This is a genomic window from Caballeronia sp. A2-2 (assembly GCF_057612605.2).
This window is the reverse complement of sequence record NZ_CM172587.1, coordinates 2,162,151-2,623,523: the sequence shown is the minus strand read 5'-3', so window position 1 is coordinate 2,623,523 and position 461,373 is coordinate 2,162,151. Positions and strand designations below refer to the sequence as shown.

Below are 461,373 nucleotides of genomic sequence, written 5' to 3'. Positions count from 1 at the left end.
GACCAAGAAGGCGCTGGCGCTCGGTTTGAAGCCGATCGTCGTCATCAACAAGGTGGACCGTCCGGGCGCGCGTATCGACTGGGTGATCAACCAGACGTTCGATCTGTTCGACAAGCTCGGCGCCACTGAAGAACAACTGGATTTCCCGATCGTCTACGCCTCTGGCCTGAACGGTTACGCCGGGCTCAATCCCGAAGTGCGCGAAGGCACCATGCGTCCGCTGTTCGAAGCCATTCTGGAACACGTTCCGGTGCGCCCGGCCGACCCGGACGGTCCGCTGCAACTGCAAATCACCTCGCTCGACTACAACTCGTATGTTGGCCGTATCGGCGTGGGCCGCGTGGCGCGCGGGCGTATCCGCCCCGGCATGCAAGTGGCCGTGCGTTCGGGCCCGGATGGCGCGATCATCAACCGCAAGATCAATCAAGTGTTGTCGTTCCACGGTCTGGAGCGCGTGCAGGTTGACGAGGCGCAGGCGGGCGATATCGTGTTGATCAACGGTATCGAGGAAATCGGCATCGGCGTGACCATCTGCTCGCCGGACAATCCCGAAGCGCTGCCCATGATCACCGTCGATGAACCCACGCTGACGATGAACTTCCTCGTGAATTCGTCGCCGCTCGCGGGCAAGGAAGGCAAGTTCGTAACGAGCCGCCAGATTCGCGACCGTCTCACGAAGGAACTGAACCACAACGTGGCGTTGCGCGTGAAGGATACCGGCGACGAAACCACGTTCGAAGTCTCGGGCCGTGGCGAACTGCATCTGACCATTCTGGTCGAGAACATGCGCCGTGAAGGGTATGAGCTTGCCGTGTCGCGTCCGCGCGTGGTGCTGCAGGAAATCGATGGCGTGAAGCACGAGCCGTATGAAAACCTGACGGTCGATATCGAAGATCCGCATCAGGGCGGCGTGATGGAAGAACTGGGCCGCCGCAAGGGCGAAATGCTCGACATGACGTCGGACGGCCGTGGCCGCACGCGTCTGGAGTACAAGATTTCGGCGCGTGGCCTGATCGGCTTCCAGAGCGAGTTCCTCACGCTCACGCGCGGCACGGGCCTGATGAGCCACACGTTCGATTCGTACTCGCCGGTCAAGGAAGGTTCGGTCGGCGAGCGCCGCAACGGCGTGCTGATTTCGCAGGACGATGGCGCAGCCGTGGCCTACGCGCTGTGGAAGCTGCAGGATCGCGGCCGCATGTTCGTGACGCCGGGCGATGCGCTGTACGAAGGCATGATCATCGGTATCCATAGCCGCGACAACGACCTCGTCGTGAACCCGATCAAGGGCAAGCAACTGACCAACGTGCGCGCCTCGGGCACCGATGAAGCCGTGCGTCTCGTGCCGCCGGTTCAGCTTTCGCTGGAATACGCGGTCGAGTTCATCGACGATGACGAACTGGTCGAAGTCACGCCGCAGTCCATCCGTCTGCGCAAGCGCCATCTGAAGGAACACGAGCGCCGTCGCGCGAGCCGTGAAGGCGCAAGCGACTAAGTTTTAGTGGTCAAAGAAGCCGCCTTCGGGCGGCTTCGTCGTATCCGGCGTATCCTGAACGGGTCGTCAACCGTGCTCTTGTTTATCTCTAAAACACCCGCACATCCTTACAGCATAAGGGCGAGCGCGCCCCGGCACATGCGGCTATCGGTCATATGACGAATGCTTCTGTGCTATGCTAACGAGATTCGCAGTCGCTTTTTTGGTCCTTCCAAGCAAGACTTGATTCGCGCAATCCGCCAAACGGTCAGGCCGTGTCGCGGAAGGTTTCGTAACCCGCACTTCCTCGAGAAACTCGAAGAAAGGTGAGCGTAAAATGATGAAGCAATTCCAGTCGAACTCCTATCTGTTCGGCGGTAACGCTCCGTACGTCGAAGAGCTGTACGAGCAATATCTCGATAATCCTGCGTCAGTGCCCGAGACCTGGCGCGCGTATTTCGACGCGTTGCAGAACGTGCCCGCATCCGACGGCACGGCGCACAACGACGTGGCCCACGGCCCGATCGTCGAATCGTTTGCGCAGCGTGCGAAGCAGAACGCTTTCGTGCCACGCGAAGGCGCATCCGAAGACCTCGCCACCGCGCGCAAGCAGGTCTACGTCCAGTCGCTCATCGGTGCGTATCGCTTCCTTGGCACGCAATGGGCCAATCTCGATCCGCTCAAGCGCCGCGAGCGTCCGCATATCCCCGAACTCGAACCTGCGTTCTACGACTTCACCGAAGCCGACATGGACCAGACGTTCAGCGCCACGAACCTGTATTTCGGTTTCGAGCGCGCGTCGCTGCGCGAGATCGTCAAGGCGCTGCGTGACACTTACTGCGGCACCATCGGCGCCGAGTACATGTACATCAGCGATCCTGAACAAAAGCGCTGGTGGAAGGAACGCCTCGAATCCATCCGTTCGACGCCGGATTTCTCGAACGACAAGAAGAAGCACATCCTCAACCGCCTGACGGCTGCCGAAGGTCTCGAGCGTTTCCTGCACACGAAGTATGTCGGCCAGAAGCGTTTCTCGTTGGAAGGCGGCGAGAGCTTCATCGCGTCGATGGACGAAGTCGTGCGTCACGGCGGCAAGAACGGCGTGCAGGAAATCGTCATCGGCATGGCGCACCGCGGGCGTCTGAATGTGCTGGTCAACACGCTCGGCAAGATGCCGGCTGACCTGTTCGCCGAATTCGAAGGCAAGCACGTGGATGATCTGCCGGCCGGCGACGTGAAGTACCACAAGGGCTTCTCGTCGGATGTCTCGACCGAAGGCGGCCCGGTTCACCTGTCGCTCGCGTTCAACCCGTCGCACCTCGAAATCGTGAACCCGGTGGTCGAAGGTTCGGCGAAGGCGCGGATGGACCGTCGCGGCGACGAAGAAGGCCTGCAAGTGCTGCCGGTGCAGATCCACGGCGACGCCGCCTTCGCGGGTCAGGGCGTGGTGATGGAAACGCTGAACCTCGCGCAGACGCGCGGTTACGGCACGCACGGCACGCTGCATATCGTCATCAACAACCAGATCGGCTTTACCACGTCGGACCCGCGCGATGCGCGCTCGACTTTGTATTGCTCGGACGTGGTCAAGATGATCGAAGCGCCGGTGCTGCACGTGAACGGCGACGATCCCGAAGCCGTCGTGCTCGCCACGCAGCTCGCCATCGACTTCCGCATGAAGTTCCACAAGGATGTGGTCGTCGACATCATCTGTTTCCGCAAGCTCGGCCACAACGAGCAGGACACGCCGGCCGTCACGCAGCCGCTGATGTACAAGACCATCGCGAAGCATCCGGGCACGCGCGCCGTGTACGCGGAAAAGCTCGTGCAGCAAGGCGTCATCACAGCGGAAAACGCCGATGAAATGGTGAAGGCCTACCGCGCCGCGATGGACGAAGGGCATCACACGGTCGATCCGGTGCTCTCGAACTACAAGAGCAAGTACGCGGTGGACTGGGTGCCGTTCCTGAACCGCAAGTGGACGGATGCGGCGGATACCGCCGTGCCGCTCGCCGAACTGAAGCGTCTGGCCGAGCGCATCACCACGATTCCCGAGAACTTCAAGGTTCACCCGCTGGTCGAGCGCGTCATCAATGACCGCCGCGCAATGGGTCTGGGCGAAGCGAAGCTCGACTGGGGCATGGGCGAGCATCTCGCGTTTGCGTCGCTGGTGGCGTCGGGTTATGCCGTGCGTCTGACGGGTCAGGATTCGGGCCGTGGCACGTTCACGCACCGTCACGCGGTGCTGCACGATCAAAACCGCGAGCGCTGGAACGATGGCACGTACATTCCGCTGCAAAACATCGCGGAAGGTCAGGCCAAGTTCAATGTGATCGACTCGGTGCTCTCCGAAGAAGCGGTGCTCGGTTTCGAGTACGGCTATTCGACCGCCGAACCGAACACGTTCGTCGGCTGGGAAGCGCAGTTCGGCGACTTCGTGAACGGCGCGCAGGTCGTGATCGACCAGTTCATCTCGTCGGGCGAAGTGAAGTGGGGCCGCGTCTCCGGCCTCACGATGATGCTCCCGCACGGCTACGAAGGCCAAGGCCCGGAACACTCGTCGGCGCGTATCGAGCGCTTCCTGCAACTGTGCGCGGACCACAACATGCAAGTGGTTCAGCCGACCACGCCGGCGCAGATTTTCCATTTGCTGCGCCGTCAGATGATCCGCCTGTTCCGCAAGCCGCTGATCATCGCCACGCCGAAGTCGCTGCTGCGTCACAAGGAAGCCGTGTCGGACCTCTCGGAACTGGCGAAGGGCTCGTTCCAGCCGGTCATCGGCGAGGTGGATGCGTCGATCGAAGCGAAGAAGGTCAAGCGCGTGGTCGTGTGCTCGGGCCGCGTGTATTACGACATCGTCGCGCATCGCCGAGAAGCGAAGGCGAACGATGTGGCCATCGTGCGTATCGAGCAGTTGTATCCGTTCGCGCACAAGCAATTCGACGCGGAAATCAAGAAGTACGAGAACGCGACGGAAGTGGTGTGGGTGCAGGACGAGCCGCAGAATCAGGGCGCCTGGTTCTATATCGAGCACCATCTGCGCGAAGGCATGCGCGACGGCATGAAGCTGGCCTACAGCGGCCGTCCGGCTTCGGCTTCTCCCGCGGTCGGCTACTACGCGAAGCACTACGAGCAGCAGAAGGCGCTCGTGGAAGGCGCGTTCGGCCGCCTCAAGGGCGCGCAGGTCGTCTCGAAGTAACCGCTGATTGAAAGAGGCCGGGTGAACGCGACAAGAAGCGCTCCCCGGTCTCGCTGCTCGAACACACAGACACGCATCAGGAAAATACAGAAATGGCTATCGTAGAAGTCAAGGTTCCCCAGCTTTCCGAGTCGGTCTCGGAAGCGACCATGCTGCAATGGAAGAAGAAGCCGGGCGAGGCTGTCGCTCAGGACGAAATCCTCATCGAAATCGAAACCGACAAGGTCGTGCTCGAAGTGCCCGCGCCGTCCGCGGGCGTGCTGGCGCAGGTTATCAAGCATGACGGCGATATCGTCGCGGCCGATGAAATCATCGCCAAGATCGATACCGAGGCGAAGGCCGGCGAAGCGCCAGCCGCCGCCGCTGCCGGCGACGCGGAAGTGAAGCCCGCACCGGAAGCCGAAACGACCGCTGCATCTTCGGCACCGGCTGCGGCGCAGTCGAGCGCGCAGGCCACGGGCGGCGCGGCATCGCCTTCGGCGGCCAAGATTCTGGCCGAGAAGGGCGTGCCGGCGGATCAGGTTCCGGGTTCGGGCCGCGATGGCCGCATCACCAAGGGCGACGCGCTTGGGGCGTCCGCTTCGGCACCCGCACCGGCTGCGAAGCCTGCTGCCGCACCGGCACCCGCCGCGCCCGCGAAAGCTGCGAAGCCCGCGCTGCCGCAAGTCAACGCGCCCGCTTCCGCCGATGCATGGCTCAAGGATCGCCCGGAGCAACGCGTGCCGATGTCGCGTCTTCGTGCGCGGATCGCCGAGCGTCTGCTCGAATCGCAGCAAACCAACGCCATCCTGACGACGTTCAACGAAGTCAACATGGCGCCGGTCATGGATCTGCGCAACAAGTACAAGGACAAGTTCGAGAAGGAACATGGCGTGAAGCTCGGCTTCATGTCGTTCTTCGTGAAGGCTGCTGTTGCCGCGCTGAAGAAGTTCCCGCTGGTGAACGCGTCGATCGACGGTAACGATATCGTCTATCACGGCTACTTCGACATCGGTATCGCGGTGGGTTCGCCGCGCGGTCTGGTGGTGCCGATTCTGCGCAACGCCGATCAAATGAGCCTCGCCGACATCGAGAAGAAGATCGCCGAATTTGGCCAGAAGGCCAAGGACGGCAAGCTGTCGATCGAGGAAATGACCGGCGGCACGTTCTCCATCTCGAACGGCGGCGTGTTCGGCTCCATGTTGTCGACGCCGATCATCAACCCGCCGCAGTCCGCCATTCTCGGCGTTCACGCGACAAAGGAACGCGCGGTCGTCGAAAACGGCCAGATCGTGATCCGTCCGATGAACTACCTCGCGCTGTCGTACGACCATCGGATCATCGATGGTCGCGAAGCCGTGCTGTCGCTGGTCGCCATGAAGGACGCGCTGGAAGATCCGGCCCGTCTGCTGCTGGACCTGTAAGAGCAAAGTTGCCTTCGGTGCGCGCGATAGACTCGCGCGCACTGCCGAGGCGTCTCCGCAAGAGCGGAGTCAGACACAAGGAAAGTCATGTCCCAAGAATTTGATGTCGTCGTGATCGGCGCGGGCCCGGGCGGCTATATCGCGGCCATTCGCGCAGCGCAACTCGGCAAGACGGTTGCGTGTATCGAGAAGTGGAAGAACCCGGCGGGCACGCTCAAGCTCGGCGGCACGTGCCTGAACGTGGGCTGCATTCCGTCGAAGGCGCTGCTGGCGTCGTCGGAAGAATTCGAAAACACGTCGAAGCATCTGGCCGATCACGGCATCAGCGTGTCGGATGTGAAGCTCGATGTGTCGAAGATGCTGGCGCGCAAGGATGGCATCGTCGAGAAGATGACGAAGGGCATCGAGTTCTTGTTCCGTAAGAACAAGATCACGTGGCTCAAGGGTCATGGCAAGTTCACCGGCAAGAATGCTGCTGGCGTGCAGATCGAAGTGTCGGGTGAAGGCGAAACCGAAGTCGTCACCGCGAAGAACGTGATTATCGCGACGGGTTCGAAGGCGCGGCATCTGCCGAACATTCCGGTCGACAACAAAATCGTCGCGGACAACGAAGGCGCGCTCGCCTTCGACGCCGTGCCGAAGAAGCTCGCCGTGATCGGCGCGGGCGTGATCGGTCTGGAACTCGGCTCGGTGTGGCGTCGTCTGGGCGCGGATGTGACCGTGCTCGAAGCGCTGCCGCAATTCCTGGGCGCGGCGGATGAATCGCTCGCGAAGGAAGCCGCCAAGCAGTTCAAGAAGCAAGGTCTGGACATTCACCTCGGCGTGAAGATCGGCGAAGTGAAGACGTCCGACAAGGGCGTGTCGATCGCTTACACGGACAACGCGGGCAATGCGCAGACGCTGGAAGCCGACCGTCTGATCGTGTCGATCGGCCGCGTGCCGAACACGGATAACCTCGGACTCGAAGCCATCGGGCTGAAGGCGAACGAGCGCGGTTTCATCGACGTGGACGATCACTGCGCGACGAGCGTGCCGAACGTGTACGCCATCGGCGACGTGGTGCGCGGCCCGATGCTCGCGCACAAGGCGGAAGACGAAGGCGTGGCGGTGGCGGAGATCATCGACGGACAAAAGCCGCATATCGATTACAACTGCGTGCCGTGGGTCATCTACACGGAACCGGAAATCGCGTGGGTCGGCAAGACGGAACAGCAGCTCAAGGCCGAAGGCCGCGCGATCAAGACCGGCCAGTTCCCGATGATGGCCAATGGCCGCGCGCTCGGCATCGGCCGTGCGGATGGCTTCGTCAAGATGATCGCGGATGCGAAGACCGACGAGATTCTCGGCGTGCATATCATCGCGGCGGACGCGTCGGATCTGATCGCGGAAGCGGTCGTGGCGATGGAGTTCAAGGCGGCGTCGGAAGATATCGGCCGCATTTGCCATCCGCATCCGTCGCTCTCGGAAGTGATGCGTGAAGCGGCGCTGGCCGTCGACAAGCGCGCGTTGAACATGTAATAGCTCGGCTTCGGGCAGCAAGGCATCACACACGAAGGCGAGCGGATTGACCGCTCGCCTTCGTCACTTCAAACGGCAGAAGATGAACGTCACCGAATACTACGAAAACGAACTGCGGACGCGGGGTTATCAATCCGACGAGGCGCAACTCGCGGCGGTCGCGCGCCTGCAGCGTTGCTATGACGAGTGGGTGTCGTACAAGTCGCGCCGCTCGAACGCGATCATGAAGTTTCTCGTGCATCCGGACTTGCCGCGCGGCGTGTATCTGTGGGGCGGCGTCGGGCGCGGCAAGAGCTTCCTGATGGACAGCTTCTATGCCGTGGTGCCGGTGCAGCGCAAGACGCGGCTGCATTTTCACGAGTTCATGCGCGAGGTGCATCGCGAGCTGGAGGAACTGAAAGGGCAGGCCGATCCGCTCGATGAACTGGCGCGGCGCATCGGCAAACGTTATAGGCTGATCTGCTTCGACGAGTTTCATGTTTCCGATATCGCGGATGCCATGATTTTGTATCGCCTGCTGGATCGGCTGTTCAAGAACGGCGTGCAGTTCGTGATGACGTCCAATTACCAGCCGGACACGCTTTATCCGGATGGGTTGCATCGCGACCGTGTGCTGCCGGCCATCGAACTGCTCAAGACGAACATGGACGTGCTCAACGTCGATGCGGGCACGGACTACCGCAAGCGCACGCTTTCTCAGGTGCAGGCGTATCACACGCCGCTTGGGGCATCGGCGGACAAGGCATTGCGCGCGGACTTCGCCAAGCTCGCGGCGGTGCCGGACGAAAGCCCGCTGCTGCATATCGAGAAGCGCGAGATCAAGGCGCTGCGCCGTGCGGATGGCGTCGTGTGGTTCGACTTCGCCACGCTCTGCGGCGGCCCGCGCTCGCAGAACGATTACCTCGAACTGGCGAACCGTTTTCACGCCGTGATTCTCTCCGACGTGCCGCAGATGTCGCCGCGCATGGCGTCCGAAGCGCGCCGCTTCACCTGGCTCATCGACGTGTTCTACGACCACAAGGTGAAGCTGCTGATGTCGGCGGCGGTGCCGGCGGAAGAACTCTACGTGGAAGGTCCGATGTCCAATGAATTCGCGCGCACGGTTTCGCGCATCGTCGAAATGCAATCGACGGAGTATCTCGAATCGCCGCGTCGCGTGGCGTCGGTTTCGCTGACTTAAAACGAGAATCAAAATTCCGCGCCGGGCCAATCGGGATAAGGCTTGGCGGGTATTTTCAAGATTCGGACCGCTCCGATGTCGCGGTTTGGGTGCGCTCTGTATCGTGCTCCGGTACTCATTAGCTATTGGAGAAGATACCGTGAAACCCTACCGCGATTTAAACGACGAAGAATGGCAGATGGTCGCACCGCTGCTTCCCGAACTGCGTCCGCGGTCGGAGTTGCGGGGCCGTCCGCTCGCCAACACGCGCGCGGTGTTGAACGGCGTGCTGTGGGTCATGTATAGCGGCGCATCATGGTCCGCGCTGCCGCGTAAATACCCTTCGTATCAGACGTGTCATCGCCGCTTCAAGGCGTGGCACGAGACGGGCGTGCTGCTGCGTGTCATGACGCAACTGTTTGGCCCGGCGGGCGAGTCCTTATATTCGATCATGACTTCGCGCATGCGCGTGCCGGCGGATCTTCCGTTCATCGCGGCAGCGGAGACTTATCCCGATGTTCACGAAGAAGCGGCAGCAAGCGCATCGGACGTGGAAGAGGTGTCGGAGCGTCAGGCAGCATGATCGGGCATTCGCTTCGAGAAGCATGAAAAAACCGGCCAGAGATGAAAGTCTTTGGCCGGTTTTTTTATGCTTCTTGGCAAGAAGTCAGCGGTTCATTGTTGCCGAATCCACGTTTGCGAACGCCCAAGCAGCGAGACACCGATATAGCCGCGCACGGTCAGCTTTTGACCGTTGTCTTCGACCTTCATCTTGCATTTGTAGAGCTTGCCGTTACCGGGATCGAGAATCTGGCCGCCGTCCCATTGATCGCCGTCCTGTCGCATGCCGGTGATGATCGTCATGCCCTTCACGAGTTGATCGTGGCGTTCGTCCGTGCAGGCGCTGCATCGCATGTCGGGGTGATCGAATTCCCCGATGCCGCGTATCACCTTGCCTGAGAGCTGGCCGCTGCCGTCGTCCGTGATCTGGATGATGGCTTTGGGTTTGCCGGTGGCATCGTCGATGGTTTGCCACGTGCCTACCGGGGTTGCTGCGGTTTGCGCGAAGGCGCTGGTGGCGGTGAGGAGTATGGCGCAGAGTGCTAGGCGTGATTTGGAGGATGTCATCGGGGTTTTCTCTTGTTTTGGTGTTCCGGTTGATCGACAGCTTACGGGAAAGCGAGGTAAGGGATCAACGGAGATCTTTATGTCATGCAAAGGGCTGCTGTTGTCTGTGTTTGTTATGCAGTAGCCGCCTCCCCGGCGGGGGGGTAACTTTCTTTGCTGCTGCAAAGAAAGTCACCAAAGAAAGCAGCTTTTTACCCCATGCTCGCTGGCTGGAGAGGGTTGGTCTGGATTAACGATGCAGTGGCCGCAATAGGACTTGCCACGCATAACAAGCCGCTTAGGCAACCTCGCGATTGCGCGCTCGAATTCTTTGGTCTCAGTGGACCGCATTCATTCTTTCGGCCATGCGCTGCGCGCGCCGAGAACGTAAGAACGGAATCCCGCAGCCTATAAGCGCCCAGCCACATCACACTTCCCCGTTAGATTGCTATTCGGTCCTACCTTGGTTAGTGCTCCGACTAAAAGGTGACTTGCGTTGGTGTGTGCGCTTTGCCCGGAAGTGCTTATCAAGGTAGGGCCGAATGACGACATAACGGTGACGTGTGATGTGGCTGGGCGCTGATACGCTGCGGGATTCCGTTCTAAAGCTCTCGGCGCGCGCAGCGCATGGCCGAATGAATGAATGCGGGCCACTAAGACTTAAGGATTCGAGCACGAAATCGCGAGGTTGCCCACGCGCTTAACCAACCGAGGGACGTCCTAACGCGGCCACTGTATCGTTAATCCAGACCACCCTCTCCAACCATCGTGCATGGTGTAAAAAGCTGCTTTCTTTGGTGACTTTCTTTGCAGCAGCAAAGAAAGTTACCCCCCCGCCGGGGAGGCGGCTACTGCATAAACAACTCAACAACCAGCAGCCCCTTGCACGCAAAAAACAACAACAAAACCCCACAACGCGAAAAGCTGAAAATCAACCCCGCAGCCCAGACTCCAACACCCCAAACGTCCCCTCATCCGTCCGATCGAAATGCAACGGCGTAACCGAAACACGCCCCGCCCCAACCACCGCCGTCTCACTATCCGCCGCATTCAACCGCGCGCCACGCGCAAACCGCAGCCAATGATAAGGAATCCCACGCGGATCGACCCGCTCCACGACATCGATGCCCTCCACAAGCCCCACACCTTGCCGCGTGACCGTCAACGGCCCCGCATCCGAAGCATCGCAATCCGGAAAATTGACGTTGAGACAAGTCGGCGCATCGTGCGAAATGGCGAGCAATTGCCGAATGATGCCGGGTGCAAGCGCACGCGCCGTATCCCATCGAACATTGTCGCGATCGCTGAAGGTCTGGCTCATCGCAATCGACGGAAGCCCAAGCAACAACCCCGTCATCGCCGCACCGACCGTCCCGGAAAACATCGTCTCGACACCCAGATTCGCGCCGCGATTGATACCGGACAGAACCAGCGTAGGCGGCGCATCTTTCATGATGTGACGCGCGGCCATCACCACGCAGTCGCCGGGTGTGCCCTGCACGCCGAAGCGCCGCTCGCCCTGACGCGACATGCGCAGCGGCGAATGCAAACTGATGGAATGCGACGTGCCGCTCTGATCGTGCTCCGGCGCGACCACCCAAACCTCGTGCGCGATTTCAGCAGCAACGGCTTCGAGCACGGCCAGGCCCGGTGCATCGATGCCGTCGTCATTGGTGAGCAGCACGCGTTGAACGATGGGTGAGGAAGCGGGCATCGCGAAGCACTCCTTGATCGGTGAATGAACGTTCAACCGATTATCACAGAGTTTGCGATATCAACGCGCACAGCAAGCCTTACTTCACCCCAAGCCCGCGCAGCACCGCATTGCCATCCTCGGTCAAACGCAACTTCGGCCCGCTCGAATCCGCCTCGGGCGACACGATCTCGACATAGCCATATTCCTGCAGCGATTCGACATCGGGCGTGGCCGCCATCACATCGATCGGCGCATGCAATAACAGCAGCAGCGTGGCGATTTCGTGATGGCTGAGTAGCTTTTTCATGGCTCGCAGAGGAGCCGAAACCGGACGGATGTTCATAGGTCGTGCACCTTGGTTTTACATGACGATGTGCGGTCGCCCGTCTAACGGGCCCAACGCCGCGATGTCGATGGAGTGAAGCGAGGTTATCGACGCTTTCTTAGGCCAGACTTAAAACGCGCGTAGCGCTTGTTACATCACATGTCGCGCCAAAATCAGAACCGGTATTCCGGGTTCTTCGGATCGAACGTCAGCGCGTCGAAGGACTTTTCCTCGATATGCTCGAACACCACGCTTTCGAAAATATCGCCGTCGTTATCGAACGATTCGACCGAGCGCAACAGCGGACGCGTGAGATCGAGCCCGAGCACTTCCTTCTTCGCATAAAACGTAGGCTGGCCCGTTGGCGTCTCGTACGTGAAAGCCACCACGCGCACGCCGTCGATGGTCTTCACATCGATCGCGCTCGGCCGCGTGATGCCCGCATCGGCGAATTTCTGGCCTTCATCCAGAAAGCGCTGCGTGATGGATTCGATGCCCAGCTCACGAATCGAATGATTCGACTGCGCGCGCGCCAGCGACCCGTTCACCGAGGTCCAGATCGGCACGACGCCCAGAAAGCCGCCGAGATGCCCGTAGAGTTGATCGGGACGCGTGTCGGCATCGTAGAGAATTTCCTGACCGGCGTGCGCGCCATCGGGCAACCATTTGGCGTAGATGCGCAAAGGATCGCGCGCGACGCGCACGAGCATGTGATCGGCGCGCTTCGGCCATTTGTCTTTGATGCGTTCGCGCCGCCACATGGTGAATTCGCACGAGGCATAGACCCGCTGGTTATCGCGCAGATAACGCGGCACCGCGAGCGGATCGAGCGAGCGGAACAGCGTGGCCAGGCGGTCGTCGTCGAGGTCTTCGAGCGTGCCGTTCTTCGCGGCATCCGCGAGCCAGCGCGCTTGTCCTTCGACGCCAAGCGAGGCGACCTGCGCAATGTCGGCGGTGTCCTGCGCGCGCGCCACGAACGCGCAGACGCACAGCACGGCGCATAACAACCCGCGCATCAGCATTCGTTCCCGCATCCGGTTCTCCGTTCGCGACGTCGTGTCACGTGTCACGCAATTGCCGCCGCAGCACCTTGCCGATGGCCGACAAGGGCAGCGACTCGCAAAACTCCACCACGGCAGGCACTTTGTAACCCGTCAGGTGTAAACGGGCGAAGGCGAGCAACTCTTCCATCGTGAGCGACGAATCGCGCGCGACGACAAACGCCTTCACGCGCTCGCCGGTCACGGCATCCGGCACACCAACGACCGCCGCCGCGCTCACTTTCGGATGCGCGCTCAGCATCTCCTCGATCTCGGTCGGATACACATTGAAGCCCGACACGATCATCATGTCCTTCTTGCGGTCCACGAGTTTGATGAAACCGCGCGCGTCCATCGCGCCGATATCGCCGGTCGCGAACCAGCCTTGCGTGTCGATGGCTTTCGCCGTGTCCTCGGGCCGGTTCCAGTAGCCTTTCATCACTTGCGGACCTTGCACGCACACTTCACCCGTCTCGCCGATGCCCGCCCACGAACCATCCGCGCGGCGCAGACGTACAAGAGTAGAGGGCACGGGCACGCCGATGGTTCCATCGAACGGTAGCGGTTGGTCGAGACGCAGCGGCGTCGCACAGACGAGCGGCGAGCATTCGGTCAGGCCATAGCCTTCGATCAGCGCGCGGCCCGTCACAGCTTCGAAGCGTTCGGCGACGGCGCGCGTCGTCGCCATGCCGCCGGACATGGCTAGTTTGAGCGGGGAGAAATCGCGTCGGCGGAACTCATCGTTGTCGAGTAGCGCGGCGTAGAGCGTGTTGAGCGCGGTGATCGCGGAAAACGGCACGCCGCGCAGCGCGCGCATGACGGCTGCCATATCGCGCGGATTCACGATCAATACATTGCGCGCGCCGATGCCGAGAAACACCAGCAAGTTCACCGTCAACGAGTAGATGTGATAAAGCGGCAAGGGCGTGACGACGATTTCCTCACCATCGACGAGCGTCCCGCGCGCCCACGCCAGCGCTTGCATCAAATTGGCGATGACATTGCGATGAGTCAGCATCGCGCCCTTGGCGACGCCTGTCGTGCCGCCGGTGTACTGCACGAACGCGATGTCGCCATGCCCGATGCGCACCGGCTCGAACTTGCGCCGCGCACCGCGTGCGAGCGCATGAGCCAGCGTGACGGAATCGGGCAGAACGTAATCAGGCACGTCCTTCTTCACATGCCGCAGGAACAGATCGAGCGCGCGGCCCTTGAGATTGAGGCCATCGCTCATCAAGTCGCCGATGCCGGTCACGACGACATGCCGCACGCGCGTGCCCGGCAGCGCATCCTGCAAGGTCTTCGCGAACCGGTCGAACACCACGATGGTCTGCGCGCCGCAATCCTTCAACTGATGCACCAGTTCGCGCACCGTATAAAGCGGATTCACGTTGACGAGCACCGCGCCCGCCAGCAGCGCGCCGAACAGCGTGACGGGATAGGCGAGCGTGTTGGGCATCATCAGCGCGACGCGGTCGCCCGAACGCACGCCGATATCCTGAAGATACGACGCGAACGCATGCGCTTTCTGGCCGAGCGTATCGAAGGTGATATCGGAGCCCAGGCTCGTGAACGCCGTGTGTCCGCGAAAGCGTCCGATGCTTTCATCGAAGAAATGCGCGAGCGAACGCCAGCGCGCGGGATCGATCTCGCGCGGCACATCCGGCGCGTACGACGCGTACCATGCGCCGTCCGTGCCGTGCGGTTCGCCGGGCGCTGCGTGTGCAGGCCTCATGCGGTGTCTCCATCGACGCGGCTTTGCGCGCCTTTTTATGTTGGTCTTACTAGCGTTCCAGAATCGCCACGACGCCCTGACCGCCCGCCGCGCAAATCGATATGAGTCCGCGTACCGGCTGCCCGTCGATGCGCGCAGGCGCTTTCGCCAGCATCTTCGCCAGCGTCCCGACGATCCGTCCGCCCGTCGCCGCGAACGGATGCCCCGCCGCCAGCGATCCGCCATTCACGTTCAATCGCGCGCGATCGATCAGGCCGGGCGGTGCATCGAGTCCGAGCGTGTCGCGGCAATACTCGTCGTCGTCCCAGGCCGCGAGCGTGCAGAGCACTTGCGCGGCGAAGGCTTCGTGAATCTCGTAGAAATCGAAGTCTTGTAACGTGAGGTTCGCGCGCGCGAGCATCGCGGGGACGGCGTAGGCGGGCGCCATCAACAAGCCTTCGCGTTTTTCCACATAATCGACTGCGGCCGTCGCCGAATGCGTGAGATACGCCTGCACCGGCAGACCGCGCGCGGCGGCCCATTCTTCGGAAGCGAGCAACACGGCGGACGCGCCATCGGTCAGCGGGGTGGAGTTGCCTGCGGTGAGCGTGCCGGCATCGCGATCGAACACGGGTTTGAGATGCGAGAGTTTGTCCAGCGTGATGTCGGGACGCAGATTGTTGTCGCGCGCGAGACTCTTATACGGCGACATCAGATCGTTGAAGAAACCGCGCTCGTAAGCTGCCGCCAGTTTGAGATGGCTTTCGTGCGCCAACGCATCCTGCGCCTCGCGCGAAATCTTCCAGCGCTTGGCCATTAATTCGCAATGCTCGCCCATCGACAGGCCGGTGCGCGGTTCGGCGTTGCGCGGCAATGCGGGCTTGAAGAACATGCCGGGCCGCAGCTTCGACAGCGCGCTCACACGTTGTCCTGTCGAACGGCTGCGGTTCGCTTCGAGCAGGATCTTGCGCATGCGTTCGTTCACGCCGATGGGCGCATCCGATGCCGTATCCACGCCGCCCGCGATACCCACATCGATCTGTCCCAACGCGATCTTGTTGGCGACGAGAATGGCCGCTTCGAGTCCGGTGCCGCAAGCTTGCGTGACATCGTAGGCGGGCGTTTCCTTTGCAAGCGTGGTGGAAAGCGCGGCCTCGCGTGTGAGATTGAAATCGCGCGAATGCCGGACGACCGCGCCCGCCGCGATCTCGCCCAGACGCAAGCCATGCAGTTCGAACCGATCGACGAGCCCTTGCAGCACGAAGCTCAACATGTCCTGATTCGATGCCGTCGCGTACGCCGTGTTCGAACGCGCGAACGGAATCCGGTTGCTGCCGATGATCGCGACACGCCGCGCCATGCTCACGTTCGTCATGGCAACTCCCATTCGAAGTGTCCACGCAGATGCGGCTTGTCGCCCGCCAGATCGCGCACTTCGAAATCGCGCGCGGCGGGTGAGGGCGCGGCGCTCCATAACGTGGCATCGCCGGGAAGATACAGCGGCAGCTTGAAGTCGCCATGCGCCGTGCCGGATGCGATCGCCTTCGACGGATGCAGCGCCGAAAGCGCACGCGCCAGCGTCCACATGCCATGCGCGATGGCGCGCGGAAAGCCGAACGCCTTCGCCGTCAGCGCGTGCAGATGAATCGGATTGAAGTCGCCCGATGCCTTCGCGTAATCGCGTCCGAGTTGCGCAGGCAGTTGCCAGCGGGCTTCACGCACGAGCAGCGGCGCGTGCGTCATGGCGTTTTCATCGTCGGGCGTGATGACGAGACTCTCGCTGCGCACGCCGCGTTTAAGATAGATGCTGTCGCCGTCCCACACCGCCTCGCCGCGCCGATAGATGCGCGTATGCAGCGTGAACGCCTGTCCCTTCTGATGCGGCACCAGCGCGCCGCACTCCACTTCGATGCGCAGCCCTTGCCCCGCCGACAGCGGCCGACGCAGCCGCACACTGTTCGACAGATGCACGACACCGAGCGCGGACCACGGAAACGACGGGTCGGTCAGCATCATGAGATGCAGCGGAAAGGCCAGCACATGCGGAAACGTGAGCGGCACGCCATGCTCGGGAATGAAGCCGCACACGCGCGCATAGTGGCCGATGGCTTCGGCATCGAGCTTCACGTTCGGACGCACGAGCCTGAGCGCGGGCAATTGCGTCGCGCGCTGACGGCGGAACAGTCCGGGCAGCGCGCGGCCATAGAGTTTCGCGGGCGGCGGCAAGGTATCGATGACGACGGTGCGGGCGCGTTGCATCGTGGAAGCGTGCATCGGGGTCATGTCCTCCTCAGGCACCGATCAGGCTTTGACCGCACACGCGCACAACGTTGCCCGTCACGCCTGCGCTTGCCGGACTCGCGAGCCACGCGACCGTTTCCGCGACATCCACCGGGCGGCCGCCTTGTCCCATCGAATTGAGGCGGCGTCCGGCCTCGCGCACGCCGAAAGGCATGCGCGCGGTCATCGCCGTTTCGATGAAACCCGGCGCCACCGCGTTGATGGTGATGCCACGCGCGCCCAGCACCGGCGCCATGCTCTGCACGCGGCCGATCACGCCCGCTTTCGAGGTCGCGTAATTAGTCTGCCCGCGATTGCCCGCAATGCCGCTGATCGACGACACCGCGACGATGCGCCCGCCCGCGCGCAACACATCGCGCGCGAGCAGGACATCGTCGATACGCTCCTGCGCCAGCAGATTGATGTCGATCACGCTGTCCCACATCTCGCTCGTCATGCGCGCGATGGTCTTGTCGATGGTGATGCCCGCGTTATGCACGACGATATCCACGCCGCCGGATGCCGCGAGCGCCGCCGCGATCTCGGCGGGCGCATCGGGCGAGGCGATATCGGCAAGCAGCGCGGCATGCGCGCCGTTCGAGGGCGACAGGTCTTCGATGGAGAGCATGGTCTGATCGAGCGCATCGCGCGCGCCTTCGATGTCCAGACCCGTGACGATCGCGCCACGTTCCGCAAGCACCGTCGCGATCGATGCACCGATGCCGCGCGCCGCACCCGTCACGAGCGCGCGCTTGCCCGCGAGCGGCTTAGACCAGTCGTCGAGCGTGTTCGGCGAGGTTGCGCTGGCAACATGAACCGCCTGTCCCGACACATACGCCGAACGTGGCGACAGAAAAAAGCGCAACGCGCCTTCGATATCCGCGCCATCGTCCACTCGTAATAAATTCGACGTGATGCCGTTACGCGCTTCCTTGCCGAGCGACCGAACCAGTCCTTCGAGCGCACGCTGCGCCGTGGCCGCGCGCGGATTCGTGCACGAGGCAGGTTCACGCCCGAACACGACGATGCGCCCGCTTGCCGCCAGCGAACGTATCGCATCATGAAAGAACGCATAGAGCGCGTGCAACTCGCCGCTTTCGGCGATGCCGGTCGCATCGAAGATCAGTGCTTCGACGCGGTCGGCGCGCTCGGAGACATCGCGCGGGCGCGGCACGAAGCGTCCGCTCATCGCGCCGTGACGCGCGGCGGCGGGCAGCCAGCCGGTGGCGCTTTCATGCGCAACGCCGGTCATGCCGAGCGTGGACAGAATGCCGACGAGCGCATCGAACAGCGTGGGCGAGGGGCCCGCGCCAATGGCCGCCATGCCGCCGAATTCGGGCTGACCCGCGCGATGGCGGCGCAATGCTTCTGGCTTGGGCAGGCCGAGCGTGCGTGCGATGCTCGTGCCGAAGGGCGAGTTGACGAAGTCGAGATAGCGGTCTTTCATCGATTGACGTTCGGTCCGGGACGCTTCGCTCAGGCGACGGGCTCGGGCAACGGCTGTTCGAGCGCCGCACTGCGCTTCTGCAATGCTTCGAGGATACCGAAGTCTGGAGGAAAGTCATCGACTTTCACCGTCTCGCGCGCAAGCGACGCCCATTCGAACAGCAACGCATGATCGTTTTCGTCGATGTGACCGCCTTCGGCAGCGCGGTTGGCCCACGCTTCGAGTTCGTCGGGGCTTTGCGGCATGGGTTTGAGCGCGCCGGTTTTGATGGCATCGCGCAGACGGGTTTCGAGCGCGGCAAGCGCCGGCATGAGCGCGAGCAATTTTTCGCCGTTTGCGATGGGGTCGGCGTGCAGGGCGGAGACATGCGAGCCTTCGACGAGCCGGTCGCGCGCATCGCCCGGTGTTTGCATGATGAGCGCGATGTCGTTGCCGAGCGCATCGGCGGCGCTGGCGTGCGGCAGGCCGAAGGGGAACGCGAGCGTGCGCAGGAAGATTGCCGCCGCGCGCTTCGGATAGTTCGCGAGCAAGCCTTCGAACGCGATCCGCGCCTGATGCAACGCATCCTCGACGCCCCAGCGCACGAGCGGCAGATCGGCGTCGGGACAGCCATCGTCCTCGAAGCGTTTGAGTGTCGCGGATATCAGATAAAGCTGCGCGAGGATGTCGCCCAGACGCGCGGACAGACGCTCGCGGCGTTTCAGTTCGCCGCCGAGCGCGAGCATGGAGACATCGGCGAACAGGGCGAACGCGCTCGACAGGCGCGTGGCGGCGCGGTAGTAGGGCACGAGGCGCGCATCGGCTTGAGCGGGACGGCGGATCAGCGCGCTGCCGCCGAACGCATAGACGAGGCTGCGCATGGCGTTCGATGCCAGAAAGCTCGCGTGGCCGAAGAAGGCCGTGTCGAAATCGCGCAGGGCTTTTTGGGCGTCGGGTTCGCGTGTCGCGGCCATTTCCTTGAGTACGTAGGGATGACAACGAATCGCACCTTGCCCGAAGATGATGAGGCAGCGCGTGAGGATGTTCGCGCCTTCGACGGTGATCGAGATCGGCATCTGCTGATACGCGCGCGCCAAAAAATTCGACGGTCCCATGCAGATGCCCTTGCCCGCGACCACATCCATGCCATCGTTGATGACGAGCCGCGCGCGCTCGGTGATGTGATATTTCGCGATGGCCGAAATCACCGACGGCTTCTCGCCGAGATCGACGGCCTGCGCGGACAGGCGGCGCGCGGCGTCCATCACGTACAGATTGCCGCCCATGCGCCCGAGCGCTTCCTGAATGCCTTCGAAGCGGCCAATCGACGTGCGGAACTGGCGGCGCGCGGCGGCATACGCGCCCGTGCCGCGCACCGCGAGCTTCGCCATGCCGACATTCGATGACGGCAGCGAGATCGCGCGCCCGGCGGCGAGACATTCCATCAGCATGCGCCAGCCGCGTCCTACTTGCGCCGCGCCGCCGATGACCCATTCCATCGGGATGAACACATCCGTGCCGTGGTTCGGGCCGTTCTGGAACACTGCGTTGAGCGGCCAGTGACGTCGGCCGATGTGCACGCCGGGGTGCTTCGTCGGAATGAGCGCGCAGGTGATGCCGGGTGCGTCGTTCTCGCCGAGGAGATGGTCGGGATCGAGCGCGCGGAACGCGAGGCCGAGCACGGTCGCGACCGGACCGAGGGTGATGTATCGCTTGCTCCATGTCACGCGAAAGCCGAGCGTGTCGCGGCCTTCGTGCATCTGCCTGCACGCGATGCCGACATCGGGAATGGCGGCGGCATCCGACCCGGCGTAGGGGTTGGTCAGCGCGAAGCAGGGGATTTCGTCGCCGCGTGCGAGGCGCGGGAGATAGTGGTTCTTTTGTTCTTCGGTGCCGTAGTGCAGGAGCAGTTCGGCGGGGCCGAGCGAGTTGGGGACCATCACGGAGACGGCGGCGGCGGATGAATGCGTCGCCAGTTTCATGATGACCTGCGAGTGCGCGTAGGCGGAGAACGCTTTTCCGCCGTACTCCTTCGGAATGATCATGCCGAGAAAACCGCGTTCCTTGATGAAGGCCCACGCTTGCGGGGAGAGGTCTTGCCAAGTGGAAGTGGTGTCCCAGTCGTTGGCGAGGTCGCAGAGTTGCGCGCAGTCGTTGGCGATAAAGTTTTGTTCTTCGGGCGTGAGCGTGGGGGTGCCGTGGGAAAGCAGGGTGTCCCAGTTCGGACGGCCGGAGAAGAGTTCGGCGTCCCACCAGACGGTGCCGGCTTCGATGGCGTCGCGCTCGGTGGCGGACATTTCAGGCAGGATCCTGCGGAAGAGGGCGAGCACGCGGCGGGTGATGAGGGTGCGGCGTAGGGGTTTTAGGGTGATGAGTAGGGCGGGGAGGATAAGCAGTATCGCGAGGATGACCGTCGCCGCTGTGTTGGCGATGCCAGCGAGCGGACCGATGGTAACCCACGCTGTGAGACCTATGAGCCAGGCGATGGCGGGCGCTTGGATGAAGGTGAGCGCACCGGCTAGAAGGAGGAAAGCGATGACGTAGAGGGCTAGCATCACGGGACTCCGGCGGGTGATGCGAATGGCGAAGCACGGTGTGTGCCGCCAACCCTCATTAAATAGGAATTATCTGGTTACGCCGACGCTCGTGTTGGATAAAAATATCTTCAACAGTTGAGATTAACCTGCTCTATACGAATTATCGAGGCTTTAAATAGGGTTCCGTCATGCGACGGCGGCCAAGTAAGGTGCACGCAACACCAGTTATCCAGAGGACTTCGGGAATCGCCCTTCTGACCGGGTATCGCGGACGGAACCGGGCGGTATTCTAAATCAACGAAGGTTCTGAAGGAGAACTGTATATGGCAGTTTTAATCTGTTTGGGGGAGTGTGAGCTTAGTTCAGCCGGTCTCAAATGCATTGTTCTGCAGACGTCAAAGCACTGCCCAAGAGCATCGGCTGCAAGTCGAACAAGTTACAATAACTTAATACGTATAACGAAGAGACGAGGGCATGAAAAGTATCCTAACGACATGAAAAAAGCGGCTTCTCTGCTCTTTGATTCAGATTGGTCAGTCGCACGAGTTGCGAAGACGCTCAACATTCCAGCAAGCACTTTGCGAGGTTGGCAAGCAAATCGTTCTGTGACCGGTGAGTTCCCAAATCTGAGCAACAAAGAGATTTTTGAGCCAGCACTGCCGCTTTGCAAACGAGCGGGAAATGCGTCGAAGTCACGCTGTTGCGATCATTGGTGCTGTTTTTTGTTTACTGACCATATGGCTTGATTTATTGGCGGGGATGCCTTCCAGAAGCGCTCCCCGCATTTCATTCAAGTAGTTCCCACCTCTTGGGCGGACCGCGTCATATCGATCCCCCTTCGCTCTCGACTAAAGAAGATCAACCCCGCGATCACCACCGCCACCGTCCCGGCGACGATCGCCATCGCCATGCCGTAGTTATTCCCATGCGTCTGCGCGATCTCCGCCTGCATCGTCGCGTTCACGGCCGCCAGCAAATTGCCAAGCTGATAAACGAGCCCCGGAAACGTCGCGCGAATCTCATCCGGCGATATCTCATTGAGATGCACCGGAATCACCCCCCACGCGCCCTGTACGGAAATCTGCATGAGGAACGCGCCGATGGCGAGCATCACCGGCGTTGTCGAAAACGCCCACAGATAAAGCACCGGCAACGCGATCAACGCCGCAATGAAAATTGCCACGCGCCGCCCGATCTTCTCCGACAGCGACCCGAAAAACAGTCCGCCGACGATCGCGCCGAGATTCAGCACGATGGTGATGATCGACACCGTATGCGGATCGAAGTGATGCTGTTCGCGCAGGAAAGTCGGATAAAGATCCTGCGTACCGTGCGAGAAAAAGTTGAACGCGGTCATGAGGACGATCGCGTAAAGCGAGAGTGTCCAGTTCTTCCTAAGCGTCGCGATGAGGCTCGGCCGTGGACGCTTTTCCATCGCGCGCCAGGCGGGCGATTCGGGAACATGCGCGCGCACGTACAGCACGAGCAACGCGGGCGCCACGCCAACAAAAAACATCCCGCGCCAGCCAACAAACTGATACAGCACGCCGAACACGATCGAAGCCAGCAGATAGCCCGTCGGATAACCCGCCTGCAACAAGCCCGACACGAAGCCGCGCGAGGACGGGTGCACCGTCTCCATCGTCAACGCTGAACCGACGCCCCATTCGCCGCCCATCGCGATGCCGAACAGCGCGCGCAGGATCAACAGCGTCGTGAGATTGGGCGAAAGACCGGAGAGCAGTTCGAGCAGCGAGTAAATCGCGATGTTGATCATCAACGTCGGACGGCGGCCGAACTTGTCGGCTAAGCGTCCGAAGATGAGCGCGCCGACCGGACGCATCGCGAGCGTCAAGGTGATGGCAAACGCGACATCGGGAATCTTGACGCTGAACTCGGCGGCGATGTCCTTGAGGATGAAGACCATCAAGAAGAAATCGAAGGCATCGAGTGTCCAGCCCAGGTAGGCTGCGATCGTGACGTTTCTTTGTTCTCGCGTCCAGCTCATCTCCAAGGTCTCCAATGCAGTTGATTGATCGACTTGTGATGCGAAGCGCTCAGCAAAAAACGAACCGCTTGCCAGCGCGAAGCCGTGACGGATCACGACCACGAGCGAGTGTACGCCGCATGTTAAACGCCCGCTGAACGAAGCAAAACGAGCTAACGAAGATGAAAGATTGAGAGCAGAAAAACAAAAAGCCCCACGCGCGATACGTGGGGCTTTTAGATTCGAACCGGCAAGCTTCAAAAGAAGAACAAGCGATTCGCGAGAATAAGACCTTGGTGCCCAAGAGAGGACTCGAACCTCCACGGTGTTGCCACCGCCAGGACCTGAACCTGGTGCGTCTACCAATTCCGCCACCTGGGCCAAGGGATACTACATACAACGAGGTCGCCATTTTAGCGGCCAGCCGGACCGTGTCAACCTGATGCTTCAAGAAGTCACAAAGCCACGTTCCTGCATAAATAGAAAACGCCACCCGAGGGTGGCGTTTTCAAACATCTGGTGCCCAAGAGAGGACTCGAACCTCCACGGTGTTGCCACCGCCAGGACCTGAACCTGGTGCGTCTACCAATTCCGCCACCTGGGCAGGGTGCGTTGTTCAGCAAAGAACGACATTATATCGGCCGTAACGATGCTGTCAAGCATTTCTGCCCGAGCTTCGAAAAGACATGAAAAGATGCCGCAAAACGCCCGCTGGGAAGGCTTCCGGCGTCCGTGGGCTCCGAATGGCGGGTGTTAGAATGGTCCGAACGATGTTCGCCCGGAACGCATGCAAGACAAGACGTTTCCGGTCCAGACGAGCCGTCCAAACGAGAAAAACACCATCAAGCCCTTGAGCAAATATCCGTATCCGATTCCCAGCCGCGAAGAGATTCTCGGCGTGCTGCGCACGAGCGAGACTCCGCATGCCGCGAACGACATCGCCGAGGCCTTGTCGATCAAACGCCAGGAGCGCGAAGGATTTTTCAAGCGACTGGCGGCCATGGAGCGCGACGGGCAAATCCGCCTCGACAAGCGCGGCCATTATCAACTCACGCATCCATCCAATTTCGTGGCGGGGCGCGTGCAGGGACATCGCGATGGCTTCGGCTTCCTGATCCGCGATGACGGCCAGGACGATCTCTTCCTGCCCAACGGCGAAATGCAGAAGGTCATGCACAACGACCGCGTGCTCGCGCGCATCGTTGGGTTCGACCGGCGCGGGCGGCCGGAAGGGCATATCGTCGAAGTCACCGAGCGCGCGAACAAGCGCATCATCGGGCGGCTCATCAACGAGAACGGCGCGATGATTCTCGTGCCCGAAGACAAGCGTATCGGGCACGACATCCTCATCACGCAGAACGCGAAGAAGGCGAAGGTCGGGCAAGTGGTGTCCGTCGATCTGACGGATTTCCCGAGCCGCCATTCGCAGCCGCTCGGCCGCGTGGTCGAAGTGATCGGCGATATCGACGATCCGGGCATGGAAATCGAGATCGCGGTGCGCAAGTACGGCGTGCCGCACGAGTTCAGCGATGCCGCGCTCGCCATTGCCGCCAAGCTGCCGGACGAAGTGCGGCCCACGGATATCCGGCATCGCGTGGATTTGCGCGATGTGCCGCTCGTCACCATCGACGGCGAAGATGCGCGCGATTTCGACGACGCCGTGTTCTGCGAGCCCATCGCCGTCGGTCGCGGTCAGGGCTTCCGGCTGCTGGTCGCGATTGCCGATGTATCGCATTACGTGCGTCCGAACGAAGCGCTCGATGTCGATGCGCTCGACCGCAGCACCTCGGTCTATTTCCCGCGCCGCGTGATCCCGATGCTGCCGGAGAAGCTCTCCAACGGTCTGTGCTCGCTGAACCCGAACGTCGACCGTTGCGTGCTCGTGTGCGACATGGTGATCACCGCGCGCGGCGAGATCAAGGCGTACCAGTTTTATCCCGGCGTGATGCATTCGGCGGCGCGGCTTACCTATACGGAAGTCGCGGCCGTGCTGACCAACACGAAGGGCCCGGAAGCCGCGCGCCGCGCCGAGATCCTGCCGCAACTGCAAGACCTGCATGGCGTGTACAAGGCGTTGCATGCCGCGCGGCAGAAGCGCGGCGCGATCGATTTCGACACGACGGAGACGTATATCGTCGTGAATTCGCAGGGCAAGATCGAGCAGATTGTGCCGCGTCATCGTAATGATGCGCACCGGCTGATCGAGGAATGCATGCTGGCCGCGAACGTCTGCGCGGCGGATTTTTTGAAGCGCAACAAGCATCCGGGGCTGTATCGCGTGCATGCGGGGCCGACCGAGGAGAAGCTCGAGAACCTGCGCACGTTCCTGCGCGGCGTTGGCCTCACGCTGACCGGCGGCGCGAAGCCGCACGCGAGCGATTACGCCGCGCTGATCGCGCAGATTCGCGACCGGCCCGACGCGCAGATGTTGCAATCGATGGTGCTGCGTTCGATGCAGCAGGCCGTGTATAGCCCGGACAACATCGGTCACTTCGGTCTGGCGTACGAGGCTTACGCGCACTTCACGAGCCCGATTCGCCGCTATCCCGACTTGCTCACGCATCGCGCGATTTATGCCATCTTGCAGGGCAAGAAGTACATGCCGGAAATTGGCCACGATGTGTCGTTGAGCACGGGTTTGACGAAGGCTGCCCGCGAAATGCAGAAGGCCGACGACACCGCGCGCGGCCGTGCGCGCAACAGCGTCGCGATTTGGGAAGAACTCGGTTTGCATTGCTCGTCCAACGAGCGCCGCGCCGACGAAGCCTCGCGCGATGTCGAAGCCTGGCTCAAGTGCTATTTCATGCGCGACAAGCTCGGCGAGGAATACGGCGGCATGGTGAACGGCGTGACGTCGTTCGGCATCTTCGTGCAACTGGATTCGTTGTTCATCGAAGGGCTCGTGCATGTGACGGAACTCGGCTCCGATTACTTCCAGTACGACGAGATCAAGAACGAACTGCGCGGCGAGCGCACCGGCATTCGCTATCGCATGTCGGATCGCGTGCGCGTGCAGGTGGGCCGTGTCGATCTCGATGCCCGCAAGATCGACTTCCGTCTCGTGCGCGATACGCCGGTCAAGCCGCCGTCGCCGCGTCCGCAGGGGAATGCGGCGGAGCATGCCGGCAGTGGCGTCGATGGCGCAGGGCCGCGCGTGCGCCCGATCGCATCGAGCAACGATGACGACATGCCGAGCACCCGCGCGCGTGGCGGCACGAAGAAGGGCACGCCGCCCGCGGGAGGTTCGCGCGGCACGGCGAGAAAGCGCGGCACGGCGTCGAAGTCGGCGTCGGCGGGGCGTCCGGCGCGCAAGAAGCGCTGAATTGAATCACGCGGCATCGGACGTGATGTAGCTTTCGTTCGATGCCCGCGACACACACAAGCACGCGGTCCGATGCCTTTCGCATCCGACCGCGTGATGCTTTTCATGGATTTCACGCAAGGTTCGGATCACAGTCATGTCACGTCTCAAGGTTCTTTACGGTTTTCACGCGGTGACCGCCCGCGTGCGCGCGGATGCATCGTCGGTCGAGGAAGTGTTGTACGACCCGACGCGCAAGGATCGGCGCATGCAGGAGTTTCTGCGCAGCGCGAAGGAAGCGGGCGTGCGTTTGATCGCGGCCGATGAGCAACGGCTGTGGGGTTTGGCGGGGAATATGCAGCATCAGGGCGTGGTCGCGCGTGCGCATGATTTGCCGCTGGCGCAGAACCTGGCCGAGTTGCTCGATGGCATCTCCGGCACGCCTTTGCTGCTCGTGCTCGATGGCGTCACCGATCCGCATAATCTCGGCGCTTGCCTGCGCGTGGCGGATGCCGCGGGTGCGCATGCGGTGATCGCGCCGCGCGATCGTTCGGCCGGGTTGAATGCGACGGCGGCGAAGGTGGCGAGCGGGGCGGCAGAGAGCGTGCCGTACATCACCGTGACGAATCTGGCGCGCGCGCTGCGTGAGTTGAAGGACGCGGGCGTGTGGGTGATCGGCACGGCGGGCGAAGCCGACAAGGGCTTGTATGAGACGAAGCTGGATGGGCCGGTGGCGATTGTCGTTGGTGCGGAAGGGGAAGGCATGCGACGGCTCACGCGCGAAACCTGCGATGAAGTGATGAATATTCCGATGGCGGGGGCGGTGGAGAGTTTGAATGTGTCGGTGGCGAGCGGGGTTTGTTTGTTTGAGGCGGTGAGGCAGCGGGGGGTGAAAAAGTAAGTTCGATCTCACATAGCTAGTTATGCCCTTGTTTCAAAGCATTCTTGAACGACTGACGCCATCGCATCGCGCCGCGTTGCAATGGTTTCACGATCACACAGGCCAGGAGGTGAGTTGGCCGCAGCCTCTTGCGGACGGAACGTTTATTGTCAATAAGGCAAAGGGAATTCATAAACCAGCCGGAATTGATTACGCGGTAAGCGTGCGCCAATCCCTTAACGGACCATACGCCGACCGGGACGTCATTCAGAACGTTGATGGATCATGGACCTATCGTTATTTTCAAGAGCAACATGACCCCGCTCAGCGAGACAGCCAATTCACTAACCGCGCATTAATGGCCTGTCGCGCCGATGGCATTCCGGTGGGTGTCATGCGACAAGTCAAGACCAAGCCTAATCCCCGTTACAAGGTGCTTGGATTAGCGTTTGTGATCGACTGGCACGACGGCTACTTTGTCCTTGAAGGTCCCGGCGACGCGTACTTCGACACGTCTCACGCGCCGCTTAAGCAACTGGAGCAGGCGATCGCTTTTTCGGTCGCCTTCAATCCGGCAGATATCGAAGACGAGCGGCGGTGGACCAACGCTTCAATCGTGTTACGCCAAGGTCAGAAACCGTTTCGAGACGCCTTGCTGACTGCGTACGATCGACGCTGCGCCATGTCTGACTGTGGGGTGGAGCAAGTGCTTGAGGCTGCGCACATTCATGGTTACATGGGCACTAAGACAAACGTCGTTCAAAACGGATTACTTCTTCGCGCTGATTTGCATACGCTTTACGACCGGGCGCTTATCACTGTTGACCCAGGTACGCTCGCGATTGTTGTCGCGCCGCACGTGAGGAACAGTGAATACGGCGCGCTCGATGGACGCATGATCCGTCTGCCTGAAGACCCTGGCTCCCGGCCGAGCCCTGTTGCGCTTTTAGAGCATGCGCGGTGGGTCCGATCGCTTTGGGATAGACAGGCTTAAGCGGAACTTTTCTAATGAACTTATTGCGACTGAACGCCGTGTTTTTGCTGGCTGTTTCGTTTCTATCCCTCCTCCTCACCGCCTGCACCCCCACCATGCTAAACCGCGGCACCTACTACGCCGACACGCAACACACGGCAAAAGGCATCGACTCTCGCATCCGTTTCCTCGTGATGCACTACACCGAGATCGACGAGCCGCGTTCGCTCCAGGTCCTCACGGGCGATCAGGTCAGCGTTCACTACGTCGTCCCGGAGACACCGCGCATCCAGAACGGCGAGCCGGTCGTGTTCCAACTCGTGCCGGAAGAAAAACGCGCCTGGCACGCGGGCCTGAGCTATTGGCAAGGCGCGACAGAGCTGAACGCATCGTCGATCGGCATCGAAAACGTGAATCTCGGGCCGCTCGGCGATGGCAAATGGCAACCGTATCCGCCCGCGCAAGTAGACGCGCTCGTCAGGCTCGCAAAGGACATCGTCACGCGCTACCGCATTCCGCCGACGCGCGTGGTCGGCCATAGCGACATCGCGCCGCAGCGCAAGATCGATCCGGGTCCGCTCTTTCCGTGGCGCACGCTGTACGATGCCGGCGTCGGCGCATGGCCGGACGATGCCACGGTCGCCGCGCATCTGGCAGGCCGCGATCCCAAAGCGCCCGTCGATGTCCGCGCCCTTCAGGACAAGCTCAAACGCTACGGCTACGATGTCGCGACCGACGGCGTCCTCGACGAAAAAACGCGCCGCGTCTTCGCCGCCTTCCAGATGCACTTCCGCGCCTCCGATTACGCCGGCGACGCGGACGCGCAAACGGATGCCATCGCGCAGGCGCTGCTCGACAAATACTTCCCGAACTAGGACCGATGTCCAACGCCTTCATCACACTACGCGCCGTGCACATGACCTGCGCCGGCCTTTCCATCGCGGGCTTCGTGCTGCGCTGGATCTGGGTGCTGGCGAACTCACGCTTAGCCACCGCGCGCGCGACGAAGATCGTCCCGCATATCGTCGATACAGTGCTGCTCGTGAGCGCCATCGCGTTGGTCGCGATCATCGGCTTCAGCGCGAACGCCGCGTGGCTCGGCGCGAAAATCGCGGGGCTCATCGTCTATATCGTGCTCGGCACGTTCGCGATCAAGCGGGCACGCACGCGCGGCGGGCGCATCGTGTGCGGCGTGCTGGCGATCATTGTGTTCGCGTTCATCGCCTCGGTCGCGCGCACGCACGATCCGCTCGGCTTCCTGCACGCCATGCGCTGAAAAACAGGCGCACAATCGTATCGCTGCACGCGCCGCATCGGCGTTTCGAACGGCTCCGATAAAATCCCGGCTTTTCTTTACGCGTCACTCAATCCATGACTCAGGACGAACTCAAGCAACTGGTCGGTCAGGCCGCCGCCGACTACGTGAACGCGAATGTGCCCGAAGGCGCCATCATCGGTGTCGGGACGGGCTCGACGGCCAATTGTTTCATCGATGCCATCGCGAAGTCGAAGGCACGCTATCGCGGCGCGGCGTCGAGTTCGCTCGCGACCACGGCGCGGCTCGAATCGCACGGCTTCAAGGTGTTCGACCTGAACGAGATCGAAACGCTGACGGTCTACGTGGACGGCGCGGACGAAATCGACGCCTCCGGCGCAATGATCAAAGGCGGCGGCGGCGCGCTCACGCGCGAGAAGATCGTCGCCTCGGTGGCGGATACGTTCGTGTGTATCGCCGATTCGAGCAAGCGCGTGCCAGTGCTCGGCACGTTCCCGCTGCCCGTCGAAGTGCTGCCGATGGCGCGCACCGCGATCGGCCGCAAGCTCGCGGCGTTGGGCGGCGTGCCGCTCGTGCGCGTGACGAAGGACGGCATGCCGTTCGTCACCGATAACGGCAACGAGATCATTGACGTGAAAGGTTTGTCGATCACCGACCCGTGCGCGCTCGAAGCGCAGATCAACGCATGGCCGGGCGTGGTGACGGTGGGTTTGTTCGCGGCGCGCGGGGCGAATGTGTGTCTGCTCGGCACGGAGCAGGGCGTGGAGCGAATCGACTACACGGGCTGCGCCTGAGGTCAAAAAATGCCCGGCGAACTCGCGTTGGCCGGGCCGTCTCCTCTTCTAAGTCGATACGGGCGAAGAATCAAAACGCATTGCGCCCGATGAACCCCTTGAAAATCGTCATCACGACGATCTTGATGTCGAACCAGAACGACCAGTTGTGAATGTAGAACAGGTCGAACTTCACGCGGTTCTGCATCTTTTCCACTTTCTCGGTCGCGCCACGATAGCCGTTGACCTGCGCCCATCCCGTGATGCCCGGCTTGATGCGGTAACGGAACATATAGCCGTAGACCAGATCCTTGTAGAGATCGTCATGCTCCAGCGCATGCGGACGCGGACCGACCACGGACATATGTCCGAACAGCACGTTCAGAAATTGCGGCAACTCGTCGATGCTCGTGCGGCGCAGGAACGCGCCCACTTTCGTCACGCGCGGATCGTTGCGGCTCGCTTGCGTGACGTGCCCGGTGGTTTCCTGATGCACGGCCATCGAACGGAACTTGAAGATGCGGAAGGTGCGTCCGTCCGCGCCCTTGCGGCTCTGCGTGAAAAACACCGGACCTTTCGAGGTCGCTTTCACCGCGATCGCCACGCCGATCAGAACCGGACTCAGCGCGAGCAGCGCCGTCGCCGCGAACAGGCGGTCGAACAGCATCTTCGGCCACATCTGCAGGCTGCTGACGGGCGAGGTCGTCAGGTTGATGGTCGCGAGCCCGGCGACATCCGTCATCGAATGATTGAACAGCGAGATGCTGCGCGTGTCGGGGATCAACCGCAGGTTCACGAAGTCATGCCGCAACGCGTGAACGAAGCGATAGATCGTGTGTTCCTGCGATAAGGGCAGCGCCAGCCACACTTCGTTGATGTTCTCCGCGCGTACTTTCTCGATCAACTCGTCTACATCGGTGAGCACCGGAAGACGCGCGCCGTCCGCACCCGCCGTCGTCGTGATGACGCCCGCGCCGCTCGCGTGCATCTGCGCGTGACCGGTCGTATCGAGCAGACACACGGGCGTGAAGCCCTGTTCAGGCGTGCTCGACAGATGCGCCAGCAGCGTGCGCGCAAAGCCCTGCGCGCCGACGATCGCCACCGTCCGCTGATTCAGGCCGTGGCCGCGCATCGCCCGCAAGGCCGTGTAGACCACGCCCTTCGATACGACGATGAGCGCGCCGGAAATCAGCGTCGAATAGCCGAACCAGAGGCGCGACACCGCATCCATCCGATGCAGCGTGTAGGCCAGCAGCAGCGCGGTTGCGACCACCGACATCCAGGCCAGCGTGACGCGTGCGAGCATCATCGGCAGGGACTTGCCGCGCCATGTGTCGTACACGCCGAACGCGGGAAAGAGCAGTAACGCCAGCACGCAATTGAACGCGATCAGCACTTTCTCGACATCGCTGATATCGAGCGAGGACGTGAAGCGCATGGAATGCGCGATCACGCCGCCGGCGACGATCAGCAGGACATCGAGACAACGTGCGGTTCTGGCGAAGATCTGTGTGTTTTGTTTTGTGTGCATGTGAATCGTCAAACGCTGGAGGCCGACGCCGTTTCCGTTGCGCGCAAACGCGGCAGCAGACGGTCGAATTCACGCTTGACGAGGCCATAGCATTCGCACGCGCGCGCTTCCAGACCTTCGCGGTCCACCACCTTGATGCAGCCACGGCTGTGATGGATGAGGCCCGCATCGTGCAGCTTGCCCGCTGCTTCCGTCACGCCTTCGCGACGCACGCCCAGCATGTCGGCGATCAATTGCTGCGTCACCTGAAGCTCGTTGGACGCGGTGCGGTCGATCTCGATCAAAAGCCACCGGCACAGTTGCTTGTTCAGCGAATGATGCCGGTTGCACGCTGCCGTCTGCGCGACCTGCGTGAGCAGGGCTTGCATATAGAGCAGCATGAGGCGGCGCAGGAAGTCCGAGCGGCCGAACTGTTCGCGCAGCGCTTGCGCGCTCATGCGATACGCGAAGCCGGGGCACTGAACCTGTACGCGCGTCGGCATGGTTTCGCCGCCGGTGAGAACGGGCACGCCCGTCATGCCTTCACGGCCCACGGCCGCGATTTCGACCGAGCCGCCATCTTCCATGGTGTGGAGCAGGGAGATGATGGCCGTCGTCGGAAAATACACGTGATGAATACGTTGACCGGAATCGCACAGCAATTGTTCCGTGCGAAGTTGAACGAGTTCGAGATGCGGGGTGAGCGCTTGCCATTCGCTGGCCGGAAGGGCGCCAAGCAGGTGATTGCCGTGCAGGTCGGACTGGAGGGTCAGCATGGTCGGTTCTCTCTCGTAACTTAGCGCGTTGCGCTTCACTTTTTATACTGGTCCGAGCATCCGGTTCGTGTGCTGCTGTGTCCGGCGAGTCCGCTCTTTCCAGCCCCGTTACTTCCCGTCGGCGCCTGTTTGTTTTTGTCGGTGACGCCTGGCCGGGTTGCGCGACGGTAATAGCGAGGACCGTGCCAAAGAACGCGGTGGCAATGCTGGTAAGGCCTCACAAACAACTGAGAAAAGGTGGTGCAGTGCAGCGCTTCGTTTTTGTTTCAGTATTGAACATGCGTGGTCTTAGGAATGGCTTCGCACCGCTCGAACTTTCATATGCGCATACCCCCCAAATGTCGGGTGACTCGAATGATGTCCCGCCGTGGCGTGCGCTGCAGGCCGTTCCTCATGCGAAAGGACACCTACTATCGTAGGGATAAAGAAAAATGATTCATCCGTGTTCCATTCGCAAAGTGCCCTAACGAACGTGGTTTTATCGCACACCGCTTGCATCGCGAAGAAGGCTTGCGGGACAAGGCTCGCGTAAGTCTCATGTGACATTTTTTAAGGACCGTGCGAGTGGATGAATACGTGCGCGCAAGCCATGAGCATCGAAGCAGCTTCTTTCGGGACCGCGTGCGCATGGGGTTTCGCCAAGCCAACGAAGCGTAAGAAGACGCACATGTCGTCAACAACGCGACAATCGACGATTAGATGAAGCGTTTGTTGCGGTGAAACGTTTGCGGCGTTTTCATCAGTTCGATGCATTGAATCGCACGTCGAACAGATCGTGGGACAAGAATCAGAAATGTTTCATCGCGGACATTCGCTTGCGCCAGCAAGAGATCACACTTTAAAAAAAGTTCCCTGCGTGGGCCGGAAGGCAAACGTTATGAACACACGAAAGTGCCTTGAAATAAGGGCGTCGCGCAGCGCAAGAAGATCGTAGGGCGTCCTTACGGACGCGATTCCACGGCGTCACTGCGCATATGGAATGATCAACACACGATATCGGCGAGCGGAGGAACGACGCGTGCGTAAGCGTCTTCCATCACGTCGAACGAGGCTTCGCACAATTCGCGCTTGCCACGTGAAAGCGCGCGTGCGAGGCGGCATTGCAGCACCATCGATTCGCTCGCCAGCTTGCGTGCGCTCGTGTGCGTCTGCACGGGGATATCGAAGCCTTGTCCGCGCATCCATTGCAGATAGTGCGCCAGCAATTCGAAGTTCACGCCGAGTTGGCGCATCACGTTGAACGCATAGAGACGCGCATAAGGTTCGCCGCGCGCGAGCATGGTATCGACATGCTCGGGAAAAACTTCGCGCCAGCGCGTGACCGGATTATGCAAGGGACGACGCAAGAGATGCGCGCACAACAAGTCCGCCGATGCTTCCGCCAGCGGCGTGCCCGTCAACGGTTCACGCACGCGCTTAACGAATTCGACATGCGGAAACAGCGCCTGCGTATCGCTGGTTTCGTGTGCGCCATGCGTCTTGAGCACGCCATCGTAGTCATCGCCATCGAGCAGGTGATAACCGGTGTGATGAAAGTAGCCCAGACGTCGCGCATCGGGATCGATCACATCGATGCCGATAGTCGTCTTCGCATGTTCGCGGTGATACGAAAGCGCGCGAGTATCGGGCAAGAAAAACGCATCCACTTCGACCAGTACCGTGTTCGAGCGACGCGTCTGCACCAGCGCGCGTTCTTCTAACGAATCGAATACGGAAAGCTCCTGCGTTTGCAGGCCATACAGTTTTTCGATGTCTTCCTGCGGCACGCGCCCGAGCGTGAACTGATCGTCCTCGAAGTCCTGCGCCACGGTATAGGCCAAAGCAGCACGCGGTTCGAGTCCATTACCGTGCAGCAGTTCGATCCACAGATCGGCGGGATTCGCGCCATCGGCCCAGATGCGTTCGCCGCGATGCAACGGATGCGCATGATGACGCCGCGCACGCATGCGCAAAGGGTCGAGCGCCACGACGCGCGAACGACTCGCGCCGGAACTCGTCACACCGTTGGTGTGGAACGCGCTCATGCCGCTACCTCGATGAGGGAAGGCCAGCGTCCGGTGATGATCCCGGTGCTTACGTCTGCGCTATTCATTGCGAACGTAATGTACTTGATGCAACGAGTGCGCAAAGCGCGTCCGATGGCGGTATGCATTGTGATTTTCCCATGAAGGCGCCGGGTGACGCGAGTGCAAAACGAAGCAGATTCGATTCAGAAAAAGACTCGCGCCGTGCGCACGAGTTCACACGCACGACATCGCGCGAAAGCTCGTTCAGGTGGCAGGCAAGGACTCGTTCGATCGAAGCGGCGTCTTTTTCCCCGAGACGCCTTTTCGTGTGTCAGGCCTTATTTGAAAGGGCCGCAAGCACCAGCGTCGGTGCGATGCCGCACGGAATCATGGCGGGTCGGGACGTAACGTGTAACCGTCTAAGAGCGGGCCTCAAGTCCGCTCGATGCATGGAGAAAAATAAATGAACTGGAAGACCCTGGATTTCGAACAACTCACGGCGAGAGAGTTGTATCTGATCATGCGTGCGCGCAGCGCGGTATTCGTCGTCGAGCAATCGCATGTGCATCTCGATGCGGATGGCCGCGACGAAACCGGTGTGCACGTGTTCGCTGCCGAAGACATGAGCCGCCCGATGCCGGTGCTCGCTTATGCACGCGTTCACGAAGGCGACGCGGAAGACCCGGAAGTGGTCGTCGACAAGATTCTGACGAGCCCGCTGCGCCGCGGCGATGGCACCGCGCACGCGCTGATCGAACGCGTGCTGGCGGTAGCCGCCGAACGCTGGCCGGGACGTGGCGTGCGTCTGGCCGCACCCGTCAGCCTGCGTGGCTTTTACGAGGCATTCGGCTTTCGCAAGACCGAAGGCCCGTTCCTCGAACATGGCATGCCTTATATCGGTCTGACCAGAAAAAGCCGTCAGTCGCGCGAAACGTCGAGCGCCGCGAAGCTGCAACTCGCGGGGCCGGGCTCGTTCGCGAACACGTACGAACTGCTTTGAGCGCAGCGCCTTCAATTCGATCACAACGTCAGCATCATGATTCCCGCAGCCGGTGTCGAACCGGCGCGCGGGCAACCGGCCACCCATGCGCATAGTCCACCTCGCCAACCACGCACAAACCATCGGCAACGGCACCGTCAACATGATGGTGGACCTCGCCTGTGCTCAGGCGCGCATGGGGCAGGATGTGGTGGTGGCGTCCTCGGGCGGCGGGTTCGAGCCGCTGTTGCGGCGTCACGGCATCACGCATGTGCCTTTGCAGCAGTCGCGCCAGCCGTGGCGCGTGCCGTCGATGATCGCGGGCTTCAATCGCCTCATCGATCGTTTCGATCCGGATATCGTGCATGCGCACATGATGACCGGTGCGCTGATCTCGCGCTTCGGCAGCATGCGGCGGCGCTTCGCGCTCGTCACCACCGTTCATCACGAGTTGCAGAAGAGCGCGTCGCTGGTGCGCGCGGGCGATCGCATGGTAGCGGTGAGCGATGCCGTGGCGCAGTCGCTCGCGGAGCGCGGCATCGGTCCTGAGCGGCTGTCGGTGGTGCTCAACGGCGCGGTCGGTGCGCCGCGGCTCGTGTGCAGGCCGCCAGCGAAACCTGTGCGATTGAAGCATCCGAATATCGTTTGCGTGGCGGGCATGTATCGCCGAAAAGGTATCGCGGACCTGCTGCATGCGTTTGCGCTGCTGCGCGAGCAATCCGTGCACGAACGCGAATTCATGCCGGAGCCGCATCTGTACCTCGTCGGTGACGGCCCCGACCGCAGCGCAATGGAAATGCTCGCGGCCGAGCTCAACGTCGCGCCTTTCGTGCATTTCACTGGTTTCGTCGCGGACCCGCGCCCGTATCTTGCGAACGCCGATGTGTTCGCGCTGATATCGCGTCAGGATCCATGCCCGCTCGTGATCGCGGAAGCGCGCGAGGCGGGCTGCGCGATCGTGGCCACGCGCGTGGGCGGCATCCCCGAATTGCTGGAAGATGGCGCGGCGGGCGTGCTGGTGCCCGCAGGCGACCCCGCGCAGACAGCGGCCAAGTTGCGCTGGCTGCTGCTCGATTCGCAGGCGCGCGGACAACTCGCGGTGCGTGCGCGCGAAAACCTCGAACAACTTTCGGTGGATCGCGTGAGCGTCGAATACATGGCGATTTATCAGCACACGCTCGCCGAGCGCGCGCAGATGGATCGCCGTCAAATGCGGCTCGATGCGCGTCGTGCGCGTGCGCCGGATGGCGCGGTGTAAGTATCGGAAACGAACGGCGTCGCGCGGATTGATCCACTCCACGAAACAACGCGGCATCGCGCGAGTCAATAAAAACACACTTAAAGCCGCCGCGAGTCATACAAAAGCCCTGTGTAATCAAGCGAGCGTTCGCGTTCGCACAGAAGATACGTCGGATGCTTGCTCAAATGCGTCCATACCGGTCCGAAGATTGCATCGGGCCGACAAAAAAACGCACGCCGCGCTGCGACGTCTGCATTCTTCAGTTTCCCTGATGAATGTCGGCGCGCGCGCGGCGCGAGTGCAGGACGCGCACCGGAATCGTGATGGTCCGATTCCGCAAAGGGAATACCCTCCCGGGGAATTCCCTGACTGGTTTTGAAGGCAGCGAAGACGCAACGTATCAAGCACGACGAAACGACCGGTCGGGAGTTCGTCGGGCTTGTTCGGCAGGAAATGAGGCGGAAAGCGATGCGCTTACGGGTTACAGGGCTACGGACAGGCGGATAGGGGAGAAGCGAGATGGATGAAAACAAAGAGCGATCGCTGGTGGCGAAGGTCATGGACGGACTCGTATCCGGCATCGTCGAGCAGAAATACGGCGCGATACTGCCGCCGCAGGACATTCTCTCGAAAGAGTTCGACGTGAGCCGCACCGTCATGCGCGAGGCGCTCTCGATGCTGCTCGCGCGGCACATGCTCGACGTGCGGCCGAAAACCGGCACGCGCATCAGGCCGATGAGCGACTGGCGTCTGATCGACGAAGACGTGGTGAGCTGGCGTTTTCGTGCCAAGCCCGATCAGACCTTCCTGCGCGACGTGATCGAGTTCCGCATGCTGATCGAACCCCGTGCTGCGGCCTTGGCTGCGGCGCGCGCGACGCCGGATGAAATCGCCGGTATCCGCGATGCGTTCGAGGCGCTGTCGCGCATGCAAGTGGGCGAGCCGGAATATCAGGCCGCCGACGAAGTGCTGCACACGCGGATTGTTGCGGCAAGCGGCAACCAATTCTTTCGCCAGATGACGGCGATCGTGCGCGGCGCGCTGGTGACGGTGAATCCGATCGTCGATGGCATCGAGTCAGTGCGTGAAGCGACGCTGGCCGCGCAGCGCAACGTGGTCGAGGCGATCGAGGCGAAAGATCCTTCCGCCGCCGAACGTGCGACGCGCGCGCTGGTCGATCTTGCGGCCGAGGAAGTGGGCCGCGCGTTCTCGCTGGAGCGCTCGAATCCGTATTCGGTGCCGCCGTCGCCGAGCATCAACGAATCTGCGGGCGTTTGATTTGAATTAAGCGCGCGTGGAGATCGACGCAATGCAACGAAGCCGGGGCGTGTCTCCGGCTTTTTTGCGTTTGGCGAAGTGAGCGCCGTGATCGGGCACAATGCGTCGCACCACGAACTTCGCAGGAGGCGGCATTGAGCATCGAGCAATTCAATAACGGCACGATACGTTGGGGCATCGTCGGCGCGGGACGTATTGCGCGGCGGTTTGCCGAAAGCCTCGCGCATGTGCCCGGCGCGCGGCTCGCGGGCGTGTGGTCGCGGCGCGAGGAAACAGCGCGTGCGCTGGCCGAACCTTTCGGCGCGAGCGCGTTCGACGACTTCGACGCATTGCTCGCGAACATCGACGCGCTCTATATCGCGACGATGCAGGACAGTCACCCGGAATACGCGTTGCGCGCTTTCGCCGCTGGAAAACCGGTGCTGTGCGAAAAGCCCGCTGCGGTGAATGCACGCGCGTTGCAATCCATGATCGATGCCGCGCGCGCGAAGAAGCTGCTTTTCATGGAGGCGATGAAGCCGCCGTTCTATCCGCTGTATCGCCGTTTGCGCGAGCATCTGGAACATGATCCGATCGGCGCGGTCGGACTCGTGCGCGCGGGCTGCTCGATGGCGAACGTGCCGCCCGATCATCCGTCTTTCTCGATGGAAGTCGGCGGCGGCGCGCTGCTCGATATCGGCGTGTACGAAGCGTTTCTCGCGGTGGACTGGCTGGGCGAAGCGCTCGATGTGCAGACCATCGGGCGGCTGGGCGAAACGGGCGTCGATACGTTCGCGAGCCTGAACGTGCGGCACGAACGCGGCATCGCGCAATTATTCTGCGGGCTGGATTTGCAAGGACGTGGCGATGCGCTGATCGCCGGGACGCTTGGCACGGTGAGCATCCACGAGAACTGGTGGAATCCCGCGCGCGCGACGATTGCCTATACCGATGGCCGCAAGATCGAACTCGATGAGCCGTTCACGGGCGGCGGTCTCAACTACGAAACCGCGCACTTCTGCGAGCTATTGCGCGCGGGCGCGACGGAAAGCCCGATCATGTCGCATGCAACGTCGATGCGCGTGATCGCGATCATCGACGCGGCGCGGCGCGATCTGAACCTGCGCTTTCCCTTCGAAACGGATTGACGCTTTAAAAGCGCGCGTCTCTTAATGTCTTCCCGGCAGCGAGAGACGTTTTTCGACGCGCCGTTGAACAACTTCCAGCACGCTGCACAGCACCCAATAAACAAACGCCGCCGCCAGATAAAGCGGCAAGGGCTGATACGTCGCCGCGATCACTTCCTGCGCGCTGCGCAGCAACTCCGTCACGGTGATGACCGACACCAGCGACGTATCCTTGATGAGACTGATGAGGCTGTTCGACAGACTCGGCACCGCGATGCGCAGCGCCTGCGGCCCGATCACATAACGCAGCGTCTGCCCGCGCGACAAGCCGAGGCTATAGGCTGCGAGCCATTGGCCGCTGGGAATGCCCAAAATAGCGCCGCGCATGCTCTCCGACAGATACGCCGCGACATTCGCCGACAACGCGATCACGCCCGCGGGCGTCGGTTCCAGCGAAATGCCGAGACTTGGCAGACCGTAATAAATCACGAAGATCTGCACGAGCAGCGGCGTGCCGCGCATCACGCTGACATACACACGCTGAATGCCGATGAGCGCCTTGTTGCGGCTGATCGCCATCAACGCGAGCGTGACGGCCGCGATCAGGCCGAAGATCATCGAGAGCAGCGCGAACTTGATCGTCAGGAGCGCGCCTTGCGCCAGCGCGGGCGCGGACTGAACGAGCAGGGAAGTGGTGGACATTGAGCGAAAGAGGCGTGAAACCATGCGCCGGTCGAAATAATCGGCACATCATAACCGGCGTTGAAAAAAGAGAAGGGCGGCATCGTCGCCGATGCCGCCCGTATCGCGCAACCCGCGCGAGATGCTGCGCGCGTTATTTCGCCGGCTTCGTCACGTCGATGCCGAACCACTTGTCCGAGATCTTCGTGAAGGTGCCGTCGGCTTCGAGCTGCGTCATGGCGTCGTCGATCGCCTTCTCGAACTTCGGATTGCCCTTCTTGAACGGAATGCCCGACGGATTGCCCGGACCCACGTTCGAGCCCGTGCGCAGCGGCAGTTGCGAGTTCTTGAGCAGATACGCGAGCATCAGACGGTCGTTCAAGGCGGCATCGAGCCGGCCCGCAGCGAGATCGCGCAGATATTCCGGCGCGCCCGGATACGTCTTCACGTCGATGCCAGGCACGGCCTTCGCCATGTCCATGTAGTTCGTGCCGAGACCCACGCCGAGCTTCTTGCCCTTGAGTTCATCGAGCGTCTTGAAGTCGCGCTTGTCGTCGGTACGCTGGATCAGTTGCGCGAACGAATACGTGTAGGCCGGCGAGAAATCGAGCGTCTGCTTGCGCGCATCGGTGATGCCAACCTGATTCACGATCACGTCGAACTTGCCCGCCTGCAATCCCGCGATGATGCCGCTCCACTCCGTCGTGACGAACTCGGGCTTCACGCCCAGCTTGGCGGCGACGGCCTTGGCGATATCGACATCGAAGCCGACCAGTTCGCCCTGCGGGTTCTTCGAGTTGAACGGCGGGAAGGTGCCTTCCAGACCGACGCGCAGCGTGCCGCGTTGCTTGACCTGATCGAGCAGATCGTCCGCATGCGCGGCGGTGGTGACGGCGGTGAAGGCCGCGCCGATCAGGCTGGCGGCGACGAGCTTCTTGAGCGTGGACAGTTTCATCGTGTTCTTTTCCTCATGTTGGGCGAGCAGCGATCGGCCCGATTCGGCAGGCGATGCGCTCTAATGGTGCGGCATGATAGAGAAAATGCAACGGCAGCGTCATATCGTTTGCTTATGTCTATATTCCGCGCGGCTTTGTTTGTCTAACGAGCCAGCGCTTCGACACATTCGTTGACCAGCGCAGGCCCGCGATAAATCAGCCCGGTATAAAGCTGCACGAGCGATGCCCCCGCCGCGAGTTTCGCGCGCGCGTCCTCGCCCGAGAAAATGCCGCCCACGCCGATGATCGGCACCTCCGCGCCCACTTCCGAACGCAACTTGCGGATGACTTCGTTCGATGCATCGAACACCGGGCGCCCCGACAAACCGCCCGCTTCGTCGCCGTGTTTCAGGCCGTTCACGGCGGTGCGGGAGAGCGTGGTGTTGGTCGCGATCACGCCATCGATCTTGTGCGTGAGCAACGTGCCTGCAATCGACTTGATCTGTTCGTCGTCGAGATCGGGCGCGATCTTCAGCGCCAGCGGCACGAGCTTGCCGTGCAGATCGGACAGACGCGTCTGCTTGTCCTTGAGCGCGCCGAGCAGCGCGTCCAGTTCGCCCGCGCCCTGCAATTGCCGCAGATTCTTCGTATTCGGCGACGAGATGTTGATCGTCACATAGCTCGCGAACGGATACACGCGTTCGAGGCAGTACAGATAGTCTTCGGCGGCGCGTTCGATCGGCGTATCCGCGTTCTTGCCGATATTCAGCCCCAGAATGCCGCGATAGCGCGCCGCCTGCACATTCGCCACGAACTGATCGACGCCGCCGTTATTGAAGCCCATCCGGTTGATGAGCGCGCCCGCCTCGGGCAGCCGGAACATGCGCGGACGCGGATTGCCCGGTTGCGCGCGCGGCGTCACCGTGCCGATTTCGATGAACCCGAAGCCCAGCCCCGCCAGCCCGTCGATGCACGCGCCGTCCTTGTCCAGCCCCGCCGCCAGCCCCACAGGATTGCGGAACGGCAGGCCCATGACGGTGCGCGGGGAATCGGGTCCGCGCGTGGCGAGCAAGCGCGAAAGCCCGGTGCGGCCAGCCGCGCCCAGCATGCGCAGCGTGAGGTGATGAGCGTCTTCCGCATCCATTCTGAACAGATGCGAGCGCGCGAGCGGGTAAAGGGAACTGAACACGAGGAGAGCGCCGGTGACGGCGTGTTTTTTTGAGACCGCTATTTTAGCGGTTTCGTGAACAGTGACCGGCGGTGTTGCGCTTGCTTATCTCGCCTGACTCGCCGTGCTGATGCGCCCAGGCATCGGCAGCGTGCCGGCGGCGTGCGTCGTCGCGGGGTCGAGCACGGACCAGCGGCCATCGACGAGCCCTTCGAGCGGCCGGAAATTGGCCTTGTAGGCCATCTTTTCGCTCTCACGAATCCAGTAGCCGAGATAGACGTGCGGCAAGTCCAGACTGCGCGCCTGTTCGATCTGCCAGAGGATGTTGAAGGTGCCGAAACTGGTCTTCGGCATGTCCGGCTCGAAGAACGTGTAGACCGAGGAAAGCCCGTCGCCCAGGATGTCGATCATGCTGATCATGCGCAGCACACCGGGATGCTCGGATGTTCCCGGCTCGCGAAACTCCACTAGCCGCGAGTTGATCCGGCTTTGCAGCAGAAACTGCTCGTACTGATCGCGGCTGTCGCGGTCCATGCCGCCGCCCGCGTGGCGCGCCGACTGATAGCGCATGTAAAGCGCGTAATGTTCTTCGTCGTAATGCAGCGGCGCGACGCTCGCGACCAACCCGCCATGCAGCTTCCACACGCGCCGCTGCGCGCGGTTCGGCACGAAGCGCGTCACCGGCACGCGCACCGGCACGCAGGCGCGGCAACCGTCGCAATACGGACGATAGGTGAACACGCCCGAGCGCCGGAAACCGGCCTTGACGAGTTCGGTATAGACATCGGAATTGATGAGATGGCTGGGCGTCGCGACTTGCGAGCGCGCGACGCGCCCTTCAAGGTAACTGCAAGGGTAGGGCGCTGTTGCATAGAATTGCAGCGCGGAAAGCGGTGACAGCGGCAGCTCGTTCGGATGTGTCACGTTGACGGCTCTCGTTGATATCGCATTCGATGTCGGCGTGCGCGATCTAGTTCGTTCGACTCACCAGATCGAGCAGGACCGACTTGTCGAACGCCCACGGAATCGGCTCCAGCATCACGGCCCGTTTCAGATGCGCGACGAACGCGCGGCGCGGAATCTCGCGGCCGCCTAGCGACGCCAGATGCGACGTATTCTGTTGGCAGTCTATCATCTCAATTTGGTTGCGGCGCAAGTGTCCGACGAGTGCGGATAGCGCGATTTTCGAGGCATCGGTCTTGTGCGCGAACATGGATTCGCCGAAGAACATTCGCCCGAACGAGACGCCGTAAAGCCCGCCCACGCGCACGCCGTCGTACCAGCTTTCGATGCTGTGCGCGCATCCCGCGCGATGTAGCGAGCCATACGCCTCCACGATATCCGCCGTGATCCACGTGCCGCGCTGACCCTCGCGCGGCGTGTCGGCGCAGGCGTGCATGACGGCGGCGAAGTCGTGATCCACGCGCACTTCCCAGAGCGGGTCGCGCACCACACGTTTCAAGGTCTTGCGCAACGAATCGGACACCTTGAAATCGGCGGGACGCAGCACCATGCGCGGGTCGGGACTCCACCACAGCACCGGCTGGCCATCCGAATACCACGGGAAAATGCCGCGCCGGTAGGCATCGATCAGACGCGCGGGCAACAAGTCGGCGCTCGCCGCGAGCAAACCGGGCGCACCGCTCGCCGCCCCGAGCGCGCGCTCGACGGGCGGAAAGGGATCGTCATGAGCGAGCCACGGAACCATGATCGGACCGATCGGGCGATGAGCGCGCGTCAGCCGTCGCGCAGCGTGCGGAAGATGTCGCCCGTATGCAGCGTGAAATTGCCCGCCGCGCGGTCCGCGAAGAAGAAACGCAAGGTCTGCCCGACGGTCGGAAACGCGATCTCGTCCCACGGAATCTCGCTTTCGTCGAACAGTTTGACTTCGAGACTTTCCTCGCCCGGATCGAGGTCGATATCGAGCAGCCGCGCCAGATAAAAGATATGCACCTGATGCACATGCGGCACGTTGAGCAGCGTGAAAAGGCTCTGAATCTCGACGCGCGCGCCCGCTTCTTCCAGCGTCTCGCGGGATGCGCCCTCGCTGGTCGTCTCGTCCATTTCCATGAAGCCCGCGGGCAGCGTCCAGAAGCCGTAGCGTGGTTCGATCGCGCGGCGGCACAGCAGCACCTTGTCGTCCCATACCGGCACCGTGCCGACGACATTGCGCGGGTTCTGATAATGAATCGTGCCGCAACTGCCGCAGACGAAGCGCTCGCGGTTGTCGCCGGGCGGAATGCTCAAGCTGACCTCGTGGCCGCAGACGGAACAAAATTTCATGGAAATGGATGTGGGAAGTGTCCTGCGAGTGTATCACCGGGCGCGGGGCGTTTTGACGCGGCGCGGCGGATCGCGGCCATGCGGCGAGCGCGGTTTCGACGTTGCCTCATCTCGCTACAATAGCCGCTTGTCCTATTTCTTCCCGGCGCGTTCGCGTTCGAGCAACTCATGTCATCCCCATCCGCTGCACCTTCCCGTCCGCCGATGCTCGCCACCGCCGAGGCGCTCGCCATCTTGCTCGATGCCGCGCGGCGCGTGCCCGAGCGCGAGCAGATCAACACGCTCGATGCGCTAGGCCGCGTGCTCGCCGCCGATGTCGTGTCGCCGCTCGACGTGCCGCCCATGCACACCAGTTCGATGGACGGTTACGCCGTGCGCGCCGCCGATCTCGACGCCGCGAGCGTCGATGCGCCCGCCGTGCTGAGCGTGTCGCAGCGCATTCCGGCGGGTCATGCGGCCGCGCCACTCGCCGCCGGGACCGCCGCGCGCATCTTCACGGGTGCCACCGTGCCGCCGGGCGCGGACACCGTCGTCATGCAGGAAATGGCCGAACTCGCCGATGACGGACGCGTAGCCTTCGCGCAGCCGCCGTCGCCGGGCGAATGGATCACGAAGCAGGGCGCGGACATCGCGCGCGGCGCGGTGATTCTGCCCGCTGGCACGCGCATGACGCCGCAGGCGATGGGGCTGGCGGCATCGGTCGGCTGCGCGACGCTCGAAGTCGTGCGGCGCGTGCGCGTGGCGATCTTCTTCACCGGCGACGAACTGCGCATGCCCGGCGAGCCGCTCGAACCCGGCGCGATCTACAACTCGAACCGCTACACGCTGCGCGGTTTGCTCGAACGGCTCGGCTGCGAAGTGAGCGATCTGGGCATCGTGCCGGACCGGCTGGACGCGACGCGCGAAACGCTACGCCGCGCGGCGCTCGGCCACGATCTCATCCTGACGTGCGGCGGCGTGTCGGTGGGCGAAGAAGACCACGTGAAGCCTGCGGTCGAAGCGGAAGGGCGCATCGCCATGTGGCAGATCGCGATGAAACCCGGCAAGCCGCTCGCGTTTGGCGCGGTGCGGCGCTGGGAAGCGGCGGGCGGCGATCCGGGCGATCTCGGCGAGGCGTATTTCATCGGACTGCCGGGTAATCCGGTGTCGAGCTTCTGTACGTTTTTGCTGTTCGTGCGGCCGTTTTTGCTGCGGCTCGCGGGCATGGATAAAGTCACGCCGCGCGTCCATGCCATGCGCGCCGACTTCAGTCAGAAGAAGGGCGACCGCCGCAACGAATTTCTGCGCGCGCGTCTGAACGAGAACGGCGGCCTCGATCTGTTCCCGAATCAAAGCTCGGCCGTGCTGACGTCAACCGTCTGGGGCGATGGCCTCATCGACAATCCGCCGAATCATGCGATCAGCGCGGGCGAGAGCGTGCGCTTCATCCCGTTTTCAGAACTGATGCAGTGAAGGAACAAGTCGATGAAGGTCGAACTGAGGTTTTTTGCGAGCGTGCGCGAGGCGTTGGGTATTGCGAACGAAACGGTCGTGGTGCCGGACACGGTCGTCAATGTCGGCGATGTCCGCGCGTGGCTGCGCATGCGCGGCGGCATCTGGGCCGAAACGCTCGCCGATGGCCGGCCGCTGCGCATGGCCTGCAATCACGTCATGACGGATGCGGGCCAGCGCATCACCGAGGGCTGCGAAGTCGCGTTTTTTCCGCCGGTAACGGGTGGCTGAGATGAAAATCCGCGTTCAGGAAGACGACTTCGACATCAGCGCGGAAGTGGCCGCGTTGCGCGCCGACAATCCGAAAGTAGGCGCGGTGGCGTGCTTCGTCGGCACGGTGCGCGACCTGAACGAAGGCAGCAGCGTCCAGACGATGGAGCTCGAGCACTATCCCGGCATGACGGAGAAATCGCTCGAAGCGATCGCCGTGCAGGCGCGCGAACGCTGGCCCGGAACGGACGTGGCCATCGTGCATCGCGTGGGCAAGTTCTTGCCGCTCGATCAGATCGTGCTCGTCGCCACCACGGCGATGCATCGCGCGGATGCTTTCGAATCGTGCGCCTTCGTGATGGACTATCTGAAGACGCAGGCGCCGTTCTGGAAGAAAGAGAAGACCAACGCAGGCGAACGCTGGGTAGACGCACGCGAATCCGACGACGCCGCGCTCGCCCGCTGGAAATCCCGCTAGTCTCTCGACTTGCCGATGAACCTCGCCGGAAACGGCTCGCCCGCAGGCCGCTCGGGAAAGCGCGGCTCCGGTTCGTCGGAGCCCGTGCGTTGACGTTTGAGCGCCGCGAGCAACTCAAGCTGCGCGGCGGGAATCTCGTAATCCCATCCGAACTTGCTCAGTTGCAGACTCTGCGCAATGCGCAGCGCCGGTTCCATGAACTGCACGGCGGCGGCAGGCTCGTAACGCTGCTCGACCGTGTTCAAAAACAGCGAAAGCCAACGCGCGAAGTGACGCGGCTCGATATCCGTGAGCGGCCGATGCGCCTCCTGCACGTTGCCGCGATAGTGTTTCGAGCCGAGCACGAGGCTCGACCAGAACGTCGCCATCTTCGCGAGATGCGCGTCCCACCGGCCGGACAATTCGCGTTCGAAGATCGGGCCGAGCAACGGGTCGTCGCCGACGCGCGTGTAAAAGGCATCGACGAGCGCACGCACGTTGGCTTCGGTCGGTTCGTGTTCGCGCAAGGGTTTCGGGGCAGTGTGTTCGGTGGTCATCGTGTTGGAAAATCGAATTGGCCGACGAGAAGACTTAGCTTCCGTAAGCGTTTTGCTGACGAGCATCATCAATATGACGCAGAATGAGGCCTGCGCGCGGCAGGCCCTTGGCTGCTTCGGTCATCCCATGGTGTGTGTTCAGTCCAGATGATCGCGAGGTTCGCGCGCCCGCTGGCCGTCACGCCTCATCTCCGCGCGCATCACGCGAACGCGGCCCGAGAACGTCCATTCGCTGCCGACCTCAACCGATGCGCCTCGGCGCTCAACTCATCGCGACACCATGCGACTGACCGACTACACCGATTATGCGCTGCGGGTTCTGCTCTATCTCTCCGTGCGTCCTTCCGGGCTCTCGACGATCCAGGAAATTTCGGAGGCCTACGGCATTTCGAAAAATCATCTGATGAAAATCGTGCAGCAACTCGGCGAACTCGGCTGGGTGGAAACCGTGCGTGGACGCAACGGCGGACTGCGGCTCGCGGAGCAATCGGCCGCGCTCACGATCGGCGAGATCGTGCGCAAGACCGAAAGCGATTTCGCGCTCGTCGGATGCCTCTCCGACGGGTCGGATCAGCGCGGCTGCGTGATCGAATCGCAGTGCCGGTTGAGGAACGTGTTCATCGCGGCGCGCGAGGCGTTTCTCGCGGAACTCGACAAGCATACTGTCGGCGAACTCGCTCGACCCGCGAGCGAACTGGCGCGCTTGCTCGGACTCGCGCCCATGCCGCAAACGCGTTTCCTCACGCTCACGCCGCGCGGCGCCGCAAGCTGAGCACGCGGCGTCTTTTATCAGTAGTTGACGAAACCTGAACGCACGCGTCATTCTCATTCGCGCCGTCGTGGCGCCGACTTCCGCCGAAACGCAAAAAAATGATTGATTTCGAGCCAAACTGTGCTTGAAAGCGGCGAAAAGCGCCTCATTTTGGACGTATTCAGATTGGAGCTGTCAAAAAATGAGAATCGACAAATTCACCACCAAATTTCAGGAAGCACTGTCCGACGCCCAGAGTCTGGCCGTCGGTCACGACAATCAATACATCGAGCCGGTTCATTTGCTTGCCGCGCTGCTGGCGCAGCAGGACGGTTCGGCGCGCTCGTTGCTCTCTCACGCGGGCGTTCAGGTGCAGGCGCTGCAAACCGCATTGACCGATGCCATCAAACGCCTGCCGCAAGTGCGCGGCACGGACGGCAACGTTCAGGTCAGCCGCGATCTCGCCGGCTTGCTGAACGCCGCCGACAAAGAAGCGCAAAAGCTCAACGACACGTACATCGCGAGCGAGATGTTCCTTATCGCGGTAGCGGATGACAAGGGCGAGGCGGGGCGTATCGCCAAACAGCATGGTTTGACGCGGCGCGCGCTCGAAGCCGCCATCAATGCCGTGCGCGGCGGCGCGCAGGTCGATAGCCAGGACGCGGAAAGCCAGCGCGAGGCGCTCAAGAAATACACCGTCGATCTGACCGAGCGCGCACGCGCGGGCAAGCTCGATCCGGTGATCGGCCGCGATGACGAAATCCGCCGCTCCATCCAGATTTTGCAGCGCCGCACGAAGAACAATCCGGTGCTGATCGGCGAGCCGGGCGTGGGCAAGACCGCGATCGTCGAAGGGCTGGCGCAACGTATCGTGAACGGCGAAGTGCCGGAAACGCTCAAGGGCAAGCGCGTGCTGTCGCTCGACATGGCGGCGCTGCTTGCGGGCGCGAAGTATCGCGGCGAGTTCGAGGAGCGTCTGAAGGCCGTGCTCAACGACATCGCCAAGGATGAAGGGCAAACGATTGTCTTCATCGACGAGATTCATACGATGGTCGGCGCAGGCAAGGCCGAAGGCGCGATGGACGCGGGCAACATGCTCAAACCGGCGCTTTCGCGCGGCGAACTGCATTGCATCGGCGCGACCACGCTGGACGAATACCGCAAGTACATCGAGAAGGACGCGGCGCTGGAGCGTCGTTTCCAGAAAGTGCTCGTGGATGAACCGTCGGTCGAAGCGACCATCGCGATCCTGCGCGGCTTGCAGGAAAAGTATGAACTGCATCATGGCGTCGAGATCACGGACCCGGCGATCGTCGCGGCGGCGGAACTGTCGCATCGCTATATCACGGACCGTTTTCTGCCGGACAAGGCCATCGATCTGATCGATGAAGCCGCGTCGCGCATCAAGATGGAAATCGATTCGAAGCCCGAAGAAATGGACAAGCTGGATCGCCGGCTCATTCAGTTGAAGATCGAGCGCGAGGCGGTGAAGAAGGAGAAGGACGAGGCATCGCAGAAGCGTCTGCAACTCATCGAGGAGGAAATCGAGCGGCTGAACCGCGAATATTCGGACCTCGAAGAAATCTGGACCGCCGAGAAGGCCGCGGTGCAGGGCAGCGCGCAACTGAAGGAAGAAATCGAGAAGGTGCGCGCGGATATCACGCGTTTGCAACGTGAAGGGAAGCTGGAGAAGGTCGCCGAGTTGCAATACGGCAAGCTGCCGGAACTCGAAGCGCGGCTCCGGCAAGTGACGCAGGCGGAATCGCAGGAGCAGAACAATCCGACGCGGCCGCGTTTGCTGCGCACGCAGGTGGGCGCGGAGGAAATCGCGGAAGTCGTGTCGCGTTCCACGGGCATTCCCGTGTCGCGCATGATGCAGGGCGAGCGCGAAAAGCTCTTGCAGATCGAAACGAAGCTGCATGAGCGCGTGATCGGGCAGGACGAAGCCATCGGCGCGGTGGCGGATGCCATTCGCCGTTCGCGCGCGGGTTTGTCGGACCCGAATCGTCCGTATGGTTCGTTCCTGTTTCTCGGGCCAACGGGCGTCGGCAAGACGGAACTGTGCAAGGCGTTGGCCGCGTTCCTGTTCGATTCGGAGGACCATCTCATCCGCATCGACATGAGCGAGTTCATGGAGAAGCACAGCGTCGCGCGGCTGATCGGCGCGCCGCCAGGGTATGTCGGCTATGAAGAAGGCGGGTATCTCACGGAAGCGGTGCGTCGCAAGCCGTACAGCGTGATCCTGCTCGATGAAATCGAAAAGGCGCATCCCGACGTGTTCAACGTGCTGCTGCAAGTGCTCGACGATGGCCGCATGACCGATGGACAAGGCCGAACCGTGGACTTCAAGAACACGGTCATCGTGATGACTTCGAACCTCGGTTCACACGTCATTCAGAGCATGGTCGATGAACCGCAGGAACGAGTGAAGGAAGCGGTCTGGGAAGAAGTGAAGCTGCATTTCCGGCCGGAATTCCTGAACCGGATCGACGATGTGGTGGTGTTCCATTCGCTGGATCGGTCGAATATCCAATCGATTGCGAAGATTCAGTTGGCGCGGTTGCATGAACGGCTGGCGAAGCTGGACATGCAGTTGGATGTGTCGGATGCGGCGCTGGAGCAGATTGCGAAGGTCGGTTACGACCCGGTGTTCGGCGCGCGGCCGTTGAAGCGCGCGATTCAGCAGGAGATCGAGAACCCGGTTGCGAAGCTGATTCTTGCCGGACGGTTTGGGCCGAAGGATGTGATTCCGGTGGATGTGCGGGAAGGGAAGTTCTTGTTCGATCGTGTGGTGCATTGATCGAACGGGGTGTGAAGGGAAGGGGCAGCGGAGGGTTCGCTGCCCTTTTTTGTTGCTCGGGGTGAAATCCGTGCGATTGCAAGGATTTCAGCCGTTTCGACGGTTCATCTACCGAAAATCCTTGCGATCGCACGGATTCTCAGGACAACACGTTATCGTCGACGAAAACAAAAAACCCCGCGCAGCTTCCACCACGCGGGGTTTTCCAAACATCAACCGTGCTTCGACTTCAAGCCTTGCCGAACAACCCCGCCAAACCACCCAGCGAACCCAGCACGCTGTTCACATCCAGCTTGCCGTCAGCCGGCACTTCGCCATTCGGCGTGGCGTGATCCACCAGATGCGGCAGCACCGCCGCGAGCATGCCCGACAGTTGATCGCCCGACACACCCGCCTTCTGCGCCAAAGCGCCGACATTATCCTGGCCGAGCACGTTGTTGAGCGTGTCCGGGCTGATCGGCTTGTTTTCGCCGGTGCCGATCCACGATTGAACGATGTCGCCCGCGCCCGCTTCATGGAAGCGCTGGATCAGGCCCATGACGCCGCCGGGCTGGCTGTTGACGAATTGAAGCGCTGCCGCGATCAACGCGGCCTGGCCCGACTGTCCCTGCGCGGGCTGGCCGCCTTGCTGGGAATTGCCAAGGGTAGAGGCGAGGATATCGAGTAGGCTCATGACGATCTCACTACGAGAGGTTGCGGGGTGGGCCGCATACGAATATGAACGGCCCTTGAACAGAACTTGATGCGTTGAATCACTGGCTCGCGGCAGCGGCGCTCGCGGCCTTGTCCTTCTTGCTGCGCTTGGTCTTGGCGGGTTTCGCGTCGCTCGCCGTGGTCGTCCCGGACGCCGCCATGGCCGATGCCTTGGCCTTTTTCGAAGCCTTGGTCGACGAAGCCGCAACAGGCGCGGGCGCCGGAGCGGGTGCAGGCGTTTGCGCCGTGGTCGCGGCAGGCGAAGTCGCCGCAGTCGCCGCCGTGGACGATTTCACCGTCGAATTCGTCGCCGCGCTGCCGCTCGTTTTCGCGGATGCCGCAGGCTTGGACATCGAAGTCGCCGCCGTCTTGCCGCTCGGCGGCGTGGACGAACCACCGACCGTCAGCCCATTCTCCTCCAGCTTGGTCACCGATTTCACGCCCAGACCCTTCACGCGGTTCGCCAGATCGTCGGCGTCCTTGAACGGTCCGTTCTTCGTACGCTCATCCACGATGGCCTTGGACTTGACCGGTCCCAGACCCTTGACGGAATCGAGCGCGGCTTCATCGGCGGTGTTGACATCGACCGCTGCGAACGCGGAACCGACGGACAGCATGAACGCTAGGCACAGCATCAAAAGCTTTTTCAGCATGACGGCACTCCAGGCATTGAGAGAAAAGAATGACGAATCGATATGTTCGGGCCTCGATGGACGATGCCGTTAGCATAGGCCAAAACCGCTGTCCGAACGATGACGGCTCGCATTGTGCACGACCCCGCGCCGCGCACAATGCGGTCCGCACAATCTTTAACGTTGCAAAGCGTTAGTCCGATGACTCGGCGTTTCGATATCTGCTTTTCGTCCGGTTTCTGCTCGATGACGCTTCGTGCTGCCAAGATTCGGCGTGCGCGGATTCATCGTTTCGGTGCGTTTTGTACGTTTTGCGCGGTTTTGGCGAATGCGCCGCGCACTTCGAAATGCACGGTATCGACCGTTGCGCCGTGCGCATCGACGAGTTCGAGCGTGTGCTTGCCCGGCCACGGCAGCCATGACGCGCGCGCCTGATCGCCGAACGGCTGGCCGTCGAGCCGCCACGCGGCCTGCGCGCCGCCCGCGCGTTCGAACCACACGCGCTGACGCGCAGGCGGAATGTCCGGATCGAGCGCGAAGATCGTGCCATCCGTGGGTGCGCCGATGCGCGCGCGGGCAGTATCGGCGGAATTCGTGGAACCACGCGCCCCGGCGGTGAGGCCGATCTCGCGCATCTGCGTGCCGCTCAGAAACCACTCGTCGCGCGCAGGCTCGATATCGTCCTGATACGCGACATGCGTTCGCACCACGCCATCCGGCGCGCGCGGCGCGGGACGCGTCTCGAAGCGCCCGCTCAGATAGTTGATGATCGCGTTCCACGCGGGCGCGGCGCCGGTGACGCCGGAGACGTCCCACATCGGCGCGCCGTCCGCATTGCCGACCCACACGCCGACGCTGTAGCGCGGCGTGAAGCCCACAGCCCAGTTGTCGCGCATGTCCTTGCTCGTGCCGGTCTTGACCGCGCTGAACCCGCGCGTGGCGAGCACGCTGTCGAAGCCGAAGGTCCGCGTGCGCGCATTGTTGTCCGAAAGAATATCCGTGACGATGAAACTCGCCTGCTGGCTGAACACGCGCGTACCGGCAGGCGCGGCCGCGTGACCCGCGACATCGAAAAACGGACGCGCGATGCCACCCGCCGCCAGCGCGCGATACGCATTCGTGAGCGACGCCAGCGTGACGTCAGCGCTGCCGAGCGCGAGCGAAAAGCCGTAGTAATCACCCGCCTGCGTGAGCGGCAATCCGAGCGCGACGAGCGTCTTCGCAAAGCGATGCGGCGTGACCATCACCAGCGTTCGCACGGCCGGCACATTCAGCGACGAACCGAGCGCGGTCCGCACGCTCACCCAGCCCTTGAAATCGTGATCGTAGTTCTGCGGAATATAGAGCCCGCCGCCGGTCGCGAGATCGAGCGGCGCATCATCGAGAAGCGTGGCCGCCGTAAGCCGTTTTTCTTCGATGGCCTGCGCGTAGAGAAAAGGCTTGAGCGTCGAACCCGCCTGACGTTTCGCGAGCACGGCATCGACTTCGGGCGCGTTCGACAGACCGCCCGCCGAGCCGACCCACGCGAGCACATCGCCCGTTTCGTTGTCGATCACGATGGCCGCTGCATCGTGCACATTACGCGGATGCGCGCGGCCGTTCAGCTCCGCCAGCGTGCGCGCGAGCGTGTCGCGCGTGAAGCGTTGCAGGCGCGCATCGAGCGTGGAGCGCACACGCGCGCCTGCTTGCGGATGCACTTCGCCCGCGATGCGTCGCGCGAGATGCGGCGCGAGCGCGTCGTCTCCAGTCACGACGAGCGGCGCCGAAGCGGTGCGCGTGAGGATCAGTTGCGTGTAGCCGTCGAGATTCACGCACGGATCGGACGCATCACGTTCGTCGTGCAGCTTGCGCATGTCCTGAAGGATGGCGCACGCACGCGCGCTCACCTTCGGATACGCCGCATTCGGCGCGCGCACGAGCGCGGCGGCAATCGCGGCCTCGCGCTCGTCCAGCCCCGACGGCGCTTTATTGAACAACGTCTGCGACATGGCAGACAAACCGATGATCTCGCCGCGAAACGGCACGAGATTCAGATACGCTTCGAGAATCTGATCCTTGCGCCATGAACGTTCGAGCCACAGCGCGCCGACCGTTTGCCCCGCCTTTTCGCCGATGCTGCGTCGCCCCGGCGTCCGGCCTTCTTCGTCGATGAGCGAGGTGAGTTGCATCGTCACCGTGGATGCGCCGCGCGTGCGCGTGTTCCACAAGTTCGCCCAAGCCGCCGCCGCCGCGCCGCGCCAGTCCACGCCCGAGTGTTCGTAGAAGCGCCGGTCTTCCGACACGACAATCGCCTCACGCAACGCAGGCGAAACATCGGCAAGCGAAACCCAGTCGCCACGCCGCGCGCTCGTATCGATGCGCGTGCGTTGCAGCGGCGTGCCATCGCGCGCGAGCAGCACCCAGTCGGAACTGCGCCACTTCGCGCGCACGTCGTCGAAGCTCGGCGCGGCGTGCGCCGACATCGAAACGATGCAGGCAGCGAGCAGGGCGGCGGCGCGCTTCATTACCATCTCACTTCGCTGGTGCGGACTTCACGACCACCGGCGCATTCGGCAGCGCACCGAACGACGAGGGCGCGTAGAGCGCCTCGACGCGCGTCGGCGGCAGGCCGAAGGTGCCGGGATTGTTCAGGCGCAACGTGTACTCGACTTGCAGCTTGCCCTTCGGCACATAGTCGTAATACGCGCGATACCCTTCGAAACTACGTTCGATGAACGCCGGCCACGCAGCACCATTGTTCGACTTCTCGCCTTGCGTCGCCGCTTCCGAGTCGCGGCCGAGACCGGAGCCGAGAATCGTCGCGCCAGCGGGAATCGGATCGTTGACGACGACCCACGTCATGTCGGCCTGTGCATCGATATCCAGATGCACGCGCACGATATCGCCGCGCGAAAGCTGACCCTTCACGGCGGGATCGACCGGCGTCACCGTCTTCGAGATGCGATAGCCCGCCGCCAGCGGCGCTTTCAACGCGACCGCCGCGAGACTTTCGATGGTCGCCCACGGCTTTCCGGTGCCATCTTGCGTCAACGTGAGCGAGCCGCTGGACCACGGCAGCATCACACTGCGGGCACGGCCGTTCTGCGTGATCGGCGTGGCCGAAGCAACCTGATCCGCCGATGCCGCCGCGTTCCAGTTCACGCCACGCGATTGCGAGCCAAGCTGAACCGACGTGTTCCCCGTCACCGGCTCGCTTTCGAACAGACGCGAGAAGCGCGCGACGGCGAATTCACCCCACAAGTTCGCGGTCGTCGTTTGCCACGCGCCATGCGTCTGCAAGGCGAGCAGGCCCGCGACGAGACGCGGCATCTCATCCTTCCAGCCGGGTGCATCCGCGAAAATCAATGCGGTGCGCGCGGCGTTCGATTCCGTGCCGGTCATGAGCCAATAGAGATCGTCGTCGCGCTCGGTCGAGAAGCTCAGGCGCGTGCCCTGATACGTGAGCCGCGCGCGGATGATCTGCTCGGCCTGTGCGCGCTTTTCCTCGCGGTCCGGAATGCTATCGACGCGCGACAGGATGGCGTAGTAATCGAGCACGGCGGAAGTCGGCCATTGATTCGGCGCGATGGTGATCGACCCGAGCATGCGCGGCTGCGCAAGCCCGTAGCGCGAGAGCGCTTCGATGGCGGCGAGCTTCTCGAAGTCGAGGTCGTCGCGCGGCGCCCAGAACTTGCGCTCGATCTTCCCGTCGATGAAGTTCGCCAGGCCCGCCGTCATCTGGTTGCGCGTGTCCGCCGAGAGGGCGAAGCGGCGGTCGAGCTTCGCGGCTTCGTCCGTGACGGCGAGCAGGTAGGCGGTGAGCGCCGGGCTGCCGGTCGGACGGGCGTCGTCATACGGCGGGAAGTAGTTCGCCAGACCATCGCGATCCAGATACGACGGCATGCGCGTGAGCACGCCTTGCCATTGCGCGGCATCCATCAGGCCGAGCGCGCGCGAAGTCTGCTGTTCGAGGCAGTTGAACGGATACTGCTCGAACCAGCGGCGCACGCCCGGCAGGCCATCGGCGAGCTTCGGCTGCAAGGACACGGCGATGCCGCCACGCACCGCGCCATCGCTCGATTTCGCGGCATCGGCGGGCGGTGCGACGGGCAGCGCGAGCGTGCCGTCCACTTGCGAAATGGTTGCCTGTTGCACGGTAATGGGGATGGCCGCGACGACGCGTTGCGTGAGCTTCACGGCATCCGACGCTTTCGACGCGCCTTGCTCCACCGCGCTCACGTTCCAGTCGATGCTCGCGGACGAACCCGCGCCGAGCACGTCCGGCGTGGTCACATTCCACGCGATGTCCTGCGACGACTCCGGCGCGAGATCGACCGTGCGCGCATCGAGCGCGAGTTGACCGGCGCGCGGCGTGACGATGACTTGCATCGATCGCTGCGTGGTGTTGCGCAGCGTGAACTGCGCGCGGAAGGCGTCCCCCACGCGCACGAGCGGCGGCAATCCCGAGATGAGTTGCAAGTCCTGCGTGCTCTGAATCGACGCGCTGCCGGTGCCGAAGCGTCCCGCGCCGACCGTCGCGATGGCGACAATGCGGAAACGCGTGAGCGCGTCGTTCAGCGGGACATCGACGGTTGCTTCGCCGTTGGCATCCAGCGTGACGCGCGGATTCCACAGCAAGAGTGTGTCGAACAGTTCGCGCGTCGCGCTATGTCCGCCACCGCCGCCCGCAGGCACGGCCTTGCGTCCGAAGTGACGCCGCCCGATGATTTCCATCTGCGCCGTCGATGTCTCCACGCCATAGGCGCGCTGCTGCAACATGGCATCGAGCACGTCCCAGCTTTGATTCGGCATGAGTTCGAGCAGGGCTTCATCCACGGCGGCCACGGCGATTTGCGTGCCGGCGGGCGCGGGCTTGCCATCGGGCAGCGCGACCTTCACCTTCACATGCGCCTTCGCGCGCACGGTGTACGACTTCGCGTCCGGCGTGACGCTGACCGCGAGCCGGTGCGACGCCGTGCCGACCTTGATCGATGCCACACCATAACGGAACGCGGGCTTCGACAGATCGACGAGCGGCGTCGGCGCCTGATATTGACGGCCTTCGTACCAGAACGAGTGCGCCCATTCGAGCGGCGCTTTCCAGCCCCACGTGAAGAACGAATACCACGGCACTTCATGAATGCGCCCACGCAGCGCGAGCACCGACACGTACACGTTCGGCCCCCACGCGTCCTGCACTTTCAGTTCGACGGTCGGGTCCTTGCCGTTGAGTTCGACCACATGCGTTTCGACGATACCTTCACGCTCCACGGCAACCAGCGCCGTCGCCGAACGGAAGGGCATGCGCACCTGAAAGCGCGCCGTCTCGCCCGGCTCGTAGCTGGTCTTTTCCGGAAGAACGTCGATGCGGTCGGTGTTCTCGCCGCCGAACCACAGTTCGTCCTCACGCGTGACCCACACCGACGTGCTCGCGTTCGCGACATGCCCATCGCCATCCTTCGCATACGCGATCAGATCGATGTTGCCCGCGTCCTTGAGCTTCGCATCGCACGACACGATGCCGTGATCGTCGCTCTTGCCGCTGCACAGCGTGCCGAGATCGTTCGTCTCCGAATGATTGTCGTAGGCGTAGAAGCCGCCGACCATGCGCTTGCGCGAACTGCTCATCACGCGCGCGATGCCCTTGATCTCGACCGATACGCCCGCGCGCGGCTTGCCCTGCAAATCGAGCGCGATTGCCTGCACCGGCAGCGTGTCGCCGACCGATACCCAATGCCCGGCCTTCACGCCCACCGCGACCGATGCCGGCCACAGCAACGCGCCGCCCGCGATGGTCTGCGTCTCGCCGTTCGGATCGGCGAAAGTGGCTTCGAGCGCGAGGCGTTTCGGTGAATCGACGGTGGGCAGCGATTGGATCGTGAGCTTGCTCGCGCCATCGCGATTCAGCGTGAGCCTGAGCTTGTCGGCGACGAGTTTCGTGCTCGCGGTATCGTCTTGTTGCTCGCTGTCTTCGTCTTCCGAAGGCGCGCTCGCACCGTCGTTCGCGGGCTTGCGATACGGCGAAAAATCGAACGCTTCGTATTGCGATGCAAACGGCACCGACGCATTGCGCACGAGCGCCGACACTTGCACCGGCAAGTTCGCGGCCGGACCGCCCTGCACGTATTCGAGTTGCACATTGACCGGTGCTTCGCTCGCGGCGATCAGTCCGGGCGATTTGGTATCGCCTGCGGTGATCGAGCCTTTGAAGACCGGCAAGCGGAATTCTTCGACGCGGAAAGTGCCGGTGTAATACGAGTGCTTGATGGCGCTTTCGTCGTCATTGTCATTGTCCGCGGTGCCGTCATCGAGCGAAACGGAGTACTCGCCCAGCTTCGCGGCGGCGGGAATCGCGAAGGTCGAATCGGCGCTATGGTCCGTGCTCCACTTGAGCGGCATGTGCCACGTCTGACCGCTGCCGACATGGCGGATCGTCACGCGGCTCGGATTAGCGGGCGCAAACGCAAAGCCATGCAGCGTCTCGACGCGCATCAGATGCTTCATCGACACGGTTTCGCCCGCGCGCAAAAGTGTGCGATCGAACACGGTATGCGCGCGCACGGTGCGCGTGGAATCCATGTCGGTCGGCACATTGAAGCGCCACGATTCGATTCCGCGATTCCAGTCCGACGAGACAAACGCCATGTCCGGTCCGGTCTGCGGATCGTTCACGCGCGCGGAGACGAAGAAGCCGTTGTCGCTGAAGCTGTTCTCGTTGCATTCGTGCAGCGCGGCAAGCGGCTTGCCGATTTTCGCGATGCCTTGTGCATCGGTGGTCGCGGTGGCGACTTTATCGCCGTTGCAATCCGTGACGAGCACGCTCGCGTTCGGCACGGGCTTGCCCTTGTCGAGCGTAGTGACCCACACGAGGCTGTTCTCGCGGCCTTGCTTGAAGTGCACGCCGAGATTCGTGACGAGCACGGACGTGCGCACGAACATCGACTGCTTCTTGCCCATCAGCGACGCACCGAGCGCAGGCGATTGCAGTTCGACCACGTAGAAACCGGGTTGGGTGATCGGCACGCCGACCACTTCGAACGGACGCAGCGCTTTCGGATCGGCGGCGGGCAGCGTGAGAGTTTGCGCGCCGTGCTGACCGGTAAGCATAGACAGCGAGCGTGTGTCGATGATCGAATCGTTCGATACGCTGCCTTCGCTGGACGGAATGATGACCGGCTTAATGCCGTTTCGCAGCATCGCCGGCATGTTCTTTTCAACGTGCGAGCGCCACATGCCGATGCCATCGAATTTATCGACGTTGCGCATCCATTGGCGGATGTCGGCATCGGCATCGACTCTAAGCTCGCTGACTTTCGACGCGCCCGAGTTCAAGCCTTGCACGTGAAGGTCTGCTTCGACGTGACGCAGCGTGACCGGCAGCATCGCAGGCATGCCGGGTTCCGCAAACCGCTCGATGATGCCGAAGTTGCCGGAAGAAAACTTCGCCAGCGGCGGCATGGAAGCGGTCGCGGTCTTGAGCGGAAAGAAGCTGGCGTTGGAGAGCGTGCGGCCGCTCGTGTCCTTGAGATTCGCGGGCGCTTCGATCGTCAATTCGGCGCGTTCGGGCAGCGGCGCGGCGAAATCGACGGACGAGACTTCGGTATCCTTGTTGTCCGGATCGAAGGTCGGCGACAACTTGCCGTTCGGTCCGCGCAGCACGAACTTCTGCGCGTCCTCACGGCTGATCGGCGCGCTGAATTCGACATGCAGCGGACGCAGCGGCGTGCAGGGCGCTTTCGCATTCTCGCGCTCGCAGGTGAAGCTCGCGCTGAAGGGATCGCGCACGGTGTAGTCGTAGCGTTTTTCCACATCGTTGGCGAGGCCGCTCGGACCTGTCACGCCCGTGCCGAACACGAGCTGCATCTTCGATGCCGCAGGCAAGGTCTGCTGACACGCCAGCGTCAGCACGCGGTCGCTTTGCTTGTCGAGATTGAACTGCTTGAGGATCGCCGCGCGCGTGTCGCGTTCGAGCGCGCGCACCGGAATGCGGTTGCCGAGCGCGCTCGATTCGCACCAGACATGATCCAGCACGGATGCCTGCGTGGCCGGACCGTTCAGCGTCAGCACGAACGCCTGATCTTCCTCGATCTCCCCGCCATCGCCCGGCCTGATGCTTTGCACGAACGGCCCGCCGGTCTCGAATGCGAAATGTTGCGGCCCGGACACCGCGTTGCCCGCCGCCGACTTGATGTTGGCCTTCAGATCGAACGCGCAGCGCACGCCCGGCGGCAAGTCGTTCTCGAAATCGAAAGCCCACGTTTTCTGGTCGATCCAGCGCGCATTGCCCTTGGTCGATGCCGCCGGTGCGCCGCTACAGGCTACCGTGCCGGGTTGCGCGGCGCGTGGATCGCCGAAGGCGGTCATGGCTTCGTCGAACTTGACGACGACCTGCCGCACCTGCGTCACCTTGCCCTGCGGCGAGACGCTCGTCACGCGGGCGGCATCGGCGGCTTGCCACGCAGCGCCCAGGCCGATCGCGGCGAACAGAGCCACTGCCGCCACGATCCATTTATTTTGATTAGTCATTCGGCTCATCCACTCGCTCCGGGCATGCTTTGAGCGGCGATTTTACGTGAGCCTTATGGCAGTCTTTCTGCCTTTATCGTGCCGGTGACGCTTTACAACAGAAGTGAATATTCAATCAGCATCGATGCGCGAGACATGACGCGCGCTGACCTTTCGCCAATACAGGAACAACCCCACGCCCGCCAGGCCAAGACTGATCGAATTGGCGATCCAGAAGCCGCGCGCGCCCTGCAACGATTCGGGCACCATGCCGCCGACATCGAAACCCAGCAAATACCCGCCGCCCAGCCCGATGCCCCACAGCGCGATGGCGTAGATCACCGTCGGCACGAGCGTGACCTTGTACGCGCGCAGAATGAACGCGGTCGTGATCTGCAAGGCATCGCACAGGTGATAGAAGAAGATGATGAACACCAGCGGCATGGCAGCGGCGATCACGTGCGTATCCGGCGTATAAGCCGCGATGATCTCCGGCCGCGCCACGAGCAGGATCACGCCGTACACGAGCGCCAGCACACAAGCCATGCCGATGCCGTGACGCGAGATCGAGCGGGCATCGTCGAATCTTCTCGCGCCGAGCGCCTGCGACACCAGCGTCGATGAAGCAATGCCGATGGACAGCGGCGTCATGTACAGCACCGCGCCGAGATTGCCCGCGATCTGATGACCCGCGAGCGTCGTCGTGCCGAAGCGCGAGATGAACAGCGCCATGAACGTGTACGACGTCACTTCGATGAGATACGAAAGCCCCATCGGAATGCCGAGCCGCAGCAGCGCCATCTGACGCCGCCAGACCGGCCAGCAGAAGCGCGAAAAGATGCCGAACGGCCGGAAGAACGCGACTCGGGACAGCACGGTCATGCCGACGATCGCCGACGTCCAGTTGATAAGCGTGCTCGCCAGCGCGCAGCCGGGGCCGCCCATCGCCGGGACGCCGAGCCCGCCAAAGATGAACCACGTATTGAGCGGGAACTTGAGCACGAGTCCGCCCACTTGCAGGAACATCACGAGGCGCGGTTTGCCGACTGCATTGGCGAGCGAACTGTAGACGCGAAACGCGAGACTCGCCGGCAGTCCGAACGAAAGAATGCGCAGATAATCCACCGTGCGATCGTGCAGCGCGGGCGGCGCTTTCGCGAGACTCAAGAGCGGTTCGGGATAGTAGAGCAGCACGAAGCCGACGATCATGAGCGCGGCGGCGAGCCAGAACGCCTGACGCGTTTCCTCGCCGATTTCGGCTTCGCGGCCCGCGCCGAAAAGTTGTCCGGCAATCGGCTGCAACGCGACGAGAATGCCCGTCAGGCCGATATACACCGAGATATAAACCGAGCCGCCCAGACCGAGCGCGGCGAGATCGGTCGCGGAGAAGCGGCCGACCATCGCGGTGTCGATCACGCCGAAGGCGATCACCGCGAGCTGGCCGATCAGCACCGGCCACGCGAGCGCGCCGATCTTGCGCACGTCGGCGAACATGCCGGTGGCGGCGCGTGATGTGTCGTTCATCGTTTGCATCGCGTCACTGTGTCCTGCGCAGGCTCTTCTGACGCGCGGGCTTGGGCGGCGGCGCAATCGGACGCTGAATGCGCACGTAGAGCCGGAAGCGTTCGTCGCGGTCGGCCACGCGCCGGCCTTCCCAGACCAGCTTCCATTCCTGATTCGAGATCGAGGGCGGATCGCCGTAATCGGCGCGGTCCTGACGCAGCACGACGTCGCAATCCTCGTCGAAGGCGAAATGCATGCCGCCGAAATAGGCGAAGGTGGCGATTTGAGCATCGCCCAGACGCGCGGGGGAGATGCAACTGTAGTCGGGCGGCAGATGATCCGCGATCTGTTCGGCGACGTCCTGATACGTGCGGCTATAGTTGACGACAGGCAGCCACAGCGTCATGAGCAGCACCCACATCAGCGTGGTGCCCGCGCTCGACAACACGACGCTGCGCCACAGCACTTTCGGATGCCGCGCGAGACGCCAGCGCGCCAGCACGAACCATGAGACGGTCACGACCACCGCGCAGACGAACGAGAGCAGCTTGAACTCGGGATGAAACCCCGGCACCAGACGCGCGAGGTTGCGCGCCATCGACGCGGGAAAGCCGATCATGCCCGCTGTCCACACCAGCCACACCAGCGAGCCGATGATCGTGAAACTCAGCATGGCGAACCAGTCGATCGCGTTGATCGCGCCGCGTTTGAGCGTGGGCAGCGCGAATGTCGCAAGCACGGACAGCGGCGGCAGCAGCAGCATGAAAAGCCGATTGGTTTCGTGCGCCTGCAAAACCACTAGCACCAGCAGCGGCCCGATGATCGACAAGGGCACCGCCACGTGCGGCGACCGGCGCATGCCGCCCCAGCTCACGAACGCCCAAATGGCGAGCGGCCACGCGGGCCACGTGAACAGCGGCAGGTTCTTTAGCGCATAACCGAACACGCTCGCGGGCGGCCCGGAGAAATAGTCGAAACTGTTGCGCCACCATTGATGCAGCCACCAGTCGCCATCGTCGGGGAAGAAATGCAGCGTCGGCAGCACCCACGCGGCGATCAGCACGGCGGCGAGCGGCAGGCCGAACATCAGCAGCGGCAGCGCACGCACTTGCTTGACGATGATGGTCATCGCCAGCGTGCAGAGCAGCAGCGCGAACACCAACACCGGCGAACTCGACAAACCGACCACGCCTATCGCCGCGCCCCACACCAGCGCGCCGTGCAGCGGTTTGTCGAGACTGCGCACGAGGCCGTAGATCAGCATGGCGGTGCCCGCGAACTGCGCGATCTGCGGCGTGGTTTCGTGGCCGCGTTCGGCCAGACCGAAACACGCGAGCAGGATCAGCAGCGCGCCATCGGCCAATGTGCGGCCGTAGTCGCGCGGTTCCGGCTCGCCGCCGAAGGCGTATTTGAACGGCTGCGCTTCATCGCGCCGGCCGAGCAGATACGCCGAATACCAGACGAACGCGCAGGCGAGCGTGAACAGCAGACCCGTGACCACGCGCGAGGCATTGCTCGCATCGACCCACGGACTCAACACGCGAATCGCGCCCGCGCCGAGCCAGTACATCAGCGGGCCGTCCTGCGTCATGGCCTTGCCGACGAGATTGGGCAGCAGCCAGTCGCGCGCATCGCCGTTGGCCATCGTCCACATCACGCCGAAACCGGCGGCGTCCTCGTTCTTCCACGGATCGCGGCCGAACAGCCCGAACGACGCATAAGTGATACAGATGGCGAGCAGGAGCCAGCGCGGCAGGGCGCTGGTGGCGGAGGCGGTGAGACGAACGACGGATCGCATGCGATAGGGCAGATTGAAAGAAACGGGCCGCGAGCCATGCGGTCGAACGCGGCGGGGTCAGAGCCGGAGCATCCGGCATTGTAGACGGGCCGTTGCGCGCGGTCACGGCGAACGGCGCGCGCGTAACCGCAGGCAACACGCTTTACGCGTATTCAGGTGTGACTCCAGCAACGGGAATGCCGCGAAAACCGCGCGGCGACAAAAAAGGGCAGCCAAAGCTGCCCTTTTTCGCTGAAACCCGAAGCCCGACTTACTTCTTGGTGGAGAAGCGCGCGAACTTGTTGTTGAACTTCTCGACGCGGCCGGCCGTGTCCATGATCTTTTGCTGGCCCGTGTAGAACGGATGCGATTCCGACGACACTTCGATCTTCGCGAGCGGGTACGTCTTGCCGTTAAAGTCGGCGGTTTCGCGCGTCTGGATGGTCGAGCGGGTCACGAAGCGGAAGTCGTTCGACATGTCGACGAACAGGACTTCGCGATAATTCGGGTGAATGCCTTCTTTCATGGTCTTTCCTGGTATCTGGCGGTAGCCAACCCGCTGCGCTTGGAAAAAGCGACCTGCGCGAGCCACTTGCCTAGGGTCGAAAAACGGCGATTATGCCAGAAAATCAGTCGGTTGACATTCTTTTCGAACGTTTTGCACGCGTTACGCAGCGTTATGCGAGCGCTCCGACACCCGCCGGATCTTGCCGGTAATAGCGCGCCAGCAGCCGGTAAAGCTCCGGATATTCCGCTTCGAACGGCTTGGGCGTGACGAACAGCGCCTCGCTGCACACCGCGAAAAACTCCGACGGATGATCCGTCGCATAAGGATCGATCAGCGATTCGCGCTCGAAACGCCCCCAGCGCCGCTGCGGCACCGCGTCCACGCGCGCGCAGAACTGGTCGTAGGCGTTGTCGAAAACATCGGCCCAGGCTGACGAATCGAGCGGTGCATGCCAGCGCCGATAAAGCGGCGGATGCCCGTCCGCGACGCCGTTCACCATGTCGATCTTGTGCGCGAATTCGTGGATCACGACGTTGTACGCGTCCGAGCCGTCGGCCATCTGCGCGTCTTCCCACGACAGCACGACCGGACCGCCTTCCCACGCTTCGCCGCTGGCATCGTGCTCGACTTCGTGGACCACGCCGTCCTCGTCCTCGACCGTCTTGCGAATGATGAACTCGCCCGGATACACGATCACGCCGACCCATCCGCGGTACAGCTCCAGATCGAGATTGAGCACCGGCAAACACGCCTGCGCGGCGATCGACACGATCATCTCGTCGGTCAGTTCCAGTTCGTGCGCCGTCGAAAATTCCTTCTGCGCGATGAACAGGCTCGCGGTCTCGCGCAGACGCGCGAGGTCGTCGGCGTTCAGATGCGCGAAGCACGGAAACGCATCGAGCGTGCGGCGCCAGAGGGCATCGTCGATCGCGTATTTACGCAGCGCGCGTTCGCGGCGTTGCGCGCCGAACCAGCGGGCGAAAAGGTTGGTCATCGTTCGTTCGATTCACGGGACAAGCCGGATTGTACGAAGTGTATGAAGCACGCTCCGCGCGCAGCCGAAAAAAAGCCGCCTGACGAAGCAGGCGGCTTTCTCTCGTGAAGTACGCGCGGTTTAACTTCCGCCGCGACGCATCATGTCGAAGAACTCGGAATTGCCCTTCGTCTGACGGATTTTGTCGAGCAGGAATTCCATGGCTTCGACTTCGTCCATGTCGTGGATGAACTTGCGCAGCACCCAGACCTTTTGCAGCACGTCCGGCTTGATGAGCAGTTCTTCGCGGCGCGTGCCCGACTTGTTCAGATTGATCGACGGATACACACGCTTTTCCGCGAGACGACGTTCCAGGTGCACTTCCATGTTGCCGGTGCCCTTGAACTCTTCGTAGATCACATCGTCCATGCGGCTGCCGGTTTCGATCAGCGCGGTGCCGATGATGGTCAGCGACCCGCCTTCCTCGATATTGCGCGCGGCGCCGAAGAAGCGCTTCGGACGTTGCAGCGCGTTGGCATCCACACCGCCGGTCAGCACCTTGCCCGAAGCAGGCACGACCGTGTTGTAAGCGCGCGCCAGACGCGTGATGGAGTCCAGAAGAATGACCACGTCATGCTTCATTTCCACCAGACGCTTGGCCTTTTCGATGACCATTTCGGCCACTTGAACGTGACGCGCGGCGGGTTCGTCGAAGGTCGAGGCGATGACTTCGCCCTTGACCGAACGCTGCATTTCCGTCACTTCTTCCGGGCGTTCGTCGATCAGCAGCACGAACAGCACGATGTCCGGATGGTTCTGCTTGATCGCATGCGCGATGTGCTGAAGCATGACCGTCTTGCCCGACTTGGGCGACGCGACGAGCAAGCCGCGCTGGCCCTTGCCGATCGGCGCGATCATGTCGATGATCCGGCCGGTCACGTTTTCCTCGCCGCGCATTTCGCGTTCGAGCGGCAGCGGCTTGTTCGGATGCAGCGGCGTGAGGTTCTCGAACATGATCTTGTGTTTCGAGGCCTCGGGCGGCTGCCCGTTGACCTTGTCCACCTTGACCAGTGCGAAATAACGCTCGCCGTCCTTCGGCGTGCGCACTTCACCTTCGATGGTGTCGCCGGTATGCAGATTGAAGCGGCGAATCTGCGACGGGCTGATATAGATGTCGTCCGTGCTGGCGAGATACGAGGTCTCGGGCGAGCGCAGGAAACCGAAGCCGTCGGGCAGCACTTCCAGCGTGCCGTCGCCGAAGATCGTGTCGCCGCCCTTGGCGCGCTTTTTAAGAATGGCGAACATGAGTTCCTGCTTGCGCAGGCGGTTCGCATTTTCGATTTCGAGGCCATTGGCCATCTCGATCAGTGCGGAGACGTGCTGAGACTTGAGCTCGGATAAATGCATACGGGTTTCCCGCCAGGGAGAGAGAGGTGCGACGAAAAGATTTGGGAGAAGAGGTGAGCGGAACCGCTCGAGACTTATTACTTCTGCTTGCTACAGCTCTAATTCTACTTCTTGGTACTTCAGAACTGTTGTGAATATAGCATAGCACACGCCACACGGGCCTTGAGTGGGCTTGAGGCGGGGCTTTTTCGTTCCATGTTGTGGTCAGACAACATGGAACGCTTAAGGCTCAAGCGGCGCGGATTAAGGAAACCGCTCGCACTCAAGCCTTGGTGCATCACAGATTGCTGTCGAGGAACGCGGTGAGCTGCGACTTGGACAATGCGCCGACCTTCTGCGCGGCGACCGCGCCGTTCTTGAAGAGGATCAGCGTGGGAATGCCTCGCACGCCGAACTTGACCGGCGTCGACTGATGCTCGTCCACATTGATCTTCGCGATTTGCAGGCGATCGCCGTAATCCTTCGCGACTTCGTCGAGGATCGGGGCGATCATCTTGCACGGACCGCACCACTCCGCCCAGAAATCGAGCAGAACGGGTTTATCTGACTTGACCACATCCTGTTCGAAGGATGCGTCGCTGATGTGCTTGATTGATTCGCTCATTGTCTGAATACCTCTATCGATTCGAGGCCCGCGTTTGAATGCTCGCCACGATACACCGGATCTGAAAAATGTTCGCCGCCCAACGGGCACTCATGTCGCCGCGCGCCGGAAGGCAAATGACCCGCGTATGCAGCAAGGATGCTCGCGCGCGGGTGATTCAGATGTCATCTTAGCTTACTTTGCTATCCGTTGCCGCGCGCCGATAGGGACCATTTGAGGCTCGAAATGCAAAGCACAAGAGGGCATCGCAGTTGAGCGCAAGTGCGGACAATCCTTCCGGGGAAAGCGTCATGCGTGATATGATTCGACGTGACGGGCCTCCTCGCATGGCGGCGCGGTCAACCTGGTCAGGTCGGGAACGAAGCAGCCACAGCCGTTTTCCACCAGTGCCGAGGGTCGGGCTCGTCACCTTCCGCTTTTTCTGTTGTCCATTCCCCTGATTTGTCTTTGTCCGCACGGCATTTTTTCTTGCCGATGCACGGGGAAATCACGCGTGCGCAGTACGCCGAAGCGCCCATACGCACGGCGTTTGCCGCCGGTGGTTGCTGATACAATTTCGCGCATGACCTATCAAGTTCTCGCACGCAAATGGCGGCCGAAATCGTTCGAGTCGCTCGTCGGCCAGGAGCACGTCGTTCGTGCGCTCACGCATGCGCTCGACGGCGGCCGTCTGCATCACGCCTATTTGTTCACGGGCACGCGCGGCGTCGGCAAGACCACGCTTTCGCGTATCTTCGCCAAGGCGCTCAATTGTGAAACCGGCGTGACGTCCAGGCCGTGCGGCGTGTGCCGCGCGTGCCGGGAAATCGACGAAGGCCGGTTCGTCGATTATGTCGAGATGGATGCGGCGAGCAATCGCGGTGTCGACGAAATGGCCACGCTGCTCGAACGCGCGGTCTATGCGCCGGTGGATGCGCGCTTCAAGGTCTACATGATCGACGAAGTGCATATGCTCACGAACCACGCCTTCAACGCCATGTTGAAGACGCTGGAAGAACCGCCGTCGCACGTGAAGTTCATCCTCGCGACCACCGATCCGCAGAAGATTCCGGTTACCGTGCTGTCGCGCTGTCTCCAGTTCAATCTGAAGCAGATGCCGGCGGGGCATATCGTCTCGCATCTGGAGAACATTCTTCAGCAGGAGAACATCGCGTTCGAATCGCAGGCGCTGCGGCTGCTGTCGCGCGCGGCGGATGGCAGCATGCGCGATGCGCTCTCGCTCACCGATCAGGCGATCGCCTATTCGGCCAATCAGGTCACCGAGGAAGCCGTGCGCGGCATGCTCGGCGCGCTCGATCAGAGCTACCTCATTCGCCTGCTCGACGCGCTCGCCGCGACCGATGGCGCGCTCGTGTTGTCCATCGCCGATGAAATGGCCTTGCGCAGCCTGTCGTTTTCCACGGCGTTGCAGGATCTTGCGAGTTTGCTGCACAGAATCGCGTGGGCGCAGTTCGCGCCGGCGTCGGTGCTCGACGAATGGCCGGAAGCAACGGATATTCGCCGCTTCGCGGAGATGCTGTCGGCGGAACAGGTTCAGTTGTTCTATCAGATCGCGACGGTCGGACGCGGCGAACTCGGCCTCGCGCCCGATGAATACGCGGGCTTCACCATGACGTTGCTGCGCATGCTCGCGTTCGAGCCTGCGGGCGGTCCGGGTGGCGGCGGGTTGTCGGTGAGTGCGCCTTCTGCTGCGAAGCCTGCGCGTGGCGCGGCGCTTGCCGGTGCGATGGCTCAGCGTGCGGCTACGCCTGTGCCTTCGCCCGCCCCCGCGCCCGCGCCGGTTCAGGAAGCCAAAGCGCCGAAGCAAGTTCCGCAAGCCGTGCCTGAAGCTGCGCGGCCAGCGCAGCCTATCGATGCACCTCCCGCCGACACCGCGCCGCTTCCCGCCGCGGCACGCGAAACCGCCGATCAACTCGCCGCGAAATCGCCCGATGCTTCGGCCACCGAAGCATCGCCGACGCGCGCGGGCGGTGGTGCGCGCGCCGCGCTTGATGTGCTGCGCAGCGCGGGCATGAAGCTGTCGTCGGATCGTGCGGGTCGGGCGGCATCGGCTCCGCAAGCCGCTGCGCCTGTCGCGCCGAAGCCTGAGCGCGTGGTGCAAGTCAAGGCTCCCACGCCCGCTGAACCCCCGGCGCGCGCCACCGTTCCACCGTGGGAAGACATGCCGCCGGACGACTACGCGCCGTCGTCATCGTCGTCCGAGGATGGCTATTTCATGCCGCCCGACGATGGCTTCGTGCCCGCGTTCGATAGCGGTCCCGACGACATGCGCTTCGGCGATGCATCGCCCATGAACGCGCCTATAACCGCTCCGGCGCCGAAGATCGACAGCACGCCGCTGCCGCCCGCCATTCCGCTCGATGCCTTGAATATCGACATCGAATGGGCGGTGCTCGCGGCCGATCTGCCGTTGAAGGGCGTCGCGTACCAGCTCGCGTTCAACAGCGAACTGACCGCGTGCGATGCCGCGTCCGTCACGCTTTCTGTGCCCGTGCAGATGTACACCGATCAGGCGCACGTGTCGAAGCTCAAGGCCGCGCTCGCGGAGAAATTCGGCCGCGCGCTCGAAGTGAACGTGAGCGTCGGTCCCGCGCGCCGCACCGCCGCCGCGCTCGATGCCGCCACGCGCGCGAAACGCCAGCAGGAAGCCGAGCAGGAGATCACGCAAGACCCGTTCGTGCAGTCGCTGATCCGCGATTTCGGCGCGAGCATCGTGCAAGGCTCGATCAAACCCATTTCCGCGACGGGCGCCAATCCTTCGTGAAACACGCCGCTTGCGGCTGAAACGCAAACGCGCCCGCCGAACCCGTTACCCTTTGGCAAGGAGCCGAATCATGATGAAGAACCAACTCGCCGGGCTGATGAAGCAAGCCCAGCAGATGCAGGAAAACATGAAGAAGATGCAGGACCAGCTCGCGCTGATCGAGGTCGAGGGCCAGTCCGGCGCCGGTCTCGTGAAGGTGACGATGACCTGCAAGAACGACGTGAAGCGCGTGTCGATCGACCCGAGCCTGCTCGCGGACGACAAGGACATGCTCGAAGATCTGGTCGCCGCCGCGTTCAACGACGCCGTGCGCAAGGCCGAGGCCACCACGCAAGAAAAAATGAGCGGCATGACCGCCGGCATGCCCATGCCGCCCGGCTTCAAGATGCCGTTCTGACCGCGCGGCCACGCACGCTGAACAAGCATCGCGTGGCCCGCATTCGAGGACACATGAAACAGCCTTCCGCCCTGTCGGCGCTCGTCGAAGCGCTGCGTGCGCTGCCCGGCGTCGGACCGAAGTCGGCGCAACGCATGGCGTATCACCTGATGCAGCACGATCGCGCGGCGGCCGAGAAGCTCGGGGCATCGCTCTTGTTCGCGACCGAGCATCTCAAGCATTGCCAGATGTGCAACACGTTCACCGAGGCGGACATCTGCGAAGTCTGCAGCGACGAGGAACGCGATCCCGCACAGTTGTGCGTCGTTGAAACGCCGGCCGATCAGATCATGCTGGAACAGACGCTCACATATCGCGGGCTTTACTTCGTGCTGATGGGGCGTCTCAGTCCGCTCGACGGCATCGGGCCGAAGGAGATTCACTTCGAACGGCTCATCAACCGCGCGCTCGATGGCGTGGTGCAGGAAGTGGTGCTCGCCACCAACTTCACCAACGAGGGCGAAGCGACCGCGCACTATCTCGCGCAAACGCTCAAGACCAAGGGGTTGAAGGTGACGCGTCTGGCGCGCGGCGTGCCCGTGGGCGGCGAACTCGAATATGTCGATGCCGGCACCATCGCGCGCGCCATGCTCGATCGCCGCTCGGTATGAATTCATCCGGAAAGCACGCAATGACAGAAACCGAAGCACTCGCGCTCGCGACGCATCGCCATTACAAGGGCGGGCTGTATCGCGTGGTCGGCGTGGCGCGTCACTCGGAAACCGAGGAAGCGATGATCGTCTATGAACATTTGTGGCCGCACGAGCGCGGCTTGTGGGTGCGTCCCGCCACGATGTTCAACGAAACACTCGCGGATGGCACGCCGCGTTTCAAGGCGCTCGATATCCCGCTCTGACCCACGCCAACCAATAAAAAGGAGACAACGCATGAGCGCATCGACGGGACCGCTCGCGGGCGTCAAGGTGCTGGAACTCGGCACGCTCATCGCGGGACCGTTCGCGGCGCGCTTCATGGGCGAGTTCGGCGCGGACGTCATCAAGATCGAAGATCCGAACGGTGGCGATCCGCTGCGCAAGTGGCGCAAGCTCTATCCCGAAGTGGGCGGCACGTCGCTGTGGTGGGCGGTGCAGGCGCGCAACAAGAAGTCGGTGACGATCAATCTCAAGGCCGAAGAAGGCAAGGAAATCGTGCGGCGTCTGGCTAAGGAAGCCGATATCGTCATCGAGAATTTTCGGCCGGGTCTGCTCGAAAAGCTCGGGCTCGGCTACGAGGTCTTGAGCGCAGAAAATCCCGGTCTCGTGATGGTGCGGCTTTCAGGCTATGGGCAGACTGGTCCGTATCGCGATCGTCCCGGTTTCGGCGCGATTGCCGAATCGATGGGCGGCCTGCGTCATATCACCGGCTATCCGGATTTGCCGCCGCCGCGCATCGGCATTTCCATCGGGGATTCCATTGCAGCGCTGCATGGCGTGATCGGCGCGTTGATGGCGCTGCATCATCGGCAAGTGAACGGCGGGCGCGGGCAAGTGGTCGATGTCGCGCTGTACGAAGCCGTCTTCAACATGATGGAAAGCGTCGTGCCCGAATACGGCGTGTATGGCATGGTGCGCGAGCCCACCGGCGCGTCGCTGCCGGGCATCGTGCCATCGAATACGTACGCGTGCCGCGATGGCAGCATCGTGATCGGCGGCAACAGCGACCCGATCTTCAAGCGGCTGATGACCGCCATCGATCGCGCGGACATGGCGAACGATCCCGCGCTCGCCTCGAACGATGGCCGCGTGCCGCGTACACAGGAAATCGACGATGCCATCGCCGCGTGGCTCGCCACCCGCAGCATCGACGAAGCGCTCGACGTGCTCAACGCCGCCGATGTCCCCGCAGGCCGCATCTACAGCGTCGCGGACATGTTCACCGATCCGCAGTACATCGCGCGGCAAATGCTGCAACGCTTTCCATGGCAGGACGGTCAGGAAATCGCGTTGCCGAACGTCACGCCGAAGATGTCGGAGACGCCGGGCGAAACGCGCTGGCTCGGGCCGACGCTCGGCGAACACACGGACGAAGTGTTGCAGACGCTCGGGTATCAAGCGGATGACATCGCAAGGTTGCGCGCGGCGAAGGTGATCTGAAGGCCGTCGCCCATTCGCGTAAGCAAGACAAAACGTATCAACTTCGTTCCCCAAATCAGTTATGTTCATGCGGTTCAGCGATGCTGAACCGCATGGCCTTGCCGTGTGCCTTGAACGAATGTCATCTGCGTGACGTAGAGTCGCGCAATTTTTCCAGAGCCGGGAATGAACATGCAGGCCGACCGTGCCGTGGCGGTGGTGTTGCCAGCGCCCATCGGCGACAGTCTGATCGGACTGGTCCTCGTCAACAATCTCGTTCGCAACGGTTATCGGCCCGTGGTGTTCGGCTGGGTGGCCGAGCAACTCGCGGACTGGCTGCCGCTCGTGCAGGTGGGTCAGGCAAGCGCCTGCGCCGGTCAGTTCGAGACGGTCATCGAATCATGGCCGACCGGTCACGCGGCGGCACTCAGCCGCACGGGCCGCACCATTTGCCTGTCGCATCTGCCGGAGTACGGCGGCTCCAAACACATGGTGGATCGTATCGTCGACATCGCGGCGAACGTGCTCGAGCTGCGTGATCTGACGCGCTCGAACGGACTCGTGGTGCCCGCTGGCGTGATGCGCGGGCGGGTGGCGAACCGTGTCGTGATTCATCCCACGGGCAGTCATCCCGAGAAGATGTGGGCGCGCGGCAAGTTTCTCGCGCTGGCGCAGGCGTTGTCGCACCATGAACTGAAGCCGAGCTTTCTGGTAGCGCCGAACGAGTTCGACGCGTGGCGTGATATCGCGGGCGAGGGACACGAAGTCAACGCGCATCCGCGTCTGGATGAAGTGGCGACGTGGATCGCCGAATCGGCATGGTTCATCGGCAACGATTCGGGGCTCGGGCATCTGGCGTCATCGATCGGCGTGCCTACGCTGTCGCTGTTCATGCGACGCGGGCTTGCGCGCTCGTGGCGTCCGGGCTGGGGGCCGGGTGCGGTGGTGATGCCGCCTTCGGTCGTGCCGTTCGCCGCGCTCAAGGAACGGACGTGGAAGCGGCTGCTGTCGGTGCGTCGCGTGATGTCGGCTTTCCATGCGTTGCATGGTCAGCCGAGGCTGTTAGCCGCGACGCATGCGCGGCATCACGCGCCATCCGCACCGCTTACATCTCGATCACGATCTTCCCGGTGACGCGGCGGTTCATCATGTCGTCGAGCGCTTGCGGCGCGTCATCGAGCGAATAGCGTTTGGTGACGACCGGTCGCAGCTTGCCCGCTTCGATCCAGCGGACCATGATCGCGAATTCTTCGTCGGCGAGCGCATGTTCGCGCCGCATGTGATCGCCCCAGAACACGCCAACGATGCTCGCGCCTTTCAGCAACGTGAGATTGAGCGGCAGCTTCGGAATCTCGCCGTTCGCGAAGCCGACGACCAGATAGCGCCCGCGCCAGCCGATGCTGCGAAACGCCGGTTCCGCATACGCGCCGCCGACCGGATCGAACACGACGTCCGGGCCGCGTCCGTCGGTGAGCGCCTTGATGCGCTCGCGCAAATCCTCCTTCGCATAGTCGATGCCGGCATCCGCGCCATGCCGTTCGCAGAACGCAAGTTTCTCCGCACTCGATGCCGCCGCGATCACGCGCGCGCCGAGAATCTTGCCGATCTGAATCGCCGCCAGTCCGACGCCGCCCGCCGCGCCGAGGACCAGCAACGTTTCGCCCGCCTTGAGCGCGCCGCGATCGACCAGCGCGTGATACGACGTGCCATAGGCGAGGGTGAAGGCCGCGGCATCGGCGAAATCGACATCGTCCGGCAACGCGATGCACGCGTCCCCTTTCGCGCGCGCCTGCTCGGCGAACGCGCCCTGCGCGGTGTACGCCGCCACGCGCATGCCGGGTGCAAGATGCGTGACGCCCGCGCCGACCGCGCGCACCACGCCCGCGAATTCCGCGCCGGGCGTGAAGGGCAGCGGCGGCTTGAACTGGTATTTGTTCTGGATGATCAGCACGTCCGGAAAATTCACGCTCGCCGCTTTCACATCGATGACGACTTCACCCGCCTCGGGCGTGAGATCCGGCAACGTTTCGATGGTGAGCGTGTCGGGCAATCCGTGTTCGTTGCAGCGTAGCGCGCGCATGTCGTCTCCTGTCGAAAGTCGCTTCAGTTTAGGGCAGGGCGAACAGGCGCGCCGGACCTTCCGGGCACGCTGTCGAGTCGTTCGCGTGCCATGTTTCCTCGGTTACAATCTTCGGATGCGAATCCTACTCAGCAACGACGACGGTTATCTGGCCCGCGGCATCAACGTGCTGCACGCGGCCCTGCAATCGCTCGGCGAAGTGACCGTGATGGCGCCGGAGCAGAACTGCAGCGGCTCATCCAACTCGCTCACGCTGTCGCGGCCCTTGAGCGTTCATCAGTCGGCCAACGGTTTCAATTTCGTCAACGGCACGCCGACCGACTCGGTGCATATCGCGCTCACGGGCATGCTCGATCACAAGCCGGACATCGTGGTGTCGGGAATCAACAACGGGCAGAACGTCGGCGAAGACACGCTGTATTCCGGCACGGTCGCCGCCGCCACCGAAGGCTTCATGTTCGGCATTCCGGCAATCGCGTTTTCGCTGGTCGGGCGCGACTGGCTGCATCTGGAAGATGCCGCGCGCGTGGCCGCCGAAATCGTCGCGCATTTTCTCGATCATCCGATGCCCGGTCATCCGCTGCTCAACGTGAACATTCCGAGCCTGCCGTATGAGCAACTCGGCGAATGGAAAGTGACGCGGCTGGGCAAGCGGCATCCGTCGCAGCCTGTGATCCGGCAGACCGATCCGCGCGGCAACCCCATCTACTGGATCGGCCCTTCCGGCGATGCGCTCGACGCCACCGAAGGCACCGACTTTCACGCGGTCGCCAACGGCTTCGTATCGATCACGCCGTTGCAACTCGATCTCACGCATACGCGTCTCATGAACGAAACGCGCGAATGGGCGCGCGCCGGGAGCCATCGCTCATGACGGACGAGCGCGCCAAGCGCTTTCCGCTGGCGCTCGCCGATCTGGTGCGCGATCCGCGCAAGCCGGCGAGCCGCGCCGATGCATCGCGCGTTGCGCGCAAGGCCGCGTCGTCGATGACGGCGAAGCCCGCGAAGGCGGTTGCATCGAAGACAGCGGCGAATCCCGCCGCGAAACCGGTTTCCGATTCAGCCCGCCGTGCGCCACATGCCAGACCCACGAACGCCGCTTCCGTCGCAACGAAGAAAGGCGCGCCCAACGTCGCGCTCGCCAGCAAGGAAGTGTTGAACTCCGAGCGCGTGCGCGAGCGCATGGTCGAGCGTCTGCGCGCGAACGGCACGACCGACCCGCGCGTGCTCAATGCCATGTCGGTCGTGCCGCGCCATATGTTCGTCGATCCGGGTTTGGCCGTGCAGGCGTATGAAGATGCCGCGCTGCCCATCGGCCATCACCAGACGATCTCGAAGCCGTCGGTGGTGGCGCGCATGATCGAACTGGTGGCGGCGGGGCGTGCGCTCGACAAAGTGCTGGAGATCGGCACGGGCTGCGGCTATCAGGCGGCCGTGCTGTCGCAGGTCGCGGCCGAGGTTTATTCCATAGAACGCGTGCGTCCGCTGTCGGAGCGCGCGAAGCTGAATTTACGGCCGCTGCGCGTGCCGAACATCCGGCTGCATTACGGCGACGGGCGGCTCGGGCTGCCCGCCGCCGCGCCTTTCGATGCCATCGTCATCGCGTGCGCGGGGCTGGATGTGCCGCAGGATTTGCTGGATCAACTGGCGGTGGGCGGCAGGCTCGTCGCGCCGGTTGGATCGCAGGCCGCTCAGTCGCAAGTGCTGACGCTCGTCACGCGCGTTTCCATGACGCAGTGGCGAGAAGAGCGGCTCGATCGCGTTTTCTTTGTACCCTTAAAATCCGGAGTGATTTGACACCGATGAGTATCTTGCGTGCTTTGCGACTAGATCGTGCAGACGACCGCCTGACGGCGGCGCAGCGCGGCGTGTGTATCTTCGCGCTGTCCGTGCTGGCAGCCTGCGCGTCGCGCATGGACATGGCGCCCGTGGTTGACCGGACCGGCGCGCCCATCGGCACGACGGCCCAGACGCCGGACAACGGCGGCCCGCCGCCGCCAGGCTATTACCGCGTGAAACCGGGCGACACCCTATATCGGATCGCACTGGAAAACGGTCAGAATTATCACGACATCGCGACGTGGAACAACCTGACCAATCCGAACGCGATCGAGGTGGGGCAACTGATGCGCGTCGCGCCCCCGGGCGCGAATCTGAGCGCGTCCACGCCCGGCGTCTCGACTGCGCCGATCGCGGGCGGCGGCGTACAGACACAACCGCTCAACGGTGCGAATAGTCCGTATGCACAGCCGGGCGTTGCGACCGGCGCCACGGCGCAGCCGCCTTACTACGGTCCGAATTCGGGCATGGGCGCGGCGCCCGGCGCGACCGCAGGCGCGGCAGCGGGAGCACTGGCGGGTGGCACGACACCGGGCACGACGCCGAACATTCCGGCGACGCCCGGCGCGGATAACGGCGCGGCGGCGCAACCGGCATTCATCTGGCCGGCGCGTGGTCCGATTCTCGGCACATTCGACGACGCGAAGAACAAGGGATTGAACATTGGCGGCGCAGCGGGAGACCCGGTCATTGCATCCGCTGATGGGCGCGTGGTTTATTCGGGAAATGGGCTGCGCGGCTACGGCAACCTCGTTATCATCAAGCACGACGCGACTTTTCTCACAGCGTATGCACATAACCGCGCTTTGATGGTAAAAGAAGGAGACGCGGTGACCAAAGGGCAGAAGATCGCTGAGATGGGCAACAGCGATTCGGACCGCGTGATGTTGCATTTCGAAGTTCGCCGGCAGGGAAAACCTGTTGACCCACTGAAGTATTTGCCGCCGCAATAAAGCGGAACCATCATGCCGAAAACGAAGCGCCGCCTGCCGCAAGCCGAGACTGAAACCATCAGTCGACCTTTGCAAGTGTCGATGGAAGACGGTGCTTCGACTGTCGATGAAGACGCCGAGAGCGTCGATGTCGACGTAGACTCCGACGAAGAAGGCGAGAGTCGCGGCAAGACCGGCGAAAGCGCGGCCGGAAGCGCAAACGATTCCGCGCCCGATGCGGACGATTTCCGCTCCATGCTTCAGGCCGAACTCACGGCCGACACCATTCAGCATTACCTGAACCGAATCAGCGTGAAGCCGCTGCTCACCGTCGAGGAAGAGCAGCGGTATTCGCGTCTGGCGAAGGCCGGTGAATTCGAAGCGCGCCAGGTCATGATCGAGCGCAATCTGCGGCTGGTCGTCAGTATCGCGAAGGGTTATCTGAACCGTGGCGTGCCGCTGCTCGATCTGATCGAGGAAGGCAATCTCGGGCTCATGCATGCCATCGAGAAATTCGATCCCACGCGCGGTTTCCGTTTCTCGACGTATGCCACCTGGTGGATTCGCCAGAGTATCGAACGCGCGATCATGAATCAGGCGCGCACGGTGCGCTTGCCGGTGCATGTCATCCGCGAACTGAATCAGGTGTTGCGCGCCAAGCGGCATCTGGAAAAAAATTCCGCTAATTCGAACGATGCCATCGCGCCGGAGCGCCGCGATGCGAGCATCGACGATATCGCCTATCTCACCGGTAAGACGCCCGAGGAAGTCACCGATATCCTCGCGCTCAACGAACACACGGCGTCGCTCGATGCACCGCTCGACCTCGATCCCGGCAGCAGCCTGCTCGACCTGCTCTCCGACGATCAAAGCCAGTCGCCCGATGCGGAAGTGCAGCACCGCGAACTGGAGTCGCTCACGCGGTTGTGGCTGTCGCGCCTGTCCGACAAGCATCGGCACGTGATCGAACGGCGCTTCGGCCTGAACCATATCGAACCCGCCACGCTAGAAGAACTCGCCGATGAAATGGGCCTCACGCGCGAACGCGTGCGCCAGATTCAGCAAGAGGCGCTGGTGCGGCTCAAGCGCTTTTTTGCGTCCAATGGCGTGCGCAAGGACGCCGTGCTTTAAGCTCTACGCTTTCCCGTTCTGAACGACGCCTCGCCGCGTCACGCATTCCGATTCAATGACTCCGATTCTCGTATTCGACATCGAGACCATTCCCGATGTCGACGGCATTCGCCGTCTCGAAGACCTGCCCGACGATCTCTCCGACCGCGAAGTCGCCGAACACGCGTTCGAAGCGCGCCGCGAGCGCGTGGGCAACGATTTCCTGCCGCATCATTTGCAACGCGTGGCGGCCATTTCCTGCGTGTTCCGCGATAACAACGGCTTTCGCGTGCGCTCGCTCGGCACGCCCGGCGATGGCGAGGCGGCGCTCATCCAGTCGTTCTATCGCGTGATCGAAAAGTACACGCCGCAACTCGTGTCGTGGAACGGCGGCGGGTTCGATCTGCCGGTGCTGCATTACCGCGCGCTGGTGCATGGCGTCGCTGCGCCGCGTTACTGGGACCTCGGTCAGGACGATCGCGAGTTCAAGTTCAACAATTACATCGGCCGCTATCACATGCGGCACATCGATCTGATGGACGTGCTCGCCATGTATCAGGCGCGCGCCAACGCCCCGCTCGATGCGCTCGCCAAGCTGTGCGGCTTTCCCGGCAAGCTCGGCATGGACGGCGGCAAGGTGTGGGACGCCTATTGCGACGGCCAGCTCGACGAAATCCGCAACTACTGCGAGACCGATGTCGTCAACACGTACCTCATGTACTGCCGTTTCCAGATGATGAGAGGCGGTTTCACAGCCGATGAGTACGCCGACGAAATCAACTTCGTGAAGAATGCGCTGGCGCAGGAATCGTCGCCGCACTGGGCGGAATATCTGGCGGCGTTCGCGAATTGAAAAAGGCGAACGCGACGTTCGTCTACAATCTCGCCTTCGCTCATCCGTCAGCCAGGAAGTACGCAGGTGTCTGAAGCCGCCCGAAAACAATCGCATCGCCGCCGCGCCGCGCCGGCGAGAACCGTCACGCCCGATGCTTCGTTCATCGCGCCGGAACTGGAAATCGACTCGCTCGACATGGACGCGCGCGGCGTCGGCCGCACGGTCAACGAGGACGGCGAGCCGGGCAAGGTCATATTCGTCGAAGGCGCGCTGCCGGGCGAACGGGTGAGCTATTCGAGCTACCGCAAGAAGCCGAGTTTCGAGCAGGCGCAGGTGGTGAGCGTGTTGCGCGAAGCGGTGATTCGCGCGCGGCCGAAGTGCCCGTTCTTCGGTACGTGCGGCGGTTGCTCCATGCAGCATCTCGAAGTAAGCGCGCAGATTGCCGTCAAGCAACGCGTGCTGGAAGACAACCTTCAGCATCTCTCGAAACTGCGCGCGGAAACCATGTTCCGGCCGATTCACGGGCCGTCGTGGGGCTATCGGTATCGCGCGCGGCTGACGGTGCGGTATGTCGAGAAGAAGGGCGGCGTGCTCGTGGGCTTTCACGAGCGCAAGAGCAGCTTCGTCGCCGACATGACGAGTTGCGAAGTGCTGCCGCCGCACGTTTCCGCGATGCTCGTGCCGCTGCGTCATCTGGTGGCGGGACTTTCGATTCGCGACCGGATGCCGCAGATCGAACTGGCGGTGGGTTCGGACGTGACCGCGCTCGTGCTGCGCATTCTCGAACCGCTGACCGAAGCCGACGAAGCGCTCATCCGCACTTTCGCCGATGAACACAATGTTCAGTTCTGGCTTCAGCCGAAAGGCCCGGACACCGTTTATCCGTTTTATCCGCTCGATCGCGAGTTGGCCTACACGCTGCCGGAATTCGACATCCGCATGCCGTTCAAGCCGACGGACTTCACGCAGGTGAATCACCAGATCAACCGCGTGCTGGTGGCTCGCGCGCTGAGTCTGCTCGCGCCAGCGCCAAACGACCGCGTGCTCGACTTGTTTTGCGGCATCGGCAATTTCACGCTGCCGCTCGCGCGACGTTCGCGCGAAGTGGTCGGGATCGAAGGCAGCGAGGCGCTCACCACACGCGCGCTCGAAAACGCGAAGCTCAACGGCGTGGATGCGCATACGTCGTTCGCGTGTCGCAATCTGTTCGAAGTGACCGCCGACGACATGCGCGCGCTCGGCGCATTCGACAAGTTTCTGATCGATCCGCCGCGCGAAGGGGCGCTCGCGGTGTCGAGGGCGCTGGCCGATCTCGCGCAGAGCGGCGACGAGGCGTTCTTGCCGAAGCGCATAGTCTACGTGTCATGCAATCCCGCGACGCTCGCCCGCGATGCCGGTCTGCTCGTGCACGAAGCCGGCTACCGCATGAAGGGCGCGGGCGTGGTGAACATGTTCCCGCATACGTCGCACGTCGAATCGATCGCGTTGTTCGAGCGGGATTGAATCGCCAAGCCGTTTCTCTGAAACGCGCGCGCATGAAAAAACCGGCTCGAAAGCCGGTTTTTTCGTTTGAAGCAGCAGCGATCCGTTCGATCAGTTACGGTTGCCGCCGAAGATGCCGAGCAGCGCCAGCAGGTTCGTGAACACGTTGTAAAGGTCGAGGTAGATCGCCAGCGTCGCGCTGATGTAGTTCGTTTCGCCGCCGTTCACCACGCGCTGCACGTCGAACAGCATGTACGCCGAGAAGATCACGATGGCGAGCACCGAGACGGTCAGCATGAGCGCCGGCAGTTGCAGGAAGATGTTCGCGACGCTCGCCAGCAGAATGACGATCACGCCCATGAACAGAAACTTGCCCAGGCCCGAGAAATCACGCTTGCTGACGGTGGCGATGGTCGCCATGGCCGCGAAGATCACGCCCGTGCCGCCGAACGCCATCATGATGAGCTGCGGTCCGTTCGAAAAACCGAGGATGAAGCTCAGGAGACGCGAGAGCATCAGCCCCATGAAGAACGTGAAGCCGAGCAGGACGACCACGCCCATGCCGCTGTTCTTCGTTTTCTCGATGGCGAACATGAAGCCGAACGCGATTGCCAGAAACGCGATGAAGCTCATGGCCGGGCTGGTAGCCGCGAACAGCGAGAAGCCTGTGGCCACGCCCACCCACGCGCCGAGCACCGTTGGCACCATCGAGAGCGCGAGCAGCCAATACGTATTGCGCAGCACGCGGTTGCGCGTCTCGACCGAGGTGACGCTGCCGTTGCGGCCAAAGCTGTAGGGTGATTCGTTCATGTTTTCTCCTTGCTCCAATTGTCTGTCGTTTCTGAAGCGACATCCGTCACAGATGAATGGTAGGGTGCGCGACTTAAGCCATTATTAGGCCGATCGGCCCGCTTTGCAGCAGCGCTTGCAAAGCGGACTTCGTTCCCTAATATGACCCGCGCGCGCGGCGATTTCAATGGCGCCGGAACAAATTTCCGGCAACGGCTGAAGCTCGCCCACGCATGCTTTGATGCTTACGAAGCCGTAAGGTTTCAATCGCAATCATACATTGCTTCGTGCTACAATTGTCGATTCGTTTTAATCCGTAAACCGTTCATTTTTTGGAGTTTTTCATGTCGATCGAGCGCACCCTGTCGATTATCAAGCCGGACGCAGTGGCTAAGAATGTCATCGGCCAGATCTACACCCGTTTCGAAAACGCGGGCCTGAAGATCGTTGCCTCGCGCATGGTGCATCTCTCGCGTGCTGATGCGGAAAAGTTCTACGCCGTGCACGCCGCGCGCCCGTTCTTCAAGGACCTCGTCGAATTCATGATCTCGGGCCCGGTCGTGGTTCAGGCGCTCGAAGGTGAAAACGCCATCGCCAAGCATCGCGAACTGATGGGCGCGACCGATCCGAAGAAGGCCGACAAGGGCACGATCCGCGCCGACTTCGCCGACAGCATCGACGCGAACGCAGTGCACGGTTCCGATGCGCCGGAAACGGCTGCGCAGGAAATCGCGTTCTTCTTCCCGCAAGTGAACGTCTACTCGCGTTAAGAACGTCGGTCGTCGCGGCGGTCCGGAATCGCCGCGACAACGCGCCTCGACGCAAGACAAGAATAGCGGTACAAAAAAGCAGGACATGGCGCGAACGGTCCCGTGCAGGCTCAAAATGAAGCTCACGGGCTTCGCAATCTGAATGGCAGAACTCGACATGACGAGCAGCTCCACCGTCAACCTTCTCGATCTCGACGCCGCCGGGCTCGTCGCGTACTGCGGCAGCCTGGGCGAAAAGCCGTTTCGCGCCAAGCAGTTGCAGCGATGGATCCACCAATTCGGCGCCGACGACTTCGACGGCATGACGGACCTCGCGAAATCGCTTCGTGAAAAACTCAAGGGCCGCGCCAATATGGCGATGCCCGATATCGTCCGCGACCACGTTTCCACCGACGGCACGCGCAAGTGGCTGATCGACGTTGGCAATGGCAACGCGGTCGAAACCGTGTATATCCCGGAAGAAACGCGTGGCACGCTGTGCGTGTCGTCGCAGGCCGGGTGCGCGGTAAATTGCCGCTTTTGTTCGACGGGCAAGCAGGGCTTTTCCCGCAACCTCACGACCGGCGAAATCATCGGTCAATTGCGCATGGCGGAATTCGCGCTGCGCAAATCGCTCGGGCGCGAAGTCGGCGGGCCGGGCAAGGGCGAGCGCGTCGTCACCAATGTCGTGATGATGGGCATGGGCGAGCCGCTGCTCAATTACGATGCCGTCGTGCCCGCCATGCGTTTAATGCTCGACGACAACGCCTATGGCCTGTCGCGCCGGCGCGTCACGCTGTCCACCTCGGGCGTCGTGCCCATGATGGACCGGCTCGCGGCCGATTTGCCGGTGGCGCTGGCAGTGTCGCTCCATGCGCCGAACGATCCGCTGCGCGACATGCTCGTGCCGCTCAACAAGAAGTATCCGTTGCGCGAACTGATGGCGGCGTGCCAGCGCTATCTGAAGGTGGCGCCGCGCGATTTCATCACGTTCGAATATTGCATGCTCGATGGCGTGAACGACACCGAGGCGCACGCGCGCGAACTGCTCGCCGTCACGCGCGATGTGCCCTGCAAGTTCAATCTCATCCCGTTCAATCCGTTCCCGGAATCGGGCCTCACGCGCTCGAAGAACGATCAGATCAAGCGTTTCGCGCAAGTGCTGATGGATGCCGGCATCGTCACGACCGTGCGCAAGACGCGCGGCGACGACATCGACGCGGCCTGCGGGCAACTGGCGGGCGAAGTGCAGGATCGTACGCGGCTGGCCGAGCGCATGGGACGCACGGCGGGCAAGATCATCGAAGTACGCGCGGTGTAAACGGGCGGCAGGATGCGCATGCGCGCCTGCGCGTAACGAAGAAAAATCGACATAAAGCGCGACAAGCGCTCGATGACGGCGCGCAAAGCCGAACATTTTGTTATAAAGCGGTCTGCAATGGCGCCGGGGCTGTATCGTTCACGTGGTTTTAACGTACGGCGGCGCAAGCGCGCTACATATACAAAAATCGAATCGAGGAAATTGGCATGAGTGAGCCGCAGCACCCGGCGCCTTTCGGCAGTCATACCGGCGAGACGTCGGGCAGTCAGCGCGACGCTCGCACGGGCGTCGAAGGGGCGGCATCGAACGAAATCCACGCGGGGACGCTGGATTCGATTCGAGCCGTCGGCGTTCGACTGGCGCAGCTTCGGCAGGCGAAGGCGTGGTCGCTGGACGATGTATCGGCGAGACTCAAGGTGTCGCCGAACAAGTTGCAGGCGCTCGAAGCCGGCGATATCAGTCAGATGCCGGACCGCACGTTCGCGGCGGGCATCGTGCGGAGTTACGCGAAGATTCTGGGTGCCGATCCGGCGCCGTTCACGCAGGCGTTTCGCCGTGATGGCGGAGGCGTCGAGCACAATTTGAAGGTGCCGGAATCGGGCGGCGCAGGTTTGCCGCGTTCGCGCGTGTCCGTGCCGCTTGGCAGTTCGTCGGGGCGCAAGCGCTCGTGGTTGTGGGGCATCGCGGCCATCGTGGCGGTGTTCGCAGCGCTCGCGATGTGGCATACCGGCGGGGACTCCGCTGCATGGCTTGCGCGCTTCAAATCGACGGCGGGCGTGAATACATCGTCGTCGGGCGACAATGGCGGCACCGCGACAAGCGCCGGATCGGCGACGCCGGACGAAGCCGCCGCGGCGAACACGGGCGAAGCGTCCTCGCTGCCGGAAGTGGCGGCATCGCCCAACGAGCAGCCGATGCCGCGTCCGCTCGGCACCAACGCGCTGCCGGCTGCGTCGGCGGTGGCGAGTGCCAGCGCTCCTGTTGCAGCAGCGGCGAAGGCGGCATCCGCGCCAGTGGCGGGCGCATCCGGCGCGGCAGTGGCCGGCACGGGCGCGAACGCCATCGAGTTGAAAGTGAAGGAAAATAGCTGGTTCAGCGTGCGCGGCAAGGATGGCCGGGAGTTGTTCTCCGGTCTCGTGCAGGCGGGCAGCACCCAGCGCGTGCAGGGCGATGCGCCGTTCAAAGTGACCGTCGGCAACGCGAAAGGCGTCGATTCGATCGCGGTGGACGACCAGCCCGTCGATGCGAAGAAGTACACCGGCGCGAAAGGAAATGTCGCGCGTCTGACGCTGCCTTGAAGCGAGGCGCATCGGGCGGACGCGTGGATTAGTCAGGGGCATCGCGGCGCCATGTCGCGATGTCCGTTCGAGGTTCCACATGCGCAACTCGACGCCTGTAGCGGCGTCCCGATTGCCAAAGGGTTTTTCGATGCAATCCGAAGCTCAATCCCTGATCAGCAGCAAGATTTGTTCGACCGAACCGGTTTTCGGCGGCCCGCTCGCGCGCCGTTCGTCGCACGCGGTGGATGTGCGCTGGGGCGGCCAACTCGTGACCATCGGCGGCGACGCACCCGTGCGCGTCCAGTCGATGACCAACACCGACACCGCCGACGCCATCGGCACCGCGATCCAGATCAAGGAACTCGCGCAAGCCGGTTCCGAACTCGTGCGCATCACGGTGAACACGCCGGAAGCGGCGGCCGAAGTGCCGCACATCCGCGATCAGTTGGACCGTATGGGCGTGATGGTGCCGCTCGTCGGCGACTTCCATTACAACGGCCATTTGTTGTTGCGCGACTATCCGGCCTGCGCCGAAGCGCTGTCGAAGTACCGGATCAATCCGGGCAATGTCGGACAGGGCGCCAAGCGCGACACGCAATTCGCGCAAATGATCGAAACGGCGGTCCGCTATGACAAGCCGGTGCGCATCGGCGTGAACTGGGGCAGTCTCGATCAGGACCTGCTCGCGCGCATGATGGACGAAAACGCCGCGCGCTCCACACCGTGGGAACTGCAAAGCGTGATGTATGAAGCGCTGATTCAGTCTGCCATCGGCTCGGCGGAACGCGCGGTCGAACTGGGACTGGGGCGCGACAAGATCATCCTGTCGTGCAAGGTCAGCGGCGTGCAGGATCTGATCGCCGTGTATCGCGAACTGGCGAAGCGCTGCAGCTTCGCGCTGCATCTCGGGCTGACCGAGGCGGGCATGGGCTCGAAGGGCATCGTCGCGTCGACGGCGGCGTTGTCGATTCTCTTGCAGGAAGGCATCGGCGACACCATTCGTATCTCGCTCACGCCGGAGCCGGGAGGCGCGCGCACGGGCGAAGTCGTCGTCGGACAGGAAATCTTGCAGACCATGGGTCTGCGCTCCTTCACGCCGATGGTCATCGCGTGCCCCGGCTGCGGGCGCACCACGAGCACGCTGTTCCAGGAACTCGCTTCGCAGATTCAAACCTATCTGCGTACGTCCATGCCTGATTGGCGCGAGAAGTACGCCGGCGTCGAGAAGATGCACGTCGCGGTGATGGGCTGCATTGTCAACGGGCCGGGCGAGTCGAAGCACGCGAATATCGGCATCAGTTTGCCGGGCTCGGGCGAGAATCCGGCGGCGCCGGTGTTCATCGACGGCGTGAAGGTGAAGACGCTGCGCGGCGAAAATATCGCGGTGGAGTTCCAGCAAATCGTGAGCGACTACGTCGAGCGCAAGTACGGCAAGCGCGAAGAAACATCCGCGGCATCCATTTAAAGACAGATGACTGAACAGAAGAAAAAGCTCGAAAAACTGAGCGGCGTGAAGGGCATGAACGACATCCTCCCGCAGGATGCCGCGTTGTGGGACTTCTTCGAATCCACCGTGAAGTCGATGCTGCGTGCATACGGCTATCAGAATATCCGCACGCCGATCGTCGAGCACACGCAGCTTTTCACGCGCGGCATCGGTGAGGTGACCGATATCGTCGAGAAGGAAATGTACAGCTTCACCGATGCGCTCAACGGCGAGCATCTGACGATGCGCCCGGAAAACACGGCGGCGGTGGTGCGCGCGAGCATCGAGCACAACATGCTGTACGACGGCCCGAAGCGGCTGTGGTACATCGGCCCCATGTTCCGTCACGAGCGGCCGCAACGCGGGCGTTATCGCCAGTTTCATCAGGTGGGCGTGGAAGCGCTCGGCTTTGCCGGACCTGATACGGACGCCGAAATCATCATGATGTGCCAGCGTCTGTGGGACGACCTCGGGCTCACCGGCATTCGCCTCGAACTGAATTCGCTTGGTCAGCCGGAGGAGCGCGCGGCGCATCGCACGGAACTGATTGCCTATCTGGAAAAGCACGTCGATGCGCTCGACGAGGAAGCCAAACGCCGTCTCTACACGAACCCGCTGCGCGTGCTGGACACGAAGAATCCGGCCATGCAGGAGATCGCGCAGAACGCACCGAAGCTGGTCGATTTTCTCGGCGAGGAATCGCGCAAGCATTTCGATGGCGTGCAACGTCTGCTGAAGGCGAACAACATTCCGTTCACGATCAATCCGCGTCTCGTGCGCGGCCTCGATTATTACAACCTCACTGTGTTCGAATGGGTGACCGACAAGCTCGGCGCGCAAGGCACGGTGGCCGGTGGCGGTCGTTACGATCCGCTGATCGAGCAACTCGGCGGCAAGCCGACGGCAGCGTGCGGCTGGGCGATGGGCGTGGAGCGCATCCTCGAATTGTTGAAGGAAGAAAAGCTCGTGCCGGAAGACGAAGGCACGGATGTGTACGTCGTGCATCAGGGCGAAGCGGCGGCGGAACAAGCGTTTATCGTGGCCGAGCGTCTGCGCGATACCGGACTCGACGTCATCCTGCATTGCAGCCCGGACGGCACGGCCGCGAGCTTCAAGTCGCAGATGAAAAAGGCCGACGCGAGCGGCGCGGCCTTCGCGGTCGTGCTCGGCGAAAACGAACTCGCGCAAGGCACGATCGGCGTGAAGCCGCTGCGCCGCGCGGGCGCCGAAACGGCCGATGGTCAAAAGAACGAACAAGTCAACGTTCCGGCGGAAGACTTGACCGATTATCTAATCAATGCGATGGTTGCATCCGCCGACGACGAGGCTGCCTGAATTCGGGCACGGGCTTGCGCGCATTGATGCAACGACATCGCGCGCAGCACACGTCGAGGGGATTGAAACGCAGGAAGGATCAGCTGGACGATGAGCTATCACGACGAACAAGAATCACTGGAAAGCGTAAAGGCCTGGTGGAGCAGATGGGGTAACACGACGACTTGGGTCGTGCTCATCGCGCTCGTCATCATGGCGGGCTATAACGGCTGGAATTACTGGCAGCGTCGTCAGGCCGCCGAAGCATCGGTGCTCTACGATCATCTTCAGGAAGCCGTCAACGGCAACGATCAGGCGCTGATCGCACGCGCGGCCGCCGACATGGAAGACAAGTTCGGCAGCACGGCCTACGCGGAAATGGGCGCGCTCGCCGCGGCGAAGGCGCTCTACATGGCGGGCAACGCGAATGGCGCGAAGGCGCAGTTGCAATGGGCCATCGATCACGCGAAGGACGACGAGTACAAGCAGATCGCGAAGCTGCGTCTGTCGCTCGTGCTGCTCGACGAGAAGAACTACGACGCGGGTCTGAAGCTGCTCGCCGATCAACCGCTCGATGCGTTCAAGGGTGTCATCGCGGATCGTCGTGGCGATCTGCTCGCCGCGCAAGGCAAGCGAGACGATGCGCGTTCGGCCTACAAGGTCGCGCTCGACACGCTGCCGCAGAACGACACGACCGCGCGCCAGTTGATCCAGTTCAAGCTCGATGCGCTCGGCGGCTGATACGACGATCACGCATTAGCCACCGCCTACGTCCGGCATCAGCCCGCGAACCGCCGCGCATCGCCCTCGAGGCGACAAGCGGCGGCGCCAATCAACCGAATCCAATTTCTCATGTTGCGCCCATCGATGACATTTTTGAAACGCTACGCCGTGCCGCTCGCCTGCGCGATGACCGTCCTGCTGGCTGCCTGCTCGTCCTCCAAGGATGAACGCCGCACGCCGACGCCGCTCGTTGAATTCAAGCCGGTGCTGACCGTCAATCAAGCCTGGAAGGCGAGCGTCGGCAAGGCGGGACGCTATCTGTTCTCGCCGGTCGCGGTGGGCGACTATGTGTACGCTGCGGGCGCCAATGGCACGGTCGCGAAGATCGACGCCAAGACGGGGCAAGATGTCTGGCGCGTCAAGCTCAAGGACGATCTGTCCGCAGGCGCGGGGAGCGACGGCAATCTGACGGCGGTCGGCGGGCTGAAGGGCCAGGTCGATGTGCTCGGTCAGGACGGCAAGCTGCTGTGGACGGCAACCGCGCCGGGTGAAATCATCTCGCCGCCGCTGGTCGGCAACGATCTCGTGGTGGTGCGCACCATCGACGGCAAGGTGGTGGCCTACAGCGCGCAGACCGGCGAGCAGAAGTGGATCTTCCAGTTGCGCGCGGTGCCTTTGAATCTGCGCGTCTCGGCGGGCATGACCTTCGCGGGCAATCAGGCCGTGCTGGCGGGCTTCCCGGGCGGCGCGTTCGCAGCCATCAACCTGCAAACGGGCGATGCCTACTGGCAGGCGCCGGTGTCGTATCCGAAGGGCGTGACGGAAGTCGAGCGTATCAACGACGTGACCGGCGCGCCGGGCCTCGTCGGTGCGCAGACGTGCGCGGTGACGTTCCAGGGCAAAATCGGCTGTTTCGATGCGAACACGGGCCGTCCGGACTGGCAGCGCAACTATTCGAGCAACAGCGGTCTCGCGCAGGACGAACAAACGGTCGCAGCACCGGATGACTGGTCGGTCGTCAACGCCTTCCGCGCGACGGACGGCACGCCGCTCTGGAAGAACGACAAGCTGAAGAACCGCGATCTGAGCGTGCCGTACATTCTCGGCCGCGCCGTCGTGGTCGGCGATTTCGAAGGCTACGTGCATTTCCTGAGCGCGGACAACGGCGAACTGGTCGGGCGCATGAAGACGGATGGCAGCGCCATCACGGCGGCGCCTGTGTTGGCGGGCAGCACGCTGGTCGTGCAGACGCATGACGGCGACCTCTACGGCTTCCGTCCGAGCAATTAAGGGCGAGTGGTCGCAAAGCAATAAACGCGGCGCGGCGGTTTGCCCCGCGCGCGGTGTTGAAAGAAAAACGGGTAGACGGGCGTCATGCCCCGAATGCGGCGGCGCAAGCTGGCAATGTGGCTCGCGCGAAAGAGAACAAGACGGTCGCCGCCGCAGCCGACCCGAAAAAAGCGAACCGAACTGAACGAAATCGAAGCGGCATCGCGCGCATCTCATGCAGAGCGCCAGACGCGCCGCAGGCCTGTCCGATGTGCACCGTGCGTGCCGCAGGCCGAATCCATGCTAATTTTCGAAGGCGCAGTCCCGCGCGGCCCGAGCTTGCGGCTCGAGTCCAAGCGAGCCGCTACCGCCTCGCGTTCAACCTTGAACAACATCTGATGAAACCCGTGATTGCCCTCGTCGGGCGCCCCAATGTGGGGAAATCGACTCTCTTCAACCGGCTGACGCGCTCGCGCGATGCGCTCGTCGCAGACCTGCCGGGCCTCACGCGCGACCGCCATTATGGCGAAGGCCGCGTCGGCGGCGAGCGTCCGTATCTGGTCGTGGATACGGGCGGCTTCGAGCCGGTCGCGAAGGACGGCATCCTGCACGAAATGGCGCGCCAGACGCGTCAGGCGGTGGAGGAGGCGGACGTCGTCGTGTTCATCGTCGATGGACGCAACGGGCTCGCGCCGCAGGACAAGTCGATCGCGGACTATCTGCGCAAGACCGGCCGGCCGCTGTTTCTCGTCGTCAACAAGGCCGAGGGCATGAAGTATTCGGCGGTCGCGGCGGACTTCTACGAACTCGGCCTGGGCGATCCGCGCGCGATTTCTTCCGCGCACGGCGACGGCGTGACCGAGATGATCAACGATGCGCTCGATGTCGCCTATGCCGGTCAGCCGGAAGAAAGCGAGGAAGAAAAGGCGCAGCACGGCATCAAGATCGCGATCGTCGGGCGTCCGAACGTTGGCAAGTCCACGCTCGTGAATACGCTGATCGGCGAGGAGCGCGTGATCGCGTTCGACATGCCGGGCACGACGCGCGATTCGATTTATGTTGATTTCGAGCGAAGTGGCCGCAAGTACACCCTGATCGACACGGCGGGTTTGCGCCGGCGCGGCAAGGTGTTCGAGGCGATCGAAAAGTTTTCGGTGGTGAAGACGCTGCAATCCATTTCGGATGCAAACGTGGTGATTTTGCTGCTCGACGCTCAGCAGGACATTTCGGAGCAGGACGCGCATATCGCGGGCTTCGTGGTCGAGCAAGGCCGGGCGCTGGTCGTGGGTGTAAATAAATGGGACGGCCTGGACCCGCATGTGCGCGAGCGCACCAAGTCCGAACTGGCCCGCAAGCTCAAGTTTTTGGACTTTGCTAAATTTCATTACGTTTCGGCGCTCGAGAAAACCGGCATCAGCGCATTGATGAAATCGGTGGATGAAGCTTATGCCGCGGCCATGGCCAAATTACCGACGCCGAAACTCACGCGTGTGCTCATCGAAGCGGTGGAGTTTCAACAGCCGCGCCGCCGCGGTCCGGTTCGGCCAAAGCTGCGCTATGCCCACCAGGGCGGGCAGAATCCGCCCATCATCGTCGTGCACGGTAATGCGCTCGATGCCGTGACGGAAACTTATAAACGCTATCTCGAAGGTCGTTTTCGCGATGCGTTCAAACTGGTCGGAACGCCATTGCGCATCGAGTTCCGTTCAAGCAAGAATCCTTATGCGGACAAGGACTGAAAGCCGCGCGCAACAAGGGTTTCAGGGGCATCGGCCATTCGGCCTGGCCGGCGCCTGAAACGTAAATTATCGAAAATCAGCTATAGTGTAGCGATTGTCGTCCGATCTCTTTTTCTTCGCCGACAATACTTCCAACCTGCAAAAAAATCACGGAGTTTGCTATGAGCAACAAAGGGCAATTGTTACAAGACCCGTTTTTGAACGCACTGCGTAAAGAGCACGTGCCGGTTTCGATCTATCTCGTGAACGGCATCAAGCTTCAAGGCAATATCGAATCTTTCGACCAGTACGTCGTGTTGCTCCGTAATACGGTTACTCAGATGGTCTACAAGCACGCCATTTCCACGGTCGTGCCGGCCCGCCCGGTGAATTTCCACCCGGACGCTGAATCGTCCTAAACCATGTCGCGACCGGCGCATTCTTGCCCTCTCGAACTCGAATATTGAGCAACTCGCCGGTCGCTTCAAAACCAGAACTTCATCAATTTGATCAACGCAGCGCTCGTCGGCATCGACTTCGGCAAAATCGATTTCGAAGCCAGTCTCGAAGAACTCAGCCTGCTCGCAGAAAGTGCGGGCGCCCATCCCGCTGTCACGCTCACCGGCCGCCGATGCAGTCCGGACGCCAAAATGTTCATTGGCTCGGGCAAGGTCGAAGAACTGCGCCTGTCCTGTGAAGCGAACGACGTCGAACTCGTCATCTTCAATCACGCGCTCGCGCCGGCGCAGCAGCGCAATCTCGAAACCGCGCTGAATCGTCGCGTGGTGGATCGCACGAGTCTCATCCTCGATATTTTCGCGCAGCGCGCCCGCAGTCACGAAGGCAAGCTGCAGGTCGAACTCGCGCAACTTCAGTATTTGTCGACGCGCCTGATTCGCGCGTGGACTCACCTCGAACGCCAGAAGGGCGGCATCGGCTTGCGCGGTCCGGGCGAAACGCAGCTCGAAACGGACCGCCGGCTGATCGGCGAACGCATCAAGGCGCTCAAGTCGCGGCTCGACAAGCTGCGTCGTCAGCACGGCACGCAGCGGCGTCAGCGGGTGCGGCGCGGCACGCTGTCCGTGTCGCTCGTCGGCTACACGAACGCGGGCAAGTCCACGCTGTTCAACGCGCTGACCAAGGCGCAGGCGTATGCGGCCAATCAACTGTTCGCCACGCTCGATACCACTTCGCGCCGCGTGTATCTCGGCGAGGACGCGGGGCATGTCGTCGTGTCGGACACGGTCGGGTTCATCCGCGAATTGCCGCACCAACTGGTCGCCGCATTTCGCGCGACGCTGGAAGAAACCGTCCACGCCGATCTCCTGCTGCACGTGGTCGATGCATCCAGCCCCGTGCGTCTCGATCAGATCGATCAGGTGAACGAGGTATTGCGCAGTATCGGCGCGGACTCCATCCGTCAGGTGCTCGTGTTCAACAAGATCGATGCGGTGCCCGAACTCGCGGCCCGTGACGAGGCGGTTGAAAGGGACGAGTATGGTAATATTTCGCGCGTTTTCGTGAGCGCACGCACGGGTCAGGGACTCGATGCGCTGCGTGCTGCCATCGCCGAAATCGCATCGGCGGAAGAAGCCGATACCGGCCTGGGCCAACCCAGTGTGCTCGCCGAATTTGGCGATCCGCACGAGGCCGCCGAAAGAACGAATCCCACGCAGTCCGGGTCAGAAGAGACACACGTCGCGAACGCACGGCCGCAGGACCAGCGGCCAGCCGATGAGCGCGACGTCCATAACGTTCCCGAGCACGGTGCCTGAACGGCGCCGCGTTGCATCGGACCCGGCATCGATCCGGTTGTCTAATGGTGAATCACCGAGTGAACGACTACAACGAGCGGACTTCCCGGCAGCCTTTGTCTGCTGTCTTTTCGATCAACGATCCGCGCTGGGGCCGGGGCGACGGCAATGGCGTGAAGAACGACACGAAGCGCCCGCAGGACAACAAGCGCCCCAACGGTAACGGCAATGACGACGGCCCGCCCGATCTCGACGAGATGTGGCGCGACTTCAATCGCCGCATCGCGGGCGTGTTCGGCAAGAAGCCCGGCAACGGCGCGCCGCGCGACAACGGGCGCGGCACGCGCATCGGCGCGGGCATCGTCATCGGCGTGCTGATTGCGATCTACCTCGGCAGCGGCGTGTTCGTGGTGCAGGACGGGCATGTCGGCGTGGTCTCGCAGTTCGGCCAGTATCGTCAGACGGTCCAGCAGGGCATCCACTGGCGTCTGCCGTATCCGTTCCAGTCGCACGATATCGTCGATACCTCGCAGGTGCGTTCGGTCGAAATCGGGCGCGGCACGGCGCTCTCGCAAGGCAACGTGCGCGACGCCTCCATGCTCACGAGCGATGCCGATATCGTCGATATCCGCTTCGCCGTGCAATATCAGATCCGCTCCGCCACCGACTTCCTGTTCCGCAGCGTCAACGCCGACGATAGCGTGATGCAGGCCGCGCAGGCAGCGGTACGCGAGATCGCGGGCGGTCTCAGCACGGACGATCTGCTTTACAAGGACCGCGAAGCATTGCGCGCGCGTCTGGCCGAATCCATTCAAGGTTCGCTCGATGCCTACCGCACCGGCCTTCAGGTGACCGGCGTCACGGTGCAAAGCGTGCAGGTTCCGTCGCAGGTTCAGAGTGCGTTCGAGGAAGCCTCGCGCGTGCGTCAGGACAACGAACGCGCGCGTGACACCGCGCAGGCCTATGCCGATCAGCTGATCCCGCGCGCCAAGGCCGACGCGTCGAAAATGATCGATGAAGCCACCGCCTACAGCAATCGCGAAGTTACGCAGGCGCAGGGCGACGCCGAACGCTTCAAGCAGGTCTACGACGAATATTCGAAGGCACCCGCGGTCATCCGCCAACAGATGTATCTGGACACGATGACGCAAATCTACTCGCGCGCCACGAAGGTTTTCGTGGACAGCAAGGCTGGCAACAACGTGGTGTATCTTCCGCTCGACAAGCTGGTCGAGGCGAACCGTCAGCAGCAGGCAAAGGACGCAGCGGAAGCACCGGCCGGCGCCAGTGCGCCCGCAGCCGCTTCCGAGCCGCAGGCGCGTGCACCGGGTGCGGCATCCGCACCAGCCGCTGTCGCCGCGCACGCGAGCGCCGCCAGCAATGCGAATGCGGGCGATCCGCTGCGCTCGCGCGATGCGTTCCGCTCGCGCAGCCGCCAAGACGACCTGCAGTGAGGAGCGCGAACTTATGAATCGAATCATTGCGCTCATCGTCGCCGTCGTGATCGTGCTGTTCATCGGCTCGTCGATGATCTTCACCATCGACGAACGGCATGCCGGCATCGTCGCGTCACATGGCGACGGACAAGCGCGTCAGGAAGGTCCGGGCCTGCATTTCAAGCTCCCGCCGCCGTTCCAGACGCTCACGCTGATCGACACGCGCACGCTGACCATCGACGAAGCCGGCGCGGACCGTTTCAACTCGTCGGACAAGAACGAAGTGCTGGTGAACACGGTCATCAAGTATCGGGTGATCGATCCGCTCAAGCTGTTCGAGAGCAACGAGAAGAACACGCAGTCGGCGGAGGAACGCATCACCGGGCTGGCGCGCACCGCGCTCGCGAGCAGCTTCGCGAAACGCACGCTGGTCGATGCGCTCGGCACGCAGCAGGCGCTGGCCGCCGAAGCGCAGACGTCGGTGGAAAGCGCCACAGCCGCGTTCGGCGTGCAACTCGTCGATCTGCAAATGACGCGGATCGACTTTCCGTCGGCGGTGGCGGATTCCGTGTACAAGCGCATGATCGCGGCCCGCCAGCAGGCAGCGGCGAACGAGCGCGCGCAAGGCACGGCGCAAGCAGACAAAATCAAGGCAGACGCGCAACGCGAGCAGCAACAAATTCTCGCGGATGCATACAGCCAGGCGCAGTCCATAAAAGGAGAAGGAGACAGCAAGGCAGCGGCCATAGCGGCCGACGCATACGGGCGCGATCCGCAGTTCTACCAGTTCTATCAGAGCCTGGAAGCGTATAAGAAGACGTTCAAGCCGGGCGACGTGATCGTGGTCGATCCGAGCAGCGACTTCTTCCGATTCATGCGCGGACCCAACGGCGGCGCCAGCGCGGACAATTCCGCGAACGCCGCCACGGCACGCCGCTGATCCTGCCCGCGTCGTGCGCCCGTGTTCATGCGGGCGCGCTGCCTTCTTTCTCCTGAGACATGCTCGAGACGTTACTGCTCGCACTTGCGTTGATGTTGATCATCGAAGGAATGTTTCCTTTCGTGTTTCCCACGGCGTGGCGTGACACGTTCAAAAGGATCGCCGAACGGCCGCCGCACCATATCCGCATCGGCGGACTGGTCGCGATGGTGCTCGGGTTGATCCTGCTGCTGATCGCCACCTGATCCGCTCATTCGCTTAATCTTTCCCATGCGCGGCCTCCGATGCGCCGCGCGCCCCGTAGGAAACGTTTCGATGTCCACCTGGTTACTTCCCGAGAATATCGCCGACGTCCTGCCGTCGGAAGCCCGCAAGATCGAAGAATTGCGCCGCCGCCTGCTCGATCGTTTCCGCACGTACGGTTACGAACTGGTGATGCCGCCGATGCTCGAATATCTCGAATCGCTGCTGACGAGCGGTGGTTCCGATCTCGATCTGCGCACCTTCAAGCTGGTCGATCAGTTATCGGGCCGCACGCTCGGCCTGCGCGCGGACATCACGCCGCAGGTGTCGCGCATCGACGCGCATTTGCTGAATCGTCAGGGCGTGACGCGTTTGTGTTACGCGGGCGTGGTGCTGCACACGCGGCCGCGCGGCCTGCACGCGACGCGCGAGCAGATTCAGATCGGCGCGGAAATATACGGTCATGCGGGACTGGAAGCGGACCTCGAAATCCAACAGTTGATGCTCGATTCGCTGCATCTCGCGGGTCTGACGAAAGTGCGTCTGGATTTGGCGCACGCGGGCGTGCTGGCCGCGCTGCTGGAACTGGAACCGGCGGCGGCATCGCTCGGTGAAGCGTTGTACGACGCGCTCGCCAGCAAGGACGTGCCGCGCGTGCACGAACTCACCGCGCATCTGGGACAGGTGCCGCGTGAAGCCTTGCGCGCGCTGCCGTCGCTTTACGGCGATGCTTCCGTGCTCACCAGCGCCCGTGGGCGTCTGCCGAATCTGCCGGTGATCGCGCGCGCGCTCGATGATCTCGCGTTCCTCGCGTCACAAGTCGAAGGCGCGGAAGTCATGATCGATCTCGCCGATCTGCGCGGCTACGCGTACCACAGCGGCGTGATGTTCTCCGGCTACGTCGATGGCGTGCCGAACGCCGTCGCGCACGGCGGACGCTACGACGACGTGGGCCTCGCCTACGGCCGCGCGCGTCCGGCGACCGGCTTCTCGCTCGATCTGCGCGAAGTGGCGCGCATTTCCCCCGTCGATGCACGCGGCAGCGCGATCCTCGCGCCGTGGAAACATGACGAACCGTTGCGCGCCGCCATCCTCGCGCTTCGCGATGCCGGCGAAGTCGTGATTCAGGCGCTGCCCGGCCACGAACACGATCAGGAAGAATTCGCGTTCGACCGCGTGCTGGTCGAGCGTGACGGCACATGGAGCGTCGAGCCGCGCGGCTGAACGCTATCGAAGGCGCCTATCGGCGTCACGTAATCCAACCACGAAACGTATCCCGAAAAATTCGGAACCTCGCGGGAACCTAGGTAAAATACGTTTTTAACCAGCTAACGAATCAACATGTCTGCCAGCGCAGTGAATGTGAACCCAGGGCGCAATGTCGTCGTGGTGGGCACCCAGTGGGGTGATGAGGGCAAGGGCAAGATCGTCGACTGGCTGACGGACCACGCCCAGGGCGTCGTGCGCTTCCAGGGCGGCCACAACGCCGGGCATACGCTCATCATCGGTGGCAAGAAAACCATTCTTCGCCTCATCCCGTCGGGCATCATGCGCGCCGGCACGGCCTGTTACATCGGCAACGGCGTCGTGTTGTCGCCCGAAGCGCTGTTCAAGGAAATCGACGAGCTGGAGTCGGCGGGCATCGACGTGCAAAAGCGTCTGTTCATTTCCGAAGCCGCCACGCTCATTCTTCCGTATCACGTTGCCATCGACCAGGCGCGCGAGACGCGTCGCGGCGCGGGCAAGATTGGCACGACCGGTCGCGGCATCGGTCCGGCGTATGAAGACAAGGTCGGCCGTCGCGGTCTGCGCGTGCAGGATCTGTTCGACGAAGCCGTGTTCGCGGAACGTCTGCGCGAAGTGCTCGATTTCCATAACTTCGTGCTGACGCAGTACCTCGGCGCGGAAGCGGTGGACTATCAGCAAACGCTCGATACCATGCTGGGCTTTGCTCCGCGCCTCGCGCCCATGGTCACCGATGTGTCCCGCCGTCTCTACGACGAAAACCACGCCGGCCGCAATCTGCTGTTCGAAGGCGCGCAAGGCACGCTGCTCGATATCGATCACGGCACCTATCCGTACGTCACGTCGAGCAATTGCGTGGCGGGCGCGGCGACTTCGGGCGCGGGTATCGGGCCGCAACGGTTGAACTACATTCTGGGCATCACCAAGGCGTACTGCACGCGCGTGGGTTCCGGCCCGTTCCCGAGCGAACTGTACGATGCCGACAACGCGCAACGCCAGGAGCAAGTGGGCCTGACGCTCGCGACAGTCGGCAAGGAATTCGGCTCGGTCACGGGACGCCCGCGCCGTACCGGCTGGCTGGATGCTGCCGCGCTGCGCCGCTCGATTCAGATCAACGGCATCTCGGGGCTGTGCATCACCAAGCTCGACGTGCTCGACGGTCTCGACGAAGTGAAGCTGTGCGTGGGCTACATGCTCGACGGCAAGCAGGTCGATATCCTCCCGCGCGGTGCATCGGAAGTGGAGCGTTGCGAGCCGGTCTACGAGACCTTCGGTGGCTGGAAGGAGAGCACCATCGGCATCACGCAATGGGACGGGCTGCCGGAAAACGCGCGCGCCTATCTCACGCGCGTGCAGGACGTGGCCGGCGTGCCGATCGACATGGTGTCGACCGGACCGGACCGCGACGAAACCATCCTGCTTCGTCATCCGTTCAAGGTCTGAGCCCGCGCGAATCTCGCACGCGTTTCAGCCCATGAACCGGATGCAGTAAAGAATGTGGCCGCCTATTTCCAATACGCGGCCACATTGCGTATATAACCGTAGTTTGCAATTGAAAGAGCCTCATCATGATCGCGATGACCGACCCGCGTAACGACGACAAGAACCTCTGGGTCAACTGGGATGAATATCACCGGTTGATCGAACTGCTCGCGCTGAAGGTGCACGAGTCGGGCTGGAAGTTCGACAAGATCCTGTGTCTGGCGCGCGGCGGCCTGCGCGTGGGCGATCAACTCTCGCGCATCTACGATCTGCCGCTCGCGATTCTCGCGACGAGTTCGTATCGCGAAGCGGCGGGCACGGAGCAGGGCGATCTCGACATCGCGCAATACATCACCATGACGCGCGGCGAACTGTCGGGCAACGTGCTGCTGGTGGACGATCTGGTGGATTCGGGCGTCACGCTGGCGCGTGTGCAGGAGCATTTGAAAGAGCGTTATCCGGCGATCACCGCCGTGCGCTCGGCCGTGCTCTGGTACAAGGGCTGCTCCAAGGTCAAGCCCGATTATCACGTGCAGTTTCTCGAAACGAATCCGTGGATTCATCAGCCGTTCGAGGAGTGGGACACGGTGCGTCCGCACAACCTCGGTGCGTGGATCAAGCGAGGCTTGCAGAACGAACGCGCCTAAACGCGTTTGCTTCATGCTTCGAACGACGCCGTTCGCCGGGTATCTCGCCCGCCGCAACGGCGTCGTGCTTTATGGGCACCCACGCGCCAACGCATGCAGAGCGCGATGCTAAACTCTCCCTCGCGTCTTTCTCGTTGCTCAAGTCACGCGCAAGACGGCGCTTTTGCGTGCCGCGTTAGATAGAATGGCGTTCGTCTTATTCCGCTCTGGACGGATATACCGCTTTTATGACTAACATGACTCACGCGCAAGAGCGCAAACACTCTTTGCCGTCCCTTGCGCTCTCCGCCATCGGCGTCGTCTTCGGCGACATCGGCACGAGTCCCTTATATTCCCTGAAGGAAGCCTTTAGCCCGTCGCACGGCATCGCGCTCTCCGAACAATCCATTCTCGGCGTCATCTCGTTGCTGTTCTGGGCCATCGTCATGGTGGTGGCCGTCAAATACGTGCTGTTCGTCATGCGCGCCGACAACAACGGCGAAGGCGGCGTGTTCGCCATGATGACGCTCGCGCTGCGCAGCGTGAAAGATCGCGGCAAAGTCTCCGGCGTCCTGATGATGCTCGGCATCTTCGGCGCCTGCATGTTCTATGGCGATGCGGTCATCACGCCCGCCATGTCCGTGATCTCCGCCGTCGAAGGTCTCGAACTCGCCGCGCCCAAGCTCACGTCCTACGTGATCCCCATCACGATGGTGATCCTCGTCCTGCTGTTCTGGATTCAGCGTCACGGCACGGCGGTCGTCGGCAAGCTGTTCGGGCCGATCATGCTCGTCTGGTTCGTGACGCTCGCGGTGCTGGGCGCGTATCACATCGCGGCGTCGCCTGCGGTGCTTATCGCACTCAATCCGTACTACGCGATCAGCTTCATGGCATCGCACGTGTTGCAGGCGTATATCGTGTTGGGCTCGGTCGTGCTGGTGCTGACCGGCGCGGAAGCGCTGTACGCCGACATGGGTCACTTCGGCGCGAAGCCCATTCGCTACGGCTGGTATTGCCTCGTGATGCCTTCGCTGCTGCTGAACTACTTCGGTCAGGGCGCGCTGCTCATGCATTCGCCCAAGGCCATCGAAAGCCCGTTCTTTCTGCTCGCGCCCGACTGGGCCTTGCTGCCGCTCGTGATTTTGTCCACGGTCGCGACGGTCATCGCTTCGCAGGCGGTCATTTCCGGCGCGTATTCGCTGACGAGTCAGGCCATCCAGCTTGGCTACGTGCCGCGCATGAAGATCCTGCACACTTCCGAACTAGCGATCGGACAGATCTACATTCCGCTCGTCAACTGGATGCTGCTGTTCATCATTCTGTGCATTGTCGTGGGCTTCAAGAGTTCGGAGAATCTGGCGGCGGCGTATGGTCTGGCCGTGACGGCGACCATGCTCGTGACCACGATTCTCGTATCGGTGGTCATGACCAATCTCTGGGGATGGAACCGCTTCGTCGTGGGCGGCATGATCGCGGTGTTTTTGATGATCGACATCGGCTTCTTCGGCGCGAGTCTGCTCAAGATCGAGCAGGGCGGCTGGCTGCCGCTGTGCATCGGCGGGGCGCTGTTCTTCCTGCTGATGACCTGGTACAAGGGGCGCATGATCGTGAAGGACCGCACGGCGGCAGACGGTATTCCGCTGATGCCTTTCCTTCAAGGGTTGCTCGCGCACCCGCCGCATCGCGTGTCGGGCACGGCGATCTATCTGACCGGCAGCGATTCGCTCGTGCCGGTGAGCCTGTTGCACAATCTCAAGCACAACAAGGTGCTGCACGAACGCACGATCTTCCTGAACTTCAAGGTGCGCGACATTCCCTATGTGGACGATGCGCACCGCGTGGAAGTGAAGGATATCGGCGGCGGTTTGTTCCTCGTGAAGGCCACGTACGGCTTCAACGAAACGCCCGACGTGAAGGCGGTTCTGGAGCAGATCACGCGCACGCACGCGATGACGTTCGAGCTCATGGACACCTCGTTCTTCATGGCGCGCGAAACGGTCGTGCCGACGGAGTTGCCGGGCATGTCGGTGTGGCGCGAGCGCGTGTTCGCGTGGATGCATCAGAACGCGGCGAAGCCTACGGATTTCTTTAGTATTCCGGCGAATCGCGTGGTGGAACTCGGGACGAAGATCGAGATTTAAGAACGCTTTTTCCCGCGCAGACGACAAAAAACCCCACGTAAAAACGTGGGGTTTTTTCATGCTCGATGCTTCAGCGCTTCAACTTGGCAAACGCTGCGGCCATCGCGCCGGACGGTTCCGGCTCTCGGCGCGTGTTCGGCCGAGAATCGCGTGCACCGCCGCCCGAGCGGCGATCTTGTCCCGCGCCTCGCGACTGGGAACTGCCGCCAGCACCCGCCGTGGAAGCAGGCGCGAAGTCATCGTCCAGACGCATGGTGAGCGCGATCCGCTGACGCTTCACGTCGGTCTCCACCACCTTCACCTTCACGACCTGTCCGGCCTTCACGACCTCGTGCGGGTCCTTGATGAACTTCGTGCTCATCGCGGACACGTGCACGAGCCCATCCTGATGCACGCCGATATCCACGAACGCGCCGAACGCCGCCACGTTCGTCACGACGCCTTCCAGCACCATGCCCGGCACGAGATCCGAAATCTTCTCGATGCCTTCCCGGAACGTCGCGGTCTTGAACTCGGGACGCGGATCGCGGCCCGGCTTTTCCAGTTCGCTGAGAATATCCCGGACCGTCGGCAGACCGAAACGATCGTCGACGAACTCGGTGGGTGAGAGGCCCGTGAGCGCGTCGCGGCGGCCGAGCACATCGCCGATATGCTTCTTGATCTTCGCAAGAATGCGCTCGACGACCGGATACGCTTCCGGGTGAACCGACGAGCGATCCAGCGGATTTTCCCCGTTGTTGATGCGCAAAAAACCCGCCGCCTGTTCGAAGGTTTTATCGCCCAGACGCGGCACCTTCTTCAGATGCTCGCGCGACGGAAACGGCCCGTTGGCATCGCGATAATCGACGATATTGCGCGCCAGCGTCGCGTTCAGCCCCGACACGCGCGCGAGCAGCGCGACCGACGCGGTGTTCGCATCGACACCGACGGCATTCACGCAATCCTCGACAACCGCATCGAGCGAGCGCGCGAGTTCGCGCTGGTTGACGTCGTGCTGATACTGGCCCACGCCGATCGCCTTCGGCTCGATCTTGACGAGTTCGGCGAGCGGGTCTTGCAAGCGTCGCGCGATGGACACCGCGCCGCGCAGCGACACATCAAGCTCCGGAAACTCCTTCGCCGCGAGTTCCGACGCCGAATACACCGACGCGCCCGCTTCCGACACCACGATCTTCTGCAATTTCAGTTCGGGATGCCTGGCGATGAGTTCGCTCGCGAGCTTGTCCGTTTCGCGCGATGCCGTGCCGTTGCCGATGGAAATAAGCTCGGCCTGCGTCGCCTTCGCGATGCGCGCGAGCTTCGCAAGCGAGCCGTCCCAGTCGCGGCGCGGCTCGTGCGGAAAGATGGTATCGGTCGCCAGCAGCTTGCCGGTGCGATCCACCACCGCGACCTTCACGCCCGTGCGCAGACCCGGATCGAGGCCGATCACGGCCTTCGGGCCTGCAGGCGCGGCGAGCAGCAAATCCTTCAGATTGCGCGCGAACACGCGAATGCCTTCGTGCTCGGCTTGTTCGCGCAATTGCGTGAGCAGTTCCGTTTCGATGTGCGGCTGCACCTTCACGCGCCAGCACCAACGGCACACGTCCGAGAGCCACTTGTCCGCCGCGCGTCCGCGATTCACGATGCCGACGTGTTGCGCGATCATCGCTTCGCACGGGTGGGGAATTTGCGCATCCAGTTCTTCGCCAAGCCCGAGCTTCACGGACAGCACGCCCGCATTACGCCCACGGAACAGCGCCAGCGCACGATGCGACGGCACCGTACGGATGGTTTCGCTGTAGTCGTAGTAATCGCGGAATTTCTCGCCTTCCTCGTTCTGCTTGCCGTCGACTACGCTCGACATGACGAGCCCTTGGCCAAATAAATGTTCGCGCAGCTTGCCGAGGATTTCGGCCGTTTCGCCGAACTGCTCCGAGAGAATGTCGCGCGCGCCATCGAGCGCGGCTTTCGTATCGGCAACGCCTTTTTCGGCATCGACGAACTTCGCGGCTTCGGCTTGCGGATCGAGCGTCGGATCGGCGAGCAAGGCTTGCGCGAGCGGTTCGAGACCGGCTTCGCGCGCGATCTGCGCACGCGTGCGGCGCTTGGGCTTGTAAGGCAGATACAGGTCTTCGAGCACCTGTTTGCTATCCGCGCCTTCGATAGCAGTGCGCAGTTCGTCAGAGAGCTTGCCTTGCTCGTCGATGCTCGAAATAATCGCGGCGCGCCGGTCTTCCAGTTCGCGCAGATAGATCAGGCGTTCTTCGAGCGTGCGCAATTGCGTGTCGTCGAGATTGCCCGTCACTTCCTTTCGATAACGTGCGATGAACGGCACGGTCGAGCCTTCGTCCAAAAGCTGCACGGCGGCGGCGACCTGACGCGGCTGCACGGTCAGTTCGGTGGCAATGCGCTGTACGATCTTGAGTGCTACGGTTTCCGTCATGATTCTGCGCGGTGACTGGCTCGTCGGGGCCAAACAAAAAGCGAAGGAGACAAAGGAGACAAGCGCCGCAGAGGAAGAAGGCACCGACCTTGGTGCGGGACAGCGGCGCGGGCGCTTCGCATTGACTTCGCATGGACGAGCCGGGTTGCTGGAGCGGGGGATTTTGCCATAAATGCCGAAGCGCTTCGGCGCACGGTGATAGAATTTCGGCATCGAAAAGACCGCTTCGCTACGGATTATTTATCACGTTGCCGCTCATTCAATCGCTCATTCTCCGCTCGCTTTCACGCACTGCGTCTTCGCTTTGCGTGGCTGGCGCTTTGGTCGCGCTTCCCGCGTTCGCTCAGACCCCGAAGCCAATCGATCCCACGACGTCCGTGACCGCGCAGCCGCTCGATGGCGCGTCGTCCACGCAGACTTCCGAAGCCGCGTTGCGCGACGATTTCGCGCGCCGTCAAAAGGCGCTGGACAAGCGCACCGAAGAAAACGACTATGCCTATGGCGTCAAGGAACACGACTGCTATGGCAATTTCTTCGTGAATCACTGTATCGACCGTGCGCGCACGCAAATGCGCGAATCGCGCCGGCAGATTCGTCAGGAGCAGTTGGCGCTGGACGATGAACAGCGCGCCGAACGTGCGAAGGAACGCGACGAGCAGAGCGCGATCAAACAGGCCCAGTACGATGCCGGTGCGCCGCAACGCGCCGCCAACGAGCAAGCCGCCCAGCAGTCGTACGAAGACAAGCAGCGCAAGAACGCGCTCGCCGCCGCCCAGCGCAACGCCGATGCACCGCAGCGCGCGGCCAATCAGGCGGCTTACGATCGCAAGCAGGCCGACTATCAGCAGAAGTTGAACGACGCGCGCGCCCGTGGCGTGCAGGATGCGCAGGACCGCGATCTGAAAGCGCAGCGTTACGAGCAGAAGCAGCAGGACGCCGCGCAGCATCGCGCCGAGGTGGAAGCGCGTCAGAAGGAAGCCGCCCGCAAGCAGCAGGAAAAGGCGCAGCAAGCCCAGCAGGAACAGCAGCGGCAGGACCAGTTGAAGCAACAGCAGCAACAAGGCCAGTAGTCCGAACGCCGTAGCAAGCGGACACTGGCCAGCCCGAAGCGACGAAGGAAGACAGGAGGCGAGCATGCAGCAGCGCTTGAACGCACCCCGACAACCTGCCGTGGACGCCAGCGTGCTCCGCGATCGCATCGCGCAGTTGCAGGACGAGCATCACGGCCTCGATGTGCTGATCGAGAAAATGGCCGGCATCGACGATCTTGAACTCAGGCGCCTGAAGAAACGCAAGCTCAAGGTAAAGGACACGATCCTCCTGCTTCAGTTGCAACTGGATACCGACATTCATTGAGCCGCATGCAGTCGATCCCTGCCAAAACCCACATCACGCCGCACCACGCAGCAGGACCGATTCCGCTTTGAACTCACCCGCATCCTCCGGCGACACCGAACGCGCGCCGCACGTCCTGACGGCGAAACGCCGCACCGAACTCGAAGCGATCTTTTCCGCCGATGGCCTGCTCGCGCGCGCCATCGACGGATATCGCACGCGCGCCTCGCAGATCGAGATGGCGCAGTCCGTCGCCGCCGCGATGGAAGCCTCCGGCCGCGCGATGCCCGAGCCCGCGATGTTCGAAGCGCAGCGCCGTCCCGCGCGCAAGCTCGGGCCATCGGACAAGCCGCATGCGCCAAGCGAGCCGAGCGCGGATGAAGTCGGCATCGCGACCGCGAAGGCGGCCATCGACGGCGGCGAGAACACGTTGATCGTGGAGGCCGGCACCGGCACCGGCAAGACTTATGCTTACCTCGTGCCGGCCATGCTGTGGGGCGGCAAGGTGATCGTGTCCACAGGCACGAAGCATCTGCAGGATCAGCTTTTTCAGCGCGATATCCCGACCGTGCGCGATGCGCTTGCCGTGCCGGTTTCCGTCGCCATGCTCAAGGGCCGCGCGAACTATCTGTGTCACTACTATCTGGAGCGCACCGCCGACAACGGGCGGCTGCCGTCGCGCAAGGACACGTCGCATCTTCAGGAAATCGTGCGGTTCGCGAAGATCACGCGCACGGGCGACAAGGCCGAACTCGCGAGCGTCCCGGAAAACTCGCCCGTCTGGCCGATGGTCACGTCCACGCGTGATAACTGTCTCGGTCAGGAATGCCCGCATTACAAGGAATGCTTCGTGATGCAGGCGCGCAAGGAGGCGCAGCAGGCCGATATCGTGGTGGTGAATCACCATCTTTTTTTCGCCGATGTGATGCTGCGCGACACCGGCATGGCTGAATTGTTGCCGATGGCGAACACCATCATCTTCGACGAGGCGCATCAGTTGCCGGAGACGGCGACGCTGTTCTTCGGCGACACGCTCTCCACCACGCAATTGCTGGAACTCGCGCGCGATACGGTCGCCGAAGGCCTGAGCCACGCACGCGATGCAGCGGACTGGACCAAGCTCGGGGCTTCGCTGGAACGTGCGGCGCGCGATCTGCGGCTCGCGTTCAAGGAAGATTCGGCGCGCTTCTCCGTGGGCCAGTTGGCTGACGGGCATCCGCTGTTCGAAGCGCTCGACGTACTGGAAACACATCTCGATGCCTTGACGGCCGCGCTCGCGCAACACGCCGAACGCGCGGAATCGCTGCAAGCCCTGGTGCGGCGCGCGCGTGAATTGCAGGATCAACTGTCCGGCTGGACCACGCCGCCGACCGCGCTCGAACGTGCGGTGGTCGAGTCCGAGGAAACCGCGAGCGCAGCCGCGAAGGAAGAACCGAACGAAATGGTGCGCTGGATCGAAGTGTTCTCACACACGGTTCAGTTGCATGAAACGCCGCTATCCGTCGCGCCGATTTTCGCGAAACAGCGCGCGGGTGTGCCACGCGCGTGGATCTTCACCTCGGCGACGCTTTCGGTGCGTGGCGACTTCACGCATTACGCGGCGCAAATGGGCCTGAACGCGCGCCGCTCGATGACCTTGCCGAGTCCCTTCGATTACCCGACGCAAGGCCTGCTCTACGTGCCGCGCAACGTGCCGCAGCCGTCCTCGCCGCAATTCACGGACGCCGTGTTCGACGCCGCGCTGCCGGTGATCGAAGCGGCGGGCGGCGGCGTGTTCTTCCTGTGCACGACTTTGCGCGCTGTGGATCGCATCGCCACGCGTCTGCGCGACATCATGGAACAGCGCGGCTGGGACAATCCGCTGCTCGTTCAGGGCGATGCCAGCCGCACCGAACTGCTCGACCGTTTTCGTGCGTACGGCAACGCGATTCTCGTGGGTAGCCAAAGTTTCTGGGAAGGCGTCGATGTGCGTGGCGATGCGCTGTCGCTCGTTGTCATCGACAAGCTGCCGTTCGCGCCGCCCGACGATCCGGTCCTCGCCGCGCGTCTCGATGCACTCACGCGCAAGGGATTGAGCCCGTTCGCCGTGCATCAGTTGCCGCAAGCGGTCATCACGCTCAAGCAGGGCGCGGGGCGCTTGATTCGCGCGGAAACCGATCGCGGCGTATTGATGATCTGCGATACGCGGCTCGTCGATAAACCGTATGGCCGGCGCATCTGGCAGAGTCTGCCGCCGTTCAAGCGCACGCGTGAAGTCGAGGTGGTGCAGGCGTTTTTCGAGGAATCGAAGCAATAAAAAAGGGCGCCTCGGCGCCCTTTCTCTTGTTGCTGGATCAACTTCGACTTACCAAATCTGATACCAAGGCTTCGCCGCGTTCGCGCGACGCTTGCCCGTCACATACGGGCTGTCCGGGAACGTGGCGGCGAGCACGCGCTTGGTGTCATCGGCCATTTGCGGCTGGTTCAACTGCTGATACGACAGCATCATGATATGCAGCGCGTCTTCCGTTGCCGGGGCGTTCTTGTACTCGCGAATGGCGAGCTGCGCGCGGTTGATCGCCGCCACATACGCGCCACGACGATAGTAGTAGTCCGCAGCATGCACTTCATGTGACGCCAGCGCGTTCACGATATAGCGCATGCGCTGCGCGGCATCCGGCGCGTACTTGCTTTGCGGATACTTGTCCACGACCATCTTGAACGCGTCATACGACTCGCGCAGCGACTTCGGATCGCGCTCGCTCATGTCCTGACCGGAGAAGCGGCCGAACAGACCCAGGTCGTCGTTGAAGTGGATCATGCCCTTGAGATAGTACGCATACGCGATCTCGGGATGATCCGGGTGCAGCTTGATGAACCGGTCGATGGCCTGATCCGCGTTGGCGGTTTCGCCGTCCTTCCAGTTGCAGTAGGCCACGTTGATCTGCGCCTGCTGCGCGAAATGCCCGAACGGGTCGCGGCCTTCGAGTCCTTCGAAGTACTTGGCGCATTTGCCCCAGTCTTTGCCGTCCAGCGCGTCCTGAGCCTCCGTATATAATTTGTTGTTATTCCAGGTCGCCGTTTCGTCGGTTTTCTCGGGCAGACCGTGGCAGGCCGCAACAATGGCGACGCTCGCGGCCAGCGCCAGATACTTGATCGATTGCTGCATCGATTGATGAAGGGTGTTGAAGGCTCGCATCAGTGCTTGCTGTTCCTGGCTGATTCTGTGTGTCTGGCCGTATCGCCGCGCGGTGGGCTGCCGACGACACGGTACGCAACGATCGAAGCGCGGCGTTTCGCGTGATACGTTGACCGGGCGACGATTGCCGCCGACCTGACCGACCACGCGGACTGTTTCCGCGAGCTTCCCGTTGCTCCCCTGGCATTACGTTTAAATGACCCGCTCAAGTACCCGCTCAGTGATCCGCTCAGTGAACTCATCTTCTTCGCGCAGTACCAAAGACCAACTCAAAGATTATAGCCGATGCGATTCGGCCGACGACTCATCGCGCATCGATGCGGAGCGTTCCGGCGCGAGCGCACCGGACGCGGCGGATGAGGCGCCGCGCGTGGCGCACGTGCCCGATTCGCTTGCGGGCGAGCGTCTGGACAAGGTGATCGCGAAGGTTTTCCCCGAGTTCTCGCGCAGCCGTTTGCAAGGCTGGATCGAGGAAGGGCGCGTGCTCGTGAACGGCGAGCGCGCCAAAGTGCGTCAGCCCGTGCCGCTCGATGCGCGCATCACGCTCGTGCCGGATCTGCTGCCGGAGCAGCTCGCGTTCGCGCCGGAGCCGGTGCCGCTGGAGATCGTGTACGAAGATGAAACGCTCGTCGTGATCAACAAGCCCGCCGGCATGGTCGTGCATCCGGCGGCGGGGAACTGGAGTGGCACGCTGCTCAACGGCCTGCTGCATCGTTATGCCGATGCGGCGGGACTGCCGCGCGCGGGCATCGTGCATCGGCTGGACAAGGAAACGTCGGGGCTGATGGTCGTTGCGCGCACGCTGGAAGCGCAGACCGACCTCGTGCGTCAGCTTCAGGCGCGCACGGTCAAGCGCCGTTACGTCGCGTTCGTGTGGGGCACCATGCCGGACGACGGCACCATCGACGCACCCATCGGCCGCGATCCGCGCGAGCGCACGCGCATGGCGGTGGTCGAAAGTGCGTCGGGCAAACCGGCGCGCACGCACTTTCGCACCATCGACCGGACGATCTGGAACAACCAGCCGGTGAGCGCCGTTCATTGCGATCTCGAAACGGGCCGCACGCATCAGATTCGCGTGCATTTCGCGCATGCGCGGCATCCGTTGCTGGGCGATCCGGTGTACGGCCACGCGCGCGGCAGGCGTTCGGTCACGCCGCTGCCCGATGGCTTCGCGCGGCAGGCGCTGCATGCGTGGCGGCTCGGGCTGATTCATCCGGCGACTGGCCGCGAAGTCCACTGGCGCGCGGACATGCCCGAAGACATGGTGGCGCTCGCCGCCGCGCTCGGCTTCGGCACGGCCGAGCAAGCCGAATACGATGATGACGACGACTTCCCCGAAGTCTACGAAGTCCACGACGACGAAGACTGGGAAGACGAAGATCCGGAGGACGACGAAGCATGACGAACGCATCGGAAGCGCTCGACGCGAAGCATTGCCTGTGGCCGCAGTGGCGCGTGTCGCCGCGCGTGCGCGCCTTCGTGACGACGCGTGCGGGCGGCGTGAGCACCGGTCCTTACGATGACGCCGCATCCGGCGCGGGCGGTCTCAATCTCGGTCTATCGACAGACGATGCGCTCGAAGCCGTCCACGAGAATCGCCGCCGCGCGCTGGCGCTGACCGGCGCGACGCAAGCCGCGTGGCTGGCACAGATCCACGGTGCGCAGGTCGAGGACGCGGCGCAGGTCATCGCGCGCCGCGCGCAGGGCGAAACCATTCGCGCGGATGCCAGCGTGACCGACCGTCCGGGCGTCGTGAGCGTCGTGATGACGGCCGATTGCCTGCCCGTTCTGTTCTGCGACGACGCAGGCCGCGCGGTCGGCGCGGCGCACGCGGGCTGGCGTGGGCTGGCGGCGGGCATCGTGGAGAAAACGGGTGAGCGCGTGGCGCAACTGGCGAATGTCGCGCCATCCGCGCTAAACGCGTATCTCGGTCCGGCCATCGGCCCCGAAAAATTCGAAGTGGGCGATGACGTGCTCGAAGCATTCATGACCGCCGCGAACCCGCATCGACGCGATGCGACCGCCGCCGCGTTCAAACCCGCAGGCGCACCGGGTAAACACTTCGCCAATATCTTCACGCTCGCGCGCTTGCGTCTCGCGGACCTGGGCGTCGATGCATCGCGCATTCATGGCGGCACGCATTGCACCGTCACCGAGACCGAACGCTTCTATTCCTACCGCCGTGACCGCGTGACCGGCCGCATGGCCGCGATGATCTGGCTCGCCGATTGATCGCACGACGAACGTCTTTTCAGACGCTTGTCATGCGCGTGCCGCATTCGACAAACTTCCGCCAAAAAGCAATATTTATGATGGGGGAAAACGATAATTAAAAAATTATCGCGCTGCGGCAAAATCGGGGCGAAGCATTGACATGCCCGACGCCTGAGAGCAAGAATGTTCCGGGAATTCAACCAATCGGGCACGGCGTAGCAAGGGTCACTCTTTGCCGCGCGCATAGAGCGCACCAATACTTGCGCGCTGGCAGATCAAGCCCGGCGATGCCTGCATCAGCAATCCAGTCTTGCAAGACTCACAGGTCAAAAGCGGGTATGGCTTCCAAAAATTCCTCCTCTTCTTCCCGCTCCCGTACTGCCGACAGCAATCCGGCGCAAGCATCTGCCGATTCGACAGGCGTACAGACAGGCGTTCAACAAGCGTTCGATCAGTGGCTCAACGCGTGGCGCTCGGTCGCGGACCCGGCGCAGTGGGCCAAATTTGCTGCCGCAGCAAATCCTCAGGCGAAAACGGCCGCTGAAGGTTCGAAAGGAAATGGCGCGGCGGCGTCTCCGTTCGCCACATTCGGCGCGATGGGCGCACCGGGTGCCATGCCGTTTCTGGCATTCCCCGGCATGAGCGGTTTGCCGAACGCCTTCCCGAACCTCGGCTCGCTGCCGCAGATGCCCGACTTCACGAAAGCGAACGGCATGGCGGAATTCGCCAAGCTCGCGAGCAGCATGCCGGGTTTCGGCGCGGCCATGCAGGGCTTGCCCACGCTGCCGAAGATTCCGACTGCCGCCATTCCGCCTGAAAAGCTGCATCAACTGCAAAGCGATTATTCGCGCGATGCCGCCGACTTGCTCAAGCAAGCGGGCGCGCAGGCCATCGATCCGTCGGCCATCAAGGATCGCCGTTTCTCGGATACGTCATGGCAGCAGACGCCCGCTTACGCCTTCACGGCGGCGTGGTATCTGCTCAACGCGCGTTATCTGCAGGAACTCGCGGATGCCGTGCAGAGCGACCCGAAAACGCGTGAGCGCATTCGCTTTACCGTGCAGCAATGGGCGGCCGCCGCATCGCCGAGCAACTTCCTCGCGCTCAATCCGGATGCGCAGAAGATGCTCATCGAAAGCAAGGGCGAGAGTCTGCGTCAGGGCATGATGAATCTGCTCAGCGACATGCAGCGCGGCAAGATTTCGCAGTCGGACGAATCGCGCTTCGCGGTGGGCAAGAACATCGCCTCGACGGAAGGTTCGGTGGTGTACGAGAACGAACTCGCGCAACTCATTCAGTACACGCCGCTCACGCCGAAGGTGTACGCGCGGCCCTTGCTGATCGTGCCGCCGTGCATCAACAAGTTTTATATCCTCGATCTTTCGCCCGAAGGCTCGCTCGTGCGTTATGCGCTCGAACAGGGGCATCAGGTGTTCATCCTGTCGTGGCGCAATGCGGATCAGTCGATCGCGCACAAGGACTGGGACGATTACGTCGAGGAAGGCGTGCTCGAATCGATCGGCGCGATTCAGGAGATCACCGGGCAGGAGCAGATCAACACGCTGGGCTTCTGCATCGGCGGGACCATTCTGGCGAATGCGCTCGCGGTGGCGGCGGCGCGCGGTGAAGACCCGGCCGCGTCGATGACCATGCTCACCTCCATGCTCGACTTCTCCGACACGGGCGTGCTCGATGTCTTCGTCGACGAAGCGCATGTGCAGATGCGCGAACGCGCCATCGGCGGCAAGCAGGGCGCACCGGCGGGACTCATGCGCGGCATCGAGTTCGCCAACACGTTTTCCTATCTGCGGCCGAACGATCTGGTGTGGAACTACGTCGTCGATAACTATCTCAAAGGACGAAGCCCGCAGGCGTTCGACCTGCTGTTCTGGAACAGCGATTCGACCAATCTGCCCGGTCCGATGTGCGTCTGGTATCTGCGCAACACGTACCTCGAAAACAAGCTGAAGGAACCCAACGCGCTGACGGTATGCGGCGAGTCGATCGACCTTTCGCGCCTCACGCTGCCCACGTTCCTGTACGGCTCGCGCGAGGATCACATCGTGCCGTGGAAGTCGGCGTATGCATCCGCGCCGATTCTGAGCGGGCCGCAGAAATTTGTGCTGGGCGCATCGGGACATATCGCGGGCGTGATCAATCCGCCCTCGAAGAACAAGCGCAGTTTCTGGATTCTCGACGGCGAGACGGACCGGCTGCCCGGCGACGCCGACGAGTGGTTCGATGCGGCAACGGAGCATCCGGGCAGTTGGTGGCCGACGTGGTCGGCATGGCTCGCGCAGCACGCGGGCGAGCAGGTCAAGGCAGCGACGACGCAAGGGTCGAAGGCTCATCCGGTGATCGAGCCTGCGCCCGGGCGATATGTGCTGGAACGCGACTTCTGAACGGCATGGGAGAGGAGGGTGCGCGATTCATGCATCGCGCGACTTGAGATCAATTAACTTCAATGCCAAAGGACAGAGAAAATGACTGACGTAGTGATCGTATCGGCCGCGCGTACAGCGGTCGGCAAGTTTGGCGGCTCGCTCGCGAAAATCGCGGCGCCGGATCTGGGTGCAACGGTCATCAAGGCCTTGCTGGAGCGGTCGGGCGTGAAGCCCGAGCAGATCAGCGAAGTCATCCTCGGACAAGTGTTGACGGCGGGTTCGGGACAGAACCCGGCACGTCAGTCGGTCATCAAGTCCGGTTTGCCGGACATGGTGCCGGGCATGACGATCAACAAGGTGTGCGGCTCGGGTCTCAAGGCGGTGATGCTCGCGGCCAATGCCATCATCGCGGGCGATGCGGAGATCGTGATCGCGGGCGGTCAGGAGAACATGAGCGCGGCGCCGCACGTGCTGCCCGGTTCGCGCGATGGCTTCCGCATGGGCGACGCCAAGCTGATCGACTCGATGATCGTCGATGGTCTGTGGGACGTTTATAACAACTACCACATGGGCACGACCGCCGAGAACGTCGCACGCGAATACGGCATCACGCGTGAGGAACAGGACAAGTTCGCGGCGCTCTCGCAGAACAAGGCCGAAGCCGCGCAGAAGTCCGGCCGCTTCGACGATGAAATCGTGCCGGTTTCGATCCCGCAGCGCAAAGGCGATCCGGTCAAGTTCACCACGGACGAGTTCGTTCGTCACGGCGTGACCGCAGAAGCGCTTTCGGGATTGAAGCCCGCGTTCTCGAAAGAAGGCACGGTGACGGCGGCGAACGCATCCGGCATTAACGATGGCGCAGCAGCCGTGATCGTGATGTCGGCGAAGAAGGCGGAAGCGCTCGGCCTCACGCCGCTCGCACGCATCAAGGCCTACGCAAACGCGGGCGTCGATCCGAAGGTGATGGGCATGGGCCCGGTGCCGGCCTCGAAGCGCTGCCTCGAACGCGCAGGCTGGTCCGTGAACGACCTCGACCTGATGGAAATCAACGAAGCGTTCGCCGCACAAGCGCTCGCCGTGCACAAGCAGATGGGCTGGGACCAGTCGAAGATCAACGTGAACGGCGGTGCGATTGCGATCGGGCATCCGATCGGCGCATCGGGCGCGCGGATTCTGGTCACGCTGCTGCACGAGATGCAGAAGCGTGACGCGAAGAAGGGCCTGGCGTCGCTGTGCATCGGCGGCGGCATGGGTGTCGCGCTGGCGCTGGAACGTCCGTAAAAATAATATACGTAATCCGAAGCATCAGGCGGGTCGGGAAGGGCAAGCGGACGGGGTCAGGAGGCGTCGTCCGCATAACAAAATGGAGTGAGGAATGGCGAAGCGTATAGCGTATGTAACCGGCGGAATGGGCGGCATCGGCACGAGTATCTGCCAGCGGCTGCACAAGGATGGCTTCACGGTCGTCGCGGGCTGCGGCCCGAATTCGCCGCGCCGGGTCAAGTGGCTCGAAGCCCAAAAGGCGCTCGGCTTCGACTTCATCGCCTCGGAAGGCAACGTGGGCGACTGGGAATCGACCAAGGTCGCGTTCGATAAAGTCAAGGCGGAAGTGGGCGAAGTCGATGTGCTGGTGAATAATGCCGGCATCACGCGCGACGTCGTGTTCCGCAAGATGACGCACGAAGACTGGACCGCCGTCATCGATACCAACCTCACGAGCCTGTTCAACGTGACGAAGCAGGTCATCGAAGGCATGGTGGAGCGTGGCTTCGGGCGTATCGTGAATATTTCGTCGGTGAACGGGCAGAAAGGCCAGTTCGGGCAGACGAACTATTCGACCGCCAAGGCCGGCATTCATGGCTTCACGATGGCGCTGGCGCAGGAAGTGGCGACCAAGGGCGTGACGGTCAACACCGTGTCGCCGGGCTATATCGGCACGGAGATGGTGAAGGCGATCCGCCCCGAAGTGCTGGAAAAGATCGTGGCGACCATTCCGGTCCGCCGCCTGGGCACGCCCGACGAGATCGGCTCGATCGTCGCGTGGCTGGCATCGGACGAGTCGGGTTTCTCGACCGGCGCGGACTTCTCGCTGAATGGCGGCCTGCACATGGGCTGACAGGCCGATGGACTGACACGGGGCTGCATCCTGCTTCCGGGCGCCCGCCATGCGCCCGAGGACGCCGCCCCTTGCCGGATATCTCAACAACGGCGAACCAGCAGCAACGCTTTTTGCGACAACGCAAGACTCGCTTGCTGCCATCGCAGTACAGTCTTGCGTTTAGAAGGCGTTCAATGACCACCACTACTACTACAAAGAAATCCGCCGAACGACTCATCAAAAAATATCCGAACCGGCGCCTCTACGACACCGAAACGAGCACGTACATCACGCTGTCCGATGTGAAACAGCTCGTGCTCGATCAGGAGGAGTTCAAGGTTCTGGATGCGAAGTCGAACGACGACCTCACGCGCGCGATCCTGCTTCAGATCATTCTCGAAGAGGAGAGCGGCGGCTTGCCGATGTTTTCATCGGTGATGCTCTCGCAGATCATCCGCTTCTACGGCCACGCCATGCAGGGCATGATGGGCACGTATCTGGAGAAAAATATCCAGGCGTTCATCGACATCCAGCAGAAGCTGTCCGAACAGAGCAAGGGCATTTACGACGGCAACGCGCTCAACCCGGAAGTCTGGTCGCAGTTCATGAACATGCAGGCCCCGATGATGCAGGGCATGATGACCAGCTACATCGAGCAGTCGAAGAACATGTTCGTGCAGATGCAGGAGCAGATGCAGAACCAGGCGAAGACGATGTTCAACACCTTCCCGTTCCAGGCGCCCACGCCGGCGTCGTCGACCGAGAAGAAGTGACGCCGGCGGTCGATGACCGTTACTGACCGCCTACGGCTCGCGCCGGATCTTGCGCCCACGCCGCGCCGAAATCCCCGCGATAAGTGTACGAGCCGTGGTGCGCGAGTTTCGAGCGCGTGTCCACGTGCACCTTGCCGCCGAGATCGCGAAAGCGCCGGCAGAACGCATAGTCTTCCGAGAGATAGCGGTTGGTCTCGGGTTCGACCATCACGTCGAAGAAACGGTAGCAATGGCCGTGCAGCGGCGACTCCGGCGGGGCGTCGGGCACGTACTGCAGTTCGGGCATGCGCGCGATCATCGTTTCCAGCACGCTTCGCTTGATGCACATGAAGCCGGTCGGCGCTTCGCTCACTTCCATGAAACCGTCGGCATCGATCGTCATATCGATGCTGTCGTGCGTGTTGACCGGATAGCGCAGCGCGCGCGTGAGGAACTGGTCCTGCGTCATGCCTTCGGGAATCGTGCCGCTCCAGTTGAAGCGCTTGAGCGGATAGACGCCCGCGACCACATCGCGGTCCGCCAGTAACAGACGCAACGCCTGATCCGGCGTGAAGCCGATGTCTGCATCGATCCAGAACAAATGCGTGTGCTGCTTGTGCGCCAGAAAATGCGCGGTGGCTTCGTTGCGCGCGCGCGTGACGAGGCTTTCGCCGGAACGGATGCGTACCGAGCCTTGCACGCCGAGTTGCCATAACTCGTTGGTGAGCGACAGCATGCTGGTGGCGAAACCGGAGGTGACCTGGCCTGAATAGCAGGGGGTGATGAAGAGGGGGTTGAAGGTGCGGAGTGCGGAGGTGTCGAGCATGGGGCGGCGAGCGATGCGAATGGAGAGCGCCATGTTAGAGCGCACTCTTGGCCTCTTTGTAACGTTCTGTCCTTTTTTAAGAATTCGAGATATAAGAACTGCCAAGATTAAGCCGTTGCTTAAGCCTGATTCGTCACGAAGACGGCGTGGCCTATATCAAGTAAAGGTCGACGCGGCGACCGTGGAAATGGAGTAAGTCAATGGACATTCGCCCAATCCGAAGCGAATCCGACTATGCCCGCGCGCTGAGCGCCGCGTCGGCGCTGGTCGATGCAGACCCCGCACCCGGCACGCCCGAAGGCGATGCGCTCGACGTGCTGGCGATCCTGATCGAACGCTACGAAGCCGAGCACTTCCCGCTGGCCGCGCCCAGCCCCATCGAGGCGATCAAGTTTCGAATGGAGCAGGCGGGTTTGTCGGTGCCGGACATGCAGCCGTACATCGGCAGTTCCAACCGTGTCTATGAGGTCTTGGCTGGCAAGCGCGCGCTGAGTCTCGCGATGATCCGGCGTTTGCACGAGGGGCTGCACATTCCTGCCGAAGTATTGATCGGGGCCGCCTGATTCAAGCCCAAAGCCGCCCCGGCATCACGGAGTAAAATAGCGGATTGCCTGCGCGCGTCCGCCGCTGCCCTCCACAAGACAGTCTCCCCGTGAAAAATTCTTTGGATTCAAACATCAAGCCGAATGCTGTGCCCCGCATCGGCATGGTTTCCCTCGGCTGCCCCAAAGCTCTCGTCGACTCCGAGCAGATCATCACCCAACTGCGCGCCGAAGGTTACGAAATCTCCGGCAGCTACGATGGCGCGGATCTCGTCGTCGTCAATACGTGCGGGTTCATCGACGAAGCGGTGCAGGAAAGCCTCGACGCCATCGGCGAGGCGCTGAGCGAGAACGGCAAGGTCATCGTGACCGGCTGTCTCGGCGCGAAAAAAAGCGCGAGCGGCACGGGTCTGATCGAAGACGTGCATCCGAAAGTGCTCGCCGTGACCGGCCCGCACGCGACCAACGAAGTGATGAACGCGGTGCATCTGCATCTGCCGAAACCGCACGATCCGTTCATCGATCTCGTGCCGGCTGCCGGCATCAAGCTCACGCCGCGTCATTACGCTTACCTGAAGATTTCCGAAGGCTGCAATCATCGCTGCACGTTCTGCATCATTCCGTCGATGCGCGGCGATCTGGTCTCGCGCCCGGTCGCGGAAGTCATGCTCGAAGCGGAAAATTTGTTCAAGTCGGGCGTGAAGGAATTGCTGGTGATTTCGCAGGACACGAGCGCGTATGGCGTCGATGTGAAGTACCGCACGGGCTTCTGGAACGGCAAGCCGCTCAAGACGCGCATGACCGAACTCGTCGGCGCGCTCGGCGAACTGGCCGCGCAGTACGGCGCGTGGGTGCGTCTGCATTACGTGTATCCGTATCCGAGCGTCGATGAAGTCATTCCGATGATGGCCGAAGGTCCGCTCAAGGGTCACGTGCTGCCGTATCTCGACGTGCCGTTCCAGCACGCGCACCCTGACGTGCTCAAGCGCATGAAGCGTCCGGCCAATGCCGAGAAGGTGCTCGAACGCGTGAAGGCGTGGCGCGAGATGTGTCCGGATCTGACCATCCGCAGCACGTTCATCGCGGGCTTTCCGGGCGAAACCGAGGAACAGTTTCAGACGCTGCTGGATTTCATCAAGGAAGCGGATCTGGATCGCGTCGGCTGCTTCGCGTATTCGCCGGTCGAAGGGGCGACCGCCAACGAACTCGACGGCGCGCTGCCCGACGACGTGCGCGAGGAACGCCGCGCGCGCTTCATGGAACTGGCCGAGGAACTCGCGGCGAAGCGCATGAAGCGCAAGGTCGGCAAGACGCTCAAGGTGCTCGTCGATGAAGTCAGCGCGGATGGCGGCGTGGGCCGTACCTCCGCCGATGCGCCGGAAATCGACGGCGTGGTGTATATCGCGCCGACGACCAAGGCGTCCAAGCGCTACAAGGCCGGCGATTTCGTCTCGGTGAAGATCACCGGCGCGGACGGCCACGATCTCTGGGGCGAGGTCTAAGCGATGTCACCGATGCCGCAAGTCCTCGCGCTCGGCGAGGCGATGATCGAATTCAACCAGTCCAAGCGCGGTGAGCCGAACTACCTGCAAGGCGTCGGCGGCGACGTGTCGAACTTCCTGATCGCGGCATCGCGGCAGGGGGCATCGACGGGCTTCGTGTCGGCCGTCGGTCAGGATCAGTTCGGCCAGTTGTTGCTCGATCTGTGGCGCGCGGAAAACGTGGATACGTCCGCCGTGCGCGTGAACCCGGACGCGCCCACCGGCGTGTATTTCGTCTCGCATGGCGAGAACGGGCATCGCTTCGATTATCTGCGCGCGGGTTCGGCCGCGAGCCGCTATGCGCCCGCGCATCTGCCGCTGGACATGATCGCGGCGGCGAAGGTGGTGCATCTGTCGGGCATCAGTCTGGCGATCGGCGTGTCGGCCTGCGATGCCGCGCTCGCCGCCATCGACCATGCGCGCACGCACGGCGTGAAAGTCAGCTTCGACACGAACCTGCGCCTGAAGCTGTGGCCGCTCGCGCGCGCCCGCGCCGTGATGCTCGACGCCATCCGCCAGTGCGATATCTGCCTGCCGAGTTGGGACGATGTCACCGTGCTCACCGGCCACGAAGACAAGGACGCCATCGTCGATGCATTGCTCGCGCTCGGCCCGAAGGTCGTCGCGTTGAAGCTGGGCCGCGAGGGCGCGTATATCGCCACGCCTGACGAACGGCGCGTCGTGCCGGGCCGTGTCGTGAATGCGGTCGATGCCACCGGCGCGGGCGATTGCTTCGGCGGCGCGTTCATCGCGCGTCTCGTGGCGGGCGACGATCCGTTCGCCGCCGCGCGCTATGCGAACGTCGCGGCCGCGCTCTCGACGCAGGGTTTCGGCGCAGTCGCACCGATTCCGACGAAAGCGATGGTCGAGCAAGCGCTGGCGGAATAAGCAAGCGCGTACTAAACGCGCGAAGATACCGATAACGTTAAAACGCTACCCAACCGATGGAGACTCGATATGCAGCGTGACGTAGTGGTGGTGAGCGGTGTACGCACCGCAATCGGCGATTTCGGCGGATCGCTCAAGGATTTCGCGCCGACCGATCTTGGCGCGCGCGTGGTGCGCGAGGCGTTGTCCCGTGCACACGTGCAAGGCGATGAAGTCGGCCACGTCGTATTCGGCAACGTCATCCAGACCGAGCCGCGCGACATGTATCTCGCGCGCGTCGCGGCGCTGGACGGTGGCGTGACGCAATCCGCGCCCGCGCTGACGGTGAACCGTTTGTGCGGCTCGGGCTTGCAGGCGATCGTTTCGGCATCCCAAGCCATTTTGCTGGGCGATGCCGATATCGCCATCGGTGGCGGCGCGGAGAACATGAGCCGCGCGCCGTACATCATGCCCGCCGCGCGCTTCGGCCAGCGCATGGGCGATGCGCGCATCGTCGATATGATGGTGGGCGCGCTCAACGATCCCTTCGACAAGATCCACATGGGCGTGACGGCGGAAAACGTCGCGCAGAAATTCGGCATCACGCGCGAGATGCAGGACGCGTTGGCGCTCGAATCGCACCGGCGCGCGGCCATGGCCATCGAAGCGGGCTATTTCAGGGAACAGATTCTGCCGGTCACGCTGGCATCGAAAAAAGGCGAGACCGTGTTCGATCAGGACGAGCACGTGCGCCTGAACGCGACGCTCGACGACTTCGCGAAACTCAAACCCGTGTTCGCGAAAGAGAACGGCACGGTGACGGCGGGCAATGCGTCCGGCATCAACGATGCAGCGGCCGCCGTCGTGCTGATGGAACGCAGCGTCGCGGAGAAGCGCGGCGCGAAGCCGCTCGCGCGCCTGGTTGCTTACGCGCATGCGGGCGTCGATCCGAAGATCATGGGTATCGGCCCGGTGCCCGCCACGCAGAAGGTGCTGGAGCGCGCGGGGCTGTCCGTGAACGATCTCGATGTGATCGAAGCCAACGAAGCATTCGCCGCGCAGGCGTGCGCCGTCACGCAGGAATTGAAGCTCGATCCGGCGAAGGTGAACCCGAATGGCTCGGGCATTTCGCTCGGGCATCCGATCGGCGCGACGGGCGCGCTCATCACCGTGAAGGCGCTGTACGAACTGCAACGCATCGGCGGACGTTATGCGCTCGTGACGATGTGCATCGGCGGCGGGCAGGGCATCGCGGCGATTTTCGAGCGGATTTAACCGTCGCGACATTGAAGGAAGCAAGCATGAAGCATGGAAAGAAGGGCGCGTGCAGTTTCATTGCAATGGCGTTCGCGCTCGTGGCGCTGGCGGGTTGTAGTTCGCCGATGCAACCCGGCGTCACCGCCGCCGATCAGCGCGCACCCGGCGAAGCCGATGCACACGGCGCGCAGGCCGCCATCAAGGAACTCGCGCTGCCGCCGAAGAAGGCGCTGACGCCGAACCCGGAATACGCGCGTTTTCCGCGCTATATCGGCACGCTCGGCGACAAGCAGATCGAGATGAAACTCGGCGCAAAGAGCGGGCCGGACGAAGATCCTTCCGGCGTGCATGGCGAGTATCAATACGTCGGCAATCCTGCGGTGTTTCTGATCGCGGGCGATCGTGATGGCGACACGCTCGAAATCGAGGAATCGGATGACGGCACGCATATCACCGGCAACTGGGTCGGCAAGTTCGCGGCGGACGGCAGCGTGTCGGGCGAGCGCATGAACCCGGACGATTCCAACGCGCAACCCTTCGATCTTCGCCCGGCGGTGGCGGGCCAGACGCTGCCTGCGACCGGCTCGGTAAAGCCTGCCGCGCCTTCTCTCGAACCGCCGCCGCCGAAGAACGGCGTCGGCGGCACGAGCAACGTCATCATCGGCGAATGATGCGCGCCACTTTTTCTCTCACGTCATGACCGATTCGAACGACAAGCTCAACCTGCAAACCCGTATCGTGCAGCCGGACGATCGCATCACGCCCGGCTTCGAGTCGTTCGCCGTGCCGGTCGTGCGCGGCTCGACCGTGGTGTTTCCCGACCTCGTCAGCATGCGCTCGCTCGTCTGGAGCGACGACTCAAAATGGCGCTATGGCCTGCACGGCACGCCCACGACGATGACGCTCGCGCAGCGCCTCGCGGTCATCGAAGGCGGCGAATTCGCGCTGTTGCAGCCGTCGGGTTTGGCGGCGATCTCGAACGTGTATTTCGGGCTGGTGAAGTCGGGCGATCACGTGCTCGTGCCGGACAACGTGTACGGCCCGAATCGCGATCACGCCGACTGGCTCGCGGCGGATTTCGGACTGCACGTGACTTATTACGATCCGATGATCGGCGCGGGCATCGCCGGTTTGATCCGCGCGAACACGAAGCTCGTCTGGATCGAGTCGCCCGGTTCGGTGACGATGGAAGTGCCCGATGTGCCTGCAATCGCGGCGGCCGCGCGTGCGCGTGGCGTCGTGACGGCGATCGACAACACGTATTCGGCGGGACTCGCGTTCAAGCCGTTCGAGCATGGCGTCGATATTTCGGTGCAGGCGTTGACGAAGTATCAGTCGGGCGGCAGCGATATCTTGATGGGCGCAACCATCACCAACGACGAAGAGCTTCACAAAAAGCTCAAGCGCGCGCGCATGCGGTTGGGCGTGGGCGTGTCCTCGGACGATGCCTCGCTCGTGCTCCGCAGTCTCGTCTCGATGAAGCTACGCTACGAAGCCCACGACCGCGCGGCGCACTCGTTGGCGTTGTGGCTGAAGACGCGGCCGGAAGTGGCGACGGTGCTGCATCCATCGCTCGAAGACTGCCCGGGGCACGCGTTCTTCGAGCGCGATTTCGAAGGCGGCGCGGGCGGTCTTTTCTCCATCGTGTTCGATCAACGCTACAGCGCTGCGCAAGTGGATGCTTTCGTGGAAGCGCTCAAGTTGTTCTCCATCGGCTGGAGCTGGGGCGGCTCGCACAGCCTCGCGATGCCCTACGACTGCCGTTCCATGCGCACCGCCGCGCAATGGCCGCACGGCGGCGTGCTGGTGCGCTTCTATATCGGTCTGGAAGACGAGGCGGATTTGCGCGCGGATATCGACGCCGCGATGAAAAAAGCGTTCGCGTAACGCGCGCCCGGCGCTCAAAACAAGCGCAGCAACCCGTCCAGCCCGACGAAGTTGAACGCGACGCTTGCCGCCTGCCGCACCACCGGCTTCGCGCGAAACGCGACCGACAGCCCGGCTTCCGCCATGATCTTGAGATCGTTCGAGCCGTCGCCCATGGCGATGGCCCGCTTCGGATCGATGCCGATCTTCGCGCACGTTTCGCGCAGCGTGCGCGCTTTCACATCGGCATCGACAATCTCGCCGGTGACTTGGCCGGTCAGCTTGCCATCGACGATTTCGAGCGTGTTCGCGTGGGTGTAATCCAGCCCGAGCCGCGCTTTCAGGCGGTCGGTAAAGAACGTGAAGCCGCCCGACACGAGCAACGTTTTGAGGCCCGCCGCGCGTGCGCCTTCGAGCATGCGTTCCGCGCCCGGCGACAGACGCAGCCGTTCCACATAAACGCTTTCCAGCGCGCTCGCATCCAGTCCCTTCAGGAGCGCCACGCGACGCGTAAGGCTCTCACGAAAATCCTTGATCTCGCCGCGCATCGACGCTTCCGTGATCGCCGCGACTTCCGCTTTCAGCCCGCAAAAATCCGCGATTTCGTCGATGCACTCGATGGTGATGAGCGTCGAATCCATGTCCATCGCGACGAGGCCGAAATCCGCGAGCTTCGCTTGTGGCGCGATATACGCGTAATCGAGCGCATGCGTGCCGCAGTACGCGTCGATGTCGGGGCGCTGGAGCGGATCGGCATCGGACAAACGAAGGAGCGTGTCATCGATACGCTGCGTGTCTTTCGAGCGGGCGAGCGCCGCGAGCGGCTTCAGATGCGGGTCGGCGATCGGGGCGAGGCTTTGGATGACGAGGTTCATCGACGGTGAACGGTAAGTGGGCGCGGAAGCGCTATTGTACGGGCGAGGCGTTCGGCGCGTTTGCTCGTCACTTTTTGATGAAGCCGTTATTTCGCGATGCTATCGATCAAACTCCACGTGCTCGTTGCCTATAATCGCGAGCCTGTCGGCGGTGTTGGAAGTCGCCGGGAAAGTGCAACGTCCTCATCAAAATTTTCATGCAAGACAATCTCTCCGAATGCTACAAGCGCGCCGTCGATGCCTACAACGCGCGACACTGGGACGCGGCCTTGCAATGGACCGAAGCGTGTCTCGCCATCGATGCCGCTCATCCCCATGTCCTGCATTTGCGCGGCGTCGTTGCGCTCGAGCAAGACCATGCCGGTGATGCCGAAGCCTGGTTGTTGCGCGCCATCGAGCGCTTGCCCGATCCGGTGTTCTACAACAGTCTGTGCGTCGCGCAGACGCGCATGAAAGCCTTTGCGCGGGCGACGGACAGCGCGCGCGCAGGTCTCGAACAAGCGCTCCGGCAAGAAACCAATCCGGTCGATCCCGCGCCGTTCCATTTCAACATGGGACGTGCGTTGCAACTCGATCGCAAATTCGAGGAAGCGGTCGAGGCTTATTCGAAAGCGGTGGAGATCGATCCGCGGCATGGACATGCTCACAACAATCTCGGCGCGACATTGAACCAACTCGGCCGCCTGCACGACGCGATCATCCATTTTCAACGCGCGATCGAGCTTCAGCCCGACAATCTCGTGGCACATTGCAATCTCGGCCATGCCTTGCTGGCTGCGGGGCGATACAGAGAAGCATGGCCTCATTTTCAACATCGTTCGGCTTCGTTTCAGGACCGGACCACCGGTCGTTCCATCTACGTGCCGCCTGAGCCGCCTTTGCCCGAGTGGAAAGGCGCGCCACCTCGCCCGGGCTTCGATCGACTGCTGATTCTCGATGAGCAAGGACTCGGCGATACGCTTCAGTTCTGCCGCTACATTCCCTTGGCGCTGGAACGCTTTGCGAAGGTGACGCTCGCGGGCCCCGCGCCTTTGCAACGCTTGATACTCGATTCATTCGGACAGCACTGGCCCAACTTCGAATTCATCGATTCCGCCGCTTGTCCGGCGGACTTCGGCGCGTGGGACTGCTTCACGTTTCTGATGTCCATGCCGATGGCTTTCGACACCGATATCGACACCGTGCCTGCCGCGATTCCATATCTGTTCGCAGAGCCAAACGCGGCGGCGCGCTGGCGGGCGCGGCTCCGGGAATCGGACTCGTCGGCGCGGCCACGCATCGGAATCGCCTGGGCGGGCAGCGATTATTTGCCCGAGGTCGATGCAACGCGCAGCCTGCGTCCCGAGCAGATCGATACATTGATCGCGTGGCCGCACGCGCGTTGGATCAGCTTGCAGAAGCCGGCAAACCAAAGCAAGGTGCTACTGGACCGTCAACGTTCGCAAGTCATCGACTGGATGGACGAGATGCACGATTTCGCCGATACCGCGGCGTTGATCGCATCGCTCGATCTCGTGATTTGTGCCGATACATCCGTGGCTCACCTGGCCGGGGCAATGGGCAAACCCGTGTGGTTGCTCAACCGCCATCCCGGCTGCTGGCGATGGATGCGCGACCGCGAAGATACGCCGTGGTATCCGCACATGCGCCTGTTCACGCAGGCCGAAGCGGGTAACTGGGACGAGGTCCTGGACCGCGTTCGGAACGCATTGGAAACGGATGGACCTACCGCTGCACACGCGCAGGCTCCACATCCCAATACGGCGGTTCCCCGAACTGCTTCGTCAGAAAATCGATGAACGCGAGCGTCTTCGGCGGCACGAACGCGCGGCTCGGATACACCGCCCAGATCGCCACGGTCTGCGCCAGCGGATAGTCGTCCAGCACGGTGACGAGTTCGCCGCTCGCCAGAAGCGGCGCGACACTCCACGTCGATTTCAACCCGATGCCGATGCCTGCCGCCAGCGCATCGCGGATCACTTCGCCGTTGTCCGTCACGAGCCGCCCCGACACACGCACGTCGATCACACCCGTCGGCGTGACGAAGGCCCAGTCGCGCTGATCGGCGAGGATCACGCATTCGTGTTGCGCGAGATCGGCCGGATGGCGCGGCGTGCCGTGTTCCGCGAGATAAGCAGGCGACGCGCACAGCACGCGACGATTGTTTGCGAGCTTTTTGGCAACCAGCGTCGAATCCTTCAACGCACCGATACGAATGGCCAGGTCGATCCCTTCATCCACGAGATCGACAATCTGATCGGTCATGCGCAGTTCAATGGACACGCCCGGATACTCGCGCAAAAACGCCGGAATGAGCGGCGAGATGTGCTGCCGTCCGAGCGACGAAGGCATGGTCACGCGCAACCTGCCATGCGGCCGCTCACGCGCATGCCCGACGGACGCCCGCGCCGCTTCCGCCGCCTCCAGCAGACCACGCGCATGCGTCGCGAAAATTTCGCCTTCCTGCGTGACGGATACGCGCCGTGTCGTCCGATGCAAAAGCCGCGCGCCCAGCATGCGCTCCAACCCCGCGATACGCGCGCTCGCCACCGCCGGCGACAGCCCGAATTCACGCGCCGCCGCCGACAAATTTGACAGCGTCGCCGCCCGCACGAACAAGCCGATATCGAGCAGATCCAACCGCTCCCGTGGCGCGTCATCCGCAACGAACTCACTCGCCATTTGATGGCTTTCCCGAAGAATGTTTCAGCGATTATGACGGTTTTCGATAAGCTACGCGCCGACTATGATTCATTCACCGCATGAAGCCAACATCACGGAGCCAAACATGAAAGCCATCGGACTGACGCGTTATTTGCCTATCTCCCATCCCGAATCGCTTATCGACATCGAACTGGATAAACCCGTGCCGACCGGCCGCGATCTGCTTGTGAAGATCGAAGCCATCGCCGTGAATCCGGTCGATACCAAAGTGCGCGCGCCCAAGGACAAGGTCGAGGAAACGCCGCGCGTGCTGGGTTGGGATGCGGCGGGCATCGTGGAAGCGGTCGGTCCCGAGGTCACGCTCTTCAAACCGGGCGACGCGGTCTTCTACGCGGGCGACATCACGCGTCCCGGCGCGAACAGCGAGTTTCATCTGATCGATGAACGCATTGTCGGCACGAAGCCGAAATCGATCGACTTCACCTGCGCCGCCGCGCTGCCGCTCACCACGATCACCGCGTGGGAAGCCATGTTCGACCGGCTCGGCATTTCGACCGAAGGCAAGGACGCGGGCAAGTCAGTGCTGATCGTGGGCGGCGCGGGCGGGGTGGGGTCGATCGCCATTCAGCTTGCCAAGCGCGTCGCGCGTTTGCAGGTGATCGCGACGGCATCGCGGCCGGAATCCGCGAAATGGGCGGAAGACCTCGGTGCGGACCACATCGTCAATCACTTCGAGGATGTGCCGAAGCAGATGAAGGAGATCGGCTTCGCGCAGGTCGATTACGTGCTGATCTTCAACGACACCGACAAGCATTTTCCGGCGGCGGTGGAAGTCATCAAGCCGCAGGGCGGCATCTGCACGATCGTGGAGAACGCGAAGCCGTTGCCGATCGAATTGCTGAAACCGAAAAGCGGCGCGTTTCACTGGGAGCTTATGTTCACGCGCGCGATGTTCAAGACGCCCGACATGATCGAGCAACACAAGCTGCTGTCGGAGGTGGCGCGGCTGATCGACGCAGGCACGATCCGCACGACGCTCGGCCGCGATCTCGGCAAGATCGAGGCGAAGAATCTGCGCGAGGCGCATCGCCTTCTGGAGGAAGGGCGGGCCATCGGCAAGCTCGTGCTGACCGGTTTTTGACGCAGGCGAAACGAACCGGCGATTGATTTCCGGCAAGGCGCGCACACGGGTATTCCACTACGATCACCTCGGATGCGCGGCGCTAGACTTGGCTCGGCTCAGGCGTCGCTCACGCCTGAGAAGGCGCGCGTCTTGCGCCGTATCGAGAGTCTTCGAAGCGCTCATACCGGAGGTGCCGACATGCATGGCCGTTCCAACATAGCTCGCTTCGTTTCCGTTGCTGTGCTCGCTTTTGCGGGCGCCGCGACGGTTCATGCAACGCCGGGCATCAAGGTCCTTTCGGAAGCACCGAACGACGGGCCGATCAAATACACCGTCAAGATGACGTCCAAGAGTTTCGGCAACGAGCAGGAGACACGCACCATCCGCTCGGGTCAGACGGACGACTTCACGTGGCAAGGCAGCGCACCGGGCGGCGCGCAGGCGGTGCCGGAAGAATGTCCCGACATCACTTCAGTACCGCGAAACGCAGATGGCGCAGCCGTGCGGCAAGTGCAGATTCGTTTCGCGCCGATGGTCGGCGACAACGGCTCGGCCAATGTGCAGATCAGTTTCCGCGCGTATGCGCCCAAGGGCGTGAACAAGGTCACGGTCAGCGGCAAGAACCTGCAATGTCCGGCAGACAATCGCTTCAGTCAGATCGTGCGCTTCACCATGCCGACTTCGACGGGTTCGAAGAAAACCGTCAAGCTCGATGACGGCACGGAACTGACGGTCACGGCTGATCGCAAATAGTGATTCGTCGTCGCAACTAACTGTCTTTCGCTTCCACGTCAGTGCGTCGGAATGATCAGTAACGCTTAGCGGTCTGCTCGCATCGCGGCCGGTTTGGCATGCTTTCTGCTCACATGGCATGAGCGTCATGCTCGACCGCACCGACAGCGAGGACATCGCGATGCCGCACATGATCTGGAAAGGCGCGATCAGCTTCGGGCTGGTCCATGTACCCGTGCAACTTTATCCGGCCACGCAGTCGGAGAAGGTCGGCTTCAATCTGCTGGATAAACGCTCGATGGACCCCATCGGCTACAAGCAGATCAACAAGAACACGGGCAAGGAAGTCACGCGCGACAACATCGTGCGCGGCTTCGAGTATGAAAAGGGCAAGTATGTCGTCATGACGGATGAGGAAATCCGCGCGGCGAATCCCGAATCGACGCAAACGGTCGATATTCTCGCCTTCGTCGATGCACCCGACATTTCGTTTCTTTCGCTCGACACGCCGTACTATCTCGCGCCCGACCGCAAGGGCGAAAAGGTCTACGCGCTGCTGCGCGATGCGCTCAAGGACACGGGCAAGGTCGGCATCGCGAGCGTGGTGCTGCATAACAAGCAGCATCTCGCCGCGCTCATTCCGGTAGGACCGGCGCTCGCGCTCAACACGCTGCGCTGGGCCGACGAAGTGCGCGACTTCGATCAGTTCAAGTTCCCCGATGAAGACACCAAGAAGGCCGGCGTCACGCCCAAGGAACTGGACATGGCCAAGCGTCTCATCGACGACATGAGCGATGGCTGGGACCCGTCGAAGTATCACGACACGTTCCGCGACGACATCATGGCGCTCGTCGACAAGAAGGTGAAGCAGGGCAAGGTCGCCGAGGTGATGAAGATCGAGGAGGGCGGCGACAACAAGGCATCGGCGGAGATATTGGATCTGTCGGAACTGCTCAAGCGCAGCCTGAAGAAAGGCGGCGCGCCGGTCAAGAAGGGTGCGAAGGCGCAAGCGCCCGATGATGAAGATTCGGGCGAGGAAACCGCACGTCCGGCGCGCAAGACGACGACGCGTCGCAAACGCGCTTGACTGAGAGCCGGGCGCGATCATGGCAGGCAAACTCGACACCTATCACGCGAAACGGCGCTTCGAAAACACGCCGGAGCCTTCGGGCGTCGCGAAGAAACGCGCGCGTAAAACCGCGCCTAAAAAGACGAACGGCCACGCGCTGTCCTTCGTCATTCAGGAGCACGACGCTCGTCGCCTGCACTACGACTTCCGTCTCGAACTCGACGGCACGCTGAAGTCGTGGGCCGTGCCTAAAGGTCCGAGCCTCGATCCATCCGTCAAGCGCCTGGCCGTGCATGTCGAAGATCATCCGATCGATTACGGTTCCTTCGAAGGCGAGATTCCCGAGGGCAATTACGGCGCGGGCAGTGTCATCGTGTGGGATCGCGGGACGTGGGCGCCGCAGACGGGAACCGTTGCGGAAGCGGCGCGCGAGTACGAGAAGGGCAAGCTCAAGTTCACGCTCGATGGCGAAAAGCTGCACGGCGGCTTCACGCTCGTCAAAAGCCACATGCGCGGCAGCGGCGACAAGGAGCAATGGCTGCTCATCAAGGAACGCGACGACGACGCGCGCCCCGAAGCCGAATACGACGTCTTGCAAGCGCAGCCCGGCAGCGTGCTGTCCGATGCACCAGGCGCGCGCGGCAAGAACGGCGAAGTGGTGGAGCGCAGCACGCGCAAGGCCGCCGCGAAGAAAACGCCGACGCGCAAGACCGTGAGCCGCAAGTCGAACGGCCACGATCATCCCGATATCGTGGCGACGCGCAACGCGGAATCGTTGCGCACGTTGTCGCATGATCCGGCCATCGAAGGCGCGGTAAAGGGCAAGCTGCCCGCGACGCTCAAGCCGCAACTCGCCACGCTGGTCGATAGCGCGCCGCCCGGCGATGAGTGGGCCTACGAAATCAAGTTCGACGGCTATCGCACGCTGGTGCGCATCGACACGATCAAGGGCAAGCGCGAGATTCGCATCTTCACGCGCAACGGCAACGACTGGACCGCGAAGTTCAGCAAGCAAGTGAAGGCGCTGGAACAACTCGATATCGAAAGCGGCTGGCTCGATGGCGAAGCCGTGGTCCTCGACGACCGCGGTCTGCCGGATTTTCAGGCGCTGCAAAACGCGTTCGACGTGGGGCGTCCGCAGGACATCGTCGTGTATTTTTTCGACCTGCCGTATCTCAATGGCTACGACTTGCGCGATGTTCCGCTCGTGCAGCGCCGTGCGATTCTCAAGGCGCTGATCGAACCGGTGGACGATCCCGTGCTGCGCTATTCCGAGGACTTTTCGTTTCACGCGGACGACTTGCTCAAGAGCGCGTGCGACATGGCGCTGGAAGGGATCATCGGCAAGCGCATCGACGGCGGGTATGTGTCGGGCCGCAGTAGCGCGTGGATCAAGCTCAAGTGCCGGCGTCGGCAGGAATTCGTGATCGGCGGCTATTCGGAGCCGTCGGGTAGTCGCGGGCAATTCGGCGCGCTGCTGCTCGGCGTGTACGACAAGGAAGGCAAGCTGCAATACGCGGGCCGCGTGGGCAGCGGCTTCGATCACGCGACGCTCGCCGCCGTGAAGAAGGAACTCGACAAGCGCGAAGTCAAGCGCATGCCCTTCGCGCGCGAGCCGCAGGAACGCAGCCGCACGCCGGTGCATTGGGTCAGGCCCGAACTCGTGGCCGAATGCAATTTCGCGGAATGGACCAAGGAGCGCATCGTGCGACAGGCATCGTTCGTGAGTTTGCGGGATGACAAACCGGCGAAGCAGATCGTGAAGGAAGAACCGGTGGCGGCGAAGAAAACTTCGACGGCGCGCAAGACTGCGCCTGCGAAAAAAGCCGCTGAAAAGGCCGAGATCGAAGGCGTGAAGGTCAGCCATCCGGAACGCGTCGTCGATAAGTCAAGCGGGCATACTAAGCTCGATGTCGTGGAGTATTACGCATCGGTCGCGCAGTGGATGCTGCCGCATCTGAAGGATCGTCCGGTGTCGCTGGTGCGCGCGCCGGAAGGCATCGAAGGCGAACTGTTTTTTCAGAAGCACAGCGCGAAGCTCGCCATTCCGCATATCACGCAGCATTCCGATATCGATCCGGGACATCCGCCGCTGCTGACCATCGAAACGTCGCAGGCGCTGGTCGGCACGGCGCAGATGGGCACCATCGAACTGCATACGTGGAACGCGGTGGCGTCGAACATCGAGAAGCCTGACCGCATGGTGTTCGATCTCGATCCGGGCGAAGGCGTCGGCTGGAAGCCCATGGTCGAAGCCGCGCAACTCACGCGCGACCTGCTCACGGAACTCGGCCTCGTGTCGTTCTGCAAGACGAGCGGCGGCAAGGGATTGCATGTGGTCGTGCCGCTCGCGAAACAGGCAAGCTGGGACGAGATGAAGGACTTCTCGCAGGCCGTCGCGCAGCACATGGCGACGACGCTGCCCAAACTCTTTTCCGCCAAGATGGGCATGCAAAACCGCAAGGGCAAGATTTTCATCGACTATCTGCGCAACAACCGCGGATCGAGCACGGTCGCGGCGTTTTCGCTGCGCGCGCGGCCGGGGCTGGGCGCATCGATGCCGGTCGCATGGGACGAACTCGACGCAATCAAGAGCGGCGATGAATGGAACATCGACAACGTGCGCGAGCGCATGGAGGCGTTGCGCGCGGACCCGTGGAAGGACTACGCGAAGTCGCGTCAACGGCTGACCGCCGACATGAAGAAGCGGCTCGGCATAAAGACCGCTCGAAAAGCAAAAGACCCGGGCGAATGAACGCGCGGCATGAAGCGTGCTCATGAAAGCTGTGTGTCAGTCGGAGGGAGAACACCATGAAGCAAGCCACCATAGGCCCGCAAAGCGGCCGCGATAAAGACAAGCCCGAGAACGACGATGTGCCGCTTCCTCATGAAGCGGATCAGAGCGTCGATTCGCAGGACGATCACGAACCGCGCGATGTCGGCAAACAGGCCCACGAAGACATCCAAAAAGGTCTGGTCGATACCGACCGCCGCGGCGGCGACGAATATCAGCGCGCGACTCAAGGCGAACGCGTCAAGCATCCCGAACGCTGACCTTCGGTGAACCGGATGGTGAAAATCGCACGCGCGATGACAAGCCGCGCATGACAGGGCAATAGCCGGATGCGTAGAATGGGCCATTAGCCTTGCGCGACGCGGCTCCAACGCGTCGCGCGTCGTTTATACCGGCCTCGACCGACGTCACGCATGCGCTTTTCGGTAAGCCGTGCCGATCTTGTGCGCCTCGCAGGATCACGGTTGTACGGCCCAAGCCCCAGAACGCGGAACACATGCCACAAGACCTGTTGTCCCGACTCAAGAACGAAACTGCCGCCTGTCACACGCAGTTGGAGAACGCACTCGATCTCATGCGGGACGATCTTCGGCTCGATGAATACATCGTGCTGCTCGAACGCTTTCACGGTTACGTCGCGCCGTGGGAAAACGCGGTGGGCGATTGCATGCCCGCATCGCTGAAAGGTTTTTTCGATGAGCGTCGCAAGACGGCGTTGCTTGTGAACGATCTCGCAGCGCTGTCAGCCGAGCCTGCTTCTGCGCACGCCGAGTTGCCGCGCTTCGATAACATCGGCGCAGCCTTTGGTTCGATGTACGTCATGGAAGGCTCCACGCTCGGCGGACGCTTCATCGCGCCGCACGTCGCGCGGCTGCTCGGTCTCGAAGCGGGCAAGGGCAACGCGTACTTCAATCCGTATGGCGCGCGTACCGGCAGCATGTGGAACGCGTTCCGTGCGACCGCTGCCGAGCACGTTCCCGAATCGCAATACGACGATGCCGTGGCCGCCGCCATCGCCACGTTCGAGAGTTTGCAGACGTGGCTGTGCGAAGCATCGCTCGAAGCGCAGGCCATGCCGGAGCAGGACGCATGAGCGATTCCCCCAGCGACCCCATCGCACGAGACAACGCGCAAGGTCCGCCCGACGCGGAAGCCCGCCGACGCACGCTCGATTCGGGCGTCGCCAGCCGCGACTGCGATGCCGAACCGATCCACATCCCCGGCGGTATCCAACCGCACGGCTACTTGCTCGCGCTGGCTGATGATCTGCGCATCGTGCAAGTGAGCGAGAACTTATCGATGCTCACGGGCGCACCTGTCGAAACGCTGCTCGGGCAACCGGTCGCCGCCGTGCTCGGCGCCGATGGCGCGCGGCGCGTGGCGCACGCGGTGGAAAACATCGCGGTGGAAGATGCGCCGCTCTACGTCGGCGAGATTCGCTGCGCCTTCGCCGATACAAAACCGGTCCGGCTCGATGTCACGATGCATCGCCATGAAGGCACGCTGATCGTCGAGATGGAAGCGGCGGCGGAAACAGGCGAGGTCTTCGCGCCGATGTACCCGCTGGTGCGCACCTTCGCGCGCGGCCTGCAAGACGCTGCCACCGTTCAGGCGCTCGCCGAACTCGCGGTGCGCGAAGTGCGCAAGATCACCGGCTTCGGCCGCGTGATGCTCTATAGCTTCGACGAAGAAGGCCGCAGCCATGTGCTGGCCGAAGAACACGACGCGGGCTATGCCTCGTTCCTGCATCAGTTTTTCCCGGCGTCCGACATTCCGCGTCAGGCGCGCGCGCTTTATCTGCGCAACCGTATTCGTCTCGTCGCGGATGTGAACTACACGCCCGCGCGCCTCGTGCCGCCGGTCAATCCAATCACCGGACGGCCCACCGATCTCACGTATTCCACCTTGCGCAGCTTCTCACCCGTGCATCTGGAGTACATGCGCAACATGAACACGCATGCGTCGATGTCGGTATCGATCGTCGTGCGCGGCCGTTTGTGGGGCCTCATTTCCTGTCACGATCACGATCCGCGCATCGTGCCGTTCAGCACGCGCGTGGCGGTCGAACATCTCGGGCACATGCTGTCCTTGCAGATCGAGGCGAAGGAAGAGCGCGCCGAGGGCGAATATCTCGCCGCGCTGCGCCGCACGATGGGCCGCCTCATCACCGCGATGGGCGAGCATGAAAACTTCGTCGCGGGCCTGCGCTCCGTGCCGGAAGACATGTTGAGTTTTGCGCGTTCGACGGGCGCGGCGGTCGTGCTGAACGACAAGATCACGCTGATGGGCACCACGCCCGACGAAGACACCGTGCGCGCACTGGCCGACTGGCTCGCGGAACACACCACGGGCGTCTGGGCCACGGATGCACTCGCACGCGACTGGCCGCCCGCGAAAGCGCACATCGAGCGCGCGTGCGGCGTGCTGGCGGTGCCGGTATCGCAGATCTTCCGTAACTATCTGCTCTGGTTCCGGCCCGAAGTCATGCAGACGATCAAATGGGCGGGCGAACCGATCAAGCCCACCAACGCGGACGGCACCGGCACGCCGCGCACGAGCTTTAGCCCGTGGCTTGAAACCGTGCGCGGTCATTCGGCCATGTGGCGGGCGGGCGAACTGGAAATCGCGGGCGAACTGCGCGGCGCGTTGCTCAATATCGTGCTGCGCCGCGCGGAGGAACGCGCGGAACTCGCCACCGAACTCGCGCGCGCGAACAAGGAGCTGGAAGCGTTTTCTTATTCCGTATCGCACGATCTGCGCGCGCCGCTGCGGCACATCGCCGGTTACGGGGATTTGCTGCGCGAACTGGAAGGCGAGCGCATGTCCGACAAGAGCCGCCGCTTCCTCAACAACATGCTGGATTCGGCGCGCTTCGCCGGCACGCTGGTCGACGATCTGCTGACCTTCTCGCAGATGGGCCGTTCCGCGCTGCGTCCCGCGCCGATGGACCTCGACAAGCTCGTGCGCCCGATCGTGCAGGAGTTCGAGACGGAAACGTCCGCGCGCAAGATCGAATGGGTGATCGGCGAACTGCCGCGCGTGACGGGCGATGCCGCGTTCCTGCAACTCGCGCTGCGCAATCTGATCTCGAATGCGGTGAAATATACGCGGACGCGGGAATCGGCGAAAATCGAGATATTCGCGACCCGCACCGAGGACGAACACATCATCGGCGTGCGCGATAACGGCGTAGGCTTCGACATGAAGTACGGAGCCAAGCTGTTCGGCGTGTTCCAGCGGCTGCATCGCGCGGAGGAGTTCGAAGGCACGGGTATCGGACTTGCTAATGTCCGGCGCATCGTCGAGCGGCACGACGGGCGCACGTGGGCGGAAGGTCACCTGGGCGCGGGCGCGGTATTTTATTTTTCGCTGCCGATCGTATTTCGCGATGTGAAAGGCGCGGTAACGGGCGCGGGTACGCCCATCTCGCCGTCCGGGAGGCCGGACGGTTCGACAAGATCAAGACCAGACCATGCTTAAACCGATATTGCTCGTTGAAGACAACCCGAACGATCTGGAACTGACGCTGGTGGCGCTCGACAAGAGTCAGCTCGCCAACGAAGTGATCGTGGCGCGGGACGGTCAGGAAGCCATCGACTATCTCAACAGCGAAGGCGACTGGAAAGATCGCGCGCCCGGCAACCCCGCCGTGATCCTGCTCGATCTCAAGCTCCCGAAAATCGACGGGCTGGAAGTGCTCGGCATGATTCGCGGCACGGCGGCGCTCAAGAGCGTGCCGGTGGTCATGCTCACGTCCTCGCGCGAGGAACAGGACCTCATCCGCAGTTACGAACTGGGCGTCAATGCTTACGTGGTGAAGCCGGTGGAGTTCGCGGAATTCGTCGAAGCCATCAGCGACCTCGGCGTGTTCTGGGCCGTGCTCAACGAACCGCCGCCGGGTTCCACGCGTTTTCGCCGGATGCCGCCGACCCAATGACCGCCCGGCTCATGCACGTAATTTCGTTTTGCGCGCGTCCGCGTTCCTGTCCGAGCGAGGCCGCCTAGATCATGCAGCCCCTGCGTCTGCTTCTCGTTGAAGACAATTCGCTCGATGCCGAGCTGACCATCGCGCAACTCGAACGCGCGGATTACACCGTCGATGCGTCCATCGTCTACGACGCGGCGAACTTCATCGCGGCGCTGGAGAAACAGCGCTTCGACGTGATCCTCGCCGATTTCGTGATGCCCACGTTCTCGGGCATCGAAGCGTTGTCGATCGCGAGCGAGCGCTCGCCGGATACGCCGTTCATCTTCGTGTCGGGTTTGCTCGGCGAAGAACACGCGGTGGACATGCTCAAGCGCGGCGCGACCGACTACGTGCTCAAGCAGCGCCTGCAACGTCTGCCCGCGGTCGTGCGCCGCGCCATGCGCGAAGCGGCGGAGCGCGCGCAACGCATCGCGGTGGAGCGCGCGCTGCGCGAAACGGAGACGCACTTTCGGCTGCTGATCGACGCGCTCAAGGATTACGCGGTCATCACGCTGGACCCGGAAGGGCGCATCCGCACGTGGAATGCGGCATCCGAACGCATTCTGGGTTTTCCCGCGCAGGACGTGCTCGGGCAGTCGGCGAGCATCTTCTACAACCAGGAAGACCGCGAAACCGGCGTGTTCGACAAGGAACTGGACGATGCCCGCCGCGAAGGCAGCGCCAGCGACGACCGCTGGCTGTGGCGCAAGGACGGCCATTCGTTCTTCGCCTCGGGCGTGACGACCGCCATCCGCAGCGAGCATGACGAACTGATCGGTTTCTCCAAGATCGTGCGCGATGCCACCGACGCTCACATGGCGGCGGACGCCCTGCGGCTCGCCAAGGATCAGGCCGAATCCGCGAACCGCGCGAAGGACCATTTTCTGGCGGTGCTGTCGCACGAACTGCGCACGCCGCTCACGCCGATTCTCGCGGCGGTGCGTCTATTGGAAATGAAGCACGCGTTGCCGCAGGATGGGCGTTCCATGCTCGACCTGATCCGCCGCAACGTGGAACTGGAAGCGCGTCTGATCGACGATCTGCTGGATCTCACGAGCATCGCGCGCGGCAAGCTCTCGCTCAATTTCGCGAACGTCGCGCTCGATACCTTGCTCGGCAGCGCGCTCGATATGTCCGAAGCCGATCTGCGCGCCAAGGGCCTGACGCTCGACACGCGTTTCGATGCCGCGAAGTTCGTCGTGCTGGGCGATGCCGCGCGGCTTCAGCAGATCGTCTGGAATCTCGTCAAGAACGCGGTGAAATTCACGCCGGCGGGCGGGCGGATCGAAGTGCGCACGTGGAACCCGGATGATTCGACCATCGCCGTTTCGGTGACGGACAGCGGCATCGGCATCAGCGCGGAAGCGTTGCCGCGCATCTTCTCCGCGTTCGAACAGGCCGACGATTCCATCACGCGTTCGTTCGGCGGTTTGGGGTTGGGATTGGCGATTGCCAGCACGCTGGCGCAGAAGCACGGCGGCACCTTGTCCGCCTACAGCGAAGGCCGCGATGCGGGCGCGCGCTTCACGCTCACCTTGCCGCTCGCGCGCGTTCAGCCGGCGCACGAAGCCGCGCCCTTGCCCGAGACCGCGACGCAGGAACACGAACGCTCGCTCCGAGTGCTGCTGGTGGAGGACAACGAGCAGACTTCGTCGGCCATGTCGGAAGTGCTCGAAATGCTCGGTCATCGCGTGCAAGTGGCAACGACCGTGGCCAGCGCGCTCGAACACGCGAACGCAGGGCCGTTCGATCTGCTGGTGAGCGATATCGGCTTGCCGGACGGCACGGGGCTGGATGTCGCGCGTGCGTGGGCGCGGTTGCAGCCGGGCAAGCCGTCGGTCGCCATCACCGGTTACGGCATGGATGAAGATATTCGTCGCTGCCGGGAGGCAGGGTTTCGCGATCATCTGACGAAGCCCGTCAACTTTTCGCGGCTCGAATCGCTCATTCAGGCGTTGGCCGAAGCCGCGCCGGAGTAACCGCTGCTCGCTGCCTGAGCAATTGCGACATATTTCGTGTTTTCATCGGGATCGATGTCGATTGACGCGCGTCTCGCTCGTTGTAGGGTGTGAAGGCGGCGCCAGCGTGGCGCGCCTCATCCACTTCACGGAGCCGACATGTCCACATCCAACGTCAAGCCGATTCCCGACGGCATGCATTCCCTGACTCCGCATCTGTGCGTCGCGGGCGCGGCGGATGCCATCGAGTTCTACAAGAAAGCCTTCGGCGCGACCGAACTCGGCCGCATTCCGATGCCCGACGGCAAGCTCGCGCACGCCATGATCCGCATCGGCGATTCCACGCTCATGCTCGCTGATGAAAACCCCTCCTGCGGCATGCTCGGCGCAAAAGCCATGAAGGGCACGCCGGTCACCATCCATCTGTATGTCGAGGACGCCGATGCCACCGTGCGTCAGGCGGAAGCCGCCGGAGCCAAGGTCATCATGCCGGTGGCCGAAATGTTCTGGGGCGACCGCTATGGCCGCGTCGAAGACCCGTTCGGGCATTCGTGGTCGGTCGCCACGCATGTGAAAGAGGTGTCGGGCGAGGACATGCAAAAGGCGGTTGCATCGATGGGCGCACCGGCCGCGTGATTCCGCGCGCGACGCATTCAACATCGGAGACACTCATGCAGAAGATTTCGCCTTGCCTGTGGTTCGTCGATAACAACGCCGAGGAAGCCGTCAACTACTACCTCGGCATCTTCAGGAACGCGCGCATCAAGCAGACCATGCGGCACACGGCGTCCAGTCCCGGCGCCGAAGGCAGCACGCTCGCCGTGCTGTTCGAACTGGAAGGCGAGGACTTCATGGCGCTCAACGGCGGCTCGCAGTTCAAGTTCACGCCGGCCATTTCCATGTTCATCAAGTGCGACTCTCAGGAAGAGATCGATCACTATTGGGACAAGCTGATGGATGGCGGCCAGTCCTTGGCGTGCGGCTGGCTGACCGACCGCTTCGGCGTGACGTGGCAAGTCGCGCCGACAGTATTGCTACAGATGGTTCAGGACCCCGATCCGGTGAAAGCCGACCGCACCATGAAAGCGATGATGGGCATGATCAAGCTCGACCTGAATGAGCTTGAACGCGTGTACAAGGGCGAATGATGCATCGAAAGCGCGCGCCTCAGGCCGCGCGCTTCTTCGCCTTGCGTTCGATCAGCCGCGACGCCAGAAACCGCTGATCCGCCGAAAACAACCGCCGATACGTCAGCACCACCGCGCCGACCACGCCCAGCCCCGAACCCGCCGCGATCAGAAACATGATGACGATCTGATAGCGCACCGCCTGCAACGGCGATTGTCCGGCGAGCACCTGACCCGTCATCATGCCCGGCAGGCTGACGAGGCCGACCACCGCCATCTGGTTGAGCGTGGGAATCATGCCCGCGCGCACGGCCTGACGTGCCGGACCTTGCGCGGCTTCCCAGCGCGTCGCGCCGAGCGCCAGCGACATTTCCACCGCGCCGCGCCCCGAGGTGAGTTCTTCCGTCATCCGTTCGATGCCGAGCGACACGCCCGTGAGGCAATTGCCGAGGATCATGCCGAGAATCGGTATCGCGTATTGCGGCTCGTACCACGGATGAATGCGGATCACGACGAACAGACCGAACGCGCCGACCAGCCACGAACTGACCCAGATCGACACGATGCTGTCCGCACGCTGTCCCGCGTATGTGCGCCGCCCGCGATCGGATGCCGCCATGCCCGCGATCACGGTCATGATGGCCATGAGCGGCAGCACGACATACCAGCGGTTGAACGCAAACACCCAGCCGAGTACATAGCCGATCAGCAGCAATTGCACGACGGTGCGTACCGCTGCGATCAACAGCTTGCGTTCGAGCCGCAGATTCAGCGCGACGGACAGCGCGCCGTTCACTACGATCAGCATCGCCGCGAGGGCGAGATCGAAGAGGCTCAGGTTTTGATAGCCGCTCATTGCGCGTGCTCCGTGTCGTGCGTTTCGGTGAGCACGCCTGCGTTCATCACCGGATGACGGGTGGCGATACGCTGCGCCTGAACCGGATCGTGCGACACCCAGATGAACGCGCGCGCCGGATTCGCGTGGAACCATGCATCGACCAGTGCTTCGATGGCGAGCGCCGATACGGGATCGAGCGAAGCGGTGGGTTCGTCGAGCAGCAATACATCGGGCGCGAGTTGAAGCACACGTACAAGCGCGGCGATCTGCGCCTCGCCGCCGGAAAGATCGCTCGCGGCCTTGTCCAGAAAATCCGCGCCGCGTCCGGCGGCTTCGGCGATTTTTGCTGCCGCCGCGCGATCGAACCGAACATCGCGATAAACCTTCAGCGAATACGGATAGCGCAGATTGTCCTCGACGCTGCCATCGAGCATGGCAGGCCGCTGCGCGATATACGCCACGCTTCGCCGGTACGCCGTGATCCCCGTCCGCGCGATGCGCTCGCCGCGCCATGTCACATAGCCGTCGTCGCTTGCATCGAGCAGCGCGAGCGTGCGCAGGAACACGCTCTTGCCCGACCCGGACGGCCCCGTGACCGCGACGCGCTCGCCTTCGTTCAGCACGAAATCGGTGGGATGCAGGAGCACCGCGCCGCGTGCGGCATCGCGGCGCGTCACGCCATGAGTGACGATGAGTGGAGTCGGCATACGCAAATGACGCGGATTGAGGAAGCCGACATCTTACGGACATTCCGGCCGTTTCGATCCGCGATCGTCCGTTCAGACAAATCACGCGGGCATACTCTGTGCTGCGCCACACACAAACGGAAAAAATGGATGGAGCGACATGGCGCAAGCCCCTACCGGGAGAAGAATCGGCAAGATCGTCGCATGGTTCTTTGGAATTTTGGCGATCCTGATTGCAATACTCGTCGTCGTGTTTCTGACCTTCGACTGGAATCGACTGCGGCCTTTCGTCGATGACAAGGTTTCGGACGCGATCGGACGACGCTTCGAGATTACCGGCGACCTGAAAGTCGGCTGGCATCGCCCGCCTAATGAGACTGGCTGGAAGCGCTGGGTGCCGTGGCCGCGCTTCTCCGCTGAAAAAATCACCATCGCGAACCCCGACTGGACGAAGCAAAAGTTCTTCGCGACGCTCGACGAAATCGACTTTCAGGTGGAAGTGTTGCCGCTGATCGCGCACAACATCGTGATTCCGTCGATCAATCTGGTGAACCCGTCCATCGATATCGAGCGGCTGAAAGATAACCGCAATAACTGGACGTTCAAGTTCAAGCAATCGAACGAGCCTTCGACGTGGAACCTCAAGCTCGGTGATATTTCGCTGGCGAAAGGCACGGTCGGCGTGAGCGATGCCGTCACCAAGGCGGAAATGCAGATCGTCATCGATACGCTTGGACAAGCCGTGCCGATTGGCGAAGTGATGAAGCAGCAGGAAGCGGCGTCGGCCAAGTCGTCGGCGGAGATGGTCGGCAAGAGCGGCGCGAAGAAGCTCGATAAGCAAGCGGATGCGGCGGCGGCGTCAGAAGCGTCGGCGGCGTCTGCTGCGTCGGCAGCAGCGGCGGCGCAGGCATCGACGCCGAACCCGGCGAGCGTGTCGGCGAATGCGAGCATCACGACCAAGGAAGGGCCGAAGCCGCCCATTCCGCCTTATGCGTTTGGTTGGACGGTGAACGGCACGTACAACGGCGGCAAGGTATCGGGCGATGGCAAACTCGGCGGCGTGCTCGCCGTGCAGGACGCGATGCGCCCGTTCCCCGTTCAAGCCGATGTTCGTCTGGGCGACACGCATATCGCCTTCGTCGGCACCGTGACCGATCCCGCGCATCTCGCGGCGCTCGATCTGCGTTTGTGGGTGCAGGCCGTGAGCATGGCGCATCTCTATCCGTTCACAGGCGTGACGTTGCCCGAAACGCCGCCGTTTGCCACCGAAGGGCGGCTCACCGGTCAGTTCCGCGAGGATGGCAACGTCTTCCATTACGAGAACTTCACGGGCCGCGTGGGCGGCAGCGACATCAACGGTTCGCTGGTGTATGCAGGCAAGAAGCCGCGTCCGCTGCTCAAGGGCGAACTGATTTCGCATCTGCTTCAGTTCAAGGATCTCGCGCCGATCATCGGGGCCGATTCCAACGCGAGCAAGGCCAAGCGCGGCGAGAAGGAGAAGCAGCCGTCGAGCAAGGCGCTGCCGACCGAGGAGTTCAAGACCGACCGCTGGAAGGCCATCGACGCGGACGTGAAGTTCACGGGCGAGCGCATCGTCAAAGACCCGGACTTGCCGATCACGAATCTCTACACGCACGTGATCATGAACGATGGCGTGCTGTCGTTCGAGCCGCTGCGTTTTGGCGTGGCGGGCGGGACGCTGGCGAACAACATTCATCTGGATGGCAGCACGACGCCGTTGAAGGGACGCGTGTCGTCGGAGGCGCGGCATCTGAAGCTCAAGCAACTGTTCCCGACGGTCAAGACCATGCAGTCCGCGCTCGGTGAAATCAATGGCGATGCCGCGTTGTCCGCCACCGGCAACTCCCCGGCGGCGCTGGCGGGCACGTCGAACGGCGAGGTGAAGCTGCTCATCACGCAGGGCACGGTGAGCCGCCTGTACATGGAAGCGGCGGGTCTTAACGTGGCGAACGTGGTCTACGAAAAGCTGTTCGGCAAGCGCGATGTCAGCATCAATTGCGCGGCGGCGGATTTTGTGGTGACGGACGGCGTGCTCGATTCGCGCGTGTTCGCGCTCGACACCGACGATGCGGTCATCAACGTCGATGGCCACATCAACCTGAAGGACGAGTCGATGGACCTCGGCATTCATCCGCATACGAAGGGCTTCCGAATCTTTTCGCTGCGTTCGCCGCTGTATGTGAAGGGGACGTTCAAGGACCCGAAGGTCGGCGTCGATGCAGGGGCGCTGGCCGTGCGCGGCGGCGCGATGCTGGGATTGGGCCTCATCAACCCGTTCGCCGCGTTGATTCCGCTGATCGCGCCGAGCAACAACAAGCCGCTGCCTTGCCAGCAGATGTTGGCCGATATGAGCAAGGCACCGACTGCGCCGCCGGCCGGGCAGAAGGAAAAGACCAAGGCGGCGCCCGCGTATATGTCGTCGGGCGCTTCAGCACCGGCACCGACGAAAAAGCCGGCCGCGCCTTCGGGCGCGAGCGCATCGCTCTATCGGGGAAGTTGATCACGACGGCGTGGCGGAAGCGGTTCCGTCACGCCGTTTTGCATCACATCCGACAAAACCTTTTTCATCAACGACTTAACTCAGCTTAAAACGTAGTTCTCAACACGACTATCCACAGAAATTGTGGATAACTTGTGGGTTGCCCTTACGTCATCCGATCGTCACGCCGTTGCGCGATCCGCATCACACGGCATTTATCCCGCCGAATCAAGAATCTACGTGAGTAGCCCAGCGCTTTTGCACAGGTCTTTCCCCGTTTGCTGGGGATAACTTATGCACGCGCTTCTCGGCCGCGATGCGTGACGCAAAGTCTCTCAGCATGATGCCGCCGACGCACTATCATTGATCAGCGAAAACCGCGCGAACATCGATCAAATTCATTTAAGTTGATGCCTTCGTTGCCCAATTTGCATCAATCGACGGAGGATGCATGGAGCGCCTGCATGAGAAATATCAGCGGCTGATCGACTTCTGCAAAACGCTGCCGCCATTGCCGACCGCCGTCGCGCATCCGTGCGATCGAAGCGCGCTCGAAGGCGCGGTGCAGGCGGCCGAACTCGGACTGATCGCGCCGCTTCTGGTCGGCCCGCAAGCGCGGATTCGCGCGGTAGCCGAAGAACACGGAATCAACCTCGCGGGTTATCCGATCGTCGATGCACCGCACAGCCATGCATCCGCCGCGCGCGCCGTCGAACTCGTGCGAGAAGGCGCCGCCGAAGCGCTCATGAAAGGCAGCCTGCACACTGATGAACTCATGGGCGCGGTGGTGCGTCGCGAAGGCGGGCTGCGCACGGCGCGGCGCGTGAGCCATTGCTTCGTGATGGATGTGCCGGGCCACGAGAACGCGCTCATCATCACGGACGCCGCGATCAACATCGCGCCGACGCTCGCGGAGAAGGTCGATATCCTGCAGAACGCCATCGACCTCGGTCACGCGCTGCGCATGCCGGAAGTGCGCGTCGCCATTCTCTCGGCGATGGAAACGGTCAACCCCAAGATTCCCTCGACACTGGAAGCCGCCGCGCTCTGCAAGATGGTGGACCGGCGGCAGATCACCGGCGCGCTGGTGGACGGGCCGCTCGCGCTCGATAACGCCATCGACCCGCAAGCCGCGCGCACGAAGAAGATCGATTCGCCGGTCGCGGGCCGCGCCAACGTGTTGATGGTGCCGGACCTCGAAGCCGGCAACATGCTCGCCAAGAGCCTGTCCTTTCTCGCGAACGCGGATGCCGCGGGCATCGTGCTCGGCGCGCGCGTGCCGATCATTCTCACCAGCCGCGCGGATTCCGTGCCGACGCGCCTCGCCTCGTGCGCGGTCGCATCGATGGTCGCGCTCAAGCGCCGCGAAGACGCAAACCTTCTGGGGTGATGCGATGGCCGAACTCATACTCGTGCTGAACGCGGGCTCGTCGAGCATCAAGTTCAGCGCGTTCGATGCGGGCAGCGACGATCTCGCGCTCATCACGCATGGTCAAGTGGAAGGCCTGTTCAGCGCGCCGCGCTTCACCGCATTCGATGCCGACGGCAAGCAGGTCGGCCAGCACGCCTGGAGCGATGGCGCGCATCTCGAACACGCGCAGGCCATCTCGCATATCGGCGCGTTTCTGCGCGGACAGGGCGTGGGGCATCGGTTGATCGCGGTGGGGCATCGGGTCGTGCATGGCGGCGCGCGCTTCACGCAGCCGGTGCGCACCCACGATGCGATCGTCGCCGAACTCGAACGGCTCACGCCGCTTGCGCCGCTGCATCAGCCGCACAATGTGAGGCCGATTCGCATCATCGCGGAGTTGTTGCCGGACGTGCCGCAGGTCGCGTGTTTCGACACGGCTTTTCATGCGACGCAACCGGCTATCGTGCAGGCGTTCGCGCTGCCGGAATTCGTGACGCGCTACGGCGTGCGTCGCTATGGATTTCATGGGCTGTCGTATGAGTACATCGCGGGCGAATTGGCGCGTGTTTCGGAGCATGCGGTCAAGGGGCGCACGGTGGTCGCGCATCTGGGCAACGGTGGCAGTCTGTGTGCGTTGCTGGCGTCGAAGAGCGTGGCCAGCACGATGGGTTTCACCGCGCTCGATGGTCTCGTGATGGGCACACGCTGCGGCAATCTCGATCCCGGCGTCGTGCTTTATTTGCTGGACCAACTGAAAATGGATGTGCGCGAGATCGAGGACTTGCTGTATCGGCAGTCGGGATTGGCGGGCGTTTCCGGCTTGTCGAGCGACATGCGCACGCTTCAGGCAAGCGACGATCCGCGCGCGAAATTCGCCATCGAAATGTATGCGTATCGGATCGCACGCGAACTCGGCTCGATGATCGCGGCGCTGCAAGGCATCGATGCGCTCGTGTTCACGGCGGGCATCGGCGAGCATTCGGTGGATATTCGTCGCCGTGTGTGCGAGCAGGCGGCGTGGTGCGGAATCGAACTGGATATGCGGGCCAACGAGGCGAACGGACCACGTATCAGCGAGGCGTATTCGCGTGTCAGCGTGTGGGTGATGCCGACCAATGAAGAACTGATGATCGCGCGCCATACGCGCGCGTTGATTTGATCAGATGGAAAGACCGGGGCCGCCGTTGCTGCCTAAAAGATCCTCGACGGATGCGGCGTCGTTGTAGTCCTGCTCAGGCAATCCGTCGAACAGCGTGATGACGTCATTGCTCACGCCTGCTTCCCGCGCGGCATCGACTAGGGCGTCCTTGTTCGCGGGATAATCGACCGCGCGCAGGACCGAGGCGATTTCATCGTCGATGGGTTCATCGTTGAGCACTTCTTTTGCGGGCTTATCCGTCATGCGCTGGGCCTGTTATCTAATTTAGTAAGACTGCAAATTAAAACGCTCAGGTCTGAACCTGAATCGTCTGGCTCGCCATGCCATGACTCGGTGTGCGCGATTTCGGCATGGGCACATGACGCCAGCGCGCATGATCGAGGCTTTCCGCCACGATGTTCGGTGCGGGCGGCGCGACGGGCGCGGCGTTCACACGCAAGGCGGCGTGCATCGCATCGACGGCGACGGTGCTTTGGTCAGACGAACTCGTATGCAGTGGCGCTGCATAGCAAGAGACCGACACCAGGGCCATCGAAAAAAGCGTTGAGGTCTTCATCGCGCAACCCCTCCTCGGTTCAGCGGCGAGATGCCCAAGGCACGAAGCAAAGCCTATGCCGTGGCGGCATGTTCGCAGACTCGTGTGCGTTCATTCGAGAGCGGTCAGTCACGCACGGGCGCGCGCATCATGCGTCGCGCGCCAAGTCTTCGAGTGATGGTTTAAGTCGACGCCGCATGGTGGCGTTGCGCCATTCGAGTCGCATGATGCGCCGCGAAATTGCACGGCAGCGCACTTTCAACGCGTCGTCGGGTTCAGACGGAAGTATGCGTCCAGAAGCGATGTTTTGTACACGACGCCGAGCAGCATCGGCTGTGACTTATGTTCGATAACCGGCAAACGCTCGCCCTGGAACGCGAGGAAATGCTGAAGCGCTTCGCCCAGCGGCATGTCGGGCGTGAGCACATCGAAATGCGGCTGAAGATAATCCGATGCCGTCTTGCTTTCACAACCTTTCTCATCGAGCAGATCGGAGGTGATGTCCTTCAGCGCGACCACGCCCTGAAAATGTCCGGCGTCGTTTACGACATACAAATACTTCACCGGATATTCGAGGAACACGCGCGTCATTTCCTTGACGTTCGCCGTGAGCGGCACGACGGTGTCCGCAGGCCGGACGAGTTCGCGCATCTGCGTGGCGGCCAGACGCAGCCGCTCTTTTTCTTCGCGCGTGCGGCGCAGCGTGACTTCGTACATCGACGTTTGTTCGGAGGTGCGCGCGATGAAGTATGCAATCACGCAGGCGAGCATCAACGGCAACATGACCTGATACGAGAGCGTCATCTCGAAGATCATGAGGATGGCCATGAGCGGCGCATGCGTGGCGGCGGCGAGGAACGCGCCCATGCCGACCATCGCGTAGGCGAAGGGCGCGGAGGTGGAATTTGGCCAGATGGCGTGAACCGCGAGCCCGTAGAGGCAGCCGAGTACCGCACCGACGAACAGCGTTGGCGTGAAGATCCCGCCGACCGCGCCGGAGCCGGTGGTCGCGGCGGTTGCGATCAGCTTGAGCACGAGCACGGTGAGCAGCGCGCTCCACGTCCACGGATCATGGAGAAGCGAGTTCACCACTTCATAGCCGTTGCCCCAGACCTCTGGACGGTTGACGGAGATAACGCCGACAATCAGCCCGCCCAGTGCGAGCCGCAATGGCAAGGGCAGCGGCAGCGTCGAGAAACGCTTCTTCGATTCCGCGAGCAGGCGCAGAAAGTACGGCGCGAGCGCGCCCGACAAAAGCCCGAGCACGACGAACAGCAGCACTTCGACGCCGGTCACGGCCGGAAACACCGGCATCTCGTAAGGCGGCCGATAACCCGCGAACTCGCGCATGGTGATGTTCGCCACCACCGACGACACGACGATCGGCCCGAAGCTCTCCATCGCCATCGAGCCGAGCACGAGTTCGGTGACGAAGAACGCGCCCGCGATCGGCGCGTTATAGGCGGAGGTGATCCCCGCCGCCGCGCCGCACGCGACGAGCAGGCGCAAGCGCGGCGGATCGAAATGCACCCATCGCCCGATCAGCGATGACACCAGCGCGGCGAGTTGCACCATCGACCCTTCACGTCCGATGGACCCGCCGCTCGCAATCGTCAGCAGCGACGAAATGCTGCGCCACACGCTTTGCCACACCGGCACCACGCCATCGCCGATGGTGACCGCTTCCATGTAATCGGTATTCGACTGCTTGCTCGCGCGCTGCCGGGCGACGATCAGGCAAAAGCCCGCCAGCAAACCACCGATAGCCGGCAGCACCACGCGCGCATACCACGGCAGACTTTTGGCGAGCGCGACGAGTCCTTCCGAGGGATTGCCCAGCACATGTTCCAGCATCGAGATGCCTTCGCGAAACACCGCCGTCGCGAACGCTCCTGCGACACCGACGACCACCGCCCACACGAGCATGGTGTGCGAATCGGAGAAGCGGAAAAGCTGTTGGGCGCGCGTGCGCAGCTTGAGCAGGAAGGAGAGCACTTTGCTGAAATCGTGGAAAGCTTAGAAGCGAGAGGAATAAGGGAGGGGGAAGGATAGCATCGGACGATTGGTCAGGATATAAAAAAGCCCGGCCTTGTTAAAGGCCGGGCTTGTCGGTGTACCGTTGCGCGGCTTGCTACATCACCACTTCGGCGCAAACGACGGATTTGCATTGCGCCGCCCTTCGTCCAGCGAATCGATCTTCGCGATGTCTTCCGCATCGAGCTTGAGCTTCTGCGCATCGAAATTGACCTGCTGATGCTCCGCATTCGTCGATGCCGACAGCACCACGATATCCCGCGACAGCAGCCACGCGAACGTGACTTGCGCGGGCGTCGCGCCGTGCTTCTGCGCAATCGCGACGATGGTCGAGTCCTTGTGCGCGCGGCCTTCGGAGAGCGGCATGTACGCCGTGACCTTCACGCCGAGCCGCTGCGTTGCATCGACCAATGCGCGGTTCGCAAGGAACGGGCTGACCTCGATCTGATTCGTCACGATCTCCTTGCCGCCCGGTGCCTTCACGGCTTCTTCGAGCAACGATGCCGTGAAGTTCGACACGCCGTAATGGCGAATCAGCCCGAGTTCGCGCGCTTCCTGCATGGCGGCGAGCGTTTCGGCGATCGGCACCGCTTGATCCGGCGACGGCCAGTGCACGAGCGCGAGATCGAGCGTGCCGATGTTCAGCTTCGCGTGACTGTCCTTCAGACTGGCGATGAGCGCATCGCGCCCGAGGCGGTCCCACCATACCTTGGTCGTCACCCAGATGTCCTCGCGCGGCACGCCTGAATCGCGCACGCCGTCGCCGACCGCGGCTTCGTTGTTGTAGTACTGCGCGGTATCGACATGACGATAGCCGACCTGCAATGCGCTCTTGACGGCGGCCGCCGTTTTCGCGGCATCGACGCGGAAAGTGCCCAGACCGAAGGCGGGAATTGTCTTGACCATGTTTGCTCCTTGATTGTCGAAGATGAGGCGTGTTATTTCGCGTCCTGATCGAGTTCGGGGTAATGCCTGAAAATGCCGCTTTCGTTGAAGGCGAGACGCCGCTCCGAATCCACATAAGCGGCGATATTCGGCCGCTGCAAAACGGCATCATGCAGCGCGGCCACGCGCGGATAGTGCTTGCCGAATGATTTCATCGCGCGCGGAAACGCGTAGTGCAGGCCATCGACCACCTGAAAGACGGACAGATCGACGTAGGTCGTGGTGTCGCCCACCATCTGCGTATCGCCTTGCGGATTTTGCTTCAGCACGCGTTCGAAATAACCGATGAACTTCGGCACACGGCTGTCGATGAAATTGCGCGTGCGAATCTTGGCGGCATCTTTCTGATCTTCATAGTACAGATCGGTCGCCAGCGGATGATGCGTGTCGTGCACTTCCGCAATCAGATCGGCGATGGTAAGTTGCAGGCCATGCGCGACGTAGCGCAGACCTTCATCCTTCGGCGCGAGATTGAGTTTAGGCCCGAGGTATTGAAGGATATTCGCGACGTGCGGCACGATTAGTTCGCCATCCTTCAGAAATGGCGGCGCGAAGGGAATGTGCGGTTCGGTCTTGCTGTTGAGGATTTTCATCATCGCCTGAGAGCCGTTTTTCTCGCGCGCGACATCGACATATTCCGCGCCCGCATCTTCCAGCGCGAGGCGTACGAATTCGCCGCGTCCCTGCAAACCGTCCCAGTAATAGAGTTCGTAAGCCATGAGTGGGGTCCTCGTCATACAGCCGTTCGTGTTCTGGAGCATAGTGAAAAAGCAACGCGCGTACCCGGCTCGCTAGCGCCTTGTAGCGTGGGAAAGAGCGCCAAACGTCAGTGTAGAATCGACATTCGATCCGAAGCATCGGCAGCGCAACCTCGTATTGTTTTCGAAGCGGAGAAGGGATGGACAAGCAAGGCTTCACCACAGGCATCGTGCATGGCGACCGTATCGGCGGCGTGGAACATGGCGGCGTGCGTCAGTCGATTCATACGTCGGTGCAATACGGCTTCGAACGCGTGGAAGATCTGATCGGCGTGTTTCAGGGCACGAAGAAAGGCGGTTTCAATTACGCGCGGCAGGGCACGCCGACCACGGCCGCGCTCGAACGCAAGATCACGAAGCTCGAACAAGGCGTCGGGTCCATTTGCTTCAGCACGGGCATGGCCGCCATCACGGCGACGTTTCTCACGTTGCTGCGCGCGGGCGATCATCTGGTGTCGAGCCGCTATGTGTTCGGCAATACCAACAGCATCTTCGGCACGTTGAGGACGCTGGGTATCGAAGTGACCACGGTCGATGCGTGCGACGCGCAAGCCGTCAAGAACGCGATCAAGCCGAACACGCGCATGGTGTTCGTCGAGACCATCGCGAATCCAGGCACGCAGATTCCCGATCTTCAGGGCATCGGCGCGATCTGTCGCGAGCGCGGGCTGGCGTATGTGGTGGATAACACCATCACGTCGCCTGCGCTTTTCTTGCCGAAGGATGTCGGCGCGAGTCTCGTCATCAACTCGTTGACGAAGACCATCGCGGGACATGGCGCGGCACTCGGCGGCGCGGTGACGGATACCGGCTTGTTCGACTGGAGCGCGTATCCGAACATCGCCGACGATTATCGTCAGATGGGCGCGAAAGAGCAGGGGCTTCAGCAGATTCGCAAGAAGGGGCTGCGCGACATGGGCGCGGCGCTTTCATCGGAGCAGGCTCATTCGATTGCGCTGGGCGCGGAAACGCTCGCGCTGCGCGTGCAGAAATGCAGCGACAACGCGCTGGCGCTGGCGCAATTTCTCGAACAACAGGATGCGATCGGCCGCGTGTTTTATCCGGGACTTTCGAGCCACCCGCAGCATGAAATCGCGAAGGCGTTGTTCAAAAATGGATCGTGGCTGCTTTCGTTCGAACTGCGTGATGTCTCGCGCATGAACGAGTTCGTCAACGCGTTGCAGTTGCCCATCAAGGCGACAGGGCTTGGCGATACGCGCACGCTCATCATTCCCGTTGCGCCGACCATCTTTTACGAGGCGGGTGCCGAAACGCGCAAGGCGATGGGCATTTCCGATGGCATGTTGCGACTGTCGGCGGGCATCGAGGATATCGACGATCTGATCGCGGATTTCTCGCAAGCCTTAAAACGCGTGGCTTGAGGATGCAAATAAAAAAGCGCGGCATGCCGCGCTTTTTTGTTCATTCATCGAACGCGATGCTCAACCGAACAAACGCTCCACGCCGTACGTGATCGCGAGGCCGCCGAAGATCAGCCATGCGTAGAGAATCGCGCCGGTGGCAAGCGCACGCGGACCGGCTTCGCGAATCTGCGCGATGCGCGTTTCCATGCCGAGTGCGGTCATCGCCATGGTGAGTGCGAAGGTGTCGAGCGTGGTGAGCGTGCTGGTGGCGATGGCCGGCAACACATGCAGCGAATTCACGACGACCAGCGCCAGAAAACCGAGCGCGAACCAGGGCACCGCGAGCTTGCCCTTGCCTTGCGTATCGCTGCTGCCGTTCACATTGGCACGCGAGCGGCTTACCCAGAATCCGATTACGAGCAGCACCGGCACGAGCAGCATCACACGCGTCATCTTGACGATGGTCGCGATATGCGTCGCCTCGGGACTGACGTTGCTCGCCGCGCCGACCACCTGCGCCACTTCGTGAATCGTGCCGCCGAAAAACAGGCCCGTGCCGAGCGTGTCGAGATGCAGCCAGCCGGTCTTGATCGCGAGCGGGTAGAGGAACATCGAGAGCGTGCCGAACAGCACGACGCTGCCGACTGCCATCGCGCTCTTGTGCGGCTTGGATTGCAGCGTCGATTCGAAAGCGAGCACGGCGGCGGCACCGCAGATCGCGCTGCCAGCGGCGGTCAGCAACGCGGTATCGCGATCGAGCTTCATCAGCTTCATGCCGGCCCATGTGCCGATGGCGAGCGTGCTCACCACGACCAATACCGAGACGGTCAAACCCGACCAGCCGACCTGCGCGATCTCCTGAAGACTCACACGCAGCCCAAAAAACGCCACCGCGATTCGCAGCAGCTTGCGCGCCGAAAAGTTCACGCCCGCGGCCCAGCTATCCGGCATGCCGTGACGCAGCGCGTTGCCATACACCATCCCCGCGACGATGCCGACGATCAGCGGACTGATGCCGAGTCCCGCAATGAAGGGCACCGAAGCGAGGTGCGTGACGGCGGCGGCGAACAGCGCGACGAACAGAATGCCGTTGAGCTGGCCGCGTGTGGACGCGGAACCGTGCGGCAGAGTGGAAGCGGGCGTGGACATGAATCGTCCTTTGGAAAGAGTGACGTGATGGGCTAATCCTATTCGAGATATATGTATATGAGAAATCGTGATTTAGAATGCATTATATCGGCTGAACTGATACATTGAGGAGATGACCCCGGATCAACTGATAACTTTTGCAACAGTCGCGGAGCACGGCAACATCAGTCGCGCGGCGGTTGCGCTTCATCTGTCGCAGCCTGCCGTGTCGGGGCAACTCAGGCTGCTGCAAGAGGAATTCGGTGAGCCGCTTTATCAGCGGGAGGGGCGCGGAATCCGTCTGACGGCGGCAGGCGAGCAGTTGCTGGGTCACGCCGAACGTCTGCGCGATGACTTCCGCCAGGCGCACGCCCTGCGCGATGCCCTTCGCGGTCTGGAGCGCGGCACGCTGCGAATCGGCGCGAGCACCACGCCGGCGAGCTACGTGCTGCCGTATCTGATCGCCGCATTTCACAAGCGTTTTCCGGACATTCAGGTTACGACCATCGACGGAAACACGGCGGAAATCGTCGCCGCGCTCGGCTCGCTGGATGTCGCCATGATCGAAGGCCCCGCTGGGCAGGACGTGCCGTTGGGCACGACCGTCACCGCGTGGCGCGAAGACGAGATCGTGGCCATCGTTCCCTTCAACCATCCGCTTGCCGATGGACGCGATTTCGCATCGCTCGAAGCGCTCGGAGCGTTTCCGCTCGTGTTGCGCGAAGTCGGCTCGGGCGTCCGGCAGATCGTCCAGCGCGCTTTCGCGGACAGCGCCGTGGAGATGCGCGTCGTGCTCGAAATATCGGGTGTCGAAGCGGTGAAGGAGGCCGTGCGGGCGGGCATGGGTATTGGTTTCGTGTCGGCCATGTCGATTCGCCACGAAGACCGCGTCTTGCGGCCGCTGCGCATTGCGCCGAGTCCGCTCAAACGGCGATTTTCGATCCTCGTGCCGCACGCGGCCACGCCATCGCGTGCGGCGGCGCGCTTTATCGAGCTATGCGTCGAGCCGGACATTCCGGGCCTCGCACGCTAGGGATTTCCACTATGGCGCACGCGGTCGGTGCGGGCGCAGTATTCGGTTTCGTCACGAGGCGCTGTTAGCGCCTTTTTTGAAATCTCCGATTGGAACCGGTTCCAACGTCATGAATGAGCGGAAAAAGAGTGCGGTTGAAGTGGTGATCGTCGCAAGCGCGTTCGGCGCGGATGCGATTCGTCGCGACGGTCACGCCTTTTGGGCGGATCGAGCGGCGCGCGCCGGTGCGGACGGCTTCGAAGTGCGTCGAGAACTGTTCGCCGCCGATGACGACGCACACCCGAACGCGCTTTCGACGCTGGGCGAACGCATCCGCGCAGCAGGTTTGTGGCCGGTGTACTCGACGCCCGCCACGCTCTTTCGCGACGATGGCGCACTCGACCGCGCCGCGCTCGCGCAGGCAACGCGCGAAGCGGCGGCGCTTGGCGCGCGCATCGTAAAACTGCAACTGGGCGGCGCGGAAAGCGGCGTCGCGACCGATTCGGTCACGCTGGACCGATTGCTTTCGGGTGTTGCGGAATCGTCGGCCCGCGTGGTCGTCGAAAACGGACAACTGAAGGCGGGCGGCACGATTCGCGCATTCGAAATGCTTTTCTCAGCCGTGCCGCCGCAAAGCGGCCTTTCGATGACTTTCGACACCGGCAACTGGCGCTGGGCCGAACAAGATCCGCTCGATGCTGCCATTCGTCTCGCGCCCCATGTCGGATACGTTCATTGCAAGACGGTCATGGGTGAAGGCACACGCCGTTTCGCCGCCGCGCCCGCTGACGGCGACGCACGCTTCGCCACCTTGCTCACGCAGTTGCCGAGCGATGTGCCGCGCGGCATCGAATATCCGTTTATCGCGGATGCTCAAGGCTCGCCCGATGCCGACGCGGCGCGTCAGGTCGCGCGAATCGCAGCCTTTTGAATTTTGTATCAAGAATGTCATTTTGAATTATGAATTCAATCTGGACTCCGACAGGACACGCCATGCAAGCTCAGACCGAAGCGCTCGATGTCATCACCTACGGCGAAGCCATGACGATGTTCGTTGCGGCGCAAACTGGCGACCTCGCGAAAGTCAGCCAGTTCACCAAACGCGTCGCGGGCGCGGACCTAAACGTGGCGATCGGCCTGTCGCGGCTCGGCTTCAAGGTGGGCTGGATGAGCCGCGTCGGCAGCGATTCGTTCGGGCGCTTCGTGCTGGACGTGCTCGCAGCCGAGGGCATCGATGCGCGCCGCGTGAGCATCGACGAGCGGTATCCGACCGGCTTCCAACTGAAGGCCAGGTGCGACGACGGTAGCGATCCGGCGGTCGAATACTTCCGCAAGGGTTCCGCCGCGAGCCATTTGTCCATCGACGATTTCGATGCGGGCTACGTGCTCGGTGCGCGTCACTTGCATTTGACGGGCGTGGCGCCGGCGATCTCCGCCACGTCGCGCGAACTCGCATTCCACATGGCCCGTGAAATGCGCGCGGCAGGCAAGACCATTTCCTTCGATCCGAACCTGCGCCCGACGCTCTGGCCGTCGCGCGAGGCGATGGCCGAGTCTTTGAACGCGCTCGCGGCGCTCGCCGACTGGGTGTTGCCCGGCGTCTCCGAAGGCCTGACGTTGACCGGCCACGCGAAGCCCGAGGACATCGCGGCGTTCTATCTGGATCAGGGCGCGCGCGGCGTGATCGTGAAGCTCGGCGCGCACGGCGCGTACTTCCGCACGGCTGACGGCGATCAGGGCATCGTGCCGGGCGTGCCGGTGGCGCAAGTAGTGGATACGGTCGGCGCAGGCGATGGCTTCGCGGTCGGCGTGGTAAGCGCCTTGCTGGAAGGACGCGACGTGCGTCATGCCATCGCGCGTGCCAATCGCATCGGCGCGCTCGCGATTCAGGTGATCGGCGACAGCGAAGGTCTGCCGACACGGGCGGCGCTCGATGCGCTGGAAGCATCGGCAAACACGGCCGAGATCGACACCGCGCTCAATCCCGCCTGAATACAAAACGCAAAATTCAAAACGCAGAACCTGAGAGAACCACCGAACCGCTTCCGGAGACAGACAGCCATGCAATCAACCACGACCCCGAAGCTCGCGGTGCGCCGCTGGTGGGCGATCATGCCGATCGTGTTCATCACGTATAGCCTCGCGTATCTCGATCGCGCCAATTTCGGCTTCGCGTCGGCGGCGGGCATCAACAGCGATCTGGGCATTGGCAAAGGGCTGGCCTCGCTGATCGGCGCGCTGTTCTTTCTGGGCTACTTTTTCTTCCAGATTCCGGGCGCGATCTACGCCGAACGCCGCAGCGTGAAGAAACTCGTGTTCTGGAGTCTCGTGCTGTGGGGCGGCTGCGCGGCGTTGACAGGCATGGTCAGCAACATTCCCTCGTTGATGGCGATCCGCTTCGCGCTCGGCGTGGTCGAAGCCGCGGTGATGCCCGCCATGCTCGTCTTCATCGCCAACTGGTTCACAAAATCCGAACGCTCGCGGGCCAACACGTTTTTGATTCTCGGCAATCCGGTAACCGTTTTGTGGATGTCGGTCGTGTCCGGCTATCTCGTGAACTCGTTCGGCTGGCGGCACATGTTCATCGCGGAAGGCTTGCCTGCCGTGGTGTGGGCCGTGATCTGGTGGTTCATCGTGAAGGACAAGCCCGCGCAGGTGAGCTGGCTGAGCGATCAGGAAAAACGCGATCTCGATGCCACGTTGCGCGCCGAGCAAGCCGCCATCAAACCGGTGAAGAATTATCGCGAAGCGTTCAAGTCGCCAGCGGTCATCAAGCTCTGCGCGCAGTATTTTTGCTGGAGCATCGGCGTGTACGGTTTCGTGTTGTGGCTGCCGTCCATTCTCAAGAACGGCTCGACGCTCGGCATGGTCGAAACCGGTTGGCTCTCGGCGGTGCCATATCTGGCCGCGACCATCGCGATGCTGCTCGCGTCGTGGGCATCGGACAAACTGCAGGCGCGCAAGGCTTTCGTCTGGCCGTTCCTGCTGGTCGGGGCCATCGCGTTCGCGGGTTCGTATCTGCTCGGATCGACCAACTTCTGGGCTTCGTATGCCTTGCTCGTCGTCGCCGGTGCGGCGATGTACGCGCCGTATGGACCGTTCTTTGCGATCGTCCCCGAACTGCTGCCAAAGAACGTCGCGGGCGGGGCGATGGCGCTCATCAACAGCATGGGCGCGCTCGGCTCCTTCGTGGGTTCGTATGTGGTGGGCTATCTGAATGGCGCGACGGGTTCGCCCGCGGCATCGTACGTTTTCATGAGCGCGGCGCTACTGGCTTCGGTCTGGCTGACGCTGGCTGTCAAACCGCAAACGACGGCACCGGCGCGAGCGGTAGCACGGTCCTGAAGCCCGGTCTTTTGCGTTATGCATTTTGAATTCATTATGCGCATGACGTTTTTCGTAGAAGAATCACTCACACGCCCACTACTCGAATTCCGACCATGACCCGAACCATCGTAGCCTACAAAACCCTGCCAGCCGATGTCGATGCATGGCTTCGCGAGCGCGCCGAAGTCGTCGACGTCGATGCGAAAGATCACGACGCGTTCGTCGCGGCGCTGAAGAACGCGGATGGCGCCATCGGCGCGAGCGTGAAGATCACGCCGGATATGCTCGAAGGCGCGACGCGTCTCAAGGCCCTTTCAACGGTCTCGGTAGGCTTCGACAATTTCGACGTGGACGATCTGACGCGCCGTGGCATCGTGCTGACGCACACGCCGGACGTGCTCACGGAATCCACCGCCGATACGGTCTTCGCGCTGATTCTCGCGAGTGCGCGGCGCGTGGTCGAACTCGCGGATTGGGTCAAGGACGGGCAATGGAAAGGCAGCATCGGCGATGCGCTGTTCGGCGTCGAAGTGCAGGGCAAGACACTCGGCATCGTTGGGCTGGGACGCATTGGCGGCGCGGTGGCCAAACGTGCCGCGCTCGGCTTTGGCATGAAGGTGTTGTACACGAATCGGCATCCTAACGAAGAAGCGGAAACTAAATTCAGCGCAACGCGTGTGCCGCTCGACGAACTGCTCGCGCAATCCGATTTCGTCTGTCTGCAAGTGCCGCTCACGCCGGAGACGCGCGGCATCATCGGTCAGGCGGAATTGAAAAAGATGAAGAAGAGCGCGATTCTGATTAATGCCTCGCGCGGGCCGACCGTGGATGAAACCGCGCTCATCGATGCGCTCAAGGATGGCACCATCCTCGCGGCCGGACTCGATGTGTTCGAGCAAGAGCCGGTATCGCCGGATTCGCCCTTGCTCAAGATGAAGAACGTGGTCGCGTTACCGCATATCGGTTCCGCGACGCATGAGACGCGTCACGCCATGGCGCGCAATGCCGCGGAAAACCTGATTGGTGCGCTCGATGGAACGCTCGCGCAGAACATCGTCAATCGGGAAGTGCTCAAGCGTTAAAGGTCGCATTCGAAGGGAATCGTCGGGCGCATGCGCTAACATGCGCACATGCGAGGAGAACGACAAACGCGTTCGCCGTCTTATAAGTCAAGGCGGACGCAACATAATCGACCACCATGTCCGACGATCCCACTCCGACCAAACATCCCTCTGTCTTCACCATGCGCCGCGCGACGATCACCGATGTCGCGCGCGAGGCAGGCACGGGCAAAACGAGCATTTCCCGCTATCTGAACGGCGAACTCGGCGTGCTGTCGCCGGACTTGCGCGAGCGTATCGAGGCGGCCATCGCGCGGCTTGACTACCGGCCCAATCAGATGGCGCGCGGTCTCAAGCGCGGCCGCAATCGCCTCATAGGCATGCTGGTCGCCGATCTCACGAATCCCTATACGGTCGAAGTGCTGCAAGGCGTGGAGGCCGCGTGTCATGCGCTCGGTTACATGCCGCTCATTTGTCACGCAGCGAACGAAGTGGACATGGAGCGGCGCTATCTGCAATTGCTCACGACGTATCGTGTCGAAGGCGTGATCGTGAATGCGCTGGGCGTCAAGGAAGAACTGCTGCAAGGCTTCGCGCAAGGCGGCATTCCGGTCGTGCTGGTGGATCGTGCGGTGGAGGGCATCGTGACCGACATGGTCGGGCTGGATAACCTCGCAGCGGTCGAACGTGCCACGCAGCATCTCGTCGATGAAGGCTTCGATGAACTGCTGTTTCTCGTGCAACCCGTCACGCATGTGAGTTCGCGACGCTTGCGTGAAGCGGCGTTTCGTGAGACGGTCGCGTCGCTCGATGCAAGCGGCGCGACCATCGTGATCGATCTCGTGGATGCATCCGCCGCGCTGGCGGACCTCGATCGTCGCGTGACGGCCGCGCATGCGGCGGGGCGGCGCATTGCGTTATTCGCCGCCAACGGGCCGGTGGCGCTGCGCGTGGCCGTTCATCTGAAAGCGCGTCATGGCGTGGACTGGCAGGCGCATGCCGCGCTCATGTCGATCGACGATTCCGAGTGGGCTGAACTCGCCGGCATGACGACCGTGCGTCAGCCCACGTACGATATCGGCCAGCGCGCGGTGACGTTTCTGCACGAACGCCTGAACGGCGCGGCGATGCCCGCGCGTGAATGCCTGCTGCCGGGTGAACTGGTCATACGTGCATCGACTTCCGCAACATCAGCCACATCTGCAACATCAGCAACGGATAAGTGAATGGTCAGTTTTTCGACGTTAGTGAGCCTCGCGATCGCGACGTTCATCGTGGCCGCATTGCCGGTCGTGCTGTACAAGCTCACGCGTGCGCACTTCGGTTTCGAACGGCGCGCGACGATTCTGGGCGTCGCCGTTTTCGCGCTGTTCGCAATGGTCATCGAACGCGCGCTGCATGGCTTCGTGCTCGGCAACGACGTCACATCGAACCTGCTGCAAAACCCGGTGGCGTTCGTGGTCTATGGCACGCTGGCCGCAGGCATTTGCGAGGAAACAGGCCGTTTTCTGGCGATGAAATGGCTCATCTCGCGCGAGCCTTCCGCACTTGAAAAAGCGGGTTCAGGGCTCGGTTACGGCATCGGACATGGTGGGGCGGAAGCGTGGCTCGTCGGCGTGTTCGTGCAGATGCAGTGGATCATGTACGCGGTGCTCGCCAACGACAACACGCTGGACGCGCATTTCGCGAACGCGCCTGTCGAGGCGGTTGCGCGCATCCACATGGTGCTTGCGACGCTTTCACCGATTTCGGCGTTCATCTTCGTGGTGGAGCGTGCCACCGCTTTCGCATTCCAGCTCGGCTTTTCCGCGCTGATGTGGCAGATGTTGCGCGAGCGCTCGCGTCATGCGCTCGGCGTGCTGATCGCGGCGCATGCGCTCGTGGGCCTGCCTGCCGCGCTGTTTCAGGCGCGTTTGATTCCGCTCCTCGCCGCCGATGTGGTGTATCTCGTGCTCGGCGTGATCGTGACGATCGCACTCGTGCGTTACTATCGCGGCGCTCGCTGACCGTTTTTCGCGGACTCTAAAATCGATATGGATGACTATCAATACGACTGCCCGAGCGCGGACATCGATACGCTCGCGCATGTGATCTGCGATCTCTTTCCCGAGCAGACGCAATTCACCGAACGACGCGACGACGAAGGGCGCACCTCGCTCCTCGTGCATTACGTGGCGATGCGTTTCGGTCCGACGGCGCGGCGTATTCGCATCGACATACGCTTCGCGCCGGATGCGCTCGCGCGTTATCGTGCGATGCCGCCGCGTCTGCACGCGCGCAGTTACGCGGTGCTGCGTGCCTATGTGGAAGCGACGCTGGGCTCGCTCGAAGAGATGCACGCGAACGGCGAGACCGTGCCGCGTGAGTTGGACATCGACATGGGCGAGGACTTCGCGTGAGCGTTAGAGGCTCACGCGTCGCGATAGACCTTCGCGAAACGTTCCGCCTTCACGACACCATAATCGCCGGGTGCGTATTGCATGACCCAATCGCCTGCGTCGCCGTTGAGGACATCGCCGGCAGCGGATCGTGCGATGGAAAACGGCTCGTGCATCTGACGGGCGAGCACGACGTTCGGCACGTTGCGATACGTGCCGTCGTCACCATGAGCGTGTGAGCCTTCTGGTACGTACTTCGAATCGAATCGTTCTCGCGACACGACCCAGCGTTCGCCGCCGTTTCCGGTGACGATGGCATCGCGCGGCGCATACCGGTTCGGTCCTTCGAGGCTCATGAGTTCGCCTGCCTGCGTGGCGAATGAAACAGACACCGCTTCGTCCTTGACGACGCGGCGAGCGGCGGGATCGGTGGTCAGATCGAGTTGAGTGAGATGCAGCATGAGACGCTTGTATGAAAAGGCAATCGCGTCATTGTGCACCATTCCTTCGTGAAAAAGCCCGCATAGCGGGCTTCTTCGATCACGGCTTGATAGTCGATGCCGCATCCGCGCCCGCCGCATGCGGCTTGCGATGAGCGGGACCATGACGACCCGTGCCCGGACCGCTCTGGCGGAAGGTTGCATCCGCGAGTTTCTTTTGATCGGCAGACAGGCTGGCATAGAGCGGATCGAATGCATCGACGAGACGCTTGGTGCCGTCCGCATCGGTTTGCGTGATCTGCGCGTACTGCTTCATATCGTCGAGCGCGGACATGGTGTCACGCTGCGCGATCCGCTGGCGATAGAGTTCGCCCATTGTCTGCGAGTTCTCGCGCATGACATCGGCGAACTTGGACCATTGCTCTTCCTGCTGCGGCGTGATCTTGAGGCTGGCATGCAGTTGCGCGATACGGTCTTCGACACGCGCCTCACGACGTGCCGCACCGGGCGACGACGCGCTGGCCTGCATGGCCGGACCGGATGCCGAAACGGGTGCGGACGCCTGCGCGAACACCGCGCTTGTCATGCTGAACGCCGCCAATGCAACGAGGGTCTTTTTCATTGGGATACCTTGGATCGATGAAAGGGGCGGGCCGCGCATCGTCGTCTCTTTGAAAGCATCGATGCTTCGATTGAAACCATGCGCGGGTGGAACGCCATCGGCGGATATTAGTATCACGAGTGCGTGGCAATACGCCTGCCTTTGCACAATCGCTTACATTCGATACGTTCAGGAAAAATCGCCTTGGATACGTTGTTGAGCATGCGCGTGTTCGTCGCCATCGTGGAGGCGGGAAGCCTCTCTGCCGCCGCCGTGCGTTTCTCCATCTCCGCGCCAATGGCGGGAAAGCATCTTCAGGCGCTCGAAACGCGGCTGGGTGCGCGGCTCGTGGTGCGAACCACGCGGCGTCAAAGCCTGACCGAGATCGGCCGCGAATACTACGCGCGTTGCCGTCGCATCATCGCGGAAGTCGAGGCCGCCGATGCCGTCGCCGAGTCGATGAGCGCTTCGCCGCGCGGTCTATTGCGTGTGACGGTGCCGCTGACTTATGGCGCGCAAGTCGTGACGCCCGTGATAACTGAATTCTTGATGCAATATACCGAGATCAGCATCGAGCTGGATCTCAGCAATCGGATTGCCGATCTGGTGGATGGCCGTTTCGATGCGGCGGTGCGTATCGGCGAGCTACCCGATTCGAGCTTCGTCGCGCGGCCGCTGAAGCCTTACGCGATGACCGTGTGTGCATCGCCCGCGTATCTGGCGCGCGCGGGCGTGCCGGGTACGCCCGACGATCTTGCAGATCATCAATGTCTGGGCTTCGTGCACGAGGGCCGCGAGGCCGTCTGGCGGTTGCAAGGTGAAGATGACGCCACGCTCGCCGCACGCACGCAATCCGCGCGGTTTCGCGCGAACAACGGTCAGGCATTGCGCAAGGCCGCGCTCGCGGGCTTCGGTCTGGTTCTTCAGCCGCACGCGCTCGTCGAGGACGATCTGAATGCCGGTGCGCTTGTCGCGGTGCTGCAGGATCATCTGCCCAAGCCATCGCCTGCGCATCTGGTGTATCCGCGAGATACGCGTGCCACGCCGAAGCTGTCGCGCTTCGTGGACTTCCTGATCGATCGTCTGGGCGTGTGACGTGGCCTGCGTGGTGACGCGATCTATCGCCTGCGCTGCCGCATAATGCAAAATACAAAATGCCCGATGGCATGCAAAACACAAAACGCAATCATCACAGCATGAGGACGACATGAGACCGCCGCGCCTCGACCAACTCGACGACATCGACCGCAGGCTCATCGCGCTATTGCAGGAAAACGCGCGTGAGAGCGTGGCCAATCTGGCGCGGCTTTTGGGCGTGGCGCGGACGACGGTGATCGCGCGCATCGCACGGCTGGAGAAGAACGAAGTGATCGCCGGGTATGGCGTGAGGCTCGGGCAGGACGTGCTGGATGCCAGCATTCAGGCCTATGTCGGCATCAAGCTCGCGCCCAAATATGGCCGCGACGTGCAGAAACGCTTCGCCCGCATGGCTGAGATTCAATTGCTGTGCGCGGTGAGCGGCGAATTCGACTATGTGGCATGGCTACGCGCCGACTCTCCCGACCGCCTGAACGATCTGCTCGACGAAATCGGCGCGCTCGAAGGCGTGGAACGCACGACGACCTCGATCATCCTCGCGCGCAAGATCGACCGCGCGGGTTAAGCCGTGTTGGCACTTTGCATGCAAAATGCATTGAACAATCGTCGAAATGACGAAAACGATCGTCGAAGCGCATCATTTTGTGTCTAGGATCAGTATTCTGCGGCTTCTAAACTGTGTGAAGACAGGCCCGGACGGGCAACGACACACAAAAGGAGAAGACGATGAAAGTGGCTCTGGTCGGCGCCGGATTGATCGGTCAAAGCATCGCGCATTTGCTGCGCGAAACGGGGGACTTCGAAGTCGTCGCGTTCGATCGTGACGAGCACGCGCTGGCCGTGCTCGATGCACAGGGCATCGCGACGCGTCGCTTGGATTCCGCAGATACCGCCGCGTTGCGTCACGCGCTGATCGGCTTCGATGCACTGGTCAACGCGCTGCCTTATTACCTCGCGATCAGCGTTGCATCGGCCGCGAAAGCCGCTGGCGTGCATTATTTCGATCTCACCGAAGATGTGCGCGCAACCCACGCGATCCGCGCCATCGCGGAACAAGGCGATATCGCATTCATGCCGCAGTGCGGGCTTGCGCCGGGTTTCATCGGCATCGTCGCGCACGATCTGGCCAAGCGTCTGGACGATGTCCGCGAAGTCAAGATGCGCGTCGGCGCCTTGCCGGAATTCCCGACCAATGCGCTGAAGTACAACCTTACGTGGAGCATCGACGGACTCATCAACGAGTATTGTCAGCCATGCGAAGCAATTCGCGATGGCCGCACGCAATGGGTACAACCCCTGGAAGGCGTCGAGCATTTTTCGCTCGATGGCATCGAGTATGAAGCATTCAATACGTCGGGCGGACTCGGCACGCTGTGCGAAACGCTGGCGGGCAAGGTCGAAACGCTCGACTACAAATCCGTGCGCTATCCGGGGCATCGTGAGCTTATGAAATTCTTGCTCGATGATCTGCGCATGTCCACCGATCGCGACGGTCTCAAGGCCATGCTGCGGCGCGCAGTGCCTTCGACGGCACAGGATGTCGTGCTGATCTTCGTCACTGTCACGGGCATGCGGCGCGGCCAGCTCGTGCAGGACGTGTTCACGCGCAAGATTTTCGCGAAGGAAGTGTGTGGCGTGCCCATGAGCGCGATTCAGATCACGACCGCTGGCGCGATCTGCGCGGAACTCGATCTGTTCCGCGAAGGCAGCTTGCCGCATAGCGGCTTCATCCGTCAGGAACAGGTGCCGCTCGATGCGTTTCTGAATAATCGATTCGGCAAGCTGTATCAGGGTGCGTCGACGGTTGCGCACGAACGCGAGAAGGTCATCGTCTGAACGTCAGGAAGGGCTTATCAACCGGGCGAGAAGCGCGTCGAGGTCTCGTTGTGAAGACGTGGCGTTGTCGAACATGCAGAGGCGGCGCGCGACGGTTTCGTCGGGCATGACGAGGCGCGTGCGGTATTCATCCCAGTGAGCGATTTTGTATGCATCATTCGGATCGCCGCGCGCGACGATGCGCGCGCGTGCCACGTTCTCGCTCACATGCGCCCAGACGACGCGGATCGTCACGTCGTCCCCGATCCGCAACCACGCGCGGTCGAACAGTCGGCCTTCGCGCACTTCGCGCGTGAGCGGCGCGACCACGGCCACGCTCACGCCGAGCGCGAGATTTTCGGCGGCGGTGTCGATCAGGCTGCGGTACTCCGGATCGCGCAAATGCTGGATAAAAAGCGGACTGTCGCGGTCGTGCGGATCACCGGTCAGCGCGCCGATCGCGGCGGCACTGTACGCGCCGTAGAGCGTGTCTTTGTCGAGCAGGCAAAAAGGCTGGCCGGTTTCACGCATGAGCGGTGCGAACATTCGTTTGGCGAGCGTGGTCTTTCCGCTGCCTGCGTGGCCGCAGAAAAAGATGAGATGGGTCATGGGGATCCTCGTCTGTGCTCGGAAAAGTGCATTTTGCATGCGTAATGTGTATTCGCTGATACTCGACCTGTCAGAGTGCGGCTGTGTATATGTCGTGCAAGGGGCTTCTGTTGGTTGGGGTTTTATTGCAGTAGCCGCCTCCCCGGCGGGGGGGGGTAACTTTCTTTGCTGCTGCAAAGAAAGTCACCAAAGAAAGCAGCTTTTTACCCCATGCACGCTGGCTGGAAAGTGTTGGACTGAATTAACGATACAGTGGCCGCATTAGAACTTCCTTCGGTCGGTTAAGCGCATTGGCAACCTAGCGATTCCGTGCTCGAATCCTTTGGTCTTGGTGGACCGCATTCATTCTTTCGGCCATGCGCTACGCGCGCCGAGAGCTTTGGAACGGAATCCCGCAGCCTATGAGCGCCCAGCCACCTCACACTTTCCCGCAAGATTGCTATTCGGTCCTACCTTGGTTAGTGCTCCGACTAAAAGGCGACTTGCGTTGGTGTGGGTGCTTTGCCCAGAAGCGCTTATCAAGGTAGGGCCCAATGGGAGAGGTGCGATGCGGCGTGATGCGACTGGGCACTCATACGCTGCGGGGTTCCGTTCTTACGTTCTCGGCGCGCGCAGCGCATGGCCGAAGGAATTAATGCGGACCACTAAAGCTAAAGGATTCGAGCGCATGATCGCCAGGTTGCCTAAGCGGCTCGTTACGCGTGGAAAGTCCTATTGCGGCCACTGTATCCGTTAATCCAGACCAACCCTTTCCAGCCAGCGAGCATGGGGTAAAAAGCTGCTTTCTTTGGTGACTTTCTTTGCAGCAGCAAAGAAAGTTACCCCCCGCCGGGGAGGCGGCTACTGCAATAAAACCCCAACCAACAGAAACCCCTTGCACGACAAAACAAACACAGCACAGCGACATCAAAAAAACCCTATCTGTCAGATAAAGCGCCGCCGCCTACACATAATGAATCGTGCGCATCACGCACCCGAACTCACGCGCTGATAGCGCTTCATCAACGGCGTCGCGCTGATGCCATGAACCAACACCGATGCCACGATCGCCGAGATCACGAACGGCACGAGCGGCAGGGCGACCTTCTTCGGCGCATGCTCGATGGCATAAAGCACGTAATAAAACGACCCGACGCCACGAATCCCGAACCAGCTCATCAAACGGCGCTGACCGCCGGACGCACCCGACCCGATCAGCGACGCTTCCACCGCGAGCGGCCGCACGATGAAGAACAACGCGCCGAGCAGCACCGCCGTTTTCCACGTGAACAGATCGCGCCAGAGCGTGGCGAGCACCGCGCCCACGATCAGCATGATGGCCGCTTCGGCGATCCGTTCCAGCTCGATCGTGAAGCCATGCACGCGCTCGGCCATGAAGGCGTGCGCGCGGTCAGGATCGGCCGCGGTCGCGCCGAGGTCGTCGGTATCGATGGTGCCGACGGCTTCGCCCGGTGATTTGTCGCCGCTCGTTTTCTGCTCGACGCGCCGCATCGCCAGACCCGCCGCGAAGACGGCGAGAAACGCATACGTGTGGATCAGTTCGGCGACGCCATAAGATAGCGCGATCAAGCCGAGCGCGAAAAACCCTTCCGGACCGAGCGCCGCGCCGTGTCGTGTGCGCAAATAAGCCACGAGCCGCACGGACAGTTCGCCCAGCAGCCAGCCGCTCGCGAGCGCGCCGAACACGCCCCACACCGCATTCAGCGCGAAGGTCCAGTGCAGGGCCGCGGCGGGCGACGCCTCGTAGTTGCACACGGCGATGCCCAGCAGCGCGAAGGGCAGCGCGATGCCATCGTTCAGACCGCCTTCGCCGGTCAGCGAAAAACGCAGCAGATCGATATCGCCCGGCGTTTCGACCTGAACGTCATGCGCGAGCACGGGGTCGGTGGGCGCGAGCATCGCGGCGAGCAGCAGCGCCGGACCCCAGCCGAAACCGAGCACGTAGACGCAGACCAGCGACAACATGAACACCGTCAGCACCATGGCGACGACGCCCAGCCTGATCGGCAAGAGCCAGATGCGGTCGGTCGGCGAGATGCGCAGGCGCAGGCCGATGGCGAACAACGAAACCAGCATCGCGACTTCGGTGATGCGGCGCAAAGCGGTTGCATCGCTGGCGAGATCGATTTGCAGCAGATCGGCCGCGCCCGGCCCGAGCGCGAAGCCGATCGCGACATAGCACATGGCGGTGCTGATCGGCAGGCGCTTGAAGGTCGTGCTGGCGAGCCCCATGAAAATGAGCACGCCGCCGACGACGAGGAACCACAACGTCTCGGTCATGTATGCGTCGAATGGAAGGAGAGGACGTGAAAGAGCGCTCGGCTGGCGAGGCAGCGTGTTTATTGCATACAAAATGAAGCATGCGTTATGCCTGTACTTGCTTTTGGGCCGTGGCACCCTCGCTGCTCGCGCCGGACGTTGCGCGTACCATGTTCGCGTTCACTCATCCGGCAGGAGGCTCGGGCATGTCACAGCATTTCGATGCAGCCGTCATCGGCACAGGGCAGGGCGGATCGCCGCTCGCCGTCCGGCTTGCGCAAAGCGGCAAGCGCACTGTCGTTATCGAGCGGAAACTGTTTGGCGGAACGTGTGTGAACGTCGGTTGCACGCCGACCAAGACGTATGTGGCGAGCGCGCGCGCCGCGCATGTCGCGCGCACGGCGGCGAAGTACGGCGTGATGATCGGTGGCGATATCCGCATCGACATGGCGCGTGTGAAGGCGCGCAAGGACGAAGTGATCGGCAACTCGCGCAACGGTGTCGAGCAATGGCTGCGCGGCACCGAAAACCTCACGGTGCTCAAGGGGCACGCGCGCTTTACCGCGCCGCATGCGTTGCGCATCGAGACGAGCGATGGCGCAAGCGAGGACATCGATGCGGACATGATCTTCATCAACACGGGCACGCGTGCAGCAGTGCCGCGTGTGGAGGGACTGGACCGTGTGCCCTATCTCACCAACGCGACGATTCTCGAACTGACCGACGTGCCGGAACATCTCGTGATCGTCGGCGGGAGCTATATCGCGCTGGAGTTCGGGCAGATGTTCCGGCGCTTCGGCAGCCGCGTGACCTTGCTCGTGCGCGGCGAGCGCATTCTCGCGCGCGAGGACGCCGATATTGCACACGCGATACAGGATGTGCTGACGCGCGAGGGCATCGACATACGGTTCAATGCGCAGCTTCAGCGTGTCGAGCCTGCGAGTAGTGGCGTGCGTATCGTGACGAACGATGGCTCGCTTGATGCCTCGCATTTGCTCTTTGCAACCGGACGCACGCCGAACACCGATGATCTCGGTCTCGAGCATGCCGGTATTCAGGTGAACAAGCACGGCATGATCGATGTGGACGGGCAGCTTCGCACGAAAGTGGAGAACGTGTGGGCGCTTGGCGATATCAACGGGCGCGGCGCGTTCACGCATACGTCGTGGAATGACTATGAGGTGATCGCATCGAACGTGCTGGATGGCGAAGCGCGCAGCGTGGATGCACGCATCATGACGTACGCGGTTTTTGTGGACCCGCCGTTCGCGCGCGTCGGCATGAGCGAGGAAGAAGTGCGCGCCGATGGCCGCGACGCGCTGCTCGCGACCATGCCGATGTCCCGCGTGGGACGGGCAAACGAGCGCGGCGAAACCGACGGCTTCATGAAGGCGCTCGTCGATGCGAACACAGAACGCATTCTCGGTGCGGCGATCGTCGGGATCGAAGGCGATGAAGCGATTCATACCTTCGTGGACATCATGAATGCGGATGCATCGTACAAGATTCTTCAGCGTGCGATGCACATTCACCCGACCGTGAGCGAGCTGATTCCCACGCTGCTTGGCAATCTGAAGCCGATTTGAAGGCGATTGCGTTTTGCATGCAAGATTAAAAATGCAAAACGCTAAGCCTCCACCACCGGCTTCGGCGCTTCCTTCTCGACCAGCGCGCCACGTGTCTCCGGCATCGCGAACCAGACCAGCAGCACGGCCAGCACGCCTGCGCCCGCCAGCCCGAAGAAGCTGATCGCGGTGCCGAACTTGTCGGCGGCAAAACCCGCCGCTGCCGTCGAAAGCGTCGCGCCGATGCCCGCCGCCAGCCCGAAGAAACCGATGGTCAGGTTGTAGTGGCCGCGTCCGCCCGCGACGTCCGCCGCGATGAGCGGGAGCATCACGCCGAACACGGCTGCGCTGATGCCGTCGAGCATCTGAACCGGCACAAGCAGATACGGCGTGCTCACGCCCGCGAACAGGATCGCGCGCAAGGGCAACGCGCAGAAACCGAGGATCAACACAGGCCGCCGTCCCCACGATTGCGCCTGACGCCCGACCCAGGGCGAGAGCGCCGCCACGATGAACTGCGGCACGATGATGCACGCCGCGATCACCAGTTGAACGTTGTCGCCCATGTGCGCAGTGACTTCGCCGGCGGCGAGATTGAGCATCGCCGCATTGGACAGGTGAAACAGCACCACGCACGCCGCGAAAATCAGAAGCCGCTTGTCCTTGAGCAACTCGCGCAACGATTCGCGCTCCTCGCCCTCGTGCGTGCGTTTCGGCTTGCCGGGCGGCACGGGCGCGGGCGGTTCGTAATGGATCATGCGCAGCGCGAAGACCGCTGGTAGCGCGAGCGCTGCGGTCAGGAAAAATACCGAGCGCAGCGACAGATATTCGCCGAATGCGCCCATCAGCGCGGCCGTCAGCGCACTGCCGATGGACGCCCAGCGCGCGTTGCGGCCGAGCCGGTCGCCGAGATCCGCGCGCGAGACGAGCGCGAGCGAAATCGCGGCCATCGCCGGAACGAGCATGCAACTCGCGAAGCCGTGCAGCACTTCGGCGGCGAATACCGGCACGAAGGTCGGACTGGCGGCCAGCAACAACGCGCTCGCGATGATCGCGACGATCGCGGAGAGCGCGGCGAACTTCTTGTTGCGCATGGCGTCGACGAGCGCGCCCGCCGGCAACTGGCTCGCCATCGCGCTGATCGTGCCGACGGAGAGCATCAGGCCGATCTCGCCCTGCGTCCACTTGTTGGCCGCAAGATAGGACGCGATGAAGGGGCCGAAGCCGGTCTGCACGTTGGCGACGAAGAAATTCAGCCAGTCGAGCGCGCGCAGACTTCGTGCAATTACCATATTGTGATTCGGTGATTCAATTCGTTATCCGTTTTATCTTGTGCGTCGGTTGCGTCCGGTGTGTGAGCTTCGTCAGCGGTTCGGGCGCGCGCCGGAAGCCGATGCTTGCGGCGCGACGGACCCTGAAGCGGTGGTCGGACTTTTCGGGGCGGAAACCGGCGCGGGCATGTTCTTCGGCGCGGAGGCCACCGGAACGGACGCAGCCGATGCAGCCGACGCAGCAACTGCCGATGCAGCCGATGCGGGAGCCGCCGCCGAAGCCGCCACCGGCGCCGCCACCGCCACCAACGGCGACACGATCTTCACCGGCTGATCCGCGCCATAAGTCGGCGCCGCCTTCAACTGCGCTTCGCTGAAATCCATCTCCAGCGCGGGCTGCTTGTTGCGCGACACCACGTGCAGATCGCCCCAGTTCACAGCGATATGCCGCTTCTCCTCGGAAAGCGAGTTCGACAGATCGAGCACCAGCGCCTGCGCTTCGGCCTGCGCATCGACGAGCACATCTACAACTCGTCCGATGCGCGCACCGTTCTTCTGCGTCACCGTCGAGTCGATCAGTTGCAGGAAGTTCGCGGGCGCCTCGGCGACCGGCTGCGGCTTGGGCGCCGGATCGGCAGGCTTGCCCTTGGCGGCGGGCGCGGGCTGCACGAAGGTGATCGGCGCGGTCTTCGAATTCGGCGTGAACTTGAAGGCCGTCCACGGAAAATTCACCTTGCGGTCGCCCACGCCCAGAAAGCCGGCGAGATTGACCATCATGAGCTTCGGTTTCGAGGCCGGATCGACATACAGGTCCACCGCGCGGCCGACGACCTTGCCATCGGGACGCTGCACTTCGGCATCGAGCAGGCCGTGCAATTGTTCGTGCTGCATGATGCGCGTGGAAATGATCGGCGGCGGCGGAGGCGGCGGCTCGACCGGCTCCGGCGGCGGCGGGGGCGGCGGTTCGGGCGGCTTGGGCTTCACGATACGCTTCTTCGGCTTCGGCGCGGGCGCGGGCCGGGGTGTCGAGGCGGGCTCGGGCGCGCTCGTGGCGGACGCGGGCTCCTCGGTTTCGGCGGCTTCGGTTTCGGTCTCGTTCGGCCCCGGAATGTACGAGCGTTCGACGATCGGCGCGGGCGTCTGCGTCGGCAGGAGGCCGCACGCGGAAAGCAGGCAGGCGGCGAGCATCGGCATGCTCACGGGACGCAGCATGCGCAGGCGGATGATCGACATCACGCACGTGGCGCATGACATGCACCACGCCGTCCATCGGGCAAGGCCAACTGACCTATGCGGAGAACCGCCTGTCATCACAAAAGCTCCATGGTTCCGGGTCACCTGTATGGGTTCGATCGCCTGCTTTCGGACGATGCGCGGCGTGGCGCGTGCGTTCGCGTCAGGCGGATTGCTGGCCGTTGAAACCGTGCCGTGTTGCTGGCGCGCGATGCCTTCACACGCCTGACGCACGCAGATGCGCGGCGGCATCGACCGCGCCCATCCGCTCGGCGGCATCGCGCGCGGACACGCCGTTCGCATCGCGCGCATCGGGGTTCGCGCCGTGCGAGATCAGAAAATCGATCATCTCGATGCGGTTGAACATCGCCGCGATCATCAGCGCGGTGCGCCCGTCAGGCGATGCGCCTTCGACATCCGCGCCATGTTCCAGCAGCGTCGCGATCACATCCTTGAAGCCCTTGAACGCCGCGCCTGCTATCGGCGTCTGGCCGTTGTCGTTGCGCAGGTCAGGATCGGCCTTGTGTTCGAGCAGCACGCGCACGGCATCCGCGTGGCCGTGATAGGCGGCCAGCATCACGAGCGTGTCGCCGCGGTCGTTGCGCAGGTTGGGCGGCAGGCCCTTCGTGAGCAGCGCGTCGAGCATCGCGGCGTCGCCGCGTCGGGCCACGTCGAATACTTCGCTTGCGAAGGCGACCATGTCATCGTCGGGGCCTGCTTTCTTTGCATCGTTCGGGTCTTGCATGTTCTTCTCCCTGTCGATCGCCTGATGGCGGCGGGCGGTGGACTGGATGCGCGTGCATGCGTGATACAAACACAATGAATGCAAAATGCAATGCTTACGCCGATTCATCCGGCAGCATACACAGATTTGATATTGCACCGCGCATGTATTCGGGGCCGCGCAGCACGAATCGCGCCATGAACCGCTGAAGCAGCCGCTTGACGCAGCGCTGCGCCTGCCCTTAGGCTCATCGGCACTTTGTATTTTGCGTACCGATGCATCGACACTCATGACCGCCCATTCCGACGACCCCGCCAACACTTCGGTACGCCGCCGCGCCCCCGCCGCCGAGCGCAATCGCGATGCGATTCTAACGGTCCTCACCCGCGTGTTGCCCGAACGAGGCTTAGTGCTGGAGATCGCGAGCGGCACCGGACAGCACGCGGTGCATTGCGCGACGGGGCTGCCGGGCATCGTCTGGCAGCCGAGCGACCCGGATGCCGGCGCACGCGATTCCATCGCCGCGTGGCGCGCGCATGCGGCGTTGCCGAACCTGAACGCGCCGCTCGCGCTCGACGTGCAGCAGGACGACTGGGGCATCGGACACGTCGCGGCGATCGTCTGCATCAACATGATCCACATTGCGCCGTGGCAGGCGGCGCAGGCGCTGTTTCGCGGCGCGGGCGAACGGCTGGAGGCGGGCGGCGTGTTCGTGCTGTACGGTCCTTACCGGCGCGCGGGCGCACATACCGCGCCAAGCAACGAGGCGTTCGATGCGCAACTCCGCGCCACCGATCCGCGCTGGGGCGTGCGCGACATGGAAGCGGTCGTCGCGCTCGGCGCGGAGGAAGGCTTCTCGCTCGCCGAAGTGATTGCCATGCCGGCGAACAACTTCATCGTGGTGTTTTCGAAGAACGCGTAGCCGCCCGAGGCCACGCGGGACGAAGCACCGCGCATTGCGGACAAGCCGGAAGGGTCGCCGCCGTGTAGACTGCATACCGTCGTTCGCCGGACGTTCGTCGCGTCGCACGGGGTTGCGGCGGTCAAAGCGAGCTTTCCCGAATCCCCTCGATCTCCCATCAACCGGAGGCGTCGTACATGCACGCAGCGTTGCCGCAAGGCGATCAAGAAGCCGGTTCCATCGATACCACCATCGATATAACAACCAGACCGCCGCGCGATTTGCGCCGCGTCGATATCCATCCCGATCACTGGTATCCGCTCGCGTGGTCGCATGAAGTCAAGCGCGGCAAGACGCATGCGGTGCGCTTCGCGGGCGACCCGATCGTCATCGTGCGCACGGAGACGGGCAAGGTTTTCGCGCTCGAAGACCGCTGCGCGCATCGGCAGGTGCCGCTGCATGCGGGCGTCGTCGATGGCGAATCCATCCGCTGTTGTTATCACGGCTGGACCTACGATTGCACGGGCCGTTGCACCGACATCCCTTATCTCGGCCGCGAGCGCTTGCCCAATGGCGTGCGCAGTTATCCGTGCCGCGAGGAGGCCGGGCTGATCTTCGTTTTCACGGGCGATCCCTTGCTGGCCGATGACGCGAAGTTCCCCGAACTCGGCTCCGCGACGGACCGCGCGTACAAGACGCGCCGCTTCGGCCGCGAGGTGAAATGTCATTACAGCTTCATGCACGAGAACCTGATGGATATGAACCATCAGTTCCTGCATCGCCGGCAAATGGGCAGCATGCGCGCGCGTTCGCTCGGCCGGCGTCGTGGCGAGGACTGGGTGGAAGTGGATTATGTATTCGCGCGCGAGGCGGGCAAGCAGCCCATCGGCGAGGCGCTCGTGTTCGGGCAGAAGCGCGGCAGCAAGCCCGACGAGCAGCAAAAGGATGTGATGACCATCCGCACCGAATACCCGTACCAGACGCTCCGAATCCGCACGAAAGACGACACCATGGTGATGGATCTGTGGATCGCCTATGTGCCGCTCGATGCCGAGCAGCGCACCAACCGCACCTTCGGCCTGCTGTCGATCCGCCGCCCGAAAATTCCCGGTCTGCTCGATGCCGCGTGGCCCTTGCTCGTGTGGTTCACCGAGCGCATTTTCAAGGAAGACCGGTGGATCGTCGAGCGCGAGCAGGAAGCGCATGACCGGCAGGGCGCCGATCACAATCATGAGGTGTTTCCGGTGATCATCGATCTGCGGGCGTTGCTGTCGGAGCGCGGTGTGCCGAACCGGCTGCATGCGGAAACGGTCGGCGCGGGCGGCGAGGCGCGGCGTATTCATCGAATCGTGCCGGTGGAAGAATTGCCGGCGTCTTGATTGCATATTGCATGCAATGAACCGCGCGGCTATACCAGTAAAAGCACGTCATTCCTGAGGAGGACCGTCATCATGAACAGCGAACCGACCGGGCCGCGCGCGGACAGCCCGACCGCGCCGGACCTCGACGGCGCGCAGCCCGGCGTCGAACATTTCGATGCGGCGCTCACGCACGTCGATGAATCTTTCGCGGCGGGCAGGCTCGCGGCGCACGCGGCGCGCGGCATTCTGTACAGCATCATTGAGACGCTGGGGACGCTGATCGGCGACCCCGATCTGCCGGAACATGCGCGTTCGGGCTATGAAGGTTTGCTCGAAACCGCGCGCGAACTGCGGGCCAAGACCGAGCAGTAAGCCAAGCGTTTTTTGCATTCAATATCCGGGCGGCGTGACCGACTCGCCGCCCGCGACCTCCGACTTTTCCCTACCTACCAACGGCTTTCCGCGACCCCCAAATCGCGATGTTCCTGAAAGCCCGCTCGCCTTTTTTGGTCGCGCTGTGTGCGATGCGCAACTCAGGGTGTCCCCGTTTCCCGTTTTTATCTTGCCGAGATGCTTAACAAGGCATCGATGTTTACCCACATCTGCCAATTAAGATAAATATATTTATATAAATCAATCATTTATATAGGTAAACGTTTTTCTTAGACTGTTTTGACGGTCGCGCTGGCTATCGCAACGACGGTTAAAAGACGTTGTTCAGCCCGCTTTAAGTCAGCTTTCTGTCATTTTCATGCCGGAAATGCCAATATTTGCGACGCCGAAAATACAGGTTAACCATACAGTGCAAAAAAAAGACACGAATACGCCTGATTCTTTCGCATTCCATCTGTAAGCCATACACTGGCGAGCGACAAATTTACGAGTCGAGATAAGCCGCGCAGTATCGACCGGCATTCGTTACAGGCTCGGCAGCATCGCAAAAAATCGCCCAATCGCACAGAGCACAGAGGAGAGCAAATGAAGGGTATTAACCTGACCAAGGCTGCCATCGTCGCAGCGACTGCCTTCGCGGCCGCAGCCCCGGCCTTCGCGCAAAGCAGCGTCACGCTGTACGGTATCGTCGACGATTCGATCGTCTATCAAAGCAGCCAGACCAATACGGCCAAGTCGACGGCGGGCCGCTCGAACGTCAAGACGGCATCGGGCATCTGGGCGGGCAGCCGCTTCGGCCTGAAGGGCGCCGAAGATCTCGGCGGCGGCAACAAGGCCATCTTCCAGTTGGAATCGGGTTTCGACATCAACAGCGGCGGCCAGCAGTTCACCAACGCGATGTTCGGTCGTCAGGCCTGGGTCGGTTTGACGAACCCCGCCTACGGTACGGCGACCTTGGGCCGTCAGTACACCTCGTACTACACGCTGCTCGCACCGTATAGCCCGACGAACTGGCTGACTGGCTACTTCGGCGCGCACCCGGGCGATCTGGACGGCATGGACACGATCTACCGCGCGAACAATTCGGTGGTCTACACGTCGCCGAAGCTGTACGGCTTCACGGTGAGCGGTTCGTACTCGTTCGCAGGCGTCCCGGGCAGCGTCTATCAGGGCTCCACCTGGTCGGCAGCGTTGCAGTACGCGCAAGGTCCGGTCGGCGCCACGGTCGCGTTCGAGCGCATCAACAATGCGGCCAACGGCGGCGGTATCTACAGCGGCAGCTCGACCACCATCAACGACACGACGAGCACGACCGGCGCCGGTCAGGCAGGCGTGTCGGCGATCACGGCGGGCTACCAACGCGCGCAGGCGCAACAGCGCTTCGCGCTGGCTGGCGGCTATCAGTTCAACAGCGCTTGGGACGTGTCGGTCACGTACTCGAACGTGCAGTACATTCCGGGCGTGAACTCTTTGTTCACGGATACGGCAGTGTTCAACACGGTCGGCAGCGTGCTGCACTGGAAGGCCACGCCGGCGTGGGACTTCGGCGCGGGCTACAGCTACACGTGGGCGAGCGAAGCGAACGGCATCAACGATGCAGCGTCCTACCACCAGTTCAACCTGTCCCAGTACTACTCGCTGTCCAAGCGCACGGGCCTGTACGCGCTCGAAGCGTTCCAGCGCGCGAAGGGCAACACGCTGGCCGTCCCGGCAGGCACGACGAAGAATCGCCAGACCGCGGCCAACGCGTCGATCGGCGATGGCTTCCAGGGTGCGCCGTCGGCATCGCGCAGCATGTTCGCGGCGGGCGTGGGTATCATCCACCGCTTCTAAGCGACACGGCTGTTTCGCGAGAAAACCGGACGCTTCGGCGTCCGGTTTTTTTTCGTCTTTTGCACTTTGCATTTTGCATGCAGGCGGCGCCGCGGGCGCGGCCCTTGCTGCCTGTGGGAGACTTCTAACGGGAGATTTCCATCATGGCGACCCAGCACAATTCCGGCGATGCATCGCCTTTGGAGCAGCCGTTTCGTCTGTTCGCGGTCGAGCAGCGCGTGCTCGCGCAGAACGTGGACGGCAAGGTCATCGATATCGGCGCGATGGAATCGACGAACGGGCAGTTCTGCGCGCATCTGGACACGGACGATCTCGCACGCGAAAACGTCGAGCCGAAACGCAGCGCCGAACTGGCGCTGAAAGCGCTGGCGGAAGACCTCACTTTCGATTTCCTCGACGGGCTTTTTACCAGCGAGCGCGCGGTCGAAGTGAGCGGACGTTTGCAGGATTATCCGGGCATCGAGTTCGAACTCGATGAAGATTAAAGGCCGACCGGCAATGCACGCAGTTGGTCTCGCAGTGACGGAAATGCATTCAATAAACCAGTTTCGTCGAGTCGTTTCTTGAGGCTCGGATCGATTGTTTCGTTGAGCGCTTGTCCTGCCGTGCGCGGCTCTTTTTTGCAGACTTGCTGAAGGATCGGGCGGTCGGTTGTGAACTCGGTATAGGAATCGATCGGCTCGCAGGTGTAGGCAATCGGCGGAATGTCGATGGCCTGTGTGAAGTCCATTCCGTGCGACTGCGCTTTCTGACGCAGCCATTCGGCGGGAATCAGCGGCAGCAAATCTTCTGGCGTGCGCGGCGGCGTGAGATAACCGCCGCCCACATTCGCATGCGCGCCCGCGAACCAGCGCTGTTCGAGCGGCAGCGCGCCGCGATCTTCCGGGCCGGGCGTCCATAGCGTCGGTTTGTAGAGCGAACGATATTCGTTGGCCGCGATCGCGTGATAAGCGGCTCGCGTGCTGTTGGCGAGCGTGGTGTCGTGGAATTTATAGAAGTCGGTGAAGCCGGGAATCGGCAGGCCATCGACCGGAATGCCGAGTTCGCCGACGGTATCCCACACGCCCACGAATGCAATATTCACTTCGCGCGCATTGCGTCCGCGAAATTCGACGGCGGCGTCGTCCATTGCGCCGATGTCCTTTCGATAGAGCGAGTAGGCATCGTCGATCATGTCGTCGCTCATCACGGTCACGAGGCCGCATTTACGGATCAGGCCCGCGAGGCTGCGCGCCGAGTACGCGCCGCGCGAGAAACCGAAAATGAAGATCGATGCCTCTGGCGAGTAGTGCTGACACAGCCATGCATACGCGCGCTTGATGTTCTCGCTGAGGCCATCGCCGAATGCGCCCCCGAGCAGTTTGTCGGCGATCGCGAAAAGCCCTTTCCCCGTGGTCCCCACGCCTTGCACATAGAGACGTTGTTGCGCGGGCGTTTCTCTCGCCAGATTGAAAAGCAGAAACGCGTTGGTGTGGTCGCTGGGCTCGTTCCAGGTTCCATCGAAAAAAATGGCGAGGTTCATGATCGATCTCCTTGACCCGGTTCGTACGACAAAGCAGCGGCTCTTTGTAAGGAATAGGAAATCTGTGCGTCTGGTGCAAGTGTCGAATGCATGCAAAAAACATCCGGTGTTTCGCCGCGCTTGATATTGGCGGAAACGAGCGTGCAGGGTTTGCGCTCCGGCAAGCATCGCGCCGTTGTGCCATGCTTGGATGACGGCCGCGCATCGCGCCAACGGGATGGCGACGAGCACGCGCCGCGTTTGAACTGTGTGGGGACCATCATGAAAACAACGCGCTTCGCCACGGTTTTGATAGTGCTGGCCGCTTCAGTGGCTACATCGGCTTTTGCACGCGATGACGGTCCGCGTCTCGCGCAGGATCGACTCGATGCGCTTGTCGCACAGCATGCCGAGGCGGCCCGAAGCATCGCTGGAACGGGACATGACGTGCAGCGCGCGCAAACGATGCGCGATATGCACGATAAAGCGTCGTCCTGATCAATTGGCGTGACGGGCAGGTCGTTTGACACAGACCTGCCTGATCGCTGACCTTTTTTCAAACGGCGCGAACGCGCCGAGGGGAGGCCTTTTGCGATTTTCCCGGAAGAATTCCGCGTCAAAGGTATGAGAATTGCTGTCACGGCCCGAGTGTTCCGCGGCGTATGCCGACGATCCTTCCGACTCTCAAACACTCGAAGCCATGACAAGGAAAGCCTTATCGATCGCCCTCGTTTCCGCATCCTTTCTTGCAGCAGGCTGCGCGGGCATCGGCCCCGGCCGCCTCAAAGCCGATCAGGTGGATTACGCCCGCGCGCTCGGCGACGCGAAGAAGCGTGAAATCCTTGCCGCGATAGTCGGCCTGCGTTTCGCGGACGCGCCTTCGTTTCTCACCGTGAGCAACATCATCGCCGCCTACAATTTCGATGCCAGCGGCGGCGCGATCCTCAACGCCGGCTCCGGGGCTCAGCCGAATTACGCGCAGGCGACCGGCAGCGTGTCTTATTCGAATCACCCGACTTTCACCTTCACGCCGACTACCGGCGACGCTTACGCGAGTGCCTACATCCGGCCGCTTTCCCCGACTTTGGTCCTGCCGTTGGCCGAAAGCGGCATGCCGATCGATCTCTTGTTGCGCATCACGGCGCAGTCGATCAGCGGATTGCAGAATGGCAACTCGCTGGGTGGTCCGAACGCATCGGGTTCGCCGCAGTTCTTTTTGTTGCTTCAGGCGTTGCGTCGCTTGCAACTGGCGGGCGAGTTGAATATCGAGTCACGCAATTTCGACGACGCGGGCAAGAGCGACAAAGCGGCCAAGGGCGGCAACGAGGATAAGGGCGGTGTGTACATCACGCTCGGCGCCACGCGTAGCGGCGAGATCAAACAGGTCGTGGACGATCTCGCGCTCGTAAGAAAGCTGTTGCGCCTGTCGCCGAAGATGAAGACTTACGAGATCGTGTATGGCCAGTCGGCGGACCGTAACCGTGTTCCGATGGTCACGCGTTCGGTGCTCGGCATTCTCACGGATCTCGGCGCGCAGATTGCCGTGCCGGACGATCAGGTGCAAAGCGGTGCGACCAAGTCGGGCATTGGACTGATCGGCGGCGAGACGCGACCGACCATCGTCGTGAAGGTAGGCGAGAAGCCGCCGAAGGATGCCTACGTGAGCGTGAACTACGATAAGTCCAACTACTGGATCGAGCGAAGCGATTTCGACTCGAAATACGCCTTCACCGTGGTTCAAAACCTGATGGCGCTCGCGGAAGTAACCGACACCGCGAAGGCCCCGGTCGTGACCATTCCCGCCAACTGAATTTTGCATGCGTCACGCAATCCTGCATGTTGCATGCAAAATGCGAGCAGACCGAGCGCGGTCTTCTGGCAGCTTCCCTGGCCTTCGCTTACTGACCGAAGTACGTATTCATCGCGCGGGACTGCGTGGTTCCCGTGCGGCCGGATTGCGTCGAGCCAGTCGCACCCGGACCATAACCGTTGCCCGGAACTTGCGTCTGCGCAAGCGTTTCGTCGTTCACGCGGGCTTGTGCGCTTTGGAGATTCGACACATACGACGCGTCGCTGCTGTTCGGGTTATAGCCGGCCTTTTCGAGTTGCACGAGTTCGGCGCGGACCTGAGCGCGGCTCAAGGGGGCATCGTTTTGCTGGGCGAAGGACAAGGCCGGCGCGGTGAGTGCAGCGGCGATGGCAAGCGTGGAAATGAGCGTCTTCATGATGTGAATCTCCGGTCGTATTCGATGTTGCTGCCCGATTGTTTGCCGACGGGGCAGCTTGTGGACGGAGTCTAAATATCGGTGGTCTTAAGATCATTCCTGTTTTCGTTGAATGATCTTTGTGCCAATTGAAAGAATAGTGGCGTGGCTGCCAGGTTGTACGCGCCGCGAAGCCAATGAACACGGGTAAACGCGATCCTATCTAATCTTGCATTTTGAATTCGATAATTAATCAACCGTCCGGTCGGTTAATCGCTATACTGCTCCCATCGCATCTCAAAAACGATCGCGGAGCTCCGCATGTACACCCAATCTCTCGACCTGCCCACGACTCAGGCACAAGAGCCCGAGGCGCACTCGAACGAACAGACGCGCTTCGACACAGTCATGAAGGCCGACCGCAAGATCGAAGCGCAGGACTGGATGCCCGAGGCTTATCGCAAAACGCTGGTCCGTCAGATCTCGCAGCATGCGCATTCGGAGATCATCGGCATGCAGCCGGAGGGCAACTGGATCAGCCGCGCGCCGAGCCTTAAGCGCAAGGCCATTCTGCTTGCGAAGGTGCAAGACGAAGGCGGGCATGGTCTTTATCTCTACAGCGCCGCTGAAACACTCGGTGTGTCGCGCGATCAACTCGTGGATGCGCTGCATGCAGGCCGTGCCAAATATTCCAGCATCTTCAATTACCCGACGCCCACGTGGGCCGATGTCGGCGTGATCGGCTGGCTCGTCGATGGCGCGGCCATCATGAACCAGATTCCGTTATGCCGATGCACCTACGGTCCGTATGCGCGCGCCATGATCCGCATCTGCAAGGAGGAGTCTTTCCATCAGCGCCAGGGCTTCGACGCACTGCTCTCGATGATGAAGGGCACGCAGGCCCAGCGCGATCTCGTGCAGCAGGCGGTAAACCGCTGGTGGTGGCCGGTGCTCATGATGTTCGGTCCGAGCGATAAAGATTCCATTCATAGCGGCCAATCTTTCGCATGGGGCATCAAGCGTATTTCAAACGATGACCTGCGCCAGAAGTTCGTCGATGCCACCGTCGAACAAGCGAAGATTCTCGGCGTCACGCTTCCCGATCCCGATCTGAAATGGAACGCGGAACGTAACGCGCACGACTATGGCGCGATCGATTGGGACGAATTCTGGCGCGTCGTGAACGGCGATGGCCCTTGCAACAAGGAACGCCTCGCCACGCGGGTGAAAGCGCATGACCAAGGTGAGTGGGTGCGCGAAGCCGCGCTTGCTCACGCACAAAAGCAACAGGCCCGTGCCCGGCAAAAAGCCGCGTGAAGGAGACAAAGACATGAGCAACGAATGGCCGATCTGGGAAGTATTCGTGCGCAGCAAGCAGGGACTCGATCACAAGCATTGCGGCAGCCTGCATGCGCCGGATGCAGGCGCCGCGCTGCGCATGGCGCGTGATGTCTATACGCGCCGTCAGGAAGGCGTGAGCATCTGGGTGGTGCCTTCAGCGGCGATCACGGCATCGGACCCTGCGGACAAGGGCGAATTGTTCGAGCCCGCAGGCGACAAGATATATCGGCATCCTACATTCTTTGTGTTGCCCGATGAAATCAATCACATGTAAGGGCTCGCGCGATATGAACCACGCACATCTCGCCTATGTCCTGCGTCTTGCTGATAACGCGCTCGTTCTCGGCCAACGCAATGCCGAATGGTGCAGTCACGGCCCGGCGCTGGAAGAAGACATCGCGCTCGCTAATATGAGCCTCGATCTCATCGGGCAGGCGCGTCTGTTGTACACGCATGCGGCGACGCTCGAAGCATCGTTGACCGGTGCGAAGAAAACAGAGGATGACTACGCGTATTTTCGGACGGAACGAGAGTTCGCGAATTTCACCCTCACCGAGTTGCCGCACTTCGGCCCGCTCGCGGGAACGACACGTGCCGAACGCGATTACGCCGTGACGATCGTGCGCAACTTTCTGTACTCGGCCTTCATGGCGGAATTGTGGACTGCGTTGCACGCATCGAACGACGCGCAGTTGGCGGCGATCGCGGCGAAGTCGATCAAGGAAACACGCTATCACCTCCATCATGCGCGTGACTGGCTCGTGCGCTTTGGCGATGGCACGGACGAGTCACATCGTCGTGCGCAGGCGGCGCTCGATTATCTGATGCCTTATACACGCGAGTTCTTCGCCATCGATGCAACCGAACGCGCGGTGGCAGAACAGGGCGTAGCGCCACTCGCCAGCGATTTCGAACCGGCATGGCGCGCCCATCTGGAAGAAGCGTTCGAGGAAGCCACGCTCAAAGCGCCTGCCGAAGTAAAGCATGTCACCACGGGCAAGCAGGGCGAGCATTCGGAGCATATGGGTTTTCTGCTGGCCGAAATGCAAAGCCTCGCGCGTCAGCATCCCGGTGCGACATGGTGATGGCGCTCGACATGGATACGACGCTCGAACGCGCATGGTCCGTGCTCGAAGCGGTGCCGGACCCGGAAATTCCAATGGTATCGATTCGCGAGCTGGGCATCTTGCGCGATGTGCGTCGCGCTCAGGACGGCGTGCTCGAAGTGGTCATCACGCCGACTTATTCGGGCTGTCCGGCGATGTCGCAGATCGCGGAAGACATCACGCATGCGATCGATCAAGCGGCACTCGGCGAGCATCGCATCGAGACGGTTTTGTCGCCAGCGTGGACCACGGACTGGATGACTCCGGAAGCGCGCGAAAAGCTGCGTCTTTACGGTATCGCGCCGCCGGGCGGTGAATGTGCAAGCGCGGCTGCATCGACAGAAAAGCCTTTGCGCTTCGTGCCGTTCAAGCGAGAAACGATAGCGTGCCCGCGCTGCGGCTCCACGCATACCGAAAGACTCGCGCAATTCGGTTCGACCGCGTGCAAGGCGCTTTACCGTTGCATCGATTGCCGCGAGCCGTTCGATTACTTCAAGCCGTATTGACTCGACATCCTCGAAACCACACATGGCCACTCCGCAATTTCATCCGCTGCGTATCCGCGATGTCAGACCCGAAACCGCCGATGCAGTGACCGTTTCATTCGATGTGCCGCCCACGTTGCGCGATGCCTTTCGTTTCACGCAAGGGCAATTCGTCACGCTCAAGACGCATATCGATGGAGAAGAAACGCGCCGCTCCTATTCGATCTGTGTCGGCGTGACTGACTATGATCGCGACGGCGAACTGCGCATAGGTATCAAGCGCGTACGCGGCGGGCGCTTCTCCAATTTTGCGTTCGACACGCTTAAGCCGGGCCATGAGATCGACGTGATGACGCCGGACGGTCGCTTTTTCACGCATCTGAACGCGGATCACCGTAAGCATTACGTAGCGTTCTCGGGTGGCTCGGGCATCACGCCGGTGCTTGCGATCATCAAGACCACGCTCGACATGGAGCCGACCAGCCGTTTCACGCTCGTTTATGGCAATCGCAGCGTGGATGCGATCATGTTTGCCGAAGAATTGGAAGACCTCAAGAACCGCTATATGAGCCGGTTTTCGCTGTATCACGTTCTCTCGGACGATATACAGGATGTCGAACTATTCAATGGCGTGCTCGACAAGAACAAATGCAGCGCGTTTCTCGAGACGCTCTTGCCGCCCGAAGAAATCGACGAGGCCTTCATTTGCGGCCCCGGTCCGATGATGGATGCCGCCGAGGCCGCTCTAAAGGAATCGGGGATGGCCGCGAGCCAGATTCACGTCGAACGTTTCGGCACGCCGTTGCCACAGGCCGGTGTGCCGCCCGTCGAAATCACCGAGGACATGCCTGCGGCGGATCTCGAAATCGTCATCGATGGCAAGAAGCGCAAATTGCGTCTGCCGTATGAAGGCGTCAGCGTGCTCGATGTCGGCCTCAAGGCGGGGCTTTCGCTGCCCTATGCGTGCAAGGGCGGCGTGTGCTGCACGTGCCGCGCCAAGGTGCTGGAAGGCCAGGTGAAGATGGAGAAGAACTTCACCCTTGAACAACATGAGATCGACGATGGTTTCGTGCTGACCTGTCAGTGTCATCCGCTGAGCGAACGCGTGGTAGTGAGCTACGACGAGCGTTAATTCCCCTTCAATTCACGGCACGGAATCAGGCATGACAACTTCGATCGATCGTTCAGCGAGCGTCGGCGTGATCGGCGCGGGCGCGATGGGCGCAGGCATCGCGCAGGTCGCGGCGCTCGCGGGACATACGGTACTCCTGCATGATATCGATGCAGGCGCGGCCGAGCGAGCGCGGCAAGGCATCGCGGTGAACGTGCGGCGCATGGTGGAGAAGGGCAAGCTCGAAGCAAGTGCGGGAGAAGCGGCCATAACACGCGTGCGCCTCGTCGAAAGCCTCGCGGACATGCGCGGTGCGGCGCTCGTCATCGAAGCCGTGGCGGAACGGCTCGATGTGAAGCGTGCCTTGTTTTCGCAACTCGAATCGATCGTGACCGAGCAATGTGTTCTCGCCACGAACACGTCTTCCATCTCCGTCACTGCAATAGCCGCGCCTTTGCGTCATCCGGCGCGCGTCGTGGGCATGCATTTTTTTAATCCCGCGCCTTTGATGGCCTTGGTCGAAGTAATCAGCGGCTTGGCGACCTCGCCAGACGTTGCGCAACGGGTGCATGCGACAGCGGCGGCGTGGGGCAAGGAGCCGGTCTTCGCGAAGTCCACGCCGGGCTTTATCGTCAATCGTGTCGCAAGACCTTTCTATGCGGAAGCGCTGCGCGTGCTCAACGAGCAGGGTGCGGATGCAGCATCCATCGACGCCGTGATGCGCGGCGCAGGCGGCTTTAAAATGGGCCCATTCGAATTAATGGACCTGATCGGCCACGATGTGAATTTCGCGGTAACGAAATCGGTATTCGAAGCGTATTTCCACGATCCGCGCTTCACGCCTTCGCTTATTCAACAAGAATTCGTCGATGCAGGCTATCTTGGCCGCAAGACAGGCCGTGGCTTCTACGATTACGGCGCACAAGCAACGAAGCCTGCCGCGCATATCGAAAGAAATGGACGTGAGGCAACGCGTATCGTGCTCGGTGCGAACGTGCCGCTTCATTCCGCGCTGCAAGCTCGGATCACTGATACGGATGCCGAACGAATAGACGATATGCCGGGCCTCGTCGCGCAAATCGACGATGCATGCCTGTTCGTCACCGATGGCCGCACGGCGACCGAACGCGCGCATGCGCTTGGCATTCGAAATGTCGTGCTGATCGACCTCGCGCTCGATTATGCGCAAGCGCCGTGCGTCGCGCTCACGCGTGCGCGTCAATGCGCTGACGAAGCCTATGAAGCCGTTGCAGGCACGCTTGCGCGAAGCGGCTTTGATGTCGTGCCACTCGCAGACGTAGCCGGCCTGATCGTGATGCGCACCGTGGCCATGCTCGCGAACGAAGCGGCGGATGCCGTGAATCAGGGCGTATGCACACGTAGCGACCTCGATCTGGCGATGCGAAAGGGCGTGAACTATCCGCTCGGCCCGCTCGAATGGTGCGAGCGCATCGGCGTGGCGCATATTCATAACGTGTTGCTCAATCTCGCGGAACATTACGGCGAAGACCGTTACCGCGCCTCGCCGCTCATCGCCTCGCTGCGATTCGCGGATCAGTGCTTTCATTGATTCATGCAGGAGACAACCGTGCTTCAAGCCCATTCGCCAAGCGTACCTGAGCCCATCGAGCATGCGAGCCGTGACGGACTTGCCGCGTTGCAACTCGAACGGCTCAAGTGGACATTGCATCACGCTTACGAGAATGTTCCGCACTACAGACGCGCATTTGACGCGGCAAGGGTGCATCCCAACGACTTGCGTGAGCTTTCCGATCTTGCGCGCTTTCCCACCACGTCCAAGTCGGATTTGCGTGACAACTATCCTTTCGGTCTTTTTGCTGTTCCGCGCGAACGCGTGGTACGTGTACACGCGTCGAGCGGTACAACCGGCAAGCCGACCGTCGTAGGTTATACGGCGAACGATATCGACACATGGGCGAATGTCACCGCGCGCTCGATACGTGCAGCAGGCGGCCGGCCCGGCGACACGCTGCATAACGCGTTCGGCTATGGCCTTTTCACCGGCGGCCTGGGCATTCATTATGGTGCCGAGAGACTCGGCTGCATGGTCGTGCCGATGTCCGGCGGTCAGACGGAAAAGCAAGTTCAACTCATTCGCGATTTCGAGCCAAAGATCATTCTGGTCACGCCGTCCTACATGCTCAACCTGATAGACGAAATGACGCGGCAAGGCATGGACCCTTCGAAAACGTCCTTGAAAATAGGCATCTTTGGCGCGGAACCCTGGAGTCAGGGATTGCGCCGCGAGATCGAAACGCGCGCGGGCATTCAAGCACTCGATATTTATGGACTCTCCGAAATCATGGGGCCGGGCGTGGCGTGCGAATGCATTGAAACCAAGGATGGCCCGACCATTTGGGAAGATCATTTCTATCCGGAGATCATCGATCCGGCGACGGGCGAAGTGCTTCCCGAAGGCAGCACGGGCGAACTCGTGTTCACATCGCTTACCAAGGAAGCGATGCCCATGATCCGCTATCGCACGCGCGATCTCACTTCGCTCCTGCCGCCAAGCGCGCGCTCCATGCGGCGCCTTTCGAAGATCACCGGCCGCTCCGACGACATGCTCATCATTCGCGGCGTGAATGTCTTTCCGAGTCAGATCGAAGAACTCATTCTGGCCATTCCGCGCCTGAGCGGCCAATATCAATTGCAAATTTCGCGCGATGGACACATGGATTCTTTAGCAGTGTCAGTCGAAGCCCGCGCGGAGATTTGCAATTCGCTAAGCGAGAACGACCGCTCGGGACTTTCCCGTGAATTGCAGCAACGCGTCAAGACGATCGTCGGTGTCTCGACGAAAGTGTGCGTGCTCAATGCCGGTGAAATTCCCACGACAGCCACGGGAAAGTCGCGGCGCGTTCTTGACTTGCGCCACGCGTGAATCGTCCCGGCATATGAAAAGGCGGGCAGTTTCCTGACAATCCCGCCATTTAAGCCTTATTCATCAGCGGAATCTATTCCGCATAAACCCTCGCAACCGTTTGCGGCATTTGTTTTGTAAGCTTCTGTTGTGTCATCGTAGCGACTGATTTCGAATTGGTTTCGAAAGCATTCGAATAACGAAAACTGGACAGGGGCGGGCAGAACTTCGATGTGGATCGTCAGACTCGCGCTCAAGCGCCCGTACACATTTATCGTTCTGTCATTGCTGCTGTTGATCATCGGCCCGCTCGTCATTCTGCGCACGCCAACCGATATCTTTCCGAATATCGACATTCCGGTGGTGAGCGTCATCTGGACGTATAACGGCTTGCCGCCGGATCAGATGGAGCGCCGCATCACGCTCAATTACGAGCGGGGCTTGTCGGTGGCGGTGAACGATATCGAGCATATCGAATCGGAATCGCTGCCGGGCATCGCGGTGATACGCATCTACTTTCAGCCCAACGCGAACGTGGATGAAGCGATCGCGGAAATCACCGCGCTTTCGCAAACGCAGTTGCGCTCGTTGCCGCCGGGCATCACGCCACCGAATATCCTTCGCTTCAATGCATCGACCGTACCGATTCTGAGGCTTGCGTTATCGTCTGCCGAACTCTCGGAACAACAGCTATTCGACTTCGGCAATAGTTTTCTCAAGACACAACTCGCGACTGTGCAGGGCGCTTCCGTGCCTTTGCCGTATGGCGGCAAGCAACGGCAGATCATGGTCGATATCGATTCGCGCAGGCTGCAAGCGAAGAATCTTGCGCCAACTGATGTAGTGAATGCGATCAGCGCGCAAAACCTGATATTGCCGACCGGCACGGCCAAGATCGGTTCAACTGAATATTCCGTGGGCCTCAACGCGAGTCCCGATACGATAGAAGGGCTCAACGACATTCCCATTCGCACGGGGCCCGGCGGCACCATCTATATCAAGGACGTCGCGCATGTAAGAGATGGCTTTCAGCCTCAGACCAATATCGTGCGCGTGGATGGCACGCGCGCGGCGCTGCTCACCATCAACAAGAGCGGCAATGCTTCCACGCTGGATATCGTCGCGCGCGTGAAGGCACTTCTTCCGACCTTGCGCGGCATGGTGCCCGAATCGCTCAAGATCGATCCCGTCGCGGATCAGTCATTGTTCGTGCGTGCCTCGGTGGAAGGCGTGTTGCGCGAGGCGGTCATCGCGGCTGGCCTGACCGCGCTCATGGTGCTGCTGTTTCTCGGAAGCTGGCGCGCCACGCTCATCATCGCGGTATCGATACCGTTATCGATGCTCACGTCCATTGTGGCGCTGTCCGCGATCGGGCAGACCATCAACATCATGACGCTGGGCGGGCTGGCGCTCGCAGTCGGTATTCTTGTCGATGACGCGACCGTTGCCATCGAAAATATCAGCCAGAATCTGGAGCAGGGCAAGGCGCTGGAAGAAGCCATTCTCGATGGCGCGCAACAGATCGCCGTGCCAACGCTCGTGTCCACGTTATCCATTTGCATCGTGTTCATTCCGATGTTCCTGCTGACCGGCGTCGCGCATTATCTATTCGTGCCGATGGCCGAAGCCGTGGTATTCGCCATGCTGGCATCTTATTTCTTCTCGCGCACACTCATTCCGACGCTCGCGAAATATCTCTTGCGCCATCACGAACACATGGGCGGCGATGTCGAAACAATGAAGGGATCGCGCAATCCATTCGTGCGCATTCACCTTGCGTTCGAGCGAAATTTTGAAGGGGTACGTCAGCGTTATCGTGCGTTTCTCGAAGCTAGGCTCGACCGTCCGGGTCGCTTTGCAGCGTTGTTTCTTGCGTGTTGTCTTCTCTCGCTCGCACTCACTCCGTTTCTCGGACGCGATTTCTTTCCTTCCGTGGATTCCGGCGTGATCGCGCTGCACTTGCGCACGAAAACCGGTACACGTATAGAGGAAACGGCGGCATTGACAGATCGCGTCGATAACCGCATACGCGAACTCATTCCACGCGGCGAGGTACATTCGATCATCGACAACATGGGTTTGCCGATCTCGGGCATCAATCTTTCCTATAGCAACACAGGCACGGTGAGCACGGCGGATGCAGATGTACTCATCAGCCTCAATGAAAATCACAAGCCGACCGACGACTATATTCGCGAGTTGAGAAAGCGCTTGCCGCAAGAGTTTCCCGGCGTCGCGTTTTCATTCTTGCCCGCGGATATCACGAGTCAGATTCTCAACTTCGGTGTGCCCGCACCGATCGATATCGCCGTCACCGGCCGCGACGTGCGCGGCAATCGTGCATTCGCAAATCACTTGCTGGAGAAGATCCGGCGCGTGCCCGGTCTTGTCGATGCGCGCATTCAACAGCCTTCAGACCTGCCATCCATCAATGTCGATGTGGATCGCACGAAAGCATTGCAGGCCGGATTCACGCAGCGCGATGTGGCAAACAATCTGCTTATCACGCTATCCGGCAGTCAGCAGACGACGCCCACGTTCTGGCTCAATCCAGTCAATGGCGTGAGCTATAACGTCATCACGTCCGCGCCGCAATACGACATGAATTCATTGCAGTCGGTCGCCAACATCCCGGTGACGTCGGCCACGGGCAAGACGAATATTCTCGGTGCGCTCGCATCGCTATCGCGCGGTTCGCGCGATGCCGTGGTCTATCACTACAACGCGCAAACCACGATCAATCTCTATGCGACCACCGAGCGGCGCGATCTCGGCGCGGTGTCGGACGACGTGCAGCGCATCATCGACGATGCGCGCGCACAGTTGCCCAAGGGTTCATCCATCGAAATACACGGGCAGGTCGAAACGATGAACGGCTCGTTCTCCGGCCTCGCGTTCGGATTGATTCTCGCCGTGGTGCTGGTGTATTTGCTGATCGTCGTGAACTTTCAGTCGTGGCTCGATCCGTTCATCATCATCACGGCGCTGCCGGGCGCGCTGGCGGGTATCGTGTGGATGCTGTTTCTTACGCACACCACATTATCTATTCCAGCATTGACGGGCGCGATCATGTGTATCGGCATCGCGACGGCGAACAGCATTCTGGTGGTGAGTTTCGCGCGTTCTGCTTTGCAGGAACATGGCGATGCGGTGCGCAGCGCACTGGAAGCGGGCTTCACGCGCTTTCGTCCGGTGCTTATGACGGCGCTCGCGATGATGATCGGCATGGTGCCGATGGCGATCGGCCTGGGCGAAGGCGGCGAGCAGAACGCGCCGCTGGGACGCGCGGTGATCGGCGGACTGATGGTGGGCACGTTGGCGACATTGTTCTTCGTGCCGGTGGTGTTCTCGATGGTCTATAAGCGCATCGAGGCGCGCAATGACAGCGCGCGCCTGAAAGGCGCCGAGCAATGAACGGGGTTCGCATGAAAGAGCAGTCGAAGGACCGATCGCAAGCCAAACGGGGACGCCTGTGGGCCGTGATCGCGCTTATCGTGGTCGTCGGGCTCGTCGCGCAGGGCATTCTGTCGCGACACACGGCGCATGCGGAACTGGAGCGCGATGCCAACGAGCACGGCATGCAGACCGTCGAAGTCATCAAGCCCGTGCGCATGAAACCGACGCAGGATCTCGTGCTGGCAGGCGATATCCGCGCGTTTTCTGATGCGCCGATCTTCGCGCGCACGAGCGGTTATCTCAAGCGTTGGACTGTCGATATCGGCACGAAGGTGAAGAAGGGGCAATTGCTCGCGGAGATCGATACACCCGAGATCAACGATCAGCTTCGCCAGGCGCGCGCCGATGCGCAGACCGCGCGCGCGAACTATCTGCTTGCTAAGACGACGGCCGATCGCTGGACGCAGATGATGAAGAACAATTCGGTATCTCGTCAGGAGACCGATGAAAAGAATGGCGACATGCTTGCGAAGGAAGCGGCCTTGAATGCGTCGCAGGCGAATGTATCGCGTCTCGAACAGATGGTGTCGTTCCAGAAAATCTATGCGCCGTTCGATGGTGTCGTCACCGCGCGCAATACCGATGTCGGTCAGTTGATCGATGCGGGCAGCGCCTCGATGGGACGTGAACTCTTTCACATTCAGGATGCGTCGACACTGCGCGTGTATGTCGATGTGCCGCAGGCTTATGCGCGGTTCGTCACCGTGGGTCTGCCTGCGGAATTGATGCTCAACGAGGAACGCAACCGCACGTTCGATGGCGTGACGGTTCGCACGTCGGGCGCAGTCGATCCGGTCGCGCGCACCATGCGCGTCGAAGTCGATGTGAAGAATCCGACAGGCGAACTTTTCGCGGGCGCGTATGCGCAGGTGCGTTTCCGGCTCACGAATGCAAGCCCTTCCTATACGCTGCCGGGCAATGCCTTGTTATTCAGACCCGATGGCGTGCATGCCGCGAGCGTCGATGCGAACCATCGCGTGAAGCTCTTGCCGATCACGCTCGGCACGGACTACGGCACGCGCGTGTCGATCGTATCGGGGCTGAATGGAGACGAGCGTGTGATCGTGAACCCGCCGGATTCGATCATCGATGGGGCGGTCGTGCGGATCGGTGAATCGAAGGCGGCGGCACCGAAGAAAGCGGGCGACGAGTCATGATGCCGCGCCTGATGTTGCTTGCGCTCGCCATGGTGCTGGCAGGATGCACGGTCGGACCGGACTATGTGCGTCCCGAGGTCGCGGTTCCTGCATCGTACAAGAACGGCGAGCCGCTCGACTGGAAGCCTGCGCAGCCCGGCGATGCACAAGCGCGCGCGTCTTGGTGGGAAGTCTATCAGGATGCCAAATTGAACGCGCTTGAAGAACGCGTTGCGGGCGCTAATCAGAACGTGGCTGCTGCGGCTGCGCGTTATCGCGGCGCGCGCGCGGCGGTCGCGCAGGCACGTTCCGCTTATTTTCCGACCGTCACGGCGAATGCGTCGTTCAATCAGTCGCGCGTGTCCTCGAACGTGTTGTATCGATCGAGCGCGGGCAAGACCGTGCCTGACTATCTCGTCGATGCTCAGGTGTCCTGGGAACCTGACCTCTGGGGCCGCATATCGCGTTTGAGCGAGGGCGCAAGTGCGAGCGCGCAGGCGAGCGCGGCTGATCTGCAAAGCGCCATTCTGTCGATGCAGGCCGAGCTTGCGACCGATTACTTCGAGCTGCGCGGGACGGTGGAAGAGGAGCGCTTGCTCAAGGAAACTTTGCAGGCATACGAGAAAGCGCTGGCGTTGACGCGTGATCGATTCGCAGGCGGCGTCGCGGCGGAGGCGGACGTCGCGCAGGCCGAGGAGCAGTTGCGCTCCACGCAGGCGCAATTCATCGATCTGGAAACTACGCGGACGAGTCTGGTGAATGCCATCGCGATTCTCATCGGTGTCGCGCCATCCGATTTCACACTCGATGTCGCGCCGCTCAACGAAGCGCAAGCGACGCCTGCAGCGGCGCTTGCCGCATTGCCATTGTCGGTGCCGTCCGCGTTGCTCGAACGCAGGCCGGATATCGCGGCGGCGGAGCGGCGCGTCGCGGAAGCGAATGCACGCGTTGGCGTGGCTACGGCGGCGTTTTTTCCCAACCTGATGCTTGCGGCGACAGGTGGACTCGAAGCGACGCATTTCGGGTCGTGGCTCATGGCGCCGAGTCGATTCTGGTCGCTCGGGCCATCGCTTGCGTTCACGGCGCTGGACTTCGGCGGACGCGCGGCGGCTCGCGATGCGGCGCGCGCGGCGTATGATGAAAGCGTCGCCGATTATCGGCAGACCGTACTAATTGCATTCGGTCAGGTGGAGGACAATCTCAACGCGCTCGAAGTGCTTCGCCGTGAGAGCGAAGCGCAGCAAGATGCGGTCGGTGCCGCGCAGCGCGCATTGGGCAAAGTGAGCAACCGATATGAGAATGGAGCGATCACGTATCTCAACGTTGTGGTGTCGCAGGCGATCGTGCTGTCGGATCAGCGGGCGGCGGTGCGCATCGAGCGGCGCAGGATGGCGGCGAGCGTGGGGCTGGTGAAGGCGTTGGGGGGTGGGTGGGCGTTGCCGACGGAGGAGGAGGTGTTGGGGAGGGAGTAGGTAGCCGTTTGCGTTTGTTTTGTCGTGCAAAGGGCTGCTGTTTGTTGTGCTTTTATTGCAGTAGCCGCCTCCCCGGCGGGGGGGTAACTTTCTTTGCTGCTGCAAAGAAAGTCACCAAAGAAAGCAGCTTTTTACCCCATGCTCGCTGGCTGGAAAGGGTTGGTCTGGATTAACGGATGCAGTGGCCGCAATAGAACGTTCCACACATAGCTCGCCGCTTAGGCAACCTCGCGATTACGCGCTCGAATCCTTTGATTTTAGTGGACCGCATCCATTCTTTCGGCTATGCGCTTCGCGCGCCGAGAGCTTTAGTACGGAATCCCGCAGCGTATTAGCGCCCAGCCACCTCACACGTCACCGTTATGTCGTTATTCGACCCTACCTTGGTAAGCACTTCTGGGCAAAGCGCACACACCAGCGCCAGTCACCTTTAGTCGGAGACCTAACCAAGGTACGGCCGAATAGCAATCTTGCGGGGAAGCGTGAGGTGGCTGGGCGCTAATATGCTGCGGGATTCCGTTCTAAAGCTCTCGGCGCGCGAAGCGCATGGCCGAATGAATGACTGCGGTCCACTAAGCCAATAGAACTAGAGCGCGCAATCGCCAGGTTGCCTAAACGGCTCGTTATGCGTGGCAAGTCCTATTGCGGCCACTGCATCGGTTAATCCAGACCAACCCTTTCCAGCCATCGTGCATGGGGTAAAAAGCTGCTTTCTTTGGTGACTTTCTTTGCAGCAGCAAAGAAAGTTACCCCCCCGCCGGGGAGGCGGCTACTGCAATAAAACCCCAAACAACAGCAGCCCCTTGCACGACATGTTAGCCACCAGCACCGTATTCAATCAAACCACCACTTTCGGCCGGCAGATCATGAAATACTGCGAACTAATCCACCACGGCATGTGCGGCACCGGGCTCAAGTGAACTGCATCGATCACGAAGCGGTCGCTGATGATCGCGCGCAACGCGCGGAAATCGAACCCTTTGTGCGTCACACGCGGATTCTCCGGCCGCGTGACAGGAAGACCGATCATCGCCTTGAACACTTCGCCGGGCGTGTATTCGGATTTAAGCGTGCGTCCGCGAATCATCCAGTTCGAGACTTTCGGGGCGATCGCGAGCCCATACATGATCGGCACGGAAATCACCAGCGCGCCAGTGGGCTTGAGAATGCGCGAAGCATCCGCGAGCAGGGAATCCACTTCGTTCGCATAGAGATGCTCGCAGACCTCGAAGGCAGTCAGCACATCCACGCTATGCGGCGGAACATTCACCAGTGATTCGGCATACTGAACTTCAGGAAAGGTCGGTGCCATGTACGGGTCGTGGCCGACGAGCGTGACGTCGGGCCGTGTCTCGCCCAGTGTATGCAAGAACAGTCCCGGCCCGGCGCCAAAATCCACCACGGTGCCGCAACTGCCGCACAGGCTCGTGACGAGGTCGATCGCCATCGTCATGCGCGTGCGGTGCGCGTAACGCGCGAGCGGATTGCCAGATCTAACCGTTTGTTCTTCGTATGAAATCTCGCGCATGAAAAGGTCTCCCTCGATTCTTTGTCGACTTTGGTAATCCTGAGCAATGCTGGCCGTGAAGCGAAGTCCTTTCGGAGGATATTGCCGAGAAGCGTCGCAAGGTGCAATCGTTTCCGGTAGGCCATACCCGTCTAAGGTCTACTGAATTCCGCCATCTTTTTAAATCGTCTTTTAATGCAATGGCAAACGTGGTCAGTGCGATCGAGACTACAGGAAGAGAAACACGCCGCATGCGACCAGGGCCACATTCCAGACGCGGTCGATGTTGATCCAGCGTGTGCGAAGGAACGCAAGTCCCGCACGATCGTGCACGATCATTGCAGTCAGTGTGATCGCGGCGATGACGGCGAGCATCGCGGCTGTGTGAACGACGAGCGCGAGCGCGCCGGCTTCCACCGCCGGGCCCGTCGCGTGCAGCGTGGATGCGTTGGTGCACAGCGGCAGCAAGGCGGGCACCAGCATGAGGCCCGCGCCGTGCGCACCGGACATCACGAAGGACCATAGCGCGAGACCCGCCAGCCCCGTTCTCATGCCGACTGTCGGGCGGCCGCGATGTCCGCGCCACATGCGCCACACGCCCCAGCCGATCAGCAACACACCGCAGCCGCGCGACAATGCCTCATGCCCGACGTACGCGCCGAGCGTGAGCGCCCCGGCCAGCACGAGCGCGACCGACAGCGCGTGGCCGAGTGCGATCGGCACGAGCGCGAGCAAGGCCACGCGGCGGCTTTTCGCATAAAGCCCGAGCGCCACGGCGAACAGCCATCCCATCGCGGGATTGAGACCGTGAAACGCGCCGAGGCCAGCGGCGGTGAGCAAGAGCGCGGACGTCCCGTTCATTATTACGGATAACAGAACGAATCGGACGAACAATCACCCCCTTGCAAGCGTATCTGATGCGGCCGATGTCCCTTCGGCCAGTCGATGAAGAAATCGCGATCTACGGTGAGGCCGCCGTCCGCACCGGCATCGAGCTTCACCATCCAGCCGTCGATGCCTTCGGGGTAAAACTGCTTGTCCACCGCGCCATAAAGCGAGTTCGTGAAATAGACACGTTGACCATCGCGGCTCACTTCGACCATTTGCGGCGCGCCGTTCAGCGCGCCGTTGCTCGCACCCGGATGCGTCTGTTTCGACACGATGCCGCCTATGCGCACTTTGCCCGTGAGTTTCGGTGCGAAGGGATCGGAGACGTCGTATTGAAGCATGTCGCCCGTGCCCCAGCATGAGACGTAGAGGAAGCGATCATCCATCGACAGGTCGATATCCGACACGAGCGGCGGCACCGCGCCGAAGCCTTGCAGCAAAGGCGGCAACACGCTGGCATCGGCGGGTTCGGCGGGGATGTCGATGATCTTCTTCACGGCCCACTTGTCCTTGTCGCGATACCACGTCCAGATCGACGACGACAGGTCCTTCAGGCTGATGACGCAATTGACGAAGCCATACGCCTTGGTCGGATCATGCGCGGGACGCAATTCGAACACGAGCTGATATTCATCGCCGAAGTCGATCTCCTGAATGTGCCGGCGCTTCGTGAAGTCCCAGAAATGCAGCTTGCGGCCGTACTTCGCGCCAAGCAGCAGTTCGGGCACCAAACCATTTTCGAAGGAATCGGGCAGACCCCATTCGCTCGTGACCATCGTGTCGTAGCCGAGATGCCACCAGCCGTCGTAGGCGAGCCGCTGTGGACCGCGTTCCACTTCCCAGCGGCCGAGCGGGTCGAAGCTTTGCTGATCGAGCATCAACACGCCGCCGGGCGCTTCGCCCTGTGCGTTGCCAAGCGCGGTGATGTAAATGCCGCCCGGTCCGCAATGAACCGTATGAGGACGCGTATAACCGGTCTTCTCGGCGAGTTCTTCAGGCTCTATCGTCTTCACGATGACGGGATTCTTCGGATCGGGCTTGGTATCGATGATATGAATGCGCGATGAACGCAAACCTGGCACGATCAGATACCGACGCTCCATGTGCGGATGCGGCGCGTTCGGACACAGACACGACGAACACGCATTCCAGCCAAAGTGATGCAGTTCGTCGCCGATATCGGGCATCGCCACTTCACCGACGATCTTCGTATAGTCCGACGACTGCGGATCGACATCGACGGTCACGATCTTGTCCGGCGTCTTGCGCTCGGGATCGAAAGTCGCGACATACGCGAGCGTTTCGCGCGGTGCCTTCGCGGCGAGTCGAGGGGAAGGGTAGAAGCTCGGATCCGGTTTCCATGTCGCCATGCTGCGTCTCCTGGTGTGTGCCTGATGAGCACTATAGGATAGACGGCACGGTCGTGCCGCATGTTGCGCACGTGCATTGCTGCAAAGCTTTTTCGAACTGTTCATAAGCGCGAGTCGTGTTCGCTGGACTACAATGGAGCCTATCTAAACGTCTAGACGTCTCCACATGTTCAGTTATGTCGGCGGTTTCGTTTTGCTGGCCGCGCTTTTGCATGCCACCTGGAACGCCATGCTGCATGGCAACGCAGACCGTTTCTTGTCGATGACATGGATGAGTGTATGCATCGGCATCGTTTCGGTCGTGGCCATTCCGTTCCTGCCGATGCCGCATGCGGGCGCGTGGGCTTGCATCGTCGCGTCGGGTCTTGTGCATATTGCATACAACATGGCGCTGGTGCGTGCCTACCGCACGGGCGATCTCGGCGAAACCTATCCGATCGCGCGCGGGTCGTCGCCCGTATTGGTCGCGCTCGGTGCCGCGCTGTTTGCGCGCGAGCATCCGGGCGCGCTGCCGATCGTGGGCATCGTGCTGGTGTCGGCCGGCATCATCTCGCTTGCGTTGCAGCGCGGCAATGTGTCAAGAAAGGGCGCGTGGGCGGCGTTCGTCACGGGCGCGACCATCGCGGTTTATACGGTGATCGACGGCATAGGCGTGCGCGCCTCGGGCAGCGCGCTGGCCTACACCGCGTGGATGTTCGCGTTTTATCTGCTCATGCCGCCGCTGTTCATCGCCATGCGCGGGGCGGCGGCGTTGCGCGCGCCGCGTGGCGTGCTCCTGCAAAACGCGGCGGGCGGGCTTGTGTCGATCGCGGCCTACGGCATCGTCATCTGGGCGATGCAATACGGCGCAATGGGCGCGGTGTCCGCGTTGCGCGAGACGAGCGTGGTATTCGCGGCGCTGATCGGCCGGATGTTCCTCAACGAACAACTCACGGCGCGACGCATGATTTCATGCTGCGTGATCGCGTTGGGCGCGGTGTGCATCGGAGCCTGAAAACAAGGCATAGAATGAAGTCATCGCCCTCGACAGGAAGGAGACTGCGATGACCGAGCCGATGATCAGCCTGATGGCGGGTATCGTCCTGGTGCTATGCATTGCCATGGTTTTATGGATGCATCACCGGCACCCGCATATTCATACGCCCAAAGCCCGCTGGCTGGACACGCATCCGCCGCGCGACTGGTTGCACCACAGACATTGAAGCTGCGAGTTCTGAATTAAGCAGATGCAGCGCCGGTCCGATAACCGGCGCTTTCTACCGGCGCGGGCCCTTCATCGCTTCCGATTCCATCGCCGCGTGCCATTCCTCGCTGCTCTCGATCGGGTCCATACCTTCGTCGATGAAGGCCGACGCGCGCTCGGCCACGCCGCGCGTTTCCTCGTCGGTTTCGTCATCGAGGGAATCGTCGTCGCCGCCGGGCGGCTCCAGCATGTCGCGCAACATGGCCGCGAGATCGGGCGTGTCCCACGGCTCGCCGCGCTGCTTTTTCTTCTTGATGTAGTGCCTGACTTCGGCATCCTGGTCGGGCGTCAACGGAAGGCCGCGAAAGGTGCGGTTGGCGTCGAAATCACTCATGGTCGCCTCTCTTTCTCGCGAAGACGTTCGCGTTATTTCAAGCGTTCCGCATGGCATCTTGCATGATGAATGCAATCGCACCTAGTGTAACGCCGTTCCGGCGCGCGGCGATGTCGTGTTGGGTTGAAAGCCCGGCTCGTTTAAAATGGCCCGCCTTTCGCCATCTTCGACATTCCCGCCATGTGGTTCAAGAATCTCCAGCTTCATCGTCTTCCGCTTCATTGGTCCATCACGCAAGATCACATGCAGCAATGGCTCGCGCCATTGGCATTCAGCGCGGCATCGAGCATCGAAAACGAACGGCGCGGCTGGGTTTCGCCGCGTGGCGACGATGCGCTCGTGTATGCATCGAACAAACAGATGCTCATCACTTATCGTGCCGAAAAGAAGCTGTTGCCCGCGTCGGTCGTCACGCAGTTCACGAAAGAGCGCGCGCTGGAACTGGAGGAGCAGCAGGGTTTCAAGCCGGGCCGCAAGCAGGTGCGCGATCTCAAGGAGCAGGTCACCGACGAACTGCTGCCGCGTGCATTCAGTATTCGTCGCGACACGCGCATCTGGATCGATCCGGTGAGCGGCTGGCTCGCGATCGATGCGGCGTCGAACACGGTGGCCGATGACATCATCGGCCTGCTGGCGAAGTCGGTAACGGATTTGCCGCTCATGAGCGTGCGGGTGAAGCAAGCGCCCGTGTCGGCGATGACGGAATGGCTCCTGACCGGCGATGCGCCTTCGAACTTCACGCTGGACCGCGACACCGAACTACGCTCGACCGGCGAGGGCGGCGCGACGGTGCGCTATGTGGGCCACGCGCTGGAAACCGAGGACATGCGCCGGCATATCGAGTCGGGCAAGCAGTGCATGCGTTTGGCAATGACGTGGAACGACCGTGTGTCCTTCGTGCTGACGCCATCGCTCGTGCTCAAGCGTATCGCCGCGCTCGATGTTCTCAAGGAAGCCGCCGATCCGACCGCCGTCAACGACGAAGAGCGCTTCGAAACCGATTTCGCGTTGATGACCGGTGAACTCGTCAAGCTGTTTGCCGATCTCACGGACGCACTCGGCGGCGAAGAGGACCTGCGCGCGGCTGCATGAACTTTGCATTCAAAATGCATAACTCAAAACGCATCATGCAAAAACGCTTCACTCCGCATGTGAAGCGAAGGCAAACCCGTTCTTGCCGTTGCGTTTGACCGTGTACATCGTGTCGTCGGCGGCGGCGACGAGCCGCCAGTAGTCGTCGACACGATCCGGAAAACTCGCGATGCCCACGCTCGCGCGCACGAGCGACAGTCCCATCTGCGTATCCGTCTCGCTCACGCAGGCGATGATCCGCTGCGCGATCGCGGCAAGCTCCGCGTCGCTGGCGAAGTCATGCACGAGCACGGCGAATTCGTCTCCGCCGATGCGCGCGACGACATCGCTGTTGCGCGTGGTCTCGCGAAATCGCCGCGACACCGCAATCAAAAATTCGTCGCCGATACGATGACCGTGCGTGTCGTTCACGCGTTTGAAGCCGTCCAGATCGATATACAGCACGGCGATGCGTGTGTTCGTTTCGTTGCCCGCAAGCGCATTCGCCGCGACTTCGAGCGCAGCGTAGAGCTTGCGGCGATTGGGCAAACCGGTCATGGGATCGTGCAGGGAAGCCTGTTCGAACTCGTGCGACAGTCCCGCAAGATGTCGATTGCGTTTTGCATACATTCCGAGCGCGGTGATGAGCACGCCGAAGACGATCGCCGACAGCGCGATCAAGGTATGCGACACGCCGATGACGCGGCTTCGCACCGCCGCGCTGGTCCGGTCGCGCTCAGTGCGCCAGTAGGCGTTGGCGGAATCGAGCGCGCTGCTCACGTCGCGAGGCTCGGTCGCGGGAGAGAGCGCGGCGCTGGGCAAGGAAGGCGCGGGCATCGGGCTGGATGCGATCAACGCGTGGAGGCTCGCCATGCGTGCGGCCAGTTCGATGCGCGCTTCACGGTATGCCGGCTGATGCTCGCCATCCACACGCGCCGCATTGTCGAGCGCCGTCGCGGCGGAGCGTGCCGCATCCGCGCGTTCGACGGCTTCCAGAACCAGTCCGACATATTCCTGTTGCAACTGCGCCGAGAAGATCGCCCGCACTTGCCAGGCGAGAATCAGCAAACCGATCAACAGACAAAGCAACGCGGTGGCGGCGAGCGGCGTGGGGCCGGGCATGCGCGTGCGCCAGGCGAGCGCACGGGCCGCGCTCAGCGCGCGGCGCACGCGCGCCGGGAGCGTCGGCTCAGGGGCGGGAATATTCCTCTCGCTGGCGGGTCGGGCCATTGTGTTGATAGCTCACGCGATGAAAAAACGCGCCCACGCGCGCGAAAAGACCGGGTTCGGACTTGGGATGCGCGGTATGACGACGCACGCTGGCGCTGTTTTGCGCCGTCTGCGTGCCATTGCGGCTGGCGCGATTGGCGACGGGCTTGCGTTGAGCGGAAGCTGCGGGTGCTGAAGCCGTCGTGGGATCGGCGGCCGGCGCATTGTCCGCCAACGTGGCGGTATCGATCGGCGATGCCGTGAACGTCGGCGCAGGCGCGGGCGGCAGAGGTTGCACGATCCCCGCTGCCTGCGTTTGTGAAACCGCCGTGACGGGATGCTCGATCCCAAGCGTCCGCCGCGCGCTCGTCATCGCCTCGGCGTAGACGCGCTGATCGTGCGTGAACCACATGCCGTAGCCCACCGTGCCGAGCACGCCGATACCCAGCGCGCTCGCCGACGCCATCCACAGGGCGAGTCGTCCGAAGCGGCCCGGCGCGCGTGCCGGTGCAGCCATGTCGTCGAAGTCGGGCGCAAAGGCTGGGCTCGCCGACAGCTCGGCATGCATAAGTGTGGGATCGTTCGCCGGACCGGGATGGCCGGCGATGCTTTCTTCGGGTAGCTCGGCGTGACGAGACATGACAGCGCTCTCCAGAAGGTGACCGGCGTACGGCTCGCGACCACAAAGACCGTGACGCCGACGCTCGAAGCGGCGCGTCATCCTCGGGATGATCGGCTGGCCAGCCGAACGGTCGTGCATAGGCGCGTTCCGTTGCTTGGGGCCAATTCCGCCGCAATAAATCGATACCGCCATTCGTCCCGAAGATTCTCCAGGACGACTGGCGCTTGAGAGAAAACGAAGTGTTCCACACGAGGTCCGGCGTGCAGTCCGGGATCGCGACGAAGCCTGATCGCCGCGAGGCCGCATATGAGCGGCGAGCGTGCGGATCGGCCGAGGTAAAACGAATAGTACCGTAGCAGGGATCACGCCAGCACAAGGATGCGGCAGGTATCGGCGCAATTGTCAGACATTCGCACAGGCGGTGCGTGCGCCATCGAACAGACAAAAGCCGAACACGGCCGGCGCTTGCGCCATGCGGAATATTGCATTCAAAACGCATAATTCGAACGCCGCTAGCGGGCAAAACCGAGCGCTCACTCTAGCTTGTCAAACGGCATCGGAACGTGCGTGCGGAATCGGTCTTAGGCAGGGTAGCTTTGACCATTCGGGAATCCAAAGTTGCCGGCTTCACTCAGTCGTGAATTCGGGCGGCGGCGCCTTCGTTTCGACGCCGAAGCGCTCGAACTCCGAGATCACCTGCGCGCCGAACAACAGCAAGGTCGCGAGCGCTTCGAGACTGAACAGCACGACGATCGAGGTCGTCAGCGAACCGTACACCACGCTGACCTGCGAGAGCGTCGCGAAGTACCAGACGAGCACGTGCCGCGTGATTTCCCATAGCACCGCCGCCGTCACGCTGCCAAGCAAGGCGAGCCGGAAGGACGGCCGTCCCACGGGCATCACGAGATAGATCGATGTCAATACGAAAACCTCGCCCGCCACGCCGAGCAAATAAAGCAGCACGCGCGATACCCCGCGCAGCGACACTTCCACGCCGAGCAGGTCGATACTGTTCGAACCCATCGCCTGCAAACCATTCGACACGAACGTGACGATCAGCATGCCAACGCCGAGGAAAAGGATGTAGCAATACGGCAGCAGCGCGGACAGCAAAAAATGCCGACGCCTGACTGCCACGCGATGCACGAAGATGACCGACATCGCGTTCTCGAGCACGGTGAAGGCGAGCGAGCTGAAGAAGATCATGGTAACGAGCAGCAGCCAGCCGATCACCGCGCGATGCGCCAAAAAATTGGCAAGTTCGCGCACGACGGCGCGCGACTGTCCCGGCACGAGCCATTCGAGCAAATGCGCGAGCGTATCGAGCAACTCTTGTTGTCCGACAAAATTCGACAGCGCGATGACGATCAGAATCAGCAGCGGCACGATCGACAACAGCGCGTAATACGCGACTGCTCCCGCCAGCAACAAGCCCTGATTGGCGCGGAACGCTTTGATTGTGCGCATCACGAAACCGAAGGGATCGTGCGCGACGCTTGCGACCTGCGCGCCCAGCGCCGGGCCGAGAATCTTCGACATGGAAACCTCCGCGGCGCAGGGGCTTCGGGAGAGCGTGAATCAGACCTGGCCGGGAAGGGGGCAGCAAGGATCGATCCCGCGTGACTCGGGCGAATCTATTCCGGCAAGCCCGGCTCCATGCGGGCGGCGGCCATGTGCGCGGCTTCCTCGAAGGCGACATCCAAGAGCGTGTCGATTTCATGCGAGGGCAGATCGGCTGCATCGATATAACGCAGACGGCAGAACAAGGCCAGTGCTTCGGCCGCGGCGGCAAATGCGAGTGCCGACGTGTGCTTCGGGGTGTCCTCTGACGGGACATGGTGATTAGTGGTCTTCATCGCGATAGTGCAGTGCGTGGTTTCTTTTCTGATGATGAAAGCCTTAACGGCACGCCCGTGCATGGACTTTAGACGCATCGAAACATCGAACAAACGGGGTAAGCGTGCGCATCTTCGTTCACCTTCCGCGCCGCATGCACTAGTCTGTCCTTATCGGTTCTGCGTTATCGGTTCGCGTCGGATGCCTTCGAGGAGACCTCATGCCCGCTACCCATGTCACGGACCCCGCCTCGCTCGGTGCGAACGCCGATGTTCAGGTCGTCGATGCCGACGAGCGCCTCTACAACCACGACCTCGCACCGGTCCCGCGCTCACGTCGAACCTGGAACGGCTACAGCATCTTCGCGATGTGGATGTCGGATGTACACAGCGTCGGCGGCTATACGTTCGCCGCGAGCCTCTTTCTGCTCGGCATCTCGGGCTGGCAAGTGCTGCTTGCGCTGACCATCGGCATTCTCGTCGTGTATGTGCTGATGAACTGGGTTGGCAAGCCGAGTCTCGTTCACGGCATTCCGTTTCCGGTGATGGCGCGCGTCTCGATGGGCGTGATGGGCGCGAATCTCGCGGCGCTGATACGCGGCGTGGTGGGCATCGTATGGTACGGGGTGCAAACTTATTTCGCGTCCAAGGCCGTGGCGACGCTTCTGCTGCTGTTCGTGCCATCGGTCGCTGCGTGGCGTGAGACGAGCTTTCTGCGGCTCGACATGCTCGGCTGGGTGAGCTTCCTTTTTATGTGGCTCTTGCAGCTCATCATCTTTCAGCGCGGCATGGAGATCATCCGCAAGTTCATCGACTTTTGCGGGCCGGCGGTCTATGTCGTGATGTTCTTTCTGATGGGCTGGATTCTGTATCGCGCGGGTTTGGGCAGCCTCAACATGACGCTCGGCGGCAAGGTGCTTTCAGGCGACGATCAACTTCACGCGATGATCAACGCGATCCTCCTCGTCGTGAGTTACTTTGCTGCGCTGCTGCTGAATTTCGGGGACTTTTCGCGCTTCGCAAAAAGCGAGCGGCAGATGAAGATCGGCAATTTTCTCGGGCTGCCGTTCAACTTCGTGGCCTTTGCCGTTATCACGGTAATCGTCACGGCGGGTAGCGAGAAGGTCTTCGGTCAGATGATCATGGACCCGGTCGAGATCGTCTCGCGCATCGAGAACAAGTTCGCGGTGGCGATCGGCAGCATCACGTTCATCATCGCGACCATGGGCATCAATATCGTCGCGAACTTCGTGTCGCCGGCTTATGACATCGCCAATCTCTTTCCGAAGCATGTGGACTTCAAGAAGGGCGGGCTGATCGCATCGGTACTCGCGGTCGTTGTGTGTCCGTGGATTTTCGTGGATAGCCCGAAGGCCATCACGATCTTCGTGTCGGTGTTCGGCGCCGTGCTCGCGCCGCTCTATGGCGTGATGATGGCCGATTACTATTTGGTCAAACGTCAGCAGGTGAACACCGCCGAACTCTATTCGATGCAGCCCGGCGGACGCTTCTACTACGACGGCGGCTGGAACAAGGTCGGGCTGGCCGCGCTCGTGTTGTCGGGCGTGATCTCGGTCGGCTGGGAACTGTCGACGCAAATGCTCAAACTGCTGCCGCCGAACAATCTGGGCTGGCTGATCGGCGCGGCAGCAGGCGCGGTGTTCTATCTCGTGTTCATGCGCGTGGCCGGCCGGCGATGAAGCGCTTATCCGTTTTCACCTGAGCCACTTGCGCACGTCTTCTTCCCACGCAGGCTGACCGCAGTTCGGCGGGTTCTCCGGCCCGAGCACGGCGATATAGCCCTGTGTCTTCATGCATGCCTCGTAAGCGCGAACCTGCGTGCACTGGCCGGGGCCGGCCTTCGCGGCGCTTGCCTTGCACGTGTCCATGGCGTGATCCATGCCGCTGAAGTTCGCCCCGATGGAGGGATCGTTGACGTCCGGCGGATTCGCGCTCGCCGAAAACTCGACAGGACTCGTACAGGCAGCAAGGCTTGCGGCCAGCATCGCGAGGATGTACGGCACGCGCGGAAGGCGGCGCTTCATCATTGGATTCTCCCTTGGTTTTTTGCATGCAAGATTGTCTTATGCATTTTGCATGCATGTGCGCGCGTTTTTTAAGGTGTCAAAGCCGCGCGATGTGCTGGCAATTATCGGCGTTGTGGTGTGCGCCCGGACGCTCGATGTCGCATTGAAGACGGCAAGTGCGATGCACCTGAAAGGAAGTGAAGTAACGTTCTGAAACAATTTAAGGGTTCATTTAAGAAAAATCGGGGTGCAAATACACCGGCTGATCATGCATAGTTCGCACTCTTACGAATAAAAATGTTGCGCGTAGTTGGCGTGCGCGCGTGGCCAGTGGTGTTTTCGAATATTGTATGCTCGTCGTCAGCCTTCTTTTTCGTGAATCGCAAGGAGCACTTGCCAATCACCGTCGTTACGCACTCGCGCATGGCTACCGCCATCGCGTGATCGATGCGAGCAGCATCTATCGGCTGAATGCCGCGCAATGGCTCTTTAAGTACGAAACGCTGTTGCGCGAACTGAACCGCGCCGAGCCTGGCGAGATCGTGCTTTTGCTAAGCGAGAACGCAGCCATCGTGGAACCGGTAGCGATGGAACACATTCTCGGCGAGCGCGACTGGGTGCTTGCGCGGTTGATGAGCGAGTTTCCTCAGAGCGATGTGCAGCTCTGGCGAAATACGCCCGGCGTGCGGGCCGCGCTCTTGCGTGTCCTGCACACGTGCCGTTTCGGCTCCGAGATTCCGGTTGTGGAAACGGAATTGCTCAACGCGTTCGAAGCCTCGCCACCGGGTCAGACGGTGCGCGTGGACACCGACGATCTATACATCGTGCTGGGCGCGAGCGGCCCGATGTTTCCGGTCTGGCCGCGCGTGCGTGTCTTTGCGATAAGCATCGCTGAAGATCACAAGGATCTGTCCCGTACGTGCGTTCATCCGCGTCTGTGCGAGGCTATCTTCGAGCATCTGGAAGCGGCGCACGGCGATTTCCCTCACGCGTTCGCAGACTACGCACCGCCGGAACCGGCGCAGGCGCCCTACGTGATATACAACCCCGGGCGTCCTATCGCGATCACGACGCTCTACACGCCCAACGCAGCCATCTACGGGCATATGGCCGAGTCGAGCATGCGTGACTACTGCGAACGTCACGGCTACACGCTCCATGTCTGTCGCGACGTGCCGGCGCACCTCTCACAACGTTTGCAGATGCGCGGCAACTGGGCCAAGCCCTGGCTCCTCGGCGATTTGCTCCCGCAACACGAATGGGTCGTGTGGCTGGACGCCGACATACTCATCAACGATCTCGCACGGCCGCTCGAACCGCTTCTCGATGGGCGCGACATCCTGATCGCACGCGATATCGGTTGCTGGTTCTTCAATTCGGGCGTGATGGGTTTTCGAAATACGCCAGCGAATGCCGCCTTGCTCGCGCGTGTCGCCGCGGAGGTCGAATCCTCCGAACACGCGGACACCTTGCGTGAGCGCGGCGGCGATCAGCTTCACTTCAACCGGGTCGTGATGGACGAGACGAAGCTCACCAACGACGACGTCGTCAACTTGCTCGAAATCAACACGCCCTGGGGTTTCCGGACAGCGGAGAGTTTCATCGTGCATTACCACGGCATGGCGCCGCAGATGCGCGCACTTCTGATGCGCCACGATCTCAGGCTGCGGGCCACGGAAGCCGCTTCCCCTCGCGATTAAAGCCAGCTTAAAGCCAGCCGCGCGCGTCGAGCCAATGCCACGCGAGCGGCCCGCCGATCACGCACCACGTCATCACGCCGATGACGATGGCCACGCTCACCGCCGCGCTTCCACAATCCTTGGCGCGTCCCGATAGTTCGTGTTGCTCGAGCGAGATCCGGTCGACGATGGATTCGATGCCCGAGTTGATCAACTCCACCAGCAGCACGAGCAAGACCGAGCCCGCGAGCAGCACGCGCTCGGCGGCATTCACCGGCATGAAAAACGCGATCGGTAGCAGCACGGCGGCGACGCATGCTTCCTGACGAAACGCGCTTTCCTCGCGCCAGGTCGCCGCGATGCCCTTCCAGGAATGACGCAACGCGAACACGCCGCGCAGCAGTCCGCGCCGCTTGACGGCGGGGCTTCGCGCGCTTCGGCTCCGGGATGGATGACGGTCCATGAATTCAACGTGAGTGGTGAATCGCAAATTCGAAGTTTAAGCGCCACCCGCGCGACTCGGCGCCGAGACATCACGGGAATAACGCCTTGCAACCCGAAGTTGTATGAACGCGGCGTCGCACCGGCCGGGCGTCGCGCATTGAGACGATCGAGCGCCCAAACGAGACTGCGCGACATACGCGGCAAACGGCTCGCTCCTAAGCTTCTCTCTAACGACGGCCGGCAAACTCGCCGGACCAGAAAGCTCAAGGAGAAGGGACATGCAAACCAGCAATCTTTCGATGGATCGCGCCAGAAGCGGCCCGATGCCGGTGGCGTTTTTTGGCATCGCAGTCGGTGCGCTGGCGTTGGCGGGCGCATGGCGGGCGGCCGCGAGGGTGTGGGCCGTGCCGCACGACGTGCCGGCTTTGCTGACAGCGGGCGCGCTCGCCGTCTGGGTGGCGCTGTTGATCGCCTACGCGCACAAGTGGCTCGTGCGCCGCGACGACGCACTCGCGGAACTGGCGCATCCGGTGCAATCATCTTTCGTGGCGCTCGTGCCGGTCTCGACGCTGCTTGCCGCGCAGGCCGCGCAGATTTATTCGCGCGAACTGGGCATGGCGTTGTTCGTGATCGGCGTCGTCAGCCAGTTGGCGCTCGGCGCGTATCTTCACGGACGCCTCTGGCAAGGCGGCCGCAAGCCCGAACTGATCACGCCCGCTATCTATCTGCCGACGGTCGCGCCCAGCTTCGTCGCGGGAACGGCCGCGGCGGGCCTTGGCTGGACCCAGCTCGGCGCGATTTTCTTCGGCGTGGGCGTGTTCTCGTGGCTCGCGATCGAGTCGATGGTGCTGCATCGCGCGGCGGTGCATGATCCGCTTCCCGACGCGCTGCGCCCGACGCTCGGCATCCAGCTCGCACCGCCGGTCGTCGGCGGGGTGTCGTATCTCGCGATCACGCACGGCGTGCCCGACCTGTTCGCCTACATGCTGCTCGGCTACGGCCTCTATCAGGCGATGCTGCTCACGCGTCTGCTGCCGTGGATTCGCCAACGCGCTTTCGCGCCGTCTTACTGGGCCTTCAGCTTTGGCGCGGCCGCACTCCCGACGATGGCGATCCGCATGCTCGAACGCGGCGCGCAAGGTCCGGTGCAATGGCTGGCGCTCGGGTTATTCGTGGTGTCGAATGTGGTGATCGGGTGGCTTGCGGTGCAGACCGTTCGGGCGCTGGTGGAAGGCAAGTTACTGCCGATGCTGCCCGCCCAGGCAAAGAGCGTTTGAATTCTTAATGCGTAACGAAAAAAGCAGGGTCCGCTGTGACCCTGGCCTCGTAATCTCCATCAAGCGGTCTCGTTCGCCAGTTCCGCCTCGACGTATTCGCGCAGAAACGCGACCCACGTCCTGATCTTCGCATCGAGATATTGACGCGATGCGTACATGGCGTAGATCGTCATCGTTTGCAGTTCCCACTCCGGCAGCACGCGCACCAGTTCGCCGCTCTTGAGCGAGGGCAAGGCGGAGAGCGTCGGCAGCGGCGCTATCCCTAGTCCGTCCGCGACCGCGACGGCGAGCGCATCGGCGGAATTCACGCGCAGGCGGCCCGCCGGAAGTTCGATCTCGACGCGCCCTTGCGGACCCTCGAAAATCCAGCGATCGACCGGAAAGAACGTCGTGACGAGTTGCAGGCACGAATGCCGGGACAACTCCTCGATCGTGCGCGGCACGCCCGCGCGCGCCAGATAATCGGGCGACGCGCACAGTACGCTCGACATCGAACAGATGCGCGTGGAGACGAGCGCGGAATCGGGCAGCACCGTGGTCGTGATTTGCAGGAACACGTCGTAGCCCTCATCGAGCATGTCGGGCACCTGCTGCGAAAGCGTGAGCTCCACCCGCACCAACGGATGCGCTTCCAGATAACGCGTCAGTGCCGGTACGACGTAATGTTGACCGAACGTCATCGGCGCATGCATGCGCAGCACGCCGCTCGGTGAAACTTGCGCATTGCTGGCTTCGGCCTCGGAAAGATCGACGAGTGCCAGCACATCCTTGCAACGCGCGAGGTAGCGATTGCCGGCATCGGTCAGGGCGACGCGGCGGGTCGTGCGGTTCAGCAGCCGCGTGCGCAGGTGCGTTTCCAGTTCCGTCAGCGCGCGCGATGCCTGCGCGGTGGTGATGTCCAGTTGCTGCGCCGCGACGGTGAAGCTCGATGCCTCGGCCACTCGCACGAAGATTCGCATGGTCCGCAAGAGATCCATCGCCCCGATTCCCTTTTTTTTAGAAGCCGAACTATCCCACGGGCGAGCCGGCGCGCGCAACCGATGTGCATGCCAGTCATCACGGTCACGGGCCGTTACAAGCGGCATCGAGGCATTCACATCTGTTACAGCTGCTGTAACTCAGCACGCAACGGCTGCGGATAACATGGATTCATGGCCGTATCGCGGCTCAAAGCGGGAGTAAAAACATGACGATCAAGGGACTGATAGGCGCGGGGTTCGTGGCAAGTGCGGGGCTGGCTTGTGGCGTCGCCCATGCGGGGGGCGTGGGGATCGGCATTAATCTGGGTGTGCCGGTTTATAGCGCGCCGGTCTATGCGCCGCCGCCTCCGCCGCCGCCCGTGGTGTATGCGCAGCCCGCGCCGGTGTACGCCCAACCCGGCCCGGTCTATGTGCAGCCGGGGCCGGTTTATGCGCAACCGGTGTATTCGCCGCCGGCCATCTTTATCGGCTGGCATGGCAATCAGTATTGGGACGGCCATCGCTATTGGAATCGCCGCGACTATTACGCCTACCACGGCGGTTATCGCCGCTGGTGATGCAACGCGCACGGGGACGCTGTCATGACCATGAAAACATCATCGAACGATAAGCCGTTGGCGAACGGCGCCTTACGTTGGCTTCGCGTGCTGGCTTTGCCTGCCGCGCTTGCGGCGGGACTCAGCGGCTGCATCTACGCACCGCCATACGGATACGCGCCCGCACCTGCGCCAGCTTACGGATATGCCTACGCGCCGGGTTATTACAGCGCGCCAGCCGTGTCCGTCGGGATAGGCGTCGGTGGCGGCTGGGGCGGCGGCTGGCACGGGCGCTAAGCATTTGGAACATGCGTTGCTCCGGCTAACGGAAAACCGGAGAAACGCACCATGTCCCACGAAACATCGACTTTTCAGAAAACCGACGCGCGCTGCGAGTCCTTCATGCTCGCGGCAAACGGCTGGGTGCCCAATAATTCGCGCCTGCCGGTGCTGGTCTGGCATGGCGCGATCGACCCTCGCGAACCCGACACCGCAGGACGATTCGAAGCGCTTTTCGCGCAGAACGGCTGGCCGTCGCAATGGCGGGACGGCATCTTCGACTATCACCACTTTCATTCGACCGCGCACGAGGTGCTTGGCATCGCTTCGGGCGAAGCGGAAGTCATTCTCGGCGGTCCGAAAGGGCGCGTCATTGCCGTGCGCGCCGGGGATGCGCTCGTGCTCCCCGCCGGTACCGGACATTGCCTGATGACGAGCGGACGGCGCTTTCAGGTGGTCGGCGCCTATCCGCCGGGGCAGCAATGGGATATTCGACGCGATGCCCTGAGCGAACCCGAACGCCGCGCCATGGAAGCGCTGCCGTTTCCCGCCAGCGACCCCGTCGCGGGTGAGGACGGACCGCTCGTCGGGCTCTGGCGTTAGATCAGCTTCGCGTCGCGGCGGCGCGCATCCGGCGCGGCATGCGCTTGACGACGCCCGTCGCCAGCGCGGTGCCCGCAAGCACGACCGCGCATGCCGCCATCATGCCCGCCGATACGCGCTCCGATAAAAACAGCGCGCCCCACAGGATGCCGAATATGGGAATCACGAATGTCACCGTGATCGTCCTGGCCGGTCCGACGATCGAGATCAGGTGGAAGAACATCATGTACGCAACGCCCGTGCAGGCGACGCCCAGCCCGAGCACCGCGCCCCACGCGTGCAGCGAGACTGCGCCGGACGGCCAGTAGACGAGCGCGAAGGGCAGCAGCACCACTGTCGCGGCGGTCATCGTGCCGGTGGCGACAGTGAGCGAATCCACGCCCATCAGATGACGCTTCGTGTAGCTCGCCGCGATGCCGTAGCAAAGCGTTGCCGTCAACGCGGCAAGTGCGGCCAGCGCCGTCGTGAGCGGCAAAATGGCGGCGTCATGCGTGAACATCTGATCCCAGACCAGCGCCAGCACGCCCGCGAATCCGATGGCCAGTCCCGCCACGCGCAAACGGGTCAGCCGGTCGTTCAGCCACAGGAACGCGACGAGCGCGCCCCACAGCGGCGTCGTCGCGTTGATGACGGAGGTCACGCCCGCCGAGAGCGTCAGCTCCGCATACGCGAACAGGCAAAACGGCGCCGCCGAGTTCAGGATGCCGACCATCAGCAGCGATTTCGCGTGGGTTCGCATCGTCGAAAAACTGTCGCGCGTCTTGCCGCGCAGGACCAGCACGCCAAGCAAAAACGCCGCGCCGATGCCCACGCGCAAGGTCATCAGCGGCGCGACGCCCAGATCGGTCACGCCGATGCGGATAAATAGAAACGAACCGCCCCACAGCGCGGCGAGGATGAACAATTGAGCGAGATTGACAGGATTCATGGCGGGTTTGGTTCGGGTGATGGTGGCGAAGCCATCGTATCGGCGCGGGGCGGGGCAATGCTTCGGCGCGGCGTGAAGTGATTCATGCACGCCGCCGATGCGGGCGCACGGCCATCGTAGGCGGGCGGGCGCGGCCCAACAAACGAGCATTTCTCACGGGTTTGTGAGAAAAATTGCCAAGCGTTATTTCTCCCCGACGTCACTGGCTGGGTTGCTCGCGGGGCCGATCGGTGCGACGCTTACAGCGTGGACTTCAGTCGTTGAACCGTTGTCGCAGTCCTCAAGAACGATGGGACGACGCGAATCAGGAGAAAGCCATGGACCAGGCAAATGGCAATGAAAGCAGCGCATCAGTGACTTCCATCGATGTCACGCCCGCGTCGGGCAAGCGCGGGGCGGGAGAATCGCTGGCGCCGGGGGCGGTGTATCGGCCGGGGATCGTGCGTCAGCATGTGCACGGCAGCGTGCTCGAAGGCGGCGACAGCCCGGCCGTGCTCGCACAGCCCGCTGCCACGATGGCGCAAGGACTGGGCAGCAGGTTCGATCTCGACCGGCAGGCAGCGGAAGCCGCCCGCGCGGCGCAGGCGGCAAGGGCGGCGCGGCGGGCCATCGCGGAGGCGCGCAACAGTGTGTCGGCACGCTATCGCCGCGTCAGCGACAACACCGACGACTTCGTGCATGACAACCCGTGGAAGGCGATTACGCTTGCGGCCATCGGCGGTTTGATCGTGGGATTGCTCGCGACACGTTAACGGCGCATTTCGGACAGCAGGCCCCGGCTTTGCTCGACAAGTTGGATCGGCGCGGTTTTTCTGGCCGTGCCGAGACGCCATGAACGAGCAAAAATACGAAATCCGAAGTGCTGGTTTTGAAATCTGGACCGTGCGCAAGGCCGATATGGTCCAGCCCCGCCGCGTGCTGCTCGCGCACGCCGAGCGCAGTGTCGGCGACGCTTTCGCGCTGCTGCTTGCCATGCGCGGTTTCGAAGCCGTGCAGATCGGCGATGTCCAGACGGCGTTGCGCTTCACGCTGGAGTGGCGGCCGCAAGTGATGTTCGTGGACACGCGCATCGGCTGCTTGCAAAGCCTGCACGATCACGCGCTCGTGCGCGCGCTGCGCGAACGGGCGCAACTGCTGACGGAAAAGGGCAAGGAAGTGCAGATGGCGATCGCCTTCGCTGAAAACGAAACGAGCGATCCGAGGGAAACGCTTCGCGCGGCAGGCTACGACGGTTTCGTGCGCACGCCGTGTCCTGTGTGGAGGATGTTCGACCTGCTCAAACGCCTGTATGCAGGATGACCGACGGAGCGGACGCGCCGCCCCGCGCCGATGTCACTTGAAATCGTTGGTTTCCAGCTCCACGGATTGCCCGTGATTGCGCGTGAGTGCGCGCCGCGCGGCATCCTCGATCTTCATTCGTCCGCCTTCGAAGGCCGAGAGCAGATCGTGTGAGGACGTGCCGCTGTTGCCGAAGTGATCGTTGAGCGCATCGAGGGAGACGCTGCACCAGACCTCGCGGCCATCGACCGCGGCCTCGAACGCGACTCGCGCTGCTGCCACGACATGACGCCGCCCGCTGAACTCTATCGTCATCCTTATCACCTCCTGTTGATCGTTCGGAACACACGATGCCGGCAGTCCGATGCGTGAAGCGGATACGCCGCTGCATCGCCCTGCCGTTGTGCATGATACGCCGCCCGGGGCGCGCGGGGTGAGCTTGCAATGGATATGCCCGGAACACTCAACGGCAACAGAGACAGCCGCCGCGATGGCTCATGCCGTAGCTGCCGGCATCCTCGGATGCAGCGCCCGCCGTGGACTTGCCGAACGACGGCGCACCGACCGTCACGCGCTCCGCTGCGATGCCGCATTGCGGGCAAACCGCGGGTTCATCGCGCTCGGCGATACGGCGAACTGCTTCGAACGCGCCGCAATCCGCGCATTCGTAATCGTAGACAGGCATGACATTCCCGCTCGCGCAACATTTGAAGGACTTCCAGTGTAACAAGTGGATGCGGCGCATGTCGGCGCGTGGCATCGCCATTGCTGTTTCAGGAGACACGCTTCATCACGGAGACAATCTCATGAAACGCAATTCAGCTATTTTTGCAGCACTTTTGATTGCGACGCCGCTCACGGCGCTCGCACAAACGCAGGCGGCCAGCGCGACGCTGGCGAACGATTTGCCGCCGCAGGACAAGACTTTCGTGCAGGAGGCATCCGCTGCCGGTTCGACAGAAATCGACGCCGCCAAGCTCGCCAGCACGCGCTCGCAGGACAAGGACGTGCGCAGTTTCGCGCATCATATGCTGATCGATCACACGAAGCTGACGATGCAACTCAAGATGGCCGCGCCGTCAGGCGTGACCGTGCCGAAGGACAACTCCGACACATCGGCGATCGATTCGCTCAAGGCGCTGCATGGCAAGGCCTTCGACCAGGCCTATATCCAGAAGCTCGGCGTCTCGGGACACCAGAACGCGGTGAATGTGTTTCAGAAGGAAGCGCAGGATGGCCAGAATGCCAAGCTCAAGGACGCCGCGCAGAAAGCGCTGCCGACCATCGAGGATCATCTGAAGATGGCGCAGGCGCTGGCCGCGAAGAAGGGCGTTCAGGAGTAAGCGCGAAGAAGCTAGCCGCGCTGCATCCGCTCGCGCGCCTGTTCGATGGATTCGAAGCCGCCCGCGTGTTCGTCGAACACGGAAACCTTGCCGTGGCCGATGTCGTAGACCCATCCCTGCACCTGTAGCTGACCGAGCGCAAGCCGGCCGGCCACGGCCGGATGGGTGCGCAAATGCGTGAGTTGCAGGCGGATGTTTTCTTCGACCATCGCCTGCACCACGCGCTCCTGCTCCAACTTCCTCGCCGCGACGACGCTCTTCGCCGCTTCGGCATTGCGCAGCCACGCGTGGACCGTCGGCATTTCCTCGGCGATGGTCGCGCCCGAAGCGAGGCCTTTCATCGCGCCGCAATCCGAGTGACCGCAGATCACGATTTGCCGCACGCTCAACGCGAGCACCGCGAATTCGACCACCGCCGACACGCCGCCCAGCATTTCGCCATAAGCCGGCACGATATTGCCGATGTTGCGGCACACGAACAACTCGCCCGGACGCGTCTGCGTGATCATTTCAGGCGATACGCGCGAGTCCGCGCAGGTGATGAATAGCGTGTGCGGCGCTTGTTGATGCGCGAGACTCTCGAACAATTCCTGACTATCGGGGAACACCTTGCGGCTGAAGTCTTCCGCGCCCTGTAGCAAATACAGGAGATCGGGCGTCTCGGAGCCTGCGCGTGCTTCGCTCATCGATTGTTTATCGGACATGTTGGGTGCCTTTTATTGCGGTTTTGCGTACGGCGGCGCCGTTTCAGACCGAAAGCTTGATTGTTTTTGAGATTGCGCGCAAGTCAGGGCGGGCTTGCGGGCAAGACGCCGATGCACCGTGACGGGGTTTCGGCGCGAGCGTTGCGTGAATGGCGCGCAATTCCGGCGAATACGCGGTTATTTCATCGCGCGCAAGCCTCTATACATAGTTACGAATTGGCCTTCCGGGTTTGTTAGCTTTACCTTTTATTTTTTCCGGCATGCCACGCCATGTATTTCGATCAAGCCCGCTACGACGAAGCCTTGCACCATTATCAGAACGGGCGTTTCGCCGATGCGGTCGATGTCCTCGTACCGCTGCTGCAAGCCAGTCCTGCTCATGTCGAAGTGCTCAATCTCGCGGCCATCTGCTGCCACGGCGCGAATTGTTTCGATGACGCCGAGGCGCACTGGCGACGGGCTATCGAAGAGTGTCCCGCGTATGCAGCGGCATACGGCAATCTCGGCAATCTGCTGACCACGCGCGGCAAACCGTCCGATGCCGAAGCGGTCTATCGACAGGCCATTTCCGTCAATCCGGCGTTCGCGCAGGCGCACTACAACCTCGGCAATCTTCTCCTGCGCCTCGGACGATCAGACGAAGCGGAAGCGTCGTTACGCGAAGCCATCCGCCTGCAACCGGCGCTGGCTGAAGCCCACTACAACCTTGCCAATTTGCTTAAGGAACACAAGCGTATCGAAGAGGCAGAAACCGCGTTTCGGCATGCCATTGCCGTGCGCCCCGATTATGCGGAAGCCTTTAACAACCTCGGTAATCTGCTGCGTGAAGCCGGCCGCCCGCACGAAGCGCGACGCGCGCTCCGACGCGCCGTTGCATTGCGTCCGGCGTTCGTGGAGGCGTTGAGCAGCCTTGGGCACCTCTTGCGCGAGCGCGCAAGACCCGCGCGCGCCGCCGTGCTTTTTTCACGCGCCGCGACCTTGCAGCCGCATTCCGTCGATGCACGTTGCGCGCTCGGTCATGCGCTGCTGGAACTCGGCCGCATGCAAGACGCGCGCGATGCCTTCGCCGCAGCCATATCACTCGATCCGAATTGTGTCGATGCACTGATCGGTCTCGCGAGCGCATTCGAACGCGAGCAATGCAGAACCGAAGCCGTGCAGGCTTATCGCCGCGTCATCGCCGTCGAGCCGGGAAATGCGCGGGTACACGGCGCGCTTGCGTGCGTGCTGCATGGCCTCGGACAGCTTGCCGAGGCGGAACAGGCATGCCGCAATGCGCTCGGCGTCGATCCGCGCTTCGCGGAAGTGCGTTACAACCTCGGTTTGATCCTCAGCGATCAGCATCGCTTGCCGGAAGCGGAGCACGAGTACCGTGAGGCGATTGCGCTTCGACCCGATTACGTGGAAGCGCACACCAACCTGGGCCGAATCCTGCGCGACCAGCAACGTCTGCACGAAGCGGAAGCTATCCTGCGCGATTCGCTCGCGATCCGTGACGACGTGGCCGAGACGCACAACAATCTCGCCTCCGTGCTCAAGGACATGGGGCGGATGGACGAGGCAATCGCGAGCTTCCGGCAGGCGGTGCGATGCAACCCGGACAACGAACGCGTCCATCGCAATCTCAATTACGCCCTGACCTATCAGGCGGAAACGTCGCGCGAACTGCTGGACGAATGCACGCGTTTCACCGCGCATCACGAAGCGCCGTTTCTCGTGCAGCCGGTCGCGCATGCGAACACGCGCGAGCCGAGACGGCGGTTGAACATCGGCTATGTCGCACCGGATTTCAGCGTTCATTGCCAGTCCATGTTCACCGCGCCGGTTTTCGCCCACCACGATCACGCGAACTTCAAGATTGTTTGTTATTCGAGCGTCGAGCATTCCGATGACATCACGCACATGCTGCGCCCGATGGCCGATCTCTGGCGCGATGTCCATCACCTCGACGACGCGCAACTCGCCGATCTGATTCGCGCGGATGAGATCGATGTGCTCGTCGATCTGACCTTGCATATGTCGCGCGGCCGTCCGTTGCTGTTCGCACGCCGGCCCGCGCCGGTGCAGGTGCAATGGCTCGCCTATCCGGGCACGACGGGCAGCCGTGCCATCGGCTATCGCCTGAGCGATCCGTGGATCGATCCGCCTGATCGCACGGAGCGGGACGCGTTCTATAGCGAGCGCATCGTGCATCTGCCCGACACATTTTGGTGTTTCGACCCGCGCGTGACGTCGCCCGATGCGCCGGATGTGAGCGTGTTGCCGGCATCGTCGAACGGTTTCATTACATTCGGATGCCTGAACAATCCGTGCAAAGCCTCGGAGCGAACGCTGCGCATGTGGGCCGCCGTGCTCGGGGCCGTGCCTGATGCCCGCTTCATCCTGCTGGCAGGCGAGGGACCGCGCGAGCACTATCGCGCGCGATTGAGCGCTCTCGGCGTGGATCTTTCACGTATCGAATTCGTTGGATATCAGGCGCGGGTGGATTATCTGCAAATGTACGGGCGGATCGATATCGGGCTGGATACGTATCCGTACAACGGCCACACGACGAGTCTCGACGCGCTCTGGATGGGCGTGCCCGTGCCCTCGCGCGCGGGCGAAACGGCCGTGAGCCGTGCGGGCCTGAGCCTGCTCTCGAATCTCGGCCTGCCGGAACTGGTCGCGACAGACGACGATTCCTATGTCGATATCGTCACGCGCCTTGCAAACGATCGTTCGCGCTTGACCGCGTTGCGGTCCGGCCTGCGCGCTCGCATGGAACATTCGCCGATGATGGATGCGGCCCGCTTCACCCGCAATCTGGAAGGCGCGTTTCGTCAGATCTGGGAAGGGTATTGCGAGGCATGAGTACTTCGGTTTTTCCGAACCGAACCGCTCGAAATCTCTGATTTTTCCATTTCGCTTCGTCCGTTAGATTGTCTTCTTTGAAAGCAAACGGAAAGGAAGCGAAATGAAATGCCCTGTCTGCCCGCAAAACGAACTCCGCATGACCGATCGCGCGGGCATCGAAATCGACTACTGCCCGACGTGCCGTGGCGTGTGGCTGGATCGTGGCGAACTCGATCAGATCATCCGGCGTTCGTCGCAGGACGTGCCGTCGCAGACGCCGGAAGCCGCGCGCCATGACCTTCGCCACGCAGGCCATGACGAGCGCGACCGGCGGCTCATGAATCGTCACGACGAGCAGCGGTACGCGCGGCGCAAGAAATCGTTTCTCAACGACATCTTCGACTTCTGAACAACCCCGGCAAACGACGGAGAACGATCATGGCAACGGTAAAGCAGGTTTTGATAACGAAGGCAAACGACAGGGTTCATACCATCGCGCCCGGCGCGAGCGTGTTCGACGCAATTGCAATGATGTCGAAGGCAGGCGTCGGCGCGATCGTAGTGACCAGCAATGGCAACATGGACGGCATGGTCTGCGGCATCTTCACCGAGCGCGACTACGCGCGCAAGGTGATCCTGCAGGACAAGTCTTCGCGGACCACGACCGTGCGCGAGATCATGACCGCACCGGTGATGTCGGCGAATCTCGCCGCGTGCTCGGACGACTGCATGAGTCTGATGACGCAGCATCGTATCCGTCATCTGCCGGTGATCGAAAGCGGGCGGCTGCTCGGGCTGATCTCGATTGGCGATCTGGTGCGGCATTTGATCGACGAGCAGCGTTTCGCCATCGATCAGCTCGAACTCTATGTGCGCGGTCCGTGTGAGCGGGCACCGGCCGATACGCTCACGCGACGCAGTCCGCTGCCGCGCGCGGTGGCGGGAACGGCGGCCTGAGGATAGCGTGTGCGTCAGCGCAGATCGGCGACGAGCGTCTGGCGCAATGTGCCGATCATCTTGCCCCACGCGCCCAGTTCGGGCGCGCGCATGAGCCGCACGGACGGATACCACGCCGTCGTGTCCGGCGCGTGTTCGTAGCGCCATTCCGCCACCTGATTGAGCATGAGATAACTGCGTTTGCCGAGCGCGCCAGCGAAATGAATCAGGCTGCCGTCGTTGCCGACGAAGGCATCGAGCTTGTCGATCAGCGCCACCGACTGCGCGAAGGTCGTGTCGACGTTCAGCGTCATGAAACGGTCGCGATCGGCGGCGCGCGGGTCCGCAAGCCAGCGCCGGTGTTCGAAGCCGCGCTGCATGACGACCCAGTAGATATCGTCGGTTGCATCGAGCAGCGGCGTCACATCGGCAAGCCTCAGGCTGCGCGATGCAAAGTTGTTGGCCGATTCGCACGATGACCAGAAGATGCCGATGCAGCGCCGCCCGCGCGCGCGATGCCAGATTTCGTCGATGAGCGGTTGCGCGCAGGCGGTGTCCGATGGCGCGATGCTCCGCCGCCACGGCAAGTAGCCGAGCACGGGAAAGAGCGAGGTGAAGAGGGCGAACGGATCGGTCCACATTTTGCCGTCGTCCGAGGCGCGTGTGAACCCGGCCGCGTGCATCTTCTCGGCGAGAAAGGCGCGGTCCTCGTCCTGCGCTTCGAGATGAAACAGCGTGCGGTCGTAGATGACTTCGACGCCCATGACCTGCAACGCGACGAGATAGCGCGCCCAGTTCACCATGTCGCCGGTATGGCAGGCGAACACCTGCAACTCGATGCGTGCAGGCAGCGCGCGCTCACCGCTCCAGTAACCATCGAGATTCGCATGGGGATCTAGCAAGCGCCGCGCCTCGGGTGACGACCAGAAACGGTGCAGGTCGCCGACACCCTGCGCGATGCCCTCGCGCCGCATACGCCCGCGCGCCTGGTGCTGGCCGAGCATATAGGCCGTGTGCTCATCGAAGCCTTCCGCGCTGAGTTGCGCCACGCGGTCGTCATCGCCGAGATAATGCCAGCCGAAGACGCGCCATAGAAATGCATTGAGCGGCGGGGTGGAAGGCTTGCTGGCAAAGGTCTCGAGCGCCGCCAGCGCGACTTCCCTGAGGCCGAGATGCAGGCATGCATCGAAGAGACAATGGATATGGAAGGCGAAACCGCTTGCTTCGCGCGTCAGCCGGAAACAGATATCCAGCGCCTGAAGAAATTCCCCCGCGTGCATGTGCGTCACGGCGCGCCAGTGCCAGTATTCGGCCATGTGGCCATCGACGGACTGCCGGGCGTCGAGAAACTGGAAACACTCGTCCACGTCGCCTGCATAGAGGCGGCGCGGAAGTTCTTGGTCGTAGAGCTCGAACATGCGTGAGAGGGGCAACGAGACTAGGGCGGAGCATAGTGCCCACGGACAGGGGAACAGTTTCGGAAACCGAATCAAATTTGACAAATATGACCGAATTTTTCCGGAAACCGTTTATCGCCCCTCAAGTATAGATGCGCATGCGCCGCGGTTCGCCACGTATTCGCCTCGAAGCCGTCACGCCGCCGCGCGCGTCAGCCGCTTGATCTCGTGTGAGATGGCGCGCGGCGCGCCGCTCGTGACGCGCTCGCAAATATCGAGCAGCACGTCCAGTTCGTCGCGCTTGCTGACCATGCCGATGCGATCCAGCCGCGCGATCTTCTGCAGGACGGATGGACTGGTCTCGGCGGTGAAGACCACCATGTGAAGGTGCGGATGCTTCATTCTCAGCGTGCGCAGGAACTCGAAATCGGTCGCGGCGTAATGCGTGTGCGCGCACCACGGTTCGATCACGAGCACATGCGGACGAAACGACAGCAGCGATTGCAGAAGGTCCAGCTTCGTGAAGGCGAGATCGCTGCGATCCTCGGGCTGCACGTCATCGAGATGAAGCTGAAGGCTCTGTGCGTACATCGTGCATGTATCGGCGAGCAGCCAGCGTCGGGAGTGAAGAGCTTGTCTCATGTGCGGATTTATTGTGATTGCCGGCATTAACCGGCGGGTGACCTCGGAAATTCGATTGAAGCCCGAAAACGGTCGCACGACTAAGTAGAAAAATCTTATCTTTGTGAAGGGTGTCGGGTGAACGAAGGTTCTGTCGGATTTACGAAGATTTTTAATTGATTATCGGCAGCCGTTACTGTGTTCGTTGATGCCTTATCAAGCGAGTTGATGCTTTGTCAGCTATTTACCCAAAGAAGCAACATTCCGGCGCGCATTCTGTCTCGACAAGACGAACGCCAATCCGCACACCGCCGTGCTCAGCGCCGCCACGCACGCGCCGAACATGCCCGCCCAGTCCAGTCCGATATCGCGCGCGACGAACTTCCCGAACAGCGCGCCCGCACCGATGCCGATGTTGTACAGACCGCTGAACATCGAGATGGCGAGGTCGGCGGCGTCGGGAGCCAGTTTGAGCACGTGCGCCTGCATCGCGAGGCCAAAGCAGATGATCGAGATGCCCCACAGCACCAGCAGGATCGACAAGGTGGCGAGCGTGTGCGCAGAAGGCCAGAGCAGCAAGAGGCACGCGCCCAGCGCGGCTACGGTGATCAACAGAAAGCGTCGCGGCCGGCCGGCGTAGAAGCGGCTGAAACAGAACGCGGCCGGAATGCCCGCGGCACCGAACAGGACGAGCAGGAACGTGATCTGATCGTCGCTGGCGTGCGTGACGAGGCGCGCGAAGGGTTCGAGATACGTATAGGCCGAGAAGTGCGCGCAGACGGTGAGGACCGTGACCGCGAAGAGCGTGACCAGCATCGGGTTCTTCAGAAGCCGGGGCAGACTTTGCAGCGAACTGGCCGATTCGTTCTGGATTCGAGGCAGCGTGATCCATAAGGCAGCCATGCCGAGCACGCCCGCGCCCGCGATGATCTGAAACGTCGCGCGCCAGCCGAGCGCATCGCCGATGGCGCGGCCGATCGGCACGCCCGCGACCATCGCGACAGACGTGCCGATGGACATCATCGCGAGGGCGCGGCGCTCGCCTTCCGGTGGCACCAGACCCACCACGAGCGGAATCGAGATCGACCAGAAGACCGCATGCGCGAACGCGATGCCGACTCGCCCGATCACGAGTATCTCGAAGTTCGGCGCGATGCCCGTCACGATATGGCTCAGGATGAACACGACGAACACGCGCATCAACAGCGTGCGGCGCTCGATTTCGCGGACGAATATCGTCAGCGGCAGGGACGCCACCGATACCGTCCACGCATAGATGGTCATGACCACGCCGACATCGGTCGGGCGCATGTGGAAGCTCTCGCCGATGTCGGTCAACAAGCCGACCGGAACGAACTCCGTCGTGTTGAAAATGAAGGCCGAGAAGGTCAGCGCCATGACGCCCCACCAGGGGCGCCGGAAAAACGAAGCGTCGTGCGTCAGCATGAGGAATGGGGTGGACGAGCGGCGCGGTGACCGGCAAGCGGGTTGTTTGGGTTATGGACGAATCAGGTGGAAAAAACGACGGCCGCTTTGTCGTCGATCTGCGTGAAACTGCGCACGAAGCGATAGGACTCGGCGCCGATCTGCATCCGGTTGGGGCCGGACGATGTCGATTCGAGCATGTCGTTGGCAAGCGCCGCCGCAATCGAGCCGACGCGGCGAAGCTCGTCCTTCGGTCCCGATGGGTCGCCCAGATACACGGTGCAGACGTCCGGTGCGTTGCGCATCATGATGACGCTCGTCGCGGTGTCGAGTGCGCGTTCCAGAAAGCCGGCAAGCGCTTGCAGGGACTCCGGTGTGCGTTCGCTTGTCATGATGTGACCTCCGTCGGCGGGTTGACTATCGCATGATAGACCGGTGGCGGTCAGCATATCGCGCGCCTGGCGCAGTTTAACTGTTCAGATTTTGCGGTGGTGTGAAATGAATTCGACCAGAAACGCGGTGGAGGCGGGGCCGGCGGTCAAACGGGTGGCTGGGCTTTTCTTCGGATTCAGATAATCCCATTCGTGCAGGCGCGCGGTGCTGCCATCGGCGAATGTGGTTTCGACGTGTCCCGCTGCCACGAAAATCAGTTGGCAATCGGGCGAAATCGCGTGCTCCGCTTCTTCGACGATATGCAGACGCGCCGATCCGGCGGCGCGGCACACCATGACGTTGAAATCGAGCATCGGCCCGTCGAGCAGGCGGCCTTCGAGGCGGTGCTCGCCTTCGAACTCGAATAAGGAAGATGTTTTATCGAGCGTGTGGTGCGTGTCGCCGTAGTCGAGGTCGATCACGCGCATTCCGGCACCACGTAGCAGCGCGAGAATTCTGTGCACGCCGGGATAGCAGGAGAATTCGGCATCGCAGTTCACCTCCGCGACGCTCACGCGAAGGGCGAACGCTTCGTCATCGAAAGAGCCGTCGAGCCGCAATAATTCGCGTGTCGTGCCGTTGCCGTTCTTCCAGCGCGTCGGCGCGACATCGCGAAGATTCACGACGCCAGCCTGCGCGCCGTATGACCGATCACGTTGGTCAGCAGCCGGATGATGGTCAGCGCAGTCATGTCGCGCACATCGAGCGCCGGATGATGCTCGACGAAATCGATCCCCGCAAGCTGCGTTCTGCTGCAAAGATGCTTGAGGATGCCGCGCGCCTGATGAAACGTCAGCCCGCCGGGCAGCGGCGCGATCACACCGGGCGCGATGCTCGGGTCGAGGCCGTCCACGTCGAAGGTGACGAACCACGGGGCATCGTCGATCAGATGACGCGTCACGGCCGCGATGCCTTCTTCGTGCACCACTTCGGCGGGAACCAGCACGTTGCCGCTGCGCCGCGCGTCTTCGACATCGGTGCGTCGCGCGCTTCCGCTTCCTCGCAGTCCCACCTGCACGATCCGCTTCACGAACGGCATCTCGCGGATGCGGCGCATCGGGCTGGAATAGCCGTGGCGCTCGCCGTTCACTTCGTCGCGAAAGTCGAGATGCGCGTCGAACTGCAGCACGTTGAGCGGTCCACGCGTGTCGAAGGCGCGCACGCACAGCGGCGGAATGGAATCGTCGCCGCCGAGCACGAGCGGAATCGCGCCGCGTTCGAGCAACGTCCTGACGGATGAGGTGACTGCCGCTGCATTGCGGGCCACGTCGAGCGTTCCCGGCACGTTGCCGCAATCGACCGCTGTCGCGTGACTGTCGCCGAACAGCGTGCCGTCGAGATCGAAATCGTAGTGATCGGCCTGACGCCCATAACGGAAGCTCCGCTCGCGAATCTTGTCCGGCGCGTTGGAGACATCGCAGTGCAAAAGCGCAGGCCCGTAAGGCACGCCGTACGGCGCGCCAATCACGGCGAACGTGGCCTGAACGCGGTCGAGATCGGGTTCGGCCGGAAAAGCAAGAAACGGAACCTTCGGTGCTTCGCAAAGCATGGTTTGACCTCGTGAAAAAAGCATCAATCGGCGATGACGTGTTCAAGCACGTCGGAGCGAATCGGACCGAGCGCGAAGATATAAATCAGGCATCCTATGATTGCGACGACGGATGCCGAAACGAGCCCCGGCGTGAACGAACCGGTCGCATCCTTCAAAAAGCCGATGACAGCCGGACTCGCGATGCCCGCAAGATTCGCGATGCAGTTCTGAAAGCCCGCCACGGTGCCGGCAACGGAGCGCTCGCCCGGTGCGGAGACATCGGCGGGCAGCGCAAGAATGCTCGACGTCGCCACCGACACACCGAAGAACGCGATGGACAACAGCAGCAGGGCCAGCCACGCCTGCGTGACGATGCCCGCAAGCCCGATGGTCGCGCTCAACGCCATGCCCACCACAATGCACACCTTGCGCGCGAAGTTCAGGCCGTAATGGCTCGCCGCGATCTTGTCGGAAGCCCAGCCGCCGAGCCACGAGCCGACCAGACCCGCGAGCCCCGGCAAGATGCCGTAGAAACCGAGTTGCAGCAGCGTGAAACCGCGCGCCTTGACCAGATACGTGGGATACCACGTAATGAAGAAATAGATCACGTAGCCCTGACACGCGAAGCCGAGCGACATCGCCCAGATGACGCGCGACGAAAACAGCTTGCCCCATTTGATGCGCACCGAACGCTTCGCGACCGTGGGCGCGTCCTCCGAAATATGCGTGGCTTCCGCCTCGTTGACGAAGCGGTTCTGCGCGGGAAACTCGCTCGCGACGAATAACCACACGACCACCCACACAAGGCCGACCGCGCCCGTGAAGATGAACGACGCGCGCCATCCGTACGCCGTGATGATCGCGGTGCAGACCGGAAGCGCGATCAGCGTGCCGCCGCGCGCGCCGCAATCATAGATGCCGGAAGCGAGCCCGCGTTCGGTCGGCGGAAACCAGCGTTCGACGAACTTCGTGGCAGCGGGAAACGCGCCCGCTTCGCCCACGCCGAGCAAAAAACGCAGTCCGAGCAGCGATGCGCTGCCGCGCGCGAGACTCGTCGCCATCGTGAAAAGCGACCACCACACGACCGCCGCCGCAAAGACCGCTTTCGCGCCGAGCCGGTCGACCAGCATGCCCGCGGGAATCTGAAACGCCGCGTAGGTCCAGAAGAACGCGCCGAGAATCAGTCCCGCTTCGCCCGATGAAAGATGCAGGTCCGTCGTCATGTAAGGCAGCGCGACCGCCAGATTGGCGCGGTCCATGTAATTCGTGATGATCGCAATGAATGCGAGAAACACCATGAACCAGCGGAACCGGGTGGCGCGGCGCGTCTGCGCGATGGGTATCGTCTGCATTGTCTTGTCTCCTTGATCGCGGTCGCGGCCTGCGGCGGCGCGCTTGCGATTCGACAATTTCAGCGAAAAACAATCCTGTCCGCCAATACATTGTTCGGCGCGAGTCCATAACCGTGGGTTATGCTGGGCCGCAAAACCGACGTGAGGAGCGCAGCATGGCCCGGCCGACACTCAACTATCACCAGGTCGAATTGCTCTATGAAGTGGTGCGATGCCGCACGCTCACGGCGGCGGCGCAGAATCTTCATATCTCGCAGCCGGCGGTGACCAAGCAACTCAAGGCGCTGGAAGAAAGCCTCGATGTGAAGCTGTTCACGCGCGAGAAAGGGCGTCTCGTGCCGACCGCCGAAGCCATCTTGTTGTTCGATCAGACCGAACGCACGAACGCCAGCCTGCGCGCGCTCAACGAACTGGCGGATGGCCTGCGCACCGGTTCGCTGGGGCGTCTCAGTATTTGTGCCTATCCTGCGGTCACCGAACGCTTGCTTCCCGAAGCGATTGCCGAGTTTCAGGCGCGTTTTCCGAAGGTGTTCATCGAAGTCGCGATCGAGAATGCGGAAAAAATGCTCGATCTGGTGGAAAGCCAGCAGGTGGATATCGGCATCTGCACGCCGTTTCGGGCCATGCGTAACGTGAGCGAACTGCATCTGCTCGATTCGACCATCGTGTGCGCGGTGCGCTCCGACGATCCGCTGGCGAAGCAAAAACGGGTGCGCATGGGCGATGTCGATGACGTCACGCTCACCATCGTCGAGGCGCTCGAAAGCATTCCGGAGCTTCAGACCTTGCTCTCGTCCGCGACGCGGTCGATCCACGCGCGCGTGTCCAGTTCGGGGCTCGCCTGCCGCATGGTGCAGTTGTCGGGGCGGCGCGCGATCGTCGAGAGCCTCACGGCGGCGTCCATCGACGCGGCGAATCTCCGGTTCATTCCGCTGGACACCGTGCCGCTGCGCCGCATTTCCATGCTGCGGCCCTCCTTGCGCCCGGTCAGCGCCTTTGCCGAGGCGTTCTGCCAGATCCTCAAGAAGCACGCCGATAGCCTGAGTCCCCGCATGGCGCGGACGAGGAAGTAGGGGTTGCCCGAACGGCTTCAATATTTCCAAAGGAAAGCCGTTAACGAGGACAGAGGATAGATAGAGTTCATTTCTTTGCAAGGCCCGTTTCTCGCCCCACGCACGGGCGATCCCGGACACAGTCGGAAACGAACAGCTCTGGATTCATTGCCATCGCGTCGCACGCTGTCCACGGCGACCGATGAAGAGCAGCGCGTACGACGTCATGTTGTCGTTCGGTAAGGAGGAGGCGGTGATGCATTCATTGACCGAGAGGACAGAGCGGAAAAATTCGGCGTCGTGGATCGACCGGCATGCCGTGCGGGTCGCGATAGGCGCGACCATCGCCACGGTCATCATTCTGATGTGCACGGTGGCTTGCCTGATTTTCAGCCGTTACGATGCCATCGAGAAAACGCGGGCCACGTCGGCCAACATCGCGCAGGCCGTGGCGCGCGATATCGGTCGCAATCTCGAAACTTACGATCTCTCGTTGCAGGCCGTGGTCGATGGCATGTCGGACCCCGAAGTATTCAATCTTCCCGAAGAAATGCGCCGCCGGATTCTGTTCGATCGTTCGACGGGCGCGGAATACGTCAGCGCCGTGTATGCGGTGAACGAGCACGGGAATATCGTCGAGGCATGGTCGAGGCGCATTCCAACCGTCAATCTTGCCGATCGCGAGTATTTCAAGGTCCATCGCGACCGCGACGATCTCGGGCTGTATATCTCCCGGCCTTATGTGTCCAATTCGCGCGATGGCGCGCCTGCAATCGCGCTGAGCCGGCGTATTTCGAAGGCGGATGGAAGTTTCGGCGGCATCGCGCTCGTCGCCATCAATCTCGCCTATTTTCAGCAACTCGTCGATGACATCAAGCTCGGCGAGGGCGGCGCGTCGACCATTCTGCAAACCGATGGGCTCGTCGTCGCACGCAATCCGAGGCTCACGACGGATGGCGCCGTCAGCATTCGCAACTGGCCGGTTTTCGCGAAGGCGCTGTCGGTGATCAGCGGGTCGCTCGTGGCGCGTTCGCCGCTCGATGGCGTCGAGCGCATCATGACCTTCGCGCACGTTCCCGGCACCAATCTCATGGTGCTGATCTCGCCGTCGCTGAACGACGCCACGGCGGACTGGGCGCATCATTCGCTCATCACGGGGCTGTTCGTCGTGTTCGTGTCGAGCGCGTTCACGGTGGTCGTGTGGCTGCTCGTGTATGCCGTGCGTCAGCGCGACGCAGCGCAGGCGCGGCTGATCGAACTCGCGGATACCGACGCATTGACGGGCGTCGCCAATCGCCGAAAACTCGACTTCGCGCTCGAAGGTCTCTGGCACGATGCCGCGCGCGACAGCTACGAAGTGGCGCTGTTGTTCATCGACGCTGACCGCTTCAAGGTTTATAACGACGTCCACGGTCACGAAGTCGGCGACCGCGCCTTGCGCTTCATTGCGGAATGCCTCGCCATGCACGCGAGAAGAATGGGCGATCTGGTGGCGCGCTATGGCGGCGAAGAGTTCGTGGTGGCCTTGCCCGGCTGTTCGCTGGCACGCGCGCAAAGCGTGGCGGAAGCCATCCGGCGCGATGTGGCCGGTTCGGGCAGCGCGCACGCGTTGGAGTTGCCGGGCGTGACGGTCAGCATCGGCGTGGTGACGTGTCATCCTGCTGCGGGAATCGCCTTGCGCGAAGCATTGCGGAGTGCCGACGAAGCGCTTTACCGGTCGAAGACGGCGGGCCGGAATCAGGTCACGGCCTCGCTGGTATTGGTGGACTGCGAATCCTGATTTTTTTTCTTTCGATTGTTCAGCCTCACCGGCTAGTCAATTCGGCACTGGCGGCTTTTTCCTGCTTTTTTTAGGCCCTACAGTGACAGACTTCTCTTTAGCGTCTGTCATCATGCACATCGATACGCCCTCGAATACCGCGTCGCTGCAAGCAAGCACCACATCGATGCGTCAATGGCTTTCGGTCATTGCGGTCGCGGTTACCGCATTCGCCTTCGTGACGGCCGAGTTTCTACCGGTCGGATTGTTGCCGCAAATCGCGCATGAACTCGGCGTGAAGCCCGGCGTCGCTGGCCTCATGGTCACGACGCCCGGCGTCATGGCGGCCATCTTCGCCCCCGCGCTGATCGTCGGCGCAGGACGCATGGACCGCCGCGTCGTGTTCCTTCTGCTGACCGCCGTGCTGCTCGTCTCCAACATCGTGTGCGCGGTCGCGACGAACTTCGCGCTCGTGCTGGTCGGACGCGCCTTGCTCGGCGCGGCGCTCGGCGGCTTCTGGACGCTGGCGACTGCTGCATCGCCCCGGCTGGTTGCCCCGCGCGATGCCGCGAAGGCCACCGCCACGATTCTGGCGGGCGTCACGTGCGCGACGGTGATTGGCGTGCCGCTCGGTACGTTCATCGCGTCGTTCGCGTCGTGGCGCATGTCGTTTGCCGCCACCGCCGTGCTGGTGACGATTGCGTTCATCGCACAGGTGTTGCTCGTGCCTTCCTTGCCTTCGGCGTCCGCGCTTCGTCTCGCGGACTTTAGAACGCTGCTGCGCCGTCCGCAAACGCGCCTGAGCATGTTGATGGTCGCGCTCGTGTTCGGCGCGCATTTCTCGACCTATACGTATATCGCGCCGCTGCTCGAACAGGATTTTTCTTTGAGCGCGATCACGCTGCTCCTGTTCGGATTCGGCTTGCTCGGCTTCTTCTCGAATGCATTGATGTCGATGGTCGTCGCCAATCACCTCAAGAAATCGGTCGCGGTGATGACGTTGCTGCTGCTCGGCGCGATTGCCGCCATGCTGCTGCTCGATCACTCGATCGTCGGCGAATCGGTGGGCATGCTCGTGTGGGGCGTTGCGTTCGGCGCGTTGCCGCTTTGCTTCAGCGTGTGGATTCAGCGCGGCACGGCGGACCTGGCCGAAGCCGGTTCCGCGATGTTCGTGAGCATCATTCAGGTGGCGATCGCGGCGGGTTCCGCGGTGGGCGGCGCGATCGTCGATCATGCAGGCGTGGACGCGGATTTCATTCTCGGAGCCGGGCTGGCGGTGCTCGGCTTGATCACGCTGCAACGTTTGGCGACGCTGGAGCGGCCGCGTGTCAGCCCCGCGCTCGTCAGCAATTGCGATGCTTCGGCCGACTAAGCGCTTGCTCGAATGAACGTGTGCAACTCGGCGAGTTCCTGAATGACCGGCACCGGGCGGGACAGCGCGGCACGCGTCGTCTTGCTGAGGCGATAGCCGACTACTTGCACGCCAGCGGCCAGTCCCGCCTGAATGCCCGCCACGCTGTCCTCGACGAGCAGACAGCGGCCGGGCGAAATGCCGATCATCGACGCTGCGTGAAGAATGAGTCCGGGGTCGGGCTTCCACGAACCGACCTCATAGGCGCTGGCGATCCGGTTGGAAAAGTAAGGCATGAGCCCGGTGACATCGAGACACGCTTCGATCTTTTCTCGCGGGCCATTCGAGGCCACGCATTTCTCGATGGTGATGGCGCTGACGACTTCGACGGCGCCATTCATCGGCTGAAGCTCCTTCGCGAAAAGTTCGGTGCTGAGCGTGCGAAACGCCTGAGTGAATGCGCCGATTTCCATGACTGGAAAGTCCTGAAGAAGCGATGCTGCGAAGAGTGCGAAACGCGTGCCGCGAAATCGTTCGAGCATGTCGTCCAGCGGCACGCTCACGCCTGCGCTTTCGAGAATCTGGCAAAGCGCTCGCGCCGATAGCGTTTCACTGTCGACGAGCGTCCCGTCGCTATCAAAAATGATTCCTTCGATGTCCACTTTTATCCTGTGTTTCGTCCATGGCGAGTGGCGCAATCTTAGCGTTACAAGGCTGGCTTAGCGCAAGCAATCGGAATTGGCATTGACAATAGGTTGACGCCTTAAATAGACGGCCGTTTTTTTAGTGGCATTTCATCTACTACTTAAAAAAGGGCTTGCTTCACTAAAGGGAGTGATCCATGGGCCGTTAAAGCAGTTCTCTCAGGTTCTGGACGGCCCTCGGAATGACCAGAACTTTTTCTGCCAGCCACGTCGGCTGGCTTTTTTTTAGGGCTTTTAGCGCCCGGTGGCCGGTGCTCGCGACATCACCACGATGCCCAGACCTGAGAGCACCGTGCCGAAAAACATCGGCCACGAGAGCGGTTCACCGAACATCGCCCATGCCCATACGAGCGTGACGGAAGGACTCAGGAAAAGAACACTCGACACGCGCGCAGTCGTCGAGCGACGCAGGCAAACCCAATAGAGTCCGTATCCGCCGATGGTGGAGAGCACCGCCGTCCATCCCACGCTAATCGCAAAGCCCGTCGTGAAGGACGGCATGAGCGTGCCTTGAGACTTTTGCAGGCACAGGAATACGAGGCATGTCACGGCACAGTGAATCCACAGCGTGCTCAGGACACTCAGCGAGCCAGCACGAGAAGACGTTCGCGCTTGCCATAGGGTTGCGATGGCGAGCGAGGCCATGCCCGCCACCGGCAGAAAGAACGCCCAGACCGGCGTCGAGGCAAGCGAGAAGGCATCGCGGCTGACGATCAGCACACCTGCGAGACCGATCGCCATGCCCGCCCAAACGCGTTTTGCGTAGTGCTCCCGAAAGAAAACAGTCGATATCACGACAGTGCCGACGGGCAAAAGATTCGCGATCAATGCCGAAAGACCGGCGGGCACGCCAAGTTCGATTCCTTTCGATATGCCCGCCAGATAGCCCGCCAGACCGAGCAAGCCGAACATGGCTTGTCTTATCAATACGCCGGGTGCCGCTTTATGAAGTTCGCGCGCCACCCACGGAAGCAGGCAGACACAAATGAGCGCGCAACGCCATAACACGACGAGAAACACCGGCGCGTAATCCGCCGAATAGCGCATGCCGACGAATCCCGAACTCCAAGCCACGACCATGAGCGCTTCGAGCGCCGGCAAGGGCAGCCGCAAAAACACGCTGGCAGGCGCGAGGGATGCATCGCAAGCCGGAGAGAGTTTATTCATGCTTCGAGCGTAGCCACCGAAACACGATTCGAAAATCAAAATATACTGAGGTGGTCGTTCAACTTTATTTAACCATCATGGAATCGGTTCTCGACATCGAACTCTTGCGCACCTTTCATGCGGTGGCACGGCTTGGCAAATTTCGCTCGGCAGCCGAACTGGTCCACAAAAGCCCGGCGGCCATCAGCATTCACATTCAGCGCCTGGAAGCGATTGCGGGCGGCAGGCTGCTGGATCGCGACAATCAATCTGTGACGCTCACCACGCTCGGCAAGCGGCTTCTCGCCAGCACGAGCGAATTGCTGAACACGCATGACCGCGTGATGCAGGAAATCAACGGGAAAACGCTTGCAGGAAGGGTGGTGCTGGGCGTGCCGGACGAATACGCCGCGCATGTGATTCGGGACATTCTTCCGGGCTTTTCAGCAAGTTGGCCGAATGTCGTGCTGGAAGTACGCACCGCGCCAAGCCTCAAACTGCGCGATCAACTGATGCGCGGAAAGCTCGACGTCGCCTTGCTGGTTCAGCCTGTGAAAGCTAGCAGACCGGCGCAGGTGCTCACGGTGACTACGCCCGTCTGGGTCGGCGGCACTGCCTTCGTGCTGGATGAGAGCAGTCCGTTGCCGCTTGCTTTGTACGGTGAGCCGTGCCCTTACCGCATGGCGATGATGAGCGCGCTCGAACGCATGGGGCGCACATGGCGCGTCGTGTTGGATAGCGCGTCGAGTCAGGTCATCAAGGCATGTGTCGAGGCGGGGCTCGCGGTCACGCTGGTGGACCGCGCGCGCGTGAGCGACGGCATGCGCGTCTTGAAGGGGCTGCCGAAAATTGCCGATCACGAAGTCGTGCTGATGCGCGACGGCAAGGGACGCACGAACGATGCAATCGAACTGCTGATTTCGACGCTAAGCGAAAACTTCCGGCTTTGATGCGGGTTTCATTCAGACCGAAGGGAGTACGAAGCGATTGACCACGCTCGTCAGCCGCACAGTCTGATCTTTGAGGCTCTCGGTAGCGGCCGCGCTTTGCTCGACCAAGGCCGCGTTCTGCTGCGTGACTTCATCGAGTTGCTGAACGGCCGTGCACACACGCGAGATGCCCGCCGTCTGCTGCCCGCTCGCATGCGAGATCGTGGCGATCAGATCGCGCACTTGCCCGGCTCTAGAAACGACATCTTCGATGCTGCGTTTTGCATCCGCCACGAGGTCCACACCGGTATCGACCTTGCCGGAACTGTCGTCGATCAATTGCTCGATTTCCTTGGCCGCATTGGCCGACCGCTTGGCGAGCGAGCGAACCTCGGTCGCGACCACCGCAAAGCCACGGCCTTGCTCGCCCGCGCGAGCCGCTTCGACCGCTGCGTTGAGCGCCAGCAGATTGGTCTGGAACGCGATGCTATCCACTACCGAACTGATGATCGCGATTCGTTCGGAGGCCAGAGAAATATCCTTGATCGTTGCGACGACTTTTCCGACCGCATGGCCGCCTGTCGAAGCTACGTCGGAAGCCATCTGCGCCATTTCCGTGGCTTGGCCCGCAGTTTGCGAGGAGTCACGAACCGCGTCCGTGATTTGCGCGATTGAAGCGGCCGTTTGTTGCAGGCTCGTCGCCTGTTGTTCGGTACGCTCGCTCAAATATCCGTTGCCCAATGCAATTTCCGCCGATGCGTTCGCGATCGAAGTCGCCACTTCCCGCACTTCGTTCATGGCTATTGCCATGTTGACAACGGCTTGCTGTAACGCTTGTGCGGTCGGCGCGCTCACCGCGAGACTGCCGACATCGAGACAGATCACGCCGCTGTGATCCATGCTCCTGACAATCGAAAGAAGATCCGAGGCCTCGATGGCCGCCTGTCTCAAACGCAATGCCATGTAGATTTCCGTGCCCGTCTGCGCGGCGACGTAAGCCCCGTGCATGACCATCATCCAGATGCTGGGTTTGGTCGTGCAATAAACGTTGTAGCTCAAAGCCTGCAAGCGATCGAACAGGAAATGATGAACGACGAATAAAGCGGCACACAGGATCAACACCCGAAAGTCTCGGTAGACCAGTAGCAGACCCAACAAAACGAATACGCCGAAATGAAATTCGACCGTGCCGTGTCCCAATTGAATATGCAGGGCGACGAGGCACACGTTGCAGATGGTCAGGATCACGCGCGAACCCAGCGTGGCCCGTGCCGCGAAAAACGCCACGGTCGCGACCGTGAGCGCGACGGCGACCACGGCGAGCGCGAGATCGAACGATCCGTAGACGTGACCAATTCCTAGTGCTGCGGCACAGGAAACGAAGGTCGTGGCGTACATGACCGCATCGCCCGTGCGCGCAATGTTCAGCAGGACAGGATCGTCCTGCCCGCGACTGGAAGATTCAACCATCGGGATTTTTCTAGGTTATCGATGCTTACTCAGGAAGCCATATCAAGCTAAAACTCTCAAACTTTATCGGCAAAAATGGCCTCCTCTTGAGGTGGCAAGACTAAATTCCCGAATTTTTTAGTGCGCCAAGACCGCTTGCCTTTAAAAACTCCCGAATCGTGACATGTCGATCGGCATGGTTTGCATTGCATGAAATGTTTACTTGAATAACCGGTTTTCTTTCATTAATCTCCTGTCGAAAAGGAAATCCAAGCCGCCTGCAAGCGGCACGTATCCAAGGAGACGGCACATGCGTTCGTTCTGCGTAGCAATGCTTCTTATGGTCACGGCGGGACTTGCTTATGGCGATGGCTCATCCGCCATCGCAACGCATCAGCGCGCACTCAAAGTATTCGATGCGAACGGAAAGCTCGTCGGCCTGCTCTCGTCCTATAGCGGCGCGGACGGCGTGTTCCTCACCGTCAATGGCACGACCACGTTCGTGAAACTCTCGCGAGAAACGGGCAAGGTGGGAACACCAAGCCGGCGCTTCGTATGGTCAAGCAATTCGGCCATCGCTTTCGAATCCGCCGATTGCAGCGGACAACCTCTCATCAGTTTCGATTCGGGTTGGCCGCGTCCCTCGACACAGATTCAGCAAGGGTCCGATGTCGTCGTCTATGTCGGAAGCACGGTCAATTCCGAAGGCATACAAGCGAAATCGTCGCTACAGAACGCGACTTGCACCGCAAATGCCTCACTGGTGCAGGGCGTGAGACCGGAATCGAGTTTTTCGGTCTCGCAGCGTTATCCCGAGCCGCTCACGATCGATTATTGATTTCATCGACGGCAATCCCGCGTGACACGTTTTGAATGACGACATCGAGGAGCAACTGATGCGTGGCATCTGCATTTTTGTTTTGCTGCTGTTGGCTTCAACTCTATCGAACGCGCAATCGGATCAAGTGCGCGTTCTAAAGATTTTCGATGCGCAGGGCAGGGTAGTGGGTCCGCTCGAAACCTATCAACTCAAGGAAGGCGTTTATCTTCGCTTTGGCAACGCGGCCGTGTTCATGCCCGTGAGGCACAAGAAGATTTCCCAAATCAATTATTCGCTGTCGGAATTCGAATGGGACGATTCGACTTTCACAAACTACGTGACCACGGATTGCAGCGGCCCACCGCTGATCTATCAACTTTCCAATTCGCCGAATCCGATCGAAGTCGTGCGCACCGGCGTGGATGTGACGGCTTATATCGCCGGTTCCGGCTATTCGAGCAAGCAAACGACGAACTCGAACAGATCGTTCGACGGCGTTTGCTATCAAGGTACTCGAACCATGTCGAACTTCTGGACGCCGCAGAAAACGTTCGGTCTGACTCAGCATTATCCAGAGCCGCTTTCGATTCACTATTGAGCTTCGAAAAGGAAACGAACATGACGAAGCAACTTTCCGCGGCACTCTTAGCGCTAGGCGTGACCTTCGCACAAGCTCAAACAACAGACGGCGTCGCGATGAATACCACACCCGTGGTCCGCGATGCGCGCGGTCACGAAGTGGGCGGCTTGTCGCACTTCAACTTCAGTTACGGCGCGCTGTTGACTGTGGGCGATGAGCGTATCGTGGTGGCGGTCGAACGTCATTCCACCACTGACGATCCACTCGACCGCAACGCGCTTTATTCAGGCTCTCAGTTCATCTATCGAAGCTATATTTCGACGCTCTCTTATACGTCGGCCGATTGCAGCGGCGAGCCCATCGTTGACGATTCGACTGTCGGGCCATCGCCCGCTATCGTCGCGAGAGAAGGGACGACGGTGACGGCTTATATCGCGAGCAAGGCGCCGTATGAGACGTTCGCGATTGGATCGCGCCACAGCACGCAGACAGGCGCCTGCACAACGCTCGACACACCCGAGCAAAAGGGCGGCTGGCCCACGGGAACCAGGATCGTGCTAAGCCGTGAGCATCCCGAACCATTGACGATCGGTTATTGATAGATCTCCGACGATTCACCAGGGCGCGACGTATCGCGCGCCCTGAAGGTAGGCTGATCCGTCCGGATTGAGGACGATCGGCCGGCGGTCGGCGGGTGCGTTCGGCCCCGGCATGGCCGCGTACTGAACGCCGGATTGCCATGTCTGCGCCGATGGCGTGCCGAGATCGACTGCGATTCGGTCGGGATAGGTATAGGCCGCGCCATTGCCGTAATCCACGGCCAGCCCAATGATGCCACCCAGAAGGATATTCCCGAACACGGCACCGTTGGCCGATGACGATACCGACGTCGCCTGAGGCGCGAATCCGGCAGCGTTGCAACGTACCCAGAGCGTGTCCGAACTGCGGTGGACGCGGGTCGTGCCGGGCGCGACGACCGTCCATCGCCCCTGATTGTTCGACAGCGAGCAAGTCGCGCCATTCACGGCGCCGGTGTTCGAGGACGTGGTGACCATGACTTCCTGATCCGTGCCGCTGACGATCGAAGCACATCCTGACAATGCGCCGATCACGACGACGCTCAGAACCGATTGCAAACGAGCCAAGCGAAAGACGATCATATTTGCCTTGCGATGCGTCAGAATGTCAGCGCGGCCTGAATGCTATTGGCTGCGGCCTGATTCAATTGAATGCGGTAGTTCTGCGAATAGTTCAGCACATAGCCATTCGCCGAACCGGACGACGCAACGGGATAGATATTGCCGCCCACGCTTGCATTCGCCCTGATGAGCGTGCCGTCATAAACATTGCCGTTCAATTCGAAGTAGACGCGGTATTCAACCGTTGTGAGATTCGGACGCGCATTGGTGGCGACGAACATGTTGACGCCGTTCACCACTCCCACGACGCCGTCGACCGCTTTATAGGTCTTGGAATCCGCGCTTGAATAGATGCCGCCCGTCTGCATGAGCTTTGCGATCGTCGTGTTGGTTCCCACAGGCGAGGGCGTCGTGCCAGCCGTGCTTGCGGCATAGTCGATGACCGTGTAGCTGTCGCCGATCTCCGTCTGCGAATAGCGCAGATAAGCGGAACCGCTTTTCCACGTGGCCGTGGCATTGAGCAGCGCGGGGTTGTAATAGAGCGAGTTGAAGTATTGACTCAATTCAGCCGGAGCGGATGCAACCGCGCCCGCAAGCGACACGCTCGAGAAGTCGTGACGCATGCGGCTTTCGACGACTTGAGTCTGGTCGGCCGAGAGCGTATCGATGCGCACATCGTCGCCGAGATAGCTGACGCGTTTGGCCGTTGTCGAGCCAAGCACTATTTTTCCGTTGATGAGATAGCGAGTCACACCCGCGACGGCCGGTGCGGGAAGCGTGGCCGCGAGCGAAACGGGCGCGCTGACGGTCATGGTCTGCGCGCTGCCGTTCGACGGCGAAACCGCGACGGACGAATAATCCTGAGTCAGATAATGCGCGTTCGCCGTGGGCGTGCCCGAGTAGGGAAGCTCCCAGTCCAGCGAGTAGGCAGCGGAAGGGGCAAGGTTGAATTGCTCGAAGGCTTTCTGCGCGGCACTGACCGATGGTGTCGACGCAGAGCCTCCGCCGCCTCCGCATCCTGCCGTGGCCAGGAGGGCCGAAATCGTCATCGTCGCGGTACTCAGTTTCGCTTTATTCACTGCTTGACCTCTTTTGACTCGTTGTCGTCTATTGCGTCTATTTTCGGAAAAGCGGTCCCACTTCTTCGAGTGGACCTTGAGCTCGATCAGGTTGTCGGCACCGATTCTAAAAACTTGAGTCGTTCATTAAAAAATAGGACCATGGCATTCTTCTTCGGCCAATTTTTCTGCGCCATCCGCTAAAAGTCCGGCCTTCTCAGAAGCGTGTGCTTAGATTCAGACCAGTAGCGATGCTAAAGAAATAAAACAATCAATGACGCAAGCGCATCGTGTTTTTCCGCACCGCACGGGGGAAATCATGCAACCTGCCTGGATCGTTAAAAAATTCGCCGTCGTCATGCCCTGGGTTTTCCTGGCGCTCAGGCGTGCGCTGATTCCCACCCTTTGCTGCGCGTTTCTGGTTTTTCTTTTTTATGCGGTGCCGCAAAGCCGCGAGGTATTGCACGCATTGATTCCGCGCGATTCCGCGTTCGGACTCAAAAGAGAAGACTGGGTCGTCATCGATGCCTGGCCGTTGTTCTGGTATGTCGCCACCTCCGTGACGGTGGCATTCGCGGTGTGGTATTCGGCGCGGCTGCTTTGCGCCGTGCAATTCAAGATGAGTCTGCCCACGGCATGGCGTCCGTCTTATCGGCTGCTCACCAACCGGCAGATCATGAACGCGGTGACATGGTTGCCACGCAGCCTCGGAATCACGGCGCTCGCGGCGTGCATCGGCGCGCTGATCTTCTCGAATTTTCACTTCATCCTGCCGGGCATCCGGGCGCATTTGTTGGTGGCGCTGGGACTGTCCGCTCCCTTGATACTCGCCAGCGTATTGCTCAAGTTCCGGCTCAAAGGGCCCTTGCACTGGTCGCGCTTCGCGCTCTGGCCGGCCGTTGCGTTTTATGTGTTGTCGATATCCGCCTTCGTCCTCACCAAAGCCGAGTGGCAGGTGCAGGCCGTCAGCATCTGGACGTCGCTTCTGCCTGCGGACATGTTGCTCGTTCTCGTGATGCGTCGCGTCGAAATGAACGGGGCGGACACACAAGGATTCCGGCGACTCTGCATCGTGGTCCTGCTCGGGCTGGCGGGGCTGCTTCCGGGCGGCATGCTGGCGCTGCTGGCCGTGTCGCCGGTCATGATCCGGGGCGAGCACGGCAAGTCGCGCGTTCGGCCCGCCGACGTTCAACTCGGGGACGTGATCGGACGCGTCGTGTTGCTCATCGTTCTCGGTGTCGGCGCGTTGTTGACGCTCGCCGAGGCACGCAGCGGCGCGGCGCGGAGTTTCGGTTCCGCGTCGGCCATCATGCTGTCGCTGGCCGCGCTCGTGATTTTGCTAAGCGCCGTGCAACTGGTCGTGCGATGGCTGACGCAATGCGTGCCGGGCCTCACGACCGCGCTCGTGCTGCTGCTGATCGTGCCGGTGAGTCTGCTGGCCAACAGGAACATCGGGCATGAGGCGTTCAAGGACATCAACGACACGCTGAGCGGACAGAAGGACAAGTTGCGCGTATCGGCGACTATCGCGCCGGCGGTTCGTCGCGATACGCCGCGACCGCACGGGCCGGGGCCGCAGCTTTATATCAATGCTTTCGGCGGCGGCCTGCGCGCCGCGATCTTCACGGCGCAGGCGCTCGCGCTTGCCGACGACGCTTCGTGCGGACAGTTCGGCGAGCACATTCAGGCGACGAGCAGCGTATCTGGCGGCAGTCTGGGCATCGCGACTTATCTGGTCGCGCGTCAGGCGCTCGTCGAAAGTGCGCATCGCGAAGGGCTGGCATCGCCGTGGTTGAAGTGCAGGCCGGGCGCGGCGCCGGACGCGACGCCGCTGTTTCGAGCGGTCAGCGAAGCGCTGATTCAGGATCACCTGTCGGCGGCCATCGCGCGGGCCGTGAGCCTCGATCTCGTGCCGGGCGTGCCGCCGAGTCGCGGCATGGCCTTGCTCGACAGTTGGAACGATGCATTGAGGTCCGCCATTCAGATGAACGAGCTGAACAAGCAGGAAACGCCGCTGGCGCTCGAAATGCCGCTGGAAGCGCTCACGGGTGCGATCAAATATCCGCCGACGGTTTATTTCAACGCGACGGATTCGCGGCGGGGCGGCATCGTCTGGTTTTCGAACGAGACGTGGGATCAGGCGTCCTGCGAATTCGGCAGCGTGCCTAACGCAAGCAAGCAGCCCATGTCCTGCGATGGCCTGAGCGTGGGGCAGGCCGTGTTGCACAGCGCGCGTTTTCCGCTCATCACGCCGCCGGGTGCGTTCATGCTGCCGGGAACGTCCTCGGTGTCCCGCATCGCGGCCGTGTTGGTCGATGGCGGCTATGCCGACGATTCCGGCGGCCAGACGCTGCGGTATCAGATCGGTCACGAGCGCCTGAATAATCAGGATGCCACATTACTCGAAATCGACGGCAACCCGCCCGAAGATGGCGGAAGCTGTCACGACGCCCACGCTGACCGCCATGCGACGGCACTGCCCGTGGCGCTCGAAGCGTTGCTGGTTTCACGCTCGGCGCGCGCGACGCTGGATGCCCAGTTGTTGCTGGACATCGTTCCGCTGTGCAAGGAAGGCGACGGCGCCGCGAAGCACTGCGCATACCGGGCGACGCTCGACCCCGAGCAAGTCTTGCGCGCGACACAGCCCGATCACGCCGAGCTTTGCGCGATGCTCAAACAAGCCGAAATTCCCCCGCTCGGCTGGTACACGGGCAGTGATGCCGCCGAACTTATTTCGGAGTCCGTCATCATGCAAGTGCCGTCGATCTGCCGGCTGGCGGGACTTAAGTGCGACGTCGCCGCGTTGAGCCGCAAGGAGAAGCGCAGGCCGGGCGCGGATACCGTCACGCGGAACTAGCAGGCATCACCGACAGCGCGGTTTCTTTCTGCGCCTCCAGCATTTCAAGCTGGTTTCTGAGCGATGCCCGTATCGATTCGTAAGCACTCTTGCCCAATGCCAGCCGCAACGGCGGATGCGCGCGGTCGATCGTGTCGATCATCGCGTCCACGGTCTTCGCGGCATCGGCGAATTCGAAGTAGCCTGCTTCGATCGCGCGGCGAATTTCACCGACGGGCGTGGTGTCGTACACGCTCATCGGTTCCGCGCGATCGAGGCCCGTGCCGAAGTTCGTGCGCGTCGGTCCCGGTTCCACGATCACGAAGTCGATGCCGAACGCGCCCACTTCCTTCGCCACGCTCTCCACGAAACCCTCGATGCCCCACTTCGTCGCGTGATAGGCGCTGAAGGCCGGATAACCGATCCGTCCGCCTTCCGACGACACCTGCACGATGCGTCCGCCGCCTTGCTCGCGCAGACGCGGAATGACCGCGCGGATCAAGTGGATCGAGCCGGTCAGGTTCGTCGCGATCTGCCGGTCTATCTGTTCGTCGCTCAGTTCTTCGGCCGCGCCGAAAAGACCATAACCCGCGTTGCTCACGACCACATCGATGCGCGCACAGGCAGCGAAGGCCTGCGAAACGGCGGTGCGGATGGCATCGACGCGGGTGAGATCGCATTCGACGATATGCAGACGGTCGCCATGTTGGCGGCGCAAATCGTCCAGCGCGCCGGGCTTGCGCAATGTAGCGACGGCGCTATCGCCGCGTGCGAGCGCACGTTCGGTCAAGCCGCGTCCGAGGCCACTCGATGCACCGGTAATCAGCCAGTTCTTGCTCATGCTCGTTCTCCTTTTTAGGGTCGAGCGTTCATGCTAGAGCGCTATGATTGGTCCGAGAAGTCCTGCTAATCGGCATCCTGTGTTGAAGGAGATTCACCAATGGCCAAACCGACGCTCGCCGATCTGAACGCGTTCATGGTGGTGGCCGCGAAGCGAAGTTTCGTGCAGGCAGCGGGCGAACTGGGCGTGTCGCGCTCGGCGCTGAGTCACGCCATGCGCGGGCTCGAAAGCGATCTGGACGTGCGCCTGCTGCACCGGACCACGCGCAGCGTGTCGCTGACGGAAGCGGGCGAGCGCTTGCTTGCGCGCCTGCGTCCCGTGCTGAGCGATCTCGATCACGCCCTCGACGATGCCGCGCGCGACGACCGTGCGTTGCGCGGCACGCTGCGCATCAACGGCAGCGATGGCGCAATTCGCCAATTGCTGCGAACCGTCGTGCCGCGCTTTCTCGCGCTGTATCCGCAAATGGAACTGGATCTCGTCTCGGAAGGGCGCTTCGTGGATATCGTCGCGGAGGGTTTCGATGCGGGCGTGCGGCTTGGTGAAGCCGTGCACAAGGACATGATCGCAGTGCGCATCAGCGAGGATTTGCGCTTTCTCGCGGTGGCGACGCCGGGTTATCTGCGCAAGCATGGACGGCCTGCGGTGCCGGAGGAATTGCAGAAGCATCGTTGCATCCGGCAGCGGTTGCCGGGCGGCAAGCGTTATCGGTGGGAATTCGCGCGTCACGGCGAAGCGTTCACGATCGATCCGCCCGGCGCGCTCACGCTCGATAGCAACACGCTGATGGTCGAAGCCGCGCTGGATGGACTCGGCATCGCTTATGTGCCGGAGCCCTACGCGCGCGAAGCGTTGGCGCGCAAGCGACTGGTCGCGGTGTTGAGCGACTGGTGTCCGTCTATTCCGGGGCTGTATCTCTATTTCCCTGGCAGCAGGCATATCCCTGCCGGGCTGCGTGCGTTTATCGACCTCATAAGAGAGGCCGGAGGCAACTAACCGTCGATTTCCAAAGCAAACACGAGCGTTGACGGGCCCAGAAAATCGTTTCTATAATCAGCAAAGTCTGAAATATAAAACCATGTCCGACCAATCAGACACATGAAGACAAAACACATGGAGACTTCGACATGCCAGGCTGGACCGCCATCGAGCGATTCTTTGAAGACTACGCACTCGGCGAACGCGAGCCGGAGCGCCGCCGCACCATCGATCAGGCCGATATCAACCAGTTCGCGGGGCTGACGCTTGACTTTCATCCGGCGCACGTGGACCGCACTTATGCCGATCCGCGCTATGGCGGCCGTCTCGTGCACGGCATGCTCACGTTCGCGCTCGTCACCGGCCTGAATGTCGAATACAACCTGCGCGCCATTTCCTACGGCTACGACAAGGTGCGTTTCCCCAATCCGATGCGCTCCGGCGACACGCTCGTCGCGACAGCCGAAGTGGTCGAACTCAAGGAGCATCGCAAGCCGGAGATCGGTCTTGTCGTGAAGCAGTACACCGGAACGAATCAGGACGGTCTGGTCGTGTTCAGTTGCCAGCACACGCTCGCAGTCGATCGCCGGGGAGCATCCGCATGAACGAATTCCTGAAGGAATATCGCGGCACCGGACCATTGCGCGACATCACCGTGCTCGACTTCACGCAAATGATGATGGGCCCCGTCGCCACGCAATTGCTCGGCGACATGGGCGCGGTCGTCATCAAGGTGGAGAAGCCGGTGACAGGCGAGTGGGAACGCAGCTACATGCCGCGCGGGCGCAAGCTGCATGGCGAATCGCCGTATTTTCTGGCGATGAACCGCAACAAGCTCGCCGTCACCGCCGATCTGAACAATGCCGATGACCGCGCGTTCATCGAATCCCTTGTCGCGAAGTGCGATGTCGTCGTCGAGAACTTCAGGCCGGGCGTGATGGATCGGCTCGGCTTCGGTTATGAGCAAATGCTGCGCTTCAATCCTCGTCTCGTGTATGCGTCCGGTTCGGGATACGGCGCGCAAGGTCCGCTCGTGAAGCAGCCCGGACAGGACATGTTGCTGCAATCCATGAGCGGGCTTGCCGCCAACACCGGTCCCGGCGATGGCCCGCCGGTTCCTCTCGGCGCACCGGTTCTGGATGCGTCCACCGCCTTCCTGCTCGCGTTCTCGATCGTCTCTGCCGTGATGGATGCACGCGAAAACGGCACGCCGCATCGCGTGCAGGCGAGTTTGCTCGGCACCGCGCTGATGATCCAGTGTCAGGAAGCGCTCGTCGCCATGAACACCGACCTCAAGTGGCAGCGCAGCCAGTCCGGCATTGCCGCGCCGTGGACGGATGCGCCGTACGGCGTGTATCGCACGCAAGACGGCTTTCTCGCCATGTCGATGACGCCGCGCTTAAAGCTCGCCGAAATCTTCTCGCTGCCGAAGGAACTGGCCGCGTGCACCGACGACGAATGGTTCCTGCGCCGCGACGAAATCAACCCGCTGCTCAAGGACAAGTTGCTCGCGAAACCGACCGCCGATTGGGTCGCGGAACTCACCGAAAAAGGCATGTGGGTCGCGCCCGTGAATACCGTCGATGAAATCGTGGAGCATCCGCAAGTGGCGGCGAACGGGCTGGTCGAGGAGATCGACGTGCCCGGCGGCCATCGCGTGCGCGCCATCGGCATGCCGGTATCGGTGAGCGGCATCGAGCGCGCAAATCGTCTGCCGGTGCCGACCATCGGACAGCATAACGCTATTGTTAAGGATGCCTTGAAATCATGACGTCATCGGTCATCGAACTGAAGGGCATGACGTGGAGCCATCCGCGCGGGCTCGATCCGCTGCTCGCGGCGGCGGACGTGCTGAAGGCGCGAGGCATCGACGTGCATTGGGATGCGCGCTCGTTGCAGGGTTTCGAGGAAGCGTCGATTGCGGAACTCGCCGAACGTCACGACATGATCGCGATCGATCACCCGTTCATGGGGCGCGCGTTCGGGCAGGGCGCGTTGCAGCGTGTCGATACGCTGGTCGGTGAAGCGTTTCTTGCGGGGTTGCGTGCGTCGTCCGTGGGGCCGAGTTTCGACAGTTATATCTGGAACGATGCTCTCTGGGCCATTCCCGTTGATGCCGCCGCGCAAGTCGCCGCCTTTCGTGATGATCTTCTAAAGGCGCACGGCCTGAGCGCGCCGCGAAGCTGGAACGATGTCTTCGCGCTCATCGATGCATTGCCGCCCGAAAGCGTCGCCATGCCCGCGAACCCGACGCATCTGCTGCTCGCGTTCGCGACCATCTGTCATGCCGTGTCGAAAGTGCCGGGCGTGCAGCGCGATCTTCGGCCGAACTGGTGGCGTGATGAAGGCATTGATCGCACTACCGCACGCGATGCGCTCGCAGTGCTGCGCCGTCTGATGGCGCGCGCGCATCCATTGTCATGGTCATCCGATCCCATCGAGATTTTCGATCACATGACGAGCCGCGACGACATCGCCTACGTGCCCATCGCGTTCGGCTATTCGAACTATGCGCGCGCCTCGCAGGTCGCCAAGCCGCTGCATTTCGCGGCGGTGCCATCGGCGGATGGCGGCATCGGCAGCGGCATGCTCGGTGGCGTGGGCCTGTGTGTGTCTCGCCGATGCAAGCAGCCGGAAGCCGTCGCCGAAGTGCTGCGCTTCATCGCGGGCAGCGAGACGCAACGCGGTCTTTATCTGCAATCGGGCGGTCAACCGGCGCATCGCGATGCGTGGACGGATGCATCGACCGAACGCGTCTGTCCGAACTTCTTCGGCGCGACGCTCGAATCGCTGGACCGCTCGTTCGTGCGTCCGCGCCTTGCCGCGTTCCCCGGTTTTCAGCGCGATGGCGGCAAGCTGCTGCACGAGTTATTCCGCCAGCCGAACGTGTCCGACGACGCCCTCATGGAAGCCTTCGACGACATGTGGCGCCAGCGTCAGAAACAGGCCGATCTATGACGACCACGTGGGCCGCGTTGTTGCTCGCGGCGCATCGCGCGCATGCGGACAAGCCAGCCGTTCTGACTGACGATGGCGCGCTGACCTATGCTCAGGTGTTCGAACAATCGCGGCATGCGGCGGCCTGGCTTCACGCAAAGGGCCTTGAAAAAGGCGACCGCGTGGTGCTCGCGCTGGAAAACCAGCCCGCAATGGTAGCTTTAGAACGCGCGTTAGCGATGTGGGGATGGGTGCGCGTCGCGGTGAGCGCGCGGCTGCATGCGAAGGAGATTGCGTACATCGTCGAAGATTGCGGGGCGGCCGCCGTGTTCTGCGAGCCGCGCCTCGCGGATGGTTTGCGCGATAGCGGCGCCGTGCTAATCGCATCGGACAAACTGGATGATGTTTTCCGCGAAGGCGCGCGTCTTGAACAGCACGAACCGCCGCCGCTCGAAGCACACGACCTGTGCTCGCTGATGTACACCTCCGGCACCACGGGCCGTCCAAAAGGCGCGATGAACACACACGGCGCATGGCACGCCATGGCGACGAACCTGCTCGACTTGCTGCCCTCCGTCGGCCCCGGCGACGTGCTGCTGCATGCCGCGCCGATGAGTCACTTCAGCGGGTCGGTTTCATCGGCTTATGCGGCGGCGGGCGCGGCCATCGCGACGGTCGCGCGCTTCGATCCGAAGACCATCGTCTCGCACTTGGCGCGCGTCAACGCGACCTGCATGCCGCTCGTGCCGACCATGCTGAACGATCTCGTGCGCGCGTTGAAGGAAAGCGGCGAACGTCTGCCCGAACGCATGAAGGTCGTGCCTTACGGCGGCGCACCGATCGCGCCGCGCGCGCTCATCGACGCCCGCGCCACGCTCGGCAACGTTCTGCTGCAAATCTACGGCGCGAGCGAAGCGCTGATTCCGGTGACCAGCCTATCCACTGACGATCACGACGCCGGTTCGCTCGAATGGGCGCGTCTAGCCAGCGCGGGCGTGCCGCATCCGCGCGTGGAATTGCGCATCGACGAACCTGTCGATGATGTCGGCGAAATTTGCGTGCGCGGCGCGAACGTGACGACCGGCTATTGGAACAAGCCCGCCGAAACAACCGAAGCATTCGATGAAAACGGTTGGTATCGCACCGGCGATCTCGGACGCATCGATGCGCAAGGGCGCGTTGCCATCGTCGGACGCAAGCGCGAGATGCTTATTTCCGGCGGCTTCAATATCTATCCTGCGGAAGTGGAGCGCGTGATCGCGGATATCGAAGGCGTGCGCGAGGTGGCTGTGATCGGCGTTTCGCATCCGCGATGGGGCGAAGCTGTAAGCGCGTATATCGTCTGCGAGGAAGGCGCGCGGTTGACGGAGCGCGACATCATCGATGGATGCAACGCGCAGCTTGCGAGCTATAAGAAGCCGCTCAACATTCAATTCGTCGATTCGTTGCCGCGCACGTCCAATGGCAAGATCGACAAGCTCACGCTCAAGAGCGAGGTAAAACCCGCATGAGGATCGTTCCCGCACTGGATCGTGGTCTGCGCATTCTGGCGCTGCTCGCGGCGCGCGATTCGCGCATGAAAGTGTCGGAGATTGCCTTGACGCTCGACATTCCGCGCAGCGCCACGTATGAACTCATTTTCACGCTGGTGAGTCATGGCGCGGTCCGGCAATACGACAACGGCGAAGTCGGCCTCGGGCATCTGACGCTGGTGCTCGGTAGTGCGTATGGTCGCAAGCTCGATTTCGCGCAGACGGCGCAGGCGGCAGCACTTGCCATCGCGCAGACGTGCGATGAAACCGTGCAGATCGGCGTGCTCGACGGCACCCACGTTCTCTATCTCGCGAAGGCCGATTCGACGCGGCCCGTGCGTCTCGTCTCCAACATCGGCGCGCGCGTGCCCGCGCATTGCACCGCGCTCGGCAAGGCGTTGCTCGCGTTTCTTCCACAGGATGCCTTAGCACATTATCTCGATGACGCGCCGCTCGTCGCGCTGACGGAGCGTTCCATCACGGATCGCGCAGCATTGATGCGGCAACTCGAAGCCGTGCGCGAAACAGGCGCGGCGGCCGAAGAATGCGAATCGAATCCCGACATCGCATGCGTGGCAGCGCCCGTGTGGAACGGGCAGGGCGAGAACGTCGCGGCCATGAGCATCGCGGTGCCGATCTCACGCATGACGCCCGAGCGGCGCGAAGCATTGCGAACAATCGTCGTGCAGGGCGCGGCGCGTTTGTCGGAGCAACTGGGTTATCTCGCGCAAGGTGCATCGCTCGACGATGCAGAGCTTGCATAAGCCGCTTAATCGCATCAATTTGAAAACAGAGAGAGACATGACGAACCCGACTCACAAGCAATACGCCGGCGTGTTTCCGGTGGTCCCGACCACGTTCCGGGACGATGGCACGCTCGACCTCGACAGCCAGCGCCGCGCACTCGATTTCATGATCGATGCCGGCTCGGACGGGCTGTGCATCCTCGCGAATTACTCGGAGCAGTTCTCGCTGACCGACGAGGAACGCGACATTCTCATGAAGACGTCGCTCGAACACGTCGCGGGCCGCGTGCCGGTGATCGTGACGACGAGCCATTTCTCGACCGCCATCTGCGCGCAACGCAGCCGCCGCGCGCAGGACGCGGGCGCGGCCATGGTCATGGCGATGCCGCCGTATCACGGGGCGACGTTCCGCGCGTCGGAAGCGGCGATCTTCGATTTCTTCCGCGCGGTGTCGGATGCCATCGACATTCCGGTGATGATCCAGGATGCGCCCGTTGCAGGCACGACGCTCACGCCCGCGTTTCTCGCCGACATGGCGAAGAAGCTGGAGCACATCTCGTACTTCAAGATCGAAGTGCCGCAGGCTGCGGCCAAACTGCGCGAACTGATCCGGCTCGGTGGCGAAGCCATCGAAGGTCCGTGGGACGGCGAGGAGGCCATCACGCTGATGGCCGATCTCGATGCCGGCGCGACCGGCGCGATGACCGGCGGCGGCTATCCCGATGGCATCCGCGAGATCATGGGTGCGCACGAAGCGGGCAACCGGCAAGGCGCGATGGCGGCTTACGCGAAGTGGCTCCCGCTCATCAACTACGAGAACCGGCAATGCGGATTGGCCGCATGCAAGATGCTGATGAAAGAGGGCGGCGTGATTGCATCGGACTACGTACGCCATCCGCTGCTGCCGGTGCATGCGAAGACGCGCGAAGGGTTGATCGAAATCGCGCGGACTTTGGACCCGCTCGTGTTGCGTTGGGCGCGTTAAGCGCTATTCCGCCGCGCCGAGTTGAATCGACAGCTTGCGCGCGTGCTCGGTGACGACCACGCGTAGCTGATAGCGCCGCTGCGCGTTCATGCGCGTGAGCGGCGTGGAGATCGAGAGCGCGGCAATCGGCAGGTTGCGCGCATCGACCACGGGCGCGGCCACGCACGCGATATTCGCGTTCGACTCGCATTCTTCCCACGCGAAACGCTGTGCGCGTGCTTCGTCGAGATGACGTCGCAGTTGATCGATATCGATGATGGAACGTTCGGTCAAACGTTCGAGCGGTTTGGCGTTCAGGCGCGTGGCGAGTTCTTCCGGCGGCAGCAACGCGAGCAGCATCTTGCCAAGCGCCGTGCAATGCGCAGGCAATCGCGCGCCAACCGTCGATGCAAGCCGCACCGCGCGCGGCGAATCCGCCTTCGCCACGTAATACACCTCGCGCCCGTCGAGCATGCCGATTTGCGCGGTTTCATCGCACAACGACATCACGCGATGCACCGTGTCCCGCGCCAGCGCTTCGAAATCGATCTGCGTGTCGTAAGCGCTGCCAAGTTTTAAAGTTTGCGGTCCGAGTGTCACTTCGCCGAGTTCGTTTTGCCGGATCATCTGATGCGCGGCGAGCGTGCTCACGAGTTCATACGCCGCGCTGCGTGGCAACTCCAGCAGCGCGGCGATTTCGGCGACGCGCATCGGAGTCTTGTGCTCGGCGAGCAGCGCGAGGATGCGCAGCCCGCGGTCGAGGGCAGGGACGATTCTCATGGGAATGTGATGCGACAGGCGGAACGCGCATTGTCGCATTCCGCATCGCCATTTTCAGGCCGCCGCCTGCACCTTCGGTATCTTGCCGAACACGAGGATACCGAGCACGCCGAGTATGCAGATCGCGCCGGACACGCTGAAGGTCAGCACCCACGAATGCGTCCGGTCGACGATCGCGCCCACCACGATCGGCGCGAAAATGCCCGCCGTGTTCGCGATGAAGTGCACGAAGCCGACCACGCCGCCCAGCCGCGTGCGCGGAATGGTGTCCGAGATCAGCGTGAAGTAGTTGCTGCCCGTGAGATAGAGCAGGAACACGACCGCCGACATGAGCATGACCGCGCCCGCGAGCGTGGTCGCCGCGCCGACGAAGCAGAGCATGATCGCCGTGCCCGTGAGGCCCGCGATGATCACCGTCTTGCGGGCGAGCGCGGGGCGTCCAGTACGTGAGGCGATGGCATCGGTAATCACGCCGCCCAGCAAGTAGCCAACGAATCCGAGCACCCACGGAATCGCGCCGGTCAGCGCCACTTCCTTGAGGTTCACGCCGCGCGCCTCGACCAGATACACCGGGAACCACGACAGGAACGCGTACAGCACCCACGCGTAGCCGAAGAATGCGAACGAGGTCGCCAGCACGAGCGGCTGACGGATATAGAACGAGACAGGCGGTGCGTTCTTCTCGTCCTTCACCGACATATCCGGGCTGATGTCGTGAGCGAGATCGTCCACGTCGTCGCGCGTTGCCCACGGATGCACGTCCGGCGAATCGCGCACGATCACGAACCAGCCGACGGTCATCAGAATGCCGAGCCCGCCGAGCACGAGGAACGGCACGCGCCAGTCGCCCGAGGCGGCGATCATCCACGCGACGAGCGGCGTGCCGATGGCGCCGCCGAGCGGCGTCGAGCCTTGCGACACGCCCACTGCGGTGCCCATTTGCCGCTGCGGGAACCAGTTGCGCATGGTCTTGATCGTCACCGAACCTTGCGGACCTTCGCCGAAGCCGAACAGGAAGCGGATCACCAGAAAGCTGACGTAGCCCGCGCCTGCCGCCGTCATCGCCGTGAAGATGCTCCACCAGCCGACCGCCACGCCCATCACCACGCGCGGACCGTATTTGTCCGCGAGCCATCCGCCGATGAAGCAGAACGGCGCGTAACCCAGAAAGAAGATGCTGGAGATGAGGCCGAACTGCGTCTTCGTCAGCCCGAATTCCTTCAGGATGTGCGAGCCCGCGACGCCTAGCGCGGCACGGTCCGCATAGTTCAGCACCAGCACGAGCGCGGTGATGGTGAGGATGGTCCAGCGCAAGCGCGCGCGCTGCGTGCCCGCCATTGCCGATGACGACGATACGGCGTCTGCTCCCTGCTTTTTCACGGTGCTGTCTCCTTGTCCGAAATATCGAACACTTGGTTATGGTTGTAAGCCGTGCAAGGCGTTTTTCGCAGTCTAAGAGTCTGTTTTGTTTAGCGCAAACGAGGGTTTGTACGAATGCTTCGGGTTTCAGGTAACAACATGCGCTAGAAACTTTTGGCTGATTGGATGTAATATCTATCAAAATCTAACATTCGGCAATCACACAGGCTCGGCACCGATGGCAACACCGCTCAAAAGCACACGCACGCAGGCCATTCTCGAACTCCTGTCGGAGAGCGGGCGGGTGTCGCTCAAGGAACTCACGGAGAAACTCACCGCGTCCGAGATGACTTTGCGGCGCGATCTGAAAGACCTCGAAGCGCGTGGTCTGGCGCGGCGGGTTCATGGTGGCGCGGTGCTCGCGTCGGACCGCGATCCGGGCTACTGGCTGCGCTTCAAGCAGTTTCAGCGGGAGAAGCGCAGCATCGGCGTCGCCGCCGCGCAGCAGATCGAGGCGGGGCAGTCCATCTATCTCGATACCGGCACGACTTCCATCGAAGTGGCGCGCGCACTGGTGCGCCGCAGTCTCGAAGAAAACCTCAGGATTCGCGTCACCACGCATGCCATCAATATCGGCGCGGAGCTGGCGGGGCATCCGAACATCACGCTGCATCAGATTGGCGGCGAGATTTTTCCCGATACGTTCGGTGCGACGGGGCCCGCCGCGTTGCAGCAGATCGGCGCGCTGAATTTCGATCTCTTTCTGCTCGGCGTATCCGGCGCGGACCCCGGCGCGGGTTGGACGGCGAGCAGTCCCGTGGGCGTCGAAATCAAGCAGGCCGTGCTGGAGCGCGCGCGGCGCGTGTGCGTGGTCGCTGATAGCAGCAAGTGGGAAAAGGTCTGCTTCGCGTCCATCACGCCGCTCGATGCCGTCGACGCCTGGGTCACCGATCAGCGGCTCGATGAAAGCGTCTGCAATGCGCTCGGTGCGCGCGGCGTGCGCGTGACGCGCGCACCTGATCTGCCATCCTAACCTTTTTCCGATTCGACGGAGACATACCCGCATGAACAGCAACGACGAAGTGGTTCTCGCGCTGGCCGAGCGTCTGGGACACGAACGCGTTTCCACCGACGCAGACACGCTGCTCGCGCATTCGCACGATGCCTGGCCGCTCGCCTCGAAGTGGACCGACGACGAAGCACGCGCGCATCTGCCCGCCTGCGTCGCGCGTCCCGCCGATGGGGATGCCGTGAGCGCGATAGTGAGCATCGCGGCGCGCGCGGGCCGTGCCATCGTGCCGTTTGGCGCGGGTTCGGGCGTGACGGGTGCGGCAGTGCCACCGGCGCGCGCGGTCGTCGTCGATATGCGCGGCATGAACCGAATCGTCAAGCTGGACGAAGCGAATCTCATGGTCACGGTCGAGCCCGGCGTGATCGGCGGGGAACTCGAAAGCTGGCTCGGCGCGCGCGGTTATACGCTGGGCCACTATCCGCAGTCGCTGCATCTGGCGTCGATCGGCGGGCTGGTGTCCACGCGTTCGACGGGCACGTTTTCCAGCAAGTACGGCGGCATCGAAGATCTGTTGCTCGGGCTCGAAGGCGTTCTGCCCGATGGCGAGCGCGTCGCGTTCCGGCCGGTGCCGCGTGCATCGACGGGACCGAACCTCGCGCAATTGTTCGTCGGCGCGGAAGGCGCGTTCGGGTTCATCACGCGCGTGACGCTGCGGGTGTTTCAGAAGGCGGAAAAGCTCGCGCTTGCGGGTTTTGCTTTTCCCGATCTGACGAGCGCAGTCGCCGCAATGCGCGAAGCCTACGGCCGTCATGTCGATGCAGCGGTCTTGCGTCTCTATGATGCAATCGAAGCCGAAGGTCTATATAAGCGCGTCGGTGAAAACCTCGGCAAGCCCTTGCTCATCACGGGACACGAAGGCGTGCCCGAGATCGTGGATGCACAGGCGCGCGTGCTCGAAGCGATTGCCGTGAAGCACGGCGCGACGCCGCTCGGCGAAGCCATCGGGCAGGCGTGGGAACAGCATCGTTTCGATGCAAGCTGGCTCACCAAAGGCAACGAAGGTCCGACCCGCATGGCGGATGCGATCGAAGTCGCGGCGTCGTGGGACAAGCTCGTGCCGCTCTACGACACGCTGATGCGCGCGGTCGCGCCTTCGTGCTCGAAAGCGATGGGACATTACTCGCACTTCTACTCGACCGGCGCCTGTCTGTACTTCATCTTCTTCGTGGAAGGCGCGCATGCCGCCGACACGCGCGCACGCTATTCACGCATATGGCAGACCGTGATGGAAGAAGTGCTCGCCGCCGATGGCACCATCGGGCATCACCACGGTGTGGGACTGGCGCGGGCATCGCATCTGAAAGCGGAACTGGGTAGCGGTCATGCGTTGCTCGCGCGCATCAAGCATGCACTCGATCCGCAAGGTCTGGTCAATCCCGGAAAGTTCGGACTCTGAACGAAGAAGGAAATCACTATGTCTGAACCGCTTCCGATTGTTGGCATCACATTGGGCGATGCAGCGGGCATCTCGCCCGAGATCGTTGTCAAGGCGTTCGCGTCGGGCCAGTTGCATGCGTTTTGCCGTCCGGTTTTGATCGGCGATGCGCGTATCGTGCGCGATGCACTTCGCTTCGCCGACCATGCGCTCGACGTGCGCGCCATCGCCCGGCCCCGCGACGCGCGTTTCGAACCCGGCGTCATCGATGTGATCGATCTCGGCAATCTCGCGCCCGAAGATTTCGAGCCGGGCCGCGTGAATGCGTCTTGCGGACGCGCGTTCGTCGAATACATTCGCGCCTCGGCGAAGCTCGCGCTCGATGGCGAGATCGACGCCATTGCGTCCGCGCCCACCAACAAGGAAGCGATGCACGCGGCCGGCCATTTCTACGCAGGGCAAACCGAAGTATTCGCCGAAGCCACCGGCACGAAGAACTTCTTCACGGTGCTAACGGGCGGCAAGGTCAAGGTGTTTCTCGTGTCGTCGCATGTGTCGTTGCGCGATGCCATTGAACTCGTCACGCAGGAGCGCGTGGAGCGCGTGATTCGTATCGCGCGTGAAGCATTGCGCGAGTTGTGGCATATCGAGCAACCGAAGATCGCGGTGGCGGGGCTGAATCCGCATGCGGGCGATGGCGGCCTGTTCGGCAAGGAAGAAATCGATCACGTCATTCCGGTGATGGACCGTCTGAAGGGCGAAGGCTTTCATCTTGTCGGGCCGGGTCCGGCGGATAGTCTGTATTACGCCGCCGAGCATGGCGCGTATGACGGCGTGATCGGCATGTATCACGATCAGGGCGTGATTCCGCTCAAGCGCTACGGCTATGTGACTGTCATCGCGGGTGCGCCGATCATTCGCACGACGGCGGGGCACGGCACGGCTTATGACATCGCGGGGCAGGGGATCGCGCGGCCCGATGTGTTGATTCGCGCAATCCAGCTTGCGGCGGAACTCGCGGAACTGCGGCGTAAGGCTATTGTTTGAGGAGAGCGCGATCATGAGGAATCCGATGGTTTCCGTCATCGCGGACGATCTTTCCGGCGCGAGCAGCGTGGGCGCGGAATTCGCACGCTGCGGGCTTTCGACGGTGATCGTGCAGGACGCCGCCGCCCTCGATGAAGAACGCGCGGAAGTGCTCATTCTCGATACCGAATCGCGTTACGACACGGTGGAATGCGCGCGTGAAAAGGCCTTCGAAGCAGGGCGCGCGCTGCGCTTTCTGCGCGTGCCGCTGCTGCTCAAGAAGTTCGATTCGCTGTTGCGCGGGCCCATCGGTCATGAAATCGACGCGCTCATGGAAAGCACCGGCATGACGCAGTGCGTGTTCATCGGCGCGGCGCCGAAGATGGGGCGGATTACCGTGGGCGGTTATCAACTCGTCGATGGCTCGCTGCTCGCCGAGCGCATGCGTTCGGTCGATCCGACCGCGCCCGCGGGGTCGTCGTACATTCCGGAGCGGCTCGCGCAGGAAACGCAGCGTCCCATTCTGCGGCTCGATACTCAGGTCATCGCGCAGGGCGAAGCTGCCTTGCAGGAATTTTTCGCGGATGCGGGGGCGGGCATCATCGTCGCGGACAGCGCTTCGCAGGCCGATCTCAATGCGGTCGTCGCGACGGCGCATGCGGCGGGTGTGCGGCTCTTCGCGGGTTCGTATGGAATGGGCGAGGCATTGCGGTCCATCGCGGGCGGTGTCGCGCATGCAGCGCCTGTGTTGCTGGTTGCAGGCTCGACGAGCGAGATGACGCGCAGGCAGGTTGCGCGTCTCGAAGCCACGCTCGATGCAAAGAGCGTCGTGCTCGATCTGAACGATTCGTTCTTCGAAGTATCTCTCGAAGATTTTGCGCTGCCTTATCTCGATCAAATGCGCGCGGGGCATGACGTTCTGCTGCATACATCGGCTTCTCATGAAGCGTATGACGGCGTTCGGCGCCTAGCCGCAAGTCACGGTCTGTCGGACCTCGAACTTGCCATGCGCGTCGAACGTTTGCTGCAGTATCTCGTGACGCCGTTCCTCGCGGGCAGCAAGGCGTTCGTGTTTTCAGGCGGCAATACGGCTTACTCGATCTATCAATTACTCGAAGCGCGCGGGCTGACCATATTCGGACAGGAAGTGCTGCCCGGCACGCCGGTCGCGAGAGTGCGGGGCGGCCCCTATGACAACAGGCTTTTTCTGACGAAGCCCGGATCGTTCGGTACTGCGGACGATCTGGCGATCATGCTGAACTTCGCGAAATACGCACAGGACGATGCCTTCAGCATGCCGGGCTTCCACGCCTGAGCATCGGACAACAATAACGATTAGCGATGCGGAAGGTAATCGTAAGTAATGCGCTAATGCTTTTATGACCAATATTATTAACGCTATCGCAAGTGGTCCCATAATCTGGGTGCTTCAAGATTAATAATATTAGCCTATAAGAGGGATTACCCTACGTGGCTTAGTAAATAATATTTTCTAATATTACCGATCAGTGCGGTCCGTAACGGACAGCACTCTTCGACCGCCATCCGCTTCCCGGCCCGTCGATGAAAAAAGACAGGAGACGAAGATGGCGTACAGCATGGCAAGCCCATTCATCGCGGCCCATTCGGCGACCGCTCGTCTCTTCATCGCAGACGACACGTAACGACTGTTCCCTCGCGCGCATCGTCTGCCGTGCCTCACGCACGTTGCGGACGTGATAGCCGCGCTTCATCCTGAAACCTGAAACCCGGTTCGACAGCAACGCGCTTGCCGTCGTGGCCGGTTGCGCTCGCTCGACTTGAAGGTGTTCGTTCGTATGCCTAAGGAGGAAGTCATGTTTGCAAGAGGAAAGAGGTTGCTCGGTGCGTTGTTCGCCATGAGCATCGCGCTCGCGGCGTGTAGCGGGGATGGAGACGGCGGCACGCCGGGCGCGGTGGCCAACGCCGCGACATCGAACAGTAACGCGGCATCCGCGGTGAACGCGGTCGATGCAGCGGCGGTGGACAGTGCATCATTGCAAGCGCCCAACGCCCCGACACTTCCGTGCGATGTGGCGGCCAATGCCAACACGACATGCAGCGCCGCGCACAGCGTCGTGCGCCTGCTCACGCGGAATTACACGGGGCCGCTGTTTCAGGTCGTGCGCGCATCGGACAACCGGACGTTCGACGTGTATCCCTATTCGAGAAACACGCTTGCGGGCAACGGCGGCACGAATCTGATCGGCTCGGCCAACGTCGCCAGCACCAATTCCTTCTGCAACAAGACCACGTGCAGCGTGTCGTATATCTACGATCAGATCGACCTCGTGGCGCCGCTCAAGGGCACCTTCGGTAACGTGCCCGCGACGCTCACGCTGAACAGCGACGGCACGCAATCCCTGACGGTGCCGAACAAAAGCGCTGGGGCCAACAAGACGCTGACGGTTCCGGTGCTCAACGGCTTCGCGACGATCGTTCTGCCGGGCAGCGGCGGCACGTTGAAAGTTCAGTTGCTCCAGCCGCCAAAGGCATTGACCGCGCAGGCACCGACGCAGCAGATCACCATCGGCAATGATCTTCCTGCCTTGCCCGGCGCGCCCGCGAAACTCAGTTTCGTGACGACACAGGGCCAGCAGATTCCCGCGCTCGCCACGCTCGGCGGGCAGGCATACCGCAACCGGTTTGGTACGGTCAACCAGTCGATCGGCGACACCGATATCGCCGAATACATGGTCGCGGGCGCGCATTACAGCGCATCGTCGACGTGTTGCGGAACGTACGGCAACATGGAAAGCAGCGCCGATCCGAGCACGTACAAGAACGGGGAAATCGAAGGAGAAATGTTCGCGCTGGCGCTGTCGAACGGCAACGCCGCGACCTTCGGCTATTGCGATGGAAACGCCGAACAACCGCTCACCGTGAAGGACCCTGTCTGCAATAGCCTGGACATCAACTGGCCGGGCGTCGATGCGGAAGCAGGCGTTTATCTCTACGGTCCGCAGCAGCCGCCGAAAGAAAAGTTCGTGACGGTTCTTTCGAAGTACTCGCCATCGTCCGCATCGAATGTGTTCGCGGTCAAGAGCGGGAATGCGTCGCAACAAGTGTTGACCGCCGACTTCGACAGCGTGCCGCCCGAAGCCTATATCTTCGGCAAGGACGCGGGTTATGCGTTCAACGGTCAGTGGCAAGGCGGTTTGTCGCTGGGTGAAGGTGGCGATGCCAGCGCCGCGCCTATTCAGTTCTTCGAAGGCGCGATCATCACGAAGGCCACCACGGACACCACCGACAATCAGATTCAGGCGAGCATCGCGAAGTTTTATGGTCCTCCAGCCGATCCGGAAACTGCCGCGTGTAATGCAGGAAACCTGATCAATTCGCCGCTCGCGCTCGCCAAGCCCGATGCCTGGGTGCAGCAAAACGGCGGCGTCGCGATTGCCGCGCCTAATACGGGCGGCTTCGCGACGGGCGCGGCCACGGTGACGGGAACGAATGGCTCGTCGATTGCCAATATTCGCGAGATCATCCGTGTTCAGGGCGGGCAGACTTACAGCTTCAGCGATTATGTCCTTGCGACAAGCAATGCAACCGTGTTCCCCGGCGGCTCGATTCAGACCGACGATCCGAGCGGCAACGAGTTTGCGTGGGTCGTGAATACGAATACGGGCAGCGTCGTGAAGGGAACGTGGGGCGGCGGACAGCCCACGTCATTGAGCGCGGTGAAAGTGGGCAAGTGGTGGAAGGTGACCATGACGTTCACGGCGCCTGCGGGTTCGAACAACGCGCAAGTGTTCATCGATCCGCCGACGTCCAGCGCCGCAGGCGTGCGTTCGCAGCAGGCGTCTTATCTGAGCGCCACGCATTACTGTCCGGCGCTTGCCATCAACAAGGCGCCGACGACAGGTTCGTGATGGTCTAGCGAATGTCGGCGAGCGGGGAAGGCGAGTGGGCCTTCCCCGTTCTTTCTTTACAGCTTCAATCCACCCAGCATGCTGCCGAGCGAGTCCACCGACTTCGTGACGTTCTTCACGTCCACATTCGTGTGTTGCGAAGCATCGACTTGCGTCACGGGCGCGACGTTGATTTGCGGGCTCGCGAACGACACGCCGCTTTGCAGATTGCCGTTGAAGGCGCTGTTCGAGAACAGCGAGGAGCCGCCCTTTACAGCATCCATTTCGGCACGGTCGAGGTCTTTCTCGGCAGACAGGTTCTTGATCTTCAGCATGATGGTCTCCTTGGGCGCTTTGGATTAGAGCTTCACGCCAGCCATCAGGCTGCCGATGGACGTAAGCGACTTGTTGATGGTCGTCGCATCGACGTTGGTGTGCGTCGACGTATCCGCTTGCGTGACCGGCGCGATGTTCGACTGAGCCGAACCGAAGGACACGCCGCCGATTTGCGCGTTGGCGTTGACAGCGGAATTCGAGAAGAACGACGTACCGCCCTTGACGGCAGCCATGTCGGCACGGGCAAGGTCTTTTTCAGCGGCGATGTTGGCGATGGTGATCATTTTGAAGCTCCTTTAAGCAGGTTGGGTGGGTGAGAGCGTTTGGTTTGTTGCGCTCGACCACTCTGTTGCGAGAGCTGTGCCAGCGTGATCCCGGTGTTTGCTTGAAATCGAATAAGCCCTTGTTAATGCTGAATAAATTTCTTTACTCACACGGATCATCAGGACTTCTGTTGCATCGATCGGACTTCGAAGTGATTGCTGGAATCCGACATACGCGAAGCGCGCTGTACGTTCCGTTCGAACACTCCGATAAAACCTACCGCGCAACGGTTTTGAACACGCGGTTCTTATCGAGCGTCACGGGATCGAGCGCTTTGTCTCCGCCGTCGCGCGACGCACCATTTTCTTCGAGCGCTGGACCGGTATAGCGTCCGCGCGGCCGGATCACCTTGCCGACCCGAAGTTGCTCGATGCAATGCGCGATCAAGCCCACGCAGCGCGCCGTGGCGAACAGCGCGAACGAAGCATCGCGCGGCAATCGCAATTGCGCGGCAAGCGTGGCGAGTGCGACGTCGATGGTCGGCCTGAGACCGGTCAGCGCCACCACCTTGTCGATGAACGCCGCAATCTCCTTCGGCGGATCGAGACGTTCGAGCAACACGCGGGCGCGCGGATCGCCATCGGGATAGAGATGATGACCGAAGCCGGGAACCGGTATCGCGGACTGCAAGTGATGCCCGACCACGTGCTCTGCACCGAGCCGTTCTACATCGTCGAAGACGGCACGCACGCGGCCCGATGCATCGCCATGCAGGGGGCCTGAAAACGTGGCAAGACCGGTCAGCAGACATCCCGGCAATGACGCACCGGTAGATGCCGTGATCCGCGCTGCAAACGCGGAACTCGTGAGTTCGTGATCGGCCACCAGCACGAGCGCGCGGCGGATCAGGTCCGCACCCGCGTTGTTCTGATTCCAGCCGAGCGCCAGACGTTCGTGAATGAAGCGTGTATTGCCGTCGCAACGCGCGCCGAGTGCGTGCGCCACCAATGCAAGCAGCTTGCATGCTTCGGCGTGCAATGCGGCGTCGGTGCGTCCGTGGGTGGAGAGGCCATTGGCCGCGAGTGCGGCAAGTGATGTGAACGCGCATTGCCTTCCGCGTTCGCCGTCTTGCAGCGCGATGCCGTCCATGTCGAAACGCACCGGCTTGCGCGTGTTCCACAACAACGCGGCCACTTCTTCGAGCGTCGCGGTGTCCGACAGCAAGATGCTGTCGCGTCCGCGATACCACGCACGTCCCTTGGAAAACGTGGTGATGCCGCTCAGTATGCAAGGGTCCGCGCCGAAGATGGTGCCGGCCGCCAACGCCTCGCGTTTGCGGCCCACTTGCTTCTTGCGGCACAGCACGGCAACGTCTTCAGCGCGATACAGGCTCTTGCGCGGATCGTTGGGATCGGGCATCACGGCGATATTGCCGCGGCTCACATAGGCGTAGACGGTCTGCGGTTGTACGCCGAGTTGCCGTGCCGCTTCGGTCAGCGTGATCCAGGTTCGCATGAAAGAGAGGCGTCGCGCCGCAATGAAACGATGAGCCTCGATATTGACCTCTTTTCAGTTGAAAGTCATCTCGGCGGGTTTGCGTTCCAGAATCTCGATGAGGATATTGCCCGGCGATCTCACGAAGCATGCGCGCACGCCTGCGCGTACTTGTTTGATCGGTTCTACGATCTCTGCTTCACATTGCTTGAGATGCGCGAACGCGGCATCGAGATCGTTTACGGTCACACCGAAATGATCGATGCCCTGCATGCGCGCGCCCGCTTCGAGCTGCACGGTCTGCGCGTCCGCGCGTGACGTGATGAACATATCGATGTTGCCGATACGCACGTCCACGCGCCCCGGACGGCGCACGATCTCGGCATTCAGACATCGCGCGAACCATGCGGCGGTGGCTTCGGCATCGCTGGAACAGAGTTGCAGATGATCCCACTTGAATTCGATCATGCGAATGTCGTCGAAGAGAAGATAAGGTTAAAGCTCGATGCGCGACAGCTTGCCGAGCAGGACGGAGTACGACAGCGTGCCGAGCAGACAGATCGCGCCCATGAGGTTCAGCGCCCAATAAAAGTGCCCTGTGTGATGGGTGATATAGCCGATCATGAGCGGCGTCGTGACTGCTGCGATATTCGCCGCAAGACTCGTGATGCTACTCGTCAGTCCTACGTATTGACGCGGCGCGATCTCTGACACCGCTGCCCAGGACATCGAGCCGACCCCCTGCGCGAAGAACGCAATGGTGAGAATGGCGATCACCACTTCATTCGATTCGACGAAATTCACCAGCACGATACTCGCGCCCAACAGCGTGCCGATGATGAGCGGTGCCTTGCGCGCCGTCGAAATCGACACACCGCGCCGGATGAAAAAGTCCGAGAGCGAACCCGCCGCCAGAATGCCGCAGGTCGCGCCGAGAAACGGCAAGGCCTGAAAGATGCCGACTTTTATCATCGACATATGGCGCGCTTCGATCAGGTATGTCATGAACCACGTCGTGAAGAATACGAGCAGCGTGTTGTTGCAGAACTTGCCGAGGCAGATCGCGAGAATCTGCCGATAGCCGAGCAGTTTAAGCGCCATGCGCCAGTTGAATTTCTCGCGCGCCTTCTTCGTGGATTCAGTGTGTCCTTCGTTGATGTACTGAAGTTCGGCCGCGTTCACGCTGGCATGCTTCGACGGATCGCGATAGATGCGATACCACAGCGCCGCGAACAGAATGCCGAAGCCGCCCGTGACGAAGAACACCGAGCGCCAGCCATAGACACCCGAGATCCACAGCAGCAAGCCCGTGAAAAGCGGCGTGCCGATGTATTGGCCCATCACATAGACGCTCGTCGCGAAGCCGCGTTCCTGCGTGGGGAACCACAGCGTCACCGCGCGCGCATTGGAGGGAAACGCGGGCGCTTCCAGCGCGCCCATCACGAAGCGCGAGCCCAGCAGCATGTGATAGCCGTTCGCGATGCCCTGTGTGAGCGTGGCGCACGACCAGCCGATCAGCGACAGCGCATACGCCACGCGCGAGCCGACAATATCCGTCAACAGACCGCCCGGCAACAGCGCGATGGAATACGCGAGCCCGAAGACGGCGAAAAGTTCGCCCATCTGCATACGGTCGAGATGAAGATCCTTCGACAGACCCGGTGCGACGATGCCAAGCGCCGAGCGGTCCACGTAGTTGAGGATGGTGGCGATCAGCAACATCGCGAGCACGACGTAACGAACTTTCGATGCTTTGGCCGTCGATACATTCGATGCATAAGCGGCCTGCTCATGCATGCTCAATGGCTGCTCTTCTGCGACTTTCATCCGTGTCTCCTGAGATGAGCCTGCCGTGTTTTTATTCTCGATGCAGGCGGGCAAGGCGAGGCGTTATCCGCGTCCCACGAAGGGCATGGTGGTCGCCATGATGGTCATGTTCAGCACGTTGGTATCGAGCGGAAGGTTCGCCATGTGCACGACCGCATCGGCAACGTGACGCACATCCATGCGTGCTTCGGGCGCGGTGGTGCCGTCCGCCTGCAACACGCCGCGCGTCATGCGGTCCGTGAGCGAGGTGGCCGCGTTGCCGATATCGATCTGACTGCACGCGATGTTGAACGCGCGCCCATCCAGCGCAAGCGATTTGGTGATGCCGCTCACCGCATGCTTGGTCGCCGAATACGCGATCGTATTGGGGCGCGGCGAATGCGCGGAAATCGAACCGTTATTGATGATGCGTCCGCCTTGCGGGGTTTGCGTCTTCATCAAACGCCATGCGGCGCGCGCGCACAGGAACACGCCGGTGAGATTGGTGGCGACCACATCGTTCCAGAATTCGAGGCTGTATTCTTCGAGCGGCACCGCGCCCGCATTGCGGCCCGCGTTGTTGAACAGCACGTCGAGCCGGCCGAATGCTTCTGCGATGCGAGCGAACGCGTGTTCGACCGATGCTTCGTCAGTGACATCGGCGGGGAACGCTTCGGCGCGGCCGCCTGCCATGACGATCGCTTCCTTCGTTTCCAGCAGCGGTTCCGCACGGCGTCCGATCAGCGCGACCGTGAAGCCCGCGGTCGCGAGTGCGCTCGCCGTGGCACGTCCAATTCCGGAACCCGCGCCCGTGACGGCGGCAACCTTGTTCGATGCAGACATTGCGCGATCCTCTTTCCAATTTTTGCCTGAGCGTTGAAGCGTGGAAAGAGATTCGCACCGGCGCGGATGGCGGGCAATCTTGATTCGATCAATCAACATCAGAAGCGGCGCGGGGCGGGGGGCGATCAGGGTTTTCCTTAATCGATGCAATCACCGCCTGCCGAAGGAAGAGGGCGCTCTTCACGGCTTTTTCTTTTTGGCGGGCGCCTGAGCATTTTCCAGCCGTCCGCCGCCGGCCTTCAGGATGACGTCGAGCAAGCCCATTGCATCGAGATTGATCGACTGGCTCGCGACGATCGAATCGAGCCTGCCGTCGATCTTGAGCATGGCGAAGCCGTGGACCGTGGACCATGCAGTGATGAGGCGTGCCGCGCCATCGGTGGGCAAGGTGCCGTCCGATGCGAGTTCCGCGCCGACCGCCTCACGAAGCACGGACTGCGCGGCGATCATGGCCGCGCGCAGGTTAGGGCGCTGAAGGTCCAGTCGCTCGCTTCGGAACATCAGGAGAAAGAGGCCGGGAAACTCCGTCGCGAATTCGACGTAGGCGCGTCCGAGTGCGGCGAGTTTGGTATCCGCTGTCCTGGCGGAACGCGCTGCATGCAGTAGACGATGCTCGAAGCGCCTGAATCCAACCGCCGCCAGTTCGCTCAACAAGCCCGCCACGTTCTCGAAGTGATTCTTCGGCGCCGCATGCGATGCCCCCGCCTCGCGAGCCGCCGCGCGCAGCGTGAGTCCGTCGATGCCCTCGCGCGCGAGAATCCGCTCCGCGCCTTCGAGCATGGCTTCGCGCAGCGCGCCGTGATGGTACGGGCGCGGGGCTTTGCGTGTTTTCTTTGCTGTGGTCACGTCGTCGTTCGTTCGATATTGACACTGTCAATTTTAGCTTGACGTGAAGCAAAGCGATATCTATTCTGATGTTGTCACTGTCAATATTGCGCGCCATGTTCATCTTTATCGTCGGTCTGATTGTGTTTTTGGGCGTTCACTCCGTCTCCATCGTCGCGCCGCGCTGGCGGGATGCGCAACTCACGCGACTGGGAGAAGGACCGTGGAAGGGGCTTTATTCAGTCGTCTCCATCCTGAGCCTGATCGCGATGATTTACGGATACGGCATCGCGCGGCACATGCCGGTCGTGGTCTACGCGTCGCCACAATGGCTGAAGCACGTGGCCTTTCTGTTGATGCTCCCGGTCTTTCCCCTACTCATTGCCGCTTATTTGCCAGGGCGCATCAAGCGCGCTGCTCGCAATCCGATGCTCATTGCGGTCATCCTTTGGGCGGTCGCGCATCTGCTTGCGAACGGCACGCTGAACGACATCCTGCTTTTCGGCGGGTTTCTTCTGTGGGCCGTGGCGGACCTTGTTTCGGTATCCAGAAGAACGTCCAAGCGTGCTGTGCCGGGTGCGCCCGCGACTACCGCGAACGACGTGATCGTCGTCGTGGCGGGGCTGGCCTTCTATGGTTTCATGCTGTTCTGGGGACATGCGCATCTGACGGGCGTATCGCCGCTCGGCTGAATCGCCACATCGGCCTGATACGTAAATTTATTTTCCGCATTACCATGCTCCGTTACCGCACCGGAGAGTGGAATGAGTGACGCTACCGCGCAACCTGGCGCCGCGAGTTGGAAGCCCGCCGCGAATCCGTGGATGGTGGCGATCGTCGTGACGCTCGCGGCGTTCATGGAAGTGCTCGACACCACGATCGTCAACGTCGCGCTCCCCCATATTGCGGGCACGATGTCGGCAAGCTACGACGAAGCCACATGGACGCTCACGTCGTACCTCGTCGCTAACGGCATCGTGCTCACGATCTCGGGCTTTTTCTCGCGCGTGATGGGCCGCAAGCGCTATTTTCTTGTGTGCATCGTCGCGTTCACGATTTTCTCGTTTCTGTGCGGCATGGCGACGAATCTCGGTCAACTGATCATTTTCCGCTTGCTGCAAGGCTTTTTCGGCGGCGGCCTTCAGCCGAATCAACAGTCGATCATTCTCGATACCTTCCCGCCCGAACAGCGGGGAAGGGCGTTCTCGATTTCCGCGATCGCCATCGTGGTTGCGCCGGTGCTCGGGCCCACGCTCGGCGGATGGATCACCGATCACTTCTCGTGGCGCTGGGTGTTTCTGCTGAACGTTCCGGTGGGCATTCTGACCTCGCTTGCCGTCTATCAACTGGTGGAAGATCCGCCGTGGCGGCAAAAGCAGAAAGCGAGCGTGGACTTTATCGGCATCGGGTTGATCACGGTCGGTCTGGGCTGTCTGCAAGTCATGTTCGATCGCGGCGAGGATGCGGACTGGTTCAACTCGAACTTCATTCGCGTGTTCGCGACGCTGGCCGTAGCGGGCATCGTCGGTGCGATTTACTGGCTGTTGTACGCGAAAAAACCGGTGGTGGATCTGAGCGTGATGAAGGATCGCAATTTCGCGATCGGCTGCCTGACGATGGCCGCGTTTTCCGTCGTGCTGTATGGCAGCGCCGTGCTGGTGCCGCAGTTTGCGCAACAACAACTCGGCTACACCGCGACGCTCGCGGGGCTGGTGTTGTCGCCGGGCGCGGTGCTGATCGTCATGCTGATCCCGATCGTCAGCAAGGTAATGCCGTATGTGCAGACGCGTTTTCTGGTCGCGACGGGTTTTCTGTTGCTGACCTGCGCGATGATTTTCTCGCGCTACGAACTCGTGCCGGATATCGACTTCAAGACGCTCGTCGAGTTGCGATGTTTCCAGTCGATCGCCATCGGCTTCCTGTTCGTGCCGATCACGACGCTGGCTTACACGACTGTGCCTTCGGAACTCAGCGACGATGCTTCCGCGCTGTTCACCATGTTTCGCAATGTCTCGGGGTCCATCGGCATATCGCTGGCGACCGCGATTGTCCGGGAACGCGGTCAGGCGCGCTCGGCGCATCTGTCGGAGCATATGAGCACGCTTTCGCAGAGCTTCAACGACACGCTCGCGCAGACCACGACATCGGTCGTGCAACTGACGGGACAACCGATGGCGCAAGCCGCGCAGACGGCCACCGGGCATATGTATCAGACGTTCGCGGCGCAATCGACCTTGCTGTCGTATATCGATACGTTCGGTTATCTGGCGATTTTTTGCGCGATCTTCGTGCCGGTGTCGTTTTTATTTACGTCGGTGAAGTCTGCGGGTGGTGGCGGCGGGCATTGATGGGGCGACATTTCAATCCGGCTGGCGTTATGAAAATACCGATAATTAACATTATGTAAAGTGGAACTGCTAGCTCTTTAAGTTTGGTGCGATACATTGCGCAAAAAATGGAGCAACCGTTCGCAATCGTATCAGCACCACTTAATCTCTCGCCGGATTCCAAGTGCTCTCACCACCACGACATGCCTGCGTTGAGGATTTCCTCGCGCTCACGGATGGCCTTTCACTCAAAGACGTTGCACGACGGCTGCGCTGCTGCACCCGCACCGTGCGCAACTACCTCGCCGGGCGAACGCCAATCCCTTGGCACCGCGTCGAGGTGCTGCGCCTGCTTGCGCGCGAAGCGCTCAAAGATTCTGAAGAGGCTTCTACGACCGAAGAAGCCTCTGTGGTTGCCACCCTCGACCCCGACCCAGCCGCACCAGATATCACGCCCGACGAGATGCTTGCCTGGGTAGGCGTTCATTCGCCCCATTACCTGTCAAGCAAGCGAAGTCTCACGTTCTACGTTCGCGGATGGAATGTCGCCGACAAAATCCGCCGCGCGAAGGCCGAAGGCACGTTCGTCGCTGTCCTGGCTCGCTGGCGCTTGCTGGCGATGGAACTGCCGCGAATGTGGCGCTCCGGACCAATGTGGGCCGAAGTTGGGCCACCCGCGTACCGACGAAAGTGAACCGGTGAGCCGTTCTAATTGTTAGGAGCGCTGGCTCCTTCAACCGTCCTTTCGAAGACGAGGATTTGCGAGCGGCCGAACATGAGTTTGTAACCGTTCAGAAGCTTGGTCAACGAGCTTACCCCCGGATATGTGCCAGGCGGCGTCCCTTTTGCGACCCGACGGGTCCAAAGATACGAGAAGGGTTTCATCAAGAGGTAGAGCGGTATGAGAACCTTTCTTTTTGCTCGGTCGACACGTATGTCAGTGAGTCTGCAGCCCATAGAACCAAAGAAATAGATCAGGTGAAGGGGCGTATATGGGCTGATGTGACCGCGGTCGACCAATCTCCCATTGCTTTGACGCATGCCGTGCGCGGCGAACTGAAAGAACGTACCCGTGAACAAGAACTGCAGGCGCGAATGAAGGTTTGCGATATTGGGCGTGGAGATAATTATCCGACCTTGCGGCGCTGTCACCCTAACTAATTCCTGCATTAGACCAATCGAATTAACTACATGCTCGATTCCTTCGAGGCATGTCACGACGTCGAATTCATCGGTTGACCAGGGTAAAGGCCCCTCCATGTTTGCGCGAACAGTTCCTTCCCATCCGTTAATGTCTGCCTTTATCACCTCATGTCCTAGCTGCCTGAGAGTGGTACCAAAGACACCTGACCCAGCTGGAATATCGAGGATTCGTTCGTTTCCCCGAGAGTGCTCTGCCAGATAATCGAGCACAATTTCCATATACCTCGTCATGTCTAGACGGTCAAAGCTGAAACCCGGTTCCAGTGCCATTTTCCCTCGTAATTTGGAAGATTAAACTTACGAAGGTTACCGTTCGGCTGTTGTTTCGACTATTTGACTTTGTCCGAAAAGAAGCGCAAAAAAGGATTACCCGCCTTTGCGAAAGTGTGTGCGATGTCGACTCGTCGTTGGATCGTCGCGCATTTCCATTTCGAGCGATGTCGTGAACCCGCCATTTGCGTCCAGACGGGAGCTCACGCGTTTGACGAGCCACGGCGTTTCATCAATGCCCGGCTTGAACCCCTTCGCGCTCGCTGGCATTTCTGGATACACATCGGCCCGGCCAAGCGCCAGCGAAATGTCGAACGTCGCCTGCCCACGCTGCGTGCGTGCGTACTCCGCTTTCGCTGCGGCCGTTGCCTCTGCCTGCGTGGCAAAGGTTTCCGGCAATAGCTTCACGCTGCTGGCATCGTCACCGCCCACCGTGACCGACTGCGTGCGTCCTTTTTTCGATGAATGCCAGCGCGCGCGAACCGACGAATAGCTTTCTCGCTGCGAGACGTGATACCGATACGAGTCGCCGCTCGACTTGCGGATCTGGATCGTCGGCAACGGCTTGCCGCTTGCGGTAGCGCCCGCGCCGATCGGCAGGAACAACAGCCGACCATCCTTCACGGTCATCACCGCGTCGTAGCGCTTGGCAAGCCGCGTCAGAAACGACAGGTCACTTTCGCCTGTCTGGTCGATGTGATCGATCTTGATCTTGCCCAATGCGTCGCCGACCACCGGCGTGAGCTTATGACGGGCCGCGACTGCCTTAACAATCGCATGGATGGTCTGAGCGTGCCAACTTTTATCGCGCCGCTCGTGCATTGCACCTGTCATGGACGCCGATCGTGCGCTGACCGTGATCTGATCGGGCGCACCGTGGAACTCTATTTCATCCACGATAAAACTGCCCTTGTCCACGAGCGGCTGACCGACCCATCCGAGCATCAGCTTGATTGTGACGCCGCGCTTGGGGATTGCGAGCTCACCCTGCGTGTCATCGAGCACGAGATCGAGCCGATCCGCTTCATCGGCGCGCGATTCGGTGAGCGTCAGATAGACCAGGGAAGGCGAGATGCGGCGGGATATATCGCGCCCATCGAGCGTGATGCGGTAGTCGCATTGGGGCACTTTGCGGCCTGCATTCGCTGATTTTTCACCTGTCGGCTCACTCATCGCTTCCCCTTCTTCGCGCGTTTCGCCTTACCCGACTTGATGTATGTCGGCACGTCCGGCACCGGTGCCTGGTCTAGCTTCCCGTTTGCCGGCGCTTTCTTGTTCTGCGAGCCGCCATCCACGGTCGCGCCCAGCGCGTCGTTATCGGCGAGCTTGAGCGTCAACTCGAATTCGATTTTCAGGGCGACGCCGAGTAAGTTGAAATACGAATGTGTTTCTCTTAAAGCTTCCACGACGAACGCACCGTAGACACGCCCTGTACCATCGACCAGTACATGCGCATCACCGACATCTGCCATCGCGACGAGGAGATCGAGCGAAACCGGCGTGCCGATTTCGCCCGCCGCAATCATGCCCTCGATCACGATCGAGTCTTCACCCTGCCCGAGGTATTGGGTACTGTCTCGCGCACCGACGCGTGAATTGCTCGCGAATTTCCACGCGCGCTGACGATGAAACTGATGGAGCGGGGCAAGTTCCGTCAAAAAAACGAACGCCCCAAGGGAAAACAGCATGGCTTACCCCCACACGCGATCGGAAAGGCTCGAAGCGCTGCGCCGACGGCGTTCGCGCTCCGCATCCTGGAGTGCTCGACGCACGGCGGCTTCGATGTCGTTTGCATCGCCTGACTGCGCATGGATATGGATATGGATCGTGTAGTGATGCACGCCCGGCTCGCTCCCTCCGCCTTGGCGAGCGATTGCCGCCGAAGCCGTTGACCCAGCGCGCGACCCGCGCTCGCCGACCAGCGGGCGATACTGCTGGTCAGGCACCGGGCTTTGCATCGGCTGCATGAACGCGCCGAACGGGGCAGCGGCAACGCCTGCCAGTCGCGCGGCCGCCGACGCCACGCGTATGCGCTGCCCGTCGATCCCGTTTGCCGCGCCCTGCCCGATGAAGCCGCCCAGTTCGTCAAATACGCGGCTTGGACTGTGAATGCCGAGCTTTTCCTTGAACCATACCGCCGTCGAACTCGCCACGTTCGTAATCGCGTCCCGGACCGATTTCAGGCCGTTCGTGATGCCGTTGACCAGGCCTTGCATCAGGTTCGCGCCGAAGTCCACGAACTGCTTTGACGCTTGCGCCGCTGTCACGATCAACCCGGCCAGCCACTGACCGAACGCTCTGCCGCTCGACGATGCGCGATCGAGACTGTCTTTGGTCGCATCGATCGGCCCGAAAAGTTCCTTGAACCACTCCCACGCGGCCTGCACCTTTTCCAGCAGCCAATCCCACACCGGCTTGAGCGGTGCGAACAAGGCGGCGAGTGACACAAAAAGCCCCGAGAAAATGCCGCTCAACGGGGCCAACCCCTCTTTGAGCCCTTCCCAGAATCCTGAAAAAAATGCCTTGAGTGGTGCCCAATATCGAACGATGAGCAGCGCCGCGAGCGCGATCGCCGTGATCGCGATCCCAATCGGATTCGTCAGCGCCAGCCGACCGACAAACAGCAGTGTTTGACCGAGCGTTGAGAGTGCACGGGTGACGCCTGCGATCGCGCTGCGCGCCCCGCCCCTGATGAGGCTCACGCCACCACCCACCGCGTCACCGATGACACCCCGCACGCCGCGGCGCGCGACGTACCTACCCGCGCTCACGACGCGCGAGGCGAGCGCGGCCCGCTTCGCTGCGGCCACACGCGCCAACTCGACCAGGTATTCACGCGTGGCGTGCGTGCCTCGCTTGACGTTCGCGAGCGTATCCGCGCCCCACTTCCCGGACGCCTCACGTGCCGCACGCAAAGCGGCAGGAATACGCGTAGAGACGGTACGCGCGAACTGGCGCGGCGATGATGCGTCCCATGCGGCCGACAGCGCCAAGCGCAAGCGCGACGCCGTGTTGGTCGCCGCGCCCCCTGCCGAGCTGAACGCCCTCGCGAGCTTCGCGAATCGTCCGAGCGCCGCCACATTGACGTTGACCCCGCCTGCCGCCGCCGCACCTTCGACGCGAAGCATGCGCAGGCCGAATCGCATCATCGCGAGCGGGCCGATGATCGCCGCAAGCCCAATCGTGAGCGTTCCGCCCACACCGAGAATGACGCCGAGCGCCGCCAGTGCGATGAGCGCCATGCGGGCCGCTTCGCCGTGCTGGCGCGTGAATTCTGTCACCCGCGACAGCAGCTTGGAAGTCAGTTCAAGCTCCTGGTTGTACAGCGGCAGGATTTTTTCGCCCAGCTCGGCCTCCAGCGTGGCGCGCTTGGCGAGCGCGTCCATCTCCTTACCGTAGGAGATGTTGGTTCCTTCCTTGTAGAGTGCATCGACACCGAACGCTTGGGGCGCGCTCTCGCGGTGCTTCATGATGTTCGCGCGCTCCAGAAACAGCGAGGCGAAAAGGTCACCGCCCTTGCGCGACGAAAACAGATGACCTATCTTGGCCACGACCTGCATATCCGTCAGATTGCCTTTCGGGTTGATCTTCGGGATGACTTCCTTCATCAAGTATTCGAACGGGTCAGTTTTGTATAGCTCGATCTGGTTGAGCGCGTCGGGAAGGATTTTCGTGACGTGCCCGGTCTTGCCGTACTTCACCGAGTTCTGATTGATCAGCCCGGCTTTCACCAGTTCTTCGCCCGACTGCTGCGTGGTGCGCCCCTGCGCCCAGTTCGTGTAGGCGCTCATCAGGCCCGTACCCGCACGGAAGCCGCCCATTTCCTGCATCGTATGCAGCAAGCCGAAATAAAACGAGTTGTCGCCCAACTGCTTTGCGGCGATGCCGCCCGTTTTGATCGCGTTCAGGAAGTCTTCTGGCTTCACCGTGCCGCCCGAAGCGACATACGCTTTCGTCGCGTTGTCCACGGCCCGCTGGAAGGCTTCCGGACTCTTGAGCGAGCCGCGCAATTCCGTCGTCTTAACGAGGTCCATCAGCATGTTTTCGGCAAGCTCGCCGTGACCCTCACCGTGCCCGCGCCGGGCCATGACAGTCTCGATGCCGACTTTCATCCGGGCGAGCAGCGGGGCCATTTCTTCCGCGTGGTGCATGTCCCGCGTGATCGTGAACGTTTCTTTGAGCAACTTGAGCTTGTCGAGCTTGCTCAAGCCCTTCACGTCGATGCGCTCGGCAAACTTTCTTGCTTCGCTAAGCTTCGCTTCTCCGACGCCGAGCGCGCGGAACTGCGACACCTGCTGTTCGTATGCCTTCGCCTCGCTAAGCGCCTGCCCCATGCCGCCGAGCATGCGAGCGCCGACGGTGCGCGTCGCGTATCCGGCGACCGCCGTCCCGGCCGCGAACGTCTTCGTGTTCTGCAACTGCTCACGAGCGCGAGCGGCTTGACGCGCCTGCACGGATTGCAGCTTGCGGCCTTGATCCGCGAGCGCCGCGTTCGTGCGCGTGATGCTCGCGTGCAGCCCGCGCTCGTATTCCGTAAGCGTTTGCGCCCCGCGTCCGGCTTGCTGCATCCGGCTTCTCAGTTCGCCCAGGCGATCGCGCTGGCGCGCCTGCTGCGCCGTCAGCGACATGACAGCGGCCGATGCGCGCCGCATCGAATTCTGCATGCGCACGGTCGGCTCGTTGGTACTGCGGATCTTCGCGCTCAGATCGGCCACACTCGCGCGCGCCTCCTTGAGCTTCGTTGCGGTGCGCCCCATCTCCGCACGCAGCGACTTCACCGCATCGACGGTGCGTTTCTGATTCTGGAGTTGCGAGAGCTTCTGCTGGAGACTGCCGAGTTCCTTCGAGGCAGCACGACTGCCGCTGATGACCTTCTTCAGCGGCGCGGTGATTTTCTCCACCATGGCGAACACGACGCGCAGTTTCAGTTCGTTGTTCATTGCTCTTCGTATCGCTCTCGTGCGCGCTCGCGCCAGTCCATCAATTCAGAAACGGACATGCGGTCCATGACGAACGGCGGCCAGTGAAACACCAGCGCCACGTCCGCCATCGCGTCTTCGATTACAGGCGGGAGTCCATGCTTTCCCGCATAGCTTTCGTCAGAAAAAAACCGCTCACGACACCCCCGATTTGCAACAGGTCAGCCGGGTCGAGCTGCGCCACCTCGAATTCGACAAGCGCAGGCGACGAGATGCGTGGAATCACCTTCTGGAGCGCACTCACGTCAAGATTGACCAGCTCCGTGAGCGACACGCCGCGCAGCTCGCCTGCCGCCGGCTTACGCAGCGTGACGACCGAAATTTCGGTGTCGCCGCGCTGGATCGGTTGATCGAGGGTGATCGTGTTCTCGGCTGTCTTTGTTTCCATCTCGGTCGTTCCTTCGAATAGAGGTTAAGGGACCCGTGCGAGCCGGGCCGCATGAAATCAGGCACCGATGATTTTGTGCACTTCGGCGAATGAATCCTTACCGCCGATGCTCAGAATCATGTTGAGTACGTCGATTTCGATTTCGGCTGTGCCGTTGATCGACAGCTTGTAATACGTCAATGGCATCGTGACTTTCACAGTCGTGTCGTCGCCGGGCTTCGCGGTGCCGAAGTCCAGTTCCTTGAAGCGGCCGCGCACGACGATTTCGACGGCGATCCACTGTTCGGACGTTTCGTCCTGGTATGCGCCCGCAAAACGCAACATCAGACCGTCAACCGTGCCCTTTCCGTAATGGCGCAGTATGTCGCGCTCGACACCACCGAGCGTCCATTCGATTTCCATCGCCTCTTGACCAAAATCGATCTGGATCGGTCCCAACATCCCGCCCGCGCGATACTCCTCCATCTTGCGTGAGAGCTTGGGCAACGTCACTTCCGGGGTCTTGTGCAGAAAGGACGTACCGTCGAGAAACACGTTGAAGTATTTAAGCTTGCTGGGCATCCCCATGTTTTGTGCCTCCGTTCATGTGTGCGCGGCACAGGCCGCGCGGCGAGTTAGCGGTTGACCTGCGAGGCGAAATCGAGCAAATACGAATCGGTGATCGTCTGACGCAGCGTGAGGTTTTCAAGCGGCGGCACCGGCGTGTAGTCGTAATCGACCACCAGCTTTCCGTCGCGCAGTTCGGCCACGCCGTTGCGGTCCATGTCGTAACTGGCCGACGCGCCGATCAGGTAGCCGTTGGTCGTCATCGAGCGCAGCTTTGCGCTGATGCTTTCGATAATGTCGCGCGGGAGCTTCGGCGCCATCGCGCCGTCGATCGTGGGGAACTGCGCCTCGGCGATCGTGTCGGCAAGCACCTGAGCGGTACGGGTGTAGTTTTCGAACGCGAAATCGGTATCGTTCGAGGTGGTGCGCGAACCCCAGAAGCGAAAGCCATCACGGCTGATAAGCGTGGTCACCTGATTTTCGTTGAGGAACCCGGCATCCGTTGCCGGGTTCTGCAGGTCCCATGAAACGGGCTTGCTGATGCCCTGCACACCGTTCACGGCGACGTTCGACAACGTTTTATGCCAGCCGACGAGTTGATCGATTTTGGCGCGCATGCCAACCGCATAGGCGACGGCGGGCACCACGCTCGCCTGTGACGCATTCTCGTCCCATGCGATGAAGTCAGGCCAGATCACCATGACTTCGCGTTGACCGAACATCTTGCGATAGGCCACCGCGTCTTCTTTCGTTGCGACCAGTTCGCCATCCACACCGCGCGCGGCGATGTACGCGAACCCCCGCAGCATCTGCGCACTCGTCGCTAGCGCACTGGCGACAGGCTGTGTATCAAGTCCCGGTGCGGCGAGAATGCGAGGCTTGATGTGCACGACACCCGGTGCCGATTCGAGCGCGAAGATACCGGTTTTGGTGCCATCAGGGTTCACCGTGCCGATGACATTCGAAGTCGTTTCGTCTGAGCCCTTGCCTTGCGGCACGCGCACCACGACGACGAACGGGCGCGCCTGTTTCGAAATCGCATCGAGGGTCTTGTATAACGTCCCTTTGCGTCCTGCCTTGCCGAGCGCCTCAACCACGTTCGTGATGAGCACGGGCGTGTTCATCGGAAACGCCGCGGCGTCAGCATCGGGCGCGGTGCAGACGACGCCGATAATTGACGTTGAAATCGTCGTGATCGGACGAACCCCGGAACGGTCCTCCACTACGGTTACGCCGTGATGATAGCCCTGCGGCATGGTGTGCAACTCCTGATGTGAGGGTGAGGATTTACGGGATACTTGACTATGCCGCTGCGTGTTCGGGTAGGACTTCAGGCACAACTTCGGGCACCACTTGCGCGCCAGAGAACACATAGCGATTTGGGCTCAGCGTCGACTCATCGACGCCCTCGGCGGGCTGCACGACGAGTAGCCGTTCGGCAAAGCCGATCAGGTCTTCGCCCTTGCCGGGCAGACCCTCGACCTGCACGGTCGCAAAACCGATCGATTGCCCGCCTTGCTCGGCGACTTCCTTGTTGTAGAAGCTTGCGACTTCGATCGCACTTTGCTTGAGCTGAAGATCCACGGTAATGCGGCGCACGACATGGAACGAGGCAGGCACGCCAATCGAGGCGATCACAACGGTCTTGTCCAAGGGCATTTCAGTCACTCCAAATTAAGAAAGAGGATTTACAGCGGCGAGACGGGCCAGTTGATCGAGGCCGGGAATTCTGGTTGCTCGGTGATGCTGCGCAATGCCCGGCGATACGCTTGCAGGGCTGCAAACAGATCGGCAGATAGCGTCGTCGGCACGCCGCCGTCTCGCTCATCACGATGCCGATCAACCAGCCATTGCGTTGTGGCAAGCAGCTCATCGCGCTTCTCGCGCGCCTGTCGTGAGCGTGTTCCGATATCCTCCGCAAAGTCTGCGATCGGACCGAATTCTCCCGCGACCAGTCGGGCGAACAATTCCCGACCGTGCGCCTCGACATCGGTTGGCATCGCGGAGAAAACAACGGGATCGGTCATACCCATTGGATGATTGGGGAACGTCACGATGCAGCGTATGCATTGCTTCTGTTCGGGATCCATCCATTGCGGGCTTTTGACGGTGCCGATTTGATACGGGTTTCGTGTTTCAGACAAACGGGGTGATACCGCGCTGTCGTCGCGGGACGGGTTTGCGGCACGCGGTTTTGCGTTTGTGTCGTAAAGGACTGGAATCGTCATCATTAACTCACGCGCTGCCAGAGGTAGACATACAGTGAATGGTTGCCACCGATCATGCATTGATCGTGAACACGCCAGTTGCCCGGGTAGGCAGCGAAGCCGTTATCGGACGGCTGGTTCGGCGAGCTATAGCCACCACGCGAAGTACGAATACAGAATGAGCCTACGCCCCCTTGATCAAGGATCGTGCGGGGCGCGGCCCAATTGCCGAAGTTCGCGTGAGTAAGGATGGCGCCGATGTAGGTTGTATCGACGTGCATATCGACATTTCCACCCCAGTTCAGGGTGATTTTGTTGCCCGTGTCGCTCACGACATAGCCATAGCCGCCGTTGCCATTGCGAATGGGCGCGCGCGCGGCGAACTGGGCGTTCAACCAGTTGGATAACCAGCCACCCCAGACCGCACCGTAGGCGTTGCCATCAGGCGCGAATAGCCCCGTCCCACCGCCTGCATACACATTGCCTTGAGACACAACGGAATTGGCTCGCATTTCGCCGTTCACGCGCTCGCTCGCGTTGATTGTCAAGCCCCCGCTCAACACGCCTCCGGTCAAAGCAAGATAGGCGTTCGGGTTGAAATTCCACGTGCCGTACACAGCGCCGCCCGCGCCGCGCGTGATATCGCTTCGGCCGAACGTCCACGCGTTGTTTTGGCCGTCGAGATGCATCACGATCGAGGGCGCGCTCGCAACTGAACCGCCTTCGTAAGCGTCGATCGCGCCGATGTGCCGGCCGCCCTGGCGGGTCCAGCGCAAGCCCATGTATGCGCCCGTTGCAGCAGGCGTATCGATCTGAACAGCAGGCGTGCGGCCACGATTCCACTCTACAAAAGCGCCGCCAATGCCGTTGTTATCCAGCGAGCGCACGGCGAATGCTGCCTTGCCATATCCCGTGCGCGTTTCCACGACTGCGTTGTTGCCGAGTGCGCCCCCTGAGACGCTGAACTTCGAGTCCAGCGCGGCTTGCAGGCCATCGACATCGGGGATGACGTGCCGGTGTTTGCGATCGGCTTTATCGATGAGCGCGTGACCCAAGGCTGCTTGCACGCCAGCCGGTGTCACCGCGCGTTTAGCGTCCGTGCCCGCGACCGTCTCATCGTTGGTCGCGAGCTCGACTACGCCCTGTCGTTCAGTGGTCGCAGGCGGGTTGAGAAACGACGTTTCACCAAAAACGAGTTGCGTCGCGTCGATCGCGGCGAACTGCATGTCGCTCGACAGCAGCAGCAAGGCCACGGGCGACTTTTCCATGATCGGCGTGTCCTGGCCATAGACCGCGAAAAGCGTGCCGTCTTCCAGATACAGCCCAAAACCATACAGCGTGTATTGATCGGCGCTCTCATCCTTGATCGTCACGTGAATCGTGTCGTTCGCGACGTTCACGCCTCCAAAGGTGCTGATGCGTTTAAGCTCGCGCGGCAGGTTTTCGAGCTCCGGGCTCACCTCGAACGGTTCCGACGCCAACCCGATCTGCGTGACCTTGTGCGGGTTCGTGCCGGTATGCGCGGGCGAAACCAGCGCCGAGCGGCCTGCGTAGGTGATCACAAGAACGGTTGCCATACGCTGTTACTTCGCCTCGGATTGAGATTCGGATAAATTCAGCCTGCGATACACCGCCACGCGCGCAGCGCCTCCTATGGGCTGACGCAGTTGCTTAGAAAGTCCCTGCGTGAACGTGTAGTGCGCGCGCACGGGTTTCGCTCGATCGACTTCGCGCAGAATGTCTGCGACGTAAGCCGCGCTCGGCGGACTGCCCTCACGGGCGGCCACCACCATAAAAAGCTCGAAGGTGTAAGGTGCCGCGGGCGGATTCTGCTCGAACCATTCCCGAATCACGATGTTCGCGCCAAAGCTTTCGACCGCATCGCGTACCGCTGCTACCGTGCCGCTCTTGCGTGCGACCGGAATGGCCACCTTCACGCGCGCGCGGCGCACCTGTTCCGGCCACGCGTTACTCCACGCGGTTACGCCCAGATGCCATGCGAGCCACGGGAGCAGATCAACGGGAATCGTTTCCGGGTTCATCAGCACCCGCAGCGGGACGGGTACGTCGCCAAGCGGCGCAGTAGCACGCGCCGCTGCACGCATGAGCGGCGTCGCGTTCGGCGGTAACAGATCATCCGCCATACGCTCCCCCGTGCTTGACTTTTAACGCCGAGCAGAACGATGCCTGCGTAGCGGTGATCGCAATATCGCTTGTTGGCGAAATCAGCATGACGCGTTCGACGCCTTCTGCGTGGAGTGCGGCATAGATTCCGGACAAGGGGACTTCCCGGCCATTGCGACGCGAGTCATTCGCAAATTTCTGCGCACGCGTGCGTGCCTCGTCAATCACCACGACTGGGTCCGGACCCTCGAATGTGTAGATGATCGCGTCTATTGCGTACTTCACGATTTCCGCGCTTCTGACCGTCACCTTGTCCGTCATCGGGCGCACGTCGTCAGCGCTCAACGCCGTCATGACTGCATCAATGACCGCTTGCGGCGCTGTGCCATCGGCTTCGTGCACGAGCACGGACACGAGCACTTCGCCCGGACTCGGGCTGGTCGCCGACACATCGAGCACGGAACCGTGCGCTGCGCGCGCGTGCGACCGATACGCCCCTTCCGGCCCTGCGACGGAATAGCCTTGCGGCGCAAGCTGGGTACGCTCGCGCAAATCACTGTCCGACTCCATCACCGGATCGGTACCGGTGTCCGGATCGCCGGGCGTGATCGTCAGGCGCTTCACACCGAGCAGGGCTGCGAGTTGATCCAGATCGCCCTTCATCGCGAACGCGAGCATCACTGCACGCGCAGCGCTGTTCACGCGCTGGCGCAGATACATTTCGCGATAGACGCTCTCCTGCAACAGAATCGTGATCGGTTCGGATTGCAGTTCGAGCTTCGCGGTGAGCGCCGTGCGAACGTCGTCAGGCACCAGCGCGAGGATGCCCGCCTTGCGCTCGGCAAGCAGCGATTCAAAATCGATTTCTTCGACCACGTTCGGCGCAGGCAGGCGCGACAGGTCGATCACGCTTTGGCTCATACCCGGACCCCCGATAGATCAACGGACGACTTCACGCTGAGCGCAACACTGCGCCCATTCACTGTCCTGTATCCCTCGATCAGAATCGGCACGCAGCCACGCCGGAAGTCTCCAGCGGCCAACGCGGGCGCATCGAAGGCCACTTTGGTAAGCGTCAGGCGCGGCTCCCACCGCATGATTGCTGTCGCCACCGCCGCGTAAAGGCGCACGAGCAATGCACGGTTCGCCGGGCCGTCGATCAGATCAGGCAACTCGGAGCCGAATGTGCGGCGCTTCACGCGCGAGGCGAGCGGCGTTGACATGATGATCGCCAGAGATTGCGACAAGTGCTCGTCGCCATCGATGAAGCCGCCGGTGTGTGCGTTCATGCCGCTCATGCGCCCGCCTTAAGCCCAGCGGACGTGATCGCGAACGACCCCCGTGCCTGATGCGGATGATGGATAAGACTGACGCCGCCCGCCTGATGGTCAGCGGCCGTCACCACGCCCGAGAAATCGGCCGAGCCGTCGATTCGCATGACCGGACCGGAACCGTCCTTATCCGCGCGGCCGTTTGCACCCGACAGGAACTCGAACGGACCTTCGACGATCAGTTTTCCCTTGCATATCGTTTGCGCAGCATCGAGCGTGATCGCCTCGGCCTTTACCGTCGCGTCTTTCGTCTCCACGACAACGGACGCAGGCGCGATCATGCGAATCGTCGCGCCCGCTGGCAGATCGACAGTCAGCGCGTGCCATTCTTCGTCATAGGACAGACGCGCGCCGTCATCAAACTGCATCACGTGTTCACTCACGCTCGTGCTCGGCGCGGGTCGATCTTCGCAGTACAGCGCGCCGGTGACGATACCTTGCGCCAAGTCGCCCATCGGGCAATCGACCTTGACCTGTTCTCCGATCGCGGGCGCGCTCCACGTGCGCAAAGAGCCCGCGCGCGCAGTCGCCCAGCGCAGCCAGCCGGATTGGAGCCCTTGCCCGTCCGAATCCTCATCGCCGATCGCCACGCGGCACACCGGGTTCTGCGCATCCGACGCGTCGACGGCGATCACGCGAGCAAGCAGCACGCTATTGCGCGCCACGCGTCGCGCCTCATTTTCTGCCGCTTGATCCATTCTCAACACTCCCGAATATCAATGGACATGATGGCGCGTGCGCGAACGCACGGCGAGCCCATGCCGCACGTGCTCGTGCCAGACACAGAAATCAACATGGCGCGCTGCGTTGCGCGCCGATCAGCCGCGAGACTTACGGCCTTCGAGATGCGCAATCAGTCGATCGCGGATCGAGCCGCGATCCGGCATAGCGAACCCGAGGAGCGCGCGGCGTGGATACCGATACTCGGGGCCATGCGGCGCGACCGGTGCGCGCTCGCCGTATTGGTGGACTGCTGCGATTCGGGCGATGCGCCCCGCGAACCCCACTGCCGCCTCATTGGGACTTGCTTCGATTTTGAGCCACCGCGCGGTGCGCAGTTTACGGAACATCGCCAGTCGGCGAATACGGCCTTTACGCGAGCGGGCACCTGCACGCTTGCGCGGTTCGTAGGGTGTGCCCTCCGGGTCCAACTGCTGCGCGATGCGATCGGCCTGGTGCCGCCGCATCATGCGCGCGACGTCCATCAACGCGGCCCGGCGCTGCGACGGCGATAGCCGCACGAGCAGCTCAAGCGCTTCGGTTTCAAGTGCGTGCAGATCGTCAGTCATTGCGTCGCTCATTTCTTCGGACACACGCCATACGCCAGACCGCGACCTTCGACCCACGCCACCGGGTCCCAATCGGAATTCGCGGGCACGCTGTCGTCCAAGTGCACAAAGGTGCGCTGCTCATCCTCAGCCGTTCGTGCCACAACGCTTTCCGTGAGCTTGATGCGAATCGACAGGTCAACGGCGCTGTTATTGAGCACGTCGGCCTCGAACTCGATCCCGTGTACCTGAGTGTCGCGATTCTGGAACAGGTCGGGTTGGTTCGTCTGCGCCCATTGAACGATCGCCCCCATGACCGCATCGGCCGAGCCGCCAAAATCGAGCATCACGAGTCGCAAGAAATATCGATATTCGAACGACCCGGATCGTCCAGGCGAGGCCGCGATGTGACCGCCCTCCACGAATAGCAACAGCCGCTCGGGGTTCTGGGGTAGCTCCGGCAGGGCCGCAGCGATCGCGGCTCGAAGCGAATCGGATTTCTTCATTTCGCACCCACGGCTGCGGTTGGATCACCCGCATCGGCGCGCGCCTGACACTCAAAAATCATGTCCACCACAGCCGCGCAACGCGCCCACGCCGCTTTGACGGTGCTCAGCGCCATGCTCATGTCACCGTTCGTTTCTGGCGCCATGGCAGACATCGTGCAACGCGTCACTGTCGGGCACGAGTTGAATGTAATCACAGGCCCCGGTGATGGCGGGATGTGCGTGCAAGCGGGCAATGCCAGCAGGCAGCACAGTATCAGCCCATGCTTGAGATTCAGGCGTTTCATGGATGACTCTCCGGGTTACGTCCTCGACGCGCTTCTGTGCGTGGTCGATCTTCGATTGCGTGAGACCAAAACGGCGTTGCAGCTGGGCGTTTTGCTGCGCCTGCGCGCGCAACGCGGCAATCGTTTTATCGCGCGTGCTGATGGTCTCGCGCGCCTTGGATGCATCGTCCTGCGCGGCGCGCAGCTCGCCGCGCAGGCCATTGACGTAGCTCACCGCGCCCCATGCCGCGAGCGCGGCAACCGCAATCGCGATGGCGACACCGAGCAGCTTGGCGACGAGCGGGTTCATGCGCCGACCGCGTACGTCGTATGCTCACCGCTAAAACGCGCGGTCAGCACTTGTCGGCGGGGTTTCTTGCCATCAACGGCGAGCCCGATATGCACCCACCGCCCGCCTTCATGAATCACCTGATCGAACGGCAGATTCGATGCCGCGAGCTTGCGCACCACCTTGAGCGGCGAGCCGAATGCGGGACAGACGAAATCAGCCGCGAGTCCCTGAAGGTGCGCGCTGTTCGATACGCCGCCCACCGCGCGGTTCAGCGCCGCACACCGGTAGCCCGACAAAATTAACATCGGCTTTGCGCCAAGCAGCGTGCGAACCTGTTCCAGCGTCTGAGCGAGCCTGCGCAGGTTGTCGATCGTAGCGGCCGATGGCGTGTTGTCGATCCCGCGCTTATGCGCTTCTGCGCTTGCGATCAGTTCTCCAAGCGAAAAATGGTCGGTCAACTGCATACGTTCTCCTCAGCTCCTGACATGAGATATCTACTGGCTCGCATCGACGCCGCGGTCAACTTCTCGCAGCACCCGGCCGAGCATCCGATCGAGTACGCGCGATCCGCCGTAGCCGGATAACGTGATCACGCCCGCTTCAAGCACCGCCTCAAGATTCATCCATTCCGAGGCGAAGAACGCAAGCAAGCCCGCCACCAGCGACACGACCAGATCCTTGACGATTTCGAGCCACAGCGAACGGATGGCGGGCTCCGGTGCAGCAAGCTTTTGTAACGTGCTCGCCAGTCCACCGATGAACGACAGAAACAGGCACATCGCGACGGCCGCGAACGGGATGTGCGCCAGATCGTCATCGAACGTAATCGCGGCCGCCCACGCCGAGGGTGGCCAGACGATCGCCAACCAAAACCAGCGATAGCGAATCAGGTTTTGCACGCGACACCCCGGTGACGTTTTTGAATTTGATCGCGGAAAGCGAGCACCAGACCGAATGCCGCCATCGCGATATAAAACAGGTATTCGCGCCATGCATTGCCGAACCACGGCGCACACACAAACGGTGGCACCAAATAACAAAACGCGACCGCGACATACAGGCCATGGCGGCAACGTTCACCCCACCGCCACACGAACCGCACGGGAAGCACATCGTTCACGAGCAGGTCGGCAAGCAGCAGTACGGCAACGCTCGCCATCAGCACGGCGAGCGCGTCGCCCGCGACACCATCGGCGAGCACCATCAAGCCCGTGAGTGAAGATGCCCCCGACAGGCCGCACATCACGACGTTGCCCGCCATGAACGCGTACATCACGCGCGCGATCACATCAGGGCTGCGTTCTACTTCAACTTGCGAATTGCCCTGCGAATTGGCCTCCATACGCACCTCAATCGAATAGCTGCACGAGCGGCGCTGTTCCCGCCACGCCCGCCGGGTCCGGCATGTCGATCTCCAGGCCGATCGGCAGCAGCACGCCACACTCGGCCAGGCCCGGATTGGCCTCCAGGACCGCCTCGACCAGGCCATCGGTGCGGCCGTAGATGCGCCAGCACAGCGCGTCGGCAGACTCGTCTTGCAGCGTACGAACCTTCATCAAATCGCCTCGACCGTTAATCTGCGCCGCCCGACGATATCGCCCAGCGCCCAATACGCATCCCGGCGCGCCTCATCCTGCGACAACGCCACGGCATCGACTCGGCGTGTGCCGCTCTGCGACGTGTCGTAGCCGCGATACCGCTCCAACACCAACGCATGCGCCCAGCCGTACACCGCACGCCGATAGCGGCGCACCTGCACGCTTTCGCCCGCGACCTGACGAGGGTGAGTTGCCGCCAGATCGGCCGCGCCGCTCGCCTCACATCTCGCGCGCCACGCTTGCAGCACATCGCCCGCATGGGCGATGCCCTCGACCACGGCATCGAAGAGCCGCGCGTGCGTGACCGTGCCATCCAGACGCAAAACGTCGCGCACGTCTTGCAGATCGATATCCGGATACCAGCCATCGCCCTTGAGGATCGAGTCGCCGCGCGGCGCATTCGGATCAGGCGCCGTGTGCGCTGAAGTCGGCGCAACAGAGACGAAATCGTTCATCGCCGCCCCTTTGTGAAGGGTGGACAGTGCCGTGCACAGTTCGGTGGGCGGTGGACGCGTGCCGATCGGCTAAGCGCCAGGCTTGCCGCCCGGCACGCGTGCCGCCCTGTCGCGAGGGACTCGTTACGCATCCGATTCCCTCGCTAGCGAATCGGACGGGGGCGCTTGCGACGCGAGCGTCGCCTCGATGCGGGCGATGTCGCGTTTCACGCCAATCCGGTCGTTCAGTGCCAGCGCGTCTGTCAACGCCTCCAGCGCGCCGCTCGGGTTGCTGGCCTCGATCGCCAGCCCGTATGCCTTGTTCAGTTTCGCCTTGATCTGGTCGACCATATCGAATGGGCCGACCAGCGCAATCACTTCGGCGAGCATGTCCGCGTTCACACCCACCGCGTCGGCGAATCCTTCGGCGAGCGTCGCCGCAAGCGTGCGCTCAAACGTGGCGGGCATCTGCAACCCATGACGAATCGCATAGGCCGCGATATCGAGCGCGCCGCGCCAGTCGCCGGCGTCGATCATCCAGACCATCACTGTCACCAGCACGTCGTCCTGCCCGCCTTCGTCGCTCGACAGCGCCTGGGCGACGTACGGCGCGTAGTCCGGCAAGATTTCACGCTTGATGTCGATCTTGCGCGCGATCGAGCGCGTGTCCTTCAGGCGCATTTGATCGGACGCGAGTTTCGCGCGCATCAGGTCCTGCGCGCGGGCGTGTTGGCGGCCCGCGCTGGCCGATGCGCTCGACGTGTGCAGTGCCGCGACCTGTTTCAGGTGACGGGAAATCGGCGTGTCTCGAACCATGGCGCGCCTCAATCCGCTTGATTCTCGGAGGCCTGAGGCGCGCTGCCCGCGAACGTTACGCTGTCGATCAAACAGCCCGCGCTGTAGTCCTCGACCACGTACGCTTCGTTGCTCGATTCGAAGAACTCGTAGCGGTCGCGTTTCGGGTTGTCGATGATCGAGCGGCGTCGGCCTCCGATCTGCCAGTAAATCGACAGGTTTTGCTGCGGCGTAATGAACAGCTTGCCGCTCGGCATGAACGGCACGCGCACCGCTTTAAGGCCGCCCATGCGTTGCTGGCTCACAATCAGATTGGCCGCAATCTGGTCGACCGGGCGATTGTCGGCGTTGAGCGTGATGAAGTAGCGGTCGAGCATCGTTTCCCGGCCACACATCACAACCAGATCGGGGTTGCTCGCGTGCCACGGCGCGACCATTGAATTGACCGCCTCGAAGACGAGCGCGTCGGGCGTTTGATAGTGCGCGCCCTTTTTGCCAACCACAATCTCGTCTTTCAGGACCTGATGGGGTGCATACAGACGGTATTTCTCCAGCCAGCCGACGTTCACGTCCTCACACACCGGATTTTTCGACCGGTCCGAGGTAGCCGCACGCGTCTTGCCGTTAAAGCCGATGCGAATGCGATCCAGCGCTTGCTGACGAATCAGCATGTCGCGCAACTTCGCCTGAAAGCCATTCAGGTGCGCCCACGCATCGAGCAGGTCGTAACGCATCTGCGTATCGAAGTTCGTCTGCGACGCAAAATATCCGTTCGGGTCGAAATCGTGCGGATCGATAGGCTCGCGCTCCTGCTTGGTTGTGTCCGTCGTGCTCGCGATCGTCGTGCCGATCAACAGGCCCAGCTTCTCGCCCTGCTGCGCGGTCACGCCGATCATGTTGACGCCCCTCAGGAACTCATCCGATTCCTGAATGCGCTTTTCGATCGTTTGCTGGACCGACGGCGTGACGGCGAATTTCTTCGCCGCGTCCGATACGCCGTTCAGTCTCGCGATCTGCTGCGAATACGCTTCGATCGCTGCGCGTGCAATCGGTGTCATGTCGATTCCTCGTGTTCTGTGCGTGTGTTCTGTGCTTGTGTTGAGTGGTCCGCGACTACCACGATCAGCAGTCGGTCAATTCGCCCGTGCCGCCAGCACCGGTAACGGCCGGGCGCGGCGCACTGAACTGCACCGTTTCCATCTTCTTCACGAAATCGGAAAATTGTTGTTCGAATCTGTCGAGGCGATCGCTCACGGCTTTGTCCGCAGCCTCGCCCTGCGCCTCAAGCTGGACCTGATGGAACGCGTGGGCGAGTTGCTCGACCGTGAACGCCTGCGCGCTCTGCGCCGCGCCCGATGCTGACGTGCTGGCAGGTGTTTTTGCTTGCGTGCCAGTAGGCGAGGACGCCGCACCCGGCTGAGCGCTGCCGCTCGCTTGGGAGCTAAAACCGAGCTTGGCGAGCACGTTGCTGAAGAACGTCACCGGATCAGGTGCGCCCTCTGTTTTGTCCGCTTCACCAAAATCGGTGTCGATTTCGACGCTCGCCGCGAACAGGTTTTCCGGGCGTTGTTTCTTCGAGCGAAAGTGATCGGGATGCTGCTGCGCGAACGTCAGCACGTCGGTACCGAAACTGGCCGGGCTGTCGGTCACACCCAGACCGACCAGATACGCCTTGCCGGAACCGGCGAAGTTCGGATCGATCTCGACACTCGAATAGATTTTCTGACGGCTTCTAGCCATCGCCTTTAGATCGTCCGTCGGATCGATCCTCGCGAACAGCGCCAACTTGCCGTCCTCAACCGCTTCAGCCTTCAATGCGCGCACATCGCCGAACGCACGGAACGGGCTATCGGGTGCCATACCGCGAATATGTTCGCAGAACACGCGTGCACCGATTTTCGTTCTCGGGTCGTACGTGCTCGCCATGTCCTCAATCTGCTGACGCGTGATTTCGCGCCCGTCCGTCGTCGTGCCTTGCGTAGCCACCCGCTTCCAATTCAAAGGCATGGTGTTTCCTCCATGATCCAGTCCGCTTTTGTTGCATGGTGCGTGAGCAGCAAGCGCACTTCAATGCGCCGCGTGGCGAGTAAGTCTGAGCACAAATTGAAGGGCTCACGCCTGCGCTCTCGCGCGCGATACGCTCGACGCATGACCATCGCAAACCCCTTTTCCGCCTTCCCAGACCGATCACAAGTAGTCGAACTAGCCGTTCGCCGCGCCGCACGCGACCTGTTCTGGTCGGGCTGGACAATCACCGCTATTGCCGAACACATCGGGCAAAAGCGCTCGACAGTCGAGACGTGGAAGCAACGCGGAAAGTGGGAGCAGGCCACGTCCGTCGACAAAATTAGCGACGCGCTCGACCAGCGCATGCGCGTGCTCATCACGAAGGAGAACAAGGATCCGAAAGACTTCAAGGAGATCGATTTGCTCGGCCGCGAAATCGAGCGAATGTGCAAGATTCAGGCGCGCAGCGCACGCGCTTCCGCCGACGGCGGGAACGATGAAAACGCCGCGCCGCAATCACCAAGGCGCAGGCCCAAACGCAACGCGATGACCGACGAGCAGCGCCAAAAACTGATCGATGCCGTGAAAGAATGGCTAATCGGTCATCAGCGCATCTGGTACATGAATCGCGCAATGCGCCGTCGAAACATTCTGAAGTCGCGGCAGATCGGCGCGACGTTCTACTTTTCGATGGAAGCGCTGGAGCGCGCCCTCGAGACGGGCTATAACCAGATTTTTCTGTCGGCCAGCCGCGCGCAGGCTCACGTGTTCAAGAGCTATATCCGGAGCTTCGCCTTGAAAGCGGCCGAAGTGGAATTGACGGGCGACCCGATCATTTTGCCCAACGGCGCGGAAATGATTTTTCTCGGCACGAGCTCGCGCACCGCACAGAGCTATAACGGCGACCTGTACTTCGACGAGTATTTTTGGGTCGGCAATTTCATGACGCTCAACAAGGTCGCGCAAGGCATGGCCACGCACAAGCACCTGCGCATGACGCACTTCTCGACGCCATCCACGACGACGCACGAGGCTTATCAATTCTGGACGGGCGCGCACTTCAACAAAGGACGTGCAGCTGACAAGCGCGTTGAAATCGATGTTTCGCATACCGCACTCGCACGCGGCCTGTCATGCCCAGACGGACAGTGGCGGCAGATCGTTACGGTGGAAGACGCGGTAACCGCAGGCTTCGACAAGATCGATATCGACGAGCAGCGCAACAGCAACAGCCCGGCCGACTTCGCCAACCTGTATATGTGTGAATTCGTCGACGACACGGCGTCCGTGTTCCCGTTCGACATGATGAAACGCTGCATGGTGGATAGCTGGGAAGCCTGGACCGACGTGAAGCCGCACGAGGCGCGTCCCTTCGGCATGCGACCCGTCTGGATCGGCTACGACCCCGCGCTGTCGAGCGAAGGCGACGCGGCCGGATGCGTGGTGATCGCACCACCCAGCCAACCCGGCGGCAAGTTCCGCGTGCTCGAACGTCACCGTTGGCGCGGCGAGGATTTCGAGACACAGGCGCAATACGTGCGCGAGATCACCCGACGCTTTAACGTCACCAAGATCACGGTCGACGCAACCGGCGTCGGTTACGGCCTATATCGTCTTGTTCAGCAGTTCTTTCCGCGAACTTATGCATTGCAATATTCGCCGGAACTCAAGACGCGACTGATTCTGAAGGCGCAATCAGTCATCGGCAACCAGCGACTCGAGTTCGACGCCAGCTACACGGACCTGGTGCAGTCGTTCATGTCGATTCGGCGAGCGATGACCCCGAGCGGCAGCAAGCTCACCTACACCGCGGCACGCAGCCAGGAGATCGGCCACGCGGATTTGGCCTGGGCCTGCATGCATGCGCTCGACAACGAACCGCTTGAAGGCGCGACCCGCGCTCGCAGCACTGTGGAGTTTTATTAATGCCCCTCACCTCGATCAGCAGCGCCAGCGAAATCGCTGCGCGCGACACACTTAGCTCGATTACTACATTCGAGTTCGGCGAAGCCGCCACCGCGCTTGAAGCGTCCGACATTTTCGACTATCGGGAGCTGTGGACGATCAACGGCTATTTCGAGCCACCAATCTGTCGAACCGGACTGGCTAAATCGCTTCGCGCTGGCACCCATCATGCCTCCGCCCTGTATTTCAAGCGCAACGTGCTTGCATCGACATTCATCCCGCACAAGCGATTTTCGCGCGGATCGTTCAGCCGCCTGGCACTCGATTACCTAACCTTTGGCGAGGCCTATCTTGAACGCGAAACCAACTTTGTAGATAAAGCAATCAACTATCGGCCGACCGTGGCGAAATACACGCGTCGGATGACTGATCTCGAACGCGTGGCGCTGGTGGACGGATACCAGCTCGTCCACACCTTCGGGCGCGGTTCGGTGTTCCAGCTCGCCGAGCCCGATGTGAACCAGGAGGTGTATGGGATGCCCGAGTACATCGCGTCACTTCAATCGGCCTGGCTCAACGAGTCCGCGACATTGTTCCGCCGTCGCTACTACGCGAACGGATCGCATGCCGGTTTCATCCTGTACCTGAACGATCCATCGGTCGATCCAGAGGACGTCGACGCGATCCGTCAGCAGCTACGCGAAACCAAGAATCTTGGCAACTTCCGAAACTTGTTCGTCCATTCAGCCAGCCGCGACGGCAACGGTAACAAGGGCTCGCTCGAATTGATTCCGATATCCGAAGTGGCCGCTAAGGACGAGTTTTTTAATATAAAAAATATTACGCGCGACGACAGTCTCGCCGCCCACCGGGTGCCACCCCAACTAATCGGCATCGTGCCGAGCAATACGGGCGGATTCGGTGCGGCCGACACCGCCGCACGGGTGTTCGGCTACAACGAAATTCGACCGTTGCAGCAAAAATTTCTGTCGATCAACGAATGGGCCGAGGAAGAAATCGTCCGGTTTGAGGAATACGCCGTGCCGCCCGCCACAACCGCGTCCAATCGATCCTAAGAGCGAGAACATGAGCGCGCGTGAGACGGTTGCGCGTTGCGCGAGCATCGCCGCCTTTAGGCGAACGTGTCGGGGCGTTCGTGCGCAGCATGCGACGCCTAACGCTCGCTCGACAATGAGCGTCGTGTCCCCCGCCACTCGTCGCACCGGCACTGGTCAAGCTCAGATTTTCGAGCCTGCGTCTGGACCCGCACGCCGCACGTCAGATTGCGTCTGGAAATTTCCCAGAAAATCGCCGAAACCCGCGTCGTACCGGCCTGCGCCTCACCAACGGCTTGCGTCTGGTAGTGGCATTTTGTTTTGGAGGGCAGGCGCGGAGGGGACTGCGATTTTTAATGTTGCGCGAACCTCACACCCGACAGACAAGCTCGAGCAAAGCAGCACCGCTTGCTGTACATGAGTCCAGTGGTTGGCACAAAGACACTCAGGGGCTTCGGCCGCGCCCTCGCAGCGCCATGCCGCTACCGCCTCTATCGACTCATTCTTCCCGCCGTTGGCTTACAGCAATCATCACATGGCGGATCATGCTGACGAATGTCGGCGGCCACCTCTGTAGTCGAACAGACGCGTAGCTTGAGATCACCCTTTGTCAAAAAATCATCTAAATCTGAAACACCAAATGCTGAAAACGAGTCTGGCAGGCGCCCCAGCTCACCAAACTTCAAACGGATGATTCGATTAGGAATACGAATACACGCGAGCAGCCGATGAGCATCAAAGACTGCGACCTGTCATGCCTGTGATGCGCGCATCAACGCTGCGCCTGAGACCCGGTGTTTTGCCGGTGTGGTCCTCGGGTGAGGATGCGATAAGGCGCGTTTGGGTGAAATTCTTGGCGCTTACGGCCCGGAGCGCGCGTGCGGCGATTGAATGGCCAGGCGAACACCTACGAATTGGGGATGGAGAACATCAAGCGGCGTAGGCAAGGCTATTCAGGATGCGCCGTTAAAGCCAGTCGGGGAAGATTATCGCGGCAACCCAAGCTATAGTGAGAGCGTTTAAACTCACCTTCAACTTCATGAGTAGCCTCCATACGGCGGGCTGGGCAATTATAGGTTCAGTTGCTACAGCGCTTTGCAGCATCGTGGGCAATATCTATCTCGCGCTGAAGAGTCGCAGCCAGGTTATCGCGCAAGCGGCCAATCAGTTCAAGCAAGCTGCCGCTGCCCTTGACGTTCAGCGTACGTCGACAGCACGCACAGCAGCTACGTTCATCGCGGACAAACGCCAAGCTTGGATAAACGACCTTCAAGACGACGTATCGCTCTACTCTGCGTTGACGGTAGAGATGTTAGAGGGGTGGAAGCGGGTGTTCAGCAGACTTGGAAACAGGTGGGATGAATACGGGCCACCTAGTGTGCCCAGCGAGCTGGAAGTCTACAAAGAAGAAGTCCGCAAATTTGAGGAATACATTGCCGAGCGTGACAGTTTGCACGCCCAACTCCTAACGCGCATTATGCTGCGGTTGAATGGTGAAGAAGTGAGTCATCGGGAACTTGTCGAAGGCCTATATAGGGTTCGGGCCACGCTTCGCGTGATCGCTGTTAATGCCAGCAACCACGAATACGCGAACCGGTGCGCCTACGACAACATTGATCAGCGCTTGCAGCTCGCTCAGATATACACCAAGGCGATCCTCAAGGAAGAGTGGCAAAAACTAAAGCGAGAGGTGGCGGATCCTGAGCATTTAATCAGTCGCATCTTGTCTACCAGTCCGCCTGACGACGCCGACGTGAAGGCATTTGTGGAGAAGACGGCACCCAGCGTTCCGTCGTCCTTCTCCGGCATTTGATAACCCTGCGAATAGGCGTTGTTATGGTTCGCTCGGCACAGTGCAAAATCTCTGCATTAGGCAGTGGCGCTTTTCTCGCTTGCTTGTTGGGCTAGCTTGCCATGTTTCACGGTTGGCATCTTACGATCGTTCCGGTAAGAACCGGCGCTAACCACCAATCGGAAGCTTTTTTGTTATCCAACGCGTCTTTCATGTTATATAAGAGCTCGTCAAAATCAATAGATTCTTTGAGAGGGAACTATGAAGCTGAACATCGATTTGAAGAACTGCTACGGCATCAGTGAGTTGACCCATTGCTTCGACTTCACATCCGGCAGCGGCTATGCGATCTACGCGCCGAACGGATTTATGAAGACTTCTCTCTCAAAAACCTTTGATGACCATGCCAATGGGAAACCACCAGTTGATCTTATATTTCCGGATCGCGCGTCAAGTAGCACAATTACCGATGCTGCTGGGGTCAGCGTCGTTCCCGGGTCCATATTCGTGATAGAACCCTATAATCAAGAATTTTCTTCGGATAGCACTTCTCTATTGTTGGTTAATAGTGCTATAAAAAAACAATATGATGATGCGCTTAATCAGATTTCCGAAAAACTTAACATACTCTTCACCAAGCTTAAACAATTGTCTGGCCTGAATGGCCGGACCATCACACCTGAAGCCGAATTCTTGAAGTCTTTCGGTTCAAATAGTGTCGCCGAGGTATTTGAGTCGTTGGAGCAAACGGTTGCAGATACGCCTCCGAGCAAGCTTGCAGATCTCGTCTATTCTGAAATTTTTAACGAAAAGACCGTTGCCCTCCTCGAGTCTGGCACCATCAAAGATCAGATCGAAGAATATATCCAGCGATACAATGACCTCGTTTCTAAATCGGACGTTCTCAGCAAAAAGTTTAATCACTATAGTGCGGCAGCCGTAAATAAGCAGCTCAGCGATAATGGCTTCTTCGCCGCGAAGCATACTGTCAATTTGAATACTAAAAGCGGAAAGAAGGAAGTTGGTTCTGCTGCTGAACTGACGCAGAAGATCGAGGAGGAAAGGCATAGGATTTTCACCGACAAAGAGCTTGCCGGCAAGTTTGATGCGATCGATAAGAAGATCCAGAACGCCGAATTACGGAAATTTCGAGACTATCTATTCGACAACCAGGAGATCTTGCCTGAGCTTAAAAATTTCAAGCAACTACAGAAGACTATCTGGATTGCCTATCTTGTTAATCAAAAGGATTTGTTTGATCAGTTTATGGATCAATACAAAGCGGGGAAAGTTACGATTAATGAAGCAATCAAACAGGCGAGAGAGGAGCGGACAGACTGGGAAAAAGTTGTAGCGACATTTAATAAGCGATTCTTTGTACCTTTTACGATGTCTGTTTCGAATCAGGAAGACGTAATCTTGAAGGGAACGAAGCCGTCTATTGCATTCAAGTTTTCGGATGGAGAGCGCGAAGGCGAGGTTATGCGAGATTCCTTGTTGAAAGTGCTTAGCCAAGGTGAGAAGCGTGCATTATACATCTTGAATATTCTGTTCGAAATTCAAACTAGGATGAAGCGTGATGGCAATACGATCCTGCTAGTCGATGACATTGCCGATTCATTTGACTATAAGAACAAATATGCGATCATAGAATATCTGAAAGATATTGCGAACTCCGGAAAATTTTACTGCATTTTTCTTTCTCATAATTTCGATTTCTATAGAAGCATTAGCGGGCGGTTGAATTTAAAAAGACCGTGCAAGCTTATGGCATCCAAGAGTGGGCGCAAATTGACCCTATCTGAAGAGAAATACCAACATAATCCCTTTATTTTTTGGAAAAAAAGATTGCAGGAGCCGTCGTACTGTATCTCAGCAATACCGTTCGTGCGTAATCTTGCCGAATATTGTGGACACAGCGCAGACTATTTGACGCTTACATCGTTGTTGCACATTAAAGCAAACACCGAAACAATTACTCTCGATCATTTGTGCACAATCTATAAGAAAATCCTAGCGGATAAAGCCGCGTTGCACCTTATCCCTCCCGATAAAATCGTGTTCAATGTTATCTTAGAGGAAGCTGAAAAAGTCGCACTTAGCGAGGAGAATCACATTGAACTTGAAAATAAGATTGTGATTTCTATAGCAATTCGCCTGATTGCCGAAAAGCACATGATCAGGAGAATAAACAATCAAGATTTTGTTGATGGAATAAGTCAAAACCAGACGATTGAATTGTTGAGAGAGTATAAGAAGGATGCGCATGGCAGTTCGGAAGAGATTGAGGTGCTCGAGCAAGTGAACCTTATGACCCCCGAAAATATTCACTTGAACTCATTCATGTATGAGCCAATATTGGATATGGGTTCGGCGCATCTTCGAGCTTTATATGCTGATGTAAAGCAGCTTGCATGATAATGCTTGGTAGTTAATGTTCGTGATTTCATGCAAACGCAGGCACATCATAGATGTGCCTCGACATTGGCATCCCGCATAAGAGGACAAGACCAAAAAAGGCATAGAACCCGACGCGGGCGGTGAGGTCGTTTTAGACCGACTACATAATGACCGATATGTCGGGCTGATCGGCAGCTTTCGGCGTGAGGTAAACGCGGATTTCGTAGATCCGCAGTATATTGTGGCGACGGTTCGGATGAAACGGCATCTGAATCAACGGCAGACAGCCGAGACTCTCGGAGGTGGCGCAAATGCCTTCTAACGATATAAAACTGGGAAAGCGAAGCCGTCTCTCTCTTTCGTAAAGCAACAGACAATGTTGGATCGTAACTAAAACTTGCTCAGCGAACTTAAGGCCATGTAATCTCGACTGACGCTCTAACGCTCGAAGTATTCCGTCGACTAACGCATCAAGCACTCCACATCGCGTTAATATTGCGCGCGTCGTGCATGAACCCCGCGACAACATCTGTGTCTGCCGACCCGAACTTCGGGACTGCGCGTGATTAGCTTTTCACGGCGAGACTATCTCCAATCTCCTTTCCGCTTTGATCGAAGCAATCGAAAGTTATTTGGCGAAGTGCAACAAACGTGGCATACCCCCAAAAAAGATTACATCGGGCAAGAGATTTCGATTGCCGTAGAGGCAGCGTAATCACTCAGGTTTGAAGCTTCAAATATCGCAATAGACCCACGATCGCGAGAGCATGGGGCGCCCGCTCACATAAATCTTGATCGGACTGGAAGCCCGCCCCGTCACGATCGCTCTACATGGATGAGAACGAGGATGTAGGCCATCACGATGCATCCTTCGCGTCCTCGCGGGCCGCATCAAGCGCGGCGCGGAGGTCCTGCCCCTTTCCGATGCATGCGCCATCATTGACGCGGATAACCTCAATAAGCCTCTGGAGTGCACTGCCTTTTGCCGGCGACACTTGAATGCTCACATCTCCACATCGCGAAGCTAGCCAGTCCAATCGAACGGCATCGAATACCGAAACCGTCGTGGACTCGATGGGCTTTGACAACTCGACCATACGGGGCGTCACCTTTGACTTCCCAGCCACACCAGCCTTCTTCACGCCCTCTTCAAGCGCGGCGACAGCATCCGCGCCATGCTGGCGCATTGGCTTGATGGCTGTCGTCGCCGACACCTTGCGCTCGTCACCATGTCGCGAATCGGTTTAGGCGCGCCAACGAGCGACAGCACGTTCGATACTTTCGCCAGGTGGAAACCCGTACGGCGTGAGATCTCCTTCTCAGAAAGGCCGCGACCGATTAGCGTCTTGCAGACCAACCCCTCCCCATACGGCGTTAAACGCTTGCCGCTGTTGTTCGTGATCAGCCCGACAATTCGATCCTCTTCTGTCGTGCCCCTGGCTTCGTTCACGACAGGCACAGCCTCAATTCCCGCGCCCTCTTCGTTCGCCAGCTCCAACGCTGCGAATCGCGAGTGACCGTCCGACAGATACAGAAATCCATCCGCCGCGGCGAGCACGGTCAACGGTTTGTGTCGATAGAACCCGTTTGCCTTGATCGAGTCCGCCAGCTCGCGGATATGCTGCCCGTACTCCGGGTCCGATGAACGGGCTTCGTTGAAGGCGGGCCGCAGTCGGATCGCATCGAGCGAGACCATGTAGATGTCAACGGAGCCTTGCCGATACGGAGCGACTACCTGTTTGACATTGCCAGCGACGAGATCAAGCACGCCCTGTTCAATTGACTGCCTTTCCACGGTCATTCCCCTTCTTCAAGTTGACGCGTTGCGCGGCCGCTGACGAAAACCGCCTCATCGCCAAGGTCAGCGTCTGCGAATAGCGGGAGCGTTTGCCGCCGCCCCAGTTTTGGAATCGGGACGACAGGCGGGATCAAATCGATACGCGTGCGGCACGCGTGACCACACCGCACGTTGTCGCACTGAAAATCGATCAGCCACGCAGTATCGGAAAGCTTCTCCATCGCGCGTGAGATTGAACGCGAGCCGCAATGCGGACAAGCAATCGAGAACCTCACGACACCCCCCGTAAGCGTTTGGTGGTGCGCGAATTTACTGGCCCACGCAGCCCAGGCGCAACCCCCGTATGAACCTCCAGTACAACTTGCGGATCCGGAGCCTGCGCGGGTGACAGCGAAAATAGGATTTCGAAACTGGCCGGAGCGCGATATCCGCACGACTCACAGCAGAAATACAAGCGGCGTAGCAGGACGCCGAGCTGCTCGCTGTGCCGCACCTCCATTTCCTCGCCACACGACGGGCACTCCATGACCATCGTGCGCGGCTGTTGGACGCATCCGCTCATCGCACCTCCGATAGCTTTGCGCGCGCCCAAATCGAGGGGCGGCCTCTCGCCTCCGCAAGCGCGTAATCCGCCAGCCAATCCCGCACGTCATCGGGACTCACGTGAATTTGCTCGACATTGCGTGCAGCCGGTCCCGTACGCAGATGGGGATGCGCATCCCCATCCGCAACTTCGGACGTTCGCAACGAATTTGTCGCCGCCGCGACGCATCCCGCGCGCTCTGCGCTATCCGCGTGATCGTAATCGGCAATCCAGTCGTCCACGTCACTAGATTCGGGCGTGGGGCTCTGCGTACAGTTATTGACACGAGTCCAAGGGCGCGCTTCGCGCGCCAACCCCATTCCCAACTCCCAACTCTTGCGGCTCGAATGACGTGTAAGGTCGATCTCAGTATCGATCGGCCGACGCGGCGTGATCGTCCACGTGTGCCGGTTCGTGCGAACCACCATGCTGACGAACTTCTCACGCAACACAATGCCGTCTTGCTCGCAGCGCGTGCCGCTGGCTTCCAGCCCTTTGATGCAATCGCCCACAGGCTCGCCGTACTGACTGAGCCGCGCATCGTACTCACGGTAAATCTGCACCGGACGAGCGTCGCGAGGACAGAAGATGCCGCCGTTCGACTTGACATACTTCGCCCACGACGCAGACTCGACTTCGCCATCGCTGTATTGCAGCTTGTTCACGGCCTCGTACATTTCATCCAGCACCGAAGGCGCGCCGTCCGGCACCTTGTCGAGTCGGCGCGCTTCGCGCCACACCGTGACAGGTGGTCCGCCAATTGGCTGGAATTGACGGATGCCCCACGTCGATGCCCACGCATCAACACGTATCGCCGTTTCCAGCCCGGCATTACCGAGCATGTCGTCTTGCACGCCGTACCCGTCGATATTCTTCGCGACGTATTTTGCGATGTAGCCCGCCGCTGTTCCGCGCTCCCAGTCGATCGGCTTGAAATCGACGCGGTGATGCTTCGCACCCGGCTCATTCGGCGAGTCCTCAAGCGCATAACGCCGTACCCATGCGCACAAGCGCGGCAACAGCGCTGCGCGCTCGTCGCGCACGAAAACGTCTTTCACTCGCCCGCGTTGACCTGGCGCGCGAACGCCCTTGCGGCGACGGAAAAGGACCGGATCGAAGAACAACAGAAAGTGCCAGTGCGGCGTGCCGTCGTGGTTCGGCTCCGCGATACGAAAGCCGTACCACTTCACGCCGCGATTGCCCAAGAACGCACGCAGACGCGCGAACATGGCCGATAGATAGGATTGCGCTTCGTTCGGGAGCGTGCCGTCGTAGCGCGGATTCTCGCGCACGTTCTTCACATACCACCGCCCCTTTGATCGAGCGGATCGTTTGCCCTTGGTGAACTTGTGCATCCGTGAAGGGCACGTCACCGTGAGGAACAGGCCAATGTGCCCGAGCTCGCGCGCGATGGCCTCGCAACCTTTAATGCGCGTCATCAGTTCGCCGCGTTTAAGCGCAGGACTCGATACCGAGCGTGAACGCAAATCGGCCAACGAGAAACACGCGCCCTCTTCGTTTATCGCGAGCGTGCGTTCAAGCATTTTTTGGGTCCGCTTGCACTGCTGCACGCGCCTCCTGACGGATTCGTCACTCACGTACGAACCCATCTTCGCGTTGATGAACCCAAGGTGCATCGCGGCGGCCTCGAAGAATTTGCGGTGCATGACGCGAATCACCTTGCGCCACCACTTCGCGCAGGTCATGCGCAAAATTGCGGGCTTATCCATTACGCCTGCGATCGTGCCGTTACGCGTGATTCGCATCGGCTTGGGTGGCTCGCAATTGAACCTGCGCACCATGCCCTCCAACACCGCGCGCCGATTCTTTACATCGGTAATCTTAGAGGCCATCGTCAAACATTCGCGAGCCTTCTTTTTGGCCGTATCGCGAATCAAATCGTCGTCGGCATTCAATGGCAAATGTAGGGCGTTGAGCCGATCAGTGATATTCAGCAAAAACAGGTTCGCGGTGCGGCGCGCGTCGATCTGATGAAGCGCACGCAGGTTGCGCCACTCCTGCGTGATACGATCGCGCCAGCGGACCGGAATGCCTGATAGACGCTTCGAGGCCCATTGCTCATCGGTCGGAATACGCCTGTAGCTCATGCGATTGCCGGAGAATGCATGGATAAATGCTCCTCAAAGTGAAACTCTTCGGCTCATGCCGGCTTGTGGCTTCGAACGTACGACTGCAATTCCCGGTACTGAATGTCTGCTGCCGCATCCCCGAAGCGAGACCGAACACGCTCGACCAGTGCGCTCAGCTTTCCTGAATCGCCTCGCCTCGCATCACGCACTGCCGCCATAAAGCGATTGCGGCATTGCACAATTTCGACATCCCGTGCATCCTCTATCAACACATCCGCCACCAAACTCTCCTGTCGGTGTTTGTTTAGCCTTGCGCAATAGATCTCGCGACGAGACATCAACCGGTAATGGGCTTGTCCGGTTGCAACTGCCATGTGGTGGGAGCTCTCACGCTTCAGAACCGATATCGGCTGCCAAGCCACGTCATCAGCACCTTTCGCTACGAGAGCTCCCGTTGGCCTTTGCATTTCCATTCAGCCCCGCTACACCCGCCGTTCCGCTTTAGCTGGCCATACGGGCAGCACACCATCTTCATCTTCTGGATGCGCGCCGCACCATGCGAGCACGCCCACAATTACGATCAGCCAGATCGCCCACAGTGGCATCGGCCTTTTCTCGGGCTTTAGGTTCATAGGATTGACTTCCTAATTGGCAACAGAACGGCTGCGCTTCGACAGGTCGCGCAGCAAGGGCCGCAGCTCTCGCATTGCTGCGGCTTCGGCTTGATCGGACAACTCCGTGCGCGGCGGGCTCGATAGATCGGGAATGACATCCAGCGCGGCGCAGGCTGACGGTGAGACCCATATCACCTCGTTTCGCGTGACCGAGCCTTTGCGTCCGCTCGCAAGCGCCTTGCGCGTGAAACGCGCCCAGCCAGCGAGCGCCTCGTCGTACATATCGGATGCGTACCCGCTCACCACCGCCATACCCTTCAGATTCGCCAGCGCCGCAAGCAGATCGGCGTGTTCGAGCAGGGACATTTCGCACCGGTAGTCGCGCCCTAAACCACGGGACACACCCTTGCGCACTTCGGGTAAATACGGCGGGTCGACGTAGAACAAGACACCCGGCGCGTCGCATCGCGCGATCAAAGAAGTCGCGGGCAGGTTCTCAATCACGGTTCCTTGCAGACGGGCACCGACGGCAGCAACACGCGCCGGGTACCGGGACCATTGCCCCGCCCCATCCGACCAAACGTCCGAGGCAAAGCCTGTCGGAGCGTGCAGCGGGCGAGTCGCTGCGCCGCTACCGAACCCCATCTGCGCCCGCACGCACAACCGCCGTGCGCGCTCAACCGGTTCCTCCGTCACGAGCCATGCATCGTCAAATTCCGCGCGCGCGTATGGTGTCGCCTCCAATGCCGCAACCAGGCGTGCGCGCATGGCATTGTCACGGACCACGCGAAACAGATTCACGATTTCGCCATCGAGATCGTTGTAAATCTCGACGCGGCTACGGGGCTTTCTCAGAAGGACGGCAGCCGATCCACCAAACGGCTCGACATAGGTTTCGTGCGGCGGCAGATGCGACAACACCCACTCAGCGATACGAAACTTGCTGCCAAAGTACGTGAGGAGCGGGACCTTGATGGACGCTTTGTGCAAAGTGCTGTTCATGCGCTCGCCTGCCCGGATTTGCGAACAAGATCGCGAGCATCCTGCAATGCCCAGTCGCGCGTCTTGAAGTGCTCGGAAATGTCATTGCCCGGTTCTTCATACCAGTGGAACTCGACACCGCGTGCGACAAAATATCCGCCGCGCACGGCTTCCGTGTTGTAGTACGGGCCAAATTCGGTAATGCCCGGTTCTATTTGACGGCTGATCTGCATGATCAAACTGATCGCACGAAGGAAAGCTTGCACTCGGAGCGGCTTGCAACGACTGCATGCCGGTCGGCTTCACACTCATCAAACGTCCGCCGACGTGCCATGTGTTCCGCGTTACTTGCACGGATCACTCGCTCAATTGCGAGTCTCTCTTCCTCCACCCAGTTAGGAATGCTATAGATTCTCATTGCTTGATATCCCCAAGGATGCAGACGCCTTAGCGCGCCTGAGATGTCAGAATGGTTGTGCCGGTAGCGGAAGCTTCGATTCCGAGTTCGGTGAAATTTGATTCATGCGGCACACCCACCTTCAGAAAGATGCTCGATCGCGCGATCTGAATTAGCCGTGCGCCAGTCCGGCCACGTGCGACGCTCGTTCGTTTCCAACTTCGCCGCGAGCGCGTCCGTGATCTGTTCGGGCGTCGCGCCCGTGCGCGCGGCACCGTCGAGCCCAAGCAGAATCACGTCGATCCACTCGGTCACGTCGTTAGGTGCGGCCTCGACCTCGAACAGTTCTTTGCGAATGTGATCGCAGACACCAGCGGTACGACGCCCTGGTCCGAATACGCGATCGGAAAACGCCCGTTGCCGACGCAGGAACGCGTGCATGTCGAATTTTGCGCTGTCGCCACAGATACGGGATATGCCAACGCCGTTCACGCCCGTATTCGGCAAGGAGTGCGATGCACCATCATCGGTCGCGTCTTGCAGAGGCAAATCCATGTCGAGTGCGCGAACCAACACGGCAAAGCGCGCATCGACGCGAATAGGCTCTCGATTTTGCGCTGCAGAGACACCATCTCGATAGTTCGCTGCGAACCAAAGCGAACTCTGATGCGGTGACAACAACCGCGAAATGTTCGCGATGATCACGTGCGCCCGATACAGTTCCTGGCACAGCATTAAAGGCGCGTCCTCGCCAATCACTGCCGCGCGGATCTGAGCGCGGGTGACGCCTTCCCACTCCTCGATAACAGCGGCGCGATGGTTGGCCGTTGCCCACTTCGTCTTCTGGTCGAACGTCACGACGCCGAGCGCGTTGTGGATGATCAAGTGCGCGGCGCGCAACTCGTCGCGCAGTTCGTTGACGATGGTTTTCATACCCGCACCTCAATCGCATTTGATACCCCTATTTCCGGACGATCTGCATGCAGGTCTACGCGAGGTGCTTCAAGAATGTGGGCTATCGGACTATCTGCGCAATCAAAGGAACGCGCGCGACAGAGCGCCTTGGTAGCGAGTTGAATGCGCGCTCGGAAACACTCGCCAACCTCACCGCTTGGCAGCTCGATATCGTCGATATTTGATTGACCGAAAGCCGCTCGGCCGACACTTGAGATGAGCATCGCGTCCGCTTCAGGCACCCCTCGTGCCTTGGCTTCCCAATCTTTATGCCCAGCAGTGCGGGCCAACCAATACGCACGATATGCGTCCTCGATCACCTGCCGGCATCCGGGTGCTTGGAGTCGTTCATCATCTCTGTTCAGCGATTTGGAAAGAGCGGGCGATGCGAGATCGAGACGCTGGAGGTCTTGCTCGGCCGCTTGTGCCTCCTCTTGCTCATCCCGAAGATCGAGCGCCGGGCCAATGATTCGCAGGACAACACTGGCGATCAGTCGCTTCATACCGCCCTCCCTTCACAGCAAGAGCCGACGAGAAAAGTCCACTTATAGACTTTAAAGATAATTCCATCCATTCGGGCACGGAAATCCAGCGTCCGCGATTGGCGCAGGCGCGCCGAAGATCTAAGCGTGTTTTGCAGCGAAACGTGCATTTGACTACCCCCATGTTTCTACCCAATTGATGAATGCCGCCGTTGAGGCGTCGCCCCGGCGACTAGCACCGTCGCACTAGCACCGGTGGGTAAGGCCGGCTGCCGGGGTGACGTGTGAAGAATAGTTCTGACCGCATGACATGTCAATAGGCCAGGACGTTCCGACATCAAGACGTTGCGACGGTCGGAGCGTTCGGATACCCTGACGTTGGGTTGAATCAATGGGGGTCTTATGAAAACCACTGTTCAGTGGCTTGATGCGGTCAAGGAGCGCCTTGACTTGCAATCGGATTACGCAGCAGCAAAGTATCTGGGAGTTACTCGTTCGACCGTTAGCGCATGGCGGAACGGCAAGCAAACTTTCGATGATTACGCGTGTTTTCGTATCGCAGATACGTTGGGACTGAATCCGTTTGAAGTGGTCGCTGCGGTGAATATTGAACGTGCTCGGGATGACGAGCGAAAGGCGATGTGGCTAGACGCTTGGGAAAAAATTTCCAAGGGTTTTCAGAAGCTGGCGCTACCCGCTAACGCTTGCTGGGCTTTGGTCCCGCAGGTGTAACGTCAGCTTAAGTTAGCAGTTCTCCTTAACATTATGTCAATTTATGAATGCAACGGCCGACTAGAAGTGCATCAACCCATCTCCCGAGCCCGCCCCAACAGAAACTCCTGCTCCCGTACATTCTTCGTCAATGCAGCCGCCCGTTCGAACTCGACACGCGCTTCCTTAGTCCGTCCGAGCTTCGCCAGCAAATCCGCGCGCACGCTCGGCAACCAGTGATACGCACGCAGCGCTGGCGCATCGCGCAGGGCATCGACGATATCGAGCGCTGCCTGCGGACCCGACGCCATGCTCACCGCGACCGCGCGATTCAGTTCGACCACGGGCGTTGGTGCCACTTGCATCAAGGCGTCGTAGAGCGTGACGATCATCGGCCAGTCGGTTCGATCGGCGCTCGGCGCGCGCGCATGGCACGCAGCGAGCGCGGCCTGCAATGCGTAGACGCCGAGCGCACCGCCCAACGCTTCAGCTCGTGCAAGCGCCGTCAGCCCGCGCCGAATCAGCAAAGGGTCCCAGCGGCTGCGATCCTGATCCGGCAGCAGCACCGGCCGGCCCTGGCGATCCACCCGCGCCTTCGTCCGCGATGCCTGTATCTCCATCAACGCGACGAGCCCGTGCACCTCGCTCTCGGCAGGCATCAGTTCGGCCAGAATGCGCCCGACCCGCAACGCGTCTTCGCAAAGCGCCGGACGCATCCAGTCGTCACCGGCCGTCGCCGAATAACCCTCGTTGAATATCAGATAGATGACCTCCAGCACCGATGCCAGCCGCGTCGCGCGGGCCTGTGCATCGGGTACTTCGAACGGCACGTGCGCCGCCGACAGCGTGCGCTTCGCCCGCACGATGCGCTGCGCGATGGTCGGCTCCGGCACGAGAAACGCCCGCGCGATTTCGTCCGTCGTCAAACCGCCGATGAGGCGCAAAGTGAGCGCGGCGCGGGCATCGACGGACAGCACGGGATGGCACGCGGTGAACACGAGCCGAAGCAGGTCATCGCCGATATCGTCTTCGCTCGCGGCGGCGAGTGCATCGACGAAATCGGGGGTGATGTTCGTCTCCTGCGCGTCCATGTCGCGGCCGAGTTCTTCCTGCTTGCGCGCGTGCAACGCGTGTTGCCGCAGCCGGTCGAGCGCCTTGTTTTTCGCAGTCGTCATGAGCCACGCTCCCGGCTTTTCCGGCACGCCCGCCGTGCCCCAATGCTCGAGCGCCGCGACGAAAGCGTCCTGCGCCAGTTCTTCGGCGAGCGCAACGTCTCGGACCACGCGCGCCACGCTCGCAATCACCTTCGCCGATTCGATGCGCCACACGGCATCGACCGCGCGGCGCGCAGCGGCTTCGGCCGAAGCGGCGGGTTCAGCGCGCCCGGTCACGCCGCTTCCGCGTTCATGTGCACGAGTTCCCAGATATGACCGTCGAGATCCTCGAAACCGTGTGCGTACATGAATCCGTGATCCTGCGGCGAGCGTGGCGCGCGGCCGCCCGCCGCCACCGCACGCGCGACGAGATCGTCCACTTCCGCCCTGCTCTCGCACGACAGACACACGAGCGCTTCCGTGTTGGTGTGCGCATCGACGATCGGCTTTTCGGTGAAGGTCCGAAAGAACGTCTCGACCAGCAGCATCGCGAAGATGTTCTCGCCGATGACGAGGCACGCCGCGTCATCGTTGGTATAGGCCGGATCGAAACTCAAGCCGAGCGCTTTGAAAAACGTCATCGAGCGCTTGAGATCGCGGACCGGCAGGTTCACGTAGATCTGCTTGTGCATCGCGTGGGTCTCCTTGTTATGGGTGAGCAAAATCGTCGCTCAATTCAACGACGAACGGGCATCGCCGAAACAGACACGGATTTACCGACTTCGGGAAAATACCCGGTCAAAGATAACAAGGGCCGATTTTACGGACCTCGACCGTGCACCACTCGGAAGCCGGACATTGAGCGGCAATTTCGACTGCCTGAGCATGTGTTTCGACGTCAAGCAGGAAGAAGCCGCCGATCATTTCCTTTGATTCAGTAAACGGTCCATCCACCACTCGTGTATCGCCTGTGACGCGAGAAACGCGACTGCCTTCCGACTGCGATGTCAGCGACTCGACCGCCTGCAAAAGCCCGCGGGCCTTGAGTCCTTCCGCAAATTCACCCATTTTTCGATACGCCTCCTGACCTTCTTCGAGTGTCCGGGAAGCGCGTTGTTCGACAGGTTCCACGACTAATAAGAGGTATGACACGGAGTCCTCCATAGAAAATTTTTTGAAACAATCCAAAACAATCGGTAATTCCCGCAACGGCAATACTGACGCGGTTCTGAGATTTCATAAGACAAATGCAAATCGTCTAACGTTACAGATTGTTGCGTCTCTTTACATACAGTTACTACTGAATGCTTGTAGGATTCGTCCGAAGCCCGAGGAAATAAATACTCGGACTTGTGAAAAGTCGCTGTAATTGTTACTGGTTCTAGTATCTATCCGCCAGTTTCGAGTTCCCAAGTGGTCTCATGTTGCAGCGGGCTTCGTCGTGTTTGTGACGAAGCAAACGTTTGCGCCCACGTTTTCGGTTGATTTTGGCCGAACATCGCGGGCTTCGCCCCGATGCTCGGATGGCTTGCCGCCGCCCCAGCCGCCGTTAAACCCAAGATGCCCGAACCGGCGTCACTGAGCGTCCAGAGCGACGCCCAGCCATTGCGCGTAAGAACCGATGAAAAAATCGCCCTTTCTCCTTTCGACGCTCGTTCTCGCTATCGCCGGCTGCGGCGGAGGCAACGACAGCAGTTCGCCCGCATCCGTGGCCAATTCCGCGACGCCGGCTTCCTCCGATGCCACGCAGCAAGCCGTCGCCAAGGCCGCCGCATCCCTGAAGCTCTCGTGCTCGGGACCGGCGGCATCGTCCGCATCGGGCGGCGGCGGGCTCATCACCGCCGATACCCCGAATTCGGACGGCTCGCGCATGTTCGCGACATCGAGCAAATTCCAGGTGGCGATCACCACGCGTCCCGGCAGCGCCGACACGCTCAAGTGGACTATTTCCGATGCAGTCGGCAACACGGCTGCAAGCGGCAGCTTTGCCGTGCCTGCCGCCGCGACCACCAGCACCCTCACCTGCTCGTCCACGCTGGCGGGCTACTTTCAGGTTTCCGCGACGCTCGCCAACGCGGGCGGTCAGGTTCAGACTTCCGGCACGCGCCCGAACGGCTTCGCGAGCTTCGGCGTGATCCCGAATCTGGCCAGCACGATCCCCGCCGTGACCTACGCGAAGCAGGAACAGCACCGCTTCGGCATGCAAGGTTTCAACGATAACGGCCCGCTGCTCAGTGCGCTGAACATCACGTCGACCATCGACGATCGCAACGAAGCCGTGATGGAACCGAACGGCCGTTATACCTTCAACCCGAACGCCAACAATCTCGACCCGTTCTACACCTCCGGCAAGGTGATGCGTCTGGTCCGCCTCGACGGCCTGCCCGGCTGGTCCAGCATGCACGGTCTGAGCCCTGATTACGGCTACATTCCGAACGATCTGACCTACTACGCCAATTACGCGGCGCGCGTCGGTCAGGAAACGGAATCGATTCGCCAGAAGTATTTCCCGACGATGTCCGCAAACTATTATCAGGTCACGTGGGAACCGATCTCCCTGTGGAAGGACAGCGACAAGAATCTGGTGGCGCTGTATCAAAAGACGTACAACGGTCTGCATTCCACCGATCCGCACGCAGTCGTGATGGGCCCGACCGAGCCGTTCCCGTCGCTCACCACGAGCCGCCTGCAAGCGCTCGCGCCGCTCGGCTTCAAGAATTACATCGATGCCGTCGCCACGCACGGTTATTACGATGCAGGCACCTCGCCCTCGCATCCGCCGGAGCGCCTTGCCACGGCTTCCGATCCCGCCGATGCCGCCAACGCGCTGAACAACGAAATGCGCCTGCTGCGCGCGGAAATGCAGAAAGAATACAAGCCGAACATGAAGTTGTTCGTGACGGAAACGGGCATCAGCTACGACCTCGGTTCGAGCTACGGTCCGAACTATCCTTCGACGAACATTCTGTACGCACAGGGCGCGGTCGTGGCGCGTGCGCACATCATCTTGCTGGGTGAAGGCGCGGATCAGACCTACGTGTTCTTCGGTCCCGACTTCCCCGGCGAAGTGGGCTACGGCACGTTCTTCGATCTGGACAATCCGCAGGCTGCGTTCGGCACGACCAACATCGCACCGAAACCGGCTGCCATGCAAGTCGCCACGATGACCCGCGTGCTCGACGGCACCACGACGCTCGGTCCGGTCAACAATCTGCCGTCCGGTGTCTACGCTTACGGTTTCCAGCAACTCGGCAACGGCAAGGTCATCACCGCTTTGTGGACGCACAACAATTCGGTGTGGCCGGCGTCGAACGGCAACTTTAGCTCCACGTACAGCGTGAACTACACCCTGAGCGTGGATTCGCCGGGAACCAGCGGCACCGTGCAACTGATCGATTCGATGGGCAATGTCTCCAGCGTCTCGTACTCGAACGGCGCGGTGACGCTCAAGCTCACGGAATCGCCGCAGTATGTCGTGTCCACCAACGCGACGGTCGCCAAGAGCAACACGACGGTGCCGGTGGGTTACACGGGCATGTAACGCGAAAGAAGTAATAGGCAGGCCGAAACAAGCCCGGACGCCCGAACAAGGCATCCGGGCTTTTTCTTTGTTTCGATGCTATCTCGATATTGACAGCCGCCCCGCGCGCCCGCGATACTTCATTCATGCACGCCGCCCTTCTCTTCGTCATCGCCGCGATTAAAAACCGAGTGAACGCCATCTCTGGCGGGTCATCGGAACTGCGCGCGCGTTAGCAAGACAAGCAAGCAAATCGATTCCGAAGGCCCCGCCGCAAGACGGGGCCTTTTGTTTTGATGCGTGCCCGGCCCTCCGTCTTCGGCTCACACACTGGAGAACGAGATGGATGAGGTTCGGCTGGCCGAGAAAGACACGCCCGGTTCGCGCGTGGTGGTTTATGTCGAAGTTCAGGCGCGTCAGACCGTGAGCTGGCGTTTGCCGCATGACGTGGAATTGCGCGTGGAAGATGCATCCGTGTGGCTCACGCGGCATCTCGATCCGTACGACTACTGGCTGAAGCCCGGCGATGTCGTGCGCTTGTCGCGCGGCGAGCGCGTGTGGTTATCGTCGGAGAGCGAACGGGCCGTCGAGGTATCGCTGACGTCGTATCGTGCGGGCGCGCGCGGATGGCTTTCGCGCTGGTTCATGCTGAGGCCGCGCATCGCGAATCTCGTCTAGCACTTAAAGCGCGGAGCACGCTCAAGGCGCGACGCAGTGAAAACTCGCCGCGACATTCAGACTGCCCTTGCCCATGTATCGCGGATAGTTCGGATAACGACACATCGGCCGGGTGCGTCCGTTGGTGGCGGGCGCGATATCGCTGCCGATGAGCGTTTCCGGCGCGACATCGTTGGTCACCCAGTCGTCGAGCGCGCCGAGTTCGTCCCAGGCGGGCTGGAACACGCCGTTGCCATGCTGAAAGCCCGGCACCATGTACAGGCGCATGAAGGAATCGACCTTCTCCTGTCCATAGCGTTCGATGAGATCGTTATAGAACGCGATGGTCTGATTCGGGCTGATGACTTCATCGGCCAGACCATGCATGGCGATCAGCTTGCCGCCGTGCGCGATGAACGCGGAGAAATCCGGGTTCATCGCGCCGACCGTGTAGGCGAGCGTGATGAGCCGTTGCTTGAAGTTGCCCGGATCGTCCAGATTGAATTGCAGCGCGTTGTAGCTCAGGTCGCGCGTGACGAAGTGGCGGATATAGGCATCGCCTTGGGCGAAGAGATAGCCGTTGGCGGCGAAGCTCGGGGGATCGACGAGCGTGGGGGAATCGCCCAGACCGAGCGTGCTCGTGAAGTCCACGCCCTGAAACACGTTGTAGCCGGGGTAATTGTCGAAGTCGTAGGCGAGCGGATATTTGAGCTTCAGACCGTCGCGCAGGATTTCGAGCGTGTCGATCTGCGCATCCGACAGACAACTGTCGCGCAGCGATGGCCGCTGTCCGTTGGAGCAACGCAGCGACGCGATGATCTGCGGCTCCAGCTTCCTGCACGCCTCCACATTGCTCACGATGCCGTCCGCCGCGCCGTCGAGCTTGTCGCATTCGTGCATGACCGTTTCGAACACGCGCCGCTGCTGCGCCAGTCCGACGAAGCCGCCCGGCTTCGTGTACGACGCCTGTCCGACCAGCACGCCGACCAGACGCACGCCGGAGAAGTTGATCGCGGGTGCGTTGGCGATCACGCCGTCGTAATCGTTCGGAAAGCGCTCGATGACGGTAAAGCCCTCGCGTCCGCCTGTCGATCCGCCCGCGAAGTAGGTTTTTTCCGGCGTGCGGCCGTAACCCATTTGTATGAGCGCGAGCGCCACGTCCCGTGTTTTCTTGAGATGCGCGAAGCCGAAGTTGACGATGGCTTCATCGTTGATGGCGAAGTCCGCGCGGCCTGCGTTGCCGACGTGGCCCGAATCCGAGCCGAAGGTCGCGTAGCCGCGCGCGAGCGGCGTGGAATCGGGCGCGAAGGACATCGGCTCGGTGCCGCTGACGATGGTGCCGTTGTACCCACCGCCGCCCATCTGCAAGGCGCGGCCGTTCCATCGGCTCGGCAGATTCACTTCGAAGCGAATATCCGGCGTGGTGTCCTGCAAAGCCTTGATGAAGCCCGTGATGCGGCAATACTCGCCGTTGCGGTTCGCCGCCGCAGCCGCCTTCACCACCGCCGCGCTGACGATGGTCGCTCCGCGCGTCGGCAAGCCGATCACCGATGACGGCACGGTCTTGCCCGCGAGATCCTCGCAATGCTTCGTGACGTAGGACGCGGCGTGCGCGCTTGAAAACGGCATCGTCATGGTCAGCAGCATGGCGCCGAACCCGACGAGGCCGAGCCGAATGAACGCGATGAAAGAAAACCGGCGAATGCAGGACACGACTGAGCCGTAAGACGTATTGTGGAGTGGATGCTTCAAACGCCGCCCAATATATAAGAAGCGATCACTGATAGCCATTCGGAGTGTCCGGACGTTGCAGCGACACAACCGGCCCTCCGGCAAGTTGCATTGACGTTGCACGTCGCGCGCCAGCCCCCGAGATTTATTCGCCGTCCCATGTGCCGCGCAGGTCGCTGTTCTGCAAAAGCTGAAGCAGCGTTTCCGCCGGACGGCTCAGATGCTTCGCGCCGAACGCGATGAACTCCACCTCGGGCAACTGCGGCAACTCCGCGCGATTGATCGGCGGCGCCAGCCCGCGCCCCGCCAGAAAATCCGAACGAACGGTCAGTCCCAGCCCGCCGCGCGCCGCTGCGATGCATCCCGCATGGCTGCTGCTGGTGCAAACCATCTGCCAACTGGCACCCGCCATCACAAGCGCATCGAGCACGACGGCGCGCGTGACGCTCGGCTCCGCGACGAGAATCAGCGGCAGCGGCGCGCTCATGTCGACCACGGTGCCCTCCTTCGCCAGCCATTCCAGCCGGCCGCTGAACAGGCGCGTGCCGCGCGCATCGCCGAGACGCCGTTTGCCGACGGCGAGATCGAGTTCGCCCGCATCGACAAGTTGATACAGCGTGCCCGTCATGCCGATGGTGATTTCCAGTTCCACATCGGGATGCGTGTCCCGGAACGCCGCGAGCACGCTCGGCAGTGGCCCGAGCGCGAGATCGTCGGACGAACCGAGCTTCACGCGCCCGCGCAGACGCGGCGAACTGAAATGCGATTGCGCGTGCGTCATGGCATCCAGAATGACGCGGGCGTGCATCAGCATGGCTTCGCCGTCGGCGGTGAGGGCGAGCGAATGGGTATCGCGCACGAAAAGCCGCCGCCCGACGCTCTCCTCCAGACGCCGGATATGCTCGGAAACGCTCGACTGACGCAGGCCGAGTTGCCGACCGGCATCCGTGAAACTGTGCGACGTGGCCACCGTCACGAACGTTTTCAGCCAGACTGGATTGAGCATGTCGCCATTGTGATCGGCAATGGCGATGACAGTCAATGTGGTGAGCGGTCTTCCCGATTACCCCGAAATTCAATAAACTTTCATGAATCCGCGATAAAGCGGTTTTTGGCTTCACCTCTGCTCACCATGAACCGACAGTCCCCGCACACGGCGCTTCTCTGGATCGTCGCCGTGGGCTTTTTCATGCAGGCGCTCGACACGACCATCGTGAACACGGCGCTGCCTTCCATCGCGCGCGATCTGCACGCCGCGCCGCTCGCGATGCAATCCATCGTTGTCGCCTACACGCTCACGATGGCGTTACTCACGCCCGCCTCGGGCTGGCTCGCGGACCGCTTCGGCACGCGACGCGTGTATTTCGTGTCCATCGCGTTGTTCGTGGTCGGGTCGCTGGCCTGCGCGAGCGCGCACACGCTCAATCAACTGGTCTTCGCGCGCGTGCTGCAAGGCATCGGCGGATCGATGCTGCTGCCCATCGGACGGCTCGCGGTGCTGCGTTCGATTACCGGCGAAGCCTACGTTTCCGCACTCGCGATGATCTCCGTCGCCGGACAAGTCGGCCCCATTCTCGGACCGACGCTCGGCGGCTGGTTCGTCGAATCGTTCTCGTGGCACTGGATCTTTCTGATCAATGTGCCCATCGGCGCAATCGGCATGTACGCGGCGCGGCGCTTCCTTCCCAACGACGCCAGCCACGATGCCCCGCCGTTCGACTTCATCGGCTGCGGTTTGCTGTCGCTGTGCATGGTGTCGTTTTCGCTGGCGCTGGATTCGCCGGTGCAGACGCATCGCGGCGCGGTGTCGGCGGTGTTGTTCGTGATCGCGGCGCTCGCGGCTTTCGCGTATATCCCGTATGCGCGGCGCAAGCGCGATCCGCTGTTCGAACTCACGCTCTTTCGTGAGCGCAACTTCAGCGTCGGGCTGATCGGCAATCTCGTGTGCCGCATCGGTTCCAGTTCGGTGCCGTTCCTGCTGCCGCTTTTGATGCAACTCGAACTCGGCTACACACCATTGCATTCCGGCCTGATGATGCTGCCCATCGCGCTCGCGGGCACGCTCTCCAAGCGCTGGATCGCGGGCCTCGTCAAACGCCACGGTTACGACAACTTCCTGCTTGTCAATACGATGCTCGTGGGCGCGTCGATCGTCGGCTTCGCGTTGTTTTCGTCATCGTTTCCGCTCGTGCTTGAAATCGCGATTCTCGCGCTATTCGGCGCGTGCAATTCCATGCAGTTCGCGGCGATGAACAGCGTCACGCTCAAAGGACTTTCCATCAAGGACGCAGGCAGCGGCAACAGCCTCTTTTCCATGGTGCAGATGCTGGCCATTGGTTTGGGCGTGTCGATCGGTGGATCGCTCGTGCAGGTGTTTCAGGGCGAGTTCGGTTCGGCTTCGATTGGCTTCCGGCTCAGCTTCATCTGCATGGGGGTGGTCACACTGCTTTCGGGCACCGTGTTCCGCCGTCTCGATCGCGCGCCGCGCAATGCGACGCCTGCCGCCGCACGCTAAAGACTTCAGGCACGTCGAGTTTTTGCTCACACGTCTGGCGCACAGGATTGTGAAACGCGTCACAGCATGCCGAATTCATTCGGTCTATGCTGTCCGACTTTGGCCTTCCCTCACACTGGAGCGCATACCGTGCAATACCGTCAATTCGGCCGCACCGGCCTCACCGTTTCACGCCTCACGCTCGGCACGATGACCTTCGGTTTGCAGACCGAAGAAGATGTGTCGCGCAGCATCATGGACAAGGCCGCCGATGCGGGCGTCAATTTCTTCGATACGGCGAATGTCTATCCGCTCGGAAGCGGCCATGAACAAGTGGGCCGCACCGAGGAAATTGTCGGACGATGGCTCAAGGGCAAACGCGATCGTTATATTCTCGCGACGAAAGCGTCGCATGAGATGGGACCGCTTGCCTGGAACAAGGGCAATTCGAGAAAGCATCTGCTCGATGCCATCGATGCCTCGCTCAAGCGCCTCAATACCGATTACGTCGATCTCTATCAGCTACATAACGACGACCCGACCACGCCCATCGACGAGACGCTCGAAGCGCTCGATATCATCGTGCGCAGCGGGCGGGCGCGGTATATCGGTGTGTCGAATTTTTTGTCGTATCGGCTGGCGCGTGCGCTAGGCCGCGCGGATGTGCTGCATACGGCCCGCTTCGTGTCCTTGCAGCCGCGCTATAACCTGCTGTTTCGTCAGATCGAACGCGAGTTGTTGCCGCTTGCCGAGGAAGAAGGTCTCGCGGTGATTCCGTACAACCCGCTCGCGGGCGGCTTGCTGACCGGCAAGCACAGTTACGGCGCGACGCCCACCGAAGGCCGCTTCACGGGCGCAGTCGGCAAAGCTGGCGAGATGTACACGAAGCGCTATTGGCACGAGCGCGAGTTTCATACCATCGAAGAGATCAATCGGATCGTCAAGCCGACCGGGCGGTCGCTCGCGAGCACGGCGTTGGCGTGGGTGTTGTCGCATCCGGCGGTGACATCGGCGATCATCGGCGCGAGCCGGCCGAATCAACTCGATGAAACGCTCGCCGCCGTGGACTTGCCGATCGACCCGGCGACGAAAGCGAAGCTCGACGACGCCACGCATGAATATCGCTGGGGCGACGCGCCGCGCTGATCTACGTCACGCAAGGGCGTGCGCGAACGGATGTCAGACGCGCATCGCCCGCGCCCGAAAAATCCCTTCGAGCGAATACAGCGCGAGCGCAGCCCAGATCGCGCCGTAGCCGATCAGTTGATCGTGGCCGAAGAACTCGTGATAGATCGCGACGCCGATCAGCAATTGCAGCGACGGCGTGATGTACTGGATCAGCCCGAGCATCGACAGTGGGATGCGCCGCGCGCCCGCCGCGAACAGCAGCAAGGGAACGGCGGTCACGGGCCCGGCCGCGGCCAGCAGCAGCTTCAGCCCGACCGATGCATGCGCAAAACCGCTGCCGCCGTGCAAATGCAGGAAGTACAAGTAGAGCAGCGCGACCGGACACAGAAGGATGGTTTCGAGCGTCAGCCCTTCGAGCGCGCCGAGCGTCGCCGTCTTGCGCAGCAGGCCATAGCCGCCGAACGTGAGCGCAAGCGCGAAGCTGATCCACGGCGGCGCGCCATTCACCCACGTCAGCCAGACCACGCCCGATGCGGCGACCGTCACCGCGATCCACTGCACGGGCCTTAACCGCTCATGCAGAAACGCCATGCCGAACAGCACATTGACGAGCGGATTGATGAAGTACCCCAAACTCGCCTCGACGATATGCCCCGCGTTCACCGCCCAGATATAAAGCCCCCAGTTCGTCGATAACAACACCGCGCTGGCCGCGAAGCGCGCGAGCAGTCGACGATCGCGCAGCACTGGCCCGAGCCATTGCCAGCGGCGCAGCACCGTCAGCACGATCAGCAGAAACGCCATCGACCACGCCATGCGATGCGCGAGCATCTCGACCGCGCCGATCGAATGCAGCGCCTTGAAGTAAATCGGAAACAGGCCCCAGAGTGCAAAGGCCGCGAATGCGTAGACGACGCCTGGATTCATTGTGTGCCAAGGTGCGCGCATGCCGGTGGCCGCAGACAACAAGCCGGAAGGCAATCGCAAGGAATGGAAGCCGGATTTTAGCGACCTCATGCCTATTCCTCCAGCGCGAATCGAACGCTTCTCGTATTCGACGCTCGAAAGGACTGCGGAATGGCGCGTGCTAGGATGGCCCGCCGGGTTTCATGGCGCCTTTTCCTTCACTTCGGTTTTCTATGAAAGATCAGTCCACGGTTCACCAGAGCTTCTTCCATCTCCTGCTGTTCGTCGTGACGATTTCGCTGGGGTGGGTGCTGCTGCCCTTCTTCGGCGCGATCTTCTGGGGCGCCATTCTCGCCATCCTGTTTCAGCCGATGCAGCGTTATCTCGCCGCGCGTTTCGGCAAGCGCCGCAATCTCGCCGCGTTGACGACGCTGGCGGCGGCCATCCTCATCGTGATTATTCCGCTGGCGATCGTCGCGGTCACGCTGGTGCAGGAAATCGCCTTCGCGTATGCGCAGATCAAGAGCGGTCAATGGAATTTCGGGCTGTATTTCCAGCACATTTTGCAGGCCTTGCCGACATCCGTGCAGCAACTGCTCGGGCGTTTCGGGCTGGATGACATCGCAGGCATTCAGCACAAACTCATGGATGGCGCGGCGCAGATCAGCCAGTTTGCCGCGGCGCAGGCGCTTTCCATCGGTCAGAACACGTTCCAGTTCGTGATTAGCTTCGGCATCATGCTGTACCTCGTGTTCTTTCTTTTGCGCGATGGTGGCGAAATTGGTCGGCGCATCCGCCGCGCGGTGCCTTTGGACCCGGAGCCGAAGCAGCATTTGATCGCCAAGTTCACGACGGTGGTGCGGGCGACTGTGAAAGGGAATATCGCCGTGGCGGCGGTTCAGGGCTTTCTCGGCGGGCTGATTTTCTGGATTCTCGGCATCAACGGGTCGCTGTTGTGGGGCGTGTTGATGGCGTTTCTTTCGCTCTTGCCAGCGGTTGGCGCGGCGATTATCTGGGCGCCTGCCGCGCTTTACTTTTTCATGACCGGCGCGATCTGGAAAGGCTTGATTCTGGTCGGGTTTTGCGTGGTAGTGATCGGGCTGGTGGATAACGTGCTGCGCCCGATTCTGGTCGGCAAGGATACGAAGATGCCGGACTGGGTCGTGCTGATTTCCACGCTCGGCGGAATGGGGTTGTTCGGGATTAACGGCTTTGTGATTGGGCCGTTGGTGGCGGCGCTGTTCATGGCGTGTTGGGATATTTTCACGCAGGATGAGGAAGGCGGACGGCCGACGTGATGTAAAAAAACCGGCTCGCGAGAGCCGGTTTTTTTGATTCATTTGAGAGGCATATCCGAAATAAAGTCGGTCAACTGCGCTGCGCGTATATTGTTCAGTTCGGCTTGGCACGCAAGATCGCGCGGATCAGGCGCTAACGGAATTGCGCCACCACTCAACGACGCCGCAAACGCGCATTCCGTGCCTCGATAACGCGCGAAGGTCTCGTTCGATTTGATGAGGGCGTTGCGCGCTCGCTCGATATACTCGTTCTCTTCGTCCCACTTCGTAATGGAAGCGAGTGCTCTGGCTTCAGCGCGTGTCAGGTTTCTTTGACTTGTCGAGGCAACTTTCTTCAAGCATTCATTCATGCCTGCTTCCGAATAGGCACTGCATTCTGCACGCAATATGCGTTCGCCCTGAACGGGGCCAGCGGGTGCTGCCAGCGTTCCCGACGACGCAGTGAATGCGGTCAACGTGATCGTCACATGGATAAGCTTGCGCATTGGTGTTTATCGGGAGTCTCTAATGATTTTCAAAGCGTAATCAAGCTTGGCTGCATAGTTGGCATCACGATTACCGTTATACAAACGAGCGGCTGCGCTCGTCGAAATAGTCCGCCACCCGACGATGATTTTTTGAAGAGATGCTTTCTTGTATCTCACTATCTCCCCCGGGCGAAGTGCGGAGCTTCCCGGATTCATGATCTTCAAAAGCTCGAGTGTGGTTCCCTGATTTTTCGCAATCTTATCGAGACTGTCGCCCGGTTTGACTGTGACGGTGTATTCCTTCTTATCAGTATCCAGCACGGTCTGAACGTCAAATCTCGCCATGCGCATCAGCAAATATCCGATTCCTGCTCGGATGTTGTGCGCCGGAATGTTCTTGCACGAAGACAAAGACAGGTGGTTTCGTAAATTTATAGGCGTGATTAAGTTGCCTCCTTCCTGTCCATTAAGAAAAGAGGACAAGCCTGGATCACCCGGTACACCGATTTGAAGAGGACGGGTATGCCATTGAGGGTTGGCCGCACCTGTTTCTACCCATGCCATTGCTTTGACAAAACGCCAGTCCAGACGCACGTACTCTGGCGTATCTGAGAGATGGTAATTGTATTCGTTGACTGCGCTATGATTTCCCGATCCCATCTGTCCCATTCGGGGTTTCCTTTGGCTCCCTTTAAACCGTCTAGCCATTTTTTGAAGCCAATTTCTATTTCTGCTACAACCGACATTCAGATCTCTCCTCAAAGCATACTTGTCTGCAATTGTGGAGAACTGTCTAGCGCTACGATACACGAGTTTTCTTATTAATCATGCCGAGACTGTAGAACGAAAAAAGCGCAGCTTGCGCTGCGCTTTTTAAACGACTCGCTATGCCGAGCCTTACCGCGGCGTCGGCGCCGTATACTTACACTCGAACCTCTTCCTAACCGTCCCATTCTCATCCACGCTTTCCAGATAAACGTCAAACTGCCACAAGCGCGCCATGTGCTTGAGCACTTCATCGCTATCGTTGGAAAGATGCCGGTTATCCGTCATGAAATGCCGCAGCGTGAGACTCCGGTCACCGCGCGTATTTACCGAATAAACCTGAATATTCGGCTCACGGTGATGAATATCATACTGCCGCGACAACGCCTGCCGCACATAACGATACCCACTGCCATCATGAATGGCGGACACTTCAAGCGCATCGCGCATGTCGTCATCGAGAATCGAGAACAAACGCATTTCGCGGATCAGATGCGGCGACAAATACTGCGCGATAAAACTCTCGTCCTTGAAATTACGCATGGCGTAATGCAACGACTCCAGCCAATCGCTGCCCGCGAGTTCCGGGAACCATTCGCGGTCCTCGTCCGTCGGGTTTTCGCAGATGCGGCGAATATCGCTCATCATCGAAAAACCCAGTGCATACGGGTTGATGCCGCTGTAATACGGCTTCGTCACCGGCGGCTGATACACCACGTTCGAATGCGAATGCAGAAACTCCATCATGAAGCCGTCTTCGAGCCGGCCTTCGTTATAGAGCGTGTTCAGCAGCGTGTAATGCCAGAACGTGGCCCAGCCTTCGTTCATGACCTGCGTCTGCCGCTGCGGATAAAAATACTGCCCGACCTTGCGCACGATGCGGATTACCTCCCGCTCCCAAGGCTCCAGCAACGGCGCGTTCTTCTCCGCGAAGTACAGCAGGTTTTCCTGCGGCTCCGGCGGATAACGGCTCTCGATTTCCTCGGAAGCCGACTGCTTGCCCTTCGGCAACGTGCGCCACAGTTCATTCACCTGCGATTGCAGATACGCCTCGCGCTCACGCCGCATGGCCGCCTCTTTCGCCAGCGACAGCTTCTGCGGACGCTTATAACGATCCACGCCGTAATTCATCAGCGCATGGCAGGAATCGAGCAACTCCTCGACGTGATCCAGCCCGTAACGCTCCTCGCACTCCGCGATGTAATTCTTCGCATACACGAGGTAATCGATGATGGCATGCGCATCCGTCCACAGCTTGAACAGATAGTTGCCCTTGAAGAACGAGTTGTGCCCATAGGCCGCGTGCGCGATCACGAGCGCTTGCATCGTCATGGTGTTTTCTTCCATGAGATACGCGATGCAAGGATTCGAATTGATGACGATCTCGTACGCCAGCCCCATCTGCCCGCGCCGGTAGCCTTTCTCGGTGGAGAGAAAGTGCTTGCCGAACGACCAGTGGCGATAGTTCACCGGCATGCCGACCGACGCATACGCGTCCATCATCTGCTCGGAGCTGATGATTTCGAGCTGAATGGGATAGACATCGAGCCCATAGCGGTTCGCCACGCGGGAGATTTCGGCGTCGTACTCCTCGATCAGCTCGACGCTCCAGTCCGACGGACACGGCAGCGGCCGTTTTTCTGCAACATTCATTCTGCCTTCCTTGTGCGCCTCGACATGCTCGGCGGACGCATTGGGTTGCCCCGCTTCGGGTCCGAGCCTGGATGCAAGATCATGCTCGGTCGTAGCTTTTGCACGATCGTCCGTGCCATCCAGGTGATAACCGCGTGCTTCGTTATGCAAATGCCGGTCCGTCATGCAGCCGCCTGTTGCTTTTCGAAGAGTTCGCGGAAGACCGGATAGATGTCCGCCGCCGAATCCACCTTCTTCATGGCAAGTTCAGGCGCGCCCAAGGCCAGTTGCGCGTACTCCAGCCAAAGATTCTGCTCTTCCGGCGCCACTTGTATATAAGCAAAATACCGCACCTTCGGCAAAATATCATCGGCGAGGAGCTTGCGGCATTTCGGGGAATCGTCGGTCCAGTTATCTCCGTCCGATGCCTGCGCGCCGTAAATGTTCCATTCGGTCGGCGAATAGCGCTCGTCCATGATCTTTTTCATGAGTTCGAGCGCGCTCGACACCACCGTGCCACCGCTTTCGGTCGAATGAAAGAACGTGTCCTCGTCCACTTCCTCGGCACGCGTATGGTGCCGGATAAAGACGACCTCGATCTTCTCGTAGTTCCGCTGAAGGAAGAGATAGAGCAGGATGAAGAAGCGCTTCGACAAGTCCTTGCGCTGCTCGTCCATGGAACCGGAGACGTCCATCAGGCAGAACATCACGGCCTTGCTGGACGGCGTGGGCTGCTTCACGCGGTTGACATAGCGCAGATCGAACGGATCGATGAACGGAATACGCGTGATGCGCCCCTGCATGATGACGATATCCGCTTCCAGCCGCGCGATATCGTCAGGGTCGCCCTTTTCTTCCTTGAGTTGTTCGAGCTGGCGCTCCATCTCGCGCAATTGCGCGCTGAGCGGAAACCCGAGCGCTATACGCCGCCCGAGCGCCGAGCGCAGCGAACGCACCACATCGATATTGTTCGGCGTGCCTTCCGCCGCCCAGCCAGCACGCACGTTCTTCCAGGTGGGCACGGCGAGCAGTTGCGTCTTGACCAGACGCGGCAGTTCGAGATCGTCGAAGAAGTACTGCATGAATTCTTCGCGGGACAGTTCGAAGACGAAATCGTCCTGCCCTTCGCCTTCGTTGCTGGCGGTCTTGCCGCCACCGCCCCCGCCGCCCGGTGGACGCGGAATCTTGTCGCCGCGAATGTAGTCGGCATTCCCCGGATGCACGAACTCGCGCTTGCCGCCCGGTCCATGACGGAACGAGGGTTCGGAGATGTCCTTCTTGGGGATGGTGATGCTCTGCGTGCTTTGAATGTCCTTGATGCTACGGTCGCGCACCGCGTCGGACACGGCACGGCGAATGTAGCTCTTGACGCGGCGCAGAAAGCGCTCGCGATTGGCGATGCTCTTGTTCTTGCCCGCTAACCGGCGGTCGATGATTTGATGCAGCACATCCAGTCTCCCGCGTTGATTGCAGGGGCGCGAGGCGCTGCGCGAGCCTTCGGCGCCCATGCAGCGTGACGGCGCCTCGCAAGGTGTCCACCGTGCCGCTCAAACGCAACTGCCGCGCCTGAGCGATGGGAACAGTTTATATCGGCTTCCACTTCCACTACTGAAACACGATTTACGACGACTTGCGCACACGCAGATACCAGTCGCACAGGAGACGCACCTGCTTCGGCGTGTATCCCTTCGCAACCATGCGATTCACGAAGTCTTCATGCTTGCGCTGTTCTTCCGCCGAACCCTTGGCGTTGAACGAGATCACCGGCAAAAGCTCTTCCGTGTTCGAGAACATCTTCTTCTCGATCACCACGCGCAGCTTCTCATAGCTGATCCACGCCGGATTCTTCCCGCCGTTGGCCGCGCGCGCACGCAGCACGAAGTTCACGATCTCGTTGCGGAAATCCTTCGGATTGCTGATGCCCGCCGGCTTCTCGATCTTTTCCAACTCCGCATTCAGCGATGCCCGGTCGAAGCTCTCGCCGGTGTCGTGATCGCGGAATTCCTGGTCCTGAATCCAGAAGTCGGCGTACGTCACATAGCGATCGAAGATGTTCTGTCCGTACTCCGAATACGACTCCAGATACGCGGTCTGAATCTCCTTCCCGATGAATTCGGCGTAACGCGAAGCCAGCACGTCCTTGATGAACGAGAGGTACTTCTGCTCCGTTTCCGGCGGGAACTGCTCGCGCTCGATCTGCTGTTCGAGCACGTACATGAGATGCACGGGATTGGCCGCGACCTCCGACGAATCGAAGTTGAACACGCGCGAGAGAATCTTGAACGCGAAGCGCGTGGACACGCCGTTCATGCCTTCGTCCACGCCCGCGAAATCGCGATACTCCTGATACGACTTCGCCTTCGGGTCCGTGTCCTTGAGGTTCTCGCCGTCGTACACCTGCATCTTCGAAAAGAGGCTGGAGTTTTCAGGTTCGGCCAGGCGCGTGAGCACGGCCATTTGCGCCATCATCTTGAGTGTGCCGGGTGCGCAGACCGCATCCGCCAGCGACGAATTGCGCAGCAGCTTCTCGTAGATCTTCACTTCTTCGCCGTAGCGCAGGCAATACGGCACCTTCACCACGAAGATACGATCGAGCAATGCTTCGTTGTTCTTGTTGTTGCGGAACGCCTTCCACTCCGACTCGTTCGAGTGCGCGAGGATCACGCCATCGAACGGGATGGCGCCGAAGCCTTCCGTGCCCTTGAAGTTGCCTTCCTGAGTGGCCGTCAACAACGGATGCAGCACCTTGATCGGCGCCTTGAACATTTCGACGAATTCGAGCATGCCCTGATTGGCCAGGCACAAACCGCCGGAATAGCTGTACGCGTCCGCGTCGTCCTGCGAATAGGTTTCGAGCTTGCGGATATCCACCTTGCCGACAAGCGACGAGATGTCCTGATTGTTTTCGTCGCCCGGCTCCGTCTTGGCAATACCGATCTGACGAAGGATGGACGGATAGCGGCGCACCACGCGGAACTTGCGGATATCGCCGTTGTACTCGTGCAGGCGCTTCACGGCCCACGGCGAGAGGATGCTCTTGAGATAGCGGCGCGGAATGCCGTACTGTTCTTCGAGCACGGGACCGTCTTCGTCGTAATCGAAAAGACCCAATGGCGATTCGTTGACGGGCGAGCCCTTCAAAGAATAGAACGGCACACGCTCGGCAAGTTGCTTCAACCGTTCCGCGATGGACGACTTGCCGCCACCCACGGGACCGAGCAAATAAAGAATCTGCTTCTTCTCTTCCAGGCCCTGCGCGGCGTGCCGGAAATACGACACGACGTTCTCGATCACTTCCTCCATTCCGTAGAACTCACGGAAAGCGGGATACACCTTGATGACCTTGTTTGCAAACGTGCGCGACAGCCGTGGATCGAGACGCGTATCGACCATCTCGGGTTCGCCGATGGCCTTCAACATGCGTTCGCCCGCTGTTGCATACGTGGCAGGATCTTCCTTGCAGAGCGCGAGATACTCTTCGAGCGAGAATTCCTCCTCGCGTGTTTTTTCGAAGCGGGTCGCGAAACTGCTATAGATATCCATGCTTCCTCCTCGCCGAAGTCAGAAAGCCTCGTCGTGCGCAATACGCGTAATCGAAACGAGATCGCTTGAATTCATCCTAAACCCTTTCGAATTTTTTTTCACGCAGAACCTTTGTGAGCAGAAGTTCTAGCTACACGAAATATTTTCGGTGACCTACAATCCTCATCCCAATGTTCATATCGTGATGCCGGGCACTGACATTGCATGTGCGCGGCGGCGCGTTTTTTCGCTACATGCGGGGGTACGTGCGGGCTTGCGCAGCAGATGCAAACAGCGCGAATAACCTCGCACCATGTATGGTGTTCGCGCCATGCGTATATGACCATGGCGCACATCCATATCATGTCAGCACGAGTTCCAGTTCCCCGATCCGATCGATCGCGCCATGCAACATGGCCGGTCCCTCGACATTCACCGCGCCCGTATAAGAGCCCGTGGTGATGGTCCAGAACGGCTCGACAGTCAGCCCCATGCGTGAACAATGATTGACGAGCCACGGCAACAATTCGCGCGGATCGCCCGCCGGATTGCCGAACGCGGCCGGTGCGATGGGAACGCCATCGAGCGTGAATTCGAGTCGTGGCGCGAGAAAGTCGAAGCCGGGCGCGACCAGGTCGTACGGCTCCATGCCGCTCACGATAAGCGCACCGTTGTTCTGCGAGTCCGCGAGTTGCGCGAGCGGATCGAGATTGGGCCATTGCGCGAAGCGGCTATCGACCACTTCCAGCGCCACCGCGATACCGCCGATGGCATCGAACACTTCCTCGCGCGTGTAGGGCTCGCTCTTGGGCGTCAATGCATAAGCGAAGCGGAACGCGATCTCCAGTTCCACCAGCACGCGAAAGAACGAATCGAACATCAACCGCGCAGGCGATGCATGCACGTTCTGCGCATCGATGGGCGCACCGGCGGCGAGCGCATCCGGTGCGCGTGCGCCGATCTTCCATGCGCCGATGCGTGCGTCGGCATGACGCAGCGCTTCGTGCTGAATGGCGTAGGCCGTGGGCGCGTCGGCGGGAATGTCGCACGGCGCGAGCGTGTCGATCAGTCGATGCTGGCGCCGCGCCTCCACGAGTTGCGCGGCGAGTGTCGATCCGGTCATGTCGGTATCCTCGTTGGGACGTGATGCAATAAAGCACCAGTGTACGAGTTACCGGTCAGAAGGTCTCCCAGTCGCCGCCCGCGGGTACGGGCTTGGGCTTGGGTGCCGGTGTTGGTGCTGGCCGCACGCTCGGCTTGGCCACAGGACGTTTCGCCACGACAACCGGTTTAACCGGCGCTATCGCGACTGCTTCCGTCACGCGAAACACGGCCACCGCCTCACGCATGCGCGCCGCCTGATCTTCGAGCGATTGCGCCGCGGCCGCCGCTTCCTCGACGAGCGCGGCGTTCTGCTGCGTGACTTCATCCATCTGCGACACCGCGCGTGATACCTGATCGATGCCGCTCGACTGTTCCTCGGATGCCGCCGCGATCTCGCCCATGATGTCGGTCACGCGTTGCACCGCATCGATCACCTGATTCATGGTGCGGCCCGCTTCATCGACCAACGTGGTGCCCGTGCGCACGCGCGCCACCGACGAATCGATCAGTTCCTTGATTTCCTTCGCCGCCGCCGACGAACGTTGCGCGAGGCTGCGCACTTCGCCCGCGACCACCGCGAAGCCGCGCCCTTCCTCGCCCGCGCGCGCCGCTTCGACCGCCGCGTTGAGCGCCAGGATATTGGTCTGGAACGCGATCCCCTCGATGATCGTGATGATGTCCGCGATCTTCGACGAACTGCGGTTGATCTCGCCCATCGTATCGACGACCTGCGTCACGACATGACTGCCCTTGCCCGCGATTTCGGATGCATTCGCCGCCAGCGTGCTCGCCTGCCGCGCGTTGTCGGCGTTCTGTCGTACCGTGCCCGTCAACTGCTCCATGCTCGATGCCGTCTCCTGCAACGCCGCCGCCTGTTCTTCGGTGCGCGATGACAGGTCCGTGTTGCCCGCTGCGATCTGACGCGTGGCCGAAGCAATGGATTCGCTGCCCGAGCGCATGGTGCCGACCGTCGAGGCGAGGCTCGTGCGCATCTTCGAAAGACCCTGAAGCAACTGGCCCATTTCGTCGCGCGAGGTGACGACGACTTCATGGCGCAGATCACCCGCCGCGATGGCGTCGAAATGGCCAAGCGCGGCTTCCAACGGGCGCGCAATCGCGCGACGCAGCGCGCCCCACGCGAACAGCGCCGCCGCCATGCCCAGCGCGATGGCGGACAGGCTCAGCGCACGGAACCACACGAAGCGCGCTTGCGCTTCCTCATAACGCTTGCGGGATGTCTCGGTAAGCGACGCCCGCAGCGCCTCGTTGGCGAGCGCGAGTTCGTTGTAGGTGGCTTGCATGGCCTTCGCCGTATCGATGATCGCGGTGCGATCGTTCGCCTGAATCGCTGCGATGCCTTTATCGACGATGCCCTGCAACGCGAGCCGCTTGGCCTGCGCGGCATCGGCGAGCGGCTGTTCTTCGGCGGGATGAGGCAGCGTGCTGTACTGCTTCCAGTAGTTATCCGCACGTTCGCGCATGAGCCGCGAGCGTTCGATGGTCGAGGACACTTCCGCCGATCCGGCCAGGAGCGCCGCGCGATCGAACACGAGCCGTTCGCGCGCCGCGTACATCTCAGCATTGCCAACCGCGATGGCCGCAGGCATCTGCACGGAGTAAGAATCGAGCAATGCGTCGTTGGAACGGCTCATGCCGGTCAGCCCGAGCACGCCCGTCACGATGAGCAACGCGCCCAGAAACGCCATGGTGATGCCCAGCCGCGCCTTGATCGTCAAAGCCTTGTTCATTGATGGTCTCTTTTGCCGCTTGATTGAACGGAGCGGACGACGTGAAACGCCCGCTTACGTGGTAAACGGCAGCGCGAACAAGCACTTGAGAAGAATATTTCGTATGACGAATCACGGGCGCGGAGATATGCGCCCGTTTCGGGAGATAAGCGAACGTTTATGCGGAAATTTCGCTGCGGCGCGGAATGGACGGCTGCGCGCCCTCGCGCGTGACGGCGATGGCCGCTGCCTTTTGCCCGAACGTAATGGCATCCACCACGGCCGTGCCGCGCGCCAGTTCCGCCGCGAAACCGCCGATGAACGTATCGCCCGCAGCGGTCGTATCGATGGCATCAACCTTTGGCGACGGCAAATGCTGCCCGTTCTCGCCATCGAGCAACGCGAACACGCCTTGCGAGCCGAGCGTCACGATGACATTGCGCGCGCCCTTCGCTTTCAACATTTCAGCAGCGCGCCGCGCGTCGTCCGTCGAATGAATGGCGACGCCCGAGAGCGTGGCCGCTTCGAGTTCGTTCGGAATCAGATAATCGATGAGCGGAAACCAGTCCACCGGCAGCTTGCTTGCCGCAGGCGCGGGATTGAGGATTGTCGTGCGGTTCAGTCGGCGTCCGGCGGCAAGCGCCGCGCGAATGGTTTCGGGCGGCGTTTCCAGTTGGCAGACGATCACATCTGCGCGCGCGATCAGCGCTTCCTGCGCCTCGATGCTCGCCGGTGACACCTGCGCATTGCTGCCCGCGACGATCACGATGGCGTTCTGGCTGGCGTCATCGACGACGATCAGCGCCACGCCGGTCGATGCGTCCGCGCTCGTCTTAAGCGCCGTGCAGTCGATGCCTTCGGCTTCCAGCGCCGCCTTGAGCACCGCACCGTTCGAATCGTCGCCGATGCAGCCGATCATCGCCACTTGCGCGCCCAGACGCGCAGCCGCGACGGCCTGATTGCCGCCCTTGCCGCCCGCCACCTGCGCGAACGCGTGTCCCGCCAGCGTTTCGCCGGGGCGCGGCAGACGCGGCGCGCGCGCGACCAGATCCATGTTCAGACTGCCTACGACTGTCACGCGGCCCTGCGCTTGTGCATCCGTCATCGTGCTGAAATTCCCATTGTTTATTGCGCCTGTGGCTGGTCGCTCGTCGTGGCCGGCTTAACCGATGCATGCATGCTCGCCACCACCGCCGTCGATTCGCGGCGCACCAGACGGGGCGGCACCACGCGGCGGCGCGACGTCCCGGCGAGTTTGCCGGTAATGCGCTCGATCAGCGTTTGCGCGGCCATTTCGCCGAGCGCGCGCACCGATTGTCCCACGGTCGAGAGCGCCGGGTACGTGTAACGCGAGAGCTCCACGTCATCGAAACCGATGATCGAGCAATCCGTCGGCACGTTGATATGACGTTCCGCCGCCGCCCGCAGCGCGCCAATGCCCATCATGTCGTTGCACGCGAAGATCGCGGTCGGGCGCATGTCGTCGAACAATTGCGATGCCGCCGCATAGCCGCCCGTCGCGGAAAAATCGCTCTGCACGATCGCGTTCGGCGCGATCTCGATGCCCCGCTCCGCCATCGCGCGGATAAAGCCGTGCAGCCGCATGGCCGAGACAGCGGTCGCCACCGGCCCGGTAATGCAGCCGATATGCGAATGCCCCAGTTGCAGCAGATGCCGGGTCGCAAGATACGCGCCCTTCTCGTGATCGATCTGCACGAGGTCCGCCGTGATGCCTTCGATATTGCGATCGACGATCACGAGCGGTTCGCGCGCACCGGCGAGACACTGCGCGAGCACGGAATCTTCCCCGGCAGACGCGATCACCAGCCCGTCGATACGCTTCTCTTGCAAGACGCGCAGGTAGCTGCGCTGCTTGGCGGGATCGTCGTCGGAATTGCAGAAGAACACGCAATAGCCGTTCTTGGCGCAGCCGTCTTCCACGCCGCGCGCGAGTTCCGCGAAGTACGGATTGGTTGCGTTCGGCACCAGCAGGCCGATGGTCGCGGTGTGCTTCGCCTTGAGCGAGCGCGCAACGGCCGAGGGCACGTAGTCGAGTTCGCTAATCGCGCGCTCCACTTTTGCCCGCACATCGGCCGACACCGGCCTCGAATTGTTCACTACATGGGATACCGTCGTGAACGACACCCCGGCAATGGCTGCCACGTCCTTGATCGTCGCCATACTTCGTCCTTCGCTATCTTTGGTCTGACTGCTTTTTTATGGATGGTGAGGCGTCCGGCACGCACGGCCAGTGCGTTGATGTGTGCTTCCCCGTTTCATCCGCACGGATCGATCCGGCCGATCCGTTTTCGGTCCTTTGCCCCATCTCTTGGTACTGCGTTGCTGCTTTTGGTTCTGCCGCCACGTTCCGCCCCGTGCGGAACGCTCTTACTGCTGCTGCTGCTGCTATTACCGCCGATACACCGCCAACGTTATCGCCAACGTTTGACCGGTTGTGTTCCCCGCCTCACTCAAGCACGCTTTCTGCGGCTGCGGTATGTGTCCAGCACCACGGCCACGACGATGACCGCCCCCGTGATGATGCGCTTGGTCGGCTCGTTCGCGCCGATCTGCGCGAGTCCCGCCGCCAGCACGGAAATGATCAACACGCCGAAGAAGGTGCTGATGACCGACCCGCGCCCGCCCATCAGACTCGTGCCGCCGATCACGACCGCCGCGATCACCTGCAATTCCACGCCCGAACCCGCATTCGGGTCGGCCGCTTCCAGACGCGAAATCTGAAATAGTGCCGCAAGCCCGGAAAACGCGCCCATCAGCGCGAAAACGATCACTTTGTACGGGCGCGGATTGACGCCCGCCAGTCTGACCGCTTCTTCGTTCGTACCGATTCCTACCAGATATCGGCCAAAAATCGTCCGAGTCAAGACCAGGTGCGCAATTATCATGACGGCGACCGCTATCAAGAAAGCGGGCGAGATGCCGAAGGCGATCGGATCGGACAAAAAATCAAACGCATCGCCGATGTACGCCGTGCGCGAGTTGGTCATCTGGTAAGCCAGACCGCGCGCCGCTTCCAGCACGCCGAGCGACACGATGAACGACGGAATGCGCCACGCCACCGTGACCAGCCCCGTCACCGCGCCGGTCAGCGCCGCGGCCGCCAGCCCGATGAGCGCCGACGGAAACGCGGGCCAGTGCCACTTCAGCGCCGCCACGCTCACGACCGACGCCCCGAGCGCCAGCACCGACCCCACCGACAAATCGATGCTCGCGATGATGAGCACGAAGGTCATGCCCACCGACATCACCACCAGATCGGGAATTTGATTGGCGATGGTGCTGAACGTGTCGTAGGTCAGAAAATGCGTGCTGAGCACGGAGAACAGCGCGATCATCGCGGCGAGCGCGCCCGCGAGACCGAGGTAATTCGAAAGGCCGAGCCGGGTGCCCACGCCCTTGGTGGTTTTCGGTGCGTCGGCGGGAAGGTTCGCCTGATTGGGTCCTGACATTCAGTGCTCCACTTGATCGTTATCGGGCGCTTTGGCATCGGGTGCGATGGGCTCGTGCAGGATCTCGTCGCGTTTCGCGTAGCCTGCGAAGGCGGCGGCGAGCAGCGCGTCCTGCGTCCAGGTCGCGCGCTCGAACATGCCCGTCATCCGTCCTGCCGACATCACGCCGATGCGGTCGCAGATCAGCATGAGTTCGCGCAGGTCGCTCGACACGACCACGAGCGCGCGACCTTCGCGGGCCAGTGCGCCCATCAGCCCGTAGATGTCGAATTTCGCGCCGACGTCGATGCCGCGCGTGGGTTCGTCGAACAGCAGCACCGTGCAGTCGCGCGCCAGCCAGCGGCCGATCACCACTTTCTGCTGATTGCCGCCCGACAGTTCCGACACCGCCTGCGCCGGCCCGGATGTGCGAATGCGCATGGCCTCGATCTGTTTCTGCGCGAGCGCGGCTTCGCGGCGCGCATCGACCACGCCATTGCGCGATACCGCGCTCACATTGCCCAGCGAGACGTTCGCGGCAATCGGCAGCGTCAGCAGCAAACCTTCGCCCTTGCGGTCTTCCGTGATGAGCGCGATGCCGCTCGCCACTGCGTCGGACGGCGAGCGCACGTTCACCGGCGCGAGCGCGTTGCCATTGCGCGCGACGGAAACTGTGCCCGCATCCGCGCGATCCGCGCCGTAGATCAGGCGCATGAGTTCCGTGCGGCCCGCGCCGATCAACCCGCTCACGCCAAAAATCTCGCCCGCGCGCACTTCGAACGACACATCGCGCACGACATTACCGCGCGTCATGTGCTCCACTTTCAGCGCCGTCGAACCGATCCTGCGTTCGCCCAGATCGATACGCTCGCCGATCTCGCGGCCCACCATCAGCGTGACGAGGCGGTCGCTGGTGAGTTCGTCCATCGGGCCGAGATGCACGAGGCGTCCATCGCGCAGGACCGCCGCCTGCTCCGCCACGCGCCGCAATTCCTCCAGCCGGTGCGAGATATAGACGAGCGCGACGCCGCGCGACTTCAGCCGCGCGATCTGCTCGAACAGCAGGTCCACTTCGCGCGCGGTGAGCATCGCCGTGGGTTCGTCGAGAATCAGCACGCGGCAATCGCCGATCAGATTGCGCGCGATTTCCACCATCTGCTGATGCCCGATGCCCAGACTGCCGACGAGCGTGTCCGGGTCGATCGCATCCAGCCCGACCTGCGCCATGGCGTGGCGCGCGTCTTCCGCCAGCCGCGTGCGGTCGATCCAGCCGAGCGCGCGGCGCGGCAGCTTGTTCAGAAAGAGGTTTTCCGCGACCGAGAGCGTCGGCAACAGATTGAGTTCCTGCATCACCATGCGCACGCCGAGCGCTTCGGCTTCGGTGCGGCTTTTCGGCGCGTAGGGCTGATCGGCGAGCGTCATCGAGCCGGTGGTCGGATCGACGAGACCGCCGATGATCTTCGACAGCGTGCTCTTGCCCGCGCCATTCTCGCCGGTCAGCGCGAGCACTTCGCCCGCCGCGAGACCGAGCGATACCTCGGCGAGCACAGGCTCGACGTAGGTCTTGCCGACGCCGGATACCGTCAGCACATGCGTGCGTGGCGGGCCGTCCGGTACGGCGGAGGGAGTGCTCAGGGCTTGGTCGTGCATCCTCGGCTTGAGTCTTGTCGTGCTCGCGAGGAACGCATGCGCTGCCTTCGTGCAAGGCGTGTCCGGCGAGCCGCGCGCAAAGCGCGCTCGTTCGTGCTTTATCGGCAGCGCCGGCGCGAACTTGAGAGGCGCGTTCGCGCGCGGCGGGAGCCGTCCTTGACCGTGTCCGCGTGGGTCGCGGGCTTATGCGTTCGTCGCGTGAGCGTCCGGCGGGCGCCGGAGGCTCACGCTGTGCCTGTAAAACGCGGAACGTGGCGCGTTACTTGACCACGCCCGCCTTCGTCACCAGATCGACCGGCGTTTCCACCACCGTCGACAAGTCCGCCTGCTTCTTGTGTTCCTTGATCGCCTTCAGCGCCACGTCGATACCGAACACGGCCTGCTTCGCCGCGTACTGGTCGGCGGTGGCGAGCACGCGTCCGTCCTGCAACATCGGCTTGATCGCGCTGATGTTGTCGAAGCCGACCACCTGCACCTTGCCCGCCTTGCCCGCCGCGCGCACCGCCGACACAGCGCCGATCGCCATGTTGTCGTTGTCGCACAGCAGCGCCTTCACGTTCGGATTGGCGTTGAGGATTTGCGAGGCGACCGCGTTGCCCTTGTCGATTTCCCATTCGCCCGACTGAAGCGCGACGATCTTCGCGCCCGCCGCGTCCATCGCGTCCTTGAAGCCGCCGCTGCGCATCTGCGAGTTCGTGGTCGTCGTCACGCCTTCGATGATCGCCACTTCGTCGCCCTTGTTGAGCTTCTTGGCGAGATAGTCGCCGACCTTCTTCGCGCCCTTGCGGTTGTCCGGGCCCACGAACGGCACGTTCAGGTCCTTCGACTTGAGCACGTCCTGATCGAGCCGGTTATCGATATTGACGACGATGATCCCCGCGTCCGCCGCCTTCTTGATGACCGGCACGAGCGCCTTGGAATCCGCCGGCGCGATGATGAGCGCATCGACCTTCGACACGATCATCTGCTCGACGATTCGGATTTGCGCGGCGGTGTCGGTTTCATCCTTGATGCCGTTGGTGATGAGGTCGAACTGGCCGGTGTTGTGCGCCTGATAATCCTTCGCGCCGTTTTCCATGGTCAGGAAGAACTCGTTGGCGAGCGATTTCATGACGAGCGCGACTTTCGGCTTGCCTGCGGACTGCGCGAATGCGGACGTCGCGCCGAACGGCAGAAGCGAAGTGACGGCGAGCGCCACGGCAGCGGTGAGAACACGGCGGCGGCGAGCGTTGGTCTTCTTCATATAAGAGTCTCCTCCAGAACTTTAATTTGTCTTGTGCGATCGCGGCTCGCTTAGAGAACACGCGATGACCGGAGCGTGGCGTTTGCGTCGGCATGCAGGACGCGCGGCCGGCGCGGGAACGTTTGCTCGCCGACGATTCTCGTCGGTGAGGCGCGCAAGGTCAATCGGGGTTAAAGGGAGATGCGCTCGCGGGGACGGTGGGCTAACCGTCGCGCGAGCTTGTGCTACATGACGTGAGGCTTTCTGGACAGGCATCCAGCCAGCATTGGCGATGCTTGAAACTGGCGGAATTGGTCGTATGGAACCGGCCCAATTGTCGGGACGGGGTTTAAAGCAGTTCAAAGCTCCTCGACCGACTGCCCTTCCACCTTCTTGTCGATGATGTCCCGCGCGTAGTCGATGCCCGCGCGCGTCGCATCGATCGGGCTGTCGAACGGTTCGTCGGACGGCACGCCGAACATCTGCGCGCGGCCGCTCTCGCCGTGCGAACTGCGCGAGATGGTCACGACGATATCGAAGTGGCGCGGGCCGTCGTCGGGATCGTCGCGATCCTTCGCGCGGCGCAGCGCCTGAACCTTGATCTCGAAGCCCTTGTAGTGGTCGGACAGCGGCGTGGACATGGTGCGGCTCCTTTCCGTGTTGTCGCGTTGTCGTGTAGTCGCGTAGTGGTGTTGCGTGATGATGCGCCCTTCTCGTGACTGACCAAAGTACGTGGCACACCTCATCGAAAGCAAGCTGCAAGCTATGTTCCCGCCGTGCCTGAACGCGCGCCTACAGATTTAACCTGATCCCACACACTGGTCAAATTCGTTTTGCCATAATGCGCGGGCGAGACGCCGGGTGCGCGTGCCGGTCTCGCGTCCTACAACAAGGGTCATTCATTTTTCAGGGAGCGTCACATGTCCATTCGAGCCACCGCCCTCACCCTCGCATTGAGCGCCACGCTGAGTCTCGCCCTCGGTGCGAACACCGCGTTCGCTGCCAATAGTCAGCAAACCAAAATGGGCGATTGCAACAAGCAGGCGGGCGACAAGAAAGGCGACGACCGCAAGGCGTTCATGAAAAGCTGCCTGTCGTCCGCACCGGCCGCCGCGCCCATGACGCAGCAAGAGAAGATGACGGCGTGCAACAAGTCGGCGACCGACAAGAAGGGCGACGACCGCAAGGCCTACATGAAAAGCTGCCTGAGCAACAAGGGCTGATCCGCGTCTGCGGGCTTACCCGAACCGGCGCGCCGTCGAACGCGGCGCGCCCGACTTATTTACCATCCCTGCCTGCTGTTATTGCACTGCACCCAAGCTATTCATTCGCACCGTCGTCTTTTTCTCATAAGATGGCGCGAAGGCGGCCCCCTCATCAATACAAAGATTCAACGCCATCGGCCGCCGCTGTTCTCGCTTGGGCGCATTGCGCGCGTGGAGGCAACGGATGGCATGGAGACACAAGAACCGCTGGTTCAGGCGGTGGCTCGTCACGATCACCTTCTGGCTCGTGCCGGTGATGATCGTCGCGGTCAACGAGGTGCGCGAGGAAATGGCCTATAACTCGGCCGACCTCGAAAAATCGCTCACCACGTGGGATCTCACCGACGCCCAGCGCGCGGCAGGCGCGTCCACGCACTGTTACGGCTATGTGGAAACCGCGCAATCCGCGGGCTGCCCCGCCGATGTCCTCGCCGCCAACGCAAAGAAGCATCAGGATGCGATCGACGAATACGCGCATCGCAAAGCCACGCTCGCCGATTATCTCTGGCATGCATTCGTCGGATATTGGGTGGTGCCGGCGATCTTCATGCTCGTGGTGGGATTCGTTATCGGCGGTATCCGGCGCGCGTTGCGCAGGCCGCAAAACGACCCCAAGACAACCCATTCCTCAGCCGAAGTAAAAACGACGACTCATCCGTGAGTATTCCTCGGGTACGGTCGTTGCTACTTGGTACGTCGGCTTTCATTGACTTCCGGGCGCGGCGCGGCGAAATATCTGCTCACCGAAAAATGCAAACCGGACGAAAACGCCCTCTCATCTTGCCGAGGCACGATGGCGGGCGCTGGCGATCCGGCATGCCACGGGTGGACGAAAGTAGTTGTTTTTATCGGTGCGTGCGACTGATACGGGGCGCGATTGGAGTAAGCTTGTCCGTCAAAGTTACCGTTTGCGGTACGCGGCGGCGCAGCGGCCCAAGGCCCAGCGTGTTCGGGTTGCTGTGCTATAACTTGGCGAGCCTCACTTCCCGCACTTGGGGTTTCCCAAATCCACGAAGGAGAAAAATGATGCAAAGACGAAACTTCATGCTCAAGTCGACGGCGGTTCTGGCGCTGGGAGGCCTCACGCTGGCCGGATGTACGACGAACTCGAACACGGGCGCAGCCAACGCGGCCGGCAAGGCCGACGACGCACGCTCCATCGACGCGGACGTCGACAGCACCATCCAGCGCCTGTACGCGTCGGTGCCCGGCTCGCGCGAACTGGTCGCGAAGTCGCGCGGCATCCTGGTGTTCCCGTCGGTCATTCAGGCGGGTCTGATCATCGGCGCGCAATACGGCAAGGGTTCGCTGCGCGTGGGCGGCGGCACGGTCGGCTACTACAGCACGACGTCCGGTTCGTTCGGACTGCAGGCGGGTGCGCAGTCGAAGTCGCTCATCTTCCTGTTCATGACGCAGGATGCGCTCGACAAATTCCGTAATTCCGATGGCTGGTCCGCAGGCGCCGATGCATCGGTTGCGCTCGTGAAGATCGGCGCGAACGGCGCAATCGACACGACCACGGCCACCAAGCCGGTCGAAGCGTTCGTGCTCACCAACGCCGGCTTGATGGCGGATGTCTCGCTCGCGGGCACGAAGGTGACCAAGCTCAAGATGTAATTGCGTCGCTGAAGTAAAAAACCGCCGTGCACATTGCACGGCGGTTTTTTTTCAAGTGCAGATTCAGGTCGTCGCCCGGTCAATCACCCTGAAACGCGAGCGCTTCTGCGCACGCACGACGCTCTGGTAAGCATCGACGTACTGCCGCGCCATCCGATGCGCCGTGAAGCGCTCCTCGAAGCGCTTGCGCACGCCTTCGCGCGACAAAGTGTGCAGCCTGTTGATCGCCGCGACCGCGCCGATTTCATCCTCGACGATAAAGCCCGACACGCCCTCGTCCACCACTTCCGGCACCGCGCCGCGATTGAACGCGATCACGGGCGTGCCGCACGCCATCGCTTCGATCATCGCGAGGCCGAACGGCTCCGGCCAGTCGATCGGGAACAGCAGCGCATGCGCGCCCGACAGAAACTCGGCCTTCTGGTTATCGTTGATCTCGCCGATGTACTCGACATACGGCAACTCCAGCAACGGCGCGATCTCGCGCTCGAAGTATTCGTGATCGGCGGCATCCACCTTGGCGGCGATCTTGATCGGCAATCCCGAACGTCCGGCAATGCGAATGGCCGTATCCACGCGCTTTTCCGGCGAGATGCGGCCGAGGAACGCAAGGTACTTCTGCTCGACCGGCTGCGGCTCGTAGAGCTTTTCCGGCAAGCCGTGATAGACCGTGGTCACCCATTTCGCCTGCGGCAGCGGATGACGCTGGGCATCGGAAATGGAAATCACAGGCGCGGTGTTGAAGGTGTCGAACACCGGCTGCTGCTCCGGCAGGTCGAGCCGGCCATGCATGGTCGTGACGAACGGCGTGTCCTGACGCCTGAACAGCGAGAACGAGTAGTAGTCCATGTGGAAATGCAGGACATCGAACTCCTCCGCGCGACGGCGCACCATTTCCAGCAGCAGCATATGCGGCGCGATACGGTCGCGGATGGCGGGATCGAGCCGCAGCGCGCGCGGCCAGACCGCCTCCAGATTCGCCTTGGTCTGCGAATCGCCGGTGGCGAACAGCGTGACATCGTGGCCTTGTTCCACGAGCGCATCCGTGATGTACGCCACCACGCGCTCCGTGCCGCCATACAACTTGGGCGGCACCGATTCGGTCAGCGGGGCAATCTGGGCAATTCTCATCTTCTCGTCTCCATGCGAATTTCGACGTGCGGCCGCGCCCTTGTTCGGTCGAGTGCGCCGCCGCAGCGCGCATCGAGTATGACAGCGGGCCGTAAGGCGAGCCTTGGAGGTTTGCCCTTACGCGTTTTCCTAACTGGCGGTTCGTCGGGCAGCAATAACCAATGTGCGCGACGAACCCATTATCCGGGGGAAAACGCCTGATTTACTTGTGATATTGCACTTTCATCGCTCTGTTACAGGGCGGAAACAATCGTTTCGGCGGGCGGTTACGTGTCATCCCGGCTTGCGTTTCGCTGGCGTCGCGCCGCGCAGATCGGCCAGAAAACGGTCGCGCCATGCTCCGAGATCGTATTTGCGCAGCGCCATCATGTTGGTCTCGTAGCGTTGCTGGCGTTCGGGCAACGGCATGGTGAGCGCGCGCGCGATGGCATCGCTCGTGCCGACGATATCGTGCGGATTCACCATCACCGCGCCGCTCATTTCGCCCGCCGCGCCCGCGAACTGCGAGAGCACCAGCACGCCCGGATCGTCCGGATTCTGCGCGGCGATATATTCCTTCGCCACCAGATTCATGCCGTCGCGCAGCGGCGTGACCAAACCGACCTGCGATTCGCGGAACAGCGACATCAGCTTCCAGCGGTCATAACGCTGATTGAGATACCGAATGGGCGTGTAATCCAGCCCGGAATAACGCCCGTTGATGCGCCCCGCCTCGTATTCGAGGTTCTGGCGAATCTGCTGATACGTTTCGACGTCCTCGCGCGTGGGCGGCGCGATCTGCACCAGCGTGACATTGCCGCGCCACTCCGGCGACTTCTCCAGAAAATGCTCGAACGCGCGAAACCGTTCGACCAGCCCTTTCGAATAATCCAGCCGGTCCACGCTCATGATGAGCTTGCGCCCTTCCAGACTTTGCTTGAGGTCCATCACATCCTGACGCGCTTCGCCGCGCTCGGCCTGCTCGGCGATTTCATCCGGAAACACGCCGATGCGGTACACGCCCGTCTGCAACTTGCGCCCGAACGCCTCGACGCGTCCGCCGTTCGTGACCGTGCCATGCGCGAATCGGCGGATATAGTCGTGGAACGCGAGTTCATCGCCCTCCGTCTGAAAACCCACCACGTCATAGCAGCACAGCGACTTCACCAGTTCGTCATGCGGCGGAATGTTCAAGAGAATCTGCGGCGACGGAAACGGAATATGCAGAAAGAACCCGATGCGGTTTTGAATGCCCGCCGAGCGCAACGCCTCCGCGAACGGAATCAGGTGATAGTCGTGCACCCAGATGATGTCGTCCGGTTCCAGCAGCTTGATGAGCTTGTGCGCCAGCCACGAATTCACGCGGCGATAACCGGCGTATTCGTCGCGGTCGTAGACGGCCAGATCGTTGCGGTAGTGAAAGACCGGCCACAGTTCCGCGTTGGAAAAGCCCCGGTAATACTGGTCGTAATCCTTCTTCGACAGACCCACGGTGGCGAACGTCACCGCGCCGTCCTGTTCGAGCTTCGGTCCCGCATTGGCGGCGGTTTCGCTCACCACGTCGCCGCTCCAGCCGAACCAGACGCCGCCGGTCTGCTTCAGCGCGCCGAACACGCCGACGGCAAGCCCGCCCGCCGAGCCCTTGGTTTCGGTCGGCGTGGCGACCCGGTTGGATACGACGATCAGACGGCTCATGTTGTTTCCTCGCTTCGTGTTTTTCGATTATCGTGCCACCGCCCGCTTGCGCGCGCACTCAGCCCGACGTTTTGACGGGCGCGGTCGATGCCGCCGAATGCGCGCGGCTGTCCGGCCCGGAACGTTCGCCACGGCTCGCGACCGGATCGGCGGGTGTATCGACCGTGCTCGCACCGGCGGGCACCGCCGCGCCCGATTGCGTGCGATCCAGCGGCGGCGCGAAATCCACATGCCGGTCCGTCGAGAGATCGGCGCGGGTGCGCGGCAGGTATTGCGGATACGCCGCCTGCACGAAGTTCAGCAGACCTTCGCGCACGCGGCATCGCAAATCCCAGTTGAGCGCGGAATCGAACGAACTGACGAGCACGCGAAGCTGCATGGAATGTTCGGTGGCGTCGGTGACTTGCAGGACCTGTACGCGGCCGTCCCATTCCGGCGCGTGGGCCAGAATGCGTTCCAGTTCCTCGCGCAGCGGCGCAATCGGCATGCGGTAATCGACGTAAAGGAACACCGTGCCGATGATCTGTGAACTATTGCGCGTCCAGTTGGTGAACGGATTTTCGATGAACCACTGCAACGGCACGATGAGCCGCCGCTGATCCCAGATGCGAATGGACACATACGTGCCGGTGATTTCCTCCACGCGTCCCCATTCGCCCTGAATCACCACCACGTCATCGAGACGAATGGGCTGCGAGAGCGCGATCTGCAAACCCGCGATCAGATTGCCGAGCACCGGCCGCGCCGCGATACCGGCAACGAGACCCGCCACGCCTGCCGACGCCAGCAGACTCGCGCCGATCTGCCGCACGCTCGGGAACGCCATCAGCGCCCCGCCGAACCCGACGATCACGATCACCACCATCACCGAGCGCGCCAGCACCCGCGCCTGCGTGTGGATGCGCCGCGCGTTGAGGTTGTCGTCGCTGTCGAGCGGATGCGCCTGCACGATCGCCTCGCCCACCGCGCCGACCGAACGCACGGCAAGAAAGGTGATCGCCGCGATCAGCGCGACGGTTTCGATATCGCGCAGCACCGCGATATACGGCAGCGTGTCCGGCGCCTCGAAAATCACGAACGCCAGCCCGGTGATGACGAGCAGCACCAGCGCCGGTTTGTCGATATAGCGCAGCACCACGCTCATCAACGGATAAGGCCGCGCGATGCGCGTCAATATTCGCGCGCCGATTCGATGCACGCCAAGCGCAACGACGATCATGACCGCCGCCGCGCCGAGCACGCCCGGCCAACTGCCGAGCGGCCGTTCCACGATATCCAGAAAGTGATCGAAAGAAGACATGAGCGTCGCGGATCGTCCTTGTTGAAGGGGGATACGGCGGTCTCGTTCACCGCCCGGCAGGTCCGCAGGCGGCAGCACGATTGGAATAGTCGCGCAGGTCGTGCGGCCTGGCGCGATCGGTCAGAAAATCAAATCAAATCAACGGGGGCAAGCGCGGTGCCCGCCCCGCGCTTCTAGCGTTCGCCCTTGCAGGGAAACGCCTTGCCCAAGCCGAGCGAGACCATGGTCGTCGCGTTGAAATTGGCCCGTTCCGGATTATCGGCGATGTACTTGCGCACGGCATCCATGAGTTGCTGCGGTTTGACATCGGTCGGCAGACAGAAATATTGGCCGACTTGCGGCCCCGAGGTCCCGCCGATGGCTTCGATGGTGTTGTACACGCCATCCGCCGCGCCTTCGATATAGGCGGCGCACGCGGTGCGTGAGTTGGCGTCGGTCTTGGTGCAGAGCTTGTTCAGATCGCTGCCGGTGAATGCGAACGCACACGCTGGCGTCGCGAAAGCACAGGCGATGACGAATTCCCGCAGCATGGTCTTCCTTTTATGTTGAGCGGCGGCTTGAGATGAACACGCGGCGGCATGCGTCCTCGCCCGGCCGCTCGCGTTTTCTGTTTTCAGTAGTGCGGTGCGTTATTTTGCACCGTTTGCGGCTGGCGCGGCATTGCCTTGCATCGAATCCAGACGCGATTGCAGCCCCGCCGCGACATCGCGTGCTTCGTATTTGCGGGCGAAGTCCACCGCGGTCATGCCGAGCTGGTTTTTGACGCGCAGATCCGCGCCTTCGTCGAGCAGCAACTTGCAGGTCGAGAGATGGTTGCCGCGCGCGGCCATCATGAGCGGCGTGGTGCCGTTGGGCGAACCGGAGTCGATATAGGCCGAATGGTCGAGCAGGATTTTCACGACATCGTCATGGCCGTTGGTCGCGGCGTAATGCAGCGGCGTCCAGCCTTTCTTGTTCACTTCGGCATCCTTGGCGATCAGCGCATTCAGGAAAGGCACGTCGCCGTTGAGCGCGGCGAGCATCATGGCGTTTTCGCCCGCAGGGTCGGTTTTTTCGAGGTCGGTTTTCGCGTTGTCGGCGAGCAGCTTGCCCACCTTGTCCGACTTCTCGCGCGCCGCGATCACGAGGATCGGCGTGCCGGTGCTGTCCACCGTGTTCGGGTCCGCGCCTTCGGCGAGCGCTTTTTTCACCGCCGAGTCGTCGTCGAACTTGACGTACTTGACGAGCGAGTCCACGGACGCGGCCCACACGGGTTGCGCGAACGCGCAGGCGGCGAGCAGCGCGCCCGCGAGCAAGCCGCGCGCGGCCTGACGGCGGGCGTTGGAGATCGTGGAAATCGTGGAGACAGGAGAAAGCAGCGTCGATGATGTCATTGTGGGCCTTCGTAGTGCAATGAAACGGTTTCGGCGGATCAGGAAGCCAGCGCCGGCGCGATCTTGAACAGCCGGAAGAAGTTCTCGGTGGTCGCCTGCGCGATGGCTTCGTCGGTGTCCTCGCGCAACTGCGCGATGAAACGTCCGACATAGCTCACGTAAGCAGGTTCATTCGGTTTGCCGCGATACGGCACCGGCGCGAGATAAGGCGAATCGGTTTCGATCAGCAGCCGGTCGAGCGGCATGTTGCGCGCGACTTCCTGCACATCCTTCGCATTCTTGAACGTGACGATGCCGGACAGCGACACATGAAAATTCTGCGCGAGCGCCGCCTGCGCGACCGCCCAGGTTTCGGTAAAGCAATGCATGACGCCGCCGGGCACGTCCGCGCGTTCTTCTTTCATGATCCTGAGCGTGTCCTCCGCCGACGAACGCGTATGGATGATGAGCGGCTTGCCGGTCTCGTGCGCCGCGCGAATATGCGTGCGAAAGCGTTCGCGCTGCCATTCCATCTCGTCGATGCCGCGCCCTTCGAGCCGGTAGTAATCCAGCCCGGTTTCGCCGATCGCGCAGACTTTCGGATGCCGCGCCAGTTCGACCAGTTCCGCGACGGTGGGCTCTTGCGCATCCTCGTGATCGGGATGCACGCCGACCGAGGCGAATACGTTGTCATGCTTCGCGGCGATATCGAGCACCGATGGCAGCGTTTCCAGATCCACGGATACGCACAGCGCATGCGTGACCTGAAGCTCGCGCATCTTGTCGAGCACTTCGGGCAGGCGGTCGGCCAGCCCTTCGAAATTGATGTGGCAATGCGAATCAACGAACATCGGTGCTCCTTATACGCCTTAAGCTGCTTTTACTGCATTCAGGCGCAGGCCGAGAATGACCAGATCGCGCTCGACGCCATCGAGCACCGCAACGCGCGGCAGCGTTCCCCACGTCTCGAAGCCGAAGGCGCCGAACAACTTCATGCTCGGCTCGTTGTGGCCGAACACGAAGCCCAGCACGGTATCGACACGCAGCGACGGCGCGCGGTCCAGCGCCTCGCGCAGCAGCTTCTTGCCGAGGCCGCGTCCACGCGCGCGCTCATCGAGATAAATGCTCACTTCCACCGTGCGCGCGTATGCCGGGCGGCCATAGAAATCCGAAAAACTCAGCCACGCGATGACCTCGCCGCCCTCTTCCACGACCCACAACGGACGGCTGTTCGGCCCGTGCGCCTGAAACCACGCAAGACGGCTTTCGACCGACACCGGATCGAGATCGGCCGTGACGAGGCGCGAGGCGATCGTCGAATTGTAGATGGCGACGATGGCGGGCAAGTCGTCGAACGTGGCGTCGCGGTATTGAAGGCTCATGGATGGGATGGCGTGATCAGGCGGCATAAATGCCACGATAGGCGATGAACAATTCTTCGAACACGAGCCGCGCGTTCAGCGGATGGTTTTCCACCGCGCGCTGACGCGTCACCGTGCGGATGTATCGGGCCAGCGCGACGGGATCGGCGGTTTGCGCGCATCGCGCGAGCGCTTTGGTGGCGGCGGGAAAATAGCGCGGTCGGCCGGCGGTGCGCTGCGCGAGGACATCGTAGACCCAGCGTTGCAGCCAGCCGAGCACGAGTGGCACGGGCAGCTTTTGCAGGTTTTCGCCGCACGCGAAGGCATCGCAGTTCGGGCCGGCGGCGAGTTGTGCCAGCGTGAAGTCGCGCAGCGCGCGGTGTTCGTCGCTGGCAAGCGCGAGGGCCGTGAGCGGTGCGCCGCCAGCTTCCGCGAGCAGATTCGCCGGCTCCGCGATGCCCTGTGACGCGAGCCAGCGCTGCGCGTCGGCGGGCTCGGGCAGGCTCATGGGCCACTGGCGGCATCGGCTGATGATGGTCGGCAGCAACCGGTCGATACGCGCCGACACCAGCAAGAACACGACGCCCGACGGCGGTTCTTCGAGCGTCTTCAACAGCGCGTTGGATGCCGCGACATTGAGCGCTTCCGCCGGATAAAGCAGCACGACCCGCGCGCCCCCGCGATGCGAACCGAGCGCGCAGAAATCCAGCAGCGCGCGCACTTGCTCGATCTTGATTTCCTTGCTCGGCTGGCGCGATTTCTTGCTTTCTTCGCCATCGGCTTTTTCGGTGGACGCGTCGGCCGCATCGCCGCCACCGGCGACAGCCAGCCCCGCAAGCGCCTCGGGCAACACCACGCGGTAATCCGGATGATTGCCTTGCGAGAACCACAGACACGCCGCGCACTTTCCGCATGGCTCGCCGTTCGCTTGCGGCGTCTCACATAAAAACGCCTGCGCCAGATGTTGCGCGAACTGGAACTTGCCGATGCCCGCCTCGCCGTGCAACAACAACGCATGCGGCCAGTGCGCACGCAAGGTCTGAAGCCGCTGCCAGTCGCCGGTTTGCCAGGGGTAGATCATCGCGTCGGTCCGGGATTAAAGGAGCGTGAGCGCGTTTTCGAGCCGCTTGCGGATCGCCTCGATCGGCTGGCTCGAATCCACGATGAAGAAGCGCTCCGGCGCTTCCGCCGCGCGGCGCAGATATTCCGCACGCGTGCGCTCGAAGAACGCTTCCGACTCGCTTTCGAACTTGTCCGGCGCGCGCGCGGAGGAACGGCGCTCGCTGGCGGTGTCGGTCGGCAGATCGAACAGCACGGTCAGGTCCGGCTGGAAACCGCCCTGCACCCAGCGTTCGAGCGCTTCGAGCTTGTCGCGTGGCAGGCCGCGTCCGCCGCCCTGATAAGCGAACGTGGCATCGGTAAAACGGTCGGACAGCACCCAGTCGCCGCGCGTGACGGCCGGTTCGATCACCTGCGCCAGATGTTCGCGGCGCGCGGCGAACATGAGGAGCGCTTCGGTTTCGAGGTCCATCGGCTGATTCAGGAGGATGCCGCGCAAGGTTTCGCCGAGCGCGGTGCCGCCCGGCTCGCGCGTCATGACGACGGTGCGTCCGTGCGGCGCGACGGTTTCCGCCAGCCGCGCGCGGAACCACTCCAGATGCGTGGTCTTGCCCGCGCCGTCGATGCCCTCGAACGTGATGAACTTGCCCCGCACCATTCATTGACCCCGGATGTACTTGTCGACGGCCTTGTTGTGGTCGCCCAGATTGTCGGAAAAGATGCTGCTGCCGTCGCCGCGCGACACGAAATACAGCGCGCTGCTGGCGGCGGGATTGAGCGTGGCGTTGAGTGCGGCGATACCGGGCAGCGCGATGGGCGTCGGCGGCAAGCCCATGCGCGTGTAGGTATTGTACGGAGTGTCGGTCTGCAGATCTTTTTTCTTCAGATGTCCGCCGTAAGCCGGCCCCAGGCCGTAGATCACGCTCGGGTCCGTCTGCAACGGCATGCCGATCCGCAACCGGTTCGCGAACACCGCCGCCACGAGTGGCCGGTCCTGCGCGCGCCCGGTTTCCTTCTCCACGATCGACGCCATGATCAGCGCTTCATAAGGCGTCTTGTAAGGCAGATTCGATGCGCGCGTGGCCCATGCCTCGTTCAGCCGTTCCTGCATCAGCCGGTAAGCGCGCTTGTAGATCGTCAGATCGCTCGTGCCCTTGTCAAAGAGGTACGTGTCCGGAAAAAACAAACCCTCCGCCGTGCTCTTGTCCGTTTCCGCCGCGCCAATTCTCTTCAACAGATCGATATCGCTCATGCCCGCCGTGTCGTGCGCGAGTTGCGGGTTCGCATCCAGTTCCGCGCGCATTTTCTGCAGCGTCCATCCTTCGATGACGGTCGCGACGTATTCGTTCACATCGCCGCGCGCGATTTTTTGCAGCACGTCGTAAGGCGTGGCGCCGCTCTTGAATTCGTAGTTGCCCGACTTCAATTGCGATGCGAGGCCGAGCGCGCGCGTCATCAGCACGAATAATTCGGGCTGGACGGGCACGCCGCCGCGATTGAGCTGGGTCGTCACGCTGCGCAGACTGCTATGAGGCTTGATGGTGACGTCGAGTTCGGGCGTTGCAAGCGATACGGGCCGGTTGGCCCAGTAGTAGACGCCATAGGCGGCCGCAGCCGCGAGCACCGCGACGAACGCCGCCGCCCCGATGCATTTCTTCAAAAAGGACATGCCAGACGCGCCAGGAATAAGACCAATATAATAACTTGCCTGCCTCAGCCCCGGTCAGAATGACCGAGAGCACCAACCTCGATGGACCGCTCTTTTGCCTATGAATTCCCTGACCCACCCGCTTGCACCCGCCGATTTCGATGCCGTGAAGACTGCCGGCGTCGCCGTGCCGCTGTCGCAGTTCGGCGTGATCGATATTCGTGGCGAGGACGCCGCCGCGTTCCTGCACAACCAGATCACGCAAGATGTTCAGCATCTCGATGCATCGACTGCACGGCTTGCTGGCTATTGCTCGCCGAAAGGCCGTCTGCTCGGCTCGTTCCTGATGTGGCGCGGCGCGGATTCCATCCGCCTGCTGATCTCGCAGGACGTGCAAGCCGCCGTGCAGAAGCGCCTGTCGATGTTCGTGCTGCGCTCGAAAGCGAAGCTCACCGACGCCACGCCGGAACTGGCGGCGGTCGGTTTCGCGGGCGATGTGCGGGCCGCATTGTCCGGTATTTTCGATGCCCTGCCCGATGGCGTGCATGTGAAGGTGGAAGGCCCGCATGGCGTGCTCATCCGCGTGCCGGATGCGCTCAGGCGTGCGCGTTTCCTATGGATCGGACCGAAAGCCGAGGTCGAAGCGCAACTCGCGAAACTCGGCGACACGTTGCATCGCGCGCCGGCGGAACTGTGGGACTGGCTCGACATCCACGCGGGCGAGCCGCGCATCACGCACGCGACGGTCGAGCAATTCGTCCCGCAGATGGTGAATTTCGATGTGCTCGGCGCGGTGAACTTCAAGAAAGGCTGCTATCCGGGACAGGAGATCGTCGCACGCAGCCAGTATCGTGGCACGATCAAACGTCGCACGGCGCTGGCTCATACCGATGCGGCGACGCCCGGCGCCGAGTTGTTCCACGCCGACGATCCCGGTCAGCCGTGCGGCATGGTCGTAAACGCGGCGAGCGCGCCGGATGGTGGCGTGGATTGTCTCGTCGAGATCAAGCTCACGGCGTTGGATAACGGTTCGGTGCGCGTGGGTTCGGCGGAAGGTCCGGCGCTGACTTTCCTGCCGATGCCGTACGCGTTCCCGGCCGAACAATGACATGTGTCTGATCGTTTTCGACTGGCAACCCGACGCCGCGCCGAACGGCGACGTCGCGCTGCTCACGCTCGCCGCCAATCGCGATGAATTTTTCCGTCGCGATGCCGACCCGATGCACTGGTGGACCGATGCGCCCGGCGTGCTCGCGGGCCGCGATCTGACGGGCGGCGGAACGTGGCTCGGCGTGAGTCGCGATGGACGGTTCGCTGCGCTCACGAACTATCGCGCGCCCTCCGAAGTGCGTCCCGATGCGCCTACGCGCGGCACGCTGGTAAGCCGCTTTCTTTCCGGCTCCGGCGAGCGCATGACGCCGATGGATTATCTGCGGGCCGTGGCGAAAGACGGTCATCGTTATAACGGGTTCAATTTGCTGGCGGGCGATTTCACGCGGCGCGAGCTTGGCTGGTATGGCAATCGTGCCGATGCCCCGCCTGCGTTGCTCGATGCCGGTGTGCATGGCTTGTCGAATAGCTTGCTGAATACGCCTTGGCCGAAGCTCGTCGCGCAGCGGGATGCGTTGCGTGATCTCATCCACGCGGGCGAAGCGCCTTCGCTCGATGTGCTGATTGCGACGTTGCGCGATCCGCGGATCGCGAATGATGATGTGCTGCCTTCTACGGGGTTGTCGATCGAGCGGGAGCGTGTGCTGTCGGCGGCGTTTATCGAGTCGGCGGATTATGGTACGCGGAGTACGACGGCGTTGCGGGTGACGGCGGGGCTTGCGGTCGAGATTAAGGAGCGAAGCGATGATGATGGGTCGCATTCGATCGTGAGGCCGGGGGCGTTTGAAAGGGTGTTTGGGTTTGTGGTGTAGACAGTGGCACTTGACCGAACAGGCGGATTTTTTGCTGTCGTTGGTGGGTTGGTTTTGTGGTTTTGTCGTGCAAAGGGCTTCTCTTGTTTGTTTGGTTTATTCAGTAGCCGCCTCCCCGGCGGGGGGTAACTTTCTTTGCTGCTGCAAAGAAAGTCACCAAAGAAAGCAGCTTTTTACCCCATGCACGCTGGCTGGAGAGGTTGGTCTGGATTAACGATGCAGTGGCCGCAGTAGGACTTTCCACGCATAACAAGTCGCTTAGGCAACCTAGCGATTGCGCGCTCGAATATGCAACCCTCAATGGACCGCATTCATTCAATCGGCCATGCGCTTCGCGCGCCGAGAACGTAACAACGGAACCCCGCAGCCTATAAGCGCCCAGCTACCTCACGCTTCCCCGCAAGATTGCTATTCGGCCCTACCTTGATAAGCACTTCGACAAAAAGCCTGGAGCCAACGATATGCGCGTTTCGTCGAGGCACAATCCGGGGTAGAGCCCAATGGGGCGGGTGCGATGTGGCTTGATGTGACTGGGCGCTCATACGCTGCGGGATTCCGTTCTCAAGTTCTCGGCGCGCGCAGCGCATGGCCGAATGAATGAGCGCGGTCCACTTAGGCTAGAGAGTTAGAGCGCGTAATCGCTAGGTTGCCTAAGCGGCTCTATACGTGGAATGTCCTATTGCGGCCACTGCATCGGTTAATCCAGACCAACCTTCTCCAGCCATCGTGCATGGTGTAAAAAGCTGCTTTCTTTGGTGACTTTCTTTGCAGCAGCAAAGAAAGTTACCCCCCCGCCGGGGAGGCGGCTACTGCATAAACAACACAAACAACAGCAGCCCCTTGCACGACAGAACAACAAAATCAAACGCAACACAACGACCGCAAAAACAAACACTGTCTGTCAGGTCTAGCGCTGCTGTCTACAGTCAAGGCTTGCTCCCTCTGCGTTTCAATAAACGCCAGCCGAACGCACCCGCGACCCAAACCACCATATCGATGACGGCCAGCAAGGGCAACGGGTCGCTCCATTTGTCCATGTTGGTGGTTCGCGAATAATAGGGTGGCCCGCTGCCGTACGCTTCGTTCACGCTGTGAACGTTAAGTGAAGCGACGACAATCACCAAAGCCGTGAAACAAAAAACTTTCCCGCGACGCAATGCCATCTCAATCGATCTCACCCAACCGCCTCTCGCAACGCGCTTACCGCATCCGCATGCGCCCCCGCCACATCAGGCACAAACCCACCCATCTTAAAGAACTCGTGAATCATCCCTTCATATCGCCTGAGCGTCACGTCCACGCCCGCTGCCTTTAACTTCTCCGCATAAGCCACGTCCTCGTCATAAAGCGGATCATGATCCGCCGCCGCGATCCACGCAGGCGCGACACCTGCAAACGATGGCTGCCCGCCCGCCGCATCGAGCGGTGCGAAACGCCAGTCGTCGCGATCGCGCGCATCGCGGAGATATTGCTCGAAGAACCACTGGATCGTTTCGCCCGAAAGCAGATAACCCTCGGCCAATCGCGCATGCGATGCGCTTTTCTGCCACGCGCTCACGCCGGGATAAATCAACATCTGCAAACGCAACGGGATATGCGCATCACGCGCGAGCACCGCGCAGACCGTCGCGAGCGTGCCGCCCGCACTATCGCCGCCGATGGCCAAACGCGCCGGATCGATCCCGAGCGTCGGCGCTTCATGAGCGAGCCATTGCAGCGCGTCGAAAGCATCGTTCACGGCGACGGGAAACTTGTGCTCAGGCGCGAGCCGGTAATCGACCGATACGACCGCGCACGCCGCATCGTGCGCGAACTTGCGGCACAGCGCGTCGTGAGTCTGCGTGCTGCCGACCGTGAAACCGCCGCCATGAAAAAACAGCAGCGCGCCGGAAGGCTCGGCCCAGTTCGGCTCGCGCGGCTGATAAACCCGCACGTTGATGGTCTCGCCATCGCGCACGGGAATGCGCATGTCCTCGACGCTGAACATCGGCAAGGGCGCGATGTCGAGAATGGGCGCGCTCATCGCGTATGCTGCACGCGCCTGCTGCGGCGTCAGTTCGTGATAGGGCTTGCGCCGCGCGCGCTCGATCATGCCGAGCACCTGCGCGATTTTGGGATTGAGCGGCATCGCAGACATTCAGTCGTTCTTCGTGCGTACGAGCGACATCGGATCGGTCGGCGTGCGCATCTGCGCGATATCGTCATGCCGCAGTTGCACCGACGCCATGATCGACGGATGCGTGATGACGTAGAAACGGTTCTCGCGCACCGCATCGAACGTCAATTCGGCGATGTCGGCCGCCGACAACTTGCCGCTCTCCACCGCCTTCAACAGTTGCCGTGCAGCGAGCTTTTGCGATGCCGTGTGCGGCGCATCGTTGACGAGCGACGCGGGCCGTCCGCGTTCTGCATCCGCGATGCCAGTCGGCACGAACGCCGGACACAACAACGACACGCCGATCGATGCACGCGCCAGCCGTAAATCATGTTGAAGCGTCTCGGTGATCGCCACCACGGCATGCTTCGACGCGTTGTACACGCCCATGAACGGCGCGGCGAGCAGCCCCGCCACCGACGCCGTGTTGACGATATGCGCCGACTCCTGTTTCAGCATGTGCGGCACGAACGCGCGCAGACCGTTGGCGACGCCCATCACGTTCACGCCGAATACCCATTGCCAGTCGTTCGCGCTGTTTTCCCACACGAAGCCGCCCGCGCCAACACCCGCGTTGTTGAAGAGCAGATGCGCCGCGCCGTGCGCATCGAGCGTGGCGCGGGCGAGTGCATCGACTTGCGCGGCGTCCGAGACATCGGTTTTCATGCCGAGCGCGTCGGCGCCTTGCGCGCGCAGGGCATCGACGGTCGCGGCGAGCGCGGTTTCATCGACATCGGCGAGCACGAGCTTCATGCCGAGCGACGCGCCCTTCTCTGCGAACGCGCGGCCCAACCCGCTGCCCGCGCCGGTGATGACCGCCACCTTCCCTTCGAAACGATCCACTTGAGTGTCCTGTCAGACGAGCTTCACGAGTTGCTTGCCGAAGTTCTTGCCGCGCAACAGCCCGAGAAACGCTTCGGGCGCATTCTCCAGCCCTTGCGCGATGGTTTCGCGATAACGCAGCTTGTCGGTCGCCACGAGCGCGCCGAGTTCCTTCAACGCCTGCGGCCACACTTCCATATGCTCGCTCACGATGAAGCCCTGCAGCTTCAGCCGTTGCGTGAGCAGCAGCGCGGGCGCTTTCATCGCGAACGGCTTGCCGTCGTAGCCCGAAATCATGCCGCACAGTGCGATGCGGCCATGCGCGTTCATGCGCGGCAGCACGGCATCGAACACATCGCCGCCGACATTCTCGAAATATCCGTCGATGCCATCGGGCGCGGCGGCCTTCAACTCATCGCGCAAAGCGCCGGCCTTATAGTCGATGCACGCATCGAAGCCGAGCGTCTCCACCACGTAACGGCACTTCTCCGGCCCGCCCGCGATGCCGATCGCACGACATCCCGCCGCCTTCGCCAGTTGCCCGACCACGCTGCCCACCGCGCCGCTCGCCGCGCTCACGGCCACCGTCTGCCCCGCCTTCGGTTCGATGATGCGATTCAGCCCATACCACGCCGTCACGCCCGGCATGCCCGCCGCGCCGAGATAGACGGACATCGGCACGTGAGAGGTATCGACCTTATACAAGCCTTGACCGCTCGACGTGCCGTATTCCTGCCAGCCGAACATGCCGACCACGCAATCGCCCTTGGCAAACGATGCGTTGCGCGATTCGATGACCTCGCCCACCGTGCCGCCGATCATCACTTCGTTGAGCGGCTGCGGCGGCGCGTACGACTTCGTGTCGTTCATGCGGCCACGCATGTAAGGGTCGAGCGAGAGAAAGTGATTGCGCACGCGCAGTTCGCCATCCTGCAACGGCGCGAGCGGCGTTTCGACGAGTTTGAAGTTTGCCGCCGTCGCTTCGCCTTCGGGCCGCGAGACAAGCAGGATTTGACGATTCATCGTTGTATCTGCCATGAAAAACTCCTTGAGTTCAGGACGCGTCAGGCATCGCTCGGGCCGGGATGCGCGGCGGGATCGGAGCGCATCTTTTGCCGGACGATGTCGCGTCCGACCGCGAGCCGCTTCATGTATTTGAACGTGCCGAGCGCCTTCGCGACGAAATGCCCTTCGCTGTCGCGGATTTCGCCTTCGCAATAGGCCATCGTGGTCGAGCGGTGGAGGATGCGCCCGAAGCCGCGCAACTCGCCGCGTCCCGGCTGCATGAAGTTCACCTTCATCTCCACGGTGACGACGCCCACGCCATCGCCCGCGACACTGCGCGCGGCCAGCGCCAGCGCACTGTCCAGCAGTGTCATGGTGACGCCGCCATGCGCGATGCCCCAGGTGTTCATATGTGTATCGTTGAGCGGCAGGCACACTTCGCTTTCGCCATCGACCGCTTTGATAAGTTGCACGCCCAGCGAATCGATGAACGGGCTTTCGAGCATTTCTGTTTTGGACATGGCCGTCAGACTTCGTAGTCCACGCATTGCCGGTCTTCGCGCACGGCGGCGACGAAATCCTTCAATGCCTGATGTTTCGGATGCACTTGATACGCTTCGAGCGCGGCCTTGTCATCGAAATCCGAAACGAGCACGACGTCATACGTGCAATCGAAACCCGGTTGCGCCGTGCCGACTTCGAAATGCCCCTGACCCTTGACGATGCTACGGCAAGTTTCGAGCTTCGCCTTGAGGCGTTCGGCGTTTTCCGCGCGGCTCGCGCCCTCGGCGCTTTCCTTCAGCTTCCACATGACGATGTGACGTAGCACGGCGACTCCTGATCGAATATCCAATGAAGCTGAAAGCGTAGCAGGTCAGCGGGTTTCGAATGGCATGACGTGCGCCGAATCCACGCGCGCAATGCCCGCCTCCTCCATCTCACGCCACGCGCGTTCCAGCGATCCGTTCAGGTCAATGGCGCGGCACGCATCTTCGATCACGCTGACTTCGAAGCCCGCCGCGCGCGCATCCAGCGCGGACCACGCGACGCAATAATCCGTCGCCAGTCCGGCGATCCAGACGTGCCGCGCGCCGACATCGCGCAAATAGCCCGCGAGACCCGTCGGCGTCACGCGGTCCGCTTCGAGAAACGCCGAGTAGCTATCGACGTGCTCGTGATGCCCCTTGCGGATCACGAGCCGCGCATGCGGCACATGAAGATCGCGATGCAGCGCCGCGCCCGGCGTGTCCTGCACGCAATGCACCGGCCACAAAACCTGTTCGCCATACGGCAGCGTCATGGTTTCGAAGGGTTGCCGGCCCGCGTGATTCGCCGCGAACGACACATGCGAGCGCGGATGCCAGTCCTGCGTCAGCACCACATGCGAGAACGCGCACGCCAGACGGTTGATGACCGGCACGACTTCATCGCCTTGCGCGACGGCAAGCGCCCCGCCGGGCATGAAGTCGTATTGCGCGTCCACGATCAGGAAAACATCGTTCAGAGGTTTCATGGTCAGGTTGTGAAGCGGCCATTGGATGCCGCGAGTTCGATCACACGCGCGGCAGGCTGCCACGCATATTGACGCATGGCGCGTTCGACATTCGGAAGGCCAAGCATGTCCGCATAAAACATCGGCCCGCCGCGCCAGAGCGGAAAACCATAGCCCGTCAGATAAACCATGTCGATATCCGACGCTTTCGCCGCGATGCCTTCCTCCAGAATCTTCGCCCCTTCGTTGACGAGCGACAGCACCAGCCGCTCGACGATTTCCTCATCGCCGATACTGCGCCGTTCGATGCCCTGCTCCTTCGAATACGCGACGATCATGTCATCGACGAGCGTTGACGGCGCGGCATCGCGCTGGCCTGGCTGGTAGTCGTACCAGCCCGCGCCGGTTTTCTGGCCGAAACGCCCGAGTTCGCACAGCCGGTCGGCCACGCGCGAATAGTGCAGGTCCGGCCGTTCCCGATAACGCCGTTTCCTGATCGCCCAGCCGATGTCGTTGCCGGCCAGATCGCTCATGCGGAACGGACCCATCGCGAAGCCGAATTGCTCGATGGCGCGATCGATCTGCGCGGGCAGCGCGCCTTCTTCCAGCATGAACAACGCTTGCCTGATGTACTGCTCGATCATTCGATTGCCGATGAAGCCATCGCACACGCCCGAGACGACCGCGGTCTTTTTGATCTTCTTTGCCGTCTGCATGACGGTGGCAAGCACGTCCTTTTCGGTCTTTTCGCCGCGCACGACTTCGAGCAGTTTCATGACGTTCGCGGGACTGAAAAAGTGCATGCCGATGACATCGCCCGGACGCTTCGTGAAAGCGGCGATTTTGTCGAGATCGAGCGTCGAGGTGTTGGAGGCGAGGATCGCGCCGGGTTTCGCTACTTCGTCGAGTTGTTTGAAGACTTGTTCCTTCACGCTGAGATCTTCGAACACGGCTTCGACGATCAGATCCGCGTGGCCGAGGTCTTGATATGCGAGCGTCGGCGTGATGAGCGCCATGCGTTCATCGACCTTCTCTGGCTTGAGCTTGCCCTTTTTGACTTGCGCATCGTAATTGCGGCGGATGGTGGCGAGGCCTTTGTCGAGCGCGTCCTGCTTCGTTTCGAGCAGCGTCACTGGCAGGCCCGCGTTGACGAAGTTCATCGCGATGCCGCCGCCCATCGTTCCCGCACCGATCACGCCGATTCGTTCGATCTTGCGCGTGGGCGTGGTCGACGGCACATCCGCGATCTTGCTTGCCGCGCGTTCGCCGAAGAACGCGTGTCGCAGCGCGCGGCTTTCGGGCGTTTGCACGAGCGCGACGAAGCATTCGCGCTCGAACGTCATGCCGCGTTCGAAGCCTTCCTTCACGCCCTTTTCGATGGCATCGATGCATTTGTGCGGCGCCGGGAAATGCTTGGCCGTCGCCGCTGCATTGTTGCGCGCGGTTTCGATGAAACCATCCGCGTTCGGATGTTCGATCTTGCGATCGCGCGCCTTCGGATACGGACCGCCGCGTTCGGCTGCGCGCGCGGCGAAGCGGATGGCGGCATCGAGCAGATCGGTTTGCGCGAGTTCGTCGAAAAGCGCGGTTTGTGCGAGTTGTTCCGAGCGCACCGGCGTGCCCGACACGATCATGTCGAGCGCCGTTTCCAGGCCGACCACGCGCGGCAAGCGTTGCGTGCCGCCCGCGCCCGGCAGCAACCCGAGCTTCACTTCCGGCAGCGCGATCTGCGCACCGGGCGATGCCACGCGGTAATGCGCACCGAGCGCGAGTTCGAGCCCGCCGCCCATCGCGATGGCGTGGATCGCGGCGACGACCGGCTTCGGGCTGTTTTCCACAGCATCGATGACCGTGAGCAGCGATGGCTCCTGCGTGGCTTTCGGCGTGTTGAATTCGGTGATGTCCGCGCCACCCGAAAACGCCTTACCCGCCCCGATGATGACGATGGCCACAACGTTCGAATCTGCGTTAGCGCGCTGTACGCCCTCGACGATACCGAGCCGCGTCGAATGCCCGAGCCCGTTTACCGGTGGATTGTCCAGCGTGATGACGGCGACGTTATCGCGGAGGGTGTAGTTCACTGCCATGTCGGTGTCTCCTGTGCGGACGCGCTTGGGCGTCGTCGATGGTAGTGATTGTGGGGGAATGGGTCAGGATACACAAAGGAGAACGGGCATTCAATTAGCCGTTCGGATGACTAGTGGAGCGAGCGATGTACCACTACGGTATCGACGAGAACTTCGTCGCGACGGATTCTCATTAATACCGGATTCCTAATCATCGAAATAAAGGATGCGGACATGAACTACCCTCTCGCTCGCCGGTCAGTGGATGTTGCAAAGAACTCAGGTATCAAATGGCCGCCCGGTCAGTCCTCGCGTCATCCAACGCGCTCGTCGCCAACTCGAACGACATATTCGGAAAAACCGCCTTTTCGGAAAGGCTGTAATCGTGCAGGATCGCGATGGATATCGATTCCTGCGCAGAAGCGGCGCGAAAGGCTGCGCATTTTCGGCGCGACTCGTCTTTCTCGGCGCAAATCCGAGTCGCTCGACGCTATGCGAAGAACTGCTGCATGCCCTTCAGTTTCGCTGGGGCCTGCACGAATATGCAGCAGCGCTTTACGGCATGGCGACGGCTTCGATCATCATGGAATGGGTCGCCGGGCGTGTGCTCGTCACGCGAGAAAATCGCTGGCGAATTCCGCTGCGTGAGCGGCTTGAGAACCGGCAACGCCTGGCATCGTACTCGTATAAACTCAGAAAGGATTTAGGAGGAATACCGTGGCCTTTACGTTTGAAATCGAACGCGTGGATCGATTCCCTCGCCAAGGAATTGGAGTGCTGGATGGGAGACTTCTTGACGGGTATGTAAGCGAAGGTTCCTGCGTGGAACTGGTGCATCACGGCGAACATTTCCCGCTACGTGTTTCGGGCGTTGCGCTGGGTTCGCGGTTGCCTCAGCAGAATGGAAAGTTCAGCTTGTCGGTCGATCTGCGGCAAGACGCAATGGCAGTGGTTCGGCCGGGTGATGTACTCATGGCGGACAAAGCACATCGCGTTGCGAAGCGACATCGCACGCGCCGCTTTTGATCGATCATCGCGCCCCGGCGATCGGGGCGCGACAACCTTCAAGCGTCACTCTCCACCCCACTCGGCAACACATGATCGCGATATAACGCCCGCAACCTCACCTTCTGCAACTTCCCCGTCGCCGTATGCGGAAGCTCATCCGCGAACACGACATCATCAGGAATCCACCACTTCGCGACCTTGCCTCCGAAGTGCGCCAGCAGTTCCTCGCGCGTGATTGTCGCGTTCGGCTTGAGCACGGCGACGATCATCGGCCGCTCCGTCCACTTGGGATGCGCGCACGCAATACACGCCGCCTCCGCCACCTGCGGATGCGACACCGCGATATTCTCCAGGTCGATCGAACTGATCCACTCGCCGCCCGATTTGATGACGTCCTTGCTGCGGTCGGTGATATGCATGAAGCCGTCCGCGTCGATGGTCGCCACGTCTCCTGTCGGGAACCAGCCGTCGATCAGCGGCGAATCATCGCGCCGGAAATAACGGTCGATGACACACGGCCCGCGCACGTGCAGATCGCCGAACGACTTGCCATCCCACGGCAATTCGTGCCCGTCGTCGCCGACCACTTTCATATCGACGCCGAACATCGTGTGACCTTGTTTTTCGCGCGAACGCCGTTGGTCTTCCGCCGGACGCTGCTTTTGCCGATGACTCAACCGCGCAAGCGTGCCGAGCGGCGACATTTCCGTCATGCCCCACGCGTGAATCACGTCCACGCCGTAATCGTCCTCGAAGGTGCGCAGCATCGCGGGCGGACACGCGGAACCGCCGATCACCGTGCGCTTGAGCGTCGAAAACCGTACGTCCGCTTGCTTCATGTAGGCGAGCAGGCCGAGCCAGACAGTCGGCACGCCCGCAGAAAACGTGACGCCTTCGGCTTCCATCAATTCGTAGAGCGACTTGCCATCCAGATCCTTGCCGGGCAGCACGAGTTTCGCGCCGACCAATGGCCCCGCGTGCGGAATGCCCCACGCGTTGACATGGAACATCGGCACGACGGGAAGGATGGCATCGCTCGATGATGCGCCCATCGCATCCGGCAACGCAGCCATGTACGCGTGCAGCACCGTCGAACGATGCGAATACAGCGCGCCCTTCGGATTGCCCGTCGTGCCCGACGTATAGCAAAGAAACGACGCCTGTTGCTCGTCTAGCAACGGCCATTCGAAATCGCCGTCATACGCGCCGATCAAAGTCTCGTAGCTCTGCAGCGGCACGCTCAGATCGGAAAGATGCTCCGCGATACACGACGCCTCGCCCAACGCGATCCACCCTTTCACGTTCGGACATTGCGGCGCGATCATCTCGACGAGCGGCGCGAACGTCATGTCGAAGAAGACGTACGAATCGTCCGCGTGATCGATGATGAACGCCACCTGATCCGGAAACAGCCGCGGGTTGATCGTATGGCACACCGCGCCCATGCCGGCGATGCCGTAATAGCACTCCAGATGCCGGTAGCCATTCCACGCGAGCGTGCCGACGCGCTCGCCCGCCTCCACGCCCAGCGCGATCAGCGCCTGCGCAAGCTGTTTGGCGCGCTGCTCGCAATCACGGTACGTATAACGATGGATATCGCCTTCGATCCGCTTCGACACGATCTCCGTGTCGCCGAAGTGGCGCGATGCATGAGACAACAGGGACGACGCGAGCAGCGGTACTTCCATCATCTGGCCGTATAGCGGCGACGTCATAAGCCAAGTCCTCGTCTTAGGTCGGATGCGCGGCGAAGCACCACCGGACGGGCTCCTGCAGGTCCGCGAGCGCGGATTTACAATATCGTTTAACCCAAAGGCGCTCAACATGTCGTTTTCCCCAAGCAGTGCCGTGCACGACGAACCCGCCGCGCACGACGATCCGCTTTCGATGGACACGCTCGCCGCCGCCATTCAGGTCGCGCAGCCCGGCTCCTTCGCCGCGCTCGGTAACGCGTTTCTCACGCGCTTGCCCGCCGCACCGGTGCCGGACCCGTATCTCGTCGCGATTTCCGCCGAAGTCGCGCAATCGCTCGGTTTCGATGCCTCGCTCGCCCACGGCGACGAGCGCGATGCCTTCGCCGCCTATTTCGCCGGCAATCCCACGCGCGACTGGCCGACCGGCACGCTGCCTTACGCCGCCGTGTATTCGGGGCATCAGTTCGGCGTGTGGGCGGGTCAATTGGGCGATGGCCGCGCGCTCACGCTCGGCGAAAGTTCGCACGACGGCGCGCGACTCGAAGTGCAACTGAAAGGCGCAGGCCGCACGCCCTATTCGCGCATGGGCGATGGCCGCGCGGTGCTGCGCTCGTCGATCCGCGAGTTCCTGTGTTCGGAAGCGATGCACCATCTCGGCATTCCGACCACGCGCGCCATGGCGATCATCGGCTCGGATTTGCCGGTGCATCGTGAAAGTATCGAGTCGGCGGCGATCGTCACGCGTGTCGCGCCCAGTTTCGTGCGCTTCGGGCATTTCGAGCATTTCTACTCGAACGATCGCATCGGGGAACTGAAGATATTGGCGGATCACGTCATCGACCGGTTCTATCCACGCTGCCGCGAAGCTGACGACCCGTATCTCGCGCTGCTGGACGAAGCCGTGCGGCGCACCGCCGCGTTGATGGTCGAATGGCAAGGCGTCGGCTTCTGTCACGGCGTGATGAACACGGACAACATGTCGATCCTCGGTCTCACGATCGATTACGGCCCGTTCGGCTTCATGGATGGCTTCGACGCGCATCACATCTGCAATCACTCGGATACGCAGGGCCGCTATTCGTATAGCCGTCAGCCGCAGGTCGGCTACTGGAACCTGTTTTGTCTGGCGCAGGCGTTGCTGCCCTTGTTCGGCGCGAATCTGCCCGAAGAAGGCCGCGAGGAACGCGTGGTGCAGGAAGCGCAAGGCGTGATGGAGCGCTACAAGACGTACTTCGGCCCCGCACTGGAAGCGAAAATGCGCGCGAAACTCGGCCTCGAAACCGCGCGCGAAGGCGACGACAAACTCGCCAACGCGCTGTTCGAAGTCATGCATGCGAACCGTGCGGACTTCACGCTGACGTTCCGCAACCTGGCGAAGCTCTCGAAATCCGACGCCAGCGGCGATGCCCCCGTGCGCGACCTCTTTCTCGACCGCGCCGCATTCGACGCGTGGGCCGTGAGCTATCGCGAACGCCTGAGCCACGAATCACGCGACGATGCCGCCCGCGCCAAGGCCATGAATCGCGTGAATCCGAAGTACGTGCTGCGCAATCATCTGGCAGAAAAGGCCATTCGCGCGGCGAACGGCAAGGACTTCTCGGAAGTGGCGCGGCTTTTGGATGTGTTGCGCCATCCTTATGACGAACAGCCTGAACACGATGCCTACGCAGGCCTTCCGCCCGACTGGGCGAGCGACCTCGAAGTGAGTTGTTCTTCGTAGGATCGTCCCCAAATACGAGGCCTTCCCGGTCAAACAAGGAAAGACAAGGAAAGACATGAGCCAAGACGACACCACGCACTATCCGCTGAAAAAAGACGACGCCACCTACCGCAACGAACTGGACGACATGCAGTATCAGGTCACGCGCCACGCCATGACCGAACGTCCGTTCACCGGCAAATACTGGGATCACACCGAACGCGGCATCTACGATTGCGTGTGTTGCGGCACGCCGCTGTTCGAATCGGACACGAAGTTCGACGCCGGTTGCGGCTGGCCGAGCTATTTCAAGCCGATCAACGGCGAAGTCGTGCAGGAAAAGACCGACCGCACGCACGGCATGCTGCGCATCGAAGTGCTGTGCAAGAACTGCGGCGCGCATCTGGGCCACGTGTTCGAGGACGGACCCGCGCCGACCGGCTTGCGGTATTGCATTAACTCGGCTGCGCTACAATTCGAACCCAAGTAAGCGCGAGCCGGGGCCAGTCGCCCCAATAGCTTCAATTAACGCCCGCCGCGCCGCGGGCGTTCTTTCACGCGCCGCACGCATTCCGCAGTCATCCGGCTACCCGTCGCCAACCTTTCCGCACGCTCATGAAATTTCTGTTCGATCTGTTTCCGATCATCCTGTTTTTTGTCGCTTTCAAGGTGTGGGGCATTTACACGGCGACCGGCGTCGCGATTGCCGCGACGCTCGTGCAGATCGCGTGGGTCGCCTTCCGTCACCGCAAGGTCGATCCGATGCTGTGGGTCAGTCTCGGCGTGGTCGTGGTGTTCGGCGGCGCGACGCTCGTGCTGCATAACGATACGTTCATCAAATGGAAGCCGACCGCGCTCTACTGGCTGTTTGCGGTCGCGCTGATCGTCTCGCAGCTCGCGTTTGGCAAGAACCTCATCGAAGCGATGATGGGCAAGCAGATCGTGTTGCCGCATCGCGTGTGGGGACAGTTGAATGTCGCATGGGCGGTGTTCTTCGCGATTCTTGGCATCGTCAATCTGTTCGTCGCGTATAACTACACGACGGATCAGTGGGTCAACTTCAAGCTGTTCGGGGCGACGGGTTGTCTCGTGCTGTTTATCGTCGCGCAAAGTTTCTGGCTCGCGAAACACATGAAGGAGGATGGTCAATGAACGCGTCTTTCGACTTCATGAAGGCCAGCGCGCAGGAGAAGATCGCGCATCTCGAAGCGCGGCTGAACGCGGCGCTTGCTCCGCAATCCGTGCATATCGAGGACGACAGCGCGGCGCACGCGGGCCATGCCGGCGCGGCGTCAGGCAGCCATTACACGGTGACGCTCGTGGCCGATGGCTTCGCTGGCAAGCCGCGCGTGGCGCGTCACCGGCTCGTGTATGATGCGCTGGCCGAGGAAATGCGGCATGGCGTGCATGCATTGGCCATCAAGGCCTATACGCCTCAAGAGTTCGCAGAACTATTCCAATAGATACGCTGAGATACGCTGCGCTTCAGACTCTTTCGCATGTCCTCTTTTTAATCTCGCCTTTTGCAGGCGTCAGTTTGCTCAGTTAGGAACCTCCGATGACTTTGAATAAAACCCGTGTCTGGGTGTTGCTCGCTGCATTCGCGGCGGCTCCCGCGTTTGCGCAGAACATTGCCGTGGTCAATGGCACGCCGATTCCCACGGCGCGCGCCGATGCACTCGTCAAGCAACTGGTCCAGCAGGGTCAGCAGGACTCGCCGCAGTTGCAACAGGCCGTGCGCGAGGAACTCATCAATCGCGAAGTGCTGATGCAGGAAGCCGCGCGCGAAGGCATCCCGACGCGTCCGGACGTGAAGCAGCAGATCGCCGTGGCGCAGCAAACCGTGGTGCTGCGCGCGATGATCGAAGATTTCGCCAAGAAGAACACGCCGAGCGATGCCGAAGTCAAGGCCAAGTACGACGAACTGGTCAAACAGAATGCGAGTGGCGGCAAGGAACTGCATCTGCATCACATTCTGGTGGACAACGAACAGCAGGCGAAGGACCTGATCGCGAAGATCAAGGGCGGCGCGAGCTTCGAAGATCTCGCCAAGCAATATTCGAAGGACCCGGGATCGGGCAAGAACGGCGGCGATCTCGACTGGTCCTCGCCTTCCGCTTACGTGCCGGAATTCGGCGCGGCGGCTGCGAAGCTGAAGAAGGGTGAAGTCACGCCGGAGCCGGTCAAGACGCAGTTCGGCTGGCACATCATCCGTCTGGACGATTCGCGCGATGTCGCCCCGCCGCCGTTCGATCAGGTCAAGGCGCAGATCGCGCAGCAGATGCAGCAGGAAAAGCTGCAGGGGTTTGAAGAATCGTTGCGGAAGAAGGCGGTGGTGAAGTAACGCTTTTTCTTCTTTGACACTGCGATGTACGACAGAGCCGCCTTTGGGCGGCTTTGTCGTTTCCAGCGCCTGTCGAGTGTAGGCAGCAGTACTTGAGCTGGTAGACAGTTTTCTTCGTTCGTTGCCGTGTTGATTGTTGTTGTTCTGTTGTTCTGTTGTGCAAGGGGCTGCTGTTGTTTGGGCTTTTATTGCAGTAGCCGCCTCCCCGGCGGGGGGGTAACTTTCTTTGCTGCTGTGTATAGACGGGAGACATCGCTGACAAACGTACGAGGACATGGTTGACACTTTCGGGTACTGAAACCCCGGTGCCGACCATGACTTGGAACACAAAAGACACGATGAGCCTGCGACAAGAATTCGTTCATTTGGCCACTCAACACACCCTCACAATGACGGAGTTGTGCGAGCGCTTCAACATCAGCCGGCAGACCGGCTACAAATGGCTCAAGCGGGGTGAGCAGGCACTGGCCGATCGCTCGCGCCGTCCCGCCAGCAGTCCTTCGAAGAGCACTGAGGCCATCGAGCAGGAAGTGGTACGACTGCGTCTGGCCCATCCGTGCTGGGGCGGACGCAAAATCAGCCGACGCCTTCAGGATCTCGGCTTTGAAGGGGTGCCGCACCCCAGCACCGTGACCTCGATCCTGCATCGGCACCAACTCATCCTGCCAGCCGAGTCCGCGAGGAGCGAGCCCTGGAAGCGCTTTGAGCACGCGCAGCCCAACGCCCTCTGGCAGATGGATTTCAAGGGACACTTCGAGACGCTGGACAAGCAGCGCTGCAGTCCGCTGACCGTGCTCGATGACCATTCGCGCTTCAATATTCTGCTGCGCGCCTGTGGCCCGACCGACACCGCAGCCGTGCAGACGGGGCTGCGCGAGGCGTTCGCACGATACGGCTTGCCTGCGCGCATCAACACCGACAATGGTGCGCCGTGGGGCTCGCCCAGCAGTCCGGGGCAACTTACTGAACTGGCGGTGTGGCTGATCCGGCTGGACATCGGCATCAGCTACAGCCGGCCCTATCACCCGCAGACCAATGGCAAGGAGGAACGGTTTCACCGCACTCTGAAGGCCGAAGTCCTGAACGGGCGATGCTATGAGAACCTAGAGCGCGTGCAGACGGTGTTTGAGCGCTGGCGCATCGTCTATAACTGCGAGCGGCCGCACGAGGCAATCGGCATGGCCACCCCCGAGAGCCGCTATCGGGCAAGCCCGCGCGCGTATCCCTCCATCCTGCCGGAGATCGAGTACAGCCCGGACGACGTGGTGATGAAGGTCAGATCGGGTGGGCGCGTGGACTTCGAAGGACGACGCATCAAGCTATCCAACGCGCTTTATGGGCTGCCGGTTGCGGCTCGTGCAAAGCCCGGTGAAGACGGGGTATTCGACTTCTGGTTTGCCCATCATCGGATACTGACACTTGACCTGAGGGACCCAAAAGCCTGACCATAAAACTGTCAACGATGTCCTCGTACATCTGTCAACCATGTCTCCGGTCTATACACTGCTGCAAAGAAAGTCACCAAAGAAAGCAGCTTTTACCCCCATGCACGCTGGCTGGAGAGGGTTGGTCTGGATTAACGATACAGTGGCCGCGTTAGGACGTCCTACGTTCGGTTAAGCGGGTGGGCAACCTAACGATTACGCGCTCGAATCCTTTGGTGTTAGTGGTCCGCATTCATTCATTCGGCCATGCGCTGCGCGCGCCGAGAACGTAAGAACGGAATCCCGCAGCGTATGAGTGCCCAGCCACATCACACCGCATCGCACCTCTCCCATTGGGCCCAACCTTGGTAAGTGCGTCCGGGCAAAGCATGCACACCAACGCAAGTCACCTTTTAGTCGGAGCACTAACCAAGGTAGGGCCGAATAGCAATCTTGCGGGGAAGCGTGAGGTGGCTGGGCGCTTATAGGCTGCGGGATTCCGTTCCCAAGTTCTCGGCGCGCGCAGCGCATGGCCGAATGAATGAATGCGGACCACAGAACCAAGAAGATTCGAGCCCGCAATCGCGAGGTTGCCTAAGCGGCTTGTTATGCGTGGCAAGTCCTATTGCGGCCACTGTATCTGTTAATCCGGACCAACCCTCTCCAGCCATCGTGCATGGGGTAAAAAGCTGCTTTCTTTGGTGACTTTCTTTGCAGCAGCAAAGAAAGTTACCCCCCCGCCGGGGAGGCGGCTACTGAATAAACAGCACAACCAAGAGAAGCCCTTTCCACGACACAAACGGCAAGCCGTCAACGAACCGCAACCCCCGCCCGCACCACCAACTGCGCCCGCTGCAACTTGGGCATCTCCCGGTTCTGCACCACGCTGGCAAACCCCGCCCAATCCTGCGCGAGCGCGGCCTTGTCCACTTTGTCCGTATCGCCGAGTGCGTAGCGTTCGCCTTCCTTGTACGGCCGCTCCCATGTCGCGCGATGCCATGCGCGCTCTGCAAGCGCCAGCAAGCGCGGATACACCATGTACTCGAACTGCTGGTCGTTGCGCATGACTTCCGCCCACGCCTGCCCCTGAATACCTTCGATGCGCGGTGCAGGCCCGCTGCCGGTCGTCACCTCGAACGCCTGCCCATCGCGGCCAGCGAAAAGCTCGGCGTTCTGCGGCAGATTGTCCGGCGCGAGCGAGAACGTCTTGAAGCTGTCCGTGGCATGCGAGCCCCAGTAATAACCGCGCTCGTGCTGATCGAACGAAGACGGGAAGTCGAAGTACAGGTAATCCGGCAGCGCGAGCACGGTCTTGTAACCCTGCGCGCTCAACGAACGCACCGTGTCGGATGCGCCCCAGAACACCGTGTCCCACATCGTGACCATGACGTTCGATGTCGCGAAATCCTGTGGCCCGCTCGCGTGCTTGATGCCGTCCTGCCACGCGGCCATCGTGCCGGCGCCGTTGGTGCGCACGATCTTGCTGACATCGCGCGCGAACATGGACGGCAGTTCCTCCACGGACGCGACCTTGCCTGACTTGATGAGCGCGGCGCATTGCGGCGAACGCGCCCACGGCAGATCCTGCGCGGCAAGGTTCACGCGACCTTTGGCCGGGTCCGTGCCGTCGAGCGCCTGAAAGCCACCGCCGAGCAGGATGTTCTTTGCCTCGTCGCCGCCGAAGTGCCAGATGCCAAGCGGTGCGCCTGCTTCACGATGCATCGACGCGATATCGCCGATGACTTTCGCCACGAAACGCTGCGCGCTGTCCGAGCACGGATTGATGAAGCTGCGCCGGTCGTAGAACTGCACGGTCGTGACGTTCGAGGTATCGGCGGGATCGAGCAGCCGGTAGGCGCGCGCGGCGGCTTCATCGCCCTGAGCGTGCAGGCGTTGATAGCGCGCTTCCATCGAGACGACCGCGGCGCGTGCGTGCCCCGGCATGTCGATTTCGGGAATGACTTCGACGAAACGATCCGCCGCATAACGCACCAGCGCCACGTAATCCGCGCGGCTCAGATAGCCGCCGCCCGAGCGGTTGTCCGGACCGGAACCGAGTTGCGGCAGCAGACATTTCGTTTCGGTCAGATCGTGACAGCGTTTTGCGCCCACCGAAGTCAGTTCAGGCAGCCCTGCGATTTCGATTCGCCACCCTTCGTCATCGGAAAGATGCAGATGCAGGCGATTGAGCTTGTACGCGCTCATCTGATCGATCAGGCGCTTGAGCGTGGCGGGCTGGCGGAAGTTGCGCGCGAGGTCCGCGTGCATGCCGCGATGCGTATAACGCGGCGCATCCTCGATCGTCGTGATGGGCACGTCACCGCCGCCGACCGGCGTGAGCGAAAGCAAGGTTTGCACGCCGTAGTAAAGGCCCGCCGCGTCGTACGCATCGATGTTCGCGCCGTTCGCCGCGATGCTCAGCCGATAGCCGCCCGACAACGCGATATCCGCCGGAAGTGACGCACCGCTGATTTGCCCGCTCACATGCAAACCTGCCTGGCTCAAGCCGAGCGTACCAAAGCGCGATTTAAGAGCCGCAAGCTGCGACCCGCTCAGATTCGGCAACGCAAGATCGAACCCGGCGACATGCACACTGCCCTCGCCCGCCGTCTCCCGCAGCACCGAAGGCAACGCACGCGCGGCGGTCTGCTGCGCGCTCGGCAGCGCCGCTTCCGCATTCGCACGCGCCACTTGAACTGGCGTCGCGGCAAACGCGGATGCATTGTCCGCGCTCGGCGGAATGGCATCGACGTAACGGGTTTCGTCGTCGGTATCGTTGTGCGCGAGGACGGTGGCGGGCGCGCCATCGGTCACGACGTAGGCACGCGGCAACAGATCGCTGTAGCGGTCATACCAGTATTCACCGACGAACGGCACTTCGATCCGCTCGCCCGCTGCCAGCGAGAACGCGCCCGCGCGCGGCGTGATGACGTACAGATCGCCGGTGATATGCCGCCAGGCAAACGCCGGATGATCGACGCTCAAAATGCGCCGAATGCTATGGATGTACAAGGTCCAGCCACCGGCCACCACGTTCCCGCTCCCGGTGTTTTCTAGAATGAGACGCCCGCGCGCGCAACTCGCGCTGTCCGCGCCGAGACCCGCGCAATCGGTTCCGGTTTTCGCGGCGTCGTTGGCGTCCACGGCGACGCGCAGCATGAGATTCCGGCTCACCATGGCCACGCGCGCGGTGGGCGTGAGTTCAGTCGCATTGCCTGAATCCGAACCGCCACTGCATCCAGCGATCATGCACGCAAAAGCTGCTAGTAAGCAAAAGATTAGCTTGGCTAAGTAATTGTTCGACACTTTTATTTTTTCTCCTCCGACGCGGCCCTCTCACCGCAACCCGCAAACTATACCTGCAACTTTCAGAAACGTAATTTTGGGATAAATGCCTGTCAGCAACAAAGGCAGGAATCCAGATGAAAAAACACCCCGGGACTTTCGTCTCGGGGTGCCGTACATCAAGAAGAAAACGACGTGCTTAGCCGAGGAATCGCCGCGCATTCTGGAACACGCGCAGCCAAGGGCTCCCGTCCGTGGTCCAGTCGTCCGGCGTCCAGCTCATCTGCACATTGCGATGCACGCGCTCCATGTGCGGCATCAGCACGGAGAAGCGTCCATCGGGCGTCGTGACAGACGTGATGCCCTGCGGCGAGCCGTTCGGATTGAACGGATACTGCTCGGTCGCCTCACCGCGATGATCGACGAAACGCATGGCGACGAGCGCTTGCGCCGCATCGCCTTGTTGCGAGAAGTCAGCGAACCCTTCGCCGTGCGCAACCGCCACCGGAATGCGCGACCCTTCCATGCCCGCGAAAAAGATCGACGGCGAGTTCTGCACTTCGACCAGCGAGAACCGCGCTTCGAACTGCTCGGATTTGTTGCGCGTGAACTTCGGCCAATGCTCCGCGCCGGGGATGATCGACGCGAGGCTCGACAACATCTGGCAGCCATTGCAAATACCGAGCGCGAACGTATCGGGACGCGCGAAGAACGCAGCGAACATGTTCGAGAGCTTCGCGTTGAAGCGGATGGTTTTCGCCCAGCCCTCACCCGCGCCGAGCACGTCGCCGTAGGAGAACCCGCCGCACGCCACCGCGCCCGCGAAGTCTGCGAGCGTCGCGCGACCTTCGAGCAGGTCGCTCATGTGGACGTCGTGCGCCTCGAAGCCCGCGCGGTCGAACGCATACGCGGTTTCGAGATGCGAGTTGACGCCCTGTTCGCGCAAGATCGCCACACGCGGGCGCGTGTTGGTCGCGATGAACGGTGCGGCCACGTCATCGGCGGGATCGAAGGTCAGGACCGGCGAGAGGCCCGGATCGGCGGCATCGAGAATGGCGTCGTATTCGGCGTCGGCGCAGGCGGGGTTGTCGCGCAGCCGCGCGATGCGCCAGCTCACTTCGCTCCACGCGCGATGCAGATCGATGCGCGGCGCATCGAAAATTTTCTTGGCATCGCGATAGATTTCGATGACGCCCGTCGCATTCGGCTTGCCGATGACATGCGCGCACGCCGACAGACCGTGCTCGCGCAACGCGCTCAAAACCGCGTCGCGCTCGGACGCGCGCACCTGCACGACCGCTCCGAGTTCCTCCGTGAACAGCGCGCGCACCGTGCGGTCATCGCGGCGTCCGCTGGTCTGCTTCGCCCAGTCCTTCGCGTCGCCGTAATCGGATTCGTGTTCGGCGTCCAGCGCCAGCATGTCCACGTTCAGCGACACACCCACGTGCCCCGCGAACGCCATTTCGCAAACCGTTGCCCACAGGCCGCCATCCGAGCGGTCGTGATAGGCGAGCAGCTTGCCGTCCGCGTTCAGCGCTTGAATGGCCGCGAAGAAACGCTTCAGGTCTTCGGCGTCGTCCACATCGGGCACGGCGTCGCCGACTTGCTGCGTGACTTGCGCGAGAATGCTGCCGCCCATGCGGTTGCGTCCGCGTCCCAGATCGATGGCAATCAGCACGGTATTCGCGTCGTTCACGAGTTGCGGCGTGAGATGACGGCGCACGTCTTCCACCGGCGCGAACGCGGAAATGATCAGCGACACGGGCGACACGACTTCCTTGGCCGCGCCGTTCGAATCCTGCCATTTGGTGCGCATCGACAGCGAATCCTTGCCAACCGGAATGCTGATGCCCAACGCCGGACACAATTCCATGCCGATGGCCTTCACCGTGTCATACAGCGCGGCGTCCTCGCCTGCGCTGCCACACGCGGCCATCCAGTTCGCGGAGAGCTTGAGCTTGTTCAGCGATTCGATCGGCGCCGACGCGATGTTCGTCACCGCTTCGCCGACCGCCATGCGGCCCGACGCCGGGGCATCGATGACGGCGAGCGGCGTGCGCTCGGCCATCGTCATGGCTTCGCCGCGAAAACCGGCGTAGTCCATCGTCGTGATCGCGCAATCCGCGACCGGCACTTGCCACGGGCCGACGAACTGATCGCGCGCGGTCGTGCCGCCCACCGAACGATCGCCGATGGTGATGAGAAACGACTTGCTGGCGACGGTCGGATGCTTCAACACTTCCACCGCGATTTCCGACAGCGCCAACCCCGTCACATCGACCGGCGCGAACGTCACGCTTTCCCGCTTCACATCGCGATGCATCTTCGGTGGCTTGCCGAGCAGCACGTCCATCGGCATATCGACGGGTTCCTGACCTTCGTTGGCATCGTCGATGAGCTTCAGTTGGCGCGCTTCGGTCGCCACGCCGATCACGGCCATCGGGCAACGTTCGCGTTCGCAGATGGCCTGAAACACAGGCAGTTCTTCCGGCGCGATGGCGAGCACATAACGCTCTTGCGCTTCGTTCGACCAGATTTCGCGCGGCGAGAGGCCGGTTTCTTCGAGCTGAACCTTGCGCAGTTCGAAGCGCGCACCTTTGCCCGCGCCATCGACGAGTTCCGGGAACGCGTTCGAGATACCGCCCGCGCCGACATCATGAATGGACAGAATGGGGTTGTGCTCGCCCATCTGCCAGCACGTGTTGATGACTTCCTGCGCGCGCCGCTGGATTTCCGGATTGCCGCGCTGGACGGAATCGAAATCGAGTTCGGCAGTGTTCGCGCCCGTTGCCATCGACGAGGCCGCGCCGCCGCCCATGCCGATGCGCATGCCCGGCCCGCCGATCTGAATCAGCAACGTGCCCGCAGGCAGATCGTTCTTGTGCGTGTGCTGATCCGAAATATTGCCGATGCCGCCCGCGATCATGATCGGCTTGTGATAGCCGCGCACGCGCCCGCCGACGTTCTGCTCGTACGTGCGGAAATAGCCGCCGAGGTTCGGCCGCCCGAATTCGTTGTTGAACGCCGCCGCGCCGATCGGCCCGTCGATCATGATTTGCAACGGCGACGCGATGCGGTCCGGCCGTCCATACGGTGCGTGCTGATCGCCGGGATTGCGGGACGCAGACGGCACCGCGCTGTCGCGGTCGTTTTCCCACTTCTGGCGCGCATCCGGCAAATCGAGGTTCGATACCGTGAAGCCCGCGAGACCCGCCTTCGGACGCGCGCCACGGCCCGTCGCGCCTTCGTCGCGGATTTCGCCGCCGGAGCCCGTAGCCGCGCCCGCGAACGGAGAAATGGCGGTCGGATGGTTGTGCGTCTCGACCTTCATGAGCGTGTGCGTCATTTCGGTGTGCCGCTGGTAGTGCTCGTCCGCGCCGCGCGGGAACCAGCGTTCGGCCATGCCGCCCTGCATGATCGCCGAGTTGTCCGAATACGCGACGATGGTGCCTTCGTGGTTCAGCTTTTCCGTGTTGCGGATCATCTGGAACAGCGAGATGTCCTGCTTCTCGCCATCGATGGTCCACTCGCCGTTGAAAATCTTGTGGCGGCAATGTTCGCTGTTGGCCTGCGCGAACATCATGAGTTCGACGTCGGTGGGATTGCGTTCGAGCGTGCGGAAGGCATCGACCAGATAGACGATTTCGTCTTCCGCGAGCGCGAGGCCGAGTTCCGCGTTGGCGGCATCCAGCGCCGCGCGTCCTGCGCCGATGATATCCACCGTCTGCAACGGTTTGGCGGGCAGTTCATCGAAGAGATGCAAGGCCTGATCGCGCGATGCCGCCACGTTCTCCGTCATGCGATCGTGCAACGCGGCGGCGACCGCGGCGCGCGCCTCGTCCGACAGCGCCTTCTTGCCGCCGAGAAACCCGCTTTTCATGACGACCGAATACTCCACGCCGCGCTCGATGCGCCGCACGCTCGCCAGCCCGCAGTGATGCGCGATGTCCGTCGCCTTGCTCGCCCACGGCGACACGGTGCCAAAGCGCGGCACAACCATGAACGTTTCGATGTGACCGCGCCCTTCCGGCGCTTCGAACGGCGCGCCGTAATGCATGAGCGCGTGAATGCGGCTGGTGTCTTCATCGGAAAGCGGCTCGGCCGATGCGACGAAGTGCAGAAACTGGCCGCGCACGCCGACGATGTTGGCATCGATGCGGGCGAGCGTTTCGAGCAGACGGGTTTGACGGAAATCGGAGAGGGCCGAAGCGCCGGGGAAACACGAGAAGTGGGCCATTGACGGTTGCGTCGAAGACGTCTGTGTGCCGACTCGATGCAGGCCCGATGCGCCGGGCAGGCAAAAGCGGCGTGAGGCGAAAGGAAGACCGCGATTATAACCCGGATGCGTCTCGAAATCGGACCGCGCGGCCGTCCGCAGGTTGATGCGCGGTGCACGCCGCGCGCGTCCAGCGCGGACTTTCATCCTGAAAATGAGTCTGTTGGACGACCATGCGCCCGGGGCTGCCTCAGCGCGACCATTTGGCGCTATCATGGCGCGCTTTCTTCGGGCGCGGCGCATTCCCGCGCCCGCCGTCCCACCGGACGACGCGCGGCCGCCCCGCCACGCGCCGCACCGCGCAGTACAACCACGCGCCTTCGGGCATCACACTGTCATGGATGTCATCGTCATCGGCGGAGGAATCGCGGGCATCGCCACCGCCTATCAGTTGCATGCGGCCGGGCATCGCGTCTGCGTCATCGAGCGGCACGCGACTGTCGCGCAAGGGGCCACGTATGGTCAGGGCGGCGCGCTGCTGCCCTCGCCGCTCGATGTCTGGTTCGGCCCGACCTTCATGTCGTCGCCTCGGACGAAGCAAAGCGGCATGCTGGTGAAGCCCGGTTTCGATGCCGCCGCGCGCGAGTTCCTCAAGCGGCTGAATGCGCTGCGCGAGCCGGAAGCGTTCGCGACGCAGTACGCGCTGTTGCAGCCGCTGGTCGCGGCGTCGCGCGGGGTCATCGACGAAATCGAGAAGAAGTTCGAGCTCGAATTCGAGCAGCGCAGCGGCATGCTGCATCTGTTCCGCCATCAACGCGATCTCGACGATGCCCGCCCCGCGCTCGATCTCCTCAAAAGCTATGGCGTGCCGTTTCGCGTGCTGGAACCGCACGAATGCATCGCGGCGGAATTGTCCGTGCCGGACGATCCGCCGTTCGCGGGCGGCGTGCTGCTGCCCGAGGAACGCACCGCGAATTGTCCGCTTCTCACCAAGCAACTGAAGCAGATTCTCGAGGACGGCGGCGTGCAGTTCCGCATGAATCGCGAGGTGACCGGCCTTCGTCTGGACGATGCCCGCGCGATGGTCGAACTGGCCATGCCGCACGAGCAAAAGAAGCGCGCGGCCGATGTGGAGACCATCGCCGCGGATGCGATCGTCGTCGCGGCGGGCGTGGATACGCCTGCGCTTATTGCCGGTGTGAAGGCAACCAATGCGCTGTTTCCGCTGCGTATGAACACGCTTACGGCGCCGGTCGCGTATGAGGAACGCGCGCCGCATCTGACCGTGGTGGATTCGGTGAAGCGCATCACCATGACGCGGGCGAATCAGCGGCTGCGCATTGCGGGCGCGGGCGTGTTTCAGAGCGCGGCGAAGGCCGACAAGCCGCTCGATGCGGGACTCGCGCGCCGCGCGCTCGACCTGCTCGGTCAGGCCACGCACGACTGGATTCCGGGCGCGGCGAAAGTGTCCGCCGCGCGCGCTTGGGATGGCTTGCGTCTGCTGTGCGCGGACGGCCTGCCGGTGGTCGGCGCGACGCGGCATTCGCGCTTGTTCGTCAACGCGGCGCACGGTCCGGCGGGATGGGGACTGGCGTGCGGCTCTGCTAGAGTGATCGCGGATCTCGTCTCGCGCACCACGCCCGAGGTGCCCGCCGATACGCTTGCCGCGTTGAGCATCGAGCGGTTCTGAGCGTTTCTGAGCACGGGTGCGGCCGGGCATGGTTGCTGCGACACGCGACGGTCTGCCTCCTTGCATCGTTTTGCGCACCCGACGACTCGCCATGACCGTGCCTCCCTCCTCCGCTTGCTTCATTCCCGGCGACGAACCGCTCGCGCTGCTCACGCTCGCGGAATTGCGCGCGCTCGAAGCACGTGCCGCCGCCGCGTTGCCGCCGCACACGCTGATGGCCCGCGCAGGCGATGCCGCCGCGCAAGCCCTGCGCGCCCTTCTCGATAACGACGATGCAAACACACGCGCGCTGCCTGTCTGGATCGCGGCCGGCCCCGGCAACAATGGCGGCGATGCACTCGTGATGGCAGAGCGTTTGCATCGCGCGGGGGTGAAGGTGCGGGTGTGCATGCCAGTCGAAGTGAAGCCCGACGATGCGCGCTGGGCACTCGAAAGCGCTCGCGCGGCAGGCGTTTCCATCGATACCGACATCCCCGCTTCGTTCGACGAATACGGCTGGCTCGTGGACGGGCTTTTCGGCATTGGACTCGCGCGGCCTTTGGAAGGCGTGTTTGCGGAGATCGCTGCGCGCCTGACGCGCCGTTCGCACCGCGTGCTCGCGCTCGATGTTCCGAGCGGCCTGAACAGCGACACCGGCGCACCCGTCACCGGAAGCGACACGGTTCGCGCCAACGCGACCGTCACCTTTCTCGGCGCGAAACCGGGGCATTACACCGCGCAAGGCCGCGACGCGTGCGGCAAGCTGTTCGTCGCGATGCTTGGCGTCGAGCCGCCCGCAGCGCCCGCCATCCTGCTCAACGCGCCTGCGCTATTCGCGAGCCACATGCCGCCGCGCGACAACGGCACGAACAAGGGCACGTTCGGCACGCTCGCGGTCATCGGCGGCGATACGGGCATGTGCGGTGCGCCGGTGCTTGCCGCGCGCATGGCGCTGTATGGCGGTGCGGGCAAGGTCAATGTCGCGTTTTTAGGCGAAGGCTTTCCGCCCTACGATCCGCCGCATCCCGAACTGATGCTGCATCGCGTCGATGACTTCGCGCTCGATCGCATGGACGCGCTCGCGATCGGCTGCGGCATGGGCAAGACCGACCGCGCAAAGAAAGTCCTCGCCGATGTGCTGAAACTCGACACGCCCAAGCTCCTCGACGCCGACGCGCTCAACCTCGTCTCAAAGGACGATGCACTCGCGCAAGCCGTCTCGTCGCGCGGCGCGCAGGGCGATCCGTGCATCCTCACGCCGCATCCGCTGGAGGCGGCACGGCTGCTCAAGTCCGACGACGCCAAAACGGTTCAGGCCGACCGCCTGCACGCCGCGCGGCAACTCGCGGCGCAATACAACGCCGTGATCGTGCTCAAAGGCTCGGGCACGGTGGTCGCCTCGCCCGATGGCCGCATCGTCATCAATGCGACGGGCAACGCGGGGCTCGCGACGGGCGGCACGGGCGACGTGCTCGGCGGATTGATCGGAGCATTGCTCGCGCAAAAACTGCCATCCTTTGAAGCAGCGCTCGCGGGCGTGTGGCTGCATGGCCTCGCCGCCGAGGCGCTGACCGATGACGGCATCGGCCCGGCGGGACTCACGGCGGGCGAACTCGCGCCCAAGGTGCGCGATCTCATCAATCATCGTTTGTATAGGCACCAGAACCAGAGATAGCTGCGCGCAATGCAAGCAAGCAGTCATGCATCGTCGCTATACTCTTTTTTGATTCGGCATTGACGTCAGGCGCCGGGTGCCGGCCGCGCCGAACGGATTTGCACGAACGTATTCCTCTGTCACTCTAGACCCACGGACCGCTCATGACCCAAACCTCGACGCTCAACTCGCTTCCTGCCTGGTCGGCGCTCCAGTCGCACTACGAGACCATCTCCAACGAACGCCTGCGCGACTGGTTCGCGGCCGAGAAGGACACCGCGCCCACGCGCGCCGAACGCCTGACTTTCGAAGGCGGCGGACTCACTATCGATTTCTCGAAGAACCGCATCACCGACGCCACGCTCAAGCTGCTCATTCAACTCGCCGAGGAAGCCGGCGTGACGAAGCGGCGCGATGCCATGTTCGCGGGCGATCACGTCAACATCACGGAAGATCGCGCGGCATTGCACACCGCACTGCGTGCGCAATCCGCCGATGCGCCCTTCTACGCGCAAGTCGAAGCCGAGAAGGCCAAGATGGCCGCCTTCGCGAACAAAGTGCGCGACGGTTCGTGGACGGGTTACACCGGCAAGCGTATTCGTCATGTGGTGAATATCGGCATTGGCGGTTCGGATCTCGGGCCGAAGATGGTCGTGCATGCGCTGCATCATCTGGCATCGAAGGAACTGGATACGCACTTCGTCTCGAACGTCGATGGCGCGGATCTCTGGAACGTGCTGCAACAGGTCGATGCCGAGGAAACGCTCGCGATCGTCGTGTCCAAGACTTTCACCACGCTCGAAACCATGACCAACGCGCACTCCATGCGCGACTGGTTCATCAAGTCGGGTTGCCCGGAAGATCAGTTGTCGAAGCACTTCGTCGGCGTGTCGGCGAACCCGGCGGAAGTGGTCAAGTTCGGCATCGCGAAAGAAAATGTCTTCGAGATGTGGGATTGGGTCGGCGGGCGTTATTCGCTGTGGTCGGCGGTCGGTTTGTCGATCGTGATCTCGGTCGGGCCGGAGAATTTCGAAGCGCTGCTGCAAGGCGCGGCGATGATGGACGAGCATTTCCGCACCGCGCCGCTTGCGAAGAATCTGCCGGTGCTGATGGGCATGATCGGCATCTGGTATCGCAACTTCTTCGGCTCGCAAAGCGATCTGATCGCGCCGTATTCGCAGGCGCTGCACTATCTGCCGTCGTATCTTCAGCAGCTTGAGATGGAGAGCAACGGCAAGTCCGCGCGTCTGGATGGCGGCATGGTCGATTATCCGACCGCCGCCGTGATCTGGGGCGAACCGGGCACCAACGGCCAGCACGCGTTCTTTCAAATGCTGCATCAAGGGCCGACGATCATCCCGATCGACTTCATCGCGCTGCTGACGCCGGAGCATCCGCTCGTCGATCATCATGCGAAGCTGCTGGCGAACTGCTTCGCCCAAAGCGAAGCGCTGATGCTCGGCCGCACGCTCGAAGAAGCGAAGAAGGTCGCGGGTCCGGGCAAGGAAGCGCTGGCGACGCATTTGAGCTTTCCGGGCAATCGTCCGACGACCACCATCATGCTCGATGCGCTGACGCCGCAAGCGTTGGGCGCGCTGATCGCGCTGTACGAGCACAAGGTGCTGGTGCAAGGCACGGTGTGGGACATCAACTCGTTCGATCAGTGGGGCGTGGAACTGGGCAAGATTCTCGGCAAGGTGGTCGAAGCGGATATCACCGCCGCGAGCGCCGATCCGAAGAAGCACGATTCCTCGACGTCCGCGTTGATCGAACGTGCGCGCAAGGCTTTGAAGCGTTGATGTTGCGTGCCTGAGAAAAAGCCCGCTGTTTTGCGGGCTTTTTTATACGCTCAGGCCGTTGACGAGCCGCCCTGCTTCGATGGTCACCGTCGCATCGCAACGTTCCGCGAGTTCGATATCGTGCGTGACGAGCACGAGCGTCGCGCCATTGCGGCGGTTCATCTCGAACATGAGATCGATGATGGCGTAGCCCGTGGCGGCATCGAGGCTGCCGGTGGGTTCATCGGCGAACAACACCGTGGGATGCGTGACGAACGCGCGGGCCAGCGCCACGCGTTGTTGCTCGCCGCCGGACAACAGTTTGGGATAGTGGCCGGTGCGTTCCTTGAGGCCGACTTGATCGAGCAACGCACGCGCGCGCGTCGCGATCTCGGCGTGCGGCAGTTCCGCGCGCAGTTCGAGCGGCAGCATGACGTTTTCGAGCGCGGTGAGATGCGGCATCAACTGGAACGACTGGAACACGAAGCCGACCGCACCGCTGCGCAATGCGGCGCGTTCGTCTTCGCCGAGCACGGATAACTCCTTGCCGAGCAGGCGAACCGAGCCGTCGCTTGCGCTGTCCAATCCTGCAAGCAGGCCGAGCAGAGTCGACTTGCCCGAACCCGATGCGCCGACGATCGCCACGCTGCTACCCTTCGCGATGGACAGATCGATCCGGTCGAGGATCGTGAGCTCGCCCGCTGCGTCCTTCACCCGCTTGCACAACCCCCGTACTTCGATGACCGGCTCGATATTGTTTTGCATGGACACCTTGAAAAAGAACTCGCTTGCCTTGTTTTGCGTCTGCCTGGCCGCTTTGTCTTTGGCGGCTCATGCAGCCGATGCGCCCATCGCACAGAAGCCCGCAATCGTCGTGCTCGGCGATAGTCTCTCGGCGGAATACGGCCTGCCGCGCGATACCGGCTGGGTCAATCTGCTGCGCCAACGCCTCACGCAGGAGCGTTTCGATTATAGCGTCGCCAATTCGAGCATCAGTGGTGACACCACGAGCGGCGGGCGCGCGCGGCTAACTGCCGTGCTCACGCGCCTGAAGCCCGCGGTAGTGATCGTCGAACTCGGTGCCAACGATGCCCTGCGCGGCGTGCCGCTCGCGACCACGGAGGCGAATCTGCGCGGGATCGTCGAGGCATCGCAGGCGGCGCATGCGAAGGTTTTACTCATCGGCATGTACGTTCCACCCAACTACGGCCCCGACTACACGCAGAAGTTCCACGCGGTGTACGAGCAGATCGCGAAAGAAAAGAACGTGCCGCTGGTGCCGTTTCTGCTCGCGGGTTTCGAGAACAAGCCATCCTTGTTCCAGGCGGACCAGATTCATCCGACAGTGCAGGCCCAGCCATTGCTGTTGAACAATGTCTGGCCAGGCTTGAAACCTTTGCTGAGCGCGAGTGCGTCGAAGTGATCGACGCCGCCGCGCCAGCGCTAAACAAACCTAAATCGATACGCGGAACACGGCCACGATTCAGGACTCAGACTTCTGAGCTTTCGCGTCACTCTGATCACTCCGCTCGCGCTCCGAGCGACTCTACAAGGAGAACACGTGAAATACGCTCCCCTTCTCGCATTGACCATTGCGATCTCCGCCTGCGCTTCGCAGCCGCCCGCAGGCGTCCAGCAAGTCGGCAACAGCAGCAAGCCGCCGAAGGTCGTCGCCCAATGCGTGGCGCACGCCTGGGCGGACAAGACGCAGCAGCAAGTGGTGTCGCAGGACGTGCTCGCGAACGATGGCGCGGTGGATGTGTTCGTGCCGGGTCAGCAGCCGCCCAATGGCGCGGCAGCGGTCGTGCGTCCGGCACCGGCCGGTCCGGGCACGTGGGTGGGTTTCCGCGCGGCCGGTGGCGCTGGCAGTCAGGCAACGGGTGACATTCAGGCTTGCCTGTGATTCTTTGACTTAACGTATCTCAAGCAAAAAAGCCCGCTTCCTTTCGGTAGCGGGCTTTTTGTTTGTCGCGAACAACGCGCTGCTTACTGGCCTGAAGACGGTGTAGGCGCCGCGCTGTACTTGACCTTCGAACGCGCTTTGAGCGAATCGAGATACGCGTTCATGTCCGACTGCGCGTAGACCTGCGCGATCTGCTGCTGCGCGCCCGTCAGACGATCCGCCGCCACCGGCGCCGCCTTTTCGATGCCATTCACGCGGTAAATCGCGTAACCGTCCGCGCCGAGATCGACACCGACATACGCCGGCAGCTTCGACGCATCCGCCTTGAAAATCGCGCTCAACGCGGTGGGCGGCAAGCCCTGTGCATCATTGCGCGACACGGCGATCTGCGACGTGAAGCCATCGCTCGACTTCGACTTCTGCAAGTCGGCAAGTTTCGCTTCGCCTTCCTTCTTCGCCATCGCTGCCGCCAGCTCTGCGACGACCTTCGTGCGCACAGCGTCCTTCACCGCATCGAACGCGGGAACGGTGGCGGGTTTGTAGTCGGTCACGTGAGCGGAAATCAGCGTGTTGTTGCCGACATCGATTGCCTGCGTGTTGTTGCGGTCCTTGACCGAGTCCGGCGCGAAGACTGCGGCGAGGAACTTCGCGTTGTTCAACGGGCTGTCGGGCGGCAATTGCGGATTGGGTTTCGGACTGAGCGTGGCGGTCTGGAGCGTCAGCTTGTACTTGTCAGCCGTGGGCTGAAGCGTTTTTGCCTTTTCGTACACGCTGTCGGTGAAGCCTTGCGCATCGTCGGCGAAACCCTTCGTGCCTTGTTGAGCCGCGTAGTCCTTCGCGATGGCGTCCTTCACTTCGTCGAACGGCTTGGTGGCTGCGGGCTTCACGTCCGTCGCCTGAATGATGTGATAGCCGAAATCCGACTCGACGATATCGCTCACGTCACCCTTCTTCAGGTTGAACGCGGCGTCGTCGAACGCCTTGCCGCCAGCGATCTGGCCGCGCGAGAAGTAGCCCAGATCGCCGCCCTTGCTCGCCGAACCCGGATCGTCCGAGTTCTTCTCCGCAATCTGCGCGAACTGATCGGGATGCGCCCTCACTTCCGCGAGAACCTGCTCGGCCTTCGCTTTCGCCTTGGCCTTGTCCGCCGCGCTCATGTCCTTCGGCGCGTTGATCAGGATGTGGCTCGCGCGCACTTCGCCTTCGGTGCGATAGCGCTGCACGTTGTCGTCGTAGAACTTCTTGAGATCGGCATCCGCCGGTTTCGACGATGCCGCGATGGTCGAAGGCGACAGCACGAGATACTGCACCGTCGCGGTTTCCGGCGTCGCAAAGTCATTGCGATGCGCGTCGTAGTACGCGGTCAGTTGCGCATCGGTCGGCTGCACTTTGGACGTGTAATCGGCCGCGCGCAGCGACAGACCTTGCACGTCGCGCTTCTGCTCCGAGAGTTCCGTGAGGCTTTGCGCCAGCGTCTTCGACGTGAACGCCGTCGATTGAATGCTGGTCGGAATCTGCTCGTTGGCAATGGTATAGCGCATGCGCTCGTCGTATTGCTCGGGCGTCATGCCCTGCATGGCGAGCAGTTGCTTATAGCGGTCGATATCGATGGTGCCATCGGGCTTCCGCAACGACGCGATACCCGGATCGTTGAGCAAGGCGCGGCGCACGGCGTCATCCGATGCGGTGAGATGCAAACGCTGCGTCTCATCCGACAGCGCGCGCTGTTGCACGAGGCTATCGACCATCGCGTGGCGTGTCTCGGGCGTATCGAACATTTTGGCGTCGAACTGCGCGCCGAGCATCGAGCGCGCACGGTCTACCTGCTGCCGGAAGGCGCTATCGAATTCCGCGCGCGTGATCTTGTGCCCGTTGACGCTGGCGACGTACGCGTTTTCATCGAAGTAATTGGAGAAGCCCTGAATCCCGACCATGCCCAAACCCGGCACGATGATCAGGATCAGCAGTGCCATCATCAGGCGCTGGTGGTTGCGGAAAAAGTCGAGCATGCGTAGCGCTGCGTGGTTGGAACAAAACGCTCGATATTACAACAGTGGGCGGGGAAAAGGCGAAAGGCGCAGTGGATTTGGCGTGAAGCCGCCTGTGCGTTGGCCAATTTTGTTTAAGAATCAGCGGCTTATCGGACCATTGCGAGCGACGAAAATATTGCCGTGAATTGCCTTGTTTCGCGTGAATTCGGCACGCCGGACAAATACTTAGCATCCTTAACGAATGCCAATTAGCAAGCGCAAAACAAAAATCCCGCAGGCCGTGAAGCCTGCGGGATTTTCATTCGAGATTCTGGCGGAGCGGACGGGACTCGAACCCGCGACCCCCGGCGTGACAGGCCGGTATTCTAACCAACTGAACTACCGCTCCATTTCTACTTCGTTAGCTTGGATGAACCCGGAACTGGTGGGTGCTGAGAGGCTCGAACTCCCGACCTACGCCTTGTAAGGGCGCCGCTCTACCAACTGAGCTAAGCACCCGAATTCATCCTTGCATTTACTTGCACTCGCCTGAAGATGTTGTGCACCGTTCCCAGCGAGTCCGCTAGTTTAGCGCATCCTTCAGCGCTTTGCCAGGGCGAAATTTGGGAACCTTCGCGGCCTTGATCTTGATCGCCGCGCCCGTGCGCGGATTGCGGCCCGTGCGCGCCACGCGCTTGCCGACCGCGAACGTGCCGAAGCCCACGAGCGTCACCGTGCCGCCCTTCTTCAACGTCGCATGCACGCCGCCGATGAGCGCTTCCAATGCACGTTGCGCCGCTGCCTTGGAGATATCCGCCTGCTGCGCGATATGGTCGATCAGTTCTGTCTTGTTCATTGTGATCCCCGAATCTGTGTTGGCCCGATGATGTCGATGTGTTCTCGCCGATTTGCATCGCATGGAGAAACAACGCGATGCGGGCTCATTAAACGCAGCCGAAAGCGCCGTGTCAACGAGGGTTCCGCCCAATGCACGAGGTCTCGCGCGTGCTTTAGAAGCGCTCTTCGGATAGTCGGCAGCCCAAATGAAAAAACCCGCGAAGACTTCTCGCGGGTTTGATTTCGACTGCGCAACCAAGGTCGCGCAGTCGCTGTGCAAGAACAGCTTTAATGCTTCACGACATCGCCTGAGGCCGGGGCATCCTTCGCTTCGGCAGCGACGGGTGCGGCAGGCTTCGGTTCTTCATCCGGCAACTGTTCGGGCGCGCGTTCGAGCGCAAGCTCGAGCACACGATCGATCCAGCGAACCGGCACGATCTCGATGGCGTTCTTCACGTTGTCGGGAATGTCGGCCAGATCCTTCGTGTTCTCCTCAGGAATCAGCACGAGCTTGATGCCACCGCGATGCGCCGCCAGCAGCTTCTCCTTCAACCCGCCGATCGGCAGCACTTCGCCGCGCAGCGTGATTTCGCCCGTCATCGCGACATCCGCGCGAACCGGAATACCGGTCAGCACCGACACCAGCGCCGTGGTCATCGCGATACCGGCGGACGGACCGTCCTTCGGCGTCGCGCCTTCCGGCACGTGAATGTGGATGTCCTTCTTCTCGAACGATTCATCCGTGATGCCGAGACGACGCGAACGCGAGCGAACCACCGAGCGCGCCGCTTCGACCGATTCCTTCATCACGTCGCCAAGCGAACCGGTACGGATCACGCCGCCCTTGCCGGGCATCACCGCCGCTTCGATCGTCAGCAAGTCGCCGCCGACTTCCGTCCACGCCAGACCCGTGACCTGACCGATCTGGTTTTCCTTCGCGGCCAGACCGAAGTCGTACTTGCGCACGCCGAGGAACGTGTCGAGGTTCGGGCCATCGACCTTCACCGCGCCTTCTGCCTTCTTCAGCAGCAACATCTTCACGACCTTGCGGCAGATCTTCGAAATTTCACGCTCGAGCGAACGCACGCCAGCTTCCCGCGTGTAGTAACGAATGATGTCGCGGATAGCTTGTTCGGTGACATCGACCTCGGTGTCCTTCAGGCCGTTGTTGCGCTTTTGCTTCGGCAACAAGTAACGCGTCGCGATGCTGACCTTCTCGTCTTCCGTGTAACCGGACAGGCGGATGACTTCCATCCGATCGAGCAGCGGCGGCGGAATGTTCAGCGAGTTCGACGTCGCGACGAACATCACGTCCGACAGGTCGAAGTCCACTTCAATGTAGTGGTCCGCGAACGTATGGTTCTGTTCCGGATCGAGCACTTCCAGCAAGGCCGACGCCGGATCGCCGCGGAAATCCATGCCCATCTTGTCGACTTCGTCGAGCAGGAAAAGCGGATTGCGCACGCCGACCTTGGTCAGGCTTTGCAGGATCTTGCCCGGCATGGAACCGATATACGTGCGACGGTGACCGCGAATCTCGGACTCGTCATGCACGCCGCCCAGCGCCATGCGCACGAACTTGCGATTCGTCGCGCGGGCGATCGACTGCCCGAGCGAGGTCTTGCCGACGCCCGGAGGCCCGACGAGGCACAAAATCGGCGCCTTCACTTTTTCCACGCGTTGTTGAACCGCGAGATATTCGAGAATGCGTTCTTTGACCTTTTCGAGACCGTAGTGGTCTTCGTCGAGCACGCGCTCGGCGTTGGTCAGGTCGTTGTTGACCTTGCTCTTCTTGCGCCACGGCAAGCCGATCAACGTGTCGATGTAGTTGCGTACCACCGTAGCTTCGGCCGACATCGGCGACATGAGCTTGAGCTTTTTAAGCTCGGCATCGGCCTTCTTCTTGGCTTCCTTCGGCATGCGCGCGGCGGTGATGCGCTTCTCGAGTTCTTCGAGATCCGCACCTTCCTCGCCTTCGCCCAGTTCCTTCTGGATGGCCTTGACCTGCTCGTTCAGGTAGTACTCGCGCTGGCTCTTTTCCATCTGACGCTTCACGCGCCCACGGATGCGCTTTTCGACCTGGAGGATGTCGATCTCGGCTTCGAGTTGCGCGAGCAAATGCTCGAGGCGCTCGATGACCGGAAACATCTCCAGAATGTGCTGCTTCTGGTCGAGCTTGAGCGGCAAATGCGCGGCGATGGTATCCGCCAGACGACCCGCTTCGTCGATACCCGACAGCGAGGTCAGGATCTCCGGCGGGATCTTCTTGTTGAGCTTCACGTACTGATCGAACTGCGAAACGATCGCACGGCGCAGCGCTTCGGTTTCGGCGCTATCGGCGTGGTCGGGTTCGAGCGGCATGACATCGCAGGAGAACTGCGTTTCCTGCTCTTCGATCGACAGCGTTTTCGCGCGCTGCAAGCCTTCCACGAGCACCTTCACGGTGCCGTCGGGCAGCTTGAGCATTTGCAGGATGTTGGCGACGCATCCCACTTCGTACATGTCCTTTTCGGTCGGCTCGTCCTTCGCCGCCGTTTTCTGGGCGACGAGCATGATGTGCTTGCCGCCTTCCATCGCGGCTTCCAGGGCCTTGATCGACTTGGGCCGCCCAACGAAGAGCGGAATCACCATATGCGGGAATACGACTACGTCACGCAGCGGGAGCAGCGGCAACGTAATGCGTTCCTGCGGCAGGAGTTGGGTTCCTGACATTTTCATTTCCCCAGTAGTTGAATCGGTTCGTTCGTAAGTAAGGCCATCAAACGCTATTGCAAGCCTTTATCGGAAGGGAAAAGTCGTTAGTCCAAATTCGTCAGTCACATCCACAAGATAAACCGAAAAAATAAACAAAGGCCGTTCACGTCGCCATGAACGGCCTTTCGCCGACACACAGCCCTGCTTTAGTTGGAACCCGCTACCTTCGGCGCATCTTCATAGATGAGCAGAGGCTTGCCGTCGCCGTCGATGGTGTTGTCGTCCACGATCACTTTCGAGACGCCCTTCATCGTCGGCAGTTCGTACATCACGTCCAGCAATGCCTGTTCCAAAATCGACCGCAGACCGCGCGCGCCCGTCTTGCGGCGAATCGCCTTCTGCGCAATGGCCTGCAACGCGGCCGGGCGAATCTCAAGCTCCACGCGTTCCATCGCGAACAGCTTGTGATACTGCTTCACCAGCGCGTTCTTCGGCTCGATCAGGATCTTGACCAGCGCGGCTTCGTCCAGCTTGCCGAGCGTGGCCACCACCGGCAGACGGCCGATCAGTTCGGGAATGAGACCGAACTTGATCAGATCTTCCGGTTCGACTTCGCGCAGCACTTCGCCGGCGTCGCGGTCCTGCTTGCTCTTCACGCTTGCGCCGAAGCCGATGCCAGTCTTTTCCGTGCGATCGGTAATGACCTTTTCCAGCCCGTCGAACGCGCCGCCGCACACGAACAGGATGTTGGTCGTATCGACCTGAATGAAATCCTGATTCGGGTGCTTGCGTCCGCCCTGCGGCGGCACGGATGCCATCGTGCCTTCGATCAGCTTGAGCAGCGCCTGCTGAACGCCCTCGCCCGACACGTCACGCGTGATGGACGGGTTATCCGACTTGCGGCTGATCTTGTCGATTTCATCGATATAAACGATCCCGCGCTGCGCCTTGTCGACTTCGTAATTGCAGTTCTGGAGCAGCTTCTGGATGATGTTCTCGACGTCCTCGCCGACATAACCGGCCTCGGTGAGGGTCGTGGCATCCGCGATCACGAACGGCACGTTCAGCATGCGCGCGAGGGTTTGCGCGAGCAGCGTCTTGCCGGAACCGGTCGGGCCGATCAGGAGAATGTTGCTCTTGGACAGCTCGATTTCGTCTTTCTTGTCGAGATGCTTGAGCCGTTTGTAGTGGTTGTACACGGCCACCGCGAGAATTTTCTTCGCGCGTTCCTGGCCGATCACATACTGATTGAGGATGTCGCTGATTTCCTGCGGGCTCGGCAGGTCGGACTTGGTCAGCCCGGCCTCTTCCGCCGCGCCGGCCGCCTCGTCGCGAATGATCTCGTTGCACAGGTCGATGCATTCATCGCAGATGAACACCGACGGCCCGGCAATGAGCTTCTTCACCTCATGCTGGCTCTTTCCGCAGAACGAGCAATACAGCAGCTTTTCGCTGCTGGAACCTTTTTTGTCCGCCATAAAAGTGTAAGCCTCCGGACACTCTCGTTACATGATACGCGCTTCGATTGGGCCACGCAGTTCAGGGACCGCGCGGCCTGTCGATGTACGTTTGCGCCTGACGCCCGCCCGATTCTCCGGGAGCCGGCGCGACGTCACGAAGGACGTCTCAGGACATTCTTCAAGGACGCTTGTGCAAAACCTGATCGACAAGACCGTATGCCTGCGCATCGTCGGCCGACATGAAGTTGTCGCGGTCGGTATCGCGCGCGATACGTTCCACGGGCTGACCCGTGTGATGCGACAACAACTGATTCAACCGTTCCTTCAGGTACAAAATTTCGCGTGCCTGAATTTCGATGTCCGATGCTTGTCCACGTGCGCCGCCGAGCGGCTGGTGAATCATCACGCGCGCATTAGGCAGCGCGACGCGCTTGCCTTTCGCGCCGGATGCCAGCAGGAACGCGCCCATGCTCGCCGCCAGACCCATGCACAACGTGGTGACATCCGGCTTCACGAACTGCATGGTGTCGTAAATGGCCATGCCGGCCGACACCGAGCCGCCGGGGCTGTTGATGTACAGGCTAATGTCCTTATCCGGATTTTCGCTTTCGAGGAACAACAACTGGGCAACGACGAGATTCGCCGACTGGTCGTTGACTTCGCCGACGAGAAACACCACGCGCTCTTTCAGCAGGCGCGAGTAGATGTCGTAGGCGCGCTCGCCGCGGCCGCTCGTTTCCACGACCATCGGGACGAGGCCGAGCGCCTGGGCTTCGAAGTCCCGCGATGCGTGGGACGCCAACGTGTCGAGCAATTCAGCGCGAAAGGTCATGCAATTTCCTTATTCGGAATAGGGATACTGACCGCAAGAGACAGGCATTAGAACGGCATGCCGACGCACAACTTTAATGCAAAAAAGGCGTGCGAGCCGTCTTGTCCGACGACTCCACACGCCCCCCGAGCCGAACGCGTCAGGCCTGCGCCGTTGCGCTTGCCAGTTCTTCGAAGCTGACTTCCTTGTCGGTCACCTTGGCCTTGCCGAGCACGAAATCGACGACGTTGCTTTCGACGACATACGCTTCCATTTCGGCGAGGCGCTGCTGGTTCGAATAATACCAGCGGACGACTTCCTTCGGGTCTTCGTAGCTTTTCGCGAATTCGTCCACTTCCGCGCGAATCTGTTCGGGCTTCGCCTGCAGTTGGTTGGCGTTCACCAGTTCGGCGAGAACGAGGCCCAGCTTGACGCGGCGCTCGGCCTGCTCGGCGAACATTTCAGCCGGGATCGGTGCGTCGGCGGCATTCGGCACGCCGCGCTGCTGCAAGTCCTGACGCGCCATTTCCACCAGACGCTGCTGGTCCTGCTCGATCAGCGCCTTCGGCACGTCCAGCTCGGAAATCTTGAGCAGTGCGTCCATGACCTGATTCTTCACGATCTGTTGCGTGCGGCGCTTGGCTTCGCGTTCCAGATTTTCCTTGATCTCGGCGCGCATCTTGGTGAGATCGCCGTCTTCGATGCCGAGCGACTTCGCGAATTCCGCGTCCACTTCCGGCAGATGCGCCCATTCGATCTTCTTGAGCGTGATGGTGAAGTTTGCCGTCTTGCCCGCGACATCCTTGCCGTGATAGTCGTCCGGGAACTTGAGGTCGAAGTCGCGCGTTTCGCCGGCCTTCAGGCCCGTGGCGGCTTGCTCGAATTCGGGCAGCATGCGGCCTTCACCCAAAACGAACGCGAAGTCTTCCGCGCTGCCGCCTTCGAAAGCGACGCCATCCAGCTTGCCGACGAAGTCCAGCGTCACGCGGTCGCCGTTCTGTGCGGCCGTGTCCGCGCCGCCGTCGCCATGCTCGCCGCCTTCGCCGCGTGCGTGGAAATGCACGCGCTGCTTGCGCAGGATGTCCAGCGTGCGATCGACTTCGCCTTCCGAAATGGTGGTGACGGTGCGCTCGATTTCAGCGTCGGCCACGTCGCCCAGTTTCACTTCCGGATAGACCTCGAAGGTCGCGTCGAAGGCATAGGCTTCGTTTGCGCTTTCGACCTTCGGCGCGAAGCTCGGCTGTCCGGCCACGCGCAGGTTCTCGGCGCGCGTCACGTCGAAAAATTCCTTGCCGACCTTGTCGCTCAGCACTTCCGCCTCGACCTGGCCGCCGTACTGCTGCGTGACCATCTTGAGCGGCACCTTGCCCGGGCGGAAACCCGGCATGCGCACGGTCTTGGCCAATTGGCGGATGCGCGAATCCACTTCTTTCTGCACGGTTTCCTTCGGCAGCGAAATGGTCACGCGGCGTTCGAGCTTGCCGATGTTTTCAACAACGTTAGCCATGGCTTCAATCGTCCTAGAGTAATTCGATGATGTTCGGTGGTCGGTTCTTCCGCGGTTCTAAAGGCGCGGGTCCGCATGTCTGTCTGGTTCGGGCCAGGACCGGCTCCGTGTCGAAAAACGCGCGCGATGCGCAGGGTTTCTTCATCGAAGCCGCCGTCGGCGCCTTGCCGACAACAGAGCCAAGTATTTTAGCAAACAAATCGGACGAGTCCGTAAAGGATCATCGACCGGTGCGATCCACGCAATTTCGCGGTGAATTGAGGCCGGTTTCGGCGTAAATCCGCGTTTTCCGCATTGGCGGGACCGCGCACAATTCCGGTTATCGCAGCGGCGCTATTCTTCCTCGGCCGATGCGCTGATAAGCTTGCCGGCGCACGTTCCACGCGCCCGCTGCGCGCCGTTCGCGGACCATTGACGCCGCGCATCGCGGGCATGCGCGAAATGCATCATTCGTGCGCTTTCTCAAGATCAGAACATCCGAGACATCATGCCTAATGCACTGAACGCAACGAACGCCGCCTCCATTCCCATAGTTGTCATCGCACCGGACTCTTTCAAGGGGTCGCTCTCGGCGGAAGGCGTCGCGGATGCCATCGCGCAAGGTATTCGACGTGCGCGGCCGGACGCCGATATCCGCATTCGTCCGATGGCCGACGGCGGCGAAGGCACGCTCGACGCCATGCTGGCGGCAGGCGGAGAACGTCGTCTGCTCGATGTGCGCGGCGCGTCGGAAGCGCGCCGGAAAGCGGCCACAGCGTTGCTGGCGGACGGCAGCGCGATCATCGAGACGGCGGAAGTGGTCGGCATCACCGATCCCGATGGCATGGCCGTGCCGGTCACGGAGCGCAGCACGCTCGGCATGGGCGAAGCGATCCGCGCGCTGCTCGACTCCGGCGCGCGGAAGTTTTTCGTGGCGCTCGGCGGCAGCAGTACGAACGACGGCGGCGCGGGCCTGCTCGTCGGCTTGGGCGTGAAGCTGTTCGATTCGAACGGACAGGAACTCGCGCCCGTGCCATCGGCGCTGGCGAAGATCGCGCGGATCGACGCTTCGGGGCTGGACCCGCGCGTGAAGGAAGCGGAATTCGTCGGCATGTCGGACGTCGATAATCCGCTCACGGGCGATCACGGCGCGACCGCGATTTTCGGCCCGCAAAAAGGCGTGACGCCGGAGCAGATCGAATCCGTCGATGCCGCCCTCGCCCATTTCGCCGATGTGCTCGAACCGGCCATGGGCCTCGTCAAGCGCGACGAACCCGGCGCGGGCGCGGCGGGCGGACTCGGCTTCGCGCTGCACATGCTGGGCGCGCGTTTCGAGACCGGCGCGGAAGTCGTGGCACGCGAGATCGCGCTCGATGCCGCGCTCGAAGGCGCGAACTGGCTCATCACCGGCGAAGGCCGCTCGGACGTGCAGACGTTGCACGGCAAGGCACCGTTCATCGCCTGCAAGCACGCGCGCGATGCGGGCGTGCCCGCCACGCTCTTGTCCGGCGCGGTGGATTCGGCCGCGTTGCCGCGCCTGTCGGAATACTTCAGCGGATGCTTCTCGCCCGCGCCCGGCCCGATCACGCTCGCCGTCGCCATCAGCGATGCCGCGCGCCTGCTCGCGAACGAAGCGGAGCAACTCACGCGGCTGCGCTTCGGCTCGAAGTGACGGTCACGCAAGCCGCGTTTCGCAGCCCGAAATCACGCTGCGCATCTGCCTTCCGATTTGGCAGACATGTGAAAGCGTATGAGTTAGAATCTCGCGCTTGGCACATTGGACCGGTGCCGAACGCGGCGGCTTCGCCGGGCAGGATCGAGCAGCAACGCAAGGCGTAGCGGATCGTTCGGCCCATGCGCGCGCTGTGTTGCGAGGGTGGCGAAATTGGTAGACGCACCAGGTTTAGGTCCTGACGCCCGCAAGGGTGTAGGGGTTCGAGTCCCCTCCCTCGCACCATCCCGAACCCCTTTCCATCGAAAGGGGTTTTTTGTTTTTGGGCTGTGCTGAACGTGCGCCTTGAAAGCTCAGAGGTGAATATCGTTAAGCTCGATATTGATCACTTCGCCCTTCGCCTGCGAACGTCCCACGAAGTCCACGCCCGACTGTCCCATCACCTTGCGAATTTCCTCGGGTATGCGCTCGCTCGCCTTCGCCGCCGCGATCGGGCGATCGAGGTTGGTGAGAAACTCGCGCACGCTCGACGGCTGCAAGAAGATGAACACGTTCAGCGGAAACGACTGCTTCGCGTCCGGCTGACGATGCGCGGTGATATGCAGTCCCATCGTCGGCGATGCGCTCATCTGGCGCGGGCAGACATGAAAGTCGAAGCCAAAGTTCTTCGCCACGCTGCGCACGAGGAACGGCATGCATTTATCGCCGAATTGTTTGTTTTCGGTCTTGCTCAAGGCCATGATGCCTCCGGTGGTCGTACGGGAACGTTTTCGTCCCCAAGGTCTCTCTCGATTGCGGGAGTGTTGCGCTCGACAATTCCCTCGTCGGTGGGTCGGCGCACAATCGGATGCGGGCTGTCCGCGCATGACGATGCGAGGCATCCATCTGGCGGATAAAATGGGCGCCCTTGTCACGCCAGCTTCGCATTAGACGAATGCCGGCGCGCAACCCTCGCACGATTCCAACTACAAGCCCCTTTGTGAATTTCGACGACTACTGTCAGACCAAGGCCGCGCCCGAAGGGTCGAGCACGTACTACGCGCTGCGCCGCGCATCCGGCGCGAGCCGGCCGTTGTTGACCGCGCTGTATGCGCTTTATCGCGAGCTTGAAGAAACCGTCCGGCAAACGAGTGATCCGACGATTGGCCGCACCAAGCATGCGTGGTGGCAAAGCGAACTCGGCAGGCTGGATAGCGGTGAGCCGACGCATCCGGTGACCAAGGCGTTGCACGCGCACGGTTCGAAAGTCCTCGACGATACTGCCCGCGCTTCGCTATCCGCGCTGACGGAAGGCTTCGGCATGGATCTGGATCAGGCGCGCTATCTCGACTGGCCGGGTTTGCGGCGTTATCTCGACGGCACCGGCGGCGCGTTCGCGACGCTCGTCGCGCGTTCGACCGCGCGCGATCCCCGAAAAGCGGCGACGTGGGCCGTTCCGCTGGGCGCGGCGCTGATGCTCGCCGAGCGCGTGGCGGATATCGGCGACGACGCGCGTCATGGCCGCATCTATCTTCCGATCGACGAATTGCAGCGCTTCAATGTGACGGCGGCGGACATCATCAATCGCAAATATGGCGATGCCTTCACCGAACTGATGCGCTTCCAGATCGAACGCGCTCGCCGTGCGCTGGATGAGGCCGTCGCCGCGATTCCGCGCGATGAACGCGGTACGCAACGCGTGTTGCTGGCCGAAGCCGCCATGTCGCGCGCGCGGCTCGATGAGATCGAACGCGAGCGCTTCCAGGTGTTGCATCAGCGGATTTCGCTCACGCCGGTGCGCAAGCTGTGGATTTCTTGGCGGGCGCGTTAATATTTTTTAGACGTGCAGTATCCGCAGCGCTTCGAAGCGTTTGTCTAACGCTGTCTGGAGCGAGCACGCTTTAATCACGGTTGCATAAAGGCAGCGAAAATCGGTCGTCACTTCCAGCGTATCCAGATTCGGCGGCGTGCCGTAGATGCCGCCGCGCACATTTCCGCCGAGCACGAATTGCGCGGACGCCGCGCCGTGATCCGTGCCGCGCGCATCGTTCTCGGATGCGGATCGTCCGAACTCCGAAATAGTCATGACCAGCGTGCGATGCCAGCGCCCTGCCCGCATCAGCGCGAGCCGCAGCGTGGCGAGTCCTTGCGCGAGTTGACCGAGCAGCAAGGCGTGACGGCGCGCCTGATTTTCGTGCGTATCGAAGCCGTGAAGCACGACGCGTATGTGCTTCGCGTTCTGCATGACGATGGCATTCGCTGCCTCCGCGAACGAATGGTTGCCTTCTGTGACGCCCGCACGTTCGAGCCAACCATCATCGCGGTATTTATCAGCGTCGGACGCCGTGTGCCAGATTTGCCGCGACCGAAAATGTGAGCGGTTGCCGCCCGCATGACCCACGCCTTGAACGACCGCGATGTCTCCCGCGCGCCACGCAGGCATCAACGGATGCAGCGACGGATGAAGCGCCGTGCGTCCATCCAGCTTCAACGCATCGTCAGCCGCGATGGCAAGCGTCGGTCTCAACTGACGATAGCGCGGATCAGAGAACGGGATCACGGTGTTCAAGCCATCGTTGCCGCCATCTAGTTCCACGATGACGAGCGTATCGATCGCCGATGAAAGCGCCGGAGCAAACGCGAACGCATCGCCGGTGCATCCCGCGAGCACGCCCGCCGTCGAGAGAAAGCGCCTTCGATCCATCGATGCGCTTAGCGCTTATAAAGATCGCGCACCGCTTCTTCGATGTGCTGACGAAGCAGGCGGCGCTCGTCGGCGGTCATCACGGTATGGCGCGGCGGGCGCGCGGGCGGCGCCTGATCGACTTGCTGGACGGGTTGCATCGCGGGCCGGGGATCGCGATCGGACGACGCCTCGTTCTTGCCCGTGCGTTGCTGCGCGCGCATCATGCGGCCGTCGAAGTTGGGGGTGTAGCCGGAGTAGTTGGTGCCGCGGTCGAACGCGGTCGAGGGACGGGCAACGGAGGGCTGCGCACAGGCGTGATGCGTGCTCAACGCGGCGTAGAGCGCGCTTGCGATGAGCGTTCGTCTGAGGTTGCGCTCGGCGCGCACAGGTATGCGCGGCCGCGCTCCCTTCATGTTGTTCCCTTCGTTGCTCGACAACCGGACAGCCTCATTCTTTTCGCGCGCATCGCTTTGCCTGGTCGAGCCGCACGACGCGCTGGTCTAATGGAGTATCTACCGAATGGCGGGCTTAGGTAAAGGAGTGTACGCACAGATGCTTTTTGCCGTGCCACCCGTGCCGTAAATTTTGTAACTAACTGTTACACTAGCTTTTGTTACAAACTCGGCGCTGGATCAAACGCGCTAAGATGACTCCATGGAAACCAAGAACCCTTCAAAGATCCTCGTCGTCGACGACGACCCGCGCCTGCGCGATCTTCTGCGTCGCTATCTCGGTGAACAAGGCTTCAATGTCTATGTCGCCGAGAACGCGCCGTCGATGAACAAGCTGTGGGTGCGTGAGCGTTTCGACCTGCTCGTGCTCGACCTCATGCTGCCCGGCGAAGACGGTCTTTCCATCTGCCGGCGTCTGCGCGGCAGCAACGACCGCACGCCGATCATCATGCTCACGGCGAAGGGCGAAGACGTGGACCGTATCGTTGGTCTGGAAATGGGCGCGGACGATTATCTTCCGAAGCCGTTCAATCCGCGCGAACTTGTGGCGCGCATTCATGCCGTGCTGCGTCGTCAGACGCCGTCCGAACTGCCGGGCGCGCCGTCCGAAACCACCGAGGTCTTCGAGTTCGGTGAATTCGCATTGAACCTCGCCACGCGCACGCTCACCAAGAACGGCCAGGAAATTCCGCTGACCACCGGCGAATTTTCGGTGCTCAAGGTGTTCGCGCGGCATCCGCGCCAGCCGCTCTCGCGTGAAAAGCTCATGGAACTCGCGCGCGGCCGTGAATACGAAGTGTTCGACCGCAGTCTCGACGTGCAGATTTCCCGCCTGCGCAAGTTGATCGAACCCGATCCCAGCAGCCCGCGTTTCATTCAGACGGTGTGGGGCCTGGGCTACGTGTTCATTCCCGACGGCGCGGCTTAATTAACTGAAGGCGTCGCGCAGTGCGGCGCCTTCGGTCTTCACAGCGAGTCCGCTACGCTTTATCCCCTTCATCGATCCGACCACGACCGGCCCATGCGAATCGACAGGCGGCTTTTGGCGCTTGCGTTCGGCGGCCTGTTCTGGCGAACCTTCGCGCTGATCGCGTTGCTTATCGCGGTCAGTCTCACCGCATGGTTCCAGAGCTTTCGCGTGATCGAGCGTGAACCGCGTGCGCAACGCGTGGCGCTTCAGCTCGTCGCGGTGGTCAAGCTCACGCGTACCGCTCTGCTCTATTCCGATCCCGACCTGCGCCGCGCGTTGCTTCAGGACTTGGAGAGCAACGAAGGCGTGCGCGTGTATCCGCGCGAGACTTCGGATAAGTACAAGCTCCAGCCCGATGAATCCCTCAACCGCCTGATCGAGCGCGACGTGCGCGGGCGCCTCGGCAACGACACCATCATCGCGCAGTCGGTGAACGAAATTCCTGGCGTGTGGATCAGCTTCAAGATCGATGACGACGACTACTGGGTCGCGCTCGACCGCGATCAGCTCGATACGGTCACGGGCCTGCAATGGGCCGGCTGGGGCGTGTTCGCGCTGGCGCTGTCTTTGTTCGGCGCGGCGTTCATCACGAGTCTGGTGAACAGGCCGTTCGCGCGGCTTGCGCTTGCGGCGCGCAAGGTGGGTTCGGGGCAATCGCCCGAACCTTTGCCCGAGCGCGGCATGGGCGTGGCCGCCGAAACGAACCGCAGCTTCAACCAGATGGTGACGGACCTCGAACAACTCGAAGCCGACCGCGCGCTGATGCTCGCAGGCATCTCGCACGACCTGCGCACGCCGCTCGCGCGCCTGCGTCTGGAAACGGAGATGAGCCCGTCCGATGAAGCCACCAAGCTCGCGATGATCGACGACATCGAGCAGATGGACATGATCATCGGGCGCTTCCTCGACTATGCGCGGCCCATGCAGCGCATGCCCGAGGCCGTCGATCTGTCGATGATCGCAAGCGAACTCGCCGCGCGCTTTCAGGCGGACGAAGGCGTCATCATGCGCACGGACCTCGCACCCGGCGCGGTGATCGAAGGCGACCCGACCGATGCGCGCCGCGTCGTCGGCAACTTGCTGGAAAACGCGCGCAAGTATGGCCGCAGCGCGCAGGACGACATCGCGCGCATCACGCTGCTCACGCGTGCGGCGCATGGCAAGGTCGAACTCTCGGTGATGGACGAAGGTTTAGGCATCCCCGACGATCAGGTGGCGCTCATCACCCGTCCCTTCTATCGCGTCGATGCCGCGCGCACGCAGGCCAATGGCACGGGTCTGGGCATGGCCATCGTGCAACGATTGGTCACGCGACAACGCGGCACGCTGCGATTGCGCAACCGCACACCGCTCGCGGGTTTCGAAGTCACCATCGACTTCCCGCAGATGAAGGGCAATCGCCTCGACAGCACGCGCGACTAGCCCTGGCGCCATTTTCCTATCAGCGCATTCGTAAAAAACTATCCACTTAGTTAGTTAAAATCTATTGTTGCGATGCGGCAATAGAGTTAGCATGGTACAGGTCAACGCGTCACGACAGTCCGACAAACGCTGTCACGGCCGCGTTACGGCGATCCGGTAGTTTTGCTTGAAGCATGTCCTTTCAACGAACACAGGAGTTTCTGCATGAAGACCGTTGGCGATAAAGTCGAAGCATTCACCGTCACCGCTGCCAAGCCGGGTTTCAACCACCACGAAGAGAACGGCCAGTCCGCCTTCGAGGAAATCACCGAGCAGTCATTCCCGGGCAAGTGGAAGATCATCTATTTCTATCCGAAGGACTTCACGTTCGTTTGCCCGACGGAGATCGTCGAGTTTGGCAAGCTGGCGAAGGATTTCGAGGACCGCGACGCCGTGCTGCTCGGCGGCAGCGTCGATAACGAGTTCGTCAAGCTGGCCTGGCGCCGTGAGCACAAGGACCTGAACAAGCTGAATCATTACGCGTTCGGCGACGTGAAGGGCGAGCTCATCGATCAGCTCGGCATTCGCGACAAGGACGCGGGCGTGGCGCTGCGCGCGACGTTCATCGTCGATCCGGACAATGTCATTCAGCACGTCTCGGTCAACAACCTGAACGTGGGCCGCAATCCGGAAGAAGTCCTGCGTATTCTCGACGGTCTGCAAACGGACGAACTCTGCCCGTGCAACCGCGCGGTCGGCGGCTCGACGCTCTAAGCCTCCGTCACGCAAGCCCGCCATGAAGCCGAGCATGTTGCCCGGCGCTGGCGGGCTTTTTTGACGCCGTTGAAATCGACATCGAAAGGGAGAAACGTATGGAATTCCTGGCTTCGATCAAGGAACTGGTCCCGGACTACGCGAAGGACATTCGCCTGAACGTGGATGGCACCATCGCGCGTTCGTCGCTCGAGGGCAATGATGCGGTCGGCTGCGCGCTCGCCGCCGCCTACGCCGCGAAGGCGACGAAGCTCGTGAGCATCATCCGCGAGGCGGGTGTGTTGTCGCCCGAAGAAACCAACGCCGCGCTCACCGCTTCCGCGCTGATGGGCATGAACAACGTCTGGTATCCGTATCTGGAGATGGCCGACAACGCGGAACTGAAGACCCAGCCTGCGGGCTTGCGCATGAACGCGTATGCATCGCATGGCGGCGTGGACAAGCGGCGCTTCGAGATGTATGCGCTGGCGGCGTCGATCATCGGCAAATGCCACTTCTGCGTGAAGTCGCATTACGAGAATCTGGTCGCTGAAGGCATGTCTACGACGCAATTGCGCGATGTGGGGCGGGTTGCAGCGGTTATTAATGCAGTGGCGCTGGCGGTGGCTGCCGAAGGCAAGTAAGCCTGCACCGGAACGACGCCACGCGCCGGGCGTCGTTCAGCCGTCGATCGAAGTCCGCCGCAACAACACCGCCGCCTGCGCCTCGATCCCTTCCTTGCGCCCAAGGTAGCCAAGCTTCTCGTTGGTCTTCGCCTTCACATTCACCCGGTCGATACCCAGATCGAGATCCTCCGCGATGTTCGCGCGCATCGCCTCGATATGCGGCGCGAGCTTCGGTGCCTGCGCGATCACTGTGCTGTCCACGTTTGCAATCGCAAACCCCGCTTCCGTCACGCGCTTGACCGCCTCGCGCAACAGCACGCGACTATCCGCGCCCTTGAACTCGGTCGCCGTGTCCGGAAAATGCCGCCCGATATCGCCTAACGATGCCGCGCCGAACAGCGCATCCGTGATCGCGTGCAGCAATACATCGGCGTCCGAATGGCCGAGCAGGCCGAGTTCGTAGGGAATCGTCACGCCGCCGATGATGAGCGGGCGTCCTTCGACGAGCTGGTGAACGTCGTAACCCTGTCCGATTCTGAAATCCATCGATGCCAACCTTGCTTGAGAAGCTTGAGAAAATTGTCAGGCCTTGTTGGCCAGAAACGCGCCCGCGAGACCGAAGTCTTCCGGGTACGTCACCTTGAAGTTGTGCAGGCTGCCCTGAACTAGTCGAGGCGAATGGCCGAGCCATTCGATCGCGCTGGCTTCGTCCGTGAGATCGTGGCCGTCGTGACGCGCACGTTCGATCGCTTCGCGGAGCATGCCGAGGCGAAACATCTGCGGCGTTTGCGCCTGCCACAATCCGTCGCGCGATTCGGTCCGTGCAATTCGCGCGATGCCGGGCGCATCGGGCATGTCGGCTGCGACGCGCTTCAACGTGTCCGCGACCGGCAGCGCAAGAATGCCGCCGATGGGATCATCGCGCAGTTCCGCGACAAGCTTGCGAATCAGCGCCTGCGAGATGCCGGGACGCGCAGCATCGTGGACGAGCACCCAGTCGTCGTCGCGCGCACCGAAACGGGTGAGCGCGACCAGCCCGTTATACACCGAGGCCTGCCGCGTCAGCCCGCCGCATCGTTCCACCGCGAAGCGCAGGCCGGCGAAGCGCCGCGCGTCGAAATGATGATCGTCCGGCGCGAGCACCACGAGCGTCTGCGAGAATTCGGAGCAGGCGTCGAAGGCGGCGAGCGTGTAGCCGAGCATCGGGCGGCCCGCGACGCTCTGGTATTGCTTGGGCATGGGCGCGCCGGAACGCGTGCCGGTGCCGGCGCAGGGAATCAGCGCAAACAGACGCGCGGGATGGGAAGGGGCGATACTGGAGGCGGCGGTCGTGGTCACGGGCGGATCATGGAGCCGAGTCAAAGTGAAGCCCGGATTTTATAATAGGTCCTTCGCGACCACGTCAGGCGCACGGTTGTTCTGCGTCACTCATGGGTTTTCGGCGTTCGCGCCCGGCCGTTTCATTGCACACCTTATGTCTCCCAAAGCCGTCAACGCGCAGTCCAGTTCTCCCATCGCACTCGTGAAGGCCGGTCAGCGCTTCGTTTTCGATGGCGCCGCCGGCTCCTCGGATGCACTTGCCATCGCGCGCTATCACGCGGCGAACCGCGAGAGCGTGCCGCTTCTGACCGTTCTATGCGCGAGCGCCGTCGATGCCCAGCGCCTCGCGGGCGAAATCCCCTTCTTCGCGCCCGAAGCCCGCGTGCGGCTGCTGCCGGACTGGGAAACGCTGCCTTACGACACCTTCTCGCCGCATCAGGATCTGGTCTCGGAGCGGCTCGCCACGCTGCACGATCTCGGCGAAGGACGCTGCGACATCCTGATCGTTCCCGCGACGACCGCGCTCTATCGCATGCCGCCCGCGTCGTTCCTCGCGGCCTACACGTTCTCCTTCACGCAAGGCGAACGTCTGGACGAAGCGAAACTGAAAGCCCAATTGACGCTCGCAGGCTACGAACACGTCAGCCAGGTCGTGCGTCCCGGCGAATACTGCGTGCGCGGCTCGCTCATCGATCTCTTTCCGATGGGTTCGCCCCTGCCCTATCGTCTCGACCTGTTCGACGATCAGGTGGACTCCATCCGCGCGTTCGATCCCGACACCCAGCGCAGCCTGTATCCCGTGAAAGACGTGCGCCTGCTGCCGGGCCGCGAGTTTCCCTTCGACGAAGCCGCGCGCACTGCCTTCCGCAGTCGTTGGCGCGAAGTCTTCGAGGGCGACCCGTCGCGTTCGCAGATTTACAAGGACATCGGCAACGGCGTGCCGTCGGCGGGCATCGAATACTACATTCCGCTGTTTTTCGATGAAACCGCGACGCTGTTCCACTACTTGCCGGAAGGCACACAACTCGCGTTCGTCGGCGACATGGATGCCGCGATCAAGCGCTTCACCTACGACACGAAGCAGCGTTTCGACTTTCTCTCGCACGACCGCGAGCGTCCTTTGCTCGAACCGCGCCGTCTCTTTCTGAGCGACGACGATTTCTTCGCCTTCGCCAAACCGTTCGCGCAACTCAAGTTTCCCGCCGCGCCCGAAGGCGGCTGGGCGGTGCCGCTGCCGGGCCTCGCGCTCGATCGTCAGGCGGACGAACCTTTGCTCGCGCTGCGCCATTATCTGGAGCAGAGCGAAAACCGCGTGATGCTCGTCGCGGAATCGGCGGGACGGCGCGAAACCATCCAGCAATTGCTGGTGGACAACGGTCTGCGCGGCGAAGCACGCGATACGTTCACCGAATGGCTCGCGGGCGATGCGAAATTCACGCTCGGCATTGCGCCGCTGGCGAACGGCTTCTCGCTGCCCGCGGAAAAGCTCGCCATCGTCACGGAAACGGAGTTGTACGGCCCGCTCGCGCGACGTCCGGGACGCCGCCGTCAGGAACAGGCGAGCAACGTCGATTCGATGGTGCGCGATCTCGCCGAGCTGAAGATCGGCGATCCGGTCGTGCATGCACAGCACGGCATCGGGCGTTACATGGGTCTGGTGTCGATGGACCTGGGCGAAGGCGAGACCGAATTCCTGCACCTCGAATATCAGAACGACGCGAAGCTCTATGTGCCGGTTGCGCAATTGCATGTGATCTCGCGCTACAGCGGCGCGGACCCGGAAAGCGCGCCGCTGCACGCGCTCGGTTCCGGCCAGTGGGAAAAGGCCAAGCGCAAGGCCGCCCAGCAAATCCGCGATACGGCCGCCGAACTGCTCAATCTCTATGCTCGCCGCGCCGCGCGCGAAGGCTACGCGTTCAAGCTCGAACCGCGCGATTACGCGAAGTTCGCGGAGAGCTTCGGCTTCGAAGAAACGCCCGATCAGGCTGCGGCGATTGCCGCCGTGATCGGCGACATGACGAGCGGCCAGCCGATGGACCGCCTCGTTTGCGGCGATGTCGGCTTCGGCAAGACGGAAGTGGCGCTGCGGGCGGCGTTTATCGCGGTGATGGCGGGCAAGCAAGTGGCGATTCTCTCGCCCACCACGCTCCTTGCCGAGCAACACACGCAGACTTTCACCGACCGCTTTTCCGACTGGCCGGTGCGTATCGCGGAACTGTCGCGCTTCAAGACCGGCAAGGAAGTGTCCAGCGCCGTGCAACAGATCAACGACGGCAGCGTGGATATCGTCATCGGCACGCACAAGCTCTTGTCGGGCGATGTGAAGTTCAAGCGGCTCGGGCTTGTGATCATCGACGAGGAGCATCGCTTCGGCGTGCGGCAGAAGGAAGCGCTCAAGGCTTTGCGCGCAGAAGTGGACGTGCTCACGCTTACCGCGACGCCGATTCCGCGCACGCTCGGCATGGCGCTCGAAGGTCTGCGCGACTTCTCCGTGATCGCGACCGCGCCGCAAAAGCGTCTCGCCATCAAGACCTTCGTGCGGCGTGAGGAAGACGGCGTGATCCGCGAAGCCATGTTGCGCGAACTCAAGCGCGGCGGTCAGGTGTACTTCCTGCACAACGAAGTGGAAACCATCGAGACGCGTCGCGCGATGCTCGAAGCGCTCGTGCCCGAAGCGCGCATAGCGGTGGCGCACGGGCAGATGCACGAACGCGAACTCGAACGCGTGATGCGCGATTTCGTCGGCCAGCGCGCGAACGTGCTGCTGTGCACGACCATCATCGAAACCGGTATCGACGTGCCGAGCGCGAACACCATCCTCATGCATCGCGCGGACAAGTTCGGGCTGGCGCAGTTGCATCAGTTGCGCGGGCGCGTCGGGCGTTCGCACCATCAGGCGTATGCGTATTTGCTCGTGCACGATCCGCAGTCGCTCACCAAGCAGGCGCAGCGCCGTTTGGAAGCCATTCAGCAGATGGAGGAACTCGGCTCCGGCTTCTATCTCGCCATGCACGACCTCGAAATTCGCGGCACGGGCGAAGTGCTCGGCGACAAGCAATCCGGCGAGATTCACGAAATCGGCTTCCAGCTTTACACGGACATGCTCAACGACGCCGTGCGCGCGCTCAAGGAAGGCCGCGAGCCGGACCTGAACGCGCCGCTCGCCGCGACGACGGAGATCAATCTGCATGCGCCAGCTATCTTGCCCGCCGACTATTGCGGCGACGTGCAGGAGCGTCTGTCGCTCTACAAGCGGCTGGCGAACTGCGAATCGAGCGATGCCATCGACGGCATTCTCGAAGAACTCGTGGACCGTTTCGGCAAGCTGCCGCCGCAGGCGCATGCGCTGGTGGAGACGCATCGCTTGCGGCTGGCGGCGCGGCCGCTGGGCATCTCCAAGATCGATGCCGCCGAGCAGTCCATCTCGCTGCAATTCGTGCCGAATCCGCCCATCGATGGCATGAAGATCATCGAGATGGTCCAGAAGCACAAGCACATCAAGCTGGCGGGTCAGGACAAGCTGCGCATCGAGTCGCGCAGCATCGATCTGGCGGTGCGCATCGCCACGGTGAAGGAGACCTTGCGCGCGCTCGGCGGGCCGGTGCGTCAGCCCGTTGCGGCAGTGCGGTAAGGCTTCCGGCGATTTTGTCCTCCTGCGGGAAAGCCCTCGTTTGGGCTATCATCGAACTCTTCCCGCAGGAGTCAAAACATGTCACAGATCGCTGATCCGGCGCATCTCGAAGCCTCATCTTCTTCCGATCAATCCCCCGCCTCGCTGCCGTGGATCGAGAAACTCGTCTCGATGGACACGGTCAGCCGCAACCCGAATCTCGGCCTGATCGAAACCGTGCGCGACGAATTCAAGCGCGCGGGCATCGAAGCGGTCATCACGACGGACCCGCGCGGCCAGTGGGCCAATCTCTTTGCCACCGTGCCCGCGCATGACGGCGAGACCAATGGCGGCATCGTGCTGTCGGGTCATACGGATGTCGTGCCGGTGGACGGCCAGAACTGGTCGAGCGATCCCTTCAAGCCCGAAGTGCGCGACGGCCTGCTCTACGGACGCGGCTCGTGCGACATGAAGGGTTTCATCGGCGCGGCGCTGTCCATGCTGCCGCAGATGCAGGCGACGAAGCTCGCCAAGCCGATCCACTTCGCGCTGTCCTACGACGAAGAAGTCGGTTGCGCGGGCGCGCCGATTCTGCTCGCGGATTTGCTCAAGCGCGGCGTGCGGCCGGATGGCTGCATCGTCGGTGAGCCGACTTCCATGCGGCCGGTGATCGCGCATAAAGGCATCAACACGTATCGATGCTGCGTGCGCGGCTTCGCGGCGCATTCGTCGCTGACGGTCAAGGGTCTCAACGCGATCGAATACGCCGCACGCCTGATCTGCTTCATTCGCGACGTGGCCGACGAATTCCGCGCGAACGGCCTGTTCGACGAACTGTACGACGTGCCCTTCACCACCGCGCAGACCAGCACGATCAAGGGCGGCAATGCGATCAACACGGTCCCGGCGCATTGCGAGTTCGAGTTCGAGTTCCGCAATCTTCCGACGCTGGACCCGGAGCGCGTCATCAGCCGCATCGAGGAATATGCGCGCGAGACGTTGCTGCCGAAGATGAAGAAGGAGCACGACCACGCGGCCATCGAAATCTCGAAGCTCGCGTCCGCGCCGGGGCTGGATGCGACCGAGCAAGCGGCCATCACGCAACTCGTGCGCGCGCTCACCGAGAATCAGGAGAAACGCAAGGTCGCGTATGGCACGGAAGCGGGATTGTTCGCGAACGCGGGCGTGCCGAGCATCGTGTGCGGGCCAGGCAATATCGAGCAGGCGCACAAGGCGAACGAGTATGTGTCGCTCGAACAGCTCGTGGCTTGCGAGGCGTTCTTGACGAAGTTCATCCACGGCATGTCTGTCGACGCGCAGGCTCGCTGAATTCCGATCATGTCCGACAACACCATCGACGGCACGCCTATCCCGACGCTCGACGATATCGCCGGGCAGCACATGGCGCTGACGCCGTGGGTCGCGCGCACGCCGACCTTCGAGAAGCACGATTTCCCGACGCTGGAAGGCACGCCGGTCACGTTCAAGTTCGAACTGCTTCAGGTGAGCGGGACGTTCAAGGCGCGCGGCGCGTTTTCCAACATTCTGGCGTTGAGCGAAAGCGAGCGCGCGGCGGGCGTCACGTGCGTGTCGGGCGGCAATCACGCGGTCGCGGTCGCGTACGCGGCGCAGCGCATGGAAACGGGCGCGAAGGTCATCGTCGTGAAAACGGCGAGTCCGGCGCGCATTGCGTTGTGCAGGCGGTTCGGCGCGGAAGTGGTGCTGGCGGACAATCTCGTTGAAGCGTTCGAACTCGTGCGGCGCGTGGAGGCGGAGGAAGGACGCGTGTTCATCCATCCGTTCAACGGGTATCGCACGATTCTCGGCACGGCGACGCTCGGTTACGAATGGGCATCGCAGGCGCCGGATCTGGACGCGGTGATCGTGCCCATCGGTGGTGGCGGGCTGGCGGCGGGCGTATCGACCGCCATGCGGCTCGCGAATCCGTCGCTGCATGTGTATGGCGTCGAACCGGAAGGCGCGGACGCCATGGCCCGCAGCTTCGCGGCCAATCACACCATCAAGCTGAGTTCGATGCACAGCATCGCCGATTCGCTGATGGCCCCGCACACCGAACAATACAGCTACGAGTTGTGCCGCCGGCATATCGATGAAATCGTCACCGTCTCCGACGATGCCCTGCGTCACGGCATGCAGCAGCTTTTCAGCGAAATGAAGCTCGCGGTCGAGCCGGCCTGCGCGGCGGCCACCGCTGCCTTGCTCGGGCCGTCGCGCGAACGGCTGCAAGGCAAGCGCGTCGGCGTGCTGTTATGCGGCACGAACACCGATGCTTCGACGTTCGCGCGGCATCTCGGCATCTGACTACATCACCTCGGCAAGCCTTCTGCGCTCGCTACGCTGCATGAACGCGTTCGCCGCAATCACGCCGATGGTCACCAGCGCGATGAACAAGGTCGCCAGCGCGTTCATCTCCGGATTCAGCCCCAGCCGCACGCGCGAGAACACGACGAGCGGCAGCGTGGTCGAACCCGGACCGGACAGAAACGCGGACAGCACGAGATCGTCGATCGACAGCGTGAACGACAGCAGCCACCCCGCCACCAGCGCCTGAGAAATCAACGGCAGCGTGATCGTGAAGAACACGCGCAAGGGCGTGGCACCGAGATCGAGCGCCGCTTCCTCCAGCGACGGATTCAACTCCCGCACGCGCGATTCCACGATGATCGCCACATACGAGATGCACAGCATCACATGCCCGATCCAGATGGTGAACAGCCCGCGCCCCGCCGGCCAGCCGATCAGCTTCGCCATTTCGACGAACAGCAGCAGCAGCGAGATGCCCTGAATGACTTCGGGAATCACGAGCGGCGCGTTGATCATGCCCGCGTAGAGCGTGAAGCCCTTGAAGCGCCCCATGCGCGCGAGCACGAACCCCGCCCACGTTCCGATGACCACCGACGCGCACGCCGTGAAAAACGCGATGCGCAGCGACAGCCACGCCGCGTTGATGAGTTCGTCGTCGGACCACAGCGCGCGATACCACTTCAACGAAAACTCGGTCCACACCGTCACCAACTGCGACTCGTTGAACGAATAAATAATGAGGCTGAGAATCGGGATATACAGAAACGCGAATCCGATTCCGAGCGCGGTGATTTGCAGCGGGCGGCTCGGGCGGATCATCGCTTCTGCTCCAGTTGCTTCGCCTGAAAGTGCTGGAACAAGGCCATCGGCACGAGCAGCAAGAGGACCATCGCGCAGGTGACGGAGGACGCCATCGGCCAGTCGGCGTTATCGAAGAACTCGTTCCACATGACGCGGCCGATCATGAGCGTATCCGCACCGCCGAGCAGTTCGGGAATCACGTATTCGCCCACCGCCGGAATGAACACCAGCAGACAGCCCGCGATGATGCCGTTCTTCGACAGCGGCAGCGTGACGGTCAGAAAGGCCTTCCACGGTTTCGCGCCGAGGTCGTAGGCGGCTTCGAGCAGCGTCAGGTCCATCTTCACGAGATGCGCGTAGAGCGGCATCACGAGAAACGGCAGGTAGGAATACACCATGCCGATATACACCGCGATATTCGTGTGATACAGCTCGATCGGCGTATGAATCAGCCCGATGGACATGAGGAAATTATTCAGCAGCCCGTTGTTCTTGAGAATGCCGATCCACGCATACACGCGAATCAGGAACGATGTCCAGAACGGCAGCATGACCGCCATCATCAGCAGATTGCGTGACTTCGGATTCGCGCGCGCGATGTAATACGCCATCGGATAGCCGAGCAGCAAGCACAGCAAAGTGGACACCGCCGCGACCAGCAGCGAATTCATGTAGGTCGCGAAATACAGGCTGTCCTGGAACAGGAACAGGTAGTGCGAGAAATCGAGCGCGATGTTCATCACGCCTTCTTTCATCGCCAGCAGTTCCGTGTATGGCGGAATGCCGAGCTGACTGTCCGCGAAGCTGATCTTCACCACCAGCAGGAACGGCACGAAGAACAGCAGCAACAGCCACAGATACGGCCCGCCGATCACCAGCGTCCGTCCGCTGATTCCGAAGCGCTTGAGCATCGCCATCATGAGGTCAGCACCACGCCGGCCGACGCGCTCCAGCGCACGTAGACTTCATCGTCGAAAGTGGGTGAATCGATTTCGCCGATGGCGAGGCTCGACAGATTCGCGACCACGTTCTTGCCGGAATCCAGCGTCACGTGATAGAGCGTGTAGCCGCCCATGTACGCGATATTCGAGATCTTGCCGCGCCCCCAGTTGAAAGTGCCTTCGGGCGGCTTGCGCGTGAGCGCGATCCGCTCCGGGCGCACGGAGATGGTGACAGGCATGCCCAGCGGCCCGGTGATGCCGTGATTCACGTACATGCGCACAGGCAAATCTGGCGTTTCCACGAAGACGTGATCGGGTTCGTCTTCGACCACGTGCCCATCGAACAGATTGGTCGAACCGATGAACTGCGCCGAGAACCGGCTGTTCGGATACTCATACACCTGATGCGGCGTTCCAAGCTGCACGATCTGCCCTTCGCTCATCACCGCGAGCCGGTTGGCCATGGTCATGGCCTCCTCCTGATCGTGCGTTACCATGATGCAGGTCACGCCGACCGAATCGAGAATATTGACCAGTTCGATCTGCGTGCGCTGGCGAATCTGCTTGTCGAGCGCGGACATGGGTTCGTCGAGCAACAACAGCTTGGGCCGCTTGACGAGACTGCGCGCCAGCGCCACGCGCTGCTGCTGCCCGCCCGACAACTGATGCGGCTTGCGCTGGGCGAACTTGCCCATCTGCACGAGTTCGAGCGCGGCGCGCACGCGGTCTTTCAGTTCGCTGCCCTTGATACCTTCCTGCTTCAGCCCGTAACCGACGTTCCCCTCCACGCTCATATGCGGAAAGAGCGCGTACGACTGGAACATCATGTTCACCGGGCGATGGTACGGCGGCATCTGCGCCAGATCTTCTCCGTCGATGAGAATCTGCCCTTCGGTCACGGATTCGAGCCCGGCCAGCATGCGCAGGAGCGTGGACTTGCCGCATCCCGAACTGCCGAGCAGCGCGAACAATTCGCCCTTCCTGACGGACAGGTTGACGCCCTTGACGGCCGTCGTCTCGCCGAATTTCTTCACGACATCGACGATCTGCACGAAGTTGTCTTCCGTGTTCTGGCCGAAGGGAAAACCGCCCGGCTCTTGCTTGCCGGGACCGGGCGCCGCTCTCGACGCGCTCGACTGCTCACTCATGATTGCCTGTTCGACTCCTGCGGCTGTGTTTGTGTCTATCTCTTTCCGGCCACCGACTGCGCCCACGAACAAAGCCCCCGGCGGTCCAGGGGCTTCGTGATTGCAAAGGATAACCGGATTTCCCGCTCCGGCGCGAGGCCGCGCGTCAGCGTCCGGACTTGAACTCGGTCCAGAGGCGCGTTTGCAGACGCTGGATTTCAGGCGGCAACGGCTTGAGCAAGAACAGCGTTTTGATGACGTCCTGCGGCGGATACACTGCCGGGTCGTTCGCCACGTCCTTGTCCACGTACTTGCGCGCTTCGGCGTTCGCGCTCGGGTAGTACACCGCGTTGGTGATCGCGGCGTGAACCTGCGGCGTCTCGATGTAGTTGATCCACTCGTGCGCGGCGTCCTTGTCCTTCGCGTCCTTCGGAATGGCCATGACGTCGAACCAGATCGGCGCACCGCCCTTCGGGATGTAGTAATCGATCTTGTACGGCTTCTTCGCTTCCACCGCGCGATGCTTGGCGATCACGACATCGCCCGACCAGCCGTAGGCGAAGCAGATATCGCCGCCGACCATGTCGTTGATATAGCCCGACGAGTTGAACTGCGTGATGTACGGGCGGATTTTCTTGAGCATCGCCAGCGCTTCGCGATAGTCGGCCGGGTTCGTGCTCATCGGGTCTTTGCCGATGTAATGCAGCGCCGCCGCGAACATCTGGTCGGGCGCATCCAGCACAGACACGCCGCATGCCTTCAGCTTCTTGATGTTCTCGGGCTTGAAGAGGATGTCCCAATTGGCGAGATCGGCGTTGTCGCCGAGAATCTTCTTCGCCTTGTCGACGTTGTAGCCCAGACCCGTCGTGCCATAGGCCCACGGCACCGCGTATTTGTTGTCCGGGTCCGCGCCCGCGACGAGCTTCATCAGGTCGGGGTCGAGATACTTGAGGTTCGGAATCTTCGATTTGTCCAGCGGCGCGAAAATGCCCGCTGCGATTTGTTTGCCCGCGTAATTGCTGGTCGGCACCACGATGTCATAACCCGAATTGCCGGTCAGCAGCTTGGCTTGCAGCGTGTCGTCGCTGTCGTAATTGTCGTACTTCACCTTGATGCCGGTCTGCTTGGTGAAGTCGGGAATCGTGTCCTTGGCGATGTAATCGGACCAGTTGTACACGTTGAGCTGCGTGTCCTTGGCCGCTGCGTCGAGCGAGGCGAGCGGCAAGAGCGCCACCGCGCAGGCGATTGCGCCCGCGAGTCTTGCGAACGTTGCCGTGGGGGCCGACATTTTTTGGTTCATCTCGATTCTCCCTTGTATCGACTAGTCACGGCTTCGTGTCGCGGGACCGGCCACTGCCCGCGCCTTGCGTTGCCGACTCCAGTAAAAACCCGAAAACTACCATTAAAGCCTTGCACGACAAAAATCAAAACATCGCCTGTCGCGCAAAATGCACATCGAAAGGGCATGCTGCCGTTCAGCCTTCGAAAACCCTTCGGTCTCCATGACGTTCGCCTTGCTGACTTTTCTTGCGCCCGGCGAGAAAAGTGCGCGCATTGTAGCCCGTCTCACGGCGCGCGGGCACGCCGGAAAATCCGAATAAAACCCCACTCGCCAAAGTGGCGCACGGCCGTGCAGCGCCGGTTCGATGTCATTATCCGAGACGGGGCAATGCATCTCTGCATCTCTTTATGGCGCTCGTTCGTACCTTCGCGGATGCTGCCATTCGATGCCCCCGAGCTTTCGAATAGCCAGCGGAACAGCCGTTGCTAGCCATTTCGAAGTGCGCCGCTTTTTACGGCGCATTCCTGAACCGGCGACGCCCGTCATCCGTCGCTCTGCCATTCGAGGCTGCCCGCTGCATGAATATCAACCCGTCCGCACTGATCCGACTCTCCGCTGCCCGCGGCGATGTTATCGACATCGACCGCCCCGCCGAGCCGCCTCGCAAGCCGCGCGGACGCTGGACCACGTTCACGGGCGCGGGCGCGCTCATCGCGGTCGGTTACATGGACCCCGGCAACTGGGCGACCGCGCTCGCGAGCGGCGCGCGCTATGGCTACAAACTTTTGTTCGTCGTGCTGCTCGCGAGTCTGATGGGCCTGCTGCTGCAATGGGTCGCCTCGCGCGTGGGACTCGTGACCGGGCGCGATCTCGCGCAGCTTTGCCGCGAGCGCTACAGCCGCCGCACCACGCTTATTTTGTGGATTGCCTGCGAGATCGCGATCATCGCGTGCGATGTGGCCGAAGTGGTCGGCAGCGCGGTGGCGTTGCAGATGCTGTTCGGCATCTCGCTGACGGCGGGCGTGCTGCTTTCCGCCGTCGGCACGTTCGCCATGCTCGCGCTGCAAAGTCGCGGACGACGCCCGCTGCAACGCGCGATCACGGCGCTGATCCTGTTCGTGAGCTTTTGCTTCGTGCTGGAACTGGCGCTGGCGCATCCGGTCTGGATGGATGCGCTGCGCGGCCTTGCGCCCACGCGCGAACTGGTCCGCGATGCGGGCATGCTCTGGCTCGCAGCGGGCATCCTCGGCGCGACCGTGATGCCGCACAACCTCTATCTGCATTCGTCGCTGGTGCGCGATCATGTCCCGTCCCACGACGATGCAGGCATCCGCGAGGCGCTGCGTGGCGTGAACATCGACACGTTCGCCTCGCTCGGGCTGGCGTTCGTGGTGAATGCGTCGCTGCTGATCGTGGCAGCTTCCGTGTTTCATGCGGGCGGCTATACGCAGGTCGATGATCTGGCGGATGCGCATCGCCTGATCGCGCCGCTTGTCGGGAGCCATTGGGCGGGCATCGCATTCGCCGCCGCGCTGCTCGCGTGCGGACTGAACGCGACCGTCACCGGCACGCTCGCCGGACAGGCCGTGATGGAAGGCTTCCTGCAACTGAAGATGGCGCGCTGGGCGCGGGCGCTGCTCACGCGCGGCCTGGCGATCGGTCCCGCGCTCGTCGCGGTGGCGAGCTTCGGGCAGCACGGCTCGAACGCGCTGCTCGTCGCGACGCAAGTTGTCTTGAGCCTGCAATTGCCGCTCGCGGTCATTCCGCTCGTGCGCTTTGCCTCCGATGCGCACCTGATGGGCCGCTTCCGCGTGGCGCGTTTGCCGCTCGGACTCGCGTGGGTATGCGCGGGCGTGATCCTCGCGATGAATGGAACCTTGCTCTGGCAAGCCGCGTTCGCGCAATAAATTTTGCGATCAGGCATCGCGATTGCTAACGTCGCTCGATTGCCTCATCCGATCCATCCGTGGACGTCGCGCGCATCACCCTTTGCCATGCGCGCAACCGACCACGGTCACGCTCGCGTCCGCGCGGCGGCGATGGCGCGCCGATCGACCGAATGATCTTCGACTCCTGACGCGCGCCGCTTTCGTCTCATGCGGCCGAACGATCTTCAGGACGCTAACTACATGGCCCGCCGCCCAAGACCAGCCTTTTCGCTTTCTGCTTTTGCCCTAGCTGTCGCGACCTTTGGCGCCACGAATACCGCGCATGCGACCGTCGCCGTGCTGCAACCTGCACGCGAAGCCGCCGCTTCGCAACCGCTGGAAATCACCCTGCTCTACACCGACGACGACAAGAAACCGCTTTCCGTCGATGTCCCGAAGCAACTGACCGTGAACCTGACGAACGGCGACCTTCCGCCCGCGCCGCTCGTTCTCACGCGCGCGGCGAACACGCCCGACCGTCTGCGCCTCGCGCCCGGACAATACCGCCGCGTGCGCTATTCCGCGCCGTGGCCCGACTCGGCGCGCGGGACCATCAAGATCGATCCGGTCGGCTTCGATGCCTCGCCGATGCTCGTCATGCTCAATCGCGGCCCGAGCCAGAATCAGGTCGTGGCGGCGGAACATCGCGAAACGCAAGCCGCGACGCCCGCGCAACTCGCCAGCGCCACCGCCGCCGCGGATACCACCGCCGTGCCGACGACGCCGCAGGACACCATGCTCTCCGGCCGCCTGTCCACCTTCGAGCCGATGTACTTCGCCGACGGCAAGAACGGCGACCAGCTCGCCAAGTTCCAGTTCAGCTTCAAGTACCGGCTGCATCTGCCGGACGATCCGCGTTCGCGCGGCTTCCTCGACAACCTGTACTTCGGCTATACGCAAACGTCGATCTGGAATCTGTCCGCGCCGTCCGCGCCCTTCCGCGATACGAGTTATCAGCCGCAGTTGTTCTATTACGTCGAAGATACCGGCTGGAAAAGCCCGTTTTTCACGCGGATGGGCGTGGCCTCGGGTATCGGGCACGAGTCGAACGGCAAGAGCGGTGACACCTCGCGCGCGATCAATATTTTGTTTGTGCGCCCGACCTGGGATTTCGGCGATCTCAATGCCAACCATCTGACGCTCTCGCCGAAGTTCTACTACTACGTGACCAAGAGCGGCAACGAAGATATCGCCGACTATCGCGGCTACGTGGATTTCCTCGTCAAATACGGGAGCCCGGATGGCCTGCAACTCGCGACGACCGTGCGCAAGGGCACCAAGCACTGGTACGGCAGCGTGGATTCGCAACTGACCTATCCGCTCTCGAAGCTCGCCGGGAGCGCATGGGGCGGCTATCTGTTCGTGAGCTACTTCAACGGCTACGGCGAAGATATTCTCGACTACGACCAGCGTCATCACTGGATCGCGCGGATAGGCTACAGTATCGCGCGGTGAGTTTAATTACCTGTGCTGCCGCGTCTTGATCGACGCGGTACAAAGTGAGTTTATGGCTTCGAATCTTCACGATCTTCCGGATAGCCCGTGCATCGGCGTGTGCTCGACGCTTTTCGACGATGTCTGCAAAGGCTGCGGGCGCACGGCCATGGAAGTGTCGAACTGGGTGTTCCTGTCCGATGAGGAAAAGCGCGTGGTCTGGGCGCGCATCACGAAGGAAGGGACGGCGATGCGGTTTCGGTATGACAACATCTGAACGTCCCTTCTCGCGGCAAGGCTAGATCGCGAACTTGAGCCGTGCGCCCTTCGATGCTGCATCGATGCGTGCGGCCAGTCGCGGCAAATTGCGCGTCGGCACACGCGGGAACAGATGGTGTTCCATGTGCAGGAACATGTTGTAGGTCAAAAGCAGCCTGAACTTGCCGCGCGCCGTGCGCGAGTGCGCGATCGCATCCTCTGCGTCGTGATGCACGGTCCACACCGCGAAAAACGACGTGAGACATTGCCCGATCGCCATCGCGATGACGTGGTACTTGAAAAACGTCACGTCGAACACGCCGAACACAAGCGACACCCACACGGCATTCGCCACCAACTCCCCGATGATCCAGCCACGCGTGCGGGCACTCGTGCGCGCAATCGCCTTTCGGTAGAGGCGGACCGGAAACAGCGGTCCTACCAGAATCGCCTTCCACCACGGCATGCGGGCGCTGGCCGCTTCGATATCCTCCGGTTCCATTGCGTGAGCGTGATGCGCGAGGTGGTTGTACTTGACCGCGTGCATCGAGCCGAGCATCAGCACGCTCATGACGAGCATCTGGAGATCGGTCCATCGGTTCGACAGGCGCAAGGTGTTGTGATACGCGTCGTGTACCTGTCGAAGCCCGGTGAGAAAGAACATGAACGAACATCCGAGCGCAACGACGATCCATCCATGACGCGCGACGAACCATGAGATCAGCAGCCAGGGCAGCGAAATGAGCAGTTCGTGAGCGACTTCGAAGCGGGTCAGCGGGATCAGGTCTCTCCACTCCACGCGCTTGAGCCAATCGGAATCGTGTGGAGTTGAGTCGGTGCAGATATTCTTCTCGGTCATGTGTCTTGCTGATGCATATTCGCGAAAGGGCGCGAAGTATGCCCGCAAGCAACAGATGATTCCTATGCGTGGACGTTTTGTTACGGTCCCAGAAAACAAAAAAGCCGCTTGCGCGGCTTCCTCGTTCCTGAACAGCAGGAAGCTTACTGAATCCCCTGACTCGACAAAAAGTCCTCGTAATTCCCGCCAAAGTCCCGCAACGTTCCATCCGTCTTGACCTCGATGATCCGATCCGCCAGCCCGCTCACGAATTCGCGGTCGTGCGACACGAAAATCAGCGTGCCTTCGAACTTGTCCAGCGCGATCTGCAGCGATTCGATCGACTCCATGTCCATGTGGTTGGTCGGCTCGTCCATCAGCAGCACGTTATGACGACCAAGCATTAGCTTGCCCCAGATCATGCGGCCCTTCTCGCCGCCCGACAGCACCTTCACGTTCTTCTTGATGTCGTCCGCGTTGAACAGCAGGCGGCCGAGCGTGCCGCGCATCATCTGTTCGTCGTCGCCTTCCTTGCGATACTGGTCGATCCAGTCGGTCAGCGTCTCTTCCTTCGGAAACTCTTCGTACGTGTCCTGCGGCATGTAGCCGACGTTCGCGTTCTCCGCCCATTTCACCGAGCCGTGATCCAGTTCCAGCGCACCCTTCAGCGCCTTGAGCAGCGTGGTCTTGCCCGCACCGTTCTCGCCGATGATCGCGATCCGCTCGCCCGGCTGCACGCTCAGGGAAAAGTTCTTGAAGATCGTGCGTTCGTACTTCTTGGTGATGTCCTCGGCCACAACCGCGATGTTGTGCAGCTTCTTTTCGTACTCGAAGCGAATGAACGGATTCTGCCGCGACGAAGGCTTGAATTCCTCGATCTTGATCTTGTCGATCATCTTCAAGCGGCTGGTGGCCTGACGCGCCTTCGACTTATTGGCCGAGAAGCGGCGCACGAAGTCCTGCAAATCGGCCACGCGGTCCTTGGCCTTCTGGTTGGCCGCCTGCTGACGCTCGCGCGCCTGCGTGGACGCCAGCATGTAGTCGTCGTAGTTGCCCGGCCAGACCTTCAACGTGCCGTAATCCATGTCCGCCATGTGCGTGCAGACCTGGTTCAAAAAGTGGCGATCGTGGGAAATGATGATCATCGTCGAGTTGTACTGGTTGAGCACGTCTTCCAGCCAACGAATCGAGTTGATGTCGAGGTTGTTGGTCGGCTCGTCCAGCAGCAGCACGTCGGGCTTGGAGAACAGCGCCTGCGCCAGCAGCACGCGCAGCTTCCAGCCGGGCGCGACGTTGCTCATCGGCCCGTTGTGATCGTTGATGTCGATGCCGATGCCCAGCAGCAGTTCGCCCGCGCGCGCCTCGGCCGTGTAGCCGTCGTATTCGGCGAATTTGGCTTCGAGGTCGGCGGCGCGCATGTAGTCGTCGTCGGTGGCGTCGGGGTTGGCGTAGATGGCGTCGCGCTCGGTCATGGCGGCCCACATTTCGGTGTGGCCCATCATCACGACGTCGAGCACGCGCATGTCTTCGTACGCGAACTGATCCTGACGCAGCTTGCCCAGACGGATGTTCGGTTCGAGCATCACGTTGCCGGAAGACGGCTCCAGATCGCTGCCGAGAATCTTCATGAACGTCGACTTGCCACAGCCGTTCGCGCCGATCAGCCCATAGCGGTTTCCTTCGCCGAACTTGACCGAGATGTTCTCGAAAAGGGGCTTGGGCCCGAATTGCATGGTGATATTGGCGGTAGACAGCACGGCGCGTCCTTTTGAATGATATACGGCGAAAAACCTGAGATTTTAGCAGTTATTAGCGGGGTTTGAGGCGTGGTGGCCTGGTTCGGCTGCCAGACCGATACAAGATAACCGACCGAAAAAAGCAACGGGGCGCGGCTGTGTCGGCCGCGCCCCGTGTGCTTCCGGCTCTGAAACAGGGAATCAGGTCCGCTCGGCGATGAACGCCTTCACCACGCCCGCCTCCGCAGGAACGATATCGAACCTTTGTGGCAGTTTTTCAAGTCCGGCGAAAGCAGCGGGACGCTCCGGTTCGCGGTCCAGCGCCTCGCGGATGGTCTCGCCGAATTTGATCGGCTGGGCGGTTTCGAGCACGATCATCGGCACGCCGGGCTTCAAGTTCTCGCGCGCGACCTTCACGCCGTCGGCGGTGTGCGTGTCGATCATCGTGTCGTAACGCTCGAACACGTCGCGGATGGTGTTCACGCGGTCATCGTGACCGCTGCGGCCGGACACGAAGCCGAACTCCTTCACGCGCGCGAAATCGCCGCTCGCGGCGAGATCGAAACCGCCCTTCTGCTCGACATCGTGGAAAAGTTGCAGCACGCGCGCCGGATCGCGTCCGAGCAGGTCGTACACGAAGCGCTCGAAGTTCGACGCCTTCGAAATATCCATGCTCGGACTGGTCGTGTGATACGTCTCCGCCGCCCCGCGCACGCGATACACGCCCGTTTTAAAGAACTCGTCGAGCACGTCGTTTTCGTTCGTGGCGACCACGAGTTGATCGATCGGCAGACCCATCATGCGCGCGATATGCCCCGCGCACACATTGCCGAAATTGCCCGACGGCACCGTGAACGACACGCGCTCGTCGTTGCCCTGCGTCGCGGCGAAATAGCCCTTGAAGTAATAGACGACCTGCGCCACTACGCGCGCCCAGTTGATCGAATTGACCGTGCCGATCTTGTGCTTCGCCTTGTAGGCGTGATCGTTCGACACGGCTTTCACGATGTCCTGACACTGGTCGAAATTGCCCGTGACCGCGAGATTGAAGATGTTCGGGTCTTGCAGCGAGAACATCTGCGCGGTCTGGAACGCGCTCATCTTGCCGTGCGGCGAAAGCATGAACACGCGCACGCCGGTCTTGCCGCGCATGGCGTATTCGGCGGCGCTGCCCGTATCGCCCGACGTCGCGCCGAGAATGTTCAGCGTTTCGCCGTGTTTGGCCAGCGTGTACTCGAACAGATTGCCGAGCAGTTGCATCGCCATGTCCTTGAAGGCGAGCGTCGGACCGTTCGACAACTCAAGCAAAGACAGCGGCGTGCCGTTTTCGATGCCGAGCGTCTTGAGCGGCGTGATCTGCGAGGCGCTTTCTTCGTGCCGCACGTTGCTGTACACCTGCGCCGTATAGGTCTTGCGCGTGAGCGAGCGCAGATCGTCGGCGGGAATGTCGTCGCTGAATTTCGACAGCACTTCGAAGGCGAGGTCCGCGTAGGAGAGCGTGCGCCAGCGCGCGAGTTCGTCCGCGCTGACACGCGGATATTCGTTCGGCAGATACAACCCGCCGTCCTTCGCCAGACCGCCCAGCAGAATGTCCGAGAACGTGTGGCGCTCGTTCGAGCCGGCGCCGCGCGTCGAGATGTAATTCATGTCGCTTGTCCGATGTTCAATACAACTCAATTCAATGAGGCCATGCGCAGCTTCGTCACCTTCGACACCACCGTGGACAGCGCTTCGATCTCGGCAATCGCCGCGTTCGCGTTCTTTTCCACGGTTTCATGCGTGATGAGGATGATGTCCGTCTCGCCCGCGTTGCCGCCATCGACCTGTTCGGATTCCTTCTGCAACAGCGCGTCGATGGAGATGCCCTTGTCCGCGAGAATGCGCGTGATGTTGGCGAGCACGCCCGTCACGTCCGCCACGCGCAGGCGCAGGTAGTAACCGCTCGTCACTTCGTCGATGGGCAGGATCGGCGTGTTGGAAAGCGCGTCCGGCTGAAACGCCAGATGCGGCACGCGATGCTCCGGGTCGGCCGTGTGCAGGCGCGTGACATCCACGAGATCGGCGACCACGGCGGAAGCGGTCGGCTCCGCGCCCGCGCCCTTGCCATAGTAAAGCGTGGTGCCGACCGCATCCGCATGCACGACGACCGCGTTCATCGCGCCTTCGACATTGGCGAGCAGACGCTTTTCCGGCACCAGCGTCGGATGCGTGCGCAACTCGATGCCCTTCTCCGTGCGCCGCGCAATCCCAAGCAGCTTGATGCGATAACCCAGATCTTCCGCGTACTTGATATCGATCGCCGCCAGCTTGCTGATGCCCTCGACATACGCGCGGTCGAACTGCACTGGCACGCCGAACGCGATCGCGCTCATGATCGTGACCTTGTGCGCGGCATCGACGCCTTCGATGTCGAAGGTCGGATCGGCTTCCGCGTAACCCAGTTCCTGCGCGGCCTTGAGCGCGGTGGCGAAGTCCAGGCCACGATCGCGCATCTCCGAGAGAATGTAGTTCGTCGTCCCGTTGATGATGCCCGCGATATATTCGATGCGGTTCGCCGTCAGCCCTTCGCGCAGCGCCTTGATGATCGGAATGCCGCCCGCCACCGCCGCCTCGAACGCGACCATCACGCCCCGCGCGCGCGCCGCCTGAAAAATCTCCGTGCCGTGCACCGCGAGCAGCGCCTTGTTGGCCGTCACCACATGCTTGCCGTTGGCAATCGCGCGCAGAACGAGTTCACGCGCGAAGCCCGTGCCGCCGATCATTTCGCACACGATATCGATGGAAGGATCGTCCACCACCGCGCCGAAGTCCTCCGTCACCGGAATGCCCGCGTCCTTCGCGGCCTGCGCCTTCGATGGCGTGCGCACCGCGACCCGCGCGATTTCGATGCCGCGGCCCGCGCGACGTTTGATTTCTTCCTGATTGCGGCGCAGCACCGTGAAGGTGCCGCTGCCCACCGTGCCGAAGCCCAAGAGTCCTACTTTGATCGGTTCCATGCAGCGTGAATCTATAAAAGGAGTTAAGCGGAATGACGTTTTCGGTAGCCGTCGAGGAAGCGCGCGATGCGGTTGATCGAATCCGCGAGATCGTCGAGATTCGGCAGGAACACCACGCGGAAGTGATCCGGCGTCGGCCAGTTGAAGCCGGTGCCCTGCACGAGCAGCGTACGCTCCTCAAGCAACAAATCGGTGATGAACTGCTGATCGTCCTCGATCGGATAGATTTTCGGATCGAGCTTCGGGAACATATACAAAGCGGCCTGCGGCTTCACGCACGATACGCCGGGAATGGCGGTGAGCATGTCGTACGCGAGTTCGCGCTGTTTGTAGAGCCGCCCGCCCGGCAAAATCAGATCGTTGATGCTCTGATAGCCGCCCAGCGCGGTTTGAATCGCGTACTGGCCCGGCACGTTCGGACACAGCCGCATGGATGCGAGAATGCCCAGTCCTTCGAGATAGTCCTTCGCGCGGCGGCGGTTTTCCTCGATCAAACCGGAAATGGCCATCCAGCCCGCGCGATAACCGCACGACCGGTAGCTTTTCGAGAGGCTGTTGAAGGTGACGGTCAGCACGTCTTCGGAGAGCGCGCCCATCGACGTATGCGTTTTGCCGTCGTAGACGATCTTGTCGTAGACCTCGTCCGCGAAAATGATCAGGCCGTGTTCGCGCGCAATGGCGATCAAGTCCAGCAACAGTTCGTCCGAATACAGCGCGCCGGTCGGGTTGTTCGGGTTGATGACCACCAGCGCACGCGTGTTCGGCGTGATCTTCGCGCGAATATCGTCGAGATCGGGCATCCAGCCGTTGCTCTCGTCGCACAGATAATGGCGCGGCGTGCCGGAGGACAGGCTCACCGCCGCCGTCCAGAGCGGATAGTCCGGCGCGGGAAGCAGCACTTCGTCGCCGTCGTTCAGAAGCGCCTGCATCGCCATGACGATGAGTTCCGACGCCCCGTTGCCGATGAAAATATCGTCCAGTTCCACGCCGGCAACGCCCTTCTCCTGCGTGTAATGCATGATCGCCTTGCGCGCCGCGAACACGCCTTTGGAGTCCGAATAGCCCGAACTGCCGGGCAGATTGCGGATCATGTCCTGAATGATCTCGTCGGGCGCGTCGAAACCGAAGGCCGCCAGATTGCCGATATTGAGCTTGATGATGCGGTGACCTTCGTCCTCCAGACGCTTGGCGTGTTCGAGCACGGGCCCGCGAATGTCGTAGCAGACGTTTTGCAGCTTGTTGGATTTGAGAATCGGTTTCACGGCTGGCTGGCTCTGGAAAAGGCGACTTGGATATGGTTCATGCGAAACCGGCGATGTGACGCCGGCGCATTCGCGAGCAGGTCGTGGTGTGACGTTGCGAAAGCGAATTGCGTGTCGAAGGCAGCTTGTGGCGGCACGCGAGCGCAACGGGCGCCGCGCGGGCGGGCCCGGCGGCTTAAAAGTTATAATTTACTGATTATGTGTCGGTTCCGCAATGCACCACCGGACTGCATGTTCCCACGGCGGAGCGCCGGACACGCCCTCCATTCCCTTGCCGGAACACCGTTTTGAAACTTCATCAGGACGCGAGCAACGCGCTCAACACCATCACGAGCTACGCAGACGGCTTCGTGGCAATCAACCTTCAGCGGTACGAAAACAGCGTGATCGTCATGCCGGAATCGCCTGTCGAGCCGTGGCCGGTTTCGTCGTTCGCGGCGCTCACGCCCGAGCATTTCGAGGCGCTCGTGCAGGCCGCGCCCGAAGTGGTCATCTTCGGCAGCGGGTCGAAACTGCGCTTTCCGCATCCGCGATTGACGGCGGCGCTCACGCGGCAACGCATCGGCGTCGAGACAATGGACTTCGGCGCGGCCTGCCGGACCTATAACATTCTGATGTCGGAAGGACGTCGCGTGGCGGTGGCGCTGCTCATCGAGCATTGAGCGGGACTGCGTACCTTATCTAAGCAATCGCTAAGGAAACGCAAGGCACAATCCAGCGGCATTGGACGAACGCGGATGCTTACACGCGTTCTAAATTGACCCTTCGGACGGCCCTCGTGCGCTACACTCCCGCCCGCGTGACCCGTCCGGGGACGGACCGGATGCGTTCGGACCGGCGTTTTGCCTTTCGTCAGGCTTTCGATCGCGCGGTTCGATGAATGCCCAGCCAAGGCGTCCCGACGCGGCACGGACAGCCCATTTCGTTTCACTAGCGCCGCATGACGGCATCGGATAGGTCGACTTCATGAACGATACGCCTTCGCGGCTACCGCTCACCCGTCTCTCGCTCATTCTTCTGCTCGTCGCGCTCGCGGTGATCTGGTTCGCGCCGCTGGGCCTGCGCCATCTGGTGCCGAGCGACGAAGGCCGCTACGCCGAAATGGCGCGCGAAATGTTCGTCACCGGCGACTGGATCACACCGCGCTACAACGGCTACAAGTACTTCGAGAAACCGCCGCTGCAAACGTGGGCCAACGCGCTGACGTTTGCGTGGTTCGGCATCGGCGAATGGCAGGCGCGGTTGTACACGGCGCTCACGGGTTTCGCGGGCGTCTTGCTCGTGGGCTACACCGGCACGCGCGTGTTCAACGCGATGACAGGCTTCGCCGCCGCCGTGATCCTCGCGACCTGCCCGTACTGGAATTTGATGGGCCACTTCAACACGCTCGACATGGGCCTGTCGTTCTGGATGCAACTGACGCTGTGCGCGCTGCTGCTCGCGCAACGCCCCGGCCTGCCGACGCGCGACGTGCGCCTGTGGATGTGGCTGTGCTGGGCCGGCATGGGCGCGGCGGTGCTCTCCAAGGGTCTCGTCGGCCTAATCCTGCCGGGCGCGGTGCTGGTGCTGTATTCGCTGATCGCGCGCGACTGGGCGCTGTGGAAGCGGCTGTATATCGGCAGCGGGCTGATCGTGTTCCTGATCGTCGTCGCGCCGTGGTTCGCGCTCGTGCAGATGAAGAATCCCGAGTTCTTCAATTTCTTCTTCATCGTCCAGCAGTTCAAGCGCTATCTGACGCCCGAGCAGAACCGCCCCGGCCCGATCTATTACTTCGTGCCGGTGCTGATCGTCGGCTTTCTGCCGTGGCTGTCGATCGCGGCGCAAAGCGTGCGGCATGCGGTGAAGACGCCGCGTCAGCCGAACGGCTTCGCGCCCGTGACACTGCTGCTCGTCTGGACCGCGTTCATTTTTCTGTTCTTCAGCGCGTCGCATTCGAAGCTGCTCTCCTATACTCTGCCGATCGCGCCGGCCATCGCGCTCCTGATGGGGCTGTACCTGCCGACGCTCACGACCGCGCGTTATCGCATGCATCTGATCGGTTACGCGGTGTTCCTGATCGCGGCGGCGCTGGGCGCGATCTTCATCGGCCGGGCGGGCAGCGCCAACACGCCGAACGTGCTGTATCGCGAGTTTCAGATGTGGGTCTGGGCGGGGCTGGCGGTGGCGTTCGTCGTGACGCTGTTCGCGCTTTGGCTGAATCGCCGCAGCGTGCTGGCGGGCGCGGCGGGTCTGGGCGCGGCGTGGCTGCTGCTCGGCACCATCGCCGGGACGGGACACGATGTATTCGGCACGGAAAGCTCGGGCGTGAAGCTGGTTCCGGCGGTCAAGGCCGTCATGGCGAAGCTGCCGCCGGACACGCCGTTCTACTCCATCGCTAAGCTCGATCACACCATGCCCTTCTACCTCGGCCACACGATGACCATGGTTCAGGAGGCCGACGAACTGACCTTCGGCGTGCAGACGGAGCCGCAAAAGTGGATTCCGTCCATCGACGAATGGATCACGAAATGGGACGCCGACCGTTACGCGCTCGCGCTGATGCCGCCGTATCGTTACGACCAGCTCGCCGCGCGCCATGTGCCGATGCAGGTGATCGCGCGGGACGAACGGCGCGTGATCGTCGAAAAACCGCAGCCATGAGCACAAGCGGCACGAGCACGCCTGTTCGGCTTTCGCGCCCAAACCGGGTATCCTTGACCAGCACTTGATTCGCGCACGATGAACCTTATTTCCTTTACCTGCATCATCATCGGCGTATTGTTGAACGCGGGCGCGCAATTGCTGCTCAAAGCAGGCGTGAATGCCGTCGGCCATTTCGATTTCACCTGGGCGAACGTCGTGCCCGTCGGTTTCAGGATCGCGACGCAGTTGCCCATCATCGGCGGGCTCGCGTGCTATGTGGTGAGCGTGGTCGTGTGGATCGTCGGGCTCTCGCGCGTGGATGTGTCGCTCGCGTATCCCATGCTCTCGCTCGGCTACGTCGTCAATGCGTTCGCGGCGTGGTATTTGTTCGGCGAAGTGCTCTCGGTGCACCGGCTCGTCGGCATCGGCATCATTCTGGTCGGCGTCGCGGTGCTGGCGCGCGGCTGAAGGCGCGCGGCGAATTGCAAGTGGCGAACCTCATTTCATCTTTCTTTTTGCATAGCCCATGACTCAGACTTCGCGGCCGTTCCTGCCCTTCGTCCGGCCTGAAATCGACGAAGAGACCATTCAGGGCGTCGTCGACGTGCTGCGCTCCGGGTGGATCACCACCGGCCCGCAGAATCAGCAGTTCGAAGCGGAATTGTCGGCTTATTTCGGCGGCCGTCCGGTACGCGCGTTCAATTCGGGCACCTGCACGATGGAAATCGCGCTGCGCATCGCGGGCGTGGGCGCGGGCGACGAAGTCATCACCACGCCGATGACCTGGGTCTCCACCGCCAACGTCATTCTCGAAGTCGGCGCGACGCCGGTCTTCGTCGATATCGATCCGGTCACGCGCAACATCGACCTGAACCTGCTGGAACGCGCGATCACGCCGCGCACGAAAGCGATCATGCCGGTGTATCTGGCGGGTCTGCCGGTGGACATGGACCGGCTCTACGAAATCGCGCGCGCCCACAAGTTGCGCGTGATCGAGGACGCTGCGCAGGCAATCGGGTCGAGCTGGAAAGGCAAGCGCATCGGCTCGTTCGGCGATCTCGTGTCGATCAGCTTCCACGCGAACAAGAACGTGACGTCGATCGAAGGCGGCGCGCTCGTCATGAACAACGAGGACGAAGCGGAACTCGCGCGCAAGTACCGTTTGCAGGGCATCACCCGCACGGGTCACGACGGCATGGACTGCGACGTGCTCGGCGGCAAGTACAACCTGACGGACGTGGCCGCGCGCGTGGGCCTCGGTCAGTTGCGACAGGTCGAACGCTTCACGCAAAAGCGCCGCGAACTCGCGCGCGCCTACTTCGACGCGTTCGAAGGCGGCGCGGCGGTGAAGCTCGGCGTGGGCCTGCCGGTCGCGAATTTCGACGACAGCAACTGGCACATGTTTCAGATCGCGCTGCCGCTGGACGCGCTCGACATCACGCGCGCGCAGTTCATGGAAGAAATGAAGCAGCGCGCCGTCGGCACGGGCGTGCATTATCCGGCGCTGCATCTGTTCACGCTGTATCGCGAACGCGGCTTCAAGGAAGGCATGTTCCCGCATGCGGAACGCCTCGGCGCATCGACGGTGACCTTGCCGCTGTTCACGCTGATGAGCGCGGAAGACGTGGCGCATGTCGTGAAATCGGTCGATGAAATCTGCGCGCTGCACGCACGCAAGCGCTGAAAAAACCGGATCAAACCCTGGACACCCACAGCAACATGAGTCAAATGGCTTTTGCGACGATACCCTCCGACGCGCCCGAGTTATCGGTCGTGATTCCGGTGTACAACGAGGAGGACGGCCTGGCCGCCCTTTTCGAGCGTTTGTACCCGGCGCTCGATGCGCTCGACGCCACGTATGAAGTCATCTTCATCAACGATGGCAGCCGCGACAAATCCGCCGCGCTGCTGGCGCGGCAGTTCCACGCGCGGCCCGACACCACACGCGTCATTCTGCTGAACGGCAACTATGGTCAGCACATGGCGATTCTCGCGGGCTTCGAGCAATCGCGCGGCGAGATTGTGGTGACGCTGGATGCCGACTTGCAGAATCCGCCCGAGGAAATCGGCAAGCTCGTCTCCAAGATGCGCGAAGGCTACGACTACGTCGGCACCATTCGTCAGCAACGGCAAGACAGCCTGTGGCGCAAGAAAGCCTCACGCGCGATGAACCGGCTGCGCGAGCGCATCACCAAGATTCGGATGACGGATCAGGGCTGCATGCTGCGCGCGTACAGCAGGCACATCATCGACACGATCAACCGCTGCGGCGAAATCAACACGTTCATTCCGGCGCTGGCCTACACGTTCGCGCAAAATCCGATCGAGGTCGATGTCGCGCATGAGGAGCGTTTCGCGGGCGAATCCAAGTATTCGTTGTACAGCCTGATCCGCCTGAACTTCGATCTGGTCACGGGCTTTTCCGTGGTGCCGCTGCAATGGCTGTCGTTCATCGGCGTGATTCTCTCGGTCGGTTCGGCGGCGTTGTTTCTCCTGCTGCTGATTCGCCGCTTCATGTTCGGCGCGGAAGTTCAGGGTGTGTTCACGCTGTTCGCCATCACGTTCTTCATGTTGGGCGTCATCATCTTTGCGCTCGGGTTGCTGGGTGAATATATCGGGCGCATTTATCAGCAAGTGCGCGCGCGGCCCCGCTATCTCGTGCAGACCATTCTCGAACAGCGCGATGGCCTTTCCGTCGCCACGAAGCCGCTTCAGGAAGCCGTGCATCAGGTGGCCGTGATCGACCCCGAAGAAGGCGGCCGATGAAGCCGCGCGCAGTCGTTTTCGCCTATCACAACGTCGGCGTGCGCTGCCTGCAAGTGCTGCTGGCGCGTGGCGTGGATGTCGCGCTCGTCGTCACGCACGAGGACAGCGCGAGCGAGAACATCTGGTTCGGCAGCGTGGCGCAAGTTGCGGCGGAGCACGGCATCGAAACGATCACGCCGGCTGACCCGAAAGCGCCCGAACTGCATGCTGCGGTCGCGCGCGTGGCGCCGGATTTCATCTTCTCGTTCTACTACCGGAACATGCTGCCGGTGTCGCTGCTGGAACTCGCGCGGCGCGGCGCGTACAACATGCACGGCTCGTTGCTGCCGAAGTACCGCGGACGCGTGCCGACCAACTGGGCGGTCATCAACGGCGAAACGGAAAGCGGCGCGACGCTGCACGAAATGGCCGCCAAGCCCGACGCAGGCGCGATCCTCGCGCAAACGCCCGTGCCGATCCTGCCGGACGATACCGCCGCGCTCGTCTTCGACAAGACCGTGGTCGCCGCCGAGCAAACGCTCTGGCGCGTGCTGCCCGCCCTCCTTGCAGGCGATGCGCCGCGCCTGCCGAACGATCTCGCCGCCGGCAGCTACTACGGTGGCCGCAAGCCGGAAGATGGACGCATCGACTGGTCGCAGCCAGCGGCGCGCATCTATAACCTGATTCGCGCCGTCGCGCCGCCTTATCCGGGCGCGTTCACGGACATCGGTTCGGAGCGCTTCATCGTCGCGCGGGCGCGGCGCGTGCCGGATACGGGCGCACCGAACGTATCGCCAGAAACGCTCGACGAACTGCGCCGTTTGCCCCCGGGCCTGAGCGTGGCGGATAATGCGCTGTTTGGCGTCTGCGGCGATGGCGGCGTCATCGCCATCCACGAACTGCGTCACCGGCCCCTGAACGCCGACTTGCAGCCAGTCGGCGACGAGCGCGCCATCGACCCCGCCGAGTTCGGCCGAATCATTCAATCCTCTCGTCATTCATGAAAAAAGTCCTCATCCTGGGTGTCAACGGCTTCATCGGCCATCACCTGTCCAAGCGCATCCTCGAAACCACCGACTGGGAAGTCTTCGGGATGGACATGCAAACCGATCGCCTGGGCGACCTCGCGAATCACGAGCGGATGCACTTCTTCGAAGGCGACATCACGATCAACAAGGAGTGGGTCGAGTACCACATCAAGAAGTGCGACGTGATCCTGCCGCTGGTCGCCATCGCCACGCCCGCGACTTACGTGAAGCAGCCGTTGCGCGTGTTCGAACTTGACTTCGAAGCGAACCTGCCGATCGTGCGTTCGGCGGTGAAGTACGGCAAGCATCTGGTGTTTCCGTCCACTTCCGAGGTGTACGGCATGTGCACCGACGAGCAGTTCGACCCTGAAAACTCCACGCTCTCCTACGGTCCTATCAACAAGCCGCGTTGGATTTACGCGTGCTCCAAGCAGTTGATGGATCGCGTGATCTGGGGCTACGGCATGGAAGGCCTCAACTTCACGCTGTTCCGCCCTTTCAACTGGATCGGGCCGGGTCTGGACTCCATCTACACGCCGAAGGAAGGTTCGTCGCGCGTGGTGACGCAGTTCCTCGGCCATATCGTGCGCGGCGAGAACATCAGCCTCGTGGATGGCGGTGCGCAAAAGCGCGCGTTCACGGATATCGACGACGGCATCGGCGCGCTGATGAAGATCATCGAGAACAAGGACGGCGTGGCGACGGGCAAGATCTATAACATCGGCAATCCGAACAACAACTTCTCGGTGCGCGAACTCGCCAACATGATGCTCAAGCTCGCGAGCGAATTCCCCGAATACGCGGATACCGCGAAGTCGGTGCAACTCGTCGAGACGTCTTCGGGCGCGTATTACGGCGCGGGCTATCAGGACGTGCAGAACCGCGTGCCCAAGATCGAGAACACCATGCAGGAACTCGGCTGGGCCCCGCAAGCCACCATGGACGACGCGCTGCGCAAGATTTTCGAAGCGTACCGCGGGATCGTGGGCGAGGCCCGCAAGCTCGTCGAGCAGTCGTAAGAGGCGCGCGTGGCCCGCATCGTTCTCAAGATCGACGTCGATACGCTGCGCGGCACGCGCGAAGGCGTGCCGAACCTCGCGCGCATCTTCGACAAGTTCAACGCGCGCGCCACGTTCCTGTTCAGTCTCGGCCCGGATCACACGGGCTGGGCGCTCAGGCGCGTGTTCCGGCCGGGCTTTTTGAAGAAAGTCTCGCGCACGTCCGTGGTCGAGCATTACGGCATCAAGACGCTCATGTATGGCGTGCTGCTGCCCGCGCCGGATATCGGGCGCGAGGCGGTGTCGGAGATGCGCGCCATCCACGAAGCCGGGTTCGAATGCGGCATCCATACGTGGGATCACGTGTACTGGCAGGACAACGTGCGCTCGCGCGACCGCGACTGGACGAGCAAGCAGATGCAGCGCAGCCATGCGCGCTTCGTCGAAGTGTTCGGTGCGCCGCCCGTCACGCACGGCGCGGCGGGCTGGCAGATGAACGGCCACGCGTTCGAGCAGATCGACGCGTGGGGCATGCGCTACGCCTCCGACGGACGCGGCCACGCGCCCTACATTCCCGTGCTCGACGGCCGCACGCTCAACCACATTCAGATGCCCACGACACTGCCCACGCTCGACGAAATGCTCGGCGTGGATGGCGTGGACGAAAGCAATGTGGCGGCGCATCTGCTTAAGCGGACGGCGAATAATCCGCACGATCAGGTCTTCACGCTGCACGCCGAACTCGAAGGCCAGAAGCTCGCGCCGGTGTTCGAACAACTGCTCGAAGGCTGGCGCGCGCAGGGACACAGCTTCGCCACGATGGGCGACTATCATGCGACGCTGGACCGTTCCATGCTGCCCACGTACCCTGTCACGTGGGGCGAGATTCCGGGCCGCGCGGGCGAATTGATCGTTCAGCCGGGGTAATCCACGCCTCTCATATCGAACACGTCCTTGTTCCGACAACCAAAAACAACCGGAGGATCCTTCGTGTCAGTCGCAGTCGACCAGCCCGTTCCCGACTTCACCGCACCCGCGACGGGTGGCGAATTCACGCTCTCCAGCCTGCGTGGCAAGAAAGTCGTGCTGTTCTTTTATCCCAAGGACAACACGCCGGGCTGCACGCTGGAGAACTCGCAGTTCCGCGACAGCTACGACCAGTTCACGGCGGCGGGCGCGGAAATCGTCGGCATCTCGCGTGACAGCGTGAAGTCGCACGAGAACTTCAAGGCCAAGCTCGAACTGCCCTTCACGCTCGTCTCGGATAGCGACGAAGCCATCTGCGCACTGTTCGATGTCGTCAAGATGAAGAAGATGTACGGCAAGGAAGTGCGTGGTATCGAGCGCTCGACCTTCCTCATCGACGCGAAAGGCGTGCTGCGCCGCGAGTTCCGTGGCATCAAGGTGCCGGGGCACGTGGATGGCATCGTCGAGGCTGTACAAGCCATTTGAGGCACGCTATATTGGTTTCCAATGAGCGCCTGTCCTCCCCATACCACTTTCCTGAGCGTCAATCGCCGGCGGCCTTCCGGGCAATTCGGCGTGGACCCGGGCTATGTGGATCGGGTACGGCGCACTCGCTCTGAAACAGAAGTCAAGCCGCTGGTTCCGGTCGTCGGGACGGCGGCTTTTTTGTTGGCGTCGCGCCAAAGCCACGCAGGCCATGAAGATCATGCCGAACGGCTCACGCGCGGCATCATGCATGCAACCTCCAAGGAGCAGATCGAAACTTAGGCGAACCGGCGTTTTCGACCACGAAGCGCGCCGCCGGACGCAAACTGCGATACACGATTCGCTGCGAGGGCGAACGGGGCAGGATGCGGCGGGCGGCGCACGATACACGACCCGATTCCTTTCGAGGGAACACCATGCCTTTGCCTACCGCCCCGGCCAAGCTCGGCCATCTCCTTCCGGCTGAAGAGTACAAGGCCCGAGCACGGCCCGCGAAGCAGCCGAAAAAACAAGCGGCCGCGAGCGACGACGACGCGTACGGCGCAGTCGATACCGCCACGGCCGAGCGTCCCGCCGCGAACGCATCGAATGCATCGAACGCGGCGCACACGCTGCGCGCCATCGCCAGCGACGTGCTCACGCAAATTCCCGCCGAAGCGCCCGCGGAAGCGGCCATGCCGTCGCCCGCGCCCGGCACCGTGCCCACGCGCGGCCGTAAGTCGAAGCAGACGGCGGCGCTTTTGCAATCGTCCGCGCCTGCCACGCCCGCGCCGGTTCAGGCCCGCACGGAACGCGCCGATGCGCCTGTCGCCGCCGCGCCCGCTGCATCCGCCGATGCACGCTCGGCCAACAAACGCAGCAAGCGCGTCACGCAGGAGGCCGAACTGAGCAAGCTGTTCGTGCTCGACACGAACGTGCTCATGCACGACCCGAGTTCCCTGTTCCGCTTCGAGGAACACGACGTCTATCTGCCGATGATGACGCTCGAAGAACTCGACAACCACAAGAAAGGCATGTCGGAAGTGGCGCGCAATGCGCGTCAGGTGAGCCGCACGCTGGATGCGCTCGTCGCCAATGCCGGCAAGATGACGGAAGGCATTCCGCTCGCCGCGCAGGGTAACCGCGATGCGCTCGGCCGACTTTACTTCCAGACCACGCTGACCGACATCGAACCGGTGGAAGGCTTGCCGGTCGGCAAGGCGGACAACCAGATTCTGGGCGTGGTGCGCGCCTTGCAAAAGGAGCGGCCGGACCGTCAGGTCGTGCTGGTGTCGAAGGACATCAACATGCGCATCAAGGCGCATGCGCTCGGTCTGCCCGCCGAGGACTACTTCAACGATCAGGTTCTCGAAGACAAGGACCTGCTCTACTCCGGCGTGCGCGCGCTGCCGCAGGATTTCTGGACCAAGCATGCCAAGGGCATGGAAAGCTGGCAGGACACCAAGACCGGCACCACGTATTACCGCGTGACCGGGCCACTGTGTTCGTCCATGCTCGTCAACGAGTTCGTGTATCTGGAGCCGCAGAACGGCGAGCCGTCGTTCCATGCGGTGGTGCGTGAGTTGAACGGCAAGACCGCGCTCCTGCAAACGCTGCGTGACTATGGCCATCACAAGAACAATGTGTGGGGCATCACGGCGCGCAATCGCGAGCAGAACTTCGCGCTCAACCTGTTGATGAACCCGGAAGTCGATTTCGTCACGCTGCTCGGGCAGGCGGGCACGGGCAAGACGCTCATGGCGCTTGCTGCGGGTCTCGCGCAAGTGCTCGACGACAAGCGCTATAACGAGATCATCGTGACGCGTGCGACGGTGCCGGTCGGCGAGGACATCGGTTTTCTGCCCGGCACTGAGGAAGAGAAGATGCAGCCGTGGATGGGCGCATTCGACGACAACCTCGAAGTCCTGCAGAAAACCGACGACGCCGCTGGCGAATGGGGCCGCGCGGCGACGCAGGAACTCATTCGCTCGCGTCTGAAGGTCAAGAGCATGAACTTCATGCGCGGACGCACCTTCGTGGACAAGTACGTGATCATCGACGAGGCGCAGAATCTCACGCCCAAGCAGATGAAAACGCTCGTCACGCGCGCGGGTCCGGGCACGAAGATCATCTGCCTCGGCAATATCGCGCAGATCGACACGCCGTATTTGACGGAAGGCAGTTCGGGCCTGACGTATGTGGTCGATCGCTTCAAGGGTTGGACGCACAGCGGGCATGTGACGCTGGCGCGCGGCGAACGCTCGCGGTTGGCGGATTACGCGTCGGACATTTTGTAAGTCTTTTTGCGGTTGATGAACGGCCCCGGTGGAGCAATCCGCCGGGGCCGTTTTTCTTGCCCGTCCGTTTGCTGAAGGCAACAGTTACAGCCGAAAGCTCATGTAATTTCTGAAGAAATGTTGTCGAACGCCCGTACTCAGGGCTAGTATCGGCACACTGCCCCTATCGAGGCGAGCGCGGCTCGCCAGTTCGAAATGCGTCGACTCTGGCTGTCGCTGATCGTCTGTCTCATGCTTGCTGCGTGTGGAAGCGCGCCGCAGCAGTCAGCGCGCAGGCCGTCGTCGTCGAGCACGGCGGCAAATCGAACTTATCAGCCGCCGCCCGGTTTTCCGACGTTCGTGGATCACAGCATCGGGCGCGAGGAAATCTCCATTCAGGCGATGGCGCTCGTCGGCGTGCCGTATCGCTGGGGCGGCAACACGCCGGAAGCGGGCTTCGATTGCAGCGGGCTGGTGCGCTATGTGGTGGATCGCGCGGCATCGGTGAATCTGCCGCGCACGACGGCTGAGATGAGCGGGCGCGGTGAGTCCGTCGAACCGGGTGAAGTTGCTCCGGGCGATCTGATTTTCTTCAACACGACGGGGCGCGCGCATTCGCATGTCGGGATTTATGTCGGCAAGCTGCGGTTCGTGAATGCGCCGTCGACGGGTGGCACCGTGCGGCTGGATTACCTCACGAATCCGTATTGGGCGAAGCGGTTCGATGGCATTCGGCGGGTTGCGCCGCCGAAGGCTTCGCCGTTTGATGGGCCGACTTATATTGCGTCGCCGGTGCCGGTGCCTGCTCCGGCTGCGCCTACTCCGGCTGCGACTGCGGCGCCGAGCGTGCCCGTCGATGCCTACGAGCCGCCGCCGCCTTCGATGACCGCCGCGCAGCGTCAGTCGCAGACATCCGCAGATGCATTCGAGCCACCGCCGCCCTCAATGACCGCAGCGCAACGTCAAGCACAAGCCGCAGGCGCAACCGCGCCATCAGCCGACCCGATCCAAGCCGCCGCCGACGCCTACGAACCGCCGCCTTCAAATTCGCACGCCGCGCAGCAACAAGCGCGCGCAGCCCAATCCACCGACCCCGACGATCCTCCCGCCCGCGTGATGCGTGCCTCCACCGGCTCGCTCGCCGCACCGAAGGACGACCCCATCGCGCGCTTCGCCAACTGAGCCAAACGCGCGGCGACCGGCGCGGCTCACGCGCCCCGCTCCACTCTGCTATCGTGTTTCGACTCGCCGCTCACGCGCGGCACGCATGCACCACGCAAACAAAAGGAGTCGAACACCATGGATCTGGGTCTTGCCGGCAAGGTGGTTCTGATCACGGGCGGCAGCAAGGGAATCGGCTTTGCCTGCGCGAAAGCGTTCGCGAGCGAAGGCGCGAAGGTCGCCATCGTTTCGCGCGATCCCGCGAATCTCGCCCGCGCGCGCGAACAACTGGCGAGCGCGGGGTATCACGTGCATCTGGCGCGAGCCGATCTGCACGAAGCGCATAGTGCCGAGGATGTCGTCGAGGAAGCCAGCGCCGCGCTCGGTCCTATCGACATTCTGATCAACAGCGCGGGCGCCGCGCGCCGCTACGGTCCCGATTCGCTCGACGCCGCCGCCTATAAGGCCGCGATGGACGCCAAATATTTCTCCTACGTCTATCCGCAGCAAGTCGTGCTCAAGCGCATGGCCGAACGCCTGCGCGAGCATCCGGACGCCGAGCCGGGCGCGATCGTGAATATCGTCGGGATGGGCGGGAAAATCGCATCGGATATTCATATCGCGGGCGGCGCGGCGAATGCAGCGCTCATGCTCAATACCGTTGGCCTTGCGCATCACTATGCGAAGCTGGGCATTCGCATCAACGCGATCAATCCGGGCTCGACGCTCACGGAACGCGTGGAAGAAGCGCTCGGGCTGGAAGCGCAACGCTTGGGCGTGACGCGCGAGCAGGCGCTGGCAGACAGCCAGAAGAAGGTGCCGCTCGGGCGCTATGCAAAACCGGAGGAAATCGCGGATGTCGCGCTCTTTCTGGCGAGCCGCCGCGCGAGTTACGTGTCGGGCGCGATTATCCCGATGGATGGCGTGACCTCGCCGATCATTTGATGCGATTTGATGCGTCGCGGCTTCGGTTTTCCGCCGAAGCCGCGAGCCAGAGACAGTTCTACAGAAACCGGTGGCCGACCCACCAGCCCGCCGCCGCCAGCAGCGCGGATGCCGGAATGGTCAGAATCCAAGCCCACACGATATTGCCCGCGACGCCCCAGCGCACCGCGCTGAACTTCTGCGTCGCGCCGACGCCGACGATCGCGCCGGTGATCGTGTGCGTGGTGGACACGGGAATGCCGAGGAAGGACGCGACGAACAACGTGATCGCCCCGCCCGTCTCCGCGCAGAAACCCCCGACCGGCTTGAGCTTGGTGATCTTCTGCCCCATCGTGCGCACGATGCGCCAGCCGCCGAACAGCGTGCCCAGACCCATCGACAGATAGCACAGGCCGATCACCCAGATCGGCGGCGCATCCGCGGCGGCGGACGCGTAGCCGGTCGCAATCAACAGCATCCAAATGATGCCGATGGTCTTCTGCGCATCGTTTCCTCCGTGCCCAAGCGAATACAGTCCCGCCGACACGAGTTGCAGCCGCCGAAAGCGCCGGTCCACCTTCGACGGCGGCGTGCGGAAGTACAGCCACGACACCAGCAACATGAAGAACGAGCCGAGCACGAAACCGAGAATCGGCGAAATGAAGATGAACGCGACCGTCTTGAGCAGCCCGTCCCAATTGAGCGAGCCCCAGCCGGATTTGGCCAGCGCCGCGCCCACCAGCCCGCCGATCAGCGCGTGCGACGAACTCGACGGAATGCCGTAGATCCACGTGACGATATTCCAGCCGATCGCCCCGACGAGCGCGCCGAAGATGACGTAATGATCGACGATGTTCGGGTCGATCGTGCCCTTGCCGACCGTCGCCGCCACCTTCAAATGAAAGATGAAGTACGCGATAACGTTGAACGCCGCCGCGAACGCAACAGCCTGCTGCGGCTTGAGCACGCCCGTTGAAACGACGGTGGCGATGGAATTGGCGGCGTCGTGGAACCCGTTCATGAAGTCGAACAGGAGCGCGACGATGACGAGCAGGGAAACGGCCCAGATGGCGAGTTGAATCGATTGCATCGGATGGTGTGTGTTCTTGCCGGCATCGCGGCGCGAAACCGGTTGTCGTCGTGGCCCGCCGCTTTCTTGTCAAGCGGCGAGCCCGGGCGGCGGGATCAGGCGTTTTCCAGCACGATGCCTTCGATGATGTTGGCGACGTCCTCGCACTTGTCGGTGATCGTCTCCAGAAGCTCGTAGATGGCCTTGAGCTTGATGAGGTTCTTCACGTCGTCTTCCTCGCGGAAGAGCTTCGACATGGCCGAGCGCAGCACGCGGTCGGCGTCGGACTCCAGACGGTCGATTTCCTCGCAAATCTTGAGGATTTCGCTTGCGCGCTTCATATCGGCCAGCAGTTCGACGGCATGCTGAACGCGCAGCGCCGTGGCCGTGCAGATATGCGCAAGCTGGCTCGCTTCCGACGTCACCGCGCGCACGTCGTACAGCGAAATGGCCGTGGCGACGTCTTCCATCAGATCGAGGATGTCGTCCATCGTCGTGATGAGCTTGTGGATTTCGTCGCGGTCCAGCGGCGTGATGAACGTCTTGTGCAGCAGATCGATGGTTTCGTGCGTGAGCTTGTCCGCGCGCTTTTCGTTCGCCTGCACGTTCTGCTTGTGCAGTTCGGCTTCGTCGAGGTTGTCGATCAGCAGTTCGAGTTCGCGGCTGGCATCGACCATGCATTTCGCGTGGGCGTTGAAAATCTCGAAGAATTTGCCCTCGGTGGGCATGAAACGACCGAACATGAAAATCCCGATAGATGGGTCAATGAAACATACATCAAACTGACATATTGTACAGGCGCGTAAGAGCCCGCGCACCGCGCGCGTGGGTGCGCGTCGGTGGGGATTTATGTCTTGACAGGCAAGGAGATTGGCTTATTCGCTGCCGTAGAAGGTCTGCGCGCCGGCGAAGTTGTCGAACTTCGTGTACTGACCGTGGAACGTGAGCCGCACCGGCCCGATCGGACCGTTACGCTGCTTGCCGATGATGATCTCGGCCGTGCCCTTGTCCGGGCTGTCCGGGTTATAAACTTCGTCGCGGTAGATGAACAGGATGATGTCCGCGTCTTGTTCGATAGCGCCGGATTCGCGCAGGTCGGACATGATCGGGCGCTTGTTGGGCCGTTGCTCCAGACCGCGATTCAACTGCGACAAGGCAATGACCGGCACATCGAGTTCCTTCGCCAGACTCTTGAGCGAGCGTGAGATTTCCGAGATTTCGGTCGCGCGGTTTTCACCACCGCTGCCGGAACCGGACATCAGTTGCAAATAGTCAACGATGATGAGCCCAAGCTTGCCGCATTGCCGCGATAAGCGCCGCGCGCGGGAACGCAATTCCATCGGATTCAAACCGCCGGTTTCATCGATGAAAATCTGCGCCTCGCTCATTTTCTGCACGGCGTGCGTGAGCTTCGGCCAGTCTTCGTCGGTGAGCCGCCCCGTGCGCATGCGATGCTGATCGAGCCGCCCCACGGAGCCGAGCATCCGCATGATGAGCTGCGTACCGGGCATTTCCATGGAGAACACGGCGACGGGCAGGCCATACTCCACCGCCACGTATTCGCCGACGTTCATCGAGAAAGCCGTTTTACCCATCGACGGCCGCCCCGCCACGATGATGAGCTCACCGCCATGCATGCCCGAAGTCATGCGGTCGAGGTCGATGAACCCAGTCGGCGTGCCGGTCACATCGCTCGGATTCGCCGTGTGATAGAGCGTGTCGATCCGCTCCACGACTTGCGTGAGCAGCGGCCCGATCTCCAGAAAACCCTGCGTGCCGCGCGCGCCGTCTTCCGCGATGGAAAACACGCGGGCTTCTGCTTCATCCAGAATCTGGCGGACTTCCTTGCCTTGCGGATTGAAGGCATCGGCGGAAATTTCATCGGCCACTGACACGAGCCGCCGCAGCACCGCACGATCGCGCACGATTTCCGCGTAACGGCGGATATTCGCCGCGCTCGGCGTGTTCTGCGCCAGCGCGTTGAGATACGCGAGACCGCCGACTTCCTCGGCCTTGCCGGAACTCGTCAGCGATTCATAGACGGTGATGACGTCGGCGGGCCGCGTGGTCGCGATCAGCTTGCCGATATGCTCATAAATGAGACGATGGTCGTAGCGATAGAAATCGCCCTGATGCATCACATCGGCGATACGGTCCCATGCCGCGTTATCCAGCAGCAAGCCGCCGATCACCGATTGCTCGGCCTCGATCGAGTGCGGCGGGACTTTCAGCGCATCGAGCTGCGGGTCTTTGGACGGTGCGTTCATGGGATGGAATTATCGATTAATGTCGCGCCACAGGCTACGTTCGGACGAAAAAAAACGGAGCCGTTGAGGCTCCGCTTTTCCGTACCGCTCGCGAGACCCGGAAGTCTCGCGTCAAACTTACGCGTGCTCGCCGAGCACCGACACCGTGACGTCGACCAGCACGTCCGTGTGCAGCGCCACTTGAACCGGATGGTCGCCCACCAGCTTGAGCGGCCCTTGCGGCAGACGCACTTGCGCCTTTTCCACTTCGGCGAAGCCTTGCTTCTTGAGCGCTTCAGCGATATCGGCGTTCGTGACCGAGCCGAACAAACGGCCGTCCACACCTGCCTTCTGCGAAATCTGAACCGTGAAACCGTTCAGCTTTTCGCCTTGCTTTTGCGCGACTGCCAGCTTTTCAGCCGCAACCTTTTCGAGTTCGGCGCGGCGAACTTCGAATTCGGCGATTGCGTCCTTCGTGGCGCGGCGAGCCTTCTTGCCGGGGATCAGGAAGTTACGTGCGTAGCCGTCCTTGACCTTGACGATGTCGCCGAGGTTGCCCAGGTTGACGACTTTTTCCAAAAGAATGATTTGCATTTTTGGCTATTCCTTATGCGTCGTCTGATTAGGCCTTGTGCAGGTCGGTGTACGGCAGGAGCGCGAGGAAACGCGCGCGCTTGATTGCCGTGTCGAGCTGGCGCTGATAGTGCGCCTTCGTGCCAGTCAGACGAGCCGGCGTGATCTTGCCGTTTTCGCCGATGAAGTCCTTCAGCGTTTCCGTGTCCTTGTAGTCGATGTACTCGACACCGGCTGCCGTGAAACGGCAGAACTTCTTGCGCTTGAAGAGCGGGTTTTGTTGCTGACGACGCTTGTCGAATTTCTTACCAGTCGGGCGGGGCATGATTAGTCCTTTCCAATGTCCTGCAATTCTGTGATGTGAAACACCAGGGTTCGCGCGTTGCGGCTCTTTTTCGCCAGAAAGCCCGTGAAGCGTGTTTCGACGCCCATCGGACAACTTTCCAGTCTGCCGCTCGCTTCACCGGCCGCGACCGCCTGCAGTGTCAGTTCGATTTTCCGGGCGATGCCCGCTTCGACGACTTCTGCCGCGTGTTGCAACGTGCAGCTTGCGATCGGAATGCCTGCGGGCGTGTATCGCACCGGTTCGCGTTCCACGACGCTCGCTGTCAGTTGCAGCCGGTTCACTGAATTCCTGGTGGCTGTGACAGTTCGAAACTGTCCTTAGGCCTGCGCTTCGGACGGCTGGCTGGCCGCCTTCTTGGCTTCTTCGCGCTGCACTTCCTTCATCATCGGCGACGGGCCGGTTTCGGCCTTCTTCAGCTTGACGATGAGGTGACGCAGCACGGCGTCGTTGAACTTGAACGCGTGTTCCAGCTCTTCGAGCGTGGCTTGATCGCATTCGATGTTCATGCAGACGTAGTGAGCCTTCGCGAGTTTCTCGATCATGTAGGCCAGTTGGCGGCGGCCCCAGTCCTCGATACGGTGGATCTGGCCACCGTGCGACGTGATCGTGCTTTTGTAGCGCTCGATCATGGCGGGCACTTGCTCGCTCTGATCGGGATGCACGATGAAGACGATTTCGTAATGACGCATATTCACTCCTTGTGGATATAAGCCACCCGGGCGTCGGACCGGTGCGGCAAGTGAGAAGCCTGCGAATATAGCGCGTTTCGCTTGTTCAGGCAAGTCTGATGGACGTTTCCCGAAAGATTTCAAGCAGTTACGCCGATGGCGCAACTTTCACGCGAGGCGGCTGCGGCTCGCCCGGAAGTGTCAACGGACGCTTCCAGTAATCCGGCTGCGCGTAAATTTCCTTCAAATAATCAATGAAGTAGCGCACGCGCGCCGGAATGTAACGCTGCTGCGGATAGACCGCGAGGATGTCGTAATCGGGCAGTTCGAACTCGTCGAGCACGGTTTCCAGTTCGCCCGCCGCGAGTTGCCGCTGGATCTCCCAGGTCGAGCGCCAGCCCAGCCCCAGCCCTTCCGACGCCCAGCGATGCAGCAATTCGCCATCGTTGCAATCGAGATTACCGGACACGCGCACCGTGACGAGCTTCCCGTTGCGCCGAAAGTACCAGCCGCGGTTCTGCCCGCCCTGAAGATTGAACGCCAGACAGTTGTGATTCGGCAGGTCTTCGAGCGTCTTCGGCCGCCCGTGTTTCTTGAAGTAAGCGGGCGTGCCGCACACCACGCGCCGGTTGCTCGCCAGCTTCACCGCGACGAAGTTCGGGTCCACCGCTCCGCCGATGCGTATCGACAGGTCATACCCCTCGCGCACGAGATCGACCACGCGGTCGGTCAGATTGAACGACATCTGCAATTCGGGCTTGTCGCGCACGAAAAGCGGCGCGTGCGGCGCGACATGCATGCGCCCGAACGCCGCCGGCGCCGACACGATCAAATGCCCGCCCACCGCGCGCCGTCCCGCCGCGAGTTCGTTCTCCGCCTGATCCCATTCCGCCAGCAGATTCTTGCAGCGGTCCAGAAACGCCGCGCCGTCCTCGCTGATGACGAGCCGCCGCGTCGAGCGATACATCAGCTTGACGCCCAGGCGCTTTTCCAGCGCGTCGATGCGTCTGCCGAGAATCACGGGCGACACGCCCTCCTCCAGCGCCGCCGCCGCGAGGCTGCCCGCCTCCGCCACGCGCACGAAGGTTTCGATCTGCTTGAAGCGGTCCATCTCGTGTCTCCAGCCGTGCCTTGTCAAACGGGCATTCGATACTTTTTGTTTGGGAAAAAACGACCGTAGCTGATCTTATCAAACCTTTTACACACTCTTAAAGTGCAACTGAACCCTGCTTCCAAGCAGACAGCCATTCGAGACGAAGACCCCCAGGAAGGAGACAACCATGCCCAAGATGAGAGCCGTCGACGCAGCCGTCCTCGTGCTGGAAAGAGAAGGAATCGATACCGCGTTCGGCGTGCCGGGTGCGGCCATCAACCCGTTCTATTCGGCGATGAAAAAATCCGGCGGCATCAGCCACGTGCTGGCGCGGCACGTCGAAGGCGCATCGCACATGGCCGAAGGGTATACGCGCGCGGCGCCGGGCAACATCGGCGTTTGTATCGGCACGTCGGGCCCGGCGGGCACGGACATGATCACCGGCCTTTATTCCGCCCAGGCCGATTCGATCCCCATTCTCGCGATCACCGGTCAGGCGCCGCGCGCGCGTCTGTACAAGGAAGACTTTCAGGCCGTCGATATCGAATCGATCGCCAAGCCCGTCACGAAGTGGGCGGTGACCGTGCGTGAACCCGCGCTCGTGCCGCCCGTGTTCCAGCAAGCGTTCCATCTGATGCGTTCGGGCCGTCCGGGTCCGGTGCTGGTCGATCTGCCGATCGACGTGCAACTCGCCGAGATCGAGTTCGACATCGACACCTACGAGCCGCTCCCCGTCTACAAGCCGCACGCGACGCGCGCGCAGATCGAAAAAGCGCTCTCGATGCTCAACGAAGCGGACAAGCCGCTGATCGTGTCCGGTGGCGGCGTGCTGAACGCGGCGGCGGAAGATTTGCTCGTGCAATTCGCGGAAACGCTCGGCGTGCCGGTGATCCCGACGCTCATGTCGTGGGGCGCGATTCCCGACGATCATCCGCTGATGGCCGGCATGTGCGGTTTGCAGACTTCGCACCGCTACGGCAACGCGACCATGCTCGCTTCCGACTTCGTGCTCGGTATCGGCAACCGTTGGGCGAACCGTCACACGGGCAGCGTCGAGGTGTACACCAAGGGCCGTAAGTTCGTGCACGTGGATATCGAACCGACGCAAATCGGCCGCGTGTTCGGTCCGGATCTCGGCATCGTGTCGGATGCGAAGGCCGCGCTCGAACTGTTCGTCACCGTGGCGAAGGAATGGAAGGCTGCGGGCAAGCTGAAAGACCGCAGCGCGTGGGTGACGGATTGCCAGCAACGCAAGCGCACCATGCAGCGCAAGACGCACTTCGAAAACGTGCCGATGAAGCCGCAACGCGTCTACGAAGAAATGAATCTCGCGTTCGACCGCGACACTTGCTTCGTCACGACGATCGGTCTCTCGCAGATCGCGGGCGCCCAGTTCCTGCATGTGTTCAAGGCGCGCAACTGGATCAACTGCGGTCAGGCCGGCCCGCTCGGCTGGACGATTCCCGCCGCGCTCGGCGTGCGTGCGGCGGACCCGCAACGCAAGATCGTCGCGCTTTCGGGCGACTACGACTTCCAGTTCATGATCGAAGAACTCGCGGTGGGCGCGCAATTCAAGCTGCCTTACGTGCATGTGGTCGTGAACAACTCGTACCTCGGGCTGATCCGTCAGGCGCAGCGCGGCTTCGAGATGGACTACTGCGTGCAACTCGCGTTCGACAACATCAACGCGCCTGAACTCGATGGTTACGGCGTCGATCACGTCGCGGTGGCCGAAGGTCTCGGTTGCAAGGCGCTGCGCGTGTTCAAGCCCGAAGAGATCGCCCCGGCGCTGAAGAAAGCGCAGGCATTGGCCGCCGAACATCAGGTGCCGGTCGTCGTCGAAATGATTCTGGAGCGCGTGACCAACATCGCGATGGGCACCGAAATCGACGCGATCAACGAGTTCGAGGAACTCGCGGAAAAGAAGGCGGATGCACCGACCGCCGTGACGCCGCTCGACTGAGTTTTCGAGCGATCCACTGACCGACCAACAGGACCCAACATGCCGAAATTTGCCGCGAATCTGACGATGCTGTTCACCGAACTCCCCTTCCTCGACCGCTTCGAGGCGGCGGCGAAGGCGGGCTTCAAGGCAGTCGAATTCCTGTTCCCTTACGCGTTTTCGATTGGCGACATTCAGAAGCGGTTGAAGGACAACGATCTGCGCATCGTGCTGCACAACTTGCCTGCGGGTAACTGGGAAGCGGGCGAGCGCGGCATCGCTTGTTTGCCGGATCGCGTGAACGAGTTTCGCGAAGGCGTGCCGCGCGCGATCGAATATGCGAAGGCATTGAACGTGCCGCAACTGAACTGCCTCGTCGGCATTCCGGGTGCGGGCGTGTCGGCGGAACAGGCACGCACGACCATCGTCGAGAACCTGCGTTTTGCAGCGGATGCGTTGAAGAAAGAAGGCATCAGGCTGCTCGTCGAGCCGTGCAATTCATACGACATTCCGGGCTTCGCGCTGAACCGTTCGAAGGAAGGTCTGGATGTGATTCAGGCCGTAGGTTCGGACAACCTGTTCCTGCAATACGACATCTATCACATGCAGCGGATGGAAGGCGAACTGGCCGCGACGATCAAGAAGAACCTGGCGAAGATCGCGCACATTCAACTGGCCGACAACCCCGGCCGCAACGAGCCGGGCACGGGTGAAATCAACTATCCGTTCCTGTTCGATCTGCTCGATGCGCTCGGCTATCAAGGTTACATCGGTTGCGAATACAAGCCGCTCGACGGCACCGAAGCGGGCCTCGGCTGGCTTCAATCCATCGGCGGCATGAAGGCGCAACGCGTCACCGCTTAAAGACGCTTAGCGATACATAGAGACACACGAAAGGAGGAGCATTCAGCATGGCAACCATTGGTTTCATCGGCCTGGGCATCATGGGCGCGCACATGGCGCGCAACCTTCTGAAGGGCGGCCACAAGCTCGTCGTGAACGGCAAGTTCCCGGTTCCCGAGGACATCCGCGCACAGACGCAAGTCGTCGACGATTCGAGCGCGGTGGCGAAGGCGAGCGAGATCGTCATCACCATGGTTCCGGACACGCCCGATGTGAACGCCGTCCTGTTCGCCGACGATGGCGTGGCAAACGGTCTGTCCAAGGGCAAGCTTGTGATCGACATGAGCTCGATCAACCCGCTCGACACGCAGGAGTTCGCGAAGAAGATCAACGCGCTCGGCTGCGATTATCTCGATGCACCGGTTTCCGGCGGCGAAGTCGGCGCACGCGACGCGACGCTCACGATCATGGTCGGCGGCCCGGAGAAGTCGTTCGCTCTGGCCAAGCCGCTGTTCGATCTGATGGGCAAGAACATCTCGCATATCGGCGATAACGGCGCGGGCCAGACGTGCAAGGTCGCGAATCAGATCATCGTCGCGCTGAATATCGAAGCGGTGGCGGAAGCGTTGTTGTTCGCGGCGCGTTCGGGTGCGGACCCGGAGCGTGTGCGCAAGGCGTTGATGGGTGGCTTCGCGGCATCGCGCATTCTCGAACTGCATGGCGAACGCATGACCAAGCGCACGTTCAATCCGGGCTTCAGGATCGAGCTGCATCAGAAGGACTTGAATCTGGCGCTCGATGGCGCGCGCAAGATGGGTCTCGCCCTGCCTCATACCGCGAGTGCGCAGCAGTTGTTCAGCGTGTGCGCGGCGAATGGCGGCAAGGCGTGGGATCACTCGGCGATGGTGCGTGCGCTCGAAATCATGTCGAACTTCCAGGTGGCGCAGGAACCGGAGCAGGCGAAAGCCGCTGCCTGACCTGTCCATCTGCACCGTGGGGCGTCCCGCGTATGGGCACGCGGGACAAATGCCGCTCTGGGCTGAGAGCGGCAAGTGGGGTCCGAGAGCGGCACCCGGCGGTGCGCCGGGTAAGCCTTGGTCGGTCAGACGGTTTCTCGTCGGGTGTCCGCGGTCGGATTTTTGGGTTTTTTCTTGGTGGTGTGGGGGTGTTGGCTTTTTGTCGTGGAAGGGGTTGCTGTTGGTTGTGTCTTTATTGCAGTAGCCGCCTCCCCGGCGGGGGGGTAACTTTCTTTGCTGCTGCAAAGAAAGTCACCAAAGAAAGCAGCTTTTTACACCATGCACGCTGGCTGGAGAGGGTTGGTCTGGATTAACCGATACAGTGGCCGCAATAGGGCTTGCCACGCATAACTTGCCGCTTAGGCAACCTGGCGATTGCGCGCTCGAATTCTTTGGTCTTAGTGGATCGCAGTCATTCATTCGGCCATGCGCTGCGCGCGCCGAGAACTTTAGAACGGAATCCCGCAGTCTATAAGTGCCCAGCCACATCACGCTTCTCCGCAAGATTGCTATTCGGTCCTACCTTGGTTAGTGCTCCGACTAAAAGGTGCGTGCGTTGGTGTGTGCGCTTTGCTCAGAAGCGCTTACCAAGGTTGGGCCCAATGGGAGGAGGTGCGATGCGGTGTGATGTGGCTGGGCACTCATACGCTGCGGGATTCCGTTCTAAAGCTCTCGGCGCGCGTAGCGCATGGCCGAAAGCATGACTGCGGTCCACTTAGACTTGACTATTCGAGCGCGTAATCGCTAGGTTGCCTAAGCGGCTAGTTATGCGTGGCAAGTCCTATTGCGGCCACTGCATCCGTTAATCCGGACCAACCCTCTCCAGCCATCGTGCATGGGGTAAAAAGCTGCTTTCTTTGGTGACTTTCTTTGCAGCAGCAAAGAAAGTTACCCCCCCGCCGGGGAGGCGGCTACTGCAATAAAAGCCCAGACAACAGCAGCCCTTTTCGCTCTCAATAAGTATCAAAAACCCGCTGCAAATCCTTCGCATTCGACGCAAGCGCCAACATCAACAAAACCCGAGCCTTAAAGGGATTGAGCGTCCCCGCACTCACCGACCCGAGCGCATCATCCGATGCCGCGCCATTGCGCATCACATGCCCCGAACCGACGCGCGACGAACGCACCACCGCCACGCCGTGCTTCACCGCATCCACGAGTGCTTGGGTGATATTGGCATGCATCGAGCCATTACCCGTGCCCGCGACCACGATGCCCTTCACACCCGCCGCCACTAACGCATCGATACCCACACGCGACACGCCCGCATAGCTCGCGACGATTTCCACCATCGGCCATTCATCGACGATGGCGAACTCGCTTGCACCGGTGTGCGGACGCGTGGCCTCGCGCTGAAACTCGACCAGCCCATCCTGCACGAAACCAAGCGCACCGAATTCGGGTGAGCGGAACGCATCGACGGCATACGTACTCGTCTTGGTGACATCACGCGCGCAGTGAATCTGATTGTTGAACGCGACAAGCACGCCCTGCCCCGCCGCACGCGCGGATGCCGCGACCGTGACCGCATTGAGCAGATTGAGCGGACCATCGGCGGACAGCGCGCTCGACGGACGCATCGCAGCGGTCAACACCACGGGCTTGTCACTCGTCACAGTCAGATGCAGCAAATACGCTGTTTCTTCGAGCGTATCCGTGCCATGCGTGACGACGACGCCATCGATATCGTCCTGCGCGAGCAGCTCGTTGATGCGCCGCGCAAGCATCGTCCACAGCGCAACGCTCATATCCTTGCTGTCGATGCTCGCAATCTGTTCCGCATGAATGCGCGCGACGGCAGCGAGCGCAGGCACGGCATCGAGCAATTTATCGACGCCGACGACGCCCGCCTTATAACCCGCTGTCTTGGATGCATCGCCCGCCTGTCCGGCGATGGTGCCGCCCGTGGCCAGCACCGCGATGCGAGGAAGTGAGGAAGTATTCATGCCGGCGATTGTAAATCAGCCGGCCACGATTCAAGCCGCTTCCCGAAGCTGCGAAGCAATCTGCGCTTCGTTCAACTGCGGCGCGAACATCTCGATCAGCCGGTACGCATACGCGCGCAGGAACGCGCCCTTGCGCAAGCCCACGCGCGTCGTGCTCGCCTCGAACAGATGCTGCGTATCCAGCGCCACGAGTTCCGTATCGCGCCTGGCGTCATACGCCATCGCCGCCACGATTCCGATTCCCATGCCCAGTTCCACATACGTCTTGATGACGTCCGCATCGATCGCGGTCAACACGATATCGGGTAACGCGCCCGCACTTGCGAACGCCTGATCGATATGCGAGCGGCCCGTGAAGTCGATGTCATACGTGACGATCGGATACTCCGCGATCTGTTCCAGCGTGATGTTCGCAACGCCAACCAGCGGATGATCCTTCGGCACCACCACCGTGTGATGCCACGAATAGCACGGAAACGTCACGATATCCGGATAACGGTCGAGCGCTTCCGTCGAAATGCCGATATCCGCCTCGCCATTGATGATCATTTGCGCGATCTGTTGCGGACTGCCCTGACGCAACGCGAGATGAACCTTCGGGAATACTTCGGTGAACTGGCGAATCACTTTAGGCAACGCGTAACGCGCCTGCGTGTGCGTGGTCGCCACAACCAGATGCCCGTTGTCCTGATCCGCGAACTGGCGCGCGACGCGGCGCAAATTTTCGGCATCGAGCAACATGCGCTCGATCAGTTGATGCACCTGCTTGCCCGGCTCGGTCAGACCCGTGAGGCGCTTGCCGCGTCGAATGAAGATATCGACGCCGAGTTCGTCTTCGAGATCCTTGATCTGCTTGGACACGCCCGACTGCGACGTATAAAGCACGTTGGCCACTTCGGTCAGATTCATGTTCTGACGCACGGCCTCGCGCACGAAGCGCAATTGCTGAAAATTCATCTCGCCTCTCCTTTACTTTTTAGTTCTTTGCCTGCGCGGGGAACACACGCAATGCACGCGGCACGGCGGTCACGCCATCGCCGACATTGAGCTTGAGTTCACGCCACGATTCGCGATCCAGTTCCGCTTCGAGCACGCTGCCCGCGTTGCCTTCGAGTTCGACGCGCACGGAACCGCCCAGCGTCACCACGCGCCGCACACCGACCACGATGCCATCGCGATGCGCGCCATCCGCCGGATACAGCGTGAGATCGTGAGGACGCACGTAGGCGAGCGCGGGACCTGCGAAATGCGCCTGCGCCGTGATGGGACGCGATGCGCCATCGGCGGTGAAGCCGGTTGCATCGACGTGACCTTGCAGGCGGTTGGCCGCACCGAGGAACTCATAAACGAACGACGTTTGCGGATGATCGTACACGTCCTGCGGACTCCCGACTTGTTCCACATGCCCGTGATTCATCACGACGATCCGATCCGCCACTTCGAGCGCTTCTTCCTGATCGTGCGTGACGAACAGCGTCGAGATATGCAGATCGTCATGCAGGCGACGCAGCCAGCTACGCAGTTCCTTGCGCACTTTCGCATCGAGCGCGCCGAAGGGCTCGTCGAGCAGCAGCACTTTCGGTTCGACGGCGAGCGCGCGTGCCAGTGCAATACGTTGCCGCTGTCCGCCTGAAAGCTCGGAAGGAAAGCGTTGCGCCAGCCAGTCCAGTTGCACGAGCTTGAGCAGTTCATGCACTTTCTCGCGGATGACCGCTTCCGAAGGACGTTCGCGGCGCGGCTTCACGCGCAGTCCGAACGCGACGTTTTCGAAGACGGTCATATGGCGGAACAGCGCGTAATGCTGAAACACGAAGCCGACTTGACGTTCACGCGCGCCGACTTCGGCGACGTCTTCACCGTGCAGCACGACCTGACCGGCATCCGCGAATTCGAGGCCTGCGATCACGCGCAAAAGCGTGGTCTTGCCGCAGCCCGAAGGCCCGAGCAATGCGACGAGTTCGCCCGCCGGAAAATCGAGCGTGACGTTGTCGAGCGCGGTGAAATCGCCGAAGCGCTTCTGCAAATTGCGTACGTTGATGCTCATGATTTTTTACGCCCCTAAGCCCTGTGCTTTTGCGCTGGCTTCGCGGGCGGCCAGCGTCATGCGGCGCTCCGCGAGCAGCTTCAGTCCCAGCGTGACGAGCGCGAGCAACGCCAGAAGCGATGCCACCGCGAACGCGGCCGAGAAGTTGTATTCGTTGTAGAGAATCTCGACGTGCAGCGGCATGGTGTCGGTCTGTCCGCGAATGTGGCCGGAGACGACCGATACCGCGCCAAACTCGCCCATCGCGCGCGCGTTGCAGAGAATCACGCCGTAGAGCAGACCCCAGCGCACGTTCGGCAGCGTCACGCGCCGGAAAATCTGCCAGCCGGATGCACCGAGCACATGCGCGGCTTCTTCTTCGTCGTTGCCTTGCGATTGCATCAACGGAATGAGTTCGCGCGCGACGAACGGGAACGTGACGAAGATCGTCGCCAATACGATGCCCGGCACCGCGAAAATAATCTGCACGTCATGCGCCGCGAGCCACGGACCGAACCAGCCTTGCGCGCCGAACATCAGCACGTAGATAAGGCCCGAGATGACCGGCGACACCGAGAACGGCAAGTCGATCAGCGTGGTCAGCAGCGCTTTGCCGCGAAACTCGAACTTGGCGATGGCCCACGACGCCGCCAGCCCGAACGCCACGTTCAGCGGCACCGCAATCGCCGCCGTGATGAGCGTGAGCTTGATGGCGGACCACGCATCCGGGTCCTTTAGTGATTCGAAGTAATAGTCGATGCCCTTCGCGAACGCCTGCACGAACACCGCGACGAGCGGCACCACCAGAAACAGCGCGAGAAACACGAGCGCGACCGCGATCAGCAGCCAGCGGATCAGGCGCGGTTCGGTCACAGGATTGAGCGTGTTGGCCTCGCGCCGGACGACCGCGTTGAGCGCGACGGCTTTGCCATTGGGCGTGCTCATGCGTGACCTCCGTCGTGCGGCTGTGGCGCGAGTTGCAGCGAACCCGCGACGACGGGCACCGCGCCCGTTCTGCTCGTGCGCCGCTGAAGGAACCATTGCAGCGTGTTGATGAGCAGCAACATCAGGAAGGACACGCACAACATCACCACGGCAAGCGCGGTGGCGCCAGCGTAATCGTATTGTTCCAGCTTCGTGATGATGAGCAGCGACGTGATCTCCGACTTCATCGGCACATTGCCCGCGATGAAGATCACCGAACCGTATTCGCCGAGCGCGCGCGCGAACGCCAGCGCGAAGCCCGTCAACAACGCGGGAAACAGCGCGGGCAGTACGACGCGGCGGAACGTGAGCCAGCGCGTCGCGCCAAGGCACGCAGCGGCTTCTTCCTGCTCGCGCTCGAAGTCTTCCAGCACCGGCTGCACTGTGCGCACCACAAACGGCAAGCCGATAAACGTCAGCGCCACCAGCACGCCCAGCGGCGTGAACGCCACCTTGATGCCGAGCGGCGCGAGATACTGGCCGATCCATCCGTTGCTCGCGTAGACCGCCGCCAGCGAAATGCCCGCGACCGATGTCGGCAATGCGAACGGCAGATCGACGATGGCATCGACAACACGCTTGAAGGGAAACTCGTAGCGCACCAGCACCCACGCGACGAGAAAGCCGAACACGGCGTTCAGGCACGCGCCACCGAGCGCCGCGCCGAACGTCAGCCGGTACGACGCGAGCACGCGCGGCGAAGTCACCGCGCTCACGAACTGCGGCCAGTGCAGCGTGGCCGTTTTCGCGAAGGTGGCCGCCAGCGGAATCAGCACCACGAGGCTCAGATAAGCCAGCGTGATGCCAAGTGTCAGTCCGAAGCCGGGTAACGCGCTCGGCTTCCTGAATGTGAGGGTCGTCATCCTTGATCCATTCTTTCCATTGCGCCGGGGTGGGCGCTTACGTCTCATGACGATGCGCGGCGTCGTGTGCGCCGCGTCATCGCGTTATGCCTTACTGCGGCTGATAGATCGAATCGAACACACCGCCATCCGCGAAGTGCGTTTTTTGCGCCTTCGCCCAGCCGCCGAAGGTGTCATCGACCGTGTAGAGCTTGAGCTTCGGGAACTGCTTCGTCAGATCGGCAGGTACCTTGTCCGAACGCGGACGATAGAAGTTACGCGCGGCAATCTGCTGGCCTTCGTCGCTGTATAGATACTTGAGATACGCCTCGGCCAGCTTGCGCGTGCCGTGCTTGTCGACGACCTTGTCCACCACCGCGACCGGCGGCTCCGCCAGAATGCTCACCGACGGCACCACGATCTCGAACTTGTCCGTGCCGAATTCCTTGACCGACAGGAAGGCTTCGTTTTCCCAGGCGATCAAGACATCGCCCTGACCGCGTTGCACGAAGCTCGTGGTCGCGCCGCGCGCGCCGGAATCGAGCACGCCCGCGTTCTTGTAGACCTTGGTGACGAAATCCTTGGCGGTCTGCTCGTTGCCGCCCGGCTTGTGCTGCGCATACGCCCACGCCGCGAGATAGTTCCAGCGCGCGCCGCCCGAGGTCTTCGGGTTTGGCGTGACGATCGAGACGCCCGGCTTGGTCAGATCGTCCCAGTCCTTGATGTGCTTCGGGTTGCCCTTGCGCACCAGAAACACGATGGTCGACGTGTACGGAGAAGCGTTGTCCGGCAGACGCTTCTGCCAGTCCGCGTTGACGAGTCCTTTCGATGCCAGTGCATCGATGTCATAGGCGAGCGCCAGCGTCACGACATCGGCCTGCAAACCGTCGAGCACCGCGCGCGCCTGTCCGCCCGAGCCGCCGTGCGATTGCTTGAAGGTCACCGTCTCGCCGGTGTCTGCCTTCCACTTCTTCGCGAAAGCCTGATTGAAATCCTGATACAGCTCGCGCGTGGGATCGTAGGACACGTTCAAAAACGCCGTATCGGCGTGCGCCTGCGTCACCGCGCCGATGCTTGCCGCCGTCAGCGCGAACGCTGCAAACAAGCGCCGCGCGTTCAGTCCCAATCCCGTCTTGAAGCTTTGCATTCCCCGTTCTCCGTCTTATTGATTGACGGAATCAGTCTAACGACGTCTCTATATGATTAGAAATAATCGTTTTTCACTCTTTTATACCTATCCAAGCTGATAAGCATATTCCTGGAGCAAGAAAGCAGTGTTCGGGTTTAGACGACGCAAACGTGGGCCAGCGCGCGCGAACTTAAAGTAAAGCTTGAAAAGACCGAAATACTGTATAAAAATACAGTCACCTGTCCATCCATACAGTGAATCGGGACCTAAGCCTGTGACAAACAAGATCACCAAACTCACCGCGCGGCAGCAGCAAGTGCTGGAACTGATCCAGCGCGCGATCGAGCGCACCGGCTTTCCGCCCACGCGCGCGGAGATCGCCGCCGAACTCGGCTTCAGCTCGGCCAACTCGGCGGAGGAGCATCTGCGGGCGCTGGCGCGCAAGGGCGTGATCGAACTGGCGGCGGGTTCCTCGCGCGGCATTCGATTGCTGGGGGAATCGTCGCGTGAGGAGCAGCATCAGTTCACGCTTCCGCATCAGAGCATCATGCAGTTGGCGCTGCCGCTGGTCGGGCGTGTCGCGGCGGGTAGTCCTATCTTGGCGCAGGAGCACATTTCGCAGACTTACGTGTGCGATCCGGCGCTTTTCTCCAGCAAGCCGGACTATCTGCTGAAAGTGCGCGGTCTTTCCATGCGCGATGCCGGCATTCTCGATGGCGATTTGCTCGCGGTACAAAAGCGCACTGAAGCGAAGGACGGCCAGATCGTCGTGGCGCGGTTGGGGGATGACGTAACCGTCAAGCGCTGGAAGCGGCATCGCGATGGTGTGGAACTGATCGCCGAGAACCCGGATTACGAGAACATTTTCGTGCGCGCAGGCAGCGGGGAATTTGCACTCGAAGGCATTGCTGTCGGCCTGATTCGTTCGGGCGAATTCTGACGTTTTTCGCTTCAACTCCTTGTCCGCTCGAAGAAAATTCTTAATTCGAGACAAGAAATGTCTTAAGCCGGGCGGACACTGACTCCATGAACTGCGCCTGATACAAGCCACGGCGCTTCGAACATAACAAGCACGACGGCCCTCGTTCAGGGTGGCCGAGGTGCGTCCTATCGTCTGGAGAGTCACCATGGAACGTTTTGCCCGCTTGCTGCCCTTCCGCCAGTTCGGTCGTCTGCGTCATCTGCGCACGCTCATCGCTTGCGGCATTGCGCGTCAGCCGAGTACGCCCGACCTGTTCGACGAAATGCCCGCGTTGCCGTCGCGTCAGCCTGCGTTCGCGCGGGTGTCGCTCAACAGCACGGTGCGGGCGTCGGAGGAACAGCGTGCGGGCGTGCGGGTGTATCGCGGTCCGTCGCGTGTGATTCTGGTGGGCAAGATCGATGAGGTGTCGCGCATGATCGACCGGTGTATCGATGAGGAACGCGCGGGGATCACGGGCGGGATTCTCGCGTAATTGATGCAGCGTCGGGATAAATGCGGTCGGCGCGCGGTCAATGCACAATTGACCCTTCGCAATAGCAACAGAGAATCCGCGACCGCATGTCCTGCACTACACGTTACGTTGTCACCACGCTCGTCGTCGTTCTGCTTGTGGCGGCGCTCGGTTTTGTCTATGCCTCGCCTTACATCGCGCTCGATCGTGTCAAGCGTGCGGCCGATGCCCGCGACGCGCAGACCGTCAACCAGTACGTCGATTTTCCCGCGTTGCGCGCGAGTCTCAAGGATCAGGTCGGCGCGTTGCTTACGCGGCGCGTCGATATCCAGAAAAGTGGCAATCCGCTGGCGATCATCGGAGCCATGATCGGCGCGGCGCTCGTCGGGCCGCTGGTGGATTCGTATGCCACGCCGGATGGCGTCGCGGCCATTTTGAACGGCATTCCGCCGCGCGGCGATCCGGGCGAGCGGCCGCCTGAGCCTGCCAGCGTCGAAGTGCCCGCTGCCCCTTCGCAGCCGACGGCAAAGAAGCCGCCCCAAACCACCGCTGGTTATCGCAGCTTCGACACCTTCGTCGTGACCTACCAACACGGCGCAGGCGATGCGCGCTACTCCGCGATCTTCCACCGCAACGGGCTTATCAACTGGAAGCTCGTCGCAGTGGACCTGAACGGCTGAAACCAGCCTAAGCGCTCGCTTCTGCCTTAACGGGTTTAGCCTCGTAAGCCGCTTCGTCCTCCGCTTCCGCAGATTCGCCTGCCTGACAAACCGCAACCAGAATGCTGCAATTCACGCGATCGAGCAGCGGCGTATTGCCCGCGCCCATCCACCAGCGCGCCAGCCCGTTACGGCAGCGGTGACCCACCACGACGAGATCGACCTTCAGGTTGTCCGCCAGATTCGCGATTTCATCGATCGGATGACCGAACGCGAAATGCCCCTGCGCCGCCAGACCGCGTTCGCGCAGCCAGTCCACGCCTTCCTGAAGAATGTCGCGCGCTGCATCCTCGAAACGGCCGCACGCCATATCCGTAAGCAGTCCCGCGCTCTGCGCGATGCTGGAACGCATGTCCACCACGGCCAGCACATGCGTTTCCGCGTTGAGGTCGAGCGCGAGATTCGCGCCCTGACGCAACGCCTTGCGGCCTTCCCGTGAGCCGTCGTAGCACAACAGAATCTTGCGGTAGCTTGTCATGGTCAATCTCCCTGCCGCGTGGTGTGGCGGCTCAACATGCGCTTACTTCGCCTGGGCACCCGCGTTCGTCGTGAAGCGCGGATGCATGCGGCGTGGCTTCATCATCGTGTGTCGGTTCGTGCGTGGCAACGATGGAAAACGCTAAGCCGCGCACACGCGCGCCAAGGCTGTTAGCGCGCCGCGTGCCAGCCTGCCGCACACGCACGGCCAGCAAGGCTCCGAGCGTTTCAACCGCACAAGCGAACGCGCCCGCGCGCACAGCTTTGACGCCCTTTCGCCGCGCCCGATGGCACGTCAGCGCTGCCTTGGTGCATTGGATTACACTAGCCGGCTGAATTGCTTATGCGAATTAATGCGGATCGATTGCATGACTGATCAAACATTGCACGACCAAACAACGAACGAAGCCGCCATCGAGTTCAGCGAAGTCAGGAAACACTACGGCACGAAGCGCGTCGTCGATGGTCTCTCGTTCGACGTGCGTCGCGGCGAATGCTTCGGTCTGCTCGGCCCGAACGGCGCGGGCAAGACCACGACGCTCAAGATGCTGCTCGGCATAACTTCGCCGGATAGTGGTGCGATTCGTCTCGTCGGTGAACCGGTGCCGGCGCGCGCGCGTTTCGCGCGTCAGCGTGTAGGCGTGGTGCCGCAGTTCGACAACCTCGATCCAGACTTCACCGTCCGCGAAAACCTGCTCGTGTTCGGGCGTTATTTCGGTCTTGCAGGCGCGCGCATGGACGCACTCGTGCCATCGCTGCTCGAATTCGCGCGTCTGGAAAGCAAGGCGGATGCGCGCGTCGGCGAGTTGTCGGGCGGCATGAAGCGTCGATTGACGCTCGCGCGCGCCCTCGTCAACGATCCCGATGTGCTCGTGATGGACGAACCCACCACGGGACTCGATCCGCAGGCGCGGCACATGATCTGGGAGCGTCTGCGTTCGTTGCTCGCGCGCGGCAAAACCATCTTGCTGACCACGCATTTCATGGAAGAAGCCGAGCGTCTGTGCGACCGGCTTTGTGTGATCGAAGAAGGCCGCAAGGTCGCGGAAGGCCGTCCGCGCGAACTGATCGAAACCGTGATCGGCTCGGACGTGATCGAGATTTACGGTCCCGATCCACAGGCGCTGGCCGCAGAGCTCACGCCGTTCGCGCAACGCATCGAGATAAGCGGCGAGACGCTCTTCTGCTACGTCGAAGATCCGCAACCCGTGCATGCGCGCGTGAAAGGTCGCGCGGACGTGCGGTATCTGCATCGGCCGGCGAATCTCGAAGATGTATTCATGCGTCTCACGGGCCGTGAGATGGTGGACTGAACGAATATCGACATGGACACATTGGACCCAACCCGCGTCAAGACACGCCGCGCGCATCTCAAGCACGACGATGCACCGAGCCTCACGCCGTTTTCGAACGCGCTGCCCGCCAACGCCACGAACTGGATGTCGGTCTGGCGGCGCAACTATCTCGTCTGGAAGAAGCTCGCCATCGCCTCGATGATCGGCAATCTGGCCGATCCGATGATCTATCTCTTCGGCTTAGGCTTAGGACTCGGGCTGATGGTCGGTCACGTCGAGGGCGTGTCGTATATCGCGTTTCTCGCGGCGGGCACGACCGCTTCCAGTGTGATGATGTCCGCGAGCTTCGAGGCCATGTATTCCGGCTTTTCGCGCATGCATGTACAGCGCACGTGGGAAGCGATCATGCACACGCCGCTCACGCTCGGCGATATCGTGCTCGGGGAAATCGTGTGGTCGGCGAGCAAGTCGGTGCTCTCGGGCGCGGCGATCATGCTGGTGGCGGGCGCGCTCGGCTACGCCAGTTTTCCGTCGATGCTGATCGCGCTGCCGGTCATCGTGCTGACAGGCCTCGCGTTCGCCAGCACGGCGATGGTAATTACCGCCATCGCGCCGAGTTACGACTTTTTCATGTTCTATCAGACGCTCGCGCTCACGCCCATGCTGCTGCTCTCCGGCGTGTTCTTTCCGGTGACGCAGTTGCCGACAATAGCGCGGCATGTGACGCAGGTTTTGCCGCTGTATCACGCGGTCGAACTCATGCGCCCGGCCATGCTCGGACGTGCGCTCGATGGCGTGCCGCTGCATGTCGGCGTGCTGCTCGCGTATGCGATCGTGCCGTTTCTGCTGTGCGCGTGGCTGTTTCGGCGGCGGATGATGAAATAACGCCTACGCGTAGTGCTTCATGGCCTGCCAGAACTGCGGCCACGGTTGACGCGGGCCTTCGCACACAAAAATCTCGCGTGCGGGAATGGAACTGTTCTGAATGTCGATGCCCGTATCGATACGCGCCGCCAACCTGCACGAAACCAACTCGCGTTGCACGATGTCTTGCGGTAAGCCCACGACGATCAAAGGCTTCGGCGGTGGCTCGCCGTAACCGCGAAACCACAGCGAGTTTGTTCCTGAGATGACGCGCGGCAAATGCAACGCCTCGCCAAATAGCGCTATGGCCTCGGCCTGTCCCGTATCCGCTACAAGAATGCCTGCACCAGCGGGCAAGGAATCGCGTACGCGCGCGATGGTCGCGACCAGTTCCGGCCATCCGAGTTCTTCGTTGAAATTGCCACCGTTGATTCGGTCCGATACACGCCACCATGCGGAACCAACCGGCGCTACCGGCAACACGGGCGCCGCGCCAAGCACGCCCGCCACCGCGAGCGCGACCCACACAAGCCGCAAGCGAATCCGATCACACCACACCGCGCCCGCTGCAAGCAACATTGGATACGCTGGAGCGAGGTAATAATCGCGTCCTTTCGTGACCACGAAAAGCACGAGTGGCACCACGAACATCCAGCCGAGCGCGCGAAAGCGCTGGCCTTGAGCATCGAAGAAAATGAAGTACAGGCCGGCGATCCAGAGCGGGACCGTGAACACGTTTGTCGCGATAAGAAACTGACCGAGCAGGAAACCGTGATCGCGTCCGAGGCGAACATCGCGTGCGTGAATGCTTTTCAGAAAATCCAATGAGATGAAGTCGTGCCGCCACTCCCACAAGATATGCGGCAGAACGATCAGCACCGCGAGCGCCACGCCGCCCCAAAAGTACGGATTCCGAACGTATCGCCGCGCGGGCGTCAGCACGAATCCCGCGCCGATGCCTACAGCGAAGAACGCCATCGTGTACTTGGTCATCATGCCCGCGCCGATTGCCGCACCGATGCCCAGACACCAGCGCGGATTGTCGGAAGCAAGCAAACACGTCATCGCGCAGGCCGCCGCGACCCACCAGAGATAGTCGAGGCTGACGTACTCGAACATCGTGCCCTGACTCAGCGCGACCGGACTGATCGCCGATGCGATTGCCGCGACGATCTGCGCGCGGCGACTGCCACCGAGTTGCCGCGCCATCAGACCGGTGAGCATCAGCGCGATGCTCATCGCCAGCGACGAAAACAACCGCAGCCCGACAAGCGATGGTCCGAACAACGCAAACGCCACACGCGCGAGAAACGGCGTCAGCGGCGGCACGCCGACATAACCCCACGCCAGCTCGCTCGCATCGGAAAGCGTGGAAAGTTCATCGCGATGAAAACCGTAGCGGCCATTTGTCGCCGCGTGCAGTGCGAGCAACATCACGCCCAGCAAAAGCAAGGGCGCAAGATCATGAAAAAAGGTCCGGGAGAATCGCATGCAAAACCCGCCGCATCACGCGCAAGAAAAAAGCGGCGAACGAATCGCCGCTTCGATGCGCATGACCACGCCGCGCCCTACTTCACCGGAAATTCCTTATGCCCGCCGAAGCCGAAGCGCATGGCGGAAAGCATGCGTTCCGGGAACGATTCGGCATCGCGCGAGCGGAAGCGCGTGTAGAGCGCCGCCGACAACACCTGCGCGGGCACCGCTTCCTCGATCGCCGCCTCGATGGTCCATCGCCCCTCGCCGCTGTCGGCCACTTCGGCGGAGTAATGGTCGAGCTTGCCATCGCCCGCGAGCGCGCCCGCGGTCAGATCGAGCAGCCACGACGACACCACGCTGCCACGTCGCCACACTTCGGCCACGTCCGCGAGATCCAGCGAGTAACGCTCGTTCTCGGTCAGATCCTTCGAGTCCTTGTGCTTGAGAATGTCGAAGCCTTCGGCATAAGCCTGCATCAGCCCATACTCGATGCCGTTATGCACCATCTTCACGAAGTGTCCCGAGCCGACCGGTCCGCAATGCATGTAGCCGTTCTCGACGCGCGCATCGCGTCCTTCGCGGCCCGGCGTGAGCGGCACGTCGCCGCGTCCCGGCGCGAGCGTCGCGAGAATCGGATCGATGCGGCGCACGACTTCATCCTCGCCGCCGATCATCATGCAGTAGCCGCGCGTGAGGCCCCACACGCCGCCCGACGTGCCGACATCCACGTAATGGATACCCTGCTCCGCGAACTGCGCGGCGCGACGGATATCGTCCTTGTAGAAGCTGTTGCCGCCGTCGATCACCACGTCGTCGCGGCCGAGCATCTTATGCAGGTCGCCGAGCGTGTCTTCGGTGATCTTGCCTGCGGGCAGCATGAGCCAGATGACGCGCGGCGCCTGCAGTTTGCTCACCAGTTCGCCGAGGTCCTTCGAGCCGGTCGCGCCGTCGCCGACGAGCGCCTGCGTGGCCTCGGGCGCGTGATCGTAGACCACGGCCTGATGTCCGTCCCGCATGAGCCGTCTTGCGATGTTGCCGCCCATGCGCCCCAATCCTACGATGCCGATCTGCATGATGGAGTCACTCCTTGCTGTTGGATTTCACGCGTTCGATCTGTTTCTACGCCGCGATGTCACTCGTTCGCGGCGCGCAACCAGAACCATCGAGCAAATGTAGTGCCTTGATTGAGACAGGCGCTGCATCGCGAGTGTTGCGGCCAAGGGCATTCATGCTGCCACATTCGCGCGCCGGCCATCCTCATTCGCGGCAAGTGCCTGTACGCAAAGCGTTTTCAGGACTTGCCGCGAATGGCATCACGGCGCCGGATTCGGCTGACGCTCGTGCAGCGCGTCGATTTCCGCGAGGATTTCATCGGACAGTTCGATGTGTACGCTGCCGATGTTCTCCTTCAATTGCGCCATCGTCGTCGCGCCGATCAGCGTGCTCGCCGTGAACGGCCGCGTGTTGACGAAGGCCAATGAAAGCTGCGCGGGCGTGAGGCCGTGACGCTTCGCCAGTTCGACATACGACGTGACCGCCGCGACCGCCTGCGGCTTGCTGTAGCGCTGAAAACGCTCGAACAGCGTGATGCGCGCACCCGCAGGCCGCGCACCGCCTTCGTACTTGCCGGAAAGCCAGCCGAACGCCATCGGCGAATACGCGAGCAGGCCGACGCCTTCCTTGTGCGTGAACTCCGACAGCCCGAGTTCATACGTGCGGTTCACCAGACTGTACGGATTCTGAATGCTGACGATCTTCGGCAAACCGGCCTTTTCCGCCGCGCGCAGAAATTGCGCGACGCCCCACGGCGTTTCGTTCGACACGCCGATATGCCGCACCTTGCCCGCCTTCACGAGCGCGCCCAGCGCCGCGAGCGTTTCCTCGATCGGCACCGTGTATTCGTCTTCCAGATACGGATAGTTCGAGCGGCCGAAGGTCATCGTGCTGCGGTCCGGCCAGTGCAGTTGATACAGATCGACGTAATCGGTCTGCAAGCGCTTGAGGCTGCTGTCGATTGCCTCGTTGATGTTCTTCGCGTCGAACTGATTGCCCGCGCCGCGAATGTGACGCGGATTGTGCGGCTGCCGCGCCGGTCCGGCGATCTTGGTGGCGAGCACGATATCGCCGCGCTTCGCCTGATTCTTCGCGAGCCATGTGCCGATGTACTCCTCCGTGCGGCCCTGCGTTTCGGGGCGCGGCGGCACGGGATACATTTCGGCGGCATCGATCAGATTCACGCCTGCGGCCAGCGCATGGTCGATCTGCTCGTGCGCTTCCTGCTCGGTGTTCTGCTCGCCCCATGTCATGGTGCCAAGCCCGATGAGGCTCACCTCGACACCCGAATCACCCAGCTTCCTGAACTTCATTGTTTGGTTCCCTCTTGATTTGTTAGTTTGATGTGTGCAACGCGTCGGCGCTTTGTCAGCGGTGCGTTCCGGCATGTCGGCCGACCATCGCAAAACCTATCATAGCCGCGCGAGGTCTGCTCCCGCAGCTAGAATGGCAGTCCCCTCGCGCGTTCGCGGAGCATTCATCCGATGGCGTTTCAAGCCGGTAGCAACAACAGCAAGAGAAGCGCTTCGCTCATCATCTCGCTCGTCGCGGCCACCTTCTTCATGGAGAACCTCGACGGCACCATCATCGCGACCGCGCTGCCGCAGATGGCGCGCTCGTTCGGCGTGCATCCGGCGGACATGAGTCTGGGCATCACCGCTTATCTTTTGACGCTCGCGGTCTTCATTCCCATTTCCGGCTGGGCCGCCGATCGCTTCGGCCTGCGTACCGTGTTCGGCAGCGCGATTGCCGTGTTCACCGCGGCATCCGTGCTGTGCGCCACTACGACGACCCTGCCCGCCTTCGCCGCCGCGCGCGTGCTGCAAGGCATCGGCGGCGCGATGATGGTGCCGGTCGGACGCCTCGCCGTGCTGCGCGCCACGCCCAAGGACGGTTTGATGCGCGCGATTGCCATCATCACGTGGCCGGGGCTCGTCGCGCCGGTGATCGGGCCGCCGCTCGGCGGTTTCATCACGACGTATTCATCGTGGCGCTGGATTTTCTATCTGAACGTGCCGCTCGGTATCGCCGGATTGCTGCTGACGCTGCGCTTCATCGACAACGCGCGCGAGGATGCGAAGCGCCGCTTCGATTTGCCGGGCTTCGCGCTGTGCGGCATCGCCTGCACAACACTGCTCTACGCGATGGAACTCGTCGGCAGGACGGACGCGGACTGGACGCTGATCGGCGTGCTCGTCGTGGTGGGCGTGATCGCGGCGCTCACTTCGTTACGCCATTTGCAGCGCGCGGCGCATCCGGTCGTCGATCTCGCGCCGCTGAAGGTCAAGACCTTCGCCGTGGCGATGGGCGGCGGCTCGCTCTTTCGCATCGCGATCAGCGCGGCGCCGTTTCTCTTGCCGCTGATGTTCCAGGTCGGCTTCGGCATGAACGCGTTCGAATCCGGACTGCTCACGCTCGCCGTGTTCGCCGGCAATCTGTCCATGAAGGTCGTCACAACGCCCGTCATGCGCACATTCGGCTTCCGGCCGGTGCTGATCGTCAACGGCGTGCTGGCCGCGCTCTCGCTCGCCGCGATGAGCCTGCTCGGCCCGGCAACGCCCAAGCTCGTGATCGCGCTCGTGCTGTTCGCGAGCGGCCTGTCGCGCTCGCTTCAGTTCACCGCGCTCAACACGCTTTCGTTCGCCGATGTCCCCAAACCGCAGATGAGCGCGGCATCGGCATTGTCGAGCACGCTGTTCCAGATGACGATGGGCATCGGCGTGGCGATCGGCGCGGTCGCGCTCAGGTTCGGCGAATGGCTGCATGGGCACGACGCGCATTCCATCGGACCGGATGATTTCAGCGTCGCGTTCGTGATCGTCGCGCTGGTCGGCTTGCTCGGCGTGGCGGATCTTTTCGGCTTGGCGCGCGATGCGGGCGCGGTCGTGTCGGGACATGGCAAGGGCAAGGTTTGATCGATACGCCCTAAAGATTCTCGCTGCCCCGCCGTTTACCCCGGTATGAACACCCATACCCTCGATTCGATCGCGGCCCTGAGCGAAGCCGTGGCCATCATCCGCCACGCGCGCGGTCTGAAAAACCCGGATGACTTGCCGGTCGACACGCCGGAGTGGCACGCCACGACCAACGCGTTCGCGGCCGATTTCCTGCGCGCGCTCGATGGCGAGCCGACTGTGCGCGCCTGGTGGACCACGCTCTGAAGGCTCGCCGTCAGGTAATTCTTGCCCTCGCGCAACTTCACGATCCCTTCCCCCGCCGTCCGCGCAGGCGTTTTTTCCAAATCGTCTGCCTGCGAGTCAACTCTTGCTATTTCCCTGATCGATTGCTCGTGACTATCAAGTCGGCGGACGCCGCGCCGAAAACTTGAGTACCACCACGAACATTCCGGGAGTTGCCTGTGAAATCGGCAATGACTTTTCTCGTCAGCTTTTCCGTGGTCTGTGCGCTGGCCTTGTCCGGCTGCGCGCAGATGCCCGCGCAAAACGCGGCGACGCCTGCTGACAAACCGGCGGTCGAAACTGGCGTCATCACCTTCGAGATTCCCGCCGATGCGCTCGGCGCGCGCGACCCGCAACTGGCCAATGTGCTTGCCAAGGCCGGCGCGCTCGCTGCCGCGCAGAAGCAGGCGACGACCATCCGCGTGACGGCGCTGGCGCAGGATTTTTCCTTCATCAATCAGGCGATCTGGAAAGGCGTGCCCGCGCGTCATTCCGTGAAACTCAGCCTGGAAAACCTCACGGCCGGCGCGCGTCAGACATACAGCGTGTCGATCCGGCCCACGCAGGGAGGCTGAACCATGCGTTATTCACTGTTTGCAGCCGCGCTGCTTTCTTGCGCGGATGTCTGCGCCGGTCCGCTCGATGTATCCGCGCCCGCCTCCGTGCAGGCGATTCAGGTGGCCTCGCTCGCGCCCGCCGCACTGAAGGTCTATCCGCCGTTGCCCACGCTCGCGATGCTGCCGCCCGTCAGCAGCGATGACGACGATGCGCCTGTCTCGAAGGCCAGCGCGAAGAAAGGCAAGAAGGTGCATCGCGTGGCCGATTGCAAGTGCAATGGTCCCGAACCGCGTCTCGTGGTGTCCGACGATTCGCGCACTTACCTGAAAGACGTGGAAGCGCGCATCGATGCCGCTTTGACGCGATGAACAGGCTGCGCGTTTTGCTCATCCTGTGCGCGCTGCTCGCGTTCGACACCGTGCGAGCCGATGACTGCTTCGAGCAAGCCGGTGCTTATCAGGGCGTGAATCCTTTGGTGTTGCGCGCGGTTGCCTGGCGCGAATCCAAGGGTGATTCCAGCGCGATCAACCGCAATTCGAATGGCTCGATCGATATCGGTCAGTTGCAGATCAACTCGATTCATTTTCCCGATCTGGCGCGGCACGGGATTCCGCATCGCGCGTTGACGGACCCTTGCGTGAATGTGTTCGTCGCTGCGTGGCTGCTCAAGCAGAAGATGGTGAAGTACGGCAATACGTGGCAGGCGATTGGCGCGTACCATTCCGAATCGCCGAAACGGCGCGATGCGTATGCGCGGAGTATTCAGGATATTTTGGTGGGCTGGGGCGAGTTGCGGCCGACGATGTGAGCGGAGCTTCGGCCCCGGCTAGCGCTGCCGCGCTGCGGTAAAATCTCACATTCCCCGCCTCGTTTTCATCAGCCCATGTCCGCCGCATCAAAAATCAGCCCCCGCCGTGTCTCCGTCGCTCCAATGATGGACTGGACCGACCGTCACTGCCGCTCGCTGCATCGGCTGGTGTCGCGCCATACGTGGCTCTACACGGAGATGGTGACGACCGGCGCGCTCATTCATGGCGATGTCGCGCGTCATCTCGCCTTCACGCCCGCCGAAGCGCCCGTCGCGCTGCAACTCGGCGGCAGCGAGCCGGACGATCTCGCGACCTGCGCGAAACTCGGCGAACGTTGGGGTTACGACGAGATCAACCTCAACTGCGGCTGCCCGTCCGAACGCGTGCAGCGCGGCGCGTTCGGCGCGTGTCTGATGAACGAGCCGCGCCTCGTCGCCGACTGCGTGAAGGCGATGCGCGATGCCGTGTCCATTCCGGTGACGGTGAAGCATCGCATCGGCGTGGACGCGGCGGAAGATTATTCGTTCGTGCGCGATTTCGTCGGCACGGTGGCGGATGCGGGCTGCGAGGTGTTCATCGTCCATGCGCGCAACGCGATCCTCAAAGGGCTGAGCCCGAAAGAGAATCGCGAGATTCCGCCGCTCAAATACGACTACGCGTATCGGCTCAAGCGCGATTTTCCGCATCTGGAAATCTCGATCAACGGCGGCATCAAGACGCTCGACGAGGTGGAAGAGCATCTGAAACACGTCGATGGCGTGATGCTCGGCCGCGAGGCTTATCACAATCCCTTCGTGCTAGCGGATGTGGACCACCGCTTTTACGGCGCGAATTCCCCGGCGCCCTCGCGTGAAGCAATCGAGGCCGGGTTGATCGCATATGCGCAGGAAGAACTGGCGCGCGGGACTTACCTCGGCGCGGTGACGCGTCACGCGCTCGGGTTGTATCGCGGCGTCGCGGGTGCGCGCGGATGGCGGCGCGTGCTGTCCGACAGCCGCCGTCTCGCGAAAGGCGATCTGAGCATTTTCGATGAAGCGCGTGCGCAATTGCGTGACGCGATGGAACCGGCGACGCTTTAAATCTCCGAAACCGCCGAGAGCAGGAAAAAGATGCTCGCAGGGACTAGGCAAGCGCAACTCTAGTTCGTATAATCTCGCTTCTCGATTGGACGCGTCTCTGAAAGCGGGTTTGATCCGAGAATTGTTGTCCGTGGTGGCTGTAGCTCAGTTGGTAGAGTCCAGGATTGTGATTCCTGTCGTCGTGGGTTCGAGTCCCATCAGCCACCCCAAGAATTTTCGAACGGCACTGTGCAAAAGACAGTGCCGTTTTTGTTTTGGCGCACCGAATCAACCGGCCTTTTTGGCATCGCGTCGAACGCCGCAACGCACCACGAACTGCGTGCTAGCATCGTTGAATAGTCCCATCCGACCATCCGATACAACCGGAGGCAGCCATGACGACATTGGCGATCGACGGCGTACGCTGGGTCAACGACCGTGTGACCAACGTGCGCTGGAGCAGCTTCGATCAAGGCACGAACGACTGGGCAGCACCCACGGCCATCGTGGATGTCCAGCACGTCGTCGATGCAATCAAGAACGGCCAGGAAGTGCGCACGCTCTTCCATCTCGGCGGCCGAACGTTTCTCGGTCCGAAAGTCAGCGCGTTGCCTTACACGAACGGGCATGTCGGCATCGAGGCACGCGTGCAGGACGGGCAGATCGAGAAATCGCTGGAAGATTTGCCGGGCATCTGAACGCCGAACCACGCCGACGGAGAAGCGCTGGTGAACAAGCAACAGGCGCTCCGTTTCGAATCCGACTATCTGCCGCGCATCGCCGCGCGCGTGGCGGGGCTGCTCGGCCCGCGCGTGCGGATCGATTGCATCGTTCATGAAGGTTCGACGCTGCCTTCGCGCTTGCATGTCCGTGCTGCGCGTCATGCATCGGGCGAACGCGCGAGCCGCTACGCCTTCGACCTGAATATCACCCTGACCTGGGACGACGATGAAATCGAACGCCTGCTGCAACCCGGCGGCGAGGCGCGTTTTCTGCGTTATCTCGATTCGATCGACGCAAAGTTCGACGCCTGGCAGGGCGTGCGTGAGGTCGATCTGAAATCGTGCTCGCAGGCCGAAGCCGCCGTGCTGCTCGGCGGACTGGACTTCGAGCCGTGATCCCGAACAACCAAACCGGAGACAGACATGGCATCGTCGAATGAAGGGAAATTCAAGGCTTTCGTGCAGACCGCGGAACAGGCGGGCGGATTCGTGTGGGTGATCGCGCTGGTCGATTTCGAGGCGCACGAGGTCCGGCGCGCGATGGTCTCGGAAGAAAACTTTTCCACGGCCGACGCCGCCCGCGACGCAGGAACCGACCGTCTCAAGGCAATGGCCGACGACCGCTGACCGAACACGTTCGATTCTGTCGAACGTCTGCATCGATAAAGCCGCACGGCACGACGCGAAGCCGCGCCCATAATGCCTCCACACTGATCAACGTTCACAAGGAGAACGTCATGAATCGCTTCGAAGGCAAGACGGTTTTGGTGACTGGCGGCAATAGTGGAATCGGTCTGGCGGCGGCGCAAGCCTATGCCAACGAAGGCGCGCGCGTGGTCATCACGGGACGCGATGAAGCGTCGCTGGAGGCGGCGCGTGCGTCGCTCGGCGCGGATGCCATCGCCATTCGCAACGTCGCGGGTACTGTGGCGGCCGCGCGTGAACTCGCGCAACGTCTGACCGATGAACACATCCGGCTCGATGCGGTGTTCGTCAACGCGGGCATCGGCACCTTCGGTCCGTTCACCGACATCAGCGAGAACGCATGGGACGAGACTTTCGCGATCAACGTGAAAGGGCCGTATTTTCAGCTTCAGGCGCTCGTGCCGCTGTTCAATCAAGGCGCGTCCATCGTGCTGAACGGTTCGATCAACGCGCATATCGGCATGCCGATGTCCTCGGTCTATGCCGCGAGCAAGGCCGCGCTCGTGTCGCTCGCGAAGACGCTGTCAGCGGAGTTGTTGCCGCGCGGCGTGCGTGTGAACGTGGTCAGTCCCGGCCCGGTATCGACGCCGTTGCACGAAAAGCTCGGCCTCGTCGATGACGCCGCCGCGCAACTTCTGGCGCAAATTCCGCTCGGACGCTTCGGCAAGTCGAGCGAAGTGGCGGCGACGGTGCTGCATCTTTCATCGCCGGAATCGGGCTTTATCGTCGGCACGGAGATCGTGATCGATGGCGGCATGAGCCAGCTTTAAGCCACGCACTCGGGCGGCGAATATCAGCGATGATGCCCGCCGCCCGAGCCATGCGATCCGCCGTTCATGCCGCCATAAGAATGAAAACCATGCGGCGATCCGGCATACGGATGGAATCCGGGATGAAAGCCGCCGAAATGCCCGTGCCCGGCGCGATAGAAGTGGTGAAAGTGATGAAAGCGGTCGATGAACACAAAGCTCGCGCCGACGCCCACGAAAATCGGCGGCCCGTAGTACCACGGATCGGCATACGGATACGCGGCGGTCGGATACACGATGACGCTCGCGTCGTTATCGCGCACGATTTGCCAGAAGCCGTCGGGGCCTAAGCAGGCGCGCGCGGCGACGGGCTCGGTGACGCCATCGATATCGGCATCTTCCAGGACCGCGCGGCAATCGCCGGTGTGATCGAGCGGATCTTCGTAGTTCTGCGCGCGCGTTGCGTTCGCCCATGACAGCAGCGACACACAGACGAACGCGACGGCGGCATATTCACTTACACGCATGACGAGGGCAGCGAGAGGGTTGCTATCGTCGTAACGTGCGGAAGCCGCTCTTTATTCCGATTAAGGTTCCGAGGCAATCGCGCGAATCTTTCCCTTTCTTGCCGGTCAATATCCAAAAGCAGCCGCGACTTCCCGTGGCCGTCTCGCGGAGATAACCATCATGAAAACCACGCTCACGGCAGCTACCCTCCTCTGCCTTGCATTCGCCGCACAAGCTCAGACCGCCGCGCCCGCGGACAATTCTTCCATGGTCAAGCCTCCCAGCGCACCGGGCGCACCGGCCGCCAACACCGCGCGTCCCGACAACCCCGACAACATGCCCGTGAAACGTCCTGCCGCACCGCCAAACAGCGACCGCATGCTTCATCACAGTCCGGCGAGCGACGCGATCGCGAAGTAAGCGTCGTTGTCCTGATTCTCCTGAAAGATCGACGTCACAGCGACCGGAACGCCACGCGCGGCCCCTATAATGGCGCTCGTTCACGATAAACGGAGAAAGCGCGGTTTCGCCCGCCGCAAGCGTTCCAGCCAATGCAAAAAGTCATTCTGCCGTTCGTTTCCGGTTTTCTCGCCGCACTGTTCTTCAGAGAATCGACGCTGGCGCTGCTGCATGCCGCAGGCGTCATCGATCCCGCTGGCTTCTCTACCGTGCCGTTCCTGCCGCTGGGCATTCCCGAATTCATCGCCAATGCGCTATGGAGCGCGATTTTCGCCGTGCTGATGGCGTGGCTGCTGCGCGTGTCGCCCGAGCGCGGCGCGCCGTGGATCGGCTCGCTGGTGTTCGGCGGTATCGTGCTGACGGCGGTAGGTGCGTTCATCATCGATCCGGCGCGCGGCGTCTGGCCGAGCGGCAACATGCTGCCGCGCCTCACGCCGGGTCTGATCGCAAACGCCATCTGGGGATGGGGCGCGCTCGTCTTCATGCGCGCCTTCATGGCGGGACATGGCGAATCGAACTGAACGTCGCGGTCCGCTTCAGTCCTTCAACAACCGCAGCGGATGCGCCGACGCCAACCACGCGCTCTCGAACATCCGCTCGACGTCCTTTGCATTCACATCTTCGGCGCGCGCGACCTTCCACGCCGGCTTGTTGTCCTTGTCGACGATGCGCGCCCGAATGCCTTCCACCACGTCACCACGTTCGAAAATCGTGCGCGTGAGATCGAGGTCGCGCCGCAGCGTTTCAGCCATCGTGGAGAACTTCGCGCGATCGATCTGCTGAAGCGCGACATCCACCGATAACGGCGAGCGTTCGCGCAATTCGGCCGCCGTGCGCGCGGCCCAGTCGCTCGTATCGCGTTCGAGCGAGGCCAGAATCGCCGCGCCGTTGCCCGAGGCAAAGTGCTTGTCGATGAACGTGCGCGATTGCGCCAGTTCGCTTCTGTCGAGCACCGGCGCAACCTTGTACCGCGTGGTTTCGTTCTGCACGAAGCGCACGATCTCCACGCCGTCCAGAAAGCGCTGATGCCGCAGCGATTCGATCAGCCCGGGCAGCGCGCCATCGTCGAGATAAGCATCGGCCATGCGGGCGTACAGCGCATCGGACGCGCTCATGCTCGCACCGCTCGCGGCCAGATAGCGGCCGATCGCGCCCGGCGCGCGCGCCAGGAACCAGCTCGCGCCCACGTCAGGAAACAGGCCGATGCGCGTCTCCGGCATCGCCATCTTGGTGGATTGCGTGACGATCCGCAGGCCGCCCGTGTGATGCGCGCCCTGCGAAATGCCCATGCCGCCGCCCATCACGACGCCGTTCATCACCGCGACATAAGGCTTCGGGAAAGTGAAAATGGCGTGGTTGAGCTTGTATTCGTCGGTGAAGAAAGCGTCGATCGCGTCGCGGTCGCCCGCCTTCGCGGATTCGTACAGAAAACGGATGTCGCCGCCCGCGCAAAACGCGCGCACGTGCGGGCTGTAGACGATCACGGCGCGAATCGCCTGATCGTGACGCCAGGCCC

The 461,373-nt window shown here is 61.7% G+C and carries 430 protein-coding genes, 6 tRNA genes and 1 other RNA gene (2 of these 437 running past the window's edge); 225 read left to right on the top strand and 212 right to left on the bottom strand.

Going from position 1 to position 461,373, the window contains the following annotated elements:
• The 6 genes from typA to ACZCWR_RS12410 all read left to right on the top strand — a co-directional run.
• A protein-coding gene (gene typA, locus ACZCWR_RS12435; protein ID WP_487301062.1) for a translational GTPase TypA crosses the window boundary here: on the top strand, positions 1–1,492 show its 3' portion. The gene continues 335 nt to the left of window position 1, outside the view; only the last 1,492 of its 1,827 coding nucleotides appear in the window; its start codon lies beyond the left edge, outside the window; its stop codon occupies positions 1,490–1,492.
• A 316-nt stretch (positions 1,493–1,808) separates the two neighbouring features.
• Complete coding sequence (locus ACZCWR_RS12430; RefSeq protein ID WP_487301061.1) at positions 1,809–4,670, top strand: 2-oxoglutarate dehydrogenase E1 component; 2,862 nt, start codon at positions 1,809–1,811, stop codon at positions 4,668–4,670.
• A gap of 92 nt (positions 4,671–4,762) precedes the next feature.
• Entirely contained in the window at positions 4,763–6,073 is a 1,311-nt protein-coding gene (odhB, locus tag ACZCWR_RS12425) for a 2-oxoglutarate dehydrogenase complex dihydrolipoyllysine-residue succinyltransferase (RefSeq protein WP_487301060.1), read from the top strand.
• Between the two features lie 87 nt (positions 6,074–6,160).
• Complete coding sequence (gene lpdA / locus ACZCWR_RS12420; protein WP_487301059.1) at positions 6,161–7,591, top strand: dihydrolipoyl dehydrogenase; 1,431 nt, start codon at positions 6,161–6,163, stop codon at positions 7,589–7,591.
• A gap of 82 nt (positions 7,592–7,673) precedes the next feature.
• The gene (gene zapE, locus ACZCWR_RS12415; RefSeq protein ID WP_487303317.1) at positions 7,674–8,771 is read left to right on the top strand and encodes a cell division protein ZapE; all 1,098 of its coding nucleotides are present in this window, start codon (positions 7,674–7,676) and stop codon (positions 8,769–8,771) included.
• A gap of 139 nt (positions 8,772–8,910) precedes the next feature.
• On the top strand, positions 8,911–9,333 hold the full coding sequence (locus tag ACZCWR_RS12410) for a transposase (protein WP_487301058.1): 423 nt from the start codon (positions 8,911–8,913) through the stop codon (positions 9,331–9,333).
• 92 nt (positions 9,334–9,425) lie between these two features.
• Here the strand turns inward: ACZCWR_RS12410 and ACZCWR_RS12405 are convergent, their stop codons facing one another.
• The 12 genes from ACZCWR_RS12405 to ACZCWR_RS12350 all read right to left on the bottom strand — a co-directional run bounded on the left by ACZCWR_RS12405 (position 9,426) and on the right by ACZCWR_RS12350 (position 23,466).
• Positions 9,426–9,878, bottom strand: coding sequence for a DUF2147 domain-containing protein (locus ACZCWR_RS12405; RefSeq protein ID WP_487301057.1), 453 nt, complete (start codon positions 9,876–9,878; stop codon positions 9,426–9,428).
• A gap of 910 nt (positions 9,879–10,788) precedes the next feature.
• Positions 10,789–11,571 carry a 5'/3'-nucleotidase SurE gene (surE, locus tag ACZCWR_RS12400; protein WP_487301056.1) on the bottom strand — a complete coding sequence of 261 codons (783 nt, stop codon included), beginning with the start codon at positions 11,569–11,571 and terminating at the stop codon, positions 10,789–10,791.
• A gap of 79 nt (positions 11,572–11,650) precedes the next feature.
• Positions 11,651–11,896: a hypothetical protein gene (locus tag ACZCWR_RS12395; RefSeq protein WP_487301055.1), complete on the bottom strand. Its 246-nt coding sequence runs from the start codon at positions 11,894–11,896 to the stop codon at positions 11,651–11,653.
• A 155-nt stretch (positions 11,897–12,051) separates the two neighbouring features.
• Entirely contained in the window at positions 12,052–12,912 is an 861-nt protein-coding gene (locus ACZCWR_RS12390; RefSeq protein ID WP_487301054.1) for a DUF1571 domain-containing protein, read from the bottom strand.
• A 25-nt stretch (positions 12,913–12,937) separates the two neighbouring features.
• Positions 12,938–14,653 carry an AMP-binding protein gene (locus tag ACZCWR_RS12385; RefSeq protein WP_487301053.1) on the bottom strand — a complete coding sequence of 572 codons (1,716 nt, stop codon included), beginning with the start codon at positions 14,651–14,653 and terminating at the stop codon, positions 12,938–12,940.
• A gap of 49 nt (positions 14,654–14,702) precedes the next feature.
• Positions 14,703–16,007, bottom strand: coding sequence for an acetyl-CoA C-acetyltransferase (locus tag ACZCWR_RS12380; RefSeq protein ID WP_487301052.1), 1,305 nt, complete (start codon positions 16,005–16,007; stop codon positions 14,703–14,705).
• Positions 16,004–16,906, bottom strand: a complete 903-nt coding sequence (locus ACZCWR_RS12375) for a MaoC family dehydratase (protein ID WP_487303316.1) — start codon at positions 16,904–16,906, stop codon at positions 16,004–16,006. The genes ACZCWR_RS12380 and ACZCWR_RS12375 overlap by 4 nt, the downstream gene beginning before the upstream one ends.
• Positions 16,907–16,922: 16 nt before the next feature.
• Complete coding sequence (locus ACZCWR_RS12370) at positions 16,923–18,359, bottom strand: 3-oxoacyl-ACP reductase (RefSeq protein WP_487301051.1); 1,437 nt, start codon at positions 18,357–18,359, stop codon at positions 16,923–16,925.
• Positions 18,360–18,388: 29 nt separating this feature from the next.
• Positions 18,389–20,893 carry an acyl-CoA dehydrogenase gene (locus ACZCWR_RS12365; protein ID WP_487301050.1) on the bottom strand — a complete coding sequence of 835 codons (2,505 nt, stop codon included), beginning with the start codon at positions 20,891–20,893 and terminating at the stop codon, positions 18,389–18,391.
• 772 nt (positions 20,894–21,665) lie between these two features.
• Entirely contained in the window at positions 21,666–22,883 is a 1,218-nt protein-coding gene (locus ACZCWR_RS12360) for an MFS transporter (protein WP_487301049.1), read from the bottom strand.
• Between the two features lie 273 nt (positions 22,884–23,156).
• Positions 23,157–23,243: transfer RNA gene (locus tag ACZCWR_RS12355), tRNA-Leu, on the bottom strand.
• Between the two features lie 136 nt (positions 23,244–23,379).
• Positions 23,380–23,466, bottom strand: a tRNA-Leu gene (locus ACZCWR_RS12350).
• Positions 23,467–23,649: 183 nt separating this feature from the next.
• Here ACZCWR_RS12350 and rnr point away from each other — a divergent pair.
• From rnr to rpiA, 6 genes are all read left to right on the top strand, one after another.
• Positions 23,650–26,184: a ribonuclease R gene (gene rnr / locus ACZCWR_RS12345; RefSeq protein WP_487301048.1), complete on the top strand. Its 2,535-nt coding sequence runs from the start codon at positions 23,650–23,652 to the stop codon at positions 26,182–26,184.
• Between the two features lie 136 nt (positions 26,185–26,320).
• On the top strand, positions 26,321–27,064 hold the full coding sequence (gene rlmB, locus ACZCWR_RS12340) for a 23S rRNA (guanosine(2251)-2'-O)-methyltransferase RlmB (RefSeq protein WP_487301047.1): 744 nt from the start codon (positions 26,321–26,323) through the stop codon (positions 27,062–27,064).
• A gap of 22 nt (positions 27,065–27,086) precedes the next feature.
• A complete protein-coding gene (locus tag ACZCWR_RS12335) occupies positions 27,087–28,037 on the top strand; it encodes an HNH endonuclease (protein WP_487301046.1) in 951 nt (316 codons plus the stop codon).
• Positions 28,038–28,051: 14 nt separating this feature from the next.
• A complete protein-coding gene (locus ACZCWR_RS12330) occupies positions 28,052–28,891 on the top strand; it encodes an N-acetylmuramoyl-L-alanine amidase (protein WP_487301045.1) in 840 nt (279 codons plus the stop codon).
• A gap of 5 nt (positions 28,892–28,896) precedes the next feature.
• A complete protein-coding gene (locus ACZCWR_RS12325; RefSeq protein ID WP_487301044.1) occupies positions 28,897–29,292 on the top strand; it encodes a SirB2 family protein in 396 nt (131 codons plus the stop codon).
• 95 nt (positions 29,293–29,387) lie between these two features.
• The gene (rpiA, locus tag ACZCWR_RS12320) at positions 29,388–30,086 is read left to right on the top strand and encodes a ribose-5-phosphate isomerase RpiA (RefSeq protein ID WP_487301043.1); all 699 of its coding nucleotides are present in this window, start codon (positions 29,388–29,390) and stop codon (positions 30,084–30,086) included.
• A 70-nt stretch (positions 30,087–30,156) separates the two neighbouring features.
• Here rpiA and ACZCWR_RS12315 read toward each other — a convergent pair whose 3' ends face one another.
• The 3 genes from ACZCWR_RS12315 to ACZCWR_RS12305 form a co-directional block, all read right to left on the bottom strand.
• Complete coding sequence (locus ACZCWR_RS12315) at positions 30,157–31,572, bottom strand: undecaprenyl-phosphate glucose phosphotransferase (protein WP_487303315.1); 1,416 nt, start codon at positions 31,570–31,572, stop codon at positions 30,157–30,159.
• A 32-nt stretch (positions 31,573–31,604) separates the two neighbouring features.
• Positions 31,605–32,351, bottom strand: a complete 747-nt coding sequence (locus ACZCWR_RS12310; RefSeq protein WP_487301042.1) for a Crp/Fnr family transcriptional regulator — start codon at positions 32,349–32,351, stop codon at positions 31,605–31,607.
• Positions 32,352–33,334: 983 nt separating this feature from the next.
• Entirely contained in the window at positions 33,335–34,375 is a 1,041-nt protein-coding gene (locus ACZCWR_RS12305; protein WP_487301041.1) for a DUF1839 family protein, read from the bottom strand.
• A 445-nt stretch (positions 34,376–34,820) separates the two neighbouring features.
• On the opposite strand from ACZCWR_RS12305, the gene ACZCWR_RS12300 reads away from it, so the two are divergent.
• From ACZCWR_RS12300 to ACZCWR_RS12285, 4 genes are all read left to right on the top strand, one after another.
• Positions 34,821–35,357, top strand: a complete 537-nt coding sequence (locus ACZCWR_RS12300; protein WP_487301040.1) for a GNAT family N-acetyltransferase — start codon at positions 34,821–34,823, stop codon at positions 35,355–35,357.
• An 85-nt stretch (positions 35,358–35,442) separates the two neighbouring features.
• Positions 35,443–36,594: a glycosyltransferase family 4 protein gene (locus tag ACZCWR_RS12295; protein WP_487301039.1), complete on the top strand. Its 1,152-nt coding sequence runs from the start codon at positions 35,443–35,445 to the stop codon at positions 36,592–36,594.
• Positions 36,595–37,095: 501 nt separating this feature from the next.
• Positions 37,096–37,854 carry a FadR/GntR family transcriptional regulator gene (locus tag ACZCWR_RS12290; RefSeq protein WP_487301038.1) on the top strand — a complete coding sequence of 253 codons (759 nt, stop codon included), beginning with the start codon at positions 37,096–37,098 and terminating at the stop codon, positions 37,852–37,854.
• Positions 37,855–37,988: 134 nt separating this feature from the next.
• The gene (locus ACZCWR_RS12285; protein ID WP_487301037.1) at positions 37,989–38,981 is read left to right on the top strand and encodes a Gfo/Idh/MocA family protein; all 993 of its coding nucleotides are present in this window, start codon (positions 37,989–37,991) and stop codon (positions 38,979–38,981) included.
• A 21-nt stretch (positions 38,982–39,002) separates the two neighbouring features.
• Here the strand turns inward: ACZCWR_RS12285 and ACZCWR_RS12280 are convergent, their stop codons facing one another.
• The 6 genes from ACZCWR_RS12280 to ACZCWR_RS12255 form a co-directional block, all read right to left on the bottom strand.
• Positions 39,003–39,662: an amino acid ABC transporter permease gene (locus tag ACZCWR_RS12280; protein ID WP_487301036.1), complete on the bottom strand. Its 660-nt coding sequence runs from the start codon at positions 39,660–39,662 to the stop codon at positions 39,003–39,005.
• A gap of 133 nt (positions 39,663–39,795) precedes the next feature.
• Entirely contained in the window at positions 39,796–40,596 is an 801-nt protein-coding gene (locus tag ACZCWR_RS12275; RefSeq protein WP_487301035.1) for a cystine ABC transporter substrate-binding protein, read from the bottom strand.
• Between the two features lie 143 nt (positions 40,597–40,739).
• A complete protein-coding gene (locus ACZCWR_RS12270; protein ID WP_487301034.1) occupies positions 40,740–41,765 on the bottom strand; it encodes a quinone-dependent dihydroorotate dehydrogenase in 1,026 nt (341 codons plus the stop codon).
• Between the two features lie 84 nt (positions 41,766–41,849).
• Positions 41,850–42,668, bottom strand: coding sequence for an arginyltransferase (locus ACZCWR_RS12265; protein ID WP_487301033.1), 819 nt, complete (start codon positions 42,666–42,668; stop codon positions 41,850–41,852).
• Between the two features lie 46 nt (positions 42,669–42,714).
• The gene (aat, locus tag ACZCWR_RS12260; RefSeq protein WP_487301032.1) at positions 42,715–43,452 is read right to left on the bottom strand and encodes a leucyl/phenylalanyl-tRNA--protein transferase; all 738 of its coding nucleotides are present in this window, start codon (positions 43,450–43,452) and stop codon (positions 42,715–42,717) included.
• Between the two features lie 29 nt (positions 43,453–43,481).
• On the bottom strand, positions 43,482–44,027 hold the full coding sequence (locus ACZCWR_RS12255; RefSeq protein WP_487301031.1) for an NUDIX hydrolase: 546 nt from the start codon (positions 44,025–44,027) through the stop codon (positions 43,482–43,484).
• Between the two features lie 168 nt (positions 44,028–44,195).
• On the opposite strand from ACZCWR_RS12255, the gene ACZCWR_RS12250 reads away from it, so the two are divergent.
• The 3 genes from ACZCWR_RS12250 to moaE are packed head-to-tail and all read left to right on the top strand — an operon-like array spanning position 44,196 to position 46,206.
• Positions 44,196–45,479: a molybdopterin molybdotransferase MoeA gene (locus ACZCWR_RS12250; RefSeq protein ID WP_487301030.1), complete on the top strand. Its 1,284-nt coding sequence runs from the start codon at positions 44,196–44,198 to the stop codon at positions 45,477–45,479.
• A 12-nt stretch (positions 45,480–45,491) separates the two neighbouring features.
• Positions 45,492–45,749 (top strand): molybdopterin converting factor subunit 1, encoded by a 258-nt coding sequence (moaD, locus tag ACZCWR_RS12245; RefSeq protein WP_487301029.1) that lies wholly within the window; start codon positions 45,492–45,494, stop codon positions 45,747–45,749.
• A gap of 1 nt (position 45,750) precedes the next feature.
• On the top strand, positions 45,751–46,206 hold the full coding sequence (gene moaE, locus ACZCWR_RS12240) for a molybdopterin synthase catalytic subunit MoaE (protein ID WP_487301028.1): 456 nt from the start codon (positions 45,751–45,753) through the stop codon (positions 46,204–46,206).
• Here moaE and ACZCWR_RS12235 read toward each other — a convergent pair.
• On the bottom strand, positions 46,203–46,742 hold the full coding sequence (locus tag ACZCWR_RS12235) for a group III truncated hemoglobin (protein ID WP_487301027.1): 540 nt from the start codon (positions 46,740–46,742) through the stop codon (positions 46,203–46,205). The two genes, moaE and ACZCWR_RS12235, sit on opposite strands and share 4 nt — an antisense overlap.
• Positions 46,743–47,022: 280 nt before the next feature.
• Between ACZCWR_RS12235 and ACZCWR_RS12230 the strand changes: the two genes are divergently transcribed.
• Positions 47,023–47,514 carry an Rrf2 family transcriptional regulator gene (locus ACZCWR_RS12230; protein ID WP_487301026.1) on the top strand — a complete coding sequence of 164 codons (492 nt, stop codon included), beginning with the start codon at positions 47,023–47,025 and terminating at the stop codon, positions 47,512–47,514.
• 181 nt (positions 47,515–47,695) lie between these two features.
• On the top strand, positions 47,696–50,293 hold the full coding sequence (gene clpB, locus ACZCWR_RS12225; protein ID WP_487301025.1) for an ATP-dependent chaperone ClpB: 2,598 nt from the start codon (positions 47,696–47,698) through the stop codon (positions 50,291–50,293).
• Positions 50,294–50,522: 229 nt separating this feature from the next.
• On the opposite strand, the gene ACZCWR_RS12220 is transcribed toward clpB, so the two are convergent.
• The 10 genes from ACZCWR_RS12220 to trxA form a co-directional block, all read right to left on the bottom strand.
• Complete coding sequence (locus tag ACZCWR_RS12220) at positions 50,523–50,966, bottom strand: YidB family protein (RefSeq protein ID WP_487301024.1); 444 nt, start codon at positions 50,964–50,966, stop codon at positions 50,523–50,525.
• Positions 50,967–51,045: 79 nt separating this feature from the next.
• Positions 51,046–51,639 carry a ComEA family DNA-binding protein gene (locus ACZCWR_RS12215; RefSeq protein WP_487301023.1) on the bottom strand — a complete coding sequence of 198 codons (594 nt, stop codon included), beginning with the start codon at positions 51,637–51,639 and terminating at the stop codon, positions 51,046–51,048.
• A 263-nt stretch (positions 51,640–51,902) separates the two neighbouring features.
• Positions 51,903–54,122, bottom strand: a complete 2,220-nt coding sequence (gene pbpC / locus ACZCWR_RS12210; protein ID WP_487301022.1) for a penicillin-binding protein 1C — start codon at positions 54,120–54,122, stop codon at positions 51,903–51,905.
• Positions 54,123–54,129: 7 nt separating this feature from the next.
• Positions 54,130–60,132, bottom strand: a complete 6,003-nt coding sequence (locus tag ACZCWR_RS12205; protein WP_487301021.1) for an alpha-2-macroglobulin family protein — start codon at positions 60,130–60,132, stop codon at positions 54,130–54,132.
• A gap of 102 nt (positions 60,133–60,234) precedes the next feature.
• Positions 60,235–61,596 (bottom strand): MATE family efflux transporter, encoded by a 1,362-nt coding sequence (locus ACZCWR_RS12200; RefSeq protein ID WP_487303314.1) that lies wholly within the window; start codon positions 61,594–61,596, stop codon positions 60,235–60,237.
• A 43-nt stretch (positions 61,597–61,639) separates the two neighbouring features.
• Positions 61,640–63,403, bottom strand: a complete 1,764-nt coding sequence (locus ACZCWR_RS12195; RefSeq protein ID WP_487301020.1) for an ArnT family glycosyltransferase — start codon at positions 63,401–63,403, stop codon at positions 61,640–61,642.
• Positions 63,404–63,653: 250 nt separating this feature from the next.
• A complete protein-coding gene (locus ACZCWR_RS12190) occupies positions 63,654–63,908 on the bottom strand; it encodes a type B 50S ribosomal protein L31 (RefSeq protein WP_487301019.1) in 255 nt (84 codons plus the stop codon).
• A gap of 151 nt (positions 63,909–64,059) precedes the next feature.
• Complete coding sequence (locus ACZCWR_RS12185; RefSeq protein ID WP_487301018.1) at positions 64,060–64,884, bottom strand: M90 family metallopeptidase; 825 nt, start codon at positions 64,882–64,884, stop codon at positions 64,060–64,062.
• A gap of 120 nt (positions 64,885–65,004) precedes the next feature.
• On the bottom strand, positions 65,005–66,270 hold the full coding sequence (gene rho, locus ACZCWR_RS12180; protein ID WP_487301017.1) for a transcription termination factor Rho: 1,266 nt from the start codon (positions 66,268–66,270) through the stop codon (positions 65,005–65,007).
• A 277-nt stretch (positions 66,271–66,547) separates the two neighbouring features.
• Complete coding sequence (gene trxA, locus ACZCWR_RS12175; protein ID WP_008349330.1) at positions 66,548–66,874, bottom strand: thioredoxin TrxA; 327 nt, start codon at positions 66,872–66,874, stop codon at positions 66,548–66,550.
• A 311-nt stretch (positions 66,875–67,185) separates the two neighbouring features.
• Here trxA and ffs point away from each other — a divergent pair.
• The 7 genes from ffs to ACZCWR_RS12140 all read left to right on the top strand — a co-directional run bounded on the left by ffs (position 67,186) and on the right by ACZCWR_RS12140 (position 73,280).
• Positions 67,186–67,284, top strand: an RNA gene (gene ffs / locus ACZCWR_RS12170) — signal recognition particle sRNA small type.
• A 152-nt stretch (positions 67,285–67,436) separates the two neighbouring features.
• Complete coding sequence (locus ACZCWR_RS12165) at positions 67,437–69,638, top strand: DNA polymerase III subunit gamma/tau (RefSeq protein ID WP_487301016.1); 2,202 nt, start codon at positions 67,437–67,439, stop codon at positions 69,636–69,638.
• 70 nt (positions 69,639–69,708) lie between these two features.
• Positions 69,709–70,035 (top strand): YbaB/EbfC family nucleoid-associated protein, encoded by a 327-nt coding sequence (locus ACZCWR_RS12160; RefSeq protein ID WP_049654145.1) that lies wholly within the window; start codon positions 69,709–69,711, stop codon positions 70,033–70,035.
• Between the two features lie 53 nt (positions 70,036–70,088).
• Positions 70,089–70,685 carry a recombination mediator RecR gene (gene recR, locus ACZCWR_RS12155; protein ID WP_487301015.1) on the top strand — a complete coding sequence of 199 codons (597 nt, stop codon included), beginning with the start codon at positions 70,089–70,091 and terminating at the stop codon, positions 70,683–70,685.
• Positions 70,686–70,705: 20 nt separating this feature from the next.
• Positions 70,706–70,930: a DUF1653 domain-containing protein gene (locus ACZCWR_RS12150; RefSeq protein WP_487301014.1), complete on the top strand. Its 225-nt coding sequence runs from the start codon at positions 70,706–70,708 to the stop codon at positions 70,928–70,930.
• 31 nt (positions 70,931–70,961) lie between these two features.
• Entirely contained in the window at positions 70,962–72,167 is a 1,206-nt protein-coding gene (locus tag ACZCWR_RS12145; RefSeq protein WP_487301013.1) for a CaiB/BaiF CoA transferase family protein, read from the top strand.
• Between the two features lie 165 nt (positions 72,168–72,332).
• On the top strand, positions 72,333–73,280 hold the full coding sequence (locus tag ACZCWR_RS12140) for a glycosyltransferase family 9 protein (RefSeq protein WP_487301012.1): 948 nt from the start codon (positions 72,333–72,335) through the stop codon (positions 73,278–73,280).
• Here the strand turns inward: ACZCWR_RS12140 and ACZCWR_RS12135 are convergent.
• Entirely contained in the window at positions 73,252–74,226 is a 975-nt protein-coding gene (locus ACZCWR_RS12135) for an NADPH:quinone oxidoreductase family protein (protein WP_487301011.1), read from the bottom strand. The genes ACZCWR_RS12140 and ACZCWR_RS12135 overlap by 29 nt on opposite strands.
• A 115-nt stretch (positions 74,227–74,341) precedes the next feature.
• Between ACZCWR_RS12135 and surE (ACZCWR_RS12130) the strand changes: the two genes are divergently transcribed.
• The 6 genes from surE (ACZCWR_RS12130) to rlmD all read left to right on the top strand — a co-directional run bounded on the left by surE (ACZCWR_RS12130) (position 74,342) and on the right by rlmD (position 80,445).
• Positions 74,342–75,100, top strand: coding sequence for a 5'/3'-nucleotidase SurE (surE, locus tag ACZCWR_RS12130; protein ID WP_487301010.1), 759 nt, complete (start codon positions 74,342–74,344; stop codon positions 75,098–75,100).
• On the top strand, positions 75,070–76,023 hold the full coding sequence (locus tag ACZCWR_RS12125; RefSeq protein WP_487301009.1) for a protein-L-isoaspartate(D-aspartate) O-methyltransferase: 954 nt from the start codon (positions 75,070–75,072) through the stop codon (positions 76,021–76,023). The genes surE (ACZCWR_RS12130) and ACZCWR_RS12125 overlap by 31 nt, the downstream gene beginning before the upstream one ends.
• 5 nt (positions 76,024–76,028) lie before the next feature.
• Positions 76,029–77,018: a peptidoglycan DD-metalloendopeptidase family protein gene (locus tag ACZCWR_RS12120; RefSeq protein WP_487301008.1), complete on the top strand. Its 990-nt coding sequence runs from the start codon at positions 76,029–76,031 to the stop codon at positions 77,016–77,018.
• 12 nt (positions 77,019–77,030) lie between these two features.
• Positions 77,031–78,128: an RNA polymerase sigma factor RpoS gene (gene rpoS / locus ACZCWR_RS12115; protein WP_487301007.1), complete on the top strand. Its 1,098-nt coding sequence runs from the start codon at positions 77,031–77,033 to the stop codon at positions 78,126–78,128.
• A gap of 55 nt (positions 78,129–78,183) precedes the next feature.
• A complete protein-coding gene (locus ACZCWR_RS12110) occupies positions 78,184–78,960 on the top strand; it encodes a 3'-5' exonuclease (protein ID WP_487301006.1) in 777 nt (258 codons plus the stop codon).
• Between the two features lie 66 nt (positions 78,961–79,026).
• Positions 79,027–80,445: a 23S rRNA (uracil(1939)-C(5))-methyltransferase RlmD gene (gene rlmD, locus ACZCWR_RS12105; protein ID WP_487301005.1), complete on the top strand. Its 1,419-nt coding sequence runs from the start codon at positions 79,027–79,029 to the stop codon at positions 80,443–80,445.
• A gap of 90 nt (positions 80,446–80,535) precedes the next feature.
• Here rlmD and ACZCWR_RS12100 read toward each other — a convergent pair whose 3' ends face one another.
• The gene (locus tag ACZCWR_RS12100; protein ID WP_487301004.1) at positions 80,536–81,234 is read right to left on the bottom strand and encodes a Bax inhibitor-1/YccA family protein; all 699 of its coding nucleotides are present in this window, start codon (positions 81,232–81,234) and stop codon (positions 80,536–80,538) included.
• 323 nt (positions 81,235–81,557) lie between these two features.
• On the opposite strand from ACZCWR_RS12100, the gene ndk reads away from it, so the two are divergent.
• From ndk to ACZCWR_RS12015, 17 genes are all read left to right on the top strand, one after another.
• Positions 81,558–81,983: a nucleoside-diphosphate kinase gene (ndk, locus tag ACZCWR_RS12095; protein ID WP_487301003.1), complete on the top strand. Its 426-nt coding sequence runs from the start codon at positions 81,558–81,560 to the stop codon at positions 81,981–81,983.
• A 157-nt stretch (positions 81,984–82,140) separates the two neighbouring features.
• Positions 82,141–83,283 carry a dual-specificity RNA methyltransferase RlmN gene (gene rlmN, locus ACZCWR_RS12090; RefSeq protein ID WP_487301002.1) on the top strand — a complete coding sequence of 381 codons (1,143 nt, stop codon included), beginning with the start codon at positions 82,141–82,143 and terminating at the stop codon, positions 83,281–83,283.
• 206 nt (positions 83,284–83,489) lie between these two features.
• Positions 83,490–84,581: a RodZ domain-containing protein gene (locus ACZCWR_RS12085; protein ID WP_487301001.1), complete on the top strand. Its 1,092-nt coding sequence runs from the start codon at positions 83,490–83,492 to the stop codon at positions 84,579–84,581.
• A gap of 130 nt (positions 84,582–84,711) precedes the next feature.
• A complete protein-coding gene (gene ispG, locus ACZCWR_RS12080) occupies positions 84,712–86,028 on the top strand; it encodes a flavodoxin-dependent (E)-4-hydroxy-3-methylbut-2-enyl-diphosphate synthase (RefSeq protein ID WP_487301000.1) in 1,317 nt (438 codons plus the stop codon).
• Between the two features lie 6 nt (positions 86,029–86,034).
• Positions 86,035–87,384, top strand: a complete 1,350-nt coding sequence (gene hisS, locus ACZCWR_RS12075) for a histidine--tRNA ligase (RefSeq protein WP_487300999.1) — start codon at positions 86,035–86,037, stop codon at positions 87,382–87,384.
• 90 nt (positions 87,385–87,474) lie between these two features.
• Positions 87,475–88,104 (top strand): tetratricopeptide repeat protein, encoded by a 630-nt coding sequence (locus ACZCWR_RS12070; protein WP_487300998.1) that lies wholly within the window; start codon positions 87,475–87,477, stop codon positions 88,102–88,104.
• Positions 88,105–88,230: 126 nt separating this feature from the next.
• Positions 88,231–89,376 (top strand): outer membrane protein assembly factor BamB, encoded by a 1,146-nt coding sequence (gene bamB, locus ACZCWR_RS12065; RefSeq protein ID WP_487300997.1) that lies wholly within the window; start codon positions 88,231–88,233, stop codon positions 89,374–89,376.
• Positions 89,377–89,753: 377 nt separating this feature from the next.
• Positions 89,754–91,094, top strand: a complete 1,341-nt coding sequence (der, locus tag ACZCWR_RS12060; RefSeq protein WP_487300996.1) for a ribosome biogenesis GTPase Der — start codon at positions 89,754–89,756, stop codon at positions 91,092–91,094.
• A 161-nt stretch (positions 91,095–91,255) separates the two neighbouring features.
• Positions 91,256–91,492, top strand: coding sequence for an RNA chaperone Hfq (hfq, locus tag ACZCWR_RS12055; RefSeq protein WP_006999489.1), 237 nt, complete (start codon positions 91,256–91,258; stop codon positions 91,490–91,492).
• Between the two features lie 87 nt (positions 91,493–91,579).
• Complete coding sequence (hflX, locus tag ACZCWR_RS12050) at positions 91,580–92,848, top strand: GTPase HflX (RefSeq protein ID WP_487300995.1); 1,269 nt, start codon at positions 91,580–91,582, stop codon at positions 92,846–92,848.
• A 59-nt stretch (positions 92,849–92,907) separates the two neighbouring features.
• A complete protein-coding gene (gene hflK / locus ACZCWR_RS12045) occupies positions 92,908–94,281 on the top strand; it encodes an FtsH protease activity modulator HflK (RefSeq protein ID WP_487300994.1) in 1,374 nt (457 codons plus the stop codon).
• A 13-nt stretch (positions 94,282–94,294) separates the two neighbouring features.
• On the top strand, positions 94,295–95,203 hold the full coding sequence (gene hflC / locus ACZCWR_RS12040) for a protease modulator HflC (protein ID WP_487300993.1): 909 nt from the start codon (positions 94,295–94,297) through the stop codon (positions 95,201–95,203).
• Between the two features lie 59 nt (positions 95,204–95,262).
• The gene (locus ACZCWR_RS12035; RefSeq protein ID WP_487300992.1) at positions 95,263–95,448 is read left to right on the top strand and encodes a DUF2065 domain-containing protein; all 186 of its coding nucleotides are present in this window, start codon (positions 95,263–95,265) and stop codon (positions 95,446–95,448) included.
• A 70-nt stretch (positions 95,449–95,518) separates the two neighbouring features.
• Positions 95,519–96,670 carry an ATP phosphoribosyltransferase regulatory subunit gene (locus tag ACZCWR_RS12030; protein WP_487300991.1) on the top strand — a complete coding sequence of 384 codons (1,152 nt, stop codon included), beginning with the start codon at positions 95,519–95,521 and terminating at the stop codon, positions 96,668–96,670.
• Between the two features lie 117 nt (positions 96,671–96,787).
• Positions 96,788–98,134, top strand: coding sequence for an adenylosuccinate synthase (locus ACZCWR_RS12025; RefSeq protein ID WP_487300990.1), 1,347 nt, complete (start codon positions 96,788–96,790; stop codon positions 98,132–98,134).
• A gap of 125 nt (positions 98,135–98,259) precedes the next feature.
• Positions 98,260–98,820, top strand: a complete 561-nt coding sequence (locus ACZCWR_RS12020; RefSeq protein ID WP_487300989.1) for a phosphoribosyltransferase — start codon at positions 98,260–98,262, stop codon at positions 98,818–98,820.
• 227 nt (positions 98,821–99,047) lie between these two features.
• Complete coding sequence (locus tag ACZCWR_RS12015) at positions 99,048–100,940, top strand: potassium transporter Kup (protein ID WP_487300988.1); 1,893 nt, start codon at positions 99,048–99,050, stop codon at positions 100,938–100,940.
• A 70-nt stretch (positions 100,941–101,010) separates the two neighbouring features.
• Here ACZCWR_RS12015 and ACZCWR_RS12010 read toward each other — a convergent pair whose 3' ends face one another.
• On the bottom strand, positions 101,011–103,362 hold the full coding sequence (locus ACZCWR_RS12010; RefSeq protein WP_487300987.1) for a Tex family protein: 2,352 nt from the start codon (positions 103,360–103,362) through the stop codon (positions 101,011–101,013).
• Between the two features lie 269 nt (positions 103,363–103,631).
• Here ACZCWR_RS12010 and ACZCWR_RS12005 point away from each other — a divergent pair, with 269 nt between their 5' ends.
• From ACZCWR_RS12005 to yoaA, 3 genes are all read left to right on the top strand, one after another.
• A complete protein-coding gene (locus tag ACZCWR_RS12005; protein ID WP_487303313.1) occupies positions 103,632–104,432 on the top strand; it encodes a colicin transporter in 801 nt (266 codons plus the stop codon).
• Between the two features lie 64 nt (positions 104,433–104,496).
• Positions 104,497–104,718: a DUF465 domain-containing protein gene (locus ACZCWR_RS12000; RefSeq protein WP_487300986.1), complete on the top strand. Its 222-nt coding sequence runs from the start codon at positions 104,497–104,499 to the stop codon at positions 104,716–104,718.
• Positions 104,719–104,785: 67 nt separating this feature from the next.
• A complete protein-coding gene (gene yoaA / locus ACZCWR_RS11995; protein WP_487300985.1) occupies positions 104,786–106,993 on the top strand; it encodes a DNA repair helicase YoaA in 2,208 nt (735 codons plus the stop codon).
• 48 nt (positions 106,994–107,041) lie between these two features.
• On the opposite strand, the gene ACZCWR_RS11990 is transcribed toward yoaA, so the two are convergent.
• Entirely contained in the window at positions 107,042–107,875 is an 834-nt protein-coding gene (locus ACZCWR_RS11990; protein WP_487300984.1) for an outer membrane protein assembly factor BamD, read from the bottom strand.
• A gap of 196 nt (positions 107,876–108,071) precedes the next feature.
• Here ACZCWR_RS11990 and ACZCWR_RS11985 point away from each other — a divergent pair, with 196 nt between their 5' ends.
• From ACZCWR_RS11985 to phaR, 6 genes are all read left to right on the top strand, one after another.
• On the top strand, positions 108,072–109,280 hold the full coding sequence (locus tag ACZCWR_RS11985) for an RluA family pseudouridine synthase (RefSeq protein ID WP_487300983.1): 1,209 nt from the start codon (positions 108,072–108,074) through the stop codon (positions 109,278–109,280).
• Complete coding sequence (gene pgeF / locus ACZCWR_RS11980) at positions 109,277–110,110, top strand: peptidoglycan editing factor PgeF (RefSeq protein WP_487300982.1); 834 nt, start codon at positions 109,277–109,279, stop codon at positions 110,108–110,110. Before ACZCWR_RS11985 ends, pgeF begins: the two co-directional genes overlap by 4 nt.
• Before the next feature lie 320 nt (positions 110,111–110,430).
• The gene (phaC, locus tag ACZCWR_RS11975) at positions 110,431–112,494 is read left to right on the top strand and encodes a class I poly(R)-hydroxyalkanoic acid synthase (protein WP_487300981.1); all 2,064 of its coding nucleotides are present in this window, start codon (positions 110,431–110,433) and stop codon (positions 112,492–112,494) included.
• An 81-nt stretch (positions 112,495–112,575) separates the two neighbouring features.
• Positions 112,576–113,757 (top strand): acetyl-CoA C-acetyltransferase, encoded by a 1,182-nt coding sequence (locus ACZCWR_RS11970; protein ID WP_487300980.1) that lies wholly within the window; start codon positions 112,576–112,578, stop codon positions 113,755–113,757.
• A gap of 94 nt (positions 113,758–113,851) precedes the next feature.
• A complete protein-coding gene (locus ACZCWR_RS11965; protein ID WP_487300979.1) occupies positions 113,852–114,592 on the top strand; it encodes a 3-ketoacyl-ACP reductase in 741 nt (246 codons plus the stop codon).
• Between the two features lie 176 nt (positions 114,593–114,768).
• Positions 114,769–115,347 carry a polyhydroxyalkanoate synthesis repressor PhaR gene (phaR, locus tag ACZCWR_RS11960; RefSeq protein ID WP_487300978.1) on the top strand — a complete coding sequence of 193 codons (579 nt, stop codon included), beginning with the start codon at positions 114,769–114,771 and terminating at the stop codon, positions 115,345–115,347.
• A 19-nt stretch (positions 115,348–115,366) separates the two neighbouring features.
• Here the strand turns inward: phaR and ACZCWR_RS11955 are convergent, their stop codons facing one another.
• The gene (locus tag ACZCWR_RS11955; RefSeq protein WP_487300977.1) at positions 115,367–116,185 is read right to left on the bottom strand and encodes a hypothetical protein; all 819 of its coding nucleotides are present in this window, start codon (positions 116,183–116,185) and stop codon (positions 115,367–115,369) included.
• Between the two features lie 167 nt (positions 116,186–116,352).
• On the opposite strand from ACZCWR_RS11955, the gene ACZCWR_RS11950 reads away from it, so the two are divergent.
• From ACZCWR_RS11950 to ACZCWR_RS11925, 6 genes are all read left to right on the top strand, one after another.
• The gene (locus tag ACZCWR_RS11950; protein ID WP_487300976.1) at positions 116,353–116,715 is read left to right on the top strand and encodes a helix-turn-helix domain-containing protein; all 363 of its coding nucleotides are present in this window, start codon (positions 116,353–116,355) and stop codon (positions 116,713–116,715) included.
• An 89-nt stretch (positions 116,716–116,804) separates the two neighbouring features.
• Entirely contained in the window at positions 116,805–118,196 is a 1,392-nt protein-coding gene (gene rimO, locus ACZCWR_RS11945; RefSeq protein ID WP_487300975.1) for a 30S ribosomal protein S12 methylthiotransferase RimO, read from the top strand.
• A 3-nt stretch (positions 118,197–118,199) separates the two neighbouring features.
• Positions 118,200–119,123 (top strand): sugar kinase, encoded by a 924-nt coding sequence (locus ACZCWR_RS11940; protein WP_487300974.1) that lies wholly within the window; start codon positions 118,200–118,202, stop codon positions 119,121–119,123.
• 69 nt (positions 119,124–119,192) lie between these two features.
• A complete protein-coding gene (gene bktB / locus ACZCWR_RS11935) occupies positions 119,193–120,377 on the top strand; it encodes a beta-ketothiolase BktB (RefSeq protein WP_487300973.1) in 1,185 nt (394 codons plus the stop codon).
• A gap of 26 nt (positions 120,378–120,403) precedes the next feature.
• Positions 120,404–121,030 carry a hypothetical protein gene (locus ACZCWR_RS11930; RefSeq protein ID WP_487300972.1) on the top strand — a complete coding sequence of 209 codons (627 nt, stop codon included), beginning with the start codon at positions 120,404–120,406 and terminating at the stop codon, positions 121,028–121,030.
• A gap of 25 nt (positions 121,031–121,055) precedes the next feature.
• A complete protein-coding gene (locus ACZCWR_RS11925; RefSeq protein WP_487300971.1) occupies positions 121,056–122,246 on the top strand; it encodes a cystathionine beta-lyase in 1,191 nt (396 codons plus the stop codon).
• Between the two features lie 14 nt (positions 122,247–122,260).
• Here the strand turns inward: ACZCWR_RS11925 and serB are convergent, their stop codons facing one another.
• Positions 122,261–123,100, bottom strand: a complete 840-nt coding sequence (serB, locus tag ACZCWR_RS11920; protein ID WP_487300970.1) for a phosphoserine phosphatase SerB — start codon at positions 123,098–123,100, stop codon at positions 122,261–122,263.
• A 197-nt stretch (positions 123,101–123,297) separates the two neighbouring features.
• Here serB and ACZCWR_RS11915 point away from each other — a divergent pair, with 197 nt between their 5' ends.
• Positions 123,298–124,899, top strand: a complete 1,602-nt coding sequence (locus ACZCWR_RS11915) for a tetratricopeptide repeat protein (RefSeq protein WP_487300969.1) — start codon at positions 123,298–123,300, stop codon at positions 124,897–124,899.
• Here the strand turns inward: ACZCWR_RS11915 and ACZCWR_RS11910 are convergent.
• Entirely contained in the window at positions 124,826–125,782 is a 957-nt protein-coding gene (locus ACZCWR_RS11910) for a LysR family transcriptional regulator (protein WP_487300968.1), read from the bottom strand. The two genes, ACZCWR_RS11915 and ACZCWR_RS11910, sit on opposite strands and share 74 nt — an antisense overlap.
• A 106-nt stretch (positions 125,783–125,888) precedes the next feature.
• Between ACZCWR_RS11910 and ACZCWR_RS11905 the strand changes: the two genes are divergently transcribed.
• From ACZCWR_RS11905 to ACZCWR_RS11855, 11 genes are all read left to right on the top strand, one after another.
• The gene (locus ACZCWR_RS11905; protein WP_487300967.1) at positions 125,889–126,905 is read left to right on the top strand and encodes a zinc-binding alcohol dehydrogenase family protein; all 1,017 of its coding nucleotides are present in this window, start codon (positions 125,889–125,891) and stop codon (positions 126,903–126,905) included.
• Between the two features lie 180 nt (positions 126,906–127,085).
• On the top strand, positions 127,086–127,640 hold the full coding sequence (locus tag ACZCWR_RS11900; RefSeq protein ID WP_487300966.1) for a DUF6013 family protein: 555 nt from the start codon (positions 127,086–127,088) through the stop codon (positions 127,638–127,640).
• A 127-nt stretch (positions 127,641–127,767) separates the two neighbouring features.
• Complete coding sequence (gene ku / locus ACZCWR_RS11895; RefSeq protein WP_487300965.1) at positions 127,768–128,706, top strand: non-homologous end joining protein Ku; 939 nt, start codon at positions 127,768–127,770, stop codon at positions 128,704–128,706.
• A gap of 19 nt (positions 128,707–128,725) precedes the next feature.
• Positions 128,726–131,443 (top strand): DNA ligase D, encoded by a 2,718-nt coding sequence (ligD, locus tag ACZCWR_RS11890; protein WP_487300964.1) that lies wholly within the window; start codon positions 128,726–128,728, stop codon positions 131,441–131,443.
• A 56-nt stretch (positions 131,444–131,499) separates the two neighbouring features.
• A complete protein-coding gene (locus tag ACZCWR_RS11885; protein ID WP_487300963.1) occupies positions 131,500–131,742 on the top strand; it encodes a hypothetical protein in 243 nt (80 codons plus the stop codon).
• A 236-nt stretch (positions 131,743–131,978) separates the two neighbouring features.
• The gene (locus ACZCWR_RS11880) at positions 131,979–132,575 is read left to right on the top strand and encodes a biliverdin-producing heme oxygenase (protein ID WP_487300962.1); all 597 of its coding nucleotides are present in this window, start codon (positions 131,979–131,981) and stop codon (positions 132,573–132,575) included.
• The gene (locus ACZCWR_RS11875; RefSeq protein ID WP_487300961.1) at positions 132,572–134,962 is read left to right on the top strand and encodes an ATP-binding protein; all 2,391 of its coding nucleotides are present in this window, start codon (positions 132,572–132,574) and stop codon (positions 134,960–134,962) included. Before ACZCWR_RS11880 ends, ACZCWR_RS11875 begins: the two co-directional genes overlap by 4 nt.
• On the top strand, positions 134,955–135,419 hold the full coding sequence (locus ACZCWR_RS11870; protein ID WP_487300960.1) for a response regulator: 465 nt from the start codon (positions 134,955–134,957) through the stop codon (positions 135,417–135,419). The genes ACZCWR_RS11875 and ACZCWR_RS11870 overlap by 8 nt, the downstream gene beginning before the upstream one ends.
• Positions 135,420–135,490: 71 nt before the next feature.
• Positions 135,491–137,428 carry a hybrid sensor histidine kinase/response regulator gene (locus ACZCWR_RS11865; protein ID WP_487300959.1) on the top strand — a complete coding sequence of 646 codons (1,938 nt, stop codon included), beginning with the start codon at positions 135,491–135,493 and terminating at the stop codon, positions 137,426–137,428.
• A 138-nt stretch (positions 137,429–137,566) separates the two neighbouring features.
• Positions 137,567–138,043, top strand: a complete 477-nt coding sequence (locus tag ACZCWR_RS11860) for a VOC family protein (protein WP_487300958.1) — start codon at positions 137,567–137,569, stop codon at positions 138,041–138,043.
• A gap of 35 nt (positions 138,044–138,078) precedes the next feature.
• A complete protein-coding gene (locus ACZCWR_RS11855; RefSeq protein ID WP_487300957.1) occupies positions 138,079–138,555 on the top strand; it encodes a VOC family protein in 477 nt (158 codons plus the stop codon).
• A 19-nt stretch (positions 138,556–138,574) separates the two neighbouring features.
• Here ACZCWR_RS11855 and ACZCWR_RS11850 read toward each other — a convergent pair whose 3' ends face one another.
• Both ACZCWR_RS11850 and ACZCWR_RS11845 read right to left on the bottom strand, forming a co-directional pair.
• The gene (locus ACZCWR_RS11850) at positions 138,575–139,390 is read right to left on the bottom strand and encodes an ABC transporter permease (protein WP_487300956.1); all 816 of its coding nucleotides are present in this window, start codon (positions 139,388–139,390) and stop codon (positions 138,575–138,577) included.
• Positions 139,387–140,079, bottom strand: a complete 693-nt coding sequence (locus tag ACZCWR_RS11845) for an ABC transporter ATP-binding protein (RefSeq protein WP_487300955.1) — start codon at positions 140,077–140,079, stop codon at positions 139,387–139,389. The genes ACZCWR_RS11850 and ACZCWR_RS11845 overlap by 4 nt, the downstream gene beginning before the upstream one ends.
• A 139-nt stretch (positions 140,080–140,218) precedes the next feature.
• On the opposite strand from ACZCWR_RS11845, the gene ACZCWR_RS11840 reads away from it, so the two are divergent.
• From ACZCWR_RS11840 to ACZCWR_RS11830, 3 genes are all read left to right on the top strand, one after another.
• Positions 140,219–142,579: an AsmA family protein gene (locus ACZCWR_RS11840; RefSeq protein WP_487300954.1), complete on the top strand. Its 2,361-nt coding sequence runs from the start codon at positions 140,219–140,221 to the stop codon at positions 142,577–142,579.
• A gap of 430 nt (positions 142,580–143,009) precedes the next feature.
• Positions 143,010–143,948 carry a phosphate acetyltransferase gene (locus ACZCWR_RS11835; protein ID WP_487300953.1) on the top strand — a complete coding sequence of 313 codons (939 nt, stop codon included), beginning with the start codon at positions 143,010–143,012 and terminating at the stop codon, positions 143,946–143,948.
• A 4-nt stretch (positions 143,949–143,952) separates the two neighbouring features.
• Entirely contained in the window at positions 143,953–145,128 is a 1,176-nt protein-coding gene (locus tag ACZCWR_RS11830; protein ID WP_487300952.1) for an acetate/propionate family kinase, read from the top strand.
• On the opposite strand, the gene ACZCWR_RS11825 is transcribed toward ACZCWR_RS11830, so the two are convergent.
• From ACZCWR_RS11825 to ACZCWR_RS11805, 5 genes are all read right to left on the bottom strand, one after another.
• Positions 145,129–145,371: a DUF2795 domain-containing protein gene (locus ACZCWR_RS11825; RefSeq protein WP_487300951.1), complete on the bottom strand. Its 243-nt coding sequence runs from the start codon at positions 145,369–145,371 to the stop codon at positions 145,129–145,131.
• A 46-nt stretch (positions 145,372–145,417) separates the two neighbouring features.
• Positions 145,418–145,684 carry a hypothetical protein gene (locus ACZCWR_RS11820; RefSeq protein ID WP_487300950.1) on the bottom strand — a complete coding sequence of 89 codons (267 nt, stop codon included), beginning with the start codon at positions 145,682–145,684 and terminating at the stop codon, positions 145,418–145,420.
• Between the two features lie 237 nt (positions 145,685–145,921).
• Entirely contained in the window at positions 145,922–147,658 is a 1,737-nt protein-coding gene (locus tag ACZCWR_RS11815; RefSeq protein WP_487300949.1) for a ClcB-like voltage-gated chloride channel protein, read from the bottom strand.
• A 141-nt stretch (positions 147,659–147,799) separates the two neighbouring features.
• Positions 147,800–148,603 carry an aldo/keto reductase gene (locus ACZCWR_RS11810; protein ID WP_487300948.1) on the bottom strand — a complete coding sequence of 268 codons (804 nt, stop codon included), beginning with the start codon at positions 148,601–148,603 and terminating at the stop codon, positions 147,800–147,802.
• Positions 148,604–148,635: 32 nt separating this feature from the next.
• The gene (locus ACZCWR_RS11805; protein ID WP_487300947.1) at positions 148,636–149,361 is read right to left on the bottom strand and encodes a glutathione S-transferase; all 726 of its coding nucleotides are present in this window, start codon (positions 149,359–149,361) and stop codon (positions 148,636–148,638) included.
• Positions 149,362–149,540: 179 nt separating this feature from the next.
• On the opposite strand from ACZCWR_RS11805, the gene ACZCWR_RS11800 reads away from it, so the two are divergent.
• Positions 149,541–150,782 carry a cystathionine gamma-synthase family protein gene (locus tag ACZCWR_RS11800; RefSeq protein WP_487300946.1) on the top strand — a complete coding sequence of 414 codons (1,242 nt, stop codon included), beginning with the start codon at positions 149,541–149,543 and terminating at the stop codon, positions 150,780–150,782.
• A 60-nt stretch (positions 150,783–150,842) separates the two neighbouring features.
• Here the strand turns inward: ACZCWR_RS11800 and ACZCWR_RS11795 are convergent, their stop codons facing one another.
• Positions 150,843–151,913: a YeiH family protein gene (locus tag ACZCWR_RS11795; RefSeq protein ID WP_487300945.1), complete on the bottom strand. Its 1,071-nt coding sequence runs from the start codon at positions 151,911–151,913 to the stop codon at positions 150,843–150,845.
• 112 nt (positions 151,914–152,025) lie between these two features.
• Between ACZCWR_RS11795 and ACZCWR_RS11790 the strand changes: the two genes are divergently transcribed.
• From ACZCWR_RS11790 to ACZCWR_RS11755, 8 genes are all read left to right on the top strand, one after another.
• Entirely contained in the window at positions 152,026–152,925 is a 900-nt protein-coding gene (locus ACZCWR_RS11790; protein ID WP_487300944.1) for a LysR family transcriptional regulator, read from the top strand.
• A 109-nt stretch (positions 152,926–153,034) separates the two neighbouring features.
• The gene (locus ACZCWR_RS11785; RefSeq protein ID WP_487300943.1) at positions 153,035–153,835 is read left to right on the top strand and encodes a sugar phosphate isomerase/epimerase family protein; all 801 of its coding nucleotides are present in this window, start codon (positions 153,035–153,037) and stop codon (positions 153,833–153,835) included.
• Positions 153,836–153,897: 62 nt separating this feature from the next.
• On the top strand, positions 153,898–154,896 hold the full coding sequence (locus ACZCWR_RS11780; RefSeq protein WP_487300942.1) for a sugar kinase: 999 nt from the start codon (positions 153,898–153,900) through the stop codon (positions 154,894–154,896).
• A 69-nt stretch (positions 154,897–154,965) separates the two neighbouring features.
• A complete protein-coding gene (locus ACZCWR_RS11775; protein WP_487300941.1) occupies positions 154,966–156,249 on the top strand; it encodes an MFS transporter in 1,284 nt (427 codons plus the stop codon).
• A gap of 95 nt (positions 156,250–156,344) precedes the next feature.
• The gene (locus tag ACZCWR_RS11770) at positions 156,345–157,313 is read left to right on the top strand and encodes a 2-hydroxyacid dehydrogenase (protein WP_487300940.1); all 969 of its coding nucleotides are present in this window, start codon (positions 156,345–156,347) and stop codon (positions 157,311–157,313) included.
• Positions 157,314–157,429: 116 nt separating this feature from the next.
• Entirely contained in the window at positions 157,430–158,518 is a 1,089-nt protein-coding gene (locus ACZCWR_RS11765) for a LacI family DNA-binding transcriptional regulator (RefSeq protein WP_487300939.1), read from the top strand.
• Complete coding sequence (locus ACZCWR_RS11760; protein WP_487300938.1) at positions 158,519–159,298, top strand: YhfC family glutamic-type intramembrane protease; 780 nt, start codon at positions 158,519–158,521, stop codon at positions 159,296–159,298.
• Positions 159,299–159,325: 27 nt separating this feature from the next.
• Positions 159,326–159,691 (top strand): DUF3022 domain-containing protein, encoded by a 366-nt coding sequence (locus ACZCWR_RS11755; RefSeq protein WP_487300937.1) that lies wholly within the window; start codon positions 159,326–159,328, stop codon positions 159,689–159,691.
• An 11-nt stretch (positions 159,692–159,702) separates the two neighbouring features.
• Here ACZCWR_RS11755 and ACZCWR_RS11750 read toward each other — a convergent pair whose 3' ends face one another.
• Positions 159,703–160,131: a PGDYG domain-containing protein gene (locus tag ACZCWR_RS11750; RefSeq protein ID WP_487300936.1), complete on the bottom strand. Its 429-nt coding sequence runs from the start codon at positions 160,129–160,131 to the stop codon at positions 159,703–159,705.
• A gap of 79 nt (positions 160,132–160,210) precedes the next feature.
• Positions 160,211–160,732, bottom strand: coding sequence for a Spy/CpxP family protein refolding chaperone (locus ACZCWR_RS11745; RefSeq protein ID WP_487300935.1), 522 nt, complete (start codon positions 160,730–160,732; stop codon positions 160,211–160,213).
• 183 nt (positions 160,733–160,915) lie between these two features.
• On the opposite strand from ACZCWR_RS11745, the gene ACZCWR_RS11740 reads away from it, so the two are divergent.
• The 3 genes from ACZCWR_RS11740 to ACZCWR_RS11730 all read left to right on the top strand — a co-directional run bounded on the left by ACZCWR_RS11740 (position 160,916) and on the right by ACZCWR_RS11730 (position 163,645).
• Positions 160,916–161,806: a LysR family transcriptional regulator gene (locus ACZCWR_RS11740; RefSeq protein WP_487300934.1), complete on the top strand. Its 891-nt coding sequence runs from the start codon at positions 160,916–160,918 to the stop codon at positions 161,804–161,806.
• A gap of 112 nt (positions 161,807–161,918) precedes the next feature.
• Positions 161,919–162,374, top strand: a complete 456-nt coding sequence (locus ACZCWR_RS11735; RefSeq protein ID WP_487300933.1) for an Lrp/AsnC family transcriptional regulator — start codon at positions 161,919–161,921, stop codon at positions 162,372–162,374.
• A gap of 161 nt (positions 162,375–162,535) precedes the next feature.
• Positions 162,536–163,645, top strand: coding sequence for a saccharopine dehydrogenase family protein (locus ACZCWR_RS11730; RefSeq protein WP_487300932.1), 1,110 nt, complete (start codon positions 162,536–162,538; stop codon positions 163,643–163,645).
• Positions 163,646–163,648: 3 nt separating this feature from the next.
• On the opposite strand, the gene ACZCWR_RS11725 is transcribed toward ACZCWR_RS11730, so the two are convergent.
• Together ACZCWR_RS11725 and ACZCWR_RS11720 are read right to left on the bottom strand one after the other, a co-directional pair.
• On the bottom strand, positions 163,649–164,233 hold the full coding sequence (locus tag ACZCWR_RS11725) for a P-loop nucleotide/nucleoside kinase family protein (RefSeq protein ID WP_487300931.1): 585 nt from the start codon (positions 164,231–164,233) through the stop codon (positions 163,649–163,651).
• Between the two features lie 966 nt (positions 164,234–165,199).
• Positions 165,200–166,513: a cation:proton antiporter gene (locus ACZCWR_RS11720; protein ID WP_487300930.1), complete on the bottom strand. Its 1,314-nt coding sequence runs from the start codon at positions 166,511–166,513 to the stop codon at positions 165,200–165,202.
• A gap of 185 nt (positions 166,514–166,698) precedes the next feature.
• On the opposite strand from ACZCWR_RS11720, the gene ACZCWR_RS11715 reads away from it, so the two are divergent.
• Complete coding sequence (locus ACZCWR_RS11715) at positions 166,699–168,078, top strand: FAD-containing oxidoreductase (RefSeq protein ID WP_487300929.1); 1,380 nt, start codon at positions 166,699–166,701, stop codon at positions 168,076–168,078.
• A gap of 41 nt (positions 168,079–168,119) precedes the next feature.
• Here the strand turns inward: ACZCWR_RS11715 and ACZCWR_RS11710 are convergent, their stop codons facing one another.
• From ACZCWR_RS11710 to ACZCWR_RS11700, 3 genes are all read right to left on the bottom strand, one after another.
• On the bottom strand, positions 168,120–169,349 hold the full coding sequence (locus ACZCWR_RS11710) for an MFS transporter (protein WP_487300928.1): 1,230 nt from the start codon (positions 169,347–169,349) through the stop codon (positions 168,120–168,122).
• A gap of 72 nt (positions 169,350–169,421) precedes the next feature.
• Positions 169,422–170,582, bottom strand: coding sequence for a PRC-barrel domain-containing protein (locus ACZCWR_RS11705; protein ID WP_487300927.1), 1,161 nt, complete (start codon positions 170,580–170,582; stop codon positions 169,422–169,424).
• A gap of 196 nt (positions 170,583–170,778) precedes the next feature.
• A complete protein-coding gene (locus tag ACZCWR_RS11700; protein ID WP_487300926.1) occupies positions 170,779–171,306 on the bottom strand; it encodes an ankyrin repeat domain-containing protein in 528 nt (175 codons plus the stop codon).
• Positions 171,307–171,574: 268 nt separating this feature from the next.
• Between ACZCWR_RS11700 and ACZCWR_RS11695 the strand changes: the two genes are divergently transcribed.
• From ACZCWR_RS11695 to ACZCWR_RS11675, 5 genes are all read left to right on the top strand, one after another.
• Positions 171,575–172,207 carry a DUF938 domain-containing protein gene (locus ACZCWR_RS11695; RefSeq protein WP_487300925.1) on the top strand — a complete coding sequence of 211 codons (633 nt, stop codon included), beginning with the start codon at positions 171,575–171,577 and terminating at the stop codon, positions 172,205–172,207.
• A gap of 176 nt (positions 172,208–172,383) precedes the next feature.
• Positions 172,384–173,565: a Rieske 2Fe-2S domain-containing protein gene (locus ACZCWR_RS11690; RefSeq protein ID WP_487300924.1), complete on the top strand. Its 1,182-nt coding sequence runs from the start codon at positions 172,384–172,386 to the stop codon at positions 173,563–173,565.
• Between the two features lie 72 nt (positions 173,566–173,637).
• Entirely contained in the window at positions 173,638–173,919 is a 282-nt protein-coding gene (locus ACZCWR_RS11685) for a hypothetical protein (protein WP_487300923.1), read from the top strand.
• 606 nt (positions 173,920–174,525) lie between these two features.
• Positions 174,526–175,773 carry a porin gene (locus ACZCWR_RS11680; protein ID WP_487300922.1) on the top strand — a complete coding sequence of 416 codons (1,248 nt, stop codon included), beginning with the start codon at positions 174,526–174,528 and terminating at the stop codon, positions 175,771–175,773.
• A 143-nt stretch (positions 175,774–175,916) separates the two neighbouring features.
• Entirely contained in the window at positions 175,917–176,258 is a 342-nt protein-coding gene (locus ACZCWR_RS11675; protein ID WP_487300921.1) for a hypothetical protein, read from the top strand.
• Here the strand turns inward: ACZCWR_RS11675 and ACZCWR_RS11670 are convergent.
• On the bottom strand, positions 176,255–177,295 hold the full coding sequence (locus ACZCWR_RS11670) for a T6SS phospholipase effector Tle1-like catalytic domain-containing protein (RefSeq protein ID WP_487300920.1): 1,041 nt from the start codon (positions 177,293–177,295) through the stop codon (positions 176,255–176,257). The two genes, ACZCWR_RS11675 and ACZCWR_RS11670, sit on opposite strands and share 4 nt — an antisense overlap.
• A gap of 261 nt (positions 177,296–177,556) precedes the next feature.
• On the opposite strand from ACZCWR_RS11670, the gene ACZCWR_RS11665 reads away from it, so the two are divergent.
• Together ACZCWR_RS11665 and ACZCWR_RS11660 are read left to right on the top strand one after the other, a co-directional pair.
• Complete coding sequence (locus ACZCWR_RS11665) at positions 177,557–177,772, top strand: hypothetical protein (RefSeq protein ID WP_487300919.1); 216 nt, start codon at positions 177,557–177,559, stop codon at positions 177,770–177,772.
• 202 nt (positions 177,773–177,974) lie between these two features.
• Positions 177,975–179,084 carry a hypothetical protein gene (locus ACZCWR_RS11660; protein WP_487300918.1) on the top strand — a complete coding sequence of 370 codons (1,110 nt, stop codon included), beginning with the start codon at positions 177,975–177,977 and terminating at the stop codon, positions 179,082–179,084.
• Positions 179,085–179,172: 88 nt separating this feature from the next.
• On the opposite strand, the gene ACZCWR_RS11655 is transcribed toward ACZCWR_RS11660, so the two are convergent.
• Positions 179,173–179,499: a DUF4148 domain-containing protein gene (locus tag ACZCWR_RS11655; RefSeq protein ID WP_487300917.1), complete on the bottom strand. Its 327-nt coding sequence runs from the start codon at positions 179,497–179,499 to the stop codon at positions 179,173–179,175.
• A gap of 300 nt (positions 179,500–179,799) precedes the next feature.
• On the opposite strand from ACZCWR_RS11655, the gene paaA reads away from it, so the two are divergent.
• The 10 genes from paaA to ACZCWR_RS11605 all read left to right on the top strand — a co-directional run bounded on the left by paaA (position 179,800) and on the right by ACZCWR_RS11605 (position 192,469).
• The gene (paaA, locus tag ACZCWR_RS11650) at positions 179,800–180,795 is read left to right on the top strand and encodes a 1,2-phenylacetyl-CoA epoxidase subunit PaaA (RefSeq protein WP_487300916.1); all 996 of its coding nucleotides are present in this window, start codon (positions 179,800–179,802) and stop codon (positions 180,793–180,795) included.
• A 13-nt stretch (positions 180,796–180,808) separates the two neighbouring features.
• Positions 180,809–181,093, top strand: a complete 285-nt coding sequence (gene paaB / locus ACZCWR_RS11645) for a 1,2-phenylacetyl-CoA epoxidase subunit PaaB (protein WP_487300915.1) — start codon at positions 180,809–180,811, stop codon at positions 181,091–181,093.
• A 13-nt stretch (positions 181,094–181,106) separates the two neighbouring features.
• Positions 181,107–181,904, top strand: coding sequence for a 1,2-phenylacetyl-CoA epoxidase subunit PaaC (gene paaC, locus ACZCWR_RS11640; RefSeq protein ID WP_487300914.1), 798 nt, complete (start codon positions 181,107–181,109; stop codon positions 181,902–181,904).
• Positions 181,905–181,915: 11 nt separating this feature from the next.
• Positions 181,916–182,431, top strand: a complete 516-nt coding sequence (paaD, locus tag ACZCWR_RS11635) for a 1,2-phenylacetyl-CoA epoxidase subunit PaaD (RefSeq protein ID WP_487300913.1) — start codon at positions 181,916–181,918, stop codon at positions 182,429–182,431.
• Positions 182,432–182,453: 22 nt separating this feature from the next.
• The gene (gene paaE / locus ACZCWR_RS11630; RefSeq protein ID WP_487300912.1) at positions 182,454–183,542 is read left to right on the top strand and encodes a 1,2-phenylacetyl-CoA epoxidase subunit PaaE; all 1,089 of its coding nucleotides are present in this window, start codon (positions 182,454–182,456) and stop codon (positions 183,540–183,542) included.
• A gap of 31 nt (positions 183,543–183,573) precedes the next feature.
• Positions 183,574–185,091, top strand: coding sequence for a 3-hydroxyacyl-CoA dehydrogenase PaaH (gene paaH, locus ACZCWR_RS11625; RefSeq protein WP_487300911.1), 1,518 nt, complete (start codon positions 183,574–183,576; stop codon positions 185,089–185,091).
• Between the two features lie 3 nt (positions 185,092–185,094).
• The gene (gene paaK, locus ACZCWR_RS11620; protein WP_487300910.1) at positions 185,095–186,426 is read left to right on the top strand and encodes a phenylacetate--CoA ligase PaaK; all 1,332 of its coding nucleotides are present in this window, start codon (positions 185,095–185,097) and stop codon (positions 186,424–186,426) included.
• A gap of 210 nt (positions 186,427–186,636) precedes the next feature.
• Positions 186,637–189,819, top strand: a complete 3,183-nt coding sequence (locus tag ACZCWR_RS11615) for an efflux RND transporter permease subunit (protein ID WP_487300909.1) — start codon at positions 186,637–186,639, stop codon at positions 189,817–189,819.
• 11 nt (positions 189,820–189,830) lie between these two features.
• On the top strand, positions 189,831–191,018 hold the full coding sequence (locus ACZCWR_RS11610; RefSeq protein ID WP_487303312.1) for an efflux RND transporter periplasmic adaptor subunit: 1,188 nt from the start codon (positions 189,831–189,833) through the stop codon (positions 191,016–191,018).
• On the top strand, positions 191,015–192,469 hold the full coding sequence (locus ACZCWR_RS11605) for an efflux transporter outer membrane subunit (RefSeq protein WP_487300908.1): 1,455 nt from the start codon (positions 191,015–191,017) through the stop codon (positions 192,467–192,469). The genes ACZCWR_RS11610 and ACZCWR_RS11605 overlap by 4 nt, the downstream gene beginning before the upstream one ends.
• Before the next feature lie 838 nt (positions 192,470–193,307).
• Here ACZCWR_RS11605 and ACZCWR_RS11600 read toward each other — a convergent pair.
• The 3 genes from ACZCWR_RS11600 to ACZCWR_RS11590 form a co-directional block, all read right to left on the bottom strand.
• The gene (locus ACZCWR_RS11600) at positions 193,308–193,997 is read right to left on the bottom strand and encodes a class I SAM-dependent methyltransferase (RefSeq protein WP_487300907.1); all 690 of its coding nucleotides are present in this window, start codon (positions 193,995–193,997) and stop codon (positions 193,308–193,310) included.
• A gap of 207 nt (positions 193,998–194,204) precedes the next feature.
• Entirely contained in the window at positions 194,205–194,837 is a 633-nt protein-coding gene (locus ACZCWR_RS11595; protein WP_487300906.1) for a hypothetical protein, read from the bottom strand.
• 2 nt (positions 194,838–194,839) lie between these two features.
• Positions 194,840–196,234 (bottom strand): selenium-binding family protein, encoded by a 1,395-nt coding sequence (locus tag ACZCWR_RS11590; RefSeq protein WP_487300905.1) that lies wholly within the window; start codon positions 196,232–196,234, stop codon positions 194,840–194,842.
• Between the two features lie 166 nt (positions 196,235–196,400).
• On the opposite strand from ACZCWR_RS11590, the gene ACZCWR_RS11585 reads away from it, so the two are divergent.
• Positions 196,401–197,228 carry an EamA family transporter gene (locus ACZCWR_RS11585; RefSeq protein WP_487300904.1) on the top strand — a complete coding sequence of 276 codons (828 nt, stop codon included), beginning with the start codon at positions 196,401–196,403 and terminating at the stop codon, positions 197,226–197,228.
• Positions 197,229–197,277: 49 nt separating this feature from the next.
• Positions 197,278–197,436: a hypothetical protein gene (locus tag ACZCWR_RS11580; RefSeq protein WP_487300903.1), complete on the top strand. Its 159-nt coding sequence runs from the start codon at positions 197,278–197,280 to the stop codon at positions 197,434–197,436.
• 54 nt (positions 197,437–197,490) lie between these two features.
• On the opposite strand, the gene ACZCWR_RS11575 is transcribed toward ACZCWR_RS11580, so the two are convergent.
• On the bottom strand, positions 197,491–197,811 hold the full coding sequence (locus ACZCWR_RS11575; protein WP_487300902.1) for a hypothetical protein: 321 nt from the start codon (positions 197,809–197,811) through the stop codon (positions 197,491–197,493).
• Positions 197,812–197,991: 180 nt separating this feature from the next.
• Between ACZCWR_RS11575 and ACZCWR_RS11570 the strand changes: the two genes are divergently transcribed.
• Entirely contained in the window at positions 197,992–198,903 is a 912-nt protein-coding gene (locus tag ACZCWR_RS11570) for a recombination-associated protein RdgC (protein ID WP_487300901.1), read from the top strand.
• Positions 198,904–198,951: 48 nt separating this feature from the next.
• Here the strand turns inward: ACZCWR_RS11570 and ACZCWR_RS11565 are convergent, their stop codons facing one another.
• From ACZCWR_RS11565 to ACZCWR_RS11550, 4 genes are all read right to left on the bottom strand, one after another.
• Entirely contained in the window at positions 198,952–200,112 is a 1,161-nt protein-coding gene (locus ACZCWR_RS11565; protein WP_487300900.1) for a diguanylate cyclase domain-containing protein, read from the bottom strand.
• On the bottom strand, positions 200,072–200,731 hold the full coding sequence (locus ACZCWR_RS11560) for a hypothetical protein (RefSeq protein ID WP_487300899.1): 660 nt from the start codon (positions 200,729–200,731) through the stop codon (positions 200,072–200,074). The genes ACZCWR_RS11565 and ACZCWR_RS11560 overlap by 41 nt, the downstream gene beginning before the upstream one ends.
• Positions 200,732–201,340: 609 nt before the next feature.
• Complete coding sequence (locus tag ACZCWR_RS11555; protein ID WP_487300898.1) at positions 201,341–202,252, bottom strand: YihY/virulence factor BrkB family protein; 912 nt, start codon at positions 202,250–202,252, stop codon at positions 201,341–201,343.
• A gap of 95 nt (positions 202,253–202,347) precedes the next feature.
• Positions 202,348–202,569, bottom strand: a complete 222-nt coding sequence (locus ACZCWR_RS11550) for a hypothetical protein (RefSeq protein WP_487300897.1) — start codon at positions 202,567–202,569, stop codon at positions 202,348–202,350.
• Positions 202,570–202,769: 200 nt separating this feature from the next.
• Between ACZCWR_RS11550 and ACZCWR_RS11545 the strand changes: the two genes are divergently transcribed.
• On the top strand, positions 202,770–204,248 hold the full coding sequence (locus tag ACZCWR_RS11545) for an NCS1 family nucleobase:cation symporter-1 (RefSeq protein ID WP_487300896.1): 1,479 nt from the start codon (positions 202,770–202,772) through the stop codon (positions 204,246–204,248).
• Positions 204,249–204,263: 15 nt separating this feature from the next.
• Here ACZCWR_RS11545 and ACZCWR_RS11540 read toward each other — a convergent pair whose 3' ends face one another.
• Entirely contained in the window at positions 204,264–204,596 is a 333-nt protein-coding gene (locus tag ACZCWR_RS11540; protein ID WP_487300895.1) for a hypothetical protein, read from the bottom strand.
• Positions 204,597–204,898: 302 nt separating this feature from the next.
• On the opposite strand from ACZCWR_RS11540, the gene ACZCWR_RS11535 reads away from it, so the two are divergent.
• Positions 204,899–206,275: a glycosyltransferase family protein gene (locus ACZCWR_RS11535; RefSeq protein ID WP_487300894.1), complete on the top strand. Its 1,377-nt coding sequence runs from the start codon at positions 204,899–204,901 to the stop codon at positions 206,273–206,275.
• 7 nt (positions 206,276–206,282) lie between these two features.
• On the opposite strand, the gene ACZCWR_RS11530 is transcribed toward ACZCWR_RS11535, so the two are convergent.
• Positions 206,283–206,717 (bottom strand): diacylglycerol kinase, encoded by a 435-nt coding sequence (locus ACZCWR_RS11530; RefSeq protein ID WP_487300893.1) that lies wholly within the window; start codon positions 206,715–206,717, stop codon positions 206,283–206,285.
• A gap of 259 nt (positions 206,718–206,976) precedes the next feature.
• Between ACZCWR_RS11530 and tehA the strand changes: the two genes are divergently transcribed.
• Positions 206,977–207,975: a dicarboxylate transporter/tellurite-resistance protein TehA gene (gene tehA, locus ACZCWR_RS11525; RefSeq protein WP_487300892.1), complete on the top strand. Its 999-nt coding sequence runs from the start codon at positions 206,977–206,979 to the stop codon at positions 207,973–207,975.
• Positions 207,976–208,034: 59 nt separating this feature from the next.
• On the opposite strand, the gene ACZCWR_RS11520 is transcribed toward tehA, so the two are convergent.
• Complete coding sequence (locus ACZCWR_RS11520; RefSeq protein WP_487300891.1) at positions 208,035–208,952, bottom strand: LysR family transcriptional regulator; 918 nt, start codon at positions 208,950–208,952, stop codon at positions 208,035–208,037.
• A 209-nt stretch (positions 208,953–209,161) separates the two neighbouring features.
• On the opposite strand from ACZCWR_RS11520, the gene ACZCWR_RS11515 reads away from it, so the two are divergent.
• From ACZCWR_RS11515 to ACZCWR_RS11505, 3 genes are read left to right on the top strand one after another with little or no spacing between them, the layout of a single operon-like run.
• Complete coding sequence (locus ACZCWR_RS11515) at positions 209,162–209,512, top strand: hypothetical protein (RefSeq protein WP_487300890.1); 351 nt, start codon at positions 209,162–209,164, stop codon at positions 209,510–209,512.
• 24 nt (positions 209,513–209,536) lie between these two features.
• Complete coding sequence (locus tag ACZCWR_RS11510; RefSeq protein WP_487300889.1) at positions 209,537–209,788, top strand: hypothetical protein; 252 nt, start codon at positions 209,537–209,539, stop codon at positions 209,786–209,788.
• A 51-nt stretch (positions 209,789–209,839) separates the two neighbouring features.
• Entirely contained in the window at positions 209,840–210,373 is a 534-nt protein-coding gene (locus tag ACZCWR_RS11505; RefSeq protein WP_487300888.1) for a cupin domain-containing protein, read from the top strand.
• 1 nt (position 210,374) lies between these two features.
• Here the strand turns inward: ACZCWR_RS11505 and ACZCWR_RS11500 are convergent, their stop codons facing one another.
• Positions 210,375–211,301 carry a DMT family transporter gene (locus ACZCWR_RS11500; RefSeq protein WP_487300887.1) on the bottom strand — a complete coding sequence of 309 codons (927 nt, stop codon included), beginning with the start codon at positions 211,299–211,301 and terminating at the stop codon, positions 210,375–210,377.
• Between the two features lie 317 nt (positions 211,302–211,618).
• Between ACZCWR_RS11500 and ACZCWR_RS11495 the strand changes: the two genes are divergently transcribed.
• A complete protein-coding gene (locus ACZCWR_RS11495) occupies positions 211,619–212,053 on the top strand; it encodes an ElaB/YgaM/YqjD family protein (RefSeq protein WP_487300886.1) in 435 nt (144 codons plus the stop codon).
• Between the two features lie 79 nt (positions 212,054–212,132).
• Positions 212,133–212,600, top strand: a complete 468-nt coding sequence (locus ACZCWR_RS11490; protein ID WP_487300885.1) for a response regulator — start codon at positions 212,133–212,135, stop codon at positions 212,598–212,600.
• A 33-nt stretch (positions 212,601–212,633) separates the two neighbouring features.
• Here ACZCWR_RS11490 and ACZCWR_RS11485 read toward each other — a convergent pair whose 3' ends face one another.
• Positions 212,634–212,894 (bottom strand): DUF1488 family protein, encoded by a 261-nt coding sequence (locus ACZCWR_RS11485; protein WP_487300884.1) that lies wholly within the window; start codon positions 212,892–212,894, stop codon positions 212,634–212,636.
• Positions 212,895–213,042: 148 nt separating this feature from the next.
• On the bottom strand, positions 213,043–213,264 hold the full coding sequence (locus ACZCWR_RS11480; RefSeq protein ID WP_487300883.1) for an FmdB family zinc ribbon protein: 222 nt from the start codon (positions 213,262–213,264) through the stop codon (positions 213,043–213,045).
• 121 nt (positions 213,265–213,385) lie between these two features.
• Between ACZCWR_RS11480 and ACZCWR_RS11475 the strand changes: the two genes are divergently transcribed.
• On the top strand, positions 213,386–213,922 hold the full coding sequence (locus ACZCWR_RS11475; RefSeq protein ID WP_487300882.1) for a DUF4142 domain-containing protein: 537 nt from the start codon (positions 213,386–213,388) through the stop codon (positions 213,920–213,922).
• A gap of 11 nt (positions 213,923–213,933) precedes the next feature.
• On the opposite strand, the gene ACZCWR_RS11470 is transcribed toward ACZCWR_RS11475, so the two are convergent.
• Positions 213,934–214,626: a carbonic anhydrase gene (locus ACZCWR_RS11470; protein WP_487300881.1), complete on the bottom strand. Its 693-nt coding sequence runs from the start codon at positions 214,624–214,626 to the stop codon at positions 213,934–213,936.
• A gap of 270 nt (positions 214,627–214,896) precedes the next feature.
• Here ACZCWR_RS11470 and ACZCWR_RS11465 point away from each other — a divergent pair, with 270 nt between their 5' ends.
• The 3 genes from ACZCWR_RS11465 (at position 214,897) to ACZCWR_RS11455 (ending at position 218,415) form a co-directional block, all read left to right on the top strand.
• Entirely contained in the window at positions 214,897–217,476 is a 2,580-nt protein-coding gene (locus tag ACZCWR_RS11465; protein WP_487300880.1) for a tetratricopeptide repeat protein, read from the top strand.
• 103 nt (positions 217,477–217,579) lie between these two features.
• Positions 217,580–217,867: a TFIIB-type zinc ribbon-containing protein gene (locus tag ACZCWR_RS11460; RefSeq protein WP_487300879.1), complete on the top strand. Its 288-nt coding sequence runs from the start codon at positions 217,580–217,582 to the stop codon at positions 217,865–217,867.
• A 29-nt stretch (positions 217,868–217,896) separates the two neighbouring features.
• Positions 217,897–218,415, top strand: a complete 519-nt coding sequence (locus tag ACZCWR_RS11455; RefSeq protein WP_487300878.1) for a CBS domain-containing protein — start codon at positions 217,897–217,899, stop codon at positions 218,413–218,415.
• A gap of 14 nt (positions 218,416–218,429) precedes the next feature.
• Here the strand turns inward: ACZCWR_RS11455 and ACZCWR_RS11450 are convergent, their stop codons facing one another.
• From ACZCWR_RS11450 to ACZCWR_RS11420, 7 genes are all read right to left on the bottom strand, one after another.
• Positions 218,430–219,761 carry a glycosyltransferase family 9 protein gene (locus tag ACZCWR_RS11450; RefSeq protein ID WP_487300877.1) on the bottom strand — a complete coding sequence of 444 codons (1,332 nt, stop codon included), beginning with the start codon at positions 219,759–219,761 and terminating at the stop codon, positions 218,430–218,432.
• A 225-nt stretch (positions 219,762–219,986) separates the two neighbouring features.
• Complete coding sequence (locus ACZCWR_RS11445; protein ID WP_487300876.1) at positions 219,987–220,433, bottom strand: hypothetical protein; 447 nt, start codon at positions 220,431–220,433, stop codon at positions 219,987–219,989.
• A gap of 219 nt (positions 220,434–220,652) precedes the next feature.
• A complete protein-coding gene (locus ACZCWR_RS11440; protein WP_487300875.1) occupies positions 220,653–221,858 on the bottom strand; it encodes a sugar transporter in 1,206 nt (401 codons plus the stop codon).
• A gap of 62 nt (positions 221,859–221,920) precedes the next feature.
• Positions 221,921–222,229, bottom strand: coding sequence for a hypothetical protein (locus ACZCWR_RS11435; RefSeq protein WP_487300874.1), 309 nt, complete (start codon positions 222,227–222,229; stop codon positions 221,921–221,923).
• 84 nt (positions 222,230–222,313) lie between these two features.
• Entirely contained in the window at positions 222,314–222,892 is a 579-nt protein-coding gene (locus ACZCWR_RS11430) for a HutD/Ves family protein (protein WP_487300873.1), read from the bottom strand.
• Complete coding sequence (locus tag ACZCWR_RS11425; protein ID WP_487300872.1) at positions 222,889–223,818, bottom strand: agmatinase; 930 nt, start codon at positions 223,816–223,818, stop codon at positions 222,889–222,891. Before ACZCWR_RS11425 ends, ACZCWR_RS11430 begins: the two co-directional genes overlap by 4 nt.
• Positions 223,819–223,841: 23 nt before the next feature.
• A complete protein-coding gene (locus tag ACZCWR_RS11420; RefSeq protein WP_487300871.1) occupies positions 223,842–225,152 on the bottom strand; it encodes an MFS transporter in 1,311 nt (436 codons plus the stop codon).
• A gap of 155 nt (positions 225,153–225,307) precedes the next feature.
• On the opposite strand from ACZCWR_RS11420, the gene ACZCWR_RS11415 reads away from it, so the two are divergent.
• From ACZCWR_RS11415 to ACZCWR_RS11405, 3 genes are all read left to right on the top strand, one after another.
• Positions 225,308–226,225, top strand: coding sequence for a LysR family transcriptional regulator (locus ACZCWR_RS11415; protein WP_487300870.1), 918 nt, complete (start codon positions 225,308–225,310; stop codon positions 226,223–226,225).
• A 181-nt stretch (positions 226,226–226,406) separates the two neighbouring features.
• Entirely contained in the window at positions 226,407–227,984 is a 1,578-nt protein-coding gene (locus tag ACZCWR_RS11410; protein ID WP_487300869.1) for a GGDEF domain-containing protein, read from the top strand.
• Positions 227,985–228,096: 112 nt separating this feature from the next.
• Positions 228,097–229,335: an MFS transporter gene (locus ACZCWR_RS11405; RefSeq protein WP_487300868.1), complete on the top strand. Its 1,239-nt coding sequence runs from the start codon at positions 228,097–228,099 to the stop codon at positions 229,333–229,335.
• On the opposite strand, the gene ACZCWR_RS11400 is transcribed toward ACZCWR_RS11405, so the two are convergent.
• On the bottom strand, positions 229,332–229,976 hold the full coding sequence (locus ACZCWR_RS11400) for an HAD-IA family hydrolase (protein WP_487300867.1): 645 nt from the start codon (positions 229,974–229,976) through the stop codon (positions 229,332–229,334). The genes ACZCWR_RS11405 and ACZCWR_RS11400 overlap by 4 nt on opposite strands.
• 276 nt (positions 229,977–230,252) lie before the next feature.
• Positions 230,253–231,185, bottom strand: coding sequence for a DMT family transporter (locus tag ACZCWR_RS11395; protein ID WP_487300866.1), 933 nt, complete (start codon positions 231,183–231,185; stop codon positions 230,253–230,255).
• Positions 231,186–231,262: 77 nt separating this feature from the next.
• Between ACZCWR_RS11395 and ACZCWR_RS11390 the strand changes: the two genes are divergently transcribed.
• Positions 231,263–232,114 carry a LysR substrate-binding domain-containing protein gene (locus ACZCWR_RS11390; RefSeq protein ID WP_487300865.1) on the top strand — a complete coding sequence of 284 codons (852 nt, stop codon included), beginning with the start codon at positions 231,263–231,265 and terminating at the stop codon, positions 232,112–232,114.
• A 12-nt stretch (positions 232,115–232,126) separates the two neighbouring features.
• Here ACZCWR_RS11390 and ACZCWR_RS11385 read toward each other — a convergent pair whose 3' ends face one another.
• Entirely contained in the window at positions 232,127–233,563 is a 1,437-nt protein-coding gene (locus ACZCWR_RS11385) for a methyl-accepting chemotaxis protein (protein ID WP_487300864.1), read from the bottom strand.
• A gap of 289 nt (positions 233,564–233,852) precedes the next feature.
• Between ACZCWR_RS11385 and ACZCWR_RS11380 the strand changes: the two genes are divergently transcribed.
• The 3 genes from ACZCWR_RS11380 to ACZCWR_RS11370 all read left to right on the top strand — a co-directional run bounded on the left by ACZCWR_RS11380 (position 233,853) and on the right by ACZCWR_RS11370 (position 235,541).
• Complete coding sequence (locus ACZCWR_RS11380) at positions 233,853–234,380, top strand: hypothetical protein (protein WP_487300863.1); 528 nt, start codon at positions 233,853–233,855, stop codon at positions 234,378–234,380.
• Between the two features lie 58 nt (positions 234,381–234,438).
• Positions 234,439–234,960, top strand: a complete 522-nt coding sequence (locus ACZCWR_RS11375; RefSeq protein ID WP_487300862.1) for a hypothetical protein — start codon at positions 234,439–234,441, stop codon at positions 234,958–234,960.
• A 98-nt stretch (positions 234,961–235,058) separates the two neighbouring features.
• Positions 235,059–235,541: a hypothetical protein gene (locus tag ACZCWR_RS11370; protein ID WP_487300861.1), complete on the top strand. Its 483-nt coding sequence runs from the start codon at positions 235,059–235,061 to the stop codon at positions 235,539–235,541.
• 15 nt (positions 235,542–235,556) lie between these two features.
• On the opposite strand, the gene ACZCWR_RS11365 is transcribed toward ACZCWR_RS11370, so the two are convergent.
• A complete protein-coding gene (locus tag ACZCWR_RS11365) occupies positions 235,557–236,087 on the bottom strand; it encodes a hypothetical protein (protein WP_487300860.1) in 531 nt (176 codons plus the stop codon).
• Between the two features lie 32 nt (positions 236,088–236,119).
• Positions 236,120–237,160 carry a hypothetical protein gene (locus ACZCWR_RS11360; protein ID WP_487300859.1) on the bottom strand — a complete coding sequence of 347 codons (1,041 nt, stop codon included), beginning with the start codon at positions 237,158–237,160 and terminating at the stop codon, positions 236,120–236,122.
• Positions 237,161–237,458: 298 nt separating this feature from the next.
• On the opposite strand from ACZCWR_RS11360, the gene ACZCWR_RS11355 reads away from it, so the two are divergent.
• The gene (locus ACZCWR_RS11355) at positions 237,459–239,996 is read left to right on the top strand and encodes a hypothetical protein (protein ID WP_487300858.1); all 2,538 of its coding nucleotides are present in this window, start codon (positions 237,459–237,461) and stop codon (positions 239,994–239,996) included.
• Here the strand turns inward: ACZCWR_RS11355 and ACZCWR_RS11350 are convergent.
• Complete coding sequence (locus tag ACZCWR_RS11350; protein WP_487300857.1) at positions 239,983–240,816, bottom strand: SDR family oxidoreductase; 834 nt, start codon at positions 240,814–240,816, stop codon at positions 239,983–239,985. The genes ACZCWR_RS11355 and ACZCWR_RS11350 overlap by 14 nt on opposite strands.
• 99 nt (positions 240,817–240,915) lie before the next feature.
• On the opposite strand from ACZCWR_RS11350, the gene ACZCWR_RS11345 reads away from it, so the two are divergent.
• The 7 genes from ACZCWR_RS11345 (at position 240,916) to ACZCWR_RS11315 (ending at position 247,994) form a co-directional block, all read left to right on the top strand.
• Positions 240,916–241,812, top strand: a complete 897-nt coding sequence (locus ACZCWR_RS11345) for a LysR family transcriptional regulator (protein WP_487300856.1) — start codon at positions 240,916–240,918, stop codon at positions 241,810–241,812.
• A 131-nt stretch (positions 241,813–241,943) separates the two neighbouring features.
• Positions 241,944–242,399, top strand: coding sequence for a MaoC family dehydratase (locus tag ACZCWR_RS11340; RefSeq protein ID WP_487300855.1), 456 nt, complete (start codon positions 241,944–241,946; stop codon positions 242,397–242,399).
• A complete protein-coding gene (locus tag ACZCWR_RS11335; protein WP_487300854.1) occupies positions 242,396–243,565 on the top strand; it encodes a CaiB/BaiF CoA transferase family protein in 1,170 nt (389 codons plus the stop codon). Before ACZCWR_RS11340 ends, ACZCWR_RS11335 begins: the two co-directional genes overlap by 4 nt.
• Positions 243,562–244,752 (top strand): extracellular solute-binding protein, encoded by a 1,191-nt coding sequence (locus ACZCWR_RS11330; protein ID WP_487300853.1) that lies wholly within the window; start codon positions 243,562–243,564, stop codon positions 244,750–244,752. Before ACZCWR_RS11335 ends, ACZCWR_RS11330 begins: the two co-directional genes overlap by 4 nt.
• Complete coding sequence (locus ACZCWR_RS11325; RefSeq protein ID WP_487300852.1) at positions 244,749–246,242, top strand: class I adenylate-forming enzyme family protein; 1,494 nt, start codon at positions 244,749–244,751, stop codon at positions 246,240–246,242. Before ACZCWR_RS11330 ends, ACZCWR_RS11325 begins: the two co-directional genes overlap by 4 nt.
• On the top strand, positions 246,239–247,027 hold the full coding sequence (locus tag ACZCWR_RS11320; RefSeq protein ID WP_487300851.1) for an IclR family transcriptional regulator: 789 nt from the start codon (positions 246,239–246,241) through the stop codon (positions 247,025–247,027). Before ACZCWR_RS11325 ends, ACZCWR_RS11320 begins: the two co-directional genes overlap by 4 nt.
• Positions 247,028–247,064: 37 nt before the next feature.
• The gene (locus ACZCWR_RS11315; protein WP_487300850.1) at positions 247,065–247,994 is read left to right on the top strand and encodes a dihydrodipicolinate synthase family protein; all 930 of its coding nucleotides are present in this window, start codon (positions 247,065–247,067) and stop codon (positions 247,992–247,994) included.
• 3 nt (positions 247,995–247,997) lie between these two features.
• Here ACZCWR_RS11315 and ACZCWR_RS11310 read toward each other — a convergent pair whose 3' ends face one another.
• Together ACZCWR_RS11310 and ACZCWR_RS11305 are read right to left on the bottom strand one after the other, a co-directional pair.
• Positions 247,998–248,753 carry an IclR family transcriptional regulator gene (locus ACZCWR_RS11310; protein ID WP_487300849.1) on the bottom strand — a complete coding sequence of 252 codons (756 nt, stop codon included), beginning with the start codon at positions 248,751–248,753 and terminating at the stop codon, positions 247,998–248,000.
• A 54-nt stretch (positions 248,754–248,807) separates the two neighbouring features.
• Positions 248,808–250,133, bottom strand: coding sequence for an MFS transporter (locus ACZCWR_RS11305; RefSeq protein WP_487300848.1), 1,326 nt, complete (start codon positions 250,131–250,133; stop codon positions 248,808–248,810).
• Between the two features lie 217 nt (positions 250,134–250,350).
• Here ACZCWR_RS11305 and ACZCWR_RS11300 point away from each other — a divergent pair, with 217 nt between their 5' ends.
• From ACZCWR_RS11300 to ACZCWR_RS11280, 5 genes are all read left to right on the top strand, one after another.
• Positions 250,351–251,145, top strand: a complete 795-nt coding sequence (locus ACZCWR_RS11300) for a DeoR/GlpR family DNA-binding transcription regulator (protein WP_487300847.1) — start codon at positions 250,351–250,353, stop codon at positions 251,143–251,145.
• Positions 251,146–251,176: 31 nt separating this feature from the next.
• Complete coding sequence (locus ACZCWR_RS11295) at positions 251,177–252,580, top strand: FAD-binding oxidoreductase (RefSeq protein WP_487300846.1); 1,404 nt, start codon at positions 251,177–251,179, stop codon at positions 252,578–252,580.
• 18 nt (positions 252,581–252,598) lie between these two features.
• Positions 252,599–253,606 (top strand): 4-hydroxythreonine-4-phosphate dehydrogenase PdxA, encoded by a 1,008-nt coding sequence (gene pdxA / locus ACZCWR_RS11290; RefSeq protein WP_487300845.1) that lies wholly within the window; start codon positions 252,599–252,601, stop codon positions 253,604–253,606.
• Between the two features lie 13 nt (positions 253,607–253,619).
• On the top strand, positions 253,620–254,900 hold the full coding sequence (locus tag ACZCWR_RS11285; protein WP_487300844.1) for a four-carbon acid sugar kinase family protein: 1,281 nt from the start codon (positions 253,620–253,622) through the stop codon (positions 254,898–254,900).
• A 520-nt stretch (positions 254,901–255,420) separates the two neighbouring features.
• Positions 255,421–257,475 (top strand): arabinofuranosidase catalytic domain-containing protein, encoded by a 2,055-nt coding sequence (locus tag ACZCWR_RS11280; protein WP_487300843.1) that lies wholly within the window; start codon positions 255,421–255,423, stop codon positions 257,473–257,475.
• Positions 257,476–257,531: 56 nt separating this feature from the next.
• Here the strand turns inward: ACZCWR_RS11280 and ACZCWR_RS11275 are convergent, their stop codons facing one another.
• From ACZCWR_RS11275 to ACZCWR_RS11245, 7 genes are all read right to left on the bottom strand, one after another.
• Positions 257,532–257,789, bottom strand: coding sequence for a hypothetical protein (locus tag ACZCWR_RS11275; RefSeq protein ID WP_487300842.1), 258 nt, complete (start codon positions 257,787–257,789; stop codon positions 257,532–257,534).
• Between the two features lie 24 nt (positions 257,790–257,813).
• Positions 257,814–258,074: a hypothetical protein gene (locus ACZCWR_RS11270; protein ID WP_487300841.1), complete on the bottom strand. Its 261-nt coding sequence runs from the start codon at positions 258,072–258,074 to the stop codon at positions 257,814–257,816.
• 256 nt (positions 258,075–258,330) lie between these two features.
• Positions 258,331–259,569 (bottom strand): citrate synthase, encoded by a 1,239-nt coding sequence (locus ACZCWR_RS11265; protein WP_487300840.1) that lies wholly within the window; start codon positions 259,567–259,569, stop codon positions 258,331–258,333.
• A gap of 54 nt (positions 259,570–259,623) precedes the next feature.
• On the bottom strand, positions 259,624–260,016 hold the full coding sequence (locus ACZCWR_RS11260) for a VOC family protein (RefSeq protein ID WP_487300839.1): 393 nt from the start codon (positions 260,014–260,016) through the stop codon (positions 259,624–259,626).
• A 27-nt stretch (positions 260,017–260,043) separates the two neighbouring features.
• A complete protein-coding gene (locus tag ACZCWR_RS11255; protein ID WP_487300838.1) occupies positions 260,044–261,375 on the bottom strand; it encodes an MFS transporter in 1,332 nt (443 codons plus the stop codon).
• Positions 261,376–261,438: 63 nt separating this feature from the next.
• Complete coding sequence (locus ACZCWR_RS11250) at positions 261,439–262,197, bottom strand: SDR family oxidoreductase (protein ID WP_487300837.1); 759 nt, start codon at positions 262,195–262,197, stop codon at positions 261,439–261,441.
• A gap of 180 nt (positions 262,198–262,377) precedes the next feature.
• Positions 262,378–263,043: a TetR/AcrR family transcriptional regulator gene (locus tag ACZCWR_RS11245; protein WP_487300836.1), complete on the bottom strand. Its 666-nt coding sequence runs from the start codon at positions 263,041–263,043 to the stop codon at positions 262,378–262,380.
• A 68-nt stretch (positions 263,044–263,111) separates the two neighbouring features.
• Here ACZCWR_RS11245 and ACZCWR_RS11240 point away from each other — a divergent pair, with 68 nt between their 5' ends.
• From ACZCWR_RS11240 to ACZCWR_RS11230, 3 genes are all read left to right on the top strand, one after another.
• Positions 263,112–263,714, top strand: coding sequence for an NnrU family protein (locus ACZCWR_RS11240; RefSeq protein ID WP_487300835.1), 603 nt, complete (start codon positions 263,112–263,114; stop codon positions 263,712–263,714).
• 72 nt (positions 263,715–263,786) lie between these two features.
• Complete coding sequence (locus ACZCWR_RS11235) at positions 263,787–265,370, top strand: DHA2 family efflux MFS transporter permease subunit (RefSeq protein ID WP_487300834.1); 1,584 nt, start codon at positions 263,787–263,789, stop codon at positions 265,368–265,370.
• Positions 265,371–265,533: 163 nt separating this feature from the next.
• Positions 265,534–266,043: an IS21 family transposase gene (locus ACZCWR_RS11230; RefSeq protein WP_487300833.1), complete on the top strand. Its 510-nt coding sequence runs from the start codon at positions 265,534–265,536 to the stop codon at positions 266,041–266,043.
• 14 nt (positions 266,044–266,057) lie between these two features.
• On the opposite strand, the gene ACZCWR_RS11225 is transcribed toward ACZCWR_RS11230, so the two are convergent.
• The 27 genes from ACZCWR_RS11225 to ACZCWR_RS11095 all read right to left on the bottom strand — a co-directional run bounded on the left by ACZCWR_RS11225 (position 266,058) and on the right by ACZCWR_RS11095 (position 285,563).
• Complete coding sequence (locus tag ACZCWR_RS11225; RefSeq protein ID WP_487300832.1) at positions 266,058–266,822, bottom strand: class I SAM-dependent methyltransferase; 765 nt, start codon at positions 266,820–266,822, stop codon at positions 266,058–266,060.
• 96 nt (positions 266,823–266,918) lie between these two features.
• Positions 266,919–267,995 (bottom strand): phage late control D family protein, encoded by a 1,077-nt coding sequence (locus ACZCWR_RS11220; RefSeq protein WP_487300831.1) that lies wholly within the window; start codon positions 267,993–267,995, stop codon positions 266,919–266,921.
• Positions 267,992–268,510 (bottom strand): phage tail protein, encoded by a 519-nt coding sequence (locus tag ACZCWR_RS11215; protein ID WP_487300830.1) that lies wholly within the window; start codon positions 268,508–268,510, stop codon positions 267,992–267,994. The genes ACZCWR_RS11220 and ACZCWR_RS11215 overlap by 4 nt, the downstream gene beginning before the upstream one ends.
• Before the next feature lie 3 nt (positions 268,511–268,513).
• Positions 268,514–271,762: a hypothetical protein gene (locus tag ACZCWR_RS11210; protein ID WP_487300829.1), complete on the bottom strand. Its 3,249-nt coding sequence runs from the start codon at positions 271,760–271,762 to the stop codon at positions 268,514–268,516.
• On the bottom strand, positions 271,759–271,872 hold the full coding sequence (locus tag ACZCWR_RS11205) for a GpE family phage tail protein (protein ID WP_487300828.1): 114 nt from the start codon (positions 271,870–271,872) through the stop codon (positions 271,759–271,761). The genes ACZCWR_RS11210 and ACZCWR_RS11205 overlap by 4 nt, the downstream gene beginning before the upstream one ends.
• Positions 271,873–271,883: 11 nt before the next feature.
• The gene (locus ACZCWR_RS11200; protein ID WP_487300827.1) at positions 271,884–272,189 is read right to left on the bottom strand and encodes a phage tail assembly protein; all 306 of its coding nucleotides are present in this window, start codon (positions 272,187–272,189) and stop codon (positions 271,884–271,886) included.
• A 57-nt stretch (positions 272,190–272,246) separates the two neighbouring features.
• Positions 272,247–272,756: a phage major tail tube protein gene (locus tag ACZCWR_RS11195; RefSeq protein WP_487300826.1), complete on the bottom strand. Its 510-nt coding sequence runs from the start codon at positions 272,754–272,756 to the stop codon at positions 272,247–272,249.
• A 47-nt stretch (positions 272,757–272,803) separates the two neighbouring features.
• Entirely contained in the window at positions 272,804–273,991 is a 1,188-nt protein-coding gene (locus ACZCWR_RS11190; protein WP_487300825.1) for a phage tail sheath protein, read from the bottom strand.
• Between the two features lie 46 nt (positions 273,992–274,037).
• Positions 274,038–274,394, bottom strand: a complete 357-nt coding sequence (locus ACZCWR_RS11185) for a hypothetical protein (protein ID WP_487300824.1) — start codon at positions 274,392–274,394, stop codon at positions 274,038–274,040.
• A gap of 29 nt (positions 274,395–274,423) precedes the next feature.
• Positions 274,424–274,966, bottom strand: coding sequence for a phage tail assembly chaperone (locus ACZCWR_RS11180; RefSeq protein WP_487300823.1), 543 nt, complete (start codon positions 274,964–274,966; stop codon positions 274,424–274,426).
• On the bottom strand, positions 274,966–276,519 hold the full coding sequence (locus ACZCWR_RS11175; RefSeq protein ID WP_487300822.1) for a hypothetical protein: 1,554 nt from the start codon (positions 276,517–276,519) through the stop codon (positions 274,966–274,968). The genes ACZCWR_RS11180 and ACZCWR_RS11175 overlap by 1 nt, the downstream gene beginning before the upstream one ends.
• A 6-nt stretch (positions 276,520–276,525) precedes the next feature.
• Positions 276,526–277,086 (bottom strand): phage tail protein I, encoded by a 561-nt coding sequence (locus ACZCWR_RS11170; protein WP_487300821.1) that lies wholly within the window; start codon positions 277,084–277,086, stop codon positions 276,526–276,528.
• Positions 277,076–277,987 carry a baseplate assembly protein gene (locus ACZCWR_RS11165; protein ID WP_487300820.1) on the bottom strand — a complete coding sequence of 304 codons (912 nt, stop codon included), beginning with the start codon at positions 277,985–277,987 and terminating at the stop codon, positions 277,076–277,078. Before ACZCWR_RS11165 ends, ACZCWR_RS11170 begins: the two co-directional genes overlap by 11 nt.
• The gene (locus ACZCWR_RS11160; RefSeq protein WP_487300819.1) at positions 277,984–278,364 is read right to left on the bottom strand and encodes a GPW/gp25 family protein; all 381 of its coding nucleotides are present in this window, start codon (positions 278,362–278,364) and stop codon (positions 277,984–277,986) included. The genes ACZCWR_RS11165 and ACZCWR_RS11160 overlap by 4 nt, the downstream gene beginning before the upstream one ends.
• Positions 278,361–279,095: a phage baseplate assembly protein V gene (locus ACZCWR_RS11155; protein ID WP_487300818.1), complete on the bottom strand. Its 735-nt coding sequence runs from the start codon at positions 279,093–279,095 to the stop codon at positions 278,361–278,363. The genes ACZCWR_RS11160 and ACZCWR_RS11155 overlap by 4 nt, the downstream gene beginning before the upstream one ends.
• Positions 279,096–279,215: 120 nt before the next feature.
• Positions 279,216–279,686 carry a phage virion morphogenesis protein gene (locus ACZCWR_RS11150; protein ID WP_487300817.1) on the bottom strand — a complete coding sequence of 157 codons (471 nt, stop codon included), beginning with the start codon at positions 279,684–279,686 and terminating at the stop codon, positions 279,216–279,218.
• An 8-nt stretch (positions 279,687–279,694) separates the two neighbouring features.
• Positions 279,695–280,171: a phage tail protein gene (locus tag ACZCWR_RS11145; protein ID WP_487300816.1), complete on the bottom strand. Its 477-nt coding sequence runs from the start codon at positions 280,169–280,171 to the stop codon at positions 279,695–279,697.
• Entirely contained in the window at positions 280,168–280,407 is a 240-nt protein-coding gene (lysC, locus tag ACZCWR_RS11140) for an Rz1-like lysis system protein LysC (RefSeq protein WP_487300815.1), read from the bottom strand. The genes ACZCWR_RS11145 and lysC overlap by 4 nt, the downstream gene beginning before the upstream one ends.
• Positions 280,295–280,747, bottom strand: coding sequence for a protein lysB (locus ACZCWR_RS11135; RefSeq protein ID WP_487300814.1), 453 nt, complete (start codon positions 280,745–280,747; stop codon positions 280,295–280,297). Before ACZCWR_RS11135 ends, lysC begins: the two co-directional genes overlap by 113 nt.
• Positions 280,744–281,193 (bottom strand): D-Ala-D-Ala carboxypeptidase family metallohydrolase, encoded by a 450-nt coding sequence (locus ACZCWR_RS11130; protein WP_487300813.1) that lies wholly within the window; start codon positions 281,191–281,193, stop codon positions 280,744–280,746. Before ACZCWR_RS11130 ends, ACZCWR_RS11135 begins: the two co-directional genes overlap by 4 nt.
• A 30-nt stretch (positions 281,194–281,223) precedes the next feature.
• Positions 281,224–281,628 (bottom strand): phage holin family protein, encoded by a 405-nt coding sequence (locus tag ACZCWR_RS11125; protein WP_487300812.1) that lies wholly within the window; start codon positions 281,626–281,628, stop codon positions 281,224–281,226.
• Positions 281,616–282,071 (bottom strand): hypothetical protein, encoded by a 456-nt coding sequence (locus tag ACZCWR_RS11120; RefSeq protein ID WP_487300811.1) that lies wholly within the window; start codon positions 282,069–282,071, stop codon positions 281,616–281,618. Before ACZCWR_RS11120 ends, ACZCWR_RS11125 begins: the two co-directional genes overlap by 13 nt.
• A gap of 7 nt (positions 282,072–282,078) precedes the next feature.
• Complete coding sequence (locus tag ACZCWR_RS11115) at positions 282,079–282,285, bottom strand: tail protein X (RefSeq protein WP_487300810.1); 207 nt, start codon at positions 282,283–282,285, stop codon at positions 282,079–282,081.
• The gene (locus ACZCWR_RS11110; RefSeq protein WP_487300809.1) at positions 282,285–282,782 is read right to left on the bottom strand and encodes a head completion/stabilization protein; all 498 of its coding nucleotides are present in this window, start codon (positions 282,780–282,782) and stop codon (positions 282,285–282,287) included. The genes ACZCWR_RS11115 and ACZCWR_RS11110 overlap by 1 nt, the downstream gene beginning before the upstream one ends.
• A gap of 123 nt (positions 282,783–282,905) precedes the next feature.
• Complete coding sequence (gene gpM / locus ACZCWR_RS11105) at positions 282,906–283,577, bottom strand: phage terminase small subunit (RefSeq protein ID WP_487300808.1); 672 nt, start codon at positions 283,575–283,577, stop codon at positions 282,906–282,908.
• Positions 283,578–283,585: 8 nt separating this feature from the next.
• The gene (locus tag ACZCWR_RS11100; protein ID WP_487300807.1) at positions 283,586–284,614 is read right to left on the bottom strand and encodes a phage major capsid protein, P2 family; all 1,029 of its coding nucleotides are present in this window, start codon (positions 284,612–284,614) and stop codon (positions 283,586–283,588) included.
• A gap of 64 nt (positions 284,615–284,678) precedes the next feature.
• Positions 284,679–285,563 carry a GPO family capsid scaffolding protein gene (locus ACZCWR_RS11095; RefSeq protein WP_487300806.1) on the bottom strand — a complete coding sequence of 295 codons (885 nt, stop codon included), beginning with the start codon at positions 285,561–285,563 and terminating at the stop codon, positions 284,679–284,681.
• A gap of 141 nt (positions 285,564–285,704) precedes the next feature.
• Here ACZCWR_RS11095 and ACZCWR_RS11090 point away from each other — a divergent pair, with 141 nt between their 5' ends.
• The 5 genes from ACZCWR_RS11090 (at position 285,705) to ACZCWR_RS11070 (ending at position 293,037) form a co-directional block, all read left to right on the top strand.
• Positions 285,705–287,489, top strand: a complete 1,785-nt coding sequence (locus ACZCWR_RS11090; RefSeq protein ID WP_487303311.1) for a terminase large subunit domain-containing protein — start codon at positions 285,705–285,707, stop codon at positions 287,487–287,489.
• Positions 287,489–288,544 carry a phage portal protein gene (locus ACZCWR_RS11085; protein WP_487300805.1) on the top strand — a complete coding sequence of 352 codons (1,056 nt, stop codon included), beginning with the start codon at positions 287,489–287,491 and terminating at the stop codon, positions 288,542–288,544. The genes ACZCWR_RS11090 and ACZCWR_RS11085 overlap by 1 nt, the downstream gene beginning before the upstream one ends.
• Positions 288,545–289,628: 1,084 nt before the next feature.
• Entirely contained in the window at positions 289,629–290,336 is a 708-nt protein-coding gene (locus ACZCWR_RS11080; protein ID WP_487300804.1) for a hypothetical protein, read from the top strand.
• Positions 290,337–290,576: 240 nt separating this feature from the next.
• Complete coding sequence (locus ACZCWR_RS11075) at positions 290,577–292,733, top strand: hypothetical protein (RefSeq protein WP_487300803.1); 2,157 nt, start codon at positions 290,577–290,579, stop codon at positions 292,731–292,733.
• Between the two features lie 103 nt (positions 292,734–292,836).
• Entirely contained in the window at positions 292,837–293,037 is a 201-nt protein-coding gene (locus tag ACZCWR_RS11070) for a type II toxin-antitoxin system MqsA family antitoxin (RefSeq protein ID WP_487303310.1), read from the top strand.
• Between the two features lie 535 nt (positions 293,038–293,572).
• Here the strand turns inward: ACZCWR_RS11070 and ACZCWR_RS11065 are convergent.
• The 9 genes from ACZCWR_RS11065 to ACZCWR_RS11025 all read right to left on the bottom strand — a co-directional run bounded on the left by ACZCWR_RS11065 (position 293,573) and on the right by ACZCWR_RS11025 (position 300,635).
• On the bottom strand, positions 293,573–293,857 hold the full coding sequence (locus ACZCWR_RS11065; protein ID WP_487300802.1) for a hypothetical protein: 285 nt from the start codon (positions 293,855–293,857) through the stop codon (positions 293,573–293,575).
• Positions 293,854–294,516, bottom strand: coding sequence for a ParB/RepB/Spo0J family partition protein (locus ACZCWR_RS11060; RefSeq protein WP_487300801.1), 663 nt, complete (start codon positions 294,514–294,516; stop codon positions 293,854–293,856). The genes ACZCWR_RS11065 and ACZCWR_RS11060 overlap by 4 nt, the downstream gene beginning before the upstream one ends.
• Positions 294,513–294,788: an ogr/Delta-like zinc finger family protein gene (locus ACZCWR_RS11055; protein ID WP_487300800.1), complete on the bottom strand. Its 276-nt coding sequence runs from the start codon at positions 294,786–294,788 to the stop codon at positions 294,513–294,515. Before ACZCWR_RS11055 ends, ACZCWR_RS11060 begins: the two co-directional genes overlap by 4 nt.
• Complete coding sequence (locus ACZCWR_RS11050; protein WP_487303309.1) at positions 294,785–295,039, bottom strand: ogr/Delta-like zinc finger family protein; 255 nt, start codon at positions 295,037–295,039, stop codon at positions 294,785–294,787. The genes ACZCWR_RS11055 and ACZCWR_RS11050 overlap by 4 nt, the downstream gene beginning before the upstream one ends.
• Before the next feature lie 32 nt (positions 295,040–295,071).
• A complete protein-coding gene (locus ACZCWR_RS11045) occupies positions 295,072–297,204 on the bottom strand; it encodes a replication endonuclease (RefSeq protein ID WP_487300799.1) in 2,133 nt (710 codons plus the stop codon).
• Positions 297,205–297,830: 626 nt separating this feature from the next.
• On the bottom strand, positions 297,831–298,802 hold the full coding sequence (locus ACZCWR_RS11040; protein ID WP_487300798.1) for a DNA adenine methylase: 972 nt from the start codon (positions 298,800–298,802) through the stop codon (positions 297,831–297,833).
• Positions 298,799–299,014: a hypothetical protein gene (locus tag ACZCWR_RS11035; protein WP_487300797.1), complete on the bottom strand. Its 216-nt coding sequence runs from the start codon at positions 299,012–299,014 to the stop codon at positions 298,799–298,801. Before ACZCWR_RS11035 ends, ACZCWR_RS11040 begins: the two co-directional genes overlap by 4 nt.
• A gap of 287 nt (positions 299,015–299,301) precedes the next feature.
• Positions 299,302–300,036, bottom strand: coding sequence for a dATP/dGTP pyrophosphohydrolase domain-containing protein (locus tag ACZCWR_RS11030; RefSeq protein WP_487300796.1), 735 nt, complete (start codon positions 300,034–300,036; stop codon positions 299,302–299,304).
• 71 nt (positions 300,037–300,107) lie between these two features.
• On the bottom strand, positions 300,108–300,635 hold the full coding sequence (locus tag ACZCWR_RS11025) for a hypothetical protein (protein WP_487300795.1): 528 nt from the start codon (positions 300,633–300,635) through the stop codon (positions 300,108–300,110).
• Positions 300,636–301,016: 381 nt separating this feature from the next.
• Between ACZCWR_RS11025 and ACZCWR_RS11020 the strand changes: the two genes are divergently transcribed.
• Positions 301,017–301,346 (top strand): helix-turn-helix domain-containing protein, encoded by a 330-nt coding sequence (locus ACZCWR_RS11020; RefSeq protein WP_487300794.1) that lies wholly within the window; start codon positions 301,017–301,019, stop codon positions 301,344–301,346.
• A 71-nt stretch (positions 301,347–301,417) separates the two neighbouring features.
• Here ACZCWR_RS11020 and ACZCWR_RS11015 read toward each other — a convergent pair whose 3' ends face one another.
• From ACZCWR_RS11015 to ACZCWR_RS11005, 3 genes are all read right to left on the bottom strand, one after another.
• On the bottom strand, positions 301,418–302,716 hold the full coding sequence (locus ACZCWR_RS11015; protein ID WP_487300793.1) for an RNA polymerase sigma factor: 1,299 nt from the start codon (positions 302,714–302,716) through the stop codon (positions 301,418–301,420).
• Positions 302,713–303,111 carry a VOC family protein gene (locus ACZCWR_RS11010; protein ID WP_487300792.1) on the bottom strand — a complete coding sequence of 133 codons (399 nt, stop codon included), beginning with the start codon at positions 303,109–303,111 and terminating at the stop codon, positions 302,713–302,715. The genes ACZCWR_RS11015 and ACZCWR_RS11010 overlap by 4 nt, the downstream gene beginning before the upstream one ends.
• Before the next feature lie 106 nt (positions 303,112–303,217).
• The gene (locus ACZCWR_RS11005; protein ID WP_487300791.1) at positions 303,218–303,571 is read right to left on the bottom strand and encodes a YciI family protein; all 354 of its coding nucleotides are present in this window, start codon (positions 303,569–303,571) and stop codon (positions 303,218–303,220) included.
• Between the two features lie 469 nt (positions 303,572–304,040).
• On the opposite strand from ACZCWR_RS11005, the gene ACZCWR_RS11000 reads away from it, so the two are divergent.
• Together ACZCWR_RS11000 and ACZCWR_RS10995 are read left to right on the top strand one after the other, a co-directional pair.
• Positions 304,041–305,960, top strand: a complete 1,920-nt coding sequence (locus ACZCWR_RS11000; protein ID WP_487300790.1) for a hypothetical protein — start codon at positions 304,041–304,043, stop codon at positions 305,958–305,960.
• Positions 305,961–306,281: 321 nt separating this feature from the next.
• Complete coding sequence (locus ACZCWR_RS10995; protein WP_487300789.1) at positions 306,282–306,617, top strand: DUF2917 domain-containing protein; 336 nt, start codon at positions 306,282–306,284, stop codon at positions 306,615–306,617.
• Between the two features lie 21 nt (positions 306,618–306,638).
• Here the strand turns inward: ACZCWR_RS10995 and ACZCWR_RS10990 are convergent, their stop codons facing one another.
• Together ACZCWR_RS10990 and ACZCWR_RS10985 are read right to left on the bottom strand one after the other, a co-directional pair.
• Positions 306,639–308,231 carry a tannase/feruloyl esterase family alpha/beta hydrolase gene (locus tag ACZCWR_RS10990; RefSeq protein WP_487303308.1) on the bottom strand — a complete coding sequence of 531 codons (1,593 nt, stop codon included), beginning with the start codon at positions 308,229–308,231 and terminating at the stop codon, positions 306,639–306,641.
• A 241-nt stretch (positions 308,232–308,472) separates the two neighbouring features.
• Positions 308,473–309,333, bottom strand: coding sequence for a LysR family transcriptional regulator (locus ACZCWR_RS10985; RefSeq protein ID WP_487300788.1), 861 nt, complete (start codon positions 309,331–309,333; stop codon positions 308,473–308,475).
• Between ACZCWR_RS10985 and ACZCWR_RS10980 the strand changes: the two genes are divergently transcribed.
• Both ACZCWR_RS10980 and ACZCWR_RS10975 read left to right on the top strand, forming a co-directional pair.
• The gene (locus ACZCWR_RS10980) at positions 309,226–310,842 is read left to right on the top strand and encodes a DHA2 family efflux MFS transporter permease subunit (protein ID WP_487300787.1); all 1,617 of its coding nucleotides are present in this window, start codon (positions 309,226–309,228) and stop codon (positions 310,840–310,842) included. The two genes, ACZCWR_RS10985 and ACZCWR_RS10980, sit on opposite strands and share 108 nt — an antisense overlap.
• Positions 310,843–310,971: 129 nt before the next feature.
• A complete protein-coding gene (locus ACZCWR_RS10975) occupies positions 310,972–311,967 on the top strand; it encodes an aldo/keto reductase (protein ID WP_487300786.1) in 996 nt (331 codons plus the stop codon).
• 33 nt (positions 311,968–312,000) lie between these two features.
• On the opposite strand, the gene rarD is transcribed toward ACZCWR_RS10975, so the two are convergent.
• The gene (gene rarD, locus ACZCWR_RS10970; protein ID WP_487300785.1) at positions 312,001–312,876 is read right to left on the bottom strand and encodes an EamA family transporter RarD; all 876 of its coding nucleotides are present in this window, start codon (positions 312,874–312,876) and stop codon (positions 312,001–312,003) included.
• 212 nt (positions 312,877–313,088) lie between these two features.
• Between rarD and ACZCWR_RS10965 the strand changes: the two genes are divergently transcribed.
• Entirely contained in the window at positions 313,089–314,153 is a 1,065-nt protein-coding gene (locus tag ACZCWR_RS10965) for an AI-2E family transporter (RefSeq protein ID WP_487300784.1), read from the top strand.
• A gap of 38 nt (positions 314,154–314,191) precedes the next feature.
• Here ACZCWR_RS10965 and ACZCWR_RS10960 read toward each other — a convergent pair whose 3' ends face one another.
• From ACZCWR_RS10960 to ACZCWR_RS10900, 13 genes are all read right to left on the bottom strand, one after another.
• Positions 314,192–314,638, bottom strand: a complete 447-nt coding sequence (locus ACZCWR_RS10960) for a lysozyme inhibitor LprI family protein (protein WP_487300783.1) — start codon at positions 314,636–314,638, stop codon at positions 314,192–314,194.
• A gap of 6 nt (positions 314,639–314,644) precedes the next feature.
• A complete protein-coding gene (locus ACZCWR_RS10955) occupies positions 314,645–315,289 on the bottom strand; it encodes a LysM peptidoglycan-binding domain-containing protein (RefSeq protein WP_487300782.1) in 645 nt (214 codons plus the stop codon).
• Between the two features lie 228 nt (positions 315,290–315,517).
• Complete coding sequence (locus ACZCWR_RS10950) at positions 315,518–317,203, bottom strand: SpoVR family protein (RefSeq protein WP_487300781.1); 1,686 nt, start codon at positions 317,201–317,203, stop codon at positions 315,518–315,520.
• Positions 317,200–318,465, bottom strand: coding sequence for a YeaH/YhbH family protein (locus ACZCWR_RS10945; RefSeq protein WP_487300780.1), 1,266 nt, complete (start codon positions 318,463–318,465; stop codon positions 317,200–317,202). Before ACZCWR_RS10945 ends, ACZCWR_RS10950 begins: the two co-directional genes overlap by 4 nt.
• A 172-nt stretch (positions 318,466–318,637) precedes the next feature.
• Positions 318,638–320,560 (bottom strand): PrkA family serine protein kinase, encoded by a 1,923-nt coding sequence (locus ACZCWR_RS10940; RefSeq protein WP_487300779.1) that lies wholly within the window; start codon positions 320,558–320,560, stop codon positions 318,638–318,640.
• Between the two features lie 340 nt (positions 320,561–320,900).
• Complete coding sequence (locus ACZCWR_RS10935) at positions 320,901–321,662, bottom strand: 2-keto-4-pentenoate hydratase (protein WP_487300778.1); 762 nt, start codon at positions 321,660–321,662, stop codon at positions 320,901–320,903.
• Positions 321,663–321,717: 55 nt separating this feature from the next.
• Entirely contained in the window at positions 321,718–323,391 is a 1,674-nt protein-coding gene (locus ACZCWR_RS10930; protein WP_487300777.1) for a methyl-accepting chemotaxis protein, read from the bottom strand.
• Positions 323,392–323,548: 157 nt separating this feature from the next.
• Positions 323,549–324,475, bottom strand: a complete 927-nt coding sequence (gene rbsK / locus ACZCWR_RS10925; RefSeq protein ID WP_487300776.1) for a ribokinase — start codon at positions 324,473–324,475, stop codon at positions 323,549–323,551.
• Between the two features lie 20 nt (positions 324,476–324,495).
• The gene (locus ACZCWR_RS10920) at positions 324,496–325,551 is read right to left on the bottom strand and encodes a LacI family DNA-binding transcriptional regulator (RefSeq protein ID WP_487300775.1); all 1,056 of its coding nucleotides are present in this window, start codon (positions 325,549–325,551) and stop codon (positions 324,496–324,498) included.
• Between the two features lie 290 nt (positions 325,552–325,841).
• Positions 325,842–326,840, bottom strand: coding sequence for an ABC transporter permease (locus ACZCWR_RS10915; RefSeq protein ID WP_487300774.1), 999 nt, complete (start codon positions 326,838–326,840; stop codon positions 325,842–325,844).
• Positions 326,841–328,469, bottom strand: coding sequence for a sugar ABC transporter ATP-binding protein (locus ACZCWR_RS10910; RefSeq protein ID WP_487300773.1), 1,629 nt, complete (start codon positions 328,467–328,469; stop codon positions 326,841–326,843).
• Between the two features lie 259 nt (positions 328,470–328,728).
• Positions 328,729–329,712, bottom strand: a complete 984-nt coding sequence (locus tag ACZCWR_RS10905; protein WP_487300772.1) for a substrate-binding domain-containing protein — start codon at positions 329,710–329,712, stop codon at positions 328,729–328,731.
• A 338-nt stretch (positions 329,713–330,050) separates the two neighbouring features.
• Positions 330,051–330,332 carry a hypothetical protein gene (locus ACZCWR_RS10900; RefSeq protein ID WP_487300771.1) on the bottom strand — a complete coding sequence of 94 codons (282 nt, stop codon included), beginning with the start codon at positions 330,330–330,332 and terminating at the stop codon, positions 330,051–330,053.
• A 279-nt stretch (positions 330,333–330,611) separates the two neighbouring features.
• Between ACZCWR_RS10900 and ACZCWR_RS10895 the strand changes: the two genes are divergently transcribed.
• From ACZCWR_RS10895 to ACZCWR_RS10885, 3 genes are all read left to right on the top strand, one after another.
• Positions 330,612–330,914, top strand: a complete 303-nt coding sequence (locus ACZCWR_RS10895; RefSeq protein WP_487300770.1) for a PsiF family protein — start codon at positions 330,612–330,614, stop codon at positions 330,912–330,914.
• A gap of 226 nt (positions 330,915–331,140) precedes the next feature.
• Positions 331,141–331,617, top strand: a complete 477-nt coding sequence (locus ACZCWR_RS10890; protein WP_487300769.1) for a hypothetical protein — start codon at positions 331,141–331,143, stop codon at positions 331,615–331,617.
• A gap of 365 nt (positions 331,618–331,982) precedes the next feature.
• Positions 331,983–332,573: a BPSL1445 family SYLF domain-containing lipoprotein gene (locus ACZCWR_RS10885; RefSeq protein ID WP_487303307.1), complete on the top strand. Its 591-nt coding sequence runs from the start codon at positions 331,983–331,985 to the stop codon at positions 332,571–332,573.
• Positions 332,574–332,636: 63 nt separating this feature from the next.
• Here ACZCWR_RS10885 and ACZCWR_RS10880 read toward each other — a convergent pair whose 3' ends face one another.
• The 10 genes from ACZCWR_RS10880 to mltG all read right to left on the bottom strand — a co-directional run bounded on the left by ACZCWR_RS10880 (position 332,637) and on the right by mltG (position 342,119).
• The gene (locus ACZCWR_RS10880) at positions 332,637–333,704 is read right to left on the bottom strand and encodes a glycosyltransferase family 4 protein (protein ID WP_487300768.1); all 1,068 of its coding nucleotides are present in this window, start codon (positions 333,702–333,704) and stop codon (positions 332,637–332,639) included.
• A 273-nt stretch (positions 333,705–333,977) separates the two neighbouring features.
• Positions 333,978–335,378, bottom strand: coding sequence for an alpha,alpha-trehalose-phosphate synthase (UDP-forming) (gene otsA / locus ACZCWR_RS10875; protein ID WP_487300767.1), 1,401 nt, complete (start codon positions 335,376–335,378; stop codon positions 333,978–333,980).
• Between the two features lie 58 nt (positions 335,379–335,436).
• Entirely contained in the window at positions 335,437–336,678 is a 1,242-nt protein-coding gene (locus ACZCWR_RS10870) for a mechanosensitive ion channel family protein (RefSeq protein ID WP_487300766.1), read from the bottom strand.
• 173 nt (positions 336,679–336,851) lie between these two features.
• On the bottom strand, positions 336,852–337,208 hold the full coding sequence (locus tag ACZCWR_RS10865; protein WP_487300765.1) for a Rap1a/Tai family immunity protein: 357 nt from the start codon (positions 337,206–337,208) through the stop codon (positions 336,852–336,854).
• 99 nt (positions 337,209–337,307) lie between these two features.
• A complete protein-coding gene (locus ACZCWR_RS10860; RefSeq protein WP_487300764.1) occupies positions 337,308–338,051 on the bottom strand; it encodes an ankyrin repeat domain-containing protein in 744 nt (247 codons plus the stop codon).
• Positions 338,052–338,089: 38 nt separating this feature from the next.
• Positions 338,090–338,881, bottom strand: coding sequence for a TatD family hydrolase (locus tag ACZCWR_RS10855; protein ID WP_487300763.1), 792 nt, complete (start codon positions 338,879–338,881; stop codon positions 338,090–338,092).
• 18 nt (positions 338,882–338,899) lie between these two features.
• The gene (locus tag ACZCWR_RS10850; RefSeq protein ID WP_487300762.1) at positions 338,900–339,412 is read right to left on the bottom strand and encodes an N-acetyltransferase family protein; all 513 of its coding nucleotides are present in this window, start codon (positions 339,410–339,412) and stop codon (positions 338,900–338,902) included.
• A 16-nt stretch (positions 339,413–339,428) separates the two neighbouring features.
• Complete coding sequence (locus ACZCWR_RS10845) at positions 339,429–340,472, bottom strand: DNA polymerase III subunit delta' (RefSeq protein ID WP_487300761.1); 1,044 nt, start codon at positions 340,470–340,472, stop codon at positions 339,429–339,431.
• 15 nt (positions 340,473–340,487) lie between these two features.
• Positions 340,488–341,108 (bottom strand): dTMP kinase, encoded by a 621-nt coding sequence (tmk, locus tag ACZCWR_RS10840; RefSeq protein ID WP_487300760.1) that lies wholly within the window; start codon positions 341,106–341,108, stop codon positions 340,488–340,490.
• Entirely contained in the window at positions 341,109–342,119 is a 1,011-nt protein-coding gene (gene mltG / locus ACZCWR_RS10835; protein ID WP_487300759.1) for an endolytic transglycosylase MltG, read from the bottom strand.
• A 100-nt stretch (positions 342,120–342,219) separates the two neighbouring features.
• Between mltG and ygfZ the strand changes: the two genes are divergently transcribed.
• Both ygfZ and ACZCWR_RS10825 read left to right on the top strand, forming a co-directional pair.
• Positions 342,220–343,206, top strand: a complete 987-nt coding sequence (ygfZ, locus tag ACZCWR_RS10830) for a CAF17-like 4Fe-4S cluster assembly/insertion protein YgfZ (RefSeq protein WP_487300758.1) — start codon at positions 342,220–342,222, stop codon at positions 343,204–343,206.
• A gap of 1 nt (position 343,207) precedes the next feature.
• Complete coding sequence (locus ACZCWR_RS10825) at positions 343,208–344,020, top strand: NRDE family protein (RefSeq protein ID WP_487300757.1); 813 nt, start codon at positions 343,208–343,210, stop codon at positions 344,018–344,020.
• A gap of 926 nt (positions 344,021–344,946) precedes the next feature.
• Here the strand turns inward: ACZCWR_RS10825 and ACZCWR_RS10820 are convergent.
• Genes ACZCWR_RS10820 through ACZCWR_RS10785 form a run of 8 tightly spaced genes read right to left on the bottom strand, consistent with a single transcriptional unit; the run spans position 344,947 to position 351,581 of the window.
• Positions 344,947–345,183 (bottom strand): hypothetical protein, encoded by a 237-nt coding sequence (locus ACZCWR_RS10820; protein WP_487300756.1) that lies wholly within the window; start codon positions 345,181–345,183, stop codon positions 344,947–344,949.
• An 11-nt stretch (positions 345,184–345,194) separates the two neighbouring features.
• Entirely contained in the window at positions 345,195–346,148 is a 954-nt protein-coding gene (locus ACZCWR_RS10815) for an alpha/beta hydrolase (protein ID WP_487303306.1), read from the bottom strand.
• Positions 346,149–346,157: 9 nt separating this feature from the next.
• Entirely contained in the window at positions 346,158–347,018 is an 861-nt protein-coding gene (locus ACZCWR_RS10810) for an SDR family oxidoreductase (RefSeq protein WP_487300755.1), read from the bottom strand.
• A 12-nt stretch (positions 347,019–347,030) separates the two neighbouring features.
• Positions 347,031–348,035, bottom strand: a complete 1,005-nt coding sequence (locus ACZCWR_RS10805) for an NADP-dependent oxidoreductase (protein ID WP_487300754.1) — start codon at positions 348,033–348,035, stop codon at positions 347,031–347,033.
• Between the two features lie 26 nt (positions 348,036–348,061).
• Positions 348,062–348,523: a PaaI family thioesterase gene (locus tag ACZCWR_RS10800; protein ID WP_487300753.1), complete on the bottom strand. Its 462-nt coding sequence runs from the start codon at positions 348,521–348,523 to the stop codon at positions 348,062–348,064.
• A gap of 5 nt (positions 348,524–348,528) precedes the next feature.
• Entirely contained in the window at positions 348,529–348,831 is a 303-nt protein-coding gene (locus ACZCWR_RS10795) for a Dabb family protein (protein WP_487300752.1), read from the bottom strand.
• Between the two features lie 45 nt (positions 348,832–348,876).
• Positions 348,877–349,515, bottom strand: coding sequence for a bifunctional nicotinamidase/pyrazinamidase (pncA, locus tag ACZCWR_RS10790; protein WP_487300751.1), 639 nt, complete (start codon positions 349,513–349,515; stop codon positions 348,877–348,879).
• Positions 349,516–349,517: 2 nt separating this feature from the next.
• Positions 349,518–351,581, bottom strand: coding sequence for a 3-hydroxyacyl-CoA dehydrogenase NAD-binding domain-containing protein (locus ACZCWR_RS10785; protein ID WP_487300750.1), 2,064 nt, complete (start codon positions 351,579–351,581; stop codon positions 349,518–349,520).
• Between the two features lie 364 nt (positions 351,582–351,945).
• On the opposite strand from ACZCWR_RS10785, the gene ACZCWR_RS10780 reads away from it, so the two are divergent.
• Entirely contained in the window at positions 351,946–352,368 is a 423-nt protein-coding gene (locus ACZCWR_RS10780; protein ID WP_487303355.1) for a hypothetical protein, read from the top strand.
• Positions 352,278–352,586 carry a hypothetical protein gene (locus ACZCWR_RS10775; protein ID WP_487300749.1) on the top strand — a complete coding sequence of 103 codons (309 nt, stop codon included), beginning with the start codon at positions 352,278–352,280 and terminating at the stop codon, positions 352,584–352,586. Before ACZCWR_RS10780 ends, ACZCWR_RS10775 begins: the two co-directional genes overlap by 91 nt.
• 38 nt (positions 352,587–352,624) lie before the next feature.
• On the opposite strand, the gene ACZCWR_RS10770 is transcribed toward ACZCWR_RS10775, so the two are convergent.
• A complete protein-coding gene (locus ACZCWR_RS10770) occupies positions 352,625–354,283 on the bottom strand; it encodes a 3-(methylthio)propionyl-CoA ligase (RefSeq protein ID WP_487300748.1) in 1,659 nt (552 codons plus the stop codon).
• A 109-nt stretch (positions 354,284–354,392) separates the two neighbouring features.
• Here ACZCWR_RS10770 and ACZCWR_RS10765 point away from each other — a divergent pair, with 109 nt between their 5' ends.
• The 6 genes from ACZCWR_RS10765 (at position 354,393) to ACZCWR_RS10740 (ending at position 359,750) form a co-directional block, all read left to right on the top strand.
• Entirely contained in the window at positions 354,393–355,982 is a 1,590-nt protein-coding gene (locus ACZCWR_RS10765) for a protein adenylyltransferase SelO (RefSeq protein ID WP_487300747.1), read from the top strand.
• A 55-nt stretch (positions 355,983–356,037) separates the two neighbouring features.
• A complete protein-coding gene (gene msrB, locus ACZCWR_RS10760) occupies positions 356,038–356,451 on the top strand; it encodes a peptide-methionine (R)-S-oxide reductase MsrB (protein WP_487300746.1) in 414 nt (137 codons plus the stop codon).
• 125 nt (positions 356,452–356,576) lie between these two features.
• Positions 356,577–357,113: a septation protein A gene (locus ACZCWR_RS10755; RefSeq protein ID WP_487300745.1), complete on the top strand. Its 537-nt coding sequence runs from the start codon at positions 356,577–356,579 to the stop codon at positions 357,111–357,113.
• On the top strand, positions 357,110–357,424 hold the full coding sequence (locus tag ACZCWR_RS10750; RefSeq protein ID WP_487300744.1) for a BolA family protein: 315 nt from the start codon (positions 357,110–357,112) through the stop codon (positions 357,422–357,424). Before ACZCWR_RS10755 ends, ACZCWR_RS10750 begins: the two co-directional genes overlap by 4 nt.
• Positions 357,425–357,519: 95 nt before the next feature.
• On the top strand, positions 357,520–358,305 hold the full coding sequence (locus ACZCWR_RS10745) for a peptidylprolyl isomerase (protein WP_487300743.1): 786 nt from the start codon (positions 357,520–357,522) through the stop codon (positions 358,303–358,305).
• A 314-nt stretch (positions 358,306–358,619) separates the two neighbouring features.
• Positions 358,620–359,750 carry an IS481 family transposase gene (locus tag ACZCWR_RS10740; RefSeq protein ID WP_487300742.1) on the top strand — a complete coding sequence of 377 codons (1,131 nt, stop codon included), beginning with the start codon at positions 358,620–358,622 and terminating at the stop codon, positions 359,748–359,750.
• Positions 359,751–360,539: 789 nt separating this feature from the next.
• On the opposite strand, the gene ACZCWR_RS10735 is transcribed toward ACZCWR_RS10740, so the two are convergent.
• Together ACZCWR_RS10735 and purL are read right to left on the bottom strand one after the other, a co-directional pair.
• Complete coding sequence (locus tag ACZCWR_RS10735) at positions 360,540–362,978, bottom strand: family 20 glycosylhydrolase (RefSeq protein WP_487300741.1); 2,439 nt, start codon at positions 362,976–362,978, stop codon at positions 360,540–360,542.
• Positions 362,979–363,213: 235 nt separating this feature from the next.
• Positions 363,214–367,251, bottom strand: a complete 4,038-nt coding sequence (purL, locus tag ACZCWR_RS10730; RefSeq protein WP_487300740.1) for a phosphoribosylformylglycinamidine synthase — start codon at positions 367,249–367,251, stop codon at positions 363,214–363,216.
• A gap of 376 nt (positions 367,252–367,627) precedes the next feature.
• On the opposite strand from purL, the gene ACZCWR_RS10725 reads away from it, so the two are divergent.
• From ACZCWR_RS10725 to pgi, 3 genes are all read left to right on the top strand, one after another.
• Positions 367,628–368,920, top strand: a complete 1,293-nt coding sequence (locus ACZCWR_RS10725; protein WP_487303305.1) for an FAD-dependent oxidoreductase — start codon at positions 367,628–367,630, stop codon at positions 368,918–368,920.
• 91 nt (positions 368,921–369,011) lie between these two features.
• Positions 369,012–370,574 (top strand): NAD(P)H-hydrate dehydratase, encoded by a 1,563-nt coding sequence (locus ACZCWR_RS10720; RefSeq protein ID WP_487300739.1) that lies wholly within the window; start codon positions 369,012–369,014, stop codon positions 370,572–370,574.
• A 143-nt stretch (positions 370,575–370,717) separates the two neighbouring features.
• Positions 370,718–372,352: a glucose-6-phosphate isomerase gene (gene pgi, locus ACZCWR_RS10715; RefSeq protein WP_487300738.1), complete on the top strand. Its 1,635-nt coding sequence runs from the start codon at positions 370,718–370,720 to the stop codon at positions 372,350–372,352.
• A gap of 42 nt (positions 372,353–372,394) precedes the next feature.
• Here the strand turns inward: pgi and ACZCWR_RS10710 are convergent, their stop codons facing one another.
• The gene (locus tag ACZCWR_RS10710; RefSeq protein ID WP_487300737.1) at positions 372,395–373,096 is read right to left on the bottom strand and encodes an ABC transporter ATP-binding protein; all 702 of its coding nucleotides are present in this window, start codon (positions 373,094–373,096) and stop codon (positions 372,395–372,397) included.
• On the opposite strand from ACZCWR_RS10710, the gene ACZCWR_RS10705 reads away from it, so the two are divergent.
• Positions 373,095–373,754 (top strand): arylesterase, encoded by a 660-nt coding sequence (locus ACZCWR_RS10705; protein WP_487300736.1) that lies wholly within the window; start codon positions 373,095–373,097, stop codon positions 373,752–373,754. The genes ACZCWR_RS10710 and ACZCWR_RS10705 overlap by 2 nt on opposite strands.
• 138 nt (positions 373,755–373,892) lie before the next feature.
• A complete protein-coding gene (locus ACZCWR_RS10700) occupies positions 373,893–374,234 on the top strand; it encodes a hypothetical protein (RefSeq protein WP_487300735.1) in 342 nt (113 codons plus the stop codon).
• 83 nt (positions 374,235–374,317) lie between these two features.
• On the opposite strand, the gene ACZCWR_RS10695 is transcribed toward ACZCWR_RS10700, so the two are convergent.
• The 8 genes from ACZCWR_RS10695 to tig form a co-directional block, all read right to left on the bottom strand.
• Positions 374,318–376,243 (bottom strand): SurA N-terminal domain-containing protein, encoded by a 1,926-nt coding sequence (locus ACZCWR_RS10695; protein WP_487300734.1) that lies wholly within the window; start codon positions 376,241–376,243, stop codon positions 374,318–374,320.
• A gap of 293 nt (positions 376,244–376,536) precedes the next feature.
• Positions 376,537–376,613, bottom strand: a tRNA-Asp gene (locus ACZCWR_RS10690).
• Positions 376,614–376,647: 34 nt separating this feature from the next.
• A tRNA-Val gene (locus ACZCWR_RS10685) sits at positions 376,648–376,723 on the bottom strand.
• 64 nt (positions 376,724–376,787) lie between these two features.
• Positions 376,788–377,123 (bottom strand): HU family DNA-binding protein, encoded by a 336-nt coding sequence (locus ACZCWR_RS10680; protein WP_487300733.1) that lies wholly within the window; start codon positions 377,121–377,123, stop codon positions 376,788–376,790.
• A gap of 206 nt (positions 377,124–377,329) precedes the next feature.
• A complete protein-coding gene (gene lon, locus ACZCWR_RS10675; RefSeq protein WP_487300732.1) occupies positions 377,330–379,753 on the bottom strand; it encodes an endopeptidase La in 2,424 nt (807 codons plus the stop codon).
• Between the two features lie 188 nt (positions 379,754–379,941).
• Positions 379,942–381,213 carry an ATP-dependent Clp protease ATP-binding subunit ClpX gene (clpX, locus tag ACZCWR_RS10670; RefSeq protein ID WP_277187554.1) on the bottom strand — a complete coding sequence of 424 codons (1,272 nt, stop codon included), beginning with the start codon at positions 381,211–381,213 and terminating at the stop codon, positions 379,942–379,944.
• A 160-nt stretch (positions 381,214–381,373) separates the two neighbouring features.
• Positions 381,374–382,027, bottom strand: coding sequence for an ATP-dependent Clp endopeptidase proteolytic subunit ClpP (gene clpP / locus ACZCWR_RS10665; RefSeq protein ID WP_277187555.1), 654 nt, complete (start codon positions 382,025–382,027; stop codon positions 381,374–381,376).
• A gap of 139 nt (positions 382,028–382,166) precedes the next feature.
• Positions 382,167–383,513 (bottom strand): trigger factor, encoded by a 1,347-nt coding sequence (tig, locus tag ACZCWR_RS10660; protein WP_487300731.1) that lies wholly within the window; start codon positions 383,511–383,513, stop codon positions 382,167–382,169.
• Between the two features lie 107 nt (positions 383,514–383,620).
• On the opposite strand from tig, the gene ACZCWR_RS10655 reads away from it, so the two are divergent.
• The 3 genes from ACZCWR_RS10655 (at position 383,621) to ACZCWR_RS10645 (ending at position 385,449) form a co-directional block, all read left to right on the top strand.
• Positions 383,621–383,791, top strand: coding sequence for a hypothetical protein (locus tag ACZCWR_RS10655; protein ID WP_487300730.1), 171 nt, complete (start codon positions 383,621–383,623; stop codon positions 383,789–383,791).
• A gap of 209 nt (positions 383,792–384,000) precedes the next feature.
• Positions 384,001–385,164 carry a glycerate kinase gene (locus tag ACZCWR_RS10650; protein ID WP_487300729.1) on the top strand — a complete coding sequence of 388 codons (1,164 nt, stop codon included), beginning with the start codon at positions 384,001–384,003 and terminating at the stop codon, positions 385,162–385,164.
• 198 nt (positions 385,165–385,362) lie between these two features.
• Positions 385,363–385,449 (top strand) — tRNA-Leu (locus ACZCWR_RS10645).
• 68 nt (positions 385,450–385,517) lie between these two features.
• Here ACZCWR_RS10645 and ACZCWR_RS10640 read toward each other — a convergent pair.
• Positions 385,518–385,904, bottom strand: coding sequence for a hypothetical protein (locus ACZCWR_RS10640; RefSeq protein ID WP_487300728.1), 387 nt, complete (start codon positions 385,902–385,904; stop codon positions 385,518–385,520).
• 239 nt (positions 385,905–386,143) lie between these two features.
• On the opposite strand from ACZCWR_RS10640, the gene ACZCWR_RS10635 reads away from it, so the two are divergent.
• On the top strand, positions 386,144–386,974 hold the full coding sequence (locus ACZCWR_RS10635; protein WP_487300727.1) for a squalene/phytoene synthase family protein: 831 nt from the start codon (positions 386,144–386,146) through the stop codon (positions 386,972–386,974).
• Between the two features lie 6 nt (positions 386,975–386,980).
• Here ACZCWR_RS10635 and ACZCWR_RS10630 read toward each other — a convergent pair whose 3' ends face one another.
• On the bottom strand, positions 386,981–387,847 hold the full coding sequence (locus ACZCWR_RS10630; RefSeq protein WP_487300726.1) for a DUF1501 domain-containing protein: 867 nt from the start codon (positions 387,845–387,847) through the stop codon (positions 386,981–386,983).
• An 8-nt stretch (positions 387,848–387,855) separates the two neighbouring features.
• Positions 387,856–388,242 (bottom strand): hypothetical protein, encoded by a 387-nt coding sequence (locus ACZCWR_RS10625; RefSeq protein WP_487300725.1) that lies wholly within the window; start codon positions 388,240–388,242, stop codon positions 387,856–387,858.
• A 241-nt stretch (positions 388,243–388,483) separates the two neighbouring features.
• Between ACZCWR_RS10625 and ompR the strand changes: the two genes are divergently transcribed.
• The 4 genes from ompR to ACZCWR_RS10605 all read left to right on the top strand — a co-directional run bounded on the left by ompR (position 388,484) and on the right by ACZCWR_RS10605 (position 392,049).
• On the top strand, positions 388,484–389,209 hold the full coding sequence (ompR, locus tag ACZCWR_RS10620; RefSeq protein ID WP_008349770.1) for an osmolarity response regulator transcription factor OmpR: 726 nt from the start codon (positions 388,484–388,486) through the stop codon (positions 389,207–389,209).
• Positions 389,210–389,302: 93 nt separating this feature from the next.
• The gene (locus tag ACZCWR_RS10615) at positions 389,303–390,673 is read left to right on the top strand and encodes an ATP-binding protein (RefSeq protein WP_487300724.1); all 1,371 of its coding nucleotides are present in this window, start codon (positions 389,303–389,305) and stop codon (positions 390,671–390,673) included.
• Between the two features lie 204 nt (positions 390,674–390,877).
• The gene (locus ACZCWR_RS10610) at positions 390,878–391,426 is read left to right on the top strand and encodes a peroxiredoxin (RefSeq protein ID WP_487300723.1); all 549 of its coding nucleotides are present in this window, start codon (positions 390,878–390,880) and stop codon (positions 391,424–391,426) included.
• Between the two features lie 98 nt (positions 391,427–391,524).
• Positions 391,525–392,049 (top strand): carboxymuconolactone decarboxylase family protein, encoded by a 525-nt coding sequence (locus tag ACZCWR_RS10605; protein ID WP_487300722.1) that lies wholly within the window; start codon positions 391,525–391,527, stop codon positions 392,047–392,049.
• A 36-nt stretch (positions 392,050–392,085) separates the two neighbouring features.
• Here ACZCWR_RS10605 and ispF read toward each other — a convergent pair whose 3' ends face one another.
• Both ispF and ispD read right to left on the bottom strand, forming a co-directional pair.
• The gene (gene ispF / locus ACZCWR_RS10600) at positions 392,086–392,577 is read right to left on the bottom strand and encodes a 2-C-methyl-D-erythritol 2,4-cyclodiphosphate synthase (protein ID WP_487300721.1); all 492 of its coding nucleotides are present in this window, start codon (positions 392,575–392,577) and stop codon (positions 392,086–392,088) included.
• 36 nt (positions 392,578–392,613) lie between these two features.
• Positions 392,614–393,270 carry a 2-C-methyl-D-erythritol 4-phosphate cytidylyltransferase gene (gene ispD, locus ACZCWR_RS10595; protein ID WP_487303304.1) on the bottom strand — a complete coding sequence of 219 codons (657 nt, stop codon included), beginning with the start codon at positions 393,268–393,270 and terminating at the stop codon, positions 392,614–392,616.
• Between the two features lie 235 nt (positions 393,271–393,505).
• Between ispD and mfd the strand changes: the two genes are divergently transcribed.
• The 3 genes from mfd (at position 393,506) to ACZCWR_RS10580 (ending at position 399,283) form a co-directional block, all read left to right on the top strand.
• Positions 393,506–396,982 (top strand): transcription-repair coupling factor, encoded by a 3,477-nt coding sequence (mfd, locus tag ACZCWR_RS10590; RefSeq protein WP_487300720.1) that lies wholly within the window; start codon positions 393,506–393,508, stop codon positions 396,980–396,982.
• A gap of 78 nt (positions 396,983–397,060) precedes the next feature.
• Complete coding sequence (argE, locus tag ACZCWR_RS10585) at positions 397,061–398,290, top strand: acetylornithine deacetylase (protein WP_487300719.1); 1,230 nt, start codon at positions 397,061–397,063, stop codon at positions 398,288–398,290.
• A 9-nt stretch (positions 398,291–398,299) separates the two neighbouring features.
• Complete coding sequence (locus ACZCWR_RS10580) at positions 398,300–399,283, top strand: threonine ammonia-lyase (protein ID WP_487300718.1); 984 nt, start codon at positions 398,300–398,302, stop codon at positions 399,281–399,283.
• On the opposite strand, the gene ACZCWR_RS10575 is transcribed toward ACZCWR_RS10580, so the two are convergent.
• From ACZCWR_RS10575 to ACZCWR_RS10560, 4 genes are all read right to left on the bottom strand, one after another.
• Positions 399,284–400,102 carry an ABC transporter permease subunit gene (locus ACZCWR_RS10575; RefSeq protein ID WP_487303303.1) on the bottom strand — a complete coding sequence of 273 codons (819 nt, stop codon included), beginning with the start codon at positions 400,100–400,102 and terminating at the stop codon, positions 399,284–399,286.
• Positions 400,102–401,007, bottom strand: coding sequence for an ABC transporter permease subunit (locus ACZCWR_RS10570; protein ID WP_487300717.1), 906 nt, complete (start codon positions 401,005–401,007; stop codon positions 400,102–400,104). The genes ACZCWR_RS10575 and ACZCWR_RS10570 overlap by 1 nt, the downstream gene beginning before the upstream one ends.
• Positions 401,004–402,176, bottom strand: a complete 1,173-nt coding sequence (locus ACZCWR_RS10565; protein WP_487300716.1) for an ABC transporter ATP-binding protein — start codon at positions 402,174–402,176, stop codon at positions 401,004–401,006. Before ACZCWR_RS10565 ends, ACZCWR_RS10570 begins: the two co-directional genes overlap by 4 nt.
• A gap of 145 nt (positions 402,177–402,321) precedes the next feature.
• Positions 402,322–403,455: a polyamine ABC transporter substrate-binding protein gene (locus ACZCWR_RS10560; protein ID WP_487300715.1), complete on the bottom strand. Its 1,134-nt coding sequence runs from the start codon at positions 403,453–403,455 to the stop codon at positions 402,322–402,324.
• 560 nt (positions 403,456–404,015) lie between these two features.
• Here ACZCWR_RS10560 and ACZCWR_RS10555 point away from each other — a divergent pair.
• The 3 genes from ACZCWR_RS10555 to ACZCWR_RS10545 all read left to right on the top strand — a co-directional run bounded on the left by ACZCWR_RS10555 (position 404,016) and on the right by ACZCWR_RS10545 (position 407,076).
• Positions 404,016–405,344 (top strand): Nramp family divalent metal transporter, encoded by a 1,329-nt coding sequence (locus tag ACZCWR_RS10555; RefSeq protein WP_487300714.1) that lies wholly within the window; start codon positions 404,016–404,018, stop codon positions 405,342–405,344.
• A 222-nt stretch (positions 405,345–405,566) separates the two neighbouring features.
• Positions 405,567–406,820: a phospholipase A gene (locus ACZCWR_RS10550; RefSeq protein WP_487300713.1), complete on the top strand. Its 1,254-nt coding sequence runs from the start codon at positions 405,567–405,569 to the stop codon at positions 406,818–406,820.
• 52 nt (positions 406,821–406,872) lie between these two features.
• Positions 406,873–407,076: a DUF1289 domain-containing protein gene (locus ACZCWR_RS10545; RefSeq protein WP_487300712.1), complete on the top strand. Its 204-nt coding sequence runs from the start codon at positions 406,873–406,875 to the stop codon at positions 407,074–407,076.
• Positions 407,077–407,097: 21 nt separating this feature from the next.
• On the opposite strand, the gene ACZCWR_RS10540 is transcribed toward ACZCWR_RS10545, so the two are convergent.
• The 5 genes from ACZCWR_RS10540 to ACZCWR_RS10520 form a co-directional block, all read right to left on the bottom strand.
• Positions 407,098–407,916 (bottom strand): fatty acid desaturase family protein, encoded by an 819-nt coding sequence (locus ACZCWR_RS10540; protein WP_487300711.1) that lies wholly within the window; start codon positions 407,914–407,916, stop codon positions 407,098–407,100.
• A gap of 143 nt (positions 407,917–408,059) precedes the next feature.
• Positions 408,060–409,652: an ABC-F family ATPase gene (locus ACZCWR_RS10535; RefSeq protein WP_487300710.1), complete on the bottom strand. Its 1,593-nt coding sequence runs from the start codon at positions 409,650–409,652 to the stop codon at positions 408,060–408,062.
• Between the two features lie 180 nt (positions 409,653–409,832).
• The gene (gene thrC, locus ACZCWR_RS10530; protein ID WP_487300709.1) at positions 409,833–411,278 is read right to left on the bottom strand and encodes a threonine synthase; all 1,446 of its coding nucleotides are present in this window, start codon (positions 411,276–411,278) and stop codon (positions 409,833–409,835) included.
• Between the two features lie 26 nt (positions 411,279–411,304).
• Positions 411,305–412,627 (bottom strand): homoserine dehydrogenase, encoded by a 1,323-nt coding sequence (locus tag ACZCWR_RS10525; protein ID WP_487300708.1) that lies wholly within the window; start codon positions 412,625–412,627, stop codon positions 411,305–411,307.
• Between the two features lie 23 nt (positions 412,628–412,650).
• Positions 412,651–413,889, bottom strand: a complete 1,239-nt coding sequence (locus ACZCWR_RS10520) for a pyridoxal phosphate-dependent aminotransferase (protein ID WP_487300707.1) — start codon at positions 413,887–413,889, stop codon at positions 412,651–412,653.
• 287 nt (positions 413,890–414,176) lie between these two features.
• Between ACZCWR_RS10520 and ACZCWR_RS10515 the strand changes: the two genes are divergently transcribed.
• From ACZCWR_RS10515 to ACZCWR_RS10460, 12 genes are all read left to right on the top strand, one after another.
• Positions 414,177–414,551 carry an Mth938-like domain-containing protein gene (locus ACZCWR_RS10515; protein ID WP_487300706.1) on the top strand — a complete coding sequence of 125 codons (375 nt, stop codon included), beginning with the start codon at positions 414,177–414,179 and terminating at the stop codon, positions 414,549–414,551.
• A gap of 304 nt (positions 414,552–414,855) precedes the next feature.
• Positions 414,856–416,529 carry a phospholipid carrier-dependent glycosyltransferase gene (locus ACZCWR_RS10510; RefSeq protein ID WP_487300705.1) on the top strand — a complete coding sequence of 558 codons (1,674 nt, stop codon included), beginning with the start codon at positions 414,856–414,858 and terminating at the stop codon, positions 416,527–416,529.
• Positions 416,530–416,607: 78 nt separating this feature from the next.
• Entirely contained in the window at positions 416,608–416,979 is a 372-nt protein-coding gene (locus tag ACZCWR_RS10505) for an SMR family transporter (protein ID WP_487300704.1), read from the top strand.
• A gap of 58 nt (positions 416,980–417,037) precedes the next feature.
• Positions 417,038–418,195, top strand: a complete 1,158-nt coding sequence (locus ACZCWR_RS10500; RefSeq protein WP_487300703.1) for a DegT/DnrJ/EryC1/StrS family aminotransferase — start codon at positions 417,038–417,040, stop codon at positions 418,193–418,195.
• A 44-nt stretch (positions 418,196–418,239) separates the two neighbouring features.
• Positions 418,240–419,277, top strand: coding sequence for a glycosyltransferase (locus ACZCWR_RS10495; protein WP_487303302.1), 1,038 nt, complete (start codon positions 418,240–418,242; stop codon positions 419,275–419,277).
• Positions 419,274–420,260, top strand: coding sequence for a formyltransferase (locus ACZCWR_RS10490; RefSeq protein ID WP_487300702.1), 987 nt, complete (start codon positions 419,274–419,276; stop codon positions 420,258–420,260). The genes ACZCWR_RS10495 and ACZCWR_RS10490 overlap by 4 nt, the downstream gene beginning before the upstream one ends.
• Positions 420,257–421,303, top strand: coding sequence for a bifunctional UDP-4-keto-pentose/UDP-xylose synthase (locus ACZCWR_RS10485; RefSeq protein WP_487300701.1), 1,047 nt, complete (start codon positions 420,257–420,259; stop codon positions 421,301–421,303). The genes ACZCWR_RS10490 and ACZCWR_RS10485 overlap by 4 nt, the downstream gene beginning before the upstream one ends.
• Before the next feature lie 9 nt (positions 421,304–421,312).
• Positions 421,313–422,209 carry a polysaccharide deacetylase family protein gene (locus ACZCWR_RS10480; RefSeq protein WP_487300700.1) on the top strand — a complete coding sequence of 299 codons (897 nt, stop codon included), beginning with the start codon at positions 421,313–421,315 and terminating at the stop codon, positions 422,207–422,209.
• A gap of 63 nt (positions 422,210–422,272) precedes the next feature.
• A complete protein-coding gene (locus ACZCWR_RS10475; protein ID WP_487300699.1) occupies positions 422,273–422,734 on the top strand; it encodes a peroxiredoxin in 462 nt (153 codons plus the stop codon).
• A gap of 416 nt (positions 422,735–423,150) precedes the next feature.
• Entirely contained in the window at positions 423,151–425,010 is a 1,860-nt protein-coding gene (locus tag ACZCWR_RS10470; protein WP_487300698.1) for a PhoH family protein, read from the top strand.
• 195 nt (positions 425,011–425,205) lie between these two features.
• Positions 425,206–426,171 carry a C40 family peptidase gene (locus ACZCWR_RS10465; RefSeq protein ID WP_487300697.1) on the top strand — a complete coding sequence of 322 codons (966 nt, stop codon included), beginning with the start codon at positions 425,206–425,208 and terminating at the stop codon, positions 426,169–426,171.
• Positions 426,172–426,288: 117 nt separating this feature from the next.
• On the top strand, positions 426,289–427,095 hold the full coding sequence (locus ACZCWR_RS10460; protein ID WP_487300696.1) for an SDR family oxidoreductase: 807 nt from the start codon (positions 426,289–426,291) through the stop codon (positions 427,093–427,095).
• Positions 427,096–427,153: 58 nt separating this feature from the next.
• On the opposite strand, the gene ACZCWR_RS10455 is transcribed toward ACZCWR_RS10460, so the two are convergent.
• The 8 genes from ACZCWR_RS10455 to ACZCWR_RS10420 all read right to left on the bottom strand — a co-directional run bounded on the left by ACZCWR_RS10455 (position 427,154) and on the right by ACZCWR_RS10420 (position 433,087).
• On the bottom strand, positions 427,154–428,164 hold the full coding sequence (locus tag ACZCWR_RS10455; RefSeq protein ID WP_487300695.1) for an anion permease: 1,011 nt from the start codon (positions 428,162–428,164) through the stop codon (positions 427,154–427,156).
• 95 nt (positions 428,165–428,259) lie between these two features.
• A complete protein-coding gene (locus ACZCWR_RS10450) occupies positions 428,260–428,886 on the bottom strand; it encodes a DUF47 domain-containing protein (protein WP_487300694.1) in 627 nt (208 codons plus the stop codon).
• Between the two features lie 132 nt (positions 428,887–429,018).
• Positions 429,019–430,410, bottom strand: a complete 1,392-nt coding sequence (locus tag ACZCWR_RS10445) for a replicative DNA helicase (protein ID WP_487300693.1) — start codon at positions 430,408–430,410, stop codon at positions 429,019–429,021.
• Positions 430,411–430,527: 117 nt separating this feature from the next.
• Positions 430,528–430,983, bottom strand: coding sequence for a 50S ribosomal protein L9 (gene rplI, locus ACZCWR_RS10440; RefSeq protein WP_487300692.1), 456 nt, complete (start codon positions 430,981–430,983; stop codon positions 430,528–430,530).
• Between the two features lie 28 nt (positions 430,984–431,011).
• Entirely contained in the window at positions 431,012–431,287 is a 276-nt protein-coding gene (rpsR, locus tag ACZCWR_RS10435; protein WP_007000150.1) for a 30S ribosomal protein S18, read from the bottom strand.
• Positions 431,288–431,289: 2 nt separating this feature from the next.
• Entirely contained in the window at positions 431,290–431,589 is a 300-nt protein-coding gene (gene priB / locus ACZCWR_RS10430; RefSeq protein ID WP_007000151.1) for a primosomal replication protein N, read from the bottom strand.
• Between the two features lie 36 nt (positions 431,590–431,625).
• Positions 431,626–431,997: a 30S ribosomal protein S6 gene (rpsF, locus tag ACZCWR_RS10425; protein ID WP_487300691.1), complete on the bottom strand. Its 372-nt coding sequence runs from the start codon at positions 431,995–431,997 to the stop codon at positions 431,626–431,628.
• Positions 431,998–432,124: 127 nt separating this feature from the next.
• On the bottom strand, positions 432,125–433,087 hold the full coding sequence (locus ACZCWR_RS10420; RefSeq protein ID WP_487300690.1) for a substrate binding domain-containing protein: 963 nt from the start codon (positions 433,085–433,087) through the stop codon (positions 432,125–432,127).
• Between the two features lie 169 nt (positions 433,088–433,256).
• Between ACZCWR_RS10420 and gcl the strand changes: the two genes are divergently transcribed.
• From gcl to ACZCWR_RS10405, 3 genes are read left to right on the top strand one after another with little or no spacing between them, the layout of a single operon-like run.
• Positions 433,257–435,032, top strand: a complete 1,776-nt coding sequence (gene gcl / locus ACZCWR_RS10415) for a glyoxylate carboligase (RefSeq protein WP_487300689.1) — start codon at positions 433,257–433,259, stop codon at positions 435,030–435,032.
• A 39-nt stretch (positions 435,033–435,071) separates the two neighbouring features.
• A complete protein-coding gene (hyi, locus tag ACZCWR_RS10410; protein ID WP_487300688.1) occupies positions 435,072–435,875 on the top strand; it encodes a hydroxypyruvate isomerase in 804 nt (267 codons plus the stop codon).
• Between the two features lie 47 nt (positions 435,876–435,922).
• Complete coding sequence (locus tag ACZCWR_RS10405) at positions 435,923–436,831, top strand: 2-hydroxy-3-oxopropionate reductase (protein ID WP_487300687.1); 909 nt, start codon at positions 435,923–435,925, stop codon at positions 436,829–436,831.
• 992 nt (positions 436,832–437,823) lie between these two features.
• Here ACZCWR_RS10405 and ACZCWR_RS10400 read toward each other — a convergent pair.
• The 6 genes from ACZCWR_RS10400 to ACZCWR_RS10375 form a co-directional block, all read right to left on the bottom strand.
• Entirely contained in the window at positions 437,824–438,816 is a 993-nt protein-coding gene (locus ACZCWR_RS10400) for an asparaginase (protein ID WP_487300686.1), read from the bottom strand.
• A 30-nt stretch (positions 438,817–438,846) separates the two neighbouring features.
• On the bottom strand, positions 438,847–439,773 hold the full coding sequence (locus tag ACZCWR_RS10395) for a CysB family HTH-type transcriptional regulator (protein WP_487300685.1): 927 nt from the start codon (positions 439,771–439,773) through the stop codon (positions 438,847–438,849).
• 19 nt (positions 439,774–439,792) lie between these two features.
• Positions 439,793–440,860, bottom strand: a complete 1,068-nt coding sequence (locus ACZCWR_RS10390; protein WP_487300684.1) for a sulfate/molybdate ABC transporter ATP-binding protein — start codon at positions 440,858–440,860, stop codon at positions 439,793–439,795.
• Between the two features lie 6 nt (positions 440,861–440,866).
• Positions 440,867–441,784, bottom strand: coding sequence for a sulfate ABC transporter permease subunit CysW (gene cysW / locus ACZCWR_RS10385; protein ID WP_487300683.1), 918 nt, complete (start codon positions 441,782–441,784; stop codon positions 440,867–440,869).
• Positions 441,781–442,686: a sulfate ABC transporter permease subunit CysT gene (cysT, locus tag ACZCWR_RS10380; RefSeq protein ID WP_487300682.1), complete on the bottom strand. Its 906-nt coding sequence runs from the start codon at positions 442,684–442,686 to the stop codon at positions 441,781–441,783. Before cysT ends, cysW begins: the two co-directional genes overlap by 4 nt.
• A 91-nt stretch (positions 442,687–442,777) precedes the next feature.
• Entirely contained in the window at positions 442,778–443,812 is a 1,035-nt protein-coding gene (locus ACZCWR_RS10375) for a sulfate ABC transporter substrate-binding protein (RefSeq protein WP_487300681.1), read from the bottom strand.
• Between the two features lie 268 nt (positions 443,813–444,080).
• Here ACZCWR_RS10375 and lexA point away from each other — a divergent pair, with 268 nt between their 5' ends.
• The 3 genes from lexA to ACZCWR_RS10360 all read left to right on the top strand — a co-directional run bounded on the left by lexA (position 444,081) and on the right by ACZCWR_RS10360 (position 445,907).
• Positions 444,081–444,734 carry a transcriptional repressor LexA gene (gene lexA, locus ACZCWR_RS10370; protein ID WP_487303301.1) on the top strand — a complete coding sequence of 218 codons (654 nt, stop codon included), beginning with the start codon at positions 444,081–444,083 and terminating at the stop codon, positions 444,732–444,734.
• Between the two features lie 187 nt (positions 444,735–444,921).
• Entirely contained in the window at positions 444,922–445,248 is a 327-nt protein-coding gene (locus ACZCWR_RS10365) for a hypothetical protein (protein ID WP_487300680.1), read from the top strand.
• Positions 445,249–445,334: 86 nt separating this feature from the next.
• Positions 445,335–445,907, top strand: coding sequence for a DUF2939 domain-containing protein (locus ACZCWR_RS10360; protein WP_487300679.1), 573 nt, complete (start codon positions 445,335–445,337; stop codon positions 445,905–445,907).
• Positions 445,908–445,914: 7 nt separating this feature from the next.
• On the opposite strand, the gene ACZCWR_RS10355 is transcribed toward ACZCWR_RS10360, so the two are convergent.
• Complete coding sequence (locus ACZCWR_RS10355) at positions 445,915–446,424, bottom strand: universal stress protein (RefSeq protein WP_487300678.1); 510 nt, start codon at positions 446,422–446,424, stop codon at positions 445,915–445,917.
• Positions 446,425–446,791: 367 nt separating this feature from the next.
• On the opposite strand from ACZCWR_RS10355, the gene nodI reads away from it, so the two are divergent.
• Both nodI and ACZCWR_RS10345 read left to right on the top strand, forming a co-directional pair.
• Complete coding sequence (gene nodI, locus ACZCWR_RS10350) at positions 446,792–447,736, top strand: nodulation factor ABC transporter ATP-binding protein NodI (RefSeq protein WP_487300677.1); 945 nt, start codon at positions 446,792–446,794, stop codon at positions 447,734–447,736.
• A 12-nt stretch (positions 447,737–447,748) separates the two neighbouring features.
• Positions 447,749–448,603, top strand: coding sequence for an ABC transporter permease (locus ACZCWR_RS10345; RefSeq protein WP_487300676.1), 855 nt, complete (start codon positions 447,749–447,751; stop codon positions 448,601–448,603).
• 3 nt (positions 448,604–448,606) lie between these two features.
• On the opposite strand, the gene ACZCWR_RS10340 is transcribed toward ACZCWR_RS10345, so the two are convergent.
• The 3 genes from ACZCWR_RS10340 to ACZCWR_RS10330 form a co-directional block, all read right to left on the bottom strand.
• The gene (locus tag ACZCWR_RS10340) at positions 448,607–450,073 is read right to left on the bottom strand and encodes a glycosyltransferase family 39 protein (protein ID WP_487300675.1); all 1,467 of its coding nucleotides are present in this window, start codon (positions 450,071–450,073) and stop codon (positions 448,607–448,609) included.
• Positions 450,074–450,150: 77 nt separating this feature from the next.
• Positions 450,151–451,131 carry a phosphogluconate dehydrogenase (NAD(+)-dependent, decarboxylating) gene (gene gnd, locus ACZCWR_RS10335; protein ID WP_487300674.1) on the bottom strand — a complete coding sequence of 327 codons (981 nt, stop codon included), beginning with the start codon at positions 451,129–451,131 and terminating at the stop codon, positions 450,151–450,153.
• 240 nt (positions 451,132–451,371) lie between these two features.
• Positions 451,372–452,424, bottom strand: coding sequence for an NADP(H)-dependent aldo-keto reductase (locus tag ACZCWR_RS10330; RefSeq protein WP_487300673.1), 1,053 nt, complete (start codon positions 452,422–452,424; stop codon positions 451,372–451,374).
• Between the two features lie 171 nt (positions 452,425–452,595).
• Here ACZCWR_RS10330 and ACZCWR_RS10325 point away from each other — a divergent pair, with 171 nt between their 5' ends.
• From ACZCWR_RS10325 to ACZCWR_RS10275, 11 genes are all read left to right on the top strand, one after another.
• Positions 452,596–454,026 (top strand): MFS transporter, encoded by a 1,431-nt coding sequence (locus ACZCWR_RS10325; RefSeq protein ID WP_487300672.1) that lies wholly within the window; start codon positions 452,596–452,598, stop codon positions 454,024–454,026.
• A gap of 45 nt (positions 454,027–454,071) precedes the next feature.
• Positions 454,072–454,272 (top strand): hypothetical protein, encoded by a 201-nt coding sequence (locus ACZCWR_RS10320; protein ID WP_487300671.1) that lies wholly within the window; start codon positions 454,072–454,074, stop codon positions 454,270–454,272.
• Positions 454,273–454,481: 209 nt separating this feature from the next.
• Positions 454,482–454,865 carry a hypothetical protein gene (locus tag ACZCWR_RS10315; RefSeq protein WP_487300670.1) on the top strand — a complete coding sequence of 128 codons (384 nt, stop codon included), beginning with the start codon at positions 454,482–454,484 and terminating at the stop codon, positions 454,863–454,865.
• A 3-nt stretch (positions 454,866–454,868) separates the two neighbouring features.
• Entirely contained in the window at positions 454,869–455,216 is a 348-nt protein-coding gene (locus ACZCWR_RS10310) for a hypothetical protein (protein WP_487300669.1), read from the top strand.
• On the top strand, positions 455,213–455,656 hold the full coding sequence (locus tag ACZCWR_RS10305) for a lytic transglycosylase domain-containing protein (protein WP_487300668.1): 444 nt from the start codon (positions 455,213–455,215) through the stop codon (positions 455,654–455,656). Before ACZCWR_RS10310 ends, ACZCWR_RS10305 begins: the two co-directional genes overlap by 4 nt.
• A 75-nt stretch (positions 455,657–455,731) precedes the next feature.
• Positions 455,732–456,736, top strand: coding sequence for a tRNA dihydrouridine(20/20a) synthase DusA (gene dusA, locus ACZCWR_RS10300; protein ID WP_487300667.1), 1,005 nt, complete (start codon positions 455,732–455,734; stop codon positions 456,734–456,736).
• A gap of 133 nt (positions 456,737–456,869) precedes the next feature.
• Positions 456,870–456,945, top strand: a tRNA-His gene (locus ACZCWR_RS10295).
• 165 nt (positions 456,946–457,110) lie between these two features.
• The gene (locus ACZCWR_RS10290) at positions 457,111–457,413 is read left to right on the top strand and encodes a hypothetical protein (protein ID WP_487300666.1); all 303 of its coding nucleotides are present in this window, start codon (positions 457,111–457,113) and stop codon (positions 457,411–457,413) included.
• Positions 457,414–457,443: 30 nt separating this feature from the next.
• Positions 457,444–457,833, top strand: coding sequence for a DUF5594 family protein (locus tag ACZCWR_RS10285; protein WP_487300665.1), 390 nt, complete (start codon positions 457,444–457,446; stop codon positions 457,831–457,833).
• Positions 457,834–457,860: 27 nt separating this feature from the next.
• Positions 457,861–458,064 carry a hypothetical protein gene (locus ACZCWR_RS10280; RefSeq protein ID WP_487300664.1) on the top strand — a complete coding sequence of 68 codons (204 nt, stop codon included), beginning with the start codon at positions 457,861–457,863 and terminating at the stop codon, positions 458,062–458,064.
• A gap of 110 nt (positions 458,065–458,174) precedes the next feature.
• On the top strand, positions 458,175–458,912 hold the full coding sequence (locus tag ACZCWR_RS10275) for an SDR family oxidoreductase (protein ID WP_487300663.1): 738 nt from the start codon (positions 458,175–458,177) through the stop codon (positions 458,910–458,912).
• A gap of 23 nt (positions 458,913–458,935) precedes the next feature.
• Here the strand turns inward: ACZCWR_RS10275 and ACZCWR_RS10270 are convergent, their stop codons facing one another.
• Positions 458,936–459,418, bottom strand: a complete 483-nt coding sequence (locus ACZCWR_RS10270; RefSeq protein WP_487300662.1) for a hypothetical protein — start codon at positions 459,416–459,418, stop codon at positions 458,936–458,938.
• Between the two features lie 160 nt (positions 459,419–459,578).
• On the opposite strand from ACZCWR_RS10270, the gene ACZCWR_RS10265 reads away from it, so the two are divergent.
• Both ACZCWR_RS10265 and ACZCWR_RS10260 read left to right on the top strand, forming a co-directional pair.
• Positions 459,579–459,818 (top strand): hypothetical protein, encoded by a 240-nt coding sequence (locus ACZCWR_RS10265; RefSeq protein ID WP_487300661.1) that lies wholly within the window; start codon positions 459,579–459,581, stop codon positions 459,816–459,818.
• Positions 459,819–459,949: 131 nt separating this feature from the next.
• On the top strand, positions 459,950–460,378 hold the full coding sequence (locus tag ACZCWR_RS10260) for a hypothetical protein (protein ID WP_487300660.1): 429 nt from the start codon (positions 459,950–459,952) through the stop codon (positions 460,376–460,378).
• A 15-nt stretch (positions 460,379–460,393) separates the two neighbouring features.
• Here ACZCWR_RS10260 and ACZCWR_RS10255 read toward each other — a convergent pair whose 3' ends face one another.
• On the bottom strand, positions 460,394–461,373 hold the 3' portion of the coding sequence (locus tag ACZCWR_RS10255; RefSeq protein ID WP_487300659.1) for an enoyl-CoA hydratase/isomerase family protein. 121 nt of this gene lie beyond the right edge of the window; only the last 980 of its 1,101 coding nucleotides appear in the window; the start codon falls outside the window, past its right edge; the stop codon is at positions 460,394–460,396.

Coding starts and splice junctions, on each gene's coding strand:
- ACZCWR_RS12430 (WP_487301061.1), top strand. CDS start 1,809: ATGATGAAGCAATTCCAGTCGAACTCCTATCTGTTCGGCGGTAACGCT.
- odhB (WP_487301060.1), top strand. CDS start 4,763: ATGGCTATCGTAGAAGTCAAGGTTCCCCAGCTTTCCGAGTCGGTCTCG.
- lpdA (WP_487301059.1), top strand. CDS start 6,161: ATGTCCCAAGAATTTGATGTCGTCGTGATCGGCGCGGGCCCGGGCGGC.
- zapE (WP_487303317.1), top strand. CDS start 7,674: ATGAACGTCACCGAATACTACGAAAACGAACTGCGGACGCGGGGTTAT.
- ACZCWR_RS12405 (WP_487301057.1), bottom strand. CDS start 9,878: ATGACATCCTCCAAATCACGCCTAGCACTCTGCGCCATACTCCTCACC.
- surE (WP_487301056.1), bottom strand. CDS start 11,571: ATGCCCGCTTCCTCACCCATCGTTCAACGCGTGCTGCTCACCAATGAC.
- ACZCWR_RS12395 (WP_487301055.1), bottom strand. CDS start 11,896: ATGAACATCCGTCCGGTTTCGGCTCCTCTGCGAGCCATGAAAAAGCTA.
- ACZCWR_RS12390 (WP_487301054.1), bottom strand. CDS start 12,912: ATGCGGGAACGAATGCTGATGCGCGGGTTGTTATGCGCCGTGCTGTGC.
- ACZCWR_RS12385 (WP_487301053.1), bottom strand. CDS start 14,653: ATGAGGCCTGCACACGCAGCGCCCGGCGAACCGCACGGCACGGACGGC.
- ACZCWR_RS12380 (WP_487301052.1), bottom strand. CDS start 16,007: ATGACGAACGTGAGCATGGCGCGGCGTGTCGCGATCATCGGCAGCAAC.
- ACZCWR_RS12375 (WP_487303316.1), bottom strand. CDS start 16,906: ATGCACGCTTCCACGATGCAACGCGCCCGCACCGTCGTCATCGATACC.
- ACZCWR_RS12370 (WP_487301051.1), bottom strand. CDS start 18,359: ATGAAAGACCGCTATCTCGACTTCGTCAACTCGCCCTTCGGCACGAGC.
- ACZCWR_RS12365 (WP_487301050.1), bottom strand. CDS start 20,893: ATGCTAGCCCTCTACGTCATCGCTTTCCTCCTTCTAGCCGGTGCGCTC.
- ACZCWR_RS12360 (WP_487301049.1), bottom strand. CDS start 22,883: ATGAGCTGGACGCGAGAACAAAGAAACGTCACGATCGCAGCCTACCTG.
- rnr (WP_487301048.1), top strand. CDS start 23,650: ATGCAAGACAAGACGTTTCCGGTCCAGACGAGCCGTCCAAACGAGAAA.
- rlmB (WP_487301047.1), top strand. CDS start 26,321: ATGTCACGTCTCAAGGTTCTTTACGGTTTTCACGCGGTGACCGCCCGC.
- ACZCWR_RS12335 (WP_487301046.1), top strand. CDS start 27,087: ATGCCCTTGTTTCAAAGCATTCTTGAACGACTGACGCCATCGCATCGC.
- ACZCWR_RS12330 (WP_487301045.1), top strand. CDS start 28,052: ATGAACTTATTGCGACTGAACGCCGTGTTTTTGCTGGCTGTTTCGTTT.
- ACZCWR_RS12325 (WP_487301044.1), top strand. CDS start 28,897: ATGTCCAACGCCTTCATCACACTACGCGCCGTGCACATGACCTGCGCC.
- rpiA (WP_487301043.1), top strand. CDS start 29,388: ATGACTCAGGACGAACTCAAGCAACTGGTCGGTCAGGCCGCCGCCGAC.
- ACZCWR_RS12310 (WP_487301042.1), bottom strand. CDS start 32,351: ATGCTGACCCTCCAGTCCGACCTGCACGGCAATCACCTGCTTGGCGCC.
- ACZCWR_RS12305 (WP_487301041.1), bottom strand. CDS start 34,375: ATGAGCGCGTTCCACACCAACGGTGTGACGAGTTCCGGCGCGAGTCGT.
- ACZCWR_RS12300 (WP_487301040.1), top strand. CDS start 34,821: ATGAACTGGAAGACCCTGGATTTCGAACAACTCACGGCGAGAGAGTTG.
- ACZCWR_RS12295 (WP_487301039.1), top strand. CDS start 35,443: ATGCGCATAGTCCACCTCGCCAACCACGCACAAACCATCGGCAACGGC.
- ACZCWR_RS12290 (WP_487301038.1), top strand. CDS start 37,096: ATGGATGAAAACAAAGAGCGATCGCTGGTGGCGAAGGTCATGGACGGA.
- ACZCWR_RS12280 (WP_487301036.1), bottom strand. CDS start 39,662: ATGTCCACCACTTCCCTGCTCGTTCAGTCCGCGCCCGCGCTGGCGCAA.
- ACZCWR_RS12275 (WP_487301035.1), bottom strand. CDS start 40,596: ATGAAACTGTCCACGCTCAAGAAGCTCGTCGCCGCCAGCCTGATCGGC.
- aat (WP_487301032.1), bottom strand. CDS start 43,452: ATGGTTCCGTGGCTCGCTCATGACGATCCCTTTCCGCCCGTCGAGCGC.
- ACZCWR_RS12255 (WP_487301031.1), bottom strand. CDS start 44,027: ATGAAATTTTGTTCCGTCTGCGGCCACGAGGTCAGCTTGAGCATTCCG.
- ACZCWR_RS12250 (WP_487301030.1), top strand. CDS start 44,196: ATGTCATCCCCATCCGCTGCACCTTCCCGTCCGCCGATGCTCGCCACC.
- moaD (WP_487301029.1), top strand. CDS start 45,492: ATGAAGGTCGAACTGAGGTTTTTTGCGAGCGTGCGCGAGGCGTTGGGT.
- moaE (WP_487301028.1), top strand. CDS start 45,751: ATGAAAATCCGCGTTCAGGAAGACGACTTCGACATCAGCGCGGAAGTG.
- ACZCWR_RS12235 (WP_487301027.1), bottom strand. CDS start 46,742: ATGACCACCGAACACACTGCCCCGAAACCCTTGCGCGAACACGAACCG.
- ACZCWR_RS12230 (WP_487301026.1), top strand. CDS start 47,023: ATGCGACTGACCGACTACACCGATTATGCGCTGCGGGTTCTGCTCTAT.
- clpB (WP_487301025.1), top strand. CDS start 47,696: ATGAGAATCGACAAATTCACCACCAAATTTCAGGAAGCACTGTCCGAC.
- ACZCWR_RS12220 (WP_487301024.1), bottom strand. CDS start 50,966: ATGAGCCTACTCGATATCCTCGCCTCTACCCTTGGCAATTCCCAGCAA.
- ACZCWR_RS12215 (WP_487301023.1), bottom strand. CDS start 51,639: ATGCTGAAAAAGCTTTTGATGCTGTGCCTAGCGTTCATGCTGTCCGTC.
- pbpC (WP_487301022.1), bottom strand. CDS start 54,122: ATGAAGCGCGCCGCCGCCCTGCTCGCTGCCTGCATCGTTTCGATGTCG.
- ACZCWR_RS12205 (WP_487301021.1), bottom strand. CDS start 60,132: ATGAGCCGAATGACTAATCAAAATAAATGGATCGTGGCGGCAGTGGCT.
- ACZCWR_RS12200 (WP_487303314.1), bottom strand. CDS start 61,596: ATGTTCGCCGACGTGCGCAAGATCGGCGCGCTCGCGTGGCCGGTGCTG.
- ACZCWR_RS12195 (WP_487301020.1), bottom strand. CDS start 63,403: ATGCGATCCGTCGTTCGTCTCACCGCCTCCGCCACCAGCGCCCTGCCG.
- ACZCWR_RS12190 (WP_487301019.1), bottom strand. CDS start 63,908: ATGAAAGAAGGCATTCACCCGAATTATCGCGAAGTCCTGTTCGTCGAC.
- ACZCWR_RS12185 (WP_487301018.1), bottom strand. CDS start 64,884: ATGACCAACCTTTTCGCCCGCTGGTTCGGCGCGCAACGCCGCGAACGC.
- rho (WP_487301017.1), bottom strand. CDS start 66,270: ATGCATTTATCCGAGCTCAAGTCTCAGCACGTCTCCGCACTGATCGAG.
- trxA (WP_008349330.1), bottom strand. CDS start 66,874: ATGAGCGAATCAATCAAGCACATCAGCGACGCATCCTTCGAACAGGAT.
- ACZCWR_RS12165 (WP_487301016.1), top strand. CDS start 67,437: ATGACCTATCAAGTTCTCGCACGCAAATGGCGGCCGAAATCGTTCGAG.
- ACZCWR_RS12160 (WP_049654145.1), top strand. CDS start 69,709: ATGATGAAGAACCAACTCGCCGGGCTGATGAAGCAAGCCCAGCAGATG.
- recR (WP_487301015.1), top strand. CDS start 70,089: ATGAAACAGCCTTCCGCCCTGTCGGCGCTCGTCGAAGCGCTGCGTGCG.
- ACZCWR_RS12150 (WP_487301014.1), top strand. CDS start 70,706: ATGACAGAAACCGAAGCACTCGCGCTCGCGACGCATCGCCATTACAAG.
- ACZCWR_RS12145 (WP_487301013.1), top strand. CDS start 70,962: ATGAGCGCATCGACGGGACCGCTCGCGGGCGTCAAGGTGCTGGAACTC.
- ACZCWR_RS12140 (WP_487301012.1), top strand. CDS start 72,333: ATGAACATGCAGGCCGACCGTGCCGTGGCGGTGGTGTTGCCAGCGCCC.
- ACZCWR_RS12135 (WP_487301011.1), bottom strand. CDS start 74,226: ATGCGCGCGCTACGCTGCAACGAACACGGATTGCCCGACACGCTCACC.
- surE (WP_487301010.1), top strand. CDS start 74,342: ATGCGAATCCTACTCAGCAACGACGACGGTTATCTGGCCCGCGGCATC.
- ACZCWR_RS12125 (WP_487301009.1), top strand. CDS start 75,070: ATGGGCGCGCGCCGGGAGCCATCGCTCATGACGGACGAGCGCGCCAAG.
- ACZCWR_RS12120 (WP_487301008.1), top strand. CDS start 76,029: ATGAGTATCTTGCGTGCTTTGCGACTAGATCGTGCAGACGACCGCCTG.
- rpoS (WP_487301007.1), top strand. CDS start 77,031: ATGCCGAAAACGAAGCGCCGCCTGCCGCAAGCCGAGACTGAAACCATC.
- ACZCWR_RS12110 (WP_487301006.1), top strand. CDS start 78,184: ATGACTCCGATTCTCGTATTCGACATCGAGACCATTCCCGATGTCGAC.
- ACZCWR_RS12100 (WP_487301004.1), bottom strand. CDS start 81,234: ATGAACGAATCACCCTACAGCTTTGGCCGCAACGGCAGCGTCACCTCG.
- ndk (WP_487301003.1), top strand. CDS start 81,558: ATGTCGATCGAGCGCACCCTGTCGATTATCAAGCCGGACGCAGTGGCT.
- rlmN (WP_487301002.1), top strand. CDS start 82,141: ATGACGAGCAGCTCCACCGTCAACCTTCTCGATCTCGACGCCGCCGGG.
- ACZCWR_RS12085 (WP_487301001.1), top strand. CDS start 83,490: ATGAGTGAGCCGCAGCACCCGGCGCCTTTCGGCAGTCATACCGGCGAG.
- ispG (WP_487301000.1), top strand. CDS start 84,712: ATGCAATCCGAAGCTCAATCCCTGATCAGCAGCAAGATTTGTTCGACC.
- hisS (WP_487300999.1), top strand. CDS start 86,035: ATGACTGAACAGAAGAAAAAGCTCGAAAAACTGAGCGGCGTGAAGGGC.
- ACZCWR_RS12070 (WP_487300998.1), top strand. CDS start 87,475: ATGAGCTATCACGACGAACAAGAATCACTGGAAAGCGTAAAGGCCTGG.
- bamB (WP_487300997.1), top strand. CDS start 88,231: ATGACATTTTTGAAACGCTACGCCGTGCCGCTCGCCTGCGCGATGACC.
- der (WP_487300996.1), top strand. CDS start 89,754: ATGAAACCCGTGATTGCCCTCGTCGGGCGCCCCAATGTGGGGAAATCG.
- hfq (WP_006999489.1), top strand. CDS start 91,256: ATGAGCAACAAAGGGCAATTGTTACAAGACCCGTTTTTGAACGCACTG.
- hflC (WP_487300993.1), top strand. CDS start 94,295: ATGAATCGAATCATTGCGCTCATCGTCGCCGTCGTGATCGTGCTGTTC.
- ACZCWR_RS12035 (WP_487300992.1), top strand. CDS start 95,263: ATGCTCGAGACGTTACTGCTCGCACTTGCGTTGATGTTGATCATCGAA.
- ACZCWR_RS12030 (WP_487300991.1), top strand. CDS start 95,519: ATGTCCACCTGGTTACTTCCCGAGAATATCGCCGACGTCCTGCCGTCG.
- ACZCWR_RS12025 (WP_487300990.1), top strand. CDS start 96,788: ATGTCTGCCAGCGCAGTGAATGTGAACCCAGGGCGCAATGTCGTCGTG.
- ACZCWR_RS12020 (WP_487300989.1), top strand. CDS start 98,260: ATGATCGCGATGACCGACCCGCGTAACGACGACAAGAACCTCTGGGTC.
- ACZCWR_RS12015 (WP_487300988.1), top strand. CDS start 99,048: ATGACTAACATGACTCACGCGCAAGAGCGCAAACACTCTTTGCCGTCC.
- ACZCWR_RS12010 (WP_487300987.1), bottom strand. CDS start 103,362: ATGACGGAAACCGTAGCACTCAAGATCGTACAGCGCATTGCCACCGAA.
- ACZCWR_RS12000 (WP_487300986.1), top strand. CDS start 104,497: ATGCAGCAGCGCTTGAACGCACCCCGACAACCTGCCGTGGACGCCAGC.
- ACZCWR_RS11990 (WP_487300984.1), bottom strand. CDS start 107,875: ATGCGAGCCTTCAACACCCTTCATCAATCGATGCAGCAATCGATCAAG.
- ACZCWR_RS11985 (WP_487300983.1), top strand. CDS start 108,072: ATGACCCGCTCAAGTACCCGCTCAGTGATCCGCTCAGTGAACTCATCT.
- pgeF (WP_487300982.1), top strand. CDS start 109,277: ATGACGAACGCATCGGAAGCGCTCGACGCGAAGCATTGCCTGTGGCCG.
- phaC (WP_487300981.1), top strand. CDS start 110,431: ATGGCTTCCAAAAATTCCTCCTCTTCTTCCCGCTCCCGTACTGCCGAC.
- ACZCWR_RS11970 (WP_487300980.1), top strand. CDS start 112,576: ATGACTGACGTAGTGATCGTATCGGCCGCGCGTACAGCGGTCGGCAAG.
- ACZCWR_RS11965 (WP_487300979.1), top strand. CDS start 113,852: ATGGCGAAGCGTATAGCGTATGTAACCGGCGGAATGGGCGGCATCGGC.
- phaR (WP_487300978.1), top strand. CDS start 114,769: ATGACCACCACTACTACTACAAAGAAATCCGCCGAACGACTCATCAAA.
- ACZCWR_RS11955 (WP_487300977.1), bottom strand. CDS start 116,185: ATGGCGCTCTCCATTCGCATCGCTCGCCGCCCCATGCTCGACACCTCC.
- ACZCWR_RS11950 (WP_487300976.1), top strand. CDS start 116,353: ATGGACATTCGCCCAATCCGAAGCGAATCCGACTATGCCCGCGCGCTG.
- ACZCWR_RS11940 (WP_487300974.1), top strand. CDS start 118,200: ATGTCACCGATGCCGCAAGTCCTCGCGCTCGGCGAGGCGATGATCGAA.
- bktB (WP_487300973.1), top strand. CDS start 119,193: ATGCAGCGTGACGTAGTGGTGGTGAGCGGTGTACGCACCGCAATCGGC.
- ACZCWR_RS11930 (WP_487300972.1), top strand. CDS start 120,404: ATGAAGCATGGAAAGAAGGGCGCGTGCAGTTTCATTGCAATGGCGTTC.
- ACZCWR_RS11925 (WP_487300971.1), top strand. CDS start 121,056: ATGACCGATTCGAACGACAAGCTCAACCTGCAAACCCGTATCGTGCAG.
- serB (WP_487300970.1), bottom strand. CDS start 123,100: ATGAACCTCGTCATCCAAAGCCTCGCCCCGATCGCCGACCCGCATCTG.
- ACZCWR_RS11915 (WP_487300969.1), top strand. CDS start 123,298: ATGCAAGACAATCTCTCCGAATGCTACAAGCGCGCCGTCGATGCCTAC.
- ACZCWR_RS11910 (WP_487300968.1), bottom strand. CDS start 125,782: ATGGCGAGTGAGTTCGTTGCGGATGACGCGCCACGGGAGCGGTTGGAT.
- ACZCWR_RS11905 (WP_487300967.1), top strand. CDS start 125,889: ATGAAAGCCATCGGACTGACGCGTTATTTGCCTATCTCCCATCCCGAA.
- ACZCWR_RS11900 (WP_487300966.1), top strand. CDS start 127,086: ATGCATGGCCGTTCCAACATAGCTCGCTTCGTTTCCGTTGCTGTGCTC.
- ku (WP_487300965.1), top strand. CDS start 127,768: ATGCTCGACCGCACCGACAGCGAGGACATCGCGATGCCGCACATGATC.
- ligD (WP_487300964.1), top strand. CDS start 128,726: ATGGCAGGCAAACTCGACACCTATCACGCGAAACGGCGCTTCGAAAAC.
- ACZCWR_RS11885 (WP_487300963.1), top strand. CDS start 131,500: ATGAAGCAAGCCACCATAGGCCCGCAAAGCGGCCGCGATAAAGACAAG.
- ACZCWR_RS11880 (WP_487300962.1), top strand. CDS start 131,979: ATGCCACAAGACCTGTTGTCCCGACTCAAGAACGAAACTGCCGCCTGT.
- ACZCWR_RS11875 (WP_487300961.1), top strand. CDS start 132,572: ATGAGCGATTCCCCCAGCGACCCCATCGCACGAGACAACGCGCAAGGT.
- ACZCWR_RS11870 (WP_487300960.1), top strand. CDS start 134,955: ATGCTTAAACCGATATTGCTCGTTGAAGACAACCCGAACGATCTGGAA.
- ACZCWR_RS11865 (WP_487300959.1), top strand. CDS start 135,491: ATGCAGCCCCTGCGTCTGCTTCTCGTTGAAGACAATTCGCTCGATGCC.
- ACZCWR_RS11860 (WP_487300958.1), top strand. CDS start 137,567: ATGTCCACATCCAACGTCAAGCCGATTCCCGACGGCATGCATTCCCTG.
- ACZCWR_RS11855 (WP_487300957.1), top strand. CDS start 138,079: ATGCAGAAGATTTCGCCTTGCCTGTGGTTCGTCGATAACAACGCCGAG.
- ACZCWR_RS11850 (WP_487300956.1), bottom strand. CDS start 139,390: ATGAGCGGCTATCAAAACCTGAGCCTCTTCGATCTCGCCCTCGCGGCG.
- ACZCWR_RS11845 (WP_487300955.1), bottom strand. CDS start 140,079: ATGCCGACTCCACTCATCGTCACTCATGGCGTGACGCGCCGCGATGCC.
- ACZCWR_RS11840 (WP_487300954.1), top strand. CDS start 140,219: ATGGCGCAAGCCCCTACCGGGAGAAGAATCGGCAAGATCGTCGCATGG.
- ACZCWR_RS11835 (WP_487300953.1), top strand. CDS start 143,010: ATGGAGCGCCTGCATGAGAAATATCAGCGGCTGATCGACTTCTGCAAA.
- ACZCWR_RS11830 (WP_487300952.1), top strand. CDS start 143,953: ATGGCCGAACTCATACTCGTGCTGAACGCGGGCTCGTCGAGCATCAAG.
- ACZCWR_RS11825 (WP_487300951.1), bottom strand. CDS start 145,371: ATGACGGATAAGCCCGCAAAAGAAGTGCTCAACGATGAACCCATCGAC.
- ACZCWR_RS11820 (WP_487300950.1), bottom strand. CDS start 145,684: ATGAAGACCTCAACGCTTTTTTCGATGGCCCTGGTGTCGGTCTCTTGC.
- ACZCWR_RS11810 (WP_487300948.1), bottom strand. CDS start 148,603: ATGGTCAAGACAATTCCCGCCTTCGGTCTGGGCACTTTCCGCGTCGAT.
- ACZCWR_RS11805 (WP_487300947.1), bottom strand. CDS start 149,361: ATGGCTTACGAACTCTATTACTGGGACGGTTTGCAGGGACGCGGCGAA.
- ACZCWR_RS11800 (WP_487300946.1), top strand. CDS start 149,541: ATGGACAAGCAAGGCTTCACCACAGGCATCGTGCATGGCGACCGTATC.
- ACZCWR_RS11795 (WP_487300945.1), bottom strand. CDS start 151,913: ATGTCCACGCCCGCTTCCACTCTGCCGCACGGTTCCGCGTCCACACGC.
- ACZCWR_RS11790 (WP_487300944.1), top strand. CDS start 152,026: ATGACCCCGGATCAACTGATAACTTTTGCAACAGTCGCGGAGCACGGC.
- ACZCWR_RS11785 (WP_487300943.1), top strand. CDS start 153,035: ATGAATGAGCGGAAAAAGAGTGCGGTTGAAGTGGTGATCGTCGCAAGC.
- ACZCWR_RS11780 (WP_487300942.1), top strand. CDS start 153,898: ATGCAAGCTCAGACCGAAGCGCTCGATGTCATCACCTACGGCGAAGCC.
- ACZCWR_RS11775 (WP_487300941.1), top strand. CDS start 154,966: ATGCAATCAACCACGACCCCGAAGCTCGCGGTGCGCCGCTGGTGGGCG.
- ACZCWR_RS11770 (WP_487300940.1), top strand. CDS start 156,345: ATGACCCGAACCATCGTAGCCTACAAAACCCTGCCAGCCGATGTCGAT.
- ACZCWR_RS11765 (WP_487300939.1), top strand. CDS start 157,430: ATGTCCGACGATCCCACTCCGACCAAACATCCCTCTGTCTTCACCATG.
- ACZCWR_RS11760 (WP_487300938.1), top strand. CDS start 158,519: ATGGTCAGTTTTTCGACGTTAGTGAGCCTCGCGATCGCGACGTTCATC.
- ACZCWR_RS11755 (WP_487300937.1), top strand. CDS start 159,326: ATGGATGACTATCAATACGACTGCCCGAGCGCGGACATCGATACGCTC.
- ACZCWR_RS11750 (WP_487300936.1), bottom strand. CDS start 160,131: ATGCTGCATCTCACTCAACTCGATCTGACCACCGATCCCGCCGCTCGC.
- ACZCWR_RS11745 (WP_487300935.1), bottom strand. CDS start 160,732: ATGAAAAAGACCCTCGTTGCATTGGCGGCGTTCAGCATGACAAGCGCG.
- ACZCWR_RS11735 (WP_487300933.1), top strand. CDS start 161,919: ATGAGACCGCCGCGCCTCGACCAACTCGACGACATCGACCGCAGGCTC.
- ACZCWR_RS11730 (WP_487300932.1), top strand. CDS start 162,536: ATGAAAGTGGCTCTGGTCGGCGCCGGATTGATCGGTCAAAGCATCGCG.
- ACZCWR_RS11725 (WP_487300931.1), bottom strand. CDS start 164,233: ATGACCCATCTCATCTTTTTCTGCGGCCACGCAGGCAGCGGAAAGACC.
- ACZCWR_RS11720 (WP_487300930.1), bottom strand. CDS start 166,513: ATGACCGAGACGTTGTGGTTCCTCGTCGTCGGCGGCGTGCTCATTTTC.
- ACZCWR_RS11715 (WP_487300929.1), top strand. CDS start 166,699: ATGTCACAGCATTTCGATGCAGCCGTCATCGGCACAGGGCAGGGCGGA.
- ACZCWR_RS11710 (WP_487300928.1), bottom strand. CDS start 169,349: ATGGTAATTGCACGAAGTCTGCGCGCGCTCGACTGGCTGAATTTCTTC.
- ACZCWR_RS11705 (WP_487300927.1), bottom strand. CDS start 170,582: ATGTCATGCGCCACGTGCGTGATGTCGATCATCCGCCTGCGCATGCTG.
- ACZCWR_RS11700 (WP_487300926.1), bottom strand. CDS start 171,306: ATGCAAGACCCGAACGATGCAAAGAAAGCAGGCCCCGACGATGACATG.
- ACZCWR_RS11695 (WP_487300925.1), top strand. CDS start 171,575: ATGACCGCCCATTCCGACGACCCCGCCAACACTTCGGTACGCCGCCGC.
- ACZCWR_RS11690 (WP_487300924.1), top strand. CDS start 172,384: ATGCACGCAGCGTTGCCGCAAGGCGATCAAGAAGCCGGTTCCATCGAT.
- ACZCWR_RS11685 (WP_487300923.1), top strand. CDS start 173,638: ATGAACAGCGAACCGACCGGGCCGCGCGCGGACAGCCCGACCGCGCCG.
- ACZCWR_RS11680 (WP_487300922.1), top strand. CDS start 174,526: ATGAAGGGTATTAACCTGACCAAGGCTGCCATCGTCGCAGCGACTGCC.
- ACZCWR_RS11675 (WP_487300921.1), top strand. CDS start 175,917: ATGGCGACCCAGCACAATTCCGGCGATGCATCGCCTTTGGAGCAGCCG.
- ACZCWR_RS11670 (WP_487300920.1), bottom strand. CDS start 177,295: ATGAACCTCGCCATTTTTTTCGATGGAACCTGGAACGAGCCCAGCGAC.
- ACZCWR_RS11665 (WP_487300919.1), top strand. CDS start 177,557: ATGAAAACAACGCGCTTCGCCACGGTTTTGATAGTGCTGGCCGCTTCA.
- ACZCWR_RS11660 (WP_487300918.1), top strand. CDS start 177,975: ATGACAAGGAAAGCCTTATCGATCGCCCTCGTTTCCGCATCCTTTCTT.
- ACZCWR_RS11655 (WP_487300917.1), bottom strand. CDS start 179,499: ATGAAGACGCTCATTTCCACGCTTGCCATCGCCGCTGCACTCACCGCG.
- paaA (WP_487300916.1), top strand. CDS start 179,800: ATGTACACCCAATCTCTCGACCTGCCCACGACTCAGGCACAAGAGCCC.
- paaB (WP_487300915.1), top strand. CDS start 180,809: ATGAGCAACGAATGGCCGATCTGGGAAGTATTCGTGCGCAGCAAGCAG.
- paaC (WP_487300914.1), top strand. CDS start 181,107: ATGAACCACGCACATCTCGCCTATGTCCTGCGTCTTGCTGATAACGCG.
- paaD (WP_487300913.1), top strand. CDS start 181,916: ATGGATACGACGCTCGAACGCGCATGGTCCGTGCTCGAAGCGGTGCCG.
- paaE (WP_487300912.1), top strand. CDS start 182,454: ATGGCCACTCCGCAATTTCATCCGCTGCGTATCCGCGATGTCAGACCC.
- paaH (WP_487300911.1), top strand. CDS start 183,574: ATGACAACTTCGATCGATCGTTCAGCGAGCGTCGGCGTGATCGGCGCG.
- paaK (WP_487300910.1), top strand. CDS start 185,095: ATGCAGGAGACAACCGTGCTTCAAGCCCATTCGCCAAGCGTACCTGAG.
- ACZCWR_RS11615 (WP_487300909.1), top strand. CDS start 186,637: ATGTGGATCGTCAGACTCGCGCTCAAGCGCCCGTACACATTTATCGTT.
- ACZCWR_RS11610 (WP_487303312.1), top strand. CDS start 189,831: ATGAAAGAGCAGTCGAAGGACCGATCGCAAGCCAAACGGGGACGCCTG.
- ACZCWR_RS11605 (WP_487300908.1), top strand. CDS start 191,015: ATGATGCCGCGCCTGATGTTGCTTGCGCTCGCCATGGTGCTGGCAGGA.
- ACZCWR_RS11600 (WP_487300907.1), bottom strand. CDS start 193,997: ATGCGCGAGATTTCATACGAAGAACAAACGGTTAGATCTGGCAATCCG.
- ACZCWR_RS11595 (WP_487300906.1), bottom strand. CDS start 194,837: ATGAACGGGACGTCCGCGCTCTTGCTCACCGCCGCTGGCCTCGGCGCG.
- ACZCWR_RS11590 (WP_487300905.1), bottom strand. CDS start 196,234: ATGGCGACATGGAAACCGGATCCGAGCTTCTACCCTTCCCCTCGACTC.
- ACZCWR_RS11585 (WP_487300904.1), top strand. CDS start 196,401: ATGTTCAGTTATGTCGGCGGTTTCGTTTTGCTGGCCGCGCTTTTGCAT.
- ACZCWR_RS11580 (WP_487300903.1), top strand. CDS start 197,278: ATGACCGAGCCGATGATCAGCCTGATGGCGGGTATCGTCCTGGTGCTA.
- ACZCWR_RS11575 (WP_487300902.1), bottom strand. CDS start 197,811: ATGAGTGATTTCGACGCCAACCGCACCTTTCGCGGCCTTCCGTTGACG.
- ACZCWR_RS11570 (WP_487300901.1), top strand. CDS start 197,992: ATGTGGTTCAAGAATCTCCAGCTTCATCGTCTTCCGCTTCATTGGTCC.
- ACZCWR_RS11565 (WP_487300900.1), bottom strand. CDS start 200,112: ATGGCCCGACCCGCCAGCGAGAGGAATATTCCCGCCCCTGAGCCGACG.
- ACZCWR_RS11560 (WP_487300899.1), bottom strand. CDS start 200,731: ATGTCTCGTCACGCCGAGCTACCCGAAGAAAGCATCGCCGGCCATCCC.
- ACZCWR_RS11555 (WP_487300898.1), bottom strand. CDS start 202,252: ATGTCGAAGATTCTCGGCCCGGCGCTGGGCGCGCAGGTCGCAAGCGTC.
- ACZCWR_RS11550 (WP_487300897.1), bottom strand. CDS start 202,569: ATGAAGACCACTAATCACCATGTCCCGTCAGAGGACACCCCGAAGCAC.
- ACZCWR_RS11545 (WP_487300896.1), top strand. CDS start 202,770: ATGCCCGCTACCCATGTCACGGACCCCGCCTCGCTCGGTGCGAACGCC.
- ACZCWR_RS11540 (WP_487300895.1), bottom strand. CDS start 204,596: ATGATGAAGCGCCGCCTTCCGCGCGTGCCGTACATCCTCGCGATGCTG.
- ACZCWR_RS11530 (WP_487300893.1), bottom strand. CDS start 206,717: ATGGACCGTCATCCATCCCGGAGCCGAAGCGCGCGAAGCCCCGCCGTC.
- tehA (WP_487300892.1), top strand. CDS start 206,977: ATGCAAACCAGCAATCTTTCGATGGATCGCGCCAGAAGCGGCCCGATG.
- ACZCWR_RS11520 (WP_487300891.1), bottom strand. CDS start 208,952: ATGGATCTCTTGCGGACCATGCGAATCTTCGTGCGAGTGGCCGAGGCA.
- ACZCWR_RS11515 (WP_487300890.1), top strand. CDS start 209,162: ATGACGATCAAGGGACTGATAGGCGCGGGGTTCGTGGCAAGTGCGGGG.
- ACZCWR_RS11510 (WP_487300889.1), top strand. CDS start 209,537: ATGACCATGAAAACATCATCGAACGATAAGCCGTTGGCGAACGGCGCC.
- ACZCWR_RS11505 (WP_487300888.1), top strand. CDS start 209,840: ATGTCCCACGAAACATCGACTTTTCAGAAAACCGACGCGCGCTGCGAG.
- ACZCWR_RS11500 (WP_487300887.1), bottom strand. CDS start 211,301: ATGAATCCTGTCAATCTCGCTCAATTGTTCATCCTCGCCGCGCTGTGG.
- ACZCWR_RS11495 (WP_487300886.1), top strand. CDS start 211,619: ATGGACCAGGCAAATGGCAATGAAAGCAGCGCATCAGTGACTTCCATC.
- ACZCWR_RS11490 (WP_487300885.1), top strand. CDS start 212,133: ATGAACGAGCAAAAATACGAAATCCGAAGTGCTGGTTTTGAAATCTGG.
- ACZCWR_RS11485 (WP_487300884.1), bottom strand. CDS start 212,894: ATGACGATAGAGTTCAGCGGGCGGCGTCATGTCGTGGCAGCAGCGCGA.
- ACZCWR_RS11480 (WP_487300883.1), bottom strand. CDS start 213,264: ATGCCTGTCTACGATTACGAATGCGCGGATTGCGGCGCGTTCGAAGCA.
- ACZCWR_RS11475 (WP_487300882.1), top strand. CDS start 213,386: ATGAAACGCAATTCAGCTATTTTTGCAGCACTTTTGATTGCGACGCCG.
- ACZCWR_RS11470 (WP_487300881.1), bottom strand. CDS start 214,626: ATGTCCGATAAACAATCGATGAGCGAAGCACGCGCAGGCTCCGAGACG.
- ACZCWR_RS11465 (WP_487300880.1), top strand. CDS start 214,897: ATGTATTTCGATCAAGCCCGCTACGACGAAGCCTTGCACCATTATCAG.
- ACZCWR_RS11460 (WP_487300879.1), top strand. CDS start 217,580: ATGAAATGCCCTGTCTGCCCGCAAAACGAACTCCGCATGACCGATCGC.
- ACZCWR_RS11455 (WP_487300878.1), top strand. CDS start 217,897: ATGGCAACGGTAAAGCAGGTTTTGATAACGAAGGCAAACGACAGGGTT.
- ACZCWR_RS11445 (WP_487300876.1), bottom strand. CDS start 220,433: ATGAGACAAGCTCTTCACTCCCGACGCTGGCTGCTCGCCGATACATGC.
- ACZCWR_RS11440 (WP_487300875.1), bottom strand. CDS start 221,858: ATGCTGACGCACGACGCTTCGTTTTTCCGGCGCCCCTGGTGGGGCGTC.
- ACZCWR_RS11435 (WP_487300874.1), bottom strand. CDS start 222,229: ATGACAAGCGAACGCACACCGGAGTCCCTGCAAGCGCTTGCCGGCTTT.
- ACZCWR_RS11425 (WP_487300872.1), bottom strand. CDS start 223,818: ATGCTTTGCGAAGCACCGAAGGTTCCGTTTCTTGCTTTTCCGGCCGAA.
- ACZCWR_RS11420 (WP_487300871.1), bottom strand. CDS start 225,152: ATGCAGACGATACCCATCGCGCAGACGCGCCGCGCCACCCGGTTCCGC.
- ACZCWR_RS11415 (WP_487300870.1), top strand. CDS start 225,308: ATGGCCCGGCCGACACTCAACTATCACCAGGTCGAATTGCTCTATGAA.
- ACZCWR_RS11410 (WP_487300869.1), top strand. CDS start 226,407: ATGAAGAGCAGCGCGTACGACGTCATGTTGTCGTTCGGTAAGGAGGAG.
- ACZCWR_RS11405 (WP_487300868.1), top strand. CDS start 228,097: ATGCACATCGATACGCCCTCGAATACCGCGTCGCTGCAAGCAAGCACC.
- ACZCWR_RS11395 (WP_487300866.1), bottom strand. CDS start 231,185: ATGAATAAACTCTCTCCGGCTTGCGATGCATCCCTCGCGCCTGCCAGC.
- ACZCWR_RS11390 (WP_487300865.1), top strand. CDS start 231,263: ATGGAATCGGTTCTCGACATCGAACTCTTGCGCACCTTTCATGCGGTG.
- ACZCWR_RS11385 (WP_487300864.1), bottom strand. CDS start 233,563: ATGGTTGAATCTTCCAGTCGCGGGCAGGACGATCCTGTCCTGCTGAAC.
- ACZCWR_RS11380 (WP_487300863.1), top strand. CDS start 233,853: ATGCGTTCGTTCTGCGTAGCAATGCTTCTTATGGTCACGGCGGGACTT.
- ACZCWR_RS11375 (WP_487300862.1), top strand. CDS start 234,439: ATGCGTGGCATCTGCATTTTTGTTTTGCTGCTGTTGGCTTCAACTCTA.
- ACZCWR_RS11370 (WP_487300861.1), top strand. CDS start 235,059: ATGAATACCACACCCGTGGTCCGCGATGCGCGCGGTCACGAAGTGGGC.
- ACZCWR_RS11355 (WP_487300858.1), top strand. CDS start 237,459: ATGCAACCTGCCTGGATCGTTAAAAAATTCGCCGTCGTCATGCCCTGG.
- ACZCWR_RS11350 (WP_487300857.1), bottom strand. CDS start 240,816: ATGAGCAAGAACTGGCTGATTACCGGTGCATCGAGTGGCCTCGGACGC.
- ACZCWR_RS11345 (WP_487300856.1), top strand. CDS start 240,916: ATGGCCAAACCGACGCTCGCCGATCTGAACGCGTTCATGGTGGTGGCC.
- ACZCWR_RS11340 (WP_487300855.1), top strand. CDS start 241,944: ATGCCAGGCTGGACCGCCATCGAGCGATTCTTTGAAGACTACGCACTC.
- ACZCWR_RS11335 (WP_487300854.1), top strand. CDS start 242,396: ATGAACGAATTCCTGAAGGAATATCGCGGCACCGGACCATTGCGCGAC.
- ACZCWR_RS11330 (WP_487300853.1), top strand. CDS start 243,562: ATGACGTCATCGGTCATCGAACTGAAGGGCATGACGTGGAGCCATCCG.
- ACZCWR_RS11325 (WP_487300852.1), top strand. CDS start 244,749: ATGACGACCACGTGGGCCGCGTTGTTGCTCGCGGCGCATCGCGCGCAT.
- ACZCWR_RS11320 (WP_487300851.1), top strand. CDS start 246,239: ATGAGGATCGTTCCCGCACTGGATCGTGGTCTGCGCATTCTGGCGCTG.
- ACZCWR_RS11315 (WP_487300850.1), top strand. CDS start 247,065: ATGACGAACCCGACTCACAAGCAATACGCCGGCGTGTTTCCGGTGGTC.
- ACZCWR_RS11310 (WP_487300849.1), bottom strand. CDS start 248,753: ATGAGAATCGTCCCTGCCCTCGACCGCGGGCTGCGCATCCTCGCGCTG.
- ACZCWR_RS11300 (WP_487300847.1), top strand. CDS start 250,351: ATGGCAACACCGCTCAAAAGCACACGCACGCAGGCCATTCTCGAACTC.
- ACZCWR_RS11295 (WP_487300846.1), top strand. CDS start 251,177: ATGAACAGCAACGACGAAGTGGTTCTCGCGCTGGCCGAGCGTCTGGGA.
- pdxA (WP_487300845.1), top strand. CDS start 252,599: ATGTCTGAACCGCTTCCGATTGTTGGCATCACATTGGGCGATGCAGCG.
- ACZCWR_RS11285 (WP_487300844.1), top strand. CDS start 253,620: ATGAGGAATCCGATGGTTTCCGTCATCGCGGACGATCTTTCCGGCGCG.
- ACZCWR_RS11280 (WP_487300843.1), top strand. CDS start 255,421: ATGTTTGCAAGAGGAAAGAGGTTGCTCGGTGCGTTGTTCGCCATGAGC.
- ACZCWR_RS11275 (WP_487300842.1), bottom strand. CDS start 257,789: ATGCTGAAGATCAAGAACCTGTCTGCCGAGAAAGACCTCGACCGTGCC.
- ACZCWR_RS11270 (WP_487300841.1), bottom strand. CDS start 258,074: ATGATCACCATCGCCAACATCGCCGCTGAAAAAGACCTTGCCCGTGCC.
- ACZCWR_RS11265 (WP_487300840.1), bottom strand. CDS start 259,569: ATGCGAACCTGGATCACGCTGACCGAAGCGGCACGGCAACTCGGCGTA.
- ACZCWR_RS11260 (WP_487300839.1), bottom strand. CDS start 260,016: ATGATCGAATTCAAGTGGGATCATCTGCAACTCTGTTCCAGCGATGCC.
- ACZCWR_RS11255 (WP_487300838.1), bottom strand. CDS start 261,375: ATGAAAGTCGCAGAAGAGCAGCCATTGAGCATGCATGAGCAGGCCGCT.
- ACZCWR_RS11250 (WP_487300837.1), bottom strand. CDS start 262,197: ATGTCTGCATCGAACAAGGTTGCCGCCGTCACGGGCGCGGGTTCCGGA.
- ACZCWR_RS11240 (WP_487300835.1), top strand. CDS start 263,112: ATGTTGTCACTGTCAATATTGCGCGCCATGTTCATCTTTATCGTCGGT.
- ACZCWR_RS11235 (WP_487300834.1), top strand. CDS start 263,787: ATGAGTGACGCTACCGCGCAACCTGGCGCCGCGAGTTGGAAGCCCGCC.
- ACZCWR_RS11225 (WP_487300832.1), bottom strand. CDS start 266,822: ATGGCACTGGAACCGGGTTTCAGCTTTGACCGTCTAGACATGACGAGG.
- ACZCWR_RS11220 (WP_487300831.1), bottom strand. CDS start 267,995: ATGAGTGAGCCGACAGGTGAAAAATCAGCGAATGCAGGCCGCAAAGTG.
- ACZCWR_RS11215 (WP_487300830.1), bottom strand. CDS start 268,510: ATGCTGTTTTCCCTTGGGGCGTTCGTTTTTTTGACGGAACTTGCCCCG.
- ACZCWR_RS11210 (WP_487300829.1), bottom strand. CDS start 271,762: ATGAACAACGAACTGAAACTGCGCGTCGTGTTCGCCATGGTGGAGAAA.
- ACZCWR_RS11205 (WP_487300828.1), bottom strand. CDS start 271,872: ATGGCGGACGTGGCGCTGGTGTTTCACTGGCCGCCGTTCGTCATGGAC.
- ACZCWR_RS11200 (WP_487300827.1), bottom strand. CDS start 272,189: ATGGAAACAAAGACAGCCGAGAACACGATCACCCTCGATCAACCGATC.
- ACZCWR_RS11195 (WP_487300826.1), bottom strand. CDS start 272,756: ATGGGGATGCCCAGCAAGCTTAAATACTTCAACGTGTTTCTCGACGGT.
- ACZCWR_RS11190 (WP_487300825.1), bottom strand. CDS start 273,991: ATGCCGCAGGGCTATCATCACGGCGTAACCGTAGTGGAGGACCGTTCC.
- ACZCWR_RS11185 (WP_487300824.1), bottom strand. CDS start 274,394: ATGCCCTTGGACAAGACCGTTGTGATCGCCTCGATTGGCGTGCCTGCC.
- ACZCWR_RS11180 (WP_487300823.1), bottom strand. CDS start 274,966: ATGATGACGATTCCAGTCCTTTACGACACAAACGCAAAACCGCGTGCC.
- ACZCWR_RS11175 (WP_487300822.1), bottom strand. CDS start 276,519: ATGGCAACCGTTCTTGTGATCACCTACGCAGGCCGCTCGGCGCTGGTT.
- ACZCWR_RS11170 (WP_487300821.1), bottom strand. CDS start 277,086: ATGGCGGATGATCTGTTACCGCCGAACGCGACGCCGCTCATGCGTGCA.
- ACZCWR_RS11165 (WP_487300820.1), bottom strand. CDS start 277,987: ATGAGCCAAAGCGTGATCGACCTGTCGCGCCTGCCTGCGCCGAACGTG.
- ACZCWR_RS11160 (WP_487300819.1), bottom strand. CDS start 278,364: ATGAGCGGCATGAACGCACACACCGGCGGCTTCATCGATGGCGACGAG.
- ACZCWR_RS11155 (WP_487300818.1), bottom strand. CDS start 279,095: ATGGATCAAGCGGCAGAAAATGAGGCGCGACGCGTGGCGCGCAATAGC.
- ACZCWR_RS11150 (WP_487300817.1), bottom strand. CDS start 279,686: ATGACTGACGATCTGCACGCACTTGAAACCGAAGCGCTTGAGCTGCTC.
- ACZCWR_RS11145 (WP_487300816.1), bottom strand. CDS start 280,171: ATGAAGAAATCCGATTCGCTTCGAGCCGCGATCGCTGCGGCCCTGCCG.
- ACZCWR_RS11135 (WP_487300814.1), bottom strand. CDS start 280,747: ATGAACCCGCTCGTCGCCAAGCTGCTCGGTGTCGCCATCGCGATTGCG.
- ACZCWR_RS11130 (WP_487300813.1), bottom strand. CDS start 281,193: ATGCAGTTGACCGACCATTTTTCGCTTGGAGAACTGATCGCAAGCGCA.
- ACZCWR_RS11120 (WP_487300811.1), bottom strand. CDS start 282,071: ATGGAGGCCAATTCGCAGGGCAATTCGCAAGTTGAAGTAGAACGCAGC.
- ACZCWR_RS11115 (WP_487300810.1), bottom strand. CDS start 282,285: ATGAAGGTTCGTACGCTGCAAGACGAGTCTGCCGACGCGCTGTGCTGG.
- ACZCWR_RS11110 (WP_487300809.1), bottom strand. CDS start 282,782: ATGAACGATTTCGTCTCTGTTGCGCCGACTTCAGCGCACACGGCGCCT.
- gpM (WP_487300808.1), bottom strand. CDS start 283,577: ATGGTTCGAGACACGCCGATTTCCCGTCACCTGAAACAGGTCGCGGCA.
- ACZCWR_RS11100 (WP_487300807.1), bottom strand. CDS start 284,614: ATGACACCGATTGCACGCGCAGCGATCGAAGCGTATTCGCAGCAGATC.
- ACZCWR_RS11095 (WP_487300806.1), bottom strand. CDS start 285,563: ATGCCTTTGAATTGGAAGCGGGTGGCTACGCAAGGCACGACGACGGAC.
- ACZCWR_RS11090 (WP_487303311.1), top strand. CDS start 285,705: ATGACCATCGCAAACCCCTTTTCCGCCTTCCCAGACCGATCACAAGTA.
- ACZCWR_RS11085 (WP_487300805.1), top strand. CDS start 287,489: ATGCCCCTCACCTCGATCAGCAGCGCCAGCGAAATCGCTGCGCGCGAC.
- ACZCWR_RS11075 (WP_487300803.1), top strand. CDS start 290,577: ATGAAGCTGAACATCGATTTGAAGAACTGCTACGGCATCAGTGAGTTG.
- ACZCWR_RS11060 (WP_487300801.1), bottom strand. CDS start 294,516: ATGACCGTGGAAAGGCAGTCAATTGAACAGGGCGTGCTTGATCTCGTC.
- ACZCWR_RS11050 (WP_487303309.1), bottom strand. CDS start 295,039: ATGGAGTGCCCGTCGTGTGGCGAGGAAATGGAGGTGCGGCACAGCGAG.
- ACZCWR_RS11045 (WP_487300799.1), bottom strand. CDS start 297,204: ATGAGCTACAGGCGTATTCCGACCGATGAGCAATGGGCCTCGAAGCGT.
- ACZCWR_RS11040 (WP_487300798.1), bottom strand. CDS start 298,802: ATGAACAGCACTTTGCACAAAGCGTCCATCAAGGTCCCGCTCCTCACG.
- ACZCWR_RS11035 (WP_487300797.1), bottom strand. CDS start 299,014: ATGCAGATCAGCCGTCAAATAGAACCGGGCATTACCGAATTTGGCCCG.
- ACZCWR_RS11025 (WP_487300795.1), bottom strand. CDS start 300,635: ATGAAGCGACTGATCGCCAGTGTTGTCCTGCGAATCATTGGCCCGGCG.
- ACZCWR_RS11020 (WP_487300794.1), top strand. CDS start 301,017: ATGAAAACCACTGTTCAGTGGCTTGATGCGGTCAAGGAGCGCCTTGAC.
- ACZCWR_RS11010 (WP_487300792.1), bottom strand. CDS start 303,111: ATGCACAAGCAGATCTACGTGAACCTGCCGGTCCGCGATCTCAAGCGC.
- ACZCWR_RS11000 (WP_487300790.1), top strand. CDS start 304,041: ATGAAAAAATCGCCCTTTCTCCTTTCGACGCTCGTTCTCGCTATCGCC.
- ACZCWR_RS10995 (WP_487300789.1), top strand. CDS start 306,282: ATGGATGAGGTTCGGCTGGCCGAGAAAGACACGCCCGGTTCGCGCGTG.
- ACZCWR_RS10990 (WP_487303308.1), bottom strand. CDS start 308,231: ATGACGATGCCGTTTTCAAGCGCGCACGCCGCGTCCTACGTCACGAAG.
- ACZCWR_RS10980 (WP_487300787.1), top strand. CDS start 309,226: ATGCTCGGAAACGCTCGACTGACGCAGGCCGAGTTGCCGACCGGCATC.
- ACZCWR_RS10985 (WP_487300788.1), bottom strand. CDS start 309,333: ATGCTCAATCCAGTCTGGCTGAAAACGTTCGTGACGGTGGCCACGTCG.
- rarD (WP_487300785.1), bottom strand. CDS start 312,876: ATGAATCCAGGCGTCGTCTACGCATTCGCGGCCTTTGCACTCTGGGGC.
- ACZCWR_RS10965 (WP_487300784.1), top strand. CDS start 313,089: ATGAAAGATCAGTCCACGGTTCACCAGAGCTTCTTCCATCTCCTGCTG.
- ACZCWR_RS10960 (WP_487300783.1), bottom strand. CDS start 314,638: ATGCGCAAGCTTATCCATGTGACGATCACGTTGACCGCATTCACTGCG.
- ACZCWR_RS10955 (WP_487300782.1), bottom strand. CDS start 315,289: ATGGGACAGATGGGATCGGGAAATCATAGCGCAGTCAACGAATACAAT.
- ACZCWR_RS10950 (WP_487300781.1), bottom strand. CDS start 317,203: ATGACGGACCGGCATTTGCATAACGAAGCACGCGGTTATCACCTGGAT.
- ACZCWR_RS10940 (WP_487300779.1), bottom strand. CDS start 320,560: ATGGATATCTATAGCAGTTTCGCGACCCGCTTCGAAAAAACACGCGAG.
- ACZCWR_RS10935 (WP_487300778.1), bottom strand. CDS start 321,662: ATGACCGGATCGACACTCGCCGCGCAACTCGTGGAGGCGCGGCGCCAG.
- ACZCWR_RS10930 (WP_487300777.1), bottom strand. CDS start 323,391: ATGAACAAGGCTTTGACGATCAAGGCGCGGCTGGGCATCACCATGGCG.
- rbsK (WP_487300776.1), bottom strand. CDS start 324,475: ATGACGGATGCACAAGCGCAGGGCCGCGTGACAGTCGTAGGCAGTCTG.
- ACZCWR_RS10920 (WP_487300775.1), bottom strand. CDS start 325,551: ATGGCGACGATCAAGGACGTGGCAGCCATTGCCGGGGTGTCGTTCACG.
- ACZCWR_RS10915 (WP_487300774.1), bottom strand. CDS start 326,840: ATGTCAGGACCCAATCAGGCGAACCTTCCCGCCGACGCACCGAAAACC.
- ACZCWR_RS10910 (WP_487300773.1), bottom strand. CDS start 328,469: ATGCACGACCAAGCCCTGAGCACTCCCTCCGCCGTACCGGACGGCCCG.
- ACZCWR_RS10905 (WP_487300772.1), bottom strand. CDS start 329,712: ATGAAGAAGACCAACGCTCGCCGCCGCCGTGTTCTCACCGCTGCCGTG.
- ACZCWR_RS10900 (WP_487300771.1), bottom strand. CDS start 330,332: ATGTCCACGCCGCTGTCCGACCACTACAAGGGCTTCGAGATCAAGGTT.
- ACZCWR_RS10895 (WP_487300770.1), top strand. CDS start 330,612: ATGTCCATTCGAGCCACCGCCCTCACCCTCGCATTGAGCGCCACGCTG.
- ACZCWR_RS10890 (WP_487300769.1), top strand. CDS start 331,141: ATGGCATGGAGACACAAGAACCGCTGGTTCAGGCGGTGGCTCGTCACG.
- ACZCWR_RS10885 (WP_487303307.1), top strand. CDS start 331,983: ATGCAAAGACGAAACTTCATGCTCAAGTCGACGGCGGTTCTGGCGCTG.
- ACZCWR_RS10880 (WP_487300768.1), bottom strand. CDS start 333,704: ATGAGAATTGCCCAGATTGCCCCGCTGACCGAATCGGTGCCGCCCAAG.
- otsA (WP_487300767.1), bottom strand. CDS start 335,378: ATGAGCCGTCTGATCGTCGTATCCAACCGGGTCGCCACGCCGACCGAA.
- ACZCWR_RS10870 (WP_487300766.1), bottom strand. CDS start 336,678: ATGTCTTCTTTCGATCACTTTCTGGATATCGTGGAACGGCCGCTCGGC.
- ACZCWR_RS10865 (WP_487300765.1), bottom strand. CDS start 337,208: ATGCTGCGGGAATTCGTCATCGCCTGTGCTTTCGCGACGCCAGCGTGT.
- ACZCWR_RS10860 (WP_487300764.1), bottom strand. CDS start 338,051: ATGACATCATCGACGCTGCTTTCTCCTGTCTCCACGATTTCCACGATC.
- ACZCWR_RS10855 (WP_487300763.1), bottom strand. CDS start 338,881: ATGTTCGTTGATTCGCATTGCCACATCAATTTCGAAGGGCTGGCCGAC.
- ACZCWR_RS10850 (WP_487300762.1), bottom strand. CDS start 339,412: ATGAGCCTTCAATACCGCGACGCCACGTTCGACGACTTGCCCGCCATC.
- ACZCWR_RS10845 (WP_487300761.1), bottom strand. CDS start 340,472: ATGATCTACCCCTGGCAAACCGGCGACTGGCAGCGGCTTCAGACCTTG.
- tmk (WP_487300760.1), bottom strand. CDS start 341,108: ATGGTGCGGGGCAAGTTCATCACGTTCGAGGGCATCGACGGCGCGGGC.
- mltG (WP_487300759.1), bottom strand. CDS start 342,119: ATGTCCTTTTTGAAGAAATGCATCGGGGCGGCGGCGTTCGTCGCGGTG.
- ygfZ (WP_487300758.1), top strand. CDS start 342,220: ATGAATTCCCTGACCCACCCGCTTGCACCCGCCGATTTCGATGCCGTG.
- ACZCWR_RS10825 (WP_487300757.1), top strand. CDS start 343,208: ATGTGTCTGATCGTTTTCGACTGGCAACCCGACGCCGCGCCGAACGGC.
- ACZCWR_RS10820 (WP_487300756.1), bottom strand. CDS start 345,183: ATGGCATTGCGTCGCGGGAAAGTTTTTTGTTTCACGGCTTTGGTGATT.
- ACZCWR_RS10815 (WP_487303306.1), bottom strand. CDS start 346,148: ATGCCGCTCAATCCCAAAATCGCGCAGGTGCTCGGCATGATCGAGCGC.
- ACZCWR_RS10805 (WP_487300754.1), bottom strand. CDS start 348,035: ATGGCAGATACAACGATGAATCGTCAAATCCTGCTTGTCTCGCGGCCC.
- ACZCWR_RS10800 (WP_487300753.1), bottom strand. CDS start 348,523: ATGTCCAAAACAGAAATGCTCGAAAGCCCGTTCATCGATTCGCTGGGC.
- pncA (WP_487300751.1), bottom strand. CDS start 349,515: ATGAAACCTCTGAACGATGTTTTCCTGATCGTGGACGCGCAATACGAC.
- ACZCWR_RS10785 (WP_487300750.1), bottom strand. CDS start 351,581: ATGGCAGTGAACTACACCCTCCGCGATAACGTCGCCGTCATCACGCTG.
- ACZCWR_RS10770 (WP_487300748.1), bottom strand. CDS start 354,283: ATGACGTCGCCGCTATACGGCCAGATGATGGAAGTACCGCTGCTCGCG.
- ACZCWR_RS10765 (WP_487300747.1), top strand. CDS start 354,393: ATGTCGTTTTCCCCAAGCAGTGCCGTGCACGACGAACCCGCCGCGCAC.
- msrB (WP_487300746.1), top strand. CDS start 356,038: ATGAGCCAAGACGACACCACGCACTATCCGCTGAAAAAAGACGACGCC.
- ACZCWR_RS10755 (WP_487300745.1), top strand. CDS start 356,577: ATGAAATTTCTGTTCGATCTGTTTCCGATCATCCTGTTTTTTGTCGCT.
- ACZCWR_RS10750 (WP_487300744.1), top strand. CDS start 357,110: ATGAACGCGTCTTTCGACTTCATGAAGGCCAGCGCGCAGGAGAAGATC.
- ACZCWR_RS10745 (WP_487300743.1), top strand. CDS start 357,520: ATGACTTTGAATAAAACCCGTGTCTGGGTGTTGCTCGCTGCATTCGCG.
- ACZCWR_RS10740 (WP_487300742.1), top strand. CDS start 358,620: ATGACTTGGAACACAAAAGACACGATGAGCCTGCGACAAGAATTCGTT.
- ACZCWR_RS10735 (WP_487300741.1), bottom strand. CDS start 362,978: ATGATCGCTGGATGCAGTGGCGGTTCGGATTCAGGCAATGCGACTGAA.
- purL (WP_487300740.1), bottom strand. CDS start 367,251: ATGGCCCACTTCTCGTGTTTCCCCGGCGCTTCGGCCCTCTCCGATTTC.
- ACZCWR_RS10725 (WP_487303305.1), top strand. CDS start 367,628: ATGGATGTCATCGTCATCGGCGGAGGAATCGCGGGCATCGCCACCGCC.
- ACZCWR_RS10720 (WP_487300739.1), top strand. CDS start 369,012: ATGACCGTGCCTCCCTCCTCCGCTTGCTTCATTCCCGGCGACGAACCG.
- pgi (WP_487300738.1), top strand. CDS start 370,718: ATGACCCAAACCTCGACGCTCAACTCGCTTCCTGCCTGGTCGGCGCTC.
- ACZCWR_RS10705 (WP_487300736.1), top strand. CDS start 373,095: ATGGACACCTTGAAAAAGAACTCGCTTGCCTTGTTTTGCGTCTGCCTG.
- ACZCWR_RS10710 (WP_487300737.1), bottom strand. CDS start 373,096: ATGCAAAACAATATCGAGCCGGTCATCGAAGTACGGGGGTTGTGCAAG.
- ACZCWR_RS10695 (WP_487300734.1), bottom strand. CDS start 376,243: ATGCTCGACTTTTTCCGCAACCACCAGCGCCTGATGATGGCACTGCTG.
- ACZCWR_RS10680 (WP_487300733.1), bottom strand. CDS start 377,123: ATGCGATGCAAATCGGCGAGAACACATCGACATCATCGGGCCAACACA.
- lon (WP_487300732.1), bottom strand. CDS start 379,753: ATGTCAGGAACCCAACTCCTGCCGCAGGAACGCATTACGTTGCCGCTG.
- clpX (WP_277187554.1), bottom strand. CDS start 381,213: ATGGCGGACAAAAAAGGTTCCAGCAGCGAAAAGCTGCTGTATTGCTCG.
- clpP (WP_277187555.1), bottom strand. CDS start 382,027: ATGACCTTTCGCGCTGAATTGCTCGACACGTTGGCGTCCCACGCATCG.
- tig (WP_487300731.1), bottom strand. CDS start 383,513: ATGGCTAACGTTGTTGAAAACATCGGCAAGCTCGAACGCCGCGTGACC.
- ACZCWR_RS10650 (WP_487300729.1), top strand. CDS start 384,001: ATGCCTAATGCACTGAACGCAACGAACGCCGCCTCCATTCCCATAGTT.
- ACZCWR_RS10640 (WP_487300728.1), bottom strand. CDS start 385,904: ATGGCCTTGAGCAAGACCGAAAACAAACAATTCGGCGATAAATGCATG.
- ACZCWR_RS10630 (WP_487300726.1), bottom strand. CDS start 387,847: ATGGATCGAAGGCGCTTTCTCTCGACGGCGGGCGTGCTCGCGGGATGC.
- ACZCWR_RS10625 (WP_487300725.1), bottom strand. CDS start 388,242: ATGAAGGGAGCGCGGCCGCGCATACCTGTGCGCGCCGAGCGCAACCTC.
- ompR (WP_008349770.1), top strand. CDS start 388,484: ATGGAAACCAAGAACCCTTCAAAGATCCTCGTCGTCGACGACGACCCG.
- ACZCWR_RS10615 (WP_487300724.1), top strand. CDS start 389,303: ATGCGAATCGACAGGCGGCTTTTGGCGCTTGCGTTCGGCGGCCTGTTC.
- ACZCWR_RS10610 (WP_487300723.1), top strand. CDS start 390,878: ATGAAGACCGTTGGCGATAAAGTCGAAGCATTCACCGTCACCGCTGCC.
- ACZCWR_RS10605 (WP_487300722.1), top strand. CDS start 391,525: ATGGAATTCCTGGCTTCGATCAAGGAACTGGTCCCGGACTACGCGAAG.
- ispF (WP_487300721.1), bottom strand. CDS start 392,577: ATGGATTTCAGAATCGGACAGGGTTACGACGTTCACCAGCTCGTCGAA.
- ispD (WP_487303304.1), bottom strand. CDS start 393,270: ATGCCCAAGCAATACCAGAGCGTCGCGGGCCGCCCGATGCTCGGCTAC.
- mfd (WP_487300720.1), top strand. CDS start 393,506: ATGTCTCCCAAAGCCGTCAACGCGCAGTCCAGTTCTCCCATCGCACTC.
- argE (WP_487300719.1), top strand. CDS start 397,061: ATGTCACAGATCGCTGATCCGGCGCATCTCGAAGCCTCATCTTCTTCC.
- ACZCWR_RS10580 (WP_487300718.1), top strand. CDS start 398,300: ATGTCCGACAACACCATCGACGGCACGCCTATCCCGACGCTCGACGAT.
- ACZCWR_RS10570 (WP_487300717.1), bottom strand. CDS start 401,007: ATGATGGCGATGCTCAAGCGCTTCGGAATCAGCGGACGGACGCTGGTG.
- ACZCWR_RS10565 (WP_487300716.1), bottom strand. CDS start 402,176: ATGAGTGAGCAGTCGAGCGCGTCGAGAGCGGCGCCCGGTCCCGGCAAG.
- ACZCWR_RS10560 (WP_487300715.1), bottom strand. CDS start 403,455: ATGAACCAAAAAATGTCGGCCCCCACGGCAACGTTCGCAAGACTCGCG.
- ACZCWR_RS10555 (WP_487300714.1), top strand. CDS start 404,016: ATGAATATCAACCCGTCCGCACTGATCCGACTCTCCGCTGCCCGCGGC.
- ACZCWR_RS10550 (WP_487300713.1), top strand. CDS start 405,567: ATGGCCCGCCGCCCAAGACCAGCCTTTTCGCTTTCTGCTTTTGCCCTA.
- ACZCWR_RS10545 (WP_487300712.1), top strand. CDS start 406,873: ATGGCTTCGAATCTTCACGATCTTCCGGATAGCCCGTGCATCGGCGTG.
- ACZCWR_RS10540 (WP_487300711.1), bottom strand. CDS start 407,916: ATGACCGAGAAGAATATCTGCACCGACTCAACTCCACACGATTCCGAT.
- thrC (WP_487300709.1), bottom strand. CDS start 411,278: ATGAATTACATCTCGACGCGCGGCGCCGGCTCGAACGAGCGCCACACG.
- ACZCWR_RS10525 (WP_487300708.1), bottom strand. CDS start 412,627: ATGGAACCGATCAAAGTAGGACTCTTGGGCTTCGGCACGGTGGGCAGC.
- ACZCWR_RS10510 (WP_487300705.1), top strand. CDS start 414,856: ATGAACGATACGCCTTCGCGGCTACCGCTCACCCGTCTCTCGCTCATT.
- ACZCWR_RS10505 (WP_487300704.1), top strand. CDS start 416,608: ATGAACCTTATTTCCTTTACCTGCATCATCATCGGCGTATTGTTGAAC.
- ACZCWR_RS10500 (WP_487300703.1), top strand. CDS start 417,038: ATGACTCAGACTTCGCGGCCGTTCCTGCCCTTCGTCCGGCCTGAAATC.
- ACZCWR_RS10495 (WP_487303302.1), top strand. CDS start 418,240: ATGGCTTTTGCGACGATACCCTCCGACGCGCCCGAGTTATCGGTCGTG.
- ACZCWR_RS10490 (WP_487300702.1), top strand. CDS start 419,274: ATGAAGCCGCGCGCAGTCGTTTTCGCCTATCACAACGTCGGCGTGCGC.
- ACZCWR_RS10485 (WP_487300701.1), top strand. CDS start 420,257: ATGAAAAAAGTCCTCATCCTGGGTGTCAACGGCTTCATCGGCCATCAC.
- ACZCWR_RS10470 (WP_487300698.1), top strand. CDS start 423,151: ATGCCTTTGCCTACCGCCCCGGCCAAGCTCGGCCATCTCCTTCCGGCT.
- ACZCWR_RS10465 (WP_487300697.1), top strand. CDS start 425,206: ATGCGTCGACTCTGGCTGTCGCTGATCGTCTGTCTCATGCTTGCTGCG.
- ACZCWR_RS10460 (WP_487300696.1), top strand. CDS start 426,289: ATGGATCTGGGTCTTGCCGGCAAGGTGGTTCTGATCACGGGCGGCAGC.
- ACZCWR_RS10455 (WP_487300695.1), bottom strand. CDS start 428,164: ATGCAATCGATTCAACTCGCCATCTGGGCCGTTTCCCTGCTCGTCATC.
- ACZCWR_RS10450 (WP_487300694.1), bottom strand. CDS start 428,886: ATGTTCGGTCGTTTCATGCCCACCGAGGGCAAATTCTTCGAGATTTTC.
- ACZCWR_RS10445 (WP_487300693.1), bottom strand. CDS start 430,410: ATGAACGCACCGTCCAAAGACCCGCAGCTCGATGCGCTGAAAGTCCCG.
- rplI (WP_487300692.1), bottom strand. CDS start 430,983: ATGCAAATCATTCTTTTGGAAAAAGTCGTCAACCTGGGCAACCTCGGC.
- rpsR (WP_007000150.1), bottom strand. CDS start 431,287: ATGCCCCGCCCGACTGGTAAGAAATTCGACAAGCGTCGTCAGCAACAA.
- rpsF (WP_487300691.1), bottom strand. CDS start 431,997: ATGCGTCATTACGAAATCGTCTTCATCGTGCATCCCGATCAGAGCGAG.
- ACZCWR_RS10420 (WP_487300690.1), bottom strand. CDS start 433,087: ATGGACCGCTTCAAGCAGATCGAAACCTTCGTGCGCGTGGCGGAGGCG.
- gcl (WP_487300689.1), top strand. CDS start 433,257: ATGCCCAAGATGAGAGCCGTCGACGCAGCCGTCCTCGTGCTGGAAAGA.
- hyi (WP_487300688.1), top strand. CDS start 435,072: ATGCCGAAATTTGCCGCGAATCTGACGATGCTGTTCACCGAACTCCCC.
- ACZCWR_RS10405 (WP_487300687.1), top strand. CDS start 435,923: ATGGCAACCATTGGTTTCATCGGCCTGGGCATCATGGGCGCGCACATG.
- ACZCWR_RS10400 (WP_487300686.1), bottom strand. CDS start 438,816: ATGAATACTTCCTCACTTCCTCGCATCGCGGTGCTGGCCACGGGCGGC.
- ACZCWR_RS10395 (WP_487300685.1), bottom strand. CDS start 439,773: ATGAATTTTCAGCAATTGCGCTTCGTGCGCGAGGCCGTGCGTCAGAAC.
- ACZCWR_RS10390 (WP_487300684.1), bottom strand. CDS start 440,860: ATGAGCATCAACGTACGCAATTTGCAGAAGCGCTTCGGCGATTTCACC.
- cysW (WP_487300683.1), bottom strand. CDS start 441,784: ATGAGCACGCCCAATGGCAAAGCCGTCGCGCTCAACGCGGTCGTCCGG.
- cysT (WP_487300682.1), bottom strand. CDS start 442,686: ATGACGACCCTCACATTCAGGAAGCCGAGCGCGTTACCCGGCTTCGGA.
- ACZCWR_RS10375 (WP_487300681.1), bottom strand. CDS start 443,812: ATGCAAAGCTTCAAGACGGGATTGGGACTGAACGCGCGGCGCTTGTTT.
- ACZCWR_RS10365 (WP_487300680.1), top strand. CDS start 444,922: ATGGAACGTTTTGCCCGCTTGCTGCCCTTCCGCCAGTTCGGTCGTCTG.
- ACZCWR_RS10360 (WP_487300679.1), top strand. CDS start 445,335: ATGTCCTGCACTACACGTTACGTTGTCACCACGCTCGTCGTCGTTCTG.
- ACZCWR_RS10355 (WP_487300678.1), bottom strand. CDS start 446,424: ATGACAAGCTACCGCAAGATTCTGTTGTGCTACGACGGCTCACGGGAA.
- nodI (WP_487300677.1), top strand. CDS start 446,792: ATGACTGATCAAACATTGCACGACCAAACAACGAACGAAGCCGCCATC.
- ACZCWR_RS10345 (WP_487300676.1), top strand. CDS start 447,749: ATGGACACATTGGACCCAACCCGCGTCAAGACACGCCGCGCGCATCTC.
- ACZCWR_RS10340 (WP_487300675.1), bottom strand. CDS start 450,073: ATGCGATTCTCCCGGACCTTTTTTCATGATCTTGCGCCCTTGCTTTTG.
- gnd (WP_487300674.1), bottom strand. CDS start 451,131: ATGCAGATCGGCATCGTAGGATTGGGGCGCATGGGCGGCAACATCGCA.
- ACZCWR_RS10330 (WP_487300673.1), bottom strand. CDS start 452,424: ATGAAGTTCAGGAAGCTGGGTGATTCGGGTGTCGAGGTGAGCCTCATC.
- ACZCWR_RS10325 (WP_487300672.1), top strand. CDS start 452,596: ATGGCGTTTCAAGCCGGTAGCAACAACAGCAAGAGAAGCGCTTCGCTC.
- ACZCWR_RS10320 (WP_487300671.1), top strand. CDS start 454,072: ATGAACACCCATACCCTCGATTCGATCGCGGCCCTGAGCGAAGCCGTG.
- ACZCWR_RS10315 (WP_487300670.1), top strand. CDS start 454,482: ATGACTTTTCTCGTCAGCTTTTCCGTGGTCTGTGCGCTGGCCTTGTCC.
- ACZCWR_RS10310 (WP_487300669.1), top strand. CDS start 454,869: ATGCGTTATTCACTGTTTGCAGCCGCGCTGCTTTCTTGCGCGGATGTC.
- ACZCWR_RS10305 (WP_487300668.1), top strand. CDS start 455,213: ATGAACAGGCTGCGCGTTTTGCTCATCCTGTGCGCGCTGCTCGCGTTC.
- dusA (WP_487300667.1), top strand. CDS start 455,732: ATGTCCGCCGCATCAAAAATCAGCCCCCGCCGTGTCTCCGTCGCTCCA.
- ACZCWR_RS10290 (WP_487300666.1), top strand. CDS start 457,111: ATGACGACATTGGCGATCGACGGCGTACGCTGGGTCAACGACCGTGTG.
- ACZCWR_RS10280 (WP_487300664.1), top strand. CDS start 457,861: ATGGCATCGTCGAATGAAGGGAAATTCAAGGCTTTCGTGCAGACCGCG.
- ACZCWR_RS10275 (WP_487300663.1), top strand. CDS start 458,175: ATGAATCGCTTCGAAGGCAAGACGGTTTTGGTGACTGGCGGCAATAGT.
- ACZCWR_RS10270 (WP_487300662.1), bottom strand. CDS start 459,418: ATGCGTGTAAGTGAATATGCCGCCGTCGCGTTCGTCTGTGTGTCGCTG.
- ACZCWR_RS10265 (WP_487300661.1), top strand. CDS start 459,579: ATGAAAACCACGCTCACGGCAGCTACCCTCCTCTGCCTTGCATTCGCC.
- ACZCWR_RS10260 (WP_487300660.1), top strand. CDS start 459,950: ATGCAAAAAGTCATTCTGCCGTTCGTTTCCGGTTTTCTCGCCGCACTG.